The sequence below is a fragment of the Microbacterium sp. AG1240 genome (assembly GCF_003635115.1).
Taxonomy (GTDB): Bacteria; Actinomycetota; Actinomycetes; order Actinomycetales; family Microbacteriaceae; genus Microbacterium.
The window spans coordinates 285,049-721,413 of the sequence record NZ_RBXJ01000002.1 but is presented as its reverse complement, the minus strand read 5'-3'; the positions used below and the strand labels follow the sequence as shown (position 1 = coordinate 721,413).

Below are 436,365 nucleotides of genomic sequence, written 5' to 3'. Positions count from 1 at the left end.
TTCTCAAAGATCGGACGCACCTGCAACTCAGCCTCATCAGCCTCGCCCGCAGGGCAACTTCACTACCTTATCCCACCCACACCGACTGTCAAATCGACGTTTCGAGTCCGTGAGGAGCCGAGAGCGCGCCGGATCGACGCCCGTGTGGCGGGCAACCCGCTTCCCTGACCTGACGGCCAGCCGCACTCGGAGTGCGAAGGATTCGGGAGGTGTTCTCCGCTTGAGGGTGGGGCAAGTCTTTCGGACTTTCCGCTCTTCCCTGTGGGGCGAACAGATAGAAACTTACGCGGGATGCGACGTCTCGGCGAATCGTGCTGCATCCCGGGCGTGTCGCGGCGTCGGAACGACCGTCATCCGGTAGTGGATCGCCGTGATTCCGCGGATCCGGAGCGGATCACCGTCACCACCGCGGCGAGCGCGAGCGTCGCCGCTCCCCACCCGCCGGCAGCCGCCGGAAGGACGCGATATGCCAGGTGCTGGACCGTCCACTCGGAGGTGATCGGCCCGTACGCGACGAGCCCGACCGCCCACGCGGCCACGAGGACGACCGGCAGTGACAGCCACCACACCGCGCGAACGGCCGTCGGCAGCATCCGGTGCACCTCGTCGGCGTCGCGACGGACGATCCACACGGCCGCCCAGATGCCGATGATCACCAGGCCGATCACCGACGAGCCGTGCTGGAGCCACTTGTATCCGATCATGGGGCCCCACGGTTCTGCGAGAGCGGGGAACAGCGCGACGCCCCATCGCCCCTCGTGCGTGAAGAGATCCCACACGATGTGCGTGATCACCCCGAACAGCAGCGACACGACGAGCAGCGCCACCGAGGAAACGGTGATCGTGCCACCGGCGTCGGCGAGGGTTCCGCGGAGCGCGCCTCGCGGGCCGGTCGTCCACTCGGTCGGAAGCCGCTCGGCGACCCACCGCGGCGAGAGCTCCCCCGCCGCCGGGCGCAGGACGCACCGCCACACCAGCAGCAGCACGAGGGCGACGGCGACCGTGCCGGGCAGTGCCCACGCGCTGTGCGTGATGCCGTAGAGCGGGAGCCCGGTGCGGACGAACAGCGGAAGATCCGGCGTCATGGCGCCGACCGCGATGGCCGCGGGAATCAGCGGAGTGCGAACGAACGGCAGAGCCACCACGGCATGGCTCGGCGTGAACGGCATGATGCGCCCGGGTCAGCCCGCGACGAAGAGGCCGGCGAGGGTCTTCTTGCCGCGCCGGAGCACCGACACTCCCCCGGGAAGGCTCCCGGTGACCACCGCGTCGTCGGCCTCGATCCGCTCGCCGTCGAGCGAGACGCCGCCCTGGGCGATCGCCCGGCGGGCTTCGCCCAGGCTCGCGACGAGCCCGGTCTCCACCAGCGCCTGCACCACCGTCGTGCCCGATGCGACCTCCGCGTGCGGCAGCTCGTCGAGGGCTTCGCGCAGCGTCCGCGCGTCGAGACCCGACAGGTCGCCCTGCCCGAACAGGGCGTCGGATGCGGCGATCACGGCCGCGGTCGCATCCGCACCGTGCACGAGGGTCGACACCTCCGACGCCAGACGCTTCTGCGCCGCACGCCGGAAGGGCTCGGCCTCCACGAGACGCCCGTACTCCTCGATCTCGGCACGGGTCAGGAACGTGAACACCTTGAGGCGCTCGACCACGTCGGCGTCGTCGGTGTTGAGCCAGAACTGGTAGAACGCGTACGGGCTGGTGAGATCGGCGTCGATCCAGATCGCGTTGCCCTCGCTCTTGCCGAACTTCGTGCCGTCGGAGTTCGTGATGAGCGGTGTGCCGATCGCGTGCACCGACGTGCCCTCGACGCGATGGATCAGATCGGTGCCGCTGGTGAGGTTGCCCCACTGATCGCTGCCGCCGGTCTGCAGGACGCAGCCGTACTGCCGGTGCAGCTCCAGGAAGTCGAGCCCCTGCAGGATCTGGTAGCTGAACTCGGTGTAGCTGATCCCCGCCTCGGAGTTGAGACGCGCGCTCACGGCGTCCTTCTTCAGCATCGTGCCGACGCGGTAGTGCTTGCCGATCTCGCGGAGGAAGTCGATCGCGCTGAGAGGCGCGGTCCAGTCGAGGTTGTTGACCATGCGCGCGGCGTTCTCGCCGTCGAAGCTGAGGTAGCGCTCGACCTGCTCGCGGAGGCGCTGCACCCACTCGGCGACGGTCTCGCGGGAGTTGAGGGTGCGCTCCGCCGTCGGACGCGGGTCGCCGATCAAGCCGGTCGATCCGCCGACGAGCCCGAGCGGACGGTGTCCAGCCAGCTGCAGCCGCCGCATGGTGAGCAGCTGCACGAGGTGGCCGAGGTGCAGGCTCGGAGCCGTCGGGTCGAATCCGCAGTAGAAGACCAACGGCTCACCGGCGAGCGCCTCGCGCAGGGCGGACTCATCGGTCGAGACGTGCACGAGTCCTCGCCAGACGATCTCGTCCCAGACGTTCTCGAAGGTCGGATCGATCATCGGTTCGGCGGCGTCAGACACGACGTCGAGCGTATCAAGCGGGGCGGCGCGCGCCCGACGTCACAGCCCGAGCTCGTGCGCGAGCGTCTGGGTGCGGGCGACGAGCTGCGCGCGCTGCTCGGCGACGCGCGCGGGAGCGGTGCCGCCGACCCCGGTGCGACGGCCGACCGAGCCCTCGATCGACAGCACCTCGCGGACGGCAGGCTCCAGCAGGGGCGAGACCGACGCGAGCAGCGCATCGTCGGCGTCTTCGAGCCCGATCCCGCGGTCTTCGCACGCGCGCACGAGCTCGCCCGACACCTCGTGGGCGTCGCGGAACGGCACGCCGCGGGTGACGAGCCATTCGGCGACGTCGGTCGCGAGCGAGAAGCCCTGGGGAGCGAGATCGGCCATGCGGTCGGTGTCGAAACGCAGGGTCGCGATCATGCCGGTGAACGCGGGGAGCACCGTCTCGAGGGTGGTGACGGTGTCGAAGACCGGCTCTTTGTCCTCCTGCAGGTCTCGGTTGTACGCCAGCGGGAGCCCCTTCAGCGTGGCGAGGAGCCCGGCGACGTTGCCGATCAGGCGGCCGGATTTGCCCCGCGTGAGCTCGGCGATGTCGGGGTTCTTCTTCTGCGGCATGATGCTCGAGCCGGTGGAGTAGGCGTCGTCGAGGGTGACGAAGGAGAACTCCCGCGTGTTCCAGAGGATGATCTCCTCCGACAGCCGCGACAGATCGACCCCGATGAGCGCTCCGACGAAGGCGAACTCGGCCACGACGTCGCGCGCGCTCGTGCCGTCGATCGAGTTCTCGGACGGTCGGGCGAGGCCGAGTTCGTCGGCCACCAGCTGCGGGTCGAGCCCGAGGGTGGACCCGGCGAGCGCACCGCCGCCGTAGGGAGAGACCGCCGCGCGCGCCGACCAGTCGCGCAATCGTTCGAGGTCGCGCACCAGCGGCCAGGCGTGCGCCTGCAGATGGTGCGCGAGCAGCACCGGCTGCGCGTGCTGCAGGTGCGTGCGTCCGGGCATGATCGCGTCGGCGTGGGCGTCGGCCTGCGACACGAGGGCGTCGATGAGCCGCACGACGTCGCGGGCGATCACCCGGGCGTGGTCGAGCAGGTACAGACGCACAAGGGTCGCGATCTGGTCGTTCCGGCTGCGCCCGGCGCGGAGTTTGCCGCCCAGCGCCGGACCCACGATGTCGATGAGGGCTCCCTCGAGAGCGCCGTGGACGTCTTCGTCGTCGGGCGCGGCGACGAGCGACCCGTCGGCGACGCGACGACCGAGCTCATCGAGCCCTTCGTGCATCGCAGCGGCCTCGTCGGCGGTGAGGTAGCCGGCGGCGGTGAGCGCGGTGGCGTGCGCGTGCGATCCGGCGATGTCGTACGGCGCGAGCACCCAGTCGAAGTGGGTCGATCGGCTCAGGGCGGCGAGCTCGGGCGACGGCCCCCCGGCGAATCGGGCGCCCCAGAGCGCTCCCTCGTTCGTGCCGTGACCGCTCGTCGTGCTCATCCTCTCAGCCTACCGAGGGCGCCACGCGGCTCCGCTCCGGGTCGCGCACCATCCATCGCGCGGCGCGGTCGATCGCCGACTCCAGCGGCCCGCGCCCGATGAGGAGCGCCCACAGCGTGCACCCGACGATGAGGCCGACGGTCAGCGGCCAGAACGGTTCGAGCGCCCGGAAGGCGGTCAGCGCACCGGTCTCGCCCAGGACGGAACCGGCCCAGATCGCCCACACGATCAGCTGAGCGCTGTACGCGGTGAGCGGCATCGCCCCGACGGCGCGCAGCGGAACGACCGCCCAGCGCAGCGGCGTCCGGCACAGCAGCAGGCACCCGGCGATCACGGCGACGGCGAAGGCACCCGAACCGACCACCTCGAGAAGACCCGTCGAGTGCGCCTCGGCCGTCCAGACCGAGGCGAGGTACCCGCGATCGAACGTCGGGTCGGCCCCCGTGGTCACGGCGAGTGCCGAGCAGACGGTGGCGATCCCGGCGCCGACGGCGAGCATCGCCCCTTGCGCGGACAGCGAGCGCAGGTCGATGCGGCCGAGGGCCATCCCGACGAGGAGGAAGGCGATCCAGGTCGGGAACGGGTAGGCCCAGCCGATCGAGACGGCCACCGTCTCTCCCAGAGTCGTCTCCCAGAAGGGGAGGGCGTCGAGCCACGCCTGGGCGAACGGCATCACCGCGGCGACCGCCGCCGCGATTCCGAACAGCGCGGGCGCGCGAAGGCCAAGGAACGGCAGGGACAACAGGAAGAGGATCGCGTAGGCGGGAAGGATGACGTACACCGGAACGCCGGTCGCCGCCAGCAGGAGGCCCAGCACCCACAGCACGCCCGCCCGCACGGCGAGCCTGCCCGACGCCCGGGCGCGGGAGCCGCCGCGCAGCGGTGTGCGCCCGCCGGTGACCAGAGCGATCGACACCCCCGCGAGAGTCGCGAACAGGATCGACGACCGCCCGTTGACGATGTCGACCCAGGTCTCGGGGCGTGCCGAATCCCACGGCTCGATCGACAGCAGGTGGGCCGCCAGCATCCCGACGACGGCCAGTCCACGTGCGAGATCGAGCCCGGCCAGACGGCCGGGCCCGTCGAGGCGCGCCCATCGCGAGCGCACCCAGGAGGTCATTCCTGTCGCAGCAGCCACACCAGGAGGGCCTTCTGCGCGTGCAGACGGTTCTCGGCCTCGTCCCAGACCACGCTCTGCGGTCCGTCGATGACCTCGGCCTCGACCTCGTACCCGCGGTCGGCGGGGAGGCAGTGGATGAAGATCGCGCCGGGGTCGGCGAGCGCCATGAGCGCGCCCGTGACCTTGTAGGCGCCGAGGTCGCGCAGGCGGGCCTGCTTCTCCTCCTCCTTGCCCATCGACACCCAGGTGTCGGTGACGACGACGTCGGACCCCTCGGCCGCGCGCACCGGGTCGGCTTCGAGGACGACCGAACCGCCCGTGCGGGCGGCGATCGCCTGCGCGTCGGCGACGACGTCGGCGCGCGGGGCGTACTCCGCGGGCGAGGCGACCCGCACGTGCATGCCGGCGGTGACCCCGGCCAGGAGGTACGAGTGCGCCATGTTGCTGCGCCCGTCGCCGAAGAACGACAGCGTGAGCCCGGCGAGCTCGCCCTTGTGCTCGCGGATGGTGAGCAGGTCGGCCAGCAGCTGGCAGGGGTGGAAGTCGTCGCTGAGCGCGTTGACCACCGGCACCCGCGTGCCCCGCGCCATCTCTTCGAGCCCCGCCTGCGCGTAGGTGCGCCACACGATCGCCGCCACCTGGCGCTCGAGCACGCGCGCCGTGTCGGACGGGGTCTCCTTGCCGCCGAGCTGGCTGTTGGCCGTGGAGATGATCAGCGGCGAGCCGCCGAGATCGGCGATGCCCACCGCGAACGAGACCCGCGTGCGGGTGGAGGACTTGTCGAAGATCACCGCGACCGTCTGGGGTCCGGCGAGGGGCTTCTGCGCCCACCGGTCGCGCTTGAGCTCGATCGCGAGGTCGAGGATCTCGGCCTGCTCGGCCGGGGTCAGGTCGTCATCGCGAAGCAGATGGCGGGTCACGCGGGTACCTCCGCAGGTGTATCGGGTGTCGGGTCGGTCGTCTCGTCGAGGATCAGGGCATCGCCCACGGTCGCAAGGGACGCGGCGAAGAGGGCGAGGAACTCGCGCACCTCGGCATCGCCGATCGTGAGCGGCGGGGCGAGGCGGATCGTGTCGTCGTTCGCGGCGTTGACGATGAGCCCGTGCTCCTGGGCCGCAGCGACGACGGCCTTGGCGACCGGGGCGGTCAGCGCGACACCGAGCAGCAGACCCGCGCCGCGGATTCCGCCGACCAGCGGCGACGCGAGGCCCATGATGCCCGCGCGGAGCTCTTCCCCGCGCGCGGCGGCGTTCTGCACGAGACCCGCCCGCTCGATCTCGTCGAGCACGGCGCCGGCGACGGCCGTCGCCAGGGCGTTGCCGCCGAAGGTGGAACCGTGGGTGCCGGGGAAGAACAGGTCGCTCGCGTGGCCGAAGGTGACGAGCGCGCCGATCGGAAACCCGCCGCCCATGCCCTTGGCGAGCGTGATCGCATCGGGCACGATTCCGGCGCGCTGGAAGGCGAACCACTCCCCCGTGCGCCCGGCGCCGGTCTGGATCTCGTCGATGATGAGCAGCGATCCGGATGCCTCGGTCAACCGCCGGGCGGCCTCGAGGTACCCCTCCGGCAGCTCGACGACGCCGGCCTCGCCCTGGATGGGCTCGACGAGCACGGCGGCGACGCGTTCGTCGAGCGCCGCCTCGAGCGCCTCGATCGTCGCGTCGATGTGCTCGACGCCCGGGGTCATCGGGAGGAAGTCGGCCTGGAGCGCCGGCTTGCCGGTCAGCGCGAGAGTTCCCATCGTGCGCCCGTGGAAGCCGCCCTTGAGAGTCAGGATGCGAGGCCTGGCGGAGCCTCCGTGCAGGCGAGCCAGCTTGAAGGCCGCTTCGTTGGCCTCGGCCCCGGAGTTGCCGAAGTACACGCGCCCCTCCGGCCCCGTGCCGGCGAGACGCTTCAGCCGAGCGGCGAGCGCCAGCTGCGGCGGGGTGGCGAAGTAGTTCGACACGTGCGCGAGGGTCGCCGCCTGCCGTGACACCGCGTCGACGAACACCGGGTGCGCGTGCCCGAGGGAATCGACCGCGATACCGGCGAGGAAGTCGAGGTAGCGACGCCCCGTGTCGTCGAAGAGGTGGGAGCCTTCGCCGCGCACGAACAGCGCCATGCGGTCGCCGAAGCTCCGCACGAGGTCGCGTCCGGCGTCTTCCTGCCAGGTGGTGTCGGTCATGCGACGACCTCCGTTCCGATTCCCTTGCTGGTGAACAGTTCGACGAGCACCGAGTGGGGCACGCGCCCGTCGATGATGGCCGCCGTCGGCACGCCCCCGTCGACGGCATCGAGGCACGCCTGCATCTTGGGGATCATGCCCGACTCGAGCCGCGGCAGCATCGCGCGCAGTTCGGTCGAATCCAGGTGCGAGACGAGCGACTCCCGGTTCGGCCAGTCGGCGTACAGGCCCGCGACGTCGGTGAGCACGACGAGCTTCGTCGCGCCGAGCGCGACGGCGAGGGCGGCGGCCGCAGCATCCGCGTTGACGTTGAGCGAGTGACCCGGGTGATCGAGATCGGGGGCGATACTCGAGACCACCGGGATGCGTCCGGCGTCGAGGTGATCGAGCACCGGGCGCGGGTCGACCGACACGACGTCGCCCACCCGTCCGAGATCATGCTCGACGCCTCCGACGGTGACGCCGCGGCGCCGTCCGCCGAAGAGACCGGCGTCCTCGCCGCTGAGCCCCGTCGCGAGCGGCCCGTGCGCGTTGATCTTCGCCACGAGCTGCGGATTGATCTGCCCGGTGAGCACCATGCGCACGACGCTGATCGCCTCGGTCGAGGTGACGCGGTAGCCGCCCTTGAACTCGCTCGGGATGGCCAGCCGGTCGAGCATGGACGAGATCTGCGGACCGCCGCCGTGTACGACGACAGGTTTGACCCCGACGTAGCGGAGGTAGGCGATGTCGGCGGCGAAGGCGTCCTGCAGCTCGTCGCTGACCATGGCGTTGCCGCCGTACTTGACGACGACGATCTGATCGCGGAACTTCTGCAGCCAGGGCAGCGACTCCACCATCGTGGCCGCCCGCGCGCTGGCGGTCGCGGGATCGGTGTCTTGCAGGTCGATGTCGCTCATGAGGAGTAGGCGCTGTTCTCGTGGACGTAGTCGTGCGTCAGGTCGTTCGTGTAGATGGTCGCGGTGGCGTCGCCGACCTTCAGGTCGATCACGACGTCGGTCTCGCGCGGCGTCAGGTCGACCTCCTCGCGGGGCCGGTCGGGCCCGCCGTTCGAGCACACGCGCACCCCGTTCATCTCGACGTCGACCGCGTACGGGTCGAACTCCGCCCGGGTCGTGCCGATCGCGGCCAGCACCCGGCCCCAGTTGGGGTCGTTGCCGAAGATCGCCGCCTTGAAGAGGTTGTTACGGGCCACCGAGCGCGCCACCTCGACGGCTTCGTCTTCGGTGGCGGCGTGCACGACGGTGATACGGATGCTGTGGCTCGCGCCCTCCGCATCGGCCTGCAGCTGCACGGCCAGGTCGAGGCAGACCTCGGTCAGCGCGCGGCGGAACGCGTCGGGGTCGGGGACGACGCCCGAGGCGCCGCTGGCGAGGAGCGTGACCTGGTCGTTCGTCGACATGCAGCCGTCGGAGTCGAGCCGGTCGAAGCTCACGCGCGTGGCGGCGCGCAGGTGCGCGTCGGCGTCGGTCGCGTCGAGGACGGCATCGGTCGTGAGGACGACGAGCATCGTGGCCAGGCCCGGCGCCAGCATCCCGGCGCCCTTCGCCATACCGCCGATGGTCCATCCGTCCTGGCCGCGAACGGCGGTCTTCGAGACGGAGTCGGTCGTCATGATCGCCTCGGCGGCGGCCTGGCCGCTGTCGGCGTCGAGTGCCGCGACGCTCTGCGCGACGCCCTCGAGCACCTTGGCGCGGAAGACCTCGTCGCCGGTGCCGATGAGCCCGGTCGAGCAGACGAGCACGTCGCCCGCGCCGACCTCGAGCAGTTCACCGACGCGTTCCGCGGTCAGGTGCGTGGTCTGGAAACCGAACGCCCCCGTGAAGCAGTTGGCCCCGCCGGAGTTGAGCACGATGGCCTCCACGACACCGTCGCGGATGACCTGCTCCGACCAGAGGATGGGGTTCGCCTTCGCCCGGTTGGAGGTGAAGACGGCGGCGCCGACCTTGAGCGGTCCGCGGTTGACGACGAGGGCGACGTCGCGCTTCCCGGTCGACTTGAGGCCGACGGCCACTCCGGCCGCGTCGAATCCTGCGGGGGCGGTCACGCTCACGGGGCGACTCCGTTCACGGTGAGGGCGCGGCCTTCGGGAAGACCGAGCGCGATGTTGAGCGATTGCACGGCGGCGCCGGCGGTGCCTTTGACGAGGTTGTCGACCGCGGCGACGACGACGACGCGGTTCGCCGCCCGGTCGATCGCGAGGCCGAGGAGAGCGGTGTTCGCGCCCAACACGTCTGCCGTGCGAGGGAACTCCCCCTCGTCGAGCAGCTGCACGAAGGCCTCACCGGCGTAGGCGTCGGCCCACGCCGCCCGGATCTGCGCGTCGGAGACGCCGGGGGCGATCGGTGCCGTGCTGGTGGCCAGGATGCCCCGCGCCATCGGAACGAGCACGGGCGTGAAGGAGATGCGCACGTCACCGACGGCTCCCGCGCCCAGGAGCGCCTGCCGGATCTCGGGGATGTGCCGATGCGAGCCGCCGACGGCGTAGGGGTTCGCCGAGCCGAGGATCTCACTGGCGAGGAGGTTGGTCTTGAGGCTCTTCCCCGCACCCGACGGGCCGACGGCGAGCATCGTGACGATGTCGGACGGATCGATCACTCCCGCGGCCACACCCGGCGCGAGGCTCAGGGCGACGGTGGAGGCGTTGCATCCCGGCGCGGCGATCCGCGTCGCACCCGCGAGCAGCTCGCGCTGCTTTCCGCCGCCGACGACGAGTTCGGGCACTCCGTATGCCCACGGTACGTGGAAATCGCCGCCGTAGAACTGCGCCCAGGCCGACGCGTCGGTGAGGCGGTGGTCGGCGCCCGCGTCGATGACGATCGGGGTGTCGGCCAGTGCATCGGTGTACTGCCCCGACTGCCCGTGCGGGAGCGCGAGCACCACGATGTCGTGGCCGGCGAGCACCTCGGGCGTGGTGTCCTGCAGCGTGAGGTGCGCGAGGGAGCGCAGGTGCGGCTGGTGACGGACGAGCGGCTGGCCGGCGTTCGAGTGCGCCGTGACGGTGCGGATCTCGATGTCGGGGTGCGCGGCGAGCAGGCGCAGGATTTCGCCGCCGGCATAGCCGGATGCGCCGGATACGGCGACCGAATAGGTCATGCTTCCACCTTATTGTCTGGGGTCACGGGCCAAAGACGGCGACGCCCGTGCCGCACGACGGCGGGAAGCGGGAGTCGCCTAGAGTCGGCGGCCGCGGCGCTCGCCCACGACGCCCGAGACGGCGGAGGCGGCGGAAAGCATGTGCCGACGATAGCCGCGCCTGCGCAGCATCCGCAAATCCGCCCGCCTCGGCGCGAGGAACCATTTTCGGCTGAGACTCCACGCCAGGCGGGGCGTCTCAGCCGAAAACGGTGTCTCACCGAGAACGGATGCTATTCGCGAAGGGTCGCACCGAAACGCTCGGCGGCGACGGCCACGCCCGCCAGGCGCGCCTGCGACGCCTCGGCCGCGGTGAGGGTGCGGTCGGGAGCGCGGAATCGCAGCGCGAACGTGAGGCTCTTGCTGCCGTCGGGGAGTCCCTGGCCGCGGTAGTCGTCGACGAGGCGGAGCGACTCGAGCAGACCGCCGGCCCCCTCGACGAGGGCGGCGCGCACGTCGCCCGCGGGAAGGGTCGCATCGACGACGAGCGAGACGTCCTGCGTCGCGGCGGGGAACCCCGAGAGCGACGCGGCGACGACACGGTCTCCGCCGAGCGTGAGGAGCAGATCGAGGTCGAGCTCGGCGACGACGACGCGACCGGGGAGGTCGGCGGCCTCCGACACGGCGGGCAGCAGCTCGCCGACGTAGCCGACCTCGGTCGCGCCCACCCTGACCACGCCCGCGCGCCCCGGGTGCAGCGCCGCCCGGGTGGTCTGGGCCAGCTCGATCTCGACGCCGGCGGCACCGGCGATGATCCGCACGGCGTCGATCGCGTCGGCGAGCGCGGCCGTGACGGCCGGTTGACCGGGCTGCTTGTCGACGATCGGACCGGTGAGGAGCACGGCGACATGACGACGCTGCGGCGGGATGGATGCGTCGAGCGCGACGAGCGTCGCCGCGTCCGGACGCACGCCCAGCGGCGGGACCGTGTCGGTGCCGTAGGTCACGCCGGGCTCGGGGAGGAACACCGCGCCGGCCTCGAAGACCGCGAGGTCGGTGAGACCGCGTGCGACGTTGCGGTGCGCCGCCTGCAGCAGGGCCGGCAGGAGCGAGCGCCGCAGGAACGGCGCCTGCCCGTCGAGCGGGTTGGCCATCTTCACGCTCGGCAGGTGCTCGCCGCTGGGCGAGCCGTGCAGATCGTTCTGCTCCTCGGTCGTGAAGGGGAACGAGGGCGTCTCGACGTAGCCCGCGGCCGCCAGAGCGTTCGAGACCCGGCGACGACCCTGCTGCGCGGCGGTGAGACCGCGGCCCGAGGGCGGCACGGGCAGCACGGAGGGGATGAGGTCATACCCCTCGATGCGCGCCACTTCTTCGGCGAGCGTCCACTTGTCGGTCACGTCGGGGCGCCACGACGGCGCAACGACGGCCCACGGTTCGACCGAGGTGTCGACATCGCAGCCGACCAGGCGCAGGGCTGCGGCTATCTGCTCGTCGGTGTAGTCGACGCCGATGAGTCCCGACACGAAGCCGCGCGGGAGGGAGATCGCGTCGCGCTCGTAGGTCGCCGACAACGATCCGCCGAGTTCGGTGTCGAGCGTGCCCCCGGCGAGCTGCACCATGAGCTCGGCGACGCGTTCGGCGGCGACGAACGGCACGAGCGGGTCGACGCCGCGCTCGAAACGACGGGATGCTTCGGACGGCAGCTTGTGACGACGTGCGGTGCGCGCGATCGAGACCGTGTCGAAGGTGGCCGCCTCGATGAGCACGTTGCGGGTCGTATCGCCCATCTCGGTCGTGCCGCCGCCCATCACCCCGGCCAGGCCGATCGGCCCCGACTCGTCGGTGATCAGGAGGTCTTCGGGGTGGAGCGTGCGCACCTGGCCGTCGAGGGTCTCGAGCGACTCCCCCGGCTCGGCGCGACGGACCGTGATGCCACCGGTCAGCGCGTCGAGGTCGTAGCCGTGGATGGGCTGGCCGAGCTCGAGCATGACGTAGTTGGTGATGTCGATGAGCACGCCGAGCGACCGGATGCCCGCGAGCGACAGGCGCGCGATCATCCACGCCGGCGTGGGCTTGGTGGCATCCACATCGCGGACGATGCGGGCGACGAACTCCGTCGCGCCCACGCGGCCCCGGATGGGGAGGCGGTCGTCGACGACGATCGGGAATCCCGAGGGGGTGCGCGACGCCGCATCCGTGTGCCCGGCTCCCGGATCGCGGAAGGCCGCGCCCGTGGCGTGGGAGTACTCCCGAGCCACACCGCGCATCGACAGCGCATACCCGCGGTCGGGGGTGACGTTGATCTCGACGGCGACGTCGTCGAGTCCGAGCAGCGCGATCGCGTCGGCGCCGGTGGGCGCGTCGATGCCCAGCTCGACCAGACGCAGGATGCCCGAGTGCTCCTGGCCGAGCCCGAGCTCTTTCGCGGAGGCGATCATGCCGTCCGAGACGTGCCCGTACGTCTTGCGCGCCGCGATCGGGAAGGGCCCGGGAAGCACCGAACCCGGCAGGGTCACGACGACCTTGTCACCGGGGAAGAAGTTGCCCGCGCCGCAGACGATCCCCCGTGGGGAGTCTTCGCCGACATCGACCTGGCACCAGCGGATCGTCTTTCCGTTGGACTGGGGTTCCTCGATGAACTCGAGCACCTGTCCCACGACGATCGGACCCTGCAGCTCGAAGCCGTGGACGTCCTCCTCCTCGAAACCGACGCGCACGAGCGAGGCGAGCACATCGTCGGGCGTGGCCTCGGGGGCGACGTCGACGAACTCGCGCAACCAGGAGAGCGGGACGCGCATCAGACCACCATTCCGAACTGTTCGCTGAAGCGCACATCGCCCTCGGCCATGTCGCGCATGTCTTGCACGTCGCTGCGGAACATCAGGGTCCGCTCGATGCCCATCCCGAACGCGAAGCCGGAGTAGACCTCGGGGTCGATGCCCGCCGCGCGCAGCACGTTGGGGTTCACCATCCCGCACCCGCCCCACTCGATCCAGCGCGCGCCGCCCTTGAAGGTCGGGTGCCAGAGGTCGAGCTCGGCGCTCGGCTCGGTGAAGGGGAAGAAGTTCGCACGGAACCGTGTCTTGGCCTCGGGCCCGAAGAGCACGCGGGCGGCGTGGTCGAGGGTTCCTTTGAGGTTCGCCATCGTGATGCCCTTGTCGATGACGAGTCCTTCGAACTGCGTGAACACGGGCAGGTGGGTCGCGTCGAACTCGTCGGTGCGGTAGACCCGCCCCGGGCAGAGCACGTAGATCGGCAGATCGCGCTCGAGCATCGATCGCACCTGCACCGGCGACGTGTGCGTGCGCATGACGAGGTGACGGTCGACCGGGTCGACGAAGAACGTGTCCTGCATCTGACGCGCGGGGTGATCGACGTCGAAGTTGAGCGCGTCGAAGTTGAACCACTCGTGCTCGAGCTCGGGGCCTTCGGCGATCTCCCACCCCATGCCGACGAAGATGTCGGAGATCTGCTCCTGCAGGAGCGAGATCGGATGCCGCGCACCCACGCGAGCGCGGCGCGGCAGGGCGGTGATGTCCACGCGCTCGGCCTCGAGCTTCGCGGCCGTCTCGGCCTCGGCGAGCTCGGTCTCGCGGGCGGCGAGCGCCTGGGTCACGCGCCCGCGGGCCTGACCGACGAGCTTGCCGAAGGCGGCCTTGTTCTCGGGGGCGACCTGGCGCAGCCCCGCGTTCAGCCGCGCCAACGGCGAGCCTTCCGCGGTGTGCGCCGCGCGCGCGGACTTGAGGTCGGCGGTGGTGGTCGCGGCGGCGATGGCAGCAAGGGCGGCATCGACCGCGGTGGCTACCGCTTCAGGGGTGATCTCGGGGGCATCGGACACGAGAGTCGAGTCTACCGACGGGCGGATGCTGCGTTCGGCGCGCCGTGCACGGTCGGGCCTTCGGCGATCGCTGCGCGTCGCGCCCGACCGCGGGTGGGGCCGTCGGCGGCCGGGCATTCCCGGCGGCGACGATCAGCGAGCGTTCGCGCCGCCGCCGAGTCCGCCGCCGCCCAGACCGCTGCCGCCCATGTCGTACTTGCCGAGGCCGCGCTGCGCCACGATGAGCTCGGTGTCCGTGACCTCCTGGGTCGCCTGGTTCGCTCCGGCGACGTTGCCGCCGGTCTTCGCCGAGCGACGCAGTCGCTTCTCCACGGTGGTGGCGACGAGCGAGAGGAGAAGGCAGAGTCCGATGTAGATGGCGCCGATGATGATCGTGGCCGGCACGATGGGCGAGCCGTAGGTCGCCTGCCCGCCGATGTAGCGGGCGTAGAAGAGCAGCTCGGGGTAGGTGACGATGAAGCCGAGGGCGGTGTCTTTCAGCGTGACGACGAGCTGGGCGATGATGACGGGCATCATGGCGCGAACGGCCTGCGGCAGGAGCACGAGACGCATGACCCCGGCCTTGCGGAGTCCGATCGCGTAGCCCGCCTCGTGCTGGCCCCGCGGCAACGATTCGACACCGGCACGGATGACCTCGGCGAGCACCGACCCGTTGTAGGCGACGAGGGCGATGACGACCGCCCAGTAGGGCTCCATCCGGATGCCCAGGACGGGCAGCCCGTAGTAGAGCAGGAACATGAAGATCAGCACCGGCACGGCGCGCAGGACCTCGACGATCGCCGTGAAGGGCCAGCGGATCCAGCGATGGTTCGACATGCGTCCGATGGCCAGCACGAAACCGAGCACGAGCGCACCGACGGCCGCCGAGGCGAAGGCACCGAGGGTCGCCAGCGCGGCCTGGCCGATGCTGAGCCAGACGTTGGAGTAGGTGAACGCCGACCACTTCTGCGCGGTGAACTGGCCCGTCACGGCCAGTCGCCAGACGAAGAACCCGAGGATCGCCAGAACCACGAGCACCGTGACCACACCGAAGATGCGGTTGCGCGCGATCGCGCGCGGACCCGGGACGTCGAACAGGACACTGCTCATCGCGCCACCCTCCATCGGTTCTCGAGACTGCGCTGCAGCCAGGACAGAAGCAGTACGAGCGCGACGAAGATGACCGCGACCCAGAGGATCACGAACAGCTGATTCTCACCGCGCTCGCTGAGGTAGCTGCGGACGGAGCCGAGGTTGATCACGCTGAATCCAGCGGCCACGGTGGTGTTCTTGAGGAGGGCGATGAACACGCTCATCATCGGAGGGATCACCGAGCGGAAGGCCTGCGGCATCACGACGGAGCCCATCACCTGGCCGAACGTGAGACCGAGGGCGCGTGCGGCCTCCGCCTGCCCGACGGGCACGGTGTTGATGCCCGACCGGATCGTCTCGGCGACGTACGTCGCCGTGTAGATGCCGAGCGCCGCCACACCGAGGATGAGCGGGTCGATGCGGATCTGCAGCAGGGGCGGAAGGGCGAAGGCGAACCCGAAGAAGACGAGCGTCAGCGGGGTGTTGCGGATGGTGTTCACGTAGAGCGTGCCCATCCAGCGTGCGATCGGAATCGGAGAGACCCGCATGCCGCCCACGATGATGCCGAGGACGAGAGCCAGGAGACCGCCGCCGAAGAAGAGGATGAGCGTGCCGACCAGGCCGTCCCACCAGATGTCGGTGTTGTCGGTGATGATGTTCACGACATCGCCTTCCTACGTGTTCGAACGGACGAGGGGTGGGGGCGGCCGAAGCCGCCCCCGGGGATCACTCGTCGACCGCGGGCTGCGTTCCGGCGATGCCGGCCGGCTCGAGGTGGAGGTCGAACAGGGACGTCCAGACGTCGCCACCGTCGGTGAGGAGGGTGTTGATGTGGCTCTTCAGGGCGGTGTCGCCCTTCTCCAGGCCGATGCCGTAGCGCTCCTCGCTGAACGGCTCGCCCGCGATCTTCAGCGCGTCGGGCTCGAGCGCGACGTAGCCGGCGAGGATGGCCTCGTCGGTCGTGATGGCGTCGACCTGTCCGCCCTTGAGCTGCTCGACGCACTGCGAGTAGGTGTCGTACTCGACGGTGTTACCCGGGCTGTACTCGTCGCGGATGCGCTGGAGCGGGGTCGAACCGGTCACCGAGCACACGGTCTTGCCGGCGAGGTCGTCGGGACCGTTGATCGAGTCGTCGTCGGCGGCGACGAGCAGACCCTGACCGGTGATGAAGTAGGGGCCCGCGAAGTCGATCTGCTCTTTGCGCTTGTCGGTGATGGAGTACGTGCCGACGTAGTAGTCGATGTCACCGTTGACGATGGCCTGCTCGCGGTTGGCGGACGGGATCGTCTGGTAGGTGATCTTGTCCTCGTCGAAGCCGAGCGACGCGGCGATCCAGCGTGCGATGTCGACGTCGAAGCCCGTACGGTCTCCGGAAGCCGCGTCCTGGTACCCGAGTCCGGGCTGGTCGTTCTTCACACCGATGACGACGCCGTCGCGCTCGACCATGCGGTCGTAGGTGGGGCTGTCGGTGAGCGAGACGTCGGTCGCGACCTCCCAGAGCGCGTCGTCGCTACCCGCCTCGGGCGCGCCGGGGGTGGTGGGTGACCCGCTGTTGCAGGCGGTGAGCACGAGGGCCGCGACGGCGGCGAGGCCGAATCCGGCGATCATTCGTGTCTTACGCATGGAATCTCCTTGGTGTGGGTGCTGTGTGGTCGCGGACCTGTTATGCAGATCCGACGTCGGGGGGAGGTGTCAGCATCCTCCGCAATCAGTGGGTGATCAGCTTGGAGAGGAAGTCCTTGGCCCGCGCGCTCTCCGGTCGCGTGAAGAACTGCTCGGGCGCGGCCTCTTCGACGATCTGGCCGTCGGCCATGAAGATCACGCGGTCGGCGGCCTTACGCGCGAAGCCCATCTCGTGGGTGACGACGATCATCGTCATGCCGTCGCGGGCGAGGCCGACCATGACGTCGAGAACCTCGTTGATCATCTCGGGGTCGAGCGCGCTGGTCGGCTCGTCGAACAGCATCAGCTTCGGCTTCATCGCGAGGGCACGCGCGATCGCGACACGCTGCTGCTGGCCGCCCGACAGCTGCGCGGGCAGCTTGTCGGCCTGCGCGACGATCCCGACCCGCTCGAGCAGCACGCGCGCCTCGCGCTCGGCGTCGGCCTTCTTCATCCCGCGCACCTTGATCGGCCCGAGCGTGACGTTCTCGAGGATCGTGAGGTGGGCGAACAGGTTGAACGACTGGAAGACCATGCCCACGTCGGCGCGCAACTGCGCGAGGCCCTTCCCCTCTTTGGGAAGCTCCTTGCCGTCGATCGTGATCACACCCGAGGTGATCGTCTCGAGACGGTTGATGGTGCGGCACAGGGTCGACTTGCCCGAGCCCGACGGCCCGATCACGACGACGACCTCGCCGCGCGAGACCGTGAGGTCGATGTCTTTCAGCGCTTGGAAGTCGCCGTAGTGCTTCTGCACATCGCTCATCACGACGAGCGAGTCGCCGGCCGGCCGTGGATCAGAGGTCGCCATGACTTCACCCTACGAGGCCTGTGAGACCCGCGACACGTATTGACGCGAGCCTTAACCGTTCTGTAACAGCAGGGGTACGCGCCATATCACGGGTTCGCGCGCTGCGCGAACGCCGTCTCGTACAGGCACACGCTCGCCGCGGTCGCGAGATTCAACGACTCGGCCCGACCGTAGATCGGCAGGCGGAGCGCGAGATCGGCGTGGGCCAGAGCCGGCTCCTCGAGCCCGCGCGCCTCGTTGCCGAACAGCCACGCGGTGGGCTCGGCGAGCAGGTGCCGCGAAGCGAGGAAGTCGGTGCCGTCGACGTCGGCGGCCACGACCCGCATCCCGGCGGCGTGGGCACGCTCCACCGCCGCCTCGAGCTCGCCCCCCACGGCGATCGGCAGGTGGAAGAGGGATCCGGTCGTCGACCGCACGACCTTCGGGTTGTAGGGGTCCACGGTGCGCCCGGTGAGGACGACGGCGTCCGCACCGGCAGCATCCGCCGCTCTGATGATGGTGCCCAGATTGCCGGGGTCGCGCACCTCTTCGCAGATCGCCACCAGCCGCGGATTCGAGGCGAAGACCTCGCGCATCGACGTGGGGTTCTGACGCGCGACGGCGACGATCCCCTGCGGGGTCACCGTGTCGGCCATCGCGTCGAGCACCGCCTCGGTGGTGTACTCCACCTCGAGGTCGGCGGCGCGCGCCGCGTCGCGGATGTCGGTGTGCTTCTCCATCGCGGTCGGCGTCGCGAACAGCTCGACGAGCGACTCGGGAGCGTACTGCAGCGCCTCGCGCGCGGCCTGCGGGCCCTCGAGCAGGAAGAGACCTGTCTCCTGTCGCGCACTACGCTTGGCCAGCTTCGCGACCGCGCGGACGCGCGGCGAACGGGGATTCTCGAGCACGGGGCCAGCCTAGGGCTCCCACCCCGTCCGCTCCGCGACCGACGCGGGCGGGGCAGCAGAAAGGGCGCCCCCCGGAGGAGGACGCCCTTTCTGGAAGAACGGATGCTTACGCGGTCTTGGCTGCGTTCACATCGGCCGGGAGCGCGGCCTTCGCGGTCGCCACGAGCGACGCGAACGTGGCGGGCTCGTTGACCGCGAGCTCGGCGAGCATGCGACGGTCGACCTGGACGCCCGCGAGGCCGAGGCCCTGGATCAGACGGTTGTACGTGAGGCCGTTCTGACGCGATGCCGCGTTGATGCGCTGGATCCACAGACGACGGAAGTCGCCCTTGCGCTTGCGACGGTCACGGTACGCGTAGACGAGCGAGTGGGTGACCTGCTCCTTCGCCTTGCGGTACAGGCGCGAACGCTGTCCGCGGTAACCGGAGGCGCGCTCGAGGATGACGCGACGCTTCTTGTGGGCGTTTACTGCCCGCTTGACTCTAGCCATTTCTTATCGTTCCTAACGTGCGTCGGCGCTCAAAGGCCGAGGAGCTTCTTCGCGACCTTGGCGTCGCCCTTGGCCAGGACCTGCTCCTGGTTCAGACGGCGGGTCCGCTTCGAGGCCTTGCCCTCGAGGTTGTGCCGCATGCCGGCCTGCTGCTTCATGAGCTTGCCGCTACCGGTCAACTTGAAGCGCTTCTTGGCACCCGAGTGGGTCTTCTGCTTCGGCATCTGTCTTTCCTTCGTTGGGTTTCCCGCGAGGCGGGAGTCTGGGGCCTACTCGGCGGATGCCGCGGCAGGCTCGGAATCGGAGGAGTCCGGGCGCGAGCCCGAGCGGGCCGCTTCCTTCGTCGCAGCGCGCTGAGCGTTCTGCTCCGTCTTGACCTCGGACTTGTTCTTGTGGGGTGCGACCACCATCACCATGTTGCGGCCGTCGATCGTCGGGTTCGACTCGACGGTGCCGAACTCGGCGACATCCTCCGCGAACTTGCGGAGCAGGCGCACACCCTGGTCGGGACGCGACTGCTCGCGACCACGGAACAGGATCATCGCCTTGACCTTGTCGCCCGCCTGGAGGAAGCCCTCCGCGCGCTTGAGCTTGGTTATGTAGTCGTGAGCCTCGATCTTCAGGCGGAACCGCACCTCTTTGAGGACGGTGTTCGCCTGGTTGCGACGCGCTTCCTTTGCCTTCTGCGCAGTCTCGTACTTGAATTTGCCGTAATCCATGATCTTGACCACGGGCGGCTTCGAGTTCGGGGCTACCTCGACGAGATCGAGGTCGGCCTCCTGGGCCAGGCGCAGCGCCACCTCGATGCGGACGACGCCGACCTGCTCACCAGCGGGACCCACGAGGCGGACCTCGGGGACGCGGATGCGGTCATTGGTGCGGGGATCGCTGATGCGGGACTCCTCTTACGTTGCGGGAGACCACCGCGACACGGGAGCGTCGCGGGCGGAAGAAGACGCATTCCACCCGACTCGACGTGCGAAACGCCGGCTCTACACCCGTGCAACCCCGGGCGACCGGAGCGGAGTGCGTGGACCCGGTAGCCTTGAGCGGCAAGCGCGGGTGGGATGTGATCCTCTTTCGTTCGGAACAGAAAGCTCCGAAGCCCGCCAAAGTCTAGCAGAGAGAACCACGTGCACACGATTCCCGGTAACGACGTCCCCTCCGACTCCCCCGAGGGCGGCGACGAACGACTCACGCGATGGGAGGAGGACGGCGAACGCTCGGCCGAATCGGCCGGACGCGACCTCGCCGACGTCCCCGCCGTCGAGGTGATCACCACCACCGCCGTGCACCTCATGAGCGCTGCCGCCGTCAAGGTCGGTCTCGCCGACGACCCGGCGCACCAGACCGACCTCGACGAGGCCCGCAAGCTCATCAACGCACTCGCAGGCCTCATCACCGCCGCAGCGCCCGAGATCAGCGACATGCACGCGCGGTCGCTCCGCGACGGCCTGCGCTCACTGCAGCTCGCCTTCCGCGAAGCATCCGTCATCCCCGACCCCATCGGCAAGGGGCCGGGCGAGAAGTGGACCGGGCCGGTCAACTGATCTCGGGCTCTCGGGGCGTGTGACGGGGGTCCGGTCTGCGGGCTGCGACTCCGGGCTCCGGGATGTCGTCCCCGAACCAAGAGAGGGGCCCCTACCCCGATTGGCTCGGGGCCGACATCCCTGCGCCCTCCGGCGCGGCCCGCAGACCTCGCGTCGTCGCGCGCTCCCGACCGCGATCGTCGACCTCGAACAGGAGGGCGGATGCTGCGCATCCGCATGGCGCGCGGCCGACATCCCTGCGCCCTCCGTCGAAGTCCAGGGCGCCCGTCGCGCCACCCGCCCTGGCCGCGATCGTCGACCTCGAACAGGAGGGCGGATGCTGCGCATCCGCATGGCGCGCGGCCGACATCCCTGCGCCCTCCGTCGCGGCCCGCAGACCTCGCCACGTCGCGCGCTGCCGGCCGCGATCGTCGACCTCGGGAGAGGGCGGATGCTGCGTCCGTTACTCGCGGTGGAGTTTGACCGTGAGGGAGTCGACCAGCACGGCGATACGGTCGTCGGCGGCCCAGCGGCGCGCCAGACGCGCGAGGACGGCATCGAGCTCATCCTGCTCGAGACCCTGCATGAGCTGAAGGTGGACGATGAGCTCGGGCCCCCGCAGCCGGTCGGTCGGGTCTCCCGGCTCGACGGCGAAGTCGAGCACCGCGAGCTCGGCCCCGACGCTCTGCTGCAACCCGGTGAACACCTCGGCCGACGTGTGGCTGGGCTCCCACGCGATGCCCTGACCTATTGCCCACACCGCCGGCCGCCGAAGCACGAACTCGGTGTCGGAGCCCGGGTCGATCACGATCAGCTCGGTGTCGTCTCCGGCCGCGGCGACCGCCGTGCGCACGCCGTCGGCGGGGATGGGCCGCGCCACGGCGTCCCACCGTTTCATGGCATCGACCGACGTGAAGACCGGCAGCACCTTGCGCCCGTCGGGGGCGGCCACGGTGACGATCGACAGTTCCTGCGTCTTGTCGACGACCAGACCGTGCGGGCCCACGCCCTCGTCGCCCTTGTCGGCGACCAGTGGAATGAGCAGCCGAGCGGTGCGATAGGCCTCGACGACCGCGCGCGCGTCCCGTGCTCCGTCGGCGTCGGCGGTCAGCGCGACCAGCAGCGCCGGGTCGGCGGAACCGTCGTCGGCCGCGTGGCGATTGTCCTCGAAGCGTCGCCCCTCCCAGGGCACCCCCGCGGAATCACCCGCGGGAACGTCACCCTCCGGCGACATCCAGCGCCTCGGCCAGGGTGAACGCCCCGGCGTAGAGTGCCTTGCCCACGATCGCGCCCTCGACGCCGAGCGGGACCAGCTCGCGAAGGGCTGCGATGTCGTCGAGGCTCGAGACGCCGCCCGACGCCACGACGGGCTTCGGGGTGCGCTCCGCGATCTCGCGCAGAAGGTCGATGTTCGGGCCCTTGAGCGTTCCGTCCTTCGTCACGTCGGTGACGACGTATCGGCTGCAGCCGGCGTCTTCGAGACGGGCGAGGACGGTCCAGAGGTCGCCGCCGTCGCGGGTCCAGCCACGCGCGGCGAGTGTCGTACCGCGCACGTCGAGGCCGACCGCGATCGCGTCGCCGTAGCGGCCGATGACATCGGCGGCCCACTCGGGGTTCTCCAGCGCCGCGGTGCCGAGGTTGATGCGGCTGGCGCCGCTGTCGAGAGCGGCCTCGAGCGAGCGGTCGTCGCGGATTCCTCCGGAGAGCTCCACCTGAACGCCACGCACCTGCTTGATCACACGACGCATCACCGCGGTGTTGTTCCCGCGCCCGAAGGCCGCATCGAGGTCGACGAGGTGGATCCAACCCGCACCCTGGCGCGCGAAGTCGGCGGCCGCATCGACCGGGTCGCCGTAGTTCGTCTCGGTTCCGGCCTCGCCCTGGGTCAGCCGCACGGCCTTGCCGCCTGCGACATCGACGGCGGGGAGGAGGATCAGCTCGGGTGTTGACGCGAAATCGTTCATGGCTCCTCGTGCACGCGGACGCCGGTCGCTCGCTGTGGCACGAGGTTAGACAGTAGCGGCGCCGAGGCCGTCGATCCAATTGGCGAGCAGGCGGATGCCCGCGTCCCCCGATTTCTCGGGGTGGAACTGCGTCGCGGCCAGCGGACCGTTCTCGACCGCGGCGAGGAAAGGCTCGCCGTAGTCGCACCACGTCAGCGACGGCGCCGGGAACGGCGGCTGCACATCGAGCTCCCAACGCTGTGCGGCATACGAGTGGACGAAGTAGAAGCGCTCCTGCTCGATGCCGGCGAACAGGCGCGAACCGGCGTCGGGGCGGACGGTGTTCCACCCCATGTGCGGAAGGACCGGCGCCTCGAGCTGGGTGACGGCGCCCGGCCACTCCCCCAGCCCCTCGCTGTCGACGCCGCGCTCGACTCCCCGCTCGAAGAGCACCTGCATGCCGACGCAGATACCGAGCACCGGGCGGCCGCCGGCGAGGCGCCGATCGATCAGATCGCCCCCGCGGTGTGCGCGCAACGCGCCCATGACGGCTTCGAAGGCACCGACACCGGGAACGACCAGGCCGTCGGCCTCCAGCACGAGGTCGCGATCACGCGTCAGCCGGGCGTCGGCACCGGCCGCCACCAGCGCCTTGACGGCGGAGTGGACGTTGCCCGACCCGTAGTCGAGCACCGCGACGACGGGACGCGAGCTCACAGCGCGCCCTTCGTGCTCGGGATGCCGTCGACCAGGGGGTCGAGCGCCTTGGCCTGGCGGAACGCTCGGGCGAAGGCCTTGTACTCCGCCTCCGCGATGTGGTGAGGGTCACGACCGCCCAGAACGCGAACGTGCACGGTGAGTGCGCCGTTGAACGCGATCGCCTCGAAGGTGTGACGCACCAGCGAGCCCGTGAAGTGCCCCCCGATGAGGTGCTGCTCGAATCCCTCGGGTTCGCCGGTGTGCACCAGGTAGGGGCGTCCGCTGATGTCGACGACCGCCTGCGCGAGGGCCTCGTCGAGCGGCACGAGGGCATCGCCGTACCGCGAGATGCCGGCCTTGTCGCCGAGGGCCTCGCGGATGGCCGTGCCGAGAACGATCGACACGTCCTCGACGGTGTGGTGGGCGTCGATGTGCGTGTCACCCGCGGCACGGACGGTGAGGTCGATCAGCGAGTGCTTCGCGAACGCCATCAGCATGTGGTCGAAGAAGGGCACCGACGTGTCGATGGAGCTCTTGCCCGACCCGTCGAGATCGAGCTCCAACTCGACGCTCGACTCGCTGGTCGCGCGGCGGATCGAGGCGGTTCGGGAGGGGCCGGTCATGTGCCCGATCCTACCGAGGCCAGCGCGTCGAGGAACGCGGTCGTCTCGTCTTCGGTGCCCGCCGTGACCCGCAGGTGGTGAGGGATGCCGATGTCTCGGATCAGCACGCCACGGTCGTACAACGCCTGCCACGTCGCCGCGGGGTCGGATACGCCACCGAACAGGACGAAGTTCGTCCACGATTCGTGCGCCTGATACCCGAGGGCTTCGACCGTCGCCGAGATCCGGTCGCGCTGAGAGACGATCTCATCCACCATGCTCAGCATCGTGTCGGCGTGACCCAGAGCCGCCGTCGCGGCGGCCTGCGTGAGCGCGCTCAAGTGGTACGGCAACCGTACGAGTCGCAACGCGTCGATGAGAGCGGGGTCGGCAGCGAGGTACCCGACCCGGGCCCCGGCGAAGGCGAAGGCCTTGCTCATGGTGCGCGAGACGACGAGGCGCTCACGCCCGGGGAGGAGGGTGACCGCGGAGGGCGCGTCGTGCGGGGCGAACTCCTGGTAAGCCTCATCGACGATGACGATGCCCTCGGTCGCGTCGTAGGCGGCCGCGATCACGTCGAGCGTCATCGGGGTTCCGGTCGGATTGTTCGGCGCGCAGAGGAAGGTCACGTCGGGGCGCACCTCGGTGATCTGCTCGGCCGCCGACGCCGGCGAGACGGTGTAGTCGTGCGACCGCTCACCGGACACCCATCGGGCGCCCGTGCCCCGCGTCAATAACGGGTACATCGAATACGTCGGATCGAACGAGAAGGCGGTACGACCGGGTCCGGCGAACGCCTGCAGCAGGTGCTGCAGCACCTCGTTCGACCCGTTCCCGGCCCAGATCTGCTCGCGCGTCAGCCCCTCGCCGAGGTAGTCGGCGAACGCCTCGCGAAGTGCGGTGAACTCGCGGTCGGGGTAGCGGTTCACATCGCGCAGGGCACGCGCCACCGCATCGAGGATGTCACCGGCCACGTCATCCGGCACCGGATGGGTGTTCTCGTTCACGTTCAGCGCCACCGGCAACGCCGCCTGGGGCGCACCGTAGGGTTTCATCCCGCGTAGATCGTCGCGGAGCGGAAGGTCATCGAGCCTCGTGGTCACCCTTCGATGGTAGGGCGGGCTCAGGGGGCCGCGGAGTACTCCGCGGGAATCGCGAGCCGCTGGCCGGCGGAGAGCTCCACCCCGTCGAGGGCGTTCAGCCGCACGATCGCGTCGACCACGTCACGCGGATCGGCGGACGGCGCGACCTCCTGGGCGATACCCCAGAGCGACTCGCCCGCCATGACGGTGACCTCGGTGAACGTACCCGCGGGCGCACCCGCATCGCGCGAGGCCAGAGCAGAACCGCCGCTGATCGCCGCGACGGCGATGGCCACCACGAACGGGAACGCGGCGAGACCGGTGAGCACCCGGCGACCGCGTGCGGTCAGACGAAGGCGCGTGGTCGGTACGACGGGGGCGATGCCGATGGTGGTCATGGGGTTCCTCCTCAGGTGAGAGATTCGCATCCGGCTCTCGGGCCGGAGCGCCGGATGCGAAGCTCTCTTCCGAATCTATCTTCGATACAGTCAGGGTGTCAACACCGTTCCTCTCGGAGATGGATCGAACGCGACACGCGGCGGGCAGCCGCGGAGTGCGTGCGAATCCGTATACGGTTTCGACAGGGAGACACCATCACGGACCTCCGACATTCGAAGACCGGCGCCCCTCGGGCGCGAGAGGGAGCAGCCAGAATGAGCGACGCGATGCCGTCCGGCGCCCGGGACAAACCGCAGACCCGCCGCCGCAAGAGTCTCAGTGACAAGCAGATGGCGATCCTCGAAGTGATCCAGCGCTCGATCAGCCGTCACGGCTACCCGCCCAGCATGCGAGAGATCGGCGACGCGGTCGGACTCAAGTCGCTCTCCAGCGTCACCCACCAGCTCAATCAGCTCGAACTGAGCGGTTACCTCCGTCGCGACCCCGGCAAGACGCGGGCGATGGAAGTGCTGATCGATCTCCCCGGCGCGTCGGCCGAGAACCCCGCCGACAACGCCCCGGCCGTCGGCGACGCCGCGCTCGTGCCCCTCGTCGGGCGCATCGCCGCCGGCGTCCCCATCACCGCCGACCAGCAGGTGGACGAGATCTTCCCCCTCCCCCGACAGCTCGTGGGTAAGGGCGACCTGTTCATGCTCAAGGTCTCGGGCGAGTCGATGATCGACGCCGCGATCTGCGACGGCGACTGGGTGGTCGTGCGTTCGCAGCAGAACGCCGAGAACGGCGAGATCGTCGCGGCGATGCTCGACGACGAGGCCACCGTCAAGACCTTCCGCCGACGCGACGGCCACACCTGGCTCCTCCCCCGCAACAGCGCGTTCGAGCCGATCCTCGGCGACGACGCCGTCGTCCTCGGCAAGGTCGTGGCGGTGCTGCGGGCCGTCTGATCGACGTCCGACCGCCGATCTAGGGTGAGGGGATGGATTCCCCGCTCCCCTACGGTTCCTGGCCCTCCCCGTTCCGCGCGACGTCCGTCGCCGCCGCGTCACCGCGCACCGACGGAGCGCGTTTCGTCGGAGACGACATCTGGTGGGGTCAGACGATGCCCTCCGAGGGCGGACGGACGACGGTCATGCGCCGACGACCCGACGGATCGATCGACGACCTGCTCCCCGCTCCGCTGAGCGCGCGCTCTCGCGTCCACGAGTACGGGGGCGGTGCCTGGACCGCCGCCGAGGGCGAGCTGGTCTTCTCCGAGAAATCCGACCAGCGCGTGTGGGCCCTCACCCCGGGCGGCCGTCCGCGCCCACTCACCCCCGACGACCCCTCCGCGCGATTCGCCGGCCTGACGTGGGGCGGAGGGATGCTGCTGGCCGTCCGCGAACGCCATGAAGGAGCCCCGGTGCCGGTGCGCGACATCGTGCGGATCCCGCTCGACGGGTCGGCTGCCGACGATGCCGGTCGCCTCGTCAGGGTGGCGGGCGGTACCGACTTCGTCGCGCAACCCGCCATCTCTCCCGACGGCGCGCGTCTGGCCTGGGTCGCGTGGAACCACCCCGACATGCCCTGGGATCGCACGCAGCTGCGCATCGCCGAGATCGTCGACGGCCGCGCATCCGCTCCACGCACGGTCAACGCCCTCGACACAGCCGCTCTGCAACCGGTGTGGACGGGGCCGAACGAGGTGACGTATGCCGACGACCCGACCGGACGGTGGAATCTCTGGCGCGTCGAGGGCGATGCCGCACCCGTCGCCCTGGCTCCGGCAGACGCCGACACCGGCGGTGCGCTCTGGGTGCTCGGGACGCGATGGTTCGGAGCGCTCGACGACGGACGTCTCGTCGCCGTCCGCACCGACGGGGCCGACCAGCTGGTCGTCGTGGACGGCGACCGGGTCGCGCCCCTGCCGCTGCCGATCGTCGCGGGCGCCTCCGTCGAAGACGTCTCGACGACGCGCGCGCTCGTCTCGGGAGCCACCGCCTCGGGTGGCGCCGGCCTCTGGCTCGTCGACGCGAGCGATCTCGACACCCCGGTCGTGCAGTGCATCGCCGGAGACTCGAACGGTCCGGGCCCCGAGTGGTTCCCTGTCGCGCGGCCGATCACCGCACACGGACCCCACGGCCCCGTGCACGCCTTCGCCTACCCCCCGACGAATCCCGAGGCGACCGCCCCGGCGGACGAGAAGCCGCCCTACCTCGTCCTCGTGCACGGGGGTCCGACCTCCCACGTAGGACCGGCGGCGTCGGCCAAGGTCGCGTACTTCACGAGCCGCGGGATCGGCGTGCTCGACGTCAACTACGGCGGTTCGACCGGCTACGGACGCCCCTACCGCGAACGCCTTCGCGGGCAGTGGGGCGTCGTCGACGTCGACGATGTGGCCGCCGCCGCGATGGCGCTCAGCGACGACGGACTGGCCGACCCGTCGCGGATCGCGATCGAAGGCGGCTCGGCCGGCGGATGGACGGTGCTGTCGGCACTCGTCCGCACCGACGTCTTCGCGGCCGGTATCTCGCGGTACGGCGTCGGGGACGCCCGCGCCCTCGCCGCCGACACGCACGACTTCGAGGCGCGCTACCTCGACGGCCTCATCGGCCCGCTCCCCGAGGCCGAACCCCTCTACGTCGAGCGCTCACCACTGACGTCGGCCGACCGATTCCGCGTGCCGATGCTCATCCTCCAGGGGTCGGAAGACGCGGTCGTACCTCCTGCGCAGGCCGAGGCCATTCGCGATGCCCTCGTCGCGCGGGGCGTCCCGCACGCGTACGTCCTGTACGAAGGCGAGGGGCACGGCTTCCGCAGCGCCGAGACGATCGTGCACGCGCTCGAGAGCGAGCTGGCGTTCCTCGGCGCGGCCTTCGGATTCGACACGCCCGACGTGCCCGAGCTCACCCTCGACTGACGACTCCTCCGCAGCATCCGCCCCCATCGGAGACGGATGCTGCGGAGGGGTCACGCCAGGAACGGCTGCAGGTCGGAGGCCAGCTTCGCCCCGACGTGGGCGTGCAGGAACGTGCCCTCGGCCTGGTGCTCCTGAGAGACGATGATGCCGCTCTCGTGCGCCGCGGAGACCAGATCGCCGCGGTCGTACGGCACCACGGCGCGCACCTCCACGGCGGGCAGAGGCAGGGCCTCTTCGATCACCGCGCGCAGCTCGTCGATCCCCTCGCCGGTGCGCGAGGAGACGAACAGCGCGGACGACTCGAGGCCGCGCAGCACGAGGCGCGAGTCGGCATCGATGAGATCGGCCTTGTTGAAGACGACGATCTCGCGTGTCGATCGCGCGCCGACGTCGCCCATCACGTCTCGAACGGTCGCGAGCTGTGCGGCGGGGTCGGGGTGCGAGCCATCCACCACGTGCACGATGACGTCGGCGTCGCCGACCTCCTCGAGCGTGGAGCGGAACGCCTCGACCAGTTGGTGCGGGAGGTTGCGCACGAAGCCGACCGTGTCGGTCAGCGTGTAGACGCGCCCGTCCGCGGTCTCGGAGCGGCGCACCGACGTATCGAGCGTAGCGAACAGCGCGTTCTCTACGAGGACACCCGCGCGCGTCAGACGGTTCAGGAGGCTCGATTTGCCCGCGTTCGTGTATCCCGTGATCGCGACGGCAGGAATCGTGTTGCGCTTGCGCTCGGCCCGCTTCGCTTCGCGCGCCGGCGCGAAGTCGCGGATCTGGCGGCGCAGCACGGCCATCTTGGTACGGATGCGACGGCGATCGAGCTCGATCTTCGTCTCACCCGGACCACGAGAACCCATACCGGCACCGCCGGCGCCGACCTGGCCACCGGCTTGGCGGCTCATCGAATCACCCCAGCCGCGCAGGCGCGGAAGGAGGTACTCGAGCTGGGCGAGCTCGACCTGCGCCTTGCCCTCGCGGCTCTTGGCGTGCTGGCTGAAGATGTCGAGGATGACGGTGGTGCGGTCGATGACCTTCACCTTGACGACGTCCTCGAGCGCGCGCCGCTGGCTGGGTGCGAGCTCGGTGTCGACGATGACCGTGTCGGCGCCGACCGACGCGACGATATCGCGCAGCTCCTGCGCCTTTCCGCTGCCGATGTAGGTCGCCGGATCGGGGTTCGGACGCCGCTGCAGCACGCCGTCGAGAACGACCGCGCCCGCGGTCTCCGCGAGGGCGGACAGCTCGCGCAGCGAGTTCTCCGCCTCTTCCTGCTGTCCTTGCGGGTGCACGCCGACGAGGACGACGTTCTCGAGGCGCAACTGCCGGTACTCGACCTCGGTGACGTCCTCGAGCTCGGTCGACAGACCGACCACGCGGCGGAGGGCGGCGCGGTCCTCGCGGTCCCACTGGTCGCCGTCGGTGTCACCGTACGAGACGGTCCTGTCGTCCTGAAGCGCCTGGGCAGCTCCGAACACACGCACCCCGGAGTGCGCTTCGGCGCGCGCGAGCACTCGATCCACCGGGTCGACCGGCATCTCATCCGCGCTCTGGGGGATTGTGGTGTCTGTCATCTGTTCCTTCCATCGCGCCGCCCTCGGCCGAAGGCCGGGGCCGCAGCATCCGTAAACTCTAATCCTCCCGTCGGGAGGACGATCTCTCCGATACGCTCTCCGCATGGGGAGCGACCACTACTTCACCGGGTCTCCCTCCAGCGCAGAGAACCTCCGGCGCCTGCGAGTGACCCTCGCCGGCCGCGATGTCGAGGTTGTCACCGCTGGTGGCGTCTTCAGTCCCGACCGTCTCGATGCCGGCACCGCTGTGCTGCTGGCCAACACTCCGTCGCCCCCCGCGGGCGGCGATTTCCTCGACCTCGGCTGCGGGTGGGGGCCGATCTCGCTGTCCCTCGCACTCGACGCCCCGCACGCCACGGTGTGGGCGGTCGATGTCAACGAGCGAGCCCTCGACCTCGTGCGTCGGAACGCGGAGACTCTCGGACTCCCTAACGTCAACGCCGTGCGGCCCGAGGATGTTCCCGCCGACGTGGCTTTCCGCACCATCCGCTCGAATCCCCCGATCCGGGTGGGCAAGAACGAACTGCACGGAATGCTGGAGACCTGGCTCCCCCGGCTCGAGGAGAGATCGGACGCGTGGCTCGTCGTGCAGCGCAACCTCGGCTCCGACTCGCTGCAGCGCTGGCTCGCGGCCACTCTTCCGCGCGGCTTCAGCGTTCAGCGCGCCGCGACGGGGCGCGGATACCGCGTGCTGAAGGTGCGCCGACACGGCACGCCCCCGACCGCGGCGATCGACATCGTCTCGGCGGACGACGTTCAGGCCAGCGAGACCTCACCCGAGTAGACGAGCACCGCCGGTCCTGACAGAAGGACGTGCTCGCCGTCGGCCTCCTCGACGATGCGAACGCCCAGCGTGCCGCCGGGCACGTCGACCTGCCACCGCCGCGGTGCCGCAGGACCCGCCCAGTGCCGCACCGCGAGCGCGGCGGCCGCGACGCCCGTGCCGCACGACAGGGTCTCGCCGACGCCGCGTTCGAACACGCGCATCCGCACCTCGCCGACCCCGTCGCGCACGAGCGGGTCGCCGGGCACGACGAACTCGACGTTCGCACCGTGGCGCGGCTCGGGGTCGAGAATCGGGCGGTAGGCCAGGTCGAGCGCATCGAGCTCGGTGTGCGACGACAGGGCGACCACGACGTGCGGGTTGCCCACGTCGATGCCCGTGCCCGGCCGCGCGACGTCGAGACCGCGTGCGCGCACGAGGATGTCGTCGGGCTCCGCACGCCAGACTCCGAGGTCGACCTCGAATCCGCGGTCGCTACGGGTGAGCGTCTTGACGCCCGCTCGTGTGCCGACGCGGAGGCCGCCGTCGATGGAGGCGAGACCGGCGTCGACGAGGTAGCGGGCGAAGACGCGCGTTCCGTTGCCGCACATCTCGGCCTTCGAACCGTCGGCGTTGCGGTAGTCCATGAACCACTCGGCACCGGATGCCGCGGCCTCGGCCCCGTCGTCGATCGCCGCGGAGCGGACGACACGGAGGAGACCATCGGCGCCGATACCCATGTGCCGGTCGCAGAGCGCGGCGATCTGGTCGTCGGTGAGGTCGAGGGAGCCGTCGGGATCGGCGATCACGACGAAATCGTTGCCGGTACCGTGACCCTTCGTGAACGGGAGGGTGCGCGACATGCGACCCAGTCTACGAGTCGCTCGAACCGGGGTCGGGAGCCTCGGTCGCATCGGCGAGGGTGCCGTCCACGAGGCGCGCCGTGTCGACCGTGCGGGAGTCGACCCACGCGACGTCGCGGTAGCGCCGGAACCACGACACCTGCCGTCGGGCGTAGCGGCGGGTCAGCGCCTGCGTCTGCGCGATCGCCTCCGCCTCGGTGAGATCGCCGCGCAGCTGCGCGAGCGCCTGCGCGTAACCGATGGCTCGGCGCGCCGTGACGCCGTCCTCGAGCCCGCGTTCGCGCAGCGCCGCCGCCTCGGCGACGAGGCCGTCACGCCACATGCCCTCCACGCGCGCGTCGAGCATGGGCACGAGCTCGGCGCGTTCGATACGCGTTCCGACGACGGTGGTCGCCTCGTGCCACAGCACCGGCTCATCGGGCAGCGCCGCGCCGTGGGTGTGCTCGCCCTGCGCGAGCACCTCCAGGGCGCGCACGATGCGTCGACCGTTCTTCGGATCGACGCGCGCCGCCGTGGCCGGGTCCTGCTCCTGCAGCCGCGCGAAGAGCATCCCGGGTCCGAGATGGTCGAGTTCGGCCTCGAGCTCGGCGCGGACGGCCTCGTCGCGAGGCGGGAACGCGAAATCGAACGCCACGCTGGAGACGTACAGCCCCGAACCGCCGACGAGCACCGCATCGGCCCCGCGAGCGTGGATGCGACGCACGACATCTCGCGCAGCATCCTGGTACCAGGCCACGGCGGCCTCGTCGGTCACCTCCAGAGCGTCGAAGAGGTGGTGCGGGATGCCGCGCCGCTCGTCGTCACCGAGCTTCGCCGTTCCGATGTCCATGCCGCGGTACAGCTGCATCGCGTCGGCGTTGACGATCTCGGCCGCCGTTCCCCGGGCGGCGAGCGCCTCGGCGAGCGCGAGGGAGAGACCGGTCTTGCCGGTGCCGGTGGCACCGACGACGGCCCAGATTCTCGGCGGGCGGCTCACACCCCGACGCGCAGCGACGGCAGGCCGAGGGAGACCGCGCGAGGCGCGCCCGCTTCACCGGCAGGAGCCGGGACACCGCACGACTCCGCCTGCGACCGGTCCCAGGCGTCGCCCGCGCGCGTGCGCCGGATGCGCAGTGACGCACCGTCGGGCGCGTCGGCGAGGAGGTAGTACGGCGCGGCGCGGGTGATCCCGACCGTGACGATGTCGCCCGGGCGCGGGACGGCGGACCCCGCCGGCAGCTCGAAGTGCACGAGGCGGTTGTCTTCGGCGCGTCCGGTCAAGCGGTGCGTCGAGGCGTCCTTCTTGCCTTCGCCCGTCGAGACGAGCACCTGGACCTCCCGGCCCACCTGCATCTCGTTCTCCTCGAGCGAGATGCGGTCCTGCAGGGCGAGGAGACGCTCGTAGCGCTCCTGCACGACGGCCTTCGGAACCTGGTCGGCCATCGTCGCCGCCGGGGTGCCCTCGCGGATCGAGTACTGGAACGTGAAGGCGCTGGAGAAGCGGGATGCTTCGACCACGCGCAACGTCTCTTCGAAGTCGGCCTCGGTCTCACCCGGGAAGCCGACGATGATGTCGGTCGTGATCGAGGCCTGCGGGATGAGCGCGCGCACCCGCTCGAGGATGCCCAGGAACTTCTCGCTCCGGTACGACCGGCGCATGGCCTTGAGAACGCGGTCGCTGCCCGACTGCAGCGGCATGTGCAGCTGCGGCATCACGGCGGGCGTCTCGGCCATGGCGGCGATGACGTCATCGGTGAACGCGGCCGGGTGCGGGCTCGTGAACCGGATGCGCTCGAGGCCCTCGATCTGCCCTGCTGCTCGGAGCAGTTTGCCGAACGCGAGGCGGTCGCCGAACTCGACGCCGTACGAGTTGACGTTCTGCCCGAGCAACGTCACCTCGATCGCGCCGTCGTCGACGAGCATGCGGATCTCGTTGAGGATGTCGCCCGGACGTCGGTCCTTCTCCTTGCCGCGGAGGCTCGGCACGATGCAGAACGTGCAGGTGTTGTTGCACCCGACGGAGATGGAGACCCAGCCGGCGGCTGCGCTGTCGCGCTTGGTCGGCAAGGTCGAGGGGAAGACCTCGAGCGCCTCGAGGATCTCGAGCTCCGCGTCGCCGTTGTGACGTGCGCGCTCGAGCAGGCTCGGCAGCGACCCCATGTTGTGCGTTCCGAAGACCACGTCGACCCAGGGCGCCTTGTCGAGCACGGCCTGTTTGTCCATCTGGGCCATGCACCCGCCGACCGCGATCTGCATGCCCTCGCGGACGTCCTTACGCGATTTGAGGTGCCCGAGGGTTCCGTAGAGCTTTCCGGCGGCGTTGTCGCGCACCGCGCAGGTGTTGATCACGACGACGTCGGCGTCCGCGCCCGCCTCGGCGGGCAGGTAGCCCGCGCTCTCGAGCGAGCCCGACAGGCGCTCCGAGTCGTGGACGTTCATCTGGCACCCGAACGTGCGCACCTCGTAGGTGCGCGGCCGACCGTCGAGGCGCAGGGCAGCGGGTGACCGTTCGATCACCGTCGGGGTGCGAGAAGGCATGCTCATGATGGGCCCATTCTACGAGCCGTGCCCCGTGGGGGTCCGCGAACCGGCGGAGCCGACCGGGGCCCTCACGGTGCGGTGACCGGCCCCGCCGACGCGGTGCCGAGGGTGACGCGCGCGATGCTCGAGGGGGTCAGCGCATCGGCCAGCCCGATCCGCAACGCCGAGACGAGGTATTGCGGCGTGGAGTCGTCGGTGCCGGCGATGAACGTCGATCCGGGTGGTGCGCCCGGGCGGTCGGGCTGCACGTTGACCATGAGCGACAGGATCGACGGCAGCACGTTCACGACGGAGCCCACCCGCGCGATGATCGTGTTCACGGCGGTCGAGAGCGTCGTGCCGAGCGCGGTGATCGCGCCGAGCGCGGTGGTCGTGATCTGGTTCGCCACGGCGGCGACCAGCACCGACGAGAGCAGCTCGACCGAGGCGATCAGCTGGGTGACGGTCGGAAGGCGCAGCGCCGCGAGGAGGGTGCTGATCGCTCCCACCGCGCCCGCGGCCTCGGCGTCGACCGCGAACGTCGCCGTTCCGTCGAGCACCGCCCCGACCGTGCCGACGTAGTCGATCGACACGTTCAGCACGTTCAGACCGGGCAGGATGCCGATCCCCGGTGCGCCGATCACGGCGTTGAGGTCGATCGTCAGGGTCGCGGCTCGAAGGTTCTGCCGCACGGCGGCGGTGATCTGCGACGTCCAGGCGTTCAGCAGATCGCCGACCCGGGTGACGATCGGCGCCAGCACGGCGGAGTTCACGACGACCTCGGTGTTGGGCGGCGCGTTGTTGAGCGACGGCAGCAGAGCGTCGAGATCGATGTCGACCATGCCCGTCTGCAGGTCGACCGTCACCACGCCGTCCGTCAGCGGCGTGGTGAGCAGCGACGTCACCGCTCCCCCGAGGTTCAGCCCGGAGAGCGTGACGCTCCCACCGATGCTCGTGGTCAGGATGCCGGGAAGAGAGAGGTCTAGGGCGGCTCCGGTCGCCGACGAGATCAGACCCGACGAACCGAGGAGCGAGGAGATCGCCGAGTTCACGGTCGTGATCCCCGCCGTGGTGGTGCCCGCCAGCGCGCCGACGGCCGGTACCTCGACGTCGAGGCCGAGGCCCGCGACGCCGTAGCTGCGCGTGCTCCCCGTGACCGTGCCGTCGCCCCACGTCGACGATCTCAGCGCGGCGCAGCCGTCCAGCTCGGAGATCGCCCCCACGGCGCCCACGCGCAGATCCGCGCCCGCGATCCCCGTGAGGGCGGGGAGCAGCTCGTCCAGACGGATCCTCGCCGGCGAGGGCAGCGAACCGCTCGGAGTCGTTCCGACCGTGACGACGCCGCTGTCGTTCACCAGGCCCGAGGCGCCGGTGGCCGCCCCGAATCCCGACACCCGCGCGTACTGGTTGGCCGCTCCCAGGGCGGCGCCGGGCACCGGCACCTCGAATCCGCTCATGTCGACTCCCGCGATGCCCAGGAGGTCGACGTCGAAGGGGTTGGCGTAGGTGAGGGCCGCCAGGTTCACGGCGTCCGGGGGCTGAATCGACAGCGCGCCGTCTGCCCCGAGCACGAGACGCATCTGCTCGAGGTCGGCGACCGGGTCGAGATCGGCGCCGAGGAGGTCGCCGGAGAGGAAGCGCCCGTACGACGTCGACGCGAAGCCGGTGTCTTCCCCGCACCGCAACGACGACGTGGCGATGTCCCCGTGCACCCACTCCTCCTGCGTCCACGCGGCCGTCGTCGCCGTGACCGATGGCGGAACGACGACGACGGCGACCGCGGCGAGCGCGAGGGCCGTGAGAGAGCGGCGCATCACCGGTCCCCTCGTAACGGTCGCATCCGCAGGGCCGCGCCGAGACCCAGGAGACCCGCCGCCATGGACCCCACCGCCACCCAGAGCGAAACGTCCGCTCCCGTCGCGGGGAGAACGCCGCCCCCTCGCGGCGGACGGGCCGCAGGATCGACCGCGACGGCGGTGAGCCCGATGCCCACCGTTCCGACGAGGCCCATCAGCGAAGCATCCGCCCGTGCATCGGCCGAGTCCTCCACGGCCAGGGTGACGAGCAGGAACACCGGGGCGGATGCTGCTCGCGACCCGAGCTGGAACGTCGGGCTCGACGTCGCGTTGTCGTCGAGCGGCGTCGCGACGGCGACCGGTATCGCCGTGCCCGTGCACACCGGCCCCTCCCCCAGGCCGATCCACGGCACATCGCATTCGTCCACGGTCATCTCGAGCCCCCGCGGATGCGACACGAGCTCGCCGGTCTTGCGCAGCTGTAGCGAGAGTGTGGCTCCGACGGCTCCCTCGAGGCGGGCGGCCACCTGCCAGTACGACGGATCGCCGGGGCTCAGAGCGAGGAACTCCGCGGGGTACGGATCGGACGACAGCACGAGCCGGCCTGGATGCCCCGTGGGCGGCACGTCGACGAACGCCGCGCGGGCGGCGCCGCCGGCGATGAGGCCTCCGCCGACCAGCAGCGCGAGGGAGAGTGCAGCGGTCAGCAGCGCCGCGGCGTTGCGGCGCAATGGGAGTCGGGGGAAGGGCATCCGGGGGTTCCTCTACTGCCGTCGCGGGATGCGAGGCGCGGAGGCGGGCCACAGCGCCCACGCGACCGCGGCGGCGACCACGAGGGTGATCCCCGCCATCGCTGCGGGAGTCTTCGCCGCGATCACCACCCACCCCGCTCCGGGCGCACCGACGATGACACGACGCACCTCCTCGACGACGTACGGTTCGGGATCATCGATCGTGTTCGCGTCGCCGCGGAGCACGAGGCTGCGGGCCGGCGTGTTGCCGGGCACGGCGTCGATCGCCACGACACGGTGGGTGACCGGCGTCGCGGAGTCGGGGCGTGGCACCGTGACGACGTCCCCGATCGCGAGTTCTGACGCCGGGATCTCTCTGACCACGGCGGCCGATCCTGTCGGAAGCGACGGAGCCATCGATCCCGTGACGAACACGATGATCGACAGCCCGAGCGCGGCAGACACGACGAGCCACACGATCGTAAGGATGCCGACCACTCCGAGCACCGTGATGACGGCATCGCGGACGGCGCCGCGACGTCGCGGACTCGCTTCCGCGTGCGCCGCGACCGGCCCGCCGGCCCGCGCGTGGTGCGCGGGTCCGCGGGCCGGCGTCTCGGTGAGAGAGGGCACGACGGGTGTCAGGACGTGGCCGCGAACTGCCAAGCGGGAGCGCCGGTGAGACCCATGTAGTCCTCGACGTCCGAGCCTGCGGCCGGGACGAAGGGGTCGGGCAGCGAGACCTCGAAGCAGTAGTACTGGGTGGAGTCCGCCGCGGCCAGGAGCGACTGCGCAGCCGTGCCGCCGGACGTGAGCAACGGGCCGTCGGCGATGAGCGCGGGGGCACCGGGCGCACCGCTGAAGGCGGTGGCGTCGCAGGTGAAGGGGGTGTCGTCGGTGACGACGCGCACACCGAGGGCGGCCAGGAGCAGGTCGTCGGGGTCGGTGACCGCCACCCCGGCGGCGGGGACGGCGGGCTGGAGCTCCACGTCGCCGGCGACCGATGCGACGGTCGTGCGCAATGCGACCGGCGCGTAGACCGCGTCGCCGGGCGAGAGTGCCAGCGCGGCGAGGCCGAAGACGATCTCGCCGCCGGGGTTCTCCTCCTCGTCGATCCAGGTCGCGTCCGCGAAGGGCGGCACGGTGTTCTGCTGCACCTCGAACGTCGAGGTGCCGATTCCGGGACCGCCGGCGCCGTTGCCGCCGAACACCCACTCGGTGTCGGTCCACGCGGCCAGAGTGGCCGATACCCCCAGGCCGAGTACGGCGGCACCCGCCGTGATCGCAAAGACCTTCCGTCGTGTCGCCCGACGCCGCTCCTGTGTTTCCATGTCTTCTCCCGCTCGTCTCCTGCGTCCGGAGGGCCCTGCGCACACCGGCGATCGCGTGATCTGAGAGGACGCTAGGGCGCGCTGAGCCGCCGGACGCGCCCCTGCGAGCGTTCCCGGTGAAAGATGCGAAAACCGATCCGGGCGGTAAGCGCAACCCCTTGGACCCAGAGGGTGATGCGGGTATTTTTCGCGGTACTGGTGTCGTATCCCAGTAGTCGGGTGGGGGGATTCACCCGGTATCGGACGGTACGAGATCGGTAGGGTTGAACACCCGCGCGGCAGGGCTGAGCCGCGACTCTCTATGGCAGGTGCACGAGTGGGGGGCCGCGAACCATGAGAACGCATCGAGATGACGACGGAGTGATAGGCGACGATCGCGATGTTGCGCGCGTCATCGATCTCCTCCAGACGGGCACGAGCATCGTTCTCGTCGGCCCGCTCGGAAGTGGCAAGAGCCACTTCCTCCGGCAGGTGATCCACCGGCTGTCGGCGACCGAGGACGAGCCTGTCGTCCTGCGCTCGATCGGACCGCACGCCGCCGTCCCGCACGGAGCGCTGACGGCGTCGAGAGACGAACGAGCCGCACGCCTCCGCGACGGCCAGCCCGAAGAGACCGAGCGTCCGATCGTCATCATCGACGACGCACAAGAGCTCGATCCGGCTTCGGTGGCCGCCGTCGTCCGCGCGGTCTACAGCGGGCACGCGACCGCGCTGTTCGCACTCACGGTGTCGCGCGAAGGGTCGACCCGGCCGGTCGACGGCAACCCCGATGCGGCCCAGATGGCGACCGATCTCTGGTTGCGGGGCCTCGCGGAACGCATCGACCTCGCATCCCTCACACCACGGGACGCCGATCTTCTCCTCGACCTGTTCGCCGCACCCGAACTCGACGCCATGACGCGTGCATCGATCGTCGCCCTGGCCGACGGTTCCCGGATGCTGTTGCGAGAACTCGCCGCGGAGGCCGGTCACGCCCTCCGGCACGGCCGGGACCCCATCGACGCGATGCGTGACAGCCCGCCCAACGGGCGTCTCTCCGACGCTCTCGCGGCACACGGCGCTCAGCTGACGTCTGTGGAGAGGAGCACACTCGCGACGCTGGGCAGGGTTCCCGGCATCTCCCGGGCCGACGCCGCGCGATTCCTCCCCACGGCCGCCCTCGACTCGCTCGTCAACGCGCGGCTGGTCCACGACGACGCGACACCGGCCCATCGTCTGACGGCCAACGCCGCTCTTGCCCACGAGGTCGAGCGACGAATGGGAGCCGACGCGGTCGTACCGCTTCTGGACGGGGCGATACGCCGGATGTTCGCACCGTCGAGCGAGTGGTGGTGCCCATCGCTCGCCGTGCTCGCGGCACAATCCTGGCTGCAGGAGAGGTCCCTCGGACCGGACTACGAATCGGTGCCGCCCGCCGTCCGCCACAGGGCCTCGCTCGAGGCGGCCCGACGTGCGAACGACCAGGGCGAGCCCGCGCAAGCCGTCGCGCACGCGAGCCTCGGACTGCGGGACGACGATGACGCCCTCCTCCTTTTGGAGCACGCCTTCGCGCGGGCGGCTCAGGGCGGCACCATCGACGTCGATGCGCTGATCGAGCGTCTCTCCGGGGTCGTCGTCGATGCCGCGACACTCCTGCGGTGCGTCCGCGTGGTGGGGCTCGCCGGACCCACGAACGTCGATGACCTCGAGGCCGCCGTCGACCGGGTCGCCGCGCTGGAGTGCCCCGACGCCCGCGGCTCCGCAGAACTCGCCATGATGCGCGCCGACCTTCTCGGCGCGCGTATGGATTGGACGTCGGCCGTGGCGATCGCCGAGGCTGTCTTCGCACAGCAGAGCAACTCGACATCCCTGCGCGTTCGAGCGGCCGCACTCGCCGGGCTCGGGCACGCGTGCCTCGGAGCCGTGAACAAGGCGCAGACGTGGTTCCTGCGGGCTCACCGCACCGCCGGAGAGCGGGGAGGCATCACGCCGATCACGACGGTCGACCGGCTGCGGATCGCCTGCAACGAGATCGTGGCGGGAGCGGTCGCCGGCACCGATCTCGGTCCGGTGCTCGCCAGGCTCGGCGGCGAGGTCGACGCGGCCGCACGCCAAGGCGATGCGGAGTCGGCCGCGACCGCCGGTCTCGTCCTGTCGTGCGCCTACGCCGTCACCGCCGACCCCGAACGCGCCGCGCGAGAGCTGGACGCCGCGGTGCGCCGGGCGCGGCCACCCGCTGCCTCAGACCTGGTGCCGCTGGCGCAGATCGCCGTGGCGCACTCGCTCGCCCTCTTCGACCACGCCGAGGAAGCACGCCAACTGCTCGACCGTATGGACCACGCGGCCTTCGACGGTCTCCCGACCCTCGAGCACGCGCGAATGGTCGCGGAGACGTATGTCTTCACCGCGCTCGGCCAACCCACTGAGGCCCTCGACGCCGCCCGCTCCGCTGCCACGGCCTCCGAGACGGCGCCCGCGCTCCAGGCGCGCGATCTCTTCCAGATGGTGGCCCTGGGTGCCGGTGACGACGCCCTCCCCCGGATGCGGCGAATGGCCGCGACATCCGACGTGCCGGCGACACAGCGGTTGTCCGCCGCCGCCGAAGCGCTCTCGGCACTCGACGACCCCGAGCCCGACCTCGTCGCCGCCATGCGACGGGCGACCACGTGGGGCGACAACGGTACGACGCGCGGCATCGGTATCGCGCACGACGCACCCGCGCCGAACGGCGGTCAACGCGGCGCGGCGTCGGCCACCCCCGACGTCGAACTCACGCGCCGCGAACGGGAGATCGCGCTGCTGGTCGCAGAGGGCCTCGGCAACCGCGAGATCGCCGAGCGTCTCTATCTCTCGGTGCGCACCGTGGAGTCCCACGTCTACCAGGCGCGCGCGAAGCTGGGCGCGGCCTCGCGCGTGGAACTCGGGCGGACCGTCGCGCCCCGCCGCGGCACGTCGCAGAAGACGCACACCGTCCGAGGCCTCTGAGACGCGTCGATCGCCGCGAGGGCTGCGGTGCCTACAGCTCGTCGAGCGCTTGACGAGCGGCGGTCATCGACACCGACGACGGGTAGCCGCGTCGAGCGAGCTGACCGAGAAGCCGCCGTAGGGCCGTCTCTCGGTCACGCGCTCCGAGGGAACGCGCCTTGGTACGCGCGAAGTCGAGAGCGCGTTCGAGATCGTCATCGGGCATCTCCGACAAGACGGTGTCGACGACGTCGCGCGGGATGCCTCGCCGTGTCAGAAGGGGCGAGATGGCCTGCCGCCCCTGACCCTTGCGCTCGACGGCCGCCCGCACGAGCTGCTGGGACAGGGAGAGATCGTCGAGGTACCCGAGACGCTCGAACTGATCCAGGAGCTCGTCGGCGGCACCGCCGGTCATTCCCGCAGCCAGGAGCACACCCCGCGACTCGGAAACCGACAACTGCCTCGTATGGAGCTTTCGGAGCAGGCTCGCCTCTGCCGCGTCGCGCACCTCGCCCGGATCGACCGCCTCGGCACCGGACGCGCCGTCGTCGGTCGACACGTCGGCCGGCCTGCGGCCCTCCGACGGTCGCTGAGCCTTCGGCTCGGGAGCCACCCAACTCGCATGCCACGGGATGTCGGTGTCATCGCGAGATGACTCCGCCCGCGGTGCCTCGGGCGGCAGCGACCGCGGACGGTCGCCGCGGGCCGTTGCCCGTCGCTCGGTGTGCTGACCGCCGAAAAGCGGGATCACGGGGGCGAGAGCGGATTCCTCTCTCTCGCCCCCGTCGATCGGCGCCATGTCAGGCGGGGCGGCGAGCCGCGAGCTCGTCTGAGACGGAGGCGTCGTCGCGGGCGCCGCCGATGCCGAGCTTGCCCTTGATCTTCGACTCGATCTCGGTGGCCATGTCGGGGTTCTTCAGCAGGAAGTTGCGGGCGTTCTCCTTGCCCTGCCCGAGCTGCTCGCCGTCGTAGGTGTACCACGCGCCCGACTTCTTGACGATGGCGTGTTCGACCCCGAAGTCGATGAGGCTGCCCTCGCGCGAGATTCCGATGCCGTAGAGGATGTCGAACTCCGCCTGCTTGAAGGGCGGGGCCATCTTGTTCTTCACGACCTTCACACGCGTGCGGTTTCCGACCGCCTCGGTGCCGTCTTTCAGCGTCTCGATGCGTCGGATGTCGAGGCGCACCGACGCGTAGAACTTCAGCGCCTTTCCGCCGGCGGTCGTCTCGGGCGAGCCGAAGAAGACGCCGATCTTCTCGCGCAGCTGGTTGATGAAGATCATCGTGGTGTTGGTCGTGTTCAGTCCACCGGTGAGCTTTCGCAGCGCCTGCGACATGAGACGAGCCTGCAGACCGACATGGGAGTCGCCCATCTCGCCTTCGATCTCGGCGCGCGGCACGAGGGCTGCGACGGAGTCGATGACGACCAGGTCGACGGCACCCGAACGCACGAGCATGTCGGCGATCTCGAGGGCCTGCTCACCGGTGTCGGGCTGCGACACCAGCAGGGAGTCGATGTCGACACCGAGCTTCTTCGCATAGTCGGGGTCGAGGGCGTGCTCGGCGTCGATGAACGCGGCGATGCCACCGGCTCGCTGCACATTGGCGATCGCGTGAAGCGTCAGGGTGGTCTTACCCGAGGACTCGGGACCGTAGATCTCGATGATGCGGCCACGCGGGAGTCCGCCGACGCCGAGTGCGACGTCGAGCGCGATGGATCCGGTGGGGATGACCTCGACGGGAGCACGGTCGTCGCTGCCCAGTCGCATGACCGAGCCCTTTCCGAACTGCCGATCGATCTGGGCGAGTGCCGATTCCAGGGCCTTCTCGCGGTCTGCGGGTGATGGCATGACGTGCTCCTCTTGTTCGCGTTCCGTCGCCTGTAGGCTGTCGCGCTCCTCGCCGACGGCGGGGATGCAGGGACAAGGCGTAGGTGTCATCCGACGATGTCCACGCTAGGGAGGGCCACCGACATCGAGCCGGGGCTTCGCCCGCACGGGGACATTCACATCCTCGAACACCACTGTGCAGGAGACTACGCCGGTATCGAACACTTCTTCGATGACACGCCGACGCGGGCGCAGGCCGACTCCTCGGTGGTTGCCGTCAGCGGCGACGGGGTTCGAGGCGTCCCGCACCGTACCGACGACTCTCGGGGACGTCGGTCTCGGCACACAGGGCCAACCACACGTCTCGCGGAGGCACGCCCGCCGTCAACGCCTCGCGCGCCGTACGGCCGCCGAGTGCCATCAACGAAAGGTCTGCCGCGAGAGAGTCGCCCTGGGCGCCGAACTCGTCGGAGACGGCTCGATCGAACTCGCTACGACGCACGGTCGACGAAGAGTGGGCTCAGCGCAACGACAGCTGGGGCTCGACGGAGGCCACCAGGTCGTCGGGAACGACGTCGGGGAAGGTCTGCAGGCCCTCGATCACCGAGAGCCGGTCGCCGACCTCGCGCATGATCGTGGAGATGGGCACATCGAGCGCCTCTGCGACGGAGGCGAGGATCTCGCTCGACGCCTCTTTCTGGCCGCGCTCGACCTCGCTGAGGTAGCCGAGCGCCACACTCGCACGGCTCGCTACCTGCCGCAGGGTGCGGCCCTTCTGCTGGCGGAGATCACGAAGGACTTCACCGATCTCTTGACGTACCAGGATCATTTGGGGCCCCTCCTCACTTCGATTCCGCCGTCTGTCCGAGTGGACAACGGTACAACACCTGCTCTGCAAATCTAGCGCCGCGCGCTGGACAAAGGGTGGGAATCGCCGAATGTAACGGAGCGGAAACACGTTCTGTTCCCGCTGCGGTCGGGGGATCTCACAACGCCGCGAGAGCACGGCGCACAGCGATGCGCGCGGACTCCTGCCGGATGGCTTCGCGATCGCCGGTCAGCTCCAAGGAGTCGACGCGGGTTCCCAGCGGCGTGGAGATCGCGATGTGGACCGTTCCGACCGGCTGCCCGTCGGGAGACTCGGGGCCGGCGATACCCGTCGTCGCGATGCCGACGTCGGCGGGTCGTCCGTCGACGGCCAGCGCGGCGCACACGCCCTTGGCCATCTGCCGCGCGACGCGCGGGTGCACAGCGCCGTGAGCCTCGAGGAGCGTGGGATCCACCCCCAGCAGCGACTGCTTGATCGCCGAGTCGTAAGCGACGACGCCTCCGCGCAGCACCCGCGACGCACCGGGCACACCCACCAGCGACGAGACGACCAGGCCACCGGTGAGCGATTCGGCGACGGCGACCGACCAGCCGAGTTCGGCGAGCCTGTCGATCAGGCGCGCGGCGCTCTCCCGGGGATCACGCACGAGCGTCGACTCGAGATCGTCGGGCAGCCCGTCGATCACGCGGTACGACGCTTCCGGGCGCCGCGCACCTCGGACACGACGTAGTCGAGACCGCTCGCGATCGTCAGGATCACCGCGGCCCACATGGTGACGATGTTCAGCCACACGATCCAGTCACCGACGACCGACGCGAGCGGAAGCAGCGCGAGCGAGAGGGCGATCGACTGCGCGACCGTCTTCAGCTTGCCCATCCATGCCGCGGCCAGGACATGATCGCTCACGACCATGAACCGGTAGACCGTTATGCCGATCTCGCGCACGAGCACGATGATCGTCACCCACCAGTCGAGCTCGCCCAGGATCGACAGACCGACGAACGCTGCACCCGTGAGCACCTTGTCGGCGATCGGATCGAGCAGCTTGCCCAGGTCGGTGACGATGTCGTACCGGCGGGCGATGTACCCGTCGATTCCATCGCTGGCGATCGCGACGATGAACAGCACGGCGGCCCACCACCGCAGGGCCCCGTCGGCACCGCCGTCTGCGAGCAGCATCCACAGGAAGATCGGCGCGCACAGGATGCGCACGATCGTGATCGCGTTGGGGAGTTGACGGGGCACGGACATCAGTCTCTCCCGGTCAGCTGCCACATGTCTTCGTCGCCCTCGTCGCCGTCGACGACCTCGAGCCCGTCGAACTGCGCGTCGACCGGGTCGGGCGCCGGCGCCTCCTGACCGCGCAGGCGCGCGAGCACGGCGGGGAGCTGCTCGTTCGTCACGAGCACGTCTCGGGCCTTGGACCCCTCCGAGGGGCCGACGATCTCGCGCGACTCCATGAGATCCATGAGACGCCCGGCCTTGGCGAAGCCGACGCGCAGCTTGCGCTGGAGCATCGAGGTCGACCCGAACTGGGTCGACACGACCAGCTCGGCGGCCGCGAGCAGGAGCTCGAGATCGTCGCCGATGTCGGCGTCGATCTCTTTGCGCTCGGCGGATGCGGCGACGTCGGAGCGGTACTCGGGACGCGCCTGGTTCGTGACGTGGGCGACGACCTTCTCGATCTCGGACTCGCTGACCCACGCGCCCTGCACGCGCAGCGACTTGTTGGCGCCCATCGGCAGGAAGAGCGCATCGCCCTGCCCGATCAGGCGGTCGGCGCCGGGCTGATCGAGGATGACGCGCGAGTCGGTCACGCTGGTGACGGCGAATGCGAGACGCGAGGGCACGTTGGCCTTGATGAGCCCGGTGACGACGTCGACCGACGGGCGCTGGGTCGCCAGCACGAGGTGGATGCCGCTGGCACGCGCGAGCTGGGTGATGCGCACGATGGAGTCCTCGACGTCGCGAGGGGCCACCATCATCAGGTCGGCGAGCTCGTCGACGACCACCAGCAGATACGGGTACGGCTTCAGCACCCGCTCGCTGCCGACCGGCAGCGTGACCTCGCCGGAGACGACGGCCTTGTTGAAGTCGTCGATGTGGCGGTACCCGAACGACGCGAGGTCGTCGTACCGCATGTCCATCTCCTTCACAACCCACTGCAGCGCCTCGGCCGCCTTCTTGGGGTTCGTGATGATGGGGGTGATCAGGTGCGGAACGCCCGCGTACGACGTCAGCTCGACGCGCTTCGGGTCGATGAGCACCATGCGCACCTCGGAGGGTTTGGCGCGCATCAACAGGCTCGTGATCATCGAGTTCACGAAGCTGGACTTACCCGAACCGGTGGAACCGGCGACGAGGAGGTGAGGCATCTTCGCGAGGTTGGCGACGACGTAACCGCCGCCGACGTCCTTGCCGACGCCGATCGTCATGGGGTGGGTGGATGCTGCGGCGTTGCCGGAGCGGAGCACGTCACCGAGCGTGACGATCTCGCGGTCGGCATTGGGGATCTCGACGCCGATCGCGCTCTTGCCCGGGATCGGCGCGAGGATGCGCACCTCGTTCGAGGCGACGGCGTAGGCGATGTTGTTGGTGAGCGCGGTGATGCGCTCGACCTTCACGCCGTGCCCGAGCTCGATCTCGTACTGCGTGACGGTCGGACCGCGCGAGAAGCCGGTGACCCGGGCGTCGACCGAGAACTGCTGGAGCACGCTCTCGAGAGCCTTCACCACCGCATCGTTCGCTGCGGACCGTTCCTTGTGGGGCGGGCCGGCGGCCAGCGCCGTGTCGGACGGCAGACGGTAGTCGGAGGTCGGCGGCATGCCGGCGCTATCGCCGCCGAGCCCCGATATCGTGCCGAGCTCGTCGTCGGCGCTGTCGGAGTCGTCGCGCAGGCTCACGGCCGCGGCCGGCGGCGTGGCGATCGTCGGACGCGCGAACACCTCCGTGAGCGCGTCGGGCATCGGCGGGAGGGGCGGTGGTTCCGGCGCCTCGAAGACCTGCTCGAAACCGCCCTCGGACTTCCCCGGTGTGAGCAGTTCGGTGAGGTCCTGCGAGCCGAGCGCACCGTCGGCGTCCTCCTCGCGGCCCGACCGATTGCGACGCCACCACGGACGCGCCTCGCGGCCGGCCTCGTCGTCGTCGTCGGTGTCGACGGCGGCGTCTTTCGATCGATCCGACGGCGCCGCCCGCTCGGCGTCGAACATCCAGGCATACAGGTCGCCGAGACGGGTGCCGATGCGGTTCGGCGGAGTCTTGGTGAGGATCAGGATGCTGAGGATGCCCACGAGCGAGAGCACGATGCCCGCTCCGACCGGGGTTATGAGCATCGCGAGGGGTTCGCCGGCCATCCAGCCGAAAAGGCCTCCGGCGGAACTCAGGGCGGGGAGCCCGGCATTCGGCTGAGGACGATCACCGAGAACGTGGCAGAACCCCGCCACCGCGATCACGAAGAGGGCGAAGCCGATGCCGATGCGACCGTTGTCGTGCACGGACGAGGGGTGGCGGAAGAGCCATCCCGCGAGCAGCAGCAGCAGCACGGGGAAGACGAATGCCTCGCGACCGATCAGACCGCCGACCGAGTAGGCGCTGATGGCGGCGGCGACGTCGGAGCCGATGAAGAACCACTCGACCGTCGCCCCGGCGGCCGCGAGCAGGACGAGCAGGAACGGCAGGCCGTCGCGGCGCTGTTCCTTCTCGAGGTTCTCCGGGCCGAAGGCACGGAACACGCCCCCGACCGCGTGGGCGACGCCGAGCCATGCTCGGACGGCGACGGCCGGCTTGTCGGGCTCGCCGACGTACTTCTTGGGTGCGGGCGCGGGCTTGCGGGCGCGTGAGGCGCTCTTCGCGGGCGCGCGACCGCTGGTCGCCGGAGTACTGCGGGGCATGCCTCCACGGTAGGCGCGACCTACGACGTTTGCCCGGAACGACGCGGCGATCAGCGCAGGAGCTTGACCATGGTGTCGCGACCGATACCGCTCCGGGTGACCGCGAAACCCTCCGATCGGTAGAGCACGACGGCGTAGTTGCCCCGCTCGACGCTGAGGCTCAGGCGCGCGTATCCACGGGCGCGCGCCTCGTCGGCGAGGCGGTGCAGCAGCATCCGTCCGATGCCGTGCGCCCGCCAGATCGGGCGCACGCCGATGACGAGCTCGGGCACCCCCGTGCCGACGTACCCGAACCCCGGTTCGCTGCGCGGGAAGAGCCGGAACCGCGCCGCACCGACGGCCTCGCCCGTCGGCACCTGGGCCACCACGCCCACGTCGGCCGGCCGCATCCAGCCGGCGAGGTAGCGCTGATAGTCGGCGGAGGCGAGCACCTCGTGGCGGGGGCGGGCGGCGCCCTCCCTCCAGTTCGCCGCTTCCACGACCATGTCGGCCAGGAACGCGCCGTCCGACTGCGTGGCGGCGCGAACGGCGAAGGCGGGCATGCCCGGAATACTAGCGATCCCGGGCCTGCCCGCCTCGGCGGATCTCTACGCCTCGATGACGAGGGGCACGATCATCGGCCGACGGCGCAGCGACTGGTTGACCCAGCGGCCGATCGTGCGGCGGACGATCTGCGACAGCGCGTGCGGGTCGCGAACGCCCGACTTTGCGGCCTCCGCGAGAGCGGCGGCGATCTTCGGCTTCACGGCCTCGAACACCTTGGTGTCTTCGGCGAAGCCTCGCGCGTGGATCTCGGGCCCCGTGACGACGCGGCCGGTGGCCGAGTCGACGACGACGATGACCGAGATGAAGCCCTCCTCGGCGAGGATGCGGCGGTCCTTCAGGTCGGCGTCGGTGATCTCGCCGACGGTCGACCCGTCGACGTAGACGAAGCCGATGTCGAGCTGGCCGACGACCGTGGCGACACCGTCGCGCAGGTCGACCACGACACCGTTCTCGCCCAGGATCGTGCGCTCGGCGGGGATGCCGGTCTCCTGCGCGAGCTTTGCGTTCGCCGTCAGGTGGCGGTACTCGCCGTGGATGGGGAGCACGTTCTTCGGCTGCAGGATGTTGTAGCAGTAGATCAGCTCGCCCGCCGCGGCGTGGCCCGAGACGTGCACCTTGGCGTTGCCCTTGTGCACGACGTTCGCGCCGAGCTTGGTCAGGCCGTCGATCACGCGGTAGACCGCGTTCTCGTTGCCCGGGATGAGGCTGGAAGCGAGGATGACGGTGTCGCCGGGACCGGGCTCGATCTCGTGGTCCAGGTTGGCCATGCGGCTGAGGACGGCCATCGGCTCGCCCTGCGAGCCGGTGGACATGTAGACGATCTTGTCGTCGGGGATGTCGCGGGCCTTCTTGTAGTCGACGAGCACCCCGTCGGGCACCTTTAGGTAGCCGAGCTGCTCGGCGATCGTCATGTTGCGCACCATGCTGCGGCCCATGAGCGCGACTCGGCGCCCGTTGGCTGCCGCAGCATCCAGCACCTGCTGCACGCGGTGCACGTGACTGGAGAAGCTCGCGACGATCACCCGGCGCGGAGCCTTCGCGATGACCTGGTCGAGCACGGGGCCGATGCTGCGCTCGGTCGGGGTGAACCCGGGCACCTCGGCGTTGGTGGAGTCGACCAGGAAGAGGTCGACGCCCTCCTCTCCCAGCCGGGCGAAAGCGCGGAGGTCGGTGATGCGGCCGTCGAGCGGCAGCTGATCCATCTTGAAGTCGCCGGTGGCCAGCACCAGCCCCGCGGGCGTGCGGATCGCCACGGCGAGGGCATCGGGGATGGAGTGATTGACCGCGATGAACTCGAGGTCGAACGGGCCGACCTGCTCGCGCTGCCCTTCCTTCACCGTCAGCGTGTACGGCTTGATGCGGTGCTCCTTGAGCTTCGCCTCGATCAGCGCGAGCGTCAGACCCGACCCGATGAGGGGCAGGTCGCCCTTGCGCTTGAGGAGGTACGGCACGGCGCCGATGTGGTCTTCGTGACCGTGGGTGAGCACGATGCCGACGATGTCGTCGAGGCGGTGCTTGATCGGCGAGAAGTCAGGAAGGATCAGGTCGACACCGGGCTGGTGCTCCTCGGGGAACAGCACGCCGCAGTCGACGACGAGGAGCTTTCCCTCGTACTCGAAGACGGTCATGTTGCGTCCGACCTCGCCGAGTCCGCCCAGCGGGTACACGCGGAGCGTGCCGGGGGCGAGGGCGGGCGGGTCGTAGACGGTGGTGGGCATGGATTGCCTCCTCGGGACGCCGCGTGCGCAGCATCCGCTCTCTGTGCCCGCGCAGCTCTTCCGCGCGAGCGTCGTTATCTGGTCGTGCCGTGCACCTTCGGCAGTGCGCCACCGGCGGCGGCGTTGCGGTCGGGGCGGAAGTTGGAGAAATCGGCGCCGGGCACGTCGCGCACGAGGTCGAGCTCGTCCTCGATCGCGGCGGCCTCCCACTCCTCGGGTCCGACGAGCGGCAGGCGCACGCGCGGGCTGCCGATGCGGCCGAGGCCGTGCAGGATGTACTTCGCCGACACGGTGCCGGGCACGTGGGTCATCACGGCGCGCACGAGCGGCTCGAGGCGCTGGTGCTCGGCCGTCGCCGTGGCGAGATCGCCGCGGTTGACCGCGTCGACGATCGTGCGGTACGGGGCGGCCGCGATGTTCGCGGTGACCCCGATGAGGCCGGTGGCGCCGATCGCGAGGTGCGGGAGCACGTTGGCGTCGTCGCCGGAGAAGTACATGAGGTCGGTCTGGTTCAGCACGCGGCTGACCTCGCTGAAGTCGCCCTTGGCGTCTTTGATGGCGAGGATGTTCGGATGCTTCGCGAGGCGCAGGATCGTCTCGTACCGGATCGGCACACCCGTGCGCCCGGGGATGTCGTAGAGAATCACCGGGAGGTCGGTCGCATCGGCGACGAGGCGGAAGTGGGTGAGGATGCCCGCCTGAGTGGGCTTGTTGTAGTACGGCGTGACGATCATGATGCCGTCGGCGCCGGCCTTCTCGCTCGCGCGGTAGAGCTCGATGGCGTGGGCGGTCTCGTTCGAGCCGCCGCCGGTGACGATCTTCGCCCGCCCGGCGGCGACATCCTTGCCGACCTCGACGAGGCGGATCTTCTCGGGGTCGGTCAGGGTCGACGTCTCGCCCGTCGTGCCCGTGACGACGATGCCGTCGGCGCCGGCCGTGATGACGGCGTCCATGTGCTTCTCGACCGCGGGCCAATCGACTTCGCCGTCGGCCGTCATCGGAGTGACGAGCGCGACGAGAACCTGTCCGAAAGGATTGCCCGTGTGCGTCATGGGTCCAGGCTATCGGTCCCCGGGCCGCTGCCCGGAGGCCGACCTCGCACGAGCGGAGGAGATCTCACCGGCGGAGGATCGGCGGGCCCAGGTTCGTCCGCCGTTCGTGAGATGTCCTCCGGCGATCGCGCCGGGTCAGCGTCCGCGTTCGGCGGCCCGCATCACCAGCGCATCCGGCAGCACGCGCGACAGCGCGACGAGCGCCCTGTACCGTGCCGACGGTATGGAGACCGACCGCCCGCGCGCGACATCGCGGAGCGCTTCGGACACCACCGCCGGCGCCTCCAGCCACATCCCGTTCGGAACGCCCTCTTCTCCCGGGGGCAGTCCGAGCCGCTCGTGGAAGTTCGTGTGCACGAATCCCGGACACACCGCGGTCGCGGTGACTCCTCGCCGTCGATAGCGGGCGTTCGCCCAGCGGCTGAACTGGATGAGCCAGCCCTTGACCGCACCGTAGGTTCCGCGCGGCACGAAGCCGGCCACGGAGGCGACGTTGACGATGCGCCCGCTCCCCCGCTCGAGCATGCCCGGCAGCACCGCGTGCATCAGCCGCATCGGCACCTCGACATGAAGCGCGAGGTGTCGCGCTTCGTCGTCGATGTCGTTGGTCTCGAAAGCGAGGTCGAGTCCGTATCCGGCGTTGTTGACCAGCATGTCGATCGGATGCTGCGGGTCGGCCAACCTCGCCACGACCGCGTCGCGCTGCTCGCGGTCCAGGAGGTCGGCGACCAGCACGTCGACGGCGGCGCCGCGCGCACCGCGCACCTCGGCGGCCACGGCCTCGAGCGCCGACCGGTCGCGGGCGACCAGCACCAGCCCGACCCCGCGCGCCGCGAGCTGGCGGGCGAACTCGGCGCCCAGCCCCGAGCTCGCCCCGGTGATCAGTGCCGTGCGCGCCATGGCGGCGCTACGGCGAGACGCGGCCGTTGGCGTTGAAGGCCGCGTGAGTGAGCGGCATCAGCTCGGTCCAGATGGATTCCATCTTCTCGGCGCACATCTCGATCTCGCGCTGCGGGAACGACGGGAAGTGCGTCCCCTCGACCTTCGTGCGGAGGGAGAGGAAGTTCATGAGCGACCGCGCGTTCATCGTCACGTACATCGACGAGTAGATGTTGAGCGGCAGCACGATGCGCGCGACCTCGCGGGCGACGCCGGCATCCAGCATCCGCTGGTAGGCGAGGAAGGCGAACTCCGATGCGTCGCGGGTGGCGGTGTCGACCAACGCGTGCTGCTCGGGCGTGCCGGGCAGGAACTCGTAGGCGCCGGGCTTGCCGACCTGCAGAAGGTTGCGCTCGGGCGCGGGGACGTAGAACACCGGACGCAGCTCGCGGTAGCGGCCCGATTCCTCGTTGTACGACGCCATGCGGTGCCGCATGAACTCGCGGAACACGAAGATCGGCGCCTGGATGTAGAACGTCATCGAGTTGTGCTCGAAGGGCGAGCCGTGGCGGTCGCGCATCAGGTAGTTGATGAGGCCGCGGTCTTTCGCGGAGGCCTCCGTGCCGGCCTGAGCCTCCCCGAGGGTCTGCTCCCCCTGCGTGGACACTCGGGCGGCGAACAGGACGTCGGAATCACTGGCGCTCGCGCGCACCAACTCCACGGTCACATCGCTGCGGAACTGGATCTCGGTCGCGGGGCTGGCTTCGACGTCGCTCACGGGAGCCACCTTATCCGGCGCATCGCATCCTCTGTGACGCCACTCGCGTCATACGGGGCATCACCGGCCCCCGAGGCCCGCGCAGCCATTAGCGTGGACTGCTATGACTCTCGTGGAAGCCCTGATCGGCCTCGCCGCCCTCCTCGCGGTGGCGGTGCTGGTCGGCGCAGTGATGCAGGTGCGGCAGGGACGCGCTCGATCCCACGTGCGATCCGAGATCGTGGAGCCGCAGCGGCTCGGGGCCGACGGCCTCGGCGAGCGGGCGACCCTGCTGCAGTTCAGCACCGAGATGTGCTCGCGCTGCCCCGGGGTGCACCGCACTCTCTCGGCTCTGGCATCCGAGCACGACGGGGTGCGTCATCTCGACGTCGACCTCACCCACCGTCCCGACATCGCCCGGCACTTCCAGGTGATGCAGACCCCCACCACGCTCATCCTCGACCGACGCGGCGCGGTGCAATCCCGCATCGGCGGGGTGCCCAACCCCCACGTCGTGCAGCTCGAGCTCGCCCGTCTCGCCGAGGAGACCGCCGATGTCTGACTCCCCCGCCCGCGGTATCGACCCGCGCGGACCGCGCTTCGCCGCATCCGTGACCACCGTGCTTCTCGCGATCGCCGTCGTGCTGTCGCTGGTCGGGCTGTCGACGGCTCGGGGCATCGGAAACTTCGGAGCGTTCGCCTCGGCGCCCGCCGGCGATTTCGCGTTCGCCGCCGGCTCGGAGCCGTGGGCGCTGCCCACCGCCTCGGTCGCCCAGCGCGTGCTCGACCCCGCGTTCCTGCTGCTGTTGGTCGTCGCGCTCCTGTTCGTCTGGGGCGTCGTCGCGCCGCGCACCGCCCCATGGGCGGTGCTGTTCCGCACCGTCGTGCAGCCGCGCCTCGCCCCGCCTCGCGACCTCGAAGACCCCCGTCCGCCGCGCTTCGCGCAGGGCGTCGGGCTGTTCGTCGTGAGCGTGGGTCTCATCCTGCAGGTCGCCGGCGTGCCGTGGGCGCTGCCGATCGCGGCCGCCATGGCCTTCATCGCAGCCTTCCTGAACGCCGTTTTCGGCCTCTGCCTCGGATGCCAGCTCTACCTGGCGTTCCAGCGCGCGGGTCTTGTCGGTCGGGCCCGCGCGGCCGTCTGATCACCGCGAGTACCACGGGCGCTCGCCCGCTGTCGAGGCACGCCCGTGACAGCCACCCGGTGGCTAGGCTGGCGCTCGAAGCGTCGTGCCGCGCGGCGCGAACTATCGGAGGTCACGATGTCGGTCACCAGCGAAGCCACCACCGCCTGGAAGGGCACCCTGTTCGAAGGCTCGGGATCCGTCGCACTCGCGTCGTCGGGTGCCGGAACGTTCGACGTCAACTGGAAGGCTCGCAGCGAGGGCTCCAGTGCGGTCACCACCCCCGAGGAACTCCTCGCCGCGGCGCACTCGTCCTGCTTCAGCATGGCGCTCTCCAACGCGCTCGCCGAGAACGGCACCCCGCCGGAGTCGATCGACGCGACAGCATCCGTGACCTTTAAACCGGGCACCGGCATCACCGGCAGCCACCTGAACGTCAACGCCGTCGTCCCCGGCATCGACGCTGCGGCGTTCGACGCGATCGCTCAGGACGCGAAGGCGAACTGCCCCGTCTCGCAGGCGCTCGCGGGCATCGAGATCACGCTCGAGGCAACGCTTGCCTGAGGGTCGTCGCGTCGTCATCGCCGGCGCTTCCGGACTGATCGGCGAGGCCCTCGTCGCCTCGTTGCGCGCCGACGGCGTGACCGTGACGACGCTCGTGCGCCGCCCGCCGGCACACGACGACGAGGTGCAGTGGCTCGAGGATGCGACTCCTCTGCCGCCGTCGGTCCTGGAAGGGGCCGACGCGGTCGTGGGCCTCAACGGCGCGAGCATCGGGAAGTTCCCGTGGACGCGGTCGTACAAGAGCACGCTGCTGTGGTCGAGGATCACGCCCACGCGCACGCTCGCCGCAGCGGTCCGCGCGTTGGGCGACGACGCCCCGGCTTTCATCAACGCCTCGGCGACGGGCTTCTACGGCTCGGCGCCGGGGGCCCGCCTCACGGAGACCTCACCCCGGGGCGAAGGGTTCCTTTCCGATCTGACCGGCGAGTGGGAGAACGCCGCTCGCGGGGCCGGCGGGAAGGCTCGCGTGGCGCTGTTGCGCACCGCGCCCGTGGTGCACGAGCGGGGCGTTCTGAAACCGCTGATGATGTTGACGAAGTTCGGCGTGTCGGGCCCGATCGGGCGGGGCACGCAGGTGTGGCCGTGGATCTCGCTCGATGACGAGGTCGCCGCCATCCGGCACGTCATCGACCGCGACATCGACGGACCGGTGAACCTCACCGGCCCCACGCGCGCCACGGCGAACGACCTCGGTTTCGCGCTCGCCCGCCGCATGAACCGCCCGTACGTTCTGCGCGCACCCGTCTTCGCGGTGAAGCTGGCGCTCGGGTCGGACGCGACCGAGGGGCTCCTCACGAACGACGCGCACGTCGTGCCCGAGGTGCTCGAGACGTCAGGTTTCGCCTTCTCGCAGCCGACCGTCGAAGACGCCGTCGCGCACGCTGTGCCCGAGGCCTGAATCGGCTTCAGGCGCGGCGGGTGGCCGACTCGAGCTTGATGGCGGTGCGGATCGCTCCGCGGGCACGGCGGCGGTCGCCCGAGCCGTCGTAAGCCAGCCCGAGCCGGTACCACGAGCGCCAGTCGTCGGGGTTCTTCTCGACCTCTTCCCGGTAGGCGGGGAAGACGGCGTCGGCGTCGTCGCGTACGACGCGGCCGCTGGGGCGCACCTCGAGCTCCTCGGCAGGCAGCGCGTTGTCGGCGGCGAGCCGCTTGCCGAGCTGTTCGGCCCGCACGCCGAACCAGAGTTCACGTCCGAGGCCCCAGATGGCGACCACGGGTAACACGACGAGGGCCACGCCGAGGCCGATCCCGACGCCTTCACCGCTGGAGAGAAGCACCCAGGCGCGCTGGCCGACGAGGCCGATGTACAGCAGCAGGAGCACCGCCATCACGGCGACGCCGATACGAGCGGTCATGCGTCGGTGGGGCGGTCGAAGGCCGTCGCACTGGCGACCTGGCCGGGCACGCCCGAGTCGTCGATCGGCTTCGACTCGCGCTCGCGGGGCGTGCGCAGACCGAGGTCGATGAAGGAGTCGAGACCGACGATCACCCCGCGGGCTTCGCGCGCGGCGCCGAGGGCGATGCGGATGCCCGGCGCGTAGGCGAGCGCCGGTTCGATCGTGTCGTGGACGATTGTGACCGATTCCCCCGGTCCCGACAGAATGGTCTCTTGGCGCGCCACCACGCCCGGGCGGCGCAGCGAGTGGATGGGCACGCTCGCGACTTGCTGGCCCCGAGCGCGCTGGTCGGCGTGGGGCGACTCGACCGGACCCGCCGAGGAGCGCGCGGCCGCGATCATCTCCGCGGTGCGCACGGCCGTGCCGCTGGGCGAGTCGATCTTGGTGTCGCGGTGCGCTTCGACGATCTCGATGGATGCGAAGAACGGGGCCGCGGCGGCGGCGAGGGCCGAACCGATGATCGAGCCGAGCGAGAAGTTCGGGATGAACACGACGCCCGTCCCCGCCTTCTCGACCAGGGGACGCACCAGCGCGATGCGCTCGTTCGACCAGCCAGAGGTTCCGACGAGAACGTTGATGCCACGCTCGACGGCGGCGCGCACCACGTCGAGGGAGACGGCGGGCGTCGAGGCGTCGATCACGAGGTCGCACCCGTCGATGTCGGCTAGGTCCGAACGCGACGTCAGCACGCCCACGACCTCGAACCCGGGCTCCGCCTCCGCGACCTCGCGAATCACGCCGCCGAGCTTCCCCGTACCGCCCACGATGGTCACGCGCGTCGTCATGCCCCCAGCCTACGGCGCTACCCTCGACCCATGACCGAGATCCGCCCCGTGCCGGTCGATCACTCCGACGCGCACGGTCTGCTCGAGGAGTACTTCGCCCTCCGAGCATCCATCTTCCCGGGTGGCACGTACCGCACCGTCTTCCCGGAGGCCGCCACGTTCACCGAGCCCGCCGGCGTCTTCGTCGTGCTGTACGACGACGACGAGCCGGTCGGATGCGGCGGAATCCGCCGTCTCGCCGACGGCCCTCACGGCCCCCGCTACGAGGTCAAGCACCTCTACGTCTGCGACGCCGGTCGCGGCCGCGGATGGGGCCGGATGCTGCTCGCCGACCTCGAGACGAGAGCCGCCGCTCACGGCGCCGCCGAGATGGTTCTCGACACCCACCACACCCTCGACGCCGCCGGCGCGCTCTACGCCCGGTCGGGCTACGAGCAGATCGACCCCTACAACGACAACGCGAACGCGACGCGCTGGTACGCGAAGGCGCTGGGCGCGTAGCGCCCCCCCCTGAAACACGCGGATCGGCCGAGACGCGCCGCCTGGCGCGGTGTTTCGGCCGATCGTGGTGTCTCGCGCGGCGCGGGGACGCGCTAGACGGGGATCGTCTCGGGAAGGCCGGTGCGCAGCTCGAACGGAAGGTGCGCGAGATCGTTGTGGGTGAGCATCGACCAGGGACGGCCCTTGCGCTGCGACAGCACCGTCAGGCCGCAGTGCGCCTGGTTGAGCGTCATCCAGCGCCAGTCGGGCGTCTGGAGCACCTCGCGCACGAACCACGCGATCACGAAGTTGTGCGTGATGAGCAGCTCGTGAACCTCGCCCGGCTTGCGCACGAGGAATTCGCTCGTCGCGTCCGCCATCTGCGCGCTGCCGGCTTCTACCTCGGCTTCGGTGACGCTGCCGAAGAAGGGCTCGTACGCCCCGGGGGTGTCTTCGGTCATGCCCGTCGGCACGCAGTCGAACAACAGCGCCGACGGCTGCGGTGAGACTGACGGCAGGCGCTCGGCGACCGCGGCGGCGGTCTGGGCGGCCCGTTCCAGCGGCGAGTGCCACACGGCGTCGAGCGGCACCCCCGACAGTCGGTCGGCGATCAGGGCGGCCTGGCGGATGCCCCGCGGCGAGAGCGGACCGTCGGTGAGCCCGTGCTCCGCGTCTTGATGCTCGCCGTGACGCACGAGATAGAGGTAGTGCGTCACGTCAACTCGATTCGTCGTCGGGCGGCGTACTCCGTGCCACGCATTTCAGCCTACGACACGGGTCGCGGCAGCGCTCGGGTTACTCGACGGCGCGCGCGATATCGGCGAGGTGCGAACGACTCAGGCGCGCGCCGACTCCCTGGATGAGCTCGACCACGTTCTCGGGCGCCACCGCGTTCACGATGGGCGCGGTGACGACCTTCTGCGCGAGCAGCCACGCGACGGCGACCGCGGCGTCGGGGAGGCCCAGCTCGGCGCCGACGGCGTCGAGGGCGCGCAATGCCCGGCTTCCGCGGCGGTTCAGGTTCGCGGTGAGCTGCGCACCACGCACGGATCGTACGACGCTCGGGCGTGTACGGTGCCCACCGGCGAGGAATCCGTGCTCGAGGGCGTGCGACGGCGTGAAGGCCATCGCCTGCGCCCCCGCCACCAGGCGCAGGTCGCCGGTGAACTCCTCACGACGCAGCAGGTTGTACGGCGCGTCGAGGACGGTGATGCGCGGGTATCCGGCCGACGAGAGGATGCGGGCCTCCACCAGCTGGGCGGCGGTGTACCCGTAGGCGCCCACCGCTCGCACCTTGCCCGATTCGACCAGCCACTCGGCGGTGGCGAGGGTGTCTTCGAGCACCGCACCCCGGTCGCTCGTCGCGTCGAGGTACAGGACGTCGATCCGGTCGGTCATCAGGCGCGCGAGGGATGCTTCGACCGCACGTACGAGCGACACCGAACCCAGCCCGGGGTTGTCGGGGTGGCCCCCGACGCGAACGGCCACGACCGTGTCATCGCGCATTCCGCGCGAGTGCAGCCACTGCCCCACGATGTACTCGCTGCGTCCTGCCGAGTAGCTGTCGGCGGTGTGGATCGCGTTGCCGCCCAGCTCGGCGTAGGTGTCGAGGATGGCGTGACTGGAGGCGATGTCGACGTTCCAGCCGAACTCGGCAGCCCCGAGGAAGAGGGGGAACACGTCGAAGCCCGAGTCGCCCAGGGCTGCGCGCACGACGCTTCCCACGCCGGCGCCCTGCACCGGGATGGGAGCGGACGGATGGGGGAACCCGACTGCGGGCGGGCCGAAGGGCGTCGTACCTCCGACGCTCAACCCCGACATCACGCGACTCCCTGCTGATCGGTTCCGCTGCGGGAGGGAGTTCTCGACTTCGCGACACGTCCCGGATTCCCGCGTACTTCGAGGCTAGAGCAGACAGCGCACCCGGCCTCCGCCCACCCCGCCCGCTCGATAAACATTCGGTAACGGTTTCAGACGGCGAATGCCCGCCCCGCCGAAGCGGAACGGGCATTCACGGTCGTCCGGTCACCGGGACCGGACGGAGGATCAACCCTCGGCGGGAGCCTCGGGGCCCTCGCTCGCGGCTGCGGAGCCTTCCTGGTCGGCGGCCTCCTGGTCGTCGGTGACGGGCTCGAGCGACAGCTTGCCGCGGTCGTCGATCTTCGTGATGCGCACGAGGAGCTTCTGGCCGACCGAGAGCACGTCGTCGACGTTCTCGACGCGCTTGCCACCGGCGAGCTTGCGCACCTCGCTGACGTGGAGCAGGCCGTCCTTGCCCGGGAGCAGCGAGACGAACGCACCGAACGTGGCGATCTTGACGACGGTTCCGAGGAACTGCTCGCCGACCTCGGGGTTGGTCGGGTTCGCGATCGCGTTGACCTGGGCGCGGGCGGCCTCGGCCGAGGGACCGTCGACGGCGCCGATGTAGACCGTGCCGTCCTCCTCGATGGAGATGTCGGCGCCGGTCTCGTCCTGGATGGCGTTGATCGTCTTGCCCTTGGGGCCGATGAGCTCACCGATCTTGTCGACCGGGATCTGCACGCTGATGACGCGGGGCGCGGTGGGCGCCATCTCGTCGGGGGCGTCGATCGCGGCGTTCAGCACACCGAGGATCGTCAGGCGGGCTTCCTTGGCCTGGGTCAGCGCGGCGGCGAGCACCGACGACGGGATGCCGTCGAGCTTCGTGTCGAGCTGGATCGCGGTGATGAACTCGCTCGTACCGGCGACCTTGAAGTCCATGTCGCCGAGTGCGTCTTCGGCACCGAGGATGTCGGTCAGCGCGGCGTAGCGGGTCTGACCGTCGACCTCGTCGGTGACGAGACCCATCGCGATGCCCGCGACCGGCGCGCGCAGCGGCACACCGGCGTTCAGGAGCGACAGGGTGGAGGCGCAGACCGAGCCCATCGACGTCGAACCGTTGGAGCCGAGAGCCTCGGACACCTGGCGGATGGCGTAGGGGAACTCGTCGCGCGCCGGCAGAACCGGAACGAGCGCGCGCTCGGCGAGGAAGCCGTGCCCGATCTCGCGACGCTTGGGGCTTCCCACACGGCCGGTCTCACCGGTCGAGTACGGCGGGAAGTTGTAGTGGTGCATGTAGCGCTTGCGCGTGATCGGCGACAGCGAGTCGATCTGCTGCTCCATCTTCAGCATGTTCAGCGTGGTGACACCCAGGATCTGGGTCTCGCCGCGCTGGAAGATGGCCGAACCGTGCACGCGCGGGATGACCTGCACCTCGGCGTCGAGCGGGCGGATGTCGGCGAGGCCGCGGCCGTCCATGCGGACGCCCTCGGACAGGATGCGTCCGCGCACGATGATCTTGGTGACCGACTTGTACGCGGCCGAGAACTCCAGCGTCGCGACGGCGGGCAGCTCGCCCGCCTCGACGGCGGCGAGCAGCTCTGCCTTGACGGCCGACTTGAGCTCGTCATCGGCGTTCTGACGCTCCTGCTTGTCGGCGATCTGGTAGATCGGGACGAGCTTGTCGTAGGCGCGGCCGGCGACGAAGTCGTAGGTCTCCTGGCTGTAGGCCGGGAAGACGGGGAACGACTGGATCTCCTTGGCCGCGGTGTTCGCCACGGCGTTCTGGGCATCCACGAGCTGCTTCAGGAACGGCTTCGCGGCCTCGAGGCCCTCGGCGACGACCTGCTCGTTGGGCTTGACGGCCCCGCCCTTGATGAGGTTCCAGCTGCCCTCGGTGGCTTCGGCTTCGACCATCATGATCGCGACGTCTTCGTTGCCGTTGGCGTCGGTGATGACACGGCCGGCCACGATGAGGTCGAACACGGCCTCCTCGAGCTGCGACACGGTCGGGAAGGCGATCCACTGGTCGGCGGTCTCACCGGCACCGGGGATGAGCGCGAGGCGCACACCGGCGATCGGACCCGAGAACGGCAGACCCGAGATCTGGGTCGAGAGGGATGCGGCGTTGATCGCGAGCGCGTCGTAGAACTCGCCCGGTGCGATCGACAGCACGGTGACGACGATCTGCACCTCGTTGCGGAGGCCGGAGACGAACGACGGGCGCAGCGGCCGGTCGATCAGACGGCAGACGAGGATCGCTTCGGTCGAGGGGCGACCCTCGCGACGGAAGAACGAGCCGGGGATCTTGCCCGCGGCGTACGAGCGCTCTTCGACGTCGACGGTCAGCGGGAAGAAGTCGAAGCCTTCGCGCGGGTGCTTGCCGGCGCTGGTGGCCGAGAGGAGCATCGTCTCCTCGTCGAGGTACGCGGCGACCGCGCCCTGCGCCTGCTGCGCGAGGCGACCGGTTTCGAAGCGAACGGTGCGGGTGCCGAAACGGCCGTTGTCGAGAACGGCTTCAGCGGCGGTGATTTCAGGACCTTCCAAGAGGTCTCTCCTTCTTTGTTTAGACTCGCGCGCCCGAATGGCGACGCGAGGCAATCGAAGGAGCAGGAACAGGCAGAAAAGGGCATGCGGACAACATCCGCAAGAGATTCCCGGCGACTGGCCACCAGTAGACGACCACCCGGCTATCGCGACGGGGAGTCCACCACAGGGGACCAGCGTCCTGCCGGCCTGCTCCATGAGCTCATATGTAATTGAGCGGATTGCCGAAGCAACCCGACCCAGCCTACCAGCGCACCGCTCACCACCGCCGCTCCGTCGCGGGGCGCGCCCCAGGATTCGGGATGGCGCCGAGAGGGCGCGACCGTTTACCTTTGCCCCATGCGTCCCGTTCGTCACACCAGTCACAGCGCGCTCGTCGTCGCGCTGGTGATCGGGATGCTGCTGACGGCTCCGAGTCCCGCCAGCGGCGTGACCATCGCCGAGATCGAGGCCGAACTCACGGCCGTGGAAGAGGCCGCAGCGTCCGCATCGGACAACGCCCTCGTCGCAGAAGCGGCCGCGCAGGATGCACGTGGGGCCGCCGAGACGGCGGCCGCCCGCGTCGCCGCCCTCGACGCCCAGGTCGCCGCGACCCAGGTGGAGGCGACCGCGCACACCGCTCGCGTGGTCGCCGCGGCCGTGGCCATCTCGCGCGCGACGACCGACAGCCCCCTCCTCGCCCGGGTCCTCACCGCCGCCGACCCGGAGACCCTGCTCGCGGGACTCAGCACGGCGGAGAGGACGGGTCGGCTCTCGGCGCAGCTCGCGCGATCGGCCCGGGAGTCGGCGAATGCGGCCGCCGCCCAGCGCTCGCAGGCCGACGTGGTGCGCGCCGAACGAGACCGGCTCGCCACCGACGCGGAGGCGGCCGCGGCCCGCGCCCGGGGCCTGGTCGAGGCCGAGACCGCCGCGATCGCGTCGGCGCGGAGCGAGCTCGATGCCCTGTATACGCAGCTCGCCGCGGCGCAGCGCACGACGGTCGTCCGCGCCAAGACGCAGCGCGAGGAGCGCATCATCGCACAACAGGCGGCGCAGCCGGCGGCCGGGGCGCCCACGTCGCCCTCCCGCGCGCCGGAGACACCCGTCACGTCTCCCCCGGCCCCCGCGGCTCCCCCGGCTCCCGTGACGCCCGCGCCGCCACCCGTGGCGCCCCCCGCGGGCGCGCCGATCGCCACGCCCGCCGAGGCCCAGGCGATCGCCCGCCAGATGTCGGCCGCCCGCGGCTGGGGCGACGACCAGTTCTCCTGCCTCGTGCGCCTGTGGAACCGCGAGTCGGGGTGGCGCGTGCAGGCCCGGAACCCGTCCAGCGGCGCCTACGGGATCCCCCAGGCGTATCCCGCCGAGAAGCTCGCCAGCGCCGGCCCCGACTGGCGCACGGATGCGGCGACGCAGATCTCCTGGGGACTGTCCTACATCGGCTCCCGCTACGGGTCGCCGTGCGGGGCGTGGGATCACTCCGAGCGCACCGGGTGGTACTGAGCGGCCCGGCCGACCTAGGGTGGGGGCATGAGTACCGAGGAAAAGCCCGCAGGCGCAGCATCCGATGACATGAAGCGCAAGTTCCGCGAGGCTCTCGAGAAGAAGAACGCCCACCAGCGTTCGGGCGAGGCCCACCTCGACGGAGACTCCGCGGTGCATTCCACCAAGGGGCCGGCCAGCGGCAACCGCGACTTCAGCCGCCGCAAGAGCGGCTGAGTCCGACCGTGGTCTTCGAGCCCACCTTCGAGGAGATCGACGACGAAGCGGCGACCCTCCCCGAGGTCTCCGACGACAACGACGCAGAACCGCTGCAGGGCGACCTGCCCGAGGAAGAGCTCCCGCCCGTCGGCGCGTGACACGCGCCCGTCAGGTGCTCGACACCCGCTTGCGGCGCCCCCGCCCGGGAAGCTCCACGTAGGTCAGGTGCTTCGCGATGCGTCCGTCGCCGGCGGTGCGCCCGTGCAGCCGCCGCCAGACCCACGGCAGAGCGTCGCGACGCAGCCACGACCCGGGCATCGGCATCTCGTCGGAGTGGAACGCCTCGTCGAGGTCGCTGAGGGCCTCGGCATCGGGCACCCCCAGCACGTCGGCCGCCCGGTAGGCGACGAGGCGGTGCCCCGCCGGGCGCAGGTGCACCCGGTCGTCCGACCACAGGGGCAGCTCACCCAGCGCCGGCGTCGCTTCCAGGTCGAGCAGGATGGCGCCCGTCTCGGCCGCGATCCGACGGAGTTCGGAGTTGAAGGTCGCGAACCGTCTCGCGAAGATCACGGCCGCACGCCGTCGCGGGAGGAACACCGTGGCCAGGAGCACATCGGCACCGGTCGCCCGCACCTCGCGCACGGCCCGCTCGAGCTGCGTCACCAGCGCGGGGATGTCGACCTTCGGCCCGACGAGGTCGTTCGACCCCATGAGGATCGAGACGAGATCGGGGCGCATCCTCATCGCGTGCGGCATCTGTTCCTCGACGAGGTCTCGCATCTTGCGGCTGCGGACGGCGAGGTTCGCATAGCGGAACACCCCGTCGCTCGATGCGGCGAGCAGTGACGCGAGCCGGTCGGCCCACCCGCGGTACTCGCCGTCGGGCATGCGCGATCCATCGCACAGCCCCTCCGTGATCGAGTCGCCCAGCGCGACGTAGCGCCGCCACGGCCGAGAGACGGCGGGGGCGGCGATCACCGGCCGATGGCGTCCTCGGGCGGGCAGGCCGTCGTCCATGGGTCGCAGTGCGATGGCCTCGCGATAGTGCCCGACGAGCTGCGCCCCCAGGGCGTCCCACGTGCGGCCCGCAACGCTCTCCCGGGCCGCACGGGCGAACGCGCGGCGCTTCGCGGCGTCGCCGACGAGGTCGGACACCCGCGCGCGCAGGTCGTCGAGGTCGCCGGGTCGGTAGAGCCAGCCGTCGATGCTGCTGCGCACGAGATCGAGCGGTCCGCCCACGCCGGTCGCGACGACGGGGACGCCGCTGGCGAGCGCCTCCTGAATGGTCTGCCCGAACGTCTCGCTCTCGCCGGGGTGCACGAACACGTCGAATCCGGCCATCACCTCACCGAGCTGCGCCCCCGAGAGGTGTCCGGTGAACACCGCGCCCGGCAGCATCCGCTCCAGCCCCGCCCGCGACGGGCCGTCGCCCACGACGACCAGACGGGTGCCGGGCAGGTCGGCGAGCGCGCGCAGGTCGTCGACCTGCTTCTCGGGAGCGAGGCGCCCGACGTAGCCGATGATGGCCTCCCCCGCGGGAGCGATCGCGCGACGCCAGGCCTCGTTGCGGTGGGCCGGGTCGAACCGCACCGCGTCGACGCCTCTTCCCCACCGTCGGATGCGGTCGACGCCGAGCTCCTCGAGCTGCGCCGTCGAGGCCGAGGAGGGCGCGAGCGTCAGGGTCGCGCGACGGTGCAGACGCGACACGTGGGAGCGGGCGAAGGCGGTGGCCTGCGAGACCCCGTACTTCTGCGCGTAGGCGATCACGTCGGTCTGGTACACGGCCACCGTCGGGATGCGCAGCGCGTCGGCCGCGGCGATCCCCTGCCAGCCGAGCACGAACGGCGAGGCGAGGTGCACCACGTCGGGCCGGAAGCTGCGCAGCAGCGCGGTGAGCCGAGCCGCCCGTGCGAACACGACCCGCACCTCGGGATAGGACGGCAGCGGCACCGAGCGCAGCAGTTCGGTGCGGGCCCCGTGCAGGTCGGTCGTGACCTCGCCCGCCCGCGGGGCGATGACGAGCGTCTCGTGACCCTGCGCGTTCAGGTGGCGGAGGACATGGAGCACGGAACCCGTGACCCCGTTCATGTGCGGGAGGAAGGATTCGGCGAGCAGCGCGACTCTCACGCCTCCAGGGTGAGGGCATCGCGGCGCCCCCACGCGCCGAGAACGCCCCGATCGCCGAGAGTTCACCTGATCCACCCCGGGGCGTCACCGGCCCGTCGACGGGACGTTCGTCGTTCACACGGACGTGGTAGGCAATGCGGGTGATCGACGAGGTGCTGGCCCAGGTGGCCTCGAGCCCCTGGGCGCTCGCGCTGATGTTCGTGCTCGTGCTGGGCGATGCGTTCCTCGTAGTCGTCCCGGGCGAAGCCGCGGTGACCGCTTTCGGGGCGCTCGCCGTCTCCAGCGGCGCCCCTCCCCTCGTCGCGGTCATCGTCGTCGCCACCGCGGGCGCTCTCCTCGGTGACGTCGGGTGCTACCTCGTGGGGCGGTGGATCGGACTCGAGCGCTGGAGATGGATGCGGCGACCTCGCGTGCAGGCAGCCTTCACCTGGGCGCGCACGCGCCTGGATCGTCGAACCGCGCTCGTGCTCTTCACCGCCCGCTTCATCCCGTTCGCGCGCCTCGCGGTCAACCTGACGGCCGGCGCGTCGGGCCTGCCGGTGCCCCGGTACGTGGCGGTCGCCGGACTCGCCGCGCTGGGATGGGCCGCCTACCAGGCGCTCATCGGCGCCGTCGTCGCCACGATCGTGCCCGGCGGGCCGATCGTCGCGGTCGTGGTCTCGGTCGTCGTCGCGATCGGCATCGGGCTGGCGATCGACGCGGTGCTGGCCCGGCGCGGGCGGCGCACCGGCCGGCTCTAGACGAGCGCGAGCGTGCGCCTGGCAGCGTCGGCGAGAGCGGCCCCGTAGGCCGACCCGTGCCCGGCGGCGTGCACCGCGAGCGGATTCAACTGATGCAGCGGTACGCGATCCTCCCACCCGGGGCGCAGCGCATGCTCGACGTCGTACGCGGCGAGGACGCGATCGAGGAAGGGGCAGCCGAAGAGGGCGAGCATCGCCAGGTCGGTCTCGCGATGCCCGCCGTGCGCGGCCGGGTCGATGAGCACCACTGCTCCCTGTGCCCACAGGACGTTTCCCGACCACAGGTCGCCGTGCAGACGAGCCGGCCGGTCGTCATCGTCGAATGCGCCCGCCGCGATGAGATCGCAGGCATGGTGGACGACCTCTACGTCGGCCGTCGAAAGATTGCCCGCCTCGACCGCCGGGCCGAGAAAAGGACGCACGCGCTGCTCGGCGTAGAACGCGCCCCACGCGGCGGCCGGGTCGCAGGGCTGGCGCCGGCTGCCGATGAAGACGGGGCCGCCCCATCCGTCGGGCGGCGCCCCGAAAGCCGCCGCCCCCGCGTCGTGCATCACGGCGAGCGCCCGACCGAAGGCGCTCGCGGCCGCCGCATCCGGTCGTGTCTCCGTGACGCGCTCGAGCGAGATGCGATCGGGGGCGACGTCGTGCACACCCACCACCCGCGGGCCGCCGTTCGCGTCCCGCAGCCAGGCGAGCCCGGCGGCCTCGGCCTCGAAGAATCCATCCGGGGCGCCGCGGCGCTCCTTCACGAAGGGCACGGCTCAGTGGGGGGCGTCGTGCTCGTCTTCGGGCTCGCCCGGATCGTCGGGATCGGCCGCGGTCGTGGTGTCGGGCTCGGGTCCGGGCGTGATGGGTGGTTTGCCGTCCTTGTCCATGCCCCCAGTCCACACGACCGTTCGATCGATCGCGAGCCCGTTGACACCGTCCGCCGCCCCGAGGGTTCACCGGCCGTTCTCCGTCGTGTCGGTGGCGACCCGCAGGATGAAGACATGGATGCTGCGTCCTCGCCCGACGGTTACGACCCGCTGTTCCTGGGCACCGCCGTGCCCCTGCCGACCACGTCGGTCGCCTCGCTCGTGCTGGCATACCCCCGGTTTAGTGTGGTGCTCGACCCGTCACGGCGCCTGGCGCGGGCGACGGCGGTGAACATCGACGGCGCACGGCTGCGCGAGGTCTCACGCACGGGCGACTGGCGACTCGACCCCCGCGCGCCCGCAGACGCGCAGACCGGTCCCGAGGTCTACGCGCGCAACGACCTCGATCGCGGTCATCTCGTCAGGCGCCGAGACCCCGGGTGGGGCGACGCCGACGAGGCGCGCCGGGCGACCGAGGCGACCTTCTTCTACACGAACGCGGCACCCCAGGCGGCGGGCTTCAACCAGTCGAAGGAGCTCTGGCTGGGTCTCGAAGACCACGTGCTCGACCACGCCGAGGCGCAGGAGGTGAGGCTCTCGGTCTACACCGCCCCGGTGCTGGGCGACGACGACCCGCCCTACCGCGGCATCCGGGTGCCCCTGCGGTTCTGGAAGATCGCGGCCTGGGCGACCGGCGACGCCCAGCGCCCTCTCGCGACCGCCGGGTTCGTGCTCGACCAGACCGATCTCGTCGATACGCGGCAAGAGGCACGGGCGGTGGCCCCGCTCGGGGCGTTCCGCACCTTCCAGGTTCCGGTCGCCGACATAGCCGCGGCGAGCGGACTCGACCTCGGTCCCCTCGTCGACGCCGACGTCCTCCCCCGCGAAGGAGTGCGTCCGACGCCGTGGCGAGAGATCTCCACGACGTCGGACGTCTCACTGGGCTGAGCCCCGCAGCGGGGTCACTCCCCCGCGAGGCCGCCGAGCAGGTGACCGAACGATCGGCCCTCACCGAGATACGTCGCGGGGTCGTACGGATCCTCATCGCGTACCGGCATGCGGGCCGCGATCGCGTCGGCGAGTTCGCGCGCCCCGCGGTCGATACGGGCACCGAGGGGGGCGACGCCGTCGGCGTTCGCACCCCAGTCGCTGGATGCGGCGAAGACGCCGGTGGGCACCGGGTTCGCGTGCAGGTAGGTGAACAACGGCCGGATCGAGTAGTCGATCGCGAGCGAGTGGCGGGCGGTGCCGGCGTTCGCACCGAGCAGCACGGGAACACCCGTGAGGGCGTCGGGATCGAGAATGTCGACGAACGACTTGAACAGGCCCGAGTAGCTCGTGGAGAAGATGGGCGTGACCGCGATGATGGCGTCGGCCGACACGACGGCGTTGACCATCGTCTCGAGCGCGGGAGGGGCGAACCCGGTGAGCAGGTTGTTCGTGATGTCGTGCGCGTAGTCGCGCAACTCGAACACGTCGACCTCCGCGGCGATCCCCGTCGGCTCGCTCGCGGTGCTCTTGGCACGCAGCGCGGCGACGGTCGCATCGGCGAGGCGGTCACCCAGCATCCGTGTCGTCGAGGGGTTCGACAGTCCCGCGGTGACGACCGCGATACGGCGCGCGCTCATGTCAGGCTCCCGTCCGGGTCGCCGCAGCACCGAAGGCGCTGCCGGCGGCGACCGGAGCGTCGCGGTAGGGCGAACCGTCGGTCAGGTTGTCGCCGCGGTTGGCCTTGGGCACCGCCTGGCGGGGTGCGCCGTCGGCGTAGGCCTTGGCGACGAGGTTCGCGTGAGTCGGCGCGTCGGGCACCTCGGCCGGGCGGTTCTTCTGCAGCTCCCTGCGAAGCACGGGCACGACCTCCCCGCCCAGGATGTCGAGCTGCTCGAGCACGGTCTTCACCGGGAGGCCGGCGTGGTCGATGAGGAACAGCTGGCGCTGGTAGTCGCCGAACGTCTCGCGCATGGCGGCGTACCGGTCGATGACCTGCTGCGGCGAGCCCACGGTGAGCGGGGTCATCTCCGAGAAGTCCTCGAGGCTCGGGCCGTGACCGTAGACGGGCGCGTTGTCGAAGTAGGGGCGGAACTGCTTGACGGCGTCCTGCGAGTTGGCGCTCATGAAGACCTGGCCGCCGAGTCCGACGATCGCCTGCTCGGCCGTGCCGTGCCCGTAGTGGGCGAACCGCTCGCGGTAGAGCGTGATGAGGCGCTGATAGTGCTCCTTCGGCCAGAAGATGTTGTTCGCGAAGAAGCCGTTGCCGTAGAACGCGGCCTGCTCGGCGATCTCGGGGGTGCGGATCGAGCCGTGCCACACGAACGGGGGCACGCCGTCGAGGGGGCGCGGCGTCGAGGTGAAGCCCGACAGCGGGGTGCGGAACTGCCCCTCCCAGTCGACCACGTCCTCGCGCCAGAGGCGGTGGAGGAGGTTGTAGTTCTCGATCGTGAGGGGAAGGCCCTGGCGGATGTCCTTGCCGAACCAGGGGTACACCGGGCCGGTGTTGCCGCGCCCGAGCATGAGGTCGGCGCGCCCGCCCGAGACGTGCTGCAGCATCGCGAAGTCTTCGGCGATCTTCACCGGGTCGTTCGTGGTGATGAGCGTGGTCGACGTGGTGAGGATCAGTCGCTCGGTCTGAGCGGCGATGTACGCCAGCGTCGTCGTGGGCGATGACGACCAGAAAGGCGGGTTGTGGTGCTCGCCGAGGGCGAAGACGTCGAGACCGACCTCTTCGGCGTGCTTGGCGATGGTGAGGGTGTTCTGGATGCGCTCGGCCTCGCTCGGCGTCTGCCGAGTGGTCGGGTCTTCCGTGATGTCGCTGACCGTCATGATGCCGAACTGCATCCCGGGCCAGGTGGTGGTGTCGTTCACGATCGCTCTCCGTATCTCACGCTGTGTTCGAAGTGTATTCGCGTGAATGTACTGTGTGCAACGCTCCGGTCCCGAGACTATTCCCGCGCCCCGTCCGGGGCTCGGGTAATCCTGTGCAACATTGGCCGACGGCCGCGTAGGCCCGCCTAGTCTCGGCACATGTCCGATCTGAATCTGCCCGTTCTCGACCTCTCGCTCCTCGATCAGGGGCCGGATGCTGCGGCCCGGTTCCGCGATGACCTGCGCGCCGCGACCCACGACGTCGGCTTCTTCTACCTCGTCGGCACGGGAGTGACGCCCGAGCTCGAGGAGCGGCTCAACCGCGTCGCCCGCGAGTTCTTCGATCTGCCCGAGGCCGACAAGCTGGCGATCGAGAACGTCAAGAGCCCCCACTTCCGCGGCTACACCCGCATCGGCGGCGAACGCACCCAGGGAAAGGTCGACTGGCGCGAGCAGATCGACGTCGGACCCGAGCGGGCCGCGATCGAGACCCCCGGCCCCGACTACGAGCGGCTGACCGGCCCGAACCTCTGGCCCGACGCCCAGCCCGAGTTGCGCGAGGTCGTCTCCGAGTGGCACGACCGCCTCACGGGCATCGCTCGGAAACTGCTGCGCGCCTGGGCGCTCGCGCTCGGCGCCGACGAGGAGTACTTCGACCGTCACTTCGGCGACCCCTCGACGCTCATCAAGATCGTGCGCTACCCCGGCAAGGAAGACCCGACCCCGCAGCAGGGTGTCGGCGCGCACAAGGACTCCGGCGTCCTCACACTGCTCTGGGTGGAGCCCGGCAAGGGCGGACTGCAGGTGCAGCGCGACGGGCAGTGGGTCGACGCCCCGCCCGTGCCGGGGTCGTTCGTGGTGAACATCGGCGAACTCCTGGAGTACGCCACGCAGGGCTACCTGATCGCGACGAACCACCGGGTGATCTCGCCCCGCTACCCCGACGACCGCATCTCGGTGCCGTTCTTCTTCAACCCCGCGCTCGACGCCCGGCTCCCGATCATCGAGCTGCCCACCGAACTGGCGGCCGAGGCCCGGGGTGTCACGGAGGATCCGACCAACCCGATCCATGCGACGTACGGCGAGAACGCCCTCAAGTCGCGGCTGCGGGCCCACCCCGACGTCGCCGAGATCCACCACCCCGACCTCGTCGCCGCCCGCGCGGCGACCGCGACCGCGTAACCCGCTCTCCCTCTGACCGCGAGACCGCTTCCGCGCAGCGAGACCCCGACATTCTGCGGGGGTCTCGTCGCGCGGAAGCGGTTTCGCGGACTTTGGGCCCGGGAACGACGAAGGCCTCCCCACACCTGGGGAGGCCTTCGAAGAAAGCGATTGAACGCTAGGAGCGCGGTGCCTTAGCGGCGGAGTCCGAGACGCTCGATCAGCGACCGGTAACGGTTGATGTCGATGTCCTGGAGGTAGCCGAGCAGACGACGGCGCTGACCCACCATCAAGAACAGACCACGACGCGAGTGGTGGTCGTGCTTGTGCTCCTTGAGGTGCTCGGTGAGGTCCTTGATGCGCTGCGTCAGCATCGCGACCTGCACCTCGGGGGATCCGGTGTCACCGGGGTGCGTCGCGTACTCTTCGATGATCGCCTTCTTGGCGTCAGACTCGAGTGGCATAGATGGGATCCCCTTTCTGCTTGTTGCGCGGCGCCCGACGCCGAATGCGTGGGCTCTCTTTCTCCGCGGCCGATCCAACGGCAACCGCATGAGTCTACCAGCGAACGGATGCTGCGGCGAACCCGCCCGCGGCGGCCCGGGGTAGCCTCGAAGGATGCGTCTGCATCGCCCCTCCCCCCGGATGACGTGGTGAGGGCCACCCGCCTCAGCCGCAGCTCGTTCATGGACCTGCGTCCGCTGCGCGTACCGGCGTTCGCACGCCTCTGGGTCGGGTCGCTGCTGGCTGGCCTCGGCGGCCAGCTGACGGTCGTCGCGGTGATGCTGCATGTGTTCGCCCTCACCGGCGACACCTTCGCCGTGGCGATGATCGCCGTCGCGGGTCTCCTGCCGATGATCGTCGCGGGCCTGTACGGGGGAATGCTCGCCGACGCGTTCGACCGCCGCACCGTGGCACTGATCGCCGCCACCGTCACGTTCGCCTCCACCGCGCTGCTGGCCGCCCTCGCGTGGACGGGGGCCGAGACCGTCTGGTGGCTGTACGTGCTCAGCATCGTCAACTCCGCGGCCAACTCGATCGTGCTGGCCACCCGCTCCGCGATCGTCCCGCGGCTCATCCCTCGCGAGCTCCTGCCCGCGGCGGCCGCACTGCAGGGCGTGAGCACCGGCGTGATGGTGATGGCCGGCCCCGCACTCGCGGGCGTACTCGTTGCCGTGGCGGGGTACGCGTGGACGTACAGCATCGACGTGGTCATGATGCTGGGTCTGTTCCTCGGCCTCTGGACCCTCCCCCGCATCCGTCCCGAGGGCACCGTGGTGCGCGCGGGCATCGAATCCCTGCGGGACGGATGGCGATTCCTTCGACGCGCATCGAACATCCGCCTGCAGTACATCCTCGACATCGTCGCGATGACCTTCGGCCAGCCACTGGCGCTCTTCCCGGCGATCGGCGCGGTGCTGTTGGGCGGCGGCGCGATCACCACCGGTGCGCTCACCGCCTCGATCGCCGCGGGAGTGCTGCTGTCGAGCCTCTTCTCCGGACCCATCGGTCGGGTGCGCCGCCAGGGGCTGGGCATCGAACGCGCGATCTACGTCTACGGCGGCGCCATGGCGCTCTTCGGCCTCGTGCTGCTCGCCGCCGCCCTGGGGTGGCCGGCGCCCGCGATCGTCGACGAGTCCACGCCGAATCTGGCCGCGATCGCGCTGGCGACCGTGGCGCTCGCGATCGCCGGCGGGGCCGACAACGTCAGCGCGATCTACCGCTCGACGATGATGCAGTCCGCCGTCCCCGACGCGATCCGCGGACGCCTCCAGGGCATCTTCATCGTCGTCGTGGCCGGCGGCCCGCGCCTCGGGGCGCTCTACGCCGGCACCCTCGCGACCTTCACCGCGCTGTGGTTCCCGCCGTTGATCGGGGGCATGATCGTCATCGCGCTGGTGGGCCTGCTCGTGCGACTCAACCCTCGCTTCCGCTCCTACGACGCCGATCACCCCGAACCGTAGGGCGAGCGACAGCGATCGGCGGAAAACGGACGACGCAGTCCGACCGGCCCCGCCGTGCCCGGGCCGCGGTCTAGAGTCGGCGGGTGCCCTCGCCCTCAGCCGCTCCCTCGCAGACCTCCGTCGCCGTGCAGTTCGCCCTGACCGGCGTCGTCTGGGGGTCGAGCTTCCTGTTCATGAAGGTCGCCCTGACGGGCCTGGCCCCGGGCCAGGTCGCGTGGGGCCGCCTCGTGCTCGGGGCCCTCACCCTCGGTGCGTTCATGCACCTACGACGCGAGAGCCTCCCCCGCCGCCCGATCATCTGGCTGCACCTCGCCGTGGTCGGTGTCGTCTTCTGCGTGCTGCCCTTCCTGCTCTTCTCCTGGGCGCAGCAGCACGTCACATCGGGGCTCGCGAGCATCTACAACGCCACCACGCCGATCATGACGGCGGTCATGGCGTGGGCGGTCTTCCGCGTCGAGAGCCTGAAGCCCGTGCAGATCACCGGCATCGTGCTCGGGATCCTCGGGGTGCTCGTCATCGTCGGCCCCTGGCAGGGGCTCGATCTCGACCAGAGCCTGGTCGCGCAGTTCGCGATCCTCGGGGCGACCGCCTGCTACGGCGTCGGCCTGGCCTACATGCGCCGCTTCCTCGCGAACAGCGGGCTCTCGCCCCTGAGCTTCGCCTTCACCTACATCGCGCTCGCCGCGACGGTCATGCTGGTGCTCTCTCCCGTCATCGCCGTCGGTCCGGTCGAGTGGAGCCCGTGGATCATCGCCAGCATGCTCATGCTCGGCTGCCTCGGTACGGGAGTCGCCTACATCTGGAACCAGAACGCGCTGCGCGCCTGGGGTCCCACCCGCGCCTCCACGGTGACCTACATCACCCCCGTCGTCGGGGTCGTACTCGGAATGGTCGTGCTCGGCGAACCGCTGGCCTGGAACGAGCCGGTGGGGGCGCTCATCGTCTTCCTCGGCATCCTGCTCGCCCAGGACCGCCTGCGTCGGCGACGGCCGGCGCTCGCCTGACCGGGCACGCGAAAGGGGCGGATGCTGACAGCATCCGCCCCTTCGCCGTGCAGGGTCTTACGCCTGGAGCGCGCCCTGGAGGTCGAGCTCGATGGTGACGTCCTTGCCGACGAGGACCCCACCGGTCTCGAGGGCGGTGTTCCACGTCAGACCGAAGTCTTCGCGGTTGATGACCGTCTTGGCCGTGGCGCCGGCCTTGTAGTTGCCCCACGGGTCGGTGCCGAAGCCGCCGAACTCGAACGAGAACGTGACGGGCTTGGTGGTGCCCTTGATGGTGAGGTCGCCGTCGACGAGCATGTCGCCGTCCTCGACGCGCACGCCGGTGGAGCGGAACTCCATCGTGGGGAAGTTCTCGGCGTCGAAGAAGTCTGCCGAACGGAGGTGGCCGTCGCGGCCCTCGTCCTTCGTGTCGATCGATGCGACATCGACGGTGGCTTCGACCGTCGACTCGAGGGGGTTCTCGGTCGTGACGAACGTGCCGCTCTTCACACCGAAGGCGCCGCGCACCTTCGAGATCATCATGTGGCGGACGCTGAAGGTGACCTCGCTGTGCGCGGGGTCGAGAGCCCAGGTGCCCGCCTTGTAGCCGGGGACGTCGAGCGTGGTGGTGTCGGTCATGGTTCTCCTCGAGTGGTGGGGGTGCCGGTTCGATCGGCTCCTGTCGACTGAACCGCGGCAGTGTCGAATGTATTCCACCGAATACAGAAACGACGAAACCCGGGCCGCCGAAGCGCGCCCGGGTCTCGTGATGAACCGGTGTCAGCCGACCTTGAGCAGGTCGATGATGAAGATCAGGGTCTTGCCGCCGAGGAAGTGTCCGCCGGCGGGGCCGTAGGCCAGGTGCGGCGGGATGACGAGTTCGCGACGTCCGCCGACCTTCATGCCCGGGATGCCGTCCTGCCATCCCTGAATGAGGCCGCGGAGCGGGAACTGGATGCTCTCCCCGCGTCCCCACGACGAATCGAACTCTTCACCGGTGTCGTACTCGACGCCGAGGTAGTGCACCGTCACGGTGTCGCCGGGCTTCGCCTCGTCGCCGTCGCCCACGGTGATGTCGCGGATGACGAGTTCGGTGGGCGCCGGGCCCTGGGGGGCGTCGATCTCGGGCTTTGTCGCATCAGTCATGGGTCCATCCAAGCACGATCGGTGTCGGCGCGACTGCCCTTGACACCACTCAGCGCCCGGTGCCGCGGCGATGCCTGCGTGACTCCCGAGCGCTGAGTTGGTCTGGAATCAGGATGCTCCGAGCCTCCGGCCGTGTCAAGACCCTGCCGCGCGCACGCCCCCGCCGTCCATCCCGAGCACCGCGTCGCATGTGCGACGATGGGTCCACTGGCACGGGGTGCCCCTCATGACGAGGGGCTGAGATCACACCCGGAGAACCTGCTCTAGTTCGTACTAGCGAAGGGATGTCGAGCGTGACGACCACGCCTGCACTTCTGCAATCCGTCCGAGACGCCGTCGGAGAGGTGCGCTCTGCCGCGCCCCTCGTCCAGTGCGTCACCAACAGCGTGGTGGTCAACTTCACCGCCAACGCCCTGCTCGCCATCGGCGCGTCGCCCGCGATGGTCGACATCCCCGAGGAGTCGGGGGTGTTCGCCCCCGTGGCCGACGCCGTGCTCATCAACCTCGGGACGCCGAATGCCGAGCAACGGGCGGCCTCCGTCGAGGCCGTCGGTGCCGCCCGCGCCGGCGGCACGCCCTGGGTGCTCGACCCCGTGGCCGTGGGGGTCCTGCCCGTGCGCACCGCTCTGGCCCACCGCCTGCTCGAGGAGCGACCGTCGATCGTACGCGGCAACCCGTCCGAGATCCTCGCGCTGGCGGGCGCGGGTGCCGGCGGCCGCGGCGTCGACAGCGCCGACGGCGTGGACGATGCGCTCGAGGGCGCGCTCTCGCTCGCGCGATCCACCGGGGCGGTCGTCGCCGTCTCCGGAGCGGTCGATCTCCTCACCGACGGCGAGCGGGTGGTCCGCATCACGAACGGGCACGCCCTGCTCACCCGCATCACCGGAGGCGGATGCGCTCTCGGCGCGGTGATCGCCGCCTTCGCCGGTGCGCACGCCGACCGCTTCGAGGCCTCCGTGGCCGCCGTCGCCGCCTACACGGTCGCCGCCGAGCTCGCGGCGCCCGGAGCCGACGGGCCCGGGTCTTTCGCCGTGAGGTTCCTCGACGCCCTCGCCTCGCTCGACGGCGAGAAGGTGGCCGAACGGGTCGTGCTGTCGTGAGCGTCGACCTGGCGCTGTACCTCGTGACCGACGCCGTCATCGCGACCCGCGCCGGGCACCGGTTGCCCGATCTCGTAGCCGCCGCGGTCGCCGGCGGGGTGACGGCCGTCCAGGTGCGCGAGAAGCGCGCCCCCGCTCGCGCGTTCCTCGACACCGTCCTCGCGGTGGCCGCCACCACTCCCCCTCACGTGCCGGTCATCGTCAACGACCGGGTCGACGTCTACCTGGCCGCGCGCGCGGCCGGTGCTGCCGTGTCGGGCGTCCACCTCGGGCAGTCCGATCTCCCGGCGTCGATCGCACGCACGCTCATCGGCCCCGACGGCATCATCGGCGTGAGCGTGTCGACGGACGCCGAGATGCGCGAGGCATCGGCCCACGCCGACTACATCGGCGTCGGGCCGTATCGAGCGACGAGCACGAAACCGGATGCGGCGCACCCCCTCGGAGCGCGCACGACCGGTCGCCTGGCGGGCGCCAGCACGCTGCCTGTGGTCGCCATCGGCGGGATCGGGGCGACGGACGCCCGGGTACTTCGCGCGGCGGGCGTCAGCGGGATCGCGGTCGTCTCGGCGATCTGCGGCGCCGTCGACCCCTCCGCCGCCGCGGCGGCGCTGCGGTCGGCGTGGGAGACGGGCCGATGAGCGCCGCCGTCCCCCGGGTGCTCAGCATCGCCGGCACCGACCCGACGGGCGGGGCCGGCGTGCACGCCGACCTGAAGAGCATCGCCGCCAATGGCGGATACGGGATGGCCGCGGTCACCGCGCTCGTCGCGCAGAACACGCGCGGCGTGCGGTCGGTGCACCGCCCGCCGACGTCGTTCCTCGCCGAGCAGCTGCACGCGGTCAGTGACGATGTATCGATCGACGCCGTGAAGATCGGAATGCTCGCCGACGTCGAGGTCATCGCGACGGTGCGCGAGTGGCTCTTGGCCGGACGCCCACCCGTCGTGGTTCTGGACCCCGTGATGGTGTCCACCAGCGGGCACCGGCTGCTTGATCCGGGGGCCGAGGATGCGCTGCGCCTGCTCCTCCCCCTCGCCGACCTCGTCACCCCCAACGTGCCGGAGCTGGCCATCCTGCTCGCCTGCGAGCAGGCCTCGGACGGCGACGCCGTCGTCGCCCAGGCGCAGGAACTCGCCCGGCGCCACGGCGTGCGCGTCTTGGCGAAGGGCGGGCACCTCGAGGGCCCCGACCTCCGCGACGCGCTCGTCGAGCCCGACGGCCGTGTCAGCGACTTCCACTCGCCGCGCATCGTGACGCGCAACACCCACGGGACGGGGTGCTCTCTGTCCGCCGCGATCGCGACCCGCCGCGCGGCGGGCTCGACCTGGTCGGGTGCGACCGGTACCGCCCTTCGCTGGCTGTCGGAGAGCATCCGGCACGGGTCCGCGCTCGACGTCGGTGGCGGGCACGGGCCCGTGAGCCACTTCGCCGGTCTTTGGGCGCGCGGCGGTCTCGACATCGCGCAGACGCCGGGCGAGATCGCCGACGAGTGGTGGCAGCACACCGCCGGCGTGCGGGAGGCGATCGACGGGCTCGAGTTCATCCGGGCGCTCGGCGACGGAACACTCGATCGCGAGACTTTCGCCTGGTACCTCGCGCAGGACGCCGTGTACCTCCGCGAGTACTCGCGCGTGCTGGCCCAGGCGTCGCGTCTCGCGCCGACCGCTCAGGAGCAGACGTTCTGGATCACCGGCGCTCACGCCGCCGTGGCCACCGAGCTGACGCTTCACGAGCGGTGGCTCGATCCCTGCGCGGGATCGCTCGTACGGGCGAGCCCCACGACGACCGCCTATCTCGACCACCTGGGCGCGGCCGCCGACAGCGGCGACTACGAGCGCCTCATCGCGGCGGTCCTTCCCTGCTACTGGCTCTATCACGACGTCGGGAGCCGGCTGCATCCGCTCAGCGACGACGCACACCCGTACCGCGACTGGCTCGACACGTACGCCGCGCCGGAGTTCGCCGCGGCGACGAGGACGGCGATCGAGATCGTCACCGCCGCGGCCGCTCGCGCGGCGCCGCGTCGTCGCGCGGCGATGGCGGAGGCGTTCCGGTCGTCGGCGAGGCACGAACTGTCGTTCTGGCGTGCGCCCCTCGACGCCGCGGCGGCCCGGTGAGCACGGGGCCTCGCGTCAGGGGGCGAAGAGTTCCGACCTCGCCCGCGTCGCTCGCTCGAGCAGCTGACGCTCGACGGTCGCGGCGTGCGGGTCACGGCCCGACAGCGCCCGCTGTCGCGCCGCGGCGAGCGCGGTGGCGTCGGCGATGAACCGTCGCATGACGCGCGTGCGGTCGCCGTTCAGCGTCTTCGCCCACCGGAGCGCCGCGCGGCGACCGGGCCCGGTCGCCAGCATCCCCACCTCCTGCTCGGTGAACCATCCCGCCGCGGCGTACTCGCCGAGCCGCACCCGGGTCAGGCGCGATTCCTCGCGGCGCAGCAGCAGCACCCCGAGGATGAAGAGCACGAAGAGGGGCACCTGCACGGTCACGTAGAGCCCGAAGAAGTCCGCGAACACCGCCGAGCCGTTCCAGAGCGCGTGCAGGAGGATCGCTCCGACCAGCCCGACCAGCCCGTAGCCGAACGCGGCACCGGCGGGCAGCGACCGCCGCGCGGCCAGTCCGAACGCGAAGCCGATCAGCGCGGTGAACATGACGTGCGCGAAGGGCGAGAGGATCGCGCGGAGGAAGAACGTCGTCGAGGCCTGGGAGAGGCCCCCCTCGATGAGACTGATGGCGAAGTACTGGATGTTCTCGGTGAAGGCGAACCCCGCGCCGACGAGCGCCCCGTAGACGATGCCGTCGACGGGCCCGTCGAACGACCGCCGGGCGGCGATGTAGATGAGGAAGACCCCGAGGCCCTTCGCGATCTCCTCGACCACGGGGGCCTGCACGACGGAGGAGAACTCGGCCGGCAGCGGACCGACGACGAACGTCAGCGCGAGGTCGGCGCCCAGCGCGATGGCGACCGCGGCGATGGCCCCCCAGGCGACGGCGAACACGACGATCCCGCGCGGTTCCGGCTCCCAGCGATCGATGAGGCGTACGACGGTCCAGACCACCGCGAGCGGCACGAGCGCCAGGATCATCCCCACGGTCGACGCGCTCGGCCCGAGGAAGTTCACGAAGTACGCCACCAGGGCCACCAGCACGAGGACGAGCACGCCGCCGATCCACACGAGCGCACCCCCGGTGCGTCGGGAACCGACGGGTACGGTCGCGGGCGGAGACCCCGCGGGCGAGATGGGGGCACCGGCCCCCGGATGCGGCTGCGACAGCGGCGATGGGTAGGCCATGCGATCAGCCTAGAGCGGGGTGCCCCACGCCGCCGGGTAGCGTGGACGTATGCGGTTTGCCCACGTTCAGTCAGCGTCGTCCGAGCTCTCCCCCCGCCTGGTGGTCGTCCGCGATGAGGCGATGACCTTCGTCGACGAGTTGTTCGACGACGCGCCCGGCACCCTGGAGGCCCTCATCGCCGGGGGCGACGAGCTGCTGGAGCGCGTGCGAGGCGCCGCGGAGGCCGCATCCTGGATCTCGATCGACGGGACGGCCTTCGCGTCGGCCGTGCTGGCGCCGCCGGTGATCCTCGCGATCGGGTTGAACTACTCCGCGCACTCGGGCGAGCTCGGGCTCAAGACCGACTCGACGCCGACCGTCTTCGTGCTGTGGCCCAATTCGCTCGCCGGGCACGAGGCGACCACGTCTTGGCCGCGCACACTGAGCGAATCGGTCGATTACGAGGCGGAACTCGGCGTGATCATCGGACGAGCGGCGAAGGACGTCGCCACGGAGAACGCTCTGGAGCACGTCTGGGGGTACACGGTGGTCAACGACATCACCGCCCGCGACATCCAGTTCTCCGAGGCGCAGTGGTCGCGCTGCAAGTCGTTCGACGGGTTCACACCGACGGGTCCGTTCGTCGTGACCGCCGACGAGATCCCCGATCCGCAGGACCTCCACATCTGGACCGTCGTCGACGGGCACACGGTGCAGGACGCCTCCACCGGCCAGATGGTGCGCTCGGTCGCGACCCTCATCTCGCACCTGTCGCAGTCGGTCACTCTGCTCCCCGGAACACTCATCTCCACCGGCAGCCCGGGCGGGGCGGGCTACTCCCGCGATCCGCAAATCTTCCTCCGCGACCGCTCGACCGTCACGGTCGGCGTCGACGGGGTCGGCGCACTCACGACGCACTGCCGGATCATCGGCTGACGCGTCGGCCCACCGCCCGCTCAGCCCTCGGGAGGCGAGACGACGTCGGTCGACGAGCGGACGACGGGGATCGCCTCGGTGATCGCCTCGAGCCCCGACAGGCGCATCGGCGAGATCTGCTTCGTGACTTCGGCTCGCGACATCAGGCCCGCCTCGACGACGAGGTCGGCGACGTTGCGCCCCGTCAGCAGCGCGGTCTTGGCCAGGGCGGCGGCCGCCGCGTAGCCGATGAAGGGCGTGAGGGCGGTGACGACGCCCACCGACGACCCGACCATCGCGCCGAGGCGCTCCCTGTTCGCGGTGATCCCGTCGATGCAGTTCACCCGCAGCGTCCACATCGCCCGCTGCATCCAGGTCATGGACTGGAAGATCGAGTGCGCGATGACCGGCTCGAACGCGTTGAGCTGCAGCTGACCGCCCTCGACCGCCATCGTGACGGTGAGGTCGGCGCCCGCCACCGCGAAGGCGACCTGGTTGACGACCTCGGGGATGACCGGGTTGACCTTGCCCGGCATGATGCTCGAGCCCGCTTGCCGGGGCGGCAGATTGATCTCGCCGAATCCGGCCTGCGGGCCGCTGGAGAGGAGGCGGAGGTCGTTGCAGATCTTCGACAGCTTGATCGCGTTGCGCTTCAGCGATGACGAGAACGACATGAACGAGCCCGTATCGCTGGTGGACTCCACGAGGTCGGTCGCGGTGTCGAGGTCGAGCGCGGTGATGGAGCGCAGGTGGTGCAGCACGGCCTTCGCGTAGGTCGAGCGCGCCGTGATCCCCGTGCCGATCGCGGTCGCTCCCATGTTGACCTCTGCGAGGAGATAGGCGTTCTCGGTCAACCGGTTGTAGTCCTCGCCGAGCGTCGTGGCGAAACCGTGGAACTCCTGTCCGAGCGTCATCGGCACGGCATCCTGCAGCTGGGTGCGACCGACCTTGAGCACGTCGTGGAACTCCACCGACTTCGCGAGGAACGACTGCCGCAGGAGCGAGAGCTCTGCCAGCAGGCTCCGGAGGTTCAGCGCGAGCCCGACCTTGATGGCCGTCGGGTAGACGTCGTTGGTCGACTGGCTGCGGTTGGTGTGGTCGATCGGCGAGAGGAAACCGTAGTCGCCTTTCGCGCGCCCGGCCTCTTCGAGGGCGATGTTGGTCAGCACCTCGTTGGCGTTCATGTTCGTCGACGTGCCGGCGCCGCCCTGGATGACGCCCACCACGAACTGATCGTGGAACTCGCCGTCGATCACCCGCTGGGCGGCGCGATCGATCAGCTGCCCCCGCTCGGCGTCGAGGACGCCGATCTCGACATTGGCGCGGGCCGAGGCCTGCTTGACCATCGCCAGCGCCCTGACGAGATCGGGGTAGACCGAGATCGGACGCTGAGAGATCGGGAAGTTCTCCAGCGCACGAGCGGTGTGGATGCCCCAATACGCGTCGGCGGGGATCTCCAGCGATCCCAACGAGTCGGTCTCCGTGCGGGTGCGCTCGGTGGTGTCCTGGAGCTTCGTCGCGTCCTGTGGCATGTAGATCCTTTTGGGTTACGGCCGGTCGGGGTGCGTCGAGCCTACCCGCGCGGCCTGAGCGCCCCCGGTGGACACGGGGGTGACCGACGGTCGCCGCGCGGGACGCCGCGTACAGCCCTCAGGAGCGTTTGCGAGAGAAAGCGTCGAGTCTCTCCTCCGGGGTGAGGCCGGCCATGCGTTCGGTCCACTCCGCTGTGAAGTACTCCGCGGTCGGCGCCGCGTCGACGACGGGGACCACCGCGTGGGTGATCGTGTCGTCGTAGACGTGTACGAGGTGGAACGACTGCCCGGCGTCCATCCCGTTCACCTCGACCGCCGGACGGGCGAGATCCATCGTGTAGCACGTCGCCGCCGCCACACTCACCGGCACCCCGGCGAAGGTGCCGCTGGTCGAATAGTGGAGGTGGCCGGCCAGGATGCCGCGCACATCGGTTCCGGCGACCACCTCGGCGAGCGCGTGCTGGTCGCGCAGCTCGAGGATGTCGAAGAAGGGGATGTGCGACGGGAGCGGCGGATGGTGCAGAGCCAGAAGCGTGCCCAGCGGCGCCGGCTCCGCGAGGATGCCGACGAGCCAGTCGCGCTGGGCGGCATCGATCTCGCCGTGATGCCATCCGGGCACGGTCGAGTCGAGGGCGATCAATCGCAGCCCGCCGAGGTCCCACACGCCGGTGATCGGCTCCTGCGTCGCCTCTGCACCGAGGAGGTGACGGCGCATCGCGGGACGCTCGTCATGATTTCCGGCCACCCACACCAGTGGCGCCCCCAGCCGTTCGGCGACCGGCTCGACCTCCGCACGGAGCGCCGCGTACGCCTCGGGTTCGCCCAGGTCGGTGAGATCACCGGTGAAGACGAGGGCATCGGGGCGGATGCCGAGGTCTTCGACGGCGCGCATCGCGCGCGCGAGGTTCGCCGTGACGTCGTAGCGACCCCCCAGTCTGCGGTCGCCGGAGAGGAGGTGCGTATCGCTCAGATGCACGATCACGCGACGCGCGGGTGGATACTGACCGAACTGCGGCGATGATCCGACCATGGCCCCAGCCTAGAGCGCACATCCGAATCGTCGGCGGCCGCGAATAGGTAGCGACCACGACGAGACGGGGAGGCCCAACCATGGCCGCACGACGCAAGACCTTCACCGCCTGGTCGGCGGTGGCCGGCATCGTCTCGGCTGCCGCGTTCCTCGCGGCTGCCGAACTCATCGCCCTTCTGGTGGCGCCCCAGGCGAGCCCGCTGCTGGCGGTGGGTTCGTTCGTGATCGACATCGTGCCCCAGCCGCTCAAGGAGTTCGCGATCTCGACGTTCGGAGCGAACGACAAGATCGCCCTGCTGGTCGGTCTCGGGCTCGCGGTCGTCATCGCCTCGGCGATCGCCGGAATCCTCGAGTTCGTGCGACCGCCCCTGGGCGCCGTGCTGCTCGTCGTCGCGGGCGTGCTCTCCGGCGCGGCGATCCTCACCCGCGCGGGTGCGGGCTTCCTCTCTGCGCTCCCCCCGTTGGCCGGCACGATCGTGGGGGTCGTGCTCATCCTGATTCTGGGGCGACGTCTGCGCGCCTGGCGCGACCGTACGGCGGCCGCACCCGCCGAGCTCGACGACGAGGAGGGCGCTCCGACCTCGGGCGCGAGCCGGCGCGGCTTCCTCGGAATGACCGCCATCGCCGCCATCGCCTCCGTCGTGGTGGGTGTGGGTTCGCGCGTCATCTCGGCGACGACCTCGTCGATCGCCGCCGTCCGCGACGCCATCCAGCTTCCCGCGGTGCGCTCTACGGTCACCGTGCCTGCCGGGGCGGAGGCCGACGTGGAGGGCCTCTCTCCCCTGTTCACCCCCAACGCCGACTTCTACCGCGTCGACACGGCCCTGACTGTTCCGTCGATCGACCCGTCGACCTGGCGTCTCGTGATCGACGGCATGGTCGATCAGCGTATCGAGCTCTCCTTCGACGACCTCGTCGGCATGGGTCTCGACGAGTACGGCATCACCTTGACGTGCGTCTCGAACGAGGTCGGTGGCGGGCTCGTCGGCAACGCGATCTGGCAGGGCGTTCCCATCCGCGACATCCTCGCGATGGCGGGGCCCCAGGCGGGCGCCGACATGGTGCTGTCGCGCAGCGTCGACGGTTATACCGCGAGTACTCCCCTGGACACACTGACCGACGACAATCGCGACGCGATCTTCGCTGTCGCCATGAACGGCGAACCTCTCCCGCTCGAGCACGGCTTCCCGGTGCGCATGGTCGTGCCCGGTCTCTACGGCTACGTCTCGGCGACGAAGTGGGTCACCGAGCTGAAGGTCACCACGTTCGCCGCCGACGAGGCCTACTGGACCCCGCGCGGGTACGCCGCAGAGGCCCCCATCAAGATGTCGTCGCGCATCGACACGCCGCGCTCGGGGACGCCGGTCACCGCCGGCACCGTGCCGATCGCGGGCATGGCGTGGGCGCAGACCACCGGCATCCAGAGCGTCGAGGTCTCGATCGACGACGGCGACTGGCAGCAGGCGAACCTCTCCACGCCGGTCAACGCCGACACCTGGGTGCAGTGGTGGCTGGAGTGGCAGGCCGAGGCCGGTACGCACTACGTCACCGTGCGCGCGACCGACAAGAACGGACAGGTGCAGATCGAAGACCGCGCGCCGATCGCCCCCGACGGCTCGTCGGGGTGGCAGCGCACCCTCGTCACCGTCCGCTGACGACCGGCCGGAGGGCGTCGGTCCTCGGCTAGCGTGGGATCGTGAACGACGCCCAGGCCCTTCCCGATCCCCCCGTCGCCGAGCGCCGCTCGACGATCCGCTCCCACCACGGCGACACCTTCGACGACCCGTACGAGTGGTTCCGCGCGAAGGAGGATGCGGCGGTCCTGTCCCACCTCGAGGCCGAGAACGCGTACACCGATGCCCGAACGGCGCACCTCGAGGGGCTCCGCGAGCAGGTGTTCGAGGAGATCAAGGGCCGCACCCTCGAGACCGACCTGTCCGTGCCCAGCCGGCGCGGCGCGTGGTGGTACTACGGCCGCACCGTCGAGGGCAGCCAGTACGGCATCCAGTGCCGCGCTCCCCTGGCCTCGCCCGACGACTGGACGCCGCCCGAGCTCACCCCGGGAGAGCCCGTCCCCGGCGAGCAGGTGCTCCTCGACGGCAACATCGAGGCCGAGGGCACCGACTTCTTCTCTCTCGGCAGCTTCGAGGTCTCCACCGACGGCGAGCGCATGCTCTACGGCGTCGACGTGGCCGGCGACGAGCGCTACACCCTTCGCGTCCGCGACCTCGCCACCGGCGAGAACCTCGCCGACGAGATCCCCGACACCTTCGCGGGCGCCTCGTTCTCTCCAGACGGTCGCTACGTGGTCTACACGACCGTCGACGACGCCTGGCGCCCCGACACCGTGTGGCTCCACGAGATCGGCACGCCGGTCGACGACGACGTCAAGCTGTTCACCGAGCCCGACGAGCGGTACTGGGTCGGCGCGGGCTTCACCCGCAGCGACCGCTATCTCGTCATCGACGTCGGCTCGTCGATCACGTCGGAGGAGTGGATCCTCGACGCCGACGACCTGCGCGGCGAACCGCGCGTGATCTGGCCGCGCCGCGAGGGGGTGGAGTACTCCGCCTCCGACGCCGTGGTGGACGGCGAGGACGTGCTCTACGTGCTCCACAACGACGACGCTCTCGACTTCGAGCTGGTGCGGGTCGCCGCATCCGACCCCCAGGGCGAACGCTCCGTCGTGATCGCCCACCGGCCGGGTCAGCGGCTGCTCGGCGTCGATACCTTCCGCGACTGGGGGGTGGTCGGTTACCGCCGCGACGGCCTGCCCCGGCTCGGCATGCTCGACTACGCCGACGGCGCGGTGCGCGAGATCGAATTCGACGAGCCGCTCTACAGCGTCGGCACGGGCGGCAATCCCGAGTGGGCGCCGCCCCTCCTGCGGGTCGGTTACGGCTCGTTCGTCACCCCCGGCACCGTCTTCGACTACGAGGTCGCCACCGGCGAGCTGCTGCTGCGCAAGCGTCAGCCCGTACTCGGCGGCTACGACTCCGTCGACTACGGTCAGGCGCGCGTGTGGGCCACCGCGCAGGACGGCACCCGCGTGCCAATCTCGCTGGTGTGGAAGCGCTCGTTCGGCGAGGTGGGCGCGGCACCGCGTCCGCTTCACCTCTACGGATACGGGTCGTACGAGCACTCGATCGAGCCCGGCTTCTCGGTGGCGAGGTTGTCGGAGCTCGACCGGGGCGTCGTCTTCGCCGTCGCGCACGTGCGCGGTGGCGGCGAGATGGGCCGGCAGTGGTACGAGGACGGGAAGACGCTCGCCAAGCGCAACACGTTCACCGACTTCGTCGACGCCGCGCGCCACCTCGTCGAGGCGGGCTACACGACCCCCGACCGGATGGTGGCGGAGGGCGGTAGCGCCGGCGGCCTCCTGATGGGCGCGATCGCGAACCTCGCCCCCGAGCTGTTCGCGGGTGTGCTCGCGAGCGTCCCGTTCGTCGACGCGCTCACCACGATCCTCGATCCCTCCCTCCCGTTGACCGTCATCGAGTGGGACGAGTGGGGCGACCCGCTGCACGACGCCGACGTCTACGCGTACATGAAGTCGTACTCGCCGTACGAGAATGTGCGCGAGGGCGTCGCCTACCCCCGCATCCTCGCCGTCACGTCGCTCAACGACACGCGCGTGCTGTACGTCGAACCCGCGAAGTGGGTCGCGCGCCTGCGCGAGGTGGGCGCCGACGCGATGCTGAAGTGCGAGATGGTCGCCGGTCACGGCGGAGTCAGCGGTCGGTACAACTCCTGGCGCGAGCGGGCGTTCGAGCTCGCCTGGCTGCTCGACGTGCTCGGCGTCGCCGACGCGTCCTGACCGCGCGCGACCGGCGCGCAGCATCCGCTCGCCGGTCGCGCAGGTAGGTGAAGGGCCCGGCGTAGGACGATCTCGGTCGGATCGTCCTACGCCGGGCCCTTGTCTTCCGTCGGGCGCCGGACGGGATCAACCGAACAGCGCGGCGGCCTCTTCGTAGCGGTAGAGCGGCACGGTGTTGAGCTCGCCGAGCGCGTCGGCGAACGGGACGCGGACGATGTCGGTGCCGCGCATGGCCACCATCTGGCCCCAGTCCTGCTCGAAGAGCGCGTCGGCGGCGTGGAGCCCCAGACGCGTCGCGAGCACGCGGTCGAAGCCCGAGGGCGATCCGCCGCGCTGGATGTGGCCGAGTACCGTCGAGCGGGTCTCGATACCCGTGATGCGCTCGATCTCGGGAGCGAGCACCTCGCTGATCCCGCCGAGGCGGGGGCGGTTGAACGCGTCGAGGCCCTTGTCGCTGAAGGCCTCGTTCATGCCCTTGAGCGTGAAGCCCTCGGACACCACGATGAGCGGCGCACGGCCGCGGTCGTGGGCGCGCGTGACCTGGTCGACGATCTCGTCGAGCGAGAGCGGCACCTCGGGGATGCAGATGACGTGGGCGCCCGCGGCGATGCCGGCGTGCAAGGCGATCCAGCCGACGTGGCGGCCCATCACCTCGGCGACCATGCACCGCTGATGGGAGTCACCCGTCGTGCGCAGGCGGTCCATCGCGTCGGTGGCGATGTTGACCGCGGTGTCGAAACCGAAGGAGTAATCGGTCGCGCGCAGGTCGTTGTCGATGGTCTTCGGCACCCCGATGACGTTGATGCCGTCGTTCGAGAGGCGGTCGGCCGCCGCGAGCGTTCCCTCGCCGCCGATCGCGACGATGCCGTCGATGCGGTGACCGTAGAGGGTCTTGGCGATGTTCTCAGCACCGCCGCGGGTGCCCTCGTAGGGGTTGGTGCGGCTCGTGCCGAGGATGGTGCCGCCGACCTTCGACAGCCCCTTCACCTCGTGACGGGTGAGCGGGAAGAAGTCGGCGTCGACGACGCCTCGCCAGCCGTCTCGGATGCCCACGAACTCGATGTCGTAGTTCGTCGTGCCCTTGAGCACGATTCCGCGGATGACGGCGTTGAGACCGGGGCAGTCGCCGCCGCTCGTCAGGATGCCGATCTTCATAGCTGTGGTCCTCGCTGTGTCGGGTGGGAGAGCCGGCGACGTTGCCACACCGACCATAGCGTCGCAGGCGACGCGTCAGCCACTCGGCGGGCGCGTGGGCGGGTGCGGCGGCCGGTCTCCCGCCGCCGCACCCGGATCACTCGCCGCCCAGAGTGCGTCGCAGCACGTGCATGAGCGCGCTCAGCTGCACCGAGTCGCTCGATGCCGGGTCGACCGCTTCGCCGTCGAGGGCGCGAGCGGCCAGACCCTGCTTGGAGTCGATGAGCTCGGCGATCTTCGTGTCGATCGTGTGCGCCGCGATGATCCGCCAGGCGGTCACGGGCTCTTCCTGACCGATGCGGTGCACGCGGTCGATGGCCTGCGTCTGCTCGGCGGCGGTCCAGCTCAGCTCCGCCAGCACGACGTTGGACGCGGCCTGCATGTTGAGCCCGACGCCGGCTGCGGTGAGCGAGCACACCGCGATCCCGACGCCCGGATCGTTGTTGAACGCGTCGATCGCGAGCTGCCGGGCCGGGGTCGTCTGGTCTCCGCGGATGGAGACGGTGCGAAGACCCGACGCGGCGAAGTGGGACTCCGCAGCATCCATCACATCGATGTGCTTGGCGAAGAAGACCACCTTGCCGACGGAGCGCTGCAGCTGCACCGCGTAGTCGGCGGCGAGGTGGGCCTTGGCCTGGCCGATCTTGCGCACCATCGTGAACACGTTCTCGGAGCCCGTGCCGGCGGCCTTCGACTCCTCGAGCTCGTTGTGCGCGACCAGGCGCACGATGTCGTCGTCCATCTCGCCGGGAGCGAGGCCGCGGTCGCCGCGGGCCTCGAGGATGCGGCGGTACCGCGCGGCGAGTCGTTCGCCGAGCTCGCGCTCGGCCTGGCGCACCGAGCGACCGAATTCGTCGTCGAGCTCGACCGGGAGGTCTGCGATGAGCTTGTCGGGCAGGTCGGCTGCGACGTCCTTCTTCTTGCGGCGGACGATGCCCATCGAGATGACGGCCTCGCGCGCCTCCGGGTAGAAGGCCTTGTCGGCCGGGGTGAGGCCGGTCGACTCGAGCTTGTCCATGAGCTCGGCACCGGGCTTCTCGCCCAGCGTCCAGCCGAGGAAGCGCCAGATCGCGTCGAAGTCCTCGACGTCGTTGATCAGCGGCGTACCCGTGAGAGCGAGCATCAGCGGATCGCGCACCTGTTCGCGGATGCGCCCGGCGAGCGCCAGCACGTTCTGCGATCGCTGCGACGTGAGGTTCTTGATGAAGTGCGCCTCGTCGACGACCATGCCCTTGAGGCCGATCGAGCCCAGCCACGACAGGTGGCGGTCGAGGATCTCGTAGTTGACGATGAAGACGTCGGCGAAGGCGTCGACGTCGCGCCCGTCACCGCTGACGACGGTGGCCCGTCGCTGCGGCGTCCAACGGCCGACCTCGCGCAGCCAGTTCATCTTCACGACGTTCGGCACGACCACCAGCAACGGGTAGGCACCCGCCACCGACGCGGCGAGTACCGACTGAGCGGTCTTTCCGAGGCCCGGCTCGTCTGCGAGGAGGAAGCTGCGGTGCCCCTCGCGGACCGACTCGAGGAAACGGGACTGATGCGCCATGACCTCGAGGCCCTTGGGCGACAGCCGGTCGAACTCGGGCACCTCGGGAAGGGCCATGGATGCGGCGGATCCGCCCGCGCCCGTCTCGAAGGCCTTGAACAGCGGACCCATGAGCTCCCAGCCGTCGAGCCGGCGGCGCGGCGCGTTCTGGGACACGGCGGCGGTCAGATCGGGCGCGAGGAAGGGGTTGGCCATCTGGCGCGACTCGATCGCGGGCGGCACCACCTGGCGCTCGGCGAGCCCGGCCGGCACGACCGGCTGCGAGACCGGCGCCACATCGGTGATGATGAGCTCGTCCGGCGGCAGCTCCGCGCCCGACTCGATGAGCCAGTCGCGGCGCATGCGCCGAGCCACCGGCGAGGTGGCCTGGTCGACCTCGAGCAGCTGGATGAGCGACGTGTCGCGCGCGGCGGTCTTGGCGAGGATGGTCGCCACCCCGTCGAGACGCTTGAGCAGCTCGGCGCGAGCACCGGCGTCGAGTTCGGCCTCGGCCTTCACTCGCGCACGCTCTTCACGCACCAGGAAGGCGATCACCTGGAACTTGACGCGATTGGTCGGGCCGAGCTTGCCCCGCTGCGCCTTGGCCTCGACCTCGCGCACCTTGCGGGCGAGGATCGGGATGAGGGGTGCTTCGTCGTCGCGGCGTGCCGCGGAAGTCTTTCTGCGCCGCGACGAGTTGTTCTGCGCGGCGGGTGCCGTGGTCGGCATGCTCCTCCTGAGCGTGTCAGCCGGATGACCCGGCGATGACCGGTCGAGCCGGTGTTGTCTACGATCCCGCGGGGGCGGTCAGCCGTCACGCACGCGGGGAGGGACCGTCGAACGGACGCGGAATCGGCATGCTGGCCGATTCGTTCCGGCGAGTGCGGCACGTTCCCGCGAGTGGTCCCCGATGCCCAGTCTAGCGTCTGGTGCCGACACATCACTCCCCCGCCACGAGGACGCCCGCCGCGGGGGCCTCGGCGACGCCGTTCGATCTCAGCCGACGGGCGCGGCGCCCCCGGTCGCCGTCACCGGGCGCGTCGCAGGCGCAGGCTGTTGAGTACGACAAACACGCTCGAGAACGCCATCGCCGCCCCGGCGAGCATGGGGTTCAGCAGCCCCAGCGCCGCCAGGGGGAGGGCGGCGACGTTGTACGCGAACGCCCAGAACAGGTTGCCGCGGATGACCCCCATCGTGCGGCGGCTGAGCCGGACGGCGGTGACGATCGCGCGCGGGTCGCTGCGCACGAGCGTCACGTCTCCGGCGTGCATCGCCGCATCCGCTCCCCCGCCCATGGCGATCCCGAGGTCGGCGGCGGCGAGGGCGGCCGCATCGTTCACGCCGTCGCCGACCATCGCCACGACGCGACCGTCGGCGCGCAGGCTCTCGATCTCGGCGAGCTTGCCCTCGGGGAGCACCCCGGCGCGCACCGTGTCGATGCCCAGTTCGCGGGCCACCGCCTCGGCGACCCCGGCGTTGTCGCCGGTGAGCAGCACGACCTCGAGGCCCAGGCCGCGCAGGTCGGCGACCGCGCCGGCGCTCTCGGCGCGCACGGTGTCGGCGATCTCGAAGACGGCGCGCGCCCGGGGGCGCTCCTCGCCCACGGCCCAGCCGGCGACCACCACGGTGCCCCGACGCTCGCCCGCGGCGACGGCATCGGCGAGCACGGGCGAGAGCTCCGCGCCCTGCTCGGCCGCGAACGCCGGGCGGCCGGCGAAGACGGCGGTGCCGTCGACCGTGCCGATCACACCGCGACCGGCGAGCGAGCGGACGTCGTCGGCCACCGCACCGACCCCGGCCGCCGAGACGATCGCCCGGGCGACGGGGTGCTCGGAGCCGCGCTCGACCGCCGCGACGAGCGCGAGCGCCTCGGCGGCGTCGGTCGCCCCGTCGGTCACGACCGAGGCCACCGTCATTCGCCCCTCCGTGAGGGTGCCGGTCTTGTCGAGGACGACCGTGTCGATCTTCTCGGCCGACTCGAGCGCTTCGGGACCGGTGACGAGGATCCCCAGCTGCGCGGCACGACCCGTGCCGACGAGCACGGCGATCGGTGTCGCCAGGCCGAGCGCGCAGGGGCAGGCGATGATGAGCACGGCGACCGCGGCGGTGAAGCCGGCGGCGATAGGCTGCCCGGCCAGCAGCCACGCGGCGAGAGTGGCGACGGCGAGCACGATCACGATCGGCACGAAGATCGCCGACACGCGATCGGCGAGGCGCTGCACGCGGCTCTTGCCCAGCTGGGCGTCTTCGACGAGACGGGCGATCCGGGAGAGCCGGCTGTCGCTGCCGACCGACGTCGCCCTCACCACGAGGCGCCCGTCCGCGGAGATGGTGCCGCCGGTGACCGCGTCGCCGGGGCCCACGTCGACCGGCACGGACTCGCCCGTGAGCATGCTCTCGTCGACCGACGCCGTTCCCTCCACGACCGCGCCGTCGGCGGCGATCGTTCCGCCGGGGCGGACCACGAAGAGCTCCCCCACGGCGAGGTGCTCGATCGGCACCGTCGTGCCGTCGGGGAGCTCGACGGTCTTCGCACCGAGTTCGAGGAGCGAGCGCAGCGCCGACCCGGCGCGCCGGGTCGCGCGCTGCTCGACGAAACGGCCGAGGAGGAGGAACACGGTCACGGCGGCGACGACCTCGAAGTAGACGAGGGCGGTGGCATCGTGCACGGGGCCGAAGAGCACGACGTCGTGCCGCAGACCGAGCTCTCCGGCGTTGCCGAAGAAGAGCGCCCACGTGCTCCACAGGTACGCGGCCACCGTGCCCAAGGTGATCAGGGTGTCCATCGTCGCCGCGCCGTGGCGGGCGTTGGCCACCGTCGCACGGTGGAAGGGCCAGCCGCCCCAGAACAGGATCGGGGTGACGAGCACGAACGAGACCCACTGCCAGCCGGTGAACTGCAGCGCGGGCACCATTCCGAGCACCACGACCGGCAGTCCCAGCACGGCGCTCACGATCAGCCGCGTACGCAGCGACGTCGCCCCGGGGCGGTCCTCGGTGTCGTGCACGTGGCCCTCGGCACCGTGGGCGGGGGCGGATGCTGCGCCCGCCGCCGTCTCGTCGCGCCGCACCCGCGCGTCGTACCCCGCGCCGCGGACCGCCGCGACGAGCGCGTGGGCGTCGAGCTCGTCGGGGAACGTCACCCGCGCCGACTCCGTGGCGAGGTTGACCGCCGCATCCACGCCGTCCACGGCGCGCAACCGTTTCTCGACGCGCGCCACACAGCTCGCGCAGGTCATGCCCTCGATGTCGAGGACCGCGGTGCGTCGTCCCGTCGGGTCGTGCTGGTCCATCACGCCTCCTTCGTCCTCGTCCACAACCACGATACCCCCCTGGGGTATTCCTGTCTCCTTCCGCCGACGGTCGTACAGTGAGCAGATGGCCGAGCAGATGACCCGCGATCAGAAGATGGTGCTGACGATCGCGATCCTGTCGTCGTTCGTGTCGTTCCTCGACGGCACCGTGGTGACCGTGGCGCTGCCCGCGATCTCCCGCGATCTGGGCGGTGGCCTCACCACGCAGCAGTGGGTCGTCGACGCCTACCTCATCACCCTCGGCGCCCTGATCCTCGTCGCGGGGTCGCTGAGCGACGTCCTCGGCCGACTCGTCGTGCTGCGCATCGGGCTGATCGGCTTCGCGGTGACCTCGATCGCGATCGGAGCCGCTCCCACCTCGGAGTTCCTGATCATCATGCGCGCACTGCAAGGTGTGGCGGGAGCGCTCCTCGTGCCCAGTTCCCTCGCGCTCATCACCGCGAACTTCCGCGGCCCGGCGCAGGCGCGGGCGATCGGTGTGTGGACGGCGGCGACGACCGGCGCGATGATCGCCGGGCCGCTCGTCGGCGGGCTCTTCGTCGACCTGCTGTCGTGGCGCCTGGTGTTCTTCATCAACGTGCTCCCCATCGCCCTCACCCTGTTCCTTCTCGTGAGGCTCGGCCACCCCGATCACCGCCGAGAGGGCGCCCGGGTGGACTACCTCGGGGCGATCCTGTGCACCGTCGGGCTCGGCGCGTCCGTCTTCGCCCTGATCGAGCAGTCCGCGCTCGGGTGGGCCTCCCCGGTGATCTGGGGGTCGATGACGATCGGCGTGCTCTCGTTCGCCGCATTCCTCGTGCGGCAACGACTCGCCCGCGACCCGATGATGCCCCTCGACCTCTTCCGCGCCCGGAACTTCTGGACCGGCAACGTCGCGACCGCGTTCATCTACGGCGCGCTGTCGCTGAACGGCTTCGTCCTCGGCGTGTATCTGCAGCAGGGCGCCGGTCTCCCCGCCACTCTCGCGGGGCTCGCCTCGCTGCCCGCGACGGTGCTGATGATCCTGTTCAGCTCGCGCGTCGGCGCTCTCGCCGGCGCGTGGGGGCCTCGACTGTTCATGACCATCGGTCCGCTCCTCGCCGCGGGCGGCTCCCTCCTGCTCCTCTCGATCGGCGAGGACTTCGACTACTGGTGGCAGGTGCTCCCCGGCATCATCGTGTTCGGCTTCGGTCTGACCCTGACGGTCTCGCCCCTCACCTCGGCGATCCTCGGTGCGATCGACACCAGCCGGTCGGGCATCGCCTCGGCCGTCAACAACGCGGTCTCGCGCGTCGCCGGGCTCATCGCCGTCGCGATGGTCGCGCTGATCGTGGGCGGCTCGATCGACCTCGACGGCTTCCACCGCGCCGCCGTGGTGACCGCGGCCCTCCTCGCGGTCGGCGGGGTGGTGTCGTTCCTCGGCATCCGCAACCCCCCTCGCGCGTAGGCTGGAGGGCATGTCGAACCTCTCCGAGCGCGAGCTCGCCGCCACCATCGACCACGCGATCCTGAAGCCCGAGCTCGTCCGCGCAGACGTCGACGCCGAGCTCGACATCGCCGCCGAGTGGGGCGTGTTCAGCGTGTGCGTGCGCCCCTCCGACATCGCGCATGCCGTGCAGCGCCTCGACGGCACGGGTGTCGCGGTGGGAACGGTCATCGGCTTCCCGCACGGCACCACGTCGACCGCGGCCAAGACCGCCGAGGTCGCGCAGGCACTGGCCGACGGGGCGAGCGAGGTCGACATGGTCGTGAACATCGGCTTCCTGCGCTCGGGCTTCGACGACGCCGTCGTCGACGACATCCGCGCGGTCGTGGAGGCCGCGCAGGGGCGTGTAGCCAAGGTCATCCTCGAGACCTCCTACCTCGACGACGAGCAGATCGCCCGCGGCAGCCGCCTGACCGAGGCCGGTGGCGCCGCCTTCGTGAAGACGTCGACGGGCTTCGGCGGCGGCGGCGCGAGCGTCGAGCACGTGCGCCTCATGCGCGCCAACGTCGGTCCCTCCGTGCAGGTGAAGGCCTCCGGAGGCGTCCGCAACCTCACCGCCGCCCTCGCGATGATCGACGCCGGCGCCACCCGTCTCGGCACGAGCGCGGCCGCGACGATCCTCGGCGAAGCCCGCGCGATCGAGCGGGGCGACGGCCCGACCGGCGCGACCGACGCCGCGTCGTACTGATCCTGCGCCGCTCAGCCTGCCGCTGAGAGTCCAAGACACCCGGGCCGCCCGAGGGCGCCGTCCGGGTGTCTTGGACTCTCAGCGCGCGCGGCAGCGGTGTCAGTGAGCGCCGAGCACGGCCCGGACGCGCTCGACGTCGTGGGCCATCTGCACCTTGAGCGCCTCGATGTCGTCGAACGCCACCATGCCGCGGATGCGCTCGACGAATCGCACCTGCATCAGGTGCCCGTAGAGGTCGAGGTCGGTCTCGTCGAGCACGTAGGCCTCGACCTGCCGGACGAGGACGTCGTCGAACGTCGGATTGACGCCGATGCTGATCGCCGCCGGATACCGGGTACCCGGGCGCAGGCCGTCGGCCGAACCCTCGTCGATGAGCCATCCGGCGTAGACCCCGTCGGCGGGGATGAATCCCTCGAGGTCGGGCGAGAGGTTGGCGGTCGGATAGCCGAGCTCGCGGCCGCGCTTGAGGCCATGGACGACCTCCCCCCACACGGACGGCGCGGCTCCGAGGAGCTTGCCGGCCGAGGCGACGTCACCCTCGGCGAGCAGTTCGCGGATCCAGGTCGACGAGACCCGTCGGTCGGAATCAATGGCCCGCACGTCGTCGACGATCTGCACGACGAACCCGAAGCGCTCCCCCATCGTGCGCAGCAGTTCGGCGTCACCGGCCCCGCCCCGCCCGAACCGGAAGTCGCCCCCGACGAGCACGCTGCGAACGCCCAATGCCCCGACGAGCACATGGCGGACGAACTCCTCGGCGTCGAGACTCGCGAGTTGCTCGTCGAAGGTGAGCATGAGGGTCGCATCCACGCCGGCACGTTCGAGGAGTTCGATCTTCTGCGTGACGCCGACCAGGCTGACCGGGCACAGATCGGGTCGCAGCACGCTCAGCGGATTGCGATCGAAGGTGACGGCGACGACCTTCGCGCCGGTGGCCGCAGCATCCACCTTCGCCCGGTCGATGACGGCGCGGTGCCCGGCGTGGACGCCGTCGAACTTGCCGATGGCGACGACCGAGGGCCCGAATCCGGCGGGGACCTCCGAAGGGTCGCGGAATGTGATCACCAGGACGACCTCTCCATCGGCTCGGATTCGGGTACGGCGACCTCGCGCCCGGGACGGTGCGTCACGAGCCACCAGATGCCGACGAACGGCAGCACCAGCGGGACGAAGACATACCCCGACCCGAACCACGACCACACGGTCTCCTCGGGGAACAGGTCGTGCCGGATCAGGCTGAACACCCCCACCACGAGCACCCCGACGAGCTCGAACGAGATCGCCGCCCATGCGACCAGATACCAGGCGCGGGAGGCGGAGAAGATGAGCGCGAGGGTCGCGACGATGTAGACGGCCGCCGAGATGGCCGAGAGCGTGAACGCCAGCGGTGCGTGGTCGAAACGCAGCACGATCTGCACGAAGGATCGCCCGGTCGCGGCGAGGGCCAGGATCGCGTAGACGACGACGAGAACCCGGCCGACGCCGGTCATGTTCCGGGGGCGAGTGCGGGATTCCATGGCTCTTCGATCTTAGAGTCGCGCGGGGCGGGTGCTCTCCGTGAGCGCAGGATGCGGCGTCGCCTCACCCGATCTGGACGGTCCAGATGACGTGCATGCGCCACACCATGATCGCCACCGACGCGGCGCCGATGCCCATGATCACGGTGCTCCACCGGCTGCGCTCCACGAGCGCCCACGCGACGACCGCCGGAGGGATGAGCACCGCCGAGACCAGGTAGACCCAGAACTCCAGCCCGCTCCCCGTCGGGGGGTTGCCCGCCAGCGGGGCGATGATCGCCGTCACGACCTGGGCGATGAGCAACACCTCGATCAGCGCGAGGCTGCCGACCGTGAGGTCGCCGGGCCGCCTCCCCGCGAGGCCGGCGATCACGGCCACGAGAGCGGCGACCGACGCCACGGCCACCTGCGCGAGCGTGAACCAGAGGATCATGCGTTCTCCCCCGTCGGCAGGTTCATCACGCTCTTGACGTCGACACCGCGCCGTTCGACGACGCCGATGAGCACGCCCTCGGGGTCGATCGCGGCGGCCGGCGAGGCGGGCAGACGGGAAGCCGCCCCCGAGAGGCGTTTGCCGTGCCGAAGGTCGCGCGCCTCGTCGGCGGTGACGTCGATCGCGCCGAGCACCGTCGCACCCGCTTCGGCCGGGGTGAGCAGCGGAACACCCGCCAGGGCATCGAGCTGCGCCGCATCGGTGACCGAGAACGGGCCGATGCGCGTGCGCCGTAGCTCGGTCAGATGACCGCCGACGCCGAGAGCTGCGCCCAGGTCGCGCGCCAACGCACGGATGTAGGTGCCGCTGGAGCAGTCGACCACGACGTCCAGCTCGACGCGATCGTCTTCGCGCCGACGTTCGATCACCTCGAATCTCGAGACGACGACGTCGCGCGCCTTCAGTTCGACCTCCACGCCCTCGCGGGCGAGGTCGTAGGCACGACGGCCGTTGACCTTGATCGCCGATACGGTGGTCGGCACCTGCGAGATCGCCCCGGTGAGTGCAACGATCCCCTCGTCGATCGCGCCGTCCGTCACCGCGGCGATGTCCGAGAGCGACGCGCGGCCCACGACCTCGCCGTCGGCGTCATCGGTATCGGTGGTCGCCCCGAGCAGCATGGTGGCGGTGTAGGTCTTGTCGGCGCCGACGATGAACGTGAGCAGGCGCGTCGCGGCGTCGACCCCGAGCACGAGCAGCCCGGTCGCCATCGGATCGAGGGTGCCGGCGTGACCGACCTTGCGGGTGCCGCGCGCCTTCCGAGCGCGCGAGACGACGTCGTGACTGGTCATGCCCGCCGGCTTGTCGACGAGCAGCATGCCTCCCGCGGGCATCAGCAGAAGTCTCCGAAGATCCGCGTCGGGTTCTCGGGATCGGTGTTCTCGATGAGAGCGGATGCTGCCGCGCTCGGGTTCGACGAGCGCCGATAGGAGGCGACCGCGTCCCGGACGGCGGCGTTGGACGCGGCGGCGGGGTCGGGATCGGCACGGCCGTCGGCAGCGAGCCGAGCGAAGGCCGCCGTGGGGTGGGTCTCGAGCCACACCGACCAGTTCCACAGGCCGCGCAGCTCGCGAGTGAGCAGGAAGTCGCCGTCGACGACGAGCAGCGCGTCGGCGGGCGCGGTCGTCGCCCCCGCCGAGGGTGAGAGCGAGAAGCCCTCCGGCGACGAGGAGCGGAAGGGCTCCACGAGCACGCGGCGCACCGCCTCGACGTCGAGGCGGCCTTCGGCATCGACGAAATCGGCGGCGGAGGCGCGGAGCGCCGTCTCGCCCTCCTCCGCGAAGGCCGCCGCGAGGGCGTCGGCGACGTCCGCCTGACCGGATCCGGGGGTGCCGTCGACCGCGACGATCACGCGGCCGCGCCGAAGGTTCTGTCGCACCTCGGCGCGCAGTTCGCGCATCATCGAGGCGGCCGAGGGGCTCGGGGAGTTCATCTCTCCAGCGTACGTTCCCCCGCACCCCGCCTGACGTACGCTGGCCTGATGCCCGACCTCGCCGCACCGCTGGTCGAGTGGTACGGCCGCAACGCCCGAGACCTGCCCTGGCGCCGCGAGGGGTTCGGGGCGTGGGGAACGCTCGTGAGCGAGTTCATGCTGCAGCAGACGCCCGTCGCCCGTGTCATCCCGCACCTCGAGGCGTGGCTCGCCCGGTGGCCGACCCCCGGTGCGCTCGCGGCCGACGCCCCGGCCGAAGCCGTGCGGCAGTGGGCGAACCTCGGTTATCCCCGCCGCGCGCTCTGGCTGCACCGTGCCGCGACGCAGATCCGCGACCGTCACGCAGACGTGGTGCCCCGCGACGTGGACGCGCTGCTCGCCCTCACCGGGATCGGCGACTACACCGCCCGGGCCGTCGCGGTCTTCGCCTACGGCGACCACCATCCCGTCGTGGATACGAACACGCGCCGCGTGCTCGCGCGGGCCGTCGCCGGCCGAGCCCAGCCGGGACCGCCGTCGCGCCGCGACCTCGTCGACATGGCCGCGATCCTTCCCGACGACGTCGAGGCCGCCGCCGTCGTCAACGCGGCGGCGATGGAACTCGGCGCGACCGTCTGCACCGCCCGCTCGCCCCGCTGCGAAGCGTGTCCCCTCGCAGACGTCTGCCGCTGGCGCGCCGACGGCTACCCCGACACCGGTGACACCCGCCGCCGCCAGGCGAAGTACGAGGGAAGCGACCGCCAGGCGAGAGGGGCGGTGATGCGGATGCTGCGCGACGCCGCGCCGTCCGCGGTGCCCCTCGATGCGGTCATCGCCGACTGGCCCGACCGGCGTCAGCGCGACCGCGCGATCGACTCGCTCGTCGTCGACGGCCTCGTCGAAGCATCCGACGGTCTTCTGCATCTGCCCCGCGGCTGAACCGGCCCGAAGAACACGAATCCCCTGTCTCGAACGGCGGGTGTGAACCGCCGGACGTGGCAGGGGAATCGTCGTGAGACGCGCTCAGTCTTCGTCGTCGTCCTCGCGCGGCTTGATGTAGGGATCGGACTCGCCCGCGTAGGCGGCGCCGGCTGCGATACCGGCGACGGCGGCATCGCGCTCGGCCGCCTCGCGGAGGAGGTCGGCGATGTTGCCGGCGTTCTCGGGGATCGCGTCGGCGATGAACTCGAGCGTCGGGGTGAGTCGGATGTTGAGCTGCTTGCCGACCTCGGCGCGGAGGAGTCCGGTCGCGGACTTCAGGGCCGCGCCGGTGTCGGCACGCTCCTCGGGGGTGCCGAGAACCGTGTAGAACACGGATGCGTGCTGGAGGTCGCCGGTCACCCGGACGTCGGTGATCGTGACGAAACCGAGGCGCGGATCGCGAAGGCCCTTCTCGAGCCTCTCGGCCACGAGCACCTTGATGCGGTCTGCCAAGCGTGCCTGACGCTCTCCAGTCATGTTCTTCTCCTTCTCATCTCCTCCCCGCGCGATGACGGGGAGGGAGGTCGCAGTTCCGGCGGAGGCCGGAGGCGGTGAGTGTCTCCCTGAGCATCGGGGTAGGGGCCCCGCTCTGCGAAGGGAGACACTCACTGCCGGAGGCCGGAGGCGGAACCGCGACCGGGCCCGACGGATCAGCCTCGCGGCTTCTCCACCATCTCGGTCGTCTCGATCTCGTCACCGATCTGGATGTCGTTGAACTTGCCGAGACCGATACCGGCCTCGAAGTCCGTCCGAACCTCGGTGACGTCGTCCTTGAAGCGACGCAGCGACTCGATCGCGAGGCCGTCGGCGAGCACGACACCGTCGCGGATGACGCGAGCCTTGGCGTTTCGCGTGATCGTTCCCGATCGCACGATGACACCGGCGATGTTGCCGACCTTCGAGGAGCGGAACACCTCGCGGATCTCGGCGACACCCGACTGCACCTCTTCGAACTCCGGCTTGAGCAGGCCCTTGAGCGACTGCTCGACGTCGTCGATCGCGTTGTAGATGACCGAGTAGAACCGGGTGTCGACGCCCTCGCGGGCGGCGCGCTCGCGCGCCTTGGTGTCAGGACGCACGTTGAACCCGATGATGATCGCGTTGTCGATCGTGGCGAGGTTCACGTCGGACTCGGTGATGGCTCCGACGCCGCGGTGGATGATCCGCAGCTGCACGCTGTCGTCGACCTCGATCTTGAGGAGCGACTCCTCGAGCGCCTCGACGGCACCCGACACGTCGCCCTTGATGATGAGGTTGAGCGACTCGACCTTGCCCTCTTCGAGCGCACGGGTGAAGTCCTCGAGCGAGATGCGCTTGCGGGCCTTGGCCAGCTGAGCATTGCGCTCCGCCGCTTCACGCTTCTCGGCGATCTGACGGGCGAGGCGGTCTTCCTCGGTCACGATGAACGTGTCACCGGCGCGGGGCACGGAGTTCAGACCCTGCACCTGCACGGGGCGCGACGGCCATGCCTCGAGCACGGCCTCGCCGTTCTCGTCGGCCATGGCGCGGACGCGTCCGTACGCCGTTCCGGCGACGATCGCGTCGCCGACGCGCAGCGTTCCGGACTGGATGAGCACGGTGGCCACCGAACCGCGGCCCTTGTCGAGCTTCGCTTCGATCGCGACACCGCGGGCGGCCTTGTTCGGGTTCGCCGTGAGGTCGAGGCCCGCGTCGGCCGTCAGCAGCACGGCGTCGAGGAGGTCCTGGATGCCGATGTTGTTGCGCGCCGACACGTCGACGAACATGACGTCTCCGCCGTACTCCTCGGCGACGAGGCCGTACTCGGTCAGCTGCTGACGCACCTTGGCCGGGTTGGAGTCGGGCTTGTCGATCTTGTTGACCGCGACCACGATCGGCACGTTGGCCGCCTGGGCGTGGTTGAGCGCCTCCACCGTCTGGGGCATGATGCCGTCGTCGGCGGCGACCACGAGGATGGCGAGGTCGGTCACCTGCGCACCACGCGCACGCATGGCGGTGAACGCCTCGTGACCCGGGGTGTCGATGAAGGTGATGGCGCGCTCGATGCCCTCGTGCTCGGTCCAGACCTGGTACGCACCGATGTGCTGCGTGATGCCGCCGGCCTCGCCCGCGACCACGTTGGTCTGGCGGATGGCGTCGAGCAGTCGGGTCTTACCGTGGTCGACGTGGCCCATGACGGTCACGACCGGGGGCCGGATCTCGAGGTCGTCTTCGCTCTCGGCCTCGAGTTCTGCGTCGAGGTCGAGACCGAAGCCCTCGAGGAGCTCCTTGTCCTCGTCCTCGGGCGAGACCATCTGGATGTTGTAGCCGAGCTCGCCGCCGAGCACCTCGAAGGTGGCCTCGTCGAGCGACTCGGTCGCGGTGGCCATCTCGCCCAGGTTGAACAGGATGGTCACGAGCGTGCCGGGCTGGACCGTGTAACCGGTCAGGGCCTCGATCTTGTCGGCGAAGTCGGAGATCGACGCGCCGCGACGCATGCGGATGATCTCGCCGTTGCCCTTGGTGACGTTGACGCCGCCGACGACCGGCGCCGACCGCATCTCGAATTCCTGCCGCTTCGCCCTACGCGACTTGCGCTGCTTGGACTTGCCGCCACCCTTGCCGAAGGCACCCGCGGTACCGCCGCCGGGGCCGCGGCCACGGCCGCCACCACCGCCGGGACGACCGGCGAAACCGCCGCCCGCCGGGGCGCCCGGACGGGAGAAACCGCCGCCACCGGCACCGCCGGGACGACCGGGACCGCCGGGACGCTGCTGGAACGGAGCGCCGGGACGACCGCCGCCGCCGGGACGACCCGCACCGCCGGGACGCGGAGCGCCCGGGCGCGGGGCACCGGGACGCGGCGCCTGCGGGCGGGGGATGTTGCCGGGGGTCGGCGACGGGCGCTGACCCATGCCCTGCGCCGACGCGAACGGGTTGTTACCCGGACGCGGTCCGGCCGGACGCTGGCCCATGCCCTGCGCCGACGCGAAGGGGTTGTTGCCCGGACGCGGGGCGCCACCGGGACGCGGCGCCTGCGGAGCGCCGGCGGCCGGAGCCGGGCGCGGGGCACCGGGGGTGTCGGACGACGGAGCGGGGGTGGATGCTTCGGACGCCTCGGGGGCGGCGGGTGCTGCCGGTGCCGGGGCGGCGGGAGTGGCGACCTCGGGGGCGGCGGGTGCTGCCGGTGCCGGGGTCGGAGCGGGGGCGGGAGCCGGAGTCGGACGCGCGGGGCCGGGCTTGGCCGCCGGTGCGGCGGGCCGGGCCGGGCCGGGACGACCGGCGGCGGGGCGCGGCGAAGCCGCGGGGGCGGCCGGCGCCGATGCGCCCGCCGATGCGGAACCGTCGGCCTCGAGGGCCGCACGGAGCTTGCGAGCTACGGGGGGCTCGATCGTCGAGGACGGGCTCTTGACGAACTCGCCGAGTTCCTTGAGCTTCGCGAGGGCGATCTTACTGTCGACGCCGAGCTCGGAAGCGATCTCGTGTACGCGTGGTTTTGCCACAATTCTCCTGTCAGGGGGCCTACCCCGGACAGGGCAGACCGTTAGATGCGGACGGGTCTCATTTCGAGCCGTTCACTTTGAGTCCATAGCCGTTCAGCCGTTTCGCTGGAGGGATTCTTCGAAGGTCTGCGTGTCGAGAGGACCCGACACACGTAATGCTCGCACGAATGCGCGGCGCCGCAGGGCGACCTCCACGCACTCGTGCGTCTCATGAACCCACGCGCCACGCCCCGGAAGACAGGCCCGATCGTCGCGGACGAGGACCGAACCGTTGGCCACGACTCGCAGGAGCGTGGACCGTGGTGCGCGCGCACGACATGCGACGCACGTTCGTACAGGTTCCATTCTACACCTCGGGCGCGTCGTAGCCGATCGTGGGGTGGGCGATCAGTCGTCTTCCAGGATGCTGTCGGGCTGGATGTCGATCTTGGCGCCGGTGAGCTTGGCGGCGAGGCGGGCGTTCTGACCCTCCTTGCCGATCGCCAGCGATAGCTGGTAGTCGGGCACGAGTGCCCGGACGGCCTTGGTCGAGGCGTCGAGGATGAAGCTGGAGGTCACCTTCGCGGGCGAGAGGGCGTTGCCGACGAACCGGGCGAGCTCGGCGTCGTAGTCGACGATGTCGATCTTCTCGCCCCCGAGCTCCTCGGTCACGGCGCGGACGCGGCGCCCCATCTCGCCGATGCAGGCGCCCTTGGCGTTGATGGTGGGGTCGGTCGCCTGCACCGCGATCTTGGTGCGGTGCCCCGCCTCGCGGGCGAGGGAGACGATCTCGACGAGGCCCGAGGCGATCTCGGGCACCTCGAGCGCGAACAGCTTGCGCACGAGGCCGGGGTGGGTCCGCGAGACGGTGATCGACGGACCCTTGGTGCCCTTCGACACCGACGTGACGTAGACGCGCAGGCGCGAACCGTGCGCATAGTTCTCGCCCGGCACCTGCTCCTCGGGCGGAAGGATGGCCTCGATGGTGCCGAGGTCGACGTGCACCATGCGAGGGTTGGGCCCCTGCTGCACGACACCGGCGACGATGTCGCCCTCCTTGCCCTTGAACTCGCCCAGCACGGCGTCGTCGGCGATGTCGCGCAGACGCTGGCTGATGACCTGCTTCGCGGCGAAGGCAGCGATGCGCCCGAAGCCCTCGGGATGCTGCTCCTCCTCGCCGATGACGACGTCCTCGTCATCGAGCACGGGGGCGAAGATCGCGACGTGGCCCGTCTTGCGGTCGAGCTGCACGCGCGCACCCGCGGGCACGTCGCCGTTCTCGGACGTGTGGCGACCGTAGGCGGTCAGGATGGCCGATTCGATGATCCGGACGAGTTCGTCGAAGGGGATCTCCTTCTCGCGTTCGACCGTCTTCAACAGACCGAGATCGATGTCCACAATGGGGCCCTCCGTATTCAGCTCTCGCCGGCGCGATCGCGCGTCGACATTCCCCCTACATTACCGGACCGCCCGTGCCGGCGGTGGTGCGGCGCCCGCTGGCCTACGGTGGTCGCATGCCGTCCTCCCCGCGTTCCGCCGCCGCGTCGGCGCAGTCGTCCTCGGCCTTCCGCGTGCTCGCGCGCGCCGGCTTCGTCGCCAACGGTCTCGTGCACGTCCTCCTCGGCGCCCTCGTCGTGGCCGTCGCGTTCGGCGGCGATGAGCAGACCGATCAGTCCGGCGCGTTCGAGGCGATCGCGGCGGCTCCCTTCGGCGCCGTCCTGCTGTGGGCATGCGCCGCGGCGCTCTGGGCGCTGGGCGCCTGGCGAGCGGTCGAGGCGTTCGTCGCGCGCGGCACGAGCGGCGCCGATCGCGCGAAGCGGGCGGTGAAGCAGGGCGCGCAGGCGGTCTCGTTCCTCGCGGTGGGCGGCATCGCCGCATCCGTCGCTCTCGGCGCCCGGTCGCAGGGCGATCAGAGCGCGCAGAACGCCAGCAGCAGTGTGCTCTCGCTGCCCGGCGGCCCGTTCCTTCTGGCAGCGGTGGGGATCATCGTCGCGGCCGTAGGCATCGGCTTCGTCGTCAGCGGCGCACGACGCTCGTTCCGTAAGAGGATCTCCACGCCCGGCGGCTCGCTGGGGAAGGCCCTCATCGTCCTCGGTACCGTCGGATACATCGCGAAAGGCATCGCCCTGGCCACCGTGGGAATCCTCATCGTCGTCGCCGCGGTGACGGTCGACCCCTCCGCCTCGGGCGGACTCGACGCCGCGGTGAGCGCGCTGCTGCAGACCCCGGCCGGGCCGTGGCTGGGCGGCGCGGTGGGAATCGGCTTCATCGCCTACGGGCTCTTCACCATCCTGCGCGCGAAGTACGCCCGACTCGACGCCTGACCCGCCTCAGTCGAGGTCGGGGTCGCGCCCGGTGCGCACACCGGTCTCGAGTCGATCGATCGCGGCCACGTCGTCGGCGTCCAGCACGAAGTCGAACACGTCGGCGTTCTCCCGCAGGCGCTCCGGCGACGTCGATTTCGGGAACAGCACCAGTCCGCGGTCGAGGTGCCAGCGGATGACCACCTGAGCCGGGGTCTTGTCGTGGTGCTGGGCGATAGAGCGCAGGGCGGGTTCGTCGAGCAGACCGCCGCGGGCCAGGGGCGCCCACGCCTCGGTGACGATCCCGTGGCCCGCGTTCCACTCCTGGAGATGACGCTGCGGGAATCGGGGGTGCAGCTCGATCTGGTTGACGACCGGACGCACCCCGGTCTCGGCGACGAGCCTGTCGATGTGGTGCGGGTGGAAGTTGCTGACCCCGATCGACCTCGCCCGCCCCTGGGTGGCCAGCTCCACCAGCGCTCGCCAGGTGTCGACGTAGCGGTCCTGACTGGGCACGGGCCAGTGGATGAGGTAGAGGTCGACCTCGTCGAGCCCGAGTCGGTCCAGGCTCGCGTCGAAGGCGCGCAGCGTGGAGTCGTATCCCTGGTCGTCGTTCCACACCTTGGTCGTGACGAAGACGTCGTCGCGGTCGAGGCCGCTGCGCCGCAGGCCCTCCCCGACCTCGGCCTCGTTGCCGTAGAGGGCCGCGGTGTCGACGTGCCGGTAGCCGTCGGCGATCGCGCCCGCCACGAGACCGGCCGTCAGCTCGGCCGGCACCTTGTAGGTGCCGACGCCGAGTTGCGGGATGCTGCGGCCGTCGGCCAGCGGGATGAGCGGGACCTGGATCATCCGTCCACGCTAATCCCGTAAGCATCCAGACGCGATCCACGGCCCGTTCACCTCCCCGCCACGGTTTCGTTGCACCGGGCGACGAAGGTGACGAAGACCCCCGCTCACCGTCGGCGACGACGGCGCAGCGGCCTGTTCATCTCGATCGAGGAGTATCCGTGGCCCCCACCACACCCCGCACGACACGACCGACCGTACGACGCTGCATCGCAGCATCCGCCACCATCGGTCTCGCCGCCGGCCTCTTGGCCGCCGGCATCGTGCCCACCGCATCCGCCGCACCGACCGACGACCTGGCGTCGCGGTTCACCTTCGCGGTGCTGCCCGACACGCAGTTCTACTCGCGCTACTCGGCCGACCAGTTCGTTCCGCGCTACGGCTCCGACCCGTTCGCGACCCAGACCCGCTGGATCGCCGACAACGCCGATGCCCTGCGCATCCCGTTCACCGCGCACCTCGGCGACATCGTCGACCGGGCCACCGTGGAGAACGAGTGGAAGGCGGCGGATGCGGCGATGAAGGTCCTCGACGACGCTGACGCGCCGTACTCGATCCTCCCCGGCAACCACGACGTCACCAACAGCGGCGTGCGGGACACGGAGCTCAACCACGCCTCGGAGCCGTTCACCACGTGGTTCGGCGCGACTCGCGCGGCGAAGCAGTCGACCTATCAGGGGTCCGATCCGACCGGGCTCAGCCAGTTCCACATCTTCGAGGCCGAGGGGCAGCAGTTCATGTCGCTCGCCATCGCGTGGAACTCCTCGGACGCCACCCTCGCCTGGGCGCAGAGCGTTCTCGACGCGCACCCGACCGTCCCCGTCATCTTGAGCAGCCACGCCCTCATCAACGTCGCCGCCGACCAGGCATCCCCGGTCGAGACCGGCGACAGCGAGCGGATGTGGGACGAGCTCATCCGGGGCAACGACCAGATCTTCATGACACTGAACGGACACTTCCACGGCGCGACCCGCCAGGTGAAGAAGAACGACTTCGGCCATGACGTGCACCAGATCCTCATGGACTACCAGATGGCGTACGAGGGCGGCAACGGCTACCTCGGACTCTTCGAGTTCGACCTGACGAACAACACCATCTCCCTCGAGACGGGCTCGCCGTGGGTCGTCTCCAAGCCCCGGGAATCCCTGACGAGCTACGACCAGCCGCTCCTGGACGGTGAGCACCAGCGGTACGCGATCGACATCGACTTCCGGTCGCGGTTCGCCGGGTTCGACCCCGACTTCACCGCCGGCTCTGCCGACGAGCCCTCCCTCACCCAGCGCGCGCGAGAGATCCTCCTCGACGGGTTCGACGGTCCCGATCCGATCTCCACCGAGTTGCCGGGCAATGAACTCGACTTCGTCGAGGCGGAGGGAACGCTCGCCCACTGGCGCTTCAACGGCCTGGAAGGCGTCGTCGGCGCCGACGCGGTCGTGGAGGACATCGCCGGCGACAACGACCTGACGCGCCCCGACCCGGCGACCACCAACGCGGTGGGCGCCAGCTGGGACGACGTCACGATCGAGACGTCAGACGTGCACGGCTTCTCCTCGGACGGCGCTGCAGCGTGCTTCGACAACTCGTCGGGCTCGCGGTTCAGCTACCTCACGACCGCGGCGGACGCCGCCGTCAACGACGCCGATCTCAGCAAGGGCTACACGATCGAGACCTTCGTGAAGATGGACTCCGACTGGGATGCGTCCGCGAACGGCTGGTCGAAGTTCCTCACCCGCACCGGCAATCGCTCCCAGATCGGCGTGCCCCAGACGCGGTGGGACTGGACCGCCTCCCCCACCGCCCTCGGCATCTCCAACCTGCGCGAGTTCCAGTTCACGAGCATCTCCGACGACGTGCAAGCCGGCGATAAGACGAACTGGTCGGGCGAGATCATGGTCGACAGCTGGGCGCACGTCGCCGTGGTGAACGACCCGGCCACCCGGTCGACCACGATGTACGTCGATGGTGCGCCAGTGCTGCGCAACGCCACCGACACGGCGGGGATGGCCCGTCAGGCCGGCATGCCGTGGATCCTCGGATCCGACTGGGTGGACGATGCCGCGCGAAACGGATGGCACGGCTGCATCGGCGAGACCCGGATCATCGACCGGCCGACGACGCCCGACGAGTGGCTGACCCAGCGCGCCGACCTGAGCGGATTCGAGGTCACCGCCGCCCCGCAGAGCGAGCTCGCGTCGACCGTCACGTCGGTGCGGTTCGCCGGCACGGGCTTCCCGGGCGCCGAGGTCTCGCTCGCCCCCGCCGCCGGGCGCGCCGCGATCGCGGCCGACCTGGGCGGTGCGACCACGACGGTCGATGCCGACGGACGCTGGGAGTTCCGCGTGACCGAGGGCCTCACGGCCGGCGAGCACGAGATCGCTCTCTCGCAGGCGCTGGGCTCGCGCTCGTCCGACGCGCAGACGGTGGCCTTCGCCATCGCCGCCGCCCCGGGCACGCCCGAGCCGACCCCGTCGGCCACACCGTCCGCCACCGCATCCGCGACGCCGTCGGCCACGCCTCGACCGTCGGGCTCGGCTGCACCCGCAGCATCCGGCCTCGCGGCCACCGGCGCTGAGGGCGCGCTCATCGGGTGGAGCGCCGCTCTGGGCGGTGCGCTCCTCGCCGCCGGCGGCGTGCTCGCCGTGACCAGGAAGCGACGCGCCTCGAAGGCCTGACCGACGACCGCGAACGGCCCCGTCCTGGATGGACGGGGCCGTTCTGCGTGACGCGACGAGCGGAGGAGTTCTCACGAGCGGAGGATGCTGAGCGCGAAGACTGTCCTCCCGCCGTGAGATCCCCTCCGCCGGTGACGGCGCTCGGGGGTCAGGCGGTGAGGCGCGCGACGGCCTCGGCCGCCGGTACCACCTCGCGGTCGCCGGTGCGGCGGTCCCAGAGCTCGACCTCGCCGTCGGCGGCGCCGCGCCCGACGATCACGATGCGCGGCACGCCCACGAGCTCGGCGTCGCCGAACTTGACGCCGGGAGAGACCTTCGGGCGGTCGTCGTAGAGCACGTCGAACCCGGATGCCTCCAGGTCGGCCGACAGCGACGCGGCGAGCTCGAAGGCGGCAGCATCGCGCCCGGTGGCGACCACGTGCACGTCGAACGGCGCGACGGACGCCGGCCAGATGAGGCCCTTGTCGTCGTTGTTGAGCTCGGCGATGTTGGCGAGGATGCGGGTGACGCCGATGCCGTAGGAGCCCATGGTGACGGTGACGAGCTTGCCGTTCTCGTCGAGCACCTTCAGCCCGAGCGCCTCGGCGTACTTGCGACCGAGCTGGAACACGTGCCCGATCTCCATGCCGCGGGCAAGGCTCACCGGTCCCGAACCGTCGGGCGCCGGGTCGCCCTCGCGGACGGTGGCGACCTCGATGAAGCCGTCGGCGGTGAAGTCGCGGCCGGCGACGAGGGAGTGCACGTGCTTCTGGTCGATGTTGGCGCCGGTGATCCACGACGTACCGTCGACGACGCGCGGGTCGAGGAAGTAACGGATGCCGGTGGCCGACTCCTCGCCGAGGATGGGGCCCGTCTCGGACCACGGTCCGATGTAGCCCTTCACCAGGAGCGGGTTTCGCTCGAAGTCCTCCGCCGTGGCGGCTTCGACCGCGGCGGGCGCGAAGGCGACCTCGACGCGCTTGTCGTCGACGTCGCGGTCTCCGGGGAGCCCGACGGCGACGACCTCGCGGGTGCCGTCGAGGTGGGTGAGGGCGAGCACGACGTTCTTGAGCGTGTCGGCGGCCGTGTAGTCGCCGTCGAGCGCCGCGTTCGCGTGGTCGACGAGCGTCTGGATGGTCGGGGTGTTCGGCGAATCGAAGATGACGGGCGCGGGAAGGCCGTCGAACGCGATCGGCTCGGGCACGACGGTCGTGAACGCCTCGACGTTCGCCGCGTACCCGCCCTCCGAGCGCACGAAGGTGTCTTCGCCGATCGCGGTCGGGTGCAGGAACTCCTCGGACTTCGATCCGCCCATCGCGCCGGCGTCGGCCGCGACGATGACGTACTCGAGCCCGAGGCGCTGGAAGATGCGCTCGTAGGCGTCGCGCTGGGCCTGGTACGACGCGTCGAGGCCTGCGTCGCTCGCGTCGAACGAGTAGGCGTCCTTCATCGTGAACTCGCGCCCGCGCAGCAGGCCGGCACGCGGCCGGGCCTCATCGCGGTACTTGTCCTGGATCTGGTAGATCGTCAGCGGCAGGTCTTTGTAGGAGTTGTAGAGGTCTTTGACGAGCAGCGTGAAGACCTCTTCGTGCGTGGGCGCGAGGAGGTAATCGGCACCCTTGCGGTCTTTCAGACGGAACATGCCGTCGCCGTACTCCTCCCACCGGCCCGAGAGCTCGTAGGGCTCGCGCGGCAGGAGCGCCGGGAAGTGCACCTCGTAGGCGCCGGCATTCGCCATCTCGTCGCGGATGATCGCCTCGATCTTCGCCTTCACCCGCAGGCCGAGCGGCAGCCAGGCGAAGATACCCGGCGCCTGGCGGCGGATGTATCCCGCCCGCACCAGCAGTCGGTGACTGGGAACCTCGGCATCAGCCGGGTCTTCGCGGAGCGTGCGGAGGAAGTAATGCGACAGACGTGTGACCACGGTTCGAGTTTACGGGCGCCGGATGCTGCGCCTCACCTTGCGTTCAGCTCGGAGATCACAGCAGACGCTATGAGACCGCGGCGCTCCGGACTCACGTCGGCCTGCGTCGACACGGTGAGCCGGTTGGGTCCGCTCATGGCGAGCAGGCGACTCGGCGTCATGTTGCGGGGATTGGTGAGGAGGAACCCCTGCCCCGGGAGACCACTGACCTCCTGTGCCCCCGCGGCAGACAGCTCCGCCTCCGAGGGAACGCCGAGCCCTGGCTGGATCACAAGCTCGACGAAGACACCGGACGCCTCGTCGTACCAGGAGCACCAGTCGACAACCCGATTGGCGACGAGAACCTCCCACGACGGGCCCGATGCCAGCGAGTCACCGGGAAATCCCATGGGAGCACCGGGGAAGCCCGCGGCAGCGGTCACAGCCTCCCCCAGGTCGACGCAAGGAGGCACCTGCCACGCGTCGGGGCTCAACACACCCGCCACCGCGACAGGCCCGGCCGAACGCGCACCGTCCAGGAGGCGGGTGAGTCGCTCATCCAGCACCGCTCGCTCGTCGTCCCCCATCGGTTGCTCGGCCGATTGCAGTCGACCGACTGCGGCGTAGACCCACACGTCGCCGAGGATTTCAGCTCTCCCGCACGTCGAGGTGTTGGAGCAGTCGAAGGACCGCGTCGCAAGATCCACGCTTTCCGGCACGACGGAGAGGGGGTAGGCGTCAAGAAGAGCCCATCCCCAGCCATCGCTGGACGACCAGTAGCAGGAGAGTCCGCCGAGGACGGCCGCGCTCTCTCGCAGTGACGGTTCCACGTCACGCAGTCCCGACTCAGCGAGCTCGACAGCTGATGTGTCCAGCAGTGCGGCCACGTCTGAGTCAGACAGCGCGCGGTTGCAATCACCGTCGAAGGCCACGCGGGGGGTCGTCGTGACCGGCTCCGTCGGCGAAGGAGTAGCCGTCTCGATGGGTACGGCCGACGGACTCGCAGACGGCGAGAACGTCGGCGTCGGGGTGGCGATCGGTTCGGTCGCCTCCCCCATCCTCAGGAAGCTCGACGCGCCGATCGCGGTGCCGGCGAGCCCGGCGACGAGCACGACGGCCACCGTGGAGGTGATGATCGCGCGCCGGTGCGCACCGGCGGGCTTGATCTGCTTCGTTCCGGCCATCAGGCGCGAACGCATCGCATCGTGCTCGGCAGCGCTCAGCTGGTCGTCGTTCATGCCCATGACGCCTCCAATGACGTGATCTCGTCGCGCAGCTTCGACTTGGCGCGCGAGAGGCGGGATTTGACGGTCCCCGCCGGGATTCCGAGCACCGCAGCGGCGTCACGCTCGGAGTACCCCTCGAGCACGGTCAGGACGAGCACGCTCTGCTCCTTCGCCGGCAGGCGCTTCAACGCCGCCAGCACACCGCTCTCGTCGTGAGCGCCCGGGTGCTGCTCCTCGCGGATCGGCGCGCGCTCCAGGAGGGCTGCGTACCGGCGGCCCGAGCGCTGGAGGTTGCGTGCGCTATGGGCGACGGTGTTGAGCAGCCAGGGCAGCGGCGAACCGTCGACGAGACGCACCGATGCGCGCTTGCGCCACAGCTCGAAGAAGGCGATGGTCACCGCATCCTTCGCATCCTCCCGTGACGACAGCAGACGCAGGGCATGCCGGAAGAGCCGCCCCTCGTGCCGGTCGAAAAGGGCGGCGAGGGCGGCATCGTCTCCGTCGCGGACTCTCGTCCACAACGCGGCGTCGTCTGTATCCACACTCAGTAGTGTCCGCGAAGCGCGCGATGGTTCACGACGATCGGAATTCGATGATCACAGGTGGGTAACGGCGCCGTGCGGGTCCGTCAGCTCGCTCCCGCCGGGTGCGCGGACGCAACAGGACGAGCCCGCTCCGCGCAGATGCGCGGGAGGATCGGCCTAGCCTGGACTGATGGCGACCGTACTGCTCACCGGCTTCGAGCCCTTCGCGGGTGACGCGACGAACCCCTCGGGCGACGCCGTCCGAACCGTCGCGGAACGGTGGACGGGTGCCGAGACCCTGGTGACCGAGGTGCTGCCCGTGACCTTCGCCGGTGCCGCCGACCGCTTGCGGGCCCTCATCGAGGAGCACTCCCCCGATGTCGTCATGGCCACAGGGCTCGCCGGAAACCGTGCCGAGGTCACGCCCGAGCGTGTCGCGATCAACCTCGCCGACGCCCGGATCCCCGACAACGCGGGTGCGCAGCCGCTCGATGAGCACTCCGTGCCGGGATCGCCGGCCGCCTACTTCGCGACGCTGCCCGTCAAGGCGATCGCCGCGGCCATCGCCGATGCGGGCGTACCCGCATCCGTCTCGCACTCCGCCGGAACCTTCGTCTGCAACCACGTCATGTTCACCGCGCTCGATGCCGTCGCCTCGCAGCACGACGTGAGAGCGGGCTTCGTGCACGTGCCGTGGGCGGCCGAGACGGCACCGGCGGGCGCACCCGCCCTTCCCCTCGCAGACATCGTGCGATCGCTCGAGGTCGCCGTGCGCGTCGCGCTGGACACCCGCGACGATGCGCGCCTCACCGGGGGCACGCTCGACTGAGCCCGGTCGCCGCCGCAGCATCCGTCCTCGTGTCATGAGCGGAGGAGAAGTCACGTGCGGAGGACCCGAGGCGGCTCGTTCCTCCTCCGCCGGTGAGACCTCCTCCACCGGTGACGCGGATGCTGCGTCAGCGACGCCCGACGTGCAGCACCGCGCGCACGACGAGCCCCGCCGCGAGCGCCCAGAACGCCGCGCTCACCCCCGCGATCGCGATGCCGGATGCGGCGACGAGGAAAGTGACGACGGCCGGCACCCGCTCGCCCGGGTCGTCGATCGCCTGCTGGATGGCGGAGCCGAACGCCCCGAACAGCGCCAGGCCCGCGACGGCCGGGATGACCCCGACGGGGGCGAGCAGCACGAGGGCGGCGAACGCGGCGGAGAGAGCACCGAGCACCAGGTACGAACCTCCCGCGGAGACGCCCGCGACCCATCGGCGCTTCGGGTCGGGGTGGGAGTCGGGGCCGGCGGCGATCGCCGCGCTGATCGCGCCGAGGTTGACGGCGTGCCCGCCGGCGGTCGCGGCGGCTGCGGTGCCCAGACCCGTGACGAGCATCGCCGGCCGCCAGGGGATCTCGTAGCCGAAGCTGCGCATCACGGCTACGCCCGGCACGTTCTGCGACGCCATCGTCACGACGAAGAGCGGAAGCCCGATGCCGATGACGGCGCCCACGGTGAAGGTCGGAGCGGTGAACTCCAGTCGCGGCAGGAGCGCCGCAGCATCCGTCCCCACCCCGGTGCGTGTGAGCTCGACGGCGACCACCACGATCGCGGCCACGAAGGCCAGGGGCACAGCCCAGCGCGGCAGCAACCGCGAGAAGACGAGCCACACGATGATCACCGGCGCCACGCCCCAGGGGTTGGCGACCAGGCCGCCGAACGGCGCGACGCACAACGGCAGCAGCACTCCGGCGAGCATCGCCTGGGCGATGGACGGGGGGATGCGGGCGATGAGCGCGCCGATGGGCGGGAACAGCGCGGTGAGCAGGATCAGCGCCGCCGCGACGAGGAACCCGCCGACGGCGGCCGACCATCCGCCGTCGACCGCGCCGGTCGCCGCGAGGAGGGCGACGCCGGGTGTCGACCACGCGATCGTGATCGGCATGCGGAACCGCCATGCCATGACGATGCAGCCCAGGCCCGCCGCGAGGGTGATGGCGAGCAGACCGCTGGCCGCCTGACCCGGCGTCGCGCCGACCGCGCGGAGCCCGGTGAGGACCACCGCGAACGTGCTCGTGAAGCCGACGAGGGCGGTGACGACACCCGCGATGATCGGCCGCGACAACGAGGCGGTGGGCGGGGCGGACGGCGTCGACGACGCGGCGGACGGTGGCACGGCGGACATGAGGTCGAACGCTACCGCACCCGATACTTCCGCCGACAACCCGGTGCGGCCGAGGAGAATTCGTCGGAAGTGGTCAGGCCGTGATGACCTGTGCGGTTCCGATCTGGGCGTCGGGGCCCATCTCGGCGGCCATGCGGTTGGCCTCCTCGATGAGGGTCTTGACGATGTCGGCCTCGGGCACGGTCTTGATGACCTGGCCCTTGACGAAGATCTGCCCCTTGCCGTTGCCGGAGGCGACTCCGAGGTCTGCCTCGCGTGCCTCACCGGGACCGTTGACGACGCAGCCCATGACGGCCACGCGCAGCGGCACGGTCATGTCTTTGAGCCCCTCGGTCACGTCGTCGGCGAGCGTGTACACGTCGACCTGGGCGCGCCCGCAGGACGGGCACGAGACGATCTCGAGCTTGCGCTCGCGCAGGTTGAGCGACTGCAGGATCTGGTGACCGACCTTGACCTCTTCGGCCGGCGGTGCCGAGAGCGACACGCGGATGGTGTCGCCGATGCCCTCGGAGAGCAGGATGCCGAAGGCGGTGGCCGACTTGATCGTGCCCTGGAACGCGGGGCCCGCCTCGGTCACGCCGAGGTGCAGCGGCCAGTCGCCCATTCCGGCGAGCAGACGGTAGGCCTGCACCATGATCACCGGGTCGTTGTGCTTGACCGAGATCTTGAAATCGTGGAAGTCGTGCTCCTCGAACAGGCTGGCCTCCCAGCGCGCGCTCTCCGCGAGCGCTTCGGGGGTGGCCTTGCCGTACTTCTCGAGCAGTCGGGGGTCGAGCGATCCGGCGTTGACGCCGATGCGCAGCGACACGCCCGCGGCCTTGGCGGCCGCGGCGATCGAGCCGACCTGATCGTCGAACTTGCGGATGTTGCCCGGGTTGACGCGCACGGCGGCGCAGCCGGCGTCGATCGCCTGGAAGACGTACTTCGGCTGGAAGTGGATGTCGGCGATCACGGGGATCTGACTCTTCTTCGCGATGATGTGCAGCACGTCGGCGTCGTCCTGCGACGGCACGGCGACGCGCACGATCTCGCAGCCGGATGCTGTCAGCTCGGCGATCTGCTGCAGCGTGGCGTTGATGTTCGTGGTCGGCGTCGTCGTCATCGATTGGACGCTGACGGGAGCGTCACCGCCGACGAGGACCTTGCCGACCTTGATCTGGCGGCTCTTCCGGCGGGGGGCGAGAACCGGGGTGACTCGCGGCATCCCTAAATTGACTGCAGGCACGAGCCCAGCCTACGCCGAGCGACCTGCGAGGAGGCCGAAGCCGGTGTGGTACGTTCGGCGCATGTCCGCGAACCGCTCCTGGTGGCCCACCGCATAGGCGGTGGGCGTTCGCACGTTGACAGACCGCCCGCGAGGCGGTCTTTTTCGTTAGGCAGCCGCGTCGGGCGACCGCCCCTTCCGACGAAAGACCGACCATGACCGGCCCCGCACCCCTCTCCCGCCTGCACGCCATCGCCGCGGGAACCGAGCCGTTCGCGCTGATCGCGCGCGACGGCCGCACCGTCGAGATCCTCACCGGCGACGTCGTCGACGTCGCGCTCTTGGCCGACATCCCGCTGAACGACGCCGAGGGCACCGCTCGCGAGGTGCTCGCGCTCGTGCCGTACCGCCAGGTCGTCGAACGCGGCTTCGTCTGCCGCGACGACGACGCGCCGCTGCGGTGCCTGGTCGTCGACGAGCACGTGGCGGTGACGCGCGACGAAGCCCTGGCCGCGCTCCCGTCCGAACCCGTGCCGTTCGAGGATGCCGGGTTCGACATCGCCGACGAGGAGTACGCCGACATCGTCCGGCGGGTGATCTCCGACGAGATCGGCCGCGGCGAGGGTGCGAACTTCGTGATCCGCCGCGATTTCACCGCCCGCGTCACCGCCGACGAGCGCACCGCGGCGCTCACCTGGTTCCGTGCCCTCCTCGAGCACGAACGCGGCGCCTACTGGACCTTCGCCGTCATCACCCCCGGCCTCGTCGCCGTCGGAGCGAGCCCCGAGGCGCACGTGATCGCCCGCGAGGGGGTCGTGACGATGAACCCGATCTCCGGCACCTTCCGCCACCCCGCGGGAGGCGCGACGGCCGAGACCCTGAGCGAATTCCTCTCCTCTACGAAGGAGACCGAGGAGCTCTTCATGGTCGTCGACGAGGAGCTCAAGATGATGAGCGCCGTCTGTTCCGACGGCGGACGCATCACCGGGCCGCACCTGAAGGAGATGTCGCGCCTCACCCACACCGAGTACGTGCTGCGCGGGCGCAGTCGTCTGGACCCCCGCGACATCCTCCGGGAGACCATGTTCGCCCCCACCGTGACCGGGTCGCCGATGCAGAACGCCTGCGCCGTGATCGCGCGCCACGAGCGAGGGCCTCGCGGTTACTACTCCGGCGTCGCCGCTCTGTTCACCCCGTCCGCATCGAACGACGACGGCGCCACCCACGACCTCGACGCGCCCATCCTCATCCGCACCGCCTATCTCTCCGACGGTCGGTTACGGGTGCCCGTCGGCGCCACCCTGGTCCGCCACTCCGACCCCGACGGCGAGGTCGGCGAGACGCACGGCAAGGCCGCGGGCGTGCTGGGAGCCATCGGAGCGATCGCGCGCGACGTGCCGGTGGCGCAGCATCCGACCGCCGACCCCGACTCCCCCGCCGCCGCCGAGCGCCCCTCTCTCGCGGACGACCCCGCGGTGGCCGAGCTGCTGGCGTCGCGGAACTCCCGGCTCGCACCGTTCTGGATGAACCCGCAGGAGAGCGAGGTGGTCGGTCCGTTCGCCGGACGGCGTGCCCTCGTCGTCGATGCGGAGGACCGCTTCACCACGATGCTCGCCCATCAGTTGCGCCACCTCGGTCTCGAGGTCGACATCGCGCCCTGGGCCGAGGTCACCGACGCGCAGATCGACGACGCCGAGCTCGTCGTCTCCGGGCCCGGTCCCGGCGATCCCCGTGACACCTCGAATGCGCGCATCCGCCGGATGCGCGAGGTGGTGAGGCGCCGGCGTGAGGCGGGCACCCCCCTCCTCGCCGTCTGCCTGAGCCACCAGATCCTCGCCGATTCGTTCGGTCTCGACCTCGCCCCTCTGGAGCGCCCGCACCAAGGCCTGCAGAAGACCGTCGACCTCTTCGGCGAAGAGGCCTCGATCGGTTTCTACAACACGTTCACCGCGCGGGAGTCGGATGCTGCGCGCACGGCCGGCGTCGAGATCGCGGCCGATCCGGTCACGGGCGACGTCTACGCGCTGCGCGGGGCGGGTTTCGCGTCGGTGCAGGGGCACCTCGAGTCGATCCTGTCGCGCGACGGCATGCGCACCCTCGAGAGGCTGGTCGCCCAGGCGCTGGCCTGAACGGTTATCAGACGATCGAGATCGGGTTGAACAGGTCGGCGAGCACCAGGATGCCGCCCATCCCGACGAGCAGCACCACGACGACGAGCGTCACCGGAACGAGCTTGGTCGCATCCACCGGTGTGCTGACCCGGTTGCGAAGACGCGCCCAGAACCGCTTGACGCCGTCCCACAGGGCGACGACCACGTGCCCGCCGTCGAGCGGCAGCAGCGGGATCAGGTTGAACACGAACAGGGCGATGTTCAGCGACGCGAGGAGCTCGAGGATTCCGGCGGCGCGGTTCTGGATCGGCGCATCGACCGCGGCGATGTCGCCGGCGAGGCGGCCGGCCCCGACGACGCTCAGCGGCCCGTTGGGGTCGCGCTCCTGTCCGGTGAAGAGGTCGACGGCGGTCTCGTAGACCCGCACGGGGAGCTGCGTCATGACGCCGGCGACGGCGCCGAGCCGTTCGAAGGTCATCTCGGTACCCACCCATGCGGGCTGCGCCACGAGGGCGGTCTGCGCCCCGACGCCGATGAACCCGACCTCCTCGGTCTGCACCGCACCGTCGTCGCCGACGACCGCGCGCCCGAGATCGTCGGTGACGGCGCGAGTGGTCAGCGCCGGGGTGATCGAGAGGGTCTTCTCGACGCCGTCGCGCGAGATCACGATGGAGAGCGCCTGATTCGGCGACTGCTGGATGATCGCCGACGCATCGGCGAACGTCGACACGGGGGTGCCGTCGACCGAGACCAGCACGTCTCCGGGCAGCACTCCGGCCTCGGCGGCGGGGGCAGCCGGGTCCGAGGCGACGCAGTCGGTGCGACCGGCATCCGCCGAGATCACGCATTCGTTGACCGAGGCGAGGGTGGTCGTGGCCGTCTGCACCCCGATACCGCTCGCGAGAACGGTGAAGATCACGATCGCCAGCAGCAGGTTCATGACCGGGCCGCCCAGCATGATCACCACGCGCTTCCAGACCGGCAGTGTGTAGAAGACGCGGTCTTCTACCCCGACGAGCGTCTCGTCGTTCGCGGCGCGCGCGTCCTGCACCATCGTGGCGAACATCGCGCGCATGCGGCCGCGGGGCTTGCCGGCGTCGGCGTCGTCGGAGGACGGCGGGTACATGCCGGCCATCGAGATGTAGCCGCCCAGAGGAAGGGCCTTGAACCCGTACTCGGTCTCGCCGATCCGCTTCGACCACAGGGTCGGTCCGAACCCGATCATGTACTGCCCGACGCGCACGCCGAACAGCTTCGCGGGAACCAGGTGCCCGACCTCGTGGAGCGCGATCGACACGGCCAGTCCCACCACGAGCAGGACGACTCCGACGAGGAAGGCAAGGGCGGTCACAGCGATCACCGTACTCCGGCATGTCTTTGAATGGGCCGAGCGTCCACCCCTTCCCCACGCGGCCGGTGGCACCGTGGCGCGCTAGCCTGGCGGGATGAGCACACGGGCGGCGCGCGCGATCCGCGGAGCCGCGTTCGCCGGTATCGCCACGGTCACGGCCGCTGCCGCCCATACCCTCGGGGGCGGCGCAGCGCCCTCGCCCCTGTTCTGCGCGATCCTGTTCGCCCTCGCCGTTCCCCCGGCCACCGCTCTCGCCTCACCGCGACCGGCCCCATGGCGCGCGGCGCTGGCGGTCGGCGCGGGCCAGCTGCTCTTCCACGGCGCGTTCGCGGTGGTCGGCGACATAGGAATCGGGGCCGCGACCGCACACGCGACACTCGGCCATGTGCACGGGGCCGCCTCGACGTGGGCGATGGATGCGACGGGGGCCGCCGGCGTCGACATGACCCTCGCCCACGTGCTGGCCGCCATCGTCACGATCGCCCTCGTCTGCCGCGGGGAGTCGCTGCTCGCGCGCATCGGCGCCTGGGTCGTCCGCCGGGCCGCCGCCGCGGTGACGGTGCCTTCCTCGTCGGCCGTCCTCCGCCGTGTCGATGCGATGCCCGCCCGACCGCGTGCCCGGCTGGTCCTGCCGCCCGGACTCGGGCGCCGAGGACCACCGAACCCTCTCCCGGTCCCCCTCGCCGCCTGAGCGCGGCGCACCTCCGTCGCGCGATCCGCGGCACCCCATCTTCGGCGACCGCCCCTGCGCGCCCGCGCGGCGTCGCCCGCATCCGAGAGAGAACCATGACTTCCACCACCCGTACCCGCATCCTCGCCGGCGTCGTGCTGGGGGCGGCCCTCGCCGTCGCCGTCCCGCTCGCCGCATCCGCCCACGTGCACGTGACCCCCGAGAATGCATCGGCCGATGCATCCACGAGCCTCACGTTCTCGTTCAGCCACGGCTGCGACGAGTCGCCCACCACCTCGATGATCATCGACATCCCCGAGGGCGTCACGAACGTCGTGCCCGTCGCCGACGCGAACTGGACCATCGAGCGCGACGTCGCCGACAATGGCACCGTCTCGCGCGTCACCTACTCCGCCGTCGCGCCCGTCGAGAACGGGATCAAGGGCGAGGTGAGCCTCGACGCTCGCTTCGGCGCGGAACTGGCCGAGACCGACGTCGCCTTCCCCGTCACGCAGGTGTGCGTCACGGGCCAGACGGCGTGGACGGAGGTCGCCGCCGAGGGAGCAGACGAGCCCGAATCGCCCGCGCCCATCGTCTCGGTCGGAGCCGTCTCAGCGGGCGGCGACGAGCACGCCGGTCACGGGGCGACGGCCGACCACGACAGCGCGGATGCGGCGAACGCCGCGGATGCCGCCCCCGCCGCATCGCTGCGCGCCGACCCGACGGCGCTCTGGCTCGGCGGCGCGGGACTCGCCCTCGGCGCGATCGCCCTGATCATCGCGGTGACGGCACTCGTTCGTCGACGCGCCTGACGCGCCCGTCGCGGCCGCCTCGACACGGGGGCGGCCGCGACACCGTGCTCTGCGGAGCCGGCGCGCGCGGATGCGAGAATGGATGCAACATGCCGACCGCTGCCTCGAACCTCCCTCCCGTGCTCCGACCGGAGCACCCGCCCGTCCGCAGCCTCGACGAACTGGCACGCCGGTTCGCGACGCGCGTCGACGGCGACACCTCCTCGGTCACGTTGACGGGCATCACGCTCGCCACCGCCGACCTGCGGCCCGGTGAGGCCTTCGTGGCCATCCGCGGCGTCAACAGCCACGGCGCCTCCTATGCCGCGACCGCGGCCGAGAAGGGGGCCGTGGCCGTCATCACCGACGACGACGGGTCCCGTCTCGCGGCCGACGCGGGCCTGCCGATCGTCGTCGTCGACGATCCGCGCGCGATGCTGGGCGCTCTCTCGGCCTGGATCTACGGCACCGGGCCCGACGACGATCTTCCGGTTCTGTTCGCCACGACCGGCACGAACGGCAAGACGAGCGTCTCGCACCTGCTCGAGGGCATCCTCGGCCAGCTCGGCGTCGTGACCGGACTCTCGTCGACGGCCGAGCGCCACATCGCGGGCCAGGTCATCGTCTCGCGCCTGACGACCCCCGAAGCATCCGAGTTCCACGCTCTCCTTGCACTCATGCGCGAGCGCGGTGTCGAAGCCGTCGCCGTCGAGGTGAGCGCGCAGGCCCTCAGCCGTCATCGCGTCGACGGCATGGTCTTCGACGTCGCGGCGTTCACGAACCTCTCCCACGACCACCTCGACGACTACGCCGACATGCGCGAGTACTTCGAGGCGAAGCTCCCCCTCTTCCGCGCCGACCGCGCGCGCCGGGCGGTCGTCTCACTCGACTCGGTGTCGGGCCTGGAGGTACGCGACCGGGCCGAGATCCCCGTCGTGACCATCGCGACCCCCGACATCGCCGAAGACGCGGATGCCGCATCGGGCGCGGACTGGATCGTGGAGATCGTCGACGAGCGGCAGGACGGCACGCAGTTCCGTCTGCTCGGTCCGGAAGGACGCACGCTCACGACGGTCGTGCCCGTGATCGGACGGCACATGGCGGCCAACGCGGGCCTGGCGATCGTGATGATGCTCGAAGCGGGCTACACCTGGGACGCCCTGGTCTCGGCCCTCGACGGCGGCCGCGTCGACGCCTACCTCCCCGGCCGCACGCAGCTCGTCTCCGGCGAGCGCGGTCCCGCGGTCTACGTCGACTTCGGGCACTCCCCCGACGCGTTCGAGAAGACCCTGGCCGCTGTCCGTCGCGTCACACCCGGGCGGGTGCTGATGCTCTTCGGCGCCGACGGCGACCGCGACGCGACCAAACGCTACGACATGGGCCGCACCGCCGTGGAGGGGAGCGACATCCTCGTCGTCACCGACCATCACCCCCGGCACGAGAACCCCGACTCCATCCGCGCGACCCTCGTCGAAGGGGCGCGACGCGCACGACCCGACGGCGAGATCCTGGAGTTCTCGCCCCCGGAGCGAGCCATCGTCGAGGCCATCGCACGCGTCGGCGAGGGCGATGCGATCCTCTGGGCGGGCCCGGGGCACCAGGACTACCGCGACATCCGCGGCAGCCGCACCCCCTACTCCGCCCGCGAGCTCGCCCGTCGTGCCCTGCGCGCCGCCGGCTGGCCCGTGGCCGAGCCGCACTGGCCCGTGCCGTACCCCGACGACTCGACGCCGAGCTCCGACCCGGAGCGGCTCTTCGACTCGCCCTGACCCGTCCTGATCAGGATGCTGCGGCGATCGCCCGATCGGCGGCGTCCCGGGCCCAACGCTCCGCGTCGGCGAGCGTCTCGCGGGTGAGCTCGGCGGGCGCCTCGTGCGACTCGACGACCCGTTCGATGAGCTCCACGATCCCGGGGAAGGGAAGCCTGCCCTCGTGGAACGCGTCGACGGCCTGCTCGTTCGCGGCGTTGAACACCGCGGGGTAGGTGCGCCCGGCGCGGCCGACCCGTTTGGCGAGAGCGACCGCGGGGAACGCCTCCTCGTCGAGCGGCTCGAACGTCCAGGACGTGGCGGTGGTCCAATCCAGCGGGCGCCCCACACCGGCGACGCGCTCGGGCCAATCGAGGCCGAGGGAGATCGGCAGCCGCATGTCGGGTGGGGAGGCCTGGGCGATGGTGGACCCGTCGACGAACTCGACCATCGAGTGCACGACCGACTGCGGATGCACCACCACGTCGATGCGGTCGTAGGGCACATCGAACAGAAGATGGGCCTCGATGACCTCGAGCCCCTTGTTGACGAGGGTGGCGGAGTTGGTAGTCACCACCCGGCCCATGTCCCACGTGGGATGCGCCAGCGCCTCAGCGGGGGTCACCTGCGAGAGCGAGGCACGCGAGCGGCCGCGGAACGGACCTCCCGACGCCGTCAGCACGAGGCGCCCCACCTCGTCGGCGCTGCCCGAGCGCAGGGCCTGGGCGATCGCTGAGTGCTCCGAGTCGACCGGCACGATCTGGCCGGGGGCGGCGAGTGCCGTGACCAGCGCTCCGCCGACGATCAGCGACTCCTTGTTCGCCAGCGCCAGGGTGCGCCCGCTCTCGAGGGCCGCGAGCGTGGGGCCGAGTCCGACCGAGCCGGTGATGCCGTTGAGCACCACGTCGGCGTCGACGTCACGCACCAGCTGCTCGGCCTCGTCCGCCCCGAGCGCCGTGTGCTCGACGCCGAACTCCTCCGCCTGAGCGTCCAGACCCGCCCGGTCGGTGCCCGCGGCGAGCCCGACCACCTCGAACCGCCCGGGGTTCGCCCGGATGACGTCGAGTGCCTGGGTGCCGATCGAACCGGTGGATCCGAGGATGAGAACGCGCCGCATGCGGTCAGCCTACGGCGCGCTCCGCCGACTCACCCGGCGGCAGGCTCGGCGCTGGCGATCTGGAGCACGAACACGAGCGCCTCGCCCGCGAGCGCGTTGCTCGAGGTGCCCGCGACGCCGTAGCCGCACGAAGCCGGCATGGCGACGAGCACGGTCGAGCCGACCGTCTGCCCCTCCAGCGCCGCCTTGAAGCCCGGAACGACGGCGTCGGTCGTGAACGGCGCCGGGTCTTCGGGAGCCCAGGCCGAGTCGAAGGCCGAGCCGTCCGACCACTTCAGACCCGAGTAGTAGACCTCGACCGCGGCTCCGGGCTCGACCACGGCGCCGTCGCCCTTCTCCAGCACCTCCACCGACACCGTCTCCGGCGGCGCCGTCTGCGGAACCGTCACGGTGGGGAGGGCTCCGTCGTTGAGGACCACCGTGGGCGCCTCGCCGGTGAAGTCGCCCGCGACGCACCACTGCGAGGCCGGGGTGGCGTCGAGGATGTCGAGCACGTAGATCTGCGCGCCGCCCTGGTCGCTGGCCGGGAGCGTCGCGACGACGCGCGAACCGACCGGGGAGCACCCGAACAGCTGCGCGAGCACGCTGTCGGAGGTGATCTGCTGCGGCTGCAGGGGGGTGTCGGCGTAACCCGCGCTGCCGAGCTGCTCACCCGAGGCCGCGTCGAAGGCCGTCAGCGCGTAGGAGAGGTAATCGCCGTCGGCGACCTCGGCGCCGTCGCCCTCGCTGACGACGGTGCGCTCGACACTGGGCACCTCGAGGGGCGACGAGAAGGTCGCGGTCGCCTCCGCACCGAAATCACCATCGACGGTCACTCCGTCGGAGGCGGCGCCCGACGGCGCGGCGGCGGCGCACAGACCGGTGCCCGCGCTGGCGGTATCGGTCGCATCCGGGGTGGAGCCCCCCGCGCACCCCGCGAGAAGGAGCACCGCGGCGGCGGCGACGGACAGGGAGGCGATCGGACGGAAGCGCACAGGAGACCTCTCGGCAGACGAAGGGGGAACCCCACCATCCTTCCGCATGGCGCCTTTGCCCGCGCTGTGAACCCCATGCCCGAGTGCGCATGGAATCCGGAGTAGCCTCGTTGGGTGACTCCCGACGACGACGATTCCGCGCGCGCCGAGGAAGAAGCATCCGCACCCGTCACACGGATGGGTGCCACCTACGCGCTGGGCCGTTTCGTGCTCGCTCCGCTGGCTCGACTGGTCTACCGGCCCCGCGTCGAAGGACGCGCGAATGTGCCCCGCACCGGTCCCGTGATCTTCGCGAGCAACCACCTGTCGTTCATCGACTCGATCGCGATCCCCGTCGCCGCGCCGCGCCCCGTGCACTTCATGGCGAAGTCGAGCTACTTCGACCGCTGGGCCTCCCGACAGTTCTTCACGGCGATCGGCGCGATCGCCGTGCAGCGCGGGGCGGGCCAGGCGGCTCTCGATGCCCTCGACCAGCAGCGCAAGATCCTCGACGACGGTCGCGCGGTGGCCCTCTATCCCGAGGGCACCCGCTCGCTCGACGGTCGCCTCTACAAGGGCCGCACGGGGGTCGCGTTCCTCGCGCTGCAGACCGGCGCCCCCGTCGTTCCCGTCGGCCTCATCGGCACCGATGCGTCCATGCCCGTCGGTGCTCGGATGCCGTCGATGAGCGAGCGGATCACCGTGCGTTTCGGTGAGCCGCTCGATCTGTCCCGCCACGGTGCGGCGACCTCGGGGCGCGCCCGCCGCGGGGCGACCGACGAGATCATGGCGGCCATCCACGCGCTCTCCGGCCAGGAGCTGGCGGGCGTCTACAACGAGGTGCCGGCGCAGAACCCGATCGAACGGATCAAGCGCGCCCTCCCCTTCGAACGCCTCTGAGCGGACGTTCACGTCGGTGCTCTTGACACACCGACCGGTGAGCGGGAGATTCTCCCCAGGCTCGCGCATCGGCGCGCGCGTCGAACTGAGGAGTCATCGTGAAGAAGTTCATCAACGACCCGGCGGATGTGCTGGCCGAGGCTCTGCGCGGCATCCAGGCGGCGCATCCCGATCTGCACGTCGACCTCGACGACCGCGTCATCTATCGGGGCGACGCCACACGGGCCGGGAAGGTCGCGCTGGTCTCGGGGGGCGGGTCGGGCCACGAGCCCATGCACGGCGGGTTCGTCGGAGTCGGGATGCTCGACGCCGCGTGCGCCGGTGAGGTGTTCACCTCCCCCACACCCGACCAGATGCTCGCCGCGACCAAAGCGGTCGACTCCGGGGCGGGCGTGCTCCACATCGTGAAGAACTACACCGGCGACGTGCTGAACTTCGAGATGGCGGCAGAGCTCGCCGCGGCCGAGGGCATCAGGGTCGAGTCGGTGGTCGTCGCCGACGACGTCGCCGTGCAGGACTCGCTCTACACGGCCGGCCGTCGCGGCGTCGGCACGACGGTGGTGTTGGAGAAGATCGTCGGGGCGGCCGCCGAAGAGGGCGCCGATCTCGACGCGATCCTGGCCCTCGCGCAGAAGGTCAGCGACAGCGGACGCTCGATGGGAGTCGCCTTGACCAGCTGCACGGTTCCCGCCGCCGGCAAGCCCACGTTCGACCTCCCGGACGACGAGATGGAGGTCGGCATCGGCATCCACGGCGAGCCGGGCCGCCGCCGGGTGCCCCTCGCCTCGGCCGCCGAGATCGCCAGGCTCCTCGTCGACCCGATCCTCGCCGACTTCGATGCCACCGGACCGGCGATCGTGCTGCTCTCGGGGCTCGGCGGCACTCCCCTCATCGAGCAGTACCTCATGTACGGCGAGATCGCACCCCTCCTCGAGCAGGGCGGGGTCGAGGTGAAGCGCTCGCTGGTCGGCGACTACATCACGAGCCTCGACATGGCCGGGATCGCGCTGACCGTCGTGAAGGCCGACGACGAACTCCTGCGACTGTGGGACGCGCCCGTGGTCACCCCCGGCCTGCGATGGGGTGCATGACGTGGCGGCGGACGCGAACACCCACGACCTGGTCGTCTGGATCGAGCGCTTCCACGACCTCGTTCGCGAGCACCAGGCGGAGCTCACCGAACTCGACTCCGTGATCGGCGACGCCGACCACGGGTCGAACCTCGCGCGCGGGATGGACGCCGTCGTCGCGAAGGTCCGGGCGGACACGCCGACCACGCCCGCCGATCTGTTCAAGACCGTCGGGATGACGCTCGTATCCACCGTCGGAGGGGCGAGCGGCCCGCTCTACGGCACCTTCTTCCTCCGATTCGGCGGGTCGGCCGGGGCGGCCGGATCTCTCGACGCCACCGCTCTCGGCGCGGCGCTGCGCGCCGGACTCGACGGGGTCGTCGCGCGCGGCAAGGCGGCGCCGGGCGACAAGACGATGATCGACGCGCTCACACCCGCCGTCGAGGCGTGGGAGACCGCCGCGGCGGGCGGCGCCTCCCCCCGCGACGCGGCGGTCGCGGCGCGGGATGCTGCGCGGGAGGGGCGGGACGCGACCATCCCGCTCGTCGCGCGGAAGGGGCGGGCGAGCTACCTCGGCGAGCGCAGCGCAGGGCACCTCGATCCCGGTGCAGCCTCGACGACCCTGCTGATCGAGGCCCTCTCCGACGCGTTGACGAACCCATGATCGGCATCGTCGTCGTCTCGCACAGCGACGCCCTCGCTCGCGCGGCGGTCGACCTCGCCCTGCAGATGGGCGGAGACGCTCCCCCGGCGATCGAGATCGCCGCCGGCGTCGACGGCGGTTTCGGCACCGACGCGGTGGCGATCGCGGCCGCCGTCGACCGCGCATCGGGCGAGGACGGCGTGCTGGTCGTCATGGATCTGGGCTCGGCGATCCTCAGCACCGAGATGGCGACGGAGTTCGCCGCCTCGACCGGGCGCGTTGTCTTGAGTCCCGCGCCGTTCGTCGAGGGACTCATCGCCGCCGTCGTGCTCGCGGCCGCCGGCGCCGATCTCGACACCGTTGCCGCCGAGGCTCGGGACGCGCTCGCGGCCAAGCTCGATCAGCTCGGCCCACCCGAGCCGGCCGTCGCGGGCGCGCCGCGGGAGACGCCGGCGGACGCAGCATCCGAGGACCATTTCGACGCGGTCATCGACAACCCCTCCGGGCTCCACGCCCGTCCCGCGGCGCTGTTCGTGAAGGCGGCCAGCCGGCACGACGCGATCGTCGAGCTCGCCGACCTGGATCGCGGGGGCCCGCCCGTCCCCGGGCGCAGTCTCATCGCGCTCATGGCGCTCGGGGTGCGACCCGGAAGCAGGGTGCGCGTCAGCGCGCGCGGCCCGGGGGCGCGCTCCGCCCTCGACGAGCTGCGCGCGCTGATCGAGGACGGCTTCGGCGAGCGCTGACTCAGCGCCCGACGACGGCGAGCAGGCGTCGCGCGAGCGTCTCCTCGACGACCAGCTCGGTGATGATCCCCGCCGCGAGCGCCCCTCGGAGGGCGTCGAGCTTCGACAGGCTCGATACGACGCAGAAGCGGGTCGGGATGCGCCGCACGCTCTCGAGGTCCGGCCCGCTCGATCGGGCGTTCAGGTCGATGCCGTCGCTCGATCCGTCGAGCCGGTAGAACACCGTTGCGCAGTCGCCGACGACACCGGCACGTTCGATCGCTCGGAGATCGATGTCGTCGAAGTAGTCGCCGGAGTAGACGTGCGAGGGCACCTCCGCGTGCGGCGATCCGAGACCGAAGACGAACACGCTCACACGGTCCTGCATGTCGAGCACCGCCCGGATCGACCTCTCGCGCCACATGGCGTCCTTCGTCATCGGGTCGTCGAACAGCGCGGGGACCGGGAACTGGTGCACCGACGCCGAGAGGGCCGCCCCGAACCGATCGAGGATCTCCCCCGCATAGGGGATGCCCGACGTCCGCACGTTCGCCGCCCCGTTCATCTGCACGATGTGGCTGTCGTGGGTGACCTTGGCCTGCAGGTGGCGACCGACCACCGACAGGGTCGCGCCCCAGGCGACACCGATCGTCATCGACGACTCGAGCCGGTGGGCGAGAATCCGTGCAGCCGACAGGGCGGTTCTCTCCAGGCGGTCGGCCTCGCTGATGCGCTCCGGCGTCGGCACGACGTGGGCGATCACCCCGAACCGCTCCGCGAGCCGGCGCTCCACGAGGCTCCGCGCGTCCTGCGGGGAGTGGACGTTGATGGTCACGAGTCCGACATCGCGCGCGTGGGCGAGCATTCTCGACACCGACGACCGCGAGACGCGCATCTCATGGGCGATCGCGTCCATCGTGAGGTCTTGAAGGTAGTAGAGCTGGGCGGCGCGCAGCGCGTCCTGCTCGCGGCTGGCCGCAGCATCCGTCGACATCATTGACTCCCGGTGTCGGGCCGCACGACCCGACTTCCCCCCTAGTTTGCACATTCGTGCACGACGGTTGCAAGGACGTTCATTCGGGGGCAGGCTGTCGCATGTACCTCACGAAAGGCTTACAAGTGACTACGTCGACGCCGACCACTCCCGTCCGCCAGGACGTCCAGACCCTCCGCGATCGCGGGGAGGTGGATGTACTCATCATCGGCGGCGGCATCAACGGCCTCGCCACTCTTCGCGACCTCGCGCTCCAGGGCGTGAGCGTCGCCCTCGTCGAGCGGGGCGACTTCGTCTCCGGGGCGTCGTCCGCGTCCAGCCACATGGTGCACGGCGGGATCCGCTACCTCGAGAACGGCGAGTTCCGTCTGGTGAAGGAGGCGGTGACCGAGCGCAACGACCTGCTCAAGACCGCGCCGCACTACGTGCGACCGCTGCAGACCACGATCCCCGTCTACAAGACGTTCTCGGGAATCATCTCGGCGCCGTTCCGCCTCCTGGTCACGCACGGTCGCGGCAAGCCCAACGAGCGCGGTGCCGTACTCATCAAGATCGGCCTGGTCATCTACGACACCTTCTCGCGCAGCGGCGGCACGGTTCCCCGGCACAAGTTCGTCGGTCGGAAGAAGTCGCTCGCAGAGTTCCCCGAGATGAACCCGACGCTGAAGTACACCGCGACCTACTACGACGCGTCGATGCACGACCCCGAGCGCCTCGCGCTCGACGTGCTGCACGACGGCATCGTCGCGGGCGAGGGCCGCGCGACCGCCGTGAACTACGTCTCGGCCGTGGGCTCGAGCGACGGCGCGGTGCGTGTGCGCGACGAGCTGTCGGGCGAGGAGTTCGACGTGCGCGCGAAGGTCGTCGTCAACGCGAGCGGCCCGTGGACCGACCTCACGAACGGAGCGATCGGCACGGCGTCGACCTATATGGGCGGCACCAAGGGCTCGCACGTCGTGCTCGAGAACGAGGAGCTCCTCGCCGCCACCAAGGGCCGCGAGATCTTCTTCGAGCACTCCGACGGACGCATCGTGCTCATCTACCCCCTCAAGGGCCGCGTGCTCGTGGGCACCACCGACATCGACGCCGACCCCGCGAAGCCCGTCGTGACCACCGACGCGGAGATCGACTACTTCTTCGACCTCATCGGCCACGTGTTCCCGAAGATCGAGGTGAACCGCTCGCAGATCGTCTACACCTTCTCGGGCATCCGCCCCCTCCCCCGCCACGACGACACCGCGCCCGGCTTCGTCTCGCGCGACTACCGCATCGTGCAGGACTCGCAGGGCGGGCTCCCCGTGCTCAGCCTCGTCGGCGGCAAGTGGACCACGTTCCGTGCGCTCGCCGAGCACCTCAGCACCAAGACCCTCGAGGTGCTCGGTCGCTCGCACCGCATCGGCACCGCCGGGCTCCCGATCGGCGGCGGCGCGGGCTTCCCGCGCAGCGTGTCGGCCCGGAAGCGCTGGGCGCAGTCGCACGCGGCCGGACACTCGCTCGAGGTCGTGGAGCGCATGCTGTCGCGCTACGGCACCCGGGCGACCGAGGTGCTGGCGGCGCTGCCCGTCGACGCCACCCCGCTCGAGAACGCGCCGGGTTACTTCCGCGAAGAGCTCGCCTACGTCGCGGCGAACGAGCAGGTCGTGCACCTCATCGACGTCCTGCTGCGCCGCACCGACATCGCGTTCGTGGGCGGCATGACCGCGCGGACGCTCCGCGAGGTCGCCGAAGCGGTCGCCGCGCCCCTGGGCTGGGACGCCGATCGCACCGATGAGGAGGTCGCGGCCGCCGCGGACATCCTCCGCACGGCTCACCGAGTGGAGTTCGAGGAGGTCGACACCGCGCGCGCCTGACACCGACGCCGGGCGCACGACCAGGTGCGCCCGGCTCGCCGAGCCTCTAGGTTCCAGATACGGTCACCGCGGCCGTGCGATCTCGCGAAAAGCGGCCTCGCAAGCGAAAGGTCAATGACGACATGCAAGAAGTAAATCTGGGGTTGTACTTCCTCTCGGAGACCGTCGGAACCGCGATGCTCATCCTGCTCGGATGCGGCGTCGTCGCCAACGTCGCTCTCGCCAAGACCAAGGGCAATGCCGGCGGAACCCTGATGGTCAACTGGGGCTGGGGCCTCGCGGTGTTCGCGGGTGTCATCGTCTCCGCCTACTCGGGCGCGCAGCTGAACCCCGCCGTCTCCATCGGTCTGCTCGTTCACGGCGACATCACCATCGGGCAGTTCTTCGTCGCCATCGCCGCCCAGCTGATCGGTGCGATCCTCGGAGCCATCCTGGCCTGGGCCTCGTACAAGCAGCACTTCGACGACGAGCCCGACCCCGCCAACAAGCTGGGCGTGTTCTCGACCGGTCCGGCCATCCGTTCGTACGGCTGGAACCTCGTCACCGAGATCATCGCGACCTTCGTGCTGGTGTTCGTGATCTTCGGCTTCCGCGACTACGGTGTGGCCGACATCGGCACGCCGGGCGGCCTCGGCGGTCTCGCCGCCGTGCCCGTGGCGCTGCTCGTGGTCGGTATCGGCGCCTCCCTCGGTGGCCCGACCGGCTACGCGATCAACCCGGCCCGTGACCTCGGGCCCCGCATCGCTCACGCCATCCTGCCCATCAAGGGCAAGGGCACGAGCGACTGGTCGTACTCGTGGGTGCCGGTCGTCGGCCCGCTCATCGGAGGCACGCTCGCGGGTCTTCTCGCGCCGGTGCTCCTCGGCCTCGCCGCCTGACCCTCGGATGCTGCCGCGCTCACGTCGTGCGGCAGCATCCGCCCCTTCGTATTCCTCCTTCCCGCACACTCCTCAACAGACAAGGAAGTCCACGTAATGGCTGATTACGTCCTCGCCATCGACCAGGGCACGACCTCGAGCCGCGCCATGATCTTCGACAAGAAGGGAAGCGTCATCTCGGTCGGGCAGAAAGAGCACGAGCAGATCTTCCCCAAGGCGGGCTGGGTCGAGCACGACCCCGCCGAGATCTGGCGCAACGTCCAGGAGGTCATCGGCCTCGCACTCGCCAAGGCCGACATCACCCGTCACGACCTCGCCGCGATCGGCATCACGAACCAGCGCGAGACGGCGGTGGTGTGGGACAAGAACACCGGCAAGCCCGTCTACAACGCCATCGTCTGGCAGGACACCCGCACCCAGCCCATCGTCGACCGCCTCGCCGCCGACGGCGGCGTCGAGCGGTTCAAGGAGATCGTGGGCCTGCCCCTGGCGACCTACTTCTCCGGCACGAAGATCGTCTGGATCCTCGAGAACGTCGACGGCGCCCGCGAGAAGGCGGAAGCCGGCGACCTCATCTTCGGCACCACCGACACCTGGGTGCTGTGGAACCTCACCGGAGGCATCGACGGCGGCGTGCACGCCACCGACGTCACCAACGCCAGCCGCACGCTGTTCATGGACCTCGAGACCCTCTCGTGGCGCGACGACATCCTCGAGACCTTCGGCGTCCCGCGCTCGATGATGCCCGAGATCCGTTCGTCGTCCGAGGTCTACGGCACCGCCGAGTCCTCCTCGCTGCTGCGCGAGACGCCGGTCGCCGGCATCCTCGGCGACCAGCAGGCGGCCACGTTCGGCCAGGCGGCGTACGACGCGGGTGAGAGCAAGAACACCTACGGAACCGGCAACTTCCTCATCTTCCAGACGGGTGAGGAGATCGTCCGCTCGAAGAACGGTCTGCTCACCACGCTCGGGTACAAGCTCGGCGACGGCCCGGCCCACTACGCGCTCGAGGGATCGATCGCGGTGACCGGTTCGCTCATCCAGTGGCTGCGCGACCAGCTCGGCATCATCTCGAGCGCCCCCGAGGTCGAAGCCCTCGCCCGCACGGTCGATGACAACGGCGGCGTGTACTTCGTGCCGGCGTTCTCCGGTCTGTTCGCCCCGTACTGGCGCCCCGACGCCCGCGGTGCGATCGTCGGCATGACGCGGTTCGTCAACAAGGGCCACATCGCCCGCGCGGCCCTCGAGGCCACCGCCTTCCAGACGCGCGAGGTGCTGGAGGCCGTCAACGCCGACTCCGGCGTCGACCTCACCGAGCTCAAGGTCGACGGCGGCATGACCGCCAACGACGAGCTGATGCAGTTCCAGGCCGACATTCTCGGCGTGCCGGTCGTGCGGCCGGTCGTCGCCGAGACGACCGCGCTCGGCGCCGCGTACGCGGCCGGGCTCGCGGTCGGGTTCTGGGACAACCTCGACGACCTCCGCGCGAACTGGCAGGAGGACAAGCGCTGGGAGCCGAACCTCGACTCCGACGAGCGCGACCGTCAGATCCGCCTGTGGAAGAAGGCCGTCACGAAGTCGATGGACTGGGTCGACGAGGACGTGCGCTGACCCCACCCCTCCACCCGCGAGACCGCTTCTGCGTGGCGAAACCCTGGTCGAAAGCCCGGGTCTCGCCGCGTGGAAGCGGTCTCGCGGTCGTTAGGGCGCCGCGACGAGGATCGTGGGCTCGTGGCGCACGGGGAAGTTGACGGAGTTCGCGATGAAGCACCACTCGCGGGCCTGCGCGTGTGCGGCGGTCGCCGCATCCGTCATGGATGCGTCGGCCACCGTCACGCGGGGCCGAAGGGTCACTTCGGTGAACGCTCCCCCGCCCCTGCCGTCCTCCAGAAGAGCGGCCGTCGCGTCGTCCTCGTATCCCACGACGACGACACCGACCTTCACGCAGGCGTAGAGGTAGGACAGCAGATGGCACTCGCTGAGCGATGCGAGCAGGAGGTCCTCCGGGTTCCACCTCTCGGGATCCCCCCGGAAGGGCACGTCGGCGGAGGCCAGGAGCGACGGCTTCCCCTCGACGTCGATCGTCACGCTGCGGTCGTATTCGCGGTATCCGCTGGTGCCGGTGCCGCGGTCGCCGGTCCAGCGCGCCCGGAGCCGGTAGGTGTGCTCGCCGTTCATGCAGTCATTCTGACACCGGGCCGCCCTCAGTAGACTGGAGGGATGCCATCGAGCCCTGCAGACGTCGTCGAGCTGGCCGTCGTCGAGCGCGGCGGGTTCATCGAATCCCGTCACCTCGGGCGCGCGGTCGTGCTCTCCCCCGACGGCTCCGTGGTCGACGCGCTGGGCGACACCGCCGCCCCCTTCCTGCCGCGCTCGAGCATGAAACCGCTCCAGGCGCTCGCGTGCCTGTCGGCCGGTGCGCCGCTCGCCGGCGAGAGCCTCGCGTTGGCGATGGCCAGTCACGCCGGCACCGAGCGCCATATCGCGGGCGTCCGCGAGATCCTGAGCGCGGCCGGTCTCGGCGAGAACGACCTCGGCTGCCCGCCCTCCTACCCCGTCGACACCGCCTCGCGCGACGAGCTGGTGCGCGAGCACCTCGAGCCCTCGCGCATCTGCATGACCTGCTCCGGCAAGCACGCCGCCATGCTCCTCGCGTGCTCGACCAACGGGTGGGACCCGGCGACCTACCTCGACCCCGCGCATCCGTTGCAGACGCACATCCGCGAGGTCATCGAGCGCCTCACCGGCGAGCGGATCACCACGACCGTCGTCGACGGTTGCGGCGCTCCGGTGCATGCCATGACCCTCGCCGGCCTCGCCCGGGCCGTGCACCGTATCGGCACGTCGTCGGAGCGATCGCCCTTCGCCCTGCACCGCAGCGCCGCGACGCTCGTGCGAGCGGTTCGCGAGAACGCCTGGGCGATCGACGGGCCGGGCCGACCCGACACGGTCGTCATCGAACGTCTCGGCGTCTTCGCCAAGAGCGGCGCCGAGGGGATCATGGTGATGGTCGCCCCCGACGGCACCACCGTCGCCCTCAAGGTGCTCGACGGCAGCGGCCGGGTGGGCACCGCGGTCGCTCTGCGCCTGCTCGAGCGGGCGGGCGCCCTGCCGTCGAACGACGTGGCGCTGACTCTTCGCTCCCTCCCCCTCGCCGTCCACGGGGGAACGAAGGTCGTCGGCAGCATCCGCGCCGCGTTCTGAGGCCGGGCCGACTCACCCGATCGGCTTCTCCTCGATGCCCCACGGCGACCCGTAGCCCGCGGGCGCCGGCGCCGCCAGCAGGTCGAGGAACGGCCGGGCATCGAAAGCCTCCGGGCCGAGCACCCCGGTCCCCTGCCAGTCGCCGCGGGCGAGCAGCTCGAGGGCGATGACGGGATTGATCGCCGTCTGCCAGACCACGGCCTGCGATCCGTACTCGGCCATCGTCTGCTCGTTGTCGGCCACGTGGTACAGGTAGGTCGAGCGCGGCGCGCCGTCCTTTCCCGTGCCCCGCACCCAGACGCCCGCGCAGGTCTTCCCGGTCATGCGGTCACCCAGCGTCGCCGGATCGGGCAGCACCGCCGCGACCACGTCGCGGGGCGAGACCTCCACCCCCTTCACCCGCACCGGCGAGGTCTTGTCGAGCCCGAGCTTGTGGAGCACCTTGAGCACCTCGATGAACTCGTCGCCGAGGCCGTACTTGAACGTCACGCGCTTGGCCTTCGTCCACCGCGGCATGAGGAGTACCTCTTCGTGCTCCACGTTGACGCACTCCACCGGCCCGATGCCGTCGGGGAAGTCGAAGACCTCGGGTTCGCTGAACGGAGCGGTGGTGTACCAGCCGCGCCCCTCCTCGTAGACGACGGGCGGGTTGAGGCACTCCTCGATCGTGGTCCAGATCGAGAACGACGGCGCGAAGTCGTAGCCGGCGACCACGAGGTTCGCCCCGTCCCTGACGCCGAGCTCGTCGATCTCGTCGAACAGCTCGTCCTCGGCGTAGCGGGCGAAGACGTCCGACAATCCCGGCTCCACGCCGATGCCGACCACGGCCAGCCTCCCCGCGGCCTCCCATTCCCGGGCTCGCGCGAACTGCTCGTCGCCGAGCTTGACGCCGGTCTGCTCGTGAGGGTGATCAGGATGCGGCGTCGAGAGGCTCATCGCCATGTCGAGGTAGACAGCGCCCGTGTCGAAGCATCCGGTGAAGATGGGCATGACGAACCGGGGGTCGACCGCGTTGAGCACGTGGGTGCAACCGTGCTCGCGCACGAGCGCGGCCACCGAGTCTGCGCTGGACGCGTCGACCTGCGCGGCCGAGAGACGCCCGTCGCCGAGTTCGTCGACGAGCGCCGTCGGGCGCGCGGGGTCGTAGTCGGCGATCACGAGCGTCTCGAAGAACTCGCGCCGCACGGCGATTCGAGCGGCGGCCGAGCCGACTCCCCCGGCTCCGATGATGAGGATGCGCATGCCGTCTCCGTTCACGACAGTCCGCCGTCGACCGACCGCGGATACGCGATGGGTTCGTCGGGGACGAGGACAGGGGTATCCCGGTTCAGGCTCTCGCCGCGGAAGAACGCCTTCGAGCGGGGGAATGCGAACCACAGGAGCATCAGCACCACACCGAAAGCCAGCGAGCCGACGCCGAGCACGAAGGTGCCGCCGATCCCCAGGAGCACCGTATACCCGTAGTCGACGTCGTACATGTCGATCGCGGACTGCACGAACGCATACGCCAGCATCAGCCCCCCGAGGAGGGGGAAGATCCCGCGGAAGACGAGGTTGCGCGCCGACGTGAACAGGTCGCGGCGGAAGTACCACGCGCACGCGAAGCAGGTGATGGCGTAGTAGAAGGCGATCGCCAGGCCGAGCGACAGGATCGAGTCCTGGAGGATGTTGTCGCTGATCAGGCTCATGCCGACGTAGTAGAGGCTGGCGACGATCCCCATGACGAGCGTCGAGAACGACGGCGTCTTGAACCGGGGATGCACGGTCTGGAATCGACGCGGCAGCGCCTTGTAAGCGGCCATCGCGAGCGTGCCGCGGGCGGTGGGGAGGATCGTCGTCTGCGTCGAGGAGACCGCCGAGATCAGCACGGCCACCACGAGGATCCAGCCGAACGGCCCGAAGAGGTCGTCCTTCATCCCGAGGAAGACGTCATCGGCGTTGGCCTCGTTGCCCAACCCCACGCCCGTCTCGCCGAGGCCCGCGTACATCATCGCCGCGACGGTCACCGCGACGTACGTGAAGAGCAGGATCACGGTGGTCAGGAGCGCTGCCCGCCCGGGGGTGCGCTTCGGATCCTTCGTCTCCTCGTTCAGGGCGAGACAGGTGTCCCAGCCCCAGTAGATGAAGAGGGCCAGGAGCACCGCCTCGGTGAACCCCGACCAATCGGTGAACCCGAGCGGGTTGAACCACGCCCAGTCGAACGGCGTGGGGTCGGGAGCGGTGCCGTCGAAGAACTTCCACAGCGCGGCGACGACGAAGATGGCCAGCACGACGTACTGCACTCCGAGCAGCACGTTCTGGATGCGCTCGCCGAGCTCGACCCCGCGCCAGCTCACCCAGGTCATCGCGGCGATGAACGCGACCCCGGTGGCGGTGACGACCGGCACGCTCTCCGCGAGCGAGCCGTCGCCGATGAGCGACCAGAAATAGATGCCCGCGATCTGCGCGAGGTTGGCAAGCACGATCATCCCGGCGACGGCCACGCCCCAGCCGCCCATCCAGCCGATCCACGGACCGAAAGCCTTGGTACCCCACGTGAAGGTCGTGCCGCAATCGGGGGCGGCCCGGTTGAGCTCGCGGTAGGCGTAGGCGCTGAAGAGCATCGGGATGAAGGCGACGATGAAGGCGATGGGGGCCTGCGCGCCGACGGCCAGCACCATGAAGCCGAGGGTCGCCACGAGGGAGAACACCGGCGCCGTCGATGCGAGGCCGATCACCGTCGATCCCCAGAGCCCGAGCGTGCCGGTCGCCAGTCCCTTGCCTTCGATCGGTCGCCCGTCGGTGGTCGTCATGGTGTGACCGTAGGGGCGGGGGCTCCTCGCGGTCAAGCATCTCCGCGATCCTCGAGCGCGCCCGCGAGCACCACGCGCCGAACGTGGCCGGCGCGGTACTCCCACGCGCGACCTCTCCCCGGAACCGCGAACGGTGGGAGGTCACGGTCGCCCGTGAGCAGGCGCACGTCGGCGGCACACGACGCATCGAGGACGAGCGCATGGGCGTTTCGGATACCCGCCAGAAGACGCGGGTGCGAGAGCCAGGTCTCAGGGTCGCCGACGACGACCACCCTGCCGCCCGGCTCGGGTGCGGCGACGTCGCCCGCCCCGTCGACCTCGCGCACCCGTACGCCGGTGCGCTCCCACCGTTCCAGCACTCCCGCGGGCGGCCGCTTCACGACGAAGCCGGTCACACCGGCACCGGGCTCCCACGCCGGAGAGCCGGGATGGCTCGGCGGGCCGGCCTCGGCATCCGACGTCGCGACCTGCACCTGCCGACGCCCCACCCAGCCCCGCCCGGGCGGACGATCCGGGAGGTAGTCCGCACCGTCGCCTCCCGCCGCCACGTGCTCCGACCGCGAGGGCGTTCCCAGGACGAGTCGGCGGGAGAACAGGTCGGCGAGCCGGCCGGCCACGCCGGTGAGACGCTGCGCCGCGACGAACACGCGGATCCGAAGGTCGCCCGCGCCCCGGATCCACCGCTCGAGCTCCTCGGCGGCGACACGCCCGTACTCGCCGGGGAGCCGCCCCGCGAGAGCGTCGAGATCGTCGACGAACACCGTGGTCCCAGGCGGCGGCGGTAAGCCGGCGCCGAGCGCATCCCAGGCGGCCTCGGCGTCGGGCCCGACCCACAGCCGCGACGACTCGGGCACCTGGGCCGCGAGCGTGCGGAGGGTCGCCGACTTGCCCGAGCGTGCGCCGCCGACGATCAGGAGGCTGCGATCGGCGACCGCGAGGGGCCGTTGCCGTTGGCGGTCGGGCTCGTCGACGAGGCCGAGGATGACGGCCCCGTCTCCGGGCGGATCGAGTCGCTCGAGCGGGATCGACGGGGGCAGCGCCGGGAGCCACGGACGCCGCGTCGCGTCGCCGCCCGCACCGGCGGCCGCGGCGATGTCGGCCGGATCCGTCACCGCGATCCGCACGCGCTCCGCTCGGGCGTCGCCGGCACGACGGACGACGGCCATCCCGCGCCCACGCGCACCCCCCGGCAGCCGAGCCGCGTCGTCACTGCCCACCACAGCACGGCTGTCGTGCGCGTCGGACACACGGAGGCTGAGACGGAGAGGACAGTTCGCGATGAGGTTCTCTCGCAGCACCCCCGGCGCGCGCTGGGTTCCGATCACGAGGTGCATGCCGAGCGCCCGACCGCGCGCGGCGAGGTCGGTGAACAGAGCCTCGAGCTCGGGATGGCTCTCACGCAGGGCGGCGAACTCGTCGATCACGACCACGAGGCGAGGGAGGTCGACCTCCGAGATGTCACGCACCCCCGCGCGTGCCAGCTCCGCTTCGCGATGCCGCAGCTCCGCCCCGAGGCTCTCGATCGCACGGCGCGCCACGGCCGCGTCGAGATCGGTGATCACGCCGGTGACGTGCGGCAGGTGGGCGAGCGCATCGAACGCCGTGCCGCCCTTGAAATCCACGAGCAGGAACGACACGGTGGAGGGGTCGTAGGCGGTGCACAGAGCGGTGATCCAGGTGACGAGGAGCTCGCTCTTGCCCGAACCCGTCATGCCGGTGACGATCGCGTGGGGCCCGTCGCCGACGATGTCGACCTCGGCGTGCCGCGCCCCGGCGATGCCGATCGGTACGGGCAAGCCGGCGGGCCGGTCTTCGCGCCGCACGACACCGAGGGAGGCGAGGGCGACCGCGGGGGTGTCGGGACCGTCGGAGTCGAGGCTCGCCGCGCGCGAGGCCAGTGCGGCGGCGATGATCTCGGACTGCCGCACGGAGACCGCCTCCACCGTCACGCGCCGCGTCTGCCCACCGGACTCGACCCGAGCCTCAGCGGCGTCGACGAGGAAGACGACCGTGTCGCAGCGCGGCGGCAGCGCCTCGCCGGGCCCCGCGGAGACCAGAACGACGTCGGCCTCCGCGAGAGGCTCGCCCGCTCGACCAACGGTCAGTGCGACCGGGGCGGGCGTCTCCGCGTGCGGCAGTGAACGCATCCACGTCTCCGACGGCTCGGCGATGGCGAGGCTCCCCGGCGGACGCGCGTGGGCCAGCTGCAGCACGAGTGCACGGATGACGCCGTCCGCCACCAGCCGTGGCCCGACCACGGCGATCCCCGATCCGACGCGGGTCACCACCGGTGCCCTCGGCACCGTCTGCGCTCGGCGTGTCAGCGCGACATCATGCTCACCGCCGCCGCTGATGCGTACCGCGCTCGGAACGTCGCCGCACCCGATGACGATCGTCGTCGCCCGGTCGGGAACCGCGCGCCACGTCTGGTCGGGATGCTCGAGATACCCCGCCACGTCGGGATGCTTCGCACGCAGCGCTCTCCTCTCCCCCGCGTGACGCTCATCGACCTCCACCCCGATGCGAGCCCGAACGATCGCCGCATCCTCTCCGGCGCTCCGTCTGACGCGCCGGGCCGTTCGCGCGCCGTCCAGCACCGCGGCGACGGCGATCAGCGGGCCGAGCACCGCGAACCAGAGCGCGAAGACCGACCCCGTGATGGCCCAGAAGCCGAGCGCGCCCACGATGGGGACGCACGAGGCGAGCCAGGGGATGCCCGGCCGCGGCGGAGTCGGCGGCGGCGCCGCGAGCACGAGGGGCGCGGCGTCTACCGCCGACCGATCGGTCAGCGCGGGGACGAAGCCGGAACTCATCCCCTCAGTTCACCCGTCGAACGCGCCGATCACGTGCGCTAGACGTGCGTCTGTGGAGGGCGCAAGGAGCGGGGCCGCTGTGGAGGAGAGGTCAGTCGGACGCACGGGCGACGTCGAGCACGATGATCGTGACGTTGTCGCGTCCGCCGTTCTCGAGCGCCGCGTGCAGCATGGCCTGAACCGCGTCGGAGGGGTCGCGGTTCTCGTCGAGGAAGTGTCGGATGCCGTAGTCGGTGAGCTCTTTCGTCAGCCCGTCGGAGCAGATGACGAACCGGTCGCCGTCGACGACGTCGAGTCTCACGTAGTCGGGCTTGACACTCTCGCTCGGCCCCACCGCGCGGGTGATGACGTTGCCGTAGGGGTGGTTCTCGGCCTCTTCGGGGCTCAGCCGCCCGGAGGCCATGAGCTCCTGCACGACCGAGTGGTCGGTGGTGACCTGGGTGATCTCGCCGTCGCGGAGCAGATAGACGCGGGAGTCGCCGATGTTGAGCGTGACCCAGTGCGGCGGATTCTCCGTGGCATCCAGGAACACCCCGGTGAGGGTCGTGCCGGTTCCGTCGTCTGTCGTCTCCGGGTGGGAGATGATGTCTTTGACCGCGCGGCCGATGGCCTTCTCGATCGTCTTCGGCGAGACCCCGCCCGCCTCGACGACTCCGCGGAGGCGATCGATGGTGCTCGCGCTGGCGATCTCTCCCCCGATGTGACCGCCCATCCCATCGGCGACCACGTAGAGCGGGTAGCTGGCGAGGACGGCGTCCTGGTTGGCTTCCCGGCGACGCCCGGTGTCGGTGACCTCGGCCCAGGAGAGCACGACCTCGCCGCCGGGCAGGGACACGGTACGAGTGCGGGTCGTCACCTCGGGCACGCCACATCCTTCGGTCGGTCGACTGCGGTGCCGAACCTCGCGTTCGGCGCTCGTTCAGTGTAGTGGACGGCGTGATCGCCGCCTCGGACGCGGGACCCCTCGGATTGCGCGCGCTCGCCGATCACCCTGCCGCCGGATCCGCGATGAGCGGGAAGAGCGCGTCGATGGCGGCCACCTCGTCGGCGGACGGCTGCCAGGCGGTCGCGGCCGCGGCGTTCGCCCGCACCTGCTCGCCGCTCGTAGCCCCGGCGATGACGCTCGAGACCGAGGCCCGGGCGAGGAACCAGCCGAACGTCGCCTCCAGCATGGTGATTCCGCGCTCCTCGCAGAACGCGCGGTACGCGTCGAGGGCGTCCCAGGGCGCGTCGCGCCACAGGTGCGGTCGCGTCGTCATGATGCGGCTGGAGTCCGGTCCGCCCTCGCGCGTGAACTTGCCGGTGAGAAGACCGTTGTGGAGGGGGAAGAACGGGAAGAACCCGAGGCCGAAGTGCTCCACCGCAGGAAGCACCTCCCGCTCGGCGGCCCGCACGAGCAGGCTGTACTGGTTCTGGGCCGAGATGAAACGGACGCCGCGGTCGGCCCGGAGCTCCGCCTCGGCGATCTGCCAGCCCGCGAAGTTCGAGTGGCCGACATAGCGCACCTTCCCCTCCCTCACGAGGTCGGTCAGCACGTCGAGCGTCTCGTCGATGGGTGTATGGGGATCCGGGGTGTGCACCTGGTAGAGATCGATCCAGTCGGTCCTGAGCCGGCGGAGGGATGCTTCGACGCTCCGACGCACGGCGATGCGGGAGGCCTTCGCACCACCGTTGACCGCGGGGGCGAAGTCGGCATGACCGAACTTCGTCGCCAGGACCACCTCATCACGGCGGCCCTCGAGCGCCTCCCCCATGAGCGTCTCGGAGACGCCGAACTGCTTGCCGTAGATGTCGGCGGTGTCGAGGAAGGTGACACCGGACTCGATGGCCGACTCCAGGACCGCGCGCGTCCCTTCGAGCGTCTCGGTGCGTGTGCCCTTGCGCCCGAAGTTGTTGCAGCCGAGGCCGACCGCCGACACGAGCAGGCCGGATGCGCCCACGCGGCGCTGCGGGAGGGAGGAGGACATACCTCCACGCTAACCGCTGAACGGACGGAACCCCCCGCCGCGGTGGCGAGGGGTTCCGTCCATCGGTTCAGGGACGCGGCGGCTCGGGGGCCGTCGGCGGTTCGCCCGGGGCTCCCGGCCCGCCCGGGGCCGGCGGGGGAGGCGGCGTCGACCCGCCCGGGGCGGGCGGGGTGTAGCCGGCGGGCGGCGGCGGGTACGCGCCGGGCGCTGCCGGGCCGGAGCCGGGGTAGCCGGCGGCGCCGGCCACCGACGCGCCCGGCTGCACGGGGATGCCCTGCCAGACCGTCTTGTCGGCGAGGAACGTGTTCGCCCACGGCGACGGCGGGATGTTCGGGTTCCAGCGCGCAGAGCCGAAGGCGAGGATGCCCAGCCAGATGAGCACTCCGATCCCCGGGATCAGGAACAGCAGCAGGTAGTACCAGTCCTGGCCGAACTTGAGACCGACCCGCCAGGCGTACATGACCAGGACCGCGATCGCCACGATGCTGAAGATCCAGCCGATGACGGGGATCTGGCTGAGCACTCCGGTGGCCACCGCCGCACCGAGGACGATCCACGGCGAGACGTCGCCGAGCTTGCCGAGCACCATCGTGTTGTAGACGGGCACCCAGGCGCGCCACTTTCCCTGCACGCCGGCTTTGTCGAACACCTTCATCAAGAAGAAGGAGGCGATCACGTAGAAGATGAGGCTGAAGATGAGAATGACAGGGATCAGGATCAGAAGGAGCGCCAGGTAGGCGGCGCCTGAACCCGAGTAGTCGGAGTACATGGGGAGCCTCTCGCGAAGACGTCTGGCGTGCTTCCACGCCGCGAGGCGACTGCCCCGCGGACACATGCTAGCGATCCTGAGTGTTTCCTGTCAGCAGGTGGCCCGTCACCGGGGCGTCGCGCCACTCAGACGAGCAGCTCGGTCTCACCGACGGCGCCCTCTCGGAACCGCCACCCGGCCGCGTCCGCCCACGCCGCGAGGGCCCCCACCTGGGATATGCGGGGCCGCGTCTGGGCGAGGTCTCGCACGAGAGCGCCCTTGGCGTGCTTGTTGAAGTGGTTCAGCGCGCGGCTGACGCCGCCCTCCCCCTCGGTGACGACGCGGACGTAGGTCGACCGGATGCTGTCGGGTATCGGGCCGAGCGCGGCATAGGCCTCGGACCGCAGATCGAGAATGAACCCCGCGCCGGTGCGTGAGAGCGCGTCCTCCACGGCCGCGGCCCACACCCGTCGCAGCGGGGGCAGGCCCGGGAGCGTGGCGCCCGCCGCCAGTCGATACGGCGGGATGCGGTCCAGTGCCCCGACCGGCCCGAACGGCGCGGACTGGATGAGGACGTGGGCGCCCAGCCACCGCCGGGCCGGAGCCTCGAGGGTCTGTGCCCCCAGCGCGTCGTAGAGCACGCCGGTGTAGCGGTCGACGGCTGCCATCGTGGGTGCGTCACGGAGAGCGGCGTTCGCCGCGATCTCATGGCGTTGCCGTGCGCTGAGCTTCAGCACCCGCGCAGCGTGCTCCTCGTCGGACGACAGGTCGACCAGAGCCGCGATGACCGACTCGCGGGCGCTCGTCAGCTCCGGGAGGGCGAGCGAAGCCAGGTCGAGCGGATGACCGCTGCCACCCGGATGCTTCGTCTCGGACGGCGGGAGGAGGATCAGCATCCGGTCCTCTTTCTGCTTCGGGAACGACGAAGGCCGGTCCCGAAGGACCGGCCGACGTCGAAGGGATCCGGGTCAGGAGATCAGTGCGGCGTTCCCGGCGACGATGGTGAGCTCGTCGTTCTCCATCGACAGGAAGCCGTCCTCCGCGCGGGCGAGGATCTTCGAACCGTCCGGACGGGTGATGCGCACCTGTCCTTCGGCGAGGATCGCCAGCACGGGCTCGTGCCCCGACATGAAACCGATCTCGCCCTCGACCGTCTTGGCGACGACGAGCGTGGCCTCACCGGTCCAGAGCTCGGCCTCGGCCGAGACCAGGCTCACCTTCAGCGGCATGTCAGCCGTTCTCCTTCTGGATCTGCGCCCACTTGGCCTCGACGTCGCCGATACCGCCGACGTTGAAGAAGGCCTGCTCGGCCACGTGGTCGAAGTCGCCCTTGACGATCGCGTCGAACGACTCGATCGTCTCCTTGATCGGGACCGTCGAGCCCTCGACACCGGTGAACTTCTTCGCCATGTACGTGTTCTGCGAGAGGAACTGCTGGATGCGACGTGCGCGCGACACGACGATCTTGTCCTCCTCGGAGAGCTCGTCGACACCGAGGATCGCGATGATCTCCTGCAGTTCCTTGTTCTTCTGCAGGATCTGCTTCACGTTCGTGGCGACCCGGTAGTGGTCGTCTCCGATGTAACGGGGGTCGAGGATGCGGCTCGTCGACGTCAGCGGGTCGACGGCCGGGTACAGACCCTTCGACGCGATCTCGCGCGAGAGCTCGGTCGTGGCGTCGAGGTGGGCGAACGTCGTCGCCGGGGCCGGGTCGGTGTAGTCGTCGGCGGGCACGTAGATCGCCTGGAGCGAGGTGATCGAGTGACCGCGGGTCGAGGTGATGCGCTCCTGCAGCACACCCATCTCGTCGGCGAGGTTCGGCTGGTAGCCCACGGCGGAGGGCATGCGGCCCAGCAGCGTGGAGACCTCGGAGCCGGCCTGGGTGAAGCGGAAGATGTTGTCGATGAACAACAGCACGTCCTGCTTCTGCACGTCGCGGAAGTACTCCGCCATCGTGAGGGCCGACAGGGCGACGCGCAGGCGGGTTCCCGGCGGCTCGTCCATCTGGCCGAACACGAGGGCGGTCTTCTCGAAGACGCCCGCCTCCTCCATCTCGTGGATGAGGTCGTTGCCCTCACGCGTGCGCTCACCGACACCGGCGAACACCGACACGCCACCGTGGTCCTGCGCGACGCGCTGGATCATCTCCTGGATGAGGACGGTCTTGCCGACACCGGCACCTCCGAAGAGGCCGATCTTTCCGCCGAGCACGTAGGGCGTCAGGAGGTCGATGACCTTGATGCCGGTCTCGAACATCTGCGTCTTCGACTCGAGCTGGTCGAAGTTCGGCGCCTTGCGGTGGATGCCCCACCGCTCGCTGACCTCGACGGTCTCGCCGGGCGCGCCGTTGAGCACGTCGCCGGTCACGTTGAAGACCTTGCCCTTGGTCACGTCACCGACGGGAACCGTGATGGGGCCTCCGGTGTCGCGCACCTCCTGGCCGCGGACGAGACCGTCGGTGGGCTTCAGGGCGATGGCGCGGACCAGGTCGTCGCCGAGGTGCTGTGCGACCTCGAGCGTGATCTCGGTCGACTCGCCGTCGATCGTGATGGTGGTCTTCAGCGCGTTGTAGATGTCGGGGAGCGCATCGTGGGGGAACTCGATGTCGACGACCGGGCCGGTGACGCGCGCGACGCGCCCGACGACCGTGGTCTCGGCCTTCTCGGCGGTGAGGCTCATGGTTTCTTCTCTCCTTGTGAGGACTATTTGCCCGACGCCAGGGCGTCGGCGCCGCCGACGATCTCGGCGATCTGCTGCGTGATCTCGGCCTGGCGCGCGTTGTTGCGCAGGCGGGTGTAGTCGGTGATGAGCTTGTCGGCGTTGTCGCTGGCCGACTTCATCGCCTTCTGCGTCGCGGCGTGCTTCGCAGCCGACGACTGCAGCAGGGCGTTGAAGACGCGGCTCTGGATGTAGACCGGCAGCAGGGCGTCGAGCACCGTCTCGGGATCGGGCTCGAAGTCGTACAGCGGGTACAGCTCGCGGTCGGAGGCCTGGTCGTCGCCTTCCACCACCTCGAGCGGCAGCAGTCGGACCGACTCCGGCGACTGCGTCATCATGCTGACGAAGCGGTTGGAGACCAGGTGGATCTCGTCGACTCCCCCGTTGTCGCCGCCGCGCTCGTAGGCGTCGATCAGCGTCGCGGAGATCTCCTCCGCGGTGCGGAAGTGCGGAGCATCCGTGTCGCCGGTCCACTCGGCCTCGCTGGCCATGCGGCGGAACTGGAAGTACCCGACCGCCTTGCGACCGATGAGGTAGTACGCGACGTCCTTGCCCTGCGAACGGAGCAGCGTCGCCAGCTCGAGACCCTCGCGGAGGATCTGCGAGTTGAACGCGCCGGCGAGACCACGATCGGAGGCGAAGATCACCACCGCCGAGCGGCGGATCTCCGCGCGCTCGGTGGTCAACGGGTGGTCGACCGTCGAGTGCGTCGCGACGGCCGAGACGGCGCGCGTCACGGCTCGAGCGAACGGCGACGCCGCACGCACACGCGCCATCGCCTTCTGAATGCGCGAAGCCGCGATGAGCTCCATCGCCTTGGTGATCTTCTTGGTCGTCTGGGCAGAATTGATCTTCTGCTTGTAGACCCTGAGTTGTGCGCCCATGATTGCGTCTCCGTGCCGCTTTAGCGGCGACCCTTGACGATCTTCTCCTGGTTGATGTCTTCCGCCTCGGCCGACTCGGTCGACTCGCTGCCGGGAGCGCCGATCGACTGGCCGTCGCCCGCGCGGAACTCGAGGAGGAACTCGTCGGTCTTCTTGCCCAGTTCGTCGACGATCTCGTCGCTGAGCACGTTCTTGTCGCGCAGCGTGTCGAGGATCGTCGTGTTGCGACGCAGGTAGTCGAGCAGTTCACGCTCGAAGCGCAGCACGTCGGAGACCTCGATCGAGTCGAGCTTGCCGTTGGTGCCGGCCCAGATCGAGACGACCTGCTCCTCCACCGGGTACGGCGAGTACTGCGGCTGCTTGAGCAGCTCGGTCAGGCGCGCACCACGGGACAGCTGACGACGGGATGCGGCGTCGAGGTCGCTCGCGAACATCGCGAACGCCTGCAGCGAGCGGTACTGCGCGAGCTCGAGCTTGAGCGTTCCGGAGACCTTCTTGATCGACTTGACCTGGGCGTCACCGCCGACGCGCGACACCGAGATGCCGACGTCGACCGCGGGACGCTGGTTGGCGTTGAAGAGGTCGGACTGGAGGAAGATCTGTCCGTCGGTGATCGAGATCACGTTCGTCGGGATGTAGGCCGAGACGTCGTTCGCCTTGGTCTCGATGATCGGCAGACCGGTCATCGAACCCGCACCGAGCTCGTCGGACAGCTTCGCGCAACGCTCCAGCAGACGGGAGTGGAGGTAGAAGACATCGCCGGGGTACGCCTCGCGGCCCGGCGGACGACGCAGCAGCAGCGACACGGCGCGGTAGGCCTCGGCCTGCTTCGACAGGTCGTCGAAGATGATCAGCACGTGCTTGCCGCCGTACATCCAGTGCTGGCCGATGGCCGAACCGGTGTAGGGGGCGAGGTACTTGAAGCCGGCGGGGTCGGACGCGGGGGCCGCGACGATGGTGGTGTAGTCCATCGCACCGGCGTCTTCGAGCGCACCCTTGACGGAGGCGATCGTCGAGCCCTTCTGGCCGATGGCGACGTAGATGCAGCGCACCTGCTTGTTGACGTCGCCCGACTCCCAGTTGGCCTTCTGGTTGATGATCGTGTCGATCGCGATCGCCGTCTTGCCGGTCTGGCGGTCGCCGATGATCAGCTGACGCTGGCCGCGGCCGACGGGGATCATCGCGTCGATGGCCTTGATACCGGTCTGCATCGGCTCGTGGACGCTCTTGCGCTGCATGACGCCGGGCGCCTGCAGCTCGAGCGCGCGACGACCCTCGGGGATGATCTCGCCGAGACCGTCGATGGGGTTGCCGAGCGGGTCGACCACGCGGCCGAGGAAGTTGTCGCCGACGGGTGCGGAGAGCACCTCGCCGGTGCGGGTGACGGGCTGGCCGGCTTCGACGCCGGAGAACTCGCCGAGGACGACGACACCGATCTCGTGCTCGTCGAGGTTCTGAGCGAGTCCGAGCGTGCCGTCTTCGAACGTGACGAGCTCGTTCGCCATCACGCCGGGGAGACCCTCGACGTGGGCGATGCCGTCGGCCGCGTCGACGACGGTGCCGACCTCGGTCGCCGCCGCCCCGGTGGGCTCGTATGCGGCGACGAAGTCTTTCAGCGCGTCACGGATGACGTCGGGGCTGATGGACAGTTCTGCCATGGTCTTCCTTCGTTTGTGGGGCCGCAGCCCCCAGATCCCCGCCCGAATCGGACGGTACGTCTTCTAACCTGCGAGCCGCTGCCGCAGATCGGCGAGTCGGGTGGAGATGCTTGCGTCGATGACGTCGTCGGCGATCTGCACGCGCAGCCCGCCCACCACGTGGGGGTCGATACGCGTGTTCACCGAGATCTCGGTGCCGTACCGCGCGGACAGCGCGGCGCGGAGACGTTCGACCTGCGCATCGCTGAGGGGTGCCGCCGAGACGACCGTGGCGACGGTGCTGCCGCGCTGGTCGGCGACGAGACGCATCGCCCACTGCAGGAGCACGCGCACGCGACGGTCGCGCGGCTGCTGCACGAGCGACGAGGCGATGAGCGTGGAGGATGCGGCGGCGCGGCCCTCGAGCAGACGGGTCACGAGCGACCCCTTGGCCGACTCGTCGCCCATCCGGCTGCCCAGCGCGAGTTCGAGGTCGCCGTTCTCGGCGACGGTGCGCGAGAACCGGAAGAGGTCGCCCTCGACGTCGGCTCCGGGCTCGGCGATCGCGGCGGAACGCACCGCGAGCTCCTCGACCGCTTCGACGAGATCGGCCGTGCGCGACCAGCGCTGTGCCACCACCGCGGTGAGCAACTCGACCGACACCGGCGAGAGCACCGCTCCGAAGACGTCGGTGACGACCTTCGCGCGGGCGGTCGCGGGTGCGGCGGAGTCGGACAGTGCGCTGCTCAGCTGCGGCGAGCCGCCGATGGCGCGAGCCGCGGCGAACAGGTCGCCCGCGACGCCGAGGTCAACCCCGGCCGTCGCGTCGAGCGACGCCGCCGTCGACGACAGCGCGAGAGTGGTGGCACTGCCCATCAGGCCACCGGGCCCTGGGAGGCGCCTGCGGACTTCTGCAGCTCGGACTTCTCGAGGTCGGCCAGGAAGCGGTCGACGACCGACTGCGCCTTCTGGTCGTCGGTCAGCGCTTCGCCGATGACGTTGCCGGCCAGGTCGATCGCGAGCGTGCCGACCTCGCTGCGCAGCGACACGAGAGCGCTCTGGCGCTCCGCCTCGATCTGCGTGTGCGCGGCCGCGGTGACGCGTGCGGCTTCCGTGGTGGCGGTGTCGCGGGCCTCGGCGACGATCTTCTTGCCGTCCTCACGGGCGGCCTCGCGGATCTCACCGGCTTCCTTGCGCGCTTCTGCGAGCTGGGCCGTGTACTCCTCGAGGGCGGCCTCGGCCTGACGCTGTGCCTCGTCGGCCTTGGCGATGTTGCCCTCGATCGCAGCACTGCGCTTGTCGAGCACCTTCGTCACGCGCGGGAGCGCGTAGAAGACGACGACGAGCACGATGATGACGAAGCAGACGGCCGACCAGACGATGTCGTAGTAGGCGGGCAGCAGCGGGTTACCGCTTTCTGCTCCCTCTTCGGCAGCGAGTGTGACAAGAGCGTTCAGCATCCTGCCTCCTTATTCGTGAGTCGCGGAGAGGGAGATCAGACCGCGGCGAAGATGAACGGCGTCGCGATGCCGATCAGCGCGAGGATCTCGATGAATGCGACACCGATGAACATCGTGGTCTGCAGGCGGCCGGCGAGCTCGGGCTGGCGAGCGGTCGACTCGATCGTCTTGCCGATCATGATGCCCAGGCCGATGGCCGGACCGATGGCCGCGAGGCCGTAACCCACGGTCGCGATGTTTCCCGTGATCTGCGCGAGAACCGTCGTAGCGTCCACTGGTGTTTTCCTTTCGTTGGGCGAACAGCCGGTCAGCTGTTCGTCAGTGCTCTTCCGCGACCGCGAGCTGGATGTACACCGCGGTGAGGATCGTGAAGACGTAGGCCTGGAGCAGGCCGACGAAGATTTCGAAGAGGGTGAACCCGAAGCCGAGGGCCAGGGTTCCGGCGGCCAGCGGCGTGAGCCAGCTGGCGCTGAAGAGGAAGAACTGGGTCGCCGCGAAGAACAGCACCAGCATGAGGTGCCCGACGATCATGTTCAGCAGGAGTCGGAGGAACAGCGACACCGGCCGGGCGATGAAGGTGGAGATCAGCTCGACGACCGCGATGATCGGGATGAGGTAGACCGGCACACCGCTCGGGACGAGCGAGTTCTTCACGAAGCGTCCGACGCCGTGCTTGCGGATTCCCGCGTAGATGAAGGCCACGTACGCGGTGAGCGCGAAGACCAGGGGCGCTCCGGCCACCGACGTGCCCGGGATGTTGAGGAACGGTATGACGCTGGTGAGGTTCATGAAGGCGATCGCGAAGAACATCGCGGTCAGCAGCGGCAGGAACCGTCGGCCGTCCTTCTCGCCGAGCACCTGGAAGGCGACCTGCTCGCGAACGAACCCGAAGGCCAGCTCGACGATGCTCTGGAAGCGCCCGGGGACGACCGCCATGCGGCGCGTGCCCCAGATGAGGAACAGCACGACCAGCGCGGTGGCGATGAGCTGCACCATCGTGATGCGCGTGAAGGCGAAGGGCGTGCCTTCGAACAGCAGCGCCGGGGGGAAGAAGTCGCTGATGGAGGGCGGGTGGAACTCGTTGTCGGCCGCCATGGCGATCATCGTCGCTTGAGTCAACGGATTGGCTCCAGCTTCTCGTGCCAGCCTGAACCAGCTCGGTAAGAGTGAGAAGAATCTTTCACGGGGCCTCAGCGTCGCCGCTGCACACCAGCCGTAAAGTGTGACCCCAGCGTATCAAACCTCGGGGCCCCGACCCGCCACCGGGACGGAAATAACCCGGTCAATCCTCCGGATTGGTCTGCGGCAGGGTCGTGTCCGACACCCCGGGGAGCCTCATCCGCGACAGGACGATGAGGTCCACGACCAGTGAGGCGACGGCCGCGGCGACGAGCGCGCCGTAGAAGACGGGCGTGACGAGCCACTCCACCCGCATCAGCAGCAGGAGCGCGACGATCACCAGCACGAACTTCAGGATCCAGCCGCCCATGACCACGCCGAAGAAGATCTGCAGGTAGTTGGGCGTGCCGAACCAGTGGTTGCCGACGAGGATGCTGACCGCCGTGAGCGCCGGGAAGAGGACGCCGACGAGCGCGCCGATCACGCCGCTCCACAGGCCGTCCGCTCCCCCGACGACGACGCCGACAATGGCGGCGAGCACGACCACTCCGAGGCCGACCAGCAGCCCCCAACGGAGCGCGGTGCGCAGGACGGGCGTGCTGGAGACGGGGTTGGGACTCATGCGGGCTCCTCGAGGGGGCGGCGGCGCGACGTGCGGCGCGTGGGGATCAGGGTGACGACGAGACAGGCGACGACGCCGACGGCGCCGAAGACGATGCCGATGAGGTAGTCGCCCGGCCAGCTCATCTGCGTGCCGACGTACATCAGGAGCACGGCGATGCTGACCACCGCGGTCCACGCGTAGAAGATGAGCACCGCCTCGCGGTCGCTGTGCCCCATGTCGAGCATGCGGTGGTGGAGGTGCTTGCGGTCGGGTGAGAACGGCGACTTCCCGGCGCGCAGGCGCCGGATCACCGCGAGTCCGAAGTCGAGCAGCGGCAGGAGGACGACGACGATGGGCAGCAGGATCGGGATGAACGCACCCAGCAGCTGCGAGCGCCCGAGCTGCTCGGGGTCGAGCACCGCGGGGTCGAGCTGCCCGGTGATGGCGATGGCGGCGCTGGCCATCAGCAGTCCGAGCATGAGGGCGCCCGAATCGCCCATGAACAGCTTCGCCGGGCCCCAGTTCAGCGGCAGGAAGCCGAGGCACGCACCCACGAGCACGGCGGCGATGAACGACGCGAGGTTGAAGTACGTCGTGTTGCCGGTGTCGCGCACCAGCATGTACGTGTACGCGAAGAACACGCCGTTCGCGATGAGGCAGACGCCGGCGACGAGACCGTCGAGACCGTCGATGAAATTCACCGCGTTCATGACGACGACGATCGCGAAGATGCTCAGTCCGAAGCTCACCCAGCTCGACCCGATCGACAGGCCCCCGATCGGCAGCGAGAGGATCTGAAGCTGTCCGAACCACGCGATGATGCCCGCGGCGATGAACTGCGCGCCGAGCTTGATCATCCAGTCGAGGTCCCACAGGTCGTCGGCGACGCCGATGAGCACGATGAGCAGGGTCGCGAACAGCAGCCAGAGGACGGGCCACGGGTCGGCCCAGAAGACGGAGAAGAACGGATGCTGGCTCGAGAGCGCGAATGCGGCCACCACCCCCAGGAACATCGCGATGCCGCCGAGCCGCGGGGTCGGCGCCTTGTGCACGTCGCGATCGCGGATCGCAGGGTAGAGCTTGTAACGCAGTCCGATGCGCCAGACGGCGATCGAGAGGACGAACGTCACGATCGCGGTGAACAGCGCGATCAGGAGGTACTGCGTCACGCCGAGCCGCCGGCCGCAGCATCCGCCTCATCGTCGGTTGCGGCCTCCCGGCGATCGCGGTTCTGCGAGCCGGAATCGTCGGTCGCCTCGGAGCCGGGGAGCGGCGGGTCGGGCTCGAGCAGGTCGCCCAGCACGGCGCGCAGACGCTCGCGGTCGACCGCGCCCTCGCGCAGCACCCGCACGAGAGGCTCGCTCCCGCCGACCAGGCTCGTGGCGTCGACGATGGTCGAGGCGATACCGGTCTCGGACGGGCCCGCGTCGATGTAGACCTCGACCGAGGTCTCGAGCATGTCGCGGGCCTCGTCGATTGTCGTGGCCGCGGGGCGCCCGGTGAGATTGGCGCTCGAGACGGCGAGGGGCCCGCACTCCTCGAGCAGCTCGAGGGTGAGATTGTGGGCGGGCATCCGCACGGCCACGGTGCCGCGGGTGTCGCCGAGATCCCACGACAGCGACGGCTGGGCGGGGAGGATGATCGTCAGACCGCCCGGCCAGAACTCCTCGACGAGGCGCTCGACGGGCTCGGGGATCTCGGCGACGAGCGCGCGCAACGTGCTGACACCGGCGACGAGCACGGGCGGCGGCTGCTCGCGGCCGCGGCCCTTGGCCTGGAGCAACCGGGTGACGGCCCCGGCGTCGAACGCGTTGGCGGCGATGCCGTACACGGTGTCGGTGGGCAGCACGACGAGCTCGCCGCGGCCGATGGCCTGCCGGGCGTGGCGCATGCCGGAGAGAAGTTGTGCCTCGTCACGGCTGTCATAAACGGGTGACATGTCGCCGCACAGTCTACGGGGCCGAGCCGCGCCGACCGTGAGGACTACGCCGGTCGCAGTGCCGTCGTCGCTCGATCGCGCGTCGTGAGGTCGGGGTGGGTGGCCGCGGCCTGCCAGCCGTCGGCGGCGAGGATCGCGCGGATGGCCTCCCCCTGCCACTCGCCGTGCTCGATGACGATGAGCCCGCCGGGGTGGGCCAGGCGCAGCCCCACTCGGCTGAGGGTCCGAACGACGTCGAGACCGTCCTCCCCTCCGTACAGGGCGGCGGGCGGGTCGTAGTGACGCACCTCCGGATCGCGCGGGATCGCCGCATCCGGCACGTACGGCGGATTGGACACCACCACCGACACCGTCCCGTCGAGGTCGCCGAACGCGTGCTCGAGGTCGATGAAGGCCAGCCGCAGATTGTCGGCGCCGATACGTGCGGCGTTCTCCTTCGTCCACACGAAGGCGTCGACGGAGTTCTCGGCTGCGAACACCCGGGCGTGGGGCACCTCGGTGGCGAGCGACAGGGCGATGGCTCCGCTGCCGGTGCCCAGGTCGACCGCGATCGGAGAGGCGGATGCTGCGGCGCGCAACGCGTCGATCGCGAGCTGGGCGACCATCTCCGTCTCCGGCCGGGGGACGAACACCCCCGGACCGACCGCGAGCTCCAGGTGGCGGAACGGCGCGACCCCGGTGAGGTGCTGCAGCGGCACACGGGCGCAGCGCCGCTCGACGAGCGCATCGAACTCGGCCGCTCGGGCCGCCGTGATGCTGTCGCCGCGGATCGCCGCGCCCTGCACGGCACCGCGGCTCGTGCCCAGGACGTGGGCTGCGAGTAGCTCGGCATCGACCGCGGGATCGGTGACGCCCGCGCGAGACAGACGCGCCCCGGCGGAGCGGACGAGGTCGGCGAGGGGCACGTCGACGGGCGACGCGAGCGGCGGGACGGGCTCGGGCATGGCGGGCCCAGCATAAACGGTCCGGCAGGCGCGGTCACATTGCGCCCGCGCGCAGCGTGCTCGCCTAGGCTGACGATATCCGCGTATCGACGGCGAAAGGCGAGCCATGCCCGGCATCCATCCCGACATCACTTCCGCGTTCGGCGAGACCCCGCTGGTGCGGCTCAACCGCGTCGCCGAGGGGGTCGACGCGAGCATCCTCGTCAAGCTCGAGTTCTACAACCCGGCGGGGAGCGTCAAGGACCGCCTCGGCATCGCGATCGTCGACGCCGCGGAGGCGTCGGGGGAGCTCAAGCCCGGGGGAACGATCGTGGAGTCCACGAGCGGCAACACCGGCATCGCGCTGGCGATGGTGGGTGCGGCCCGCGGCTACCGGGTGATCCTCACGATGCCCGCTTCGATGTCGAAGGAGCGACGCCTTCTCCTGAAGGCGTTCGGCGCGGAGCTCGTGCTCACCGACCCCACCAAGGGGATGTCGTACGCCGTCGACGAGGCGAAGCGCATCGTCAGCGAGACCCCCGGCGCGGTGTGGGCGCGGCAGTTCGAGAACGAGGCGAACCCCGAGATCCACCGCAGGACCACCGCCGAGGAGATCCTCCGCGACACCGACGGCAAGGTCGACTACTTCGTCGCCGGCATCGGGACGGGCGGCACGATCACCGGCGTCGGACAGGTGTTGAAGGAGCGCGTGCCGGGCGTGCAGATCGTCGCCGTCGAGCCGTCGGACTCCCCCATCCTCACGAAGGGCCACCCCGGACCCCACAAGATCCAGGGCATAGGGCCGAACTTCGTCCCCGCGATCCTCGACCGCGACCTCCTCGACGAGGTCATCGACGTCGAGTTCGACGACGCGATCCGACTGGCGCGCGAGACGGCCACGAAAGACGGCATCCTCGTCGGCATGTCCAGCGGGGCCGCCATCTGGGCAGCCCTCGAGATCGCGAAGCGCCCCGAGGCCGCCGGCAAGAACATCGTCGTGATCATCCCCTCCTTCGGCGAGCGATACCTCTCCACGGCGCTGTACGAGAACCTGCGCGAGGACTGAGCGTGGCGTTCGGCAGCCGCATCCGCGAAGACATCGCCGCGGCGAAGCTCCGCGATCCCGCCGCGCGCGGGACGTGGGAGATCGCACTGCTCTACCCGGGTCTGCACGCGATCTGGGCGCACCGCGTCTGGCACCGCCTGTGGCTCGCCGGCTGGCGGTTCCCCGCTCGCCTGGGCTCGCAGGTGACCCGCTGGATCACGGGGATCGAGATCCATCCCGGTGCGGTGATCGGGCGACGGTTCTTCATCGACCACGGCATGGGCGTCGTGATCGGAGAGACGGCTGAGGTCGGCGATGACGTGCTGCTGTACCACGGGGTCACCCTGGGCGGGCGGCAGCGCGAGGGCGGCAAGAGGCACCCGACCATCGGCGACGGCGTCGCCGTCGGCGCCGGGGCCAAGATCCTCGGGCCGATCATGATCGGTGCGCGCACCGCGGTCGGCGCGAACGCCGTGGTCACCCGTGACGCGCCCGAGGACAGCGTGCTGGTCGGCGTCCCCGCGCGGGCCCGTGCCCGACGCCAGGGCGAGGACACCCGCGCGCTGCTGACGGCGCCCGAGTACTCGATCTAGCCTCGCTCCCCGTCGCACTCGGCGGGTGCGGGCCGCCGTTCGCGGCGGGCGACCGTCGACGATCGCTTCCCCCGTCCCGAGGGGCGGGGAGAGCCCGCACGTCGCAACAGGGGAAGCGGGCCTACGCTCGGAGGGTGACCGAGCTGCACGAGCTGACCGCCGTCGACCTCGCCGGAGCGCTGCGGCGCGGTGACACCACGCCGACGGCGGCGGCGGCGCACTACCTCGCCCGCATCCAGCACCACGCGGCTCTCGGCGCGTTCGCCGAGGTCACCCCGCACGCGGCCTTCGATCGAGCGGATGCTGTGGGCCGCTCCCCCGTTCGTGGGCCGCTCCACGGCGTGCCGCTGGCCGACAAAGACCTCGTCGCTCGCGCCGGCGTTCCCACGCGCTACGGCTCGCTCGCGCGACGGGAGTACGTCCCGGCAGCATCCGACCCCCTCGCGGCGGCGCTCGACGACGCGGGCGCGGTGAACCTCGGCAAGACCGCGACGAGCGAGTTCGGCCTCACGGGGTACACCGAGCCGCGCACCGGTGACCCCGCCCGCGACCCGTGGAACCCCGCGAACGGCGCGGGGGGCTCCAGCGGCGGCGCGGCGGTCGCCGTCGCCGCGGGGCTCCTTCCCTTCGCGGTGGCATCCGACGGCGGCGGGTCGATCCGTATCCCGGCGGCGACCGTGGGCGTGGTGGGGCTCAAGCCCTCGCGCGGACGGCTGCCGATCGGGTCGGGCTTCGACTCCCCCGACGGCCTCGCCGTGACCGGGCCGATCGCCCGTACGGTCGCCGACGCCGCGTTCCTGCTCGACGCGCTGGTCGGCCTCGCCCCGTTCCGCTACGCCACGCGCGCGCCGGGCGACGGGCCGTTCCTCGCGGCTGCGACCGCGCCGCCCTCGCCGTGGCGGATCGGCGTGACCACGACCTCGCCGTGGGACGACAGCGAAGACATCCGCGTCGACCCCGACGCCGCGGCGGCCGTCGACGCGGCCGCGGCGGCGCTGACCGCGCTGGGGCATGGGAGCGACGACGCCCGGTGGCGGCCGCGGGGCTACGCGGAGCTCTTCCGGGTGCTCTGGCGGGCGAGCGCCGCTCGGATCCCGCTGAGCGACGCCGACCTCGACGTCGTCGAGCCGCTGACGGCGTGGCTCGTCCGTCAAGGACGCGGGCTCGCCGCATCCGACCTCCTCGGTGCCCTGAGCGCTGCCCGCGTGTTCGAGCGCGAGACGATCGAGGCCTTCGCACCGTTCGACGCCGTGCTGACACCCGCGCTCGCGCTGCCGCCGCAGCGGGTGGGATGGTACGACGGGCTCGGGCCGGAGCGCACGTTCGCGCGTCAGGTCGAGTACGCCCCGTTCAGCAGCTTCGTCAACGTGGCCGGCCTGCCGGCGGTCACCGTGCCGTTCACCATCGACTCCTCGGGCCACCCCGTCTCGGTGCAGCTGATCGGCCGGCCCGGCGGCGAGGCCACGATCCTCGCTCTGGCTGCGCAGCTGGAGTCCGCCCGCGGGCCGCTCCCCTTCCCGCCGAACGCGTGACGCACTAACCGCGAAACCCGTTCGGCGCGGCGAGACCGCGACATTCCGACCGGGTCTCGCCGGGCGGATGCGGTCTCGCGGTCAGGAGTCGTCGCCGGCGAGGGCGGCGAGCTGGGCTTCCTCGTCGGCGGAGATGGCCGACTCGATGATCGGGCCGAGCGCGCCGTCCATGACCTGGTCGAGGTTGTAGGCCTTGTAGCCGGTGCGGTGGTCGGCGATGCGGTTCTCGGGGAAGTTGTACGTGCGGATGCGCTCGGAGCGGTCCATGCCGCGGATCTGCGACTTCCGCGCGTCGGACGCGATGGCGTCGCGCTCCTCCTGCTGCTTCGCCAGAAGCCGGGCGCGCAGCACGCGCATGCCGGCCTCGCGGTTCTGCAACTGGCTCTTCTCGTTCTGCATCGACACGACGATGCCGGTCGGCACGTGCGTGATGCGCACGGCGGAGTCGGTCGTGTTGACCGACTGCCCACCCGGACCCGACGAGCGGAACACGTCAATCTTCAGATCGCTCGGGTTGATCTCGACCTCGTCGGGCTCGTCGACCTCGGGGAAGACGAGCACGCCGGTGGTGGAGGTGTGGATGCGGCCCTGCGACTCGGTCGCGGGAACCCGCTGCACGCGGTGCACGCCGCCCTCGTACTTGAGGCTCGCCCACACGCCCTGCGCGGGGTCGCTCGAGGAGCCCTTGATCGCGACCTGCACGTCTTTGAAGCCGCCCAGGTCGGACTCGTTGCGCTCGAGCAGTTCGGTCTTCCAGCCCCGGGATGCGGCGTACTGCAGGTACATCCGCAGCAGATCGGCCGCGAACAGCGCGCTCTCCGCGCCGCCCTCGCCCTGCTTGATCTCCATGATCACGTCACGGGCGTCGTCGGGATCGCGCGGGATGAGCAGACGACGCAGTCGCTCTTGGGTCGTCACGACGAGTTCGTCGAGCGCGGGGACCTCCTCGGCGAACGCGGCGTCCTCCTTCGCGAGCTCCCGTGCCGCGGCGAGGTCGTCGGCCGCCTGCGTCCACGCCTCGTAGGCGTGCACGATGCGGTTGAGCTCGGCGTAGCGACGGTTGACGCGCTTGGCCCGCCCCGCATCGGCGTGCACCGCGGGGTCGTTCAGCTCGAGTTCGACCGCTTTGTGCTCGTCGAGCAGCCCGCGGACGGACTCGAGCATCCCCGACGCTTCGACAGGCTCAGCGGACACGAGGGTCAGCGGATGCTGTTGTCGTGCCCGTGGCTGCCGTTGCCGCCGTGCGTCGGGGCAGGCATCGACTTCTGCATCTGCACGAGGAACTCCACGTTCGACTGCGTCTCCTTGAGCTTGCCGAGCACGACCTCGAGCGCCTGCTGCGGGTCGAGACCCGCGAGCGCGCGCCGCAGCTTCCAGGTGATCTTGACCTCGTCGGCCGAGAGCAGCATCTCTTCGCGGCGGGTGCTCGACGCGTTGACGTCGACGGCCGGGAAGATGCGCTTGTCGGCGAGCTGACGGCTGAGGCGCAGCTCGCTGTTGCCGGTGCCCTTGAACTCCTCGAAGATCACGTCGTCCATCTTCGAACCGGTCTCGACGAGGGCCGTCGCGAGGATCGTGAGCGATCCGCCGTTCTCGATGTTGCGCGCGGCGCCGAAGAAGCGCTTGGGCGGGTACAGGGCGGATGCGTCGACGCCACCGGTGAGCACGCGACCCGAGGTCGGCGCGGTGATGTTGTAGGCGCGGCCGAGGCGGGTGATCGAGTCGAGCAGCACCACGACGTCACGACCGAGCTCCACGAGGCGCTTGGCACGCTCGATGGCGAGCTCGGCGACCGTGGTGTGGTCTTCGGCGGGGCGGTCGAACGTCGAGGCGATGACCTCGCCCTTGACCGTCCGCTGCATGTCGGTGACCTCTTCGGGACGCTCGTCGACGAGGACGACCATCAGGTGCACCTCGGGGTTGTTCTGCGCGATCGCGTTGGCGATCTGCTGCAGGACGATCGTCTTGCCGGCCTTCGGGGGCGCGACGATGAGGCCGCGCTGGCCCTTGCCGATCGGGGCGACGAGGTCGATGATGCGCTGGGTCAGCTTCTCGGGCGCCGTCTCGAGGCGCAGGCGGTCCTGCGGGTAGAGCGGGGTCAGGTTGCCGAACTCGACGCGGGTGGCCGCGTCTTCGACCGACAGGCCGTTGATCGCATCGACCTTGACGAGCGCGTTGTACTTCTGACGGCCCGACTGCTCGCCCTCGCGGGGCTGCTTGATCGCGCCGACGACGGCGTCGCCCTTGCGGAGGTTGTACTTCTTCACCTGGCCGAGCGAGACGTAGACGTCGCTGGTGCCGGGGAGGTAGCCGGTGGTGCGCACGAACGCGTAGTTGTCGAGCACGTCGAGGATGCCCGCGATCGGGATGAGGACGTCGTCCTCGCCGATCTCGGTGTCGAACTCGTCGCCGGTCGTCTGGGGGCCGCGGCGCTTGTTGCGCTGGCGGTTGCGCCCGTTCGACTGCTCGTTGTCGGCCTCGGCGGCGGGTGCCGGCTCGGCCTTCTCGGGCGCGTTGTTGTTGCCGCGTCCGTTGCCGCGGCCGTTGCCGTTGCTCTGCGCGTTGCCGCCGTTGGACGAACCGTTCTCGGCAGCGCCCCCCTCGGCGTTCGCGGCGTTGCCGCGGTTGCGGTTGCGGTTGCGGCTGCGGCCACGACCCCGCGGGGCGGAGTCTTCGGCGTTCTCCGAGTTGTCGGCGTTCGAGGAGTTCTCGGCGGCCGCGTCGTCGGCGGGCGTCTCGGTCTCGGCCGGGGCCTCCGCGGGAGCCTTCTCGGCGTCTGCGGCCTTGTCGGCGGCGGGCTCCTCTGCGGGAGCCTCGTCGGCCGGAGCGTCGGCGGCGGGTGCCTCGACGGGTGCGTCGGCGACGACCTCGGCGGGCGCGGCATCGGCGGCGGGCGCGGAATCCTCGGCGGGCGCGGACTCGGGCGCGACCTCGGCCTCGGGGGCCGGCTCCGCGGCGGGTGCGGCCTCTTCGGGCTTCGGGTCGGCGCTCTTCGCACGACGCGGTGCGCGCTTGCGCGGCGCCTTGACGGGCTTCGTCGCGGCGGGCGTCTCTGCCTCGGCGGGCGCAGCCTCGACGGGCGCGGCCTCAGCCGACGCCGCCTCGGCGGCCGCGGCATCGGCGACGGCCTGGGCATCGGCTTCAGGCACCGGCGGCGCCTCGGCGGCCGGGGTCTCGGGCGACGACTCGGCGGATGCCGCAGCGTCGGTGGTGGTGTCGACAGCGGCGTTCGATTCTTCGGACGGCGCGTCGGCAGTGTGGATCTCGGAGATGGACTCCACGAGTGCTCCCTTGTAGACGGATGATCAGACCGCACCCGACGCCGGTACGACAGGCATCGTCATTCACCGCAGTTCGTCAAGCGCAGAGGCGCTATTTCGGGTTGCGGGTGCGTGCGGTAGTTCGCAGAATTGCGACCGGGGCCAGATTCACGTGGGATACGTGGTACCCCCGGCATTGTCCCTCACTGTACCACCCTTGACATCGACGGCGAGCATGAGGGCGTTCCACGGGGTGTCGGCCACCGAGGCGGCGAGATCGGCCGCTTCGAGGCGTCGACCGGGCCCGTCGGCGAGCACGAGGACGCTCGGTCCTGCACCGGAGACGACGGCGGCGAACCCGGCCGCGCGCAGTGCCCGCACCAGCTTGTCGGTCTCGGGCATCGCCTGTGCGCGGTAGTTCTGGTGCAGTCGGTCTTCGGTGGCCGCCAGCAGCAGGTCGGGGCTCTGCGTCATGGCGGCAATGAGCAGCGCGGAGCGCGACAGGTTGAACACGGCGTCCTCGTACGAGACGTGCTCCGGCTGGAGGCTGCGTGCGACCTTCGTCGACATGGTGAACTCGGGGACGAGCACCAGCGGTGACACGCCGCGGTGCACGATGAGCTGCTTGTGCTGCGGCGACGCAGCATCCATCCAGGCGATGGTGAGACCGCCGAAGAGGGCGGGCGCGACGTTGTCGGGGTGACCCTCGAGCTCTGTCGCCAGGCGCAGAAGGGTCTCGTCCGACAGCTCCACGTCGCCCGCGAGCAGCCCCTTGGCCGCGAGGAGCCCCGAGACGACCGCGGCTCCCGACGAGCCCATCCCGCGTCCGTGCGGGATGACGTTCACCGCCTCCAGCCGCACCCCCGGGAGGGTTCGGCCGACCGCGGCGTAGGCGTGCGCCATCGACCGCACGACGAGGTGCGACGCGTCGAGCGGCACGGATGCTGCGCCCTCGCCCGAGACGACGATCTCGACCTCGTCGGTCGCGAGCTGTGTGACGACGAGCTCGTCGTAGACGCTGAGGGCGAGCCCGAGCGTGTCGAAACCCGGTCCGAGATTGGCGCTCGTCGCGGGAACCCGGACGACGACCGAGCGGCCGCCGCCCTGGGTCACGCCGACGCCTCGGGGACGAGCCCGAGCACCGATGCGACCTCGGAGGTGGCGGCGTCGACGACCGTCGGCTCGACCTGCGACCCGTCGGGCTGACGGAGCGCCCACTGGGGATCCTTCAGACCGTGGCCGGTGACCGTGAGCACCACGCGGGATCCCGCGGGGATGACACCGGCCTCAGCGCGCTCGAGGAGTCCGGCGACGCTGATCGCGGAGGCGGGCTCGACGAAGATGCCGACCTCACCGGAGAGGATCTTCTGCGCCGCGAGGATGCGCTCGTCGTCGATGGCCCCGAAGTAGCCGTCGGTTGACTCGCGCGCCTGCAGGGCGAGATCCCACGATGCGGGGTTGCCGATGCGGATCGCGCTGGCGATCGTGTCGGGGTTCTTCACGACCTCGCCGCGGACGAGCGGCGCGGAGCCCGCGGCCTGGAAGCCGAACATGCGGGGCACCCGGTTGGAGACGCCACGGTCGGCCTCTTCGCGGTAGCCGCGCGAGTAGGCGGTGTAGTTGCCGGCGTTGCCGACGGGGATGAAGTGGAAGTCGGGAGCGTCGCCCAGCACCTCGACGACCTCGTAGGCCGCGGTCTTCTGACCCTCGATGCGGTCGGGGTTGACGGAGTTCACCAGGTGCACCGGGTAGTGCTCGGCGAGCTCGCGCGCGATCTCGAGGCAGTCGTCGAAGTTGCCGCGCACCTGGATCAGACGACCGTCGTGCGCGACGGCCTGGCTGAGCTTGCCCATCGCGATCTTGCCCTCGGGCACGAGCACGGCCGCGGTGATGCCGGCGTGCGCGGCGTAGGCGGCGGCGGAGGCCGACGTGTTGCCGGTCGAGGCGCAGATGACCGCCTTCGCACCGTGCTCGACGGCACGGGAGAGCGCGACCGTCATGCCGCGGTCCTTGAACGAGCCGGTCGGGTTCATGCCCTCGAACTTCACCCACACGTCGGCGCCGGTGCGACGCGAGAGCGCGGGGGCGGGGAGCAGCGGCGTGCCGCCCTCGCCGAGGGTGACGACGGTCGAGGCGTCGGTGACGCCCAGTCGGTCGGCGTATTCGCGGAGGACTCCGCGCCAGAGGTGTGCCATGTCAGTCTCCTTCTACCCGCAGGACAGATACGACCCGGTCGACCACGCCGGTGGCGGCGAGCCGATCGACGGTCTCACTGAGATCCTGCTCACGTGCCTTGTGCGTGCCGATGACCAGGCGGGCCTTCGGTGCGTCTTCGGTCTGGGCCTCCGCCGCGGGCGCGACCGCCGCGGGGAGGACGGTCTGCTCGACGGTCGCGATCGAGACGCGCCCCTCGTTGAGGATGCCGGCGATCGTCGCGAGCACGCCCGGCTGGTCGTCGACCTCGAGCGTGATCTGGTAGCGCGTGATGACGCGTCCGATCGGGGAGACCGGCAGGTTCGCGCGCGTCGACTCGGCGACCCCGACACCGCCGGCGACGTGCCGACGGGCGGCCGAGACGACGTCGCCGAGGACGGCCGAGGCGGTCTGCACTCCTCCGGCTCCCGCGCCGTAGAACATCAGGTTGCCGGCGGCCTCCGCCTGGACGAACACCGCGTTGTTCGCGCCGTGGACGCTGGCGAGCGGGTGCGCGCGGTCGACGAGGGCGGGGTAGACCCGCACGGAGATCGATTCGCCGTCGCCGTCGGCCGCCGCGAGGCGCTCGCAGACGGCGAGGAGCTTGATGACGTAGCCGGCGTGACGGGCGGCGTCGATCATCGAGCTGTCGATGCTCGTGATGCCCTCGCGGTGCACGGCCTCGAGCGGCACCGCGGTGTGGAATGCGAGGCTGGCGAGGATCGCGGCCTTCTGCGCCGCGTCGTAGCCCTCCACATCGGCGGTGGGATCGGCTTCGGCGTAGCCGAGCGCCTGCGCCTGCGCGAGCACGTCGGCGAAGTCGGCGCCCTCGGCGTCCATGCGGTCGAGGATGTAGTTCGTCGTTCCGTTGACGATGCCCATGATGCGCTGCACGCGGTCGCCGGCGAGCGAGTCGCGCAGGGGCCGGATGATGGGGATGGCACCGGCGGCGGCGGCCTCGTAGTAGACCTGCGCCCCCACCTGGTCGGCCGCGTCGAAGATCTCGGGGCCGTGGGTCGCCAGCAGCGCCTTGTTGGCCGTCACCACGTCGGCGCCGGAGTTGATGGCCGTCAGCACGTACTCGCGGGCGGGGTCGATGCCGCCCATCAGCTCGATGACGATGTCGGCGCCGACGATCAGCTGCTCCGCGTCGGTCGTGAACAGTTCGCGGGGCAGGTCGACGTCGCGGGGCGCATCGACGTCGCGGACGGCGATGCCGGCGAGCTCGAGCGAGGCTCCGGCACGGTCGGCGAGCTCGGCGCCGTGGCGCAGGAGGAGCGAGGCGACTTGCGAGCCGACGGAGCCCGCACCCAGCAGTGCGACTCGGAGGCGACGGTAATCGGTCATGCGATCCCTTCGGTGGTGGTCTCCGCCGCCACGACAGCTCCGACGTCGCGGGAGAGGAGGTCGGCGACGCTCTCGCGACGCACGATGACGCGGGCTTCGCCGTCACGCACGGCGACGACCGCGGCCCGCGGGGTGTAGTTGTAGGTGCTCGCCAGCGAGAAGCAGTAGGCGCCGGTGGCGGGCACGGCGAGGAGGTCGCCCGGGGCGATGTCGCCGGGGAGGTACTCGGCGTCGACGACGATGTCGCCCGATTCGCAGTGGTGTCCGACGACGCGGCTCAGCGCGGGCGCGGCGGCGGTCGTGCGCGACGCGATCCGCGCGCTGTACTGCGCGCCGTAGAGGGCGGGGCGGGCGTTGTCGCTCATGCCGCCGTCGACGCTGACGTACACGCGCTCGAGGTCGTCGCCGACGCGGACGGGCTTGACCGTGCCCACCTCGTAGAGCGTGACACCGGCCTGCCCGACGATGACGCGGCCGGGCTCGAACGCGATGTCCGGGATAGGGATGCTGCGCGCCGCGCACTCGGCGGCGACCGCGTCGACGATGCCCGACGCGATCTCCTCGAGCGGGCGCGGGTCGTCGTGCGACGTGTAGGCGATGCCGAAACCGCCGCCGACGTTGAGGAGCGGGATCTCCCCCCCGGCCGACAGGTCGGCGTGCAGCTCGACGAGGCGCGCGGCCGACGCCCGGAATCCGGACGCGTCGAAGATCTGCGAGCCGATGTGGGCGTGGAGTCCGATGAAGTCGAGCCCCGGCACCTCGCGGATACGAGCGACGGCGGTCGCCGCATCCGTCATCGAGAAACCGAACTTCTGGTCTTCGTGGGCCGTCGCGAGGAACGCGTGCGTCTCGGCGTGGACGCCCGTGCGCACGCGCACGAGCACGCGCTGCACCGCTCCGAGGCGCTCGGTGATCGCCGCGAGACGTTCGATCTCGATGGGGCTGTCGACGATGATCGATCCGACGCCCACCTCGACCGCGCGCGAGAGCTCGGACACCGACTTGTTGTTGCCGTGGAACCCGATGCGCTCGGGCTGGGCGCCACCGGCGAGGGCCACCTCGAGCTCACCGCGCGAGCACACGTCGACCGACAGGTCTTCGCTCGTCACCCAGCGGACGATCTCGGTGCTGAGGAACGCCTTGCCGGCGTAATAGGTGCGGGCTGTCACGCCGTGCCGGGCCGCGGCCGAGGCGAACGCGTCGCGCGCGCGGCGCGCGTGGGCGCGCACCTCTTCTTCGTCGACGACGTAGAGCGGTGAGCCGAAGTTCTCGACGAGCTCGCGGGCCGACACACCGCCGAGCTCGAGGGTCCCGTCGGCGTCTCGGCGGGCGGATGCCGGCCAGATGCGGGCCGAGAGGTCGTTCGCGTCGGCGGGGACGGACAGCCACTCGGGTGCGAGCGGCGCGGCAGGCGAGGCGGACACGGAGGGGACCAATCGACGGATGCGGCGGCGCCGGTCGCCAGGCAACGGATGCCGTGGGCTCGTCCACGCCGCGGGTGGTTGAAGTCTAGGGCACCGCCGCGCACTGCCCCGGCCGAACCGACGCTGCGCGTCAGCCGCAGGTGCCCTTCTCGCCGAGCGCGGCCGCGTCGAGGCCTGTCGCGTCGACCGCGAAGCGCGCCACGAGCTGTTGGCCCTCGACTGCCACCGACTCGACCCGCATGCCCCCGGGGAGCTCGGACGCCAGACACACGGAGCGCGGCTGCAGCGAGGCCAGGGCATCGTCGCCGTATCGGGCGCGAACGTCGTCGATCGTCATCTCCGTCTCGCCGAAGCGTACGGAGGAGGTGGTGAGCACGAGGGCGCCGTTCGAGGAGGCCGGCGTGAAGGCCAGCCCCACGGATGTCTTCTGCCCCCCGGCCGACACGCTCATCGACGCGGTCACGTCGGCCCCGTCGAGGCCGAAGGTCATACCCGCGACGCCCGCCATGTAGGTGAGCTGACCCGCGTCGAAACGCGCCGCCCCGCGAATCTCGCGCGCGGTCGCCTGCTCGCCGAGCGAAACGTCGGCCAGCTCGATCGAAAGGTCACCCGCGCCGCCGGCGAGGTTCACGTTCTGCGACGACACGGTGACCAGGCTCAGATTCCGAAGCAGCAACTGGGGCAGCACGGGCCCGGAGATCTCGGTGTCGACCCGTTGCGTGTCGGGCAGTCCGCTCACCTGGATGACGGATCGGCTGATCGCCGCCTGCAGCGCCGAGCGCGCGATCCAGTCGAGGACGCCGAATACCAGCCCGACGAAGACGAGCACGACGACCACGACCACGGCGATACGCCCCGCGCGCCCCGATCCGCGGGGCTCGGGGTTCGCCGCGGGACCCGGAGCGACGGGTACCAGCACCTCGGTGCGCTCGGACTCCATGACCATTCACGCAGTGTGCCGACACCTCGGGGCGTGCCGGGCGACGGTGGGAGGAACGAGAGCGGATCGCGCGGTAAACGGCAGGCGAATCAGCCGCAGGTGCCGTTCTGGCGCAGCAGCGGATCGACGACGACGGCGCCGTCGATGTCGAAGTCGGCGACGACCTCGGCACCCTCGACCGAGACCGAGGTCAGCGTGAGGGCCGACGGGAGGTACTGGGCGATGCAGACGTCCCACGTGCGCAGCACCGTGTCGGCGAGACCGCCGAACTGCTGGCGCAGGGCATCGGCGGTGAGCTCGACCCCGCCCGCCGAGAACGACGACGGCGTGAGGGTGAGGTCTCCCCCACTCCCCGCGGCCGGGAGGAGCGCGATCCCGACCGGGATGCCCGCCCCGAACACGTTGAGCTCCGTCGAGACGGTCACGTCGGGCGCGGCGATCCCGGCAGCATCCGAGGGAAACCCGTCGACCGTCGACAGCAGGGCGCGCAGCTGGGTCTCGTCGAGGCGCACGGTGGCGGTTCCCGGCCCGGCGGCGGCGTCGGCGCGGATGGGCATGTCGGTGATGGTGACCCGCACGTCGCCCGACAGCTCGCCGAAGGTCACATCGTCTGAGGCGATGGTGACCTCGTCGAGCGTTCCGGAGATCAGCTGCGGGATGACGAGCCCGGGCACCTCGACGTCGACGGGCTGGTCGGCCGGCAGGCCGGCCTGCGACACGACCAGGGTGCGGATACCGCCGGTCACCGCTCCGCGCGCGAGCCACTCCGCCCCGAAGGCGGCCGAGCCGACGAGCACGAGAACGATGACGAGCGTGACCATCCAGGGCCACAGGCGACGCCGACGCTTCGGCTGCTCCGTCGGTTCGAACGGCAGCGTGTCGGCGTCGGTCATCGGGTCACATCCGTTCCGGAGCGCTCACGCCCAGCAGGTCGAGTCCGTTGCGCAGAACCTGACCGGTGGCGTCGTTCAGCCACAGGCGGGTGCGGTGCACGGATGCGACGGGTTCGTCGCCGAGCGGGATCACCCGGCAGCTGTCGTACCAGCGGTGGTAGAGGCCCGCGAGCTCTTCGAGGTAGCGCGCCACGCGGTGCGGTTCGCGCACCTCGGCGGCGAAGGCGACCACGCGCGGGAACTCCTGCAGGGCGCCCAGGAGCGCCGACTCGGTCTCGTGATCGAGCAGTTCGGGAGCGAACTCCGAACGGTCGACACCCGAGGATGCGGCGTTGCGGGCCACGTTGTGCGTGCGGGCGTGCGCGTACTGCACGTAGAAGACGGGGTTGTCGTTGGTGCGCTTCTGCAGGATCTCGGGATCGAGCGTCAGCGGCGAATCGGCCGGGTAGCGTCCGAGCGAGTAGCGCAGCGCATCGGTGCCGAGCCAGGCCTGCAGATCGTCGAGCTCGATGATGTTGCCCGCGCGCTTGCTGAGCTTGGCGCCGTTGATCGACACGAGCTGTCCGATGAGCACCTCGACGTTCTTCTCGGGGTCTTCGCCGGCCGCGCCCGCGAGCGCCTTGAGACGGTGCACGTACCCGTGGTGGTCGGCGCCGAGCAGGTAGATCTTGTGCGCGAAGCCGCGGTCGCCTTTGTTGAGGTAGTAGGCGGCGTCGGCGGCGAAGTAGGTGTACTCGCCGTTGGACCGCCGGATGACGCGGTCTTTGTCGTCGCCGAAGTCGGTCGTGCGCACCCAGACGGCGCCCTCGTCGTCGAAGACGTGACCCTGCTCGCGGAGGCGGTCGACGGCCTCGTCGACCAGGCTCGGCGCGCCGTCGTTCCGGGCGTGCAGCACGCGCTCGGAGAACCACACGTCGAAGTGCACGTTGAAGCGCTCGAGCGACGCCTGGATCTCGCCGAGCTGCATTCCGTAGGCGAGCTCGGTCGCGACATCGATCTGCGCGGCGGGCTCGAGCGAGACGATGTCGGGGCGGGCGTCGCGCACGCGGGAGCCGAGCTCGCCGATGTACTCCCCCGCGTAGCCGTCCTCCGGGGTCGGCTCGCCGAGCACGGCCGCGAGCACCGAGCGGCCGAAGCGCTCCATCTGCGCGCCGGCGTCGTTGATGTAGAACTCGCGCACGAGTGTGGCGCCGCTGGCGAGCAGCAGGCGCGCGATCGAATCACCCAGGGCCGCCCACCGCGTGTGCCCGATGTGCAGCGGGCCGGTCGGGTTGGCGCTGACGAACTCGAGGTTGATGGAGATGCCGCGCTGGCTGTCGTTCGAGCCGAACGCAGCGCCGGCCTCGACGATGGCCTTGGCCAGGGCGCCGGCCGCGGCGGCCTCGAGGCGGATGTTGATGAATCCGGGGCCGGCGACCTCGACGCTCGCGATGCCGTCGACGGACTCGAGCCCGGCAGCGATCTCCGCGGCGAGCTCGCGGGGGTTCGCGCCCACCTTCTTCGCCAGCTTCATGGCGGCGTTGGAGGCCCAGTCGCCGTGGTCGCGGTTCTTCGGACGCTCCAGCGGCAGGTCGGCCGCGGTGAGACCCTCGGTCGACCCTTCGCGTCGCGCCTCGGCGAGAGGCGTCACGACGGCGAGCAGGGCGGCGGAGAGAACGTCAGGATCCATAGCCTCACCAGTCTAGGGTTTGCGCGGCTGCGGGCCGGGTCGGCGCCGGGCTCGGCCGTCGTCGCGCTCGGCCGGCGTCGTCGTGAGACACGCCGTTCGGCTGAGACATCACGCCAGGCCGCGCGTCTCGGCCGGAACGCGTGCATCAGCGACGCACGAGCGCTCGGTCGGGTCAGGCCAGCTGCACGAGCGCCGTGTGATCGTCGGCGGGCTCGGGCGCAGCATCCGTGACCCACGCGTCGACACGCATGCGCTCGAGCGTGAGGTTCGCGCCGTGGTAGCTGAGGAAGGCGCAGTCGGCCGCGTCACGGCCCGTCGCGATGCGCACGAGCGACCGCCGGTCGGCGAGGCGCGTGGCGTCGATGACGTACCACGACCCGTCGACGTAGGCCTCGGCGACCGCGTGGAAGTCCATCGGCTCGAGTCCGGGCGCGAAGCACGCGGCGTAGCGGGCGGGCACGTCCATCGCGCGCAGCAGCGCGATCACCACGTGCGCGTAGTCGCGGCAGACGCCCTGGCCGGTCATCAGCGTCGTCACCGCGCTGTCGGTGCCGAGGCTGAGGCCGGGGGTGTACACGACGCTCGCGGAGACGAACTGCGAGACGGCGTCGACGAGCTCCACGCCGGTGAGACCTCGGAACTGACGCCGCGCCTGGGCGAACACCTCGTCGGACTGGCAGTACCGGCTCGGGCGAAGGTAGGTGATGGTCTCGAGGTCGCTCGTGTGCCCGATCGCCGCCGGGCCCGAGATCGTCGCGTCGTAGCGGACCGTGAGGGCTCCTGCCTCGCCGATGAAGCGGTGCAGCCGACTCCCCGATTGATCGACGATCTCGGTGGGTGTGTAGACACGATCGCCCTGCGTGAAGGTCAGCTGCTCGCTCGAGACCGGCACGTTCGACGCCGCGGTGATCTGAAAGATGAGGTCGGCGGATGCTGCGAGCTCGAGGTCGAGTTCGGCGGTAACGAGGCGCTGCACCGAGCAATCCTCGCACGCGTTTCCGACGTGTTCGCGCGCCGCCGAACCGGCGTCTGCGAGGTGCCGCGTTCCGGGCGATGGCTCCCCGGGGAAGACCCGTTCTGCGGCATGTCAGCGGGCACGCGAACGGACGAATCGTCGGATGCGGCGGACGTCCGGTCGGGCGGGGATGACCGGCGACCGCGAGAGTGGACCAATGACTACGACCTCCCCCGTGCCCGTCCAGGTCGCCCCCGGAGCCAAGCGCATGCCCTACGGCGCGCTCATCGCGCTGATGCTCATGAGCTTCCTGCTGGTCACCGCCGAATTCCTCCCGAACGGCGTGCTCACCGAGATGGCGGAGGGGCTCGGGGTCACCCCGGGGCAGGCGGGCCAGACCGTCACCGTCACCGCGCTCGTGGGTCTCGTCGTCGCCCCGACGGTCGGGCTGATCTTCCCCAGACTCGACCGTCGAACCCTTCTCGTCGTGATGGCCCTGGCGGCGGGGGCGTCGGGAGTGCTCGCGGCGATAGCGCCCAACCTCGTGCTCGTGCTGCTCGCGCGCTTCCTCCTCGGCGCCGCCATCAGCGCCTTCTGGGCGATGTCGATCACCGTGGCCGCGCACGTGGCGGGCCCCGAGCGGGTCGGTCGCGCGGTGATGTTCACCTCCGCGGGCATGTCTCTCGCCACCGTCGCCGGCGTTCCGCTCGGCGTCGTGCTGAGCGAGCTGGCCGACTGGCGGGCGACGTTCCTCATCATCGGGGTCGCCACCGCGCTCCTGGCCATTCCGCTCCGCGTCTCGCTGCCGAGCGTGCCGGCGACCCAGGCCGCCAGCATCCGGATCCTCGTCGACACCGTGCGCCGACGCGGCGTCGGGCTCGGACTCGCCGGACACGTGCTCATCGTGCTGGGCCACTTCCTCGCGTACACCTACATCCGGCTGGCCCTGGAGCGCACGCCCGACGTCGACGCGGGCACCGTCGTGGTGCTCCTCGCGCTCTTCGGCGCGGGCGGCCTGGTCGGCAACATCGTGATCGGGTTGGTCATCGACCGCTCGTTCGCGTTCTTCGGCGTCTTCGCACCCGTCGCCATGGCCGTCGCGGTGGTCGGCGTTCTGCTGCTGCCCGGAGCGGTCGTGGCGATCGGTGCCGCCGTGTTCGTCTGGGGCATGTTCTTCGCCTCGTGGCTGATCATCGTCAACGCGTGGGTCGGTCACCGGATGCCCGACCGGCTCGAGGCGGGCGGGAGCCTCGTCGTCGTGGGGTTCCAGGGGGCCATCGTGCTGGCGGCGGGCTTCGGTGGTGTGCTCGTCGACAGTCTCGGCGTCGAGGCGAACTACGTCATCGGCATCGTGCTGCTGCTCGTCGGCTCCGCCCTCTTCGGGGCGGCGAACCGCGCGTCGACACGAGATGAGGTAGGCAAGCGTTGAGCCACCGCGGGGGCAGCCGCACCGCCCCGCCCGATCTCAGACCGCGACGCCTCCGCGACGACCGGTGCGCCACGATGACGGCACGACGCCGACGTGGCGGCGGAAGGCTCGGCTGAACCCCTCGTCGGATGCGTACCCCAACGCGCGCGAGGTCTCCGACACGCTGCGTCCCGCCTGGAGCAGCTCCTGGGCGCGACGCATACGCACCTCGGTGACGTAGCTCGCCGGAGAACGGCCGAAGGCGGCGCGGAACCGCTCCGACAGCACCGTGCGCGACATGGCGCCGATGGTCGCGAGCGCGTCCACCGTCCAGAGCCGCCCCGGGTCGTCGCGCACGGCCGCCGCCACCCGGTCGAGGTAGTCGTCGCCGGTCGTGAGCGGGATCCGTGATGCGGTGTCGTGGTCGGCCCACGCCCGGATCACCGACAGCAGCACGGTCGTCACCATGAGCCGGCAGACCATGGGGTCGCCGGCTCGCGTCGCGTCGCCGTCCCCCGGACCGAGCTGCGCCGCCAGCGCGGCCGCCGCCGGCTCCAGCCGCGCGAATCCCGTGACGAAGATCACGCCCGGCAGCGACCCGACGGCGTTCGGGGAGGTCACCTGCACCTCCGCCGTCATCAGCCTCGCGCCAGAGGTCGACGTCAGCGACGCTTCGTGCCGCCCGAAGGAGAGGAACGCGTCGCCGGCGAGAAGGGTGCGGGTCGTGCACAGCGACGCGGCACCCTCGGAGACATCGACCGCGCAGGCGGTCTCGGTGGATGCATCCCCGGTGATCTCTCCCGCGACGACGTAGACGAGCGTCAGGACGCCGCGATCGACGCCGACACGTTCCCCGGCCGCCAGGGATCGCTGTCGCGTTTCGCCCAGCCGAACGTCGAGCGACGAGAGCACGCTCTCGAGCATCGCGGGATCGAACGTCACACGGCTGGCAACGACGGCCCTTCGAGCGGTATTCCGGCCGCTCCGTGTCAAGGGCGATGACTCCCCGGCGCAAGGGGAGTTGACTGCCGTCATGGCTCAAGACGAAGTGCACACCCGTTCGAACCGCGGTCAGTGGGAGAACTACGTCGAGGGGCGCCCCGAACTGTCGGCGAGCTTCTCGAGCAAGGAGGAGGCCGTCGACCAAGGACGCGCTCTCGCCGACGAGCTCGGCACCCACCACACCGTGGATGACGCGGAACCGACCGGCACCATCACCGACGAGGGTGAACCCGCCGCAGACTCCGACCCCGTCATCTGACGGATGCTGCGAGCCGCCCGGGTGACGGGCGAGCGGCGCGGCCGGTGGTAGCCTCGTTCAGTCCGCCTCCGTAGCTCAGGGGATAGAGCGTTGGTTTCCGGTACCAAAGGTCGCTGGTTCGATTCCAGTCGGGGGCACAAGCGGGAGTAGGTTTCCCAGGTCACAGGCTACTTCCGGGTGTAGCCGAAAGTGAAGCCGATCCGATTCAGGATCTTCCGGAACCCAGCCAGGTCGCACGTCGATCCCTCGCGAACTTGACCCGCATGATCACCCGGTCAGCCGTGAACGTGTCGTACTCCCACCCCTCGAGCGACTGTGCGGCACGCAGCAGGTCCCGGTAGTAGACCGCTGGCGCGATGCCGAGTTCGTTGCGGATGAGCTCGTTCTTGCCGCTTGTCGCGCGTGGGTGATGACGTTCGAAGGTCAGGAGATCTTGGACGGTGGGCATGCCCTCATTCTGGGTAGGGCTCCGGACATTTGTCCGTGGCGCGGCGTACCATCCCCGACGTGACGCTATCCCCCGACACGATGCTCGACATCCACCTGTCGACGATCTGCTCCCAACACCGGTACGACAAGGACCCGCGTGCGGCGGTCGACGAGCTCATCGCGGCGGCTGGGCATCGGACGGACATCCTCGCCAAGGTCGCCGGCACATGGTCCGGGTACCACGGGTTCGACGAACACACCCGCACCCTCGCTGAAGCGTTACGCGGCATCCCTGGTGCTGAGCAGTGGGTGCCGGTGGGGCAGTACCGGCGCGGGATCCCGAACAACGGGGCAACCCCGCTCCCCCCTGCTCCTAGGCTGGACTGATGCTGATCGGGACCATCCGCCCCACCGAAACCCGCACCGTAGAAGTCACGGGCGAGTCGCTGGAGGACATCCAGGTCAAGCTCGAGGCGCTACGGCCAGCCGGGTTCGACCTCGTGAAGTCCACCGCGCACCCGGTTAAGGGCACCATGCTCCTCTCGTCCGTCGGCACGTTCGCACGCCGCGAGGGCAGCCGCGAGATCGAAGCTGATGACCGGGCCGCCCTTCAAGCCAAGATCCCCGACGGCTATGAGCTCCTGGCGATTCGGGTTCTCTAACCCTCAGGCGATCTTGTCTGCGATCGCGGACATGTGCGAGGCGAGCGCGTAGGCCGCGTGCCGATCGAGGCTGTGCCGGTTCCGGTCGTACCGGTCGACCATGCGTGCGTCTGACCACCGCCCGAATGCCTGCACGTCGCGGGTGCTGACGCCCGCGTCGAGAGCGGATGTCGCTGCAGCGTGGCGCAACTGGTGCGGGTGCACGTGCCCCAGGCCCGCGTGACGGCCCAGAACCTCGATGCGGCGGTATGCGTCGTGCCGGGTCATCTGTCGCCCCGTGCGGGTCGTGAGCAGCGGCCCGGACGTTCTGTCGCCGGCGGCACGGTCAAGGATCCGAAACACCATCGGCGGCAGCGGGATGGTCGCTGGCTTCCCGCCCTTACCGACGAGGTGCAGCACCCGGTGGCCGCGCTCGTACCCGGCGAAGTCCTCGATCTGCACGCCGACCGCTTCGGAGCAGCGGAGCCCGAGCATCCCGAGGAGCGTGACGAGTGCGGTGTGCTGTGGGGATCGTTCCTGTGCTTGCAGGAGCAGCTTCTCGACGTCGTGGGATGTGAGGCGTGTCAGGCGGTTGTCGTCGTAGAACACCTTCGGGCGCCGCACCATGACGGTCGGGTCCTGCGGGATGCGCCCGTCTGCGACCGCCACACGGTAGAACACCGACAGCCCACTCAGGTACACGTAGACGGTGGACTTCTTCAGCCCCTGATCTTCGAGCAGGTAGTGCGTGTACAGCTCGAGCTCGGCGCGAGTGGCGTGGAGGATGTCGCCCGGGTGCCACGCCCGGAACCGGTCGATGATGGCCCGGTAGGTTCGGCGGGAGTCGCTTGAGTATCGGGCGAGGAACGTGGTGATCGCGGCGTCGGTCTCGGTGAGTGCGATGAGCGGGCGCGCGGCGGTACGGTGGTGCATGGTCGTCTCCAGCTAGTCCTGGTGTCGGCTAGCCCTCGCCCGCGGTTGCCGCCGCGGCGGGGGCGTTTCTGTTCGTGGACAGAGAAGCTACCTCGGCGAGCCGCAACCCCGCAACAGGTCCGCTTTTGCAGGCATACCCCCTCCGATGCGTGCTAAAGTAGTTCCATGCACGCATAATTACCCGAAACGGAGCGGCGAGCGATGACCACAGAAATCGAACTCACAGGACGAGCGGCCGGTGGCGCGGCACGAGCGGCGCGGATGAGCAGCGCGGAACGATCCGCCGCAGCTAAGAGAGCCGCTGAAGCTCGCTGGGGCGGCGGCGGCGAAGTCCGCGAGGTCCTCGCCGGCTCTCCTGACAGCCCCCTGCGCATCGGCGAGGCGGCGGTCGAGTGTTACGTCCTCGACGACGGAACCCGCGTCATCACCCAGGCGAGCATGCTGCACGCGATTGGACGATCTCGGCGCGTGCCGGGAGCCGAGGGATCCGATGAGTCCCTGCCTCCGATTCTCCGCGCCAAGTCGATTCGCCGATTCATCCCCGACGATGTGATCGAGCAGGCCCAGCCCATCTCGTTCAAGCTTCCGAATGGTGTCCGGGCAAATGGGTACCGCGCCGATCTGCTCCCGACGATCTGTGAGATCTACTTGGCTGCTCGCGCCGATGGCGCGCTCCCGCCGAACCAGCGGCACATCGCCCAGCAGGCCGAGATTCTTGTCCGAGCACTCGCCCATGTCGGCATCATCGCACTCGTCGATGAGGCCACCGGCTACCAGGAGCTCCGCACCAAGGACGCACTCTCGAAGATCCTTGAGGCATTCGTCGCCAAGGAGCTGCAGCCGTGGGTGAAGACCTTTCCGCCGGAGTTCTACCGCGAGATGTTCCGGCTCCGTAACATCCCGTACGACCCGGCTTCCGTCCACCGCCCGCAGTACTTCGGCGTCCTCACGAACGACGTCATTTACGATCGTCTCGCGCCCGGCGTGCGCGAAGAGCTGAAGGCCGCACAGAAGAAGTCCGAGAAGAAGTCCGGGAAGATGTTCCAGCATCTGACGCAGAGCATTGGCTACCCGAAGCTCCGAGAGCACCTTGGGAGTGTCGTCACTCTGATGCGGTTGTCCACGGACTGGGACGACTTCAAGGCGAAGCTGAACATGATCCACCCGTCCTACAAGCACTCGGCCATGCCGCTCTGGAACGACTCCGATTTCGGCCTCTGACACAACGACGAAACGCCCCCTCGAACCCGCCGTGATGGCGAGCCCGGAGGGGGCGTTTCTGTTTCGCGCGGGAGTCAGGATGGTAGGAACGACAACGGGATGTGACGGGATGCTAGGACCCGCGTGATGGCGACGTTGTCGTCTGTGTCGAGCCCCTGGATGTCTAGCCAGGGTTCTGGCTGGTCCGCCGCCCGCAGGTACAGACTGGTCAGGTTGTCGACAACTTCCAGCGAGATGCCCGAGGCGATCTCTTGTCCGGCGTAGTACGCGTTCCAAGGCATGATCGGAGCGTACTAGCGACAGGCGCTATCTGCGCACGAGTGTGTGCGTCGGACGTTTGGGTACGATCGGCGCATGGGGAAACGTCGACGTCGTTCATCTGGTAACTGGTGGGCCGGGAGTACTGGGGGTGTCTCGCACTGGCTCCTGGTGGCAATCGTCGGCGTGCTGGTGGTCGGCACAGGGGCGCTCTCTGCATACGCGCTGAACCGATCCGCCCCGACAACCGCCGCCCCTCTCCCGATCCGGACGGAGTTCAGCTACGGGAGTGAACGCGAGCCGGTCACCACGATCGCCTTCCTAGGCGACTCCTGGGCAGGCGGCGCGGGGGTCCCCGGGGGCGGACCCGACAACAGTTATGCCGCACGCACCGCGCGCGAGATCGGCTGGCCGTACGACATCTTCGCGGGGGGAGGAACGGGCTACACCTTCCCCGAGAACACCCGTTTCATGTCGCGCGTCGCGCCGCTGATCGAGGCCGCACCCGATGTTGTTGTGGTGCAGGGGAGCAGCAATGACTACCGCGCCAGCGAAGAAGAGATCCGGCAGGCTGCCGACGAAGTATTCGCCGCGATCCGTGCGGGACTCCCCGAGGCTCGCATCTACGCTCTCGGTGTTTTCGATTCCCCGGGCGCCCCAACAGATCTGAACGACGTCAGCCGCCGCGCCGTGTCGGCCGCGGCGGCTGCTTCTGGCGTCACATGGATCGATGGCAACGCCGACGGTTGGCTGAACGTCGAAACTGACTTCGCGGATGGCTATCACCCGAACGAAGGTGGGCACCAGAAGGTCGCTGACCAGCTCGCTGCCTATCTTGAGGCCCAGTAACACCTAGGGGGTAGGCGTCGCCCCAGGTGCGATGTACGCCGTGGCAGCGGACACCGTGGCAGCAGCGTTGGTGGCCAACGTCACCTGCGTGGCGCTGTTGTAGGCGGCGATCGTTGTGACCAACGTCACATTGGTTCCGCCTGCACCGCGCACCCGGATCTTCTTGCCCACGTCAGCCGCGGTGAATGCCGCAGTAGCTGACGTCAAGGTGGCAGCCCCGGACGTCATCGCCGCGTCGACCACCACGCGGTCGGAGGCGAGCGCGGTCAGGTTGCGGAGTGCCATGCGCGAGATATCCATCGTGATCGTCGCCGTGGCTGGTGCGCCTACTGTCTGGATGGAGACGCGCAGATCACCGGTCGCATCCGAGGGGACAACGACCTTCGCCCAGAACGCCCCGTCGCAGTCGGCGTGCATCGAGTACGGCCCCCGGATCAGGGACTTGTACCCGGTGGAGGTGTTGTAGTCCACGACGAGCGAGTAGGCGGGTCCGGTGCCACCCGAACCGCTTGTTGAAGGTGCCACGAGGTTTGCCTCGAACCCCGTCGTTTTGATCTTCGCGCAGAATTCGACGATGTCGCCAGGGAAAGCCGATGACGTTGCGTCAGCGATGTTTGTCTGGAGGTTGATCGTCCCGCCGCTGCCCGCGTCGATCGAGACGAGCTGGTGCCCGTAGCCGTCCGAGTCGGTCGTGCGGGTGAAGGTCACCGTGGAGGTACCGAAGCGCCGCCAGCCGTCAGCGATGCCGTCGCCGGCGATCTCGTTACCGCCGTTCTTGCTGTCGGTGAGGAACATGCCTGTGACGCCGAGGAGGTTCCCGATCTCACCCGCGCGCGTGGGAAGCGGGGGCACGAGGTTCCGGAACATCCGCGACAGGACAGGACCGAGCTTCGCGCCCATCCGCTTTGTCCCCAGGTATGAGGGGTGGACGTTGTCGGTCTGCGCGAGGGCCGTCCGGAAGAGACCAGTAGCCGGGTCCGTGAGCGTCTCGTTGTAAGCGACGAAGTCGTAACCACACTTTCCCGCGAATCGGAGGAGCGCACGGTTCCATACGTCGGCCTGCGCGTTCGCCGCCGTGCTGTCTGCGCGGAGGGGTACGGCGCACACGATCACCCTGATGCCAGCAGCAGCAAACGTGTCGCAGATGCTTGCGTAATCGGCGAGATCCCGCGCGAGACGGAGGGTCGGCAGGTTATTGGTACCGGCCAGCACGTGCACGACCGCCGGAAGCGGGGACAGTGCGAGGATCTGGTCAACGAACCCCTCCGACACGAGCTGCTGTATCGTTCGTCCCCCAGCGGCGAATGCCCCCCGGAAGGAGACGGGCGCGCCTGCGGCGAGAAGGCCGTAGGTGACGTGCCCGTCCGTAGCAGTGGTGGTCGAGTTTCCGTAGTTCGCGGTGATCGAGTCGCCGAGTGCAGCGATACCGTCCCCGGCGTACCGATCGAGCGCCGACCCGCCCGCAACGATCGGCGCTACGACTGCATCAATCTTGGCACTTAGCGCCCCTCCGATCGCGGACGCATCGTTCGCGACGTCGGTAGCGACCTGGGAGATTGCTTCGTCGTACTGGGTCTCGAGCTTGTTGAGTCGGGTCGCTGAGAGGGGTTTGGTGGGGTCGTTGTTCACCCACGACTGCTTCGTGTATGCCATTGGTTACTCCACAGGGTCGGAGGGTGAGAGAAGAAGAACGAGGGCCGCGGCTACCACGGCGAGGAGGCAGACGCGGCCCATCGGGTTACTGAGCCGCCTTGCGCGCAGCTTTCAGGCCAGCGACAAAATCGGTGGTGTCGGCCTTGAGCTTGACGTTCACGATCCGCTCCGAGTTCGTGGCTCCCTCGTTGGGCACGATGAAGACCCCAATGCCGGCGAACGCAGCGATGGCGATTTGCAGCCACTCGGCACCTGTGACGCCGTCCGTGAGGAACGACAGCAGTGACACAAGAGCAGCCGTGGCGAACGCAATGATCGTCTTCGCGTAGGCGCCCACGTTCGAGGGGAAGTTGGGGACCGCGTACACGAGAACCGCGCCGAGGCCGATGACGCCCAGGTTGATGAGTTCCTCGGTGGTGACGATGTCGTCGGCCATCGCCGTGACGAGAACGCCGGCGACGGCTAGGAGGACGTAGAGCAGGGATTTGGCGTAGAGCTTCATGTGTTCCTCCGGGAACTAGAAAGCGCCGCCCATGTGGACGGCGCGGGATGGTTTGGGGGTGGGTTAGTTGAAGGGGCTGAGACCCCACGGCAACACGGGCCGCAGGATCGGTTCGTCTTCCTCACCAGGACGCGGCATATGAGTCGCCGACCCCCACTGGGTGAACACGTCACGCAACCACCGAGACAACGCGCCACGGAAACGGGTATCCGCGTTCTTCAACTCCGTCACTTCCTGACGAAGCTCAGCGATCGCCGCGAGCATCTCCTCACGGTCCGCCCTGCGCTGCTCCCGCAACTCCTGTATCTCTTCATGCTTCTGCGCGTTATCCGTCAACACCCGGTCAACGAACGCCGCCGGGTCGTTCTGGTAATCGGCTAGAGCCGCGTCCGCCTGTTCAGCACGCGCCGCATCCTTCGGAGACTCCCCCGACGCAACACGACGCGCCCGACGCCGGCGAACCACCTTCGTGATCTGCTGCCGCCCCACCAACGCAACAGCCACAAGCCCGAGGGTCGAGATGATCGCTACAAGTACCTGATCGCTCACTCATCACCCTCCTGCCGTGCCACTTCGTCAATGAGATCGAAGACCCTCAACGTGAGGACGATGAGAGCTGTCACGGCAAGAGCAGCCGACAACGCGGCCGAGCTCGTACGCACTGTCGCCGACGCGATGAGGAATACCACGTACAACGTGAGACACGAACCCAAGACGAACTTGGATGTGAGCTCGAGTTTGAACCGTTGGAACACGAGCCCGGCCAGCGCGGTGAGCGCAGACACGCCGATGCCGGCGGCGAGGAGAGGGCTGAACCATGCGGCAGTGAACTCACGTACCGCGTTCGAACCGAACACCACACCGAACACGCTGAAGGCGATCAACACCACGTCGAAGACGGGAAGGCCGATGCGGAACACGGGGCGGAAACGTTTCTGCACCCGCACCATCGAATGCGCTTCCGGATGCCAGATGCTCGCCCGGTACAACCTGCTGAACATCAGCCGTTCAGAAGTGCAGTGCCGAGAGCCTTCACGATGTCCGGCGCGAGAGCATCCCGCAGCTCGGCAGCGAGGCTCGGAACGTCGACGGCACCGGCGGAGATCTTGCTGATGTCTGTGCGCGCGGCAAGTGCGGTCGCCGACGTCGAGGCGATGAACCCGGCAGCAGGGTACTTGACGCCCGCGTTCCGCCCATCAGGCGTCTGCGCGTCGATCTGGTAACCCCACACATGCATGGGGAGGCGAGCGGCGACAGCCAGCACGATGTTCTCCGCGATGATGTCGAGGTGCTTCTTCTCTTCTGCGTCGAATGCCATGTTGTCCTCCTGAGGGAATGGTGTCGCGTTGCCGCCAGACGCCGGTTGGGCCTGGTCGATGGGGTAGCCGAGGATCGTCTCGGTCCACCCGAGGTAGGGGCGCCCGATCTGACGTTCGCGTTCAGCGATGGTGCATGAGCCGGTCTGGCTCCACCCGGGGTAGTCAGTGCAGGCGACACGTCCTCCGCCGAGGCTGATGACGACATCGCCGGCACGGTCGTTCGGGGTGCCGCCGTCCCCGTTGCGCCTCCCCCACCAGACCGGCACGCCCGCGGGCGGGTTACGGTCTCCGGGGTGCTTGCCGGGGGTGCTCAGCCACGCCGCGTACGCGGTCGGCCACGACCCGCTCACGCTCGCACCGTGGGCCTTGTACGCCTGCCAGACGTAATGCAGGCACATGCCCGCCTGGATGTTCCTGTAGCTGAGGAGCGTCCGCCCCGCAGCGATCCCATCGACACCCATGAGGAGGCCCTTTCAACGACGAAACCCCCGGCGATTGCCGAGGGCGGTAGAACAGGTGGTGCGTGATTACGCGATGCGGAGGGCCTCCACGTAGGTGCCGTCGTAGCCGTCCGTGCCCCACGTCGAGTTCCCGTAGTTCGACCACAACTGCAACTTGTCGCCAGCAGCGAGGAGCATGATCTGGCTCAGCGCCACCGTCGCGTCCTCGAGCGCTTCCTTATACGTGCGGCCCTGCACACGCGATGCCCCATTCACATAGAGGTCGCCGCGCACCGTGCCGCCGCCCGGACCGGAGTAGTAGAAGCGTGCGTTCACCTGGTACCGGCCGGTTACCGGCATGATCAGGCCGTTGTCGGTGAGGGTCATCCCGCCCGACGAGTCCTGCAACGCGACCGTCGCAACCTGACCGCCAGACATGTTCTGGAACCCGGCCGTCTTACCCGCATGCCCGAAGACGATGCGCGCACCTGGAACGAGGCCCCAAGCTCCGCCAGCACGGCGGTACAGTTCCCCGTTCGTCGTGTCAGACCAGTAGATGCCCTCACGTGCCGAAGAACCCGACACTGCGGTGCGTTCCGAAGTTGGCCCCACCCGGAGGTTCCCCGAACGCGCCGCCGCGCGAGCAGCCTCCGAAAGGTCCGGCCCAAAGTCAGGGGCCTGAGCGTTCGTCCACGTCGGCGTCCCATAGGTGGCGTCAGTTCCGGTGCTAGCCATTCGAATCTCCTAAAGTCATCGGGTTCCGGAGAACCGCAGTGCGCCAGAAAGGTCGTCACGTTCGGGGCCATAACGACCCCGCCATTTGTTGAAACCACCGCCGGGCGCGGTCACACCGATACCGCCCGTGTTGTCCCGCAACCACTCCCCCCAACCGGAAGGAAGCCGCACCCAGCCAGACCGGGCAGGCATACCCGTAACCTCGAGCAGGGTTGGTGGACCACCGGGGATAGACCCGTGAGGGTGCAGCGCGTAGGCCGCGTTACCGACCTGCTGGATCAGCGGCAGGTAGATCTCCGCGCCGATGTTCCATGCACCGGCCAGCGCCTGACGCACAGCCTCGCCGTACGTCCAGATGCCGTCGTTGTTGTTCGATGCCCACGGCGAATCACCCCACCACGAGGTCTGATACCTGCCCGACCCGTTCGCCTGCACCAGCAGGTTCGCGAAAGGTTGAGGCTGCGGCACGATCGGCGGCGGCTCAACAGGCGGCAGTGGTGGCGCATACGTGCCAGGTTTCCCCAACACGGTCCGCGACTGCCAGTCAATGACGACCGTGTCACCAGACGTCGGAGCGGTGCCCAGGAAACGCATCTGGTAATCGGTCGTGGCAACCGTCACCGTGGCAATGTCGCCCGTAACAAACTTGATCACCCCGTCAGTCGGCAACGGTTGCGCCGGCCCCACAACGCGAGGCACCCCGTCCGTCACCTGCAAGCGCACGTTCATGCCCTGCACCGGCGGCGTCCAACCGTCACACTTCACAGCGATCTGCGTGCCATTCAGGTTGACCAGTGCAAGGTCACCATCCATGTCGAAGAACACGCCCGTGAACGACTGCACCCGAGGAATCGACTGAATCGACCGGGCAATGTCCTGCTCAAACGTCGTCACAGGGAAAGCACCTCCCGGATCGTGACCGTCATCGTCGCCTCATCAGAGATATCCGTCTGACGCACCTGACCCGACAACGGCCGATCCCAACCGACCACCTCAACGAAGTCACCGATCTCCACCAGCGGGTTCATCACACACACCACGCGGCGATCCACATACTGAGCACGAATCGCACGGGCAAGCTCACGCTCCACCGCGAGATCCGCCGACGCCTGATCCGTCACCTCAGGGGACGAGTGATACGCCGTATGCACGTCGTCCTCACCCAGAGCCCCCGTCGCAACCGCCCGCGCATAGATCGGTGTGCCATCCGCGGCCTCGTAGACCCCGATGACCTCGTTCGGCACATCATCGGACTCCACCGAGTGCCCAACATCCAGCACGGTCCCGTACTCACCGAGCTCGAGCGTCATCACCACGTCACCCACGTTCGGGGCGACCGTGATCCGCGCATCAGACGTAGGAATCAGAACACCACCCAGCGCGGCAGCAAGGGTCTCAGCAGCCTCAAGCCGCTTCCCCTTCTCAGCCGTCCACGTCAAACCAGACGGAACCACCACATCCGGGAGAGACTCCTTCACCGGAAGAATCCCGATACGCCGCAACTCCGCCCAACACGTCGTCTCCGACGAAGGCTGCTCCGGCGAACGAAACCCTGCCCGCTTGATCCGCTCATCCAGCGAACGAAACTCAACCGTCACAGACGAAGCAATAACCGTCGAAATCCCGTTCACGTCCGCAACCGAATCGGCAGCATCCGTCACCGCAGTCACCTTGAACCAGCCCAACAGCACCCGCTCCGAAAACCGGCCCGCAGACACCACCACACTGATCGTCAACACCGCACCAAACGGCGACAACGTACCCGACGTCCCATTCGGAACCGCCGACTCCCCCGCCACAGACGGAATCACCAACGTCCCAGAACCCGAATACTTCACCGCCGAATTCATGTCACCCGACAACGACCAACCAGTGAACCGCTGATCCTGCAACACCCGATCCGTGCCACGAAACACGTCACACACCGTCTCAACCGTGAACGACCCAGACAACGCATCAACAAGCGCCGCAGTACCCTCACGCATCCGCAGACCCCGCCAACTCATAACGACGCGACGCCGCAAGATACGAAGCGTTATCACTGTTGAACGCCGCATACGTGGAGTAGTACGCGTTCAGGTCTGCGTATGTCAGCAGCGGGATGAACAGCCCAGGCACCGGCGGGGACACTTCGTCACCGCTGATCCGCTGAATCAGGTCTGATCCACCCCACCGAACCGTCAGTCCCTCCTCCACGATGTCGCTGACACCGAGGAACAGAGGAGCCGTGATCCGAGCATTGAAGTCCAGCCCGGGACGGATGCACAGCACAGGGACAGTCGTCGTGTTGTAGTCGCCAAGCATCGCCTGCACGCGGTCAGCGTCCTCAAGCGAATCGCAGTACACGTCCGCAACGAACCCCGACAACCCCCGGCGGGGCTCGCTGACCATCACGCCCACACGCCGGCCCCGCGGATACACCACAGCACCAGGCGTCGGCCGCGAGATCTCCGCAGCAGCACTGTCCGACATCGACACCCGCACAGCACCCTCAGGCGCCAACGGGTTATGCATCCACGTGAACGGCGAGATCACGCCCGCGCCCGCCAGCGACTCCTCCGGGTACAACGAACCCGGCAACAACTCCTCAGACGGCGCTAGCCCCGAGAACGTCTCGCCAAGAACCGCCGGATCAGTGAAACCGAGCGACACCCCAGCCCCATCGAACAACTCCGCACGGTACGAAACCACCGCATTGAACGGAACCTCGAAATCGATGCGAGACACAGCCCCCGAAACCGGCAGACGCACCATGCCACGCACCTGCATAGACCGGTTCCGTGACGTGCGAGTCACCGTGATCGAAGAAACCCCCGACAGGTCAGTGACCAGCACCTCAACAGACGGACCCCGACCAGCCTCAGCGGCCCGGATATCCAAGGCAATTTCAGCCACGCGAAACCCCCTGACCAAACCCGCGACGTCGCGACGCAGTATCCGCAGCGACCGCACTACTCGCAATCACACGCGCCTGCGTCAGAATCGAACCGTTCTCATCCACAAGCGTGATGCGATCCGGGAACGACACCTGCCCCTGCGGAGAAGCGCCGAGCCGATTGAGGGCGTCGTACGCGATCCCAATGTTCCGGTCCCGCTGATCCGGCTTCCCCGAGATGTACGCCTCCCAGATGGTCTCCGGCTCAGCAAACTTCTGCCGCCCACCAGGGCGACCGGCGTAGATCCCCGTGGCGAAACCGCCGTTAGCGAAGGCCTCGGTCATTCCCCGCTGGTAGTCGAATAGGTTGCCGTTCGCGGAGTCCGGGAACGCGCTCGGTTTGAGCGGCCCGTACTGCTGGATCATGTTCAGCGTCACCGTCTTCTGCGGCGCGATCCGATTCAGCGAAGCCTGGAAAGCCTCCACCCGACGCTGCGCTTCATCAGCACCATTCAGGTTGACCTGCGTAGAAATGGCCTCCGGGGTAGCAACAAGCTGGTTCGCATAATTACGCGCCGCCTGCTCAGAATCACCCAACGCAATCCGCGTGTTGATGATCTTCTGACGACCAGCGTCAAGGATCCCCTGAACCGCCTCCGTCGAACCACCCATGAACGAAACCGAAGCCGCATAGTCGTTCGTCGACTTCGCAACATCGAGCATCGCGCCGAGCGTGTTGCGCCCCGCCTCAGTCGTCACATCCAGTGACGCAGACCCGCCCTGCAACGCCTCGTCGAGACCAGCGACAGCGTCGTGGAAAGAGATCGTGGCCTGTTCCACATCGAACTGCGCCGAACCGAAGTTACGGATCGAATCAGCCAGATCACTGACCTGCTGCTGAGCATCCCCAGCCGCGAGAGCCAGAGACCCCAACGCCTCCTGCTGACCCTCCGCAGCGCCCATCGAACCCTCAGCAGCCTCAGTCGAGTCCGCCGTCGCCGCAGCAAGGTTCTCGTGACCAGCCTTCGCGTCCTCAATATTGACGCCGAGCTCGCGCACCGTATTGATCGCGTTACCGAGAGTGGAGTTGAAGCCCAACGACTCGTCATGCGCACCGCGCATACGCTCCATCAGATCCTCGTACGCGCTACCGCCCTCAAAGACGGCATCCGTGAGCTCCTTCTGGCTGATACCCAGATCCCTCACCGCGTCGTACGCGCCGCCCTCCTGCAACTTTTTCGCGATCAACTCACGCGAGTAGTCGGTGAGCACGCCCGTCGACTCATCGAGGGTGTCTCGCAACTCAGCAGCAGCAGACGCCATCCGCTGGTTCGTCGAGATCCACACGGCGGCAGCGGCAACCGCGACGCCGATGGCGATACCCCACGGGCCACCCATGAAAGCCGCAGCAGAAGACAGTGCACCCTTCGTCGACGCGGATGTGAGGCCCAGCGTCTGCATGGCGATACGGAACTCGACGATCTTCGGGATCGCCAGGAGAGCGCCGCCACCTACGAGACCGATCGCCGCCAGAACACCGCCGAGGACCAACGTCCCCTGCTGCACCCATTCGGGGAGCTCAGTGAACCCCTCAACCAAACCAGTGAGGCCCTGAACCAGAGCACGCAGAGGGCCATCAGCGCCTGCCCCCATCTGAATGAACGCTGTCTCGAGCGCACCGGTGAACGCTTCCCAATCACCCATCAGGTTGTCGAGACGTTTCGCCGCAGTCTCAGCCGCATACCCCTGGTCATCGACCGCAGAAGTCCAGTCCTTGATACCGGACTCACCTTCGCGCAGCAGGATGTTCGCGCCACGAATAGCGTCCTGGCCGAAAATCATTGCCAGGGTCGTGTCCTTCTGCTGCTGCGTCATCCCAGCAAGCGAAGACGACAGCTCGCCGGCCAACCCAGACAGGCCGATGAACTGCCCCGAAGCGTCATAGGCCTCGAGCCCGAGACTCGCCATCAGGGTCTTGACTTCCTCCGTCGGGTTCGCCAGACGCAGCAGCATCGTCCGCATCGACGTACCAGCATCAGATCCGAGCATTCCCGCCGAGGCAAAAGCCGACAGCGTGCCGACCGTCTCATCGACAGAGAGCCCAAACTGGGACGCAACAAGACCGGCCTGGTTCAAAGCCGCACCCATATCGGTGACATCACCCATCGCCTTACCGGCACCAGCGGCGAGGAGATCGGCTACGTGAGACGCGTCCTCGCCCTTGAGCTGGAACTGCTGCATCGTCGTAGCCGCGATGCCCGCAGCCTCCGCAACACCCAGACCACCAGCCGCAGCAAGGTCAAGCGCACCAGCAAGACCGCCACCAAGAATGTCCGACGCCGAGATGCCAGCCTTAGCGAGCTCCTCTATAGCGTTCGCCGACTCAGTCGCGGAGAACACCGTCGAAGCACCCGCTTCAAGCGCAGCCTCACGGAGAGCATCCTGACTATCCGCAGCATCCTGACCCGTAGCGATGACATACGACATGGCCTGGTCGAACTGTGCGTACGCGTTGATCGCGACACCGATGCCCGCCGCGAGCAGGCCGCCCGCGACAACACCGGACCGCCCAAGCGTCTCCATGGCCTTCTTCGTCTGCGCCAACTTCTCGCCCTGCGAACCAACACCGCGGGTAGCCTCAGCGGCCTCCTGCATCCCCTTCGTATACTCAGCAACCTGAGCTGAAAGGCGGACCTTCACAACGCGTTCAGCCACGCGATCACCCGCCCCTAAATGACGAAACCCCCGGCTATTGACCAGGGGTTTGTTTGACTCGGTAGACTCAGCGCATGTTGCTGCTGGTCATTTTTCTGGGGCTTGCCGCTCTCGCCGTATTCGGCCTGATCGGCTTCTTTGTGCTGGGGAGCACCTCACGCGCACGAAGGAAAGCAGAAGAGTCCGCGGACACCCTGCTCGATGAAGCCTTCGACGGGCGGCCGTCTGTCACCTACAAGGTCAACATGACGACCATGAAGTACGAGACGATCGTCTCCGGCGCTGAGGCCCGCGGTTACCGGCTCGAGCATCAAGCCGACAATCAGTACGGCCCGCACACCCTCATGTTTCGGAAGGCGTAGGACCACCCTCCGCGCGGACCCTCCACGAAATAGCCCAGTCATCTTCGGGCTTGATCAGCTTCCGACGCACTTCACGTGCCTTGTCGATCGCGTCCTGCGCGAAGTCGATGACAGGCTCAGCGACAAACCGACCCGTCGATTCTGTTGACAGAGGATTGAAGGCAGGGTTCGTGGCATCCTTCACGGGTATACCGTGAGGACCGCGAGGCTCATGCTCAGCATCCCAAGAAGCCAGCAGCAGGGCACGGTCGCGGTCACTGTATTCCGACTCGCGGACAGTCACCGACCGTGTCACCCAAGAAGGATGCTTCGGATCCTCCCGTAGGTAGGTAGTTACTTCGGCTGGCTCGAAGCCTTGGAACCGGCGCGGCGAGATGCCCTGTTCGCGGGCAAGCTGGACAGCAAGCCCGCCCCCGCTTTTCCCAGTTTCTCGAGCTCCGTGATCGCGTCGAACACGTTAAGGCCCCAGATCACTGTCCCTACATTGTTCTGGTGTGCCGTGGCGAGAACCGAATAGAGCTCAGCCCAAGTGACCTGATCTATGTCCTCGCCGTTGACGGTGATGCTCGCCGCCGGATAGTCACGCGGTAGCTTGTGCTGGTTGTAGCCGATGGTGCTGTCCGCGTAGACCAGCTTCTTCGGACGGCCCTGCTCACTGTCTCGGAAAGTGCGCGGCGGGTGCTCCGCTACTAGCTGTTGCCAGTCATCCGTCGAGATCCGGCTGAAGACCAGATGCACGACCTCCCCGTCCACGACAACATCGAGCGGCTCGACGACTCGCTGCTCGATCTTCGCTCGCTGCCGTGCGATCAGATCCTTGAGATCAGACACTTCCTGCTCCTCACCATTCCTCACCAGAGAGAAGAGACCGGGGGTGGAGCCTGGTGAGGGAACCCCACCCCCGGAGCATTACGATCAGGCGCCGGCTGCAACCTCGACCTCACGGTGAACCTGGCCACGAACGTTGAGCTTCTGGATCTTCACAGCCTCAGAGTTCTGCGCCGGCGGAACATCCCGCGGAATCGAAGTCGTCACCGGAATCACCGCGTTCAGAACATCGCCCGCCACGAAGGTGTGACCGTTCGGGTAACCCAGCGAGTGGATGAGGTAACCATCCGTGCCAGGAGTGCCGAGCGTGGTCTCCACGTCGGTGGGCGTCACACGGTTGTACACCCAACGGACCTCGACCGTGTCCGTGACCGTGCCGTCGAGCTCGAGAGCCTGAGCAAGCGTGTACCGGCCGGTCGTGATCGTCGCGATCGTGGTGTCATGCATGAAGCCGTCCGCGGTCAGGCCATACGTGAGCGGGGTCGCATCAGCAATCTCCGCGGCAGTCGGCGCAGACGGAACCGCAAGGGTCTCCGCCCAAAGAACGGTGCCACGGCCATCTGCCGCAAATCCCGGCTGAACATTTTCGGGCATTCTGTCTCCTAAGAGGCCAGGCCCCTACCGGGGCGATTTAGCGCCACCGGACGGCAACGCAAGTCCAACGACAAACGCCCCACCATCCTTGGCAGGGCGCAACGTCGTAACCGGTTTCACATCAAGAGGCGACTCGCCTCGACGTGAACCGCAAAGTCATATCAAGCATGAAGAGACGCGCCTTCGAATCGAACGAAACCGCACCCTCCTCAACATTGTCCTGAGGCATCCGAATCGGATCACACACACGACCAGCAACCGTAAGAACACGGCCAAGCATCTGCCCCATCACCGCATCAGCAAGCAACAGAACACCGTCCGCATCCACAGCCACCACGCGAACGTCGTACTCAAGCTCACGAGTCGAATCACGGTCCTGCAACGCCGTATAACGCGCATCATTCAAAACCGGAACAGACGGGAACACGATCACATAGTTCGCACGAACGAGCTCGTTGTTCGTCGTCACCCGGACAGTCGTCTCAACCTTGCCCGAAAGAACCGAAGGCTCAGACAACGCGGCCTTGAAAGCAGCAAACTCAGCTCTCACTTCTCCACCGCCTCCGCCGTCGCATCACCAATAGCGATCTCGAGACCCTTGAAGAAGTCCGCCTCGTTGTTCCGCAACGCATTCCGGCCCGCATGCTGAGGCGCAGACCGAACGTTGCCTGTCGCGTCCTCAACCAGACCAAAGGAACCCTGCCCCTTACCAAGGTTCGGGCCGATCTCAGCAACAATCTCCTCAGCACGGATGCCCTGGCCACCCTTGACGTCATAGTCAACCGATGCCGCGTAACCGGCGAGACCAGTGCGTCGAGCACCCGCCCGCCACTCATCCTTAATACTGCGCGCCGTCACCGTCAGCGCCTTCCGAATCAACGGGGCCGCAGCGCGAGGCGCAGTATCCATCGACGAAGCCAACGACATGAGCTCCGAAAAATCGGCATCATCAGCCACAGCAGCCCCCTAGTCGAGCTCGGTCACCGAGTACCGGTGAGCCGTTACCTGGCCCATGTCCGGGACACCATCCGTCGTGTACTTCCGGCCCACCAACGCCGGATCAGACGCGGACGACAACACCTCAACCGCAGTACCACCGGGCAGGACCACATTCACATTCGGGATCACACCGTCACCGGGATCCGTGTCCTCATCAGCAACCAAAGTCGCCGGCTGGACCGGGATACTCACGATGATCGACTGCGAGGTAAACAACTGCGACGACGAATCATCCGTCGAGACCGCAGTATTCGCATACTTCACACGAGCCGGCCCCTCATAGATCGAAGTAAACGACTCGACTGGGTCACCGGTCTCCTCATCCGTCACCTCGACCAGACGGCCAGCACGAATGGTTTCTGTCATCCGCGACACAGCCTGAGCCCGCAGACCCGGGAGAGCCCACGCAATATCCGCGCCAAGACTCACCATTCGTCAGCGCCCTCGTAAATGGGGACGCCGGCAATGTCAGCCCCACAAGAGCAGTACAGAGCGCCAAAGTTCAGCGCGCACCACGCGAGATGCATTGACGCCGCACCGATCATGTCAATCGAGAACGCATCCTTTGTGTCGTTCCGCAGCCCAAGCAGCGTCCACCACTCCTCGCGGATGCCGACCCGACCGCTACCCGACTGGAACGTTCGGGACGTCGACCCGTCATCCACCGAGACGGTCACCTGAGTCGCATCATCAGGGCGCTTCACCTGAGCCACAACAGACTCACGGACGACGTAATCAACCTTCGCCTGGTCGGGCGCAGAAGCGTCAAGCTCCGCCCGGCGAATCTCGATCAGCATCTCCGCGTCGGAGATCCACATCGCCCACTGCTGCTCAGTCACAGATCCGGGTTCGGGGGCGGCCACACCGAGTGCTACCGCGATGTTCGCTGGTGTTACGGCCATGACCGCCCCCTCCCGTTGTTACTTCTTGGTGCGAGTGCTGGGTTTGGTCTCTTCGACCTTGTCCCAGCCCTCAGCGAAGCGGTCGTCCTTCTCGTCAGCGACAGAGACAACGACCTTCGTGTTGGTGTTAATGAACTTCGACATCAGACGTTCGCGACCTTGTCGACCACCGTTGCGAAGGCGTCAAGATCCATGACCGCCCAGCCATAAACGACCTCGGCACGGAGGGCGATCTGGTTCTTGCGCTTCAGGTCGCCGAGACCGTCCGGGTCGCCGTAGCGGATCAGCTCGACGGGAATGTTCTTCTGGACACCCCAGCGGAACGCGTCCCACTGCCCGACGATGGCCTTGACGCCCGAAGCCGACGCGATCTCAGGCGCACCCGAAACAGTCGAGGACGAGAACGCGCCGAGACCCTCGAAGGAGGTGACGTTCGAGCCGAACCCGAGCTCCGGGTACTTCTTGCGGCCGTCGGCATACCGGGACGTGGCGATCGTCCACGCGTAGGTCGGGTCGAACGCGATACCGTTCGGCACGTAACCGTCCGCGATGACCAGACCCGCGGCCTGCTCAATCACGAGATCCGGCGTGGTGAGGGTCGCGGTGGTGATCTCCACCGAGTTGGTGGTCGTCGCGATGCGGTCACCAACGACGATGGAAGCCGCGGCAGCGCCCGTACGAGGGTTGATGCCGTGGAAACCGCCGAGGTCGAGGGCTCGGGCCAGCGCCAGGCCACCCTCATCTGCGAGAGCCTGGAGGATGCCGAGCTGGTAGGCCTCGTCGGCCCACTGGACTTCCTCGTTGAACCGCATCGTGACCTGGAACTTGTGCGGCGTCGCGATCTTCGTGCCGAACGTGGCGTTGGTGTCTGCCTTGTCCGCGCCCTCAGCGACAAGCTCAGCCTTGGGGCGGCCGGTGAGTGTCATGTAGGTGACCTCGCCGAACTGCTGCGGCTCAGCACCCGACAGAGCCGCGATCGCGGAACCCTGCTGGGCCTTCTTGAACATGCCATCGGCGATGTTCTTCGGGAGGGTGATACCTCCGGTGGCAAGTACTGCCATGGTGTGCTCCTTGGTTTAGTCGGAGCCGCCGAACAGGTTGCTCACGAACTCGCGAGCGTCACTGTTGTCGTCTCCAGTGCGTGTGGTGGCGCCCTCTTTCGGGGCGACGTTTCCCTGCTTCTTCGACTCCGCCTGTCGGCCGGCGAGGCGCTGTGCCTGCGCGGTGAGGGTGGACTCGTCAGAACCGGTGAGGAACAGATCGGCGTCGGACGGTTCGTCCTTCGGACCCTTCTCAGTGCTGATTCCGAACTTCGCGGCGATGCGAGTACGGAGCGCGTCAGCCCTGGTCTGGCTGAGCTCCGTCTCCAACGTTCCGAGACGTTCCTCGAGCGACTGCGCGCCCTCGGCCTTCGTCCGAAGCTCGTTGTAGTCACCGAACTTGGTTCGCTCCTGCTGCTTCAGCCGATCACGGATGATCGTGTCGACTTCGGCCTGAGTGAAGGTCTTGCCCTGTTCCTGCTGCTTCTGCTCCCCCGACTCGTTCGCCGTCTCGGCTGTCGTGTCGGTCGTGGTTGCATCAGTCATTCCGGTATCCCCGTTTCCGTGCCGTCGCACATGACCGCGAAACCGTCGCGTACGGCCCACAGAGGTGGGAGATCTAGTCCGGGTACTCGGCTTCCAGCCAGTCGCGGAGGGCCTGCTTCTCAGCGGGCGTGCGACGACGTTTAGATCCGAGGTACTGGAAGTTGTTCGCTTCGGGGCCGATCGCTTCGCCTTGGAAGACAGGTTCAGCCCCGCAGTCGCAGTGGGGGTGCGCCGCAAACTGGGCGGTGTCCCGCTTGTAGATGGCACCCTTGTCGCCGAGCATCCGACAGAACTTGCAGCACACCCCGGTGACCCGACGCCAGCCCGCCGTAGCAGGATCACGGCGTCGGTTCTCGAGCACCGTGTCGCGGTATGCGCGGGCAACCTCAGGCTGAACAACCTCAGAGAGACGCAGCTGCAATGTCACAGCCATCGGCCCGAACAGCGGTTGAGCCGCCCACGCGATCGCGCGGCGAATCTTCACCGTCCGGTCGAGGACGATCACTTCCGTCGCGTAAGCCTGCTTCACGTTCGCGAGTTGCCGGCGTTCGTCGTAGAAGTCCGCCGCCAACGTGCCAGCGCCCACCGCGTAGTAGTCGATGACACCCGGCACCGTCTCGAGCAGAGCGGCACGCTGCGCCTCGGGCGATCCGGTAAGCCGCAACGAGAGGTCATTCGCTACGGCTGCCGCCTCATCCGACAGGAGCGCCAGCGCCCGCCTAGACTGCTGCGGCGTCGGCATTGGCCCGCGGTGCCAGAGCAGCGATCACAGCACGACCAGCAGCTCTCTGCTTCTCAGCAAGAGCCCGTTTGATCTGCTGCTCGTCCAACCCGATGAGCTCCAGACCCACCTCGGTCTCAGCCAGCCACGGCACAGCACCAAGCTGCTTCGCACCAGCGTCCGCAGCAGCAGCACGAGACAGGTGAACCGGGTTACGCCACTTCGTGTCGATACCAGCCCACGCCGCAGGGATCTCGTCGAGGTCGTTCTGAATCGCGAGAGCACGCGTCACCGAACGGCGGATCGGAGTCGACCACCCATCTGTCGCATCCTCGGCCTCAGCGATCAGAGACTCACGAGCCTCCGAATATGAGTCCGCCGACGTGGGGTTCGCGAGATCCGTCAGCGCGAAGTCCGAATCCGAGAGATCCATCTCACGCGCCATCAGCTTCGCCAACGCGTTCAGATGCGCCAGGTGAGGCTCAGGGGAAGAAGCGTCGAACTGCTTCACGTCAGCTCGAGCAGGCTGACCCGCGGCAGCATCCTCGTTGTCCGGGATACCGAATGCACGTCCGAGTGCGATCTGCCACGACGCCTTCAAGCTGCCGTCCGCATTCTTGAAAATCGACTCGTCAGCGCCCAGGAGGATCAGCTTCGGGATCGCATAGATGTCCATGTGCGCCTCAAGGCGCACGAGCGCACGCAGCGCTGCATCCTGAGTCGAGATCGCTGCACGAGTGATCCTGGATCGCCCCATGCGCTTCGACGTGCGAGGGCGGTAGACGAGAGGATCCGCCGGCACATGCCACGGATGCACCGACCGGGTGATATCCCACTGCCCGTTCTGCGCCCGCGACGCGTTCACGGTCACACCGTCGAGGTACAGGACGAACCCGCTCGGGTCGTCGCCCTCCCACGACGTGATCGACAGAAGGTTGTCCAGGCGCCGCTTACGCGTGTTCCACTGGCCGGTCGCGTTCAGGGCGTCTTTGGTGTGCACAAGAGCGCGTGGCTCATCACCTTCACCACGAGTCGTGATCAGATACGAAACACCGTGGATCAGGGAATCGGTGCGCCCCTGAGCGATCTCCGCCATCAGGAAGTTGCTGTCCGTCAGCTCGTTGATACCGAGGCTCCCAATGTCGCCCTCAGGCCACACCATCTTCTCGAGCACACACCGCCTGCCCAGCCCATCAACGCCCTTAGCCGTCCACCCGAGCGCGAGACCGATCTTCGTGTACTGCGGCGGGATAACAGAACCGATCTGTTTCACAGCCCGCTTCCCGTCATACAGCGAAGACCGAAGCAGGTTGCCCCGCTGGCGGTCCTTGAGCTGCGCCAGGTTCACGTTCAGATCGATGGTCTCGGCATCGGTGAGGCCAGGTACGCGAAACGTCTCGAGGCTCATAGAATCACCGCCGTCCTAGTTCCTTGACGCCGGGTCGGGCGTTCAACATCGTCCTTCTGAGCACCCCAGAGGGCGAGAGTCGCAGCCACTATCGGAGTGATATCCGAAGTGGCGTCTTTCCGGTTCCACGCCCACGCACCCGCGAGCGGACGCTTACGAGCCACAGACAACGCCACGTTCAACTGCGGCTGATCCGGGTGACGCAGCTTCGGGGACGATTCCATGACCGCGTCGAAGAACTGACCTGAGGCGATCGCCATATCCCGGCCCTCCGCAGCAGCCAAAGTGACCACCACGTCCGTACCGATGAGGTAATTTCGGCCCTTGCGAACCTCTACCAACCCCGACATGACGTCGACGACGACAGCATGCAGACGGTTCTTCTCCGCTAGCGAGGTCACCCATGGGGACAGCCACTCGACGTTCTTTCGCTGCTCCCCAAGCTCTACATGCCACAGCCCGTCGGCACGCTGCCCTGCGAGGGATACGGAAGCAATAGACCTATCCGGAGCGACGTCGATCGCGAGAGTGAGGCGGTCAATGGCCATCGACGCGGGGTCAAGGACTCGAGCCCACGAATCGCCGTCGATGACCTCAGGTGTCCCCGACGCATCCCAGATGCCGAGAGCCTCACGACGGAACGAATCATCATCTGTGAGCTGCTCACGCATCCGCTCCATCGACTCGACCGGAGTGCGACCAGGGAACGAAGGGTTCGCCTTGCGCCATTGATCCTGATCGTCAGGGTCAGCGTCACCGTCCGCCGAGAACTCGACGTACACCATGTTTCCGCCAACGCGACGAACCTTGTGGCCGGCCTTCTTGCCAAGAGCCTTCGCACGCCGGTTCGTGAACTCCTCACCCGAATCCACAGGGCGAGGCGGTGTGCCCATGAAGAACAGCAACGCCCCAGAAGCCTGCCGGGAAGCATTCGTCGCGGGGACCATGTCCTCGAGCGCCTTCTCCGAAAGAATCTGGCCCTCGTCAAACACCTCAACGTCCACAGCATCGAAACCACGGCCGAACCCGTTCTCACGGGCCCCGAACATGATCACGGAACCGTTCTTGAACCGGATCTCCTGCTCACCATTCGACGTACGAATACCATCGCTACGATCAGCGGCGAGATGCACACGGATCTTCTTCCGACGCACCATGCCCTGCATCGTCGTAAACGTCATCGTCGCCGTCCGCGTCCGATGCGCCGTCCACAACACGGTCAGCTTCGGGAACAACACGCACAGGGCGATGATCATCATGCCGATGAGGAAGGTCTTGCCGACCTGGCGGGGGATGCTCAGCACCACACCACCGACAGTTGCGGCGTACTTCCCGTCCTTACGCTTACCCAGCGCGATCGAACCGACACCGTGCTGCCACGAATCGAACGTCACACCCATAGCCGCGCACTGAGCAACCACCCGAGGCCACGCCGTCGTCACAATCCCAGACGGGATCACCACATGACGAGCAACGTCAGATAGCTTCGGCGTCGAACTCCCCATCGTCGACATTCGCGCCACCCTCCGACTCATCGGAATCCCGCGACAGCAAGGCCTCAATCTCCTTCGACGTGAGAGAGATCTGACGATGCAGAGCAGCCAACGCGGGCCCCTTCGTCTCAGGCAAAGCCGTCACCATCTCCACCCGCTGAGCAATGAGTATCTGTACGTAAGAACCCGACTTGATGGCCTGATCCAACGACAGCACCGGCAACGACGCCGGCACCTCACCAGGAACCACCGCACGAAGAACAGATGTTCGATTACTCGTCACGATGCCCCCTCACAGGAACAGAAAAAATGTCGGGGAGAGACGATGGCTAGCCCCGGAGGTACTTTGGCCTTGGTCGAAGGGGGCCCCCTGCCTGGGGGTAGAAGCAGTGTTCGAAGGTCACCAGTCGAGTGAGCGTGACCTCTTGACGATGGGTGCGACTACTCGTGCCCTCTTGATGCTGTTGCATGTTCTGTGTGACGCGGCTGTGTTGGTGGCGTCGTGTGTCCCGCCTTTGGCGAGTGGGATGATGTGGTCGAGCTCGAAGGACATCGGGTCTGGTGTCTTGAGTGTGTAGTCGATGGGCTGTCCGCAGATGTGGCATGCGGCTTTGGTTGCTGCGATGCGGGCGCGGAGTCGGGCGGTGATGGCGCTGTTGCGTGCGGTCATGACCAGGCGATGAGTTGGAAGGTGGCTCCGACTGCGAGGGCGAGTGCTGCACCGACTGTGATGGTGACTGTGGTGGTGGTGCGTGCCTTGATGGTGAATGTCATGCCTGTGGTGGGGGCTATGCCTACCGTGTAGTTGGTGCCGGGCATGGTTCGGGAGAGGGTAACTACGACGTCGAGGGTCCCGCCGAGGATGACGGCGGCGGTGATGCGGCCGGTTCCTACTGCGATGTTTGCTGCGGTTCCTGCTGCGCCAGTGTCACCCTTGGACCCGGTGTCACCCTTGTCGCCCTTGATGCCTTGGTCGCCCTTCGGCCCTTCCTCACCGCGGACACCTTGCGGGCCGGGGGTGAGTGCGATGGTGTCGATCTCGTGCTGGAGCCTGGCGTGTTCGTCGTCTGCCCCGGCCTGGAGCGTGGCGAACGTGTCGGCAACGTCTTCGAGGTTCTTAAGCCTCGTGTCACGGTTGAGGACCATCTGACGCGCGTTGTCCGCTGCTTGCTGAGCTTTCGCGGCAGCTTGCATGGCGGCTTCTGCTGCGGCGTCGTTGCCGTTCTCGCTGACGATGGTGACGGGGGTTCGAGGTAGATATCCACGGTCGTTCACTGGCGTGCCACCGATACGGTCGCGTCGTCTGCGGAGATGAGGTTGATCGTGAGCGTGTGCTGTTGACCTGCTTGGATCTCGGCCCATGTATAGGGCGGGATCATTGTGGCTTTCGGGTCACCGACGTTGGTTTCGCTGTTCATTCGAGCGTAGACAGGCGAGTTGCCGTTGTGATGCGTGATGCGGATGCCGCCGGTGATGTAGACGTATTGGGCGTCTATCTGCACCGTGGTTGACTCGCGGGCGGGTACGTGGATTTCGTAGGCGCCTTGGTCGGTTGCTGCGATGGTGTGATCGGCCATTGGTCACTCCTCGAGTTGCTGGGCAAGTCCGTCCATGTATCCGGTCGTGTGCGGTATTGATGCGACGTCGTGGCTAGTCGTAGCCGAGCCATTCGTCGTCGAGGTCGTTGATCGGGTCGCAGCACATGGACGCGGCTATGCGGCTGATGTACTCGCGCCCGCAGAAGTCGCATTCGACCTTGCTCTCGGTGCGCATGTCATCCGTCTCCACGTGAGAGCCAATAGATCGCGGTGCGCCGCCAGGTGTGTTGGGTGGCGATGGTGAGTGTGATGCCGGCGAGGATAGCGAACCCGAGTTTCATGTGGCGGCCTCGAGGTGCCGCATGTCGACGATGACTGCGGCGTTGAGGGACAGGGCGGCGGTGTTGATGTTCGCGTGGTGGCTGCAGTACGCGAGCTCACGACCGTTGCCGAGGTCGAAGAAGACGAGGGCCCGGGCGACGCACTGATCACACTGTTGCCAGTCCATGGCGTCCACCGTTCAGGTGAGGGGGTTCGAAGGGATTCGTTGTGTGCTGTCGGCAGGATTCGAACCTGCGCGCCATGGCTCTATCCACTGAGCTACGACAGCGACCTATTCAGTTGTGGTCCCGTGCGCTGCCCGCGCTGGGATGGACGGCCTGCACGTTGGGCGTGTGCGGCCTGCCCTCGATCGACCTTCGCCGCGTGTCAAGCGAACTGGCCGAGAGGGAGAGGGTTCCCGCAGCTCAGGTTTTGGCACCGGCCGGGGTGCACTGGAATCCGAAGATCCCCAGCTGTGGGAAGAGGAGCCTCACACGGCAGTCGGTGACCGCTTGGCATGGTGTGTGTCACGCTGGCGCGAGGCTAGAACGAGAGAAGCCCCGGACCAGTTGGTCTAGGGCTTCGGTTCTTCCGGGTCTTGACAGACTTCTGGAAGGCACTTCACATTAACACAGGTCGTCAGGCGATCTGGTCTTTCGCGTCGATGTCGTGTCGGAGTTCTCGGAGACGCCATTCACTGTCCCAGATGGTGGAGCATGCGCGGCACTGGGCTTTCGCGTCGGCCCATATGGATCCTGACTCAGGGCGGTAGGAGAGCTGCAGCGGGTTGCGTACCTTCTCGCCGAGGTCGTTGGTGTAGACGCCTTGCCCACAGGTGGGGCAGGGTGCGGTGATTTCGATGATCTTGGGCGGGTTGACCATGTTGCGGATCTGGCCTGCCCATGCGCGCATCTGGTTGATGTAGAACGGGTTCGTCTCGGTGTGGTCGGATCCGAGTCGTGCGGCGTGCCACGATCTGAGGTCCGCGATCGGGTCTCTCCTGACGGGGACGTTCTCGATGCGGCACCAGTCTCCGATGGTGGAGGTGATGATCGCTGCCTGGTGGAGGGCGGCGGAGTCGAGGACGTTGCGGGACCATGGTGACCCGCCGGCACCGGACCCGGAGTTGAGGGTGGATGAGACGGCCTGCTCGAGCTGGGTGAGGAGCGCGTCTTCGGTGGCCCATGTGTGACCGCCGTCGGTGTGTACCTTGACGTTCCGCGGCAATGTCAGGTCGTCTACGGCATCGAGGAGTTCGGTCATGATCGTCCCTTCGAAACGAAAGACCCGCCCTCGGTAGTGAGGACGGGTCAGGATGCTGTGCCCGGGATAAGCGTCGGGCTGATAGTTGACTGGAATAAGCGGGCAGCTAATCCAGTCCGGTCGAACTGGCGCTCATCAGACGCGGCAGCCAGTAGGCATCGTGCGGCCCGTCAGGATGCGTGATCTCGCGCCGACCGATCGCGAGGTACTGCGTCTGCGGGCCCGTCCACCCGCATGACTCGCAGGCCGCGCGAGCCAGGATGCGGCGCGAGCGGGCGACGAAGACGGGCATCGCGGCGGGGCCGCTGCGCTCGAAGTTGTCGAGCTGGTTCCGCAATCCCTCCACCACGTCACGGAGGCGGTTGCGCTCACGCTCGGCGTACTTGCGTGCGAGGAAGATCACATCGGTGTCTGCGACGTAGCGTTTCTGCTCTCGCACCGTCGCTTCCAGATACTCGGCCGCGAGGCCCATAAGGTGCTCGATCTGCTCGATCGCGCGGTCGACGGTGCTGACCTCATCTGCATTCAGGGAGGCTTCTCGCCGAATCGTGCGCAGTTGCTCGGTCACGTTGTCGTACATCACCTGCCCCCATCCGTGTGGTTCGTGTCTCGCTCGGTGTGGACCGATAGAAGTCCCCACGGGTCGACCGGTTGACGACGGGAGATCGCCTCGGCCGCACGGATGGCCGCCCACCACGCTGAAAATGTGAAGACACGTGTGAACACCTTCGGGCCGGATGCGTCGATGACCTTCCAGTTCCGGCGTCCGCGCTTTACGTTGCCGTGACGGCTCGATTCCACTCGGATCATGGCGCTCATGCGCTGGTTCCTCCCGCTATCCGGTCAGCCTCTTCACGCGCCTTACGAGTGCATTCGTCTGCGCCCCAGTCGACCCCTCGCTTGAAGTCGTCGGGCAGGTCATCCGGGACGAGGACCACGCACTCATTCGCGAACTCGCACAACGTGTCGGCTCGTACCTGGGCGTCATGAGCAGCAAGCCATCGGTGCGCGGCTGCCTCGGAGGCCATCTGGTGAACATGTGCCTCGATGCCGGCGACTCGCTGCAAGTAGTCGCTGAACGTCTCACTGTCGCGTTGCGGGTCGGTGATCGTAGTGGGCAGGCGGTACGCCCGCATGATCTCTTCTGTAGTTGGCGTGTACTCATCAGCCATCGGTCTTCTCCTTGCCGGGCGCTACGACTCGAGGTGGCAGCAGCAGCCGCCACGGGGTGACCTCGCGCTCGTGGAGGGTGCCAAACACCGCCAGCGCGGCGGCGAGGGCGCCTTCGTCGCTCGTGAGATCGTGGACGGGAATCTCGTACTGCTTTCCCTCGTGGTAGTAGCGGATCTCGCGCTCACGCATCGGGCTCACCACCCTGTCGGACTGGGCGAATGGCGGACTCCATGGCGCGTGACCACGTGACCAGCGTCTGCTGCTCACCACGGGCGAGACCCGCCTCGAACCCGAAGCGGAATGCGCCATATCGATCCTGCTCGGCGCGATCGGTCGGCAGGCTGCCGTATTCCGCAAGGTAGGCGCGAGCGCACGGCGACAAGTTCTCGGTCATCGCTCGCCCTCCTCTGCACGCGCTGTGCGAACCTCTGGAACAGGGGCCTGGGCGCTATGGCAGGCGCAGTCGCAGTAAGTGCCATCGCACTGATGCGTGTGGCGGCGCGGGTTCTCGGGCCGGCAATCGGGCGCGAAAATCTTCACGGTCATGCCGCCGCCCTCCCCCGGGGGAGGTGTGAGACGTCACCGAACTCAGGCTGCGCGTCGAAGACGCCTTCGATATCTACCGGACGAGCGGAATGCTGACTTCCCGGACGTAGGTCCGCGGGAGCCAAGTGTGCGCCCAACTCACTGCGTTGTGATCCTCGCGGGCCTTGCCGCAGGTCGTGCAATGCTCGATTTCGTCGCGCACCAGACCCGGCCTGAGGGGCGTCGCTTCGGTCATACCTGCATCCTTCCATCACAAGGTCGCTCCCTTTAGCTCCGATGCAGAAGAACTGTGCGGTGGTCATGGCCGTCTCCGCTCTTCGAACGGGTCCGAACGGTACGGGTCGATGGCGAACCCGACTCCCTGGGGTTCAGCCTTCTCAATGAGGGCTGAGCCCTTCTCGTCGACAGACGGCGCCTCCTCCGATTCGACGGTCGGAGTATCGCGTGTGAGTGAGACGGTGAGCGACAGCCGCAGTTTCATGATGCTTCCTCGTATTGTTCGGTTGCGCGGCGCATTGCGTCAGCGAATTCGCGGTTGTCGCGTTCCTCGTCGTAAGCGAGCAGACGTGCAACACGCCGCTTGGTCAGGTCGGTGATGTTGTCGGTCATGACGTTCCTTCCCGGCTGAAGAGGTGGGTGTAGAGCAGCAGCAGCGCGTGCTTGATCACCGCGCCATCGGTCTTCATTTCGAGCTCGGCCTTGATCCGGTCGAATGCTTCCTGCTGCGTTTCGGTCACGCTCACGGTGATGACCCGTTTCTTGAACTCGGTCCGAGGCGCAAACGGGTTGTCGGTCATGAGTCCTCCTCGGCTTCGGGAACGGGGCAGAGACGGTGGTCGGCAAGATTGCCGAGACGGTTGCGTGCGTCGCCGAACTTCACGTGCACTCCGCATTTCGAGCACGGTGTGTCATACATCGGCTTGGCCTTCCGCCGGGTCATGACTCCTCCTCGGGGTCGGGGAGCATCGCGCGGCAGGCGATGCAGTCGATGGTCTTGCCCGTCGTCTCAGGGCTGAGCGAGACGGTCGGACCGGTGTAAAGCGATGCCCCGCATGCGGCTTGCGCGTAGAGCTGCTCGCGGGCGTCTTGGAGGTGAGTAGGCACGTCAGGCTCCCAAACAGAAGAACTGTGCGGCGCTCATCGGACAGGTCCGTAATGCCAGGCCGTGTACGCCGCTGATCGTCGGGTGCGGTGATGCTTCTTCAGGTGCCGCCACTGGATGCGGTAATTCCGCCAGAATGCGAGGAGCCCGCGGGGGGTAATTCGCTTCAAGAAAAACTGTGCGTAGTTCACGGCATCTCCTGCCAGTGGCCGATCGCGTCGGTGCTCTCGCGGTCACGGACACGCCCAAAGACATCGAGGTAGAACTCGCCTGAGTTCTTGCGCATCCGTTCGGCGTACTCGTCCGGGAGCGTGAAGACGATGGTGGTCATGATCGCCGGCCCGCATCCCATCCCGCGCAGAACAGGATGTGCTCACGGCGCAACGTGTCGTGATCAGCCGATACGCCGTACGCCTTCCGGTAGTCGGACCAGTCGCACGCGCGGGTCAGCTTCTCGTCCTCGGTGATCGGCTGTTCGTCGACCGCTGTCTGGTCGTGTGCGTCGCTCATGATGCCTCCTGGAATCGTTCGGCGGCGCGTCGCATGGCGTCAGCAAACTCTCGGTCGTCACGGTCTTTGTAGTAGGCGAGCAGACGCTCAATGCGACGTGCTGTCAGGTCGGTGATCTTGTCGGCAGTCACGGTTTCTCCTCTACCGGTCTGGTGGCTAAAAGTTCGTGTGCGATACGTGCGACCTCACCGTCATCGATGAGGGCTACGACTATGCGGAGACCACGACGGATGACCACCGTGCTCGGGCTAGTGCGCTGAACCCACAGATGCTGATCGGTCATGACCCCTCCTCAGGGTTGGGATCAGATTCGACGCCGAGAAGAGCGGTGAGCTCGGACTTCTCCTGGTCGGTCAGGTGACGGAACATGCACGTCACGATCAGTTGCGCTTTACGGTCGACCATCAAGGACCCCCAAACAGAAGGTTTGTGACCCAGTCATGACGGTTCCTGTCCGAGCAGAGGCGCCCACAGCAGTCGCATGTGAGACGCCTTCTTGATGAGCCACTCCCGGACGGCTGGCTCATCAGCCTCGGTCACCTTCACCTCGACGGAGATGTTGTACGCCTTGCGCTGGAGCATGAAGAACAGCTCGAGCCGGTCGACCTTCTGGTCTTCCACGTACTGAGCGGTCTCGTCATTCGGGTCGCCCGGCTTGCGCCAGTAGTTCTCGGGGTCTGCCTTCTTCCAATCCCACCGCCAGAGCAGGTTGAGGTCGTCGTCGAAGTCGTAGAGCAAGTTCCACTCGTCGTTGAAGCTCCTGCCTTCGCTGGGCTGCGCGAAGTCAACCCACGACTCGTAGACCGTGTGCATCCCGGTCTTGAAGTAGTTGCCCTCTGAGCAGTAGTAGGGGTGGTCGTGCTCCCACAGGTGCGTGCTCATGCTGCGATTCCTTCGGTGCTGAGGCGTTCCACAACGGACCGCATCTCGGACCGCCCGTACTCGATATACCGGCGGGTAGTGGCGGGTGAGGAGTGCCCGAGCATGTGCTGCACAAGCAACAGGTCATGGGTGGCGGCATACGCCCTCGTGGCGAAACGGTGACGGAGCGTGTGGGCGGTCCATTCCTCGGGGAGGATCGCGGCCATCTGCTTCCCCACGAACCGCGGAGTGAGGTGGCCTTCGTCGCGGCCCGGGAACAGGAACCCGGACGGCATCGCCAGGATCGTCTCAGCGAGCGCGATCGGCACGGGGACGATGCGTTCCTTGTTGCCCTTCCCGTGGATCAGCAGCGACCAACCGTCGCCCTCCTCCATCAGGTCGTTCGTGTGGACCTTCGCGACTTCCGCACGTCGCATACCGACGTCGGCGGCGAGGCGCAGCATGAGTCGTTCGCGGGGTGCCGCGGCCATGATCGCTTCCTTGTAGATGCGGTCGGGTGCCGGCTTGGGGCGCCCCTGCGACATGCGCACCTTCGGGAGACGATCCGCGATGTTCTCCGTCACGTGGCCCTCGGCGACGGCCCAGTCGTAGAACGACTTGTACGTCGACCGGCGGACACGGCGGGTCTCCTGCTTCCACTCCTGCGACGAGACCATGTCGCGCAGCTGGTCGAAGGTGAGCTCGTAGGGCCCGGCCTCAACTCGGCGGGCGAGGTGCTGCAGTTGGTCTCGGCGCGCGCGGAGGGTGGTGTCGGGCTTGCCGCCCGCTTTCTGGTCGAGGAGGTACCCGTCGATCGCGCGGAGCCATCGTCGATCAAGCATCTTCGGTTCTCCTGTCGTTGGGGCATGGGAGCGCGCTGCGACCGAACGGGGTACGGCAACGCCCGCAGACGTGTTCTGGTTCGTCCACGGGCATGGTGGGGGCGTTGCGTGCGGTGCTGGTCTGTAGTGGGGACCTCATGTGAGCCTCCGGGTGATGGCGTCGATCGTGTCGGGCCTGTTGCTGATGTCGGTGACGTGGACCTCGAAGTGATGTGTGGCGTCTGGGCGGTGTTCGATGCGGGGGTGCAGTTTCGTCATGTACTCGGGTGAGTCGTCTTGGACGAGGTGTGCGGATACTCCGCGGTCGGATCCGATTGCGTCGCAGATGGCTTTCGCGAATGGTGCGAGGTTGTCGGGGTCGCGTTTGCGCTTGTCGCCGACGACCCAGACGAGTTCGACCTGGACGCGTTGCATGGGCGTGATGCGTGCCGTGACTGCCGCGGCTTTGACCTGTGCGCGCACTGCAGCGGTTGATGCTGCCTTGGTGCGCCAGTGGTTTCGGTCGTTCGCGTTCAGACCTTTCGGCGCGCGCGGGTACGGGAGCTCGAGCACCCAGGTCATAGGGTGACCTTGATCTTGTTGCGTTGCCGGAGGGTCATGCCGGCCCAGATTCCGTGTCGGGGTCTGGTGCGGAGTGCGTACTCGCGGCATTGTTCGATGACGTCGCAGGATCCGCAGACCTTGCGGGCGAGTTCCGGGGTGTCTGGTTTCTCGGGGAAGAACACCTCGGGGTCGACCTGGGTGCAGAGGGCGTTGGCCATCCACGGTTCCGGTTCGATGACCGCGGCCGTCCCGGACCATGCTGTCGATGGTTCTGTGGCGGTGTGGAACGTTCTCACGCGGCGTGCTCCCATGCTTTCGCTTCGACGGGGGTGAGGGTGTACCGGCAGGAACCGCAGAGCACCGTGTCCTTCCGGGCTTTGCGTTCCAGGCCGCACCGTTGGCAGGTCTGCGTCCTCGTGGTGGGCCCCTGGTGGGCCCACGGGACGGTCGCGCCAAGATTCATGCCGCCCACCCCGGCTTGCGTCGGTTCGGGCGCAGTCCAAGACGTCTCCTGACCGCTGCGATCGTGCCGACTACCAGGCGTAGGTCGGCTGCGATGTCGGCGTCACACATTCCGGACATCACTCGCGAGCGGATGCGGTTCTCCAGTTCGAGGGTGTTCCGGCTAGATACGAGTCGCTCGCGGAGGACAGCACCGGGGGTGAGATCACGCCTTGCCGCCTCCGACTGGATCTGCCATACGAGCTTCGGATCCAGGTCGACCGTGATCTTCACCGAGAGACCCGCACGTACTTGCCGCGGAGCGTGCGCTCTGAGACCCGCTGCACGTTGCCGACTGCCTGCGGGTTCTTCGGGGAGGCCTCGGTGACGGTCCGGAAGATGCTTCCCTTCGGGTCCCCCGCGTACCGGGGTCCGCTGACGACCTCGATGACCTCTACGACGCGGCCAGCGTCGCGATCGTCTTCGGTCTCGAAGCGGTCGCCGATTTCGATGGGGCGGTTGTCCTTCGACATGGTGTTTCTTCCTTCTGCTGCGTGCTGGCAGCACGAGAAACCCCGCCAGGTATCTGACGGGGCGGGGGGTGGGTTAATGCGTGGTGGCGTTTAGAACGGGGTGTCCTCTCCGTAGCTGCTCGGCGTCGACCACGGCTCGTCGGCCGCGACCTGCGGACGGGACTGCCCGCCACCGGTCTGGCCGCTTCCGCCGCCCGACGCTGCGCGCGTGACCTGTGCGGTCGCGTAACGCAGCGAGGGGCCGATCTCGTCGACCTCGAGCTCGATCGAGGTGCGGTTCTGGCCCTCGCGGTCCTGGTAGGAGCGCTGCTTGAGGCGACCGGTCGCAACGACCCGCGCACCCTTCGACAGCGAACCCGCCACGTGCTCGGCGAACTCGCGCCACACCGATGCACGGAGGAACAGCGCTTCGCCGTCCTTCCACTCGTTCGCCTGACGGTCGAACGTGCGGGGGGTCGACGCGATGGTGAAGTTCGCCACCGGCAGCCCGTTCTGCGTGTAACGCAGCTCGGGGTCGGCGGTGAGGTTGCCGACGACCGTGATGATCGTTTCGTTCATATGGTGTGTCCTTCGTCGTCTTCTGCTGCGATCTGCCTGCATTTGTCGCAGGGCATCGGGTAGTTCGGGTGGATGTCGCAGTAGGTGGTGGTGTTGCGGTACTCGGGGGCGACTGGTTTGGCGGGGACGTGGAGTGCGTCCCACTCGGTGCGTGCTTTCTTGCATCCGGCGCATGGGGCGTCCGTGCCTTCGGGGTGTCTTCGACAGAACGGGGTGGGGGGCGACGTTTCGTCGCGCTTCCCCCCCTGTTCCTCTGTTCCTCTGTTCCCCTGTTCCCCTGTTACAGGCGCGATTGTTCGCGAAGCTTCGCGAGGATTCGCGACGACCTCGCGAATGGTCGACTCGCCGTAGTTGATAGTGCCGTCTGGCCTGGGGTTTCTTCCCTTGAGAGGCTTGTCGACGCGTTGAATCGACTCCCAGAACGACACGAACACCAGATCCTTGCCTTCATGGGCGTATCGCCACACCAAACCGGCCTGGTGGAGCTCGGAAATCGCTTCGGATACCCTCGCGAGGCTTCGCGAGGGCTCGCGAATCAGGTCGTGGAGGAAGCAATCGCCCGCGATCGTGCCGATATCGTCCTCCCCCACGCCGTTGTCATCGACGTACGACTCGAGCGCCTTCAGAACCAGACGCGCATCCCACGAGACAGACGCGATCCTCTTCGATCTCCAGAACTCAGGCTTGGTCCCTCGGATGCGCATTGATCACCTCCAGGTGGGTCATCGGTCGAGCTCGGTACGTCTGCGCTGCAGCTCGGCGGCGACTTCGCGTCCGACGCCGATCCGGTCGGCGTAGGCCTCGATCTCGGCGAGTTTTTCTGCGTCCTGCGCCTTGCTGATAGCTACCACCGCGGCGTCGATTTTGTCTTGCGGGGCCGCCTCCTGGGCGATCTTGAGCGGCTGGACGACGAACGGTGCGCGCCGACCTCGCGTGACGGTCAGGTTCACGCTGAGGGGCTTGGAGAGGTGTGTGAGGTGGCTGATCCTGATGCCGCCGACCTCGCTGCCCCCGAACTTGACGGAAGGATCCGTGTATAGGGTCATGCTTCGGCCGGCGTACATGTTCCCATCCCCACCCCATGCGGCGACGAGTACCCGGCGCATGGACTTCCCAGGCTTGTAAGGGCGCCCGTCGAGTCCTTGGAGGTGAAGCTCGACCGGCTGTTCGGCGCTGCCTGCCCGCACCTCAACGATGGTCACCGTCCGGGGGCCGCTGAGTAAGTCGTCGGCGTTGAGCTGGTCGCTCTTGGGTGCGATGGTCTCGCTGAGGTCCATGTCAGATCCTGATCTCGTCGAGCTCGGGCCGGCGCTCTGTGCGGGGCATGAGACGTGAGTTGTTGTTGTAGCGGTTGATGGTGTCGGTGATGTTCGTCTCGAACGCGACCGCGGCGGCTTCGATCGCTGTGAACCAGTCGGTCTCTGCGTGCACCCGCTTGACGAACAGCGGGAGGCCAGCGCTGTACGACACGTAGTCGCACCAGGTGCGGCCGGTGACGAACATGCCGCACTGGATCTGCGCCATGTTCGCGGCGGGGACCGTGTTGCTGAGGATCGCGATGAGCTGGCCCTTAGGCTGCCGGGACTTACACTCGATCAGCCCGTCGTCACCGACGAACCCGTCGGGCGAGTACCCGATCTTGTACTCCCGGTCGTCGCTGTCAGCCCCGTCCAGGGTGACGAAGCCGATCTCCTCAACCGGAGCGTGATGCTCGGCGTAGAGGGCTCGAGCGAACGGTTCGTCGTCCGTGCCGCGCTGCATGTCAAACGTGGGGTGCACATACTCGACATGACCTGTAATGCGCTCGGCCGCGAGAGTCAACGTCACGCCTCTCGACGTGTCATTGTCGGCGACCCGCAGCGTCGGGGTGATCAGCTTCCCGATCACGGAAGCGGTGATGATCCCGCAGCGCGCCTGAAGCCAAGCATCAGACCCCTGCACGAGGTCATTGTGAATCGTCATGGTCATGGTTGCTCCGCTCTCTCTGCAGCGTCGGCGAGTTCACCGAGGCGCGTGTTGTAGTCGTCCTCGACGCGGCGCTGGGTCTCGAGGAGTTCGTCGGCGAGGCGTAGGTGCTCGTCGCGCTCAACCTGGATCTCAGTGACGCGGCGGTCTCTGGCTCGTCTGACGCCGGCGATGCGGGCGTCGAACGTGTCATCCACCCGTGGGGCGAGCACTGTGCCCTCGTCGGCGGACTCCCGGTGCCACGACGCGTCTTCTGAGCCGGTCACGACAGGCGCCAAAGTCTGGTGCGGTACCCGGAGGGCCCGAGCTTCCACCCGTCGTGCACCACTTCGCCTTTGTCGACGAGCTCGTGGCGTGCGGTGCGGAGCCGCTGGCCGGTGTAGTGCCCGCCGGCCTCCGTGTGGATGGTCTCGATTTCGTGGTCCGTGAGCTGTCTTCGGTACGCCTGCATGATGAGCAGCACGGCGCGACGTGAACCGGCGGTGTCGTTGCGATCAGCCGCGAGGTGTGACTCGATCGGATCCGATCTCCGCGCTCGGCTCGTGTCGTCGGGGAAGATCATCGGGATAGTCATGTCGGTCCCTTCAGTTGGTGCGGAATGTGCGGAGTGGGACGGGCCGGCCGAGGTCTCTGATCGCCGTCTCAACTTCGAGGAGCTCAGTCACCACGGGTCTGCATCTGGTCGCGTCGCCCTCCGCCGAGAGGTAGGCGACCTGGTCGCACAGCTCCTGGTGTCTCGAGAGCAGGCGTTCTGCTTGCGCACTGACCGAATCGACCCGCTCGGCGGCTGGGACGAAACGCTCTTGGCGCGTGCCTCGCCGGTACTTGCCGGAACGAGCGCGCGGTGGCGTAACGCCGGAGAGTTTCCTCATCAGCGCCATGTTGTTCCGGTCGCCGCGGTAGTCACCCGGTGTGCAGGCCACGGAGAGCGTCGCGCCATTGGGATGCTCGAGCCGATAGTGCCCAGCGCCGTCTGTACCGGTCATCTCGAAGCCGCAGAGCGCCCCGTAGTCGATGAGTTCTCTGGCTCTCTTGTCCACCGTTCCTCCTGCCGTCTTGCGAGTGCGCTCCGGGGAGTCGGACCCCGGCTGAGACCGTCAGCGCGCCACCACTTGCCCAGTGGCCGGTCCTGCACCCCTATCCCCTTCCGGGGGTCACTGGCGCAGCCTGAAGTTGTTGGATCCCTTCGATCCCCACACCCAGCAGCAGCCGCATCCCGTCAGCGGAGGCCCATCGGTTGGTGTGTCTGTTCGGTGCTTGGACGCTCCTGACCGGGCCGTGGGCGGCATCGGATTCTGCGACCAGCTATGTGGTTCTCTTCGCCACGCGAGCGCGACGAATAGTGCTGCCGACCGATCGGTGAGCGCATCGGCAGCTGGGGGTGGTGCGGGTTAGGGCGAGGGGCGGATGATCCGCCCGGACATGTCCTTCACCTGCGGATACTCGGTGTCCAACGGGTAGTCGAGGAGGGAGAGGGAGTTGTCGACGACGATGCGACCACCGACGACACCGGCGAACACGGCGTGGCGGGTGACGTGCTTGGACTCGTGCACCATCACGTGCTCACCCCGCTTCAGCGTCATCACGTCACGAGTCACAGCCGTACCTCCCGCCGCATCCGCGCGTCGTGCGCGTCCTGCATGTCGACGACGGTGTCGATGTCGGAGCACCACTCGTCGACAGGCTCGTGCACCTGATGCATGAAGACCGCGACCCGGAAGCACGCGTACAGGAACGCGAGGCAGAGGATCCATGTGAGGAGGTCGAAGCCGTTCATCGGTTCGCTCTCGAGCTCTCTTCAGGGAGCGAGTCGAGCCATGCCTCGGCGTGGATCTTTCTCACCACCGGCTTGGTGCCGTAGAACTTCGCCTTGAGGTCGCCGGCCTTGATCGCTTTCTGGATCGTGTCGACCGAGAGGTCCGTGGCGATCGCGAGGTTCGCGACCGAGTAGCTGAGTTTGTCGAGTTCCGCGCTCACGCGGCCACCTCCATGAATCGTGTGACGGGGAAACGCATAAAGCCGCCGACACGCACCAGCACGTCGACCTCGAACTCGACGCGCCCCTGGAGGCGGTCGGTCAGGTCGGGTGTGGTGATGTCGGCGGCTTGTGCGACGCTCTGGACGTCGAATCCACGGTCCGCAATGGCGGACGAGACTCTTCTCGCGATCTGCTTGGTGACCCGGTTCTTGTCCATATCGATAGGCTACCTCTCGGTATCGATAGGTGCAAGCCGTTCAGGGACTTTTCTTGTCGAAATCGGCAGGTTTCCCGTCATACCCTGGAGGCATGGCTTCGGAGATCACCCCCATCAGTCGAGCGTTGTCGGACGTCTTCACGGGGCTGTATAAGAAACGCCGGCTGACGCAGCCGGTCTTCTCCGAGCGCTCCGGCATACCGGAACCGACGCTGCAGAAGAAGCTGAAGGGCAATGCCCCAATCACTGCGACCGACCTTGTGGTGATGGCGCGCGCGCTGGGAGCGGACCCCGGCGATGTGCTTCATGAAGCTCTGAAGGATCTCGGCATGGACTCTGTGTCTGAAGCCCCGATTAGCCTCGACGCACACCGGAAGAAGCCGGTCGACATGACTGACGAAGAGGTTGCCAAGCTGCGGGGGGCAGCAGGACATGATGCTGAACTCGACGAAGACGAGCAGGGGCACCCCTAGGGGGCGCGCGTACGACCCCTGGCAGCACGCCCACGACCTCGGCATCGACGTCGTCGTCCGCACTCTTCGAACCGGACACGGGCTGTGGCTTCCCGAGTACAACACCATCCTGGTCAGCTCAAAGCTCCGCGCTGGGGCGCAGAGGCTGATCCTGTCCCATGAGATCGGGCACGGCGCGCTCGCGCATCCTGACGATCGCCCCAAACACGAGAAACAGGCCGACGAATTCGCGGCCCGGAATCTGATCGATCCGGACGAACTCGCCGACCTGTACAAGTGGTGCCCCGACGAACAGAAGATCTGCGCGGAGCTCGGCGTGACTACCCGGCTATTTCGGGCGTACGTTCTGTCGGCGGCGTGAACAGCGCAGAGAACTGAGTCATCGCGTCACGAAGCCTGGTGATGTCGCTCCTCGACTTATAGGAGCGGGTCATGCTGCGCATCGAGTGACCGACGATTTCGGTAATCAGATCCTCGGGCACGCCGGCGTGGTACAGCAGATCGACGGTGGTGTGACGAACGTCGTGCAGGCGCACGGTGCGTTCGGGCCCGAACGTCTCGACCATGAGCGTGTGCCACTGCTTCGAGTCCCAATCGGGGTCGCGCGCTGCCCCGGTAGGGGTGGTGAACAGCAGGTTGTGGGCGCCGGGTTCCGTGCTCTCCATGTGCGCGCGCAGGATGCTCCGCAGCGGGTCGACGAGCGGGATGATGCGCCACCCGGCACTGGACTTCGGCCGCGTCCAGTACAGACCGCCCTCAACGTGGCGGTACTCGAAGTCCGCGCGCAGCTCGAGCGAACGATGCGGGCAGGATGCGGGGCGCAGGTACCCGCAGGGCCAGGGGCCCTTCTCGGGCTCGGCACCGCACTTGTGGTGCCAGGTGAGACGCTGCAGCTGCCAGGACAGGTCGAGGACGTCGCCAACCCGGTCTCGCTCGATGCCGATGACTTCGCCCCGGCGCGCGCCGGTGAGAAGTGACGCTGCCCAGCGTGCAGCGTCGGGGCGGGTCTTGATCGCCAGCAACAGGGCGATGGCTTCGTCAAGGTCGAGCACGTCGAGAGACTTCGCGCCCTTACGGGGCGGCGTCACATAGTCGGCGGGGTTCGACGGAATGAGGCCCTCGCCGGCGGCGTCCGTGAGGGACTTGGCGAGGATGTGGTGCGCGTTGCGGGCGTACGTCGGAGACAGGCCCTTCCCCACGATGTCGGCCCGAAGCCGCTTGACCATCGCGGGGGTGACTTTGTCGACTCGTGTTTTTGCCCCCAGAGAGGGGATGATCTGCGCCCGCACGGTCGACCGGCACGATCCGAAAGCCTTGGGGCGGAGATCGGGCTTGGCGTAGTTCTCAAGCCAGTACGCGAACCACTGTTCCACGCTGCTGCTGCTCGTGCGAAGGTCGCCTTTCCGTTTCAACTCGGCCTGCAGCTCGCGCAGCTTGTCCTGAGCTTCCTTGCGGCTCTTCCCACGAACGACCTTGCGGCGTCGATCCGCTGCCCTGCCCGTGGGATTCGGGAGCTCGACGGCCGCGGCCCAGTGCTTCAGAGGTTGAGACTGGTCCTTCGGCACGCGATACACCGCGCCCTCGCCTTTGCCCCTCATGCGGACCCCGCTTCTTCTTGTGTTCGATCTCGGTCTTTGACCCGGGGACGTCATTGGCCCCTGGTCTTCTTCTCGTGCGTACGACGTGCGTCACCGCTGGTTCCTTCCGGCCAAGGATTCGTGTAGCCGATGCGAGTAGCCTTAGTTGCCTGCCGCTACCGCCCGCTGCTGTCTGTATCGACAGGTTAGCAACCGTTGAGGACCGTTGGCAAGTCGAAACCGACATGTTCCGTTGGTTTCCGGTACCAAAGGTCGCTGGTTCGATTCCAGTCGGGGGCACCACAGGTGCAGATCGTGCGGGTTCGCACGTTGCACCGATCCGAGGATGATGGGCACCCTCCCGAGATGATCTCGGTGAGGACGTGGCTCGTCGTCGATGCGGTTCTCGACAACGCGCGCCGAACTCCGCGATATCACCACCGCGATCTGAGGGGCGGCTGTGTCGGACGACGACCTCGCGCCTGACGGCCACACCGGGTCGCGCCGGAAATGGCGTCGAGGTCATCGACCACCGATCCGACGTTCGGGCCATGTTCTCGACGTGGCGATGTGGGTGCTGCTGCCCTTCGCCGCACTGTTCTTCGTCGGGTCCGGAGCCGGGGCCTCGGGACGCCGGTTCGGGGGGCCGGTCACCGCTGATGGATCGGCGGGCGCACTGCTGTGGGCCGCTGTGATCCTCTCGGTCGTGCTCGTGCTCCTGATCGTCCGGCGAGCGTTCGTGCCGCACCCCGACTCCTATCCACGATGGGCGTTCGTCGTGGTCGCCGTCACGGTGCCCCTCACCATCGGATTCCATCTCCTCCGCTACGGCGAGCAATCGACGCTCGCACCCGCCACGTTCGCCTGGTCGGCCGCGAGTTTCGCCCTGTGCGTCGCGATGTGCGTGATACCCCGCAGGCACCGGCCGGACGCCGACCCCGTCAGGCGTGGGTGACGTGTCCGTCGACGGTGAGGAAGGAGGGGCCGGGCACCATGCCCGACCCCTCCCCTCACGTCAGTCGCCCTTGACGTTCACCAGCTGACGCAGCGTGTGCCGCACTGACACGAGGTCGGCAGCATCCGCCATCACCCGGTCGATCGGCTTGTACGCCGCCGGGATCTCGTCGAGGAACGCATCGGTGTCGCGGTACTCGATGCCCACCATCGCCTCGCGCAGCTGCTCGTGCGTGAAGGTCTTGCGGGCAGCCGAGCGGGAGTACTCCCGACCCGCTCCGTGCGGCGACGAGTTCAGAGCCAGGGGGTTCCCCTTGCCGGTGACCACGTACGACGCCGTACCCATCGACCCGGGGATCAGCCCCGGCCGACCCTCGTCGGCCATGATCGCGCCCTTGCGCGACACCCACACGCGCTTGCCGAAGTGCATCTCCGACTCGGTGAAGTTGTGGTGGCAGTTGATGCGCTCGCGCTCCTCGACAGCGACCCCGAGGAAGCGGCCGAGCTGGTTCGCGACGCGGTCCATCATCTCCTCGCGGTTGAGGAGTGCGAACCGCTGCGCCCACCGGAGCTCCCGGATGTAGGCCGCGAACTCCGGCGTCCCCTCCACGAGGTAGGCGAGGTCGGGGTTCGGCAGCTCGATCCACCACTGCTTCGCCAGACGCTGCGCGACCTTGATGTGGTGCTGCGCGATCTTGTTGCCCACGCCCCGCGATCCTGAGTGGAGGAACATCCACACCGTGTCGCTCTCGTCGACCGACACTTCGATGAAGTGGTTACCGCTGCCCAGCGACCCGAGCTGGTTGCGCCAGTGCTTCGCGTAGGTGGCCGGGTCGAACTCGGCCACTTCGGCGAGCGCTTCGAGCTCCGCCACGCGCGGCTCGGCCGTCGCGACGATCTTGCGGTTGTCGCGACCCGCCGACAGCGGGATCGACCGCTCGATCTGCTCGCGCAGCTCGGACAGATCACGCCCGTCCAGGTCGGAGCGGGTGAACTGGGTCTTCACGGCGATCATCCCGCATCCGATGTCCACTCCGACGGCCGCGGGCATGATCGCCCCGAGCGTCGGGATGACCGACCCCACGGTCGCACCGAGCCCGAGGTGGGCGTCGGGCATGAGCGCGAGGTGGGGGTGGATGAACGGCATGCTCGCCGAGGTGCGGGCCTGGTCGACGGTCTTCTCGTCGATCAGGCTCGCCCACGAGAACAAGCGGTTCGTGAGCCTTTCCATGATTTCTTTCCTTCGTCGGTGCGCGAGATCGCGCGATTGCGTGGCGGGGCGGCACGGCCCGACGGGTTGCTCTCGACGCTGCTGCGGAAAGAAGAACGCCCCGAACCTGTGCGGTGCGGGGCGTGGAAGAAGCGGATGCTGCTACACGGCCGGCGCCGGAGGGTACGACTCGTAACGGTGCTGGAACGTGAGTTCCAGAACCGGCGCGTACTGACGATCCCGCTGCGGGTTCATCTCGTCGTTCCTCTCGACCTGCCTTGCGCCGTGTCGGTGACACAGCTTCGCAACGATAGCGACACGCCCGGGCGTCGCGCAACCCTGGGAGCCTACGATCGAGCCGTGGACGAGCCCCTCCCCCGTGCAGAGCGCGCCGCCGTGATCATCGTCGGCGCGGTGATCGCGGCGATCATCGCGACTCTCCTGCTGGCTCCGATGATCTCCGGAGGGTGGTGCAACGATTCTTCCGACCCCGCGAAAAGCGTCTGCGGCACGATCGGTCCGCAGACGCTCGCCGGGTGGCCGATCAGCGTGTGGCCGTGGGCGGCGGCGCTCGTCGTCATCGCCGCAATGGCGATCAGTCTCCTGATCCGCGCGGCGCGCAGGCGCGTCTAGCGAGACGTCAGCCGGTGAGGTTTCGGATGTCGGCACACGCGGGCGCCGTTCAGTTGCGAAGCGCGAGGAACTGGTCGCGGATGCGGGTGGGTGATTTCGTGACGGGGCGCCACGTGCCCGCGGGATCCCACCAACTCGGACCACGCACTTCGGGAATGCCGCCGCGCATGCGGATGTGCCATCCGTTGGTGTCGAGGGTGCGGTGGTGATGCCAGCAGAGCAGCACCCCGTTGTCGGTGCTGGTGGGTCCGCCGCGGGCGTGTTCGCGAACGTGGTGGATCTCGCACCACGCGGCCGGAACGTCGCAGCCGGGGATGATGCATCCGCCGTCTCGAAGGGTGATCGCACGGCGTTGGTGGGCGTTGAAGACGCGGTCGACGACCTCTACTCGCTCGATGCGGCCGTTGCGTGCGAGCGTGGTGCGGTAGATGCCGCCGGTGCATCCCACGTGGCGCACCACGGCCATCGGGACGGGTTCGTCGATGCCGTCGATGTGCCCCACCCCCTCGCCGGTAGCGAGGTCGTCGGCCCGCACCGACACGACCAGCGTCGGGGCGGCGCCCCCGATCGTGGGCAGTTGGCCGGAGCGGGCAGCGACGGTCACGATCGTGGCCAGCGCGTCGTGATTCTTCTGCGGGTGCGTACGGGGATCGGGCGGGCACTCCGCCTCCTCGCCTCCACCACCGTCGTCGCCGTCGTCGGTGAAGTGCACGCGGCCGGCGCGCGGATGGACGATCGCATCGATCGCGCGCTTCAGTTGCGCGGCGACGTCGGGCAGGAGGTCGCCTCGCAGCGGCACGAGCCCGTCGCGGCACCTCCCGAGCGTCACACCGCGCTTGCGCTGCGCCGCCTCATCGCGGGGCTCCGCGCCGTCGGGGTCGAGGTAGGCAGCCCACACCTGCGCCTGCAATCTCAGCTCGTCGGCGGAGGGCAGCCCGCCCCCGCCCGCTCCGCCGCCGCGGGCCGCTGCGGCCAACTCGGCGTCGGCCGCGGTCCGCGCCTCGTGGGAGTCGATCGCCGCGGAGTCGAGCGTCTGCACCACAGCGACGACCGCGTCGACTCCCACGGCACCGTCGGCCAGGGCGGCACGCATGGCCGGGTACCGCGCGGGCAGCACCTCACCGGTGAGCACGGAGAGGGCGGACGCGGTCGCGACACCCGCCCGCACGTAATCGCCGGCCGTCCTCCCCGAGACCCGCGTGACACGCTGCACGAACTCGCGAACGTTCCGACACCCGAACCTCGTCGTCATCCGCTCCGCGGCGACCGGAGAATCCGATCTGGTCTGAACCGCACCGGCGGCCTCGGCGATCAACGCCTCCGCACGGCGCGAGAGCGTCGCGGCAGCATCCATCACCGCCATCACCTCGTCGTCGGACCACCCCCGCATGGCCGCGGTACCGAGCGCTCCGGACACGACCTCGCCCAGTCGCGACCCGAGGTCGCGAAGCGCATCGATCGTGTCGTTCATATGTTCGATTATCGCAGGGGCCTCCGACATCAACCCGAGCTGTTTCCCCAGGTCGTGAGGACAAACAGACCCTTCCGCGCGGAGCCTCACGCGCCGGTGCGCGAAGACGCGGGCACCGCTCTTGGTCGCGCCCCGACGAGTCAGGCGACGCGGAAGAACCGCGGCCCGACGTACCCGTCGCGCTCGACTGTCTCGGCGAACATCGCTGCGGATCGCACCCAGAAGCCGTAGTCGCCGTAGAGGGCCCGGTAGAACACGAACGGCTCCTCGGTCTCGCTGTGCGCTCCGACGCCCACCACCTCGTAGCGACGGCCCGTGAAGTGCTCGTAAATGCCCGGCTCGATCGTCATCGGCGTTCCCTTCCCTCATCACGTTCCGACGTGGATGCTATCCGCGACGCGCGAGCGACGTGTGTCCATCCACCACCACCGAAGATCATCCTTGCGGCGGATGCCGCTGATACCCCGGGCCGACGCCCGGCGGCGGGCGCCTCCGTAGCGTCGAAGACATGGCCCTCACCGCTCCGAACCCTCTACTGCACGAACGATCCGCCCACGCCCGCGAGATGCCGCGCTGGTGCGCCGGGATGCTCGCCATCGCGGGCAACATCGTGATCCTGGGGATCGTCGCGACAGCCGGAGTGCTGACGCTCGCCGCCGCCGCTCTCGTCTTCGGCACGGCGTTCCTCTCGAACCTCTGACGACTCCCTCAGCGCGAGGCGGTGCGCATGATCGTCACTCGCCGAGACCCGCCAGCCACGAGATGACGTCGCCGACCGGCCCGCTGCGCGCTCGGCGCCACCCGGTGCCGGCCCAGAGGTGCAACCGGTCGGTATCGCCCGCGGTCGCGGCGGCCTGCCGCATCCCTCTCGTCAGGTGATGCACCGCCGGGTAGGCGTCGATGGCGTGCGGCTCGTGACGGTCGATGAATCCGTTGCGCAACGCGCGCGCCGGACGCCCGGTGAACACCCTCGTGATCGCGGTCTCCGTGAACGCGGTATCGGCGAGCGCGGCGCGATGCGGGGCCGACGTGCCCGCCTCGTCGGTGCGCAGCAGCAGAGTGCCGACGGCGACCCGCTCGGCCCCGGCATCGAGCAGTCGTCGAACCGCGTCCGGCCCGTCCACTCCTCCCGCCGCGACGATGGGCAGCGCGGAGCCGGCACGGATGCTGCGGACGAGCGCTGCCGTGTCGACGGAGCCGGCGCGACCGGCAGGGTCGAAGGCGGCGCTGTGGCCACCGGCGTCCGATCCCTGCACGACGAGTCCGTCGACACCCGCCCGTTCGGCGAGCGCCGCTTCGGCCACGGTCGTGACGGAGCTCCACACCGTCGTCCCGGCGCGACGCAGCGCCGTGATGTCGGACACGGCGGGGAGCCCGAAGGTGAAGGAGACCACCGGCACGGGCGCGGCGAGGAGCAGCTCGAGCTTCGACGACCAGCCGTCGTCGTCCGAGACGGGCTCCGGGTCGAGAAGGATCCCGTACGCCGCTGCGTCTTCCCCGAGATCCTCGACGTATGCGGAGAACGCCGCGGCATCGACAGGGGTGTCGCCGGGGACGAACAGGTTGACACCGAACGAGCGCCCGCTGGAGCGCACCTCTGCGATCTCCGCCGCGAGGGCCTCGGCGGTCTTGTAGCCGCCGGCGAGGAACGGTAGTCCCCCCGCCTCCGCGACGGCGATCGCGAAGCCCGGCGTCGACGGGCCGCCCGCCATCGGCGCGGCGACGATCGGGAGCTGCTCGCCCACGCTGCCGTCTACTCGTCGATGCTGGAGAGGTCGTCGAAATCGGCGGCGTCCTCCTCGACCTCGACGGTCTCGACCTCCAGGTCGCTGTCGAGCTGCACGAGGATGCGCGAGTCGGGGAACTGACGCCGCGCCGTGAACCGCAGGAGCACCGCGTCGGCGAAGACCACGACCGAGGTGGCTTCGAGGTCGTCGCGCAGATCGACCTGCTCGACGACCGCGTCATCGGCGACGGCCTCGCCGATCTCGTCGGCGATGGCATCGATCACCGCGCGCCACTGGGTCTCACTCATCGCGAGGGTGCGAGTGACCCCGTCGATCAGCGCGTCGAGATCCGGGGAGTCGCCGTCGCCCTCGTCCTCCTCCTCGAGCTCGGGGTCGACGTTGACCGCCACCTCCGAGCCCGCCGCATCGAGGCTGGCTCGACCGCGCACGATGCCGTTGTCGGCAACGGGTTCGTCGAGCAGTCCGCTCTCTGAGATGCGGTCGAGGAGGGCGTCGAGCGAGGGCGAGGTCATGAGTGCATTCTTTCGCACCCGCTGATGCGACGCGCCGAGCCCGTTCGTTCAGCCCGCGCAGCATCCGCCCCTTGTCAGCCGCTGCCACGCCGATAACATTCCGGCATGGAAGATCCGACCCGGGAACAGCTCGAGGCGTCCGACCACCTCGAGAAGCGCACGATCGGCGGCGAGATCCGCTACTACGTCAAGAACATCAAGAAGCACTGGCCGGTCGTCGTCGAGAACGAGCCCGACGCCGCCGGCCACGAAGCATGGTGGACGCCGGACGGAAAGTTCCACGCCACTCACGCGCAGTTGCGTCGCGACTCCTTCGTCGGCGTCGTCTGATCCTCGACGACCCGTCGTCCGCGCGGTTTCCGAGGAGCATCCGCCGTCTGACGGCCACCTCCGCGGATGCGGCCCTCAGAAGCGGTTGAGTCCTCAGAAACCGACCCGCGTACCACGAGCTCGGGCGTTATTCGCCGGCGTCCTCGTCGATCTGCGGGCCGCCGACCACGCCGATACCGACCGCCTCGTGGTCGGGTTCGGGCTGGGTCGTACCGCCCTTGGGCTCTTCTCCGGGCGCCTTCTCGGTGCTCGGCTCCTCGAGCTGCTCGGTGTCGGGCGTCTCGTCGTTCTGCGGCTGCACGTCGTCGGCCATGGTGGGTCCCTTCGTCTGGCGTGATCCCACCGTCGCATCCATCCGGCCCCGGCTGAACCGGCTTGACGAACGCGTCGCATCCGCCTTCCCGCCGACGCGACCGGCGAGTATCGTGCCGCGCATGTTCCCCGATCGGCGCACTCTCGACTGGCTGCTCGACTCCGACCCGGCTCTTCGCTGGCAGGTCGAACGCGATCTCACCAACGCGACGCCGGTCGCGTGGCGGGAGACGCGCGCCCGGGTGACGCACGAGGGCATCGGCGCCGAACTGCTGTCGAAGCAGGACGATGACGGCCAATGGGCGGGCGGCGCATACTTCCCGGCCGGGTTCTTCGGCAGTCCCGAGCAGGACGCACCAGGGCAGCCGTGGACGGCGACGACCTGGTCGCTCAAGGACCTGCGCGAATGGGGCGTGGATGCTGCGGCGCTCGCGGGCACGGCCGAGAAGCTCGCGAAGAACAGTCGGTGGGAGTACGACGACCTGCCCTACTGGGGCGGCGAGGTCGACGTCTGCATCAACTCGTTCACGCTGGCGAACGGGGCGTGGCTCGGCGCCGACGTATCGCGTCTCGTCGAGTGGTTCCCCGCGCACCGGCTCGCCGACGGCGGCTGGAACTGCGAGGCCGAGGAGGGCGATTCCACGCGATCGTCGTTCCACTCGACGCTCAACGCGCTGCGCGGGATGCTCGCGTACGAGAAGCTCACCGGCGACACGAGCCAGCGCGATGCCCGCCATGGCGGTGAGGAGTACCTGCTCGAGCGGCGGCTCCTCCGACGCGCATCCACGGGCGAGCCCGTCGGTGCGTTCGTCACCGAGTTCGTCTTCCCGAACCGCTACCGCTACAGCGCGCTCGCGGCGCTCGACCACTTCCGCGAGGCCTCGCTGCACGAGGGCACTCCGCCCGATCCGCGGCTGGCCGACGCGATCGACGCGGTGCGTGCGGCCCGGCGCGAAGACGGAACGTGGGCGCAGGGCACGCCGTTGCCCGGTCGCACCTGGTTCGCGATCGACGAGGCCCCCGAGGGTCGGCCCTCGAAGTGGCTGACCCTCCTCGGCACCCGCGTGCTGGACTGGTGGGAGGGTTCGGCGTCGTCCTCGGGCATGTGACAGGATTTCTGGAATGCCCGTCTCCCCCGCTTCCGAGTCCGAATACACCGTCGCGACAGACGGGGCGTGCAAGGGCAACCCGGGGCCGGCCGGCTGGGCGTGGGTCGGCGAAGACGGCGAGTGGGCCGCGGGCTCGGTGGTGAAGGGCACGAACAACATCGGCGAGCTGCTCGGGCTGTTGCGAGCTCTCCAGCACCACGCCGACGTCGCTCATCTGCGCATCCAGGCCGATTCGAAGTACGCGATCGACACCTACGAGTCGTGGATGGACGGCCACCGCCGCCGCGGGTGGAAGACGTCCACCGGCGCTCCCACGAAGAACCGCGAACTGCTCGAACTGCTCATCGAGGCACGTGACGCCCGGAAGGCGGCAGGCCTGCCCCCCGCCGTGCTCGAGCACGTGCGCGGTCACGCCGGCCACCTGCTCAACTCATGGGCCGACAACCGCGCGGTGCGCGCCTCGCTGCGCGCCGCAGAGGGAGTGGCGCACGAATGGTCGTCGCGCGCCGGTCAGGACCGGCTCGACGTCACCGAGATGCCGCCGCGCTCCGCCGAAGACACACCGAAGCGCCGCTGACCGTCACTCGATGCCGCGCTCGTGGATCGCGGTGTCGAAGGTCTCTCCGTTGAGCTCGAGGTAGAGCTGACGTTCGGTCACCGAGACGGTCATGGTGTTGCGCCGACTGAGGGCGGTCACGGCCCGGTCGATGAAACCGGGGTCGAAACCGACCAAGCGCAGCGCGTCGGCGCGATGGATCTTCTTCCCCGCCCAAGGGGCTGCGACCTTGGCCGGATCGCGGTGGGTGTAGACGGCGACGCGCTCGGCGAGTTTGCTCCCGTGGTGCAGGCGCGCAGCATCCGGTGCCCCCACCTCGATCCACGCCTGAAGCGCGCCGGTCAGGTCGCGCACGACGACGGCCGGCTCCTCCGTCGACGAGAGCCCCTCGCTGAAGGCGATGCCCTCCTCGAACTCCAGGCAGTAGGCCAGCACACGGGTGACCATATAGGCGTCGGTCTCGGACGGATGCCGTGCGACACGGAGCGCGAGCTCGTCGTAGACGCCGCGGTCGACGTCGGCCAACTGCACGTCGAAGGTGTGGATGGTCGCGCCGGTAGCCATAGCGCTCGAGCCTACGGGGTGCGGATGCTGCGCATCGACCCGAGGGGGGTCGCGCCCCGCAGGGGTACTGTCGCGTCATGACGAACGCCGATCACCCCTCCCTCTCCGGCGACGAGACCCTCGAGCTGCCGGAGTTCGATGCTCCTCCCGCGGCGCCCCTCCCCCTCGCGCAGCGCTGGCTCGCCGACGCCCGGGAGCGCGGCGTGCGCGAGCCGCTGTCGATGACGTTGGCCACGGCCTCCGCCGACGGGGTCGTCTCGGCGCGCACGGTCGACGTGAAGCGGATCGACGACCGCGGTCTCGTCTTCGGCTCCTCGACCCGGAGCCCGAAGGGCCGCCAGCTCGGCGAGAACCCGCATGCGGCGCTGCAGGTGTACTGGCGCGAGACGATGCAGCAGCTGAGATTCGAAGGACGGATCGAGAAGCTGACGGATGCGGAGTCCGATGCGCTGTTCGCCGACCGCTCGCCGAAGTCGCGCGCGGCGACCGCGGTGGCGCAGCAATCGGCGCCGTTCGCCGACGCGTCGACGCTGGGCGAGCTGATCGAGGAGGCGGACGGCCTGCTCGAGCGCTTCGGCGACGACGTGCCGCGACCGTCCGGCTGGGTCGCTTACCGCGTCGTGCCCGCCGCGGTCGAGTTCTGGCACGGCAGCCGCGATCGCATGCATCGCCGGCTGCGATATGTCGCGGTCGGCGACGGCTGGCGCGCAGAGCGCCTCCAGCCGTGACCCCGCGTGCGTAGCATCGAGCGCATGACCTCCGTCACCGACACGGCCGCCGCCCTCCTCGCCACGGCCGACGAGCTCGACGCCGCGGATCCGCTCGCCGCGTTCGTCGACGAGTTCGAGCCCGCGGTCGGCGTCACCGCCTACCTCGACGGCAACTCGCTCGGACGCCCGGTGCGCGGCACCGCCGAGCGCATCTCGCGCTTCATCGCCGGCGACTGGGGCACGGGCCTCATCCGCTCGTGGGACGAGGGGTGGATGGAGCTTCCGTTCGACGTCGGCGACCGTATCGGGCGCGTAGCCCTGGGTGCGGCGGCGGGGCAGACCGTCGTCGCCGACTCAACCACCGTGCTGCTCTACAAGCTCGTCGCCGCCGCGCTTCGCGGAGTGCCGGCCGGCGGCCGCATCCTCATCGAGCGAGGCAACTTCCCCACCGACCGCTTCATCGTCGACGCTCTCGCCGCCGCGCAGGGGCTGAGCATCGACTGGCTCGATCCCGACCCGATCGTCGGAGTCACCCCCGCCGACGTCGCCGCGGCGCTCACCGACCGTACGGCGCTCGTCGTTCTGAGCCACGTCGACTACCGCTCGGGGGCGCTCGCCGACATGGCCGCGATCACGGCCGTCGTCGGCGACTCGGAAGCCATGATGCTGTGGGACGTCTGCCACAGCGCGGGAGTCGTCCCCATGCGACTCGACGAATGGGGCGTCGATCTGGCGGTGGGCTGCTCGTACAAGTACCTCAACGGCGGACCCGGCGCACCCGCGTTCGCCTACGTGCGCGCCGAGCTGCAGCACCGCATCGAGCAGCCCATCCAGGGCTGGATGGGAGCGGCCGACGTCTTCGCCATGGGTCCCGCCTACCGGCCCGCCGCCGGCATGCGCCGGCTCCTGAGCGGTACGCCCCCGATCGTGGGGATGCTTCCGATGCAGGGCATGCTCGACCTGCTCGACCGCGCCGGCGTCGACGCCGTGCGCGAGAAGAGCCGCACCCTGACCGCCCTCGCGATCCGCGCCTACGACGAGGTTCTGGCGGAGCGCGGCGTCGACCTGCTCACCCACCGCGATGCTGCGCGCCGCGGATCGCACGTGCTGCTCGGCCACCCGTCGTTCCGGGCCGTGACCGAGCAGCTGTGGCTCGACGGGATGATCCCCGACTTCCGCGGCCCTCAGGGCATCCGGATCGGCCTGTCACCGCTGAGCACCACGCACGCCGAGACGGTTCACGGAATCCTGGCGATCGCCGCCGCCCTCCCCGACTGAGCGACCGACGCGCTCAGAGGTCGAAGGCGGCGCGAACCCCCGCGTTGACGACCTCGCCGGCGCGAACGTTGAGACCGGCGGCGAGCGCGGGATCGGCGGCGGATGCGTCGTCCCACCCCGCGTCGGCGATCGCGGCGATGTACGGCAGCGTCGCGTTGCCGAGCGCCCGCGTCGAGGTGAACGGCACCGCGCCCGGCATGTTCGCGACGCAGTAGTAGAGCGATTCGTGCACGCGGAACGTCGGGGCGTCGTGTGTCGTCGGGCGGGAGCCTTCGAAGCATCCGCCCTGATCGATCGCGATGTCGACGAGCACCGAACCCGGCTTCATCGACGCGACCATCCCGTCGGTGACGAGCTTCGGCGCCGCCGCACCCGGCACGAGCACCGATCCGATGACGAGGTCGGCGGCCGCGACCTGCTGGCCGATCTCATAGCGGGTCGAGGCCCGCGTCTGCACGGCGCCTCCGAAGCGCGCCTCGAGCGCGCGCAGGCGGGGCACGGAGAGGTCGATGACCGTGACGTCGGCACCGAGCCCGAGCGCGTTGGCCGCGGCGTGCTCGCCCGCGACCCCGCCCCCGATGACGACGACCTTGCCCTTCGGCGTGCCCGGGATGCCGCCGAGCATGACGCCACGGCCGCCGTGGGCGGCGAGGAGGGCGTTGGCGCCCACGACGATCGACAGCCGGCCCGCGACCTCGCTCATCGGCGCGAGGAGGGGAAGGGAACGGTCGGGTGCTTGGACGGTCTCGTAGGCCACCGCGGTGATGCCGCTGTCGACGAGGGCCTCGGTCAATGGGCGGTCGGCGGCGAGGTGCAGGTAGGTGAACAGCGTCAGGTCGGGGCGGAAATGCTCGTACTCGCTCGCGATCGGTTCTTTGACCTTGACCACGAGCTCGGCGAGGCCCCACGTCTCCTCGGCCGTGCCGACCACGTCGGCGCCCACGGCTTCGTACTGCGCATCGGCGAAGCCGCTCCCTTCTCCCGCGCCCTGCTGCACGATCACCCGGTGACCGCGATGGATGAGCGCATCGGCGCCCGCGGGGGTGAGAGCGACACGGCGCTCGTTGTTCTTGATCTCGAGCGGGACGGCGACGCGCATGGGTACTCCTTCTGGGAGATGTCCTGCGATCATCGCAGCTACCCGGCCCGATCCGGCGAAGGATCACTTCGAGCCCATCCGATCCGTCCTCCACAACGGATAGATGTGCGAGGCGGGGGGCCTTCTTTCAGACGCGCCTGTCCACCACGACAGAAGGACGGCATCGCGACATGGCACACCTGTTCTACGGCGGCGGGGCGACGCCGATCGAACTGCCCGACCGGCTGCTCGCGCACGTGAAGATCGTCATCGCCGCGAAGCTGCGCCGCGGCGAGAGCTTCACGCTGACGTGGCGGCACCCGCACGATGCCGTCGACGGCCGCACCACGGTGTGGATCCAGCCGTCGATCGCGCTGCGCTTCGTGTTCGCCGGCACCGAGCCGGAGCTGCTCGATCCCGACCTGCTGCGCGCATTGGCGACGCAGGCGGCGTCGACCGGGGGGCTGTCCTTCGACCTCGACGATGTGGAGCACCAGCCGACCGAGCGCCGGACGGCGGCCGCGGTGGCCTGACGGCGCCCGCCGGCCGGACGGATGCGGCGCGCCTCCGCAGCATCCGCCCCCGTCAGTCGACGCTGTCGGGCAGCACGATCCAGATGCTCGCGCCGCCCGCGGGCGAGGCGTCGATGCCGATGCGTCCGCCGTGCGCCTCTACGATGCGGCGGCACGTCGACAGCCCGATGCCGAGACCGGGCACCTCCTGCGCCGTGCCGCGCTCCATGAGCTCGAACACGCGTTCGCGCTGCTCGACGGGTACACCGGGGCCGTTGTCGTCCACGGTGATGCGCCATCCGCCCGTGAGACCGTGGGCGCGCACGTCGATATGCGGCTCGACGCCGGCGGCGCTGCTGAACTTGGCCGCGTTCGCCACGAGGTTCTGCACGAGCACCCGCAGCAGCGTCTCGTCACCGATGACCTGCACCTCGGCGTCGACCGACACGGTGGCACCGGCCGCCGACAGCGCGGAGTCGAGGTCGTCGAGCACCCCGCGCACCACGTCGTCGAACTCGACCTCGTCACGCCGAGGCTGCAGGCCGCCGAGCCGCGCGTAGGCCAGCAGGTCGGCGATCATCGAATCCATGCGCGCCGCGGCCGACTCGGCACGGGCCAGGGCGCGGGCGGCCTGCGGCGCGTTCGCGAGCTCGGGGCTGTCGGCGGCCAGTTCGATGAACCCGGCGATCGCGGTGAGCGGATTGCGCAGATCGTGGCTGACCTGACTCGCGAAGTTCTCCAGCTGCTCGTTCGACTGACCGAGCTCGCGGGTGATTCGCCTCAGCTCGAGCACATCGACGACCTGGTGGGCCAGGAGAGCCAGAGCACGGCTGTCTTCGGGGCTGAGCTCACCGGGCTGCTCGTCGAAGACGCACAGCGTTCCGATCGGGATGCCCTCCGGCGTGATCAGCGGGCTCGAGGCGTAGAAGCGCACGGAGGCGATCTCGCCGGTGACGAAGGGATTGCGGGCGAACCTCTCGTCCTCGCGGGCGTCCGATACCACGACGTGGCCGGGCTTTCGGAACACGACCGCGCACATGGAGTCTTCGCGACTGCAGACCGACGCCTGCATGCCGACGGCGGCGATCTGGTGCTGCAGGCGGTCGTCGATGATGTTGATCACCGCGGTGGACACCCCGCACACGCGCGCTGCGAGCTGCACGAGACCCTCGAGATCGGGCTCGGGCGGAACCCCGACGACGCGATACTGGGCGATCGCTTCGCGTCGCGCCACTTCCTGGACTGTGCTCACGTTTCCCCCACCGCGATCCTCACGGCTTCGGTGCGCCGTTCGACACTCCACCATATGGGCGCGGAGCCTCGAACGGACCGATCGATCTAGTTGTGATCGACCGGCGACGCACCGACGGAGGGGTGACGCTGGCGCCGGATCGTCAGATAGAGGCGGTGCGCGGTGATCACGAGCGCCAACCACAGCGCGCCGAGGATCCATCCGACGAGCACGTCGGTGAACCAGTGATGACCGAGATAGACGCGACTCATGCCGACGAGGAGGTCGAACGCGACCGCCGCGGCGATGATCGCGATCCGCGCACCGCGGGAGGTGCGCCGCAGCACGAGCAGGTAGGCGATCGCGCCGATGACGGCGACCGCGTTGAGGGTGTGGCCGCTGGGGAACGAGGGCGAGTATTCGAACGGGGGCACCGCGTCGACCAGAGGCGGACGCTCTCGCTGGATCAGCTCCTTGCCGGCGATGGTCATCAGCAGCGAACCCGCTCCGGCTGCGGCGATGATGACCACCGGGGTCCACGACCTTCTCTTCACGCCGAGCACCACGATGCCGAGCACCGCGATCACGGGCATGCCGATCGTGCCGGCGATGTCGGTGAAGGCCGTCACCGCCACATCGAGTCCCGGGCTTCGCAGCGTCATCATGAACAGCAGCAGCGGCTCGTCGACGCCGGCGACGCCGTCGCCGTCCGCAACGGCGTCGTAGACCTCGACCGCGGCCACGCTCAACGCCACCACCAGGGCGAGACCCACGATGAGGGTGATCACGAGCGCGGTGTAGGGACCGATCCTCTCCCCCACCCGACGAGCGACGTGCTCGATGGTGGCGCCCGCGCGGGTGCGCCAGTGCGTGATGTCGCGACCGCCGACGTAGCGATCCTCTGTCAGCTCCCCCGTGACGCCGGGAGCACTGTCGCTCGGGTCGTCGGTCTCGTCGCGCTTCATCCCCCTACTGTGGCCCACGGCGGGCCCCCGGAGGTGCCGTTGCCCGCCGACAGGCCGTCGGCTAGGGCGGTGCGGACGCGCGGGTCGCCGGTTCGGGCCCCTCGCGTGAGGATTGCGTAGGGATCGTCCTCCACCGCCTCCGGACTGGGCGAGACTGGTGCGATGCCCATCATCGACAACGCCGTGTACGTCGGCGGTCAGCGCATCGAGAACCCCGAGAGCCTCGAGCAGACCTTCGAGTACATGCGCGACAAGGGTGGCATGGCGTGGATCGGACTCTTCCGCCCGACCCCCGAGGAGATCGACAAGGTGGCGGCGGAGTTCTCCCTGCACCCGCTCGCGATCGAGGACGCCCTGACCGGTCATCAGCGAGCCAAGCTCGAGCGCTACGGCGACATCCTCTTCGCCGTCCTCCGGCCCGCTCGCTACATCGACGCGACGGAGACGGTGGAGTTCGGCGAGCTCCACGTCTTCGTCGGGCGCGACTTCGTGGTCACCATCCGCCACGCCGACTCGCCCGATCTCGCACGCGTGCGGCGGAGACTCGAGCAGCAGCCCGAGCTCCTGTCGCTCGGCCCGGAGGCGGTGCTCTACGCGATCCTCGACGAGGTCGTCGACGAGTACTCGCCGGTGGCGGCGGGGGTGCAGAACGACATCGACGAGATCGAAGACGCCCTCTTCGGCGCCGGGGAACCGAACCTGTCGCGACGCATCTACGACCTGTCGCGGGAGGTGATCGCGTTCCAGCGCGCCTCGGAGCCGCTCGCCGTCATGCTCGAGTCGCTGCAACGGGGCGCGGAGAAGTACCGCGTCGACCTCGAACTGCAGCGGTCTCTGCGCGACGTGCTCGACCACGTTCTGGTCGTCTGCCAGAAGCTCTCCGGGTTCCGGGCCACCCTCGAGAACGCCCTCACCGTCAATGCCACCCTCGTCACCCAACGCCTCACCGAGACCTCGCTCGAACAGGGCGAGCAGGTGAAGAAGATCTCGGGCTGGGCCGCGATCCTGTTCGGACCCACCCTCGTCGCCGGCATCTACGGCATGAACTTCGAATCGATGCCCGAGCTGAGTTGGCAGTTCGGCTACCCGCTCGCGCTCGCGCTCATGGCGGCGACGTCGCTCACGCTCTACATCGTGTTCCGCCGGAAGCGCTGGCTCTGACCCTTACGGGTGGTTGACGGTCCAGAGCACCCAGACGCAGAGCGTCTGCAGCCCGATGCATCCCGCGATGATCGCGGTGCGCCGCTTCTTCGTCTTCGACAGGCGTTCGTCTCCGAGGAGGGGCGACAGCGGCACCATGAGCCGGAACGTGCTCTGCTGCGGCAGGAACACCGCGAACAGGTAGAGCCCGTAGCTGAACGCGAACGAGACGATGACGATGCCCAGGCGCCGCACCGAGCGCGACCAGAGCAGCATCGCGAAGCCGACCATGAGCGCGACGACCAGGATGGGCCCGATGACGCCGAGGTGCGTGGCAGCCTGACGGAACCAGGGGGTCAGCGGGATGAACTCGTCGTTTCCGACGGACTGCAGCCACCAGCCCGTCTCGGTGCGGATATAGGCATTGCGCGTCCCGGTGACCGCCTGCGCGATGACCGGCCACATGAGACCGGCCGACGCCGAGAGCGCCCCGGAGACGAGGATGCCGATCACCTGGATGCGGGGGAACGGGTCGACGCGGCGGCGGAAGAACCGCACGAGGAAGAGGATGCCGAGGGCCAGCGCGATCGCGAGCGCGCCGGGGCGGGTGAACGCGGCGATGACACCGATGGGCGCGACCGCCAGATACCGGCGCTGGTGCATCAGCAGCAGGGCGCTGAAGAGGAGAAGCATGAGGAGCGACTCGGCGTAGCCCAGCACGTAGACGAACGACAGCGGCGCGAACGAGAAGAAGACGACGGCCCACCAGGCGGCCTTCGGCGTCGTGGTGCGACGCAGCAGGAGGAAGAGCACCCAGGTCGCCCCGAGGGTCGCCAGGATGCTGATTCCCACGCCGGCGAGCTGCCACGACCCTCCCGCGAGCGGCGAGAAGATGCGCTCGAGAGTGGGGAAGACCGGGAGGAACGCCCAGTTGTTCGGCAGGATGTCGCCCTGCACGTTCATGGGGAGGGAGACCGGATACCCCTCGAGCGAGATCTGACCGTAGCGGTCGGCGTCCCACTCGGTGATGAAGTCGAGGAACGTGCCGATGCGCTGGCCGTCGGGGCCGTGGCTGAGGCCGAGCGACCGGGCGAGCTCATAGGCGCCCCAGAGCAGACCGAGGCTCGTCGCGCGCGCGACCGCCCACAGCAGGAAGACCTGGCGGAACATGCCGCGCTCGACGACGGGAACGGCACCCCGAGGCGAGCGGAACAGGTCGGCGGCGGCGAGCCGCAGCATCCGGTGCACTCGCGACCGACGCACCCTCGAGCCGTCGGCGCGTGCCGGTTCGACGATGGTCTCGATCACATCGGTGGAGGGTGCACTCACGCGGGGGCCTTTCGCAAAGGGAGACTGCGGCGGTCCGTGCGCGCGAGGGCGTCCGTGACGACAGGAAGCCCCGCGACATTACGGCTTTCGCAGCCTACCGCGCGACCCCTGTGAGGATCCAGTATTTGTCAGATCAGCCCGCGAAAAACTCCCCGCTCAGACGAGGAAAATCGGGAGCGCGCCCGGGTTGTGGGCGTGCACGAGCACCGAGAAGACGACCGCATCGAAGAGCAGATGCACCGTCACGACGTAGGCCAGCGACCGCGTTCGGAGGAACACCACGCCCTGGATCAGGGCGAACGGGATCGTCAGCGCCGGTCCCCACGCCTGGTAGCCGAGCTCCCAGAGGAAGGCGACGAAGACGATGGTCTGCAGCACGTTCGCCTGCCACGTCACCGCGTGACGGCGCAGCAGCACGAACACCGTGCAGATGAAGAAGAGCTCGTCCCAGATGCCGACCGCGCCCACCCCGACGAACAACCGGGCGATGAGGTCGGGCGTGTTCACGACCGGCCAGTTCTGGTAGACGCCCGAGGTGATGAAGTAGAACGGCAGGATCAGCCAGCCCAGCGCCAAGACGCCCACGAGCCAGATCCACTGCACGCGCGACCAGCGCCCGCCGCCGCGCCACGGGAAGCGGATGGCGTAGTCGCCGTAGACGAAGCGCGAGATGACGTAGGGCACGAGCACCGCTCCGCCCAGGGCGAGGGTGAACCGCAGGAAGGCGAGGTTGTCGAGCTCGGCATGCAACGGGATCGCGCTGACGATGAGCTGCCCGATCGCGATCAGCGACAGATCGCGCAGGAGGCTCGGCGGGGAGTTCTCGGCCGCTCGCCGGGAGGGACGGATGGCGACGCCGTGGTGGCGGTCGACGAGCCAGGCTCCGATGAGCGCGGCGGTCAGCAGCATCCATCCGAGCCAGGCGATCTGCAGCACGAAGAACGCGGGGGCGGCGAGGCAGACCAGGAGTGCGGGCGCGAGCGACCACGTCCAGGTGGCTGTCGCCGGCGTGGCGACGGCGGGCGACTTCATCGGTCGTCCGCCCGGCGATAGGCGAGGTCGCGGATGCTGCGCCCCACCCGCGCGCCCTTCTGCTCGAACGCGGTGAGCACGCGACCGTCGAAGCGCTCGGCCCACTCCCCCTCGAACGTGCGCTGGAAGTCGGGAGCCGCGTCGAGGACCGTGCGCATCTGCCGGGCGTAGTGCTCCCAGTCGGTCGCGAGCCGGAGGGTTCCGCCGGGCTTCAGAGCGCGGGCGGCGATGGCGGCGAACTCCTCGTCGATGAGGCGTCGCTTGTTGTGCTTGGACTTGTGCCACGGGTCGGGGAAGAACACCCAGAGCTCGTCGACGGATGCCGCCGGCAGCAGGTGTTCGAGCACCTCGGGGGCGTTCGCCTCGACCAGGCGGAGGTTCTTCGCGCCCTCCCGGTCGGCGTCGAGCATGGTGCGCGCGAGCCCGGCGCGGAACACCTCCACCGCGAGGAAGTCGACCTCGGGACGCGTGGCGGCGGCGTGCACGATCTGATGCCCCTGGCCGGTTCCGATCTCGACGATCAGCGGCGCCTCACGCCCCCAGACGGCGGCCGGATCGATCGTCGAATCGGCGCGCACGCTCGTGACGGCATCGCCGCGGGGGACGTCGAGGAGGTAGAACTCGGCGTGGGCGGCCCAGGCGCGCTCCTGCCCGTCGGACATCCGGCCGCTGCGGCGGACGAACGACACCGGGCGCTCGCGGAAACGGGGCTCGGGAGTGGGGTCGGGCATTCCCCCAGGCTACGCGAGCGCGCCAGGCGCCCCGGTGCGCCGCGAGCAGGCGGCCACGTTACGGGCCGACGGTGACGAAGTCGATGAGCTCCTCCACACGGCCGAGGAGGGCGGGCTCGAGATTGCGGAAGGTCGTGACCCTGGCGAGGATGCGCTGCCACGCGCGAGCGATGTCGGCCTGGTCTTCGGCGGGCCAGCCGAAGGCGCGGCAGATGCCGACCTTCCACTCGACGCTGCGGGGGATCTCGGGCCAGCGCTCGATGCCCATGGTCTGCGGGGTGACGCACTGCCAGACGTCGACGAACGGGTGGCCGACGATGCGCACGTGCGCACCGTGCTTCCCGCGTGCGACGGCTTCCGCGATGCGCGATTCCTTCGACCCCTTCACGAGATGGTCCACGAGCACCCCGTAGCGGCGCTCGGCGGAGGGCGGCTCGGCGTCGAGCAGGTCGTCGAGCAGATCCACGCCCTGGAGGTATTCGACGACGACGCCCTCGGCGCGCAGGTCGGCGCCCCACACCTTCTCGACCAGCTCGGCGTCGTGACGGCCCTCGACCAGGATGCGGCTCGCCCGCGCCACCCGCGCCCGCTCCGAGGCGGGGGCGAACGACCCCGAGGCGGTGCGGCGGGTTCCGGTGGGCGCGGCCTTCGGCACGACCAGCACGACGGGCTCGCCGTCGACGAGGAAGCCCGAACCCAGCGGGAAGAGGCGACGACGCCCGTGACGGTCTTCGAGTTCGACCGTGCTGGAGGCGATGCCCACGACGGCGCCCACGTATCCGTCGGCCGCCACCTCCACGACGAGGTCGCGGGATGCTTCGACCTGCGCGGCGACCTTGCGGCCGGCGTCGCGCCATCCCTTCGCGAGCACGTCTGCGCCGTACCGATCGTCCATGCTGCTCCTCCCGACCGGCCGAGCCTAGACCGGCGCCCCCGCGCCGGAGGCGGGGCACGCCGGGCGCTATCGTGCATGCCCGCCGGTGCATAGACTCGTCCCGTGGCTGTCCGGACGCTCCTCCCACGAGTGCGCCTGCGTGCGCGCCTCTCGACCGCCGCCGCTCTCGCGCTGGCTCTCGTGGTAGGCGGAGCCGCCATCGCCGCCTCCGCGACGGAGCCCGTAGAGCTCGGATCGACCCGCGTGTACGACCAGGTCGACGCCCTCTCTCCGCAGCAGGAGTTCGACGCGCAGGCTCGCATCGAGCAGCTGCGCACCTCCACGGGGCTCGATCTCTGGGTGGTGTTCGTCGACGAGTTCACGAACCCCTCGGATTCCGCGGACTGGGCCAACGAGACGGCTGACCAGAACGGCCTCGGGCCGACGCAGTACCTGTTGGCCGTCGCTGTCGACGCGCGCCAGTTCTACCTGTCGGGAGATTCCTCCGGACCCATCTCGTTCGAGCAGCTCGGTGCGATCGAACAAGAGCGCCTCATCCCCGCACTGGGGAACGACGACTGGGCCGGGTCCGTCGATGCCGCCGCGGAAGGCCTGGAAGAGGCCGACCAAGCGGGGTCCGGCGGCACGATGGTTCCCAACCCGCTCCTACCCTCGATCTCGGACGTGATCTGGACCGTCCTCCTGGTTCTCGCCGTCCTCGCCGTCGGGGTCGTCATCCTGGTGATCGTCCTCCGCTCCCGACGGAAGAAGACCACCACGGCCCCCGGCGTCGAACCCGGGCCCCCGCCGGTTCCGACGGATGAGCTGCGGCGGCAGGCAGCATCCGCCCTCATCGACACCGACGACGCCATCCGCACCAGCGAGCAGGAGCTCGGGTTCGCCGCCGCGCAGTTCGGCGAAGACGCCACCACCGATTTCGCCGCGGCTCTGCAGTCCGCGCGCGACAAGCTCAGCCAGGCGTTCGCCCTGCAGCAGCAGCTCGACGACGACGTGCCCGACACCGAGGAGCAGGTGCGGGCGTGGAACACGCAGATCATCCAGCTCTGCGCAGAAGCGAACCAGGGCCTCGACGAGAAGGTCGACGCGTTCGACGAGCTGCGCAAGCTCGAAGCCGACGCCCCCGCCGCCCTCGTTCGAGCGCGCGATGCACGCACCGCCGCAGCCTCGGCGATCGACGAGGCCGCAGCCGCACTGTCGGCGCTGCAGGGCTCGTACGCACCGGAGGCGCTCGAGACCGTCGACGACAACGTCGACCAGGCCCGCGCGCGCATCGCGTTCGCCGATGAGCAGCTGACCGCGGCGCAGACCGCGCTCGACGCCGGCGAGACGGGTGAGGCGGCCGTCGGCATCCGCGCGGCCGAGGAGGCCGTCGGCCAGGCCGTCGTGCTCGAGACCGCGATCGACACACTCGCCACCGACCTCGCCGCCGCAGACCGACAGGCCGCAGCGGTCATCGAGGGCATCGAACAGGACGTCCGTACCGCGATGACGCTGCCCGACCCCGACGGGCGTGTCGCCGCCGTGATCGACGTCACCCGCGGCGACCTCGACGCCGCCCGGGCCGAGCTCGCCGGCGCCCGACGCCGACCGCTGCACACGCTCCAGTCGCTGCAGGCGACCGACCAGCGCATCGACGAACTGGTGCAGTCGGTGAGGGATGCTGCGGCACGGTCGCAGCGCGTGGCACAGCAGCTCAGCTCCGAACTCGCCCAGGCGCAGGCGCAGGTGTCGGCGGCCGAGAACTTCATCGCGGCCCGTCGCGGCGCCGTCGGCTCCGAGGCCCGCACGCGTCTGGCCGAGGCGGGCGCGGCTCTCGCCCGCGCGCAGCAGCTGCAGGGCATCGACCCGGAGCAGGCGCTCGGGGAAGCGCAGCGCGCGAACAGCCTCGCCGGACAGGCCGTGCAATACGCCCGCACCGACGTCGGCGGATTCTCCTCGTCGAATGACATGTTCGGCGGAGGCGGTGGCGGCGCCGGATCGAGCTTCATGGGAGCCCTGCTCGGCGGCATCGTCAGCAGCGCGATCTCGGGCGGCGGGCGGTCGTCGCGCAGCTATGGCGGCGGCTTCGGCTCGTTCGGGGGCGGCGGATCACGCTCGAGCGGTCGCAGCGGCTTCGGTGGCGGCGGGCGCCGCTCCGGCAGCTTCGGCGGCGGCGGTTCGCGCTCGCGGCGCGGCGGCGGGCGCTTCTGATGCCGCCCTCGCAGCACCGGCGCGTCACAGGTAACTCGTAGCATCCACCGACACACTCGGAACAGACGTCAACAGGAAGGAACCCCGATGGCCAAGCAGTCCATCTTCGGTCGCATCTCCACCCTCATCCGCGCGAACGTCAACTCGCTGATCGATCAGGCGGAAGACCCGCAGAAGATGCTCGACCAGCTCGTGCGCGACTACACGAACTCGATCCACGATGCCGAGTCGGCGATCGCCGAGACCATCGGCAACCTCCGCCTCCTCGAGCGCGACCACCAGGAAGACGTGCAGGCCGCGGCCGAGTGGGGCAACAAGGCCCTGGCCGCCTCGAAGCGCGCCGACGAGGTGCGCCCCACGAACCCGGCCGAGGCCGACAAGTTCGACAACCTGGCCAAGATCGCCCTGCAGCGTCAGATCTCGGCCGAGAACGAGGCGAAGTCGGCGGCTCCGACCATCGCGTCGCAGACCGAGGTCGTCGACAAGCTCAAGGACGGCCTCAACGGCATGAAGGGCAAGCTCGAGCAGCTGCGCTCCAAGCGCAGCGAGCTGCTGGCCCGGTCGAAGGTCGCCGAGGCGCAGAACCGCGTGCACGACGCCGTGAAGTCGGTCGACGTGCTCGACCCGACGAGCGAGCTCGGTCGGTTCGAAGACAAGATCCGCCGCCAGGAGGCCCTCGCCGCCGGCAAGCAGGAGCTCGCCGCCTCGAGCATCGACGCACAGTTCAACCAGCTCGAAGACGTCGGTGAGCTCACCGAGGTCGAGGCCCGCCTCGCGATGCTGAAGTCGGGCGGACCCCAGCGGGCCGCCATCGATGCGCCCAGCCCCGACGCGGTCTGAGGCTCACGAAGGGGGCGTCGCGGTTCGCGGCGCCCCCTTTCGCGTGCCCGGCGGCCTCTCCCGCTCGCGCGGTCGAGAGATGCCCGCGGGCGCATCCATGGGCAGCGCGAGCAGCGACACGACCCGCGAGTCAGTCGAAGGAGCCGTAGACCTCGAGGGTGTTCGCGGCGACCTGCGCGCAGAGCTCGTCGAGGTCTGCCCCGAGTTCGTCGGCGATGAAGCGCATCGTCACGGGCACGAGGTAGGGCGCGTTCGGGCGTCCGCGGTAGGGCACGGGCGTGAGGAACGGCGCGTCGGTCTCGACGAGGATGCGCTCGCGCGGGATGACCCGCAGCGCGTCACGGAGGTTCTGCGCGTTCTTGAACGTCACGTTGCCGGCGAACGACAGGTAGTAGCCGCGGTCGGCGGCGATCCGCGCCATGGCCTCGTCGCCCGAGAAGCAGTGGAACACCGTCTTGTCCGGCGCTCCGACGCGTTCGAGCGTCTCGAGGACGGCGTCGTGCGCATCGCGGTCGTGGATCTGCATCGCGATGCCGTGGTTCTTCGCCAGCGCGATGTGCGCCTCGAACGAGCGGTGCTGCGCGGCGAACCCGCCCTCCTCCGTGCGGAAGAAGTCGAGCCCCGTCTCGCCGATGGCACGCACCCGAGGCTCCGCTGCGAGCGCGTCGATGGCCGCGATCGCAGCATCCAGCTCGCCCGCCTCCTCGTACGCCGGCGCCTCGTTGGGATGGATGGCGACGGCCGCGAGCACGCGGGGGTGGGATGCGGCGGCCCACGCCGACCAGCGCGACGAGTCGATGTCGCCGCCGGCCTGCACCACCCCGAGAACTCCGACCTCGACGGCGCGGGCGAGCTGCTCGTCGAGCGAGAGCCCCTCGTCGCCGTCGGCGATCTCGAGGTGCGTGTGGTTGTCGTACACCCCGACCGCGAGGGGCTCGGGTGCCGGCGGATAGCTCACGTCACGGCGCCCGTCGACCGACCGCTCGCGCACGTACGCGCTCGGATCGGCCTGATCGAGCGTGCCGCGCGGCCGCTCGACCGGCTCCGATCCGGGAGCTGCGCTCATTTGTCCTGCTCGACGCGCGGGAACAGCGGCGCGAGCCCGTTGACCGACGAACCGGGGCGCAGCACGCCCCACGCACCGGCCTCCCGCAGGGGCTGATCGTGCAGGCGGCCGATCGTCTCGGCGGCGCCCAGGGCGATCCAGAGCTTCTCGGTCGACTCGGGCATCACCGGCGAGAGCAGCACGGCGAGAGCCCGCAGCCCCTCGGCCGCGGTGTACAGCACCGTTCCCAGCCGTTCGCGCTGCGTCTCGTCCTTGGCGAGCGCCCACGGCTCGTTGATCGTGATGTAGCCGTTCAGCTCGGTGACGATCGTCCAGATCGCCTCGATGGCCTCGTCGATCCGGAACCGCTCGATCGCGGCGTCGGCGGTCGTCGCCGCATCCGCCACCGTCTTCTGGATCGCCAGGTCGGCATCGGTGTAGGGGCCGGCGATCGGGACGATCCCCTCGTAGTAGCGCTCGATCATCGCGATCGTGCGCGAGGCGAGGTTGCCGAAGCCGTTGGCGAGCTCGGCCTGGTAGCGGGCCGAGAGGTCCTCCCACGAGAACGAGCCGTCCTGTCCGAACGCGATGGCCGAGAGGAAGTAGAACCGGTAGGCGTCGGAGCCGAAGACGTCGGTGATCTCGGTCGGCGCGATGCCGGTGAGCTTCGACTTCGACATCTTCTCGCCGCCGACGAGCAGCCACCCGTGCGCGAAGACGCCGCGCGGCACCTCGACGCCGGCCGCCATGAGCATCGCGGGCCAGATCACCGCGTGGAAGCGCAGGATGTCTTTGCCGACCACGTGGTACGCCGGCCAGCGGCGGGCGAACTGCTCGGGGTCGGAGCCGTAGCCGACGGCGGTGGCGTAGTTCAGCAGCGCGTCGACCCAGACGTAGATGACGTGGGAGGAGTCCCACGGCACCCCGATGCCCCAGTCGAAGGTCGAGCGCGAGATCGACAGGTCTTTGAGGCCGTTCTTCACGAACGACACGACCTCGTTGCGCGCCGACTCGGGCCGCACGAAGTCGGGCACCGTGCGGTAGAGGTCGAGGAGGCGGTCCTGGAACTCGCTGAGCTTGAAGAAGTAGTTCTTCTCCTGCAGCAGTTCGAGCGGCTTCGAGTGGATCGCGCAGACCTTCAGCCCCTCGAAGGCCCCGGTTCCGTCGACGATCTCGGCCTCGGTCTTGAACTCCTCGCAGCCGACGCAGTACAGCGCCTCGAACTCCCCCGCGTAGATGTAGCCGCGGTCGTAGAGCGCCTGCACGAACTGCGCGACGCGCTCCTCGTGCCGCGGCTGGCTCGTGCGGATGAAGTCGTCATTCGCGACGTCGAGGGTCTTCAGCAGCGGGAACCACGACTCGCCCACGAGCTTGTCGACCCACTCCTGCGGCGTCGACCCGTTCGCCGCGGCGGCACGCATCATCTTCTGACCGTGCTCGTCGGTTCCGGTCAGCATCCATGTGTCATCGCCCGACTGGCGGTGCCAGCGCGCGAGCGCATCGACGGCCACGGTGGTGTACCCGTGGCCGATGTGGGGCACGTCGCTCGGATAGAAGATCGGCGTCGTGACATAGAAAGACCGGCCGTTGCTCACCCCGAGATTCTACGGGGGCGGATGCGGCGCCCCGGTCGCTGTGACGGACGCCCCCGGGTCGGAGGGTCGCGCCGTCGTCGGACGAATGCGCGCAGATCCTCCGACGCCGGTGCGATCCTCCGACGCCGGCGTGCGCGACGGGGTCAGCGCTTGACGGCGAGCGCGGCCTGGTACAGCTCGCGCGAGGAGTGCCCGGTGAGGGTCGACACCTCGCCGGCGGCTTCCTTCAGGCGGGTGCCCGTGCGCACCATCTCGAGCACCTGGGTGACGGCGTCGGGGAAGGCCACGGCTCGCGGCTCGGCGCCGGCGACGACAACGACGATCTCGCCGCGTGCCCCGGTCTCGGCCCACTCGGCGAGGTCGGAGAGCGGACCGCGCACGACCTCCTCGTGCAACTTCGTCAGCTCGCGGCAGACCGCCGCCCGACGGTCGGCGCCGAAGCCCGCGGCCATGTCGTGCAGGGTCGCCGCGAGACGCGACGGCGCTTCGAAGAAGACGAGGGTGCGGGCCTCGCTCGCCAGGGCCGTGAAAGCGGCGCGGCGCTCGCCCGACTTCCGCGGCGGGAACCCCTCGAAGGCGAAGCGGTCGGTCGGCAGCCCCGACACGGCCAGCGCGGTGAGCACGGCGCTCGGGCCGGGGATGACCGTCACCCGCACGCCCGCGGCCGCCGCGGCGGCGACGAGACCGTACCCGGGGTCGCTGACCGTCGGCATGCCGGCGTCGCTGAGCACCAGCACGTCTTCGGTGCGGGCGCGTTCGGCGAGGTCGCCCGCGCGCTCCTTCTCGTTGTGGTCGTGGAGGGCGACGAGCTTCGGGCGGTTCTCGATGCCGAGCGCGCTGAGCAGACGGATCGTGGTGCGGGTGTCTTCGGCGGCGATCACGGTCGCCGCCTCGAGAGCTTCCACGAGCCGACGCGACGCGTCGCCGAGATTGCCGATGGGCGTCGCCGCGAGGATGATCACCGTCCCACCATAGGCGCGGGGTTCGGCGGCTTCGCCCGGCCGCGCAGCATCCGAGCGCGCACCGTGCGGAAGTAGGCTGTTGCCGTGACGACTGCCGAGCCGCTGCTCCCCGCGCAGCGCCCGGCGCCCCTCGACCGGTGGCGCGCGAGGATCGCGGCCGATCCGCAGCGCGAGCGGCTTCTCGCGTGGCTCGTCCCCGCGCTGGTGACCCTCCTCGCCGGGGCGCTGCGGTTCTGGAACCTGGGGCACCCCCGCGCGATCGTCTTCGACGAGACCTACTACGTCAAGGACTCGTGGAGCCAGTGGGTGCTCGGCTTCCCCGCGAAGTGGCCGACCGAGGGCGCCGATGCGCTCTTCCTCGGGGGCGACACGAACGCGTTCGAGACCGCGGGCAGCTTCGTCGTGCACCCGCCGCTCGGGCGCTTCTTCATCGGCCTCGGCATGGCGCTGTTCGGTCCCGACTCCTCGACCGGGTGGCGGTTCGCCGTCGCCGTCTTCGGCACCGCGACGGTGCTGCTGGTCTACCTCGTCGCGAAGACCCTGACCGGCTCCGTCGCCTTCGCCGGCATCGCCTCGGGCCTCCTCGCCATCGACGGCCTGTCGATCGTGCTCAGCCGGGTCGCGCTGCTCGACGGCATCCTCACGTTCTTCCTGCTCTTCGGCTTCTGGTTCGTGCTGCTCGACCGGCGAACGCACGTCGATCGCCTCGCCGCGTTCGCCGCCGCACGCGAGGCCGACGGACACCACCCCGCCTGGGGCCCGGTGTTCTGGAACCGTCCGTGGCTTCTCGCAGCGGGCGCCGCTCTCGGTGCGGCCACGGCCGTGAAGTGGTCGGGCCTCTACGTTCTCGCGGCGTTCGGCGTCTGGATCGTCGTCACCGACGCCCTCGCCCGGCGGCGTGCCGGCGTCGGCATCTGGCCCGCGGATGCCGCGTTCCGCCAGGGACCGGTCGCCTTCCTCCTGCTCGTCCCCGTCGCCGCGGTGGTCTACCTCGCGTCGTGGACGAGCTGGCTCACCACCGACAGCGGCTGGGATCGGCACTCCGTCGACAACGCGCCCGCGCAGGGCTTCTGGTCGTGGGTGCCGCTCGGTATCCAGAACCTCTGGCACTACCACCAGCAGATCTACGGGTTTCACGTGGGGCTCACCACGCCGCACAGCTACCAGAGCCCGGCATGGCAGTGGCCGCTTCTGATCCGTCCGACCTCGATGTACTGGAACCAGGGCGACGCCGGAGTCGAGGCCGTCTCCAGCATCCCGAATCCCCTCATCTGGTGGGCCGCGGTCGCCGCGGTCGTCTTCCTCGCGGCGCGGTTCGCGATGACGCTCGAGTGGCGCTACGCCGCCGTGCTGATCGGGGCTGCGGCGACGTACGTGCCGTGGCTGCTCTACCCCGAGCGCACGATCTTCCAGTTCTACACGGTCGCGATCATGCCCTTCCTCGTTCTGGCGCTGACCTTCGCGCTCCGCGAGATCACCGGACGAGCGGATGCTGCACCCGCCCGCCGCGCCGCGGGCCAGAACTCGGTGATCGTCTTCCTCGTCATCGTCGCCCTCGTCTCGGCGTTCTGGTACCCGGTGTGGACGGGGATGACGGTGCCGTACGACTTCTGGCGCATCCACAACTGGCTGCCCACCTGGATCTGACCGTGGACGATCGAACCGACGCCTGGCTGACCGACGAACGGCCCATCCAGCGTGTCGCGGTGTTCCAGAACGCCCCGGTCGACGAGTCGGCGTGGCCGGCCACCATCCCCGCGATCGCCGACTTCCTGCGCGTGGCACGCACGGACGGGTGGGAGTTCGACGCCGGCGTGACGTTCCTGGTGGGCGAGAACGGCTCCGGCAAGTCGACGCTCCTCGAGGGCATCGCCGAGGCCGCGGGACTGCCGCCGGAGGGCGGCACGGTCAACGGCGGGGCGCAGACACGGGAGACGGAGTCGCCGCTCGGGCAGTGGCTGCGGATCGTGCGCAGCCCGCGAGCTTCGCGGTGGGGGTTCTTCCTGCGCGCCGAGACGATGCACGGCTACTACTCCTACCTCGACGACCTCGGCGGCGAGCAGCCGAGCCTCCACCGCCTGAGCCACGGCGAGTCGTTCAACGCTCTTCTCGACGACAAGCTCGACCACCCGCAGTTCGTCACCGGCCTCGCGTGCCTCGACGAGCCCGAGGCCGCGCTGTCGTTCTCCTCCACGCTGCGCTGGCTGGCCGCGCTCGACCGCATGCGATCCCGGGGCACCCAGGTCATCTGCGCGACGCACTCCCCCGTTCTCGCCGCGCTCCCGGGCGCCACGATCCTCGAGCTCGGCGACGACGGCATCCACCGCACGGAGTGGGAGGAGCTCGAGGTCGTGCGCTCGCACCGCTCGTTCCTCGACGCGCCCGGCCGCTTCCTGCGGCACCTGCTCGACTGAGACCCAGGTCTCACGCCGCGCCGCGCGCCGGCCTCGCTGCGCCGGCCTCGCTGCGCGCCCGCGCTGCGCGCCCGCGCTGCGCCGCGCGCCAGTGCTGCGCCGGCCCGCGCTGCGCCGAATGCGCCACTTCCCGGCGAGTGACCCCGCGAACCTGTGGGGTCACACGCAGGAATGCGTCACATTCCGTCGCTCCGCAGAGCTGCCCAGCTGCGCCCCGCGAGCCACGCGCCGAGTGCGCCACTTCCCGGCGAGTGACCGCACGAACCTGAGGGGTCACACGCAGGAATGCGTCACATTCCGCCGCTAAGCGGAGCTGCCCAGCTGCGCCGGGTCGGTGGCGGGCAGGCGGCACACGAAGCCGCGGCAGTCGTACGCGGTGGGGAGGCCGCGCTGGGGCGTCTTGGCCTCGAAGAGCGAGAAGCCGTCGGCGGCGAACGCGTCGGCCTGCTCGGGCGTGACGAAGGCGACGACGTCGGCACGGATGCTGCGTGCCGCCTCGCCGAGAGCGCTCCCCGGGGCACCGACCACGACGAGCTGTCGGGGCGGTGCGGCCAGCGCGACGGCGACGTCGAGCATCGCTCCGTGCCCGAGCGGCTGCTCCAGGGCCGTGGGCGCGACGCGGGCGACGAGCGAGGCGGCCGCGTCGCGGTAGCGGTCGCCCGCGCCGAGGTGCCAGAGCGCGAGCGCGCCCCCGGCGAAGGCGGCCGCCGGCGACGGGGATGCCCCGTCGGTGTCGGAGCCGCCGACCGCCATCCCCTGCGCGACCAGCACCGGGTCGCCCCCGCCGGGAACGACGACGACACCGTCGCTCAGGCAGGCGTCGACGAGGTCTCGCGCGGCGCGGGCGTAGCGCACCTCGCCGGTCGCGGCGGCGAGCAGTGCCAACCCGCGGGCGAGCGATCCGTAGTCCTCGAGGGTGGCGGGGGCACGCGAGACGATCTCGTCGAGCGACGCCCGACGCAGCATCCCGTCGTCGCCGATGTTGCTCTCGAGAACCGCCTCGGCCGCCCATCGGGCCGCCTCGATCAACCGCGCGCCCGAGTCTCCGAGGGCGATACCGGCGCGGGCGAGCGCGCCGATCGCGAGGCCGTTCCACGCCGTGACGACCTTGCCGTCGAGCGCGGGCGGCGCCAGGTCGGCGCGACCCTCGGCGTCGCGCGCGTAATAGCCGCCCTCGTCGCGGCGTCCGTCGATGATCGACTCGGAGTCTTGCGCCGCGGCGAACCCGCCCGTGGGCTGTTGCAGCACCTCGATGAGGAACCGCGCGACATCGGCCGCGATCGCGGGCTCACCCGCATCGAGGGCGACCTCGATGAGGCCGGCGTTGTCGGTCAGCATCCGCTCGTAGTGCGGGACGCTCCAGTCCCGACGCGTCGCGTAACGGAAGAAGCCTCCGTCGACCGGATCGCGCAGGTCGGACGCCGCCATCGCCTCGAGGGCGCGCCGCGCGACCGCGGGGGCCTCCGGCACCGGCAGCGTCGACGCCTGCAAGAACCGCAGCGCCGGCACGGTCGGGAACTTCGGATTCTCCATGCCGGAACCGGCGGCGAACCCCCCGTACGTGCGGTCTTCTCTGTCGACGAGGCGACGCGCAGCATCCGCGAGGTCGTCGAGGGTGGGCAGCCCCGCCGCCTCCGACGCCGCGGACGCCGCCGCCTCGAGGGCGTCGCGCAGGGCCCCGCCGGTGCGCTCGACCTCGTCGCGGCGCTCGGTCCACGCCTCGCGCACCGCACCGAGAACCTCGCGGAACGCCGGCAGCGGCGGTCTCGGCTCACCCGGCCAGTAGGTGCCCGCGTAGAAGACCCGCCCCTCTGGGGTCGTGAAGACCGTGAGCGGCCAGCCGAGGTGGGGGGTGAAGGCGGATGCTGCGTCGAGGTACGCGGCATCGACGTCGGGGTGCTCTTCGCGGTCGACCTTCACCGCGACGAAGCCCTCGTTGATCACGGCGGCGGTCGCGGAGTCTTGGAACGACTCCCGCGCCATGACGTGGCACCAGTGGCAGGTGGCGTAGCCGATCGACACCATCACCGGAACGCCCCGCCGCGCCGCCTCGGCGAAGGCCTCGGGCCCCCACGCGAACCACGCGACGGGATTGTCGGCGTGGGCGCGCAGGTAGGGGCTCGAGGACTCGGCCAGGCGGCTGTTCAGGGCGATCGGTCCGTTCTAGTTGACCTCGTCGGGGTGCGCGCTGACGCGGCCCGAGCCATCGCGGGGGTCGAGCGCGTCGATCGCGACGAGCTCGGGGCCGCTGAGTTCGAAGTCGAAGACGTCGATGTTCTCCTCGAGGCGTTCGCGGCGCACCGACTTCGGGAAGACGATGAACCCCTTCTGCAGGTGCCAGCGCAGCACGACCTGCGCGGGGGTCTTGTCGTGGGCGGCCGCGGCGTCGGCGACGGCGGGCAGGCCGAAGAGGTCGTACTTGCCCTGGCCGAGCGGACCCCACGATTCGATGCGCACGTCGTGCTCGTCGGCCCACGCGGTGATCTCACGCTGCTGGTAGGCGGGGTGCAGCTCGATCTGGTTGACCGCCGGGGTGACGCCGGTGGCCTCGACGATGCGCTCGAGGTGCGGCACGAGGAAGTTCGAGACGCCGATCGAGCGGGTCTGCCCGTTGTCGCGGATCTTGATGAGGTGCTCCCACGCGTTGAGGAACGTGTCCTTCTGCGGGGTGGGCCAGTGGATGAGGTACAGGTCGACCGACTCCAGCCCGAGCTTGTCGAGGCTCTCGGTGATCGCCTCGAACGGCTGGTCGCCGCTCTGCCGGTCGTTCCAGAGCTTGGTGGTGACGAAGAGGTCGTCGCGCGCGATGCCGCTCTTCGCGATCGCGGCGCCCACACCCTCCTCATTGCCGTAGATGGCGGCGGTGTCGATGTGTCGGTAGCCGACCTCGAGGGCTTCGGCGACGGCGCGCTCGGTGTCTTCGGCGGGCACCTTGAACACGCCGTAACCGAGCTGGGGAATCTGGTGGCCGTCGTTCAGTGAGACAAGAGGAATCGTCATGGTTCCACCCTAGGGACGGCGACCCGCGCGAGGGCCGGGGTTGACGGCGCCCCGGTTCCCGCGACCCTCCCGCGCGCGGGCTTTCGGCCGGGGCGCGGGCTTCGCGGCCCGCAAGGCCCGCGTTCCGACCGAAAGCCCGCGTGACGGCGCGGGGATCTACGATGGAAGGCTGTGTCTGTGCCAGAACCCGTGATCACGTACCCGTCCGAGCTGCCCGTCAGCGCCGCACGGGACGAGATCGCGCGCGCCATCGCCACCTCGCAGGTCGTGATCGTCGCCGGCGCCACCGGGTCGGGCAAGACCACGCAGCTGCCGAAGATCTGCCTCGAGCTCGGTCGCACGCGTATCGCGCACACACAGCCCCGCCGGATCGCCGCCCGCACCATCGCCGAGCGCATCGCGGAGGAGCTGCAGGTGCCGCTGGGCACGACCGTCGGCTACAAGGTGCGCTTCACCGACAAGGTCACCGAAGACACGCGCATCGCGCTGCTGACCGACGGGATCCTCCTCAACGAGATCCACCGCGACCGGCTGCTGCGCCGCTACGACACGATCATCATCGACGAGGCCCACGAACGCTCGCTGAACGTCGACTTCCTGCTGGGGTACCTGCGCCGCATCCTTCCCGAGCGCCCCGACCTCAAGGTGATCGTGACCTCGGCGACGATCGATCCCGAGAGCTTCGCGAAGCACTTCGCGGATGCTGCGGGCACCCCCGCTCCGATCATCGAGGTCTCGGGGCGCACCTACCCGGTCGAGGTGCGGTACCGGCCTCTGGTACCGGAGCCTTCGGCGGACTCGAAAACCGGCGAGAGCGCGGTCGCTCCGGCGTCGAAGAAGGCTGCGCCCGACGACGACCCCGATGAGATCGGCGGCATCGTCGCGGCGCTGCGCGAACTCGACCGCGAGGCCCCCGGCGACGTGCTGGTGTTCCTCCCGGGAGAGGCGGAGATCCGGGATGCGGCCGACGCCGTCCGCGGCGCGTACTCGTCCGATGCCTCGCCCACCGAGGTGCTCCCCCTCTACGGGCGACTGTCGGCGGCCGAGCAGCATCGCGTGTTCGAGCGCTCGAAGGTCGCCGGCGTTCGCAGACGCGTCATCCTCTCCACGAACGTGGCCGAGACGAGCCTCACCGTCCCCGGCATCCGGTACGTCGTCGACACGGGCACGGCCCGCATCTCGCGCTACAGCGCGCGCTCGAAGGTGCAGCGGCTCCCGATCGAGGCGGTGTCGCAAGCATCCGCCCAGCAGCGATCGGGCCGCGCGGGCCGTACGTCCGACGGCATCGCGATCCGCCTGTACTCGGAGGACGACTTCGACCGTCGTCCCGAGTTCACCGAACCCGAGATCCTGCGCACCTCGCTCGCCTCCGTCATCCTGCAGATGCTCTCGCTCGGATTCGGCGACATCTCGGCGTTCCCCTTCCTCACCCCGCCCGACTCTCGGGGCGTGAAAGCGGCGTTCGACCTGCTGCTCGAACTCGGCGCGATGCGCGCCCCCCGCTCGCGCGACGAGCAGCCGCGCCTCACCGATATCGGTCGCGAGCTCGCACGGCTCCCGATCGACCCGCGTTTCGCCCGGATGCTCATCGAGGCCCGCCGCGACGGGGTGGAGTCGGAGGTGCTGGCCATCGTCGCCGGCCTGTCGATCCAGGACGTGCGCGAACGCCCCGAGGAACGGCGCGAGGAGGCCGACCGCCTGCACGCCCGGTTCACCGACCCGACCAGCGACTTCCTCTCGCTGCTGAACCTCTGGAACCACCTCCAGGAGCAGCAGTCCGAGCTCGGATCGAGCGCCTTCCGCCGCCTCTGCCGCGCCGAGCACCTCAACTACGTGCGGGTGCGCGAGTGGGCCGACGTGCACCGGCAGCTGCGGTCGCTGCTCGGGCCGTCGGGCGATCGCCCCCGGAGGCGGAAGAAGGATGCTGCGCCCGCGCCCGTACGCGTCTCGTCGGCGTCCGACGGCGCCGCGGTGGGCGGGCACGAGGCCGGCGACGCGATCCACCGCGCGATCCTCTCCGGCCTCCTCTCGCACATCGGCCTCCTCGACGTCCGCACCGCGAAGTCGCCGCAGGACCGCAAGCCCGCGCGCGGCGCCGGCGCTCCGCGGGCGGAGTACCTCGGGGCGCGCGGCGCCCGGTTCGCGATCTTCCCGGGCTCGGGGCTGCGCAAGGCCAAGCCCGCCGCGGTCATGGCCGCCGAACTCGTCGAGACCTCTCGCCTGTACGCCCGTACGGTGGCGTCCATCGACCCGGCGTGGGCCGAGTCGCTGGCGGGAGACCTCGCCAAGCGGTCGCTGAGCGAGCCCCATTGGTCCAAGGCCGCGGGCGCCGCATCCGCCTATGAGAAGGTGACCCTCTTCGGGGTCGAGATCGTGCCGAAGCGTCGGGTGCAGCTCGCCCGCTTCGACCGGCCGCTCGCCCGCGAGATGTTCGTGCGGCACGCGCTCGTCGAGGGCGAGTGGGATGCGTCGATGCTCGACAAGCGGCTCACCGCGTTCCTCCGACGCAACACCGAGCAGCGGCGACTGCTGGAGAAGATCGAGGAGCGCGAGCGGCGTCGCGACATCCTCGTCGGCGACGAGGCCATCTTCGCCTTCTACGACGCGCGGCTGCCGGCCGACGTGTTCGACGTGCGCTCGTTCGAGGCGTGGTGGACCGAGACGTCGTCGCGCACCCCGCGGCTGCTCGACGTCACCGAAGCCGACCTCACCGGCGAGGGCGGGCGCGGCGACGACAAGGGCTTCCCATCGCGCTGGCGCCAGGGCGACCAGGTGCTCGGCCTGGCCTACCGCTTCGAACCGGGCGCCGACGACGACGGGGTGACGGTCGTCGTGCCGCTGGCCCTCCTGGCGTCGCTGCGACCGGTCGGCTTCGACTGGCAGGTGCCGGGTCTCCGCGACGAACTCGTCACCTCGCTGTTGCGGGCGCTGCCGAAGACGATCCGCCGCAACGTGGTTCCCGCGGCCGACTGGGCCGAGCGGTTCGCCGCCGACCTCGCGGGGCGCGGCCCGGAAGACCACGACGGACTCCCCGCCGCCTCGCTCGTCCATGCCCTCGCCGCTCTCGTGCAGCGCGTCGCTAACCAGCCCGTGACCGCCGCCGACTTCGAGTTCGAGCGCGTCTCACCGCACCTTCGCGTGTCGTTCCGCGCGGTCGACGCCCGGGGCCGCACGGTCGGCACCGACCGCGATCTCGCGGCGCTGCAGGCCCGGCTCGCCGACCGCGCCCGCACGAGCGTCGCAGATACGATCGCCGGGCGCGAGGCGCCCAAGGGCGCCCGGGGCGGCGCGGCGAAGATCGCGGCGGCGAGCCTCGACGGCCGCGCAGCCGGCTTCCCCGAACGCTCCGGGCTCACCGCGTGGACCTTCGACGACCTTCCCGAGATGGTCGACACGAGGGTCGCGGGCGGCATCGTGCGCGGCTACCCCGCGATCGTCGACGACGGTGCGTCGGTCTCGCTGCGACTGGAGGCGACCGCCGACTCCGCGGCAGCGCTCACCCGGAACGGGGTGCGACGGATGCTGCTGCTGGCCGTCGCATCGCCGGCGACCTACGTGCTCGACCACCTCACCGCCAACGAGAAGCTGACGCTCGCCGCCTCGCCCTACCAGAACGCCAAGGCCCTCATCGAAGACGCCCGGGTCGCGGTCGTCGATCAGCTGCTCGACCGGCTCGCCCCCGGCCGGGTCGTGCGCACCCGTCAGGAGTTCGAGAACCTTCGCGACGCGTTCTCGGCCGCGGTCGTCGACGACACCTTCGCCGCCGTGTCGCTCGCCGCGCGCGTGCTCGCCGCCGCCCGTGAGGTCGATCGGGCGATGAAGGGTCAGAACTCCCTCACCCTCCTCGGCGCTCTCGGCGACGTTCGCGCGCAGCTGTCGGGCCTGGTGTTCCCCGGTTTCGTCTCGCGTATCGGTCTGACCCGCCTCGCGCACGTGCCGCGATATCTCGCCGGCGCCCTCGAGCGGGTGAACGCCCTGGCCGACAACGCCGGCCGCGACCGCAGCAGGATGACCGAGTTCGAACGGGCCGCCGCCCCCTTCCAGGAGGCCGGCGGCAGCATCCCGCTCCCCCTCGATGCCGCCCCGGGCATCGCGCACGCGCGCTGGCTGCTCGAGGAGCTGCGGGTGAGCCTGTTCGCCCAGCGACTGGGCACCGCCGAGCCCGTCTCGCCGCAGCGCATCGCGAAGGCGCTCAAGGCCTGAGCGGTGTCATCGGCGGAGGAGATCTCACAGGTGGAGGATGCCGCGGGCGCTGGGGCCCCTCCTTTCGTGACTTCTCCTCCGGTCGTTGCGCCGACGGTGCCGGAGACCACAGCCCGCGACGGGGAGGATGAGGGGATGACCGCGACGACAGAACGCAACGCGCGCGCAGCCTTCGCCGAGCGCGCGATCCTCGACCGGTACCTCGGCGGGGTCCCCGGCATCGCGTGGGGACGATCGGCGTGGCCGCCGATCCCGCTGCGCCACCGCGGGGGCCCCGCCCGCTGGCACTACTGGTGGAGCGCGCACCTGCTCGACGCGGCGCTCGACGCCGCCGCGCATCGCCCCTCCCCCGCCCGGCGACGACGCGCGCGGCGGCTCGTCCGCGGCATCCGTCTGCGCAACGGCGGCACCCTGTCGCGCACGTTCTACGACGACCTGGCCTGGATGGGACTCGCCCTCGAACGCGGCGACCACCGCCGCGCGACCGAGCGCATCGCCGCGCGGCTCGAGGGCGCGATCGACCCCGCGGTCGGCGCCGTGCCGTGGGAGGTCGGCAACCCCTTCTTCAACGCGCCCGCCAACGGACCCGCCGCGATCCTCTTCGCCCGCACCGGGCGCCGAGGCGCCGCCGCGCGGCTGAGCGACTGGATGCACGAGACCCTCCGCGACCCCTCGAGCGGCCTGGTCATCGACGGGGTTGTCGTCGAGCGCGGCATCGAGACCCGCCGGGCGACCGAGCTCTACACGTACTGCCAGGGTGTCGCGCTGGGCGCGGCGGCCGCGCTCGCCCACGACGAGGCGCGCTTCGCCTCCCGCGCCGCCGCCCTCGTGGGGGCGATCGCCGCGTGGACCGGGCCGTCGCTCCTCCTCCCCGGAGCGGGAGGCGGCGATCGCGGCCTGTTCGCGGGCATCGCGTGCCGCTACGCGGCCGACGCAGCATCCGTCCTCCAGACCCGGGCCGACGCTGGGGGCCCGGATGCTGCGACGCTCGGGCGGGCCGCAGCATCCGCCCGCTCCCTCGTGATCGCGAACGCCGACGCCCTCTGGGCGGGCCGCGCCACGCTCGACGGGCTGCCGGTCTTCTCGGCCGACGCGACGACTCCCGCCGACCCGTCACCCGAGGCGCCCGAGCGCGACCTGTCGGTGCAGCTCGGCGCCTGGCTCACCCTTGAGGCCGCGGTAGCGCTCGACTGACCGCGAGACCCGATCCGGCCGACGAGACCCGGTCAGAATGTCGCGGTCTCGGCGCGCGGAACGGGTCTCGCGGTCAGGATGCTGCGCGGACGCACGAACGCCCCGCCCGGAGCGGGGCGGGGCGTTCGATGCGCGCGAGGGTCAGTTGCCCGAGCGGCGCTTGTTGTAGACGTCGAACGCGACGGCGAGGAGGAGCACGAGGCCCTTCACGGCCTGCTGCCACTCGATGCCGATACCCATGATCGACATACCGTTGTTGAGCACACCGATGATCAGACCACCGATGATCGCGCCGCCGATGGTTCCGACGCCGCCCTGCACCGCCGCTCCACCGATGAAGGCCGCCGAGATCGCCTCGAGCTCGAAGCCGTCACCCGCCTTGGGGCCGGCGAGGTTCAGGCGCGCGGTGAAGATGAGTCCCGCGAGAGCCGCGAGGAAGCCCATGTTGACGAAGAGCCAGAAGTCGACCCGGCGGGTCTTGATGCCCGACAGCTCGGCGGCGTGACGGTTGCCACCGATCGCGTAGATGTGACGACCGAACACCGTGCGGTTCATCACGATGCCGTAGACCATCACGAGCACCGCGAGGATGATCAGCGTGACGGGCACGCCCTTGTAGCCGGCGAGCGAGTACACGAAGAAGCCGATCGCCGCCGAGATCAGCACGAGCTTGGCGATGAACCACACGATGGGCTCGACGTCCTGGCCGTACTTGCGACGCCCGGCGCGGGTGCGCACCTGCTGCACGACGAGGGCGATCACGACGACTGCGCCGACCGCGAGGGTGAAGATGTCTGGTTCGCTCTCGCCGAAGACCCCCGCGAGGAACCCATTGCCCAGGGCACGGTACTCATCGGGGAACGAACCGATGTTCGCGTTGCCGAGCACGACGAGGGCGAGGCCTCGGAAGATGAGCATGCCCGCCAGGGTCACGATGAACGCGGGGATGCCGACGAAGGCGATCCAGAACCCCTGCCACGCGCCCACCAGGGCGCCGATGGCGAGGGAGAGGATGACGGCCAGCCACCAGGGCATCCCCATCTTCACCGCGAAGACGCCCGAGATGGCTCCGACGAAGGCGGCGACCGAACCGACCGAGAGGTCGATGTGGCCGGCGATGATGACCATCACCATGCCGATGGCGAGAACCAGGATGTACCCGTTCTGCACCACCAGGTTGGAGATGTTCTGCGGACGCAGGAGGATGCCGTTGGTCAGGATCGTGAACAGGACCACGACCGCGATGAGGGCGATGAAGATGCCGTTGCGGCCGAGGTCGGTCAGGATATGCGTGAACCAGCGCGTGAACTTGTTGTCCGGCGGATTGATCTGCGCCCCGACGGCTTCGGTGTTGTTGGTCATGTCGTGCTCCTGTGGCCGCGTCAGCGCGGATTCTCGATGGTCATGAGCTTGAGGACGGATTCGGGTGTCGCCTCGGCGATCGGCAGCTCGCCCGTGATCCGCCCCTCCGACAGCGCGTAGACGCGGTCGGAGATGCCGAGCAGCTCCGGCAGCTCGGAGGAGATGACGATGATCCCCTTGCCGGATGCTGCGAGCCTGTTGATGATCGTGTAGATCTCGTACTTCGCACCCACGTCGATGCCGCGGGTGGGCTCATCCAGGATGAGCACCTCGGGGTCGGAGTAGATCCACTTCGACAGCACGACCTTCTGCTGGTTGCCGCCGGAGAGCTTCCCGGTCTTGACCAGCACGTTGGGCGCCTTGATGTTCAGGTCGCGGCGGTACTCGTTCGCGACCTTGAACTCCTCGTTGTCGTTGACGAGACCGGCCTTCTCGAGTTTCTTGAGCGAAGCCATCGACACGTTGCGCTTGATGTCCTCGATCAGGTTGAGCCCGAAGGTCTTGCGGTCCTCCGTGGCGTAGGCCAGACCGTTGTCGATCGCCTCGGCGACCGTGCGGGTCTTGATCTCCTTGCCGCGCATGAACACCTTGCCGCTGATGCGCGTGCCGTAACTGCGGCCGAACAGGCTCATCGCGAACTCGGTGCGTCCGGCTCCCATGAGGCCGGCGATACCGACGATCTCGCCGGCGCGCACGTTGATCGACACGTTGTCGACCATGACGCGCGTCGGGTCCTGGGGGTGGTGGGCCGTCCAGCCCTCGACGCGGAGCAGCTCCTCGCCGATCTGCGGCTCGTGGTCGGGATAGCGGTGCTCCAGATCACGACCGACCATGTCCTTGATGATGCGGTCTTCGGTGACGTCGCCCTGGGAGATCGTCTCGATCGTCTTGCCGTCGCGGATGACCGTGACGGAGTCGGCCACGCGCTTGATCTCGTTCAGCTTGTGGCTGATGATGATCGACGTCACGCCCTCCGTCTTCAGCTGGAGGATGAGCTCGAGCAGGTGGGCCGAGTCCTCGTCGTTCAACGCCGCTGTCGGCTCGTCGAGGATGAGGAGCTTGACCTCTTTCGACAGCGCCTTGGCGATCTCGACGAGCTGCTGCTTGCCGACGCCGATCTGGTTGATCTTCGTGGTCGGGTTGTCGCGCAGCCCCACGCGCTTGAGCAGCGCCGCGGCTTCGAAGTTCGTCTTGTTCCAGTCGATGAGTCCGCCGGACGCGCGCTCGTTGTTGAGGAAGATGTTCTCGGCGATCGACAGGTACGGGCTCAGCGCCAGCTCCTGGTGGATGATGACGATGCCCTTCGCCTCGCTGTCGCGGAGGTTCTTGAATGCCACCTCCTCGCCCTCGAACACGATCGCGCCCTCGTAGGTGCCGTGCGGGTAGACACCCGAGAGCACCTTCATCAGGGTCGATTTCCCCGCGCCGTTCTCGCCGCAGATCGCGTGGACCTCGCCGCGGGCGACGCCGAGCGTCACGTTCGAGAGCGCTTTGACTCCCGGGAACGTCTTGGTGATGCCGCGCATCTCCAGAATGTTGTCGGCCATGCCGTCTCTCCTCTCCCCAGACAGGGCCGGGCGGCTCTCGCCGCCCGGCCCGTCGTTTCTTCGGGTGTTAGCCGGCGACTTCGTCCGCGGTCCAGTAACCGCTGTCGACGAGAACATCGGTGATGTTGTCCTTGACCACGATCACCGGGTCGAGGAGGTACGACGGCACGACCTTCACGCCGTTGTCGTAGTCCGTGGTGTTGTTGACCTCGGGCTCCTCGCCGTTGAGCAGGGCGACCGCCATGTCGACGGCGACCTGAGCGAGCTGGCGCGTGTCCTTGAAGATGGTCGCGTACTGCTCACCGCGGTTGATGGCCTTGACCGAGTCGAGCTCGGCGTCCTGGCCGGAGATGATCGGCCATTCGGCGCCGACGGAGTAGCCGGCGTCGGTGAGGGCCGAGATGATGCCGCGCGAGATGCCGTCGTAGGGCGACAGGATGGCGTCGACCTGCGTGCCGTCGGAGTAGGTCGCCGTGAGGATGTCCTCCATGCGGCTCTGAGCGGTCTCGCCGTCCCAGCGGAGCGTTGCGACCTGCTGGAAGTCGGTCTGGCCCGACTTGACCACGAGGGTTCCGTCGTCGATCAGCGGCTGGAGCACGTCCATGGCGCCGTCGAAGAAGAAGGTCGCGTTGTTGTCGTCGGGCGAACCGGCGAACAGCTCGATGTTGAACGGACCCGCCGGCGCGCCGGAGATCGCGGTGCCGTCGAGCTCGGTCAGACCGAGTCCGTTGAGAACCGACCACGCCTGCTGCTGGCCGACGAGGAAGTTGTCGAACGACGCGTAGTAGTTGACGTTCTCCGAGTCGCGGATGAGGCGGTCGTAGGCGATGACGGGGATGTCGGAGTCTGCGGCGTTCTGCAGCACCTCGGTCAGCGTCGTGCCGTCGATCGAGGCGACGATCAGCGCTTCCGCGCCCTTGGTGATCATGTTCTCGATCTGCGAGACCTGGGTGGGGATGTCGTCCTCTGCGTACTGGAGGTCGACGGTGTAGCCCTGCTCTTCGAGGGCGGCCTTCACGGCGTTGCCGTCCTGGATCCAGCGCTCGGAGCTCTTGGTGGGCATCGCGACGCCGATGAGGCCGCCGTCGCCGCCGCCGTCGCCACCGCCGGTGCCGCCGGTCGAGCCGCCGGAGCAGGCCGAAAGCAGGAGCGCTCCCGCGGCGACCGCCGCGACGAGAATCTTCTTGCCTTTCACAGTGATTCCTTTCTTAGGACTTCTTCGTCTTGGTTTTTCGATGTTGTCTTGGTGTTTCGGTGTTCATTTATCTGCTGTCCGGCCGGAGGTCTTCTCCGAACGGCGACCGCGACGCGGCGGGGTGACCCGGCGCTCAACGGTGGTCTGATGATCGAGCGACCGGCTGCGCTCGTGGAGGCGGTCGATCGCCTCGGCGGGAAGCGGCTCCACCGCGCCGCCCTCGCGGGCGATGTGCACCGTACGCGCGACGTCCTCGAGCACCACGGCCGACCGCACGGCGTCGCGGGGCGTCTCGCCGATCGTGAACGGACCGTGGTTGCGCATCAGCACGGCGCGCGACCGCGAGCCCCGGAGGGTGTCGACGATGCCGCGACCGATCGTGTCGTCGCCGACGATCGCGAAGGGCCCCACCGGCACCGGGCCGCCGAACTCCTCGGCGGCGGCCACGATCGTGCACGGGATCTCCTCGCCGCGCGCCGCCCACGCCACGGCGTAGGTCGAGTGCGTGTGGACGATGCCGCCGACCTCGGGCATGTTGCGGTACACGTACGCGTGCGCCGCGGTGTCGCTCGACGGGGCACGGGTGCTTCCCGGCGTCCCCTCGACGACCTGGCCGTCGAGGTCGCAGACGATCATGTTCTCGGGGGCGAGCTCGTCGTACGAGACACCCGAGGGCTTGATGACGAACAGGTCTGCTCCGGGCACGCGGCCCGATACATTCCCGCCCGTCCAGACGACGAGTCCGTACCGCACCAGCTCGGCGTGGAGAGCTGCGACATCGGCCCGCACGCGTGCCACGGCGACCTCGGTCTTCACGCTGGCCACGTACGGGTCGTGCAGCTCGGCAGCATCGCCAGCGCCCATCACGACTCCCTCGTCAACCCGTGTGATGCGGTCATGTGACCGTTCACATTGCGCAACTATAGCCAGGTCTGCGGCGCCGGTGTCAAGCGCGGCACGTCTCAGCTTGGTAACGCGAGGTTCAGAGGCGGGAAACCGGGCCGCTGGAGTGCCGGACGAGCAGCTCCGGCACGATCGGGGTGGCCTGCGCGTCGGGGGAACCGAGCAGCACATCGACGCACCGTCGGCCGAGTTCGGCGAAGTCCTGACGGACGGTTGTGAGCGGCGGCCAGAAGTGCGCCGCCTCGGGGATGTCGTCGAACCCGACGATGCTCACGTCCCTGGGCACCTCGAGACCCTCGTCCCGGATGGCGTGGAGCAGACCGAGGGCCATCTGGTCGTTCGACGAGAAGATCGCCGTGAAATCGCGGACGCCCAGCAGCTCCCGCCCGGCGTAGTACCCGAACTCCGCGGTCCAGTCGCCGAGGATCGGCGCGGTCGTGGGAATGTCGCTCGCCGACATCTCGGCGAGGAACCCCCGCATCCGCGCCTCCGCCTCGATCCAGTCCTGAGGCCCCGCCAGGTGGTAGATGCTGCGGTGTCCGAGCTCGATGAGGTGCCTCGTCGCCAGTCGCGCACCGGCGACCTGGTCGACCGAGAGGGTGTGGTCGGCGTCCAATTCGGTGGACTGCAGGGTCACGTAGGGAACGTCGAGCTGCTCGGCGGCGAGCGCCCGCAGCACGCGCACCTGGGGCGCGATGACGACGAGACCCTCGACGGACTGCGCCATGAGGTGGGCGATGCCGGCGGGTATCGACTCCGGATCCTTCACGTCGATGTTCGCCGTGCTCACCCAGTAGCCGCGGGTGCGGGCGGCCGTCTCGATCGCCGCGATGCTCGACGCGGCACCGTAGGTCGTCGAACCGGCCGCGAGGATCCCGATCGTCTGCGAACGCGATGTCACCAGCGCCCGCGCGGCGCGGTTGGGCCGGTACTGCAGCTGGGCCATCACCTCGACCACCCGCGCACGCGTCTCGGGGCGGATGCTCGGATGATCGTTCAGCACGCGCGAGACGGTCTGATGCGACACCTCGGCGAGGCGCGCGACATCACGGATGCTGGGCCGTCGCCCTCCCGCGTCGTCGCTCATCTGCCGCCTCCTGCATGTGCACGGTCACACGCGGCATCCTCGTCGGAGGCGCTTCGGGCCGGCTGCGAGCGTGTGACAGTCACATCGCTCGACTCGCAACGGATTCTGTCACATTCCTGCCGCGCCAATACACTGGCGCGATGTCGGACTTCGCGCGATTTCTGCCGCTGAGCGGCCGCCCCCACGGCGCCGAGACCGGGGTGTCGAACGACCGACGCGGCACCCTCGCCGACATCGTCGACCGGGCATCCGCGATCATCGCCGCCGACGCGGCCGCCCGGGGGCCGCTGCTCGCGTCCTTCCTCGACGACGCCGACCTCCAGGACGAGGTCGCCGCCCTCGCCATCTCGCCGACGCCCGCCGGGCTCACGCGGCTGGGCGAGGCCATCCGCATCGGTCGGCGCCGTCACCCGCGCGCCCTTGCCTCCGGTGCGCGAGCGCTGCTGCTCCTCGCGCGCGCCGCCGGCACCGACCCGGGCCTCGACGCGACCGCGGCGGGCATCGTGTCGCTGTGGCTCGCCGGATCCGGCCCGTTCGACCGCCGGGCGGTGGTGAAGGGCCGCACCGTGAGGGCGACCGACGCCGACTGGTCGTTCGGTCGCGGCCCGGTGCTCGAGGGCACCGCCACCGGCATCGCCGCGTTCCTCCTGGGCGTCTCCGACGACCCGCCCCGACCGCTCACCGGTCGAGGATGACCGCCCGGTAGAACCCGATCCCCCGCAGCCACGTGTCGACACCGATCCGCTCGTCGTGCGAGTGGAGCGCGGCGCGCTCGTCGGCGCTGAGGCTGAACGGCGCGAAACGATAGACGGCGTCGCTGATGCGGGTGAACCACCGGCTGTCGCTCGCCCCCAGCTGCAGGTAGGGAAGCGGCACGACGTCGTCGCCGAGAGTGGTGCGCACCGCTCGGGCGACGCGCCGCCAGGCGTCGCCCTGCCAGGGGGAGACGGCAGACGGATCGTTCCCCCGCAGCACCTCGATCTCGACCAACGGGTCGGCGACGGCGCGACGCACGTGCGCGACCGCGGAGTCGACCGTGTCGCCGGTCAGGAGGCGGATGTCGACGGTGGCCCGAGCGCGCGTCGCGAGCACGTTCTGCCCGTCCGAGCCCGACAGCTCGGTGACGACCGCGGTGGTGCGCACGATGGCGTTGAGCTCGGGGCCCAGACGCGACAGCACGCGGGCCAGCAGCGGTCCGAACCCGTCGAGCCGGCGCAGCACGGGTCGGAGCGCCCCCGAGGCGTGGGGTGCGGCGGTCGCCAGCATCGCGCGGACAGGCGGCGCCAGGCGTCGAGGGAACGGGCGGCGCCGCAGACGGTCGATGGCGCGTGCGAGCCGCGCCGTCGCCGGCATGGCCGGGGGTGTGGAGGCGTGTCCGCCGCGTTCGGGAACCGAGAGTGCCAGCGAGAGGATTCCCCGCTCGGCCACGCCGATCATGGCCGTCGGCGCCGAGACGCCCGGCACCGCCCCGCGGACGACCGCGCCTCCTTCGTCGATCACGAGCGACGGACGCACGCCTCGCGCGTGCAGCACGTCGACGATCGACTGCGCACCCGTGCCGCCGATCTCCTCGTCGTGACCGAACGCGAGGTACACGTCGTTCGATGGCGTCGTGCCGTCGGCGAGCAGTCCCTCCACGGCCTCGACGATCGCGACGAGCGCGCCCTTGTCGTCGATGGCGCCGCGCGCGTGGATCATCGCGTCGGCCCCGGTTCCGGTGACCTCGGCGGCGAACGGCGGATGCTGCCACTCCCCCGCGACGACGGGCACCACGTCCATGTGCGCCATGAGCACCAGGGGTTCGGCGTCGCTGGCCCCGCGCCACCGGTAGAGGAGCGCGTGACCGCTCACGACCTCCCGCTCGAGTGCCGCGTGCAGCCGGGGATACAGGCGTTCGAGACCCTCGTGGAAGGCGTCGAACGCGCCGACGTCGACACGCGCCGGGTCGACGTGCGAGACCGTGGGGATGCGCAGCAGTTCGCGGAATCTCTCGACCGAGGACGACACTCGTCGAGACTACGCCCGGTTAGTCTCGGAGTCATGGACGGACTTCGATGGGGCATCCTCGCCACGGGCGGGATCGCGCACGCATTCACGAGCGACCTGAAGACGGCGGGACGCACGGTCACGGCCGTCGGGTCGCGCCGGATCGAGGCGGCGAAGGAGTTCGCGACCGAGTTCGGCATACCCCGCGCGTACGGGTCGTACGAAGACCTGGTCGCCGACCCCGAGGTCGACATCGTGTACATCGCGACGCCGCATCCGTTCCACGCCGACAACGCCCTCCTCGCCCTCGACCACGGCAAGCACGTGCTGGTGGAGAAGCCTTTCACCCTTAATGCGACGCAGGCCGCCGCCGTTCGCGATCGCGCGGCGGAGCGCGGGCTGCTCGCCATGGAGGCGATGTGGACCCGCTACCTGCCCCACATGATCCGCATCCGCGAGCTCGTCGCATCCGGGGTGCTCGGCGAGGTGCGCACCCTCTTCGCCGATCACACGCAGCAGATCAGCGACGACCCCACGCACCGTCTGAACGCGATCGAACTCGGCGGAGGCGCCCTGCTCGACCTCGGGATCTATCCGGTGTCCTTCGCCTGGGACATCCTGGGCGAACCGACCGAGATCACCGCCCAGGCGCGGATCTCCGACGCCGGCACCGATGCGGAGATCGCCACGATCTTCCGCCACGCCGACGGCGCGCTCTCGACGACGGTATCGTCGTCGAGGGGCGCCGGCCCGAACACCGCCCACATCGTCGGCACCGAGGCACGCATCGACATCGATCGGGTCTGGTACACCCCGACCTCGTTCCGCGTCACGCGCCCCGACGGCGAGGTCATCGAGGAGTTCCACTCCGAGATCGAGGGGCGCGGCATGCAGTACCAGGCGCTTCACGCCGAGAAGCTCGTCGCCGAGGAGAACCTCGCCGGCGATGGGCTCCCCATCGACGAGACGGTGGCGATCATGGGCACGCTCGACGCGGTGCGCGCGCAGATCGGGCTGCGGTACCCCGACGAGGGCTGACGGGAGCAGACTGGAGCAATGCCCGAAACGCAGACCGCCCGTGTCGCCGTCTATCTGGACTTCGACAACATCGTGATGTCGTGGTACGACCGTGTGCACGGCCGCAACGCCTATTCCCGCGACCGCCAGCGCATCGCCGAGAGCCCCGTCGCCCCCGAGGTCGCCGAGCGGCTGGCCGCGGCGACCATCGACGTCGGAGCGATCATCGACTACGCCGCATCCTTCGGCACCCTCGTGCTCACGCGGGCATATGCCGACTGGTCATCGCCGGTGAACGCCGAGTATCGCGCCCAGCTCGTCGCGCGATCCATCGATCTGGTGCAGTTGTTCCCGGCCGCCGCGTACGCGAAGAACGGTGCCGACATACGTCTCGCCGTCGATACCGTCGAAGACATGTTCCGCCTTCCGGACCTCACGCACGTGGTCATCGTCGCGGGCGATTCCGACTACGTACCTCTCGCGCAGCGCTGCAAGCGCCTGGGTCGCTACGTCGTGGGCGTGGGCGTCGCCGGCTCGACGGCCAAGGCGCTCGCCTCCGCGTGCGACCGCTTCGACGCCTATGACTCCCTCCCCGGAGTCGTTCGGGAGACACCCTCGAAGAAGGATGCTGCGCCCGCGCGCAGCCGCGCCCGCAAACGGTCGACCGACCCGTCGGTGAACCTCCTGGAGCGGGCGCTGCAGCTCGAGAACGAGCGGGCCGACGAGGAGTGGTTGCACGCATCGGCGCTCAAAGACCTCATGAAGCGCCTCGACCCCTCGTTCAGCGAGAAGGGGCTCGGCTTCCGCAGCTTCTCCGACTTCGTCAAGGCCCACCCCGAGGTCGTCGAGGTCGACGAGGCATCGAACGTGGTCGTCGTGCGCTCGGTGGTGCGGCCCGCCTGAGGCGGCCTCAGGCGCCGACGCCGGAGGCGCGCTCCTCGGCCGGTTGCGCAGCGACATGGCCGAGCACGACGTCCCACACGCGCGTGAGGCTCAGACCGTCACCGCCGGGTTCGACCACCCGCACCTCGCCGTCGCCGAGCCGGTCGGCGTACCAGCGCGCGGCCGTGTCGTCGCCGGGGGCCGACACGACGATCGAGGGCGCCACGACGGCAGCCGCCTCGTCGGCGAGCAGATCTCCGACGAGAGCGCTGTCGGGCACACGCACGTCGACGAGGGCCAGACGATCGACGAGCTCTCCGGCCGACGCGGCGAGCGCCACCCCCAGCGGCACGGCATCGCGCTCGGCGACGAGGCCGATCACCGCTCCGGGCACTTCGCGGCGCACGAGGTCGGCGAGCGCAGCGGCCGTGGAAGCCGCGGGGGTCTCTCCGCGGTAGGTGGGCGGGTCGTCGAGTTCGACCTCGTCCAGTTGCACGGCCATCAGCCTCACGTCGTGGTCGAGCGTCGCGGACGGTCCGGGGTCGAGCATCGCGACGGCGCCCACCCGCAGGACGAGCACGGTGCGCGCCGCGCCCGCTGCGCCGAAGCTCCGGAATTCGAGTTCGCCATCGGGGGCCTGTGCGCGCGTCATCACGCCATCCTGACACGAGCCCCGCTACGCGGACCCGTCAGTCGCGCAGCATCCGTCGCAGCGTCTGGATGGTGTCGGCCTCGGGCGCTCGCTTGTCGGGGCGGTAGGCCTTCACCCGCGCGAAGCGCAGGGCCACACCCCCCGGGTACCTGGTCGACCGCTGCACCCCGTCGATCGCGATCTCGACGACGGTCGAGGGGGCCAGCGTCAGCGCGTACGCCGTCTCGGCGGTGGCGATCGTCGGGAAGTACTCGGTCTGCCAGCGGAGGAGCTCGTCGGTCAGGCCCTTGAAGGTCTTACCCACCATGACGAACCCGCCGGGTTCGCCGAACTCGCCGTCGGGGTCGAGGGCGCCCAGGTGAAGGTTCGACAGCCACCCCGAACGGCGTCCGGAACCGCGCTCGACGCCGAGCACGACCAGGTCGAACGTGTGGACGGGCTTCACCTTCAGCCAGGTCTTGCCGCGTCGCCCGGCCATGTACGGCGCGTCGATCGCCTTCACCATGACGCCCTCGTGCCCGGCGTCGAGCGCCCCGCGCGCGAAGTCGTCGGCCGCGCCGGCATCGTCGGTGACGAGGGCCGGTACGCGCAGCTCGCCGACGACGCGGGCGAGCTCGGCCGCGCGGACGGCCTGGGGCTCGTCGAGCAGGTCGCGACCGTCGAGGTGGAGGATGTCGAAGAAGCGCGGTCGGAGCACGACCTCGCGTGCCACGTCGGCTCCGAAGCGCGCCATCGTGTCTTGGAAAGGCCGCGGCGCACCGCTCTCGTCGAGCGCGAGCGTCTCGCCGTCGAGGATGACGTCTTCTGCCGGGAGCGCTCGCACGACCTCGACGATCTCGGGGACGCGGTGGGTCACCTCGGCGAGGGAACGCGTGTAGACGTGCACCTCGTCTCCGCGGCGATGCACCTGGATGCGCGCGCCGTCGAGCTTGTACTCGACCGAGGCCGTACCGAACTCCGCGAGCGCATCGCCGACGGTGGCGGCGGTCGCCGCCAGCATCGGCATCACGGGTGTACCCACGACGAGTCCGATGTCGGAGAGTGCTCCCGCGGGCTCGGTGAGCGCGATGCGCGCGGTCATGCCGGTGTCGCCCGAGAGCATCGCCGCCCGCCGGACGACGGTGAGGTCGCGTTCGGCGGCGCGGGCGATCGCGTCGAGCAGCACGCCCTCGAGAGCGCCGGTGCGCAGCTCGCCCAGCATGGCGTGCGTGAGGTACTCCCACTCGGCCGCGGTCGCGCGCTCGGCGAGCCCGCGCAGCATCGAGGCGCGCTCGGCCGCCGACCCTGCCCCGCCGACGGCGGCGAGCGCGGTGAACGTCTCGTCGACATCACCGATCGTCAGCGTGGAGTCTGCGGCGTGCGACACCTCCAGCGCTTCCAGCGATCGCCAGCCCACACCGAGCCGGCCCTGCCGGAGCGAGGCGGTCGCGAGCCCGACCAACGGCTCGACCTCGTCGGGGCGCGCGGCGGTGAGGAGGTCGGCGAGGGCCTGGGTCTTGGCGAGACGCGAGCGCGTTGCGGTGACCGCGTCGAGCGTCGTGACGAGGTCGGCGAGCAGCATCCTCGAATCATCGCACCGACCCCCGACAACGGCGTGGGACGCGCGGAACGACCCGCGGGCGCGGACGGAGCACCGAGCGGACGGTGCTAGCGCCGCGCGACGTCGCGGAGCGCGGGCTCCAGCTCGGGATGGCGGAAGACGTAGCCGGCCTCCACCAGGCGATCGGGCACGACCCAGCGGCTCTTCAACAGCAGCTCCGACTCGGCGCCGAGCGCCCACAGCGCCGGCTCCAGCACGAACCGGGCCGCCGGGATTCCGACCGGTGCGCCCACCGCGCGCCGCAGCGCCGCCATGACACCGCGGTTGTCGGTCGGGTTCGGGGCCGAGAGGTTGATCGGCCCCGACAGCGACGGGGTCTCGCGAAGGAACCGCATCGACCCGACCACGTCGTCGAGGTGGATCCAGCTGAAGCGCTGACGGCCCCTCGACCGGTGCCATGGCGCTCGGTCGTCGCCGGTCGGATGCTCGCCGATCCCGCGGTAGCGGCGGTGCGGGAACCACGGGCCGTCGTACTGCGGTCCGCCGAGCCCGAGGCGGGCCAGCCGCAGGAGCATCGCCGTCGCCGGGCCGTCGCCGAACACGATCGCCATGCGCAGCGCGACGCGGCGGGTGGCCGGGAGGTCGTCGGCGAAGAGCTCGTGCTCCCACGCCCGCGCCACATCGACGGAGAAGCCCGACCCGAGGTCGCCCGTTTCCTCGGACTGCGGGCGATCGAGCGCGTACCGATAGATCGTCGCGGTGCTCGCGTTCAGCCACACGGCCGGCGGTGCCTCGACGGCCGCGACCGCCTCGCGGAGTTCCCGGGTCGTCTCGACGCGCGAGCGCAGGATCTCGTCGCGGTTCGCGTCGGTGTATCGGCAATCCACCCTCTTGCCGGCGAGGTTGACGAGCAGTTCGGCCCCGTCGATCGTGCGGCGGATGCCGTCGGGATCGCCCCACGAGGCGTCGGGCCCGCGGCGGCCGATCTGCGTGACGAGATACCCCTCGTCACGCAGCGAGGCGATGACAGCCGTGCCGACGAACCCGCTTCCGCCGGCGACGACCGCGCGGCGCGTCATCGGCTGCGACCGTCGGATCGGGTGGCCCAGATCGCCCACGCGACCAGCACCGGCTGCAGGAAGAGCCGCACGAAGCGGGCGCGATCGGTGCGCATGCCCGGCACCGGCCGACCGCTGCGCCAGTGATGCACGTTCCCGGGGAACACGGCGACGAAGAACGCGGCGACCAGCCCGCCGATGCGCTGTCGATCCCGCGGCAGCACCAGGAGAGCCGCACCGAGCAGCCCCTCGACCACGCCCGAGGCGACCACGATCGCGTCTTTGTCCAGACGCAGCATCCGCACCGCCCATTCGGGCACGACGATGCGGTAACCGCGACGCCCCCAGGTCAGGTGCGACAGGCCGGCGCCGAGCAGGAGAGCTGCCAGCGACCACCGCCCGGTCGTGCGGAGTCGTCGATGACCGGCGGAATCGCTCATGCGTCCAGTGTGCCAGCGGTCGGCATCACCAGCGCGGGTGCACGGCCTCGCGGAAGTACCGGTCGTAGATCTCGTGCACGCCGGCGTCGAATCCGTCCGGCAGCACGACCGTGCCCGCCGCGGCGTTGCCCTCGGCCTGGGCCCGGTTGCGCGCCCCGGGGATGACGGTCGTGACGCCGGGCAGGTTGGCGACCCACGAGAGCGCCGCGGCCGCGGGGGTGACGCCCTCGGGAACGAGGGCGGCGAACTCGCGCGCCGCCCGCACGCCGGTCTCGAAGTCGACCCCGGCGAAGGTCTCGCCCACGTCGAACGCGCTGCCGTCGCGGTTGTAGGTGCGGTGGTCAGATGCGGCGAACGTGGTGTCTTCGGTGTACTTGCCGCTGAGCAGGCCCGACGCGAGCGGTACACGCACGATGATGCCGACGCCGGCCTCGGCCGCCGCCGGGAGCACCTCGTCGAGCGGCTTGAGCCGGAAGGCGTTGACGATGATCTGGACGGTCGCCGTGCCCGGGCGCGCGATGGCGGCGAGCGCCTCGTCGCAGGTCTCGACGCTCACGCCGTAGTGGGCGATCCGCTTCTCGGCGACGAGGGTGTCGAGGGCGTCGTAGACCGCATCGGTGGAGAACACCGGCGTCGGCGGGCAGTGCAGCTGCACGAGGTCGAGCGTGTCGACGCCCAGGTTCTCGCGCGAGCGGTCGGTCCACGCGCGGAAGTGGTCGAGCGTGAACTCGCCCGGCTCCTGCGGGCCGCGGCGGCCCATCTTGGTCGCGACGGTGATGCCGTGACCCGGGCGCTGCGCGAGGAAGCGCCCGATGAACTGCTCGCTGCGCCCGTCGCCGTAGACGTCTGCGGTGTCGAAGAACGTCACTCCGGAGTCGACCGAGGCGCCGAGCACGTCGAAGGCGCTGGCCTCGTCGACGTCGCCCCAGTCGGCACCGAGCTGCCAGGTGCCGAGGCCGATGGGAGAGACGGAGAAACCGGTGCGTCCGAGGGTGCGCTGCTGCATGGGGGCGAGCCTAGTCGCCGCCACCGGCGTCGGGGGCGGTGCGAGCGACGAAGTCGAGCAGGGCGTCGACCCCGTCGTCGGCCGTGATGGCGCGGAGCACCACCTCGTCGACCGCGGCCCGGTAGGCGGGGAGGCCGTCGCGCAGCTCCGCTTCATCGCGGAACGTCGTCTGGGTCGCAGCGACCCCCAGCCGGGCGAAGTTCGCCGCGTAGTTCGGATACGAGGCGTACCGCGCGGTCTCGGCAGCGAGCCGGTCGGATGCTGCGGGGTCGATCGCGGTGCGCACGTAGACGCAGACGCGGGTGTCGGCCGATGCCGCGTGGAGCTCGGCGGACTGGGCGGCGGCCGCGGAGGCGGGAACCCAGTTCAGCAGCACTCCGTCGGCGCGTTCGGCTCCCAGCATCCGCATCTTCGGCCCGAGCGCCCCGACAACCACGCGGGCGTCGAGCTCGGATCGGAGCGCCTCGACGGCCTCGCCCACGCGCGCGAGCGCGCCCTTCGGGGAGACGCCCGAGCCGATCCCGAGCACGAGTCGCTCCTGCGGGATGCCCGCGGTCAGCACCTCGCGGGCGATCGTGTCGGCCGAGCGTCGGTCGACCGGGACGACCCCCGTCGCGAGGACCAGGCGGTCGGTGACCCGGGCCGCCGCGGCGAGCGCGGCGAGCGCATCGCCGTCGGGGGTGTCGTTCACCCACAGCGCCGCGAAGCCGGCGGCCTCGACCGCCGGCGCAAGGCGGGCGACCGCCTCCGGTCCGAGCGTGCCGGCAACCCCGATCGATACGCGTGCGGTCATGGTCCCCACTCTGTCAGCCCCCGCCACAGACCGCGAGACCGCGTCGGCGCGACGAGACCGTGGTCGAAAGCCAGGGTCTCGTCGCGCACGAGCGGTCTCGCGGTCAGGGGGCGGTCGGCGGGGGTCAGGCGGCCTGGGGCACGCGGGCGGCGGGGCGCACCGTGAGGGCGCCGTCGGCGGCATCCACGGTCACCGCTCCCCCGTCGACGAGCGCGCCCGTGACGAACAGGTCGGCGACGCGATCGTCGATCTCGCGCTGGATGAGCCGGCGCAGCGGCCGCGCGCCGTACTCGGGCTCGTACCCGTGCTCGGCGAGCCAGTCGATCGCGCTCTCGGTGATCTCGATCGACACCTCGCGGCGGGCGAGGCGCTTCTCGGTCGTGCCGAGCATGAGCCGCACGATCTCGCGCAGCTGCTCGCGGTCGAGCTTGCGGAACAGCACGATGTCGTCGATGCGGTTGAGGAACTCCGGCCGCATGGCTTCGCGCAGACGCCCCATGACCCGGTCGCGCAGGTCTTTCTCGGATCCGAACCCGGTGGCTCCTCCGCCGTCGGCGATGAACCCGATGGCTCCCGCGCGCGACGCGAGGAACTCACTGCCGATGTTCGACGTCATGATCACCACCGTGTTGCGGAAGTCGACCGTGCGGCCCTGTCCGTCGGTGAGCCGACCGTCGTCGAGCACCTGCAGCAGCAGGTTGAACACGTCGGGGTGCGCCTTCTCGATCTCGTCGAACAGCACGATCGAGTAGGGGTTGCGCCGCACGCGCTCGGTGAGCTGGCCCGCCTCGTCGTATCCGACGTATCCCGGAGGGGCACCGACGAGGCGCGACACCGTGTGCCGCTCGCCGAACTCGCTCATGTCGAAACGGATGACCGCGCCCTCGTCGTCGAACAGCGAGGCGGCGAGCGCTTTGGCGAGCTCGGTCTTGCCGACGCCGGTCGGGCCGAGGAAGAGGAACGAGCCGACGGGCCGGTTCGCATCCCCCATGCCGGTGCGGTTGCGGCGCACCGCCGTTGCGACGGAGGTCACGGCGGCGTGCTGCCCGATCACGCGCCCGTGCAGTTCGTCCTCGAGGGTGGCGAGGCGTCCGCGCTCGGTCTCGGTGAGACGGTTCACGGGGATCCCCGTGGCTCGGCTGATGACCGCGGCGATCTCGGGCTCGCCGACGATGGCCGACGAGGCCGTGGCCGACGCGCCCGCGGAGGTCGCCGCATCCAGCTTCTCCTGCACCGAAGAGATCTCGTCGCGGATGCGGGAGGCCTCCTCGTAGTGCTCGGCCGAGACGGCGGCGTTCTTGTCGGCCTCGAGGGTCGCGAGCTGCGCGACGAGCTCCGACACGTCGACCTTCACGCCGAGCCGCAGGCGCAGGCGCGCGCCCGCCTGGTCGATGAGGTCGATCGCCTTGTCGGGCAGCACGCGGTCGCTCACGTACCGGTCGGAGAGCTCGACCGCGGCGCGGAGGGCGTCGTCGGTGAAGCTCACACCGTGGTGCTCCTCGTATGCCGGGCGCAGACCCCGGAGGATCAGCACCGCGTCTTCGATCGAGGGCTCGCCCACGCGCACGGGCTGGAACCGGCGCTCCAGCGCCGGGTCTTTCTCGATGGTGCGGTACTCGCGGAGGGTCGTGGCGCCGACGAGGTGCAGGTCGCCCCGCGCCAGGCGCGGCTTGAGGATGTTGCCGGCGTCCATGGCGCCCTCTCCTCCGCCGCCGGCTCCGACGACGGTGTGCACCTCGTCGATGAAGAGGATGAGTTCGCCCTTGCGTGCCGAGACCTCGTCCATGGTCTGCGTGAGGCGCTCTTCGAAGTCGCCGCGGTAGCGCGTGCCGGCGAGCATCGCCGGCAGGTCGAGCGCGATGACGCGCTTTCCGCGCAACTGCTCGGGCACGGAGCCCGCCACGATCGCCGACGCGAGTCCTTCGACGATGGCCGTCTTGCCGACGCCGGCCTCTCCGACGAGCACCGGGTTGTTCTTGGTGCGGCGGCTGAGGATCTCGATCGTCTGCTCGATCTCATCGCTGCGTCCGATCACGGGATCGAGGTCGCCCGCTTCGGCGCGCGCGGTGAGGTCGGTGCCGAAGCGGTCGAGCATCGGCGTCTCGGACGGCGCCTCGGAGTCGGAGGCCTCGGGGCCGGCGGCCCCCGGGGTCACGGTCTCGCGCACGGCCTGCGTCAGCGCTTCGGCGGTGACACCCGCCTGGGCGAGGATCTGACCGGCGGGGGCGTCCTGCGCCAGCACGAGAGCGAAGAACAGGTGCTCGGGATCGACGTAGGTCGAACCCGCGCTGCGGGCGACCTGGTAGGCGAGGAAGAGCGCGCGCTGCACCGATGCGGTGACGACCGCGCCGTCGACGTCGGCGGGGGCGGATGCTGCGGGCAGACGACCCTCGGTGGCGCGCGCGATGGCGCGGGGATCGGCACCGATGCGCTGCACGGCCTCGTTCGCCGGCGACTGGTCGACGAGGATGCGCAGAACGTGGAGGGCGTCGAGCTCGCGCTGGCCGCGCTCGAGGGCGAACCGGCCGGCGCGCTGCAGCGCCTCCTGCGTGCGGGAGCTGAGGAAACGGCTGAGGTCGATCGACCGTTCGGCGCGCGCCTGCTCGCCGGCGAGGTAGCGGGCGAGGAACTCGTCGAACGAGCTCGCGCCGTGGCCGTCGGGGGAAGTGAAGTCTTCGGGCATGTCCCTGATGTCTCCTGGATGAAGGTGAGCGTGTGCGACTCAACTTGATATTACGTAGTTGAGTGCGTGCGTATCAAGTTCAACCATCCGGCGCTCAGGCTATTCCCGGTCACCGCACGATGCGTCATCTGCCGGCCGGCCGACTACCGTGGCGAGGATGACCTTCCCCTTCGACACCCTTCGCCGCTGGCCCGATGTCGAGGCGCCCGAACTCCTCGCGGCGGATGCTGCCGACCGCCTCCTCCTCGACGAGTCGGCCGGCGCGCGGACGACCCTCGACGACGGCGCGCTCGTCGTCATCGGCGACACCCACGGCGCCCTGACCCTCGCCTCCGCCGCCGAGGGGGCGCGCCGCATCCGCGTGCATCAGGACCCGCTGACCGGTGAACGCGCCCTGGCCGCGAATGCCAAGCGGCTCGCCGTCGACGACGACGCCTTCTCGTCGCTGCCGTTCGACGCCGACCTCGTGCGCGACGCCGAGGTGGTGCTGCTGCGGCTGCCGAGGTCGCTCGACGAGCTCGACGACGTCGCAGCCCTCATCGCGCGCCATGCCTCCCCCGGCGTCACGGTCTTCGCCGGTGGACGCATCAAGCACATGACCGTCGCCATGAACGACGTGCTGCGTCGCCACTTCGACGTGGTCGACGTCACCCACGCCCGCCAGAAGTCCCGCGTGCTCGTCGCGCGCGGCGCGAAGGAGGGCCACGACCCCGAGCCCCGGCGCGCCACCCACGACGGTCTCGTCGTCTGCGCCTACGGCGGGGTCTTCGCGGCCACCTCCGTCGACATCGGCACGCGGTTCCTGCTCGACAACATCTCGGGACGCGTGGCCGGCGGCGGCACCGCCGACGACCCGGTGGTCGACATGGCGTGCGGCACGGGCGTGGTCGCGGCGACGTTCGCGCGGCAGGGCCTGCACGCGTACGCCTCCGATCAGTCGGCCGCCGCCGTCGCGTCGGCCCGCGCGACCGCGGAGGCGAACGGGGTGAGCGACCTCGTGCGCGTCGAACGCGACGACCTCCTCTCGATGCTCGACGACGCGAGCGTGTCGTTCATCGCCCTGAACCCGCCCTTCCACGTCGGTGCGGCCGTCTACGAGGGGGTCGCCGCGCGGCTCTTCGCCGACGCCGCCCGGGCGCTCCGCCCCGGCGGCGAGCTGTGGACCGTGTGGAACTCGGCCCTCCTCTATCGCCCGACCCTCGAGCGGGTGGTCGGGCCCACGCGGCAGATCGCCCGCAACAGCAAGTTCACCGTGATGGCCTCGGTGCGAAGCGCCTCGGCCTACGACCGCTGACCCCGCGCACGGCGTCGACGATCCGGCGTCCTAGGCTGTGGATGTGAAGCAGTTCGGCGCGGGCGTGGGCATGCTCGCGCGCGGATTCGGCTGGTGGCGGCGGCGGCCCGGAGTGATGGCCGCCGGACTCGTCCCCGCCCTCATCGTGGGTGTCGTGCTGCTTGCGGGGGTGATCACCCTCGCCGTGTTCCTTCCCCAGATCGCGACCACCGTCACCCCCTTCGCCGACGGGTGGCCCGAGATCTGGGTCTCGGTCGTGCGTTTCGCCGCGGGGGCGGCGACCCTCGGCGCCGCGCTGGTGATCGCGGTCGTGTCGTTCACCGCCCTCACGCTGCTGATCGGCGAGCCCTTCTACGACCGCATCTGGCGGTCGGTCGAGGAGGAGCTCGGCGAGGTGCCCGACGTGCGCTACGGCTTCGCGCGCGCCCTCGTCGACACCGTCTGGCTCATCGCCCGCGGCATCGGGGTGGCGATACTGACCGCGCTCCTCGGCCTCGTGCCCGTCGTCGGAGGCGCGGTGGGTGCCGTGCTCGGCGTCGTGCTCACCGGCTGGCTGCTGACCGACGAGCTCACCTCGCGCGCCCTCACCGCCCGCGGCGTCGACCGCGCGCAGCGCCGCCGCCTGCTGCGCGCTCGGCGCGGCCAGGCGCTCGGGTTCGGCGTCGCCACGCAGCTCTGCTTCCTCGTGCCGCTCGGAGCGGTGGCCGTCATGCCCGCCGCCGTGGCCGGGTCGACGATGCTCGCGACCTCGCTGCTCGCCGACGCGCCCCGCTCCACCCGCTGAGAGCCCAAGACACCCGGGCGGACGCGCCGCAGCATCCGGGTGTCGTGGACTCTCAGTTGGCGGGGGTCTTCGCGTGCATCGGCGCGCTGTTCTCGAGCCCCCGGATCAGGCTCGCCGAGTCGTAGGGGCCGATGTGCCGACGCCCGTTGAGGAAGAACGTGGGCGTCGTGTTGAGGTCCATGATCTCGGCGTCGAGCCGGTCGTCCTGGATGTGGTGGGCGACCTTCGGCGAGACGAAGTCGTCGGCGAACCGGTCGGGGTCAAGCCCGAGCATCTCGGCGTAGCGGAACAGGTCGTCGCGCTCGAGGTTCTTCTGGTGCGCGAAGAGCTTGCCCGCCATCTCGAAGAAGCGCCCCTGGATCGCTGCGGCCTCCGCCGCCTGGGCTGCCTCCTGCGCGTGCGGGTGCGGCTGGTCGAGCGGGAGGTGACGCCACACCCAGCGGATGTCGTCGCCGAAGCGCTCGCGCACCGCATCCACCGATCCGGTCGCGCGACTGCAGAACGGGCACTCGAAATCGCCGTACTCGACGATCTCGTACGGAGCGTCCATCGAGCCCCTGATGTGGTCGCGCTGCGGGTCGACCGGACGCGCGAGCTTGAAACCGACCGGGTGCGGAGGGCTGATGCGGTCGCCGACGGTGAGGATCGCCCACCCCAGGAAGAACGCGATGACGGATGCGGCGAGCACGGCCACGCGCGCGAGGTCCTGCGTGTGCGGATCGCTGATGGCGATCGGCACGAGGAAGAGCGAGATCGTGAAGCCGATCCCGGAGAGAGCGGCGCCGCCGGCGACGCGGTGGAGGCTGAGACCGGGGGCGAGCTGACCGCGGCCGACGACGCCGACCAGCCACGTGGCGAGAGTGATGCCGATGAACTTTCCGAGCACGAGACCGGCGACGATGCCCCACGCGACGGGCGAGACGAGCGCGTCGCGCAGGGTGTCGCCGTCGATGTGCACGCCGGCGTTGGCGAGGGCGAAGACGGGCAGGATCGCGAACGAGACGTAGGGACGCAGGCCCGTGTCGATGCGCTCGTTGATCGAGATCGATTCGCGGAGGCTCCGCGTGACCGCGGCGGCGTACGCGGGATTGGGCGATTCGCGGAACGCCCGGGTGAGTTCGACCGACCGCTCGACGTCGTTGCGCCGCGGCGGGAAGACGGGGATGAGCAGCGCCACCGCGACCCCCGCGAGCGTGGGGTGGACGCCGGCGAGGTAGACCACAACGAAGAGCGCCGCCCCCAGCACCCCGTAGGCGAAGCCGCGCCCGACCGGTAGGAACCTCACGAGGGCGATGAGCGCCATCAGCACCAGGGCGATCACGAAGGGCACCGGGTTCAGGCCGCTGTTGTAGAAGAGCCCGATGACCAGGAGCGCACCGATGTCGTCGACGACGGCCAGGGTGAGCAGGAACGTGCGCAACCGCGAGGAGAACTTCGGTCCGATGAGGGCGAGGGCTCCGAGGAGGAAGGCGGTATCGGTCGAGATCACCACGCCCCACGCGTCGAACTCGCCGTCGGCGAGGTTGAAGAGGAGGAAGATGCCGGCGGGGAGGACGAGTCCCGCCACGGCGGCCGCGATCGGCACGACCGCGCGCGAGCGGTCGGTGAGCTCGCCGACGGTGAGCTCGCGCTTGACCTCGAGTCCGACGAGGAAGAAGAACAGCGTCATGAAGCCCTCGTTGACGAGGGCGTGGAGGCTGAACGTCCACGAGGCGTCGCCGAACGAGGCGCCCAGCGGCAGGTCCCAGAACTGGTGATACGTCTCGCCCGGCAGGTTCGCCCACACCATCGCGATCGCGACGCCGACCAGCATCAGCGTCGCCGACAACCGATCGCCGCCGCGCATCTTCTTCTTGTGCGGGGCCGGCGCGGGGCGCGGTGCCCCGGTCGGGATGAGCGGGAACGTCGTCACGCTACCCATCCTGGACCTCGGAGGTGTCGATCGGGTCACCGGATCGTGACGAGGATGCGTCACCCCATCGGCTTCGGCGACGGCCCGGCGCAAGGTAGCCTGGCCTGAGGAGGCAACCACACATGTACGTCATCGCTCTGATCCTGTTGCTCGGCGGAATCTTCCTGATCGGCATCTCGTTCTCGATCGTGCCGATCCAGGCGCTGGTGTTCATCGTCGGCATCCTCTGCGTCGCCGGTTCTCTGGCGATCCCCTTCCACTTCAGCGGCAGCGCCTCGCACCGATGACCTACACCGTCGCCGATCACCTCCTCGATCGGTTGGCGGAAGCGGGTGTGAGACACCTGTTCGGCGTCCCCGGCGACTTCACTCTCGCTTTCCTCGATCACGTCGAGGCGCACCCGAGCATCGAATGGGTCGGCTGCGCGAACGAATTGGGCGCCGGCTATGCGGCCGACGGCTACGCCCGTCTCGGCGGTCTCGGCGCCCTGAGCACCACGTTCGGCGTTGGAGAGCTGTCGGCGATCGGAGCGGTCGCGGGCAGCTACGCCGAGCACGTTCCCGTGCTCCACGTCGTCGGAGCACCCACGACGGCCGTCCAGGCCGCGGGCCGCGCGACCCACCACACGCTCGGCGACGGCGACTTCGGCCACTTCGCGCGCATGACGGCCGAGGTGACGGCAGCGCAGGCCGTGCTCTCTCCCGAGACGGCGACCGACGAGATCGACCGCGTGATCACGGCGGTGCTCGAGCGACGACTCCCGGGGTACCTCGTAATCTCCGCCGATGTCGCCGAGCACCCGGCGTCACCTCCGGTGGCGCCTCTGCCGCAGCATCCGGGCGTCACCGACCTCGGCGTCCTCGCCCGGTTCCGCGCCGAGGTCGAGGAGCGCGTCGCGGCGGCATCCACCGTCTCGGCCCTCGCCGACATCCTGGTCGCCCGCCTCGACGTCGAGGCTCATCTGCACCGGGTGCTCGACGAGGGCATCCCCCACGCGACGCTCTTGTGGGGCCGTCGCGTCGTCGACGAGTCGGCGCCGGCCTACCTCGGGTCGTACGTCGGCGCCGCCAGCTCACCGGCGGTGCGCGAGGGGATCGAGCAGGCCGACCTGCTGATCATGGCGGGGGTGCAGTTCACTGACCTCACGAGCGGTTTCTTCTCGCAGCACCTGGATGCGTCTCGCACCATCGAGATCCGGGGTGAGCACGCGCGGATCGGCGACGACGACTTCCGGCCCCTCGCGATGGGCGATGCGCTCGACGCCGTCGCCGAGGTGCTCGCCGCGACCGGCGGCCGCTTCCGCGCGGACACGGGGGTCGCCGCATCCCACCCCGACACCGCCGGGCCGAACGAGGGCGCCCTGTCTCAGACAGCGCTGTGGCGGGAGGTCACCGGCTTCCTCCGCGACGGCGACACGGTGCTCGCCGACCAGGGCACGTCGTTCTACGGCATGGCGGGCCACCGCCTGCCGCACGGCGTGGTCTTCGGCGGGCAGCCGCTGTGGGCCGCGATCGGCTTCACCCTCCCTGCTCTCCTGGGCGCCGCCCTTGCCCGCCCGGAACGCCGCCCGGTTCTTCTCATCGGCGACGGAGCCGCCCAGCTGACGATCGCCGAACTGGGAACGCTGCTTCGGCACCGCATCCCCGCGGTGATCGTCGTCGTCGACAACGACGGGTACACCGTCGAGCGGGTCATCCACGGCCTTCACGAGGAGTACAACGACATCGCCCGGTGGGACTGGACCGCGCTCCTCGCCGCCCTCGACCCGACGGGGACCGCGGTCGGGGTGAAGGCGTCGACGGTCGCCGAGCTGACCACCGCCCTGGCCGACGCGCGAGACGCGTCCGGTCTCACCCTCATCCAGGCCGTCGTGCCGTCGGACGACGTGCCCGCGGTGCTCCGCGACGTCGCGGCCGCGGCCGCGTCGGCCAACGCGCGGCACTGAGCCGACGATCTGCGCGCACGAGCGACGGAGAATCGGAGCTTCGTCGGAGGATCGGGCCGCAAGGTTCCGACGGCGGCGCGATTCTCCGGCGAACGATCAGCGTCCGGGCGGGCCGACCACCAGCAGCACGACGTACGCCGCCACGACCAGGACCACGAGCAGACCGATGAAGAGCCACGCGCGGCGAAGGAAGAAGCGCAGCGCGCGGTCGACCGGGCGCCGGTCGCGCGGATCGTCAGTCTCCTCGAGCCGCCAGGTGCCGGCGAGGCGGCCCGTGCGACTGAGCCACATCTCGGTTGGCAGCGTCGCGTAGGGAACGACCGCGCTCGCGACGGCGAGCACCCCGACTCCGACGCTCCACCGCTGGTGCACGGCGACGATGATCGCAGTCGCGCCGTACGCGAGGAAGACGAACCCGTGGATACCCCCGCCGATCGTGACGGCGAGGGACCAGTCGAACACCGCGCGGAGGATGAGACCCCCGATCAGGAGCGTCCACGAGATCATCTCGGCGATCGCGAGCGTGCGGAAAAGGGTCAGCGGCGTGCGGAACACGTCTCTCCTCGGTCGGGTCGGCGAGCTTCCAGCCTATGAAAACCCTCGGCGCGGCTCGGGACGATCCGCCCACCGTCGAGAGATCGACGAGGCGGGGCGGCTGGATGCTGCGCACCACCGCGCGCCCGCTCTACGCTGTGCGCATGAGCAGCCGCCACGTGAGCGCCCCCGTCCTCTCCCCCGGCGACAAGCCGAAGGGACCGGCGTCGTACTTCCCGAGTATCGAGAAGACCTACGGCACGCCGATCCAGGAGTGGCTCGATCTCATCGTCGAGCAACTCGACGCGGGTAAGCCCCACATGGAGGTCGTCACCTGGCTGAAGACGGAACGCGGCCTCGGCCACGGCCACGCCAACGCCCTGGTGGCCTACGCGCGCGCGGAGCTCGCGAAGTCCTGATCCTGCGCCGCAACTCGCACGCACTCCGATCAGCACCCTCCGAGAGAGCGAGGCGCACAATGGGGTGATGGGACTGTTCGCATCGAAACCGGAAGACCCGACCGAGTGGGCGGGCCTTCCCTCGGAACCGTTGGGTGCGCTCAACGACACCGAACGCCTGGCCGATCCCCCGGTCGCCGACGGCCTTCTCGGTGACACGCCGGCCGGCACGGCCTGGGTCACCATCCCGGCCGTGCCCACCGTCACCGAAGGTTCGGCGGGAGACGCACCGACCCCCTGAGGGGTCTCGCCTCCCGACCTCGTCGGTGCGCGTCAGACGATGGCGGCACGCAGTTCTGCAGCCGCTGCCCCGACGTCGGGTGCGCCGTAGATCGCACCGCCGGCCACAGCCACCTGCGCACCCGACGCCTGCACGGCGGCGATGGTCGACGCGTTGATGCCGCCGGCGACGGAGAAGAGAACGCCCGAGGCGCGACCGTCGTCGAGAAGCGTGGAGAAGGTGAAGCCCTCTTCGGCCTGCTCGTCGAGGCCCGCGTGCATCTCGACGAACTCCACGCCGAGGGCGACGACCTCTTTCGCGCGCGCCGGCTTGTCGGCAACCCCGATGAGGTCGACGACGATGCCCTTGTTGTGCTTCTTCGCGGCCTTCACCGCGCCGGCGATGGTGCTGTCGCCGGCGGAGCCGAGAACCGTGACCAGGTCGGCGCCCGCGGCGAAGGCGATGTCGGCCTCGAGCTCACCGGCATCCATGGTCTTCAGGTCGGCGAAGACGATCTTGTCGGGGTGGGCCGCCTTGATCGCGGTGACCGCTGAGAGCCCGGCGCTCTTGATCAGAGGTGTGCCGAGTTCCAGGATGTCGACGTGGGGCGCAGCCTGGGCGGCAAGCTCCAGGGCGGCCTCGGTGGTGAGCGTGTCCATGGCGAACTGCAGTTTCATCGTGTCTCTTTCCAGTCGTACGGGTGGGAGGAGTCGGGTCTATTCGATGTTCGCGTGGCGGGGCCAGAGCTCGTCGGCGCTCTTCCCGGATCGGCGCCAGAGCACATCGAAGAGGGCGTCGCCGAGCAGCACGACGAGCTGCTCGAACAGGCTTCCCGCGTACTGGGCCGAAGACTGGCCGGTGCGGTCGAGCTTCTGCGCGGCGGGCACGACGACGACGGCCCGCGCGAGGGCAGCCAGGGGCGAATCGCCGTCGGTGGTGAGGGCTCCGACCTCGGCGCCGGCTTCGACGGCCATCTCCGCCGCACGGACGACCCCGGCCGTGGTGCCCGACCCGCTCGCGGTGAGCAGTACGTCGCCGGCACCCAGAGCAGGTGTCGTGACATCGCCCACGACGTGAACGACGAGACCGAGATGCATCAGCCGCATCGCGGTCATCCGCAACGCCAAGCCGGAGCGTCCCGCGCCGAGCACGAACACGCGGTCAGCGCCCGCGACCAGGGCCGCGAGGTCGCCGAGCGACCCTCCGGGGGGATCCGCCGACACCATGCGCTCGAGGACGCCGCTCGTCTCCGCCCGCACCATCGCCACAGAGGCCTCGTACGCAGCATCCGAATCGGTCATGACTCCATGCTGCGCGGTCGCGGCGCCCACGCATACGACGCGTTCGCACGGTCTCACCTACCCGGAAGAGTAGTGCTCGACTTCCGTATAGTCGGCTCATGGACTCCACCCCCGGGCCTCACGCGGCGAGCGAGATGATCCCGTCGCTCGCCGTGCGCCAGGCACAGCTCGAGCACACGCGCAACATGGCCGAGCAGGCCGACCGTCACGCCGTCACGCTCGAGTCGATCCTGGCCATCCTGCGGGCGGATCGCCTCGACGACAGGGCCGCGCGCACTCTCGCGATCGATGTGGCCGCGACCGCGCTCGTCGGCATCCGCATGGAGACCGATGAACAGCGAGACACGCGGCTCGAACCGGTCGTGGGGGCCTTCGCGCGGCTGCGCAACGACCTGCGCCCCCTGGTGAGGCACGGCGACCTCGACGTGCAGTTCGTCGAACCCCCCATGACGGGGCGAGCCCTTCCCGGAGAGGTCGCCCACGCCGCCCGCGCCATCGTGCGCAGCGCCGTGCTCGCGTTCGTCGATGCCGGAGAAGCCCGCCGCGTTCGCATCCAGTGGGACTGCGACGGCCTGAACCTCCTCATCAGCGTCCGTGACGACGGACGCGGTGAGCTCACCGCGCACGACGACTCGCTGCGTCCGATCTCGGAACGCGTCATCGCCCTCGACGGCGACGTGCGCGTGTCGTCGACGGCGGGATGGGGATCGACGCTCGACATCCGCCTCCCGCTCGCCCCTCCCGCGATGCCCGATCTGCTGCCGGACTCGATGCCCCTGTCCGCCCGGGAACGCGATGTTCTGCGCCTCCTCGTCACCGGGGCCCGCAACCGTTCGATCGCCGAGCAGCTCGACATCAGCGAGAACACGGTGAAGTTCCACGTCTCGAATCTCCTGCGCAAGGCCGGCGCCGTGTCTCGTGCCGAGCTGATCCTGCTCGCCAAGAGAGACGAGCAGTGAACTCCCCCGCATCCAGCCCTGCACAAAGACCCCGATAGCGGCTTGGAGCGCGATCCTCGTCAGCGGGAGTGTTCCGCTTCCCACGTGGCCCGGAACTGTGCGGGCGACGTAGCGCCGCGGTCGAGGTGGTCTTCCACATCCCGCAACCGCTCCCAGCACCGCTCTGCGGCTTCATACCCGGAGTTGGACACTTCGTCGGCCGCTCGACGCGCCCCCGTCAGTTTCTTCGTGGCGGCGCGAGCGTCCGAAGAGACCCGATGCATCGTCCAGACACACGCGCCTAGCCCCATCGCTTTGATGAGGAACACGGTCTGCCAGGAGAGCGGCACGGCGTCGGCGGTCCACACGGCGGTCAACCCCGCCAACAGAGATGCGATGACGAACCAGTACCGCACGAGATGGACGCATCCGCGAATGATCGTGTTCGTTCCCGGGGGAAGAACATGCACATCTATCCGGTGGGTGCCGTACCGCGACGTACGTGAGGTGGCGTATCCCCACCGGTGGCGTCCCAACAAAGCCCAGCGCAGGATCAGCCGAATCTTCGTCATGACCGGTCGCGGCTTTCGTCGAGCTCGTCGTAGGTGAGCGGCGCGAGCGGGGCGCGGGCAAGGTAGGCGGAACGCGCGATGGCGATGCTCCCCACCGCGGAGGTAGTGAGCTGCAGGGCGATCGCGACGCCGACTTTCAGCAGGTCGGGGAGCGACGGGGCGAGCAAGAACGCTCCGCCGAGCACGAGTGCGATGCCGATTCCGCCGGCCGTGCCGACGGCGGAGATCCGAGCGAAAGTGTCGGGGAACCGGATCACTCCCAGCGCCGCCGTCGCGAAGACCAGCGACCCGAGGACGACGAAGACGTTACCTGCTATCGACAGGGCGAGAGTCATCTTTTTCCTCTCGTCAGTGCGCGTGCCAGCGACAGGGCGCCGAGGAAGCCGACGAGTGCGGCGACCAGCACGATGTCGAAGGCGAATGTCGCGGCGACGCGGATCCCGATGAGCGCAATCAGGCCCACGACCCCGAAGAGCACCAGATCTGCCGCCACCACGCGGTCGGCGTCGTGCGGCCCCATGACCAGCCGGTACGTGGTGAGCAAGGTCGCGACGGCGAGGATGCCGATGGCGATGTCGATCCCGATCATTCCGGTCCTCCTTCTCGTCGGACGGCACCGAGCATTCTGGATTCGATGCGGCGCGCATCGGCTCGAAGCCCATCGGCGTCGGCGAAGTAGAGCCCGTGCACGAACAGCACGCGCGCGCCGGTCACGGAATCCTTCTCGGTGCCCATCGTGAGAGTCCCCGGGGTGAGGGTGATGAGGGCCGCGAGGAGTGTCACCTCGAGGTCCGAGCGGCAACGAGTAATCACTCGAGCGATCCCCGGTGTCGAGCTCTGCCCGCGACTGAGGTTGTCTCTCAGGACGGAGGCGTTCGCGGTGATGACCTGTGTCGTGAACCAGGCGATGAACGCGACGATGCGGAACGGCCACGCGATCCAACTCATGATCCGACCACCGCTCGCACGTACGCGGAGGGATCGAGGAGCCCCTCCGCGGCGGTCTGGGCGAGGGCCAGGAGGATCTCGGCGCCGACGCCGAGGAACAGCGTCCCGACGGCGAGGACGACGGCCGGCGCTGCGAGCGCCACACCGATCCGCGGGCGGACGCGAGTGGCGACCGCCTCCGGCGGAGCCGAACCCTCGGACTCCCGACCGGGGGTACCCCAGAACATCCCCGACCAGATCTTGAGCATCGACAGCAGCGTGATGAGGCTGACCACGATCATCACCACGACCGCGATGATCTGCCCCGCGTCCTGCGCGGCGAGGATGAGGGAGAGTTTTGCGACGAAGCCGGAGAAGGGCGGCAGCCCCGCGAGCGACAGAGCCCCGATGAAGAACGCGGCCGCGATGAACGGTTCTCGTTTGGCGACGCCGGAGAGTCGTCCGAGCGTGCCCGCGCCATAGCGCACCTCCACCGCGCCGGTGGACAGGAAGAGGGACGCTTTCACGATCATGTGGTGCAGAAGATAGAAGATTCCGGCCACGAGCCCGAGCTCGGTGAAGAGCGCCACACCGAGCAGGATGTACCCGATCTGACTGACCATGTGAAAAGCCAGGATCGACCGGCTCGTGGTCTCCCCGACCGCGCCGAGCACGCCGATGGCCATGGTCGCGCAGAAGACGAGCACGCCCACCCACAGGAACCTGTGGTCCCCGTCGAAGATCACCGCGTAGATGCGATAGATCGCGAAGATCGCGACTTTCGTGTGCAACCCGGAGAAGAGGGCCGTGACCGCCGGCGACGTCGAGGGATACGCGCGTGCGAGCCAGCCGTGAACGGGGACGACCGCGGCCTTGATGCCCAGAGCGAAGAGGCACACTGCGGTGGCGATGGCGATGAGGTCGTCGGATGCCGCGAGCCCCGCCAGTTCGCCGATGTTGACGGTGCCGGCCGTGCCGTAGATGAATCCGACGCCGATGAGGAAGACGGTCGAGGTGAGCAGGTTGATGGTCACGTACAGCCGAGCGCCGGCGATGCGCCTAAGGGGTGCGCGGCCCGGGGCCGCAAGAACGAACAGGCCGTAGGACGGCAGGAGCATGACTTCGATGAAGACGAACAAGTTAAAAAGGTCGGCCGTCAGAAGGGCACCATTCACCCCGGCGACCAGGACGAGAACCAGCGGAGCGAAGAACCGGGACTCGGCGCGACCCGACGCCAGGGCGAACCACGCACACGTGAGCGTGAGGAGCCCGGTGACCGTCAGCATCAGTGCGGTGAACATGTCCGCGGCGAACGGGATCGCGATTCCGAACGGCCAGCCGCCCACACCGTGAGCGAGCACCTGTCCCTCGGCGGTGGAGAGGACAAGCCAGATGCCGCCGACCATCGAGGCGGCGACCGTGAGGAGCATGATCGCCGCATGGGCATGGCGCCGCTGCGGGATGACGAACAACGAGCCGGCGAGGAGGAGCGGGCCTCCCACGAGCAAGGGGAGCACGGACGGATTCATCGGAGCTCTTCGCTCTCCGAAGAGACCGCACGGCTGCCGACGGAAGGCTCGTCGGCGTCGTTCTCACCATCGGCGGTGTCGTCGTCGTCGCCGCCGGTCACGGCGAGGACGAGGAGGAAGATCGTGATGGAGAACGCGATGACGATGGCGGTGAGGACGAAGGCCTGGGGCAGGGGGTCGGCGATATCCGCCGTGCTTCCCGGAGTGCCGAAGGGCTCACCACGGCGTGCGGTGCCACCGGCGGCCATGAGCACGAGGTTCGCCGCGTTGCCGAGAAGGATGAACCCCAGGACGACACGGAGCATCTCGCGCTGCAGGAACAGGTAGACGGCGCCGGCGACGAGGATCCCGGCGGTGAGAGCGAGGGTCACGGGGCGATCTCCTTTCTGCGAGTGCGGGAAGAGCTGTCGGGTTCATGCTCGGTGTGATGTCTGCGCCCGAGCATGTTGAGAGCGGCGAGGACGACGCCGACGACGGCGAGATACACCCCGACATCGAAGACGAGGGCGCTGGTCAGCTTCGTACCGAACACGTCGAGCTGAAGCGGTGTGAGGAACGAACCGCCGAGGAGACCGAGGAACCCGGTTCCGGTGCCGATGACGACACCGGCACCTATGAGCGTGAAGTAGGGCCACCGGATACGAGCGGCCGACTCGGACGGGGCTGCGAGGTAGAGCAGCGCGAAGCCCGCGCCGCCGACCAGAGCTGAGATGAACCCTCCGCCGGGCTCCTGGTGACCGCGCAGAAGCAGCACGACGGATATCAGGATGATCAGCGGTCCGACGACGCGCGTGACGGTGCGGACGAACACGCTGTTGGCCGCAGCATCCGCCAGACGTGAGCCGTTGGCGACCCGGGCAGAGAGCACCGGGGTGGGCCGACGCGAGTACAGCAGCGCGGCGACGGAAAGACCGGCGACGCCCAGAACAGTCAGTTCCCCGAGCGTGTCGAAGGCGCGGAAATCGACCAGGATCGTGTTCACGATGTTCGCACCGCCGGTGAGGGTCTCCCCCTCGCGGAGGTAGTACTGCGCCGCATCCGACATCTCTCGGCGCCCGGTGAGTGCCCAGACGCCGAGCACGGTCGCGGCGCCCGCGGCGAGGGCCAGGGCTGCGGGCCCGATCTGCCGCCTCTTGCGCCCCCGAGACGCGAAGCGTGCGGGCAGACGGCGCAACAGGAGCACCATCACACACACCGTGAGGATCTCGACGAGCAGCTGCGTCATCGCGACATCGGCGGCGCCCAGCACGAAGTACCAGATGGTCATCGCGAATCCGACGACGCCGGTGACGACGATAGCGGCGATACGCGTGCGAGCCGCCACAGCGCCGATGACCCCGGCTGCCACGAGGACCACGATCAACCAGTCCATCGGCCGCGACGGGTCGCCGACCATGGGAGGGAGCCGCGGAACGGCGAAGACGCCGACAGCGGCGATGCCGAGGAGACAGGCGACGGGAATCGCCAGGTGCGTGGAGGGACGCGTGGTCCCGGTCGTCCGGCCAACCGCGGCCCCGAACCGGATGGTGCCGCGACGGAGTGCGTCCACGACCCCGAGCCCCGAGAACGGAAGCCGGAATGGTCGCAGGAAGCGCTCCACGGGGCGTCGCGCGATGACGAGCGCCGTGCCCGCGACGATGACGCCGACAGAGACGAAAAGAGGCAGGTTGACGCCGTGCCACAGCTCGAGGTGCACTTCGGTCGGGGTTCCGACCGATGTGGTCGACGCTGCGGAAACAAGGTCATCGAGCAGGAAGGGGGCGACGCCCAGAGCAAGGCCCATCGCCGCGCACAGCGCCGGCGCTCCCCAGAACAGGGCGGACGGGTCGCGGACGACCTTCGGGCCCCGGCCTCCCGCGGCGCCCAGCACGATCCGACCGGCGTACGCGAACGTGAGAACCGCGGTCACCGCCGCGCCGGCGGTCAGGAGAACGGGCACCCAGACGGGCCCCGGAGCGTCGAGGAACGCGGTGAACATCGACTCCTTGCTGACGAAACCGAGGAGCGGCGGGATGCCGGCCATGGAGGCCGCCGCCACGGCGAGAGCTCCGACGGTCAGCGGCATGCGAATGCGGAGCCGAGCGAGCTGCGCGATGTCGCGGGTGCCGGCCTCGTGGTCGATGACGCCCACGAGCATGAACAGCGCCGCCTTGAAGAGAGCGTGGGCGACCGTATGCACGACGGCCGCGGTGAGCGCCGCCGGGGTGCCCACCCCGATCATCATCACGAGCAAGCCCAACTGGCTCATCGTGGAGTAGGCCAGCAAGCCCTTCAGATCGGTCTGTCGAAGTGCGGAGACCGCGCCCAGCAGAGCCGTCAGAAGCCCGCTGGCGATGAGGAGGGTCGACCACACCGCGACATCGACGAGAGCCGGCGAGAATCGCAGCGCGAGATAGATGCCCGCCTTGACCATGGCTGCCGCGTGAAGGTAGGCCGAGACGGGTGTGATCGCGACCATCGAGTCAGGCAACCAGGCCTGGAAGGGGAACTGCGCCGACTTCGTGAACACCGCCCCGGCCAGCAGGAGAGCGACGGGAACGGCGAACGCGGGCTGGGTCCACGCATCGGAGGAGAGGACCTCGCTGATCTGCGTCGTGCCCGTGCCGACCGCCATCACGACGACGGCGGCGAGAAGACTCAAGCCGCCCGCGGCGGTGACCAGGAGCGTGCGGATGGCGGGTTCACGCGCCTGGGCGCCCGACCGCGCGATGAGGAAGAACGAGCACAGGGTGGTCGCTTCCCAGGCGACGAAGAGGACAACGAGGTCGTCGGTGAGGACGAGCAGCAGCATGGATGCGGCAAAGCCCGTCATCAGCACGAAGAACGACGTGTTGCTGCCGCGCGTCAGGTACCGGGCGGCGTAGACCAGTACGAGAGCTCCGATGACCAGGACCAGGAGCGCGAACAGCAGCGAGAGACCGTCGAGCCGCACGCTGAGCGTCACCCCCAGCGTCGGCATCCACGGCACCGTGGTGGACGACTCTCCGGCCGCCAGGAGCAGGCCCGCGGACACGATCAGCGGAACGGCGAGGAACCATCCCGCGGCCCGCCCCGCCACCCGAGCGAGCGGCGCAGCAAGCGCGACACCCGCCGATACAACCAACAACGATGCCCACAGCATCCGTACATCCCCACCTGGCGCGATTCTCGCTGACCAGACCGACAGCCATCTCGCGACGCGGGGATGGCTCAGGTCAGCGCTGAAGTCGCAGAAGATGCGGGCGACGTGCCCGAGAGGATGGCGCCCCACGAGGAGACGTAACCGTTCGTGCCCGTGTGCGGAAGCGCGGCCGACACCGGCACGAAGGCCGACGTCCGGGGCGCACGCTCATAGGTCACATCTTTGAGCCTACCCGGCCGACCCGGGAGGAACCCGTATGCGCCGGATCGACCGGGCAGGCCGTCCGGCCGCCCGCGGCTCAACTGAGCGCCCGGCGCGCCGCGCTTCCGACCGGTTGGCCGATGACCTCGTCCCACCCCAGAACCACCACCCCGTGGGTGACCGTTGACCGGCTGACCTCGAGCAACCGCGTCGCGAGCATCTCGGGATTCGCGCAGTCGGTGACGTTCACGGCCGTGAACTCCACATCCCGCGCAACGTCTCTTTCGAGGCTCGCGTGTGTGCGGTTCAACGCGGACATCACGAATCGTTCCACCCGGGATGCACGATGCGACCCCTGCGCGAAGACGACGACGAGGTGGCGAACGGACGAGGTGCGCCGAACGGCGTGCACCGCCTCCTCGACGGAAAGACGAAGGTGGTGCCTGGCGTCTCGCCACCTCGTGTGCGGACGAAGGTCGGCGCCCGACACGACGCAGCGCACCCGCGCGCCGTCGATGTGCGCCCCGTTCGGTGACACCTCACCCTGGGAACGAGTGGAGGACAGAACGGCGAGCGGGTCTCCGAGGAGCTGGATGGCAACGTTCACGAAGTACTTTCGGATCGGCGAAGCGGCCCTTTCGGGCTGCTGCCGACCAGACTTCCCGGCTCACCATTGCCTTGCGTAGGTGCCCACCATACAGAACGCGCCTCCGGTTGCCGCGCCGCCGCGACTGCGGGTTCGTCGGCGTGCGAGTCGTCGGGGAGAGGCACGGTCAGCAGATCCGACGGCTCCACCGGCCAGTGGGGCCGTGACCGACAGTCCGCAGGCTCAGTGCCAGTGCGGCTCGAAGTAGCACTGACCGGCGATGACGATCGTCTCCTCCGGTTCGGCGAGCGACGCCTCCTCCACGGCGTCGAGCACATCCGTCAGAGTGCCCTGCGACACGATGACGCCCCGGCTGGAGCGGTCGTGCCGCGCGAAGCCGGGAGTGGGGTCGGCGCGAAACGCCCAGGCGGCGCCCCTCTCTCGCTTCCCCGGCCACGGCCACCCGGTGTTGTCGACGGGCCACGCGGCCGCGACCTCGCCCCCGCGAATAAGACCGATGCGCTGACCGATCAGCAGCGAGTTGTATCCCAGGCTGACGTGACTGTCCAACTGTTCGAGCGTGGCGTAGTCGGCGAGCGTCTGCGTCGCATGCGCCAACGAGATGCGGCGCTGCGGTGGGGGGTGGCCTTCCTCGGCCGCACGGGTCCACGGGACGGCCGCGATGAAGAACACCGGCCCCTCGATCGTCGTGTCGGTGAGCTCGTGCAGCACGGTACGCAGTTCCTCCGTCATACCTTCATCCTGCCCGACGCGCCGATTCCGCCATCAGCTGACGCCTGCGACCGCTGGGAGGACTCGGCTCAGGCTTGCCCCGTCGGCTTCGAAACGAAGAGAGGGGCGGATGCCGCAGCATCCGCCCCTCTTTTGACTCACTCGCTCAGAAGTCCCAGTCGTCGTCTTCGGTGGCCTCGGCCTTGCCGATGACGTACGACGAGCCGGAGCCCGAGAAGAAGTCGTGGTTCTCGTCGGCGTTCGGCGACAGGGCCGACAGGATCGACGGGTTCACGTTCGTCACGGTCGCCGGGAACATCGCCTCGTAGCCGAGGTTCATCAGGGCCTTGTTGGCGTTGTAGTGCAGGAACTTCTTGACGTCTTCGGTGAGGCCGACGGCGTCGTAGAGGTCTTGCGTGTACTGGATCTCGTTGTCGTAGAGCTCGTACAGCAGCGAGAACGTGTAGTCCTTGATGTCGTCGCGCTCGGCCTGCGTGACCTTCTCGAGGCCCTTCTGGAACTTGTACCCGATGTAGTACCCGTGCACTGCCTCGTCGCGGATGATGAGGCGGATGATGTCGGCCGTGTTCGTCAGCTTCGCCTTCGACGACCAGTGCATCGGCAGGTAGAAGCCGGAGTAGAACAGGAACGACTCGAGCAGGGTCGATGCGACCTTGCGCTTGAGGGGCGAGTCGCCGCGGTAGTACTCCATGACGATCTGAGCCTTCTTTTGAAGGTTCGGATTCTCGACCGACCAGCGGAACGCCTCGTCGATCTCGGTCGTCGAGCACAGCGTGGAGAAGATCGACGAGTAGCTCTTGGCGTGCACCGACTCCATGAACGCGATGTTCGTGTAGACGGCCTCCTCGTGCGGGGTGATCGCATCGGGGATGAGCGAGACGGCGCCGACCGTGCCCTGGATCGTGTCGAGCAGGGTCAGACCGGTGAACACCCGCATCGTGAGGGTCTGCTCGTCGGGGGTGAGCGTGTTCCACGACTGGATGTCGTTCGAAAGCGGCACCTTCTCGGGCAGCCAGAAGTTGTTCACGAGGCGGTTCCACACCTCGAGGTCTTTATCGTCCTGGATGCGGTTCCAGTTGATGGCCTCGACGTGCGAGAGCAGCTTGAGCGGTTCGGGTGTCATGTTCTTTCTTCCTGAGTCCCTGCGCGATGCACTAGAGGGTGCAGCTGACGCACATGTCGAGCTCGGTGCCCTCGAGCGCCATCTGACGCAGGCGGATGTAGTAGATCGTCTTGATGCCCTTGCGCCACGCGTAGATCTGCGCCTTGTTGATGTCGCGCGTGGTGGCGGTGTCTTTGAAGAACAGCGTGAGCGACAGGCCCTGGTCGACGTGCTGCGTCGCCGCGGCGTAGGTGTCGATGACCTTCTCGTAGCCGATCTCGTAGGCGTCCTGGTAGTACTCCAGGTTCTCGTTCGTCATGAACGGCGCCGGGTAGTAGACGCGGCCGAGCTTGCCTTCCTTGCGGATCTCGACCTTGGCGGCGATCGGGTGGATCGAGCTCGTCGAGTTGTTGATGTACGAGATCGAACCGGTCGGCGGCACGGCCTGCAGGTTCTGGTTGTAGATGCCGTGCTTCTGGATCGAAGCCTTGAGCTCTGCCCAGTCGCCCTGCGTCGGGATGTGATGGCCGGCGAACATCTCCTTGACCTTGTCGGTCTGCGGCACCCACTCCTGCTCGAGGTACTTGTCGAAGAACGTGCCCGACGCGTAGGTCGAGTCTTCGAAGCCCTCGAACGCCTGCTTGCGCTCGATCGCGATGCGGTTCGACGCCTGGAGGGCGTGGAAGAGCACCGTGTAGAAGTAGATGTTCGTGAAGTCGATGCCCTCTTCCGACCCGTAGTGCACGTGCTCGCGCGCCAGGTAGCCGTGGAGGTTCATCTGGCCGAGACCGATCGCGTGGGTGCGGTCGTTGCCGTCTTCGATCGAGCGCACCGAGCGGATGTGGCTCTGGTCGCTGACCGCAGTGAGGGCACGGATGCTGGTGTCGACCGTCAGCCCGAGGTTGCCGCCGTCCATCGCCAGGGCGATGTTGAGCGAGCCCAGGTTGCAGGAGATGTCCTTACCGATCTGGTCGTACGACAGGTCTTCGTTGTACGTCGTCGGGGTGTTGACCTGCAGGATCTCCGAGCACAGGTTCGACATGTTGATGCGGCCCTTGATCGGGTTCGCCTTGTTCACCGTGTCTTCGAACATGATGTACGGGTAGCCCGACTCGAACTGGATCTCGGCGAGGGTCTGGAAGAACTCGCGCGCGTTGATCTTCGTCTTCTTGATGCGCGCGTCGTCGACCATCTCGCGGTACTTCTCCGACACCGAGATGTCTCCGAAGGGAACGCCGTAGACCTTCTCGACGTCGTACGGCGAGAAGAGGTACATGTCTTCGCCGTTCTTGGCGAGCTCGAACGTGATGTCGGGCACGAGGACGCCGAGCGACAGCGTCTTGATGCGGATCTTCTCGTCGGCGTTCTCACGCTTGGTGTCGAGGAACCGCATGATGTCGGGGTGGTGCGCGTTGAGGTACACCGCGCCGGCGCCCTGACGCGCGCCGAGCTGGTTGGCGTAGCTGAAGCTGTCTTCGAGCAGCTTCATCACGGGGATGATGCCGCTGGACTGGTTCTCGATCTGCTTGATCGGGGCGCCGGCCTCGCGGATGTTCGACAGCAGCAGGGCGACGCCGCCTCCGCGCTTGGAGAGCTGGAGAGCGGAGTTGATGCCGCGCGAGATCGACTCCATGTTGTCTTCGATGCGCAGCAGGAAGCAGGAGACGAGCTCGCCGCGCTGCGCCTTGCCCGTGTTGAGGAACGTCGGGGTGGCGGGCTGGAAGCGGCCGGAGAGGATCTCGTCGACGATCTGCATGGCGAGCTTCTCGTCGCCGTCGGCGAGGCCGAGACCGGTCATGACGACGCGGTCTTCGAAACGCTCGAGGTAGCGCTTTCCGTCGAACGTCTTCAGCGTGTAGCTGGTGTAGTACTTGAACGCGCCGAGGAACGACTCGAAGCGGAACTTCTTCCCGTAGGCGAAGTCGTTGAGCTTCTGGATGAACTCGAGCGAGTACTTCTCGATGACCGCGGGCTCGTAGTACTCCTTCTCGACGAGGTAGTCGAGGCGCTCCTTCAGCGAGTGGAAGAAGACGGTGTTCTGGTTGACGTGCTGCAGGAAGTACTCCCGCGCCGCGCGCTTGTCGGCATCGAACTGGATCTTCCCGTCCGCGTCGTACAGGTTGAGCATCGCGTTGAGGGCGTGGTAGTCCATGCCCTCGAAACGCGCCTGGGTCTTGAAATCGAGATCGTTCAGAACCGTTTCCACCATCGTTCCAATCCTTCGTTGACGTGGTCGACGTCTTCCGGCGTGCCGAAGACCTCCACCCGATACAGGTGCGGCACGGAGCACTTCCGGCTGATGACATCACCGGCGAACCCGAAGTGCTCGCCGAAATTCGTGTTACCCGCGGAGATGACTCCGCGGATCTGACTGCGGTTGCCCGGATCGTTCAGAAACCGGATGACCTGCTTGGGAACGGCGCCCTTCTCGACCCCGCGGCCCTGTCCCCCGCCATAGGTGGGGGTCACGAGCACGTACGGTTCGTCGATGTGAAGGGGTGGTTCGGAGGGGAGAAGAGGAATCCGCGCCGCGCGCGCTCCCAGTTTCTCGATGAAACGTGCGGTGTTGCCCGACACGCTCGAGAAGAACACCAGGAGCGGCGCAGCGGCGTTCGATTCAGTGCTGGACGACTCGGCCGCACTGAACCCAGTGGCGACCGTCATCGTCAGACGAGTCGCGAGGCGAGTGCGTCGATCTTGTCGGGACGGAAGCCCGACCAGTGGTCTTCGTCGGTGATGACGACGGGAGCCTGGAGGTAGCCGAGCGCCTTGACCTGCTCGAGCGCTCCGGCGTCCTGCGAGAGGTCGAGGACCTCGTATTCGATGCCCTTCGAGTCCAGCGCTCGGTACGTCGCCGTGCACTGTACGCACGAGGGCTTGGTGTACACCGTGATAGCCATCAGAACCGTTTCTCCCCTCACAACCTTGGTTTTCCCGGTGGACCGCCGCCGGGACCTCAATACTACATATGGGTGCCGACATCGGAAGACACCACAAGGGGTAGTAGTTACATTCGTGTAGTTTTCCACCGCCCTCCCCATGTACAACACAGGTTGTCCACCGTTTCATCCACAGGCTCGACCATCAGTCGGTACCTGAAAAAAGCCTGAACGACGGGCTTTTCGCGAGGGGCCGCAGCATCCCTCCACAGGCGCGACCATACGAGCACCCACCGACATCGACCGACCTGTGGAAACAGACGACGCGGCGTGTCGCAAACCGGCGCACCCGCGACCTCACGACGGAGGCCGCGAACCCGCGCGGAGTCGGTAGCGTAGAGCGGTCATGGCTGGCTACGGAGATCTTCTGCGCACCCGAGGGGTCGCGCGCATCATGGCGGCCCAGCTCACGGCCCGCTTCCCCAACGGCATGACCAGCCTCGCCGTCCTGCTGCACATCGAGCACGTCACGGGGTCGTACGGCGCCGCCGGCCTCGTGCTCGCCGCGACGTCGATCGGCCAGGCCGTCGCCGGCCCCGTCACCAGCCGGTGGATGGGTCGGTGGGGCATGCGCCGCGTGCTGACCCTCACGCTCATCGTCTGCGCCGCGGCGATCGCGGCCCTCGCTCTACTCGACCTGCCCGTTCCCGGATACATGGCCCTCGGTCTCCTCGCCGGCCTCGCCACGCCGCCGGTCCAATCTGCCGTGCGCACCATCTACCCCAAGATGGTGACCTCGAAGCAGCTGACACCCCTGTTCTCGCTCGACGCCTCGCTGCAGGAGATCATCTGGATCGTCGCGCCGGTGGTCATCACGTTCGTCGCCACCCAGGTCGGCACCGTGCAGGCCCTGCTGCTCATCATCGTCATCCTCATCGGCGGCGGGGCGTGGTTCATCCTCTCCCCGGAGGTCGGACGGGTGCGGATCCCCCGCAGCCGCCGGGGCTTCGGACGAGTGCTCGCCAAGCCGCCGGTCATCCTCGCCACCGTCTCGGGTTTCCTCCTGATCGGGGCCTGCTCGGCGGTGGAGGCCGGGGTCGTCGCGACGTTCGGCCACGGCGGCGCCGAGGCGGGCATCGTGCTGGCCGTCTTCGCGATCGGCAGCCTCACCGGCGGTCTGAGCTTCGGACACATCCCGATGGGCCCCTGGGCGATGGCCCGCCGCCTCGGGATCGTCGCCGGGGGCCTGGCGCTCACCATGATCTCGCTCGACATGTGGTGGCTCAGCGGCACGCTCTTCCTCGCCGGCATCGGCATCGCCCCCGCCCTCGCGGTGATCTTCGCGATCACCTCGGCGAGCGTGCGCTTCAGCGAGACGGCCGAGGCCTACGGCTGGGTCGGCACCGGGCAGCTCATCGGCGCGGCCGCGGGCTCGGCGGTGGCCGGGTTGCTCATCGACGCGGGCGGTCCGAGCGGCGCGTACGTGGCGGCGACGGCCTTCGCCGTCGCCGGCGTCGCCGTGGCAGCGGCCTTCGTGCGGGGATTCCCCGACCTGCGCGGTCGTGACGCGAGCCCCGCGCCCGATACCGAGCCGGTGCGCACGATCACCTGACGCGCCGCATGGCCTCCGCATAGCGCCCGCATAGTGCGGTCGTCTTGGCTCTCCTCATCGCACACACCCGCACCGAGGAGACCGCCATGACCGACCCCCGCTGGACCGATGACGATGGCCGAGAGATCGACGAAGACCACCGCGGTCTCGTCTACGACGTGCAGACCCTCATCCACCGGCGCCGCGCCCTGGGCATCTTCGGCGGGGTCGCCCTGACGTCGCTGCTGGCGGCCTGCGGGGTCGCCACCCGAGCGACGGATGCGACAACCACCCCATCGGCCACGGCGACCGCGACCCCCGCGGCGAGCGCCAGCGCGACGGCCGCCGCGGCCGGTCCCGTCGACGAGGTGCCCGACGAGACCGGCGGACCGTACCCGGCCGACGGCTCGAACGGGGTGAACGTGCTCGATGACTCCGGGATCGTCCGCAGTGACATCCGTTCGTCGTTCGGGTCGTCCACCACCACGGCCGAGGGGGTCGCGCTGACCATCGCCCTCACGGTGCGCGACGCATCGACCGGCGCCGCGCTCGTCGGGCGAGGCGTCTACCTCTGGCACTGCGACCGCGACGGCAGCTACTCCCTCTACAGCAGCGGGATCGAGAACGAGAACTACCTGCGCGGCGTGCAGGAGACCGACGCCAACGGCACGGTCACCTTCACCTCCATCTATCCCGCGTGCTACTCGGGCCGGTGGCCGCATATCCACTTCGAGGTCTACGACGACGTCGCCACGGCCGTCGCGACGGGACCGATCGTGAAGACCTCGCAGATCGCCCTCCCGCAGGAGACGAACGACGTCGTCTACGCCACGGCCGGCTACGAGCAGAGCGTGCGCAACCAGGCGCAGACGTCCCTCGCCCGCGACAACGTCTTCGGCGACGACGGCGGCATCCACCAGATCGCCTCGATGGCGGGATCGGTCTCGGCCGGTTACACCGCCTCGCTCACGATCGGCGTGTGACTCAGGCGATGCGGCGCAGGTGCTCGAGCACGGCGAGCGCGTAGGCGTCGGAAGGCTCCGGATGCTGGAACGTCACGACGTCGGCGCCGATCACGGCTTCTACCTCGTAGGTATCGGCCAGGCGTCGCAGCATCCGGAATCCTCCGCGCAGCATCTCGCGCAGCTGCTCCTCGGCCGGGAGCCACAGGGCATCCTGCAGCGCGACGGAGTCGAGCGCCCACTCGGTCGTGCCGTTGAAGGCGAGGATCGTGCCCGTCGAATACGCGCGCGGCTCGATCGTCATCTCGCTGACGGTGAACACGTCGGCGTCGAACTCGGGGTCGTTCAACTGGAAGCGATCGCCTGACTGCGGGCGCCAGACGAGACCGGCGTCGCGCAACGCCATGGCCGACTCGGAGGAAATCATGCCTCCAGTCTGCGACCCCTCGGCGCTCGCGGACGGAAACGGGTGACGAACGGAGGAGATGTCACCGCGGGAGTACCCATCTCTCCCGCCCTGCCCTCCGCTCGTGAGATGTCCTCCTCCGATGACGGACGCACGGCGCCGGAGCTCGCCGGATGCTGCGCGATCGGGCGGACAATGGAAGGGTGACCGACACGTTCGACCCCGCCCGGATCCTCCCCGACGACCTGCTGGAGCGGATCCGCGAGCGCGCGGTGGTGCACGACCGGGAGAACACCTTCCCCGAGACCGATCTGCGGGAGCTCCGAGAGGCCGGCTACCTCTCGATGCTGGTGCCCGAGGATCGCGGCGGACTCGGGCTCGGGTTGGCCGAAGCATCCGTTCTGCAGCAGCGACTGGCGACAGCCGCACCCGCCACAGCCCTCGCGGTCAACATGCATCTGGTCTGGACCGGCGTCGCGAAGGTGCTGCGCGACCGGGGCATCGACGACCTCGCGTTCGTGCAGGAGGGAGCGGCGGCCGGCGAGGTCTTCGCCTTCGGCATCAGCGAGGCCGGCAACGACCTGGTGCTCTTCGGAAGCGGAACGGATGCTGCGCCGACGGCCGACGGCGGATACTCCTTCACGGGCACCAAGATCTTCACCTCGCTCTCCCCCGTCTGGACGCAGCTGGGCGTGCACGGCCTCGACACCACCTCGCCCGACGCGCCGAAGATGGTCTACGCCTTCGTTCCCCGCGGCGACGCGGTGGTCGCCCGCGACGACTGGGACACCCTGGGCATGCGGGGCACGCAGAGCCGCACCACCGAGCTGCGCGGGGCCGTCGCACCCGCCGACCGCGTGGTGCGTCGCGTCGACCCCGGCCCCCAGCCCGACCCGATCGTGTTCGGAATCTTCAGCGTGTTCGAGATTCTGCTGGGCTCGGTGTACACCGGCATCGCCCGCCGCGCGCTCGATCTCGCGGTCGAGGCCGCGTCGGGCCGGCGTTCGAAGAAGACCGGCAAGGCCTACAGCCAAGATCCCGACATCCGCTGGCGCGTCGGCGCGATGGCGCTCGAGTACGAGGCCCTCCCGCCCCAGCTGGCCGCGCTCGCCCGCGACGTCGACGAGCGCGTCGACCACGGCGGCAGGTGGTTCTCGCTGCTGTCGGGCGTGAAGCACCGCGCGGTGGTCTCGGCCAAGCACGTCGTCGACGAGGCCATCCTCGTCGCCGGCGGATCATCGTACTTCGCCTCGAACGAGCTGTCGCGCCTCTACCGCGACGTGCTGGCGGGCATGTTCCACCCCTCCGACCCCGAGTCGGCGCACGGCACCGCGGCGAGCGCGTGGCTCGGGCCGATCGAGGCGTAACGGAAGACACGTTCCCGCGCCACCACAAGCCCGGCCCCGCAGGTCGGTCGCGTGCGAGGATCAGGGCATGTCCCCCACCCCCGTGGCCCTGCTGACTCCAGCCGACCTCGAACGGCGGCGCGGCCTGCGTCAGATGAAGGGCGTCGCTCTCGGCGCGCTCGTCTTCATGGCGGTGCTGTTCGTCATCGCCTATCTGTTCCAGGAGCGCTATCCCTGGCTGCAGTGGGTGCGCGCGGCGGCCGAAGGGGGCATGGTGGGCGCGCTGGCCGACTGGTTCGCGGTGACGGCCCTGTTCCGCCGACCGCTCGGGCTCCCCATCCCCCACACCGCGATCATCCCGAGGCGCAAGGACGAGATCGGCCGCACCCTCGGCGAGTTCGTCGAGACGAACTTCCTCTCCGGTCCCGTCGTCCGCGCCCGCCTGGAGGGCACGCCGCTCGCCGCGCGCTTCGGCGGCTGGCTCCGTCAGCGCGCCAACGCCGAGCGCGTGGCGACGGAGGGCGCGTCGGTGGCCACGGCCGTGCTCGGGGCCCTCAGCGACGACGACGTGAGCGAGCTCATCGGCGACCTCGCCCGCGAGCACCTCATCGCCCCCGACTGGGGGCCCTCGCTCGGCGGCTGGCTTGAGAAGGTCACCGAGTCGGGGGCGCACCACGGCGCCGTCGACCTGGCCGCCGAGAACATCGTGAACTGGCTGAACGACAATCCCCAGGCCTTCGACGGCATCGTCTCGCGGCGGCTTCCGTCGTGGGTGCCGAGCATGGTGGTGCGGCTCATCGACGACACGCTCTACCGCGAGGCGGTCTCGTTCGTCTCGGCCGTCCGCGCCGACGACGACCACCCCGCCCGCCACGCCATCGACGCCTACCTCGCGCGTCTGGCCGACAACCTCCAGCACGACCCCGCCACCATCGGGCGCCTCGAAGACGCGAAGGTCTCGGTCTTCGACAGTCCACGCGTGCGGGGTCTGGCCTCCGAGGCCTGGGAGACGGCGAAGACCGGGCTGCTCTCGGCGCTCGCCGACCCGCAGAGCGGACTGCGCGTGCGCGCGGCCGACGCGCTGGTCGAGATCGGCGAACGGCTCGAGACGGATGCGGCGCTGCAGAGCCGCGTCGACGGGTGGGTCATCGACGCCGCGGTCTTCGTCGTGGAGCGCTACCGCCACGACATCGCCTCGATCATCACCGACACCGTGCAGCGGTGGGACCCGGCCGAAACGACCGAGAAGATCGAGCTCATGGTCGGACGCGACCTGCAGTACATCCGTCTGAACGGCACGATCGTCGGCGCACTCGCGGGCGCCGTCATCTTCACTCTCGCCCACGTCGTGCTGGGCGGGGCGGTAGCGTGATGTCCGTGGCCGAAGCATCCGCCGACCAGGCGCTTTTCACCTACGGGACCCTGCAGCTCCCCGAGGTGCAGCTCGACACGTTCGGTCGCCTCGTCGAGGGCGAGGACGACGTGCTGCCCGGTTACACGACGGTCGACGTCGACGTCGACGATCCGCGGGTCGTGAAGCTCTCGGGGTCGGCCGTGCACTCGGTGCTGCGCCGCACGGGCAGCGCCCGCGACAAGGTGGTCGGCACCGTGCTGTGGGTCACCGAGGAAGAGCTCGACGCCGCCGACGAGTACGAGGTCGCCGTGTACCGACGTGTGGAGGTCACCCTCGCCAGCGGTCGTATCGCATGGGTCTACGCCGCCGCGGCGGGGGTCGGCGCATGATCCAGCTCGCGGTGGTGCGTCACGCCAAGGCCGAGCACGGCGGGTTCGAGCTCGTCGACCACGAGCGGCGGCTGAGCCCGCAGGGTCTGCGCGACGCCGCCGACGTGGCGGCCCGCGTTCTGCGGTCGGGCGTGAGGTCGGAGGTCGTGCTCTCGAGCACGGCGGCCCGTGCAACCGCGACCGCGGCGGCCTTCGCCGAGGCCTTCGGCACGACGGTCGTCGAAGACGCCGACCTCTACGCTGCCTCCGCCGACCGCATCCTCGCGATCGCCCGCGCCCACGGCGCCGCCGAACTCACGGTCGTCTCGCACGACCCGGGCGTCAGCGCCCTGGTGAGCGAGCTGTCGGGTCAGGACGTCGGGATGACGACCGGCGCGGTAGCGCTGTTCACCTGGAACGACGGCGAGTGGGACGACGTCGGCATCGTGCCGCCCGACGAGTTCACGCTGCTGACGCCCGGCTGAGACGAGGCTCGAGCCGGGCGTCAGGAACGCTCGTCGACAGTGGTCGCGGTTACTCGACGCGGATGCGGCGACTGGCGAGCACGGCAACGATGCCGATGAGGGCGAGCACCGACACGAGCGACGTGAGCAGATAGGTCGCCCCGCCCGCGGCGCCGATGAGGCCCGTTGCCACGAGGGGCGCGAAGCCCGCGGCGATCGTCGCGGCGAGCTGGTACGACACTCCCACCCCCGTGAATCGATTGCGTACCGGGAACAGGTCGGCCATGTAGGCGGCGAGCGGTCCGGTGATCATGGCGTTTCCGATGGGCTGAAGGATGATGAACGCCAGGAGCACGGCGGCGAGATTGGGCTGAGCGAGCAGGCCGAAGGCGACCCAGACCAGCACCCCGCTCACGACGAACCCGATGACCATGAGACGCACCCGCCCGAAACGGTCGGAGAGCGCCGCGAAGAACAGCGTCGCGAAGATCGTCAGAGCGTTGCTGATGGTCAGCATCCACAGCGCGGGTGCCTGCTCGTTGCCGTTCCCGATCGCGTACTGCAATCCGAAGGTCGCGGTCAGCGACTGCAGGAAGAAGGGCGACAGCGCGGTGAGAACGACCAGCAGAACGCTGATGCCGTTCTGCGAGAACGTCGAGAACAGCGGAACCCGGGGCGTCCCCTCGGTGGCCTCCGTTGCAGCGAATTCCGGCGATTCTTTGACGCCGAGTCTCACCAGGATCGCCACGATGACCAGCACGGCCGACGCGAGGAAGGGGATGCGCCACCCCCATGACAGCAGCATCTCCTGGGGCATGAGCGAGACGAGCGAGAACGTCAGCGTCGCGAGGACCGCGCCGCTCGGACCGCCGCTCTGCACCACGGCGCCGGCGAAGCCGCGCCGTGCTGTCTGCGCGTGCTCGATCGACATGAGGCTGGCACCCGCCCACTCGCCGCCCACGGCGAAACCCTGCACGACGCGGAGGGTCACCAGCAGCACGGCTGCGAAGCCCCCGATGGCGGCCGAGCCGGGGATGAGGCCGATACCGATGGAGGCCGCCCCCATGATGATCATCGTCACCACGAGCATCTGGCGGCGTCCGAGCCGGTCTCCGAAGTGCCCGAAGACGACGGCCCCCACGGGGCGGGCGACGTAGCCGGCCGCCAACGTCACGTACGACAGGACGATGCCGAGCGCGGGATCGATGCCGGAGAAGAACACCGCGGGGAAGACGATCGCCGACGCCGTCGAGTAGATCACGAAGTCGTAGAACTCCAGCGTGGCGCCGAGGTAGCTGCCGAGAGAGGCCCGTCGGGCGTCTCGGGGGTTCTTGCGGACGTCTGGGTGGACGGCTGCGGATGCGGGAGTGGACACGTCGGCTCTCCTTCGAGCGGGTTCGGCTGGAACGGGGTCAGTGGGTGGAGGCTGCGGGATCCGCGGCGACGGGAGAGAACGCACGCAGGATGGCGTCGAATCGCTCCCTCGGGCGGAAGGCGAGCGCGGGATGGGTCGCGATGAACAGCAGACCGGCGTCAACGCCGGCGAGAATCCGCCGCGCCGCCTCGTCGGGATCGATCATGTGGTCGACGATGGGGCCGCTCAGCTCGCCGTCGACGAGCCCGTGCACGCCATCGGCGCTGCGGTGGCGTGCACTGGTGTTGATGTTCGTGCGCACGGGGCCGGCGAGCACGACCGAGACGGAGATCGGCTCGTCGGCCTGCGCGAGCTCGGCCGAGAGCGTCTCGCTGAGCGCCAGCACCGCGGACTTGGCTGCCGCGTACGCGCCCAGACCGGGAAGAGGAGACACCGCCGACATCGACGCGGTGTTGACGATGCGCCCGCCGGCAACGTTTCGTCGAAGGAGAGGGAGGAAAGCGGAGATGCCGTGGATCACGCCGTGGAGGTTGACCCCCAGCATCCATCGCCAGTCGTCGTCGGTCATGCGGTCGATCGGCCCTCCGGAGCCGACCCCGGCGTTGTTGTACAGGTCGTCGACGCGCCCGAAGCGATCGAGGGTGAACCGTGCGAGCGCCTCGACCTGAGATGCGTCGGACACGTCGCACACGAACGCCTCGCCCCCGATCTCGGCCGCCACCGCATGTGCCGCGCTCGAATCGACGTCGGCGACCACCACGCGGCAGCCGCGGGCGCTCGACGCCCGCGCGAGGGCGGCGCCGATCCCGGAGCCGGCACCGGTGACGACGACGACCGGTGCGTCTGCGCCGCGTTCTTGCTGGGCCACGATGCCTCCAAGCTGTCTGACAAGCTGATAGTAGGCGAGCTATCTTTCCGACGCAAGCCTCGACCCGGCCTATGCTGGCTCGCATGGAACTCGCGTCCGGTTCGTCCATGGCGGTGACGCGGCACCCGACGATCCGCGACCAGATCGCGACCACTCTTCGTCGAGCCATCGCCGACCTCGAGCTCAAACCCGGACAGCTCCTCATCGAACGCGAGCTGACAGAGCGTACCGGCGCGAGCCGCCCCTCGGTTCGCGAGGCACTGCGTCAACTCGAGGCCGAGGGCCTCGTCGAATCGCGCAACGGGCGAGGCACCTACGTGCGGGCACTGACGCTCGACGAGGCGCGCGACGTCTATGAGGTGCGCGCCCAGCTCGAGGGTCTCGCTGCCCGCCTGTTCACCGAACGCGCCGACGCAGCCACGCGCGACCGCCTCTCCACCGCGATGGACGCCCTCCGCGCCGCGACCGAGCAGGGCGACAACAGCCGGGCCGTGCTCGATGCGCAGGCGGAGTTCTACGCCGCGCTCTTCCACGGCTCCGGGAACGACGTCCTCGACCGAACGGTCCAGGGCCTCCAGGTGCGGATCGCCCAGCTGCGGGCGCTGACCCTCGCCGTCGAGGGCAGGGATCAGGCCTCACTGGAGGAGTTCGCGCGCATCGCCCGGGCCATCGAGTCGGGCGACGCCGCTGCGGCCGAGCGCGAGGCCGCCCTGCATATCCAGAACGCCGCGCGGGTGATGGCCACCGCGCACGACCTCCTCTCGCGGAGCAGCGACAGCTAGAGGCCGCCGTCGACGTTCAGGAGATGCCCGTTGACGTAGGCGGCATCCGGCGAGAGGAGATACGCGACGCCCGCCGCGATGTCCTCCGGCGTCCCGAGTCGGCGCAGGCCGTTCATGGTCCGGCGGATCTCGTACCCCTCCTCGTCCACGACCGCGCGGGCACCGGGTGTGGGCACCGCGCCGGGAATGATCCCGTTCACCCGGATGCCCTCCGGCCCGAGCTCACGAGACGCCTGCCATGTGAAGCTCGATACCGCCCCCTTCACCGCGGAGTATGCGCTGCTGCCGTCGAACCCGCGCGTGGCCGCCGGCGATGAGACGTTGACGATCGCACCGCTCCCCCGGCGCACCATTGCGGGACGGGCCGCCTGAGTGGTCCAGAACGCGGCCTTGAGTCCGATGGCGAACATGCCGTCGAGGAGCTCCTCGGTCATCTCGACGATCGGGGCATAGCGCACCCACATCGCATTGTTGACGACCGCGTCGACGCGGCCCTGATCCCGGTCGATGTCGGCGAAGAGCTCGAACACCGCCGCCCTGTCGGTCACGTCGACGGCGACACCCCGCAGCCGTTCGGGCGAGACGTCGGCGCTGAGCCTCTCCACGGATGCCGCATCACGGTCGACGGCGACGACGAACCAGCCGTCGTCGACGAGCCGGCGAGCGATGGCCTCACCGATCCCTCGGCCCGCTCCCGTGACGACCACGACCCGCATCTCGTCGTTGTCCATTCGTCCTCCTCGACCGTCCATCGGCTCCACTGTAGATCCTCGCGGATTGACCTGTCTGATAGGTGGATAGCTCGCACCGTTCTCGCGTACGCTGGGACGATGACGGCCTCGACGGGGATGCACGATCGGTCTCCCGCGGCACGGATGCTGCGCGAGTGCGCCGGGTCGACCGAGCGCTACGAGGTGCTCGCGGTGCACCAGGGATCGCTCGACACCCTCCGCTCCCACGTCTATCTCAACCACGACCTCTACGGCGAGGCGGACGGCGAGATGACCATCGACTACTTCTTCTGGGTGCTCCGTAGTGCCGAGCGCACCGTGCTCGTCGACACCGGCATGTCCGAGAGAGGCGCCCGCTCGCGTGGCCGCCGGTTCGAGCGCACCACCTCCGACGCGCTCGCCGATCTCGGCATCCGACCGGAAGACGTGGAGCGCGTGATCCTCACCCACGCGCACTACGACCACGCCGGCGGACTCCGCGAGCTCCCCGGCGTGCGCATCACCGCGTCCGTCGCCGAGCTCGCATTCTGGCGCGATGCGCGCTCGCAGCGGCGCCTCCTCCGCTCGGTCGTCGACGACGACGACCTCGCCGTGATCGATGCCGCCGAGGCTGCCGGCCTCGTCGATGCGATCGACGAAGCATCCGTCATCGCACCCGGAATCGCGGCGATCCTGGCCCCGGGTCACACGCCCGGGGAATTGGCCGTCCTCGTCCGCACCCGCGAGGGGGTCGTCGTGCTCGCCGGCGACGCCACGCACTTCGACGAAGAGCTCGCCCGCGACATGCCCTTCCGGCATCAGACCGATCTCCTCGCCATGTACGACAGCCTCGCGGTGCTGCGGGAGCTGAGCGACGACCCCGCCGTCTCGGAGGTCGTCGCCGGACACGACGGCGCGGTGCGCGCTCGTCACCGCTCGCTGCCCGCACTCGACCACGTGACCGTCATCGCGGAACGCTGACCCTTCGCGCTCAGATCGCGGCGGCGACGACCATGTCGGAGATGCGCTGGTACCGCGCGATGTTGTCCGCCTGCGTCAGCAGTCCCGCGCTCAAACCGACGAACGACAGATCCGTCGCCGGATCGACCCAGACCAGCCCGGTGCCCGCACCGTAGTTGCCGAAGGTCTCGGGGCTCGTGAGCGTCCCCAGCTGCGTGACGAACATGCCGTCACCGCGCACATTGAACCCGAGACCCAGATTCGCCGGTGGCACCGCGTCGCCGTTGCGGAGCGCGACCGTGCGGTAGAGCTCGTTCGGCAGATCCGCCGTCCAGACGCGTCGCGCCGCGGCGACCGTCTGCGGCGAGAGGATCCGCACCCCCTCCAGTGCGCCGCCGCGCCGCAGCATCTCCATGAAGCGCTGCAGATCGCCGGTCGTCGACGCCGAGCCCGCCCACACCGCTTCGTTCCGCTCGGCGGTATAGAGGCCGTAGTCACCGGGGCTCGTGCGCGACTTCGACGTGATAGGTAGCACACCCCGCATCTGCGGCACGACGTGGCGGTCGCGCATGTGGGGCAGGATGCCCAGGTTGGTGTCGGTCATACCGAGCGGGTCCCACAGATCCTCGCGCAGGATCTGCCCGATCGAGCGACCGCGGGGATCGGTCCGCCGCAGGGCCTCCGCCAGCAGCACGTGGTTGGCCATCGGCGCGTAATCGCAGCGCGATCCCGGCTCCACCGAGCCGTGGACATGCCCGATCACCGCCTCGACGGCTTCGTGCAGCTCTTCGAGGAGCAGGCCGGGCACCGGCTCCCACACGCCGGGCATGCCGGTCGTGTGCGTGAGGAAGTGGAAGATGCTGGCGCGTTCTCGGGGCTGCCCGGTGAACTCGGGGACGATCTCCGACATGCGCGTCGTCAGGGCGAACCTCCCGAGCTCGACCGCGCGCAGCACCAGCACGTTCACGAACGCCTTCGTGATCGAGAAGACGCTGAAGACCGAATCCGTCGTGATGGGGTGGGTGCGCTCGGGGTCGGCATGCCCGACGGCGATGTCGAGAACCGTGCGCCCGTGTCGCGACACCTTCAGCGCGGCGCCGAAGTACCGGCCGCCGTCGATGTCGGCGCGGATGACCCTCTCAAGCTCGTCCAGACGCGCGGCGTCCATCGTGGGGTTCGCCATGGGTGTTCCTCTCAGACGTGGGATGCGTGCAGGCTCGCGTCAGACCGCGCGCGAGTCGGATGCAGCGGATGCCCGGAGCCAGCGGACGATCTCGGTGTGGTCGGCACCCGAGGGCAGGTTCGCCGATGCCTCCGCCCAGCGTCCGACGGCGGCGTCCCCGAGTTCGACGGGGATGTCGAGGCTGTGCGCCAGGTCGGTGGCGATCTTCATGTCTTTCAGCATCAGCGCCAGGCTGAATCCGGAATCGAACCCGCCCGGGAGCACGAAGTCCGGCCACTTCTTCTCCGTCGAACCGCTGCGGCCGCTCGACGTGTTGATCGCCGCGAGCATCGTCGCCGCATCCAGTCCGAATCGCTCACCGACCAGCATCGCCTCGGACGTCGCCCAGAGGTGCGTCGCCGAGAGCAGGTTGTTGAGCGCCTTCAGCGCGTGGCCCGCTCCGACCGGACCCACGTGCCGGACGCGCCCGAGGTGCGAGACCACCAGCGATGCTCGTTCCGCGTCGGTTTCGGACCCGCCGAGCATGATCGTCAGCGTCCCCGCGACAGCACCGGTGACGCCTCCCGAGACGGGCGCGTCGACCAGGCCGACCCCGTGCTCTGCGAGTCGCTCGGCGACGGCCTGGGTGCGTAGCGGCGCGGACGACGACATGTCGATCACCAGGGAGCCCGGAGCGAGCTGTTCGACGAGACCGCCCTCGAACAGCACGGCCTCCACGACATTCGAGTCGGGGAGCATCAGCACGACGGTGTCGGCCGCGGTGTCGGCGGCCGAGGTCACCGGCACTCCTCCGACCGCCGAGAGCGCCGTGCGCGCGCTCTCCACGGGGTCGTACCCCCGAACCTCCCAGTCCGCCCGCGCGAGCCGGGCGGCCATGGGGGCACCCATCTTGCCCAGGCCGACGAAGCCGACCCGCCGGTCGGCGTCAGTCATCGGCCGCGCGGAGCTCGGAGAGCGTCGACTCGGCGATGCGGAAAGACTCCAGCGCCGCCGGCACCCCGCAGTAGATCGCCGTCTGCATCAGCACCTCTTTGATCTCCTGCTCGGTGACACCGTTCGTGATCGCTCCGCGCACGTGGACGCCCAGCTCGTGTCCGCGGTTGAGGGCGGTCAGCATCGCCAGGTTGAGCATGCTGCGCGTGCGGTCATCGAGGCCGTCCCGCGTCCAGACCGCCCCCCAGCAGTACTCCGTGACGAGTTCTTGGACGTCTCGCGTGAAGTCGCTCGCAGCCTCGAGAGAGCGCTCCACGTGCTGAGCGCCCAGCACCTTCTTGCGCTTGGCGAGGCCCAGTTCGTAGAGGTCTTCCGCTGCCATGGGGACTCCATCATCCGTCGTGAGTTGAGCTGTCTGACAAACAGACAATATCTCAGCAGTCACCGCCGGACAAGCACCGGGCCGACGACGGCGCCCTCAGCCGCGGTCAGCGCGTGACCAGGAGCGGCTCGACGAGCACGTGGGCCGAGCCGGATGCTGCGGGCCGGGGCGCGACAACGCTGCCGGTCTCGCCCATCAGCAGGTCCAGCGCGCCGGCCGCGACCTTCTCCGGCAGCTGCTCCACGCTCGACAGGCCCAGCGCTTCGGCGGTGGGGGTGTTGTCGAAGCCGACGACGAGCAGATCGGGGCGCCCGGCCGCGGCCGCGGCGAGATGCGCGCCGATCGCGAGAGAGTCGCTCGCGCAGACGATCGCGTCGACGCGGTCGTCGGCGAGCGCGGCCCCGACGACCGCGCGGGCGACGTCGACGCGATCCTCGCTGATCCAGCGCGGACCGTGCGCGCCCGAGTGCGCCGAGGCCTCTCGCCACCCCCGCTCGCGATCGTCGCCGGTTCCCGAACCCGTCGGCCATCCGAGGAAGGCGACCCGCGGGCCGGCGATCGACACGGCGTAGGCGGTCGCGTCCCTCGTGCCGGCCGCGCCGTCGACATCGACCCAGAGGTGCGCGGGTCGTGCGACGTCGTCCGCACTCCAGGGGCGGCCGAACGAGACGAACGGGAGTCCGCGCTCGACGAGCCAGTCGGTGCGCGGATCGCCGTGGAACGTGCCGGTGATCACGACCGCGTCGACCTCGCCGCCCTCGTGCAGGTCGCGAAGACGGATGATCTCCTCCTCCGGCGAGCGCGCGGTATAGAGGAGCACGCGCATCGCGCGCTCGTCGGCGCGGTCGGTGAGCGCGTGGACGAACCGGTCGAGCACGACCCCCGAGATCCCGCCGGCGTAGGAATCGAGGTGGATGCCGATCGTCGAGCTGCGTCGAGTGCGCAGGCGGCGCGCGGCCATGTGCGGCCGATAGCCGAGGCCGGCGATCGCCGCCTCGACCCTGTGACGCGTCTCGTCGCGCACGATCTCCGGACTGTTCAGCACGTTCGAGACCGTCTGACGAGACACCCCGGCCACGCGGGCCACGTCTTCGACGGTGGGCGCCTTCGTCATGAGAAACCTCCGGTGGGATCGTTCAAATCGTCATCTTACGGTGACCACTCGGCGCCTTGACATCTGCCCGGGCGCATCCGTACCTTAGACGAACCGGAGTGGTTTGATCGTTCAAACTACCCTCACATGCCTCGTCGAAGGAGAAGAGACACATGGCACGGCACACCCGCGCACTCATCGGGACAGGAGCTCTGCTCACCGCGAGCGCCCTGGCCCTCACCGCCTGCGGATCAGGATTCTCCGACCCCGCAGAATCCGGATCGGCCGCCGGCGGCGGATCCCTCAGCATCCTCATCGGCTCCTCGGGCGACGCCGAGACGGCGGCCGTCCAGTCCGCCGTCGACGCCTGGTCGGCGGAGTCGGGCATCGACGCGTCGGTGCAGACCGCGAACGATCTCCCCCAGCAGCTCTCGCAGGGCTTCGCCGCCGGATCGCCGCCCGACCTGTTCTACCTCGCGCCCGAGGCCCTCGCCGGCTACGCCGCGAACGGCTCGATCGCGGCGTACGGCGACGACCTCGCGAACAAGGACGACTTCTACCCGTCGCTCGTGGAGAACTTCACCCTCGACGGCCAGTTCTTCTGCGCACCGAAGGACTTCTCGACCCTCGCGCTCATCATCAACTCCGACATGTGGGCGGCTGCGGGTCTCACCGCCGCCGACGTCCCGACGAATTGGGACGAGCTGGCCTCCGTCGCGCAGCGGCTCACCGCCGACGGCCACGTCGGTCTCGCCTTCGGCGCCGAGTACCAGCGGGTCGGAGCGTTCATGGCCCAGGCCGGCGGCGGAATGGTCGTCGACGGGCAGGCCGTCGCGAACAGCTCGGAGAACGTCGAAGCGCTCACCTACGTCAAAGACCAGCTCAACGCCGGTTCGTTCGCCTTCGCCACCGACCTCGGCGCGGGCTGGGGCGGAGAGGCGTTCGGCACGGGGGCGGCCGCGATGACGATCGAAGGCAACTGGATCACGGGCGCCCTCACGAACGACTACCCCGACGTGAACTACACCGTCGCCGAGCTCCCCGAAGGACCGGGCGGCAAGGGCACCCTGCAGTTCACCAACTGCTGGGGCATCGCCGCCGACAGCCCCAACCAGGACTCCGCCCGCGACCTCGTGGAGTACTTGACCGGCACCGACCAGCAGCTCGCGTTCTCGGAGGCCTTCGGGCCGATGCCCTCGATCCAGTCGGCGGCCGACGCGTGGACGCAGGCGAACCCCGAGCTGGAGGCGTTCCTCGCCGGCGCGGAGTACGCCCAGTTCCCGCCGAACATGGCGGGTGCCGCCGATGTCGTGAAGGACTTCAACGCCCAGCTGGAATCGCTCAAGACCGGCGACCCGCAGGCGATGCTCGACACGGCGCAGTCCAACCTCGAAGCGATCGTCGAATAGGTCGGACATGACCGCTCTGGCCACCGCGCCCGACGCCGCCCGTCAGGGCGGGCCTCGTCGCGCCGGATCCTCCGGAAAGGGGATCCGGCGCGGCGAGGCCGCCGCCGGGTGGCTCTTCACGCTCCCGGTCCTCGTGATCCTCGGCGTGTTCCTGCTCGTCCCGGTGCTCATGGCGCTGTGGGTGAGCTTCTCCGACTGGAACGGCCGGGGAAGCCCCCTCTCCCCCTCCGTCGGTTTCGTCGGCCTCGACAACTACGCCGAGATCACCACGGGCGGCGGGCTCGCCGAGCGCGACTTCGGCACGGCGCTGCGCAACAACGCCTGGTACGTGCTGCTCGTCGTGCCCCTGCAGACCGCCCTGTCGCTGTTCCTCGCGCTGCTCGTCAACCGCGCGGTGCTGCGCGGGCGGGGCTTCTTCCGCACCGCGTTCTACTTCCCGTCGGTGACGAGCTCGGTCGCGATCACGGTGCTGTGGCTCTTCCTCTTCTCGGCCTCCGGCGCGGTGAACGAGGTGCTCTCGTGGGTGGGCGTCAACGGCCCGAACTGGTTCAACGAGCCCAGCGGTGTGCTCCACAACATCCTCGGCGCGTTCGGAATCAGCTCCGGCCCCGCCGCTCTCACCGGGAACAGCTTCCTCGGACTGTCGTGGTGGGACTGGCTCGCCGGACCGTCCGTGGCGATGTCGGCCTTCATGCTGATGGCCGTCTTCACTACTTCGGGCACGTTCATGCTGCTCTTCCTCGCGGGCCTGCAGAACATCGGCGGCGACGTCGAAGAGGCCGCGATGATGGACGGCGCCAACGCCTGGCAGCGGTTCTGGCGGGTGACCCTGCCGCAGTTGAAGCCTGCGCTGTTCACCGTGCTGACCCTCGGTCTCATCGGATGCTGGCAGGTGTTCGATCAGATCTACACCGGAACCCAGGGCGGGCCCGGCAAGACCACCGTCACGCCCGCCTACCTCAGCTACGAGTCGGCGTTCCTCTCGCAGGAGTGGGGGCGCGGGGCGGCGATCGCGTTCGTGCTGTTCGTGATCATCGTGTTCTTCACGATCCTGCAGCGTTGGGTGCTCCGCGACCGTCCCGTGTCGCGCCGCCGTGCGCGCCAGTACGAGGTGCCCGGGGCTCCGCGCCGGAAGGAGGGTGCACGATGAGCGGCACCACCCCCGCCCCGTCGACCGTGCTGGTCGAGCAGCGCGAGCAGGCGAAAGCCGCGCGCCCGTCGAAGCGCCGCGTGCGCCTTCCCCGCAAGGTGCTCGCGTGGCAACTCGTGCTCTACGCGGTGCTGATCCTCCTGGCGCTCGTCTACATCACTCCGTTCCTCGTACAGGTGGCGACGGGCTTCAAGACGAACGCGGATGCGACGGCCGACCCGCTCTCCCTCATTCCGAACCCGTTCACCGTCGCCGCGTACGAGCGTCTCTTCGGCCAGTCGGACTTCCCGGTGTGGTTCATGAACTCGGCGATCGTGACGATCTTCGTCACGGCCGGTCGGGTGTTCTTCGCCTCCCTCGCGGGATACGCGCTGGCGCGGCTGACGTTCCGCGGTCGAGGCCTCATCTTCGCCGCCCTCATCGCGGTCATGGCCGTGCCGGCCGTGGTGCTGCTCATCCCGAAGTTCCTCGTCATCAACCAGCTCGGCATCTACGACTCGTACGCGGGCATGATCCTGCCGCTGCTCGTGGACGCGGCGGGCGTGTTCATCATGAAGAACTTCTTCGAGTCGATCCCCCCGTCGGTCGAGGAGCAGGCCCGCATCGACGGCGCCGGCACCTTCCGGGTCTTCTGGTCGGTGGTGCTGCCGATGGCACGGCCCGCGCTCATCACCATCGTGATCCTGTCGTTCCAGGGGTCGTGGAACGAGCTGAGCCACTTCATCGTCTCGACCCAATCGCCCGAGCTGACGACCCTGACGAAAGGCGTGGCGGCCCTCGCCAGCGGTCAGCTCAGCCAGGGCAACGAATACCCCATCAAGCTCGCGGCGGCCGCGATCATGACCATCCCCGTCGCGGTGATGTTCTTCATCTTCCAGCGCCGCATCATGAATTCCAGCGAAGGAGCCGTCAAGGAATGACGCACCCCATCACCGACATCGACAACCGCGCCGAGGCTCCGCCGCGGCCGTTGCAGCCGCTGCTCAGCGACGCCATCATCGCGCTGCGCGCCCCTACCCAGGTCTGGTCGGGGCGCAGCGGCGACATCGGCGACGCGGCCATCGACGGCGTCTACCACGGCGACGTGCGGCACCTCCGTTCCCTCGCGCTGACGTGCGACGGGTCGACCATCGAGTGGATCTCGGTCGCGCCCGACGGCCCCTCGCGCGTCGTCTTCGGCGGACTGCTGCGGGGCTTGGACGATCCGACCCCCGACCCCAAGGTGCGCATCCTTCGCGAGCGCCGCGTGGGAGCCGGCCGGATCACCGAGACGTGGACCCTCCGCTCGCAGATCGCCGAGGCACGGGCGACCGACCTCGTGCTGCGACTCACCCCCGACTTCGCTCTGCTGCACGAGGTGAAGTCGGGCGTCGACCGCCCGCGCGAGACGCGCGTGGAGACGGCGGATGCGACGGCCACCGTCACCGGCGGATCCCCCTCGTTCACGCTCTCCGCCCCCGGCGCCCGCGTCAGCCAGGACGACGGCGAGGTCGTCGCGACATGGCACCTCGACCTCGATCCGCGCGGGAGCGCGAGCGTGGAGTGGTCGATCGAGCTCGCCGATGCTGCTCTCGTCGTGCAGACAGCCGCATCGGCCGCCCCGTGGGACGCTGCGTCCGTCGCCGCATCCGCCCCCGACCCCCGCCTCGGCCGATGGCTCGAGACCGCTCTCGGGGATCTGGACGCCCTGCGTCTGGCCCTGCCGGGTGCCCCCGGCGACGAGTTCTACGCGGCCGGTGCGCCGTGGTTCTTCACGCTCTTCGGCCGCGACTCGATCTGGGCCGCACGCCTCGCCCTCCCCCTCGACGTGCGAGTGGCCGCCTCCACTCTGCGTGTGCTCGCCCGCCTGCAGGGAGAGAAGGACGACCCGGCGACCGCTCAGGAGCCGGGCAAGATCCTGCACGAGCTGCGCGGATCGGCCCTCGAGATCCCCGGCGAGGGGATCGTGCTCCCCCCGCTGTACTACGGCAGCGTCGACTCGACGCCGCTGTGGATCTGCCTCCTCGCCGATGCCTGGCGCGCGGGCATGCCTGAGGACGAAGTGCGCGACCTGCTCCCCGCCCTCCGCGGGGCTCTGACGTGGTTGCGCGAGTCGGGCGACAGCGACGGCGACGGCTTCCTCGACTACATCGACCGCCTCGGCACCGGCCTGGCGAACCAGGGCTGGAAGGATTCGGGCGACTCGATCCAGTGGCGCGACGGGCGGCTTGCGGAGGGCCCCATCGCGCTCTGCGAGGTGCAGGGCTACGCCTACGAGGCCGCCCTGGCCGGCGCCGACCTGCTCGACGCGTTCGGCGACGACACCGACGACACCACGGGGCTGCGCACCTGGGCGGCCGACCTGAAGACCCGGTTCGCCGAGGCCTACTGGGTCGAGACGCCCGAGGGCCGCTACCCCGCGATCGCGCTGGATCACGCGAAGAACCCCGTAGACACACTCACGAGCAACATCGGCCACCTGCTCGGCACGGGCATCCTCGACGCCGATGACGAGCGCCGCGTCGCCGACCTGCTCCTCGCGCCGTCCGTCTCGAGCGGCTTCGGCATCCGCACCATGTCGACCGGGGCTGCGGGCTACTGGCCGCTGTCGTACCACGGAGGGAGCGTCTGGGTGCACGACACCGCGATCACCGTGCACGGGATGCTGCGCGCCGGCCTCGGCGATCAGGCCCGCGCCGTCGTCGACGGACTTCTCAACGCCGCCGAGGGCTTCGCCTACCGCGTGCCCGAGCTGCACTCCGGCGACCCGTCGACCGAGTCGTCGGTGCCGACGCCCTACCCCGCCGCCTGCCGCCCGCAGGCGTGGTCGGCGGCGGCTGCCATCACCTGCCTCCAGGCGCTGTCCCGCTGACCCCGCGCACCTCTCCGAATCGGGCGAATCGGTCGAGGTCGGTGCTCTTGAGCAATCAACGGCACCGACCTCGACCGGTGTCCCCGCTTTCGCGAGGCGGCCTGTCAGTCGACCCTGACGACCGGCGCGCCGGTCAGGCGCACGAGCTCGTCGAGCGTCAGCGGGAAGACGGTGTGCGGCGTACCGCCGGCCGCCCAGAGCTGCGGATACTCCGCTAGCGCCTCGTCGACGACGGTGCGGATCGGCGCGGGGTGGCCGGTCGGCGCGACGCCGCCGATCGCCTGGCCCGTCGCCTCGCGCACCTGATCGGCGCCTGCCCGGGCGATGCGTGAGAGGCCGAGCCGCTCCGCCAGAGCGGCCGTGTCGACGCGGTGGGCGCCGCTGGTCATGACGAGCAGGGGTTCGCCGTCGCCGAGGAAGACGAGGCTGTTCGCGATGGCCCCGACCTCGACGCCGAGAGCTGCGGCGGCGAGGGCCGCGGTCGACGCCGCATCCGGCAGCACACGGATCTCACCCGTGATGCCCGCTTCGCGCAAGCGGGCGGCGACCAGCTGACTGCGGGCGGGAAGCGCATCGGTCATCCCCTCAGCCCAGAGCGGCGCGAGACACCGACGAGAGGCGGATGCTGCGCGGTCAGCGCGCTCCGACGCCGCCCTCCACCGCGACGATGCGGTGGTCGCGGTCGTGGGTGAGCTCGGTGCGCAGGAACAGGTCGTCGACCGGCAGGTGCAGGTGGAAGCGCGCGTAGGCGGCGACGCGCAGCTCGCCCGCTCCGGCCGTCAGCTCGAGCACGTGTCCGCCGGCGAGACGATCGTCGGCGAGGAAGTGGAGGTGCAGCCCCGCGACCGCGATCCCCTGGTAGATCGCCGGCGCCCAGAATCCGACGAGGGTGCCTCGCCGCTCGACCAGGTCGGTCTCGACCTGCGTGCGGGTGACCTCGTCCAGCGGCGGCAGCGGGTGGTGCTGGCGAGGCGTCGCCCGGATGCGCACCTGCGCGAGCACCCCGTCGAAGCGCACCGCGTGGAAGAGGTTGCGGCTGACGAGGCGGTGCTCGACCGCGGCCGTGAAGCCCGCCAGGTCTACCCCGCCGACGTCGCTCGCCTCCGTCTCCGCGAGGGGCGCGATGTCGACGAACGGGAGCGTGGCGGAGTCCGCCATCCGTGCCGGCGGACCGTCGACGGTGCACTCGAACGCCTCCCCGTCGACGACGACGACCTCGCCGCCGAGGCGGTCGCAGCATCCGACCCCGAAGTCTCCGTGCTCGAGCGCGAACCCGACGGTCATGCCCGACTCGTACGTGCCCGCGAGAAGGGCGTCGAGAACGGCGAACTGGGTCACGGCATCGGTCGAGAGGGTCGTCACGGATGCGACGCTACCGCCTCCCCCGCGCGACAGGCGGAGGAAACCTCACGACGGGAGGACGATGCGGCCCCCGGGCATCCTCCGCCCGTGAGATCTCCTCCGCCGGCAACACCGCCGGCGACGGCCCGCGCATGCAAGAAGGCCCCCGGCGAACCGGGGGCCTTCTGTCGTTCTGGTGGACCTGAGGGGAATTGAACCCCTGACCTCCTCGATGCGAACGAGGCGCGCTACCAACTGCGCTACAGGCCCGAGAACTCACCAACATTATCACGGTGAAAACGCCCGCACGTGCCATGGGCGACCCGCTACTGGCCTGAGGCGCGGCGCTCCAGCAGGTGGCGGACGTGCTCTTCGATCTCGGCGTCGTCGACGTAGCCCATGCGGCTGAACTCCGACTGGCGCGCGACGCGGGCGGTGTCGATCGAGGGCGGCGCCTGCTTCTCGGCGAGCTCGCGCATAGCCTCCTCGCGGGCGGCGGCGCGAAGGGCGTCGCGCGCAGCCTGCTCGTCGAGCACGGCGGCGGCACGCGAGCCCGCCGACGACACGAGCGGACGCGGCAGATCGCGCGGCGTCCAGGCCGAGACGCGGGCGACGTCGAGCGGCACGTCTTGCACGGGGCCGGCGACACGGGCGGCGGGTGCGACGGCCGGGCGCGCGACCGAGCGGGCGGCGACGCGCGAGAGCCGGTGAAGGGTGAGAACGCAGAGTGCGGTCGCGGCGACGCCGGTCCACAGAAGAGCGACGGATGCGGCGACCACGGCCTGCCAGATACCCACGCCCGTGACGGCGAGGGCGACGAGCGCGACGATCGTCGTGGCCAGCCGGAAGCGGCGGCGGGCGCGCGCGCGGCGCGCTTCGGGGAGGGCGTGCGTCGCGGCCTGGCGGGCACGCGCCTCGGCCTGGCGGGCGCGGGCCTCTTCGCGGGCGATCGCGAGTTCGGCCTTGGCCGCCTCGCGCTCCGCAGCATCCCGTTCGCGTTCGACGTCGAGGCGGGCGCGAGCGACCGCGAGTTCGGCGTGCGCGCGCTGCTCCTGAGCGCGGCGGGCGAGCTTCTGCTGAGCGAGCGCCGTGCGCGCGTTCAGCTCGAGGCGCACTTCCTCAGGCGTCTCGCTCGTCTCGGCCAGCACGCGGATCGCCTGGTTCAGGCGCACCGCGTTGCGCTCGGCCGACGTGTACTGATGACGGCTGTGCCAGGACGGCAGCAGATACACCAGCCAGAGCGCGACGGCGACGAAGACGATCACGCCGCCGCCCAACACCTGTCCACCCATGCGCACCACGGTATGCGACGGTATGCGCCTCACCCCGCAACCCGACGCCGTGTCGCGGGGCGGATGCTGCGGATTCGCCGCGTGTCAGAGCGACGCGAGCTTCGGCAGCACCTCGTCGGCGATGCGCTCGACCTGGCCGACGGGGTCGGGGTCGGCAGGGTTGCGCCCGAGGACGACCATCGTCACCCCGAGATCCGACAGCTTCTCCATGTCGCGGAGGAAGTCGTCGGAGAACGGGTCGCGCGAGCCGGAGATCACGGTCTTCTCGATGGCGTCGTAATCGGTGCCGAGCCGGTCGCAGTGCCCGCGCAGCACGTCGAGGAGACGCGCCACCTCGCTCGGCTCGGCCGTGGTGAGGTTCAGGATCTGCGCGTACTGGGCGACCATGCGCAGCGTCTTCTTCTCGCCCTTGCCGCCGATCATGATGGGCGGATGCGGGCGCTGGATCGACGGCGGGCTGTTGAGGGTCTCGTCGAGCTGGAAGTGCGTTCCGCGGTAGGGCCCGTCGTCGTCGCTCCACATCTGGAGCGCGATCTGCAGCGCCTCCTCGAGTCGCTCGAAGCGCTCGGAGATCGCGGGGTAGGGCACGCCGAGACCGCGATGCTCGCGGTCGTACCACGCGGCGCCGATGCCGAGCATGGCGCGCCCGGAGCTCAGCACATCGAGGGTCGTGACGATCTTCGCGAGCAGCGCCGGGTAGCGGTAGGTCACACCCGCCACGAGCGGCCCGAGCCGGATCGACGAGGTCTGCCCGGCGAGAAACCCGAGGGTCGTGAACGCCTCGAGCATCGGCTCGGTCGCGGGAGCCGCCGCCTCCATCTGGAACCAGTGGTCCATGACGGTGAACTGGGTGAACCCGCCCTGTTCGGCGGTGCGCGCGGTCTCGGCGAGGACGGCCGGAAGCGATCCGGGCGCGCCGGGGACGGTGAAGTTCCAGAAGTGGAAGCCTGCCTGCATAGCGTCAGGCTAAGCCCGCTGCGACCGGGCGAGGGCCGCGTTCACCGATCGGGTCAGGTGTGGAGACGGTCGGCCGGAGGGATCGTCGCGGCGTCCTGCGGCGCGCGCCCCGCGGCCCATCGATCGAGCACGCCCTCGGGCACTTCCTCGCGCACCAGGGCGAAGGCGTAGTGATCGCGCCAGTCGCCGTTGATGTGGATGTAGCGGCGGCGGAGCCCCTCGTAACGGAAACCGAGCTTCTCGACCACGCGCAGGCTGGCGTGGTTCTCGGGCCGGATGCAGATCTCCATACGGTGCAGCCGCAGTTCGGTGAAGCAGAGGTCGGTGGCCAGGGCGACCGACGTCGGGGTGATGTTCTTGCCGGCGAACCGCTCGCTGACCCAGTATCCGATCGTCGCCGACGACAGCGACCCCCGAGCGATCCCCCAGACGTTGAGCTGCCCGGCGATCTGCCCGTCGTACTCCATGACGAGCGGCACCCCGAGCCCGTCGCGATGCTGCTGGAGCAGGCGACGCACCCCGAGGCGCATGTCGAACGAGACGGGGCCGTCGGGGCTCGTGGCCTCCCACTGCCGCAGCCACGAGCGGTTCGAGAGCAACTCGTTCTGCAAAGTGCGCGCGTCGCGCGCGCGAACGAGTCGCACGCCGATCGGGCCGTGCTGCCGCGGAACGGACAGGTCCATCCCACTCCCTCGAACGAGCGGTCAGAGCGTGGCCGCGAACTCCTTGAACCAGGGACGCAGCTGGGGTCCGAGATCTTCGCGATCCGACGCCAACTGCACGATGGCCTTGATGTAGTCCACTCTATCTCCGGTGTCGTACCGGCGCCCGCGGAAGATCACGCCGTACACGCCGCCTCCGTCACCGCCGCCGGTCGCGAGCTCTTCGAGCGCGTCGGTGAGCTGGATCTCGCCGCCCTTGCCGGGTTCGGTGCGCTCGAGGATGCGGAACACGTCGGGTCCGAGAACGTACCGGCCGATGATGGCGAGGTTCGAGGGCGCGTCTTCCTTCGACGGCTTCTCGACGAGCTGGGTGACCTTCACCACGTCGTCTTCGTCGGTCGCCTCGACCGCTGCCACACCGTAGAGGTGGATGTGCTCGGGGTCGACCTCCATCAGAGCGATGACGGTGGCGGTGCGCTTGTCGTACTCCTCGAGCATCTTCGTCAGCAGCGGGTCGCGCTCGTCGATGAGGTCGTCGCCGAGCAGCACGGCGAACGGGTGGTCGCCCACGTGGCCCTCGGCGCGCAGCACCGCGTGGCCGAGGCCCTTCGGCTCGCCCTGGCGCACCATGTGGATGTCGGCGAGCTCCGAGGAGTGCTCGACCTTGGCGAGCTTGTCGAGGTCGCCCTTCTGACGCAGCTTCTCTTCGAGCTCGGGCATCGCGTCGAAGTGGTTGGCGATGTTGTTCTTGTTGCGCCCGAGGATGATGAGCACGTCGGTGATGCCGGCCTTGACCGACTCCTCCACCACGTATTGGATGGCGGGCTTGTCGACGACCGGAAGCATCTCCTTCGGCATCGCCTTGGTGGCGGGAAGGAATCGCGTACCGAGTCCGGCAGCAGGGATGACGGCCTTGAATGGCTTGTGCGGCATGCGAACAGATTAGCGGGATCGCATGGCGGGCATGTTAACGCAGCACGCCCGTACAATCGTCTGCATGCCCGATCGCATCGAACAGGCCAAGCGCGCGCTGCGCGCCGACCTCCGCGAGCGGCGGCAGAATCGCTCCGAATCCGCCCGCGCCGACGCGGCGCTCGGAGTGCAGGCGCAGCTCGATGCGCTCATCGACAAGCTCGGGGCGACGTCGCTGTCGTGCTTCCTCTCCACCACGACCGAGCCCGGCACCCACGAGTTCGTCGAAGCCGCGGTCGCCCGGGGCCTTCGCGTGCTGTTGCCGATCTCGCGCGACGACGGCCTGCTCGACTGGGTCGTGGCCACACCGGGCGGCGCGATCGCAGAGGGACTGTTCGGACTCCCCGAACCCGTCGGCGAGGTGCTCGGTCCGATCGCGGTCAACGACGTCGATCTGCTCGTGATCCCGGCGGCCGCCGTCGACCACAGCGGCATGCGTCTGGGATGGGGCCGCGGCTACTTCGACAAGACGATCGGCTCCATGGAGCGCTGCCCGCCCGTCTACGCCGTCGTCTTCGACTCCGAGTACGTCGACGACGTGCCGCGCGACGTGCACGACCAGCCCGTCTCCGGCATCGTCACCCCCACGCAGACCATCACCTTCGCCTCCGCGAACCGCTGACCCTCCCCGAGGAGCCCCCATGCCCACCTACGCCTATGCCTGCAAGTCGTGCGGACACCGCTTCGACACCGTGCAGTCGTTCTCGGAAGCCTCGCTCACCGAATGCCCCGAGTGCGGCGGCGAGCTGCGCAAGCAGTACGGCTCCATCGGCGTGACCTTCAACGGCTCCGGGTTCTACCGCACCGATTCGCGTTCCGGCGAGGGCAAGAAGGCGGATGCGTCGTCGACGGCATCGAGCGGATCGGCCCCCGCCGCCGCGTCGTCGACGTCATCGTCGTCGGGAAAGACAGAATCGAAGGCATCCGCCGCCCCGTCGGGCTCCTGACCCGGCTCTGGCGCACGAGACTGAGGAGCACAGCGTGATCAAGGGATTCAAGGAGTTCATCCTCCGCGGCAACGTCATCGACCTCGCGGTCGCCGTCGTCATCGGCGCCGCCTTCACCGCGGTCGTCAACGCGATCGTGTCGAGCATCATCACCCCCCTCATAGAGATCTTCTGGAAGCCGGCCGAGGATGGCAGTGTCGGGTTCGAGGTGCAGGGTTTCTGGGGCCCCGTGGTCTTCCCCATCCCCACCCTCATCAACGCCGTCATCGCCTTCTTCGCGGTCGCCCTCGTGGTGTACTTCGTGTTCGTCCACCCGATGAACCTCATGAAGCAGCGCGCCGCCGCCAAGGCCGGCCTCGACAAGGAGCCGCAGGAATCGCAGCTGCCCACCGAGCAGGAGATCCTCGTGCAGATCCGCGATCTGCTCCAGCAGCAGCAGCAGCAGAGCGGCAACGCGCCGAAGCCGTAAGCGCCCGCCTGTCAGCCCACCGTCCCCTCGCACTCAGTAGTGCGGGGGGACGTCCTGTCTCAGCCGGGCATCGTTCGGGCCCGACTCCCCCGCTGGCGTGGCGGGCGCAGCGTCCGGCACCTCATCGGCCGGCACCGGCTCGGGCGACGTTCCCGGGGCGGGGGTCAGGCGCGCGCGACGCGCGCCCGGCACGCGTTCGACGCGTTGGCGGTCACTCGACGACATCGATCGGCTGCGTGCTCGACTCGGCCGTCGGGCCGTCGACCTTCACGCCGAGAAGAGCGGCGATCCGCGCCGCGACCGTCGCCGGATCGCTGTAGAGATCGAACGAGTGCACCCGCACGTAGTGCCAGCCGAGGCGACGGAGAATCTGCGGGCGCAGACGCAGCGACTCGCGCAGCGAATCGCCCACGGTCTCGGGGTCGCTCTCGGCGACGACCGCCTTGCCTCCGTGCTGGGCGACGAGGGGCAGCAGACCGCGGTAGTGCACGTCGACGGCGATCCCGAGGCGGCGCAGCTCGCGCGCGAGCGCCAGCGTGAGCGGATCGGCGAGGTCTTCGAGGCGCGACTCGCGGCCGCGCGCGGCCAGGTTGCCGAGGATGCCCATGAGGGTCGCGGCACCGTGCTCGAGGCGTCCGTCGTCGAACGACGATGGGCGGATCGACGACACGATCACCATCGAGCGGCGGGCGCGCGTCATGCCGACCGTGAGCAGCCGCTCGCCGTCGGGCGTCGAGAGGTCGCCGAAGTCGCTGAGCACCCGGCCGTGCTTGGTGAGGCCGAACCCGAGCGAGAAGATCACGCGGTCGCGGCTCTCGGCGACGGATTCCTCGAGGGTGAGCACCGCGAACGGTTCGGCGGTGTCGCGCGAGACGAAGTCCGACACGTCGGAGCGTCCGGCGAACGCCGCCTCGACCGCGGCGCGCACACGCTCGGCGTGGCGCCTGCTGGCCGTGACGACCATGAGCGACTCGCTACCGCGGTTGACCGCGTGCTCGACCACGAGGGTGACGACGCGGGCAACCTCGGCGTCGGGGCTCTCGACGGCGCCGGTGACGGGGTCGGGGGCACCGGTTCCGCCCTCGACGTAGTCGACGCTCAGGCTGCCACGGCCGAGGTACGACCCGGCCCACGGCAGCGAGACGATCTCGCCGCCGTAGAAGGCGTCGTTCACGAGCTCGGCGAGGTCTTCGCCGCCGGCGCGGTAGCTGCGGGTGAGGGTCTCAACGGGGAGGAGTTCTGCCAACCGCTCGAACACCGAGGCGTCGTCGAAGGGCTGCTCGTCTTCGGTGTCTTCGTCGGAGGTGAAGGTCGCGCTCACCCGGAACGGCGTGGGCTTCTGCGTCACGGGATCGCCGAACACGACGATCTGACCGGCGCGCCGCAGGGCGGGCGCGGCCTCGGTCAGGCAGAGCGCGCCGGCGTCGGCGATGAGCACCACGTCGAAGCCGTCGGTGTCGGGAATCTCGGGCACCTCGTAGGGCGAGGCCAGCCAGACCGGCGCGAGGGTGCGCAGCAGGCCCGGTGCGATGGCGGTGAGCTCTTCGGCCGTCGTGGCCCCGCGCTTGAGCGCGTCTTTGAGGGCTGCGGCCTCGTCGGCGAGGTCGACGATGCCGATGCGCCACTGCTGCGCGAGGCGGGCGGCCAGAAGGGGTCCGGATGCTGCGGCGTGCGCCTCGTCGACGAGACGGAAGTCGCGTTCGAGCCGGTCGACGACCGAGGTGTTGGCGCCCAGGAGAGCCCGATCGGTGCGCAGGAGGTGCTCGAGGGCCGACTGCCACCAGGCGAATTCGAGCTCGTCGGCGACGCGGTCTTCGGGGACGTGCCGCACCGAGAGTTCGAGCAGGAGGGGCTCGAGGCCGAGGCGGGCGAGCTCCGAGCGCAGTTCGGCGCGCTCGACGAGGTTGTCGAAGAAGGTCGACTCGGCGGCGAGGCCCGCGAGCGTGCGCACGAGACGCGCGACCGGGAGGGTCGTCATGCGGGCGGAGTTCTGGCGACCGAGAATCTGGTCGAGCTCGCCGAGCTCGGCGTCGACGCGCTGCCAAGCGACCGCGACGTCGGCGAGCCCGAGCGGAACCTCGGGGGTCACGCCCGCCTCGACGTAGCGCTGCCACTCGGTGCGCTGCTGCTGGATGCGCACGAGCGCCTCGTGCATGTCGGTCACGTGCACGCCCGGGCGCAGGTACTCGCGCGACAGGCGCTTGAGCCTGCGCCGGTTGGGGCCGCTCATCTCACCGGCGTCGCGGCGCGCGGCGTGGGCCTGGATGAGTTCACCGAGCGGGCGCTCGAACACGGTGGGGCTGAAGCGGTCGAGCGACTCGCGGATGCCCTGCAGCAGGCGCAGGTAGCCGCCGAGCTCGGAGATCGTCTGGAACGGGCGCATGCGCGTCTGCGCGATGAGCTCGTACCCGCGCTCGAGCAGGCTCGGAACGTCGCGGCGGTGCAGCTTGCCGGCGAGCGCGTGCGCGGCACGGGCATCCTCGGTGCGGGTGAACGACACCCCGTACCAGGGCGAGTCGTCGGGGCCGAAGCGGAATTCGCCCAGGCGCGCGGCGGCGGCGAGCGCCGAGCCCGCCTCGGCGCGGCGGTCGGCCAGACCCTCGAGCGTCGCGACGTCGAAGCGCGTCGTGGTCGAGGGGGCGGGTGACCGCCCGGCCAGGGTGGTCAGCGTGCGCAGTACGTCGAGGGCCGAGACGCCGAGCGAGGGGTGCTCGACCGTGACCGCGTGGCGGTAGTCGCGCAGCACTGTGCGCAGGCGCACGAGGGCGTCGTCGATGTCGGAGACGCGGGGCTGCTCGGCCTTCTCGTTGCGTCCGATCGCGCGGATGAGGTCGCGGCGGATGTGCGTGGGAGAGACGGCCAGGCCGTCGAGGCCGATTCCGGCGAGGCGGTGGCGGATGCCCTCGAGGGTGGAGCGGCGCGCGCTCACGACGAGCACCCGCTTCCCGTCCTGCACGAGGCGACCGACCGCGTTGATGATCGTCTGGGTGCCGCCCGTTCCGGGCAGGGTGTGAACGGCGAGCGACTGGCCGGCGGCGATCCGCGCGAGCACGGCCTCCTGCTCGGCGTCGGCGTCGAGCAGCAGCGCATCGGCCGCGGGTGCGCGCTCGTCGGGTCCGTCGACCACGGGGGCCGGACGCCGCTGCATCACGAGGGCGCGGTCGGCGGGGTGGCCCGCGAGGGCGTTCAGCACGGGGTGGTCGAGGTCGGCGGTGTCACGCGCCATGGCCGAGCCGACGTCGGCGAACGACGAGATGACCAGGCGGGGATGCACGACGAACGTCGGGATGTGGGTGGTGAGAGCGCGCAGGTGGTCGATGACCGGCTGCGGCTTGAACACGCCGCGGTCGTAGGCGAGGCCGGCGAGAGCGAGGCTGTCGATCCGGATGCCGAAGTGGGTCAGGAACGCCTTGGCCAGCTCGGGGTTGACCATGAACGAGCCATGCAGCTTGAGCTCGAAGTCGCCGTGGTGTCGGCGGATCGCCAGCGGGCGCAGCAGCACGGGGGCCGACCAGGCGACTCCCCCGATGCGCCAGGCGGCGAGGCCGACGGCGAGGTGCACGGGCTCGAGACCGCGCGAGGTGCGCAGTTCGACGTTCTTCGCGGTGATGCGCTCGGCGGCCATGCGGGCCGTGCGCAGCGCGACCTCGTCGCGGAAGAGGTTGGAGAGCAGCGTCGAGCGCCCGGTGATGAACTGGGGAAGACTTCCGGGGTGGGCCTTCGTGATGTCGATACCCGCATCGGATGCGTCGTCGAAACGCAGCAGCGTCGATCTGCCGCCGAGCGCGGCGGCCTCGGTGCGGATACGCGCCCGCTCCGGTTCGGCGACATGCATGACGGAGACACCCGGCTCGGACAGACCGAGATGACCGGGGTTCACGGATGTCGCCGACACGTCATCCTCTGCGCCGTCTACGACGCCCTCTGCTCGCCACACGACAGTCACCCTAGGCGCGCGTCGCGCTCCGCGCCGGTATCCTTCCGGGGTTTCGCGGTATTACCCGACACGCCGGATGATCGGCCTTTCCTCCCCAGCCGGGGATCGAAGCATCCTTGTCCACCGTTTCCGCACGACGATCCGACCCCGCCGGCGCCGCCCCGGAGGATGGGAACATGACCCGGTATACGACCGCTTGGCACCCGACTCCGGTGGGCGATGCGCTGCTCGCCTTCGCCGACGACGACCTCGTCGCGCTCCGCCTCGAACACGACGAACGCGCCTACGCCATCGAGAGCCTCACGAGGCTGCTTCAGGTGGTCCCCGACCACGACGACCGCGCGGGGGCCCTCGTCGCGAGGCAGCTCGACGAGTACTTCGCCGGCGAACGGCGCGCATTCGACCTCCGCCTCGACTGGCGACTCGCACGGGGCTTCACCCTCCAGGCGCTGACCGCGGTGACCGAGATCCCGTACGGCGAGACCGCGTCGTACGGCGAGGTCGCCGCTCTCGCGGGAAAGCCCCGCGCCGCACGCGCGGTCGGCACGGCCTGCCGCACCACTCCCTTCTCGCTCGTCGTGCCCGTGCATCGGGTGGTTCGTTCCGACGGATCGATCGGCGAGTACGGAGGGCACCCCGAGGTCAAGGAGTACCTGCTCGATCTCGAGCGCACCGCCGGCGTGTAGGCCGCCGGCGGTGCGGTCGGGGCCCCGGATGCGCGTCCGGGGCCCCGAGGGTCGATCAGTGGTCGGTGGCCTTCTCCGCGCCGAAGCCCGTCAACGACCTGACGTCCATCTCGGCCGCCTTCGCCGGGTCTTCCTTGCGGCGCGAGGTCACCGAACCGAGCCACCCCAGGAAGAACCCGATGGGGATCGAGACGATGCCGGGGTTGTTGAACGGCCAGATCGCCGCACCGGTGTTCTTGAAGACGCTCGTCGGCGTCCCCCAGAAGACCGGGGAGAGCACGATGAGGATGATGGCGGCAGCCAGTCCCCCGTACATGCTCCACACCGCGCCCCGCGTCGTGAAGCGACGCCAGAACAGCGAGTAGAGGATCGTCGGCAGGTTCGCCGATGCGGCGACGGCGAAAGCCAGCGCCACCAGGAACGCGACGTTCTGGCCCTGCACGCCAATGCCGCCGAGGATCGCCAGCACTCCGATGACGATGACCGTTCGCCGGGCGACCTTGACCTCGCCGTCGGGCGGGACGTTCCCCTTCTTGATGACGTTCGCGTAGATGTCGTGTGCGAACGACGCGGCGGCGGTGATGGTGAGCCCCGCCACGACCGCGAGGATCGTCGCGAAGGCGACCGCCGAGATGAAGCCGAGCAGCACCGGTCCGCCGAGCTGGAGCGCCAGCAGCGGTGCGGCGGAGTTGACCCCGCCGGGTGCGGCCTTGATCACGTCGGGTCCGACGAGGGCGGCAGCGCCATATCCGAGCACCAGCGTCAGCAGGTAGAACAGCCCGATCAGCCAGATGGCCCAGACCACCGAGCGGCGAGCCTCCTTCGCGGTCGGCACCGTATAGAAGCGCATGAGCACGTGCGGGAGGCCCGCCGTTCCCAGCACCAGCGCGAGGGCGAGCGAGATGAAGTCCCACGGGTTCGAGCCGTACTGCAGTCCCGGGCCGAGGATCGCATCCTTCGGGTCGCTCGTCGACGCGGCCACCGCGCTCTCGAGCAGCGTGTTGAGGTTGAACCCGTTGATGGCGAGCACCCAGATCGTCATCACCAGGGCGCCCCCGATGAGGAGGAACGCCTTGACGATCTGCACCCACGTCGTGCCCTTCATGCCGCCAATGAGCACGTAGACGATCATCAGAACGCCGACCACGCCGACGACGATCGACTGACCGAGCTGGTCGCCGATACCCAGCAGCAGCGAGACGAGACCGCCAGCGCCCGCCATCTGCGCGAGCAGATAGAAGAAGCAGACCGCGAGAGTGGTGAGGGCAGCCGCCATCCGCACCGGACCCTGCTTCAACCGGAACGACAGCACGTCGGCCATCGTGAACTTGCCGGTGTTGCGCATCAGCTCCGCCACCAGCAGCAGCGCGACGAGCCAGGCCACGAGGAACCCGATGGAGTAGAGGAAGCCGTCGTAACCGTTGATCGCGATCGCTCCGCAGATTCCGAGGAACGATGCCGCCGACAGATAGTCGCCAGAGATGGCGAAACCGTTCTGCGGTCCGGTGAAGGAACGACCGGCCGCGTAGTAATCGGCGGCGGTCTTGTTGTTGCGACTGGCGCGGATCACGATGAACAGGGTTACCGCGACGAATGCGCCGAAGATCGAGATATTCAGGACGGGGTTGTTCTCCACCGTCTGCACCGCGGTATCGACGGCGCCCAGCACGTCATTCACGGCCGACCTCCCGATGCGCGTTCGAGGTCGGCTCGAATGGCCGCCGCTCGAGGATCGAGACGGCGATTGGCATACGCGACGTAGGCCATCGTGATGACGAAGGTCGAGACGAATTGCCCGAGGCCGAGGAGGAGCCCGACGGTGACGTCGCCCCACACTCGCTGAGACATGAATTCCGTCGCGAACGACGACAGCAGCACATAGACGAAGTACCAGAGCAGGAACACGATCGCGAGCGGGAAGATGAAACTCCGCTGCGCTTTCTTTAGTTCTTGGAACGGCGGCGATTGCTCGACCGCGATGTAATCGATGTCATCCGACGGGGTGACATCGACGCGTGGATCCGACATGGGGCCTCCTTGCCTCATCGGCCCGGCGCAGCACTGCACCGGTAGCGAGAACCGCGGACGCCGGTGGCGACCCCGGTGATATCGTCGACGCTACGAAGGCGGCGATGAGGCCGTCACCCCCGGAAGTAGGTAGTGCGTGGCAGCACGGACGGGCAGCGTCGGTGAGACCGAGCTGATCTCGCGCGCGGTCGGCGATCTCGCCCGGCGCACGCGTTTTCCCGTTGCGTTCGGAGGCCTCGAGCACGATGGCGCCGTCCACGTCACCTCGATCGTCGGTGCCCGCGGACGCAGCCTCGACGGCCTCGTCGTCGAAGCGCACCGCGGTCTCGGCGGGCGGGCGCTCGTCGAGAAGCGCCCGCGGCTCGCCCTCGACTACCGCACATCCCGCACGATCACGCACGACTACGACCGGGCGATCCTCGGCGAGGGCATCTCCACCCTGTTCGCGGTGCCCATCGTCGTGACAGGAACGGCGCGAGGAGTGTTGTACTGCGGCGCGTGGCACGAAGCATCCGTCGGCGATGTCGTGGCGCAGCCAGCCTTCCGGGTCGCTGCCGAGGTGGCTACCGAGCTGCGGGTGCGCGACGAGGTGGATCGCCGGCTCACCGCCATTCCCCCGGCGTCGGAAACCATCGCGGCGGGCGCTCGGGAAGAGTTGCGCGAGACGTACGCCGAGCTGCGGCGCATCACCGCGGACGTTGACGACGAGGCGCTCCGCACGCGTCTGGAAAGCCTCGAGCAACGCCTTGCGGCTCTTTCGGGCGACCAGCGCACGCCGGTGGTCGAACTCGACGTTCCTTTGTCACCGCGAGAGATCGACGTGCTCGCCTGCGCCGCATTGGGGGCGACGAATTCCGAGGTGGGTGCATCACTCGGACTCCGCGAGACGACGGTGAAGTCGTATCTCGCGTCGGCGATGTCGAAATTGGATGCGTCGACCCGGCATTCTGCCGTCACCAAAGCGAGGCGCGCGGGTATCTTGCCCTGATCCGCGACCTGACGTAGCTGTCGGCGGAATATCCCCATATCGTATTCTTCGCCTATTTCGGACCGCTCGCACAGAGAGCTACCATGAAATTTCTCGACCGCACCCGCAGTCGGTCGGGAGGAGATGAGATCACCCATGGCACGTAAGCAGATCACCCAGCTGATCGACGACCTCGACGGTCAGACCCTCGAAGATGGCGGCGAGACCGTCCTTTTCTCGCTCGACGGTCGCCCCTATGAAATCGACCTTTCGGCCGAGCACGCAGCCGAATTGCGCGATGCACTGAAGCCGTTCATCGACGCCGGTCGCTCGGTCGGCGCTGCCGCCCGCACGGCGACCTCGCGCAGCCGTTCCACCCGCCAGCAGAGCGGCCGCGACCTCGGCGCCGTCCGCCAGTGGGCGCGCGAGAACGGGCACGACATCAGCGAGCGCGGTCGCATCCCCGCCTCGATCCTCGACGCGTACGACGCCAGCCGCTGAACCAGTAGCCGGTCTTCGAGAGCTGCGGCGCACCGGGCGTGTGCACCGCAGCTCTCGTGGCGGGTACCGGGCGAGCGTGACGCACGGATCGCTCGATACACTGGAGCACCTGCCTCTGTAGCTCAATGGAAGAGCTGCTCCGTCCTAAGGAGAAGGTTGGGGGTTCGAGTCCCTCCAGGGGCACAGTCTCTTTTTGACTCTGACCAGGCATTCCTTCTGCGGTCAGACCACCCACAAGGCTTTCTTACCCCCTTCTTGCCCGCATCCAGAGAACCTCGGTAGTCCGAAAAAGACGCCCGCACCGGCCTGCGTGCAAGACCTCCTGCCGACGTCTTGGCAGCCGACCTCGCAGAAGCTCATTGTCGGTACCAAACGAAGGAGCCTCCCGGGTTTCGGGACAGCGGTAAGGCCGACAACGCGGAGGGTGTTTACCTCTGGTTAGCTGAGGCGGTCCGCTACGCCCTATCGAATCCAGAGCCTGTCATTGCAGTTGGGTACGACACTTCCAACGGCGATTGGGCTCTGGTCTCGCGCGGGATACGCATCGGCCTCGATCCACGGCTCGTGGATGAGGTAAACGCTGCGACGGGCGCCCCGCTCTACCTCCGATCGACGTCTCAGTTGCTCGAGGAGGGCAGACGGCTGCTCAATGTTGCGATAACTGAGGAGGCCGTGATTGAAGTGCGTTCGCTCCCAGGGGCCGGGCGACCAGGAGAGTACGTCTCGGCCGAGGACGTGTCGACGGTAACCGGAGTCTCCGACGACGATATCAAGATGATGCAGGGTCATGGCTGGCTCCCAAACGATGAGCCGCAGTGGCACTGGCTGGATGTGCAACGTGCAGCCATCCTCGGCCACGCTATGCGCTATGGGGTGACTCAACCGCATCTTGACCGCATCAGTGCGTTGACGCTCACGCCGCACCCGCCGGCACACAATGTCCTGATTGTTCTTGAGAACGACTGCACGTGGATTCGCTCGAGAGAAGTCGTACAGTATCTCAAAGCCCTCGATCGCCCGCCGATCGTCACGGTGAGACTTCGTGACTTCGAGCGGAAGATGTGCGTGATACAAGCGGCCTTGCAACGCAAAAGGTCAGACGAGAGCGACGACTAGCGCCGAAGGCTCAGCAAGCTGCGGCTCGACCGCACCACGAACTGCATGCAGTTGAGGGCTGCTTGCGCGGCGGACGAGCGATTCTCGCGCACCTCCTGCTCTCCGATGCCGCAGACAATCAGCAAGCGTCATGCTCCCGGGGGTATTTATTCGACAAACGGCTTTGCAGGCTCGAGCGCTTAGACGGTCGGTCGTGCGCGCAGCCTGGTTGTGAGGTCCTCGGGTCTCCGGGGCATGAAGGTATCAAAGTGGAGGTCGAGACCGCGTCTCAAAGCGGCGTCGCGTGCCGAGGCGTCCGCGAAGACGATGTCGCAGTATGGGAGCGCGACCGCGAGCGCATCGATGTCGTAGAGATCGTTCGGCGTCCAGGTCCGATTGGGATCCTGGTGATACTGCGCTTTCATGGAAACGACCACGGCGCTCGAGGGCATGCTCATAACGAACTCGGTGCCGCCCGCGGGCGTAGTGAAGATGTTCTGAATCTGGATGCCGCGGGCGACTTGTTCCCGAGCAAGCATGTCCATCAACTCGAGGTAGAGATGGCGCGCGATCACGAGGTCGCGTATTCGCTGCGAACTGCGATACTGGTCGATCTGTTTGGACCAGTCCGATTCGATGATGGCGTTATCTACGATGTGCTGCTCGGCCATTTGTGGCTGATATCCGTCGGCCCGCAACTTGGCCGCCTCGTCATCGTCGGGTCCATGCAGGAGCATTCGCTCAGCCATCAGATTGGCGGTTGCTAGGCGCTCTACCCACGAGGGGTCTTCCGCAAGGAGCCTCGAGGTTATGTCCTCACCGTCCTTTATGATCCGGAGACCGCCGACCCTACCCACCACGTTCAAGGCCGACTTCCCCAGCAGGTCGATCGGTGTCAACCCCAGACCACTGGTGCCGGTCAAATGATCGAGGGTCGCCTGAAGTTCGAGTCGCTGGATGTCGACGTGACTCGCGAGGTATGTAAAGTCAGTCAGTTCCTCAATGATCGACGCCAGCACGCGACGTTGCGCGGGATCCTTGATCTTGATGACCTCTCGATACTGGGCTCCACTCAGTACGACTCGAATGCGGCCCGTTCTAACGCCCTCACGCAGAGCTTCGAGTAGGTCGATGTACGCTGTCTCGCCGCGTCCTTTAATCGCTCGCCCGAAGCGAATCCACTGCGCGAGATCGAGGTGTGTCAGTAGAGGCGGTCTCGGCGGCACCCGAAGTTCAGTGGGCCAGATGATCGGCGGAAGGAAGTACTCACGGTCGCTCGAGTTGAGTGATCGGTGCACCATCGGCGGAGCTTCCTCTTCATGGTCAAATGTCGCACGGCTTGCTCCGCAAGTCTTCCACTGACCTCGGACACATCTCGGTGAGCGATAGCGGCGAGGTGGCGGGTGTCCACCGAGTACGCGCGCGCGCACCTGCAGTTCGCCTACGCGTCCATTGTGCACGGCGTGCAGGGCGACACCGCCGATGTCTCGGTGGTCGAGCCCGACGTGGATGCCGCGGGGCTCTACCTTGGCCCCACGCGAGGGCGGGTGCACAACGTCGCGGTCGTCGTCGCGCGGACGGATGCTGCGGCACGCGAGTGTCCCACCGAGTCGATGCAACGCGGCGCTCCGGAGTACACGATTCAGGACGCCGTGCGCGCGGCTCAGGCGGAGATGCGGCTCGCGGTGCCGGCGCGCGACTTGGCAGCGATAACGACCGGGCCGGCGGTTGGGGCGCCGAATGCGAGCTCGGGCTAACCGGGCGTGGTCGGATGGGCCATCACTTCCAGCGCGAAGACTCTTCGCCTGTTCTGATCGTCGACCGGCTTGCGAGCGCTAATCGACTGCGCGCAAAACAATGGTCCGCGCAACACTGCCGTAGCGAGCGACCGAGCTCTACTCTCATCGAGTCGCGCGGCTGGACCCGCGACCTTGGCGACCTGCGCCGCGCAGAGCTGAAGCGAGCGAGAGCGCAAGCTGGGACGGACGCACTAATGTGAAGGCAAGTACAGCCGCGACAACGCCAAGCGACGTGATGCGTCGACTCTAAGCAGTAAGGTCGAGCCGACGAAAGGTGCGCGGTTGTCTATCGAGTCATACCTTGAGCGAGTCGGATTTACCGGCGACCCGTTCGCTCACACCAACGCTGAGCAGGAAGATCGACTCGGCGACTACTTCGTGCCGCCGCCGTACTTCCAGAGTGTCTTGGGCGACCCGTCAACGCCGAAGACCAACGTGATTTTCGCGCCTCGAGGTGGAGGCAAGACAGCTCAACGGCTGATGATCGAACGCGAGGCCGTCGGGCCGGACGCGGCATACCTCTGCCTTACTTATGACGCTTTCGCGCCGGTTGTCGCGAGTGGGGGCGGACTCGCCGCGCACCAACTGGAACTGTGCCGGGTGCTCACTTTGGCAATCCTTGCGCACCTCCAAGAAGACAGCGTGGAAGCGGTCTTCTTGTCCGATCACGAGCGCCAGATCGTTAAGATCGCCGCGCAACAGTTTGTCGGCGGACTGGGCTTGGGTGAGTACCAGGCCGCAGTTGCTGCAGTGAAGACGCTCGGCGACAAGGCTGCGGATTTCTGGAAGAAGTACGGCGGCCCCGTCGCAGCCGGCGTCGCACTATTGATGAAGAAGGCGGGGTTGGACGATGTCAACATCTCGATCGCGCTTGAGCAGCAAGCGCAGGACTCTAGCACCGCGAGCACGTACTACTTCCTCTCGCAGCTGGTCGCGATCGCGAGGAAGCTGGGGTGGGACGCGGTCTACTTCCTTGTGGACAAAGTCGACGAGACGCCAGCCACGACCAATAATGCGGAGGCCGCCGGCAAGCTTATCCGCGACCTCGTAACTGACCTTCCAACGCTCGAAACCCCGGGCGCCGCTTTCAAGTTCTTCTTCTGGGACCAGATGGAGCAGTACCTCAGGATGAACGGCCTTCGCGGTGATCGGGTCGAGATTGTCAACCTGGGGTGGACCGTTGGCGAACTTTCACAAATGCTGGCGCGCAGGCTCGCCGCGTTCTCGGGCGGAAAGTTGACCTCGTTTAACCAGCTCGTCGACGAGACGGCGACTGTGGACGGACACCTATTGCTTGTGTATCTGAGCCATGGTTCGCCCCGAGACATGATCCGCATGGCCCGGTCCATCGTCAAGGAACACACCCGCATGCCAAATGAGCCCGCCAAAATCAGCTCGCGAACTTTGGCTCGCGGGATCACCGAGTTCTCGAAGGAGAGCACGCTTGAGAAATTCGGCCGCTTCCAGAGCGATTTCTCGAGAATCCCGAGCGCAAGCTTCACCCTCACGGAGCTGGCAAGTGTTTTCAAGATCAGCACCACAGGCGTTACGAACAAGGTGAATGCATGGATACCCACCGGCGCGGTGCGAGCCCTGGGCACGCGCCCAAACCCGGGTGCAAAACCGCTGAATCTGTACGGTTTCACCGACCTGAGAATCGTAATTGCTTCGAGCTCGGAATCGATCGGCGACGTTCTCAACACGAAGGCCATCGAGTGCGGAGACTGCGCGAATGTGATCTACGCCGATGAAGCCGAACTCGACTGCCCAAACTGCGGTTCGAAAGTCGTACGAGGGGAAGCGCGAAGCCTTCTCGACATTTGTGGCCTCGGCTCATAGCCCAACCTGAGTGCTAGTTAACTGAGGGTGCGCCAAGCAGCGGCACTTAGTCGCATCGGGCGTACTTCCGAACATTGGTAGCACCGGCGGTCGGCAGTTCACCGACTGTCTGATGGAACGTACCCACACCGCTTTGCCGATGCGACGGCGCTCAGCCGGTGACTGCTGACTCGCCCTCCCCGCGTCGACGACTTGATTTGTCCGCCGTGCGGGTGATCAGTCCGATGGAATCGAACGTCGACACGATGAGGGAGTTCTCCCTGCCCTGAGCCGCGTTCAGTGCTGGCGTGAGCAGCATGACGTTGTTCTCCGCAGCGTCTACGGCTTCACAAAGCGCCTGCGCGAGTTCGTCGCCGCTCAGAGTAACCAGGGACTCGAGCTCGCCGGCTGAAATGACCCCGATCGGGAACTCGGCGTCGATGAGCCCCTCTCGGACGAACCAGTTCTCATTGATATAGAGCGGCTCCATCGTGATAACGAGCCCGACGCACCGCTTGCCCGGGTCGATCAGGGGATTGACGGCAGCGATTGCTTCGATATTCCGCTTCGTCTCGTTGAGCTGTTCAATGCCGTGCCCGGTGCTATCCGCGACCACGTCGATCCACGCATCGCTTCCGATCCTCAAGCTCTCGATCGGTTGAGATAGTCGGACTGATCGCCGCCCTCGTTCTTCCGGCGCGGCTGGTTATCAGCATTATCGCCGGCCGGCCTCCGACGACGGCGCCGCCCCTGCAAACCGAAGCGTCGCGGCCGTCGCACGGGCGGCAGCACCGTGTGCAACGCTAATGGGGCACACCGACCGCTCCGCGAGTGAGGAACCCCATGGCGGAATGGGCCGAACGGCACCAGGTCGCGCTCTACATCGCGGCGATCGTCGCTGGGGCGGCGGTCGGGCTCGGCCTCCCGTCTTCCGGTCCTGCCCTCGAACCCGCGATCACTCCCCTGCTCGGGCTGCTGCTGTTCGCGACCTTCCTCGGCGTTCCCTTCGCCCAGGTCGTCCGCGGTCTGCGCGACACACGGATGCTCGCCGTCCTCGTCGGGGTCAACTTCGTCGTCGTGCCGGCGGTCGTGTTCGGCCTCAGCCGATTCGTTGCCGACGAACCCGCGCTGCTCGTGGGCGTACTGCTCGTGCTGCTCACGCCGTGCGTGGATTACGTGATCGTCTTCGTCGGCCTGGCGGGCGGAGCCCGCGACCGCCTCCTCGCCGCCACTCCCCTTCTCATGGGGCTGCAGATCGTGCTCCTCCCCCTCTACCTCTGGGCGATGACGGATGCTGACGTCCTCGGTGCGTTCGACGTGCGGCCGTTCGTCGAGGCGTTCGTCTTCCTGATCGTCGTGCCGCTCGCCGCGGCCGCCCTGGTTCAGGCGCTCGCTCGACGTCGGCGACCGTTCGCCGCGATCCTCCGAGCGGCACCGACCGCCATGATCCCGCTCATGATGCTCGCCCTCGCCACGGTGGTGGCCTCCCAGGTGTCGGCGGTGAGCACGTCGGCGGCCGACCTGTGGCGCGTCGTGCCGATCTTCATCGCGTTCCCCCTGATTGCCGCTTCGCTCGGCGTGCTCGCGGCGCGGTTCGCGCGCCTCGACGTGCCGGGTCGACGCGCCTCGGCCTTCAGCGCGGCGACCCGCAACTCGCTGGTCGTGCTTCCTCTCGCGCTCGCCCTCCCCGCGTCGTTTGCACTAACCCCGCTCGTCGTCGTCACGCAGACGCTGATCGAACTCGTCGCGATGGTCGTGATGGTGGCCGTCGTCCCCCGGGTCGTGCGCGCGAGCGGTCCCGCTCAGCCTCGGCCGAGCCGGTCCTGAGCACGATCGCGACCGCGTCCGATCGGCACCGACGAGGTGGCCGCCGCGAGCCCCCGCACCGGCGAATCGACGTACATCGACTCGGCACGCTCGACGACGTACGTCTCGTGCCAGACGCCGACGGCGCCGGGCACCTTCCGCGCTCGACGGTTGAAATCCGCCCATGCCGGCCGGTGAGCCGCCTCGCGATCGCTCGCGTACCCGTAGAGCTTCTCTACCGACGACCAGTACTGCACGAGCAACGGGCCGCCCCTGCCCATCGTCATCCGGTATCCCATCAGGCCCGAGTCGGCGTCGCTCGCGAGCTCCGCCAGCATCCGCGGCATGGCCCTGAACGCCGGCCACCACGCGTCCACACGCCAGGGACGGTTGAGCGTCATCCCGATGAGGAAGACGACGAGCTCCCCGTCGTGATCGTGGGTTCGTCGACCCTGTTCGACAGTCATGCGCCGGCTCCTTAGAATTGGAAAGTACTGGTAGCCATAATTGGGTATCTCTACTTTCCAGTCAAGGAGGCCGTCCTGAGAATCTCGCAACTCGCGGCGCAGAGCGGCGTCCCCGTCGGGACGATCAAGTACTACCTGCGCGAAGGCCTCCTGCACGACGGCACCCTGACCGCAGCGACTCAGGCCTCCTACGACGACAGCCACCTCGAGCGGCTCTCGCTGATCCGCGCGCTCGTCGGCCCCGCGGGGCTGTCGATCTCGGCGACCCGCAAGGTGTTCGAGACGCTCGATGATCGCGGCACTCCCCTGTTCGAGCTGCTCGGGCAGGTGCATCACACGACAGGGCCACCGGTCGCCTACGACCAAGACCTCCGCGCCGCCCAAGCGCTTCTCGACAGGTGGGGCTGGCGATGCGAGACCGACGACCTCCCCACCGTGGGCGCTCTCGCCCGCGCCCTCGACGGACTCGCCGCGGCGGGGTTCGAGCTGACCCCCGAGCAGCTCGACGACTACGCCTCCCGCGTGCTCGGTATCGCGACGGAAGAAGTCGACCGCATTCCGGTGGACTCAGCCGAGGCCGCCGCGCGCTACGTGGCACTCGGCACGGTGCTGGTGGAGCCGCTGATCCTCGCCCTGCGCCGACTCGGCCACCAGCACGCGTCGCTCGAACGATTCGGGGGCACCACCCCGTCGTGACGCACCCGGGTCGATCCGCTCAACACTGCTCGTGGGCCCCCACGTGCGTCATCGGAAATCACGCGATGCATGCGACACCCCGACACGGAGATCTTCGAACCGATCGGCCAGCAGGTTCGTCACTCCCTCGACTGAACGCTCCAGCACTCCGCGCACGATCAGAGCGGGCGACTCGCGGGCGACCCGTCGATAGCGGTTCCACACCCCGACCGAGCAGATCACGTTCACGAGGCCGTGTTCGTCTTCAAGGTTGAGGAAGGTGATGCCGGATGCTGTGGCCGGCCTCTGCCGGTGCGTGACGAGTCCTGCGACCTCGATTCTTCTGCCCGACTCGTGGGTGCGCATCTCGCGGGAGGTGAGCACGCCGCGCGCATCGAGCTGTGAGCGGTAATGGGTGAGCGGGTGATCGGAGGTCGAGACGCCGGTCGCCCACAGATCGGCGGCGAGCACCTCGTAGCTGGTCTGGTCGGTGAACAGGGGCGGCTGCACCGAGGTGAGGGAATCAGGGAGGTACTCCACCCGGTCTTCGGCGGCGGATCCGGCAAGCCAGATCGCCTCGCGGCGACTGAGCCCCAGGCACTCGAACGCCCCCGCCGTGGCGAAGGATTCGAGCTGCGCGGCGGTGACGCCGACCCGCCTCACGAGATCGCGCATGTCGCGGTAATCACCGCCGCTGTCGCGCTCGGCGACGATGCGCTGGGCGAGCTTCTCGCCAATGCCGTGGACGCCGGCGAGCCCCAGCCTGACCGCGAACCCGCCGTCGCGCCGGTGCGCGTCGGACTCGTCGGGCTCGGCCGGGTCGAAATCGCCCACGTCGGGCTGCTCGCGGTGCGCGCAGGCGTCGAGCCCGGTGGGCGCCGACGGCGCCGTGCCCGACAGTGCTTCGAGCGTGGCCTCCGCCCGCGACCGCAGGAGATCGGGCCGACGCACCTCCACCCCGTGCCGACGGGCGTCGGCGGTGAGGGTCGCCGGCGAGTAGAAGCCCATCGGCTGCGCCCGTAGGAGCCCCGCGAGGAACGCCCCGGGATAGTGCAGCTTGATCCACGAGCTCGCGTAGACGAGAAGCCCGAACGACAGCGAGTGCGACTCGGCGAACCCGAAGTTCGCGAACGCCTGGATCTTGGCGTAGAGGTCGTCGGCGACCTGACCGACGAGGCCGTTCTCTTTCATGCCCTCGTAGAGCTTCGTGCGCAGCTTGTCGATCTTCTCGAGCCCCCGCTTGGAGCCCATGGCCCGTCGCAGCAGATCGGCGTCTTCCCCGCTGCAGTTGCCGACCGCGACAGCCATCTGCATGAGCTGCTCCTGGAACACCGGCACGCCATAGGTGCGCTCCAGCACGGGCCGCAGCTTCTCGTGCACGTAGGTGACCTTCTCCTGGCCGAGCTTGCGCCGCACGAACGGATGCACCGCGCCGCCCTGGATCGGCCCCGGGCGGATTAGAGCGATTTGCACCACCAGGTCGTAGAACTCCCGGGGCTGCAGACGTGGGAGAAGACCCATCTGCGCGCGAGACTCGACCTGGAACACCCCGATCGAATCCGCCCGACAGAGCATGTCATAGACCGCCTTCTCCTCCTTCGGCAGGGTCGAGAGCTCCCACTCCTCACCGGTGGCGTCGCGGATGAGATCGAAGCAGTACTGCAGGGCGGCCAGCATCCCGAGGCCCAGCAGGTCGAACTTCACCAGCCCCATCCAGGCGGCGTCGTCTTTGTCCCACTGGATGACCGTGCGGTTCTCCATGCGGGCATGCTCGATCGGCACGACCTCGCCCACCGGGCGGTCGGTGAGCACCATGCCCCCGGAATGGATGCCGAGGTGGCGGGGGGCTTTGAGCAATTCGGCGGCGAACTCGATCACCTGATCGGGGATGTCATGATCGGCCCCCGTCTCGAGCACCGCCCCCCACCGCTCGACCTGCTTCGACCAGGCATCCTGCTGGCCGGGTGAATGACCGAGGGCCTTCGCCATGTCGCGCACGGCGTTCTTCGGCCGGTATTGGATGACGTTGGCCACCTGAGCCGCCCGATCGCGGCCGTACTCCCCGTACACCCACTGGATGATCTCCTCACGGCGATCGGAGTCGAAGTCGACATCGATGTCGGGCTCTTCGTCGCGAAGGCTCGAGAGGAACCTCTCGAACGGCAACTTGTAGGCGATCGAGTCGACGGCCGTGATGTCGAGCAGGTAGCAGACGGCGCTGTTGGCGGCCGAGCCGCGCCCCTGACACAGGATGCCGCGGCGTCGCGCTTCTTGCACGATGCCCCACACGATGAGGAAGTACCCGGGGAAGTCCTTCATCTCGATGACGCCGAGTTCGCGCTCGATGCGCTCCCGGTCTTCGGATCTCAGATTCGGATACTTGCGCGGCACCGCCTCCCAGACGAGGTGACGCAGGTACGACATCGGGGTGTGCCCCTCCGGCACCTTCTGCTTCGGCAGGGCGGGTTTGGCCCGGCGGAGCGGGAAGGCGAGCTCGTCGGCGAGCGAGACGGTGCGGGAGACCGCGCCGGGATACCGGGCGAACCGCCGCGTCATCTCGGCCCCCGACCGCAGGTGCGCCCCCGCGTGAGCAGGGAGCCATCCGTCGAGCTCGTCGAGCCCCCGCCCCGCCCGCACCGCGGCGACGGCCGCGGCGAGCAGTTCTCGACGCGGAACGGCGTAGTGCACGTTGTTGGTGGCGAGGATCGGCAGCCCGCGCTCTGCGGCGAGGCCGGCGAGCACGTCGTTCGTGCGGCTGTCGAGAGGGTCGCCGTGGTTCATCAGCTCGACGTGCACGGCGTCGCGGCCGAAGAGCGCGATCAGACGGTCGAGTTCGGTCGCCGCAGCATCCGGCCCCGACTGCGCAAGCGCACGGCGCACGGCGCCCTTGCGGCACCCGGTGAGCACCGCCCACTGCGGGTCGCCCGGGCCGCCCGATCGTTCGCCGAGCTCATCGAGGTCGTATACCGGGCGCCCCTTCTCGGCGCCGCGCAGCTGCGCGGAGGTGAGAGCGGCGGCGAGGCGGTGGTAGCCCTCTTCGCCGCGCGCGAGCACCAACAGATGGGAGCCCGCGGGATCGGGCTCGCCGTTCTGCGGCTGGGGCAGCTCGAGCGAGAGCTCGGCCCCGAACACCGTCTTCACCTGCAGGTGCTCGGCGGCCTCGGCGAACCGCACGATGCCGTAGAAGCCGTCGTGATCGCTGATCGCGAGGGCGTGGAGCCCGAGCCGCTCGGCCTCTTCGGCCAGCTCTTCGGGCGACGACGCCCCGTCGAGGAAGGAGTAGGAGGAATGCGCGTGCAACTCGGCGTAGGGCACCGACTGCGCGGGCCGCTCGATCTCGGGCGTGACGTAGGCGCCGCGCTTGTGCGACCACGCCGGGCTGTCTCCGCCGTCGGCGCCCGCGGGCGTCTCGCGAGGGCGCCGGGCATCGCTGAGCGCGCGCTCGAGCTCCGACCACGGCACGGGGGGATTGTGCCAACCCATCAGCGGGGTCTCCTGCCGTCAGTCATAGCGACCCTCGGCTCTCCACTCGCCGGCTTCGCAGATCAGCAGCCACGCCGCTCCCTCGGCGTCGACGATCTGGAACCGATGGGCGAACCGCGCGCGCAGCGGATCCCACCCCCGCTCGCTGATCGGCCACGGCCCCGCCCACGCCTCGATACGGCGGCGGCGGCCTGCGGCGTCGAGGTGGGCCGGAGGCGCGCTCAGCACCTCGCGCTCCCCCACCGACACCGCCGCACCCGCGATGTCGGTCACCTCGACCAGTCGCGGCTCGGGGAACACCGTCGCCGGCAGCGGGTCGGGGAGGCTCCCCGGCCACGGCCGGGCACGCTCCTTCGTGGTGACGGCCCGGTCACCCCAGGGCACGGGCACCTGCCGCTCGGCCAGCCAGCGCCCGCCACCGATGACCGGTGTGACGACGCTCCGATGCCCCAGCATCGCCTGCACGCGCGACAGGGCATGGTGCACGCGTTCGTCGGTGCCCGCCCCGAAGAGACCCTTGGCGTGATGGGAGGCGGCGTCGACCGCCTCGGGAGAGATGCGCACCCCGGCGACGCCCATGCGGAAGACGTCTTTGCCCCCTTCCGCGAGCTGCCATCGCACCCGGTCGACCACGGCCGAAGCATCGAACGATCCCGGGTGCAGCCACACCCGCTCGCTGCGTTCCCCGCGATCGCCGATGAGCTCGACCCGCAGCTCGGTGCAGACCAGGTCGAGCGCGCCCAGACCCGTCACGAACGCGTCGGCCGCCATTCGCATACCGAACGCGATCTGGTCGGCGAGCTCGAGCGGAGGCTCGAAGGCGACCTCGCGATGCAGCTCGGGAGGGGGCGTGCGCGGCTGCACCGGCCGCGAATCGCCGCCCGCCGCGAGCGCGTGGGAGCGCACCCCCGGCTCGCCGAAGCGCTCCCGCACCCGATCGACCTCCATCTCGGCGAAGGCGCCGAGGGTGTGCACGCCGAGACGGGCAAGGAGCCCGGCGAACTCCCCCACGGCGTTCGACGGCGCGATCGAGGCATCGAGCACCGTGACCGGCAGCGGCGACAGGAACGCCCCGGCCTCCCCGGCGGGCACCACGCGCACCGGCGCCTCCACGCGGGTGGCCCGCGCGGCCTGTTCGGCCGTGAACGGACCGTCGGCCACACCCGCCCGCACCCCCGTGATCCCCTGTTCCTCGAGGGTCGCGAGCATCACGTGCGCGGCCTCCGCCTCGCCGCCGTAGTAGCGCGCGGGGCCTCGGGCGCGCAGCGCGCAGAGCCCGGCGCGCACGATCTGCACCCCCGGGGCGATCTGCTCGATGCGCGCCACCACGGGCGAGAAGACACGGTGGTCTCGCGTCTCGTCGGCCGCGATCACCACCAGTCGGGGGCAGGCCGCTTGGGCGTCGCGTCGGCGCTGCCCCCGCCGCACGCCCTGTTCACGCGCCGACGCCGAGCACGCGACGACGAGATTGCGCTCGAACACGGCGATCGGCGCCCCCGCTCTCGCTGCGGCCGACGTGGTCGCCTCGCGTAGGTACGCGGTGACCGGCCAATCGGGAAACCAGAGCACGAGGCTTCGGGTGGGCTCGTGCATCAGCCGGCCGCCGCCGTCTCGTAGGCATCGGGAACGGCCCGCAGACGAGGCGGCGCCACGGCCTGCTCGAGAAGGCTCACCGTTCCGTCTGCGGCGGGCAGCAGCATCCGTGCGCGTCGGGCCCCCGGCGAGCGCCGATGCGTCACCGTGACCGTGAGCTCTCGCCCCGAGAGATAGCCGTGCCCATCGCCGAGGCCCGCCCACCGCGGGTCGGCGACGTCGATCGTGGCCTCGGCCTGCGGCCACGCACCCTGGACGAGCAGCACGGTTCCCCGATCGCGCAGACGCGCCGCCAGCCGGGCGACCTCTTTCTCGGACACCCTCGACGGCGGACGCACGGCGACCACGGGCAGCACCTCGGCGATCGTCGCGGTGACCGCCAGCCACCGGGGCCCGGGGTCGGGCACGAACACCAGCCGGTCGAGGTCGAGACCGTACCGCTCTGCCGCCTCGGCACCGAGCTCGGGCATGCCGATGGCGCCGCACCATGCGCCGTCTTGCGAGGGTCGCGCCATGAGAGCGAGCAGCAGCGACGCCGACGGGCTGAGCGCATAGGCCGAGCCGGGGCGCAGCCCGCCGCCCGGAAGCAGCGACGTGAAGGCCGGATGCGTCGGCAGCACGGGCGCGTCGAGACGACGCCCCTGCATCCGTTCGAGCTGCGCGCGCAGCTCGTGGATGTCGCTCACCGCCTCGGCGCTTCTCGCCATCGTCGCCCTCATCGGATCAGGCTAGAACTTATGTTCTAGCGAATCAAGATGAGTCGAGACTATGCACGGCCTCCGACATCGAGAATCGGGCGATATCCGTCAGATATGTTCGATACTCCGCACCACGTCGGCCGTCGCGGCGATCTTCGCGAATCCGCCGCCCTGCAGCACCAGAGCCGTCGCCGCCATCAGTTCGTCGGCCGATCTCTCCACACGGCCGAGCCCCGGCACGTCGGTGGCGAGGTCGAACGTGCGCGTGGCATCGAGGGCGACCGTGACGTCATAGCCGAGGTTGCCCGCCATCCGCGCCGTCGTCTCCACGCACATGTTGGTCTGGATGCCGCAGATCACCAGGGAACGGATGCTGCGCTCCTGCAACCATGCGTGCAGATCGGGTTCTCCGTAGAACGCCGAGTTGACGTCCTTCGTCACCAGCAGCGAAGCGGTCGCCTCGGCCACCGGATCGATCAGCGCGTTGCCCGCAGCATCCGGATGCAGCGGCGAACCCGGCGACCGCGATTCGTGACGAACGACCACGACCGGCTCACCGGCGCCCTGCCACGCCGCGACGAGGGCGGTGACGTTGCGTTCGCAGTCGGGGTTGGTCGTCGCACCCCAGAACTCGAGGTCGTCGAATCCGCGTTGCATGTCGATGACGAGAAGTGCCTGCACCATGCCCCCACTCCACCACAGGTCGACGACACCCGGCCGTTCTGAGCCGAACCCGCACGAATTCGCCGAACCCGCACGGTATTGACCGCAACGGCATGGCCGTTCGGCGAGACCACACGGTCTCGACGACGGGAGACAGCGCTAGGCCGCGAGGGCGAGGTAGGGCTCCCAGCGCGGGTCGGCGCGCTCGGTGCCGCGCACGGTCCACTGTCCACCACGGGGGGCCTGCGGCACGAGGCGCAGCTCCCAGTGCATCTCCTGGGGCGTGCGGTCGCTCTTGATGTTGTTGCAGCGCAGGCAGCAGGCCACGAGGTTCTCCCATGTGTCCTTGCCACCGCGCGACCGCGGCATCACGTGGTCGATCGTCGAGGCCGCCTTGCCGCAGTAGGCGCAGCGGTGCGCGTCACGACGCAGCACTCCGCGCCGGGTGACCGGCACCCGACGCGCGCCCGGCACTCGCACATAGCGCGAGAGCACGATCACCGCCGGGCGATCCCAGTGACCGGTGCTCCCCCACACCGGTTCGCCTTCGACGTGTTCGACCACGGTGGCCTTATCGCTCATGACGAGCACCAGGGCTCGTTTGAACGACACCACCGCGAGCGGTTCGTAGCCCGCGTTGAGTACCAGAGTGCGCATGTCGGCATCCTCTCGAACGGTCCGGGACGGCTTCCCGGGTTATTCGACCTGCGACGCGTCGATCTGCGGAGGGTATGAAAAAAGCGCTGTCTTACAGACAGCGCCAGGCGGCCGCGGTTTCACCGCAGCATCCGATCACACGATGCCGAAGGACGAGCAGACCGAGCGCATCCATGGTTCGGATACGTGGTGTCGCGCCCATCGGCTTCCTCCGCTTCTCTCTACGTCGAGGAAAGGGTAACCCACCGCGACACGCCCGAGGGTCGCCGAAAGGGGAAACAAAAAGCGGCGTGTCGGAGAACGAATGCTCCGACACGCCGCTTCGACGTTGTTGCGGGACTCAGCCGGCGTTCTGCTCGAGCCAGGCCCACGGGTCGACGACCGCGTTGTTGATGTGCACCTCGAAGTGGAGGTGGCACGCGGTGGAGCTGCCGGTGCTGCCGACGACGCCGATCAGCTGGCCGGCTTCGACCGTCTGCCCCGACTGCACCTGGCGGCTGCCGTAGGTCATGTGGCCGTAGAGCGTGCTCACGCGCTGGCCGTTGATCACGTGGTCGATCGTGACGGCGACGCCGTAGCCGCCGAAGCTCTCCTGCGAGACGCGCACGACACCGGCTGCTGCGGCGAAGAGCGGGGTACCGCACGAGGCGAGGAGGTCGACGCCCTGGTGGTAGCCCGAGTCCCAGAGGCCGCGGCCCTTGGTGAAGCCCTGGATCGGCCAGCGCACCTCGCCCGAACCCGGGGCGGTCATCGACAGGTCGATCGGGGTGGAGTTCGTGGAGTTCGCCGACGACGAGGTCGACGTGGTGCGCGCGGCGGCGGCGACCTGACGGGCGCGCTCGGCAGCGGCCTCGGCGGCCTTCTTCTTGTCGATCTCTTCCGACGTCGTCGCGGAGTAGCTGCTGCGGTCGAGCTGCGCGACCGTGGCGTCAGAGGCGACGACGAGCGACTGCGCATCGGCGGCGGCGGCCTGCTGCAGGGTCTTCGTCTCGGCCTCGGGGCGGAACGCGGCGTAGGCGGGCAACGCGACGGTGGCGATCAGACCGACGACCATCGTGAAGATGACGGCGCTGCGCACCGGACGCGAGCCCGAACGGGGGCGAGCGGATGCGGCGACCGGAGCGGATGCTGCGACGGTGCGCGCGACGGGTCGGGCGGCGCGTGAACGAGGGGTGCGTCGTTCACGGTTCCTGCGAGTGAGATCGGTCGCGGTCTGCTCGGGTGCAGATGCGTCCGAATCGGTTGGTTCAGCCAAACTTTTCCTCCGGCGCCTCTGCGTGGAACGCTGACTCGTCGACACTCGGTGTGGGGCACGATGTGCGGGCTTCACCCTCTGCGGACGACGAGCCGATGAGGCAATCTGCGAGGGGTCCGTTGGCGGGCTTCTCGCCTGTGGACTGGGGCCACGCTACCCGAAGGTAACGAATAAGTCACGCTGAGCCGGAACACCAGTGGATAACCCCGTACCCCCGGCGCCCCGGGAGGGTCAGCGGGCGTCGACGAGGAAGATGTGCGAGGCGACCTCGACGGGCAGTTCGAGCCCCTCGTCGCTGCCGTCCATCTCGACGAGCACGTATCCCTCGTTGAAGCGGTAGCTGCCCGTCGCGCCGGGCATCACTCCGGCCTCCTTGAGCTGCTGCAGCAGTTCGGGATCGACCTGGGCGGGCTCCGCGAGACGACGCACGGTGCCGGTGATCGGAGCGCCCTCGTCGGTCAGTTTGCGCACGAGACCGACGACGCCCTGCTCGAAGGTGTTGGCGGGGTGATCGCCGAGCTGGTCGAGTCCGGGGATGGGGTTTCCGTAGGGCGACTCGGTCGGGTGCCCGAGCAGTTCGACGAGGCGTCGCTCGACCTGCTCGCTCATCACGTGCTCCCACCGGCATGCCTCTTCGTGCACGTAGGCCCAGTCGAGTCCGATCACGTCGCTGAGCAGGCGCTCGGCGAGGCGGTGCTTGCGCATGACGTCGACGGCCTTCTGGCGCCCGGCGTCGGTCAGTTCGAGGCGTCGGTCTTCGGAGACGACGACGAGTCCGTCGCGCTCCATACGACCGACGGTCTGCGAGACCGTGGGGCCGGAGTGACCGAGTCGCTCCGAGATGCGCGCACGCAGCGGAACGATGTTCTCCTCCTCGAGCTCGAGGATCGTGCGGAGATACATCTCGGTGGTGTCGATGAGATCTGTCATGGGGTCCTCAGGCGTGCGAAGGGAGTCGCTCCAGCCTATCCGCTGCCCCGTGCCCCCGGCCGGGGCGGCCGAGCGGCTGCTCGGGCGGACCCTAGAATCGACGCATGTCGCACGTGGAACTGCCGAAGGACCTCCTGCCCACCGACGGTCGATTCGGCTGCGGGCCGTCGAAGATCCGCGGGGCCCAGCTCGAAGCCCTCGTCACCCGCGGCGCGGGGATCCTCGGCACCTCGCACCGCCAGGCCCCCGTGAAGAACCTCGTCGGCAGCGTGCGCGCGCAGCTGGCGGAGCTCTTCCGCCTGCCCGACGGCTACGAGATCATCGTCGGCAACGGCGGGTCGACCGCGTTCTGGGACGCCGCCGCCTTCGGACTGATCGAGAACCGCAGCCAGAACCTGGTCTTCGGAGAGTTCGGCGGCAAGTTCGCCGCCGCCGCTGCCGCGCCGTGGCTGCAGGCGCCCGACGTGCGAAAGGCCGAGCCCGGGTCGCGCACCACCGCCGAGCCGGTCGACGGCGTCGACGTCTACGCCTGGCCGCACAACGAGACCTCGACGGGCGTCGCGGCGACGATCACCCGCGTCGAGGCCGATCCGGGCGCCCTGACCGTCATCGATGCGACAAGCGCCGCGGGCGGCATCGACTTCGACGTCACTCAGGCCGACGTCTACTACTTCGCTCCGCAGAAGAACCTCGGCTCCGACGGCGGACTCTGGTTCGCCGCGGTCTCACCCGCGGCCATCGAGCGCATCGAGCGGATCGCCGCATCCGACCGCTACATCCCCGAGTTCCTCAGCCTCAAGAACGCCCTCGACAACTCCCGGCTGCAGCAGACGCTCAACACCCCCGCCGTCACGACCCTGCTGCTTCTCGACGAGCAGCTCTCGTGGATCGCGGGCAACGGCGGGCTGGCGTGGGCGGATGCGCGCACGCGCGAGTCGTCGGGCGCGCTGTACGAGTGGGCCGAGGCGTCGAGCATCGCGACGCCGTTCGTGGCCGAGCCGGCCGACCGGTCGCCCGTCGTGGTCACCATCGACTTCGACGCGAACGTCAATGCCGCCGCGGTGGCCCAGAGCCTGCGCGCCAACGGCATCGTCGACACCGAGCCCTACCGCAAGCTCGGGCGCAACCAGCTGCGCGTCGCGACCTTCGTCTCGATCGAGCCCGACGACGTGCGCCAGCTCATCCGCTCGATCGACTACACGATCGAGCGCCTCTGACCGACGCCGGAACGAGAATCGGCGCGGCGCACGGGATTCCGTGCGCCGCGCCGATTCTCATTTCTGGTCCTGATCGTGCAGGACGGATGCTGCGGAGCGACTACCGCTCGTCGGACGCGGGCTCCGACCGGTCGAAGTACTCTTCGTCCTCGTCGGGGTCCTCCCCGTCGGAGTCGTCGTCCTGCGCCGTGGCGTCGTCGAGCTCGTCGATCTCGACACCGTCGATGTCGCCGCCGTGGGTGCGGCTCACGCCCTCGTCGTCGTCATCATCGTCTTCTTCGTCGTCTTCGAACTCGTCGTCGGACTCGTCATCATCGTCGTCCGACTCGGATGCTTCGGCGAGCGCCGTCTGCGCGGCCTGGTAGTCGGCGAGACGCTCGGCCCACGGCACCCAGTCGGGGGCGAGGAGCGCACCGTCGCCGGGCAGCAGCTCGACCTCGAGCACGGTGGGGGCTTCGCCCTCGACGCGAGCGAGCGACACGGTCCAGAACCAGCCCGGGTATCCGGGGAGGGTCGTGGCGAAGCGCAGAGAGACGACGCCGTCGTCTTCGAGCGTGTACCCGGCGGGGGCGCCGATCGAGGAGACGGGCGTCACCTCCGCGAGTGCGGCGATCGCGAGGTCGTGCGCCGCCAGCAGCTCGGCGTCGGCCGGCTCAGGCTTCGAAGTCATCGGCTACCTTGCGCAGGACCGCGGCGATCTTCTTGGAGTGCGAACCGCTCGGGTAGCGGCCCCGGCGGAGGTCGCCGCCGATGCCGTCGAGCAGCTTCACGAGGTCTTCGACGATGATCGCCATGTCGTCCGCGGGCTTGCGCGCACGCTTCGCGAGGCTGGGGGGCGCGTCGAGCACGCGCACCGAGAGGGCCTGGAGGCCGCGCTTGCCGTCGGCGACGCCGAACTCGAGTCGTGCGCCGGCCTTGAGGGCAGGGGTGCCTTCGGGCAGCGCCGTGGCGTGGAGGAAGACGTCCTGGCCGTCATCGGTGGTGATGAAGCCGAACCCCTTCTCCTCGTCGTAGAACCTGACTTTGCCGGTGGGCATGGCACAACCTCGCTGGGAGAACGGGAGTCCGTGCGTGCACGGACTCTGGAGTCGGGGCAGGCGAGCCCCTCCTCCAGCCTACGACACGCCCGGCAGGCGCTAGGCTGAGCGAGATGAGTCCCACAGCCCGCGAAGACATGCCGGTCCGCCGCATCGACCGCATCCTCGCGTTCATGTCGATCGGTCTCCTGGTGCTCTCCGTCGGTTGCTTCTTCGCGGTGCTCATCTCCCGCCCCGCCGGCGTCACCAACTATTCCGAGGGCCTGTGGCCCGCGGTGATCCTGCTCCCGAGCTTCGGGCTCCCCCTCGCCTTCGCGCTGATCGTCGCTGTGCTGGTGATGAGCTTCGTCAGAAGGGCTCGGGCCAACAAGGGTCGCTGAGCATGCCTCCCGCCTCCGATCAACGCGCGCTCGCGTCCACTCTCGCCGAGCGCGACGACGCGGAGCTCGCGACGCTGCTCTCCGTACGAGGCGTCTCTGCCACGGCAACGTGGCGTGATCTCTACGACGCCGCCGAGGCGTTCCTCGAACCCGGCGCCGTCAGCCGCGCCCTCGACGCGCTCCCGTCCGCCGCAGCCGTCGCCCTCGCCGAGGCCGTGACCACGCAGGCCGCCGTCGCCGCCCCCGCGCGCGCCGACCTCGCCGCGCGCGCGCTCGCGACGATCGACGGCGACGTGTTCCAGGCCGTGGGCGACGTCGTGCGCGAGCGCCTCCCCCTCATCGAACCCACCGAGGCCGTGCGGCCCGACTCGACCCCCGACGACGACGCCGCCGCCGCGGAACGGGCGTTCACCTCCGCCGCATCCCTCGCCGATCTGCTGCTGCTGTGCCTCGAGGCTCCCCTGGGGCGCATCGGGTCGGGCACTCTCGGCGCGGTAGATCGACGCCGTCTCGTGGAGGCGGGGGCCATCACCCAGGCCGAAGACGCCGACCCCCTGGTCGAGGTCGCCGACGCGGGCGGCCTCATCGTCGGACGCGAGCGCACCTGGCTGGTGACGCGCTCCGGACGGGAATGGCTGCACGCGACGACCGCCTCCCGCTGGGAGACGCTGGCCCTCCGACTGCGCGATGCGCTGCCCGAAGCCCTCCGCTCGCCGACCGGCGGCTGGATCCCCGCGGTCGAATGGCCCTCCGCCTACCCGTTCCAGCGGTCGTGGCCGGCCGTGGCCGAGCAGTGGCGACGCCGCTGGGTCGCCTGGGGCCTGTTCACCCCGGCCGGCGCCGAGCCGAGCTGGGTCGCCCCGCTCGCCCGCGGCGAGGGTGTCGACGCCGACGTCTGGGCACGGATGCTGCCGACCGAGGTCGACCGGCTGTACCTGCAGAACGACCTCACCGCCATCGCCCCCGGTCCGTTGGCCCCCGAGCTCGACGTGCGCCTGCGCACGATGGCCAACCGCGAGTCGCGCGCCCAGGCGACGACCTACCGCTTCACCGCGACGACCATCGGCGCGGCGATCACGGCCGGCGAGACCGCGGAGTCGCTGCGCGACTTTCTCGAGACGGTGTCTCTGACGGGGCTCCCGCAGCCTCTCGCGTACGTCATCGAGAGCACGGCCGCCCGCCACGGTCTCATCCGCGTCGAGCGCGACGAAGCATCCGCGCTCACCCGTGTCGTGAGCGAAGATCCGGCGACGATCGCGACGATCGCCGTCGACCAGGCGCTGCGCTCGCTCGGCCTCGTGCGCGAGGGCGACGACCTCATCTCGCGGGTCCCCGCCGACAGCGTCTACTGGGCCCTGGCCGACGCCCGCTACCCGGTGATCGCCGTCGACGGCGCAGGGTCGACGCGCACCCTCGACCGCTCACGGATCGCCGACGACCCCTCCCCCGCATCGACGACCGACAAATACGCGGCCCTCCTGCTGCGCCTGCGGTCGGGCGGCTCGGACGGCGACGCCGCGTGGCTCGAGCGCGAACTCGATCACGCGGTGCGCGCCCGCGCCGTCGTCGACGTCGTCGTGAGCCTCCCCGACTCCAGCACGCGCACCTTCCGCCTTGAGGCCACCGGGCTCGGCGGTGGCCGCCTGCGCGGACGCGACCGCGGCGCCGACGTCGAGCGCACGCTGCCCCTGCGCAGCATCGTGAGCGTGCACCCCGTCGCGTGAACGGGCGACCGCACCGCCTCGACGACCTGCCCGCACGGTAGAATCGGTCCTTATGGCTGACGGCCCCCTCATCGTCCAGAGCGACCGCACGGTGCTTCTCGAAGTGGCGCACCCCGACGCTGAGAGCGCCCGGCACGAGCTGGCGGTCTTCGCCGAGCTCGAGCGTGCTCCCGAGCACATCCACACCTACCGCATCACCCGCCTCGGGCTGTGGAACGCCCGCGCCGCCGGGCACACCGCCGAAGACATGCTCGACACCCTGAGCCGCTGGACGCGCTTCCCCGTGCCCGCCTCGGTGACGATCGACATCAGCGAGACCGTGAACCGCTACGGGCGCCTCGTCATCGAACGAGACGCCGAGGGCGCGCTCGTGCTGAGGTCGACGGATGCTGCGGTGCTGGCCGAGGTCGCCCGCAACAAGCGCATCCAGCCGCTCCTCATCGGTCGCCCCTCCCCCGACTCGTTCGCGGTGGACGCGTGGGCGCGCGGTCACATCAAGCAGGAGCTGCTGAAGATCGGCTGGCCCGCCGAAGACCTTGCCGGCTACACCCCCGGAACCCCGCACGAGATCGACCTGGCCGAGGACGGCTGGACGCTCCGCCCCTACCAGCGGCAGGCGGTCGACACCTTCACCGAGGGCGGGTCGGGCGTCGTGGTTCTCCCCTGCGGCGCGGGCAAGACCCTCGTCGGGGCGGCCGCCATGGCCGACACGAAGACCACCACGCTGATCCTCGTGACGAACACCGTCAGCGCCCGGCAGTGGCGCGACGAGCTGCTGCGGCGCACGTCGCTCACCCCGGAGGAGATCGGGGAGTATTCGGGGCAGGCGAAGGAGATCAAGCCGGTCACCATCGCCACCTACCAGATTCTCACCGCCAAGCGCGGCGGCCAGTACGCCCACCTCGCTCTCCTCGACGCCCTCGACTGGGGCCTGGTGGTCTACGACGAGGTGCACCTGCTGCCCGCACCGGTGTTCAAGCTGACCGCCGATCTGCAGGCACGGCGTCGGCTGGGACTCACGGCCACGCTCGTCCGCGAGGACGGGCGGGAGGGCGACGTCTTCAGCCTCATCGGCCCGAAGCGGTTCGACGCGCCGTGGAAGGAGATCGAGGCCCAGGGCTTCATCTCTCCGGCCGCCTGCTACGAGGTGCGCGTAGACCTCCCCGACGGCGACCGCATGGAGTACGCGGCGGCCGCCGACGAAGACCGCTACCGCATCGCGGCCACCGCGCCCGCGAAGATCGACGTGGTGCGCGGACTCGTCGAGCGCCACTCCGGCGAGCGCATCCTCGTGATCGGCCAGTACCTCGACCAGATCGACCTGCTCTCCGAGTCGCTGGGGGCCCCGAAGATCACCGGTGCGACCCCGATCCCCGAGCGCGAGGAGCTCTTCCAGGCGTTCCGCGTCGGCGAGATCTCGGTGCTCGTCGTGTCGAAGGTCGCGAACTTCTCGATCGACCTGCCCGAAGCATCCGTCGCCATCCAGGTCTCCGGATCGTTCGGGTCGCGCCAGGAGGAGGCCCAGCGCCTCGGGCGCCTGCTGCGCCCCAAGAAATCGGGCAACACGGCCAGCTTCTACACCCTGATCGCCCGCGACACGGTCGACCAGGACTTCGCCCAGAACCGGCAGCGCTTCCTCGCCGAGCAGGGCTACGCGTACACGATCCTCGACGCCGACGGCATCCTCGCGCCCGCCGCGTAGCCGCCGATCCGTTCGATATCAGCCCATCCATCATCGACTTCGCGATAATGAGGCCATGAACGCACCGCGCATCCTCGTCGTGGACGACGAACCCAACATCCGCGACCTGCTCATCACGAGTCTGCGTTTCGCCGGATTCCAGGTCCGGGCCGTGGCCAACGGCGCACAGACCATCTCGGCCGTACTCGAAGAGGAACCCGACCTCATCGTGCTCGACGTGATGCTGCCCGACATGAACGGGTTCAGCGTCACCAAGCGCCTCCGCGGCGCGGGATACACCGCGCCCATCCTCTTCCTCACGGCGAAGGACGAGACCGAGGACAAGATCACGGGTCTGAACTCCGGCGGCGACGACTACGTCACGAAGCCCTTCAGCCTCGACGAGATCGTCGCCCGCATCCAGGCGATCCTCCGCCGCACGATGCAGGCCGACGAGGAGTCGGTGATCCGTGCGGGCGAGCTCACCATGGACCAGGACACCCACGACGTCACCATCGGCGACGTCTCGATCGACCTGAGCCCCACCGAGTTCAAGCTGCTGCGCTACCTCATGCTCAATCCGAACCGGGTGCTGTCGAAGGCGCAGATCCTCGACCACGTCTGGGAGTACGACTTCAATGGCGACGCGGGAATCGTGGAGAGCTACATCTCCTACCTGCGGCGCAAGATCGACCCGCACTCCACCGAGCCGCTCATCCAGACCAAGCGCGGCTTCGGGTACATGCTCAAGGCGGGCAAGACCGTCTGACCCACCGCAGAGCCGTGAGGCACGATCGGGGGTCATCCTGAGCGACACACACGACGCCGTCACCCATTGGTGGCGCGGCCTCAGCCTGCGCGCGAAGGTCACCGGGGTCACGGTGGCCCTGCTCGCCATCGGGCTGTTCGCCGCCGGCATGGGCACGATGGCGTTCCTGCGCAACACGCTCATCGTCAACCTCGACGCCAGCCTCCAGCAGGCGGTGACGACCGACATCGGCAGCACGGTGTTCGACATCCAGAACCTCGGCGGCGTGCTCAGTCTCACCGCGACCGACACCAGTCCTCCCGTCGGCAACGTCCTGGCCATCTACGGCCCCGACGGCGACCTGGAGGCCGTGGCGAGCACCGTGCCGGCCGCGGACCGACCACTGCTCCCCGAGACGTTCACCCTGGAGCGGAGCTCCGTGCAGGGAACGACCGCATTCCCCCTGACCGCGTCCGAGACCGGCTCGGCCTTCCACGCCAGTGTGGACTTCTTCGAGGCTCCCGGCGGGATCCTCTATACGCAGTTGCTCGCCCAGTCGCTCGCTCCGACCGAGCGCGTGGTCGGCACGTTCGTGGGCATCTACAGCGTGCTCGCGCTGCTCATCCTCGTCGCCAGCGCGATCGCGACGCGCTATCTCGTCACCCTGACCTTCCGCGGACTCGGGCAGGTGGAGACGACCGCGATGGCGATCGCCGCCGGTGACTTCAGTCAGCGCATGGCCGACGTCGTGCCCGGCACGGAGGTCGGCCGACTGAAGGCCGCCATCAACACCATGCTCGGGCGCGTCGACGCCTCCCTTCGTCAACGCGACGCGACGGTGCGCCAGATGCGGCGGTTCATCGGCGACGCCAGCCATGAGCTGCGGACGCCGCTGGTGACGGTGCGCGGGTATGCCGAGCTCTACCGCATGGGCGCCATCCGCAGCGAAGACGACGTGGCGCAGTCGATGGAACGCATCGAGAAGGAGGCGATCCGCATGGGCGTGCTCGTCGAAGACCTCCTGGCCCTCGCCCGCCTCGACGAGAGACGAGACGTCGAGATCGTGCCGATCGACCTGCGGCCACTGGCCCGCGACGCCGCGCTCGACCTGCGCGCCGCATCGCCGCAGCGCGTCGTCACGGTCGACGACACGACCGAGATCACCCCTCCCCCCGCCCCTGAGCCGCCTCCCGTGCCCGAAGAACCCACGGAACCCGCCGAACCGAAGCCGCCCGCAGACGGCCGACGCCGAACGATCCCGGCGACGTCGGCCATCGCCATCGCGGGCGCGACCTTCTCGCGCCTGCGCCGCCGTCCGCGCACCGACGGCACGCAGGCGGATCTCGTGCTGGAGCCGGAGCCCGAGGTCGTCGAGCCCATCGTGCTCGGGGAGGAGAACCGCATCCGTCAGGTCATCGCGAACCTCCTCGGCAATGCGCGACGGTTCACGGCCGACGACTCGCCCATCGGTCTGCGCGTCGGAGCCGATCGGGAGGCGGGCATGGGCTGGATCGAGATCATCGATCACGGCGAGGGCGTGCCCGAGCAGATCCGCGACCAGATCTTCCAGCGCTTCTGGCGCGCCGACACCTCGCGCACCCGAGAGACGGGCGGTGCGGGTCTGGGCCTGTCGATCGTGGCGTCGATCGTCGACGCGCTGAACGGCACCGTCTCGGTCACCGACACTCCGGGCGGCGGCGCGACCTTCCGCGTCTCGCTCCCGCTCGTCGACACCACCCCCGAGGCACCCGACGAAGGGCTCGACACGCAGCCGCTGCCCCGGCAAGACCTGCCGACCTCCCGCTGAGGCCCTCTCCCGCGCAACGTGCGGAGGAGATCTCACCGGCGGCTGACGCTCGCGGCGCGAGCGATCCTCCGCTCGTGAGATCCCCTCCCGCGGTGACGCGACGTTCGCCCCTCCCCAGGCGCCCCGCGCCGGCGTCTGTGCACGGCGGCGCGACCGGCGGGCGGGCGGCCGTACTCGGCGGCCTAGCGTGGCGGCATCCATCGAAAGGAGCCCCCTTGGCCAGATTCTCCGTCGACAGCGACGAGGTGCTCACCGCCACCTCGCTCGTGCAGGGCACGGTCGGCCGACTCGAGTCCGAGTCGACCGCGCTGCTGTCTCAGCTCACCCGACTGCAGGGCTCGTGGACCGGCTCGGCCGCGATCGCGTTCCAGGGGGTCGTCGAACGTTGGCGCACGACTCAGCGTCAGGTCGAAGAGAGCCTCGCCGACATCAACGGCGCCCTCACCGCGGCCGGGCGTCAGTACGCCGACGTCGAGCAGGCGAGCACGAGCCTCTTCCGCTGACTCCAACGAAAGAACGGCCCCTCCGAAGCGGAGGGGCCGTTCTTTTCGACTATGCGTGGATCAGAAGTCCATGCCGCCGGTCGGGTCGCCGGCCGGAGCCGCCGCCTTCTCGGGCTTGTCGGCGACGACGGCCTCGGTCGTGAGGAACAGGCCCGCGATGGATGCTGCGTTCTGCAGCGCCGAGCGCGTCACCTTGGCCGGGTCGATGATGCCCTGCTCGAACAGGTCGCCGTATTCGCCGGTCGCGGCGTTGAGGCCGTGTCCGACGGGGAGCTCCGCGACCTTGTTCGCGACGACACCGGGCTCGAGACCGGCGTTCAGCGCGATCTGCTTGAGCGGGGCCTCGATCGCGACACGCACGATGTTGGCACCGGTCGCCTCGTCGCCCGTGAGCGAGAGGGTCGCCAGGGCGACCTTGCCGGCCTGGATGAGTGCGACGCCACCACCGGCGACGATGCCCTCTTCGACGGCCGCCTTCGCGTTGCGAACGGCGTCTTCGATGCGGTGCTTGCGCTCCTTGAGCTCGACCTCGGTCGCCGCACCCGCCTTGATGACGGCGACGCCGCCGGCGAGCTTGGCGAGGCGCTCCTGGAGCTTCTCGCGGTCGTAGTCGCTGTCGGTGTTCTCGATCTCGCGGCGGATCTGGGTCACGCGACCCTCGATCTGAGCCGAGTCGCCCGCACCCTCGACGATGGTCGTCTCGTCCTTGGTGATGATGACCTTGCGCGCACGGCCGAGCAGGTCGGTCGTGGCGTTCTCGAGCTTGAGGCCGACCTCTTCGGTGATGACCTGGCCGCCGGTGAGGATCGCGATGTCCTGCAGCTGCGCCTTGCGACGGTCACCGAAGCCGGGAGCCTTGACGGCGACCGACTTGAAGATGCCGCGGATCTTGTTGAGCACCAGAGTCGCGAGAGCTTCGCCCTCGACGTCCTCGGCGATGATGAGGAGCTCCTTGCCCTCCTGGATCACCTTGTCGACGATCGGAAGGAGATCCTTGATGTTCGAGATCTTCTGGTTCGCGATCAGGATGTAGGGGTCTTCGAAGACCGCTTCCTGGCGCTCGGGGTCGGTCACGAAGTAGGGGTTGATGTACCCCTTGTCGAAACGCATACCCTCGGTGAGCTCGAGCTCGGTTCCGAAGGTGTTCGACTCCTCGACGGTGACGACGCCTTCCTTGCCGACCTTGTCGATGGCCTCGGCGATGAGCTCGCCGATGGCGGGGTCAGCGGCCGAGATCGATGCGGTCGCGGCGATCTGAGCCTTGCCGTCGACCTCCTTCGCGCTGGCGAGGAGCTCGTCGGTGATGGCCTTGACGGCCTTCTCGATGCCCTTCTTGAGCGAGATGGGGTCTGCGCCGGCTGCGACGTTGCGCAGGCCTTCGCGAACGAGTGCCTGAGCGAGCACCGTGGCCGTCGTCGTACCGTCACCGGCGACGTCGTCGGTCTTCTTGGCGACCTCCTTGACGAGCTCGGCGCCGATCTTCTCGAACGGGTCGTCGAGTTCGATCTCCTTGGCGATCGAGACGCCGTCGTTCGTGATGGTGGGAGCGCCCCACTTCTTCTCGAGCACGACGTTGCGGCCACGGGGGCCCAGCGTCACCTTGACGGCGTCGGCGAGAATGTTGAGGCCGCGCTCGAGACCGCGACGGGCCTCCTCATCGAAAGCGATGATTTTTGCCATGTTTTGTCGTCCCTCCCGGACGTTGGGTAGACAGAGTCTTTAGCACTCAGCGAAGCCGAGTGCTAATCCCATCTTGGCACTCTCCCCTAGGGAGTGCAAGCTGCGGCGAGCGCCCCGACGCAAAGAGAAACGCCGCAGCATCCGACACGGGATGCTGCGGCGAAGACGTGCGACGACGAGTCAGACCACGCGCACCGATTCGGCCTGGGGCCCCTTCTGCCCGGCGCCCACCGTGAACTCGACCGCCTGGCCCTCCTCGAGGACGCGGAAGCCGGTCATGTGGATGTTCGAGTAATGGACGAAGACGTCCTGGCCATCACCCGCGGTGATGAAGCCGAAGCCTTTTTCGGCGTTGAACCATTTGACGGTGCCCTGGGTCATGCGACTCTCCTGATGCTGTGCGACGAGCCCCATGTTAGGCACGCCCCACCCGGCCGATCACCGTCGGGAGGCATACTGTGACACGCGTGCATCCAAGTGTTTACCCGCCGGAAACACAGGCCCCGCGAACCGGGCGTCAGGGCGCGGGAGTCGCTCCGGCGACCCGATCGGCGCCGATCACGACCACCAGGCGCACCGCCTGGGTCTCGTCGGCCTCGGTGGCGGGGTTGTCTTCGACCGGATAGGCGTCGTACTGCGAGCTCTGGGCGACCTGCGCCCCGCCGATCACGTCGGCGACCCCCATCGCCGCCGCCTCGTCGTCGGTGCGCGAGTAGTAGACGGTGGTCGTCTCGAACGACCCGCCCGCGTCACCCGGCAGCACCGACTCGGCGTTCCAGCCCGCCGTGACCAGCACGTCCTTCGTCTGCGTGGCGAGTCCCTGCTGCCCCGACGCGTTGAGGACGATGACCGTCGAGCTGGTGTCGACGACGGCGGCCACCTCGGGAAGGGGCGCGGCCGTAGGCGCGGTCGTCGGGAACAGCGAGATGCGCCCGGAGACCACCAGCGAGCCGAAGATCCCCGCCGCGACGAGCACGATGGTCGCGACCACGGCCCACAGCAGGATCACGCCGCCGCGCAGGCGGGGGTTCTCGGAACGGTGCGCTCCGACACGACCGGTCTCGTCTGCGAGGTCGTCGAAGCGGTCTCGCGGATACGTCGGGTTCGGCACCCGACGATGCTACCCGGCGGGGCCCAGGAGACCTGTCAGCGTGACGCCGTGCGCGTCACTCGCGCGGCACGCGCCGCCTCACGGGCCTCGCGGAGGCGGCGGAGTCGGCGCACGAGCATCGGATCGTGCTCGAGTGCGTCGGCCGTATCGATCAGGCGTCCGAGCAGCTGGTAGTAGCGAGCCGGCGGCATGCCCAGGTCGGCACGGATCGCCTCTTCCTTCGAACCGTCGTGCCGGCGCCACTCGGCCTCGAAGGCGAGCAGCGCGCGATCGCGATCGGAGAGGGGCACCCCCTCACGCTAGCTCGGCGTCGCGGTGTTTCCGCGCAGCCACTCCACGCTCGCACCGAGCGGGTCGACAGCGGCGAGGATCTCTCCGTCGAGGCCGAGAGCGAACCTCCCCGGCCAGGGCTCGGGCACGGCCGTCCACCCGTCGTGCAGTCCCGGTTCGTCGATCGTGATCCACCGTCCGGCCGCGCGCGCGGCGGCGATCATCGCCGCGCGGTCGCGACGGGGAACGTGCGCGAGCACGCCCGGGGTGGTGACCACCAGCGTGGCGTCGCGGGGGGCGAGCGCGGCGATCTCGGCGAGGAGCACGGATGCGTCGCCCGCTGCCATCAGCGCGGGCTCGGCGGCGGCGATGTCGAGCGCGGCGGCGATCCGCTCGACGCGGCCGGTCTCCCCCGGCCACGCGAGCCCTTCGATCCAACGGCGGTCGTCGGCATCGCGCGCGTCTCGCGGGTGCAGGTCGATCCCCGCCCGCCAGACGATCTCGGGCATGCGCAACGGGGGCGCGCCGACGAGGGCACTGTCGTCAAGGGCGCTGTCGAGCACGACGGCGCTGACTCCCGCGGCGGGGTCGAGCGCCACGACCCCCTCGTCGGTGGCGTAGCGATAGGAGTACCGATCGGGGTAGAGGCAGAGTCCGGCACTCGCCCCCACCTCCAGAAGGGCGATCGGGCCGTCGACGAGCGAGAGCGCGGGCAGCAGTGCCGCGCACCGCAGCGGCTCGTTGGTCTGGATGCTGCGCGCCGAGCATTCGGCGACGACGGCGGCGGCGTGCGCGTCCACCCAGTGGGCCCACGCGCGGTAGTCGCTCTCCGGCGCCCCGAGCAGGCGGGTCACCGCGAACACCAGGGGCGGTTGCCGATGCGTCTCGGGGATGCGCGCGAGGATCGCCCGCACCCCGGCGTCGGACGCGACCCCCGCCGCCCACGCAGCGTAGAGGGAGGAACGCCCCGGCGCCTCGACCTCGGCGAATCGGCGGTACCTCGCGACGATCGCGGCGTCGAGGGCGGTCGCAGCATCCTGATCCACTCCCCCATCTTCGTCGCAAGGCCGGGCCCGCACCGCGCGGCATCGGGTTGAATAGAAGTGGAAAGGATCCGCAGATGACATACGCCGTCAGCAAGACCGACGAGGAGTGGCGCGCAGAGCTCGGCGCCGACCAGTACGCCGTGCTCCGTCAGGCCGCCACCGAACGCGCCTGGACGGGCGAACTGCTCGACGAGAAGCGCGCGGGGCTCTATGCCTGCGCCGCGTGCGGAGCCGAACTGTTCCAGAGCGGCACGAAGTTCGACTCGAACTGCGGCTGGCCGAGCTTCTACGAGTCGGTGCGTCCCGAGGCGGTCGAACTGATCGCCGACAACACGCTCGGCATGGTGCGCACCGAGGTGCGCTGCGCGAACTGCGGCTCGCATCTCGGCCACGTCTTCCCCGACGGCTACGGCACGCCGACCGGCGACCGCTACTGCATGAATTCGCTTGCGCTGGAGTTCACGCCCGGCGACGACGCATGAGCGCGACGCTCGAGGCCGTCCGCTCGCGTCGATCGTGGTCGAAGGTCACCGATGTCGCGCCGACCCGCGCCGAGCTGGAGGCCCTCGTCTCCGCCGCGGGGCGGGTCGCCGACCACTCGTCGCTGCGGCCCTGGCGCATCGTCGAACTGCGCGGCGACGACCGCGAGGTGCTCGGCCGGGCGATGAACAAGGCCACCGGGCACAAGGGCGCCTCGTCCAAGCCGATGCGCGCGCCCCTACTGCTCGCCGTGGTCGCCAGCTACCGCAAGAGCAAGGTGCCCCGTTGGGAGCAGGAGGCCGTGGCCTCCGGTGTCGCCCACATGCTGAGCCTGCTGCTCGACGACGCCGGATGGGGCGTGTTCTGGCGCACCGGCGACTACACCCGCAGCAAGGCCGTCGCGAAGGCGCACGGCCTGGAGAAGGACGAGGAGCTGCTGGGCTGGCTCTATGTCGGCGGCAAGCCTCCGGTGAAGCGCGAGGCCCGCCGCAAGATCGTCGACGCCACCCGCCACCTCTCGCGGATGCCCGTCCGTAAGAAGGATCGTCGAGACGACTCCTAGCGTCGAGTGGGCGGTCGCCGCCGACCGGGCCGGACGAACGAACGTTCCGGGGGGCGAGAGCGTCCTTCGCGCGCCGGGCCGTTCAGCGGGGCCCCGGACACGTCAGGACGTCACGACGTGCGGAACCCGTTGAACTCGATGTCCCAGTGGGCGTCGGAGACGTGCTGCTCCGAGGCCTGTGTCTCGTCGGCGCTGTCCACACGCCGAGGGAAGCTGCGGTGGCTCTGCAGACGAGCCGCGGCGTCGGAGAAGTCGGGCACCTCGCCGTCCCAGTCGGTCGGCGCCGACAGCACATCGTTGCCGACCCCGATGACGAGTTCTGCCTCGCTCTGCTCGCCGGTGCTCTCGATCACGATCGGGATCCGCACCGCCTCGGCCTGGCCGTCGTTCGCGACGGCGGCGGTCAGCGTGACGAGGGCCTGTGCCACGTCGTCGGTGGTGAGCACGGTCTCTCCGGCATAAGTGATGCAACGCATGCCTCAAGCGTGGACGAGGCCGTTCCCTCCCGGTGCGCCATTGCGCCGACCGCTCGAATGCACTAACCCGGTGAAACCCCGCAGGTCCAAGCCGTTGGAGCTGTGGGCTTCGTCGAGCATCTTGTCGAAGATCTCGCGGTCGATCTTGTCGACGCGTGCCGCGTAGACCTGGATCATGAGCGGCACGGAGGGCGCGATCCACAGGCTGCGGTAGCCCCCGGTTCCTTCGAGCCCCACAGAGAGCATGAACGCTTCGGACCGCCGGAGCTTGGTGGCCACCACAATGCGCAGCGGCAGCAGGATCTCGTCGGGGATGTCGTAGCTGGATTTCGCGTCGTTGTTGTATGTCAGTCGTCCCACGGGACGAATGCTACGACCGACCTCCGACATCGCTCCGAGCCGACCGTCTCACGCGCACCCATACCACCCGCGGCAGCACGGGCGAAGCGGACCGGTGGCGCGATCGAACCGGTCTAACGTCGTGGACGGGAAGGACGGTGCGGGCGGATGAAGCGCTTTCAATGCGAGGTGTGCGGCCACGAGGTGTTCTTCGACTCCTCCGTCTGCGTGCGATGCGGTACGCAGCTCGGGTACGTGTGGGAGGACGACCGCGTGGCATCCGTGTCGGCGTCGTCGCCCTGGTCGCGCTGCGCGAACGCCGGGAGAGCGGGCTGCACCTGGCTCGTCTCACGCGACGCGGAGCTCTGCCAGAGCTGCGCCCTCACGCGCACCCGTCCCGCCGACGACGACCTCGAGGGCCTGTCGCTCTTCCCCGTCGCCGAGGAGTCGAAGAGACACCTGCTGCGCGACCTCGCGCGGCTGAACTTCCCGGTGGTGGGCAAAGCCGCCGATGAGGAGGGCGGGCTCGCCTTCGATCTTCTCTCCAGCGTGGACGCCGATGTGACCATCGGGCACGCCGACGGGGTCGTCACGATCGACCTGGCGGAGGGCGACGACAGCTATCGCGAGAAGGTGCGGCGCCGACTCGCCGAGCCGTACCGCACGATGCTCGGCCACTTCCGCCACGAGACCGGGCACTATTTCGAGTGGCGCCTGGTCGAGTCCACTCCCCGCATCGACGAGGCCCGAGACCTCTTCGGCGACGAGCGCGCCGACTACCAAGAGGCCATCGATCGCCACTACGCCGACGGTTCTCCCGACGACTGGCAGGACCGGTTCATCAGCGAGTACGCGACCATGCACCCGTACGAAGACTTCGCGGAGACGTGGGCGCACTACCTGCACATCCACGACACCCTCGAAACCGCGGTCGCATTCGACCTCGTCGCGCCGATCGATCCCGACCTGGCGTTCGACACCCTGGTCACGGAGGTGTGGTCGCCCTTCGCCACATCCATGAACGTCGTCAACCGTTCGCTCGGGCAGCGCGACCTGTATCCCTTCGTGCTTCCCCGCAGGGTCGTGGAGAAGCTCGTCTTCGTCGATTCCCTGCGCCGGCGCTAGAGCGCGGAGCGATGGGACTGGCGCCAACGTGCGGGTCGACGCCCACCTCAGGGTGCCGGCTACAGGACGTGAACCTGCAACCCCCGTATGACAACGTGCGGGTCGATGCCCTGGTGTGTGGTGCCGGCTACAGGACTTGAACCTGCAACCCCCGTATTACAAGTACGGTGCGCTACCAATTGCGCCAAGCCGGCGGAGCGCCCAGTCTATCGGCGCGCGGCCACGCCTTACGGAGCGACGGTGGCGGTCTCTTCGGGAGCCGCGGTCTCCGCCGGAGCGGCCGTCTCGGCGGGGGTGGTCGTCGGCGTGGCGGTGCGGAAGTAGGCGTCGCTCGCGACGGCGAAGACGAACTGCTGGAACTCCTTCGGATCGCTCAGCTTGCCCACGTAGGGCGTGCCGTTGACGAGCACCTTGGGCATGCTGTCGAGCGTGAGCCCCTCGGTGTCGGGCAGCCCCTTGAGAGCGCGATCGGTCGCCGCCTTCGCCCAGGCCGCGAACTCCTCGTTCTCGATGCACGAGCGCACGGTGGTGGGGTCGGTGACGCTCGAACCCTGCGCGAGGTCGGCGAGTTCCGAGTCGGAGTGCCCGTCGGTGTCGATCTCGGGCTGGGCGCGCAGCAGCTCGTTATTGAAATCGAAGAACCGCTCGGGTGAGTGCGTGGCGACGCAGGCGGCCGCGCTCGCGGCACGCAGCGAGTACTTCGTGCCGTTCGACTTCGCCGTGAGCATCGCGACGGGGTAGTAGGTCAGCGACGCGGTGTCGCTGCTGACCCACTGCGAGAGCTGCGACCGGTTGGCGAGCTGGAACTCCCGCGCGCCGGTGGAGAGGTAGTCGACGTACACGCGGATGTCGACCGCGGGGGCGGCCGTCGGGGTCGTGGTCGGCGCGGCTTCGCCCTGGATCGCAGCATCCGTCGGTTCGGGCACCGGGGTGGCGCCTTCGATCGATCCGTCGCCGCCGCCGACGGGGGTGACGTCGGAGACGGTGAATCCGTCCTGCGACGCGTTCTCGGGCTGGGCCTGGGGGGTGGATGCTGTGGAGTCGAGCGCCCACGCGACACCGAAGGCCGCACCGCCGACGACGACGAGCGCAGCCACACCGATCAGCACGCCGCGCAGGATGCGCAGGCGAGACTGCTTCGTCTGAACCTGCTGCGCCTTCTCGCGGACGGCCTCTCGGCGGTCGCGCTTCGCGGGCACGTTCGGGGACTCGTCGTTGGACATGAAACCTTCTGGAAAAGACGTGCGCCGGGCTCGGATCCCAGCGTGCCGCAGGAGAACGCGGTCGAATGACGATGCTAGCCAGGCAGGCTGGGAAAAGCCCAGACGCACGGCCGATCCGGGGCCCCGTCCGAGCGGGTCCGGGTCGTGACATAATGACCCTGCGCCCGAAGCCGTGCGCACGGGGCTCATCCGCCCCGCTCATTCCATCACTACGGATCGTCCGGCACGTACCTGCCGGTGAAGGAGAAGAGAACATGGCGTCCGTCACGTTTGACAACGCAACCCGTCTGTACCCCGGTGGCACGCGCCCCGCGGTCGACAAGCTCAACCTCGAGGTGAGCGATGGCGAGTTCCTCGTGCTCGTCGGCCCCTCCGGTTGCGGAAAGTCCACGTCGCTGCGCATGCTCGCGGGCCTCGAAGAGGTCAACGACGGTCGCATCCTCATCGGTGACCGCGACGTCACCGATGTGCCCCCGAAAGACCGCGACATCGCGATGGTCTTCCAGAACTACGCGCTCTACCCGCACATGACGGTCGCCGAGAACATGGGCTTCGCGCTCAAGATCGCCGGCGTCGGCAAAGACGAGCGCGCCACCCGCGTGCTCGAGGCCGCCAAGCTCCTCGACCTCGAGGAGTACCTGACCCGCAAGCCGAAGGCGCTCTCGGGTGGTCAGCGTCAGCGCGTCGCCATGGGCCGCGCCATCGTGCGTCAGCCCCAGGTCTTCCTCATGGACGAGCCGCTGTCGAACCTCGACGCCAAGCTGCGCGTGCAGACCCGCACCCAGATCGCGTCGCTGCAGCGTCGCCTCGGCGTCACCACGGTCTACGTCACGCACGACCAGACCGAGGCTCTCACCATGGGCGACCGCATCGCGGTTCTGAAGGACGGCATCCTCCAGCAGGTCGGCACCCCGCGCGACCTCTACGAGAAGCCGAACAACGTGTTCGTCGCCGGCTTCATCGGTTCGCCCGCCATGAACCTGTTCTCGGCCGACCTCGCCGAGGGCGGCGTGCGCTTCGGCACCGAGGTCGTGCCGCTCGACCGCGACACCGTCGGCCGCGCCAACGGCAGCCAGGTCACCGTGGGCGTGCGCCCCGAAGACATCGTGGTCGGCCCCGCCGACGGCAAGGGCCTCTCGGTGGTCGTCGACCTCGTCGAGGAACTCGGCGCAGACGGCTACCTCTACGGCCACACCGAGATCAACGGCAAGCGCGCCGACCTCGTTGCGCGCGTCGACGGCCGCAGCCACCCGAACGCGGGCGAGACGGTCACCCTGGCCGCCAGCGCCGGTCACGTGCACGCGTTCGACGCCGACTCGGGCGAGCGCCTCAACGACAAGGCCATCGCCTCGGCCTAAGCCGGCACGCACAGCGTCAGAAGCACCGTCGCGGCGCGTCCGTCGGTCCTCGATTCCATCGAAGGATCCGACGGGCGCGCCGCGTCTTTCGTGAAGGAAGGTCTCGTGTCCGACTCCCTCAGCATCACCGCCAGCTCCGTCGACCCGGGGCTGCTCGCCCTCCCCTGGTCGACGCCGCTGGCCGACTGGCCGAGCAGCAACATCGTGTTCCTCCCGAAGGGCCTCTCCCGGCACCTCGTGCGGTTCGCGAACCTGTCGGGCCGCGTGGTCGCGATCAAGGAGACCACCGAGGAGATGGCGCGCCGCGAGTACGACATGCTCGGCAACCTCACCCGCCTCGACGCCCCGTGCGTCGACCGCGTCGCGGTGATCGCGGGCAGGACCGACGCCGACGGCGAGCCCCTCCCCGCGGCGCTCGTCACCGCGCATCTGCGCTTCTCGCTGCCCTACCGCGCGCTGTTCACCCAGGTGCTGCGTCCCGACACCGCCACGCGGCTCGTCGACGCCCTCGCGGTGCTCCTGGTGCGCCTGCACAACGTGGGGTTCTTCTGGGGCGACGTCTCGCTGTCGAACACCCTCTTCCGCCGCGACGCGGGCGCCTTCGCCGCCTACCTCGTCGACGCCGAGACCGGCGAACTGCACGAGGGCGGCCTGACGCGCGGCCAGCGCGAGCACGATCTGGACGTCGCCCGCACGAACATCGCCGGCGAGATCATGGATCTCGAGGCCGGCGGACGCCTCGAGGGCGGCATCGACGCGGTGCAGATCGCCGACGGCATCATGTCGTCGTACTGGTCGCTGTGGGCGGCCCTCACCGACCAGGAGACCTTCACGGTCGACGAGTCGTGGCGCATCACCGAGCGGGTGCAGCGCCTCAACGCGCTGGGATTCGACATCGGCGAGATGTCGATGCAGACGACCTCCGACGGCACGCGCGTGGCGATCGAACCCAAGGTCGTCGACGCCGGGCACCACCAGCGGCGCCTCATCCGCTTGACCGGCTTGGACGTCGAGGAGAATCAGGCCCGCCGGTTGTTGAACGACCTCGACGAGTTCCGCGCGCGCATCTCACGCCTGGGTGCCGACGAGGAGATGGTCGCCCACGAATGGCTCACCCGCGTGTTCGAGCCGATCGTCATGGCGATCCCCTTCGACCTGCGGGCGAAGCTCGAGCCCGCCGAGGTGTTCCACCAGGTGCTGGAGCACCGCTGGTACATGTCGCAGGCCCGCGGGCGCGCCGTGCCGCTGGCGGAGGTGCTGACCTCCTACATCGACGACGTGCTGCGCCACCGCCGCGACGAGGCCACGCTGATGGGCCCGTCGACCGAGACCCTGACGATCCCCGTCGTCACCGGCAGCATCCCGACCCCCGACCCCGCCGACGACATCGACTGGCGCGACCTGGTCTGACCCGCCGCCCTGACCGCGAAACCCGTTCGGCCCGGCGAGACCCGCGCATGATGTCAGGGTCTCGCCGGCGCGAACGGGTCTCGGCGTCAGTGGGGGGTCGGGAGGGCGTCAGTAGCCGACGGTGAAGCGGCCGCGCGGATGCTTCGGCGACTCGATCTCGTCGATCACGGCAACGCCCAGGTCGGGCCCGGAGATGAACGATTCGCCCTCGGCGTCGGTCACGAGCACGTCGCCGCCGTCGCGGTACGAGCCGGTGCGCTCGCCCGGAGCCCACGCACCGAAACCGCCGGCGGGGTGCACGTAGAACCAGTCGCGCGAGGCCGGCGTCTGCTCGAGGTCTTCGAGGATCTCGATGGCCTCCCGCGCCTCGGGCTTGTACTCCTCGGCGAAGCCCTCGGTGTCGATGAGCCGCGGTCCGCCTTCGGCGACGAGGCTTCCGCCCGCGCCGCCGATGACGCCGATGCGCACCGTGTCGGGCAGAGCCGCGACGAGCTCGGCGACGGCCGGACGCACCTTTCCGAGCATGTCGCCACGGCCGGGCACGGTCGACACGACCACGTCGACCCCCTGCAGCTCGGCGACGAGGTTCGGCACGTCGAGCAGGGTGCCCTCGATGTAGGTCGCGCCCTCGACGCGCTCGTTGGGCACGGTGCGTGCGACCGAGACCACCGTGTGACCGCGGCGGACGCCCTCGGTGACGATGTGGCTGCCGGCGTAGCCGGTTCCTCCGATGACGGCGATACGAGCCATGACGTTCCCTTCGATCGGTGTGCGGATCATCGAGCGGGCCTGGGCGGGAGGAGCCCCGCCGACGGCGTCACTCGCGGACGGAGCGGAGAGTGGAGACCTGGTACAGGGCGACGGATGCTGCGATCCCGGCGTTCAGCGACTCGGTGGCCGTCGAGATCGGGATGGAGACGATCTGGTCGCAGGTCTCGGTGACCAGACGCGACAGTCCCTTGCCCTCGGAGCCCACCACGATGATGACGGGACGGTCGGCGAGGTCGAGGGCCGGCAGCGACACGTCGCCGTCGCCGTCGAGACCGAGCACGAACACGCCCTGCTTCTTCAGGTCTTTGAGAGTGGCCGTCAGGTTCGGCGCGAGGGCGACGGGGATGCGGGCGGCGGCTCCCGCACTCGTCTTCCAGGCGGCAGAGTTGACCCCGGCGGAGCGCCGCTGCGGAATGATGAGGCCCTGCCCGCCGAAAGCGGCGGTGGAGCGGATGATGGCACCGAGGTTGCGCGGGTCGGTGACCCCGTCGAGGGCGACCAGCAACGGCAGCTCTCCCCGGTCGATGATCTGCTCGAGCAGGTCTTGCGGGTGCGCGTACTCGTAGGGCGGCACCTTGAGCGCCACGCCCTGGTGCACACCGTCGAACCCGGCCATGCGGTCGAGCTCGGGACGGGTGACCTCGAGCACGGGGATCTGCCGGTTCGTTGCGATCGAGAGCATCTCCTTCACGCGGTCGTCCATCTCGACGCGCTGGGCGATGTAGAACGCCGTCGCGGGGATCTTCGCCCGCAGCGCCTCGAGCACCGAGTTGCGACCGGTGACCGTTTCGGTGTCGTCGTCCTGCTTCGGCCGGCCGCCGCGGCCGGCGTTGCCTCCGGTCGCCCGCACGGCGGGGCGGCCGCCCTTGCCGCCGCCGGCGGCGGCGAGGCGCTCCTGGGCAGCCTTGCGCTTGCCCGCGGGGTGCCAGGCGCGCTCCTCGGCCTTAGGGGTGGGTCCGCGCCCCTCGAGGGCGCGCTTGTTCTTGCCGCCCGTGCCTTTGGTCGGGCCCTTCTTCTTGCCACGCCCGGCCGACGGGTTTCCGAAATTAGCCACGGTTCACGCTCCAATGGGTCCCCTCGGGACCGTCTTCGAGGACGATGCCGGCCGCCGCGATCGCATCGCGGATGCGGTCGGCCGTCGCCCAGTCCTTGCTCGCGCGCGCATCGGCGCGTTGGTTGATCATGGTGAGCACGAGGGCGTCGAGGGCGGCGGCATCGGCGCCGTCGCCGTCGTGGGACCATCGGGGGTCGAGCGGGTCGATGCCGAGGACGCCCGTCATGACGACCACGGCGGCGAAAGCGCCGGCGACCGCGTCGCTGTCTCCGGCGTCGAGCGCGAGGTTGCCCTCGCGCACGGTCTCGTGGATGACGGCGAGCGCCTGCGGCACGCCGAGGTCGTCGTCGAGGGCAGCGGCGAAGCGGTCGGGCACCGCAGCATCCATCTTCCGTCCGCCCTCTTCGGGGGCGAGCAGACGCACCGCGCGCTCCTGGAAGGTGCGGATGCGCTCGAGCGCGGCCTCGGCCTCGTCGAAGGCGCGATCGGAGATGTCGAGACTCGACCGGTAGTGCGCAGCGCCGAGCGCGTAGCGTACGACGAGCGGATCGCGCTCGGAGAGCACGTCGTCGGCGAGCACGAAGTTGCCGATCGACTTCGACATCTTCTGGCCGTCTACGGTGACGAGGCCGTTGTGCACCCAGTACCGCGCGAACGCGTCTCCGGCGGCGGCCGACTGGGCGAGCTCGTTCTCGTGGTGCGGGAAGCGCAGATCGAGTCCGCCGCCGTGGATGTCGAACTCCGCGCCGAGGTAGCGGCGCGACATGGCGGAGCACTCGATGTGCCACCCCGGGCGTCCGGGGCCCCACGGGGAGTCCCAGACCGCGCTGGCGGGCTCGCCCGCCTTGGCGCCCTTCCACAGGGCGAAGTCACGAGGATCGCGTTTGCCGCGGGGGTCGGCATCGGCGGCCGGCTCCATCGCGTCGAGCGACTGGTGGGTCAGCGAGCCGTAGTCGCCCCACGACCGCACATCGAAATAGACGTCGCCCGCGGCATCCGCGCCCTCCGCCGAGGGGTAGGCGTGCCCCGCGTCGATGAGTCGCTCGATGAGCTCCTGCATCTGCGGGATGGACGCCGTGGCGCGCGGTTCGTAGGTCGGCGGGAGGATGCCGATCGCGGCGTAGGCGCGGGAGAAGGCGAGCTCCATGCGGTAGGCGAGCGCCCACCAGGGCTCCACGTCGGTCGCGTTGGCGAGCACCTTGTCGTCGATGTCGGTGACGTTGCGAACGAACGTGACGCGACCGAAGCGGTGCGCGAGCCAGCGCCGCAGGATGTCGAATGCGAGGGCCGCGCGCACATGACCGATGTGGGGTCCTGACTGCACGGTCGGGCCGCAGACGTAGATCGAGACGTTTCCGGGGTCGAGTGGGACGAAGTCGCGCAGGGCCTGCGCTTTCGTGTCGTACAGCCGGAGAGTCACCGCTCCAGCCTACCCGGGGCCCTCGTGGCGCAACGGGCGCCCGGGAGCCGATAGAACTGGAGGATGCTCGCCCTGATCGCCGTGGTCGCCGCCGCCGTCCTCTTCGGCACGACGGGCACGTCTCAGGCACTCGGTCCCGCCGACACGACGCCCCTCGCGGTGGGGGCGATGCGGCTCGCGATCGGCGGCACGGCGCTGGCGGCGATCGGGCTGACGCTCGGGGCGCGGTCGCGCCGTCGCGCATCGGCCCCGCCGCGCCCGACCCCGCGCGCCTTCGCACTCATGGCGGTCACCGGCCTGTGTCTGGCCGTGTACCAACCGCTCTTCTTCCTCGGCACCGAGCGCAACGGCGTCGCCGTGGGCACCGTGGTGGCGCTCGGCTCGGCGCCCGTCATCGCCGGACTGATCGAGTGGGCCCTCACGAGGCGCCGTCCCTCCGTGGCCTGGGCGGCCGCGACGGCGCTCGCTCTCGTCGGTGTCGTGCTGCTGGGCGTCGGTGGCGCCGACGGCGGCGCGGGCGCCGACCCGATCGGTTTCGTCGGATCGGTCGGGGCAGGCGCCTCGTTCGCCGTCTTCGCGAACGCCCAGCGCCGGCTCATGGACGGCGGATGGGACCCCTTCACCGTCGCCGGCGCGATGGGCGCGACCTCGGCGGTCGTGGCCGTCGCCGCGCTGCCGTTCGTCGACCTGTCGTGGCTCGGTGCGCCCGGCGGGGTCGCGATGTCGCTCTGGCTGGGGCTCGCCACGATCGCCGTCGCCTACACGCTCTTCACGTGGGGCCTCGGCCGCCTCACCGCCTCGGTGGCGGCGACCCTCACTCTCGCCGAACCCCTGACCGCGGGGGTGCTCGGCGTCGCGCTGCTCGGCGAACGCCTCTCTCCGTTCGCCGTCGGCGGGCTCGCGGTCCTCGGCGCAGGGCTGGTGCTCCTCGCCGTCGGATCCCGCCCACGCCGCGATCCGGCGCCCTTCGCCGTCGAGGGGTGAGGTCTTCCACTGTGTCGGCGAGGATGATGCGATGACCGCCTGGCACATCCGCGTCGATGACCTCACCGGCGAACCCACGCGTGCCCTGATCGCCCTCCACCTCGCCGGTATGCACGCCACCTCGCCGCCGGAGAGCACCCATGCGCTCGACGCCGACGCCCTCCAGCAGCACGGCATCACCTTCTGGTCGGCCTGGGAAGACGAGCGCATCGCCGGCGTCATCGCGCTCAAGCGGCTCGACGACGAGCGCGGCGAGCTGAAGTCGATGCGCGTGGCCGACGCTTTCCTCGGCCGCGGAGTCGGACGGATGCTGCTACGCCACGTCATCGACCACGCACGCGACGTCGGCCTGACGAGCCTGTGGCTGGAGACCGGGACCCCCGATGAGTTCGTCCCCGCCCAGCGCCTGTACGAGAGCGAGGGGTTCGTGCGATGCGCACCGTTCGCGCCCTACGTCGACGACCCGTTCTCGGTGTTCTTCACGCGGGTGCTCTGACGCCGCGCCGCGCTCAGGCCGGGAGGAGGAGGGCGACGGCGGTGACGGCGACTCCCTCACCGCGGCCGGTGAAACCGAGCCCGTCGGTCGTCGTCGCGCTGACCGAGACGGAGGCCCCGCCGAGCGCGGCGGAGAGGGCTGCTTCGGCCTCGGCCCGGCGCGGAGCGAAGCGCGGGCGGTTCGCCTGCATCTGCACCGAGACGTTGCCGATGCGCCATCCGGCCTCACCGAGCAGCGCCGCCGTGCGCGAGAGGAAGACCTCGGCATGCGCCCCGACGTACTCGGGGCGGTCGGTGCCGAAGTGCGTGCCGATGTCACCGAGGCCGGCCGCCCCCAGGAGGGCGTCGACGATCGCATGGGCCACGGCGTCGCCGTCGGAGTGTCCCGACAGCGCCGGCTCGCCCGGCCACTCCACCCCCGCGAGCCACAACGCACCCTCGCCCCCGAAGCCGTGCACGTCGGTGCCGAGACCCACGCGCGGGGCCGCCTGCGGCGCGTCGAGAACCGTCTGCGCTCTCGGTACCGGCGCGACGAGATGGCGGGCGCGATCGAGGTCGGCGGGCGTGGTGATCTTGAACGCCAGCGGATCGCCGTCGACGACGGCGATCGGGTGGCCGGCAGCCGCGACGAGAGCGGCATCGTCGGTGTGCTCATGGTCGGCCAGACGATAGGCCGTGTCGAGGATGTCGCGGCGGAACCCCTGCGGCGTCTGGGCGGCGACGAGATCGGCGCGATCGACCGCTTCTCGTACGCGTGGTCCGGCGACACGCTTGACGGTGTCGATCACCGGAAGCGCCGGGAGCACCGCGGGAAGACCCTCGTGCAGCGCATCGAGCACGCGGGCGAACAGCGTCGCGGGCGCCAACGCCCGCGCGGCGTCGTGGACGAGCACGTACTCGACGTCGGGCCAGAGCGCTCGCAGCCCCGCGGCGACCGATTCCTGGCGGGTAGACCCGCCGGCGACGACGGTGACGAGGTCTCGTCGCCCGCCCGCCGCCGCGAGGGCGTCGGTCAGAGCGTCGCCCTGATGGGTCGCCGGGGCGACGATGACCACCTGCGCCGGCTCGGCGCGGAAGACCCCGGCGAGCGCGTGGCGGAGGATCGAGGACTCGTCGATCCCCACCATCGCCTTCGGTCCGCCGGCACCCAGGCGGGTACCCGACCCGGCGGCGACGACGATGATGGCGACGTGGGGAACCGGCAGCATGCTCACGCCGCCACGCTATCTGCCTCTAGGAGGCGAGGACCTCGTCGAGAACGAGACCCGCTCGCTCCTCGTCGGTCTTCTCGGCCAGAGCGAGCTCCGACACGAGGATCTGTCGCGCCTTCGCCAGCATCCGCTTCTCGCCCGCGGACAGACCGCGGTCCTGGTCGCGGCGCCAGAGGTCGCGCACGACCTCGCTGACCTTGATCACGTCACCGGAGGCGAGCTTCTCGAGGTTCGCCTTGTACCGACGCGACCAGTTGGTCGGCTCCTCGGTGAAGGGGGCACGGAGCACGTCGAACACGCGGTCGAGGCCCTCTTTGCCGATGACGTCGCGGACGCCGACGAGGTCGACGTTCTCCGCGGGCACCTCGATGATCAGGTCTCCCTGGGTGACGTTGAGCTTCAGGTATTTCTTGGACTCGCCACGAATGATCCGGTCCTTGACCTCAATGATCGTGGCCGCCCCGTGGTGGGGGTAAACGACCGTCTCGCCAACCTCAAAAAGCATGGAGTTATGTCCTTTCGGCAACGTCCAGGATACCACAGGCAGGTTTGCGCTAAGGTTCTCCACCCTGGAGCCGGGAACGCCCCGGGCGACGCGGTCCCGCGAGGGGTCGAGCGACCGCGTAGACTGCATGAGATGCCGTCTGCTCCGCTGGGAGGAACCGTGAAATCCCGCCTCATCGCGTCCATCGCCCTGAGTGCCGCCGTCCTCCTGGGAACGAGCGGCTGCGCCCTCGTCTCCACCCAGGCGACGAAGCTGCCCTACTCCCCCGGTGACGGGGTGAACATCCCCGACTCCGGGCCGCTGAAGGTGCGCAACGTCGTCATCATCAGCGACGCCGACGGCGACGCGGCCAACATGATCGCCGCGATCGTCAATGAGACCGACGAACCGCAGACCCTGAGCCTCGAGCTCGGCGAAGGTTCCACCGCTCAGACGGCGACCGTGCGCGTCGGTGCCCGCGAGACCGTGAGCCTCGGCGACTCGGCGGAGAACGAGCCGCCGCTCGCCCTCGACGCGATCGACGGCGTTCCCGGATCGACGATCCCGGTCTACTTCCAGTCGGGCGATTCCGAGGGCGTGCTCTACCAGGTGCCCGTCCTCGACGGCGAGCTCGACTACTACGGCGACCTCCAGCCCTGAGGCCCGGCCACGCCGTGACAGCCGCGCTCACCCCGACGGGTGAGCGCGGCTTCTGTCATCCCTCGAAGCGGTAGCCGAGGCCCCGCACCGTGACGAGCATGTTCGGGTCGCTGGGGTTCTGCTCGATGCGCGACCTGATGCGCTTGATGTGCACGTCGAGCGTCTTGGTGTCGCCGAAGTAGTCGGTGCCCCAGACGCGGTCGATGAGCTGGCCGCGCGTGAGAACGCGACCCGCGTTGCGCATGAGCACCTCGAGGAGCTCGAACTCCTTCAGCGGCATGCTGATCTCGTTGTTCTCGACCGACACGGTGTGCCGGTCGATGTCGAGGGTCACCCGCCCGCCGGTGAGCACGCGGTCGTCGAGGTCGGACTCCACCTGCGAGTAGCGCCGGAGCACCGCCCGCATGCGAGCGAGGAGCTCCCGAGCCGAATAGGGCTTGGTGACGTAATCGTCGGCGCCGAGCTCGAGCCCCACCACGATGTCGACCTCGGAGTCTTTCGCGGTGAGCATGATGATCGGCACCGTGGTGCTCAGCCGGAGCTGACGGCACACCTCCGTGCCGGGCATGCCGGGGAGCATGAGATCGAGCAGCACGATGTCGGCACCGCGCTCGCGGAAGGCCGACAGCGCGATCGCGCCGTCCTCGGCGATCTCGACCTCGTACCCCTCCCGACGCAGCAGATAGGCCAGCGGGTCGGCGAGATCGGGCTCGTCCTCCACGATGAGCACTCGGGTCATGCTGTTTCCCCCTTCACGGGTGTGGAACGGCTCGGCGCGGCCGCCTTGCGGGGCTTGCGACGGGCCTTGGTGCGCGGCGCCCGGTCCTCGGGCACATCGGCCAGGGGCAGGCGGATGGTGAACGTCGATCCTCGACCGGGGCGCGACCAGAGCCGCACCTCACCGCCGTGACGCTGCACGGCGTGCTTGACGATCGACAGGCCGAGGCCGGTGCCCCCCGTGCGGCGCGACCGAGCCTGGTCGGCGCGGTAGAACCGTTCGAACACCCGGTTCTGGTCGCTCTCGTGGATGCCGATGCCGCGGTCGGTGACGGCGATCTCGACCACGTCGTCGGTCGCCTTCACCCCGACTCCGACGCTCGAGCCCTGGGGCGAGTAGGCGATGGCGTTCGCGATGAGGTTGCCGACGGCCTCGCTGAGCACCTGCGCCTCGCCGCGCACGTAGAGGCCGCGCGTCCCGCCGCGGACGATCGACACCTGCGCGGAATCCGCCTGCAGCGTGTGAGCATCGACGGCCGAGGCGACGACCTCGTCGATCGAGACGTCACGCACCTCTGTCAGCTCGGCCGACGCCTGCAGTCGCGAGAGGCTCATGATGCGCGAGGTGAGGGCCCCCAGCCGCGAGGCCTCGGCGCTCAGGCGCGCGGTGAAGATGCGCACCTGGTCGGGGTCGTCGGCGGCCATCTCGATCGCCTCGGCGAGCAGGCTCACCGCGCCGACGGGGGTCTTCAGCTCATGGCTGGTGTTGGCGACGAAGTCGCGGCGCATCTCCTCCACGCGCTCGCGCTCGGTGATGTCGCGGATGAGCACGAGCGTCAGCCGTGGCGAGATGGCCGTCGCCCGCGCGGCGACCAGACGCGGTTCCGACGGCGCGGCGCCGCGCTGCAGACGCAGGTTCTCGGTCGCCGGCGCACCCGAGTCGCGCGAGAGACGGGCGAGGGTGCGCACCTCGTCGCTCGGGATGACCTCGCCCACGCGCAGGCCGAAGACCTCGGCGGGGGCCGACGCGGCCAGCACCGTGGAGGACGCATCGGTCACGATCGCGGCGTCGTCCATCGCGGCGAGGATCGCCGACACGCCCGCCGGCACGTCGTCGGAGGTGCGGGCGATCGCGCGATCGCGGAGCCGGAACGCGGAGAAGATCAACGCGCTCACACCGCCGCCGATCACCGCTCCGAGGAGGAGGGCGAGCAGCGTGAGCTGCGTCTGATCCATAGGCCAAGAGTAAACGGCACGAGACGTCAACCCCGGCCCGGCCCCCGTCGTACCCCGTTCGCACCGGCTACTGTTCACTCGTAAGGCACCGCTCGTTAACCTCGGCTGGGGAAAATCGCCAGGGTAGCGGGATGCACCGGCGTGCCTGCGAATCAGGAAGGTTGCCGCAATGCGTGAAGTATTCCACCAGTCCCTCGAGGACGTGCAAGCGCGACTCGTCGAGATCGCCGAACTCGTCGCCGTCGCGATCGAGAAGGCCACCCAGTCGTTCTCCACGAGCGATGTCACGCTCGCCGAAGCGGTCATCGAGGCCGACGCCATCATCGACGAGAAGGCCGCGGCCCTCGACGAGCTCGCTATCGAGATCCTCGCCCGCCAGCAGCCCGTCGCCCGCGACCTGCGCATCGTCGTCACCGCGCTGCGCGTGAGCGCGTCGCTCGAGCGCATGGGCGACCTCGCCGAGCACATCGCCCAGCTGTCGCGCTCGCGCTTCCCCGAGCGCGCCATCCCCAAGGGCCTCAAGTCGACCTTCACCCGCATGGGCGAGCTCGACGTGACGGTCGCGAAGAAGCTCACCGAGCTGCTGCGCACCGAAGACCTCGCCATCGCGGAAGAGATCCGCAACGACGACGACGCCATCGACGAGCTGCACCTCAGCGTGTTCGAGAAGGTTCTCGGCGAGGGCTGGACGGGCGAGGCCACCGCGACGGTCGACGCGACCCTCGCCAGCCGCTACCACGAGCGCTTCGGCGACCACGCGGTCTCCGTCGCCAAGCGGGTCGTCTACCTCGCCACCGGCGACTGGGCGGGCGCCGACGATTCGGTGACGCTCCCCCTGTAACGACGCCCGAACGACGAAGAGCGGATGCTGCACAGCATCCGCTCTTCGTCGTTCCAGGGCCTGCGGCGGCCCCGGACCGGGGTCAGCCCTTGCCCTGCGCGGCCACGGCCGCGGCACCGGCGGCGGCGGCCTCCGGGTCGAGGTACTCGCCCTTGCCGACCGGCTCGAGGTTCTCGTCGAGGCGGTAGACGAGCGGGATGCCGGTGGGGATGTTCAGCTCGGCGATGTCGTCGTCGCTGATGCCCTCGAGCTTCTTGACGAGACCCCGGAGCGAGTTGCCGTGCGCGGTGACGAGCACCGTCTTGCCGGCGCGCAGGTCGGGCACGATCGCGTCTTCCCAGTACGGGAGCATGCGGTCGATGACGAGCTTGAGCGACTCGGTGTGAGGCACCTCGCCGTCGATGCCGACGTAGCGGGGGTCGCCGACCTGGCTGTACTCGTCGTCGGCGGGCAGGGCCGGCGGCGGAACGTCGAACGAGCGACGCCAGAGCTTGAACTGCTCGGGCCCGAACTCCTCGAGCGTCTGGGCCTTGTCCTTGCCCTGGAGGGCGCCGTAGTGGCGCTCGTTGAGGCGCCACGAGCGCTTCACGGGGATCCACAGCCGGTCGGCCGCGTCGAGAGCGATGTTGGCGGTCTGGATCGCGCGGCTGAGCACCGACGTGTGCAGCACGTCGGGCAGCAGGCCCGATTCGGCGAGCAGTTCGCCGCCGCGGGCGGCCTCGGTCTTGCCCTGTTCGGTGAGACGGACATCGACCCAGCCGGTGAACTGGTTGGTCTTGTTCCACTCGCTCTGGCCGTGTCGGAGGAGGATCAGCGTGTAAGGCGCGGTCATGCCGCCATCCTATCGAGGGCGGCCCTGGCACACTGGGGATGTGGGGGCGTCGCCGGTCGGTCAGATCACCCGCGGCACCACCGGCACGAACCGGCTGCGGCGGGTCGACCGATGGATCGCCCGGCACCGGGTGCTGCGACGAACCGATGACCCGCTCGTGGTCGATCTCGGCTTCGGCGCCAGCGCCGTGACGACCCTCGAGCTGACGCAGCGACTGGCGCGCGTGCGCCCCGATGTCGAGGTTCGAGGTCTCGAGATCGATCCGGAGCGCGTGGCGCGCGCCCAGGCACAGCTCGACGCATCGGGCATCACGGGGGTGTCGTTCGCACGCGGCGGGTTCGAGGTGCCGCTGCCCGACGGGCGGCGGCCTGCCGTCATCCGCGCGATGAACGTTCTTCGCCAGTACGACGAGGGCGACGTCGCCGACGCCTGGCGACGGATGGCCTCGCGTCTCGCACCGGGCGGCGTGCTCGTCGAGGGCACGTGCGACGAGATCGGCCGCGTCATGACCTGGGTCGAGGTCGGCGACGACGCCGCGCCGCACAGCCTGACCGTGTCGCTGCGCCTGGCCGGGCTGCAGCAGCCGTCGATCGCCGCCGAACGGCTGCCCAAGGCCTTGATCCACCGCAACGTCGCCGGTGAGCGCGTGCACGCCCTGCTCTCCGCGCTCGACCGCGAATGGGAGCGCGCTGCCGCGCAGTCGGCGTTCGGCCCCGTCTCGCGATGGCGCACGACCCTCGCCGCCCTCGCCGACGCGGGATGGCCGCTGCTCGAGCGCTCGCGATGGCGCCTCGGCGAGGTCGGCGTGCCCTGGCACGCGGTCGCGCCCCGCTGAACGCGGCGGGGCTTCGCCGACCCGCCGGCCGGGTCAGATGCGGGGGATGATCGCCCGGGCATCCCCCGGCGGCATCCCGGTGGCGGTGAGGAGGTCGACCGCGAGCGGGCGGAGCGCGGCGATCAGGTTGTGGTCGCCGAGGCCCGCCCCGGGCAGCATCGCGGCGGGGTCGAGCCGGGCGGCGATGCCGACGATCACCGCCCGGGCGGCGGGCTCGACCGAGATGTCGTCGAGGGAGTCGGCCACGAGCCGTGCGGCCCGGCCGAGTTCGGCGAGGAGATCGGCGGCGACCTCCCGGGGCCGGCCGTCGTCGACGAGATACGAGATGCGGCGGGCGACGACCCGCAGATTCCGGGTCGCGAGATCCATCGACTGGCGCACGCGTTCGTGGCGTGCGAGCTCCGAGCGCTCGCGATGCAGGAAGGGCGAGATGCGGGCGATCGCGAGCCCCGACTCGAGCGATGTGCGCCACTGGTCGACCGCCGCCTGAAGTGCGCGCGCCTTCTCGAGGCCGCGGTCGGCGCGCATCCTGTCGCCCCGTCGCAGCGCCTGCACGAGCGTGGAGATGGCGCTGTCCACCGCGGTGAAGAGGGTGGCCGCGTCGCGCAGCTCCGGCCGACGCCCGCTGCGGGGCACGAGGGCGGTCACGAGCAGCGCCGCGACCCCTCCGACGATGCCGTCGAGGAGTCGGAGGAACGGCGGCGCACCCACCCCGACGGTCAGGGCGATGAGCGCCTGGATGGCCGCCGCGATCGCGAACCCGGGCTGCGCCGAGATGAACCGGGCGACGATCAGGGTCGTACCCAGCGCGAGCGCGATCTGCCACCAGCCGCCGCCGGCGACGAGCACGATGACCTCGGCGATGAGGATGCCCACCAGCATCCCGGCGACCGTCTCGATGACCCGTCGCGGGCGCGCGTCGCGCACGAGCCCGAGACTCGACACGGTGACGGTCGCGGCCACGAGCGGCAGCGCGTGACCCAGCACGAGGTGCGCGAACGTGTAGGCGCCGGTGGCGGCGAGCACGATCTGGATGATCGCGGCCCCCGAGTCGCGCACCCGGAAGAGGCGAGGGCGGAGGTCGAGGCGCGACCGCCATCCCGTCGTGACGACTCCCGTCGTCGGCGCGGGCTCGTTCGCGGCGCTCACGACGAGGCGGCGCGCCGCCCCAGCCGAGGAAGACGGGGAACGGATGCCGTGGCCCCCGCGTCGCGCGGAACGACGACCTCCTGGGCGGCCGAGACCGCACCGTCGCTCGTGTCGACGACGAGGTCGACATCCGTGGGCGCGGAGCGCTTCACGATCGCCAGGGCGATGGGGCCGTCCTCGTAGTGGAGGGCGACGGACGTGATCGCCCCGACCTCGTTCTCCCCCGCGCGGACGACGTCGCCCGGCGCGGGCAGCACGCTGTCGCTCCCGTCGAGCTGGAGCGCGACGAGGCGGCGCGGCGGGTGGCCGAGGTTGTGCACCTTGGCGACGGTCTCCTGGCCGCGGTAGCAGCCCTTCGACAGGTGGACGGCGGTGCGCATCCAGTCGAGTTCGTGCGGGAGGGCGCGTTCGTCGGCGTCGGCGCTCACGCGGGGCCGCCAGGCGGCGACACGGAGCGCGTCGACGGCATCACGGCCGGCCAGGGCGATCTCGCCCCGGGCGGCCGTGGCGACGATCTCGTCGAGCTCGGCGAGCGTGACGACAGCCTCGGTCCAGTCGCGGTCGGCACCGGGGTGCGGCTCGACGACCGCATAGCCCCAGCCCCCCGGGGAGACGTCGGGCCACGGGTCGCGCCAGCGCACGGGAGTGCCCGTCGGACCGACGGCAGACAGAGCGGCGACGGCCGCCGCGGTGCCGCCCACGATCGCCAGGTCGACGGATCGGTCGCGCACCTCGACGCGCAGCCGGAAACGCATCTTCGTGAGCCAGGTCGCCAGGCCCGCAGCATCCGAGTCGTCGACGAGCAGCCACGCCGTCTCGCCGTCGTCGACGACGGATGCGGCGTGCTCTACCCGGCCCTGTGGGTCGAGGATCAGGGTCTCGGTACCGACGCCGGGCGCGAGGTGGGTGAGCGACTGCGACGACAGCGAGTCGAGCCAGCTCAGCCTGTCTTCACCCGAGACCGTGAGCACGCGGCGGTCGCCCAGCGGGGCGACGGCGCGGCCCGCGACGAGCGCGCGCTGCTCTGCGAGCGGACCGCCCACGTGACGCAGGCCCCGTTCGTCGGCGACGGCACCCGGCACGGCGGAGTAGTCGGTGGCCATCAGTCGACCCGCGCGAGACGCGCCGAGGCGTGCGAGCGCAGCTCCTGGCCGAAGGCCGCGATGTCCCACGCCCAGAGCAGATGGGCGTCGACGAGCCCGTACATGCGGGTGGCGGCGACGTAGTCCTTCGCGCCGGCCGCGCGCACCACGGCGTCGGTCGACAGATCGATGCGGGGTCCGCGCACCTGGCCGAGGTAGAGCTCATGCACTCCGTCGGCGTGCACGAGCGAGACCTCGATGTCGAACCCGCCCTCGGCGTTGCGGAGCGCCTCGACGTCGTCGACGGTGCGGGCCGTGGCCGGTGCTCGGGCCGGAAGAAGACCCGGACCCGCGTCGGCGTCGGTGGCCGGGCGGCTCAGACGCCAGTAGCCCATCTCGGACACGAGCGGTGTGGTCGCGTCGCCCGACTGCAGCCACGCGCTGGCGGAGTAGTTCAGGTACGAGCCGCCGTCATGACTGAAGCTCACCCGGTGGGCGAATTCACCGGCATAGGTGTGGCCGGATGCTTCGTAGTCGAGTACGCCCGTGCCCTCCCAGACGCCGACCAGCCACGAGAGCGGCGCGAGGTCTGCGGGGAGGTCGGTGGGAAGGTCGAACACGTTCTATCAGCGCTGACCGCGGTACAGGTTCTTCACGACGACCACCGAGACGAAAGCGATGGCGAGCGAGGCCAAGCCCAGCAGGCCCACGAAGAACAGTTCGAGCGCGAGGAGGTCCATGGGTGCAGTCTATCCGGGAACGATCGCGGCGAGCCCGAAGCCCGCGCTGATGACGCCCAGCACGACGAGAGCCCCCAAGACGCTCGCGGCGACCCGCTCGACGAACTGCTGCGAACGGCCGTACGAGAGCTGGATGCTGAAAGCCAGGACGAGGGTCGCGCCGAGTCCGACGGTGAGCCAGGCGGCTCTGTCGTCGGCGGGCACGAAGATTCCGATCGCGATGCCGGCGAGCGCGGCGACCACCCAGACGGCGATCACCCCGCCGACCGTTCGGCGAGGTGCGAGTTCAGGACCGGGCATGCCGACATTCTCGCCTACGCGACGCCCGCGCGCACCCGCGGACACCGGTTCGCCCGAGTCGCCCTAGGATGGGCACGTCGCGGGGAACGCGACGCGGAGGTCCCTGTTGGCACAGCTTCTCGTTCTGAGTTCCGCCCCCGGCGGCAGCTCCGTGCTGCCCGCGCTCGAACTCCTCAGCCATCGCGTTCGGCAGATCCCCGCCGAACCGGCGCAACTGGTGAACGCCCCCAGCGCCGATGTGGTGTTCATCGACGCTCGTGCCGACCTCGTCGGCGCCAAGTCGCTCTGTAAGATCCTGAACACCACGGGGCTCGACGCCCCGCTCGTGCTGGTCGTCACCGAGGGCGGGCTCACCGCGGTCTCGACCGACTGGGGGGTCGACGACGTCATCCTGATGACGGCAGGACCGGCCGAGGTCGACGCGCGTATCCGGCTCGCCGTCGGTCGGATGGCGAAGGAGCAGGTCTCCAGCCGCATCCAGACCTCCGGCATCACCATCGACGAGTCGTCATATTCGGCGAAGGTGCACGGCAAGCCGCTCGACCTCACCTACAAGGAGTTCCAGCTGCTGCACTTCTTCGCCACGCACCCTTCCCGGGTGTTCACGCGAGAGCAGCTGCTGAGCGAGGTCTGGGGCTACGACTACTTCGGCGGCACCCGCACGGTCGACGTGCACGTGCGACGCCTGCGGGCGAAGCTCGGCGATCTCGAGCAGCTCATCGGAACGGTCCGCAACGTCGGCTACCGGTTCAACGTGTACGAAGACGACGTTCCTCCCGGCGCGCCGGCACCCGGAGCCTCGTAGCGCTCGAAAAGCCGTCGGCCCGTTCACGCGGGTGTCACCTCGCCCTGCCATGATGAGGGAATGATCCAGGACGACGCGCTCGATTCAGGTCTCGGCGACGCGGATGACGACGACTTCGACGAAGCGGTCGAGGCGGCCGACGCCCAGCTTCCCGAGAATCGCTACCTCGACCGTGAGCTGAGCTGGCTGGCCTTCAATCAGCGGGTTCTGGAGCTGGCCGAAGACCCGACGCTCCCCACCCTGGAACGGGCGAACTTCCTGGCGATCTTCGCGAGCAACCTCGACGAGTTCTTCATGGTGCGCGTCGCAGGCCTCGCCCGCCGCATCCTCACCGGTCTCGCCGTGCCGACGAACGTCGGACGAGCGCCGCAGGAGGTGCTCGCCGACATCTCGGCCGACGCGCACGCGTTGCAGTTGCGCCACGCCGCGGCGTGGAACGACCTGGTGCGCCCGGCGCTGTCCGACTCGGGCATCGACGTCGTCACCTGGGACTCGCTCGACGACGGCGACCGCGAGACGCTCACCGAGTACTTCCAGACGCAGGTCTTCCCCGTGCTCATGCCGCTCGCCGTCGACCCCGCGCACCCGTTCCCCTACATTTCGGGCCTGTCGCTGAACCTCGCCATCCGGGTACGCAACGCCCGCACCGGCCGCCAGGAGTTCGCGCGCCTGAAGGTGCCGCCGATGCTCCCCCGCTTCGTCAAGGTCGCGGCGGGCGACCGGGTGCGCTACCTGCCGCTCGAGGAGCTGATCTCCAACCACCTCGGGCACCTGTTCCCCGGCATGGAGGTGCTCGACCACCACGCCTTCCGGCTCACCCGCAACGAAGACATGACGATCGAGGAGGATGAGACCGAGAACCTCATCCAGGCCCTCGAGGCCGAGCTGCTGCGGCGCCGATTCGGACCGCCGATCCGCCTCGAGATCACCGACGACATGGACGATCTCACCCTCGACCTGCTCATCACCGAGCTCGACATCACCGAGCAGGAGGTCTACCGCCTCCCCGGCCCGCTCGACCTGCGCGGACTGTTCGACCTGTCGAAGATCGACCGGCCCGATCTGCACTACCCGCCCCACGTGCCCAAGACCGCCGTGGCCTTCCAGCCGGGCGAGCAGAACGGCCGGGCCGACCTGTTCTCGGCGATCCGATCGGCCGACGTGCTGGTGCACCACCCGTACGAGTCGTTCGCGACGAGCGTGCAGGCCTTCCTCGAGCAGGCCGCGCGCGACCCTCACGTGCTCGCCATCAAGCAGACGCTCTACCGCACGTCGGGCGACAGCCCCATCGTGCAGGCGCTCATCGACGCGGCCGAGGCCGGCAAGCAGGTGCTCGCCCTGGTCGAGGTGAAGGCGCGCTTCGACGAGGCCAACAACATCGTCTGGGCCCGCAAGCTCGAGAAGGCCGGCGTGCACGTGGTCTACGGCCTCGTGGGGCTCAAGACCCACTGCAAGCTCGCGCTCGTCATCCGCGAGGAAGAGGGCGTGCTGCGTCACTACAGCCACGTCGGCACGGGCAACTACAACCCCAAGACCAGCCGCATCTACGAAGACTTCGGTCTCTTCACCGTCGACGACCAGGTCGGCCGCGACCTCACGCGTCTGTTCAACGAGCTGAGCGGCTACGCGATCGAGAAGAAGTTCAAGCGCCTCCTGGTGGCCCCGCTCCACCTCCGCAAGGGGCTCGTGCGCCTCATCGAGCGCGAGCGCGACAACGCCCAGGCGGGCAAGCCCGCCCGCGTGCGGATCAAGGTCAACTCGATGGTCGACGAGCAGATCATCGACGCGCTGTACCGCGCGAGCCAGGCCGGCGTGCAGGTCGAGGTGTGGGTGCGGGGCATCTGCTCGCTCAAACCGGGCGTGCCCGGGCTCAGCGAGAACATCACGGTGCGCAGCATCCTGGGGCGCTATCTCGAGCACTCGCGCATCTTCGCCTTCGACAACGACGGTGATCCGCAGGTCTACATCGGCAGCGCCGACATGATGCACCGCAACCTCGACCGCCGCGTCGAGGCACTGGTCCGCGTCATCGATCCCGCGCAACTGCTGGAACTGAGCGCCCTGTTCGACCTCGCCATGAGCGACGCCACGAGCTCGTGGCGCCTTCAGGCCGACGGCGAGTGGGTGCGTCGGAGCGTCGACGCCGAGGGGCGACCCCTCGTGGACATGCAGGACAAGACGATGGTCAACATCCAGCGTCGGCGCCGGACGCGGGCGGCTCGATGACCGAGACCGCTGTCTACGCCGCCGGCGGCGTGGTGTGGCGGGTGGTCGACGGAAAGCTGCGCGTGCTCCTCATCACGCGCACGCGGTACCGCGACCTGACGCTGCCCAAGGGCAAGCTCGATCCCGGCGAGACGCTCCCCGAGGCCGCCGTGCGAGAGATCCACGAGGAGACGGGTCTGCGCGTCTCCCTCGGTGCGCCGGTGGGCGTCTCGCGCTACGCGATGCCCAACGGACGCACGAAGATCGTGCACTACTGGGCGACCGAGGCGACGGATGCGGCGGTGCGCTCGACGTCGTTCGCCCCCAACAAAGAGGTCTCGGCCGTCGAGTGGATGAGCGTGAAGAAGGCCCGCGCACGGCTGAGCTACCCCGTCGACATCGAGATCCTCGACGCGTTCACCGCGCTCGTCGACGGCGGTGTGCTGCGCACGTTCCCCCTCGTCGTGCTGCGCCACGCGAAGGCGAAGTCGAGGGACGACTGGGACGGCGACGACGCGGCGCGTCCGTTGAACACCCGCGGTCGGCGCCAGTCGAACGCGATCGTCGGTCCGCTGCTGGCGTTCGGGGTGCGGCGGATCGTCTCCAGTCCCGCCGAACGGTGCATCCGCACGGTCATGCCGCTCTCGGCCGCTCTGGGGCGCCGCGTCGACCGCACCGACCTCATCAGCGAGAAGGCGTGGTCGGAGGGCTTGTCCGACCCGCGCACCGTGGTCGTCGACCGCGTTCGCGCGCGCAAGCCCGTCGTGCTGTGCAGTCACGGACCGGTGCTCCCCGACATCATGTCGGAGCTGGCGGCGACCACCGGCACCCGCCCCGGCGCCTATCTCGGCAGCGCGTCGACGCTGGATACCGCGGCCTTCTCGGTGGCGCATCTGCCGGTCGACAATCCCGGCGCGGGCATCGTCTCGATCGAGACGCACGACCCGAGGCTGTAGCGGTGACGGGTGCCCCCGCGTCGCTCCGCGTGGCGTGGCGCCGCGTGCCGGACGGCGTCGCGCGGCGCACCGCGGCCTGGGAGCTCATCCGCGACCTCGTGCCCGGGGCCGTGCTGTCGAACCGATGCGCGCGCTGCGGCGGCGACCACGGCCCGGTGCGCATCGCCGGCGCGGAGTTCGAAGCATCCGTCACCTACGCCGGCGACCATGCCGTCGTCGCCGTCGTCTCCCGCGCGGAGGCCGAGGCCGTCGGCATCGATGCCGAGCTCGTCGACGATCGGCAGCGCGACGCGGCCGGCCTCGCGGGCGTGCTGGGCGAGCGGCCCGCCGACGTCCGTGCCTGGACGCGCGTCGAGGCGACCCTCAAGGCCGATGGACGGGGGCTCCGGATCGACCCCGCTCTGGTCGACGTGGTCGGGACCGCCGCGTCGTGGACCGCACGCGTGCCCGGCCGGGCGGCCGCGCTCTCCGGCGTCGACCTCGACGGGCCGCCGGGGGTCGTGCTCTCCGCCGCCTTCGCGAGGGCGTCGGGCTGACGGCCGGGACGCGGATCCCGGCCGTCAGCGGCGGTCAGGCGCGGGTTCGCGAGCGCTGCCACCATCCGACGACGACGTCGATCACGACGAACGCCGCCAGCGTGTATCCGACGAACGGCAGCCACAGCCCGACGGCGACCGCGCCGACGATGACGGCGACGATGCCCCACCACGGCGCGCCCCGCAGCGCGCCGCGACGCGGGGGCGTGCCGACGAGGGCACCCGTGCGCGTGGGGCGCCGCTTCCACCACATCGCGTACCCGAGCACGACCATCGCGGCGATCCCCGAGGCGATGACGAACATCACGATCTGGTTGACGAGGCCGAACATCGACCCCATGTGGATGTCGATGCCCCAGCGCGCGAGCTTGGCGGGGAGCGAGAACTCCGCGAAGTCGATGCGATCGACCACCTCGAGGGTGGAGCCGTCGACCGCCACGGCGTCGACCTCCGTGGGGAAGCTGCGCTGGATCTCCTTGACCACCCAGGCGGTGCCGGGCTCGGCGGGAGGCGTGATCTCCACGCGTCCGGTGTTGACGTTCACGCCCTGCGCGACGGCGAGGACGGCGTCGAACGTCGCGGGGTCGGCGCCGCCGGCCGGAGCGCTCCCCCCGCCGTGGTGGTCGGCGTGCTCCCCGCCGCCGGCGTCGGCCTCGCCCGAGAGGCTCGTGCTCACCGACGGGGTGCCCCAGTCGAGCGCGGCCCGGAGGTTGGTGACGTTCGCGCCCGCGTACGCCGACCAGGTGATGCCCGTGGCGGAGAGGAAGAGCGCGCCCACCAGCACCCAGATGCCGACGGAGGTGTGCCACGAGAACACCCGGCGGTATCCGCGGTACGCCCGATTCGGACGCACGAAGTCTTTCCTGGTCTTCGAGCGGCGGATGCGGATGATCCACAGAGCGAGACCCGCGAGCGCGACGACGCCGAGCCAGGATGCCGCGAGCTCGCTGTAGTAGCGACCGGGTTCGCCGAGGTTCAGGTTGCGGTGCAGCTGATCGACCCAGGTGCGCAGGGGCAGAGCGCCGCTCGTGCCGTAGACGACGAGGTCGCCGCGGATCTGCCCGGTGCCGGGGTCGATAAAGACCGCGCGCGACTCGCTCTCGCCGAGTCCGTCCTGCGCGAACATGACGCGAGTGGTGTCGCCGGGCTCGGGGGCCGGCCTCACCGCGGAGAGGGTCGCTGCGTCGCCGATGTATGCCTCGGCGATCTCGATCTGGTCGCCGAGGGTCAGCGAGGTGTCGCTGACCGGTGCGCGCAGCTCGTGATCGTAGACGACCTGCTCGACCTGCGGGGTCAGGGCGTAGAGGGCGCCGCTGACGGCGGCGACGAAGATGAACGGGCCGACCAGGATGCCGGCGTAGAAGTGCAGGCGGAGCAGCAGCTGGCCGAACCAGCCTCGCTGCTTCTTCGCCTCGGGAGGCGTCGCGCCGTCGGGGCGCGCGAGTGTCGTGGTCATGGGGAGGTCTCTCGTTTCGGGGTCGTCGACGACGGCGCCGCGCGCACGTGTGAGAGAGCGCGACGAGCTGACGCGTCGATCGCAGAAGAAGGGGTCGTCGGAGGGTCGGTGCGCGGCGCTGCCGTGCTCAGACCGCGGGGACGACGGGCGGACCCCTCCGGCGCGATGACGCGACGACGACGACCGACAGGGCCGGTCGCACCGAGACGACCCCCGCCCGCACGAGACGGGGCACCGGGGGCGAGAAGATCGAGGAGACGAGGATGCGGCGGCGCACCCACGACAGGAGTCGGCGGGCGAGCTCGATGAGGCGCCGCCCGGTGGCCTCACCGCGGTGCACCGCGGCGACCGTCACGATCGCAGCGACCGCGTGCGCGAGCCACATCGCGGTGTCGGCCCCGGTGACGACCGTCTCGGTCGCGGCACCCATCGGCATGCTCAGGCCCACCTGGTGCACGTGACCACGGGTGGTCGCCGCGCCGCTGGACGGCGCGAAGGTGCCGAGAACGAAGAGCGTGTGGAACAGCGCCTGACTGATGCCGACGGCGAGCGCCAGACGCACCGCCGAGAGGCTGCGACCGGCGAGGACGACACAGACGGGCACCGAGATGATCAAGGGGACGACGATCCCGATCCAGCCCGGCATCGCGCCCCCGGCCGACACGTGCGAGAGGAGGGCGACGAAGGTCGCCACGCACGCCGCGAGCGACCCGCGCACGAGGCGGGACACTCGCAACCGTCGCATGGCGTCCATTCTGGCAGTACGCCGACAGAACTCAGCCGAGCGGCGGCAACGGCGCGCTGTCGATCCACGCGCTCAGCTGCGCCACCGCTGCGTCTCCGCCGGCCGTGGCGACCGCGCGGCGGAAGTCGTCGGTCACCACGGTGCGGTGACGATGCGTCGAGGTCCAGTCGCGCAGCATCCGGAAGAACGTCTCGTCGCCCATGCGGGTGCGCAGTGCGTGAAGGGTCAGCGCGCCCCGCTTGTAGACGACGTCGTCGAACATGCGGTCGGGTCCGGGATCGGCCAGAACCAGATCCTGCGGCTCCGCGGCGAGGCGGGCGTGGTGCGACGCGGCGAGCGCGGCAGCCGTGGTGGAACCGGATGCTTCCGACCACACCCACTCGGCGTAGCAGGCGAAGCCCTCGTTGAGCCAGATGTCTTCCCAGCGCGCGAGCCCGACGCTGTTGCCGAACCACTGGTGGGCGAGCTCGTGGGCGACGAGGCGCTGCGACGCGGGCGCGAGATGGTTGGAACCGAAGACGGCGAGCCCCTGCGCCTCGAGCGGGATCTCGAGCACGTCGTCCGTGACCACGAGCGCGCAGTCGGTCTGCGGGTAGGGTCCGAACGCCTCGCCGAACACGCGCAGCATCCGCGGCACCTCGGCGAAGGCGGCCGCGACCGCGGTGCGGAGGGCCGGCGGTGCCGTCACGCGCACCGTGGGAACGGCGGCGACCCCCGTGCCGGCGAGAGGTGCCGTGCGGTAGCGGCCGATGTGCACGGCCGCGAGATAGGTCGCGGTCGGGGTGTCGGAGGCGAAGGTCGTGGTGACCGTTCCGCCGCGGCGCACGGGCGCGCTCGGCGTGCCGGTGGCGGCGGTCTCGTAGCCGTCTTCGGTCGTGATCTCGAGCCGGTAGCTCGCGCGATCGGCGGGCCGATCGTTGCACGGGAACCACGTCGGGGCACCCGTGGGCTGCGCGGCGACGAGGGCCCCGTCGTCGAGCTCCTCCCAGCCGATGGTGCCCCATCGGGAGCGACGCGGCGCGGGCTGTCCGGAGTAGACGACCTCCACCGTGAAGCGCTCCCCCTCGGCGATCGGGGCGACGGGCACGACGCGGAGCTTGCGGGGTCCGGGGCGGTACGACGTTCTCGTCTCGCCGTTCACCCGCACCCGCGTGGCGCGAAGCCCCACCAGGTCGAGCGTGAACGCCCGAAGAGCGACGTGGGCCACCGCCTCGAGCGTGGCCACGCCCTCCAGGCGGTTGGTTCGCACGCGGTAACCGATCCGCAGGTCGTACGAGTCGACGCCGAAGGTCGGATCGCCGCTCTGGGGCGTGTACGGGTCGTGTGCGAGCTCTGTCACTGGGCCTCTGTCGGGGTGTCCGTGGCGCCGGGCGTGCGGAGCCGTTCTCGGGTGTTCACCCCACCCTGTCACTGTGTCGACTGGTAGGCGCGGGCCTTGACCGCGCGCCACGGACCGATCGGGTTTCCGCTCCACCGCGATCCGACCGGCACGGTCTCGCCGCGCATGACGAGCGACGCCGGTCCGACCGTCGCGTGGGCGCCGATCGCGGCGGCCGGCAGCACCACGCTGTGCGGGCCGAGCGTCGCACCCGGCTCGAGCTCCACCGCGTCCATGCTCATGATGCGGTCGTGGAACAGGTGCGTCTGCACGACGCATCCGCGGTTGACTGTCGACGCATCGCCCAGCGTCACGAGGTCGGGCTCGGGCAGCCAGTAGCTCTCGCACCAGACGCCCGTGCCGATCTTCGCGCCCAGCGATCGCAGCCACATCGCCAGGGCCGGGGTTCCCGTCGCTGCGCGGGCGAACCACGGTGCGGCCACCATCTCGGTGAAGGTGTCGGACACCTCGGTGCGCCAGACGAAGCTCGACCAGAGCGGCTGCTCGCCCGCGCGGATCGGGCCGACGATGATCCACTTCGCCAGGGTCGACGCGGTCGCCGCCACCGCACCGGCAGCCAGCATCACGACCCCCGAGAGCAGGAGCGCCCCAGCGGGACCGAGGGAATCCCACAGCGCTGCCAGAGCGAACAGCACCAGCACGCCGATCGCGCACGTGACGAAGACGGGCACGACACGGCAGATCTCCCACAGGGCACGGGCCACGCGCAGCCCCGCGGTCGGGCGGTACGTACGCGATTCGTCGCCGGCGGCCGACAGACGACGCAGCCGCACGGCGGGCGAACCCAGCCACGACGACCCCGGCTTCGCCTTGACCGGGGCCGACGAGAGCACGGCGACCAGACCGTCGCGCGGCACGCGATGGCCGGGCGCCGCCATGCCCGAATTGCCGAGGAAGGCGCGCTTGCCGATCCGGACGGGGCCGATCCGCAGCCACCCGGAGTGCAGCTCATAGGAGGCGACCATCGTGTCGTCGGCGAGGAAGGCACCGTCTTCGATCCGCGCCATCGACGGGATCAGCAGCACCGTCGACGCCTCCACGTCGCGGCCCACACGGGCTCCCAGCATCCGGAGCCACACCGGGGTGAACAGGCTCGAGTACAGCGGGAAGAGGATCGTGCGCGACGCGTCGAGCAACCGCTCGATCGTCCAGGCCTGCCAGGCCACACGGCTGCGCACGGGATGCACCCCCTCGCGGAGGGCGATCGAGAGCACCCGCACGAGCACGACGACCGAGCCCGCGAAGACGACCCCCGCCGCGAGCACCGCCGGCATGAGCCAGACGAGGGCGGCGGCGAGCGCCCAGGCGAGGTCTGCCGCGCCGCGCATGCCCTGCGCGAGCACCAGCCCGCCGACGGCGAAGGCGACGAGCGGCAGCAGCGCGAGTGCGGCGGCCGACGCGGCATACCCCCACAGCCAACGGTGAGCGGCGGGCGGTCTCTCGGCCGGCCATCCGCCGCCGGCGCCGCCGACCCGCACGGCGGGCGAGCCCGCCCAGGTCTGGTCGGCGCGCACCCGGCCGAAGACGGCCGAGCCCGGCGCGATCTCGGCGCGCTGCCCGATCCGGGTTCCCGGGGCGAGCGTGCTGCGCGCGCCGATGCTGGCTTCGGCCCCGATACGCACTCGTCCGATGCGCACGAGGTCGCCGTCGATCCAGTACCCCGTGAGGTCGACCTCGGGCTCGATCGATGCGCGGTCGCCGATCTCGAGCATGCCCGTCACCGGCGGGAGCGTGTGCAGGTCGACGTCGCGGCCGATCTTGGCACCCAGCGCGCGGGCGTAGTACGTCACCCACGGGGCGCCGGCGAGGCCGACCGCGTCGACCTGGGCCGCGATCTGCTCGGCCAGCCACAGCCGCAGGTGCACCGAACCGCCGCGCGGGTAGTCGCCGGGCGCGAGGCCGGCGAGCAGGAGCCGGGCGGATGCTGCGGCGATCGCCATGCGCCCGAACGGCGTCGCGAACACGACGAGGCCGATCACGATGAGCGGCCATGGCGCGGTCGGAAGAGCGTCGAAGCCGGGCACGAGCTGCAGGATGGCGCTCGCGGAAAGCAGGTAGAGCAGCCAGCGCACGCCCGAGAGGATGAACAGCGGAACGCCGAGGAGGGTCTGCGCCCACTGGGTCGAACGCGGTGTCGGCAGCGGGCGACGGAACCCCGCGCTCGCGTCGTCATCGCCCAGCGGCCCGAGCGCCTTCGCCATCGCGCCGAGCCGGGGGACGTCGTAGATGTCGGCGACCGAGAACTCCGGCACGCGCGCACGGATGCGCGACACGAGCTGAGCTGCGGCCAACGAGCCGCCGCCGAGGTCGAAGAAGTCGGCCTTGCGGTCGGGCACCGGCATGCCGAGCACGGCCTGCCACTGCTCGGCGAGCCAGGCTTCCGCGGGCGAGAAGTCGACGGAGACCGGGGCGTCCACACCCGGGAGCGGCCACGGGAGGGCGGCGCGGTCGACCTTTCCCGAGGTGCGCACGGGTAGCTCGTCGACGACGGCGAGCAGCGGAATGGTCGCCGCCGGCAGCCGTTCGCCCAGCGCCGCCCGCGCGGCCGAGCGGTCGAGTTCCGCCCCGCCTTCGGTGACGAGGTAGCCGACGAGGATCGGGACGCCGGCCTCGGTGTGACGCACGGCGACGGTGGCGGCGGCGATCCCGGGAAGGTCTTGCAGCGCCGACTCGACCTCGCCGAGCTCGATGCGGCGCCCGCCGACCTTGACCTGGTCGTCGGCGCGGCCCTGGAAGACGAGGCCCTCGGGGTCGAAACGCACCAGGTCGCCCGAGCGGTAGGCGCGGTCCCAGCCCAGCGTGGGCATGGGCGCGTACTTCTCCCGATCCTTCGCGGGGTCGAGGTAGCGCGCGAGACCTACCCCGCCGATGATCAGCTCGCCGATGCCGCCCTCCGCGACCCGGTGGCCGGCGTCGTCGACCACGGCGAGCGCCCACCCGTCGAGCGGCAGGCCGATGCGCACGGGCACGGATCCGTCGAGCGGGGCGCCGCACGCGACGACGGTCGCCTCGGTCGGTCCGTAGGTGTTCCACACCTCGCGCCCTTCGGCCACCAGGCGTGCCGCGAGCTCGGGCGGGCACGCCTCACCGCCGAAGATCAGCAGGCGAACGTTCTCGATCGCGTCGCCCGGCCACATCGCGGCGAGCGTCGGCACCGTGGAGACCACGGTGATGCCCTGCCGCAGCAGCCACGGCGCGAGGTCTTCGCCCGACCGCACGAGCGAGCGCGGCGCCGGAACCAGGCAGGCACCGTGTCCCCAGGCGAGCCACATCTCCTCGCACGACGCGTCGAAGGCGACCGACAGGCCCGCCAGCACCCGGTCGCCCGGGCCGAGCGGAGCATCCTGCAGGAACATGCGTGCTTCCGCATCGACGAACGCCGCCGCCGATCGGTGCGAGACGGCGACCCCCTTCGGCACCCCGGTCGACCCGGAGGTGAAGATGATCCAGGCGTCGTCGTCGACCGTGGGCGGGGCGACGATCGGCGTCGAACGGGTGCTCGGATGCGGCGCGTCTCCGGCGAACAGCGTGGAGACCGGCAGCTCCTGGGACTCGACCTCGGGATCGTCCTCGACCGCGGGCGTGTACTCCCCCGCGCCGGTGATCACCCCCGCGACTCGAGCCTCGCCGAAGACCAGACGCGCACGCTCCTCCGGGTCGTCGGCGTCGACCGGCACGTAGGCGGCTCCGGCAGCCAGCACGCCGAGGATCGAGACGTAGAGCTCCTTCGAGCCGGACGGCATGCGCACCCCGACGCGGTCGCCGCGCTCGACTCCCGCCTCGTGCAGGCGTGCGGCCGTCTGCCACACCCGCGCCAGCAGCTCGCGGTAGCTCAGCGCGCCCGATCCGTCGTCGACGGCGGAGGCCTCGGGATGGCGCGCGGCGACCTCCACCAGGACGTCGATGAGGGTGCGCGGAGCGGGCGCGGAGGCGGAGCGGTCGAGCACGGACTGCGCGCCGAGGGGAGGAGAGTCCGTCACGGGCATTTTCACAGCCTATTGATCCGGCCCCGAGACCCGCGGAATCCCGGGCCTGTTCACCGTCCGTTCACCTCTTCAGCCCGGTTGCTTAAGAGTCCCTGTCTAGCGTTCACGACGAACCCTGCACCGGGTTTCGAACCCTGCACCGGGTTCTTCTCTTCTCTCACACGCGAAGGATTCACATCGTGAAGCTCAACCGTTTCGCCCAGTTCGGCGCCGTGGCTGCTGTCGCAGCCCTCGCCCTCGCCGGGTGCGCCTCGAACGAGGCCCCCGCCGGCTCCGGCGGCGACAGCTCGTCCAGCACCGGCACGCTCTCCGGCAACCTCGTCGGCGGCGGCGCCTCGTCGCAGGAAGTCGCCGTCCAGACCTGGACCGCGGGCATCCAGACGGCCAACCCCGAGCTGACGGTCAACTACGACGCCGCCGGTTCCGGCGCGGGTCGCGAATCGTTCCAGGAGGGCGCCTTCGCGTTCGCCGGCTCCGACCGCGCGTTCAAGACCGACGAGATCGAAGCGGGCCCGTTCGGCGCGTGCGCCGAGGGCTCCGACCTCGTCGAGCTGCCGACCTACATCTCCCCGATCGCCGTCGTCTTCAACCTCGACGGCGTCGACTCGCTGAACCTCGACCCCGCCACGCTGGCCGCGATCTTCGCGGGCAACATCACGACCTGGAACGACCCGGCCATCGCCGCGTTGAACTCCGACGTCGAGCTCCCCAGCACCGCGATCACCGCCGTGCACCGTTCGGACGACTCGGGCACCACCGAGAACTTCACCGACTACCTCTTCGCCGCCGCCCCCTCGGTGTGGACCAGCGAGCCCGACGGCGTCTGGCCGCTCTCCGGTGGCGAGGCCGCCAACGGCACCTCGGGCGTCATCAGCGCCGTCCAGGGCGGACAGGGCACCATCGGCTACGCCGACGCCTCGCGCGCCGGCGAGCTCGGCACCGTCGCGGTCAAGGTCGGCGAGGAGTTCGTTCCGTACTCCCCCGAGGCCGCGGCCGCCGTCGTCGACGCCTCGCCCGAGGCCGAGGGTCGCGCCGCGACCGACATCGCCATCGAGATCGACCGCACCACCACCGCGGCCGGCGCCTACCCGATCGTGCTCGTCAGCTACCTCATCGGCTGCGCCGAGTACGAGGACGAGGCCGCTGCCGCGAACGTGAAGGGCTTCTTCTCCTACGCCGCCAGCGAAGAGGGCCAGGACGCCGTCGCCGCTGCCGCCGGCAGCTCGCCGATCTCCGACACCCTGCGCGAGCAGATCAACACGGCGATCGACGCCATCAAGTAACACCCCACAGATGCCCGGTCCGGCCGTAAGGTCGGACCGGGCATCTTCAGGCCCGCAGCACTCCTCCCGACACCCGACTCCGATCGAGAATCGAAGCAATGACCACAACACCGGCGGTCACCAGGACCGAGCCCCTGAAAGCGAAGAGCCGCCCGGGCGATCGATGGTTCTCGGGAGCGGCGCTGTTCGCCGGCTCGATGATCCTCGTGACCCTCGCCGCCGTCGCCATCTTCCTGATCGTGCAGTCGCTTCCGGCGTTGTTCGCCACGAACGCCGACGCCTCGATCCTCCCCGCCGACTTCTGGTCGTATGTCGGCCCCCTCGTCTTCGGCACCGTGTGGGCAGCCGCCCTCGCGCTGCTGATGGCGGTGCCGTTGTCGATCGGCGTCGCGCTCTTCATCTCGCACTACGCGCCCCGCCGACTCGCGCAGGCGCTCGGCTACGTCGTCGACCTCCTCGCCGCCGTGCCCTCGGTCGTCTTCGGCCTCTGGGGCATCGGCGTCCTCGCTCCGGCCGTCCAGCCCGTCTACACCTGGCTGGTCGACAACGCCGGCTGGTTCCCGCTTTTCTCCGGCCCGGTCTCCAGCACCGGCCGCACGATCTTCACCGCCGCCATCGTGCTCGCGGTGATGGTCACCCCGATCATCACGGCCATCTGCCGCGAGATCTTCCTCCAGACGCCCAACCTCCACGAAGAGGCCGCGCTCGCGCTCGGTTCGACGCGCTGGGAGATGGTGCGGATGGCGGTCTTCCCCTTCGCCCGCAGCGGTATCGTCTCGGCCTCGATGCTCGGCCTCGGCCGCGCCCTGGGCGAGACGATGGCCGTCGCCATGGTGCTCTCCGTCTCGGGAGGCGTGACCTTCGCGCTCCTCACCCCCGACAACCCCAACACGATCGCCGCGAACATCGCGCTGAGCTTCCCCGAGGCCTACGGGCTGAACGTGAACGTGCTCATCGCGACCGGCCTCGTGCTGTTCGTCGTCACATTCGCCGTCAACGCGCTCGCTCGCTACATCGTGAGCCGGCGCAAGGAATTCTCGGGGGCCAACTGACATGTCGACCACCACGCTCACCCCCGCGCGGCCCTCCGTCGCGACCGACAGCCTGACCAACGGCCGCCTTCCGGGCTGGTCGCCCTGGCTCCTGCTGGTCGGCTCGCTGGCCGTCACCTTCGCCGCGTTCGGCATCATGGCCGGCGCCTCGGGCACCGGACTGAACATCGCCGGGGCAGCCGTGCTCGGCGCGCTCCTCTACCTCGTGCTGATCTTCACGATCTCCGCGATCGTCGAGGGGCGCCGCAAGGCGGTCGACCGTCTGGTGACCGGTATCGTGACGGCCGCCTTCGCCGTGGCGATGGTGCCGCTCGTCTCCGTCGCGATCACGGTCGTCGTCTCCGGCGCCCCGAACTGGACCGCGGAGTTCTTCACCTCGTCGATGCGCAACGTGGTGGGAGAGGGCGGCGGTGCTCTCCACGCGATCGTGGGCACGCTGCTCATCACGCTCGCCGCGGCCGTGATCTCCATCCCGATCGGCATCTTCACCGCGATCTACCTGATCGAGTACGGCAAGGACAACCGCCTCGCAAAGGGCATCACCTTCCTCGTCGACGTCATGACGGGCATCCCCTCCATCGTCGCCGGTCTGTTCGCCTACGCCCTCTTCGCGCTGTTCTTCGGACCGGGCGTGCGCCTGGGCATCGTCGGTGCCGTAGCCCTCGCGGTGCTGATGATCCCCGTCGTCGTCCGTTCGACCGAGGAGATGCTCCGCCTCGTGCCCAACGAACTGCGCGAGGCGTCGTACGCGCTGGGCGTGCCGAAGTGGCTGACGATCGCCAAGGTCGTCCTCCCGACGGCCATCGCCGGAATCACGACGGGCGTGATGCTGTCGATCTCGCGCGTGATCGGCGAGACGGCTCCGCTGCTCATCACCGCGGGTGCCACAGCATCCATGAACTACGACCTGTTCAACGGGCGCATGATGAGCCTGCCCGTCTTCACCTACACCCAGTACATGAACCAGGGCATCCCGGCCGAGGCGTTCGTCGGTCGCGCGTGGGCAGCCGCCCTCGCGCTGATCGTCATCGTCATGGTGCTCAACATCGTGGCGCGCATCATCGCCAAGCTGTTCGCCCCCAAGACCGGCCGCTGAACCGAAAAGAAAGCCTGAAGTGTCCAAGAGCATCGAAGTCAACGACCTCAACGTCTACTACGGCGACTTCCTCGCCGTCGAGGGCGTCTCCCTCAACATCGAGCCCCGCACGGTCACGGCCTTCATCGGTCCCTCCGGTTGCGGCAAATCGACCTTCCTCCGCACGCTGAACCGCATGCACGAGGTGATCCCGAAGGCCCGCGTCGAGGGCAAGGTGCTGCTCGACGGCAACGACCTGTACGGCCCCGGTGTCGACCCGGTGCTCGTGCGCCGTCAGGTGGGCATGGTGTTCCAGCGCCCCAACCCGTTCCCGACGATGTCGATCAAGGAGAACGTGCTCGCGGGCGTGAAGCTCAACAACAAGCGCATCTCGAAGTCCGACGCCGACGCTCTCGTCGAGAAGTCGCTGCAGGGCGCCAACCTCTGGAACGAGGTCAAGGACCGCCTCGACAAGCCCGGCTCGGGCCTCTCGGGCGGGCAGCAGCAGCGTCTGTGCATCGCCCGCGCGATCGCCGTCTCTCCCCAGGTCATCCTGATGGACGAGCCCTGCTCGGCCCTCGACCCGATCTCGACCTACGCCATCGAGGAGCTCATCTCTGAGCTCAAGAACGAGTACACGGTCGTCATCGTGACCCACAACATGCAGCAGGCCTCGCGCGTGTCGGACAAGACCGCGTTCTTCAACATCGCCGGCACCGGCAAGCCCGGCAAGCTGATCGAGTACAACGACACCTCCTCGATCTTCACGCAGCCCAAGGTGCAGGCCACCGAGGACTACGTCTCGGGCCGCTTCGGTTGATCCGCCCCCTCTGAACGCGAAGGCCCCCACCTCCCCGGTGAGGGCCTTCGTCGTTGCGGGCCTCCCCCCGGCCGTGGGTTGCCGCAATGCGGGGCTTCCTCCCTCTCGGTGAGGCCCGGTTGCGGCAACTCACGCCGAGGTGCGGGCCGGTCAGTCGCGAGGCGAGAGCAGGTAGGCGTTGATCGACGCCGTCAGGTCGCGGTCGAGCGCGAGGTCGACGCCGTCGACCGAGGTGATGGGGGCGGCGAGACGGATGCTGGAGACCAGCCACGCCGCATCCGCTTCGGCGAGCTCCGCCGGAAGCACGCGACGGTACTGCGTCGCGTAGCCCTCGGCCTCGAGGTAGGCGAACAGGCTGAGCTGCGTCGTTCCGTGCAGGATGCCGCCGCTGGGCTCGGGGGTGACGAACACGTCGCCGAAGCGCAGCACGATCGACGAGGTCGGCCCCTCGAGCACGTAGCCGTCGGACGACACGAACACCGCGTCGTCGGCGCCGCGACGCTTCGCCTCGCGGATCGCGGCCATGTTCACCGCGTACGAGAGCGTCTTCGCCCCGAGCAGCAGCCACGGCGCATCGGCCGATGCGTCGACGCCGTAACCACGGTCGAGCTGCACCACGCGGATGCCTTCGGTGCGCGACCCGGTGTTGTCGGCCGCGCGGGCGAGCGTCGCCCACGCCGTCGGGGTCGGGCCGTGCTCCACGCCGCGGCTCAGGATGAGTTTGATGACGCTCTCGCCGGGATCGGCAGCATCCGCCACGGTCTTCACCGCCTGCCGCCACTGGGCCAGATGCGGTACGGGCAGGTCGCACAGCTCGGCCGAGTGCACGAGGCGCTCGAGGTGCGCGTCGACCTCCTGCGGATGCCCGTCGACGACTCCGATCGATTCGAAGATGCCGTCGCCGCGCTGCGTGCTCAGCTCCCCCACGCTCAGCGCGGGGGCCGTCGGGTCGATCACGGTGAACGTGTCGGCGAAGTCGGTGCGCGGGTCGTCGGATGCTGCGGGGTCGATCACGAGGGCGAAGCTCCAGGCCATTCCCCGAGCCTAGACCTCGGGGAATACCCCCGAGCCGACCTTGTTACACTGGTATGGCCGGGCCGCAGTAACCCCGGGCTCCAACTTTTGCCGCTCTGAGCGGCCATGCGCCGAGAGGCGTTTCTGCGGCCCGGCTTTTTCGTGCCCTCGGGCGAGGGTCAGTCGAGCGACTGCCGACGCCAGAGCGTCGCACACCCCGCAAGGTCGCCGGCGTACGTCGCCAGGCGCAGCGCGCGGGTCGTGAGCGTCGACGCGCGCTGCGGCTCGGTGGGCTCGTAGTCGTCGGCGAGGTGCGTGGCGCCGGCGGCCTGCACGCGGCAGAACGCCGCGGCGCGGTCGAGCGCGACGGCGAAGTCGCCCTGGAACACCCCGCGCAGGATCGTGTCGATCAGCGCGACGAGCTCCTCGGGGCCGGCCGGCGTCGGTGCACCCGCGACCACGGGGTCGGGAGAGGCGATCTCGATGCGTCCGCGGTCGTAGAGCAGCGCGGCCGTCTGCGGATCGTCGTGGATCATCAGCTGCAGCAGGTACAGGCGCCAGAGCGCCCCGGGGAGCGTTCGCGCGGGAGAACGCGACCACAACTCGGCGATGTCGTCGATGCCGTTGCGGTCGGTGAATGCGACCAGCCTTTCGACGACGTCGACGTCGGGGTCGTCCCGCACCCGCGAGATGAGCGCGTGCGCGGTGCTGTGGGCCACCCGCGACACCTCGGCCGGGTCATCGCCCGCGAAGAGCCTGTCGAAGAGCTCCGCGGGCCGGCGCACCGGCTTGTGGTACTCCCTCGAATCGTCGCTCACCCATCAAGGCTACCCGCGGCGGATCGGGGTCGGATGCTGCGCGGCATCCTCGACCCATGCGCCTCAGGCCGTGGCGATCGCGACGATCGGGTCGCCCGTCGGCACGCCCGTGGGCGATCCACCGTCGGGCTCGATCGTGACCGCGATCGTGTCTCCGGGCTGGTAGGCGCCGGCGAGAAGAGCGGTGGCGGTGCCGTCGGTCGGACCGAACGTTCCCGCCGGGATCGCCGAACCCCCTCGCACGTACCAGAGCTCGAACGTCTGGTCGTCGGCGATCGCGGGCATCCCGTCGGAGACCAGCACGACCTCGCCGCGCTCGGCCGACCAGTGGGCGGTGGCTTCCCCGCCGCCGGTGAGAGTGACGGAGGCCGACTGCGCATCGGGGGCGCCCTGGATCTGCTCGAGGGCGACTACGGCGGCCGGGCGCGTCAACTGCTGCCCGATCGTCACGGCACCGAACCCGAGGGCGAGTACGGCCACGATCGAGGCGGCCAGTGTGAACCACCGGCGTCGCATCCCTCCCGTGGCGGCGCGGGCGGACGCGGTCACCGGGGCGGGGCCCGCGGCGGCGAAGTCTTCCTCGTCGGGGTCGGACGCAGCATCCGGTGTCTGCGGCGTCACCAGGATGCGCGCCATCAGCTCCTCGCGGATCGACGCTGGCGGTACGACCGGCTCGACGGTGTCGGCGAGCAACAAGACGGTTTCTGCCTCGGTACGCACGTGCTTCTCCCATTCGGGGTGCTCGGCGAGTGCGGCTTCGAAGTCCCGTCGGTCGGCGGCCGACAGGGCGCTCAGCGCAAAGCCCGTCGCAAGTTCCGCGAACGTGCTCTCGTTCATGTCGTCACCCCCATCAGGGTCCTCAGGCGGGACAAGCCGTCCCGCATTCGTGTCTTAATCGTGCCCAACGGCGACCCCAGGAGCGTGGCGATCTCACTCTGGCTGTACCCCCCGTAGTAAGCGAGGGTGATCGCTTCACGCTGCGCTTCTGGAAGCGCAGCGACGGCTTCAGCGACCCGTCGTCCTTCAATTCTCATCTCGACGCTCTCCGCGACATCGTCACGGGGGGCCTCGAGATCACGGAAGCCCACGCGTACATCACGATCGGCACTCGCCTGCGACGATCGCACGCGATCGACCGCTCGACGGTGAGCCATTGTGAGCACCCACGATCTTCCCTGACCTCTGTTCGGAGCGAACTTCGAAGCGGATTGCCAGATCTCGAGGAACACTTCCTGCAGCACTTCTTCGCTCTGGGAGCGGTCGACGAGCACGCGCAGAACCAGGCCGAACACTCGCGACGACATCATGTCGTAGAGGCGGGCGAAGGCGGTGTTATCGCCCGCGGCGACCCGCTGGAGGAGCTCACCCACGTGATCGACGTGGTCGCCCCCCTCTTCGGGAACTTCCACACCGTCGATGACCATGAGACAAGCATGCCCCACTCCCCGGCGTGAGACGGCGCGCGAGACGCTGGGCGTTTCATGCAAAGTCATGCATCTCTTATGCGAAGACACGCATCGGTCGCTTCGAGAAAGAAATTTCGTAGAAGGTCAATCCGTTTCGGCACCCGTCCCGAACAGCCTGTACACCGCCTCCACGGTGTGCCAGACCCCCGCACCGGGGTTTGTCCTGCAGCAGCCCGATCCCCGGGCTCCAAAATTCGGAGGAATCATGCTCAGCACCAAGAAGATCACCGGTGGCCTCGCCCTTGTCGTGGCATCCGTTTTCGCCCTCAGCGCCTGTTCCGGCGGCTCCACTGGTGGAGCCAACACCAGCGAAGAGTCGGCATCGTCGGCTCCCTCGATGAGCTCGTCGCCGTCGGCCAGCGAGTCCATGATGGACCCGGCCGCCAACCTCGTCGGCTCCGGCTGCGCCGACTACGCCGCCGCCGTTCCCAGCGGTGCTGGATCGGTCGAGGGCATGTCGCAGGACCCGGTTGCGGTCGCCGCATCCAACAACCCCATCCTGACCACGCTCACCGCAGCGGTCAGCGGCCAGCTCAACCCCGACGTCGACCTGGTCGACACGCTCAACGGCGACGAGTTCACCGTCTTCGCGCCGGTCGACGACGCCTTCGCGAAGATCGACCCCGCGACCATCGAGGCTCTGAAGACCGACAGCGCCACGCTGACCTCGATCCTCACGTACCACGTGATCCCCGGCCAGATGACGCCCGACGAGATCGACGGCACCTTCGCGACCGTCAACGGCGCTGACCTGACCATCACCGGCAGCGGCGACAACATCATGGTCGGCGACCAGGCTGCCGTCATCTGCGGTGGCGTCCAGACCGCCAACGCGACCGTGTACCTCATCGACACGGTGCTGATGCCCCCGGCTGCGTAAGCAGACCGGAACCGGCCTTCGGGTCGGACATGAACGGCGGCCGTCGGAACCCAGGCGAGGGGAACCGGCGGCCGCTTCTGTGTGCGCCCGGCGCGTGCGGCCCTGCCGTTTCGCGCCGGGCGCTCTTTCGTGAGTGGGTCGAAGGACGTCATTCGGTCGAGCCCACGCGATCGGATGCTGCGACGACAGCCGGTAGGCTGGGAGGTCAGGGGCCTCTAGCTCAGTCGGTAGAGCATCGGACTTTTAATCCGCGGGTCGTGGGTTCGAGCCCCACGGGGCCCACCGCACACCTCATCGCGCATTCGCCGCGCGGCCACAGGCGCCCGGACCGGATGCCGGCCGCCGTCCGTCTCGAACCGCGAGCTGACGCTGGGCCGCCCGCATCAACCCCGCCGAGGGCCGACCGACTCCCAGGCCGCGCGGGCGGCGCTGCGGAGCTCCCGGTAATCCGCCCGGGGCATCGCCGCCTTCGCGCGACCGCGCGCGTCGTCGGCGGCGCGGGAGAACACCGCCGATCGCGAGGGGTCGGTGGCTGCGAGCGCGGCGAGGCACTTCTGAATCCTCAGGTGCACCTCGAGGATCGATGCCCCGTCACGGGCGAGGGGACGGAAGGCGTCGATGACCAGCGTCTCCAGTTCGGGAGGGGTGAGCCACACCCGCTCGTACGACACGTCGCCGCTGGGGTCGGCGCGCAGCGCGAGCGCGAAGACACGATGGAACGCGGCGATGATCTCGATCGCCGTGCCCGGGTCGTTCGTCGCCGGCGACAGTGCCCGGCTCCCGATCTCGGAAAGGGCGATGATGCCCAGCCGGGGGTCCTGCTCGTAGTCGCGGTGCGATGCGATCCGGAACGCGCCCCGGAGCGCTGACACCGCGTCGTCATCCATCTGCCCTGAAACGTAGAGGAGCGGGTGCAGGGCGTCGGCCGAGCGCCCGGGGCTCGACGCGACGTACACCTGGGCGTCGTGTTTGGCGGCCGTGCGGTTGAGCGCGGCCACGTCGATGTGCACGACGCAGCCGACGTCCTCAGCCCACACCGGCCGCGCCGATGGGGGGATGCGCTCGAGGCGCTGCGCCCCGAGCGTCGGCGACGCAGCGTAGGCGGACATCGAGTCGGATGCTGCCTTCTCGACGCGATCGATGACGTCGGCCATGCGCCCGAAGTCGGCGAGGTGGGCGATCCACCGCATCAGGGTGACGACGACGATCGCGATGACGATAAGCGTTCCGAGGAAGAGGATGGTGCGGCCCTGTTCCTTGTAGTAACCCGTCGACAGGGCGATGATGCCCACCATCGAGAAGACGAACGCGCCCACGAAGGTCGACAGCGAGTTCTGCGAGGTGGGATCTGCCACGAGCAGCTGCGTCGCCCGGGGCGTCGCGGTCGTCGTCGCGGACGAATACGCGGTGACCATCGCCGTGACCGAGAACGTCGTCGCCGTCAGCATCGCCGTCGCGATGATCTGCAGGAGCGAATCGACCGAGTTCTGTCCGAGCTCGATGACGACGCGGAACGGTACGGCGGCTCCGATGAAACCTGCCGCCAGGGCGAAGACAACGGCGATGAGCGCGAACATCGCGGCGCGCACCCACACCTTCTTGCCCAGCCGAAGCAGGAAGGATCTCACCGAGCCGTGCGTACCGGAAGCCATCGAATCACTGTACGGGTGAGCGGCGACCGTGCGATCGCACCCGTCGGGCTACGAAGACCGCGACGGGCTCTGGTAGACGTCGGGGGTTCCATCGCCGTCCTCGTCCACGGTCTCGGCGAGGGCGATGCGCCGGTACTGGCGATTGCGGGCGACCAGCACGCACGAGGCGAGGATCGAGGCGAGCAACGATGCGATCATGATCGCGATCTTCGCGTCGTCGCCGTGGAGGCTCTCGGCCCCGAAGCTGAGCTCCGCGATCAGCAACGACACGGTGAACCCGATACCGGCGAGAAGACCCACCCCGATCAGGTCGATCCACTTCAGTGCCGGGTCGAGCCGCACGCGTGTCACCCACGTCAGCAGGCGCACCGAGAGCACGATGCCGATCGGCTTACCCAGCACGAGACCGACGACGATGCCGATGGTGACCGGATCGGTCGCCGCGCGGATGATCCCCTCCACCCCGCCGACGGCGACTCCCGCGGCGAAGAACGCGAAGACGGGGACGGCGAAGCCCGCCGACAGCGGCCGGAAGCGGTGCTCGAACTCCTCGGCGAGGCCCGCGGTCGCGGACGGCTCGGATTTACCGGGCCGCACCGGGATGGTGAAGGCCAGCGCGACGCCGGCGATGGTGGCGTGGATGCCGGATGCGTGCAGGAACGCCCAGGCGACGAAGCCGAGCGGCAGGAGGATGAGCCACGCGGCGAACGCCTTCTCGCGGAACAGGGTGCGGTATCGCTGCGCCAGGAAGCCGTAGACGGCGATCACCGCGACGGAGATGACGAGGGGCAGGATGGCGATCTCGGCCGTGTAGAAAACGGCGATGATGAGGATCGCGATCAGATCGTCGACGACGGCGAGCGTCAGAAGGAAGACCCGCAGCGGCGTCGGCAGGTGGGACCCGACGAGCGCGAGGACGGCGACCGCGAAGGCGATATCGGTGGCCGTGGGGATGGCCCAGCCGGTGCGCAGCGACGGCTCGCTCCAGACGATGGCGGTGTAGATCAGCGCCGGAACGGCCACGCCGCCGACGGCTGCCGTGATCGGCACGATGGCCGTGCTGAACTTGCGCAGGTCTCCCGCGACGACCTCGCGTTTGAGTTCCAGCCCGACGAGGAAGAAGAACACCGCCAGCAGCCCGTCGGCCGCCCACGTTCCGAGCGTGAGGTCGAGATGCCACGGCTCGTAGCCGATGCGGAAATCGCGCAGCCCGAAGTATGCCTCGGACACGGGCGAGTTGGCCCACACGATCGCGATGGCAGCCGCCACGACGAGGAGGATCCCGCCGACGGCCTCCTTGCGGAGAAGGCCGGTGATGCGGGTGGCTTCAGAGCGCCCCGGCCAGCGGGGAAATCGAGAAGTGGACGCAGACGTATCGGGCATAGGAGAGAAACCTCGCTGGGGTCGATGAGAAGAATGTCGACCAGACTTCCCGACGCGCCTCCCCTATTCTACCGTCCGCAGGCCACCCGCCGAGCCGCCGCCTCGATCGCGACCGCCTCGGTGCCCGCGCGCGGCGCGTGCGTCCGGGGTCGATGCGACTCATCGGAGACGCGGGCGTCAAAGAGACGGGCGCGGACACGTCCTCGTTTCGCGCTGACCCAGTGAAAAGATGGGGCGTGCCCCACGTCACCGCCCTCTACCGCTACCCCGTCAAAGGCTTCACTCCCGAACCGCGCCACGAGCTCACGGTTCAGGCCGACGGACGCATCGCGGGCGACCGTGTGCTCGCGTTCCGATTCACCGATGACGTCGAGCCGCGCGAGCAGGACGGCCTCGACTACTGGCCGAAGAGCCAGGGCCTCGCGCTCATGGACTTCCCGTCGCTCGCGCGGCTACGATTGCGCCTCGACGATGAGACGTTGCGGGTCAGCATCCATGACGGAGACACCGAACTGGTCGAATCCGGGCTCGACGACGCGGGCCGCGCCGAGCTCGAGCAGGCCGTCTCGGCGTTCGTCGCCGCCTCGAGCGACGCGCGTCGCCTCCCCGCCGACGGCGTGCGCCTGGTCGGGGACGGTCTCACCTCGCGATTCCAGGACCGCCCCCGCGGATATGTGTCTCTCCACGGCTCGGCATCTGTCGCCGCGGTCGACGCCGCCGTCGACGCCCCCGTGGACGATCGGCGCTTCCGCTCGAACATCGTGGTCACCGGCACCGCCCCCTGGGACGAACTGGCGTGGACCGGCCGCGTGCGCATCGGCGCGACGGAGTTCGAGGTGCAACGACCGATCGGACGATGCGCCGCCATCATGGCCAACCCCGACACGGGCGTTCGCGATGCTCGGCTGCTGCGTCTGCTCACGACCGAGTTCGGTCAGGACGAGGCCACGCTCGGCATCCTGCTCCTTCCCGTCGACGGCGGCGGCACCGTACGCGTCGGCGACGACGTCGAGCCGGCCTAGCCCCTTCCCGGTGCGGCGGAGCGTGCCTAGGCTCGCGGTATGTTCCCGCTCATCCCGTTCCTCTTCCTCGGCGGTCTCGTGACCGCGGGTGTCGTGTGGCGTCGGCGACGAGACCGCGACGCCGCCGAGGCTCCGCGCGACGATATGCTGCGCGCGGGAGCCGAGCCCGATCAGTCGCCCGAGGCGGCATCGCGCCGCGCCGAGGGCAAAGCCGCGTGGATGCGGCCGAGCGGCTTCTGACCCGTCAGCCGCGCGAGTCGACGACCCGCGCGCCGGCCGCGGCGATCTCGGTCAGAGCCGCCGCGCTCGAGTCGGGGTGCACACCGGCGACGAGGTCGGTGAACACACGCACGCCGCGACCGGCTGCGAGCGCGTCGAGCGCCGAAGCGCGAACGCAGTAGTCGGTGGCGAGCCCGACGACGTCGATGTCGCGGATGCTGTGCTCATCGAGCAGCTGCGCGGCCGTCGTGCCGTCATCGCCGACGCCCTCGAAGAGCGAGTAGGCAGGCTTCCCCTGCCCCTTCTTGAGGTGGTGCGTCACGGCCGAGGTGTCGAAGCCCTCGTCGTACTCGGCGCCGAAGGTGCCGCCGACGCAGTGCACCGGCCAGGTGTCGACGAAGTCGGGCTGCCCCTGGGCGAAGTGTCCGCCGTTGTCGTTGTCGCCGTCGTGCCAGTCGCGCGAGGCGACCACGAGCGCATACTCTCCGGCGTGCTCGTCGAGGAACGCCGAGATGCGCTGCGCAACGGCGTCGCCGCCCGCGACACCGAGCGCTCCGTGCTCGGTGAAGTCGTTCTGGACGTCGACGATGAAAAGGGCCCGGGTCATCCCCCGAGCGTACGACGCCCGCGCGTCGCCTGGCACGTACTCAGGCTGATCGCCGGGCTGCCCCCTCCGGGCCCGGCGTGTCGCGGGGTCGTCCACCATCGAGCCTGAGTTCGGTCGGATCGGGGCGGCCGGGGCGGGCGCGGGGATTGATGCGGGGGCGGACACGAGGCGAGCCGGACCCGAGGCGGGGGCGCGGACCGGAGGCGGGCGGGCGCCGCGCCCGTCGCGCCTAGGCCGTCAGCCCGCCGCGAAGAGGGAGACGATCGAGATCACGAGCCCTGCGACACCGAGGCCGATGAGCCCGAGAGCGAGGAGCACGAACGCGCGCACCGACGGCGACCGTCGGTGCAGCCGCATTCGGTCGAGAGATCCGACGCGCACGAAGACGTCGGCGGCATCGGCGCTGCCGATCGTCTCGTCGTCGGCGGGTGTCAGCGTTGCCTCGCCCACCCCGCCGTCGTCGTCGAACCACCGTGCGACCCGGCGGTCGCCCAGATCGTCGATCATCGCGCGGACGGGAACCCAGGTGCCGTCGGCGATGTACAGCACGAACGCCACACCGGCGAACAGAGCGCCGGCACCGAAACCGATCCACGTGAAGATCTCGACGATCGCATCGACGGCCGACATGATCCTCCCCGGGATACGGGAAACGGGCCGCCGGAGCGGCCCGTTCTTCCGGAGCCACCTAAGGGAATCGAACCCTTGACCTATTCATTACGAGTGAATCGCTCTGCCGTCTGAGCTAAGGTGGCGCGCGTCGCTCGCGCGATGCACGATCACCGATATTACCTGCTCACGAGCGATGCGCGAACCACGACCCTCACTCGCAGCGGATGTCGGCGTCGGGAACCACCCCGTCGACGAGATACGCGACCACCGCGTCGTCGACACAGGTGTTGCCCTTGTTGTAGCCGGTGTGCCCCTCGCCGACGCGGGTGACCAGCACGCCCGACGTCAGCTGCTCGGCCAGTGAGACCGCCCACTGGTAGGGGGTGGCGGGGTCGCTGGTGGTGCCGATCACCAGAATGGGCGCTGCCCCGTCGGCCGAGACGGGGCCTCTCGTTCCGGTGGGCGGGTAGGGCCACTGCTCGCAGACGTCGGGGCCGCTGAAGTACTCCGCGGCGAGCGGCGCCACCTGCTCGAGCTCGGCCTGAGCCGCCTGCGTCTCCGCCTCGCCTGCCGCGGGGTAGTCCATGCAGTTGTAGGCCGGGAACGCCTCTTCGGAATTGCCCACGTAGTCGCCGCCCTGACGCGCGTTGTAGGCGTCGGCCAGCGTGAACGCCGGCGCCGGATCTCCGTTCTGCACTCCCGAGAGCGTGACGCGCAGGTACGGCCAGCTCGCGGGTGAGTAGAGCGCGTTAAGCAGGGCGAGCATCAGCGTGTCAGCGCCGAGCTCCCGCCCGTCGGCGGCGACGATCGGGCGAGCATCGACCGACGCGAACAGGGCGTCGAGGTCGGCCGTCGCATCGGCGAGAGTGCCGCGGAACGGGCAGTCGTCGAACGAGACGCACGCCGTGAGGAAGGCGTCGAGCGACCTCTGGAACCCCTCCATCTGACCGACGCCGACCTCGGTGCCCGGGATGGAGGGATCGAGCGCGCCGTCGAGCACCATGCGACCGACCCGGTCGGGGTGCAGCTCGGCGTACGCGGCACCCAGGGCCGTGCCCCAGGAGTAGCCCAGGTAGTCGAGCGTCGTCTCGCCCATGACGGCGCGAAGCACGTCGAGATCGCGCGCGGCGTTCTCGGTAGAGACGAACGGCAGGAGTCCGTCGCTGTTCGCATCGCATGCCGCGGCGAACGCGGCGTCGCGCGCCTCGATCTCGGCCGCCCATTCATCGCTGCCGCGCGGGGCGTCGGGGATGTCGTACAGGTACTGGTCGAGGTCGGCCGTGTCGTAGCAATCGATCGCCGTCGAGGCGCCGACGCCCCGCGGGTCGAAGCCGATCACGTCGTAGTTCTCGCGGAGCGCAGAGCCGGCGACGACGTCGAGGGCCTGACGGAGGGTGTCGACCCCGCTGACGCCCGGCCCGCCCGGATTGGTGAACAGCGATCCGATCGGCGCACCGCTGTCGGCCCGATGCCGGATGACGGCGATCTCGATCTCACCCGATGCGGGAGCACTCCAGTCGCGCGGCACGCGCACGTTCGCGCAGTCGAACTGCTCCTCTGCCGCGCACGACTCCCACGCGACGTCCTGATCGTAGAAAGGGAGCAGATCGGCCGAGACACCTGAGACGTCGGGCGTCACCGACGGCGGCGGAGCCCAGGAGTTCGACGTGAACGCCGAGCATCCGCTCGCGACGAGGACGACGGAGGTCAGAACCGCGACGGCGGCAGCGATCCGGCTCCGCACCCGCGTCACGGTTCGCTGCCGTTCGCGACGGTGATCAACATGCTCTCCAGGGCCAGGAGCGGCGCGACGTTCTGCTCGAGGTTGCGGCGGGTCACCGCGATCCGGTCGAGCACCGCGAGGGTGCGCGTCGCCGACCAATCGGCCGCGACCGCGCGCAGCTCGTCGGCGAGCTCGGGGTTGATCAGGTCGTGGTCGCGCCCGAACTGCAGCAGCACGACGTCGCGGTAGAGCGCCTGCAGGTCGGTCAGAACGCGATCGATGCCGTCGCGCAGGCTGCGGGTCGCCCGCCGCTTCTGATCGTCTTCGAGCTGGTTGACCTGCCCCCGCACCGCGGGCGGAACGGCTGCACCCTCGGCGACGCCCATCGTGCGCAGCAGTGCAGCGCGCTCCTGCTCGTCGCGGACCGCGGTGAGAGCCTTGGCGTCGTCGGTGGCGACGCGCACGATCTGGCCCGCGACCTCGACGGCGTCGCCGACCCCGCGCACCCGCAGCACGGCGGCGAGCGTCTCGGCCCTCCGCGCACGCGCGTCGGCGTCGGTGGCGAGCCGCTGCGCCATGCCGATGTGCCGCTGGGCGTGCCGGGCCGACTCCAGCGCGACCACGCGGTCGACACCGGTGCGCTGTACGAGAAGATCGGCGACGTCGTCGACCTCGGGTTCGCGCAATCGCAGCACGCGCACGCGCGATCGGATCGTCGGCAGCAGGTCGGCGTCGCTGGGGGCGCACAGCACCCACACGGTGCGCTCCGGGGGCTCCTCGAGCGCCTTGAGCAGCACATTGGAGGTGCGCTCGGCCATGCGGTCGGCGTCTTCCATCACGATGACGCGGTAGCGGCCGAGCGACGGCGAGAAGTACGAGCGCTCGACGAGGGCGCGCGCCTCTTTGATCGAGATGATGACGCCCTCGGTGCGAAGCGCGGTCATGTCGGGGTGCGTTCCGGCGAGCACCTGATTCATCGCCGCCGTGTCGCCGGGCTCGGCGATCAGCGCCGCCCCGAAGGCGCGGGCCAGTGTCGAGCGTCCTGACCCCGGCGGACCCGTGATGAGCCACGCGTGAGCGAGGGCGGAGGGATCGGATGCTGCGGTGCGCAGCGCGTTCACGGCCTCGTCCTGACCCCACACGGCGTCCCACGGCGCGCCGACTCCGACGGAGTCGATCACGGCACCAGACATGGCTACCACCCTAGACGCGGGTCACGACAGCGCCGCGCGTCGGCGCAGCATCCGCCCTCGTCACAGGACGGCGGCGACGCGTTCGCGGATCGCGGCGGCGATCTCGTCGACGGGACGGGACGCGTCGAGGACGAGGAAGCGTTCCGGCTCCGACGCGGCGAGCGCGAGGAAGGCCGACCGCACCCGGGCGTGGAACTCGTGCTTCTCGGACTCGAGGCGGTCGAACGGCTTGTCGTCGGCGTCGAGGCGAGCCCGGGCGGCGGTCGGGTCGAGATCGAGCAGCACCGTCACCTGCGGCAGCAGACCGTTCGCGGCCCACAGCGACAGGTCGCGCACCTCGCCCGCGTCGAGCACGCGCCCGGCGCCCTGGTAGGCGACCGACGAGTCGAGATAGCGGTCTTGGATCACGACCTCGCCGCGGGCGATCGCCGGTCGCACCACCGTCTCGACGTGGTGCGCTCGGTCGGCGGCGTACAGCAGCGCCTCGGCGCGCGGCGCCACGTCGCCGCGGTGGTGCAGCACGATGTCGCGGATGAGCACCCCGACCTCGGTGCCGCCCGGCTCGCGGGTGCGCACGACCGTGCGACCCTCACCCGCCAACCACTCCTCGAGCAGGCGTGCCTGCGTCGTCTTGCCGACGCCGTCACCGCCCTCGAGCGTGACGAACAGACCGGACGGAGACGCTCCGACCGACGTGACCTCGGTCACGAGGTCTTCTTCGGCGCCGCCTTCTTGGGCGCGGCCGCCTTCTTCGGGGCGGCTGCCGCCTTCTTCGCGGGCGCCTTGCGCGTGGTCGTGCGCTTGGGGGCCGGCCCCTTGGCGCGCTTGTCGGCGATCAGCTCGACGGCGCGCTCGAAGGTGATGTCGAGGGCGACCTCACCGCGCGGGATCGTCGCGTTCGTCTCACCGTCGGTGACGTACGCCCCGAACCGGCCGTCCTTCAGGCGGATCGGCTTGCCGCTGACCGGATCGTTGTCGAACTCCTTCAGCGCGCTCGAGGCACGGCGAGCGCCGTACTTCGGCTCGGCGTACTTCGCGAGCGCCTCCTCCAGAGTCACGTCGAAGATCTGCTGCTCGTTGTCGAGGGAGCGCGAGTCGGTGCCCTTCTTGAGGTAGGGCCCGAAGCGTCCGTTCTGCGCCGTGATCTCCTCGCCCGACTCGGGGTCGGCGCCGACCACGCGCGGAAGCGTGAGCAGCCGCAGGGCGGTCTCGAGATCGAGCGTGTCGACCGACATCGACTTGAACAGCGACGCCGTGCGGGGCTTGGGTGCCTCGACCTTCTTGGCGCCGCGCTTCTTCGGGGCCTCGACGACCTCGCCCGTCGCCGCGTCGACGTTCTCGGGCTCTTCGGGCTCGAGCTCCTGCACGTACGGCCCGTAACGGCCGTCCTTGACGACGATGAGCTTGCCGTTCTCGGGGTTCTCGCCGAGCACGCGATCGCCGGCGACCGGAGCGTCGATGAGCTCCTGAGCCTTCTCGGCGGTGAGCTCGTCGGGCGCCAGGTCTTCGGGCACGTTGACGATGCGGGGCTTTGCCTCGGGGTCGGCCGACTCGGCGATCTCGAGGTAGGGCCCGTACTTGCCGAAGCGCAGCACCGCAGCATCCGTGATGCGCGTGGAGTTGAGCTCGCGCGCATCGATCTCGCCGAGGTTGTCGACGATGTTGCGCAGGCCCACCTGGTCTTCGGAGCCGAAGTAGAACGACTTGAGCCACGCACCTCGGCCCTGCTCGCCTCGAGCGATGCGGTCGAGGTCGTCTTCGAGCGCCGCCGTGAAGTCGTAGTCGACGAGGTCGGCGAAGTGCTCTTCGAGCAGACGCACGACGCTGAACGCGAGCCAGCTCGGCACGAGGGCCTGCCCGCGCTTGCTGACGTAGCCGCGGTCGAGGATCACGTCGATGATGCTCGCGAAGGTCGACGGGCGCCCGATGCCCTTCTCCTCGAGCGCCTTGACGAGGCTCGCCTCGGTGTAGCGCGGCTTCGGGGAGGTCGCGTGGCCCTTGGGCTCGACGTCGCGGACGTCGACCGTGTCGCCGACGGCGACAGCCGGCAGCGACTGGTCGTCGCTCGAATCGGAGGCGTGACGCTTCTCGTCGCTGCCCTCTTCGTAGGCCTCGAGGAAGCCCTTGAAGGTGTAGACGGTTCCGGATGCGGTGAACTCCGCGGCCTTCTCCCCCGCCTGCACGACGAGGGTGACGGTGGTCGTCTCGTACTTGGCGTCGGACATCTGGCTGGCGACGGTGCGCTTCCAGATGAGGTCGTACATCTTCTGCTCGTCGCGGTCGAGACCACCCGAGACCGACGACGGCGTGCGGAAGTGCTCGCCCGACGGACGGATCGCCTCGTGGGCCTCCTGCGCGTTCTTGGCGTTGTTGCGGTAGGTGCGGGGGTTCGCCGGCACGGCCTTGTCGCCGTACAGCGTGACGGCCTGCTCGCGAGCAGCGCTGATCGCCTGCGCCGACAGCGCCGTCGAGTCGGTACGCATATAGGTGATGTACCCCTTCTCGTAGAGACGCTGGGCGACGCTCATCGCGTGCTTCGCGCTCATCGAGAGCTTGCGTCCGGCCTCCTGCTGAAGGGTGGAGGTCGTGAAGGGGGGCTTGGGGCTGCGCGTGCCGGGCTTGGCCTCGACGCTGGAGACGGAGGCGACGCCCGCCGCCTCGATCGCCGCGGCGAGCTCGCGGGCTCCGGCCTCGTCGAGGACGACGACGGCCTTCTTGAGCGTTCCCCGGTCGTCGAAGTCGCCGCCGCGGGCGAGAGGCGCGCCGTCGAGGCGGGCCAGACGGGTCGTGAACGAGGAGGCGCCCTTGGCGGCGAGCGCCTCGACGTCCCAGTAGGAGGCCGAGACGAACGCCATGCGCTCGCGCTCGCGCTCGACGACCATGCGGGTGGCGGCGGACTGCACGCGACCGGCGCTCAGCGCGGCGCCTTCGCGGCCGGAGCCGACCTTGCGCCAGAGCACCGGCGAGACGTCCCAGCCGTACAGACGGTCGAGCACGCGGCGGGTCTCCTGGGCGTCGACGAGAGCGAGGTCGAGCTCGCGGGTGTTCTCGGCGGCGGCGCGGATGGCGTCCTTCGTGATCTCGTGGAAGACCATGCGCTTGACGGGCACCTTGGGCTTGAGCACCTCGAGCAGGTGCCACGCGATGGCTTCGCCCTCGCGGTCTTCATCAGTGGCGAGCAGCACTTCGTCGGCGGTCTTCAGGGCGCGCTTGAGTTCGGCGACGGTCTTCGTCTTGCGGTCGTTGACCACGTAGAAGGGGTCGAAGTCGTTGTCGACGTCGATCGAGTACTTGCCGTACGCCGCCTTCTTCTCGACGGGGATGTCTTTCTTGCTCGCGAGGTCGCGGATGTGACCGACCGAGCTCAACACCTCGTAGTCGTCACCGAGGTACCCCTGGATCGACTTCATCTTCGTGGGGGACTCGACGATGACGAGCTTCTTGCCGTGTGCCACTGGGGTCCTTTCGTCGTTGCACACCATACACACGAGTTGTGAGCAGAGGCCGTTCGTCGCTCTCAGGGCGCGGCGGTAGGAGGAGGACCGGCACGAGCCGAGATGGATGCGGCGACCGCTGCGAACGGCGCCGAGACCGTCACCGTGGCGACCAGGCCGTCGAGATCGCACGTCGTCACGGTGGCCCCGGCGGTGGCGGCGACCTCGGCGGCACGGTCGCATGGGACACCCGCGACCGCACCGCTCGCGGCGTCGGCCGCGGCGAGGGCCGCAGCATCCGCCGCCCCCGACAGCCGCTGCGCGTGCACCGAGGCGGCTCCCACGACGGCGAGCGCCGCCGTCACGACGATCACGCCGGCCATGACGCCGACGCCGGTGACCGCACCCGCCATCAGAGGCCGCCCGCCAGTGCGCACGACGTCGCGGTGAGGTCGGGGAGCGGGAGGGCGAGCGGCGCCGACGCGACGACGCACACCAGGTCGCCGTGGTGCTGGATGTCGGCTGTGCCTCCGACCGAACCGACGATCGCGTGCGCGCGCCCCGGGTCGTCGCCGCGGGCGACGAGCCTCGCGGCGTCGGCCGCCGCGTGCTGGAGGCGCACCTGCCGCGCGCCGGCGGCCAACGCCCCCACCCCGAGAGTCACCACGAGCACGATCGCGGGCAGGACGACGGCGAACTCCGCGGTGACCGAGCCGCGTTCGCCCAGGCTCCGCTGCCGGTGCGCCGCGAGGCCCGCGCTCATTCGAAGGTCAGCGCCCGTCGCACGAGGTCGGTCAGGATGCCGCGCACCTCGTCGGAGCGCATGATCACGACGAGCAGGCCGGCGAACGCGACGGCGGCCATCGTGGCGATCGCATATTCGGCGGTGGCGGCCCCCGCGTCGTCGTGGAAGAGCTGAGCGGCCCGGCGCCGCGTGAGGGTGGGGATGGCGTCTTTCGCCGAGACGGGGGCGTCGGTGCCGGTGGTCGGGGTGTCGGTCATGCGTACTCCTTCATGTGGTGGGACGGGGTGGGCACGGGCGACGGCGTGTCAGACGACGAGCACGCCGGAGGACAGGATGCTGAGCAGCATCGGTGCGACGCCGAGCAGCAGGAACGCGGGGAGCGTGCACACTCCGAGCGGGAGCAGCAGCTTCGACGACAGCGCGGCCGCCCGCAGCCGCCCGTCGGTGCGAGCGCGATGCCGCGCGAGCCAGGCCGACGAGCGGAGCAGCTCGACGGCCGGCACGCCCGCCGTCGTCGACAGCGCGAGGATCTCGTCGACCTCGTCGTCGGGGCTCTCGGTCGCGCCGCGCACGAGCGCCCGCGCCCGCTCCACCGACGCTCCCCCGCTCAGGGCGATCGCCGTGAGCTCGGCGTCGATCCCCGGAACACCACCCGCGGGGTGGGCGCGGCGCACGAGCGCGGCGCTCCACCGACGCGCGGCGATGATGAGCCCGATGCCGGCGAGCAGGCACGTGACGCCCAGCGGGTTCGCGGCCAGCACGGTGACCGTGTCGAATCCGAGCACGAGGCCCAGGGCGATGGCGACGAGCGGCAGCCAGCTCATCAGGCGAGCGGTCGCGGCAGGTTCCGCGAGGGCGACGCGCACCTCGTCGGCGGCCTGCTGGCCGTCTCGGAGCGCGGCGGCGACGTCGCGGAGGCTCTGCGCCAACGGCGCGCCGACGGTGGTCGCGACGCCCCACGCCGCTCCCACGTCGCGCCATGGCCCGCCGGCCGACGCCAGGGCGTCGGCGGCATCGCCGCCCACGGCGACGGCAGCGCAGACGCTCGCGGCCACCGTGTCGCCCGTATCGGCGAGGAACGTCCATGCCCGGGTGGGAGCCACGCCGGCCGCCAGCAGCACCGAGAGCCGCAGCACCGCGTCGGCGGTGGCCGCCGCATCCGGCCCTCCGTCGTTCGACCGCCGCGTCAGGAGGCCCACGGCAGCCCTTCCACCGCGAGCCGATCGTCGCGCAGCACCGGTCGCGCGGCGCCCACGACCCGGCGACCCCCATCGGGGTCGCGGACGAGATGCACGATGCAGCCGATCGCGCTCACGACCTGTCGAGCGAGCGAGCGGTCGTCGAGACCGGCGAGTGCGCCGAGGGCCTCGAGCCGGGCGGGCACGTCGCCGAGACCGTTCGCGTGCAGGGTTCCGGCGCCGCCCTCGTGCCCGGTGTTGAGGGCTCCGAGGAGGTCGCGCACCTCGGCACCACGGCACTCCCCCACCACGAGTCGGTCGGGGCGCATGCGCAGGGCCTCGCGCACGAGTCGCGCCAGGTCGACGCCGCCGGCGCCCTCGAGGTTGGGCTGACGCGCCTCGAGCGCGACGTGGTGCGGATGCCGCAGTCGCAGCTCGGCGACGTCTTCGATGGTGACGATGCGGTCGGTCTCGGGTGCGCGCGAGAGCAGCGCCGACAGGAGCGTGGTCTTTCCCGCCCCGCCGGCGCCGGTGATGAGAACGTTCGTGCGGTCGGCGACGAGCCGGCCCAGCGCCGCGGCCCCGGCCGCGTCGACCATGCCGCCGCGGGCGAGGTCGTCGAGATCGGGCACCGAGATCTTCGGCACGCGGATCGAGATCGACGTGCCGCGCTGTGCGATCGGAGCGAGCACCGCGTGCACCCGCAGTCCCCGGCCGAGACGCACGTCGACGCAGGGCGTCGCGTCGTCGATGTGTCGTCCGCCGAGCCCGATCAACGCGACCGCGAGGTCACGCACGTCGCTTTCGCCCGCGTGCCACTCCCGCACGCGCCGGGGCCCGTCGCCGCGGTCGACGAAGAGACCGGCGTCGCCGTTGACGAAGAGGTCGGTCACATCGGGATCGTCGAGGTAGCGCCCGAACGACTGGAGCACCGGATGCCGCGAGACGAAGCCCTCGTCGATCGGTGCGATCTCTTCGCGGGCCGCGCGGACGACGACGGGGACGAGCGGGACGGTCTCGGCCGATTCGGCGCGCGAAGAGTGCGGACGCGGGGTGACGACGAAGGGGATGACCATTCGTCGACCGTAGGAAGAAGCATCCGCTCGTCGCCGCCGATCGCGGTCGGCGGTGGAGAACGCGCAACGCCGCCGCGCTGGGGAGGAGCGCCGGGGAAAGAGAAGGCGGCACCTCATAGGGGGGTATGAGGTGCCGCCACGCAGCACGCGCGATTGGGGGGTGCGCGCGCCGCGAATGCCAGAATCGAAGTTCGGCTGGCATCGATCTTATGCACAATCCGAGGGGAACGCGATCGACGCGCGGGAACGACCGACCAACTATCGGAGGTAGTCGACCCTCCGACCCGTGGCTAGATTGAGCCTGTCCGGCGGGCGGTGCCCAGCATCCGCCCTCCCATCCACCACGCAAGGGAGCGCGCCCCGATGAGCAGCCAGATCGATCACCTCCTCTCGGAGACGCGACGCTTCGCGCCCTCGGCCGACTTCGTCGACGCGGCCGTGGGCGCCGCCGACCTCTACGAGAGAGCTGCGGCCGACCGCGAGGGGTTCTGGGCCGATCAGGCGCGTGAACTGCACTGGCATACGCCGTTCACGCAGGGCCTCGACTGGTCGAATCCTCCGTTCGCGACCTGGTTCGCCGACGGCGAGCTGAACGTGGCCTACAACTGCCTCGACCGTCACGTCGAGGCCGGTCACGGCGACCGGGTCGCGCTGCTGTGGGAGGGCGAGAACGGCGACGAGCGCCGCGTCTCGTACGCCGAGCTCACCGCCGAGGTCAAGCGCGTCGCGAACGTGCTGCGGGGGCTCGGGATCGGTGCGGGCGACCGCGTGGCGATCTACCTGCCGATGATCCCCGAAGCGGTGGCGGCGATGCTGGCCGTCGCCCGCCTCGGAGCGATCCACTCCGTCGTGTTCGGCGGCTTCTCGGCCGACAGCCTGCGCGCGCGCATCGACGACGCCGGCGCGAAGCTCGTCATCACCGCCGACGGCGGCTACCGCAAGGGCAAGGTGTCGGCCCTCAAGCCCGCCGTCGACATGGCCCTCGCCGACCGCAACGGGTCGGGCGTGCAGGAGACCGTCGAGCACGTGCTGGTGGTGCGCCGCGGCGGCAACGACGTCGACTGGCAGGAGGGGCGCGACCTGTGGTGGCACGAGACGGTGCCGGATGCATCGTCCGACCACGAGGCCGAGGGCTTCCCCGCCGAGAATCCGCTGTTCATCCTTTACACCTCCGGCACCACGGGGAAGCCGAAGGGCATCCTCCACACCTCGGGTGGGTACCTGACGCAGGCGGCGTTCACCAACCGCGTCGTGCACGACATCCACCCCGAGACCGACGTCTACTGGTGCACCGCCGACATCGGCTGGATCACCGGGCACACCTACGTCACCTACGGTCCGCTCGCCAACGGCGCGACGCAGGTGCTCTACGAGGGCACCCCCGACACCCCGCACCCCGGGCGCTGGTGGGAGGTCATCGAGAAGTACGGCGTGACCGTGTTCTACACCGCGCCGACGGCGATCCGGTCGTTCATGAAGATCGGCCGCGAGGTGCCCCAGAAGTTCGACCTGTCGTCGCTCCGGCTGCTCGGATCGGTGGGAGAGCCCATCAACCCCGAGGCGTGGATGTGGTACCGCACGATCATCGGCGACGAGGCCGCCCCCATCGTCGACACGTGGTGGCAGACCGAGACCGGCGCGATCATGATCTCCGCGCTCCCCGGCGTCACCGAGACGAAGCCCGGCTCGGCGCAGGTGCCCCTGCCGGGCATCACGGTCGACGTGGTCGACGACGCGGGCGAGCCCGTCGGCAACGGCAACGGCGGACTGCTGGTGATCACCGAACCGTGGCCGAGCATGCTGCGCGGGATCTGGGGCGACCCCGAACGCTTCAAGGAGACGTACTGGGACAAGTTCGCCGACAAGGGCTACTACTTCGCCGGCGACGGCGCGCGGCTCGACGACGACGGCGACGTGTGGCTCCTCGGCCGCGTCGACGACGTCATGAACGTCTCGGGGCACCGGTTGTCGACCGCCGAGATCGAGTCGGCCCTGGTCGGCAACGAGGCGGTCGCCGAGGCGGCCGTCGTCGGAGCGTCGGACGAGACGACCGGGCAGGCGGTGGTGGCCTTCGTCATCATCAAGCAGAGCTTCCTCAAGGCGCACTCCGCCGAGGGCCTCGCCTCGACGCTGCGCGGCTGGGTCGGCGAGCAGATCGGCCCGATCGCCCGGCCCCGCGACATCTACATCGTCGGAGAGCTCCCGAAAACGCGATCCGGCAAGATCATGCGGCGGTTGCTCCGAGACGTGGCCGAGGGCCGCGAGGTGGGCGACACCACGACGCTCGCCGACACGATGGTCATGAGCACGATCACGGGTCAGGTCACCGGCACGAGATGACGACAGCGTTCCGCGCGCTCATCGACCGCTGACCCGGGTGGCCGGGGCGGTGCTCGTCCGCTGACCGGAAGACCGGTCGCATACGCTGAACGGATGCTTCGCCGGTCACTGCCCTCTCGCGCGAAGTCGCGACTGATCATCACCGGGTCGATCGCTGCCGCGCTGTTCCTCGTCTTCTACGCGTTCTTCAACCTGACCGTTCTGGGGCAGTCGCTCGAGAACTCGTGGGCCTGGCGCTACGAGGTGTTCGACACCGTCGGCTACTGGCTGTCGAGGCACGGTCTGCCGCCGCTCAGCGGCGACCGCGCGACGATCGTCGTCGGTGTCGCCCTCGCCGTGATCGTCGCCGCGGCCCGGAGACGCTGGCGCACCGCCATCTGGGTGGCCGTCGCTCTCCCCGCGGCTGTTCTGGCGTCCGAGGGGTTCAAGACCATCTCTGCTCGGCCGCTGCTGGTGGATTCGCGCGACGATGCGATCAGCTACCCCAGCGGCCACGCCGTCATCGCCCTCGCGGTCGGCGCGGCGCTGCTGATCGTGATCCCCCGCCTGTGGGTGCGGTGGTTCGTGCCCGTGCTCGGCGTCTGGATGGCGATGGCGTCATCCGCGATCATCGTGATCGGTCACCATCGTCCGAGTGAGATCGCCGGAGCGGCGCTGCTCGTCATCGTCGTGTTCACGCTGGTGGGTGCCGTGGTGCAGCCGATCGCGTCGGCGCGGCAGGGTGAATTCGCCGCTCGCACCGACGGGAGGCCCGGAGCCTGGGCGGCAGACGCGGCCCGTCGCGTATGGGTCCGGGTGCTGATCGTCGCCGCCATCGTCGCCGCGGGGCTTTTCGCCGCCTGGGGAGCACTGCCCTGGGTCACTCTCGTCGATGGGGTGACCGGGGCCGCGGCCTCGCTGCTCGTCATAGGGATGACGCTCGCCGTCCGCTCGTGGACCGGTTCTCGGGCTCCGCAAAGACAAGCCCCGGCCACCTCACACAGCGTGCGGGGAGACCGGGGCCGGATGCTGCGACTCAGGCGAGCGTGAAGACGACCTCGACCTCGACGGGGCTGTCGAGCGGGAGCACCGGCACGCCGACGGCGGATCGGGCGTGACGCCCGGCATCGCCGAAGACGTGGCCGAGCAGTTCGCTCGCACCGTTGATGACCCCGGGCTGGCCCGTGAAGGCCGGGATCGAGGCGACGAACCCGGTCACCTTCAGAACGCCCGTGATGCGGTCGACGTCGCCGACGGCGGCGGCCGCGGCGGCGATCGCGTTCAGTGCGCAGAGCCGGGCGTACTGGTGGGCGTCGGCGGGGTCGACGAGGTCGCGGCCTTCGCCGACCTTGCCGGTCGCCGGGAGCACGCCGGAGACGAGCGGCAGCTGCCCCGCGGTGAAGACGAGATCGCCGAAGACCTTCGCCGGGATGTAGGCGCCGGCGGGCTGCGGGACGCTCGGCAGATCGATGCCGAGCTCGGCCAGCATGGCGGACGCGGTCACGAAGACTCCCCGAACTGCTGAGCGGCGGTGGCCGCAGCATCCAGCCCCGCGTTCGCGGAGCCGGCGCCGGTCGGGCGCTTGAAGTAGGCGACGAGCCCGCCCTCCGGGCCGGTCACCACCTGCACGAGCTCCCAGCCCTGCTTGCCCCAGTTGTTGAGGATGGCGGCGGTGTTGTGGATGAGAAGGGGTGTGGTGAGGTACTCCCACGTGGTCATCGCGGCTCCGGAATCGTCGAGGTCGGCGCGGGAATCGCGGCCTACGGAAACGGCGGGGCTGTCGAGCCATCGCCCAGGGTTCTCCCTTACGATCAAGCCTATGCCTGACAAGAAACGGACGCCTACTGGCGCGCTCGGGGGTCTTCTCGGACTCGTGGGCCTCAGCGTCGTCGCGGGTGTGCTCATCACCGCCACCGTGACCCCGGCCATCGCCGTCTCGGGCGCCGCCGCCTCCAGCGCCATCAAGATCTTCGACAACATGCCGAGCTACCTCGAGATCGACGAGCTCATGCTGCCGACGACGATCTACACGAACGCGGGCGAAGACGGCTGGGTGGAGCTGACGTCGTTCTACGACCAGAACCGCTCCCCGGTCGAGTTCGGACAGATCAACCCGGTCGCCTACGACGCGATCCTCTCCAGCGAAGACCCCCGCTACTACCAGCACGGCGGCGTCGACCTCATCGGCACCACCCGCGCCCTTCTGAGCAACGCTCAGGGCGGTGCGACGCAGGGTGGTTCGTCGATCAGCCAGCAGTACGTGAAGAACGTGCTCATCCAGCGGTGCGAGCGCGACGCGCAAGCGGAGACCGAAACCGCCGACGACGGCACCGTCACCACCACCAAGACCCGTGACGAAGCCCTTCAGAGCTGCTGGCTCGAAGCGACCCAGGCGTCGGGCGTCGACGGCTACGAGCGCAAGCTGCAGGAGATGCGCTACGCCATCCAGCTCGAGAAGGAGTACTCGAAAGACGAGATCCTGCTCGGCTACCTGAACATCGCCAACTTCGGCGGCACGACCTACGGCATCGACGCCGCGGCCCGCTACTACTTCAACGTGTCGGCGGCCGATCTGAGCGTCGGTCAGGCGGCGATCCTCGCGGGGATCGTGCAGAACCCGAACACGTACCGCATCGATCAGCCCGACAACGCGTCGAACGGCGCCGCGAACGGATACGCGCTCACCAAGACGCGCCAGACCTACGTTCTCGGCCGCATGCTCGAAGACGGCAAGATCACGCAAGAGCAGCATGACGCCGCCGTGGCCGAGCCGATCACCCCGGCGATCACTCCCGCGCAGACCGGATGCTCCGCAACCGGCGCGACCGCGTATTTCTGCCAGTACGTCGTCTCCGTCGTCCGCAACGACCCGGCTTTCGGCGCCGAGCCCGTCGACCGTGAGCGCGCCCTGAAGCAGGGCGGCCTGAACATCTACACCACGCTCGACTGGCGCGTGCAGAGCGCCGCGCAGGAGGCCATGGCCGAGTATGCACCGGAGTCCGTGCCCGGTACGCGGTACGGCGCCACGTCGGTCAGCATCGAGGCCTCCACAGGGCGCGTGCTCGCGATCGCTCAGAACACGAAGTTCACCGAAGACGGCAACCTGGCGGCGAGCGACCCGGCCTACACGTCGATCGTCTACGCCGGCAACAAGACCTTCGGAGGATCGGCCGGTTTCTCCGCCGGGTCGACCTTCAAGCTCTTCACCCTCATCGACTGGCTCGAGCAGGGCCACTCTGTGAACGAGTCGGTCAACGGGCGAGACGTGCCGATCAGTCGATTCACGAACAGCTGCATCGGCAACATCGTCGGCAACACCTGGAAGCCGGGCAACTTCGGTGGGGGCGGGGGCGGCTACGGCACGCCCATGAGCTTCACCGCGCAGTCGCTGAACTCCGGCTACGTCGCGATGGCCGCGCAGCTCGACCTGTGCGACATCGGCAAGGTGGCCGCGAAGATGGGTGTCGTCGGCAGCAACGGCGAGCCCATCCAGGTCGACTACCCCACGCAGGTCATCGGCCCCGACGCGGTCTCCCCGATGGCGATGGCCGGTGCGTACGGCACCGTCGCGAACAACGGCGTCTACTGCCAGCCGCAGGTCATCGACCGTGTGACGAACTCCAAGGGCGAGGAGCTTCCCAAGCCGGAGCGCACCTGCGAGCAGGTCATCACGCCCGAGGTCGCCGCGACCGCGGCGTTCGCGCTGCAGGGCGTCATGACGGGCAACGGAACCGGCTCGCGGGCGAACACCGGCGACGGCACCGCGCTGATCGGAAAGACCGGAACGCACCAGGAGTGGCAGACCTGGATGGTCGAATCCAGCTCCAAGGTCGCCACCGCGGTCTGGGCGGGTAACGCCAATGGCACGCTCGACGTGTTCAAGAACAGCTACCGGGGCAACGGCCTCCAGAACATCCGCTACTTCATCGCGAAAGACGTGCAGCGCGCGGCCAATGCGGCGTATGGCGGAGACGCGTTCCCGCGGCCCGACAACAACCTGGTACGCCAGGTGCAGCGCGACGTTCCGAACGTGGTGGGTCAGTCGGTCGACCAGGCGACCTCGACGCTGGAGGCCGCAGGCTTCTCGGTATCTGTCGGCGGCCCCGTCGATTCCGATCAGCCGACGGATGTCATCGTCGAGCAGAGCGCGACTCGCGCGCCCTCCGGCGCCAACATCACCATCAGCCCCAGCAACGGGCAGGCGACACCGGTTCCCTCGGTCGCGGGATCGGCGCCCGCTCAGGCGGTCGCGACTCTGCAGGCGGCGGGCTTCACCCAGCTGTCGGGCAGTTGCACGGTCGATCCTGCCGCGCCCGACGCGGGTCTCGTCTCGGGCACGAACCCGGGCGCCGGCACCGTCGCCTCGCGCGGCACCGCCATCACCGTCGCGTACACCGCGAAGGCCTGCTGAGTGGTGGCACCTGCGGCCAAGGCCGCCCTCACCGCCCTCGCAGCGGTGGGGGTGGTCGGTGCGGGCGCCGCGACCTGGGGCATGGGGATCGAGCGCTACCTCTTCACCGTGCGCTATCACGCCCTGCGGGTGCTGCCGCGTGACGCCGATGCCCTCCGCATCCTTCACATCTCCGACGCCCACATGGCGCCATGGCAGCACCGCAAGCAGGAGTGGATCGCGGGTCTCGCCCGACTCGAGCCCGACCTCATCGTCAACACCGGTGACAACATCGGGCACCGCGACGCCCTGACGGGGCTCCGCGAGGCGTTCGAGCCGTTCTCGGGCGTGCCGGGTCTGTTCGTCCACGGATCGAACGACTTCCAAGGACCGTCGTTCCGCAACCCGCTGCGCTATTTCACCGGGCCTTCGCAGCGCCACCCCGATATCGAGCAGATGGATGTCGACGCCCTCGACGGATACCTGACCGGCGACCTCGGCTGGACGATGATCGACAACGCGGCGACATCGCTCGAGGTTCGCGGAGTGCGCATCAACGCCTTCGGCGTCAACGATGCCCACCGCGACTGGGACGATCTCGAGGTGCTCCCCGCGGCGATCGGCGAGCTCGGCGAAGCCGACCTCACGCTCGGCGTCACCCACGCCCCCTATCGCCGCGTGCTCGACGAATACGTCGATCTCGGGGCCGACGTGATCTTCGCCGGCCACACGCACGGTGGACAGGTGCGCATTCCCGGCAGCCGTGACGCGCTCGTCGCGAACTGCGACATCCCGCTCGACCAGGCCCGCGGTCTGAGCGAGTGGACGCACGACGGGCGCACCGCGCCGCTCAACGTCAGCGCCGGGCTCGGCCACTCGATCTACGCCCCGGTGCGCTTCGCCTGCCGCCCCGAGGTCACGCTCCTCACGCTCCTGCCGCGCTAATCGCCGTGGCGGCCGCGCCGGCCTGCGGTTCCTGCTCTGGAGGATCGGCCCGGGTCGGCACTACCGTGACGGCATGGATGCGAAAGCCGTGACGGTGGGCATACCCGTCCGCGACATCGACCGTGCGACCGAGTGGTACCGGGCGGCGCTCTCACTCGGCGAGCCCGATCAGATTCCCCTGGACGGTCTCGTCGAGTTCGACCTCGGCCCCTTCTGGTTGCAGCTGGCGGCCGCCCCCGATCTCGCGGGCCGCGAGGGCATCTCGGTGAACATCAGCGTGGCCGACGCGACGGCGCTGCGGCGCGACCTGGAATCGCGGGGCCTGACGGTCGGCGAGATGCAGTGTGTCGAAGGCGTGGTCGAGTTCTTCGAGCTGATCGATCCCGACGGCAACAAGGTCGGCTTCGTCACCGAACTGGCCTAGGCAGGGCGCGGCTCACCGCCGCTCGAGTTCGGCGACGACAGGGCGGTGATCGCTCCCGGCATCGTCGAACGACACGACGACGTCGAACCCTCGCACCGACCAGGCCGGTCCGACGAGCACGTGATCGATCGGCGCCGCGAGCCAGGCGGGAGCACGGGTGGGCCAGGTGCCGATAGCGGCGGCGCCCACCGCCGAAGCGGCGTCGGCGCACCCTCCGACGAGGGCGGGGCCGGTTCCGGAGAGGTGGTCGACGGTCGCGTTGAGGTCGCCCGCGACGATCACGTCCGGTGCATCGCACCGGTCTGCGATCCAGCGCAGACCCTGACGCCACTGGTCCAGGCTCCCCGGCAGGGGCGGCATGGGGTGCGCGGCGACGATCGTCGGCCCCTCACCCGAAACGGGCCGCCAGACGGCACTCGGGAGTCCGGGGGTCGAGCCCGCCTCCGCGTCCACCCGATACTCGCCCAGCTCGCCCGCGATGAGGATCGACGTGGGGATCGGCGAGTACCCCGTCCCGCCGTAGGTGGTGTCGGTGGACATGCGCACGCCCCGCTCGGCGAGCATCCGCACGGCTTCGGCGGCAGCGTCCGCGTCGGTCTCGGGCAGGCTCACGATCTCCGCCCCGGTCTCCTGCACCAACCGGGCGATGGCCGACGGTGAGGCGGCGCCGCCCTGCGTGTTCCACGCCACCACCGTGAGGTTCCCGCTCGCGCCCTCGGGGCCCCCTCCGCGCGCGAGCACGACGCCGCCGTTGATCACCGCGGCGACGGCGACGGCGATCGCGAGAGCCGCAGCGACCGACCACCGCCGTCTGACGACCGCGACGATCGAGATGACCAGGGCGATCGCGAGCAGGGCGATTGCGAGCGGCACGCGGAACGCGATGACCTGCGCGACGACCGGTGCCGTCTGAGCCCCGAACGCCTGCGGCCAGGTGGTGAGCACCACCAGGGGCACGCTGACAGCGAGGGTCACGGCGAACAGCGCAGGGCGGTGGCGTCGTGATCTCACGGGATCCATGACATCACGCCTCTCCTCCCCAGCCCGTCTTGCGCGCGACTTCTCCACATCCGCCTGCTCGCAGGCTCCGCAGCATCCGCTCGCGTCGCACGATCGACGAATACCCCGTCGAAAGGATGCCGCGATGCCCACCGTGCCCGTCTCCCTCCCCCGTCTTCGCGCCCCCGCGGCGCTCGTCCTGTGCCTGCTGCTCGCCCTCGTCGGCGCGCTGTGGACCGCACCTCCCGCTCGGGCGGCCGATCAGGGGTCGGGCTTCGGAACGTGGGCGCCGGTGTCGACGCACGGCTGGCACGGCTCGATGCTCGTCGGCGGGGTTCACACCTACTGCATCATCCCGGGGCTCCCCCTGCCGACCGGCACCTCCGTCGACCACGGAGTGAGCGGTTCGGCGGCGGGTCTCACGCCGCATCAGCTCGCCGGGATCAACCTCGTCGTCACGAAGTACGGGCAGACCACAGACCCGGCGCAGGCGGCAGCCGTCGGATGGGCGGTCAAGTCGATCGCGAATCGAGACGCGACCCTGCACGCGTGGGGGTACCCCGGAGACTCGCTCGCCGAGGCGGTGCGCTGGACGTTCTCGAAGCTCGCCCCCGAGCACAGCGCCCGCGTGGGGTCGCTCGCCGAGGCTTTCTACGCCGAAGGGATGGCCGTCACCGTGCCGTCGAGCTCGGCGACCCTGACGTTGACGACCGACACCGCCGATCCGCGGCGGGGCACCGTGCAGCTCGATGCCTCGGCGGCGGGAAACATCGCCCTCACGAACGCCGTGTTCGCCGACACGGGCTCGCCCGAGCGCGCCGACGCGGCCCCCGGCACCGAGTACGCGATCGTCGCCGCTCCCCCGACCGACGACGGCACACCCTTCAGCGTTCACGCGAGAGCACACGGTTCGGCGGCCTTCGCCCCGGCCGTCCGCCACGTCACCACTCCCGGCGGCCAAGACACGGCCGGCCCCGGGGGCGACGTCGAGTTCACCGCCGAGGCGACGGATGCTGCGCCCCGCCCGGTCGTCTTCACCCCCGGTCTGACCACTCGGGTCGCCGAGCCCGAGATCGACGGTGGCGCTTTCGTCGACGACGTGACGCTCTCCGCGATCGAGGGGGCGTGGCCGCTCGCGGCCGACGGCACGTTCGTGGTGCTCCGCGCCACCGCGAAGGTCTACCGCACCGAGGCCGTCGTGCCCGAGACCGAGGCCGTACCCGCGGAGGCGAAGCACGTGGAAGACCTCGCGCTGCAGAGCGACCCGGCGACCGGGCCCGGGGTCTACCGCGTCACCTCCGAGTGGGAGCTTCCCGGGCCGGGCGTCTACACCGCCGTCTGGCAGATCGATGCGAGCGAGCAGCAGCCCGCCACCGTCCCTCACCTGCCCCCCGGGTTCTCGTGGACGGAGAACTTCGGTGTCGCCACGCAGATGGTGACCGTGGCGGCTCCTCCCCCGCCCGAGCAGCCGGAGCCCGAGCAGCCCCCGGCGGCGCAGCCGCCCGTGGAACCCACGCGCACGCTGGCGGCGACCGGCAGCGACGCTCTCACGCCGCGCATCGCCGGAGCCGGCGGGGCCGCGCTGCTGCTCGGAACCGCCCTCCTGGCGCATCATCGCCAGCGCCGGCGAGCCACAGCATCCCCCTGACCTCCCCGAACGCCGCCGTCCGCCGATGCGCGCCCCTCACGCCGTCGGCGGGCGGTCGGCCATCTCCTTGCATCCACGGTTCGAACCATCCCTCAGAACGGGGTAGACTCGTGTGGTTGCTCCGGGGTGTGGCGCAGCTTGGTAGCGCGCGTCGTTCGGGACGACGAGGCCGCAGGTTCAAATCCTGTCACCCCGACTGAATATCATGAGCGAGAAGGCTCCGTCGCCTGACGGAGCCTTCTCTCATTCATTGGACGTCTCGTACAGGAGCCCCGTGCCCGACCTCACGCCCCGCCTCGTCGCCTTCGACCTCGACGACACCCTCGCCCCCTCGAAGACCGCGATCGACCCGCGGATCGGCGACCTGCTGATCGCCCTCGCCGAGCGCGTCGAAGTCGCCATCATCTCCGGCGGGCAGCTCCAGCAGTTCCGCACGCAGGTCGTCGAGCGGCTTCCCGCAGCATCCGCCGAGCTGCTCAGCCACATGCACCTCCTGCCGACGTGCGGCACGCAGTACTACCTGCTCACGCCGGCCGGCATCGAGACCGTGTACGCGCACTCGCTGACCGACGACGAGAAGAGCCGCGCCGTCGCCGCTGTCGAGGAGGAGGCCCGGCGCCTCGGCCTCTGGGCCGGCGAGACCTGGGGCGACATCCTCGAAGACCGGGGATCGCAGATCACGTTCTCCGCGCTCGGACAGAAGGCTCCACTCGACGCGAAGAAGGCCTGGGACCCGACCGGCGAGAAGAAGAACACCCTGCGCGAGGCGGTCGCCGCCCGCATCCCCGACCTCGAGGTGCGCTCGGGCGGGTCGACGTCGATCGACATCACCCACCGCGGTATCGACAAGGCCTACGGCATGAACCAGCTCGCAGAGGCCACCGGCATCCCGCTCGACGACATGCTGTTCATCGGCGACCGCCTCGACCCCGACGGCAACGACTACCCCGTGCTCGCGATGGGCGTCGAGTGCCACGCGGTCGAGGGCTGGCAAGACACCGCCGAGTACCTCGAGGCCCTCATCCCCACGCTCCCCGTCCGCTGAGCCGTCCGATCAGGCCGTGACGGCCTCGGCGTAGTACCCCGCGATGTGCGCTCGCACGAGCCGCTGCGCCTCCGGGGCGTCACCGCTCTCGACGGCGCCGACGATCGCGCGGTGCTCGCGCACCAGCCGCGCTGCGGTGGCGTCCCAGTCGGTCACGCGCAGTGCCCCCGCCTCGACGTAGGCGTCGATCGCGGTGCGCAGACCCACCATGATGGCGGTGACGACCGCGTTTCCGGATGCTTCCGACAGCGCGACGTGGAACGCCCGGTCGAGTGCGAGAAACTCCGCGATCGGCAGCTCCGGCCCCTCCATCTCGTGGAGGGCGGCGTGCACCTGGGCGAGGTCGGGCGCGTCGGCGGCGGCGAGCGCCTCCACGACGGCCGACTCGAGGGTGACACGCGTGCTGACGACATCGGCGATGTCGAACCCGTTCGCGGCCACCTGCAGGCGCAGCAGCGCCGACAGACCGCCGCGGGGCGTCGCCACGATCGTGACCCCCGACGTCGGCCCGGATCCCGTGCCGGTGCGCACGAGCCCCAGCACCTCGAGCACGCGGATGGCCTCGCGAACGCTCGAGCGCCCGACGCCGAGCTGCACCGAGAGGTCGCGCTCGGGAGGGAGCCTGTCACCCGGCCCGAGCCGACCGGCCAGCAGATCGCCCTCGATCTTCTCGAGCACGACCTGCCACGCACGCGGTGCCGTGTTCGGCATGTTCACCTCCGGAGGAGTCCCCACGATAGCCCGCTGCCGGGGCGGGCGGGGGCGCGAGACGCGCGTATCGGCCGAGACAACGCGCCTGGCGGTGTGTCTCGGCCGATTCGCGTGTCTCAGGCGGTGGCGGCGGCGGTGCTGTAGCCCTGGGGGTTGGTGCTCTGCCAGTTCCAGTAGTCGCGGCACGCGTCGTCGATGCCCAGGCGCGTGCGCCAGCCGAGGTCGCGCGCGGCCTTCGACGGGTTGCAGTACGTCGCGGCGACGTCGCCCGCACGGCGCGGGAGCATCTCGGTCGGCAGTTCGCGACCGACCGCCGCCTCGAAGGACGCGATGAGCTGCAGCACGCTCACGGGGATCCCCGTGCCGAGGTTGAAGATCGCGAAGCCGGGCTCGGCCTTCTCGAGGGCCGCCACGTGGCCCTCGGCGAGGTCGACGACGTGGATGTAGTCGCGCAGACCCGTGCCGTCGGGGGTGTCGTAGTCGTTGCCGAAGATGCCGATGCGGTCGAGGGTGCCGATCGCGACGCGCGAGACGTACGGCATGAGGTTGTTGGGGATACCCGAGGGGTCCTCGCCGATCAGACCGCTCGGGTGGGCGCCGACCGGGTTGAAGTAGCGCAGCACGGTGACGTTCAGCTCGGGGTTCACCCGGGCGACGTCGGCGAGCACGACCTCGTTCATGCGCTTGGACTTGCTGTAGGCGTTGGAGAGGTCGACGCTCGTGGTCGACTCCTCGGTGAAGGGGAGGTCGGCGGGGTCGGAGTAGACGGTGCCCGTGCTCGAGAAGACGAACGAACGGATGCCGTGAGCCACCCCGGCGCGCAGGAGAGCGAACGTGGTGTCGAGGTTGTTGGAGTAGTACTTCAGCGGCTGCTGCGTCGACTCCCCCACGGCCTTGAACGCGGCGAGATGGATGACCGCGTCGATCGGGCCGTGCTCGGCGAAGACGGCCTCCACGACCGCGTCGTCGGCAGCATCCCCCACCACCAGAGGGGCCGACCGGCCGGTGATCTGCTCCACGCGGGCGGCGGCGACCGCCTGGGTGCCCGACAGATCGTCGAGCAGCACGACCTCATGGCCGGCGTCGAGAAGGGCTACCGCCGTGTGGGTTCCGACGTAACCGGCACCGCCGGCAAGGAGTACGCGCATGCCTCCAGGCTACCGACTTGCGGGGGTCGGCCCGCGTCGCTCAGCGCCCGTCGAGCCGCCCGCCGGACTCGGTCAGATAACACACGGCGCACATCGACTCGTAGGTGACCTCGCCGGTCGTGAGCCCCTGATCGATCGCCACCTGGTCGCCGTCGAACACGAAGCGTCCGTCGATCAGCCGCGCGTTGAAGATCGCTTTGCGTCCGCAGCGGCAGATCGTCTTCAGCTCTTCGAGACTGTGGGCGAGTTCGAGCAGGCGCGCGGAGCCCGGGAAGGCCTCGGTGCGGAAATCGGTGCGGATGCCGTAGGCGAGCACCGGGATGTCGTCGAGCACCGCGATCCGCAGTAGGTCGTCGACCTGCGCGGGCGTCAAGAACTGGGCCTCGTCGACGAGGAGGCACGCCACGGGAGCGTCGCCGGCGGCAGCCCGAAGGGTCTCGCGCGCGTCGGCGTCGGGCGCCACGAGGAAGTCGACCGTGCGCGAGACGCCGAGGCGGCTCTCGATCTGGTCGGCGCCCTTCGTGTCGATCTCGGGCTTGGCGAGGAGCACCCGCTGCCCGCGCTCCTCGTAGTTGTAGGCCGCCTGGAGGAGCGCGGTCGACTTGCCGGAGTTCATCGCTCCGTAGCGGAAGTAGAGCTTGGCCACAGCCCGTGTCAGACCGAGATCGAGAGCACGCCGGCGGTCTTCGCGAGCTCCTCGCGCGCGACCTCCGGGCGCGTGTTGAGGGTCTCGCCGTAGCTCGGCACGAGCTCCTTGAGACGCGGCTCCCAGCGAGCGATGTCGTCGGGGAAGCAGGTCTTGAGCAGGCCGAGCATGATCGACACGGCGGTCGATGCTCCCGGCGAGGCGCCGAGGAGACCGGCGATGGAGCCGTCCTTCGCGGTGACGACCTCCGTACCGAACTGCAGCACGCCGCCCTTCTTCGGATCGCGCTTCATGACCTGGGCGCGCTGGCCGGCCCCGAGCAGCTCCCAGTCCTTGCCCTCCGCCGAGGGCACGAACGTCTTGAGGCTGTCGACCTTGCGGGCGTGGGTCTTCAGCAGCTCGCCCACGAGGTATTTGATGAGGCCCGGGTTGTCGATGGCGACCTTCAGCATCGGCAGCAGGTTGTGCGGACGCACCTGCGAGACGATGTCCCAGGGCGAACCGTTCTTCAAGAACTTCGGGCTGAACGTCGCGAACGGACCGAACAGCAGCGACGCCTGTCCGTCGACGACACGCGTGTCGAGGTGCGGCACCGACATGGGCGGGGCGCCGACCGAGGCCTGCGAGTAGACCTTCGCCTTGTGCTGCGCGACGAGCGCGGGGTTGTCGGTCTTCAGCCACTGCCCGCCGATGGGGAAGACGCCGTATCCCTTGATCTCGGGGATCCCCGAGCGCTGAAGGAGCTTCAGCGCCCAGCCGCCCGCTCCGACGAAGACGAACTTCGCAGTGATGTGACCGGGCGTGCGCCCCAGGGTCTCGCGGGTGGTGACCCGCCAGCCCCCGTTGCCGTCGCGCTTGAGCTTCCGCACCTCGCGATTCGTGACGACCTCGACGCCCTTCTCCTTGAGGTTGGCGAAGAGCTGGTGGGTGAGCGAGCCGAAGTCGACGTCGGTTCCGGCGGGCACGCGGGTGGCCGCGAAGGGCTCGTCGCTCTTCAGTCGCTTCTTCATCAGCAGCGGCGCCCACTGGTTGATGACGCGGGAGTCCTCGCTGAACTCGATGCCCTCGAACAGCGGCTGCGTCTTGAGCGCCTCGTAGCGCTTGCGCAGGTACTCGACGTCCTTCTCACCGCGGACGAACGTCATGTGCGGGGTGGCGTTGATGAACGTCGACGGGGCGTCGAGCTCGCCCTTCTCCACCAGCGACGACCAGAACTGCCGGCTCTGCTGGAACTGCTCGTTGATCGTGATCGCCTTCGCGGGATCGACCGAGCCGTCGGCAGCCTGCGGCATGTAGTTCAGCTCGCAGAGGGCGGCGTGCCCGGTACCCGCGTTGTTCCACGCGTTCGAACTCTCCAGCGCGACGTCGCTCAACCGCTCGTAGACGGCGATCTTCCAGTCGGGCTGGAGTTCCTTCAGAAACGTGCCCAGGGTGGCGCTCATGATGCCGCCACCGATGAGCAGCACGTCGATGTCTTGGCTCACCAGGCAATCCTAGGCGCGATTCAGCGGGTCCAATCGCGAGTGCGCACCGCCTCGAACAATCAGGCGTGGGCGCCCAGGCGCTCGGCGACGAGCTCGGCGATCTGCACGGCGTTCAGCGCCGCGCCCTTGCGCAGGTTGTCGTTGCTGATGAACAGCACGAGGCCCTTGCCCTCGGGCGCCGACTGATCGGCGCGGATGCGCCCGACGTAGCTCGGGTCGGTGCCGGCCGCCTGGAGCGGCGTGGGCACGTCCTCGAGCTGCACGCCGGGGGCGCTCGCGAGCAGCTCACGCGCGCGGTCGGGCGTGATGTCGCGTGCGAACTCGGCGTTGATGCTGAGCGAGTGGCCCGTGAAGACCGGCACGCGCACGCAGGTGCCCGCGACGCGGAGGTCGGGGAGTTCGAGGATCTTGCGGCTCTCGTTGCGGAGCTTCTTCTCCTCGTCGGTCTCGTTGTCGCCGTCGTCGACGAGGTTTCCGGCGAACGGGATGACGTCGAAGGCGATCGGGGCGACGTACTTCTCGGGCCGGGGGAACTCCAGCGCCGAGCCGTCGCGGACGAGCCGCTCGACGTCGCCCTGCGCGAGCACGCCCTCGACCTGGCCGAGGAGTTCCTGCGCACCGGCGAGGCCCGAGCCGCTGACGGCCTGGTAGGTGCTGACGATCAGTCGCTCGAGGCCGGCCTCGGCATCCAGCACCTTCAGCACCGGCATCGCGGCCATCGTGGTGCAGTTCGGGTTGGCGACGATGCCCTTCTTCGCCTCGTCGATGGCGTGCGGGTTGACCTCGCTGACGACCAGCGGAACCTCGGGGTCCATGCGCCAGGCGCTGGAGTTGTCGATGACGAGGGCGCCGGCCTCGGCGAAGCGCGGCGCGTGCGCGCGGCTGCCGGTGGCGCCCGCCGAGAACAGCGCGACGTCGATGCCCGACGGGTCGGCCGTCGCGACGTCTTCGACGATGATGTCGTGTCCGCCGAACTCGATCGAGGTGCCGGCCGAGCGGGCCGTCGCGAACAGACGCAGGTCGCGAATCGGGAACGAGCGCTCGATGAGGATCTCGCGCATGACGGTGCCCACCTGGCCGGTGGCGCCGACGATGGCGAGGGAGATTCCGGAATCGGAGATGCGGGTCATGGCGTTCCTCGGATGCTGCTCGGGTCGGTTTCGGCGATTCTATCGGCGCGGCGGGCGGCGCCGCCGATCGCGAGCGGAGGAGAAGCGCCGGAGGTCGGAGGATTCCGGCCGGATCGTCCGACCTCCGGCCCTTCTCCTACCCCGACGACACGGGTTGATGGACGATCGTTACATTTCCGGCGGGATCTCGCCCGAGAAGCGGGATCGGAGGCGCTCTGCGCGGCCCTCGCCATGTTTCCGTTCTGTAAAGGATGCGGCGTAAAGGCCGCCGTTGTCGAAGAGGGCCTCCTCGGCGCCGATATCCTGACGCCTGGACCAGCGTTCGTCACCACCCCCGGCGACCCATCGTCCGCATCCCCTCCGGCGTCCCCCGAACGCCCTTCTCTGCGAGGAGTCCTTGTGCCCGCGAGCCTGCATTCCCTTCCCGGCCTGCCCCTGTGGGATGGAGACCGCCCCCGCGGCACCGCCACCCTCTCGTGGCAGGGCGACCGCATCACCGCCGTCGAGGAGACGGCCCCGGGCGAGTCGGAGTACAGCGTCATCCCGGGCCTCGTCGACACGCACGTGCACCTCGACTCATCGGCGGGAGCACCGGCGAACGACTGGCTCACGTGGCCGCTCATCACCCCCGCCTCCGAGCGGTCGCTGCACGTCGTCTCGCATGCGCGGCGTGCCGCCGCATCCGGTGTCACGACCCTTCGCGACCTCGGCGGTGGCGACGTGCAGTTCTCCGCGGCGCGCGCGCTCGCGGCCGGCATCATCCCCGGCCCGCGGCTGTTGGTGCACGGCCCGGTCGGCATGACCGCCGGGCACGGCGACCTGTTCACCCCGCCGCACTACGCGCAGCGTCCGCCCGTGGCCGACTCCCCCGACGAGTGCCGTCGCCTGGTGCGCCAGTGGGCGCGCTCGGGTGCCGACGGCATCAAGATCTACACCAGCGGCGGCGTTCTCTCCATGGGAGACAAGGTCGGCTGGCGCAACCAGACCGACGCCGAGATCGCCGCGACCGTCGACGAAGCGCACGCGCTCGGCATGCTCGTCGCCGCCCACACGCACACCGCCGAGGGCGTCGACATCGCCCTGCGCTTCGAGGTCGACTCGATCGAGCACGGCACCGGCATTCTCGAGCGCCACTGGGACACCCTGCTGGAGCGCAACATCCCCGTCGCCCCGACGCTGCTGATCAACGACGCCATCGCCGACCGCAAGATCCCGGTCAGCGACGACGCCGCCGAGAAGGGCCGCGCCGTCGTCACCGAGCGCGACGCCAACTTCACCGGCGCCGCGGCCGCGGGCATCCGCTTCGTGCTGGGCACCGACGCGAACGGCGTGATGGTGCGTTTCGGCGATCAGCTCGAGGAGCTCCGCCTCATGAAGCAGTCGTTCGCCTGGACCAGCGAGCGCGCCATGCGGGCCGGAACCTCGGATGCTGCGGATGCCATGGGCCTCGCCGGCAAGGTCGGCCGCCTCCACCCCGGCCAGGGCGCCGACTTCCTCGTCGTGCGCGGAAAGCCGTGGGAGGACATCGACGATCTCACCGCCGAGAACATCGTGGCCGTCGTCGCCCGCGGTGAGCTGATCGCCGGCGCATTGCCCGCGTGAGCCCCCACGATCTCGCACGCTTGACCTGTTCCGCCCATGAAGGAGAACCCGTGACCACCCCTCGACCCGTCTCTCACCCGCGCGGAGGACGGCGCCTCGCCGCTCCCCTGATCGCCGGCCTCGCCGTCCTCACCCTCGCCGGTTGCGCCGGTGGCGCCGCCGAGACCTCCGCCACGCCGGGCGCCGACGTCGCGCAGGACATCGTCTTCGCGCTCAAGGAAGACCCGACCTGCATCGACCCGCAGCAGTCGTCCGTGACGACCTCGCTCATCGTCGGACGCCAGCTCACCGACTCGCTGCTGGACCAGAACCCCGACACCGGCGAGATCGTGCCGTGGCTGGCCAGCGAGTGGGACGTGAGCGACGACCTCACCTCGTACACGTTCACGCTGCGCGACGGCGTCACCTTCAGCGACGGCACCCCGCTGACCTCCGACGCGGTCGCGGCGAACTTCGACGCGATCGTCGCGCTCGGTGCGTCCGCCTCGCTGGCGAACGGCTACCTCGCGGGATACGCGGGCACCGACGTCACCAGCGACACCGAGTTCACCGTGAACTTCTCCGCCCCGAACGTGCAGTTCCAGCAGGGCGCGACGACCATCTCCCTCGGCATCCTCTCGCCCGAGACGGTGGCCGCGCCCGCCGAGACGCGGTGCGCGTCGGTGGCCGGCACGGGACCGTTCGTTCTCGACTCGTACGTTCCGAACGACTCGGTGAAGGTGGTGCGCCGCGACGGCTACGACTGGGCGTCGCAGCTGCGTCAGCACGAGGGCGAGGCCTACCTGTCTTCGGTGACCTTCCCGATCATCTCCGAGCCGAGCGTGCGCACCGGCGGCCTCGAGTCGGGTGAGTACGACGTCATCCAGGACGTGCCGTACGTCGACGAGTCGCGCTTCAGCACCGGCGACTACAACCTCTACGCCAAGGCCAACCCGGGCGTTCCCAACTCCCTCGTGATCAACACCACGCGGGGCCCGCTGGGCGACGAGGCCGTTCGCCAGGCGATCTCGAAGGGGCTCGACCGCGACCAGATCAACATCATCGCGGGCTCGATCAGCGGCCAGGCGCCGACGAGCGTCCTGACCTCCTCCACCCCCGGCTACAAAGACCTTGGCGACGTGCTCGCGTACGACGCCGACGGCGCGAAGGCCCTGCTCGAGGACGACGGCTGGACCCTCGGATCGAACGGGATCTACGAGAAGGACGGCCAGCCGCTCACCGTCACCGTCACGGCCTTCTACGCGCAGGACGTGCTCGAAGCCGCCCAGATCGACCTGAAGAAGGTCGGCATCGACCTGCAGCTGAAGATGGTCTCCTCGGGTGACTTCTTCGGCGCGATCGCCTCGGGCGACTACGACATGCTCGGAGCCGCGCTCACCCGCACCGACCCCGACGCCCTGCGGACGCTCCTGTCCACCGCGTCGAAGTCGCGCTGGGGCATCGTCGACGACGCCGAGCTGGAGACGCTGCTGCAGGAGCAGTCGCAGACCGCCGACACCGCCGCACGCCAGGAGCTGGTCGACGAGATCCAGCAGATGGTCGCCGAGCGCGCCTACGTGATCCCGACGCTGGAGACCGTGCAGCTGCACGGCTCGCGCGCCGGTGTCGAGGGCATCACGTTCGACTCGGCCGCCCGCCTGCACCTCTACGACACCGCGGTGGTCTCGGACTGATGACACAGCCGGTGCAGCGCGTGGCGTCAGCGGACGGAGGAAGCAGGGCGGCATCCGTCGCGCGCTTCCTGATCCCGAAGATCCTGCAGTGCCTCTTCGTGGTCTGGGCGACCTACACGGTCGCCTTCCTGCTGATCCACGCGCTGCCCGGCGACCCGGTGCTCGCCGCCCTCTCCCTCCGGGGCGGCGACGCGACCTCGACCGATCCCGCCGAGCTCGACGCCCTGCGCGCGCGCTACGGCTTCGACGGTCCGCTCTGGCAGCAGTACTTCTCGAACCTCTTCGCCCTCGTGCGCGGCGATTTCGGCACCTCCATCGCGACCGGCCAGCCGGTCGGCGACATGATCGGGCGCGCCTTCCCGCACACGATCGCCGTGGCACTGTTCGCCCTCGTGCTCGGCTTCCTCATCGCCCTCGCCTTCACCGTCTGGGCGTACGTGGCCCGCCCGGCCTGGATGCGCGACGTCGTCGCGCAGATCCCGCCGCTCGGGATCGCGATCCCCGCCTTCCTCAGCGGGCTCGTGCTCATCACCGTCTTCTCCTTCGGGCTCGGCTGGTTCCCCGCATCCGGCACCAACGGGTTCGCCAGCGTCGTGCTCCCCGGGATCACCCTGGCGCTGCCGACCGCCGCCATCTTCTTCCAGGTGTTCTCCGCGGCCGTCTTCGATGCGGGGGCGAGTCCGTTCGTGTTCACCGCGAACGCCAAGGGCCTCGCCCAGCGCACGGTCGTGGTGCGCCACGTGCTCCGCAATGCGCTCCTCCCCTCGATCACGATCATCGGTCTGCAGATCGGCTATCTCGCCGGGGGCACCGCGGTCGTGGAGACCGTCTTCTCGCGAGACGGCATCGGCCGCCTCACCGTCGACGCGGTGCTGGCCCGCGACATCAATGTCGTGATGGGCGTCGTGATCGTCGTCGCGCTCGTCTACGCCGTCGTCACGCTCGTCGTCGACGGCCTCTACGGCGTCATCGACCCGCGCACCCGTACGCGTCTCGTCGGCCGGAAGGGAGCGACCCGATGACCGTTCTGCGCAAGCCCGCCCTCATCCTCGCGATCCTCGTGCTGGCGCTCACGGCCGCGGCCCTGATCGCGCCGGAGCTGCTCGCCCCCTACGACCCGTTCGACTCCGTCGGCACGGCGCGCCTCGCACCTCCCTCGCCCGAGCACCTCTTCGGCACCGACCACCTCGCTCGCGACGTGTTCTCGCGCGTGGTCTACGGCGCGCGGCTGTCGCTGTTCGCCGCCGGGCTGGCCGTCGTCGGCGGCGTGGTCGTCGGGTCGATCATCGGCCTCGTCACCGGGTACGTCGGCGGCGCCGTCGATTTCATCGCCATGCGGTTCGTCGACGTGCTCATCGCCATCCCCGGCATCCTGCTCGCCCTCATCGTCGTCGCCTCGCTCGGCTTCGGTCCGCTGTCCATCGCGCTCGGGGTGGGCCTCGGCACCGCCGGCTCGTTCGCCCGCGTCATGCGCTCGCAGGTGCTGCGTGTGCGCGGCGAGGAGTACATCGAGGCCGCACGCACGCTCGGCGTCCGCGGCCCCACGATCCTCGTGCGCCACGTGCTCCCCAACGCCGCCCGCCCGATCATCGCGATGGCCGCTCTCGAGCTGGCGCTGGCGATCCTCGCGGTGTCGGCGCTGAGCTTCCTCGGCTTCGGGGCGCAGCCTCCGGCGCCCGAGTGGGGGGCGCTCGTCTCGGCGGGCCGCGATTTCGTCGCCACCGCACCGTGGCTCAGCCTGCTCCCGGGTGTCGTGATCCTCGCGATCGTGCTCGCGGTCAACCAGGTCTCGCGCTCGATCGGAGGAACCCGATGACCGCTCTGCTGTCCGTGACCGGACTCCGCGTCGACTACGGCCAGGGCCGCCGCGTCACGCCGGCCCTCCGCGGCGTCGACCTCGAGATCGCTCCGGCCGAGATCGTGGCCGTGGTCGGCGAGTCGGGGTCGGGCAAGAGCACGATCGCCCATGCGATCGTGCAGCTCCTCCCGACGCAGGCTCGCGTGCGCGCGGGCGAGATCCGGTTCGAGGGACACGACCTCGGTCGTGCGCGGCCGGCCGCGCTCCGCCGTATCCGTGGCAAACGCATCGGCTTCGTGCCGCAGGACCCCTCGCACAGCCTCAACCCGCTCATGCGCGTCGGCGAGCAGATCGCCGAGACGCTGCGCCGTCACCGCGACCTGTCGAAGAAGGATGCTGCGGCCAGGGCGGTCGAGATCCTCGGCGAAGTCGGCATCCCCGACCCGGAGCGACGTGCGGGGCAGTACCCGCACGAACTCTCGGGCGGCCTGCGACAGCGCGTGCTCATCGGTATCGCGTGGTCGTGCGAGCCCGCCCTCGTGATCGCCGACGAGCCCACGAGCGCCCTCGACGCCACCGTGCAGCGCCACGTGCTCGATCGGATGCAGTCGCTGGCGTCGGCCCACGGCACCGCCGTGCTGCTGGTCACCCACGACCTCGCCGTCGCCGCCGACCGGGCCGACCGCATCGTCGTGGTCGAGAAGGGGCAGATCGTCGAGAGCGGAACCGCCGCGTCGGTGCTGTCGTCGCCCTCGCACCCGTACACGCAGAGGCTGGTCGCCGCCGCCCCCGGGCTCAACGCGCGGCGGCTGACGCCGACCGTTGCCCCGCGCACCGCGGAGGCCCCCGACGGCGACGCTCCGCTCCTGTCGGTCGTCGGGCTCGCCAAGACCTACGGCAGCGGAGCACAGGCGGTGCGCGCCGTCGAGGCGGTCGAGTTCGACGTGCCGCGCGGGTCGACGTTCTCGCTCGTCGGCGAATCGGGGTCGGGCAAGAGCACGACCGCGCGGATGGTCGCGCGCATCGTCTCGTCCGACGCCGGCACCGTCACCTTCGACGGCACCGACATCACCGACCTCGCCGGTTCGGCGCTGCGACAGCTCCGACGCCGCATCCAGGTCGTCTATCAGAACCCGTTCGGATCGCTCGACCCGCGCATGACGGTCGAGCGGATCGTCGCCGAGCCGCTGCAGGCGTTCGGCGTCTCGCGCTCCGAGCGTTCCGCAGCCGTCCGGGGTCTGCTCGCCGACGTGCGCCTCGCGCCGGAGCTGCTCTCCCGGCGGCCTACGGAGCTATCGGGCGGTCAGCGCCAGCGCGTCGCGATCGCGCGCGCTCTCGCGCTCCGCCCCGAGCTCGTCGTGCTCGACGAACCGGTGTCGGCGCTCGACGTGTCGGTGCAGGAGCAGGTGCTGCAGCTGCTCGTCGACCTGCAGGCCGAGCACGGACTCACCTACCTGTTCATCTCGCACGACCTCGGCGTCATCCGGCAGGTCTCGGACCGCATCGCCGTCATGAAGGACGGCCGCATCGTGGAGCAGGCCGACGCCCGGCAGATCTTCGCCGCACCCGGTCACGACTACACCCGCGAGCTGCTCGGAGCGATCCCCGGAGCCGCGCGCGCCTGAGCGCCGTCTCGGGCGTAGGAGATGCGCCGAGCGTAGGAGGATTCTCGGCGAATCGGCCTACGCCCGACGCTTCTCCTACGCCGAAGACCGCGGGATGCGGCGTCAGCGACCCGTGCCGGCGTGCACCGTGGCGTCGGTGTCGCCGTCGAGCCCGTAGGCCGTGTGCACGACGCGCGCCGCCTCGGCGAGGTCGTCGCCGCGCAGCACGACCGAGATGCGGATCTCGGAGGTCGAGATCATCTCGATGTTGACGCCGGTGAGGCTCAGGGCCTCGAAGAGCGTCGCCGAGACGCCCGAGTGCGTGCGCATGCCCGCACCGACGACCGAGAGCTTGCCGATCTGGTCGTCGTGGACGAGGTTCTCGAACCCGACCTCGGACTGCTCGGCGGCGAGCGCCTTGAGGGCGGTGGTCGCGTCGGTCTTGGGCAGGGTGAACGAGATGTCGGTACGGCTGGTCGCCGCCGCCGACACGTTCTGCACGATCATGTCGACGTTCGCACCCGACTTCGCGACGATCTTGAAGATGTCGGCGGCCTTGCCGGGAACGTCGGGCACACCGATGACGGTGATCTTGGCCTGGCTCAGGTCGGTGGCGACACCGGCGACGATGGGCTCTTCCATCTCTTCTCCCTCGGGGACGAGTTCGTGGTGGCGCGAACGGTCGAGCACCCAGGTGCCCTCGCTCGAGCTGAACGTGGATCGGGCGTGGATCAGCACGCCGTGACGGCGGGCGTATTCCACGGCGCGGATATAGAGGACCTTGGCGCCGTTGGCGGCGAGCTCGAGCATCTCTTCGCTCGAGACGCGCGAGAGCTTGCGCGCCTTCGGCACGACGCGCGGGTCGGCGGTGAAGATGCCGTCGACGTCGCTGTAGATCTCGCAGACGTCGGCGCTCAGCGCCGCGGCGAGCGCGACGGCGGTCGTGTCGGAGCCGCCGCGGCCGAGCGTGGTGATGTCGCGGGTGTCGCGGTTGAAGCCCTGGAAGCCGGCGACGATGACGATCGCACCCTCGTCGAGGGCCTCGCGCAGGCGGATCGGGGTGACGTCGACGATGCGGGCGGCGCCGTGGGTGGCGTCGGTGATCATGCCGGCCTGGCTGCCCGTGAACGAGCGCGCTTCGAACCCCATCGAGTGGATGGCCATCGCCAGCAGCGCCATCGAGATGCGCTCCCCGCTGGAGAGCAGCATGTCGAGCTCACGCGGCGCGGGGATCGGCGCCACCTGCTGCGCGAGATCGAGCAGTTCGTCGGTGGTGTCGCCCATCGCGCTCACCGCGACGACGACCTCGTGCCCGGCGCGGCGGGCGTCGACGATGCGCTTGGCGACGCGCTTGATGCTCTCGGCGTCGGCGACGGAGGATCCGCCGTACTTCTGGACGATCAGCGCCATGAGGGAACTCCCGGGAACGAACGGGCGGATGCTGCGCCCACCCCGCCATTCTAGGGAGCCCCGGATGCCGCGCCCGCCATGTGACGGGGGCGGCCGTTTCGACGCCGGGCGCGGCTCGTAGACTGGAGGGGCGGTGGCGCTCGTGAGGCCGAAGAATGCGCAGCGCCCACCCGATGAACGGAGATCCACGTGCAGCAACGACGCCGAGGACTCCTCTCCTCCTTGACCGGACTGGTCCGCTCCGATCCGTCCGACGCGCA

At 69.6% G+C, this 436,365-nt stretch carries 448 protein-coding genes, 9 tRNA genes, 1 pseudogene and 1 riboswitch (1 of these 459 only partly in view); of the genes and pseudogenes, 150 read left to right on the top strand and 308 right to left on the bottom strand.

Annotated elements, in window-relative coordinates; all coding sequences use genetic code 11:
* Positions 1-350: 350 nt before the first annotated feature.
* From DEU34_RS12130 to infC, 19 genes are all read right to left on the bottom strand, one after another.
* Positions 351-1,169: a DUF4184 family protein gene (locus DEU34_RS12130; protein ID WP_121150536.1), complete on the bottom strand. Its 819-nt coding sequence runs from the start codon at positions 1,167-1,169 to the stop codon at positions 351-353.
* A 12-nt stretch (positions 1,170-1,181) separates the two neighbouring features.
* On the bottom strand, positions 1,182-2,453 hold the full coding sequence (gene tyrS, locus DEU34_RS12125; protein WP_121150534.1) for a tyrosine--tRNA ligase: 1,272 nt from the start codon (positions 2,451-2,453) through the stop codon (positions 1,182-1,184).
* Positions 2,454-2,513: 60 nt separating this feature from the next.
* Positions 2,514-3,944 carry an argininosuccinate lyase gene (argH, locus tag DEU34_RS12120; protein ID WP_121150532.1) on the bottom strand — a complete coding sequence of 477 codons (1,431 nt, stop codon included), beginning with the start codon at positions 3,942-3,944 and terminating at the stop codon, positions 2,514-2,516.
* Between the two features lie 4 nt (positions 3,945-3,948).
* Entirely contained in the window at positions 3,949-5,082 is a 1,134-nt protein-coding gene (locus DEU34_RS12115) for a DUF1624 domain-containing protein (RefSeq protein WP_259460137.1), read from the bottom strand.
* Entirely contained in the window at positions 5,061-5,984 is a 924-nt protein-coding gene (gene argF / locus DEU34_RS12110) for an ornithine carbamoyltransferase (protein ID WP_121150528.1), read from the bottom strand. The genes DEU34_RS12115 and argF overlap by 22 nt, the downstream gene beginning before the upstream one ends.
* Positions 5,981-7,228 (bottom strand): acetylornithine transaminase, encoded by a 1,248-nt coding sequence (locus tag DEU34_RS12105; RefSeq protein WP_121150526.1) that lies wholly within the window; start codon positions 7,226-7,228, stop codon positions 5,981-5,983. The genes argF and DEU34_RS12105 overlap by 4 nt, the downstream gene beginning before the upstream one ends.
* Positions 7,225-8,127, bottom strand: coding sequence for an acetylglutamate kinase (gene argB, locus DEU34_RS12100; RefSeq protein WP_121150524.1), 903 nt, complete (start codon positions 8,125-8,127; stop codon positions 7,225-7,227). Before argB ends, DEU34_RS12105 begins: the two co-directional genes overlap by 4 nt.
* Complete coding sequence (gene argJ / locus DEU34_RS12095; RefSeq protein ID WP_121150522.1) at positions 8,124-9,281, bottom strand: bifunctional glutamate N-acetyltransferase/amino-acid acetyltransferase ArgJ; 1,158 nt, start codon at positions 9,279-9,281, stop codon at positions 8,124-8,126. Before argJ ends, argB begins: the two co-directional genes overlap by 4 nt.
* Entirely contained in the window at positions 9,278-10,324 is a 1,047-nt protein-coding gene (gene argC, locus DEU34_RS12090; protein ID WP_121150521.1) for an N-acetyl-gamma-glutamyl-phosphate reductase, read from the bottom strand. Before argC ends, argJ begins: the two co-directional genes overlap by 4 nt.
* A 272-nt stretch (positions 10,325-10,596) precedes the next feature.
* Entirely contained in the window at positions 10,597-13,101 is a 2,505-nt protein-coding gene (gene pheT, locus DEU34_RS12085) for a phenylalanine--tRNA ligase subunit beta (protein WP_121150519.1), read from the bottom strand.
* Entirely contained in the window at positions 13,101-14,141 is a 1,041-nt protein-coding gene (pheS, locus tag DEU34_RS12080; protein WP_121150517.1) for a phenylalanine--tRNA ligase subunit alpha, read from the bottom strand. The genes pheT and pheS overlap by 1 nt, the downstream gene beginning before the upstream one ends.
* Positions 14,142-14,273: 132 nt before the next feature.
* A complete protein-coding gene (locus DEU34_RS12075) occupies positions 14,274-15,230 on the bottom strand; it encodes an amino acid ABC transporter permease (protein ID WP_116647630.1) in 957 nt (318 codons plus the stop codon).
* Positions 15,227-15,874 carry an amino acid ABC transporter permease gene (locus DEU34_RS12070; RefSeq protein ID WP_116647315.1) on the bottom strand — a complete coding sequence of 216 codons (648 nt, stop codon included), beginning with the start codon at positions 15,872-15,874 and terminating at the stop codon, positions 15,227-15,229. The genes DEU34_RS12075 and DEU34_RS12070 overlap by 4 nt, the downstream gene beginning before the upstream one ends.
* A 64-nt stretch (positions 15,875-15,938) precedes the next feature.
* The gene (locus DEU34_RS12065; RefSeq protein ID WP_121150515.1) at positions 15,939-16,835 is read right to left on the bottom strand and encodes a glutamate ABC transporter substrate-binding protein; all 897 of its coding nucleotides are present in this window, start codon (positions 16,833-16,835) and stop codon (positions 15,939-15,941) included.
* Between the two features lie 85 nt (positions 16,836-16,920).
* Positions 16,921-17,685 (bottom strand): amino acid ABC transporter ATP-binding protein, encoded by a 765-nt coding sequence (locus tag DEU34_RS12060; RefSeq protein ID WP_116647317.1) that lies wholly within the window; start codon positions 17,683-17,685, stop codon positions 16,921-16,923.
* An 86-nt stretch (positions 17,686-17,771) separates the two neighbouring features.
* On the bottom strand, positions 17,772-18,572 hold the full coding sequence (locus tag DEU34_RS12055) for an RNA methyltransferase (RefSeq protein WP_121150513.1): 801 nt from the start codon (positions 18,570-18,572) through the stop codon (positions 17,772-17,774).
* 106 nt (positions 18,573-18,678) lie between these two features.
* Positions 18,679-19,062 carry a 50S ribosomal protein L20 gene (rplT, locus tag DEU34_RS12050; protein ID WP_121150511.1) on the bottom strand — a complete coding sequence of 128 codons (384 nt, stop codon included), beginning with the start codon at positions 19,060-19,062 and terminating at the stop codon, positions 18,679-18,681.
* 29 nt (positions 19,063-19,091) lie between these two features.
* Positions 19,092-19,286: a 50S ribosomal protein L35 gene (rpmI, locus tag DEU34_RS12045; protein WP_055835219.1), complete on the bottom strand. Its 195-nt coding sequence runs from the start codon at positions 19,284-19,286 to the stop codon at positions 19,092-19,094.
* A 45-nt stretch (positions 19,287-19,331) separates the two neighbouring features.
* Positions 19,332-19,955: a translation initiation factor IF-3 gene (gene infC / locus DEU34_RS12040; protein ID WP_116647320.1), complete on the bottom strand. Its 624-nt coding sequence runs from the start codon at positions 19,953-19,955 to the stop codon at positions 19,332-19,334.
* Between the two features lie 240 nt (positions 19,956-20,195).
* Here infC and DEU34_RS12035 point away from each other — a divergent pair, with 240 nt between their 5' ends.
* Positions 20,196-20,612 (top strand): DUF1844 domain-containing protein, encoded by a 417-nt coding sequence (locus DEU34_RS12035; protein WP_183042463.1) that lies wholly within the window; start codon positions 20,196-20,198, stop codon positions 20,610-20,612.
* A 442-nt stretch (positions 20,613-21,054) separates the two neighbouring features.
* Here DEU34_RS12035 and DEU34_RS12030 read toward each other — a convergent pair whose 3' ends face one another.
* Genes DEU34_RS12030 through DEU34_RS12005 form a run of 6 tightly spaced genes read right to left on the bottom strand, consistent with a single transcriptional unit; the run spans position 21,055 to position 25,315 of the window.
* The gene (locus DEU34_RS12030) at positions 21,055-21,825 is read right to left on the bottom strand and encodes an SseB family protein (protein ID WP_121150509.1); all 771 of its coding nucleotides are present in this window, start codon (positions 21,823-21,825) and stop codon (positions 21,055-21,057) included.
* Positions 21,809-22,555 carry a bifunctional 1-(5-phosphoribosyl)-5-((5-phosphoribosylamino)methylideneamino)imidazole-4-carboxamide isomerase/phosphoribosylanthranilate isomerase PriA gene (gene priA, locus DEU34_RS12025; protein WP_116647322.1) on the bottom strand — a complete coding sequence of 249 codons (747 nt, stop codon included), beginning with the start codon at positions 22,553-22,555 and terminating at the stop codon, positions 21,809-21,811. Before priA ends, DEU34_RS12030 begins: the two co-directional genes overlap by 17 nt.
* A 45-nt stretch (positions 22,556-22,600) precedes the next feature.
* Positions 22,601-23,251: an imidazole glycerol phosphate synthase subunit HisH gene (gene hisH / locus DEU34_RS12020; protein ID WP_121150508.1), complete on the bottom strand. Its 651-nt coding sequence runs from the start codon at positions 23,249-23,251 to the stop codon at positions 22,601-22,603.
* Positions 23,248-23,856: an imidazoleglycerol-phosphate dehydratase HisB gene (gene hisB, locus DEU34_RS12015; protein ID WP_121150507.1), complete on the bottom strand. Its 609-nt coding sequence runs from the start codon at positions 23,854-23,856 to the stop codon at positions 23,248-23,250. The genes hisH and hisB overlap by 4 nt, the downstream gene beginning before the upstream one ends.
* The gene (locus tag DEU34_RS12010) at positions 23,853-24,938 is read right to left on the bottom strand and encodes a histidinol-phosphate transaminase (protein WP_121150505.1); all 1,086 of its coding nucleotides are present in this window, start codon (positions 24,936-24,938) and stop codon (positions 23,853-23,855) included. Before DEU34_RS12010 ends, hisB begins: the two co-directional genes overlap by 4 nt.
* A 20-nt stretch (positions 24,939-24,958) precedes the next feature.
* On the bottom strand, positions 24,959-25,315 hold the full coding sequence (locus tag DEU34_RS12005) for a LysM peptidoglycan-binding domain-containing protein (RefSeq protein WP_121150503.1): 357 nt from the start codon (positions 25,313-25,315) through the stop codon (positions 24,959-24,961).
* Between the two features lie 267 nt (positions 25,316-25,582).
* Between DEU34_RS12005 and lexA the strand changes: the two genes are divergently transcribed.
* Together lexA and DEU34_RS11995 are read left to right on the top strand one after the other, a co-directional pair.
* The gene (lexA, locus tag DEU34_RS12000) at positions 25,583-26,260 is read left to right on the top strand and encodes a transcriptional repressor LexA (RefSeq protein ID WP_121150501.1); all 678 of its coding nucleotides are present in this window, start codon (positions 25,583-25,585) and stop codon (positions 26,258-26,260) included.
* Positions 26,261-26,292: 32 nt separating this feature from the next.
* On the top strand, positions 26,293-28,212 hold the full coding sequence (locus DEU34_RS11995) for a prolyl oligopeptidase family serine peptidase (RefSeq protein WP_121150499.1): 1,920 nt from the start codon (positions 26,293-26,295) through the stop codon (positions 28,210-28,212).
* A gap of 50 nt (positions 28,213-28,262) precedes the next feature.
* On the opposite strand, the gene hflX is transcribed toward DEU34_RS11995, so the two are convergent.
* On the bottom strand, positions 28,263-29,780 hold the full coding sequence (gene hflX, locus DEU34_RS11990) for a GTPase HflX (protein ID WP_121150497.1): 1,518 nt from the start codon (positions 29,778-29,780) through the stop codon (positions 28,263-28,265).
* 103 nt (positions 29,781-29,883) lie between these two features.
* Here hflX and DEU34_RS11985 point away from each other — a divergent pair, with 103 nt between their 5' ends.
* Positions 29,884-30,564 carry a class I SAM-dependent methyltransferase gene (locus tag DEU34_RS11985; protein ID WP_121150495.1) on the top strand — a complete coding sequence of 227 codons (681 nt, stop codon included), beginning with the start codon at positions 29,884-29,886 and terminating at the stop codon, positions 30,562-30,564.
* Here the strand turns inward: DEU34_RS11985 and dapF are convergent.
* The 7 genes from dapF to DEU34_RS11950 all read right to left on the bottom strand — a co-directional run bounded on the left by dapF (position 30,537) and on the right by DEU34_RS11950 (position 37,763).
* The gene (dapF, locus tag DEU34_RS11980) at positions 30,537-31,406 is read right to left on the bottom strand and encodes a diaminopimelate epimerase (RefSeq protein WP_121150493.1); all 870 of its coding nucleotides are present in this window, start codon (positions 31,404-31,406) and stop codon (positions 30,537-30,539) included. The two genes, DEU34_RS11985 and dapF, sit on opposite strands and share 28 nt — an antisense overlap.
* Before the next feature lie 10 nt (positions 31,407-31,416).
* Positions 31,417-32,382 (bottom strand): tRNA (adenosine(37)-N6)-dimethylallyltransferase MiaA, encoded by a 966-nt coding sequence (gene miaA / locus DEU34_RS11975; protein ID WP_121150491.1) that lies wholly within the window; start codon positions 32,380-32,382, stop codon positions 31,417-31,419.
* Positions 32,379-33,929, bottom strand: coding sequence for a tRNA (N6-isopentenyl adenosine(37)-C2)-methylthiotransferase MiaB (miaB, locus tag DEU34_RS11970; protein ID WP_121150489.1), 1,551 nt, complete (start codon positions 33,927-33,929; stop codon positions 32,379-32,381). Before miaB ends, miaA begins: the two co-directional genes overlap by 4 nt.
* A 65-nt stretch (positions 33,930-33,994) precedes the next feature.
* On the bottom strand, positions 33,995-35,719 hold the full coding sequence (locus DEU34_RS11965) for a choice-of-anchor G family protein (RefSeq protein WP_183042462.1): 1,725 nt from the start codon (positions 35,717-35,719) through the stop codon (positions 33,995-33,997).
* Entirely contained in the window at positions 35,719-36,453 is a 735-nt protein-coding gene (locus tag DEU34_RS16315; RefSeq protein ID WP_183042461.1) for a hypothetical protein, read from the bottom strand. Before DEU34_RS16315 ends, DEU34_RS11965 begins: the two co-directional genes overlap by 1 nt.
* 12 nt (positions 36,454-36,465) lie before the next feature.
* The gene (locus DEU34_RS11955; RefSeq protein ID WP_183042460.1) at positions 36,466-37,065 is read right to left on the bottom strand and encodes a signal peptidase I; all 600 of its coding nucleotides are present in this window, start codon (positions 37,063-37,065) and stop codon (positions 36,466-36,468) included.
* 8 nt (positions 37,066-37,073) lie between these two features.
* Positions 37,074-37,763, bottom strand: coding sequence for a SipW-dependent-type signal peptide-containing protein (locus DEU34_RS11950; RefSeq protein WP_121150484.1), 690 nt, complete (start codon positions 37,761-37,763; stop codon positions 37,074-37,076).
* Between the two features lie 360 nt (positions 37,764-38,123).
* On the opposite strand from DEU34_RS11950, the gene DEU34_RS16545 reads away from it, so the two are divergent.
* Positions 38,124-40,727: a LuxR C-terminal-related transcriptional regulator gene (locus DEU34_RS16545; protein ID WP_310793512.1), complete on the top strand. Its 2,604-nt coding sequence runs from the start codon at positions 38,124-38,126 to the stop codon at positions 40,725-40,727.
* 31 nt (positions 40,728-40,758) lie between these two features.
* On the opposite strand, the gene DEU34_RS11940 is transcribed toward DEU34_RS16545, so the two are convergent.
* From DEU34_RS11940 to thyX, 12 genes are all read right to left on the bottom strand, one after another.
* On the bottom strand, positions 40,759-41,319 hold the full coding sequence (locus DEU34_RS11940) for a regulatory protein RecX (protein WP_259460136.1): 561 nt from the start codon (positions 41,317-41,319) through the stop codon (positions 40,759-40,761).
* Positions 41,320-41,506: 187 nt separating this feature from the next.
* Positions 41,507-42,556, bottom strand: a complete 1,050-nt coding sequence (gene recA / locus DEU34_RS11935) for a recombinase RecA (RefSeq protein ID WP_121150481.1) — start codon at positions 42,554-42,556, stop codon at positions 41,507-41,509.
* A gap of 256 nt (positions 42,557-42,812) precedes the next feature.
* Complete coding sequence (locus tag DEU34_RS11930; protein ID WP_121150479.1) at positions 42,813-43,037, bottom strand: DUF3046 domain-containing protein; 225 nt, start codon at positions 43,035-43,037, stop codon at positions 42,813-42,815.
* 18 nt (positions 43,038-43,055) lie between these two features.
* On the bottom strand, positions 43,056-43,364 hold the full coding sequence (locus DEU34_RS11925; RefSeq protein ID WP_116647341.1) for a helix-turn-helix domain-containing protein: 309 nt from the start codon (positions 43,362-43,364) through the stop codon (positions 43,056-43,058).
* 157 nt (positions 43,365-43,521) lie between these two features.
* On the bottom strand, positions 43,522-44,049 hold the full coding sequence (locus DEU34_RS11920; protein WP_121150477.1) for a CinA family protein: 528 nt from the start codon (positions 44,047-44,049) through the stop codon (positions 43,522-43,524).
* Positions 44,046-44,615: a CDP-diacylglycerol--glycerol-3-phosphate 3-phosphatidyltransferase gene (gene pgsA / locus DEU34_RS11915; protein WP_121150475.1), complete on the bottom strand. Its 570-nt coding sequence runs from the start codon at positions 44,613-44,615 to the stop codon at positions 44,046-44,048. The genes DEU34_RS11920 and pgsA overlap by 4 nt, the downstream gene beginning before the upstream one ends.
* The gene (locus tag DEU34_RS11910; RefSeq protein WP_121150473.1) at positions 44,615-47,254 is read right to left on the bottom strand and encodes a DNA translocase FtsK; all 2,640 of its coding nucleotides are present in this window, start codon (positions 47,252-47,254) and stop codon (positions 44,615-44,617) included. The genes pgsA and DEU34_RS11910 overlap by 1 nt, the downstream gene beginning before the upstream one ends.
* A gap of 50 nt (positions 47,255-47,304) precedes the next feature.
* Entirely contained in the window at positions 47,305-47,796 is a 492-nt protein-coding gene (locus DEU34_RS11905) for a GNAT family N-acetyltransferase (protein WP_121150471.1), read from the bottom strand.
* Between the two features lie 45 nt (positions 47,797-47,841).
* A complete protein-coding gene (locus DEU34_RS11900; protein WP_116647346.1) occupies positions 47,842-49,518 on the bottom strand; it encodes a ribonuclease J in 1,677 nt (558 codons plus the stop codon).
* 74 nt (positions 49,519-49,592) lie between these two features.
* Complete coding sequence (gene dapA / locus DEU34_RS11895) at positions 49,593-50,570, bottom strand: 4-hydroxy-tetrahydrodipicolinate synthase (protein ID WP_116647347.1); 978 nt, start codon at positions 50,568-50,570, stop codon at positions 49,593-49,595.
* A gap of 135 nt (positions 50,571-50,705) precedes the next feature.
* Positions 50,706-51,470 (bottom strand): SDR family oxidoreductase, encoded by a 765-nt coding sequence (locus DEU34_RS11890; protein WP_121150469.1) that lies wholly within the window; start codon positions 51,468-51,470, stop codon positions 50,706-50,708.
* Between the two features lie 7 nt (positions 51,471-51,477).
* Positions 51,478-52,227 carry an FAD-dependent thymidylate synthase gene (gene thyX / locus DEU34_RS11885; RefSeq protein ID WP_121150467.1) on the bottom strand — a complete coding sequence of 250 codons (750 nt, stop codon included), beginning with the start codon at positions 52,225-52,227 and terminating at the stop codon, positions 51,478-51,480.
* A gap of 103 nt (positions 52,228-52,330) precedes the next feature.
* On the opposite strand from thyX, the gene DEU34_RS11880 reads away from it, so the two are divergent.
* From DEU34_RS11880 to DEU34_RS11865, 4 genes are all read left to right on the top strand, one after another.
* The gene (locus DEU34_RS11880) at positions 52,331-52,768 is read left to right on the top strand and encodes a thioredoxin family protein (RefSeq protein ID WP_121150465.1); all 438 of its coding nucleotides are present in this window, start codon (positions 52,331-52,333) and stop codon (positions 52,766-52,768) included.
* Positions 52,761-53,348, top strand: a complete 588-nt coding sequence (locus tag DEU34_RS11875; RefSeq protein ID WP_121150463.1) for a DUF4395 domain-containing protein — start codon at positions 52,761-52,763, stop codon at positions 53,346-53,348. The genes DEU34_RS11880 and DEU34_RS11875 overlap by 8 nt, the downstream gene beginning before the upstream one ends.
* 117 nt (positions 53,349-53,465) lie before the next feature.
* Positions 53,466-53,891, top strand: a complete 426-nt coding sequence (locus DEU34_RS11870) for an OsmC family peroxiredoxin (protein WP_121150461.1) — start codon at positions 53,466-53,468, stop codon at positions 53,889-53,891.
* Positions 53,884-54,789 carry a TIGR01777 family oxidoreductase gene (locus DEU34_RS11865; RefSeq protein ID WP_121150459.1) on the top strand — a complete coding sequence of 302 codons (906 nt, stop codon included), beginning with the start codon at positions 53,884-53,886 and terminating at the stop codon, positions 54,787-54,789. The genes DEU34_RS11870 and DEU34_RS11865 overlap by 8 nt, the downstream gene beginning before the upstream one ends.
* 7 nt (positions 54,790-54,796) lie before the next feature.
* Here the strand turns inward: DEU34_RS11865 and DEU34_RS11860 are convergent, their stop codons facing one another.
* Both DEU34_RS11860 and dapB read right to left on the bottom strand, forming a co-directional pair.
* Positions 54,797-55,246, bottom strand: a complete 450-nt coding sequence (locus DEU34_RS11860; RefSeq protein ID WP_121150457.1) for a hypothetical protein — start codon at positions 55,244-55,246, stop codon at positions 54,797-54,799.
* On the bottom strand, positions 55,243-56,073 hold the full coding sequence (gene dapB / locus DEU34_RS11855; RefSeq protein WP_121150456.1) for a 4-hydroxy-tetrahydrodipicolinate reductase: 831 nt from the start codon (positions 56,071-56,073) through the stop codon (positions 55,243-55,245). The genes DEU34_RS11860 and dapB overlap by 4 nt, the downstream gene beginning before the upstream one ends.
* Positions 56,074-56,103: 30 nt before the next feature.
* Here dapB and DEU34_RS11850 point away from each other — a divergent pair, with 30 nt between their 5' ends.
* Positions 56,104-56,574, top strand: a complete 471-nt coding sequence (locus DEU34_RS11850) for a GNAT family N-acetyltransferase (protein ID WP_121150454.1) — start codon at positions 56,104-56,106, stop codon at positions 56,572-56,574.
* Positions 56,575-56,666: 92 nt separating this feature from the next.
* Here DEU34_RS11850 and DEU34_RS11845 read toward each other — a convergent pair whose 3' ends face one another.
* The 3 genes from DEU34_RS11845 to DEU34_RS11835 all read right to left on the bottom strand — a co-directional run bounded on the left by DEU34_RS11845 (position 56,667) and on the right by DEU34_RS11835 (position 60,897).
* Positions 56,667-57,269 carry a histidine phosphatase family protein gene (locus tag DEU34_RS11845; protein ID WP_121150452.1) on the bottom strand — a complete coding sequence of 201 codons (603 nt, stop codon included), beginning with the start codon at positions 57,267-57,269 and terminating at the stop codon, positions 56,667-56,669.
* Positions 57,270-57,348: 79 nt separating this feature from the next.
* Positions 57,349-58,374 (bottom strand): aldo/keto reductase, encoded by a 1,026-nt coding sequence (locus DEU34_RS11840; protein WP_121150450.1) that lies wholly within the window; start codon positions 58,372-58,374, stop codon positions 57,349-57,351.
* A 225-nt stretch (positions 58,375-58,599) separates the two neighbouring features.
* Complete coding sequence (locus DEU34_RS11835; protein WP_121150449.1) at positions 58,600-60,897, bottom strand: polyribonucleotide nucleotidyltransferase; 2,298 nt, start codon at positions 60,895-60,897, stop codon at positions 58,600-58,602.
* Positions 60,898-61,236: 339 nt separating this feature from the next.
* Between DEU34_RS11835 and DEU34_RS16310 the strand changes: the two genes are divergently transcribed.
* The 3 genes from DEU34_RS16310 to DEU34_RS16500 are packed head-to-tail and all read left to right on the top strand — an operon-like array spanning position 61,237 to position 62,732.
* A complete protein-coding gene (locus DEU34_RS16310) occupies positions 61,237-62,376 on the top strand; it encodes a lytic transglycosylase domain-containing protein (protein WP_183042459.1) in 1,140 nt (379 codons plus the stop codon).
* Positions 62,377-62,403: 27 nt separating this feature from the next.
* The gene (locus DEU34_RS11825) at positions 62,404-62,592 is read left to right on the top strand and encodes a DUF5302 domain-containing protein (protein ID WP_116647361.1); all 189 of its coding nucleotides are present in this window, start codon (positions 62,404-62,406) and stop codon (positions 62,590-62,592) included.
* 8 nt (positions 62,593-62,600) lie between these two features.
* Positions 62,601-62,732, top strand: a complete 132-nt coding sequence (locus DEU34_RS16500; RefSeq protein WP_259460134.1) for a hypothetical protein — start codon at positions 62,601-62,603, stop codon at positions 62,730-62,732.
* A 10-nt stretch (positions 62,733-62,742) separates the two neighbouring features.
* Here the strand turns inward: DEU34_RS16500 and DEU34_RS11820 are convergent, their stop codons facing one another.
* A complete protein-coding gene (locus DEU34_RS11820) occupies positions 62,743-64,701 on the bottom strand; it encodes a glycosyltransferase (protein WP_121150447.1) in 1,959 nt (652 codons plus the stop codon).
* 134 nt (positions 64,702-64,835) lie between these two features.
* On the opposite strand from DEU34_RS11820, the gene DEU34_RS11815 reads away from it, so the two are divergent.
* Complete coding sequence (locus DEU34_RS11815) at positions 64,836-65,441, top strand: DedA family protein (RefSeq protein WP_121150445.1); 606 nt, start codon at positions 64,836-64,838, stop codon at positions 65,439-65,441.
* Here DEU34_RS11815 and DEU34_RS11810 read toward each other — a convergent pair.
* Positions 65,438-66,199, bottom strand: coding sequence for a fructosamine kinase family protein (locus DEU34_RS11810; RefSeq protein ID WP_183042458.1), 762 nt, complete (start codon positions 66,197-66,199; stop codon positions 65,438-65,440). The genes DEU34_RS11815 and DEU34_RS11810 overlap by 4 nt on opposite strands.
* Before the next feature lie 231 nt (positions 66,200-66,430).
* On the opposite strand from DEU34_RS11810, the gene DEU34_RS11805 reads away from it, so the two are divergent.
* Positions 66,431-67,243 (top strand): DNA/RNA non-specific endonuclease, encoded by an 813-nt coding sequence (locus DEU34_RS11805; RefSeq protein ID WP_121150443.1) that lies wholly within the window; start codon positions 66,431-66,433, stop codon positions 67,241-67,243.
* A 14-nt stretch (positions 67,244-67,257) separates the two neighbouring features.
* Here DEU34_RS11805 and DEU34_RS11800 read toward each other — a convergent pair whose 3' ends face one another.
* Positions 67,258-67,923, bottom strand: a complete 666-nt coding sequence (locus DEU34_RS11800) for a CE1759 family FMN reductase (RefSeq protein WP_121150442.1) — start codon at positions 67,921-67,923, stop codon at positions 67,258-67,260.
* 1 nt (position 67,924) lies between these two features.
* The gene (locus DEU34_RS11795) at positions 67,925-69,130 is read right to left on the bottom strand and encodes an LLM class flavin-dependent oxidoreductase (protein WP_121150643.1); all 1,206 of its coding nucleotides are present in this window, start codon (positions 69,128-69,130) and stop codon (positions 67,925-67,927) included.
* A 186-nt stretch (positions 69,131-69,316) separates the two neighbouring features.
* Here DEU34_RS11795 and DEU34_RS11790 point away from each other — a divergent pair, with 186 nt between their 5' ends.
* The gene (locus DEU34_RS11790; RefSeq protein ID WP_121150440.1) at positions 69,317-70,339 is read left to right on the top strand and encodes an isopenicillin N synthase family oxygenase; all 1,023 of its coding nucleotides are present in this window, start codon (positions 69,317-69,319) and stop codon (positions 70,337-70,339) included.
* Between the two features lie 173 nt (positions 70,340-70,512).
* Here DEU34_RS11790 and rpsO read toward each other — a convergent pair whose 3' ends face one another.
* Positions 70,513-70,782: a 30S ribosomal protein S15 gene (rpsO, locus tag DEU34_RS11785; protein ID WP_056121136.1), complete on the bottom strand. Its 270-nt coding sequence runs from the start codon at positions 70,780-70,782 to the stop codon at positions 70,513-70,515.
* 222 nt (positions 70,783-71,004) lie between these two features.
* On the opposite strand from rpsO, the gene DEU34_RS11780 reads away from it, so the two are divergent.
* Complete coding sequence (locus DEU34_RS11780; protein ID WP_121150641.1) at positions 71,005-72,282, top strand: MFS transporter; 1,278 nt, start codon at positions 71,005-71,007, stop codon at positions 72,280-72,282.
* A gap of 83 nt (positions 72,283-72,365) precedes the next feature.
* Complete coding sequence (locus tag DEU34_RS11775) at positions 72,366-73,286, top strand: DMT family transporter (RefSeq protein ID WP_259460133.1); 921 nt, start codon at positions 72,366-72,368, stop codon at positions 73,284-73,286.
* A 57-nt stretch (positions 73,287-73,343) separates the two neighbouring features.
* On the opposite strand, the gene DEU34_RS11770 is transcribed toward DEU34_RS11775, so the two are convergent.
* Positions 73,344-73,904, bottom strand: coding sequence for a YceI family protein (locus DEU34_RS11770; RefSeq protein WP_116647369.1), 561 nt, complete (start codon positions 73,902-73,904; stop codon positions 73,344-73,346).
* A gap of 141 nt (positions 73,905-74,045) precedes the next feature.
* Positions 74,046-74,411: an FKBP-type peptidyl-prolyl cis-trans isomerase gene (locus DEU34_RS11765; RefSeq protein ID WP_121150438.1), complete on the bottom strand. Its 366-nt coding sequence runs from the start codon at positions 74,409-74,411 to the stop codon at positions 74,046-74,048.
* Positions 74,412-74,614: 203 nt separating this feature from the next.
* Positions 74,615-74,713: riboswitch (TPP riboswitch) on the top strand.
* Here DEU34_RS11765 and thiM point away from each other — a divergent pair.
* The 3 genes from thiM (at position 74,696) to DEU34_RS11750 (ending at position 77,630) form a co-directional block, all read left to right on the top strand.
* On the top strand, positions 74,696-75,511 hold the full coding sequence (gene thiM / locus DEU34_RS11760; RefSeq protein WP_183042457.1) for a hydroxyethylthiazole kinase: 816 nt from the start codon (positions 74,696-74,698) through the stop codon (positions 75,509-75,511). (Overlaps the previous riboswitch by 18 nt.)
* A complete protein-coding gene (gene thiE, locus DEU34_RS16495; protein WP_121150436.1) occupies positions 75,508-76,152 on the top strand; it encodes a thiamine phosphate synthase in 645 nt (214 codons plus the stop codon). Before thiM ends, thiE begins: the two co-directional genes overlap by 4 nt.
* Positions 76,149-77,630, top strand: a complete 1,482-nt coding sequence (locus tag DEU34_RS11750; protein WP_121150638.1) for a bifunctional hydroxymethylpyrimidine kinase/phosphomethylpyrimidine kinase — start codon at positions 76,149-76,151, stop codon at positions 77,628-77,630. The genes thiE and DEU34_RS11750 overlap by 4 nt, the downstream gene beginning before the upstream one ends.
* Positions 77,631-77,645: 15 nt before the next feature.
* Here the strand turns inward: DEU34_RS11750 and DEU34_RS11745 are convergent, their stop codons facing one another.
* A complete protein-coding gene (locus DEU34_RS11745; protein ID WP_121150434.1) occupies positions 77,646-78,803 on the bottom strand; it encodes a PrsW family intramembrane metalloprotease in 1,158 nt (385 codons plus the stop codon).
* A 49-nt stretch (positions 78,804-78,852) separates the two neighbouring features.
* On the opposite strand from DEU34_RS11745, the gene DEU34_RS11740 reads away from it, so the two are divergent.
* Positions 78,853-79,719, top strand: a complete 867-nt coding sequence (locus DEU34_RS11740) for a fumarylacetoacetate hydrolase family protein (RefSeq protein ID WP_121150432.1) — start codon at positions 78,853-78,855, stop codon at positions 79,717-79,719.
* Between the two features lie 20 nt (positions 79,720-79,739).
* Here DEU34_RS11740 and DEU34_RS11735 read toward each other — a convergent pair whose 3' ends face one another.
* Entirely contained in the window at positions 79,740-81,230 is a 1,491-nt protein-coding gene (locus DEU34_RS11735; RefSeq protein ID WP_121150430.1) for an aspartate ammonia-lyase, read from the bottom strand.
* Positions 81,231-81,348: 118 nt separating this feature from the next.
* Entirely contained in the window at positions 81,349-82,260 is a 912-nt protein-coding gene (locus DEU34_RS11730; protein WP_121150428.1) for a phosphodiesterase, read from the bottom strand.
* 80 nt (positions 82,261-82,340) lie between these two features.
* Here DEU34_RS11730 and DEU34_RS11725 point away from each other — a divergent pair, with 80 nt between their 5' ends.
* The gene (locus tag DEU34_RS11725) at positions 82,341-83,915 is read left to right on the top strand and encodes a molybdopterin-dependent oxidoreductase (protein ID WP_121150426.1); all 1,575 of its coding nucleotides are present in this window, start codon (positions 82,341-82,343) and stop codon (positions 83,913-83,915) included.
* A 41-nt stretch (positions 83,916-83,956) separates the two neighbouring features.
* On the top strand, positions 83,957-86,077 hold the full coding sequence (locus DEU34_RS11720; RefSeq protein WP_121150424.1) for a S9 family peptidase: 2,121 nt from the start codon (positions 83,957-83,959) through the stop codon (positions 86,075-86,077).
* Positions 86,078-86,203: 126 nt separating this feature from the next.
* On the opposite strand, the gene DEU34_RS11715 is transcribed toward DEU34_RS11720, so the two are convergent.
* The 3 genes from DEU34_RS11715 to DEU34_RS11705 all read right to left on the bottom strand — a co-directional run bounded on the left by DEU34_RS11715 (position 86,204) and on the right by DEU34_RS11705 (position 92,092).
* Entirely contained in the window at positions 86,204-87,232 is a 1,029-nt protein-coding gene (locus tag DEU34_RS11715) for a 6-phosphofructokinase (RefSeq protein ID WP_121150422.1), read from the bottom strand.
* A 136-nt stretch (positions 87,233-87,368) separates the two neighbouring features.
* Positions 87,369-89,528 (bottom strand): DEAD/DEAH box helicase, encoded by a 2,160-nt coding sequence (locus DEU34_RS11710; RefSeq protein WP_121150421.1) that lies wholly within the window; start codon positions 89,526-89,528, stop codon positions 87,369-87,371.
* Positions 89,529-89,827: 299 nt separating this feature from the next.
* Positions 89,828-92,092 (bottom strand): cation-translocating P-type ATPase, encoded by a 2,265-nt coding sequence (locus tag DEU34_RS11705; RefSeq protein ID WP_121150634.1) that lies wholly within the window; start codon positions 92,090-92,092, stop codon positions 89,828-89,830.
* A gap of 85 nt (positions 92,093-92,177) precedes the next feature.
* Here DEU34_RS11705 and DEU34_RS11700 point away from each other — a divergent pair, with 85 nt between their 5' ends.
* Together DEU34_RS11700 and deoC are read left to right on the top strand one after the other, a co-directional pair.
* Positions 92,178-93,539, top strand: coding sequence for an MFS transporter (locus tag DEU34_RS11700; protein ID WP_183042456.1), 1,362 nt, complete (start codon positions 92,178-92,180; stop codon positions 93,537-93,539).
* Positions 93,540-93,549: 10 nt separating this feature from the next.
* Positions 93,550-94,266, top strand: a complete 717-nt coding sequence (gene deoC / locus DEU34_RS11695) for a deoxyribose-phosphate aldolase (RefSeq protein WP_121150419.1) — start codon at positions 93,550-93,552, stop codon at positions 94,264-94,266.
* A gap of 99 nt (positions 94,267-94,365) precedes the next feature.
* Here deoC and DEU34_RS11690 read toward each other — a convergent pair whose 3' ends face one another.
* The 5 genes from DEU34_RS11690 to DEU34_RS11670 form a co-directional block, all read right to left on the bottom strand.
* Entirely contained in the window at positions 94,366-95,331 is a 966-nt protein-coding gene (locus DEU34_RS11690; RefSeq protein WP_121150417.1) for a bifunctional riboflavin kinase/FAD synthetase, read from the bottom strand.
* Positions 95,328-95,783 carry a hypothetical protein gene (locus tag DEU34_RS11685; protein ID WP_121150415.1) on the bottom strand — a complete coding sequence of 152 codons (456 nt, stop codon included), beginning with the start codon at positions 95,781-95,783 and terminating at the stop codon, positions 95,328-95,330. The genes DEU34_RS11690 and DEU34_RS11685 overlap by 4 nt, the downstream gene beginning before the upstream one ends.
* Before the next feature lie 64 nt (positions 95,784-95,847).
* Positions 95,848-96,216, bottom strand: a complete 369-nt coding sequence (locus tag DEU34_RS11680; RefSeq protein WP_121150413.1) for a hypothetical protein — start codon at positions 96,214-96,216, stop codon at positions 95,848-95,850.
* Positions 96,213-97,109, bottom strand: coding sequence for a tRNA pseudouridine(55) synthase TruB (gene truB, locus DEU34_RS11675; RefSeq protein WP_121150411.1), 897 nt, complete (start codon positions 97,107-97,109; stop codon positions 96,213-96,215). Before truB ends, DEU34_RS11680 begins: the two co-directional genes overlap by 4 nt.
* Positions 97,109-97,708, bottom strand: coding sequence for a hypothetical protein (locus tag DEU34_RS11670; RefSeq protein WP_121150409.1), 600 nt, complete (start codon positions 97,706-97,708; stop codon positions 97,109-97,111). Before DEU34_RS11670 ends, truB begins: the two co-directional genes overlap by 1 nt.
* 48 nt (positions 97,709-97,756) lie before the next feature.
* On the opposite strand from DEU34_RS11670, the gene DEU34_RS11665 reads away from it, so the two are divergent.
* The gene (locus DEU34_RS11665; protein WP_121150407.1) at positions 97,757-98,626 is read left to right on the top strand and encodes an A/G-specific adenine glycosylase; all 870 of its coding nucleotides are present in this window, start codon (positions 97,757-97,759) and stop codon (positions 98,624-98,626) included.
* Between the two features lie 84 nt (positions 98,627-98,710).
* Here DEU34_RS11665 and rbfA read toward each other — a convergent pair whose 3' ends face one another.
* The 4 genes from rbfA to nusA form a co-directional block, all read right to left on the bottom strand.
* On the bottom strand, positions 98,711-99,145 hold the full coding sequence (gene rbfA, locus DEU34_RS11660; RefSeq protein ID WP_121150405.1) for a 30S ribosome-binding factor RbfA: 435 nt from the start codon (positions 99,143-99,145) through the stop codon (positions 98,711-98,713).
* Between the two features lie 173 nt (positions 99,146-99,318).
* Positions 99,319-102,129 carry a translation initiation factor IF-2 gene (gene infB / locus DEU34_RS11655; protein WP_121150403.1) on the bottom strand — a complete coding sequence of 937 codons (2,811 nt, stop codon included), beginning with the start codon at positions 102,127-102,129 and terminating at the stop codon, positions 99,319-99,321.
* A 93-nt stretch (positions 102,130-102,222) separates the two neighbouring features.
* Positions 102,223-102,474 carry a YlxR family protein gene (locus DEU34_RS11650; RefSeq protein WP_121150401.1) on the bottom strand — a complete coding sequence of 84 codons (252 nt, stop codon included), beginning with the start codon at positions 102,472-102,474 and terminating at the stop codon, positions 102,223-102,225.
* A gap of 42 nt (positions 102,475-102,516) precedes the next feature.
* Complete coding sequence (nusA, locus tag DEU34_RS11645; protein WP_121150399.1) at positions 102,517-103,506, bottom strand: transcription termination factor NusA; 990 nt, start codon at positions 103,504-103,506, stop codon at positions 102,517-102,519.
* A 116-nt stretch (positions 103,507-103,622) separates the two neighbouring features.
* On the opposite strand from nusA, the gene DEU34_RS11640 reads away from it, so the two are divergent.
* Positions 103,623-104,432, top strand: coding sequence for a DUF1206 domain-containing protein (locus tag DEU34_RS11640; RefSeq protein ID WP_121150630.1), 810 nt, complete (start codon positions 103,623-103,625; stop codon positions 104,430-104,432).
* A 6-nt stretch (positions 104,433-104,438) separates the two neighbouring features.
* On the opposite strand, the gene DEU34_RS11635 is transcribed toward DEU34_RS11640, so the two are convergent.
* Positions 104,439-105,260 (bottom strand): aldo/keto reductase, encoded by an 822-nt coding sequence (locus DEU34_RS11635; RefSeq protein ID WP_121150397.1) that lies wholly within the window; start codon positions 105,258-105,260, stop codon positions 104,439-104,441.
* A gap of 158 nt (positions 105,261-105,418) precedes the next feature.
* Here DEU34_RS11635 and DEU34_RS11630 point away from each other — a divergent pair, with 158 nt between their 5' ends.
* Entirely contained in the window at positions 105,419-107,929 is a 2,511-nt protein-coding gene (locus DEU34_RS11630) for a metallophosphoesterase (RefSeq protein ID WP_121150395.1), read from the top strand.
* 148 nt (positions 107,930-108,077) lie between these two features.
* Here the strand turns inward: DEU34_RS11630 and DEU34_RS11625 are convergent, their stop codons facing one another.
* The 3 genes from DEU34_RS11625 to DEU34_RS11615 are packed head-to-tail and all read right to left on the bottom strand — an operon-like array spanning position 108,078 to position 111,579.
* Positions 108,078-109,832, bottom strand: coding sequence for a proline--tRNA ligase (locus tag DEU34_RS11625; protein ID WP_121150393.1), 1,755 nt, complete (start codon positions 109,830-109,832; stop codon positions 108,078-108,080).
* 32 nt (positions 109,833-109,864) lie between these two features.
* The gene (locus tag DEU34_RS11620; RefSeq protein ID WP_147424067.1) at positions 109,865-111,049 is read right to left on the bottom strand and encodes a hypothetical protein; all 1,185 of its coding nucleotides are present in this window, start codon (positions 111,047-111,049) and stop codon (positions 109,865-109,867) included.
* The gene (locus DEU34_RS11615; protein ID WP_183042455.1) at positions 111,046-111,579 is read right to left on the bottom strand and encodes an RNA polymerase sigma factor; all 534 of its coding nucleotides are present in this window, start codon (positions 111,577-111,579) and stop codon (positions 111,046-111,048) included. Before DEU34_RS11615 ends, DEU34_RS11620 begins: the two co-directional genes overlap by 4 nt.
* A gap of 172 nt (positions 111,580-111,751) precedes the next feature.
* On the opposite strand from DEU34_RS11615, the gene pcp reads away from it, so the two are divergent.
* The gene (pcp, locus tag DEU34_RS11610; RefSeq protein WP_121150387.1) at positions 111,752-112,390 is read left to right on the top strand and encodes a pyroglutamyl-peptidase I; all 639 of its coding nucleotides are present in this window, start codon (positions 111,752-111,754) and stop codon (positions 112,388-112,390) included.
* 127 nt (positions 112,391-112,517) lie between these two features.
* On the opposite strand, the gene DEU34_RS11605 is transcribed toward pcp, so the two are convergent.
* Positions 112,518-113,732, bottom strand: coding sequence for a benzoate/H(+) symporter BenE family transporter (locus DEU34_RS11605; protein ID WP_121150385.1), 1,215 nt, complete (start codon positions 113,730-113,732; stop codon positions 112,518-112,520).
* A gap of 73 nt (positions 113,733-113,805) precedes the next feature.
* Entirely contained in the window at positions 113,806-114,957 is a 1,152-nt protein-coding gene (gene ispG / locus DEU34_RS11600; protein WP_183042454.1) for a flavodoxin-dependent (E)-4-hydroxy-3-methylbut-2-enyl-diphosphate synthase, read from the bottom strand.
* A 194-nt stretch (positions 114,958-115,151) separates the two neighbouring features.
* Between ispG and DEU34_RS11595 the strand changes: the two genes are divergently transcribed.
* Positions 115,152-117,065: an anthranilate synthase family protein gene (locus tag DEU34_RS11595; RefSeq protein ID WP_121150381.1), complete on the top strand. Its 1,914-nt coding sequence runs from the start codon at positions 115,152-115,154 to the stop codon at positions 117,063-117,065.
* 7 nt (positions 117,066-117,072) lie between these two features.
* Here DEU34_RS11595 and DEU34_RS11590 read toward each other — a convergent pair whose 3' ends face one another.
* A complete protein-coding gene (locus DEU34_RS11590) occupies positions 117,073-118,398 on the bottom strand; it encodes an RIP metalloprotease (RefSeq protein WP_121150628.1) in 1,326 nt (441 codons plus the stop codon).
* A 94-nt stretch (positions 118,399-118,492) separates the two neighbouring features.
* Here DEU34_RS11590 and DEU34_RS11585 point away from each other — a divergent pair, with 94 nt between their 5' ends.
* From DEU34_RS11585 to DEU34_RS11575, 3 genes are all read left to right on the top strand, one after another.
* A complete protein-coding gene (locus DEU34_RS11585) occupies positions 118,493-119,089 on the top strand; it encodes a hypothetical protein (RefSeq protein WP_121150380.1) in 597 nt (198 codons plus the stop codon).
* 95 nt (positions 119,090-119,184) lie between these two features.
* Positions 119,185-119,880, top strand: coding sequence for a DUF1775 domain-containing protein (locus DEU34_RS11580; RefSeq protein WP_121150379.1), 696 nt, complete (start codon positions 119,185-119,187; stop codon positions 119,878-119,880).
* An 89-nt stretch (positions 119,881-119,969) separates the two neighbouring features.
* Positions 119,970-121,628: a Mur ligase family protein gene (locus DEU34_RS11575; RefSeq protein WP_183042453.1), complete on the top strand. Its 1,659-nt coding sequence runs from the start codon at positions 119,970-119,972 to the stop codon at positions 121,626-121,628.
* A 10-nt stretch (positions 121,629-121,638) separates the two neighbouring features.
* Here the strand turns inward: DEU34_RS11575 and dxr are convergent, their stop codons facing one another.
* Both dxr and DEU34_RS11565 read right to left on the bottom strand, forming a co-directional pair.
* Positions 121,639-122,724, bottom strand: a complete 1,086-nt coding sequence (gene dxr / locus DEU34_RS11570; protein WP_121150378.1) for a 1-deoxy-D-xylulose-5-phosphate reductoisomerase — start codon at positions 122,722-122,724, stop codon at positions 121,639-121,641.
* A gap of 29 nt (positions 122,725-122,753) precedes the next feature.
* Entirely contained in the window at positions 122,754-123,698 is a 945-nt protein-coding gene (locus DEU34_RS11565; protein ID WP_121150377.1) for an FKBP-type peptidyl-prolyl cis-trans isomerase, read from the bottom strand.
* Positions 123,699-123,875: 177 nt separating this feature from the next.
* Between DEU34_RS11565 and DEU34_RS11560 the strand changes: the two genes are divergently transcribed.
* From DEU34_RS11560 to DEU34_RS11545, 4 genes are all read left to right on the top strand, one after another.
* Positions 123,876-124,577: a 1-acyl-sn-glycerol-3-phosphate acyltransferase gene (locus tag DEU34_RS11560; RefSeq protein WP_121150624.1), complete on the top strand. Its 702-nt coding sequence runs from the start codon at positions 123,876-123,878 to the stop codon at positions 124,575-124,577.
* Between the two features lie 98 nt (positions 124,578-124,675).
* Positions 124,676-125,668, top strand: coding sequence for a dihydroxyacetone kinase subunit DhaK (gene dhaK, locus DEU34_RS11555; protein WP_121150376.1), 993 nt, complete (start codon positions 124,676-124,678; stop codon positions 125,666-125,668).
* 1 nt (position 125,669) lies between these two features.
* Positions 125,670-126,311 (top strand): dihydroxyacetone kinase subunit DhaL, encoded by a 642-nt coding sequence (gene dhaL, locus DEU34_RS11550; protein ID WP_121150375.1) that lies wholly within the window; start codon positions 125,670-125,672, stop codon positions 126,309-126,311.
* Positions 126,308-127,033 (top strand): HPr family phosphocarrier protein, encoded by a 726-nt coding sequence (locus tag DEU34_RS11545; protein WP_121150374.1) that lies wholly within the window; start codon positions 126,308-126,310, stop codon positions 127,031-127,033. Before dhaL ends, DEU34_RS11545 begins: the two co-directional genes overlap by 4 nt.
* 1 nt (position 127,034) lies before the next feature.
* Here the strand turns inward: DEU34_RS11545 and DEU34_RS11540 are convergent, their stop codons facing one another.
* Complete coding sequence (locus DEU34_RS11540; protein WP_121150373.1) at positions 127,035-128,006, bottom strand: sugar-binding transcriptional regulator; 972 nt, start codon at positions 128,004-128,006, stop codon at positions 127,035-127,037.
* 125 nt (positions 128,007-128,131) lie between these two features.
* Between DEU34_RS11540 and DEU34_RS11535 the strand changes: the two genes are divergently transcribed.
* From DEU34_RS11535 to glpK, 3 genes are all read left to right on the top strand, one after another.
* The gene (locus DEU34_RS11535; RefSeq protein ID WP_259460132.1) at positions 128,132-129,856 is read left to right on the top strand and encodes a glycerol-3-phosphate dehydrogenase/oxidase; all 1,725 of its coding nucleotides are present in this window, start codon (positions 128,132-128,134) and stop codon (positions 129,854-129,856) included.
* Between the two features lie 122 nt (positions 129,857-129,978).
* Positions 129,979-130,734, top strand: coding sequence for an MIP/aquaporin family protein (locus tag DEU34_RS11530; RefSeq protein WP_121150369.1), 756 nt, complete (start codon positions 129,979-129,981; stop codon positions 130,732-130,734).
* A gap of 96 nt (positions 130,735-130,830) precedes the next feature.
* Complete coding sequence (glpK, locus tag DEU34_RS11525; RefSeq protein ID WP_121150367.1) at positions 130,831-132,345, top strand: glycerol kinase GlpK; 1,515 nt, start codon at positions 130,831-130,833, stop codon at positions 132,343-132,345.
* Positions 132,346-132,435: 90 nt separating this feature from the next.
* Here glpK and DEU34_RS11520 read toward each other — a convergent pair whose 3' ends face one another.
* Positions 132,436-132,912, bottom strand: a complete 477-nt coding sequence (locus DEU34_RS11520) for an OsmC family protein (protein WP_121150365.1) — start codon at positions 132,910-132,912, stop codon at positions 132,436-132,438.
* Positions 132,913-132,954: 42 nt separating this feature from the next.
* On the opposite strand from DEU34_RS11520, the gene DEU34_RS11515 reads away from it, so the two are divergent.
* Positions 132,955-133,938, top strand: coding sequence for an asparaginase (locus tag DEU34_RS11515; protein WP_121150363.1), 984 nt, complete (start codon positions 132,955-132,957; stop codon positions 133,936-133,938).
* A gap of 12 nt (positions 133,939-133,950) precedes the next feature.
* Here the strand turns inward: DEU34_RS11515 and DEU34_RS11510 are convergent, their stop codons facing one another.
* The 19 genes from DEU34_RS11510 to prmC form a co-directional block, all read right to left on the bottom strand.
* Positions 133,951-135,180 carry a saccharopine dehydrogenase family protein gene (locus tag DEU34_RS11510; RefSeq protein WP_121150622.1) on the bottom strand — a complete coding sequence of 410 codons (1,230 nt, stop codon included), beginning with the start codon at positions 135,178-135,180 and terminating at the stop codon, positions 133,951-133,953.
* Positions 135,181-135,191: 11 nt separating this feature from the next.
* Positions 135,192-136,730 (bottom strand): APC family permease, encoded by a 1,539-nt coding sequence (locus tag DEU34_RS11505; protein ID WP_121150361.1) that lies wholly within the window; start codon positions 136,728-136,730, stop codon positions 135,192-135,194.
* A gap of 32 nt (positions 136,731-136,762) precedes the next feature.
* Entirely contained in the window at positions 136,763-139,543 is a 2,781-nt protein-coding gene (locus DEU34_RS11500) for an FtsK/SpoIIIE domain-containing protein (protein WP_121150359.1), read from the bottom strand.
* Between the two features lie 91 nt (positions 139,544-139,634).
* Complete coding sequence (locus DEU34_RS11495) at positions 139,635-140,408, bottom strand: PP2C family serine/threonine-protein phosphatase (RefSeq protein WP_121150357.1); 774 nt, start codon at positions 140,406-140,408, stop codon at positions 139,635-139,637.
* A 121-nt stretch (positions 140,409-140,529) separates the two neighbouring features.
* Positions 140,530-141,510 (bottom strand): aldo/keto reductase, encoded by a 981-nt coding sequence (locus DEU34_RS11490; protein WP_121150355.1) that lies wholly within the window; start codon positions 141,508-141,510, stop codon positions 140,530-140,532.
* Positions 141,511-141,577: 67 nt separating this feature from the next.
* The gene (locus DEU34_RS11485) at positions 141,578-142,279 is read right to left on the bottom strand and encodes a large exoprotein (RefSeq protein ID WP_121150353.1); all 702 of its coding nucleotides are present in this window, start codon (positions 142,277-142,279) and stop codon (positions 141,578-141,580) included.
* Between the two features lie 125 nt (positions 142,280-142,404).
* Entirely contained in the window at positions 142,405-143,154 is a 750-nt protein-coding gene (locus tag DEU34_RS11480) for a YaaA family protein (RefSeq protein ID WP_121150351.1), read from the bottom strand.
* Positions 143,155-143,226: 72 nt separating this feature from the next.
* Positions 143,227-143,487, bottom strand: a complete 261-nt coding sequence (locus tag DEU34_RS11475) for a F0F1 ATP synthase subunit epsilon (protein WP_116647423.1) — start codon at positions 143,485-143,487, stop codon at positions 143,227-143,229.
* A gap of 1 nt (position 143,488) precedes the next feature.
* Entirely contained in the window at positions 143,489-144,937 is a 1,449-nt protein-coding gene (gene atpD / locus DEU34_RS11470; RefSeq protein WP_116647424.1) for a F0F1 ATP synthase subunit beta, read from the bottom strand.
* A gap of 23 nt (positions 144,938-144,960) precedes the next feature.
* A complete protein-coding gene (locus DEU34_RS11465; RefSeq protein ID WP_116647425.1) occupies positions 144,961-145,860 on the bottom strand; it encodes a F0F1 ATP synthase subunit gamma in 900 nt (299 codons plus the stop codon).
* Between the two features lie 20 nt (positions 145,861-145,880).
* Positions 145,881-147,518, bottom strand: a complete 1,638-nt coding sequence (atpA, locus tag DEU34_RS11460) for a F0F1 ATP synthase subunit alpha (protein ID WP_121150349.1) — start codon at positions 147,516-147,518, stop codon at positions 145,881-145,883.
* A gap of 63 nt (positions 147,519-147,581) precedes the next feature.
* Entirely contained in the window at positions 147,582-148,373 is a 792-nt protein-coding gene (locus tag DEU34_RS11455) for a F0F1 ATP synthase subunit delta (protein ID WP_121150347.1), read from the bottom strand.
* Positions 148,373-148,957, bottom strand: coding sequence for a F0F1 ATP synthase subunit B (locus DEU34_RS11450; protein ID WP_121150346.1), 585 nt, complete (start codon positions 148,955-148,957; stop codon positions 148,373-148,375). Before DEU34_RS11450 ends, DEU34_RS11455 begins: the two co-directional genes overlap by 1 nt.
* Before the next feature lie 35 nt (positions 148,958-148,992).
* The gene (gene atpE / locus DEU34_RS11445) at positions 148,993-149,232 is read right to left on the bottom strand and encodes a F0F1 ATP synthase subunit C (RefSeq protein ID WP_116647429.1); all 240 of its coding nucleotides are present in this window, start codon (positions 149,230-149,232) and stop codon (positions 148,993-148,995) included.
* Positions 149,233-149,275: 43 nt separating this feature from the next.
* Positions 149,276-150,052, bottom strand: a complete 777-nt coding sequence (gene atpB / locus DEU34_RS11440) for a F0F1 ATP synthase subunit A (protein ID WP_310793510.1) — start codon at positions 150,050-150,052, stop codon at positions 149,276-149,278.
* A gap of 187 nt (positions 150,053-150,239) precedes the next feature.
* On the bottom strand, positions 150,240-150,698 hold the full coding sequence (locus DEU34_RS11435) for a hypothetical protein (protein WP_121150344.1): 459 nt from the start codon (positions 150,696-150,698) through the stop codon (positions 150,240-150,242).
* Complete coding sequence (locus DEU34_RS11430) at positions 150,695-151,849, bottom strand: MraY family glycosyltransferase (RefSeq protein ID WP_121150342.1); 1,155 nt, start codon at positions 151,847-151,849, stop codon at positions 150,695-150,697. Before DEU34_RS11430 ends, DEU34_RS11435 begins: the two co-directional genes overlap by 4 nt.
* A complete protein-coding gene (locus tag DEU34_RS11425; protein WP_121150340.1) occupies positions 151,846-152,619 on the bottom strand; it encodes an L-threonylcarbamoyladenylate synthase in 774 nt (257 codons plus the stop codon). The genes DEU34_RS11430 and DEU34_RS11425 overlap by 4 nt, the downstream gene beginning before the upstream one ends.
* A 44-nt stretch (positions 152,620-152,663) precedes the next feature.
* Entirely contained in the window at positions 152,664-153,563 is a 900-nt protein-coding gene (gene prmC, locus DEU34_RS11420; RefSeq protein WP_121150338.1) for a peptide chain release factor N(5)-glutamine methyltransferase, read from the bottom strand.
* Between the two features lie 106 nt (positions 153,564-153,669).
* On the opposite strand from prmC, the gene cysK reads away from it, so the two are divergent.
* From cysK to DEU34_RS11405, 3 genes are all read left to right on the top strand, one after another.
* Entirely contained in the window at positions 153,670-154,608 is a 939-nt protein-coding gene (gene cysK, locus DEU34_RS11415) for a cysteine synthase A (protein WP_121150335.1), read from the top strand.
* A gap of 2 nt (positions 154,609-154,610) precedes the next feature.
* Positions 154,611-155,180, top strand: a complete 570-nt coding sequence (epsC, locus tag DEU34_RS11410) for a serine O-acetyltransferase EpsC (protein WP_121150333.1) — start codon at positions 154,611-154,613, stop codon at positions 155,178-155,180.
* Between the two features lie 134 nt (positions 155,181-155,314).
* Entirely contained in the window at positions 155,315-156,712 is a 1,398-nt protein-coding gene (locus tag DEU34_RS11405) for an amidase (protein WP_121150331.1), read from the top strand.
* A gap of 81 nt (positions 156,713-156,793) precedes the next feature.
* Here the strand turns inward: DEU34_RS11405 and prfA are convergent, their stop codons facing one another.
* From prfA to DEU34_RS11355, 10 genes are all read right to left on the bottom strand, one after another.
* Entirely contained in the window at positions 156,794-157,876 is a 1,083-nt protein-coding gene (gene prfA / locus DEU34_RS11400; RefSeq protein WP_121150329.1) for a peptide chain release factor 1, read from the bottom strand.
* A gap of 35 nt (positions 157,877-157,911) precedes the next feature.
* Positions 157,912-159,993, bottom strand: coding sequence for a transcription termination factor Rho (rho, locus tag DEU34_RS11395; protein ID WP_121150327.1), 2,082 nt, complete (start codon positions 159,991-159,993; stop codon positions 157,912-157,914).
* Between the two features lie 147 nt (positions 159,994-160,140).
* Positions 160,141-161,085 (bottom strand): homoserine kinase, encoded by a 945-nt coding sequence (gene thrB, locus DEU34_RS11390; RefSeq protein ID WP_121150325.1) that lies wholly within the window; start codon positions 161,083-161,085, stop codon positions 160,141-160,143.
* Positions 161,082-162,167, bottom strand: a complete 1,086-nt coding sequence (gene thrC / locus DEU34_RS11385; RefSeq protein WP_121150323.1) for a threonine synthase — start codon at positions 162,165-162,167, stop codon at positions 161,082-161,084. Before thrC ends, thrB begins: the two co-directional genes overlap by 4 nt.
* A gap of 1 nt (position 162,168) precedes the next feature.
* Complete coding sequence (locus tag DEU34_RS11380; protein WP_121150316.1) at positions 162,169-163,512, bottom strand: homoserine dehydrogenase; 1,344 nt, start codon at positions 163,510-163,512, stop codon at positions 162,169-162,171.
* Positions 163,509-164,936, bottom strand: coding sequence for a diaminopimelate decarboxylase (gene lysA, locus DEU34_RS11375; RefSeq protein ID WP_121150314.1), 1,428 nt, complete (start codon positions 164,934-164,936; stop codon positions 163,509-163,511). Before lysA ends, DEU34_RS11380 begins: the two co-directional genes overlap by 4 nt.
* A gap of 130 nt (positions 164,937-165,066) precedes the next feature.
* A complete protein-coding gene (locus tag DEU34_RS16490) occupies positions 165,067-165,882 on the bottom strand; it encodes an LmeA family phospholipid-binding protein (RefSeq protein ID WP_147424066.1) in 816 nt (271 codons plus the stop codon).
* A gap of 83 nt (positions 165,883-165,965) precedes the next feature.
* Positions 165,966-166,769 carry a DUF2993 domain-containing protein gene (locus DEU34_RS11365; protein ID WP_121150310.1) on the bottom strand — a complete coding sequence of 268 codons (804 nt, stop codon included), beginning with the start codon at positions 166,767-166,769 and terminating at the stop codon, positions 165,966-165,968.
* 4 nt (positions 166,770-166,773) lie between these two features.
* Positions 166,774-168,438 (bottom strand): arginine--tRNA ligase, encoded by a 1,665-nt coding sequence (locus DEU34_RS11360; protein WP_121150308.1) that lies wholly within the window; start codon positions 168,436-168,438, stop codon positions 166,774-166,776.
* A gap of 172 nt (positions 168,439-168,610) precedes the next feature.
* Positions 168,611-169,414 carry a transglutaminase family protein gene (locus tag DEU34_RS11355; RefSeq protein WP_121150306.1) on the bottom strand — a complete coding sequence of 268 codons (804 nt, stop codon included), beginning with the start codon at positions 169,412-169,414 and terminating at the stop codon, positions 168,611-168,613.
* Between the two features lie 196 nt (positions 169,415-169,610).
* On the opposite strand from DEU34_RS11355, the gene DEU34_RS11350 reads away from it, so the two are divergent.
* Positions 169,611-170,822 (top strand): MFS transporter, encoded by a 1,212-nt coding sequence (locus tag DEU34_RS11350; RefSeq protein WP_121150304.1) that lies wholly within the window; start codon positions 169,611-169,613, stop codon positions 170,820-170,822.
* Between the two features lie 36 nt (positions 170,823-170,858).
* Here the strand turns inward: DEU34_RS11350 and DEU34_RS11345 are convergent, their stop codons facing one another.
* Complete coding sequence (locus DEU34_RS11345; protein WP_259460131.1) at positions 170,859-171,743, bottom strand: helix-turn-helix transcriptional regulator; 885 nt, start codon at positions 171,741-171,743, stop codon at positions 170,859-170,861.
* Between the two features lie 91 nt (positions 171,744-171,834).
* Between DEU34_RS11345 and DEU34_RS11340 the strand changes: the two genes are divergently transcribed.
* The gene (locus tag DEU34_RS11340; RefSeq protein ID WP_121150302.1) at positions 171,835-172,062 is read left to right on the top strand and encodes a DUF2188 domain-containing protein; all 228 of its coding nucleotides are present in this window, start codon (positions 171,835-171,837) and stop codon (positions 172,060-172,062) included.
* Positions 172,063-172,126: 64 nt separating this feature from the next.
* Positions 172,127-172,199: transfer RNA gene (locus DEU34_RS11335), tRNA-Arg, on the top strand.
* A 68-nt stretch (positions 172,200-172,267) separates the two neighbouring features.
* Here DEU34_RS11335 and DEU34_RS11330 read toward each other — a convergent pair.
* A complete protein-coding gene (locus tag DEU34_RS11330; protein WP_121150300.1) occupies positions 172,268-172,510 on the bottom strand; it encodes a DUF3263 domain-containing protein in 243 nt (80 codons plus the stop codon).
* A gap of 59 nt (positions 172,511-172,569) precedes the next feature.
* On the opposite strand from DEU34_RS11330, the gene DEU34_RS11325 reads away from it, so the two are divergent.
* Together DEU34_RS11325 and DEU34_RS11320 are read left to right on the top strand one after the other, a co-directional pair.
* A complete protein-coding gene (locus DEU34_RS11325) occupies positions 172,570-172,878 on the top strand; it encodes a hypothetical protein (RefSeq protein ID WP_147424065.1) in 309 nt (102 codons plus the stop codon).
* Entirely contained in the window at positions 172,878-173,153 is a 276-nt protein-coding gene (locus DEU34_RS11320) for a hypothetical protein (RefSeq protein ID WP_121150296.1), read from the top strand. The genes DEU34_RS11325 and DEU34_RS11320 overlap by 1 nt, the downstream gene beginning before the upstream one ends.
* A gap of 3 nt (positions 173,154-173,156) precedes the next feature.
* Here the strand turns inward: DEU34_RS11320 and DEU34_RS11315 are convergent, their stop codons facing one another.
* Complete coding sequence (locus DEU34_RS11315; RefSeq protein ID WP_121150294.1) at positions 173,157-174,065, bottom strand: tyrosine-type recombinase/integrase; 909 nt, start codon at positions 174,063-174,065, stop codon at positions 173,157-173,159.
* A gap of 201 nt (positions 174,066-174,266) precedes the next feature.
* Between DEU34_RS11315 and DEU34_RS11310 the strand changes: the two genes are divergently transcribed.
* On the top strand, positions 174,267-175,286 hold the full coding sequence (locus DEU34_RS11310; RefSeq protein WP_121150292.1) for a P63C domain-containing protein: 1,020 nt from the start codon (positions 174,267-174,269) through the stop codon (positions 175,284-175,286).
* A gap of 74 nt (positions 175,287-175,360) precedes the next feature.
* Here the strand turns inward: DEU34_RS11310 and DEU34_RS11305 are convergent, their stop codons facing one another.
* Positions 175,361-175,567, bottom strand: a complete 207-nt coding sequence (locus tag DEU34_RS11305) for a hypothetical protein (protein ID WP_121150290.1) — start codon at positions 175,565-175,567, stop codon at positions 175,361-175,363.
* Between the two features lie 148 nt (positions 175,568-175,715).
* Here DEU34_RS11305 and DEU34_RS11300 point away from each other — a divergent pair, with 148 nt between their 5' ends.
* Positions 175,716-176,393: an SGNH/GDSL hydrolase family protein gene (locus tag DEU34_RS11300; protein WP_183042451.1), complete on the top strand. Its 678-nt coding sequence runs from the start codon at positions 175,716-175,718 to the stop codon at positions 176,391-176,393.
* Positions 176,394-176,396: 3 nt separating this feature from the next.
* Here the strand turns inward: DEU34_RS11300 and DEU34_RS11295 are convergent, their stop codons facing one another.
* The 10 genes from DEU34_RS11295 to DEU34_RS11250 all read right to left on the bottom strand — a co-directional run bounded on the left by DEU34_RS11295 (position 176,397) and on the right by DEU34_RS11250 (position 186,632).
* Positions 176,397-178,022: an SGNH/GDSL hydrolase family protein gene (locus tag DEU34_RS11295; RefSeq protein WP_183042450.1), complete on the bottom strand. Its 1,626-nt coding sequence runs from the start codon at positions 178,020-178,022 to the stop codon at positions 176,397-176,399.
* A gap of 109 nt (positions 178,023-178,131) precedes the next feature.
* Entirely contained in the window at positions 178,132-178,548 is a 417-nt protein-coding gene (locus tag DEU34_RS11290) for a hypothetical protein (RefSeq protein ID WP_121150285.1), read from the bottom strand.
* Positions 178,549-178,611: 63 nt separating this feature from the next.
* Complete coding sequence (locus DEU34_RS11285; protein WP_121150283.1) at positions 178,612-179,097, bottom strand: hypothetical protein; 486 nt, start codon at positions 179,095-179,097, stop codon at positions 178,612-178,614.
* A complete protein-coding gene (locus DEU34_RS11280) occupies positions 179,094-179,549 on the bottom strand; it encodes a hypothetical protein (RefSeq protein ID WP_121150281.1) in 456 nt (151 codons plus the stop codon). Before DEU34_RS11280 ends, DEU34_RS11285 begins: the two co-directional genes overlap by 4 nt.
* Positions 179,549-180,328, bottom strand: a complete 780-nt coding sequence (locus tag DEU34_RS16305; protein ID WP_183042449.1) for a hypothetical protein — start codon at positions 180,326-180,328, stop codon at positions 179,549-179,551. Before DEU34_RS16305 ends, DEU34_RS11280 begins: the two co-directional genes overlap by 1 nt.
* 66 nt (positions 180,329-180,394) lie before the next feature.
* A complete protein-coding gene (locus tag DEU34_RS16120; RefSeq protein ID WP_147424064.1) occupies positions 180,395-181,042 on the bottom strand; it encodes a hypothetical protein in 648 nt (215 codons plus the stop codon).
* Between the two features lie 15 nt (positions 181,043-181,057).
* Entirely contained in the window at positions 181,058-181,936 is an 879-nt protein-coding gene (locus DEU34_RS11265; protein ID WP_121150277.1) for a hypothetical protein, read from the bottom strand.
* A complete protein-coding gene (locus DEU34_RS11260) occupies positions 181,933-183,027 on the bottom strand; it encodes a hypothetical protein (RefSeq protein ID WP_147424063.1) in 1,095 nt (364 codons plus the stop codon). The genes DEU34_RS11265 and DEU34_RS11260 overlap by 4 nt, the downstream gene beginning before the upstream one ends.
* Positions 183,020-183,937 (bottom strand): hypothetical protein, encoded by a 918-nt coding sequence (locus DEU34_RS11255; RefSeq protein ID WP_147424062.1) that lies wholly within the window; start codon positions 183,935-183,937, stop codon positions 183,020-183,022. Before DEU34_RS11255 ends, DEU34_RS11260 begins: the two co-directional genes overlap by 8 nt.
* Entirely contained in the window at positions 183,930-186,632 is a 2,703-nt protein-coding gene (locus DEU34_RS11250) for a phage tail tape measure protein (RefSeq protein WP_147424061.1), read from the bottom strand. The genes DEU34_RS11255 and DEU34_RS11250 overlap by 8 nt, the downstream gene beginning before the upstream one ends.
* 74 nt (positions 186,633-186,706) lie before the next feature.
* Between DEU34_RS11250 and DEU34_RS11245 the strand changes: the two genes are divergently transcribed.
* Positions 186,707-186,994 (top strand): hypothetical protein, encoded by a 288-nt coding sequence (locus DEU34_RS11245; protein WP_121150269.1) that lies wholly within the window; start codon positions 186,707-186,709, stop codon positions 186,992-186,994.
* Between the two features lie 333 nt (positions 186,995-187,327).
* Here DEU34_RS11245 and DEU34_RS11240 read toward each other — a convergent pair whose 3' ends face one another.
* The 50 genes from DEU34_RS11240 to DEU34_RS11045 all read right to left on the bottom strand — a co-directional run bounded on the left by DEU34_RS11240 (position 187,328) and on the right by DEU34_RS11045 (position 209,916).
* Positions 187,328-187,825: a hypothetical protein gene (locus tag DEU34_RS11240; protein WP_147424060.1), complete on the bottom strand. Its 498-nt coding sequence runs from the start codon at positions 187,823-187,825 to the stop codon at positions 187,328-187,330.
* An 84-nt stretch (positions 187,826-187,909) separates the two neighbouring features.
* Complete coding sequence (locus DEU34_RS11235; protein ID WP_147424059.1) at positions 187,910-188,416, bottom strand: hypothetical protein; 507 nt, start codon at positions 188,414-188,416, stop codon at positions 187,910-187,912.
* Between the two features lie 121 nt (positions 188,417-188,537).
* Positions 188,538-188,966: a hypothetical protein gene (locus DEU34_RS11230; protein WP_121150263.1), complete on the bottom strand. Its 429-nt coding sequence runs from the start codon at positions 188,964-188,966 to the stop codon at positions 188,538-188,540.
* Positions 188,963-189,373 (bottom strand): hypothetical protein, encoded by a 411-nt coding sequence (locus tag DEU34_RS11225; protein ID WP_121150261.1) that lies wholly within the window; start codon positions 189,371-189,373, stop codon positions 188,963-188,965. Before DEU34_RS11225 ends, DEU34_RS11230 begins: the two co-directional genes overlap by 4 nt.
* A 9-nt stretch (positions 189,374-189,382) precedes the next feature.
* A complete protein-coding gene (locus DEU34_RS11220; protein ID WP_121150259.1) occupies positions 189,383-189,847 on the bottom strand; it encodes a DUF6093 family protein in 465 nt (154 codons plus the stop codon).
* On the bottom strand, positions 189,841-190,317 hold the full coding sequence (locus DEU34_RS11215) for a hypothetical protein (RefSeq protein ID WP_147424057.1): 477 nt from the start codon (positions 190,315-190,317) through the stop codon (positions 189,841-189,843). Before DEU34_RS11215 ends, DEU34_RS11220 begins: the two co-directional genes overlap by 7 nt.
* An 18-nt stretch (positions 190,318-190,335) precedes the next feature.
* Positions 190,336-190,461 carry a hypothetical protein gene (locus tag DEU34_RS16485; RefSeq protein ID WP_259460130.1) on the bottom strand — a complete coding sequence of 42 codons (126 nt, stop codon included), beginning with the start codon at positions 190,459-190,461 and terminating at the stop codon, positions 190,336-190,338.
* Complete coding sequence (locus DEU34_RS11210; RefSeq protein ID WP_121150255.1) at positions 190,461-191,378, bottom strand: phage major capsid protein; 918 nt, start codon at positions 191,376-191,378, stop codon at positions 190,461-190,463. The genes DEU34_RS16485 and DEU34_RS11210 overlap by 1 nt, the downstream gene beginning before the upstream one ends.
* Positions 191,379-191,393: 15 nt before the next feature.
* Positions 191,394-191,903, bottom strand: coding sequence for a hypothetical protein (locus tag DEU34_RS11205; protein WP_121150253.1), 510 nt, complete (start codon positions 191,901-191,903; stop codon positions 191,394-191,396).
* Between the two features lie 73 nt (positions 191,904-191,976).
* Entirely contained in the window at positions 191,977-192,645 is a 669-nt protein-coding gene (locus DEU34_RS11200) for a hypothetical protein (RefSeq protein WP_121150251.1), read from the bottom strand.
* A complete protein-coding gene (locus DEU34_RS11195) occupies positions 192,623-194,032 on the bottom strand; it encodes a phage portal protein (protein WP_121150249.1) in 1,410 nt (469 codons plus the stop codon). Before DEU34_RS11195 ends, DEU34_RS11200 begins: the two co-directional genes overlap by 23 nt.
* Positions 194,029-195,426, bottom strand: a complete 1,398-nt coding sequence (locus DEU34_RS11190; RefSeq protein WP_220659945.1) for a terminase large subunit domain-containing protein — start codon at positions 195,424-195,426, stop codon at positions 194,029-194,031. Before DEU34_RS11190 ends, DEU34_RS11195 begins: the two co-directional genes overlap by 4 nt.
* A gap of 82 nt (positions 195,427-195,508) precedes the next feature.
* Positions 195,509-195,808 carry a hypothetical protein gene (locus DEU34_RS11185; RefSeq protein ID WP_147424056.1) on the bottom strand — a complete coding sequence of 100 codons (300 nt, stop codon included), beginning with the start codon at positions 195,806-195,808 and terminating at the stop codon, positions 195,509-195,511.
* A gap of 117 nt (positions 195,809-195,925) precedes the next feature.
* A complete protein-coding gene (locus DEU34_RS16555) occupies positions 195,926-196,195 on the bottom strand; it encodes an HNH endonuclease (RefSeq protein ID WP_121150243.1) in 270 nt (89 codons plus the stop codon).
* On the bottom strand, positions 196,192-196,800 hold the full coding sequence (locus tag DEU34_RS11175) for a collagen-like protein (protein ID WP_147424055.1): 609 nt from the start codon (positions 196,798-196,800) through the stop codon (positions 196,192-196,194). The genes DEU34_RS16555 and DEU34_RS11175 overlap by 4 nt, the downstream gene beginning before the upstream one ends.
* Entirely contained in the window at positions 196,797-197,102 is a 306-nt protein-coding gene (locus DEU34_RS11170; protein WP_121150239.1) for a hypothetical protein, read from the bottom strand. The genes DEU34_RS11175 and DEU34_RS11170 overlap by 4 nt, the downstream gene beginning before the upstream one ends.
* 73 nt (positions 197,103-197,175) lie before the next feature.
* Complete coding sequence (locus DEU34_RS16480) at positions 197,176-197,298, bottom strand: hypothetical protein (protein WP_259460129.1); 123 nt, start codon at positions 197,296-197,298, stop codon at positions 197,176-197,178.
* Positions 197,299-197,400: 102 nt separating this feature from the next.
* The gene (locus DEU34_RS16300; RefSeq protein ID WP_183042448.1) at positions 197,401-197,571 is read right to left on the bottom strand and encodes a hypothetical protein; all 171 of its coding nucleotides are present in this window, start codon (positions 197,569-197,571) and stop codon (positions 197,401-197,403) included.
* Between the two features lie 44 nt (positions 197,572-197,615).
* Positions 197,616-197,673: transfer RNA gene (locus DEU34_RS11165), tRNA-OTHER, on the bottom strand.
* A gap of 350 nt (positions 197,674-198,023) precedes the next feature.
* Positions 198,024-198,647: a hypothetical protein gene (locus tag DEU34_RS11160; protein ID WP_121150237.1), complete on the bottom strand. Its 624-nt coding sequence runs from the start codon at positions 198,645-198,647 to the stop codon at positions 198,024-198,026.
* Between the two features lie 106 nt (positions 198,648-198,753).
* A complete protein-coding gene (locus DEU34_RS11155) occupies positions 198,754-199,227 on the bottom strand; it encodes a hypothetical protein (RefSeq protein WP_121150235.1) in 474 nt (157 codons plus the stop codon).
* Between the two features lie 235 nt (positions 199,228-199,462).
* Entirely contained in the window at positions 199,463-199,819 is a 357-nt protein-coding gene (locus DEU34_RS11150) for a hypothetical protein (protein ID WP_121150233.1), read from the bottom strand.
* Positions 199,812-200,018 carry a hypothetical protein gene (locus DEU34_RS11145; RefSeq protein WP_183042447.1) on the bottom strand — a complete coding sequence of 69 codons (207 nt, stop codon included), beginning with the start codon at positions 200,016-200,018 and terminating at the stop codon, positions 199,812-199,814. The genes DEU34_RS11150 and DEU34_RS11145 overlap by 8 nt, the downstream gene beginning before the upstream one ends.
* Entirely contained in the window at positions 200,002-200,214 is a 213-nt protein-coding gene (locus DEU34_RS11140; RefSeq protein ID WP_121150229.1) for a hypothetical protein, read from the bottom strand. The genes DEU34_RS11145 and DEU34_RS11140 overlap by 17 nt, the downstream gene beginning before the upstream one ends.
* Positions 200,215-200,439: 225 nt before the next feature.
* Positions 200,440-200,601 carry a hypothetical protein gene (locus DEU34_RS16295; RefSeq protein WP_183042446.1) on the bottom strand — a complete coding sequence of 54 codons (162 nt, stop codon included), beginning with the start codon at positions 200,599-200,601 and terminating at the stop codon, positions 200,440-200,442.
* Between the two features lie 63 nt (positions 200,602-200,664).
* Positions 200,665-200,847 carry a hypothetical protein gene (locus DEU34_RS11135; RefSeq protein WP_121150227.1) on the bottom strand — a complete coding sequence of 61 codons (183 nt, stop codon included), beginning with the start codon at positions 200,845-200,847 and terminating at the stop codon, positions 200,665-200,667.
* The gene (locus DEU34_RS16475) at positions 200,844-200,975 is read right to left on the bottom strand and encodes a hypothetical protein (RefSeq protein WP_259460128.1); all 132 of its coding nucleotides are present in this window, start codon (positions 200,973-200,975) and stop codon (positions 200,844-200,846) included. Before DEU34_RS16475 ends, DEU34_RS11135 begins: the two co-directional genes overlap by 4 nt.
* On the bottom strand, positions 200,972-201,163 hold the full coding sequence (locus tag DEU34_RS11130; RefSeq protein WP_121150226.1) for a hypothetical protein: 192 nt from the start codon (positions 201,161-201,163) through the stop codon (positions 200,972-200,974). Before DEU34_RS11130 ends, DEU34_RS16475 begins: the two co-directional genes overlap by 4 nt.
* A 139-nt stretch (positions 201,164-201,302) precedes the next feature.
* Entirely contained in the window at positions 201,303-201,470 is a 168-nt protein-coding gene (locus DEU34_RS16290; protein WP_183042445.1) for a hypothetical protein, read from the bottom strand.
* A gap of 185 nt (positions 201,471-201,655) precedes the next feature.
* The gene (locus tag DEU34_RS16285; protein WP_183042444.1) at positions 201,656-201,799 is read right to left on the bottom strand and encodes a hypothetical protein; all 144 of its coding nucleotides are present in this window, start codon (positions 201,797-201,799) and stop codon (positions 201,656-201,658) included.
* Positions 201,796-201,978, bottom strand: a complete 183-nt coding sequence (locus tag DEU34_RS11125; protein WP_121150225.1) for a hypothetical protein — start codon at positions 201,976-201,978, stop codon at positions 201,796-201,798. The genes DEU34_RS16285 and DEU34_RS11125 overlap by 4 nt, the downstream gene beginning before the upstream one ends.
* Positions 201,975-202,109 carry a hypothetical protein gene (locus DEU34_RS16470; protein ID WP_259460127.1) on the bottom strand — a complete coding sequence of 45 codons (135 nt, stop codon included), beginning with the start codon at positions 202,107-202,109 and terminating at the stop codon, positions 201,975-201,977. The genes DEU34_RS11125 and DEU34_RS16470 overlap by 4 nt, the downstream gene beginning before the upstream one ends.
* A gap of 148 nt (positions 202,110-202,257) precedes the next feature.
* Positions 202,258-202,383 (bottom strand): hypothetical protein, encoded by a 126-nt coding sequence (locus DEU34_RS16465; protein WP_259460126.1) that lies wholly within the window; start codon positions 202,381-202,383, stop codon positions 202,258-202,260.
* A gap of 33 nt (positions 202,384-202,416) precedes the next feature.
* Positions 202,417-202,860 carry a hypothetical protein gene (locus tag DEU34_RS11120; RefSeq protein WP_121150224.1) on the bottom strand — a complete coding sequence of 148 codons (444 nt, stop codon included), beginning with the start codon at positions 202,858-202,860 and terminating at the stop codon, positions 202,417-202,419.
* The gene (locus DEU34_RS11115; RefSeq protein ID WP_121150223.1) at positions 202,857-203,681 is read right to left on the bottom strand and encodes a tyrosine-type recombinase/integrase; all 825 of its coding nucleotides are present in this window, start codon (positions 203,679-203,681) and stop codon (positions 202,857-202,859) included. Before DEU34_RS11115 ends, DEU34_RS11120 begins: the two co-directional genes overlap by 4 nt.
* Positions 203,682-203,816: 135 nt before the next feature.
* On the bottom strand, positions 203,817-204,242 hold the full coding sequence (locus tag DEU34_RS11110) for a hypothetical protein (protein ID WP_121150222.1): 426 nt from the start codon (positions 204,240-204,242) through the stop codon (positions 203,817-203,819).
* Positions 204,239-204,442, bottom strand: a complete 204-nt coding sequence (locus DEU34_RS11105) for a WhiB family transcriptional regulator (protein ID WP_183042443.1) — start codon at positions 204,440-204,442, stop codon at positions 204,239-204,241. The genes DEU34_RS11110 and DEU34_RS11105 overlap by 4 nt, the downstream gene beginning before the upstream one ends.
* 241 nt (positions 204,443-204,683) lie before the next feature.
* The gene (locus DEU34_RS16115) at positions 204,684-204,959 is read right to left on the bottom strand and encodes a hypothetical protein (RefSeq protein ID WP_147424053.1); all 276 of its coding nucleotides are present in this window, start codon (positions 204,957-204,959) and stop codon (positions 204,684-204,686) included.
* Positions 204,956-205,198 carry a hypothetical protein gene (locus tag DEU34_RS11100; RefSeq protein WP_121150220.1) on the bottom strand — a complete coding sequence of 81 codons (243 nt, stop codon included), beginning with the start codon at positions 205,196-205,198 and terminating at the stop codon, positions 204,956-204,958. The genes DEU34_RS16115 and DEU34_RS11100 overlap by 4 nt, the downstream gene beginning before the upstream one ends.
* Before the next feature lie 90 nt (positions 205,199-205,288).
* Positions 205,289-205,756, bottom strand: coding sequence for a single-stranded DNA-binding protein (locus DEU34_RS11095; RefSeq protein WP_121150219.1), 468 nt, complete (start codon positions 205,754-205,756; stop codon positions 205,289-205,291).
* Positions 205,753-206,460 (bottom strand): hypothetical protein, encoded by a 708-nt coding sequence (locus DEU34_RS16280; protein WP_183042442.1) that lies wholly within the window; start codon positions 206,458-206,460, stop codon positions 205,753-205,755. The genes DEU34_RS11095 and DEU34_RS16280 overlap by 4 nt, the downstream gene beginning before the upstream one ends.
* Positions 206,461-206,478: 18 nt before the next feature.
* Positions 206,479-207,033: a hypothetical protein gene (locus DEU34_RS11085; RefSeq protein ID WP_121150218.1), complete on the bottom strand. Its 555-nt coding sequence runs from the start codon at positions 207,031-207,033 to the stop codon at positions 206,479-206,481.
* A gap of 1 nt (position 207,034) precedes the next feature.
* The gene (locus tag DEU34_RS11080; RefSeq protein WP_121150217.1) at positions 207,035-207,724 is read right to left on the bottom strand and encodes a lambda exonuclease family protein; all 690 of its coding nucleotides are present in this window, start codon (positions 207,722-207,724) and stop codon (positions 207,035-207,037) included.
* Positions 207,721-207,987, bottom strand: coding sequence for a hypothetical protein (locus tag DEU34_RS11075; RefSeq protein WP_147424052.1), 267 nt, complete (start codon positions 207,985-207,987; stop codon positions 207,721-207,723). The genes DEU34_RS11080 and DEU34_RS11075 overlap by 4 nt, the downstream gene beginning before the upstream one ends.
* Positions 207,984-208,295, bottom strand: coding sequence for a hypothetical protein (locus tag DEU34_RS11070; protein WP_147424051.1), 312 nt, complete (start codon positions 208,293-208,295; stop codon positions 207,984-207,986). The genes DEU34_RS11075 and DEU34_RS11070 overlap by 4 nt, the downstream gene beginning before the upstream one ends.
* A 10-nt stretch (positions 208,296-208,305) precedes the next feature.
* On the bottom strand, positions 208,306-208,761 hold the full coding sequence (locus DEU34_RS11065; protein ID WP_121150214.1) for a hypothetical protein: 456 nt from the start codon (positions 208,759-208,761) through the stop codon (positions 208,306-208,308).
* 351 nt (positions 208,762-209,112) lie between these two features.
* A complete protein-coding gene (locus DEU34_RS11060) occupies positions 209,113-209,307 on the bottom strand; it encodes a hypothetical protein (protein WP_147424050.1) in 195 nt (64 codons plus the stop codon).
* A gap of 8 nt (positions 209,308-209,315) precedes the next feature.
* Positions 209,316-209,498: a hypothetical protein gene (locus DEU34_RS11055; protein WP_121150212.1), complete on the bottom strand. Its 183-nt coding sequence runs from the start codon at positions 209,496-209,498 to the stop codon at positions 209,316-209,318.
* Positions 209,495-209,698, bottom strand: coding sequence for a hypothetical protein (locus tag DEU34_RS11050; RefSeq protein ID WP_121150211.1), 204 nt, complete (start codon positions 209,696-209,698; stop codon positions 209,495-209,497). Before DEU34_RS11050 ends, DEU34_RS11055 begins: the two co-directional genes overlap by 4 nt.
* Entirely contained in the window at positions 209,695-209,916 is a 222-nt protein-coding gene (locus DEU34_RS11045; protein WP_121150210.1) for a hypothetical protein, read from the bottom strand. The genes DEU34_RS11050 and DEU34_RS11045 overlap by 4 nt, the downstream gene beginning before the upstream one ends.
* 92 nt (positions 209,917-210,008) lie before the next feature.
* On the opposite strand from DEU34_RS11045, the gene DEU34_RS11040 reads away from it, so the two are divergent.
* Together DEU34_RS11040 and DEU34_RS11035 are read left to right on the top strand one after the other, a co-directional pair.
* The gene (locus tag DEU34_RS11040; RefSeq protein ID WP_121150209.1) at positions 210,009-210,389 is read left to right on the top strand and encodes a helix-turn-helix transcriptional regulator; all 381 of its coding nucleotides are present in this window, start codon (positions 210,009-210,011) and stop codon (positions 210,387-210,389) included.
* Positions 210,352-210,750, top strand: a complete 399-nt coding sequence (locus DEU34_RS11035; RefSeq protein WP_183042441.1) for an ImmA/IrrE family metallo-endopeptidase — start codon at positions 210,352-210,354, stop codon at positions 210,748-210,750. Before DEU34_RS11040 ends, DEU34_RS11035 begins: the two co-directional genes overlap by 38 nt.
* Here DEU34_RS11035 and DEU34_RS11030 read toward each other — a convergent pair.
* The gene (locus DEU34_RS11030; RefSeq protein ID WP_183042440.1) at positions 210,710-211,987 is read right to left on the bottom strand and encodes a tyrosine-type recombinase/integrase; all 1,278 of its coding nucleotides are present in this window, start codon (positions 211,985-211,987) and stop codon (positions 210,710-210,712) included. The two genes, DEU34_RS11035 and DEU34_RS11030, sit on opposite strands and share 41 nt — an antisense overlap.
* A gap of 198 nt (positions 211,988-212,185) precedes the next feature.
* Here DEU34_RS11030 and DEU34_RS16275 point away from each other — a divergent pair.
* Positions 212,186-212,269 (top strand) — tRNA-Arg (locus DEU34_RS16275).
* Positions 212,270-212,528: 259 nt separating this feature from the next.
* On the top strand, positions 212,529-212,921 hold the full coding sequence (locus DEU34_RS11025; RefSeq protein WP_147424049.1) for a hypothetical protein: 393 nt from the start codon (positions 212,529-212,531) through the stop codon (positions 212,919-212,921).
* A 60-nt stretch (positions 212,922-212,981) separates the two neighbouring features.
* On the opposite strand, the gene DEU34_RS11020 is transcribed toward DEU34_RS11025, so the two are convergent.
* Positions 212,982-214,151 carry an RtcB family protein gene (locus tag DEU34_RS11020; RefSeq protein WP_121150205.1) on the bottom strand — a complete coding sequence of 390 codons (1,170 nt, stop codon included), beginning with the start codon at positions 214,149-214,151 and terminating at the stop codon, positions 212,982-212,984.
* A gap of 18 nt (positions 214,152-214,169) precedes the next feature.
* Between DEU34_RS11020 and DEU34_RS16110 the strand changes: the two genes are divergently transcribed.
* Positions 214,170-214,763, top strand: coding sequence for a hypothetical protein (locus DEU34_RS16110; protein WP_147424048.1), 594 nt, complete (start codon positions 214,170-214,172; stop codon positions 214,761-214,763).
* Positions 214,764-214,812: 49 nt separating this feature from the next.
* Here DEU34_RS16110 and DEU34_RS11010 read toward each other — a convergent pair whose 3' ends face one another.
* On the bottom strand, positions 214,813-216,234 hold the full coding sequence (locus tag DEU34_RS11010; protein WP_121150203.1) for an HNH endonuclease signature motif containing protein: 1,422 nt from the start codon (positions 216,232-216,234) through the stop codon (positions 214,813-214,815).
* A gap of 140 nt (positions 216,235-216,374) precedes the next feature.
* A complete protein-coding gene (locus DEU34_RS11005; protein WP_121150202.1) occupies positions 216,375-216,584 on the bottom strand; it encodes a DUF1653 domain-containing protein in 210 nt (69 codons plus the stop codon).
* Positions 216,585-216,742: 158 nt separating this feature from the next.
* On the opposite strand from DEU34_RS11005, the gene DEU34_RS11000 reads away from it, so the two are divergent.
* Complete coding sequence (locus DEU34_RS11000; protein ID WP_121150201.1) at positions 216,743-216,934, top strand: hypothetical protein; 192 nt, start codon at positions 216,743-216,745, stop codon at positions 216,932-216,934.
* A 34-nt stretch (positions 216,935-216,968) separates the two neighbouring features.
* On the opposite strand, the gene DEU34_RS10995 is transcribed toward DEU34_RS11000, so the two are convergent.
* Positions 216,969-217,979: a nitronate monooxygenase gene (locus DEU34_RS10995; protein ID WP_259460125.1), complete on the bottom strand. Its 1,011-nt coding sequence runs from the start codon at positions 217,977-217,979 to the stop codon at positions 216,969-216,971.
* 8 nt (positions 217,980-217,987) lie between these two features.
* Entirely contained in the window at positions 217,988-218,494 is a 507-nt protein-coding gene (locus DEU34_RS10990) for a cytochrome C5 (protein ID WP_121150200.1), read from the bottom strand.
* Positions 218,495-218,599: 105 nt separating this feature from the next.
* Between DEU34_RS10990 and DEU34_RS10985 the strand changes: the two genes are divergently transcribed.
* The gene (locus DEU34_RS10985) at positions 218,600-218,824 is read left to right on the top strand and encodes a hypothetical protein (protein WP_121150199.1); all 225 of its coding nucleotides are present in this window, start codon (positions 218,600-218,602) and stop codon (positions 218,822-218,824) included.
* Between the two features lie 127 nt (positions 218,825-218,951).
* On the opposite strand, the gene DEU34_RS10980 is transcribed toward DEU34_RS10985, so the two are convergent.
* On the bottom strand, positions 218,952-219,137 hold the full coding sequence (locus DEU34_RS10980; protein WP_121150198.1) for a hypothetical protein: 186 nt from the start codon (positions 219,135-219,137) through the stop codon (positions 218,952-218,954).
* A gap of 121 nt (positions 219,138-219,258) precedes the next feature.
* Between DEU34_RS10980 and DEU34_RS10975 the strand changes: the two genes are divergently transcribed.
* Both DEU34_RS10975 and DEU34_RS10970 read left to right on the top strand, forming a co-directional pair.
* A complete protein-coding gene (locus DEU34_RS10975) occupies positions 219,259-220,245 on the top strand; it encodes a squalene cyclase (protein ID WP_121150617.1) in 987 nt (328 codons plus the stop codon).
* A gap of 13 nt (positions 220,246-220,258) precedes the next feature.
* On the top strand, positions 220,259-220,822 hold the full coding sequence (locus DEU34_RS10970; protein WP_121150197.1) for a ribonuclease H: 564 nt from the start codon (positions 220,259-220,261) through the stop codon (positions 220,820-220,822).
* Positions 220,823-220,825: 3 nt separating this feature from the next.
* Here the strand turns inward: DEU34_RS10970 and DEU34_RS10965 are convergent, their stop codons facing one another.
* A complete protein-coding gene (locus DEU34_RS10965; protein WP_121150196.1) occupies positions 220,826-221,365 on the bottom strand; it encodes a YaeQ family protein in 540 nt (179 codons plus the stop codon).
* Between the two features lie 77 nt (positions 221,366-221,442).
* On the opposite strand from DEU34_RS10965, the gene DEU34_RS10960 reads away from it, so the two are divergent.
* Both DEU34_RS10960 and DEU34_RS10955 read left to right on the top strand, forming a co-directional pair.
* Positions 221,443-222,093 carry a pyridoxal 5'-phosphate synthase gene (locus tag DEU34_RS10960; protein WP_121150195.1) on the top strand — a complete coding sequence of 217 codons (651 nt, stop codon included), beginning with the start codon at positions 221,443-221,445 and terminating at the stop codon, positions 222,091-222,093.
* 24 nt (positions 222,094-222,117) lie between these two features.
* On the top strand, positions 222,118-223,353 hold the full coding sequence (locus DEU34_RS10955) for a kynureninase (RefSeq protein ID WP_121150194.1): 1,236 nt from the start codon (positions 222,118-222,120) through the stop codon (positions 223,351-223,353).
* A 13-nt stretch (positions 223,354-223,366) separates the two neighbouring features.
* On the opposite strand, the gene ald is transcribed toward DEU34_RS10955, so the two are convergent.
* Positions 223,367-224,452: an alanine dehydrogenase gene (ald, locus tag DEU34_RS10950; protein WP_121150193.1), complete on the bottom strand. Its 1,086-nt coding sequence runs from the start codon at positions 224,450-224,452 to the stop codon at positions 223,367-223,369.
* A 170-nt stretch (positions 224,453-224,622) separates the two neighbouring features.
* Between ald and DEU34_RS10945 the strand changes: the two genes are divergently transcribed.
* Positions 224,623-224,964, top strand: coding sequence for a hypothetical protein (locus DEU34_RS10945; protein WP_121150192.1), 342 nt, complete (start codon positions 224,623-224,625; stop codon positions 224,962-224,964).
* Between the two features lie 52 nt (positions 224,965-225,016).
* Here DEU34_RS10945 and DEU34_RS10940 read toward each other — a convergent pair whose 3' ends face one another.
* Positions 225,017-226,177: a GAF domain-containing sensor histidine kinase gene (locus DEU34_RS10940; protein ID WP_259460124.1), complete on the bottom strand. Its 1,161-nt coding sequence runs from the start codon at positions 226,175-226,177 to the stop codon at positions 225,017-225,019.
* A 104-nt stretch (positions 226,178-226,281) separates the two neighbouring features.
* Positions 226,282-227,139 (bottom strand): phosphatase PAP2 family protein, encoded by an 858-nt coding sequence (locus DEU34_RS10935; protein ID WP_121150190.1) that lies wholly within the window; start codon positions 227,137-227,139, stop codon positions 226,282-226,284.
* A 162-nt stretch (positions 227,140-227,301) separates the two neighbouring features.
* On the opposite strand from DEU34_RS10935, the gene DEU34_RS10930 reads away from it, so the two are divergent.
* Complete coding sequence (locus DEU34_RS10930; RefSeq protein ID WP_121150189.1) at positions 227,302-228,300, top strand: magnesium and cobalt transport protein CorA; 999 nt, start codon at positions 227,302-227,304, stop codon at positions 228,298-228,300.
* 3 nt (positions 228,301-228,303) lie between these two features.
* On the opposite strand, the gene DEU34_RS10925 is transcribed toward DEU34_RS10930, so the two are convergent.
* From DEU34_RS10925 to DEU34_RS10910, 4 genes are all read right to left on the bottom strand, one after another.
* Positions 228,304-229,608, bottom strand: a complete 1,305-nt coding sequence (locus DEU34_RS10925; protein ID WP_147424047.1) for a hypothetical protein — start codon at positions 229,606-229,608, stop codon at positions 228,304-228,306.
* 156 nt (positions 229,609-229,764) lie between these two features.
* On the bottom strand, positions 229,765-230,640 hold the full coding sequence (locus tag DEU34_RS10920; RefSeq protein ID WP_121150187.1) for a CPBP family intramembrane glutamic endopeptidase: 876 nt from the start codon (positions 230,638-230,640) through the stop codon (positions 229,765-229,767).
* Positions 230,637-231,371: a tRNA (guanosine(46)-N7)-methyltransferase TrmB gene (trmB, locus tag DEU34_RS10915; protein ID WP_121150186.1), complete on the bottom strand. Its 735-nt coding sequence runs from the start codon at positions 231,369-231,371 to the stop codon at positions 230,637-230,639. The genes DEU34_RS10920 and trmB overlap by 4 nt, the downstream gene beginning before the upstream one ends.
* A 58-nt stretch (positions 231,372-231,429) precedes the next feature.
* Complete coding sequence (locus DEU34_RS10910) at positions 231,430-232,266, bottom strand: DUF3097 family protein (RefSeq protein WP_121150185.1); 837 nt, start codon at positions 232,264-232,266, stop codon at positions 231,430-231,432.
* A gap of 102 nt (positions 232,267-232,368) precedes the next feature.
* On the opposite strand from DEU34_RS10910, the gene DEU34_RS10905 reads away from it, so the two are divergent.
* Both DEU34_RS10905 and DEU34_RS10900 read left to right on the top strand, forming a co-directional pair.
* Entirely contained in the window at positions 232,369-234,456 is a 2,088-nt protein-coding gene (locus tag DEU34_RS10905) for a TPM domain-containing protein (RefSeq protein WP_259460123.1), read from the top strand.
* An 87-nt stretch (positions 234,457-234,543) separates the two neighbouring features.
* The gene (locus DEU34_RS10900; RefSeq protein WP_121150184.1) at positions 234,544-235,296 is read left to right on the top strand and encodes a PspA/IM30 family protein; all 753 of its coding nucleotides are present in this window, start codon (positions 234,544-234,546) and stop codon (positions 235,294-235,296) included.
* 130 nt (positions 235,297-235,426) lie between these two features.
* On the opposite strand, the gene DEU34_RS10895 is transcribed toward DEU34_RS10900, so the two are convergent.
* The 3 genes from DEU34_RS10895 to rsmI form a co-directional block, all read right to left on the bottom strand.
* On the bottom strand, positions 235,427-236,362 hold the full coding sequence (locus DEU34_RS10895) for a TatD family hydrolase (RefSeq protein ID WP_121150183.1): 936 nt from the start codon (positions 236,360-236,362) through the stop codon (positions 235,427-235,429).
* Positions 236,359-237,936, bottom strand: coding sequence for a methionine--tRNA ligase (gene metG, locus DEU34_RS10890; protein ID WP_121150182.1), 1,578 nt, complete (start codon positions 237,934-237,936; stop codon positions 236,359-236,361). Before metG ends, DEU34_RS10895 begins: the two co-directional genes overlap by 4 nt.
* Positions 237,937-238,079: 143 nt before the next feature.
* A complete protein-coding gene (rsmI, locus tag DEU34_RS10885) occupies positions 238,080-238,898 on the bottom strand; it encodes a 16S rRNA (cytidine(1402)-2'-O)-methyltransferase (protein ID WP_121150181.1) in 819 nt (272 codons plus the stop codon).
* Positions 238,899-238,982: 84 nt separating this feature from the next.
* Here rsmI and DEU34_RS10880 point away from each other — a divergent pair, with 84 nt between their 5' ends.
* Complete coding sequence (locus DEU34_RS10880; protein ID WP_259460122.1) at positions 238,983-240,545, top strand: dolichyl-phosphate-mannose--protein mannosyltransferase; 1,563 nt, start codon at positions 238,983-238,985, stop codon at positions 240,543-240,545.
* Positions 240,546-240,547: 2 nt separating this feature from the next.
* Positions 240,548-241,312: an AAA family ATPase gene (locus tag DEU34_RS10875; RefSeq protein ID WP_183042439.1), complete on the top strand. Its 765-nt coding sequence runs from the start codon at positions 240,548-240,550 to the stop codon at positions 241,310-241,312.
* A gap of 303 nt (positions 241,313-241,615) precedes the next feature.
* On the opposite strand, the gene DEU34_RS10870 is transcribed toward DEU34_RS10875, so the two are convergent.
* Together DEU34_RS10870 and DEU34_RS10865 are read right to left on the bottom strand one after the other, a co-directional pair.
* Positions 241,616-243,460 (bottom strand): DUF255 domain-containing protein, encoded by a 1,845-nt coding sequence (locus DEU34_RS10870; protein ID WP_121150180.1) that lies wholly within the window; start codon positions 243,458-243,460, stop codon positions 241,616-241,618.
* A gap of 15 nt (positions 243,461-243,475) precedes the next feature.
* Positions 243,476-244,312 (bottom strand): aldo/keto reductase, encoded by an 837-nt coding sequence (locus DEU34_RS10865; RefSeq protein WP_121150179.1) that lies wholly within the window; start codon positions 244,310-244,312, stop codon positions 243,476-243,478.
* 171 nt (positions 244,313-244,483) lie between these two features.
* Here DEU34_RS10865 and hrpA point away from each other — a divergent pair, with 171 nt between their 5' ends.
* Complete coding sequence (hrpA, locus tag DEU34_RS10860; protein WP_121150178.1) at positions 244,484-248,515, top strand: ATP-dependent RNA helicase HrpA; 4,032 nt, start codon at positions 244,484-244,486, stop codon at positions 248,513-248,515.
* Positions 248,516-248,650: 135 nt separating this feature from the next.
* Positions 248,651-249,709, top strand: coding sequence for a glycoside hydrolase family 76 protein (locus tag DEU34_RS10855; protein ID WP_121150177.1), 1,059 nt, complete (start codon positions 248,651-248,653; stop codon positions 249,707-249,709).
* A gap of 141 nt (positions 249,710-249,850) precedes the next feature.
* Here DEU34_RS10855 and mmsB read toward each other — a convergent pair whose 3' ends face one another.
* The 5 genes from mmsB to DEU34_RS10830 all read right to left on the bottom strand — a co-directional run bounded on the left by mmsB (position 249,851) and on the right by DEU34_RS10830 (position 255,803).
* On the bottom strand, positions 249,851-251,071 hold the full coding sequence (gene mmsB / locus DEU34_RS10850) for a multiple monosaccharide ABC transporter permease (protein ID WP_121150176.1): 1,221 nt from the start codon (positions 251,069-251,071) through the stop codon (positions 249,851-249,853).
* Between the two features lie 20 nt (positions 251,072-251,091).
* Positions 251,092-252,618: a multiple monosaccharide ABC transporter ATP-binding protein gene (mmsA, locus tag DEU34_RS10845; RefSeq protein WP_121150175.1), complete on the bottom strand. Its 1,527-nt coding sequence runs from the start codon at positions 252,616-252,618 to the stop codon at positions 251,092-251,094.
* 67 nt (positions 252,619-252,685) lie between these two features.
* A complete protein-coding gene (gene chvE / locus DEU34_RS10840) occupies positions 252,686-253,813 on the bottom strand; it encodes a multiple monosaccharide ABC transporter substrate-binding protein (RefSeq protein WP_121150174.1) in 1,128 nt (375 codons plus the stop codon).
* Between the two features lie 63 nt (positions 253,814-253,876).
* Positions 253,877-254,677 carry an L-ribulose-5-phosphate 4-epimerase gene (locus DEU34_RS10835; protein ID WP_121150173.1) on the bottom strand — a complete coding sequence of 267 codons (801 nt, stop codon included), beginning with the start codon at positions 254,675-254,677 and terminating at the stop codon, positions 253,877-253,879.
* A gap of 118 nt (positions 254,678-254,795) precedes the next feature.
* Positions 254,796-255,803 carry a LacI family DNA-binding transcriptional regulator gene (locus tag DEU34_RS10830; protein ID WP_121150172.1) on the bottom strand — a complete coding sequence of 336 codons (1,008 nt, stop codon included), beginning with the start codon at positions 255,801-255,803 and terminating at the stop codon, positions 254,796-254,798.
* A gap of 140 nt (positions 255,804-255,943) precedes the next feature.
* On the opposite strand from DEU34_RS10830, the gene DEU34_RS10825 reads away from it, so the two are divergent.
* Positions 255,944-256,498, top strand: a complete 555-nt coding sequence (locus DEU34_RS10825; RefSeq protein WP_121150171.1) for a hypothetical protein — start codon at positions 255,944-255,946, stop codon at positions 256,496-256,498.
* Here the strand turns inward: DEU34_RS10825 and DEU34_RS10820 are convergent.
* A complete protein-coding gene (locus tag DEU34_RS10820; protein ID WP_121150170.1) occupies positions 256,482-257,810 on the bottom strand; it encodes a M20/M25/M40 family metallo-hydrolase in 1,329 nt (442 codons plus the stop codon). The two genes, DEU34_RS10825 and DEU34_RS10820, sit on opposite strands and share 17 nt — an antisense overlap.
* 33 nt (positions 257,811-257,843) lie before the next feature.
* On the opposite strand from DEU34_RS10820, the gene DEU34_RS10815 reads away from it, so the two are divergent.
* Together DEU34_RS10815 and DEU34_RS10810 are read left to right on the top strand one after the other, a co-directional pair.
* On the top strand, positions 257,844-258,827 hold the full coding sequence (locus DEU34_RS10815; RefSeq protein WP_121150169.1) for a Gfo/Idh/MocA family protein: 984 nt from the start codon (positions 257,844-257,846) through the stop codon (positions 258,825-258,827).
* Positions 258,828-258,845: 18 nt separating this feature from the next.
* Positions 258,846-259,709 carry an NYN domain-containing protein gene (locus DEU34_RS10810; protein ID WP_121150168.1) on the top strand — a complete coding sequence of 288 codons (864 nt, stop codon included), beginning with the start codon at positions 258,846-258,848 and terminating at the stop codon, positions 259,707-259,709.
* 7 nt (positions 259,710-259,716) lie between these two features.
* Here DEU34_RS10810 and DEU34_RS10805 read toward each other — a convergent pair whose 3' ends face one another.
* The 7 genes from DEU34_RS10805 to DEU34_RS10775 all read right to left on the bottom strand — a co-directional run bounded on the left by DEU34_RS10805 (position 259,717) and on the right by DEU34_RS10775 (position 267,860).
* Positions 259,717-260,340 carry a hypothetical protein gene (locus tag DEU34_RS10805; RefSeq protein ID WP_121150167.1) on the bottom strand — a complete coding sequence of 208 codons (624 nt, stop codon included), beginning with the start codon at positions 260,338-260,340 and terminating at the stop codon, positions 259,717-259,719.
* Positions 260,341-260,377: 37 nt separating this feature from the next.
* On the bottom strand, positions 260,378-261,901 hold the full coding sequence (locus DEU34_RS10800) for an ATP-dependent DNA ligase (RefSeq protein WP_121150166.1): 1,524 nt from the start codon (positions 261,899-261,901) through the stop codon (positions 260,378-260,380).
* An 86-nt stretch (positions 261,902-261,987) separates the two neighbouring features.
* A complete protein-coding gene (locus DEU34_RS10795) occupies positions 261,988-262,959 on the bottom strand; it encodes an epimerase (protein WP_121150165.1) in 972 nt (323 codons plus the stop codon).
* Positions 262,956-263,378, bottom strand: coding sequence for a hypothetical protein (locus tag DEU34_RS10790; RefSeq protein WP_121150164.1), 423 nt, complete (start codon positions 263,376-263,378; stop codon positions 262,956-262,958). Before DEU34_RS10790 ends, DEU34_RS10795 begins: the two co-directional genes overlap by 4 nt.
* 25 nt (positions 263,379-263,403) lie before the next feature.
* Entirely contained in the window at positions 263,404-264,384 is a 981-nt protein-coding gene (locus DEU34_RS10785; RefSeq protein WP_121150163.1) for an aldo/keto reductase, read from the bottom strand.
* Positions 264,385-264,394: 10 nt separating this feature from the next.
* The gene (locus DEU34_RS10780; protein ID WP_121150162.1) at positions 264,395-265,177 is read right to left on the bottom strand and encodes an LLM class flavin-dependent oxidoreductase; all 783 of its coding nucleotides are present in this window, start codon (positions 265,175-265,177) and stop codon (positions 264,395-264,397) included.
* A gap of 124 nt (positions 265,178-265,301) precedes the next feature.
* Positions 265,302-267,860, bottom strand: coding sequence for an ATP-dependent Clp protease ATP-binding subunit (locus tag DEU34_RS10775; protein WP_121150161.1), 2,559 nt, complete (start codon positions 267,858-267,860; stop codon positions 265,302-265,304).
* A gap of 157 nt (positions 267,861-268,017) precedes the next feature.
* Between DEU34_RS10775 and DEU34_RS10770 the strand changes: the two genes are divergently transcribed.
* On the top strand, positions 268,018-269,154 hold the full coding sequence (locus tag DEU34_RS10770; RefSeq protein ID WP_121150160.1) for a methyltransferase: 1,137 nt from the start codon (positions 268,018-268,020) through the stop codon (positions 269,152-269,154).
* Positions 269,155-269,197: 43 nt separating this feature from the next.
* Positions 269,198-269,938: an EI24 domain-containing protein gene (locus DEU34_RS10765; RefSeq protein ID WP_259460121.1), complete on the top strand. Its 741-nt coding sequence runs from the start codon at positions 269,198-269,200 to the stop codon at positions 269,936-269,938.
* Between the two features lie 52 nt (positions 269,939-269,990).
* Here DEU34_RS10765 and nhaA (DEU34_RS10760) read toward each other — a convergent pair whose 3' ends face one another.
* The gene (nhaA, locus tag DEU34_RS10760) at positions 269,991-271,850 is read right to left on the bottom strand and encodes a Na+/H+ antiporter NhaA (protein WP_259460120.1); all 1,860 of its coding nucleotides are present in this window, start codon (positions 271,848-271,850) and stop codon (positions 269,991-269,993) included.
* Between the two features lie 122 nt (positions 271,851-271,972).
* On the opposite strand from nhaA (DEU34_RS10760), the gene DEU34_RS16270 reads away from it, so the two are divergent.
* A complete protein-coding gene (locus DEU34_RS16270) occupies positions 271,973-272,137 on the top strand; it encodes a hypothetical protein (RefSeq protein WP_183042438.1) in 165 nt (54 codons plus the stop codon).
* Positions 272,134-273,795: an alpha-keto acid decarboxylase family protein gene (locus DEU34_RS10755; protein ID WP_121150158.1), complete on the top strand. Its 1,662-nt coding sequence runs from the start codon at positions 272,134-272,136 to the stop codon at positions 273,793-273,795. Before DEU34_RS16270 ends, DEU34_RS10755 begins: the two co-directional genes overlap by 4 nt.
* Before the next feature lie 96 nt (positions 273,796-273,891).
* Here the strand turns inward: DEU34_RS10755 and DEU34_RS10750 are convergent, their stop codons facing one another.
* Positions 273,892-274,350 (bottom strand): DUF3817 domain-containing protein, encoded by a 459-nt coding sequence (locus tag DEU34_RS10750; RefSeq protein ID WP_121150157.1) that lies wholly within the window; start codon positions 274,348-274,350, stop codon positions 273,892-273,894.
* Positions 274,351-274,493: 143 nt separating this feature from the next.
* Here DEU34_RS10750 and DEU34_RS10745 point away from each other — a divergent pair, with 143 nt between their 5' ends.
* Complete coding sequence (locus tag DEU34_RS10745; protein WP_121150607.1) at positions 274,494-274,748, top strand: DUF4287 domain-containing protein; 255 nt, start codon at positions 274,494-274,496, stop codon at positions 274,746-274,748.
* Positions 274,749-274,815: 67 nt separating this feature from the next.
* Positions 274,816-275,028: a hypothetical protein gene (locus tag DEU34_RS10740; RefSeq protein WP_121150156.1), complete on the top strand. Its 213-nt coding sequence runs from the start codon at positions 274,816-274,818 to the stop codon at positions 275,026-275,028.
* Between the two features lie 32 nt (positions 275,029-275,060).
* Here the strand turns inward: DEU34_RS10740 and hxlA are convergent, their stop codons facing one another.
* Entirely contained in the window at positions 275,061-275,684 is a 624-nt protein-coding gene (hxlA, locus tag DEU34_RS10735) for a 3-hexulose-6-phosphate synthase (protein ID WP_121150155.1), read from the bottom strand.
* A 39-nt stretch (positions 275,685-275,723) separates the two neighbouring features.
* The gene (gene hxlB / locus DEU34_RS10730; RefSeq protein WP_121150154.1) at positions 275,724-276,308 is read right to left on the bottom strand and encodes a 6-phospho-3-hexuloisomerase; all 585 of its coding nucleotides are present in this window, start codon (positions 276,306-276,308) and stop codon (positions 275,724-275,726) included.
* A gap of 98 nt (positions 276,309-276,406) precedes the next feature.
* Here hxlB and DEU34_RS10725 point away from each other — a divergent pair, with 98 nt between their 5' ends.
* Positions 276,407-277,267: a LuxR C-terminal-related transcriptional regulator gene (locus DEU34_RS10725; protein ID WP_259460119.1), complete on the top strand. Its 861-nt coding sequence runs from the start codon at positions 276,407-276,409 to the stop codon at positions 277,265-277,267.
* A 59-nt stretch (positions 277,268-277,326) separates the two neighbouring features.
* Here the strand turns inward: DEU34_RS10725 and DEU34_RS10720 are convergent, their stop codons facing one another.
* From DEU34_RS10720 to nrdH, 13 genes are all read right to left on the bottom strand, one after another.
* Entirely contained in the window at positions 277,327-277,818 is a 492-nt protein-coding gene (locus DEU34_RS10720) for a DUF6611 family protein (protein WP_147424046.1), read from the bottom strand.
* Entirely contained in the window at positions 277,815-278,153 is a 339-nt protein-coding gene (locus DEU34_RS10715) for a monovalent cation/H(+) antiporter subunit G (RefSeq protein WP_121150151.1), read from the bottom strand. The genes DEU34_RS10720 and DEU34_RS10715 overlap by 4 nt, the downstream gene beginning before the upstream one ends.
* Positions 278,150-278,407, bottom strand: a complete 258-nt coding sequence (locus DEU34_RS10710) for a monovalent cation/H+ antiporter complex subunit F (RefSeq protein ID WP_121150150.1) — start codon at positions 278,405-278,407, stop codon at positions 278,150-278,152. Before DEU34_RS10710 ends, DEU34_RS10715 begins: the two co-directional genes overlap by 4 nt.
* Entirely contained in the window at positions 278,404-278,766 is a 363-nt protein-coding gene (locus DEU34_RS10705; RefSeq protein ID WP_121150149.1) for a Na+/H+ antiporter subunit E, read from the bottom strand. The genes DEU34_RS10710 and DEU34_RS10705 overlap by 4 nt, the downstream gene beginning before the upstream one ends.
* On the bottom strand, positions 278,763-280,274 hold the full coding sequence (locus tag DEU34_RS10700; RefSeq protein WP_121150148.1) for a monovalent cation/H+ antiporter subunit D family protein: 1,512 nt from the start codon (positions 280,272-280,274) through the stop codon (positions 278,763-278,765). The genes DEU34_RS10705 and DEU34_RS10700 overlap by 4 nt, the downstream gene beginning before the upstream one ends.
* Entirely contained in the window at positions 280,271-280,645 is a 375-nt protein-coding gene (locus DEU34_RS10695; protein ID WP_121150147.1) for a sodium:proton antiporter, read from the bottom strand. The genes DEU34_RS10700 and DEU34_RS10695 overlap by 4 nt, the downstream gene beginning before the upstream one ends.
* Positions 280,642-283,395, bottom strand: a complete 2,754-nt coding sequence (locus tag DEU34_RS10690) for a DUF4040 family protein (protein ID WP_121150146.1) — start codon at positions 283,393-283,395, stop codon at positions 280,642-280,644. The genes DEU34_RS10695 and DEU34_RS10690 overlap by 4 nt, the downstream gene beginning before the upstream one ends.
* Before the next feature lie 298 nt (positions 283,396-283,693).
* On the bottom strand, positions 283,694-284,203 hold the full coding sequence (locus DEU34_RS16105; RefSeq protein WP_147424045.1) for a hypothetical protein: 510 nt from the start codon (positions 284,201-284,203) through the stop codon (positions 283,694-283,696).
* Between the two features lie 222 nt (positions 284,204-284,425).
* Entirely contained in the window at positions 284,426-284,935 is a 510-nt protein-coding gene (locus DEU34_RS10675) for a hypothetical protein (RefSeq protein ID WP_121150143.1), read from the bottom strand.
* Positions 284,936-285,080: 145 nt separating this feature from the next.
* Positions 285,081-286,058 (bottom strand): class 1b ribonucleoside-diphosphate reductase subunit beta, encoded by a 978-nt coding sequence (gene nrdF / locus DEU34_RS10670; protein WP_116647524.1) that lies wholly within the window; start codon positions 286,056-286,058, stop codon positions 285,081-285,083.
* Between the two features lie 31 nt (positions 286,059-286,089).
* On the bottom strand, positions 286,090-288,246 hold the full coding sequence (nrdE, locus tag DEU34_RS10665; RefSeq protein WP_121150142.1) for a class 1b ribonucleoside-diphosphate reductase subunit alpha: 2,157 nt from the start codon (positions 288,244-288,246) through the stop codon (positions 286,090-286,092).
* Positions 288,228-288,701, bottom strand: coding sequence for a class Ib ribonucleoside-diphosphate reductase assembly flavoprotein NrdI (nrdI, locus tag DEU34_RS10660; protein ID WP_121150141.1), 474 nt, complete (start codon positions 288,699-288,701; stop codon positions 288,228-288,230). Before nrdI ends, nrdE begins: the two co-directional genes overlap by 19 nt.
* Positions 288,702-288,703: 2 nt before the next feature.
* Positions 288,704-288,937 (bottom strand): glutaredoxin-like protein NrdH, encoded by a 234-nt coding sequence (gene nrdH / locus DEU34_RS10655; protein WP_116647527.1) that lies wholly within the window; start codon positions 288,935-288,937, stop codon positions 288,704-288,706.
* Between the two features lie 385 nt (positions 288,938-289,322).
* On the opposite strand from nrdH, the gene DEU34_RS10650 reads away from it, so the two are divergent.
* Both DEU34_RS10650 and DEU34_RS10645 read left to right on the top strand, forming a co-directional pair.
* Entirely contained in the window at positions 289,323-290,528 is a 1,206-nt protein-coding gene (locus DEU34_RS10650; RefSeq protein ID WP_121150140.1) for an MFS transporter, read from the top strand.
* Between the two features lie 86 nt (positions 290,529-290,614).
* On the top strand, positions 290,615-291,490 hold the full coding sequence (locus tag DEU34_RS10645) for an intradiol ring-cleavage dioxygenase (RefSeq protein WP_121150139.1): 876 nt from the start codon (positions 290,615-290,617) through the stop codon (positions 291,488-291,490).
* A gap of 1 nt (position 291,491) precedes the next feature.
* Here the strand turns inward: DEU34_RS10645 and DEU34_RS10640 are convergent, their stop codons facing one another.
* Positions 291,492-291,896 (bottom strand): pilus assembly protein CpaE, encoded by a 405-nt coding sequence (locus DEU34_RS10640; protein WP_121150138.1) that lies wholly within the window; start codon positions 291,894-291,896, stop codon positions 291,492-291,494.
* Between the two features lie 152 nt (positions 291,897-292,048).
* Here DEU34_RS10640 and DEU34_RS10635 point away from each other — a divergent pair, with 152 nt between their 5' ends.
* The 4 genes from DEU34_RS10635 (at position 292,049) to DEU34_RS10620 (ending at position 295,428) form a co-directional block, all read left to right on the top strand.
* Positions 292,049-293,242: an acyl-CoA dehydrogenase family protein gene (locus DEU34_RS10635; protein ID WP_121150137.1), complete on the top strand. Its 1,194-nt coding sequence runs from the start codon at positions 292,049-292,051 to the stop codon at positions 293,240-293,242.
* Between the two features lie 67 nt (positions 293,243-293,309).
* Positions 293,310-294,593, top strand: coding sequence for a DUF445 domain-containing protein (locus DEU34_RS10630; RefSeq protein WP_121150136.1), 1,284 nt, complete (start codon positions 293,310-293,312; stop codon positions 294,591-294,593).
* Between the two features lie 5 nt (positions 294,594-294,598).
* On the top strand, positions 294,599-294,964 hold the full coding sequence (locus DEU34_RS10625; RefSeq protein WP_259460117.1) for a gamma-glutamylcyclotransferase family protein: 366 nt from the start codon (positions 294,599-294,601) through the stop codon (positions 294,962-294,964).
* Positions 294,961-295,428, top strand: coding sequence for a histidine phosphatase family protein (locus DEU34_RS10620; protein ID WP_121150605.1), 468 nt, complete (start codon positions 294,961-294,963; stop codon positions 295,426-295,428). The genes DEU34_RS10625 and DEU34_RS10620 overlap by 4 nt, the downstream gene beginning before the upstream one ends.
* Positions 295,429-295,477: 49 nt before the next feature.
* On the opposite strand, the gene DEU34_RS10615 is transcribed toward DEU34_RS10620, so the two are convergent.
* Together DEU34_RS10615 and DEU34_RS10610 are read right to left on the bottom strand one after the other, a co-directional pair.
* The gene (locus DEU34_RS10615) at positions 295,478-296,782 is read right to left on the bottom strand and encodes an MFS transporter (RefSeq protein ID WP_183042437.1); all 1,305 of its coding nucleotides are present in this window, start codon (positions 296,780-296,782) and stop codon (positions 295,478-295,480) included.
* 37 nt (positions 296,783-296,819) lie between these two features.
* Positions 296,820-297,650: an SDR family NAD(P)-dependent oxidoreductase gene (locus DEU34_RS10610; RefSeq protein WP_183042436.1), complete on the bottom strand. Its 831-nt coding sequence runs from the start codon at positions 297,648-297,650 to the stop codon at positions 296,820-296,822.
* Positions 297,651-297,733: 83 nt separating this feature from the next.
* On the opposite strand from DEU34_RS10610, the gene DEU34_RS10605 reads away from it, so the two are divergent.
* Positions 297,734-298,432, top strand: coding sequence for a GntR family transcriptional regulator (locus DEU34_RS10605; RefSeq protein ID WP_183042435.1), 699 nt, complete (start codon positions 297,734-297,736; stop codon positions 298,430-298,432).
* Here the strand turns inward: DEU34_RS10605 and DEU34_RS10600 are convergent.
* A complete protein-coding gene (locus tag DEU34_RS10600; RefSeq protein WP_183042434.1) occupies positions 298,429-299,163 on the bottom strand; it encodes an SDR family NAD(P)-dependent oxidoreductase in 735 nt (244 codons plus the stop codon). The two genes, DEU34_RS10605 and DEU34_RS10600, sit on opposite strands and share 4 nt — an antisense overlap.
* 99 nt (positions 299,164-299,262) lie before the next feature.
* Between DEU34_RS10600 and DEU34_RS10595 the strand changes: the two genes are divergently transcribed.
* Positions 299,263-300,123, top strand: coding sequence for an N-acyl homoserine lactonase family protein (locus DEU34_RS10595; protein ID WP_121150130.1), 861 nt, complete (start codon positions 299,263-299,265; stop codon positions 300,121-300,123).
* A 10-nt stretch (positions 300,124-300,133) separates the two neighbouring features.
* On the opposite strand, the gene DEU34_RS10590 is transcribed toward DEU34_RS10595, so the two are convergent.
* The 4 genes from DEU34_RS10590 to DEU34_RS10575 form a co-directional block, all read right to left on the bottom strand.
* Positions 300,134-301,285: a serine hydrolase gene (locus tag DEU34_RS10590; protein ID WP_121150129.1), complete on the bottom strand. Its 1,152-nt coding sequence runs from the start codon at positions 301,283-301,285 to the stop codon at positions 300,134-300,136.
* A gap of 39 nt (positions 301,286-301,324) precedes the next feature.
* Positions 301,325-302,218, bottom strand: coding sequence for an NAD(P)-dependent oxidoreductase (locus DEU34_RS10585; RefSeq protein WP_121150128.1), 894 nt, complete (start codon positions 302,216-302,218; stop codon positions 301,325-301,327).
* Complete coding sequence (gene pcaC, locus DEU34_RS10580; protein ID WP_121150127.1) at positions 302,211-302,600, bottom strand: 4-carboxymuconolactone decarboxylase; 390 nt, start codon at positions 302,598-302,600, stop codon at positions 302,211-302,213. The genes DEU34_RS10585 and pcaC overlap by 8 nt, the downstream gene beginning before the upstream one ends.
* A 106-nt stretch (positions 302,601-302,706) precedes the next feature.
* The gene (locus DEU34_RS10575) at positions 302,707-303,714 is read right to left on the bottom strand and encodes a LacI family DNA-binding transcriptional regulator (protein WP_121150126.1); all 1,008 of its coding nucleotides are present in this window, start codon (positions 303,712-303,714) and stop codon (positions 302,707-302,709) included.
* A 152-nt stretch (positions 303,715-303,866) separates the two neighbouring features.
* On the opposite strand from DEU34_RS10575, the gene DEU34_RS10570 reads away from it, so the two are divergent.
* From DEU34_RS10570 to DEU34_RS10555, 4 genes are read left to right on the top strand one after another with little or no spacing between them, the layout of a single operon-like run.
* Entirely contained in the window at positions 303,867-305,102 is a 1,236-nt protein-coding gene (locus tag DEU34_RS10570) for an extracellular solute-binding protein (protein ID WP_121150125.1), read from the top strand.
* A gap of 7 nt (positions 305,103-305,109) precedes the next feature.
* Positions 305,110-306,252 (top strand): carbohydrate ABC transporter permease, encoded by a 1,143-nt coding sequence (locus DEU34_RS10565; RefSeq protein ID WP_121150124.1) that lies wholly within the window; start codon positions 305,110-305,112, stop codon positions 306,250-306,252.
* Entirely contained in the window at positions 306,249-307,172 is a 924-nt protein-coding gene (locus tag DEU34_RS10560; RefSeq protein WP_121150123.1) for a carbohydrate ABC transporter permease, read from the top strand. Before DEU34_RS10565 ends, DEU34_RS10560 begins: the two co-directional genes overlap by 4 nt.
* Positions 307,169-309,103 (top strand): glycogen debranching N-terminal domain-containing protein, encoded by a 1,935-nt coding sequence (locus DEU34_RS10555; protein ID WP_121150122.1) that lies wholly within the window; start codon positions 307,169-307,171, stop codon positions 309,101-309,103. The genes DEU34_RS10560 and DEU34_RS10555 overlap by 4 nt, the downstream gene beginning before the upstream one ends.
* A gap of 104 nt (positions 309,104-309,207) precedes the next feature.
* Here the strand turns inward: DEU34_RS10555 and DEU34_RS10550 are convergent, their stop codons facing one another.
* From DEU34_RS10550 to galU, 7 genes are all read right to left on the bottom strand, one after another.
* On the bottom strand, positions 309,208-309,684 hold the full coding sequence (locus DEU34_RS10550) for a YbaK/EbsC family protein (RefSeq protein ID WP_121150121.1): 477 nt from the start codon (positions 309,682-309,684) through the stop codon (positions 309,208-309,210).
* Between the two features lie 52 nt (positions 309,685-309,736).
* Positions 309,737-310,465, bottom strand: a complete 729-nt coding sequence (locus tag DEU34_RS10545; protein ID WP_121150120.1) for an acetolactate decarboxylase — start codon at positions 310,463-310,465, stop codon at positions 309,737-309,739.
* Positions 310,466-310,638: 173 nt separating this feature from the next.
* Positions 310,639-310,714: transfer RNA gene (locus DEU34_RS10540), tRNA-Ala, on the bottom strand.
* A 56-nt stretch (positions 310,715-310,770) separates the two neighbouring features.
* Positions 310,771-311,736, bottom strand: coding sequence for a large exoprotein (locus DEU34_RS10535; protein WP_121150119.1), 966 nt, complete (start codon positions 311,734-311,736; stop codon positions 310,771-310,773).
* Positions 311,737-311,820: 84 nt separating this feature from the next.
* Positions 311,821-312,693 (bottom strand): LLM class F420-dependent oxidoreductase, encoded by an 873-nt coding sequence (locus DEU34_RS10530; protein ID WP_121150118.1) that lies wholly within the window; start codon positions 312,691-312,693, stop codon positions 311,821-311,823.
* A gap of 53 nt (positions 312,694-312,746) precedes the next feature.
* Positions 312,747-313,376: a GNAT family N-acetyltransferase gene (locus DEU34_RS10525; RefSeq protein WP_121150117.1), complete on the bottom strand. Its 630-nt coding sequence runs from the start codon at positions 313,374-313,376 to the stop codon at positions 312,747-312,749.
* Positions 313,377-313,397: 21 nt separating this feature from the next.
* A complete protein-coding gene (gene galU / locus DEU34_RS10520) occupies positions 313,398-314,288 on the bottom strand; it encodes a UTP--glucose-1-phosphate uridylyltransferase GalU (protein WP_121150116.1) in 891 nt (296 codons plus the stop codon).
* A gap of 64 nt (positions 314,289-314,352) precedes the next feature.
* On the opposite strand from galU, the gene DEU34_RS10515 reads away from it, so the two are divergent.
* From DEU34_RS10515 to mscL, 3 genes are read left to right on the top strand one after another with little or no spacing between them, the layout of a single operon-like run.
* The gene (locus DEU34_RS10515; RefSeq protein ID WP_121150115.1) at positions 314,353-314,949 is read left to right on the top strand and encodes a 5-formyltetrahydrofolate cyclo-ligase; all 597 of its coding nucleotides are present in this window, start codon (positions 314,353-314,355) and stop codon (positions 314,947-314,949) included.
* 19 nt (positions 314,950-314,968) lie between these two features.
* The gene (locus DEU34_RS10510; RefSeq protein ID WP_121150114.1) at positions 314,969-315,274 is read left to right on the top strand and encodes an FmdB family zinc ribbon protein; all 306 of its coding nucleotides are present in this window, start codon (positions 314,969-314,971) and stop codon (positions 315,272-315,274) included.
* 34 nt (positions 315,275-315,308) lie between these two features.
* A complete protein-coding gene (mscL, locus tag DEU34_RS10505; protein ID WP_121150113.1) occupies positions 315,309-315,743 on the top strand; it encodes a large conductance mechanosensitive channel protein MscL in 435 nt (144 codons plus the stop codon).
* A 211-nt stretch (positions 315,744-315,954) separates the two neighbouring features.
* Here mscL and DEU34_RS10495 read toward each other — a convergent pair whose 3' ends face one another.
* On the bottom strand, positions 315,955-319,578 hold the full coding sequence (locus tag DEU34_RS10495; protein ID WP_259460143.1) for an AAA family ATPase: 3,624 nt from the start codon (positions 319,576-319,578) through the stop codon (positions 315,955-315,957).
* Between the two features lie 278 nt (positions 319,579-319,856).
* Between DEU34_RS10495 and DEU34_RS10490 the strand changes: the two genes are divergently transcribed.
* Positions 319,857-320,366 (top strand): methylated-DNA--[protein]-cysteine S-methyltransferase, encoded by a 510-nt coding sequence (locus DEU34_RS10490; protein WP_121150110.1) that lies wholly within the window; start codon positions 319,857-319,859, stop codon positions 320,364-320,366.
* Between the two features lie 55 nt (positions 320,367-320,421).
* Here DEU34_RS10490 and DEU34_RS10485 read toward each other — a convergent pair whose 3' ends face one another.
* Positions 320,422-322,044: a cation acetate symporter gene (locus DEU34_RS10485; protein WP_183042432.1), complete on the bottom strand. Its 1,623-nt coding sequence runs from the start codon at positions 322,042-322,044 to the stop codon at positions 320,422-320,424.
* A complete protein-coding gene (locus DEU34_RS10480; protein WP_121150109.1) occupies positions 322,041-322,394 on the bottom strand; it encodes a DUF485 domain-containing protein in 354 nt (117 codons plus the stop codon). The genes DEU34_RS10485 and DEU34_RS10480 overlap by 4 nt, the downstream gene beginning before the upstream one ends.
* Before the next feature lie 136 nt (positions 322,395-322,530).
* On the opposite strand from DEU34_RS10480, the gene DEU34_RS10475 reads away from it, so the two are divergent.
* From DEU34_RS10475 to DEU34_RS10460, 4 genes are all read left to right on the top strand, one after another.
* The gene (locus DEU34_RS10475; protein WP_121150108.1) at positions 322,531-323,382 is read left to right on the top strand and encodes a LuxR C-terminal-related transcriptional regulator; all 852 of its coding nucleotides are present in this window, start codon (positions 322,531-322,533) and stop codon (positions 323,380-323,382) included.
* Positions 323,383-323,517: 135 nt separating this feature from the next.
* Positions 323,518-323,862: an Lsr2 family protein gene (locus DEU34_RS10470; protein WP_116647553.1), complete on the top strand. Its 345-nt coding sequence runs from the start codon at positions 323,518-323,520 to the stop codon at positions 323,860-323,862.
* Between the two features lie 111 nt (positions 323,863-323,973).
* A tRNA-Arg gene (locus tag DEU34_RS10465) sits at positions 323,974-324,045 on the top strand.
* A 123-nt stretch (positions 324,046-324,168) separates the two neighbouring features.
* Complete coding sequence (locus DEU34_RS10460) at positions 324,169-324,978, top strand: PIN-like domain-containing protein (protein WP_259460142.1); 810 nt, start codon at positions 324,169-324,171, stop codon at positions 324,976-324,978.
* 179 nt (positions 324,979-325,157) lie between these two features.
* Here the strand turns inward: DEU34_RS10460 and DEU34_RS10455 are convergent, their stop codons facing one another.
* Positions 325,158-326,258 (bottom strand): hypothetical protein, encoded by a 1,101-nt coding sequence (locus DEU34_RS10455; protein ID WP_147424043.1) that lies wholly within the window; start codon positions 326,256-326,258, stop codon positions 325,158-325,160.
* Positions 326,259-326,360: 102 nt separating this feature from the next.
* Between DEU34_RS10455 and DEU34_RS10450 the strand changes: the two genes are divergently transcribed.
* A complete protein-coding gene (locus tag DEU34_RS10450) occupies positions 326,361-326,714 on the top strand; it encodes a hypothetical protein (protein ID WP_259460116.1) in 354 nt (117 codons plus the stop codon).
* A 324-nt stretch (positions 326,715-327,038) separates the two neighbouring features.
* Positions 327,039-328,595, top strand: coding sequence for a P-loop ATPase, Sll1717 family (locus DEU34_RS10445; RefSeq protein WP_147424042.1), 1,557 nt, complete (start codon positions 327,039-327,041; stop codon positions 328,593-328,595).
* 151 nt (positions 328,596-328,746) lie between these two features.
* On the opposite strand, the gene DEU34_RS10440 is transcribed toward DEU34_RS10445, so the two are convergent.
* Positions 328,747-329,220: a hypothetical protein gene (locus tag DEU34_RS10440; RefSeq protein WP_147424041.1), complete on the bottom strand. Its 474-nt coding sequence runs from the start codon at positions 329,218-329,220 to the stop codon at positions 328,747-328,749.
* A 197-nt stretch (positions 329,221-329,417) separates the two neighbouring features.
* On the opposite strand from DEU34_RS10440, the gene DEU34_RS10435 reads away from it, so the two are divergent.
* A complete protein-coding gene (locus DEU34_RS10435) occupies positions 329,418-330,401 on the top strand; it encodes an arsenic resistance protein (RefSeq protein WP_121150103.1) in 984 nt (327 codons plus the stop codon).
* Here DEU34_RS10435 and DEU34_RS10430 read toward each other — a convergent pair.
* Positions 330,377-330,847: a DUF4188 domain-containing protein gene (locus DEU34_RS10430; RefSeq protein ID WP_121150102.1), complete on the bottom strand. Its 471-nt coding sequence runs from the start codon at positions 330,845-330,847 to the stop codon at positions 330,377-330,379. The genes DEU34_RS10435 and DEU34_RS10430 overlap by 25 nt on opposite strands.
* 27 nt (positions 330,848-330,874) lie before the next feature.
* Between DEU34_RS10430 and DEU34_RS16460 the strand changes: the two are divergent.
* Together DEU34_RS16460 and DEU34_RS10425 are read left to right on the top strand one after the other, a co-directional pair.
* A pseudogene (locus tag DEU34_RS16460) lies at positions 330,875-331,117 on the top strand (MerR family transcriptional regulator); the annotation flags it as partial.
* Positions 331,118-331,120: 3 nt separating this feature from the next.
* Positions 331,121-331,543, top strand: coding sequence for a hypothetical protein (locus DEU34_RS10425; protein WP_259460115.1), 423 nt, complete (start codon positions 331,121-331,123; stop codon positions 331,541-331,543).
* 48 nt (positions 331,544-331,591) lie between these two features.
* Here DEU34_RS10425 and DEU34_RS10420 read toward each other — a convergent pair whose 3' ends face one another.
* The 7 genes from DEU34_RS10420 to DEU34_RS10390 form a co-directional block, all read right to left on the bottom strand.
* Positions 331,592-335,005, bottom strand: coding sequence for an error-prone DNA polymerase (locus tag DEU34_RS10420; RefSeq protein ID WP_121150100.1), 3,414 nt, complete (start codon positions 335,003-335,005; stop codon positions 331,592-331,594).
* A gap of 18 nt (positions 335,006-335,023) precedes the next feature.
* On the bottom strand, positions 335,024-336,598 hold the full coding sequence (locus tag DEU34_RS10415) for a DNA polymerase Y family protein (protein WP_121150099.1): 1,575 nt from the start codon (positions 336,596-336,598) through the stop codon (positions 335,024-335,026).
* Complete coding sequence (locus tag DEU34_RS10410) at positions 336,598-337,317, bottom strand: hypothetical protein (protein ID WP_259460114.1); 720 nt, start codon at positions 337,315-337,317, stop codon at positions 336,598-336,600. Before DEU34_RS10410 ends, DEU34_RS10415 begins: the two co-directional genes overlap by 1 nt.
* Before the next feature lie 87 nt (positions 337,318-337,404).
* Positions 337,405-337,980, bottom strand: coding sequence for a cysteine hydrolase family protein (locus DEU34_RS10405; RefSeq protein ID WP_121150097.1), 576 nt, complete (start codon positions 337,978-337,980; stop codon positions 337,405-337,407).
* 138 nt (positions 337,981-338,118) lie between these two features.
* Positions 338,119-338,616: an HNH endonuclease gene (locus DEU34_RS10400; RefSeq protein ID WP_116647571.1), complete on the bottom strand. Its 498-nt coding sequence runs from the start codon at positions 338,614-338,616 to the stop codon at positions 338,119-338,121.
* 340 nt (positions 338,617-338,956) lie between these two features.
* Entirely contained in the window at positions 338,957-339,871 is a 915-nt protein-coding gene (locus DEU34_RS10395; protein ID WP_259460113.1) for a M23 family metallopeptidase, read from the bottom strand.
* 231 nt (positions 339,872-340,102) lie between these two features.
* Complete coding sequence (locus tag DEU34_RS10390) at positions 340,103-340,801, bottom strand: metal-dependent transcriptional regulator (RefSeq protein WP_121150096.1); 699 nt, start codon at positions 340,799-340,801, stop codon at positions 340,103-340,105.
* 104 nt (positions 340,802-340,905) lie between these two features.
* Between DEU34_RS10390 and serC the strand changes: the two genes are divergently transcribed.
* On the top strand, positions 340,906-342,018 hold the full coding sequence (serC, locus tag DEU34_RS10385; protein WP_121150095.1) for a phosphoserine transaminase: 1,113 nt from the start codon (positions 340,906-340,908) through the stop codon (positions 342,016-342,018).
* A 100-nt stretch (positions 342,019-342,118) separates the two neighbouring features.
* Here the strand turns inward: serC and DEU34_RS10380 are convergent, their stop codons facing one another.
* Together DEU34_RS10380 and DEU34_RS10375 are read right to left on the bottom strand one after the other, a co-directional pair.
* Positions 342,119-342,688 (bottom strand): DUF3027 domain-containing protein, encoded by a 570-nt coding sequence (locus DEU34_RS10380; RefSeq protein ID WP_121150094.1) that lies wholly within the window; start codon positions 342,686-342,688, stop codon positions 342,119-342,121.
* A complete protein-coding gene (locus DEU34_RS10375; protein WP_121150093.1) occupies positions 342,672-343,055 on the bottom strand; it encodes a cold-shock protein in 384 nt (127 codons plus the stop codon). The genes DEU34_RS10380 and DEU34_RS10375 overlap by 17 nt, the downstream gene beginning before the upstream one ends.
* Before the next feature lie 113 nt (positions 343,056-343,168).
* Here DEU34_RS10375 and DEU34_RS10370 point away from each other — a divergent pair, with 113 nt between their 5' ends.
* The 6 genes from DEU34_RS10370 (at position 343,169) to DEU34_RS10345 (ending at position 349,898) form a co-directional block, all read left to right on the top strand.
* Positions 343,169-343,435, top strand: coding sequence for a multidrug ABC transporter ATPase (locus DEU34_RS10370; protein WP_121150092.1), 267 nt, complete (start codon positions 343,169-343,171; stop codon positions 343,433-343,435).
* A gap of 2 nt (positions 343,436-343,437) precedes the next feature.
* Positions 343,438-345,159 carry a helicase-associated domain-containing protein gene (locus DEU34_RS10365; RefSeq protein ID WP_121150091.1) on the top strand — a complete coding sequence of 574 codons (1,722 nt, stop codon included), beginning with the start codon at positions 343,438-343,440 and terminating at the stop codon, positions 345,157-345,159.
* A gap of 52 nt (positions 345,160-345,211) precedes the next feature.
* A complete protein-coding gene (locus DEU34_RS10360) occupies positions 345,212-346,861 on the top strand; it encodes a DNA repair helicase XPB (protein WP_116647582.1) in 1,650 nt (549 codons plus the stop codon).
* 55 nt (positions 346,862-346,916) lie between these two features.
* Complete coding sequence (locus tag DEU34_RS10355; protein WP_121150090.1) at positions 346,917-347,609, top strand: response regulator transcription factor; 693 nt, start codon at positions 346,917-346,919, stop codon at positions 347,607-347,609.
* Positions 347,610-347,766: 157 nt separating this feature from the next.
* Positions 347,767-349,395: a cell wall metabolism sensor histidine kinase WalK gene (locus DEU34_RS10350; RefSeq protein WP_121150599.1), complete on the top strand. Its 1,629-nt coding sequence runs from the start codon at positions 347,767-347,769 to the stop codon at positions 349,393-349,395.
* 215 nt (positions 349,396-349,610) lie between these two features.
* Complete coding sequence (locus DEU34_RS10345; protein WP_121150089.1) at positions 349,611-349,898, top strand: WXG100 family type VII secretion target; 288 nt, start codon at positions 349,611-349,613, stop codon at positions 349,896-349,898.
* 60 nt (positions 349,899-349,958) lie between these two features.
* Here the strand turns inward: DEU34_RS10345 and groL are convergent, their stop codons facing one another.
* From groL to DEU34_RS10320, 5 genes are all read right to left on the bottom strand, one after another.
* Positions 349,959-351,578 (bottom strand): chaperonin GroEL, encoded by a 1,620-nt coding sequence (groL, locus tag DEU34_RS10340; protein ID WP_116647586.1) that lies wholly within the window; start codon positions 351,576-351,578, stop codon positions 349,959-349,961.
* A 180-nt stretch (positions 351,579-351,758) separates the two neighbouring features.
* Entirely contained in the window at positions 351,759-351,959 is a 201-nt protein-coding gene (locus tag DEU34_RS10335; protein ID WP_121150088.1) for a cold-shock protein, read from the bottom strand.
* 136 nt (positions 351,960-352,095) lie between these two features.
* The gene (locus DEU34_RS10330) at positions 352,096-352,689 is read right to left on the bottom strand and encodes a LytR C-terminal domain-containing protein (RefSeq protein WP_121150087.1); all 594 of its coding nucleotides are present in this window, start codon (positions 352,687-352,689) and stop codon (positions 352,096-352,098) included.
* A gap of 35 nt (positions 352,690-352,724) precedes the next feature.
* Positions 352,725-352,979, bottom strand: coding sequence for a DUF3263 domain-containing protein (locus DEU34_RS10325; RefSeq protein WP_121150086.1), 255 nt, complete (start codon positions 352,977-352,979; stop codon positions 352,725-352,727).
* A 9-nt stretch (positions 352,980-352,988) separates the two neighbouring features.
* A complete protein-coding gene (locus DEU34_RS10320) occupies positions 352,989-354,005 on the bottom strand; it encodes a DUF2332 domain-containing protein (protein WP_259460112.1) in 1,017 nt (338 codons plus the stop codon).
* 74 nt (positions 354,006-354,079) lie between these two features.
* Here DEU34_RS10320 and msrB point away from each other — a divergent pair, with 74 nt between their 5' ends.
* Entirely contained in the window at positions 354,080-354,487 is a 408-nt protein-coding gene (msrB, locus tag DEU34_RS10315) for a peptide-methionine (R)-S-oxide reductase MsrB (protein WP_121150084.1), read from the top strand.
* A complete protein-coding gene (locus DEU34_RS10310; protein ID WP_121150083.1) occupies positions 354,484-355,047 on the top strand; it encodes a nitroreductase family protein in 564 nt (187 codons plus the stop codon). The genes msrB and DEU34_RS10310 overlap by 4 nt, the downstream gene beginning before the upstream one ends.
* 110 nt (positions 355,048-355,157) lie before the next feature.
* On the opposite strand, the gene DEU34_RS10305 is transcribed toward DEU34_RS10310, so the two are convergent.
* Positions 355,158-355,523 (bottom strand): hypothetical protein, encoded by a 366-nt coding sequence (locus DEU34_RS10305; protein ID WP_121150082.1) that lies wholly within the window; start codon positions 355,521-355,523, stop codon positions 355,158-355,160.
* A gap of 3 nt (positions 355,524-355,526) precedes the next feature.
* Complete coding sequence (locus DEU34_RS10300) at positions 355,527-355,883, bottom strand: ATP-dependent DNA ligase (protein WP_147424040.1); 357 nt, start codon at positions 355,881-355,883, stop codon at positions 355,527-355,529.
* Between the two features lie 147 nt (positions 355,884-356,030).
* Here DEU34_RS10300 and DEU34_RS10295 point away from each other — a divergent pair, with 147 nt between their 5' ends.
* On the top strand, positions 356,031-356,987 hold the full coding sequence (locus DEU34_RS10295) for a putative zinc-binding metallopeptidase (RefSeq protein ID WP_121150080.1): 957 nt from the start codon (positions 356,031-356,033) through the stop codon (positions 356,985-356,987).
* A 118-nt stretch (positions 356,988-357,105) separates the two neighbouring features.
* Here DEU34_RS10295 and DEU34_RS10290 read toward each other — a convergent pair.
* Positions 357,106-357,181: transfer RNA gene (locus DEU34_RS10290), tRNA-Thr, on the bottom strand.
* Between the two features lie 33 nt (positions 357,182-357,214).
* Positions 357,215-358,210 carry a thioredoxin domain-containing protein gene (locus DEU34_RS10285; RefSeq protein WP_121150079.1) on the bottom strand — a complete coding sequence of 332 codons (996 nt, stop codon included), beginning with the start codon at positions 358,208-358,210 and terminating at the stop codon, positions 357,215-357,217.
* A 254-nt stretch (positions 358,211-358,464) separates the two neighbouring features.
* Here DEU34_RS10285 and DEU34_RS10280 point away from each other — a divergent pair, with 254 nt between their 5' ends.
* Positions 358,465-359,568 (top strand): ABC transporter ATP-binding protein, encoded by a 1,104-nt coding sequence (locus DEU34_RS10280; RefSeq protein ID WP_116647594.1) that lies wholly within the window; start codon positions 358,465-358,467, stop codon positions 359,566-359,568.
* Positions 359,569-359,673: 105 nt separating this feature from the next.
* Positions 359,674-360,978: a DUF4032 domain-containing protein gene (locus tag DEU34_RS10275; RefSeq protein ID WP_121150597.1), complete on the top strand. Its 1,305-nt coding sequence runs from the start codon at positions 359,674-359,676 to the stop codon at positions 360,976-360,978.
* Between the two features lie 108 nt (positions 360,979-361,086).
* On the opposite strand, the gene DEU34_RS10270 is transcribed toward DEU34_RS10275, so the two are convergent.
* From DEU34_RS10270 to cysS, 3 genes are all read right to left on the bottom strand, one after another.
* On the bottom strand, positions 361,087-361,728 hold the full coding sequence (locus DEU34_RS10270) for an NAD(P)-dependent oxidoreductase (protein ID WP_121150078.1): 642 nt from the start codon (positions 361,726-361,728) through the stop codon (positions 361,087-361,089).
* Positions 361,729-361,795: 67 nt separating this feature from the next.
* A complete protein-coding gene (rlmB, locus tag DEU34_RS10265) occupies positions 361,796-362,803 on the bottom strand; it encodes a 23S rRNA (guanosine(2251)-2'-O)-methyltransferase RlmB (protein ID WP_121150077.1) in 1,008 nt (335 codons plus the stop codon).
* Positions 362,796-364,223 (bottom strand): cysteine--tRNA ligase, encoded by a 1,428-nt coding sequence (gene cysS / locus DEU34_RS10260; protein WP_121150076.1) that lies wholly within the window; start codon positions 364,221-364,223, stop codon positions 362,796-362,798. The genes rlmB and cysS overlap by 8 nt, the downstream gene beginning before the upstream one ends.
* A 63-nt stretch (positions 364,224-364,286) precedes the next feature.
* Between cysS and DEU34_RS10255 the strand changes: the two genes are divergently transcribed.
* Positions 364,287-365,207 (top strand): DMT family transporter, encoded by a 921-nt coding sequence (locus DEU34_RS10255; RefSeq protein WP_121150075.1) that lies wholly within the window; start codon positions 364,287-364,289, stop codon positions 365,205-365,207.
* Positions 365,208-365,238: 31 nt separating this feature from the next.
* On the top strand, positions 365,239-365,703 hold the full coding sequence (locus DEU34_RS10250) for a GNAT family N-acetyltransferase (protein ID WP_121150074.1): 465 nt from the start codon (positions 365,239-365,241) through the stop codon (positions 365,701-365,703).
* A 13-nt stretch (positions 365,704-365,716) separates the two neighbouring features.
* Here the strand turns inward: DEU34_RS10250 and ispD are convergent, their stop codons facing one another.
* Together ispD and DEU34_RS10240 are read right to left on the bottom strand one after the other, a co-directional pair.
* A complete protein-coding gene (gene ispD, locus DEU34_RS10245) occupies positions 365,717-366,910 on the bottom strand; it encodes a 2-C-methyl-D-erythritol 4-phosphate cytidylyltransferase (RefSeq protein ID WP_183042467.1) in 1,194 nt (397 codons plus the stop codon).
* A 25-nt stretch (positions 366,911-366,935) separates the two neighbouring features.
* Positions 366,936-367,418 carry a CarD family transcriptional regulator gene (locus DEU34_RS10240; protein WP_116647599.1) on the bottom strand — a complete coding sequence of 161 codons (483 nt, stop codon included), beginning with the start codon at positions 367,416-367,418 and terminating at the stop codon, positions 366,936-366,938.
* 132 nt (positions 367,419-367,550) lie between these two features.
* Here DEU34_RS10240 and DEU34_RS10235 point away from each other — a divergent pair, with 132 nt between their 5' ends.
* On the top strand, positions 367,551-368,057 hold the full coding sequence (locus DEU34_RS10235) for a DNA modification methylase (protein WP_259460111.1): 507 nt from the start codon (positions 367,551-367,553) through the stop codon (positions 368,055-368,057).
* Between the two features lie 55 nt (positions 368,058-368,112).
* Here DEU34_RS10235 and DEU34_RS10230 read toward each other — a convergent pair whose 3' ends face one another.
* Together DEU34_RS10230 and DEU34_RS10225 are read right to left on the bottom strand one after the other, a co-directional pair.
* On the bottom strand, positions 368,113-368,796 hold the full coding sequence (locus DEU34_RS10230) for a response regulator transcription factor (RefSeq protein WP_116647601.1): 684 nt from the start codon (positions 368,794-368,796) through the stop codon (positions 368,113-368,115).
* Complete coding sequence (locus DEU34_RS10225; RefSeq protein WP_121150071.1) at positions 368,793-370,010, bottom strand: cell wall metabolism sensor histidine kinase WalK; 1,218 nt, start codon at positions 370,008-370,010, stop codon at positions 368,793-368,795. Before DEU34_RS10225 ends, DEU34_RS10230 begins: the two co-directional genes overlap by 4 nt.
* Positions 370,011-370,179: 169 nt before the next feature.
* Between DEU34_RS10225 and phoU the strand changes: the two genes are divergently transcribed.
* Positions 370,180-370,851: a phosphate signaling complex protein PhoU gene (gene phoU / locus DEU34_RS10220; RefSeq protein ID WP_121150070.1), complete on the top strand. Its 672-nt coding sequence runs from the start codon at positions 370,180-370,182 to the stop codon at positions 370,849-370,851.
* An 82-nt stretch (positions 370,852-370,933) separates the two neighbouring features.
* Here phoU and DEU34_RS10215 read toward each other — a convergent pair whose 3' ends face one another.
* Positions 370,934-371,683, bottom strand: coding sequence for a phosphoglyceromutase (locus tag DEU34_RS10215; RefSeq protein WP_116647604.1), 750 nt, complete (start codon positions 371,681-371,683; stop codon positions 370,934-370,936).
* On the opposite strand from DEU34_RS10215, the gene DEU34_RS10210 reads away from it, so the two are divergent.
* Positions 371,682-372,518: a trans-aconitate 2-methyltransferase gene (locus tag DEU34_RS10210; RefSeq protein ID WP_121150069.1), complete on the top strand. Its 837-nt coding sequence runs from the start codon at positions 371,682-371,684 to the stop codon at positions 372,516-372,518. The genes DEU34_RS10215 and DEU34_RS10210 overlap by 2 nt on opposite strands.
* Before the next feature lie 33 nt (positions 372,519-372,551).
* Here the strand turns inward: DEU34_RS10210 and DEU34_RS10205 are convergent, their stop codons facing one another.
* The 4 genes from DEU34_RS10205 to DEU34_RS10190 form a co-directional block, all read right to left on the bottom strand.
* On the bottom strand, positions 372,552-373,667 hold the full coding sequence (locus DEU34_RS10205) for an aromatic acid exporter family protein (RefSeq protein ID WP_183042431.1): 1,116 nt from the start codon (positions 373,665-373,667) through the stop codon (positions 372,552-372,554).
* Positions 373,664-374,770 (bottom strand): folate-binding protein YgfZ, encoded by a 1,107-nt coding sequence (locus DEU34_RS10200; RefSeq protein ID WP_121150068.1) that lies wholly within the window; start codon positions 374,768-374,770, stop codon positions 373,664-373,666. The genes DEU34_RS10205 and DEU34_RS10200 overlap by 4 nt, the downstream gene beginning before the upstream one ends.
* Entirely contained in the window at positions 374,770-375,369 is a 600-nt protein-coding gene (locus tag DEU34_RS10195; RefSeq protein WP_121150067.1) for an FABP family protein, read from the bottom strand. The genes DEU34_RS10200 and DEU34_RS10195 overlap by 1 nt, the downstream gene beginning before the upstream one ends.
* Before the next feature lie 129 nt (positions 375,370-375,498).
* A complete protein-coding gene (locus DEU34_RS10190) occupies positions 375,499-375,789 on the bottom strand; it encodes a hypothetical protein (protein WP_121150066.1) in 291 nt (96 codons plus the stop codon).
* A gap of 106 nt (positions 375,790-375,895) precedes the next feature.
* On the opposite strand from DEU34_RS10190, the gene DEU34_RS10185 reads away from it, so the two are divergent.
* The 4 genes from DEU34_RS10185 to DEU34_RS10170 are packed head-to-tail and all read left to right on the top strand — an operon-like array spanning position 375,896 to position 380,291.
* A complete protein-coding gene (locus DEU34_RS10185) occupies positions 375,896-376,594 on the top strand; it encodes a response regulator transcription factor (protein ID WP_121150065.1) in 699 nt (232 codons plus the stop codon).
* A 60-nt stretch (positions 376,595-376,654) separates the two neighbouring features.
* The gene (locus DEU34_RS10180; RefSeq protein ID WP_121150064.1) at positions 376,655-378,820 is read left to right on the top strand and encodes an RNA degradosome polyphosphate kinase; all 2,166 of its coding nucleotides are present in this window, start codon (positions 376,655-376,657) and stop codon (positions 378,818-378,820) included.
* The gene (locus DEU34_RS10175; protein WP_121150063.1) at positions 378,817-379,755 is read left to right on the top strand and encodes an NUDIX hydrolase; all 939 of its coding nucleotides are present in this window, start codon (positions 378,817-378,819) and stop codon (positions 379,753-379,755) included. The genes DEU34_RS10180 and DEU34_RS10175 overlap by 4 nt, the downstream gene beginning before the upstream one ends.
* A gap of 2 nt (positions 379,756-379,757) precedes the next feature.
* A complete protein-coding gene (locus DEU34_RS10170) occupies positions 379,758-380,291 on the top strand; it encodes a chemotaxis protein CheY (protein ID WP_121150062.1) in 534 nt (177 codons plus the stop codon).
* Positions 380,292-380,325: 34 nt separating this feature from the next.
* On the opposite strand, the gene DEU34_RS10165 is transcribed toward DEU34_RS10170, so the two are convergent.
* The 4 genes from DEU34_RS10165 to DEU34_RS10150 all read right to left on the bottom strand — a co-directional run bounded on the left by DEU34_RS10165 (position 380,326) and on the right by DEU34_RS10150 (position 387,877).
* Positions 380,326-381,747 carry a PepSY domain-containing protein gene (locus tag DEU34_RS10165; RefSeq protein WP_121150061.1) on the bottom strand — a complete coding sequence of 474 codons (1,422 nt, stop codon included), beginning with the start codon at positions 381,745-381,747 and terminating at the stop codon, positions 380,326-380,328.
* Positions 381,748-381,874: 127 nt separating this feature from the next.
* Positions 381,875-382,492: a hypothetical protein gene (locus DEU34_RS10160; RefSeq protein WP_147424039.1), complete on the bottom strand. Its 618-nt coding sequence runs from the start codon at positions 382,490-382,492 to the stop codon at positions 381,875-381,877.
* A 31-nt stretch (positions 382,493-382,523) separates the two neighbouring features.
* Positions 382,524-383,831 (bottom strand): M1 family metallopeptidase, encoded by a 1,308-nt coding sequence (locus DEU34_RS10155; RefSeq protein ID WP_121150059.1) that lies wholly within the window; start codon positions 383,829-383,831, stop codon positions 382,524-382,526.
* Positions 383,832-383,899: 68 nt separating this feature from the next.
* Positions 383,900-387,877: a Pls/PosA family non-ribosomal peptide synthetase gene (locus DEU34_RS10150; protein ID WP_121150058.1), complete on the bottom strand. Its 3,978-nt coding sequence runs from the start codon at positions 387,875-387,877 to the stop codon at positions 383,900-383,902.
* Positions 387,878-388,056: 179 nt separating this feature from the next.
* Here DEU34_RS10150 and pstS point away from each other — a divergent pair, with 179 nt between their 5' ends.
* From pstS to pstB, 4 genes are all read left to right on the top strand, one after another.
* Positions 388,057-389,160 carry a phosphate ABC transporter substrate-binding protein PstS gene (gene pstS, locus DEU34_RS10145; RefSeq protein WP_121150057.1) on the top strand — a complete coding sequence of 368 codons (1,104 nt, stop codon included), beginning with the start codon at positions 388,057-388,059 and terminating at the stop codon, positions 389,158-389,160.
* Positions 389,161-389,258: 98 nt separating this feature from the next.
* Positions 389,259-390,212, top strand: a complete 954-nt coding sequence (pstC, locus tag DEU34_RS10140) for a phosphate ABC transporter permease subunit PstC (RefSeq protein ID WP_121150056.1) — start codon at positions 389,259-389,261, stop codon at positions 390,210-390,212.
* A gap of 1 nt (position 390,213) precedes the next feature.
* On the top strand, positions 390,214-391,308 hold the full coding sequence (pstA, locus tag DEU34_RS10135; RefSeq protein ID WP_121150055.1) for a phosphate ABC transporter permease PstA: 1,095 nt from the start codon (positions 390,214-390,216) through the stop codon (positions 391,306-391,308).
* 19 nt (positions 391,309-391,327) lie between these two features.
* Positions 391,328-392,107 (top strand): phosphate ABC transporter ATP-binding protein PstB, encoded by a 780-nt coding sequence (pstB, locus tag DEU34_RS10130; protein ID WP_121150054.1) that lies wholly within the window; start codon positions 391,328-391,330, stop codon positions 392,105-392,107.
* Between the two features lie 150 nt (positions 392,108-392,257).
* Here pstB and DEU34_RS10125 read toward each other — a convergent pair whose 3' ends face one another.
* From DEU34_RS10125 to sigK, 4 genes are all read right to left on the bottom strand, one after another.
* A complete protein-coding gene (locus DEU34_RS10125) occupies positions 392,258-393,142 on the bottom strand; it encodes an aminodeoxychorismate lyase (RefSeq protein ID WP_121150053.1) in 885 nt (294 codons plus the stop codon).
* A gap of 158 nt (positions 393,143-393,300) precedes the next feature.
* Positions 393,301-393,939, bottom strand: coding sequence for a DNA-directed RNA polymerase subunit beta (locus tag DEU34_RS10120; protein WP_121150052.1), 639 nt, complete (start codon positions 393,937-393,939; stop codon positions 393,301-393,303).
* Between the two features lie 63 nt (positions 393,940-394,002).
* Positions 394,003-394,776: an anti-sigma factor domain-containing protein gene (locus tag DEU34_RS10115; RefSeq protein ID WP_121150051.1), complete on the bottom strand. Its 774-nt coding sequence runs from the start codon at positions 394,774-394,776 to the stop codon at positions 394,003-394,005.
* Positions 394,773-395,363 carry an ECF RNA polymerase sigma factor SigK gene (gene sigK / locus DEU34_RS10110; RefSeq protein WP_121150050.1) on the bottom strand — a complete coding sequence of 197 codons (591 nt, stop codon included), beginning with the start codon at positions 395,361-395,363 and terminating at the stop codon, positions 394,773-394,775. Before sigK ends, DEU34_RS10115 begins: the two co-directional genes overlap by 4 nt.
* A gap of 247 nt (positions 395,364-395,610) precedes the next feature.
* Here sigK and DEU34_RS10105 point away from each other — a divergent pair, with 247 nt between their 5' ends.
* Together DEU34_RS10105 and DEU34_RS10100 are read left to right on the top strand one after the other, a co-directional pair.
* Positions 395,611-396,285, top strand: a complete 675-nt coding sequence (locus DEU34_RS10105; protein WP_121150049.1) for a fasciclin domain-containing protein — start codon at positions 395,611-395,613, stop codon at positions 396,283-396,285.
* Between the two features lie 209 nt (positions 396,286-396,494).
* Positions 396,495-396,567 (top strand) — tRNA-Lys (locus tag DEU34_RS10100).
* Positions 396,568-396,668: 101 nt separating this feature from the next.
* On the opposite strand, the gene DEU34_RS10095 is transcribed toward DEU34_RS10100, so the two are convergent.
* Together DEU34_RS10095 and nhaA (DEU34_RS10090) are read right to left on the bottom strand one after the other, a co-directional pair.
* Complete coding sequence (locus DEU34_RS10095) at positions 396,669-397,937, bottom strand: DUF2254 domain-containing protein (protein WP_121150048.1); 1,269 nt, start codon at positions 397,935-397,937, stop codon at positions 396,669-396,671.
* Between the two features lie 48 nt (positions 397,938-397,985).
* Positions 397,986-399,320, bottom strand: coding sequence for a Na+/H+ antiporter NhaA (gene nhaA / locus DEU34_RS10090; protein WP_121150047.1), 1,335 nt, complete (start codon positions 399,318-399,320; stop codon positions 397,986-397,988).
* Positions 399,321-399,556: 236 nt separating this feature from the next.
* Here nhaA (DEU34_RS10090) and DEU34_RS10085 point away from each other — a divergent pair, with 236 nt between their 5' ends.
* Entirely contained in the window at positions 399,557-400,342 is a 786-nt protein-coding gene (locus DEU34_RS10085) for an MOSC domain-containing protein (RefSeq protein WP_121150046.1), read from the top strand.
* Positions 400,343-400,381: 39 nt separating this feature from the next.
* The gene (locus DEU34_RS10080; RefSeq protein WP_121150045.1) at positions 400,382-400,582 is read left to right on the top strand and encodes a hypothetical protein; all 201 of its coding nucleotides are present in this window, start codon (positions 400,382-400,384) and stop codon (positions 400,580-400,582) included.
* 4 nt (positions 400,583-400,586) lie between these two features.
* Here the strand turns inward: DEU34_RS10080 and DEU34_RS10075 are convergent, their stop codons facing one another.
* From DEU34_RS10075 to DEU34_RS10020, 12 genes are all read right to left on the bottom strand, one after another.
* Positions 400,587-401,168 carry an isochorismatase family protein gene (locus DEU34_RS10075; RefSeq protein WP_121150044.1) on the bottom strand — a complete coding sequence of 194 codons (582 nt, stop codon included), beginning with the start codon at positions 401,166-401,168 and terminating at the stop codon, positions 400,587-400,589.
* A 237-nt stretch (positions 401,169-401,405) separates the two neighbouring features.
* Positions 401,406-401,798, bottom strand: a complete 393-nt coding sequence (locus tag DEU34_RS10070; protein WP_259460110.1) for a hypothetical protein — start codon at positions 401,796-401,798, stop codon at positions 401,406-401,408.
* A 52-nt stretch (positions 401,799-401,850) separates the two neighbouring features.
* A tRNA-Thr gene (locus DEU34_RS10065) sits at positions 401,851-401,923 on the bottom strand.
* Between the two features lie 68 nt (positions 401,924-401,991).
* Positions 401,992-403,524: an alpha/beta hydrolase gene (locus tag DEU34_RS10060; RefSeq protein WP_310793508.1), complete on the bottom strand. Its 1,533-nt coding sequence runs from the start codon at positions 403,522-403,524 to the stop codon at positions 401,992-401,994.
* Positions 403,525-403,529: 5 nt separating this feature from the next.
* Positions 403,530-404,696 carry a DNA polymerase III subunit delta' gene (locus DEU34_RS10055; RefSeq protein ID WP_121150041.1) on the bottom strand — a complete coding sequence of 389 codons (1,167 nt, stop codon included), beginning with the start codon at positions 404,694-404,696 and terminating at the stop codon, positions 403,530-403,532.
* 60 nt (positions 404,697-404,756) lie between these two features.
* Positions 404,757-405,404, bottom strand: coding sequence for a dTMP kinase (gene tmk, locus DEU34_RS10050; RefSeq protein ID WP_121150040.1), 648 nt, complete (start codon positions 405,402-405,404; stop codon positions 404,757-404,759).
* The gene (topA, locus tag DEU34_RS10045) at positions 405,401-408,151 is read right to left on the bottom strand and encodes a type I DNA topoisomerase (protein ID WP_116648938.1); all 2,751 of its coding nucleotides are present in this window, start codon (positions 408,149-408,151) and stop codon (positions 405,401-405,403) included. The genes tmk and topA overlap by 4 nt, the downstream gene beginning before the upstream one ends.
* A 62-nt stretch (positions 408,152-408,213) precedes the next feature.
* On the bottom strand, positions 408,214-408,543 hold the full coding sequence (locus DEU34_RS10040) for an Rv3654c family TadE-like protein (protein ID WP_121150039.1): 330 nt from the start codon (positions 408,541-408,543) through the stop codon (positions 408,214-408,216).
* On the bottom strand, positions 408,543-408,893 hold the full coding sequence (locus tag DEU34_RS10035) for a TadE family type IV pilus minor pilin (RefSeq protein WP_121150038.1): 351 nt from the start codon (positions 408,891-408,893) through the stop codon (positions 408,543-408,545). Before DEU34_RS10035 ends, DEU34_RS10040 begins: the two co-directional genes overlap by 1 nt.
* The gene (locus tag DEU34_RS10030; RefSeq protein WP_121150037.1) at positions 408,890-409,132 is read right to left on the bottom strand and encodes a DUF4244 domain-containing protein; all 243 of its coding nucleotides are present in this window, start codon (positions 409,130-409,132) and stop codon (positions 408,890-408,892) included. The genes DEU34_RS10035 and DEU34_RS10030 overlap by 4 nt, the downstream gene beginning before the upstream one ends.
* Positions 409,133-409,180: 48 nt before the next feature.
* Positions 409,181-410,074 (bottom strand): type II secretion system F family protein, encoded by an 894-nt coding sequence (locus DEU34_RS10025; RefSeq protein WP_121150036.1) that lies wholly within the window; start codon positions 410,072-410,074, stop codon positions 409,181-409,183.
* Complete coding sequence (locus DEU34_RS10020) at positions 410,062-411,129, bottom strand: TadA family conjugal transfer-associated ATPase (RefSeq protein WP_121150035.1); 1,068 nt, start codon at positions 411,127-411,129, stop codon at positions 410,062-410,064. The genes DEU34_RS10025 and DEU34_RS10020 overlap by 13 nt, the downstream gene beginning before the upstream one ends.
* 363 nt (positions 411,130-411,492) lie before the next feature.
* Here DEU34_RS10020 and acs point away from each other — a divergent pair, with 363 nt between their 5' ends.
* Positions 411,493-413,469, top strand: coding sequence for an acetate--CoA ligase (gene acs / locus DEU34_RS10015; protein ID WP_121150034.1), 1,977 nt, complete (start codon positions 411,493-411,495; stop codon positions 413,467-413,469).
* A 93-nt stretch (positions 413,470-413,562) separates the two neighbouring features.
* Positions 413,563-414,498: a hypothetical protein gene (locus DEU34_RS10010; RefSeq protein WP_121150033.1), complete on the top strand. Its 936-nt coding sequence runs from the start codon at positions 413,563-413,565 to the stop codon at positions 414,496-414,498.
* Here the strand turns inward: DEU34_RS10010 and DEU34_RS10005 are convergent.
* Positions 414,485-414,937, bottom strand: a complete 453-nt coding sequence (locus DEU34_RS10005; RefSeq protein WP_396652123.1) for a RidA family protein — start codon at positions 414,935-414,937, stop codon at positions 414,485-414,487. The two genes, DEU34_RS10010 and DEU34_RS10005, sit on opposite strands and share 14 nt — an antisense overlap.
* An 11-nt stretch (positions 414,938-414,948) precedes the next feature.
* The gene (locus DEU34_RS10000; protein WP_116647906.1) at positions 414,949-415,167 is read right to left on the bottom strand and encodes a hypothetical protein; all 219 of its coding nucleotides are present in this window, start codon (positions 415,165-415,167) and stop codon (positions 414,949-414,951) included.
* A 100-nt stretch (positions 415,168-415,267) separates the two neighbouring features.
* On the opposite strand from DEU34_RS10000, the gene DEU34_RS09995 reads away from it, so the two are divergent.
* The 3 genes from DEU34_RS09995 (at position 415,268) to DEU34_RS09985 (ending at position 419,207) form a co-directional block, all read left to right on the top strand.
* Positions 415,268-417,859 carry a transglycosylase domain-containing protein gene (locus DEU34_RS09995; protein WP_121150032.1) on the top strand — a complete coding sequence of 864 codons (2,592 nt, stop codon included), beginning with the start codon at positions 415,268-415,270 and terminating at the stop codon, positions 417,857-417,859.
* Positions 417,860-418,783 (top strand): metallophosphoesterase, encoded by a 924-nt coding sequence (locus DEU34_RS09990; RefSeq protein ID WP_396652119.1) that lies wholly within the window; start codon positions 417,860-417,862, stop codon positions 418,781-418,783. It abuts the gene before it with no gap.
* Positions 418,784-418,856: 73 nt separating this feature from the next.
* Positions 418,857-419,207, top strand: a complete 351-nt coding sequence (locus tag DEU34_RS09985; protein WP_121150031.1) for a VOC family protein — start codon at positions 418,857-418,859, stop codon at positions 419,205-419,207.
* A gap of 12 nt (positions 419,208-419,219) precedes the next feature.
* On the opposite strand, the gene DEU34_RS09980 is transcribed toward DEU34_RS09985, so the two are convergent.
* Positions 419,220-420,227, bottom strand: a complete 1,008-nt coding sequence (locus DEU34_RS09980) for an endonuclease/exonuclease/phosphatase family protein (protein WP_121150030.1) — start codon at positions 420,225-420,227, stop codon at positions 419,220-419,222.
* A gap of 124 nt (positions 420,228-420,351) precedes the next feature.
* Between DEU34_RS09980 and DEU34_RS09975 the strand changes: the two genes are divergently transcribed.
* The 3 genes from DEU34_RS09975 (at position 420,352) to DEU34_RS09965 (ending at position 422,899) form a co-directional block, all read left to right on the top strand.
* Positions 420,352-421,854 carry a hypothetical protein gene (locus tag DEU34_RS09975; protein ID WP_121150029.1) on the top strand — a complete coding sequence of 501 codons (1,503 nt, stop codon included), beginning with the start codon at positions 420,352-420,354 and terminating at the stop codon, positions 421,852-421,854.
* A 122-nt stretch (positions 421,855-421,976) separates the two neighbouring features.
* Positions 421,977-422,050, top strand: a tRNA-Pro gene (locus DEU34_RS09970).
* 78 nt (positions 422,051-422,128) lie between these two features.
* Complete coding sequence (locus DEU34_RS09965; RefSeq protein WP_259460109.1) at positions 422,129-422,899, top strand: HAD-IIB family hydrolase; 771 nt, start codon at positions 422,129-422,131, stop codon at positions 422,897-422,899.
* 9 nt (positions 422,900-422,908) lie between these two features.
* On the opposite strand, the gene DEU34_RS09960 is transcribed toward DEU34_RS09965, so the two are convergent.
* From DEU34_RS09960 to DEU34_RS09940, 5 genes are all read right to left on the bottom strand, one after another.
* Complete coding sequence (locus DEU34_RS09960; RefSeq protein WP_121150027.1) at positions 422,909-423,610, bottom strand: FadR/GntR family transcriptional regulator; 702 nt, start codon at positions 423,608-423,610, stop codon at positions 422,909-422,911.
* A 116-nt stretch (positions 423,611-423,726) separates the two neighbouring features.
* Positions 423,727-424,758 (bottom strand): UDP-glucose 4-epimerase GalE, encoded by a 1,032-nt coding sequence (gene galE, locus DEU34_RS09955; protein ID WP_121150026.1) that lies wholly within the window; start codon positions 424,756-424,758, stop codon positions 423,727-423,729.
* 40 nt (positions 424,759-424,798) lie between these two features.
* Positions 424,799-425,404: a thymidine kinase gene (locus DEU34_RS09950; RefSeq protein ID WP_121150025.1), complete on the bottom strand. Its 606-nt coding sequence runs from the start codon at positions 425,402-425,404 to the stop codon at positions 424,799-424,801.
* Positions 425,405-425,412: 8 nt separating this feature from the next.
* On the bottom strand, positions 425,413-426,846 hold the full coding sequence (gene mqo, locus DEU34_RS09945) for a malate dehydrogenase (quinone) (RefSeq protein ID WP_396652122.1): 1,434 nt from the start codon (positions 426,844-426,846) through the stop codon (positions 425,413-425,415).
* Between the two features lie 101 nt (positions 426,847-426,947).
* The gene (locus DEU34_RS09940; RefSeq protein ID WP_121150023.1) at positions 426,948-428,018 is read right to left on the bottom strand and encodes an aspartate-semialdehyde dehydrogenase; all 1,071 of its coding nucleotides are present in this window, start codon (positions 428,016-428,018) and stop codon (positions 426,948-426,950) included.
* 399 nt (positions 428,019-428,417) lie between these two features.
* On the opposite strand from DEU34_RS09940, the gene DEU34_RS09935 reads away from it, so the two are divergent.
* From DEU34_RS09935 to DEU34_RS09915, 5 genes are read left to right on the top strand one after another with little or no spacing between them, the layout of a single operon-like run.
* Positions 428,418-429,620, top strand: coding sequence for an amidohydrolase family protein (locus DEU34_RS09935; protein WP_183042430.1), 1,203 nt, complete (start codon positions 428,418-428,420; stop codon positions 429,618-429,620).
* A 50-nt stretch (positions 429,621-429,670) separates the two neighbouring features.
* Positions 429,671-431,293: an ABC transporter substrate-binding protein gene (locus tag DEU34_RS09930; protein ID WP_183042429.1), complete on the top strand. Its 1,623-nt coding sequence runs from the start codon at positions 429,671-429,673 to the stop codon at positions 431,291-431,293.
* Positions 431,293-432,315 carry an ABC transporter permease gene (locus tag DEU34_RS09925; RefSeq protein WP_116647892.1) on the top strand — a complete coding sequence of 341 codons (1,023 nt, stop codon included), beginning with the start codon at positions 431,293-431,295 and terminating at the stop codon, positions 432,313-432,315. The genes DEU34_RS09930 and DEU34_RS09925 overlap by 1 nt, the downstream gene beginning before the upstream one ends.
* Positions 432,312-433,109, top strand: coding sequence for an ABC transporter permease (locus DEU34_RS09920; protein ID WP_121150020.1), 798 nt, complete (start codon positions 432,312-432,314; stop codon positions 433,107-433,109). Before DEU34_RS09925 ends, DEU34_RS09920 begins: the two co-directional genes overlap by 4 nt.
* Positions 433,106-434,716 carry an ABC transporter ATP-binding protein gene (locus tag DEU34_RS09915; protein ID WP_121150019.1) on the top strand — a complete coding sequence of 537 codons (1,611 nt, stop codon included), beginning with the start codon at positions 433,106-433,108 and terminating at the stop codon, positions 434,714-434,716. Before DEU34_RS09920 ends, DEU34_RS09915 begins: the two co-directional genes overlap by 4 nt.
* A 102-nt stretch (positions 434,717-434,818) precedes the next feature.
* Here DEU34_RS09915 and DEU34_RS09910 read toward each other — a convergent pair whose 3' ends face one another.
* The gene (locus DEU34_RS09910) at positions 434,819-436,105 is read right to left on the bottom strand and encodes an aspartate kinase (RefSeq protein ID WP_116647889.1); all 1,287 of its coding nucleotides are present in this window, start codon (positions 436,103-436,105) and stop codon (positions 434,819-434,821) included.
* 222 nt (positions 436,106-436,327) lie between these two features.
* On the opposite strand from DEU34_RS09910, the gene DEU34_RS09905 reads away from it, so the two are divergent.
* Positions 436,328-436,365: the start of a threonine/serine exporter ThrE family protein gene (locus DEU34_RS09905; RefSeq protein WP_259460108.1), read on the top strand. The gene runs 1,327 nt beyond the window's last position; the window shows 38 of its 1,365 coding nt (coding positions 1-38); it begins with the start codon at positions 436,328-436,330; its stop codon lies beyond the right edge, outside the window.

Excerpts from the sequence above, each read along its gene's own strand:
- DEU34_RS11170 (WP_121150239.1), bottom strand. The coding sequence starts at position 197,102 with ATGGCCGATCACACCATCGCAGCAACCGACCAAGGCGCCTACGAAATC.
- DEU34_RS11000 (WP_121150201.1), top strand. The coding sequence starts at position 216,743 with ATGGCCCTCACCGCTCCGAACCCTCTACTGCACGAACGATCCGCCCAC.
- DEU34_RS10370 (WP_121150092.1), top strand. The coding sequence starts at position 343,169 with ATGAGTCCCACAGCCCGCGAAGACATGCCGGTCCGCCGCATCGACCGC.
- DEU34_RS09925 (WP_116647892.1), top strand. The coding sequence starts at position 431,293 with ATGACACAGCCGGTGCAGCGCGTGGCGTCAGCGGACGGAGGAAGCAGG.
- DEU34_RS10690 (WP_121150146.1), bottom strand. The coding sequence starts at position 283,395 with ATGCTGTGGGCATCGTTGTTGGTTGTATCGGCGGGTGTCGCGCTTGCT.
- DEU34_RS10720 (WP_147424046.1), bottom strand. The coding sequence starts at position 277,818 with ATGACGAAGATTCGGCTGATCCTGCGCTGGGCTTTGTTGGGACGCCAC.
- DEU34_RS10510 (WP_121150114.1), top strand. The coding sequence starts at position 314,969 with ATGCCCACCTACGCCTATGCCTGCAAGTCGTGCGGACACCGCTTCGAC.
- DEU34_RS11770 (WP_116647369.1), bottom strand. The coding sequence starts at position 73,904 with ATGACCGACACCACCACGCTCGACGTCCCCGGCTACAAGGCGGGCACC.
- rpsO (WP_056121136.1), bottom strand. The coding sequence starts at position 70,782 with ATGCCACTCGAGTCTGACGCCAAGAAGGCGATCATCGAAGAGTACGCG.
- DEU34_RS12060 (WP_116647317.1), bottom strand. The coding sequence starts at position 17,685 with ATGGCGACCTCTGATCCACGGCCGGCCGGCGACTCGCTCGTCGTGATG.
- DEU34_RS10645 (WP_121150139.1), top strand. The coding sequence starts at position 290,615 with ATGACCGACCCCCGCTGGACCGATGACGATGGCCGAGAGATCGACGAA.
- pcp (WP_121150387.1), top strand. The coding sequence starts at position 111,752 with ATGGCGACCGTACTGCTCACCGGCTTCGAGCCCTTCGCGGGTGACGCG.
- DEU34_RS10070 (WP_259460110.1), bottom strand. The coding sequence starts at position 401,798 with ATGTCGGCCGTCGATGCGATCGTCGAGATCTTCACGTGGATCGGTTTC.
- DEU34_RS11905 (WP_121150471.1), bottom strand. The coding sequence starts at position 47,796 with ATGCCCGCCTTCGCCGTTCGCGCCGCCACGCAGTCGGACGGCGCGTTC.
- DEU34_RS16310 (WP_183042459.1), top strand. The coding sequence starts at position 61,237 with ATGCGTCCCGTTCGTCACACCAGTCACAGCGCGCTCGTCGTCGCGCTG.
- DEU34_RS10835 (WP_121150173.1), bottom strand. The coding sequence starts at position 254,677 with ATGGGCGCTGGCGATGCTGCCGAGCTGCACGACCCGTACGTGGCCAGC.
- DEU34_RS11010 (WP_121150203.1), bottom strand. The coding sequence starts at position 216,234 with ATGAACGACACGATCGATGCGCTTCGCGACCTCGGGTCGCGACTGGGC.
- argB (WP_121150524.1), bottom strand. The coding sequence starts at position 8,127 with ATGAGCGACATCGACCTGCAAGACACCGATCCCGCGACCGCCAGCGCG.
- DEU34_RS10250 (WP_121150074.1), top strand. The coding sequence starts at position 365,239 with ATGACCGCCTGGCACATCCGCGTCGATGACCTCACCGGCGAACCCACG.
- DEU34_RS16480 (WP_259460129.1), bottom strand. The coding sequence starts at position 197,298 with ATGCGCACCGAGAGCAAGGTCGAATGCGACTTCTGCGGGCGCGAGTAC.
- nrdH (WP_116647527.1), bottom strand. The coding sequence starts at position 288,937 with ATGGCTATCACGGTGTACACCAAGCCCTCGTGCGTACAGTGCACGGCG.
- DEU34_RS10945 (WP_121150192.1), top strand. The coding sequence starts at position 224,623 with ATGGCACACCTGTTCTACGGCGGCGGGGCGACGCCGATCGAACTGCCC.
- DEU34_RS10230 (WP_116647601.1), bottom strand. The coding sequence starts at position 368,796 with ATGACCCGAGTGCTCATCGTGGAGGACGAGCCCGATCTCGCCGACCCG.
- DEU34_RS10105 (WP_121150049.1), top strand. The coding sequence starts at position 395,611 with ATGCTCAGCACCAAGAAGATCACCGGTGGCCTCGCCCTTGTCGTGGCA.
- DEU34_RS11875 (WP_121150463.1), top strand. The coding sequence starts at position 52,761 with ATGTCTGACTCCCCCGCCCGCGGTATCGACCCGCGCGGACCGCGCTTC.
- nrdF (WP_116647524.1), bottom strand. The coding sequence starts at position 286,058 with ATGACACCCGAACCGCTCAAGCTGCTCTCGCACGTCGAGGCCATCAAC.
- DEU34_RS11200 (WP_121150251.1), bottom strand. The coding sequence starts at position 192,645 with ATGCCGACGCCGCAGCAGTCTAGGCGGGCGCTGGCGCTCCTGTCGGAT.
- DEU34_RS09910 (WP_116647889.1), bottom strand. The coding sequence starts at position 436,105 with ATGGCGCTGATCGTCCAGAAGTACGGCGGATCCTCCGTCGCCGACGCC.
- tyrS (WP_121150534.1), bottom strand. The coding sequence starts at position 2,453 with ATGATCGATCCGACCTTCGAGAACGTCTGGGACGAGATCGTCTGGCGA.
- DEU34_RS11380 (WP_121150316.1), bottom strand. The coding sequence starts at position 163,512 with ATGACCGATTACCGTCGCCTCCGAGTCGCACTGCTGGGTGCGGGCTCC.
- pheT (WP_121150519.1), bottom strand. The coding sequence starts at position 13,101 with ATGCGCGTCCCGCTCTCCTGGTTGCGCGAGTTCGTCGACGTCGCCCCC.
- DEU34_RS12065 (WP_121150515.1), bottom strand. The coding sequence starts at position 16,835 with ATGCGTAAGACACGAATGATCGCCGGATTCGGCCTCGCCGCCGTCGCG.
- DEU34_RS10565 (WP_121150124.1), top strand. The coding sequence starts at position 305,110 with ATGACCGCTCTGGCCACCGCGCCCGACGCCGCCCGTCAGGGCGGGCCT.
- serC (WP_121150095.1), top strand. The coding sequence starts at position 340,906 with ATGTCGCACGTGGAACTGCCGAAGGACCTCCTGCCCACCGACGGTCGA.
- DEU34_RS10955 (WP_121150194.1), top strand. The coding sequence starts at position 222,118 with ATGACCTCCGTCACCGACACGGCCGCCGCCCTCCTCGCCACGGCCGAC.
- DEU34_RS10570 (WP_121150125.1), top strand. The coding sequence starts at position 303,867 with ATGGCACGGCACACCCGCGCACTCATCGGGACAGGAGCTCTGCTCACC.
- DEU34_RS10530 (WP_121150118.1), bottom strand. The coding sequence starts at position 312,693 with ATGCAGGCAGGCTTCCACTTCTGGAACTTCACCGTCCCCGGCGCGCCC.
- DEU34_RS11910 (WP_121150473.1), bottom strand. The coding sequence starts at position 47,254 with ATGCCCCGCAGTACTCCGGCGACCAGCGGTCGCGCGCCCGCGAAGAGC.
- DEU34_RS11095 (WP_121150219.1), bottom strand. The coding sequence starts at position 205,756 with ATGAACGAAACGATCATCACGGTCGTCGGCAACCTCACCGCCGACCCC.
- DEU34_RS10745 (WP_121150607.1), top strand. The coding sequence starts at position 274,494 with ATGAGCAGCCGCCACGTGAGCGCCCCCGTCCTCTCCCCCGGCGACAAG.
- DEU34_RS10470 (WP_116647553.1), top strand. The coding sequence starts at position 323,518 with ATGGCACGTAAGCAGATCACCCAGCTGATCGACGACCTCGACGGTCAG.
- DEU34_RS16555 (WP_121150243.1), bottom strand. The coding sequence starts at position 196,195 with ATGACCGCACGCAACAGCGCCATCACCGCCCGACTCCGCGCCCGCATC.
- DEU34_RS10180 (WP_121150064.1), top strand. The coding sequence starts at position 376,655 with ATGATCCAGGACGACGCGCTCGATTCAGGTCTCGGCGACGCGGATGAC.
- DEU34_RS10020 (WP_121150035.1), bottom strand. The coding sequence starts at position 411,129 with ATGGTCATCCCCTTCGTCGTCACCCCGCGTCCGCACTCTTCGCGCGCC.
- atpB (WP_310793510.1), bottom strand. The coding sequence starts at position 150,052 with ATGGCGGCCGACAACGAGTTCCACCCGCCCTCCATCAGCGACTTCTTC.
- DEU34_RS09920 (WP_121150020.1), top strand. The coding sequence starts at position 432,312 with ATGACCGTTCTGCGCAAGCCCGCCCTCATCCTCGCGATCCTCGTGCTG.
- DEU34_RS10235 (WP_259460111.1), top strand. The coding sequence starts at position 367,551 with ATGCCGTCTGCTCCGCTGGGAGGAACCGTGAAATCCCGCCTCATCGCG.
- DEU34_RS10895 (WP_121150183.1), bottom strand. The coding sequence starts at position 236,362 with ATGAGCGCAGCTCCCGGATCGGAGCCGGTCGAGCGGCCGCGCGGCACG.
- DEU34_RS11710 (WP_121150421.1), bottom strand. The coding sequence starts at position 89,528 with ATGCCGACCACGGCACCCGCCGCGCAGAACAACTCGTCGCGGCGCAGA.
- DEU34_RS09975 (WP_121150029.1), top strand. The coding sequence starts at position 420,352 with ATGCCCACCGTGCCCGTCTCCCTCCCCCGTCTTCGCGCCCCCGCGGCG.
- DEU34_RS11425 (WP_121150340.1), bottom strand. The coding sequence starts at position 152,619 with ATGTCACCCGTTTATGACAGCCGTGACGAGGCACAACTTCTCTCCGGC.
- DEU34_RS10810 (WP_121150168.1), top strand. The coding sequence starts at position 258,846 with ATGCCCGAAACGCAGACCGCCCGTGTCGCCGTCTATCTGGACTTCGAC.
- DEU34_RS11080 (WP_121150217.1), bottom strand. The coding sequence starts at position 207,724 with ATGACCATGACGATTCACAATGACCTCGTGCAGGGGTCTGATGCTTGG.
- DEU34_RS10775 (WP_121150161.1), bottom strand. The coding sequence starts at position 267,860 with ATGCCCGAAGACTTCACTTCCCCCGACGGCCACGGCGCGAGCTCGTTC.
- DEU34_RS11880 (WP_121150465.1), top strand. The coding sequence starts at position 52,331 with ATGACTCTCGTGGAAGCCCTGATCGGCCTCGCCGCCCTCCTCGCGGTG.
- DEU34_RS11740 (WP_121150432.1), top strand. The coding sequence starts at position 78,853 with ATGCGGTTTGCCCACGTTCAGTCAGCGTCGTCCGAGCTCTCCCCCCGC.
- DEU34_RS16485 (WP_259460130.1), bottom strand. The coding sequence starts at position 190,461 with ATGTCGAAGTTCATTAACACCAACACGAAGGTCGTTGTCTCTGTCGCT.
- DEU34_RS10255 (WP_121150075.1), top strand. The coding sequence starts at position 364,287 with ATGCTCGCCCTGATCGCCGTGGTCGCCGCCGCCGTCCTCTTCGGCACG.
- priA (WP_116647322.1), bottom strand. The coding sequence starts at position 22,555 with ATGAACGATTTCGCGTCAACACCCGAGCTGATCCTCCTCCCCGCCGTC.
- DEU34_RS16280 (WP_183042442.1), bottom strand. The coding sequence starts at position 206,460 with ATGCGCATCCGAGGGACCAAGCCTGAGTTCTGGAGATCGAAGAGGATC.
- argC (WP_121150521.1), bottom strand. The coding sequence starts at position 10,324 with ATGACCTATTCGGTCGCCGTATCCGGCGCATCCGGCTATGCCGGCGGC.
- DEU34_RS10980 (WP_121150198.1), bottom strand. The coding sequence starts at position 219,137 with ATGGCCGACGACGTGCAGCCGCAGAACGACGAGACGCCCGACACCGAG.
- DEU34_RS11260 (WP_147424063.1), bottom strand. The coding sequence starts at position 183,027 with ATGCGTGAGGGTACTGCGGCGCTTGTTGATGCGTTGTCTGGGTCGTTC.
- DEU34_RS12005 (WP_121150503.1), bottom strand. The coding sequence starts at position 25,315 with ATGACCACCATCGGCATCGCCCCCGTCGTACCGACCACGCGCCTTCGT.
- DEU34_RS10305 (WP_121150082.1), bottom strand. The coding sequence starts at position 355,523 with ATGCGTTGCATCACTTATGCCGGAGAGACCGTGCTCACCACCGACGAC.
- hxlA (WP_121150155.1), bottom strand. The coding sequence starts at position 275,684 with ATGAAACTGCAGTTCGCCATGGACACGCTCACCACCGAGGCCGCCCTG.
- DEU34_RS10525 (WP_121150117.1), bottom strand. The coding sequence starts at position 313,376 with ATGGACCTGTCCGTTCCGCGGCAGCACGGCCCGATCGGCGTGCGACTC.
- DEU34_RS11510 (WP_121150622.1), bottom strand. The coding sequence starts at position 135,180 with ATGCGCATCCTCATCATCGGAGCCGGGGGAGTCGGCTCGGCCGCCGCT.
- DEU34_RS11665 (WP_121150407.1), top strand. The coding sequence starts at position 97,757 with ATGCCCGACCTCGCCGCACCGCTGGTCGAGTGGTACGGCCGCAACGCC.
- DEU34_RS10990 (WP_121150200.1), bottom strand. The coding sequence starts at position 218,494 with ATGACCTCGCCCTCGCTCGACGCCCTCCTCGACCGCATCTCAGAGAGC.
- DEU34_RS11480 (WP_121150351.1), bottom strand. The coding sequence starts at position 143,154 with ATGCTGATCCTCCTCCCGCCGTCCGAGACGAAGCATCCGGGTGGCAGC.
- DEU34_RS11130 (WP_121150226.1), bottom strand. The coding sequence starts at position 201,163 with ATGACCGACAACCCGTTTGCGCCTCGGACCGAGTTCAAGAAACGGGTC.
- thiM (WP_183042457.1), top strand. The coding sequence starts at position 74,696 with ATGTCGAGCGTGACGACCACGCCTGCACTTCTGCAATCCGTCCGAGAC.
- DEU34_RS10515 (WP_121150115.1), top strand. The coding sequence starts at position 314,353 with ATGCCCGATCGCATCGAACAGGCCAAGCGCGCGCTGCGCGCCGACCTC.
- DEU34_RS10715 (WP_121150151.1), bottom strand. The coding sequence starts at position 278,153 with ATGACTCTCGCCCTGTCGATAGCAGGTAACGTCTTCGTCGTCCTCGGG.
- trmB (WP_121150186.1), bottom strand. The coding sequence starts at position 231,371 with ATGCCCGACCCCACTCCCGAGCCCCGTTTCCGCGAGCGCCCGGTGTCG.
- DEU34_RS11705 (WP_121150634.1), bottom strand. The coding sequence starts at position 92,092 with ATGGACCAGCACGACCCGACGGGACGACGCACCGCGGTCCTCGACATC.
- DEU34_RS09995 (WP_121150032.1), top strand. The coding sequence starts at position 415,268 with ATGCCTGACAAGAAACGGACGCCTACTGGCGCGCTCGGGGGTCTTCTC.
- galU (WP_121150116.1), bottom strand. The coding sequence starts at position 314,288 with ATGCCGCACAAGCCATTCAAGGCCGTCATCCCTGCTGCCGGACTCGGT.
- DEU34_RS10405 (WP_121150097.1), bottom strand. The coding sequence starts at position 337,980 with ATGGTGCAGGCACTTCTCGTCATCGACATGCAACGCGGATTCGACGAC.
- DEU34_RS10585 (WP_121150128.1), bottom strand. The coding sequence starts at position 302,218 with ATGACTGACGCCGACCGGCGGGTCGGCTTCGTCGGCCTGGGCAAGATG.
- DEU34_RS11070 (WP_147424051.1), bottom strand. The coding sequence starts at position 208,295 with ATGACTATCCCGATGATCTTCCCCGACGACACGAGCCGAGCGCGGAGA.
- DEU34_RS10600 (WP_183042434.1), bottom strand. The coding sequence starts at position 299,163 with ATGGACAACGACGAGATGCGGGTCGTGGTCGTCACGGGAGCGGGCCGA.
- DEU34_RS10635 (WP_121150137.1), top strand. The coding sequence starts at position 292,049 with ATGCTGCGCGATCGGGCGGACAATGGAAGGGTGACCGACACGTTCGAC.
- dapF (WP_121150493.1), bottom strand. The coding sequence starts at position 31,406 with ATGTCGCGCACCCTCCCGTTCACGAAGGGTCACGGTACCGGCAACGAT.
- lexA (WP_121150501.1), top strand. The coding sequence starts at position 25,583 with ATGCCGTCCGGCGCCCGGGACAAACCGCAGACCCGCCGCCGCAAGAGT.
- pcaC (WP_121150127.1), bottom strand. The coding sequence starts at position 302,600 with ATGGCAGCGGAAGACCTCTACGAACTGGGCCTCGCCAAGCGCAAGAAG.
- DEU34_RS10415 (WP_121150099.1), bottom strand. The coding sequence starts at position 336,598 with ATGCACGAGCCCACCCGAAGCCTCGTGCTCTGGTTTCCCGATTGGCCG.
- DEU34_RS11580 (WP_121150379.1), top strand. The coding sequence starts at position 119,185 with ATGACTTCCACCACCCGTACCCGCATCCTCGCCGGCGTCGTGCTGGGG.
- DEU34_RS11035 (WP_183042441.1), top strand. The coding sequence starts at position 210,352 with ATGCTGAACTCGACGAAGACGAGCAGGGGCACCCCTAGGGGGCGCGCG.
- DEU34_RS10115 (WP_121150051.1), bottom strand. The coding sequence starts at position 394,776 with ATGAACGAGAGCACGTTCGCGGAACTTGCGACGGGCTTTGCGCTGAGC.
- DEU34_RS11685 (WP_121150415.1), bottom strand. The coding sequence starts at position 95,783 with ATGGAATCCCGCACTCGCCCCCGGAACATGACCGGCGTCGGCCGGGTT.
- DEU34_RS11860 (WP_121150457.1), bottom strand. The coding sequence starts at position 55,246 with ATGACCGCTCGTATCGGCGTCGCCGTGATGGCGGTGCTCCTGCTGCTG.
- DEU34_RS11360 (WP_121150308.1), bottom strand. The coding sequence starts at position 168,438 with ATGGATCCTGACGTTCTCTCCGCCGCCCTGCTCGCCGTCGTGACGCCT.
- DEU34_RS11530 (WP_121150369.1), top strand. The coding sequence starts at position 129,979 with ATGCAAGAAGTAAATCTGGGGTTGTACTTCCTCTCGGAGACCGTCGGA.
- truB (WP_121150411.1), bottom strand. The coding sequence starts at position 97,109 with ATGCCCGCGGGAGGCATGCTGCTCGTCGACAAGCCGGCGGGCATGACC.
- DEU34_RS10430 (WP_121150102.1), bottom strand. The coding sequence starts at position 330,847 with ATGACTGTCGAACAGGGTCGACGAACCCACGATCACGACGGGGAGCTC.
- rpmI (WP_055835219.1), bottom strand. The coding sequence starts at position 19,286 with ATGCCGAAGCAGAAGACCCACTCGGGTGCCAAGAAGCGCTTCAAGTTG.
- cysK (WP_121150335.1), top strand. The coding sequence starts at position 153,670 with ATGCCCGGCATCCATCCCGACATCACTTCCGCGTTCGGCGAGACCCCG.
- DEU34_RS11030 (WP_183042440.1), bottom strand. The coding sequence starts at position 211,987 with ATGAGGGGCAAAGGCGAGGGCGCGGTGTATCGCGTGCCGAAGGACCAG.
- DEU34_RS11605 (WP_121150385.1), bottom strand. The coding sequence starts at position 113,732 with ATGTCCGCCGTGCCACCGTCCGCCGCGTCGTCGACGCCGTCCGCCCCG.
- DEU34_RS11925 (WP_116647341.1), bottom strand. The coding sequence starts at position 43,364 with ATGATCCTGGTACGTCAAGAGATCGGTGAAGTCCTTCGTGATCTCCGC.
- DEU34_RS10650 (WP_121150140.1), top strand. The coding sequence starts at position 289,323 with ATGGCTGGCTACGGAGATCTTCTGCGCACCCGAGGGGTCGCGCGCATC.
- DEU34_RS11110 (WP_121150222.1), bottom strand. The coding sequence starts at position 204,242 with ATGACCTGGGTGCTCGAGCTCCCGTACCCGCGCGCGCCGAAAGGTCTG.
- DEU34_RS10605 (WP_183042435.1), top strand. The coding sequence starts at position 297,734 with ATGGAACTCGCGTCCGGTTCGTCCATGGCGGTGACGCGGCACCCGACG.
- DEU34_RS11730 (WP_121150428.1), bottom strand. The coding sequence starts at position 82,260 with ATGGTCGGATCATCGCCGCAGTTCGGTCAGTATCCACCCGCGCGTCGC.
- DEU34_RS10595 (WP_121150130.1), top strand. The coding sequence starts at position 299,263 with ATGACGGCCTCGACGGGGATGCACGATCGGTCTCCCGCGGCACGGATG.
- DEU34_RS10975 (WP_121150617.1), top strand. The coding sequence starts at position 219,259 with ATGTTCCCCGATCGGCGCACTCTCGACTGGCTGCTCGACTCCGACCCG.
- dapA (WP_116647347.1), bottom strand. The coding sequence starts at position 50,570 with ATGACGCACACGGGCAATCCTTTCGGACAGGTTCTCGTCGCGCTCGTC.
- DEU34_RS10005 (WP_396652123.1), bottom strand. The coding sequence starts at position 414,937 with ATGCTGGCCGAGCTCGGCATCGATCTGCCGAGCGTCCCGCAGCCCGCC.
- ispD (WP_183042467.1), bottom strand. The coding sequence starts at position 366,910 with ATGCTGCCGGTTCCCCACGTCGCCATCATCGTCGTCGCCGCCGGGTCG.
- DEU34_RS10900 (WP_121150184.1), top strand. The coding sequence starts at position 234,544 with ATGGCCAAGCAGTCCATCTTCGGTCGCATCTCCACCCTCATCCGCGCG.
- DEU34_RS12075 (WP_116647630.1), bottom strand. The coding sequence starts at position 15,230 with ATGAGCAGTGTCCTGTTCGACGTCCCGGGTCCGCGCGCGATCGCGCGC.
- DEU34_RS10270 (WP_121150078.1), bottom strand. The coding sequence starts at position 361,728 with ATGGCTCGTATCGCCGTCATCGGAGGAACCGGCTACGCCGGCAGCCAC.
- DEU34_RS09915 (WP_121150019.1), top strand. The coding sequence starts at position 433,106 with ATGACCGCTCTGCTGTCCGTGACCGGACTCCGCGTCGACTACGGCCAG.
- DEU34_RS11735 (WP_121150430.1), bottom strand. The coding sequence starts at position 81,230 with ATGCCACAGGACGCGACGAAGCTCCAGGACACCACCGAGCGCACCCGC.
- DEU34_RS11700 (WP_183042456.1), top strand. The coding sequence starts at position 92,178 with ATGGCCGAGCAGATGACCCGCGATCAGAAGATGGTGCTGACGATCGCG.
- DEU34_RS10675 (WP_121150143.1), bottom strand. The coding sequence starts at position 284,935 with ATGACGGAGGAACTGCGTACCGTGCTGCACGAGCTCACCGACACGACG.
- DEU34_RS10490 (WP_121150110.1), top strand. The coding sequence starts at position 319,857 with ATGACCCGGTATACGACCGCTTGGCACCCGACTCCGGTGGGCGATGCG.
- DEU34_RS10770 (WP_121150160.1), top strand. The coding sequence starts at position 268,018 with ATGACCTTCCCCTTCGACACCCTTCGCCGCTGGCCCGATGTCGAGGCG.
- DEU34_RS10355 (WP_121150090.1), top strand. The coding sequence starts at position 346,917 with ATGAACGCACCGCGCATCCTCGTCGTGGACGACGAACCCAACATCCGC.
- DEU34_RS10095 (WP_121150048.1), bottom strand. The coding sequence starts at position 397,937 with ATGGCTTCCGGTACGCACGGCTCGGTGAGATCCTTCCTGCTTCGGCTG.
- DEU34_RS11155 (WP_121150235.1), bottom strand. The coding sequence starts at position 199,227 with ATGTACGACAACGTGACCGAGCAACTGCGCACGATTCGGCGAGAAGCC.
- DEU34_RS11045 (WP_121150210.1), bottom strand. The coding sequence starts at position 209,916 with ATGGACAAGAACCGGGTCACCAAGCAGATCGCGAGAAGAGTCTCGTCC.
- ald (WP_121150193.1), bottom strand. The coding sequence starts at position 224,452 with ATGCGCGTCGCCGTCCCGCTCGAGATCAAGAACAACGAGCGCCGTGTC.
- mmsB (WP_121150176.1), bottom strand. The coding sequence starts at position 251,071 with ATGACCAACAACACCGAAGCCGTCGGGGCGCAGATCAATCCGCCGGAC.
- DEU34_RS10435 (WP_121150103.1), top strand. The coding sequence starts at position 329,418 with ATGGCGGAATGGGCCGAACGGCACCAGGTCGCGCTCTACATCGCGGCG.
- DEU34_RS10985 (WP_121150199.1), top strand. The coding sequence starts at position 218,600 with ATGGAAGATCCGACCCGGGAACAGCTCGAGGCGTCCGACCACCTCGAG.
- DEU34_RS11315 (WP_121150294.1), bottom strand. The coding sequence starts at position 174,065 with ATGCACCACCGTACCGCCGCGCGCCCGCTCATCGCACTCACCGAGACC.
- hflX (WP_121150497.1), bottom strand. The coding sequence starts at position 29,780 with ATGACAGACACCACAATCCCCCAGAGCGCGGATGAGATGCCGGTCGAC.
- atpD (WP_116647424.1), bottom strand. The coding sequence starts at position 144,937 with ATGAGCCTCACCGCCGAGAAGGCCGAGACCACGGTCGTCGGGCGCGTC.
- DEU34_RS10000 (WP_116647906.1), bottom strand. The coding sequence starts at position 415,167 with ATGACCACGTGGGAGTACCTCACCACACCCCTTCTCATCCACAACACC.
- hxlB (WP_121150154.1), bottom strand. The coding sequence starts at position 276,308 with ATGACCGATTCGGATGCTGCGTACGAGGCCTCTGTGGCGATGGTGCGG.
- DEU34_RS10965 (WP_121150196.1), bottom strand. The coding sequence starts at position 221,365 with ATGGCTACCGGCGCGACCATCCACACCTTCGACGTGCAGTTGGCCGAC.
- DEU34_RS11330 (WP_121150300.1), bottom strand. The coding sequence starts at position 172,510 with ATGCCCACCGTCCAAGATCTCCTGACCTTCGAACGTCATCACCCACGC.
- DEU34_RS11545 (WP_121150374.1), top strand. The coding sequence starts at position 126,308 with ATGATCGGCATCGTCGTCGTCTCGCACAGCGACGCCCTCGCTCGCGCG.
- DEU34_RS16490 (WP_147424066.1), bottom strand. The coding sequence starts at position 165,882 with ATGGTCATGGAGTCCGAGCGCACCGAGGTGCTGGTACCCGTCGCTCCG.
- DEU34_RS11540 (WP_121150373.1), bottom strand. The coding sequence starts at position 128,006 with ATGTCGACGGATGCTGCGGCCAGCCGCGAGCAGGACGCGCTGCGCGCC.
- DEU34_RS10375 (WP_121150093.1), bottom strand. The coding sequence starts at position 343,055 with ATGCCCACCGGCAAAGTCAGGTTCTACGACGAGGAGAAGGGGTTCGGC.
- DEU34_RS11210 (WP_121150255.1), bottom strand. The coding sequence starts at position 191,378 with ATGGCAGTACTTGCCACCGGAGGTATCACCCTCCCGAAGAACATCGCC.
- DEU34_RS10410 (WP_259460114.1), bottom strand. The coding sequence starts at position 337,317 with ATGAGGGCGACGATGGCGAGAAGCGCCGAGGCGGTGAGCGACATCCAC.
- DEU34_RS10865 (WP_121150179.1), bottom strand. The coding sequence starts at position 244,312 with ATGACGATTCCTCTTGTCTCACTGAACGACGGCCACCAGATTCCCCAG.
- DEU34_RS11340 (WP_121150302.1), top strand. The coding sequence starts at position 171,835 with ATGGCTCAAGACGAAGTGCACACCCGTTCGAACCGCGGTCAGTGGGAG.
- DEU34_RS10420 (WP_121150100.1), bottom strand. The coding sequence starts at position 335,005 with ATGGGTTGGCACAATCCCCCCGTGCCGTGGTCGGAGCTCGAGCGCGCG.
- DEU34_RS10335 (WP_121150088.1), bottom strand. The coding sequence starts at position 351,959 with ATGACCCAGGGCACCGTCAAATGGTTCAACGCCGAAAAAGGCTTCGGC.
- DEU34_RS11320 (WP_121150296.1), top strand. The coding sequence starts at position 172,878 with ATGCTGATCGGGACCATCCGCCCCACCGAAACCCGCACCGTAGAAGTC.
- DEU34_RS11215 (WP_147424057.1), bottom strand. The coding sequence starts at position 190,317 with ATGGCCGTAACACCAGCGAACATCGCGGTAGCACTCGGTGTGGCCGCC.
- galE (WP_121150026.1), bottom strand. The coding sequence starts at position 424,758 with ATGCGCGTACTCCTTGCCGGCGGTGCCGGTTACGTCGGAACCCACACG.
- DEU34_RS11850 (WP_121150454.1), top strand. The coding sequence starts at position 56,104 with ATGACCGAGATCCGCCCCGTGCCGGTCGATCACTCCGACGCGCACGGT.
- DEU34_RS10480 (WP_121150109.1), bottom strand. The coding sequence starts at position 322,394 with ATGTCGGATCCACGCGTCGATGTCACCCCGTCGGATGACATCGATTAC.
- DEU34_RS16270 (WP_183042438.1), top strand. The coding sequence starts at position 271,973 with ATGTACGTCATCGCTCTGATCCTGTTGCTCGGCGGAATCTTCCTGATC.
- DEU34_RS11125 (WP_121150225.1), bottom strand. The coding sequence starts at position 201,978 with ATGAGCGACGCACACGACCAGACAGCGGTCGACGAACAGCCGATCACC.
- DEU34_RS10350 (WP_121150599.1), top strand. The coding sequence starts at position 347,767 with ATGGCGTTCCTGCGCAACACGCTCATCGTCAACCTCGACGCCAGCCTC.
- prfA (WP_121150329.1), bottom strand. The coding sequence starts at position 157,876 with ATGCTCGAGTCCGTCCGCGGGCTGCTCGACGAGCACAAAGCGGTCGAA.
- DEU34_RS10380 (WP_121150094.1), bottom strand. The coding sequence starts at position 342,688 with ATGACTTCGAAGCCTGAGCCGGCCGACGCCGAGCTGCTGGCGGCGCAC.
- DEU34_RS11280 (WP_121150281.1), bottom strand. The coding sequence starts at position 179,549 with ATGTTCAGCAGGTTGTACCGGGCGAGCATCTGGCATCCGGAAGCGCAT.
- DEU34_RS11365 (WP_121150310.1), bottom strand. The coding sequence starts at position 166,769 with ATGACCGACGCCGACACGCTGCCGTTCGAACCGACGGAGCAGCCGAAG.
- DEU34_RS10555 (WP_121150122.1), top strand. The coding sequence starts at position 307,169 with ATGACGCACCCCATCACCGACATCGACAACCGCGCCGAGGCTCCGCCG.
- DEU34_RS10310 (WP_121150083.1), top strand. The coding sequence starts at position 354,484 with ATGAGCGCGACGCTCGAGGCCGTCCGCTCGCGTCGATCGTGGTCGAAG.
- rbfA (WP_121150405.1), bottom strand. The coding sequence starts at position 99,145 with ATGACTGGAGAGCGTCAGGCACGCTTGGCAGACCGCATCAAGGTGCTC.
- DEU34_RS11670 (WP_121150409.1), bottom strand. The coding sequence starts at position 97,708 with ATGAACTCCCCGAGCCCCTCGGCCGCCTCGATGATGCGCGAACTGCGC.
- DEU34_RS10055 (WP_121150041.1), bottom strand. The coding sequence starts at position 404,696 with ATGTCTGGTGCCGTGATCGACTCCGTCGGAGTCGGCGCGCCGTGGGAC.
- DEU34_RS11475 (WP_116647423.1), bottom strand. The coding sequence starts at position 143,487 with ATGCCGCTGAAGGTGAGCCTGGTCTCGGCCGAGGCCGAGCTCTGGACC.
- DEU34_RS16315 (WP_183042461.1), bottom strand. The coding sequence starts at position 36,453 with ATGCCCTTCCCCCGACTCCCATTGCGCCGCAACGCCGCGGCGCTGCTG.
- DEU34_RS10795 (WP_121150165.1), bottom strand. The coding sequence starts at position 262,959 with ATGACGCGCCGCGCGGTCGTCGCCGGCGGAAGCGGGTTCGTCGGCACG.
- DEU34_RS11515 (WP_121150363.1), top strand. The coding sequence starts at position 132,955 with ATGCCATCGAGCCCTGCAGACGTCGTCGAGCTGGCCGTCGTCGAGCGC.
- DEU34_RS11305 (WP_121150290.1), bottom strand. The coding sequence starts at position 175,567 with ATGCCTTGGAACGCGTACTACGCCGGACAAGAGATCGCCTCGGGCATC.
- DEU34_RS11115 (WP_121150223.1), bottom strand. The coding sequence starts at position 203,681 with ATGCTTGATCGACGATGGCTCCGCGCGATCGACGGGTACCTCCTCGAC.
- DEU34_RS11985 (WP_121150495.1), top strand. The coding sequence starts at position 29,884 with ATGGGGAGCGACCACTACTTCACCGGGTCTCCCTCCAGCGCAGAGAAC.
- DEU34_RS10935 (WP_121150190.1), bottom strand. The coding sequence starts at position 227,139 with ATGAAGCGCGACGAGACCGACGACCCGAGCGACAGTGCTCCCGGCGTC.
- DEU34_RS10830 (WP_121150172.1), bottom strand. The coding sequence starts at position 255,803 with ATGAGCGACGACGCGGGAGGGCGACGGCCCAGCATCCGTGATGTCGCG.
- DEU34_RS10920 (WP_121150187.1), bottom strand. The coding sequence starts at position 230,640 with ATGAAGTCGCCCGCCGTCGCCACGCCGGCGACAGCCACCTGGACGTGG.
- rplT (WP_121150511.1), bottom strand. The coding sequence starts at position 19,062 with ATGGCTAGAGTCAAGCGGGCAGTAAACGCCCACAAGAAGCGTCGCGTC.
- DEU34_RS11005 (WP_121150202.1), bottom strand. The coding sequence starts at position 216,584 with ATGACGATCGAGCCGGGCATTTACGAGCACTTCACGGGCCGTCGCTAC.
- phoU (WP_121150070.1), top strand. The coding sequence starts at position 370,180 with ATGCGTGAAGTATTCCACCAGTCCCTCGAGGACGTGCAAGCGCGACTC.
- DEU34_RS10790 (WP_121150164.1), bottom strand. The coding sequence starts at position 263,378 with ATGAGCGATTCCGCCGGTCATCGACGACTCCGCACGACCGGGCGGTGG.
- acs (WP_121150034.1), top strand. The coding sequence starts at position 411,493 with ATGAGCAGCCAGATCGATCACCTCCTCTCGGAGACGCGACGCTTCGCG.
- DEU34_RS11680 (WP_121150413.1), bottom strand. The coding sequence starts at position 96,216 with ATGATCCTCTGGTTCACGCTCGCGCAGGTGGCCGTGGCGTCGGTCGCC.
- DEU34_RS11635 (WP_121150397.1), bottom strand. The coding sequence starts at position 105,260 with ATGATCCAGGTCCCGCTCATCCCGCTGGCCGACGGCCGCAGCATCCCG.
- DEU34_RS16285 (WP_183042444.1), bottom strand. The coding sequence starts at position 201,799 with ATGACCACCATCGTCTTCACGCTCCCGGACGAGTACGCCGAACGGATG.
- DEU34_RS11815 (WP_121150445.1), top strand. The coding sequence starts at position 64,836 with ATGCGGGTGATCGACGAGGTGCTGGCCCAGGTGGCCTCGAGCCCCTGG.
- DEU34_RS11140 (WP_121150229.1), bottom strand. The coding sequence starts at position 200,214 with ATGACCGAGAACTTGTCGCCGTGCGCTCGCGCCTACCTTGCGGAATAC.
- DEU34_RS10360 (WP_116647582.1), top strand. The coding sequence starts at position 345,212 with ATGGCTGACGGCCCCCTCATCGTCCAGAGCGACCGCACGGTGCTTCTC.
- DEU34_RS09985 (WP_121150031.1), top strand. The coding sequence starts at position 418,857 with ATGGATGCGAAAGCCGTGACGGTGGGCATACCCGTCCGCGACATCGAC.
- pgsA (WP_121150475.1), bottom strand. The coding sequence starts at position 44,615 with ATGTCCGTGCCCCGTCAACTCCCCAACGCGATCACGATCGTGCGCATC.
- msrB (WP_121150084.1), top strand. The coding sequence starts at position 354,080 with ATGACATACGCCGTCAGCAAGACCGACGAGGAGTGGCGCGCAGAGCTC.
- DEU34_RS10780 (WP_121150162.1), bottom strand. The coding sequence starts at position 265,177 with ATGACCGCACGCGTATCGATCGGGGTTGCCGGCACGCTCGGACCGGAG.
- DEU34_RS11105 (WP_183042443.1), bottom strand. The coding sequence starts at position 204,442 with ATGGCCAACGCCCTCTGCACCCAGGTCGACCCCGAGGTGTTCTTCCCC.
- DEU34_RS16300 (WP_183042448.1), bottom strand. The coding sequence starts at position 197,571 with ATGGACTGGCAACAGTGTGATCAGTGCGTCGCCCGGGCCCTCGTCTTC.
- DEU34_RS11995 (WP_121150499.1), top strand. The coding sequence starts at position 26,293 with ATGGATTCCCCGCTCCCCTACGGTTCCTGGCCCTCCCCGTTCCGCGCG.
- DEU34_RS11490 (WP_121150355.1), bottom strand. The coding sequence starts at position 141,510 with ATGTCCTCCTCCCTCCCGCAGCGCCGCGTGGGCGCATCCGGCCTGCTC.
- DEU34_RS10970 (WP_121150197.1), top strand. The coding sequence starts at position 220,259 with ATGCCCGTCTCCCCCGCTTCCGAGTCCGAATACACCGTCGCGACAGAC.
- nrdI (WP_121150141.1), bottom strand. The coding sequence starts at position 288,701 with ATGACGGTCGCCACTGGGTTCAGTGCGGCCGAGTCGTCCAGCACTGAA.
- DEU34_RS11870 (WP_121150461.1), top strand. The coding sequence starts at position 53,466 with ATGTCGGTCACCAGCGAAGCCACCACCGCCTGGAAGGGCACCCTGTTC.
- argH (WP_121150532.1), bottom strand. The coding sequence starts at position 3,944 with ATGAGCACGACGAGCGGTCACGGCACGAACGAGGGAGCGCTCTGGGGC.
- DEU34_RS11350 (WP_121150304.1), top strand. The coding sequence starts at position 169,611 with ATGACTACGACCTCCCCCGTGCCCGTCCAGGTCGCCCCCGGAGCCAAG.
- deoC (WP_121150419.1), top strand. The coding sequence starts at position 93,550 with ATGTCGAACCTCTCCGAGCGCGAGCTCGCCGCCACCATCGACCACGCG.
- DEU34_RS10755 (WP_121150158.1), top strand. The coding sequence starts at position 272,134 with ATGACCTACACCGTCGCCGATCACCTCCTCGATCGGTTGGCGGAAGCG.
- DEU34_RS11595 (WP_121150381.1), top strand. The coding sequence starts at position 115,152 with ATGACCGGCCCCGCACCCCTCTCCCGCCTGCACGCCATCGCCGCGGGA.
- atpA (WP_121150349.1), bottom strand. The coding sequence starts at position 147,518 with ATGGCAGAACTGTCCATCAGCCCCGACGTCATCCGTGACGCGCTGAAA.
- DEU34_RS10620 (WP_121150605.1), top strand. The coding sequence starts at position 294,961 with ATGATCCAGCTCGCGGTGGTGCGTCACGCCAAGGCCGAGCACGGCGGG.
- DEU34_RS10815 (WP_121150169.1), top strand. The coding sequence starts at position 257,844 with ATGGACGGACTTCGATGGGGCATCCTCGCCACGGGCGGGATCGCGCAC.
- DEU34_RS10630 (WP_121150136.1), top strand. The coding sequence starts at position 293,310 with ATGTCCCCCACCCCCGTGGCCCTGCTGACTCCAGCCGACCTCGAACGG.
- DEU34_RS11160 (WP_121150237.1), bottom strand. The coding sequence starts at position 198,647 with ATGACCGAACTCCTCGATGCCGTAGACGACCTGACATTGCCGCGGAAC.
- DEU34_RS10535 (WP_121150119.1), bottom strand. The coding sequence starts at position 311,736 with ATGGGTGGACAGGTGTTGGGCGGCGGCGTGATCGTCTTCGTCGCCGTC.
- DEU34_RS11150 (WP_121150233.1), bottom strand. The coding sequence starts at position 199,819 with ATGGCTGATGAGTACACGCCAACTACAGAAGAGATCATGCGGGCGTAC.
- DEU34_RS11790 (WP_121150440.1), top strand. The coding sequence starts at position 69,317 with ATGTCCGATCTGAATCTGCCCGTTCTCGACCTCTCGCTCCTCGATCAG.
- DEU34_RS11575 (WP_183042453.1), top strand. The coding sequence starts at position 119,970 with ATGCCGACCGCTGCCTCGAACCTCCCTCCCGTGCTCCGACCGGAGCAC.
- DEU34_RS10175 (WP_121150063.1), top strand. The coding sequence starts at position 378,817 with ATGACCGAGACCGCTGTCTACGCCGCCGGCGGCGTGGTGTGGCGGGTG.
- DEU34_RS11290 (WP_121150285.1), bottom strand. The coding sequence starts at position 178,548 with ATGAAGCTCTACGCCAAATCCCTGCTCTACGTCCTCCTAGCCGTCGCC.
- DEU34_RS11205 (WP_121150253.1), bottom strand. The coding sequence starts at position 191,903 with ATGACTGATGCAACCACGACCGACACGACAGCCGAGACGGCGAACGAG.
- DEU34_RS10030 (WP_121150037.1), bottom strand. The coding sequence starts at position 409,132 with ATGACCGACACCCCGACCACCGGCACCGACGCCCCCGTCTCGGCGAAA.
- DEU34_RS11455 (WP_121150347.1), bottom strand. The coding sequence starts at position 148,373 with ATGGGCAGTGCCACCACTCTCGCGCTGTCGTCGACGGCGGCGTCGCTC.
- DEU34_RS10785 (WP_121150163.1), bottom strand. The coding sequence starts at position 264,384 with ATGCAGCAGCGCACCCTCGGACGCACCGGTTTCTCCGTCTCTCCCATC.
- DEU34_RS10805 (WP_121150167.1), bottom strand. The coding sequence starts at position 260,340 with ATGACGCGCGCACAGGCCCCCGATGGCGAACTCGAATTCCGGAGCTTC.
- DEU34_RS10240 (WP_116647599.1), bottom strand. The coding sequence starts at position 367,418 with ATGCTTTTTGAGGTTGGCGAGACGGTCGTTTACCCCCACCACGGGGCG.
- DEU34_RS11120 (WP_121150224.1), bottom strand. The coding sequence starts at position 202,860 with ATGAGCACGCACCTGTGGGAGCACGACCACCCCTACTACTGCTCAGAG.
- DEU34_RS10125 (WP_121150053.1), bottom strand. The coding sequence starts at position 393,142 with ATGGCCTGGAGCTTCGCCCTCGTGATCGACCCCGCAGCATCCGACGAC.
- DEU34_RS11750 (WP_121150638.1), top strand. The coding sequence starts at position 76,149 with ATGAGCGCCGCCGTCCCCCGGGTGCTCAGCATCGCCGGCACCGACCCG.
- DEU34_RS11235 (WP_147424059.1), bottom strand. The coding sequence starts at position 188,416 with ATGCCCGAAAATGTTCAGCCGGGATTTGCGGCAGATGGCCGTGGCACC.
- DEU34_RS10285 (WP_121150079.1), bottom strand. The coding sequence starts at position 358,210 with ATGTCCAACGACGAGTCCCCGAACGTGCCCGCGAAGCGCGACCGCCGA.
- DEU34_RS10930 (WP_121150189.1), top strand. The coding sequence starts at position 227,302 with ATGCCCATCATCGACAACGCCGTGTACGTCGGCGGTCAGCGCATCGAG.
- DEU34_RS11840 (WP_121150450.1), bottom strand. The coding sequence starts at position 58,374 with ATGTCGGGGTTGAGCGTCGGAGGTACGACGCCCTTCGGCCCGCCCGCA.
- mmsA (WP_121150175.1), bottom strand. The coding sequence starts at position 252,618 with ATGGCCGACAACATTCTGGAGATGCGCGGCATCACCAAGACGTTCCCG.
- DEU34_RS16475 (WP_259460128.1), bottom strand. The coding sequence starts at position 200,975 with ATGACCGACAACATCACCGACCTGACCAAGCGGCGTGTTGCACGTCTG.
- DEU34_RS11800 (WP_121150442.1), bottom strand. The coding sequence starts at position 67,923 with ATGAGCGCGCGCCGTATCGCGGTCGTCACCGCGGGACTGTCGAACCCC.
- miaB (WP_121150489.1), bottom strand. The coding sequence starts at position 33,929 with ATGAGCATGCCTTCTCGCACCCCGACGGTGATCGAACGGTCACCCGCT.
- DEU34_RS10455 (WP_147424043.1), bottom strand. The coding sequence starts at position 326,258 with ATGGTGCACCGATCACTCAACTCGAGCGACCGTGAGTACTTCCTTCCG.
- DEU34_RS09980 (WP_121150030.1), bottom strand. The coding sequence starts at position 420,227 with ATGGATCCCGTGAGATCACGACGCCACCGCCCTGCGCTGTTCGCCGTG.
- DEU34_RS11465 (WP_116647425.1), bottom strand. The coding sequence starts at position 145,860 with ATGGGCGCACAACTCAGGGTCTACAAGCAGAAGATCAATTCTGCCCAG.
- DEU34_RS10080 (WP_121150045.1), top strand. The coding sequence starts at position 400,382 with ATGTTCCCGCTCATCCCGTTCCTCTTCCTCGGCGGTCTCGTGACCGCG.
- DEU34_RS10495 (WP_259460143.1), bottom strand. The coding sequence starts at position 319,578 with ATGCATGTCGCCGAACCGGAGCGGGCGCGTATCCGCACCGAGGCCGCC.
- DEU34_RS10165 (WP_121150061.1), bottom strand. The coding sequence starts at position 381,747 with ATGACCACGACACTCGCGCGCCCCGACGGCGCGACGCCTCCCGAGGCG.
- DEU34_RS12030 (WP_121150509.1), bottom strand. The coding sequence starts at position 21,825 with ATGTCGCCGGAGGGTGACGTTCCCGCGGGTGATTCCGCGGGGGTGCCC.
- DEU34_RS11245 (WP_121150269.1), top strand. The coding sequence starts at position 186,707 with ATGTTGCTGCTGGTCATTTTTCTGGGGCTTGCCGCTCTCGCCGTATTC.
- DEU34_RS11585 (WP_121150380.1), top strand. The coding sequence starts at position 118,493 with ATGAGCACACGGGCGGCGCGCGCGATCCGCGGAGCCGCGTTCGCCGGT.
- DEU34_RS11780 (WP_121150641.1), top strand. The coding sequence starts at position 71,005 with ATGGACCTGCGTCCGCTGCGCGTACCGGCGTTCGCACGCCTCTGGGTC.
- pstA (WP_121150055.1), top strand. The coding sequence starts at position 390,214 with ATGTCGACCACCACGCTCACCCCCGCGCGGCCCTCCGTCGCGACCGAC.
- DEU34_RS11020 (WP_121150205.1), bottom strand. The coding sequence starts at position 214,151 with ATGGAAAGGCTCACGAACCGCTTGTTCTCGTGGGCGAGCCTGATCGAC.
- DEU34_RS10390 (WP_121150096.1), bottom strand. The coding sequence starts at position 340,801 with ATGACAGATCTCATCGACACCACCGAGATGTATCTCCGCACGATCCTC.
- groL (WP_116647586.1), bottom strand. The coding sequence starts at position 351,578 with ATGGCAAAAATCATCGCTTTCGATGAGGAGGCCCGTCGCGGTCTCGAG.
- DEU34_RS11795 (WP_121150643.1), bottom strand. The coding sequence starts at position 69,130 with ATGCAGTTCGGCATCATGACGGTCAGCGACATCACGGAAGACCCGACC.
- DEU34_RS10825 (WP_121150171.1), top strand. The coding sequence starts at position 255,944 with ATGTCGGACTTCGCGCGATTTCTGCCGCTGAGCGGCCGCCCCCACGGC.
- DEU34_RS11100 (WP_121150220.1), bottom strand. The coding sequence starts at position 205,198 with ATGTCGAAGGACAACCGCCCCATCGAAATCGGCGACCGCTTCGAGACC.
- DEU34_RS10800 (WP_121150166.1), bottom strand. The coding sequence starts at position 261,901 with ATGCTGCTCGCCGACCTCGTCACGACGCTCGACGCGGTCACCGCAACG.
- DEU34_RS10910 (WP_121150185.1), bottom strand. The coding sequence starts at position 232,266 with ATGGACGATCGGTACGGCGCAGACGTGCTCGCGAAGGGATGGCGCGAC.
- DEU34_RS11950 (WP_121150484.1), bottom strand. The coding sequence starts at position 37,763 with ATGGAAACACAGGAGCGGCGTCGGGCGACACGACGGAAGGTCTTTGCG.
- DEU34_RS11085 (WP_121150218.1), bottom strand. The coding sequence starts at position 207,033 with ATGGACCTCAGCGAGACCATCGCACCCAAGAGCGACCAGCTCAACGCC.
- DEU34_RS10150 (WP_121150058.1), bottom strand. The coding sequence starts at position 387,877 with ATGCCCGTGACGGACTCTCCTCCCCTCGGCGCGCAGTCCGTGCTCGAC.
- DEU34_RS11450 (WP_121150346.1), bottom strand. The coding sequence starts at position 148,957 with ATGCTGAACGCTCTTGTCACACTCGCTGCCGAAGAGGGAGCAGAAAGC.
- DEU34_RS11220 (WP_121150259.1), bottom strand. The coding sequence starts at position 189,847 with ATGGTGAGTCTTGGCGCGGATATTGCGTGGGCTCTCCCGGGTCTGCGG.
- mqo (WP_396652122.1), bottom strand. The coding sequence starts at position 426,846 with ATGAGCGCCACCCTGGGCACGTTTCTGAAGGAACTCCAGCCCGACTGG.
- DEU34_RS10365 (WP_121150091.1), top strand. The coding sequence starts at position 343,438 with ATGCCTCCCGCCTCCGATCAACGCGCGCTCGCGTCCACTCTCGCCGAG.
- DEU34_RS11560 (WP_121150624.1), top strand. The coding sequence starts at position 123,876 with ATGGGTGCCACCTACGCGCTGGGCCGTTTCGTGCTCGCTCCGCTGGCT.
- DEU34_RS11890 (WP_121150469.1), bottom strand. The coding sequence starts at position 51,470 with ATGGCGCGCACGGCACTGATCACCGGGGCGAGCTCGGGGCTGGGCGCC.
- DEU34_RS10035 (WP_121150038.1), bottom strand. The coding sequence starts at position 408,893 with ATGAGCGCGGGCCTCGCGGCGCACCGGCAGCGGAGCCTGGGCGAACGC.
- DEU34_RS09940 (WP_121150023.1), bottom strand. The coding sequence starts at position 428,018 with ATGACCCGCATCTCCGATTCCGGAATCTCCCTCGCCATCGTCGGCGCC.
- DEU34_RS10200 (WP_121150068.1), bottom strand. The coding sequence starts at position 374,770 with ATGGCCACCGACTACTCCGCCGTGCCGGGTGCCGTCGCCGACGAACGG.
- DEU34_RS11965 (WP_183042462.1), bottom strand. The coding sequence starts at position 35,719 with ATGCGCCGCTCTCTCACGGCCCTCGCGCTCGCCGCGGTCGCCGTCGTC.
- nrdE (WP_121150142.1), bottom strand. The coding sequence starts at position 288,246 with ATGGTGGAAACGGTTCTGAACGATCTCGATTTCAAGACCCAGGCGCGT.
- DEU34_RS11620 (WP_147424067.1), bottom strand. The coding sequence starts at position 111,049 with ATGAACGACGACCAGCTGAGCGCTGCCGAGCACGATGCGATGCGTTCG.
- DEU34_RS10075 (WP_121150044.1), bottom strand. The coding sequence starts at position 401,168 with ATGACCCGGGCCCTTTTCATCGTCGACGTCCAGAACGACTTCACCGAG.
- DEU34_RS11640 (WP_121150630.1), top strand. The coding sequence starts at position 103,623 with ATGCCGTCCTCCCCGCGTTCCGCCGCCGCGTCGGCGCAGTCGTCCTCG.
- DEU34_RS10160 (WP_147424039.1), bottom strand. The coding sequence starts at position 382,492 with ATGCGACGGTTGCGAGTGTCCCGCCTCGTGCGCGGGTCGCTCGCGGCG.
- DEU34_RS16465 (WP_259460126.1), bottom strand. The coding sequence starts at position 202,383 with ATGGTCGACCGTAAAGCGCAACTGATCGTGACGTGCATGTTCCGTCAC.
- DEU34_RS11725 (WP_121150426.1), top strand. The coding sequence starts at position 82,341 with ATGGCCGCACGACGCAAGACCTTCACCGCCTGGTCGGCGGTGGCCGGC.
- DEU34_RS11805 (WP_121150443.1), top strand. The coding sequence starts at position 66,431 with ATGGATGCTGCGTCCTCGCCCGACGGTTACGACCCGCTGTTCCTGGGC.
- DEU34_RS16120 (WP_147424064.1), bottom strand. The coding sequence starts at position 181,042 with ATGGCTAGCACCGGAACTGACGCCACCTATGGGACGCCGACGTGGACG.
- DEU34_RS10210 (WP_121150069.1), top strand. The coding sequence starts at position 371,682 with ATGCCGCCATCCTATCGAGGGCGGCCCTGGCACACTGGGGATGTGGGG.
- DEU34_RS10855 (WP_121150177.1), top strand. The coding sequence starts at position 248,651 with ATGACCGCGACGACAGAACGCAACGCGCGCGCAGCCTTCGCCGAGCGC.
- nhaA (WP_121150047.1), bottom strand. The coding sequence starts at position 399,320 with ATGCCCGATACGTCTGCGTCCACTTCTCGATTTCCCCGCTGGCCGGGG.
- DEU34_RS11310 (WP_121150292.1), top strand. The coding sequence starts at position 174,267 with ATGACCACAGAAATCGAACTCACAGGACGAGCGGCCGGTGGCGCGGCA.
- dxr (WP_121150378.1), bottom strand. The coding sequence starts at position 122,724 with ATGCGGCGCGTTCTCATCCTCGGATCCACCGGTTCGATCGGCACCCAG.
- DEU34_RS12105 (WP_121150526.1), bottom strand. The coding sequence starts at position 7,228 with ATGACCGACACCACCTGGCAGGAAGACGCCGGACGCGACCTCGTGCGG.
- DEU34_RS10700 (WP_121150148.1), bottom strand. The coding sequence starts at position 280,274 with ATGAATCCGTCCGTGCTCCCCTTGCTCGTGGGAGGCCCGCTCCTCCTC.
- DEU34_RS16295 (WP_183042446.1), bottom strand. The coding sequence starts at position 200,601 with ATGACCGAAGCGACGCCCCTCAGGCCGGGTCTGGTGCGCGACGAAATC.
- DEU34_RS11195 (WP_121150249.1), bottom strand. The coding sequence starts at position 194,032 with ATGAGCCTCGAGACGTTTCGCGTACCTGGCCTCACCGATGCCGAGACC.
- DEU34_RS11500 (WP_121150359.1), bottom strand. The coding sequence starts at position 139,543 with ATGAGTTCCGGCTTCGTCCCCGCGCTGACCGATCGGTCGGCGGTAGAC.
- DEU34_RS11505 (WP_121150361.1), bottom strand. The coding sequence starts at position 136,730 with ATGACGACCACCGACGGGCGACCGATCGAAGGCAAGGGACTGGCGACC.
- DEU34_RS10560 (WP_121150123.1), top strand. The coding sequence starts at position 306,249 with ATGAGCGGCACCACCCCCGCCCCGTCGACCGTGCTGGTCGAGCAGCGC.
- DEU34_RS10400 (WP_116647571.1), bottom strand. The coding sequence starts at position 338,616 with ATGCGCACTCTGGTACTCAACGCGGGCTACGAACCGCTCGCGGTGGTG.
- DEU34_RS10040 (WP_121150039.1), bottom strand. The coding sequence starts at position 408,543 with ATGGCGGGTGCGGTCACCGGCGTCGGCGTCATGGCCGGCGTGATCGTC.
- pstC (WP_121150056.1), top strand. The coding sequence starts at position 389,259 with ATGACCACAACACCGGCGGTCACCAGGACCGAGCCCCTGAAAGCGAAG.
- dapB (WP_121150456.1), bottom strand. The coding sequence starts at position 56,073 with ATGACGACGCGCGTGACCATCGTGGGCGGTACGGGGAAGCTCGGCGGC.
- DEU34_RS11745 (WP_121150434.1), bottom strand. The coding sequence starts at position 78,803 with ATGGCCTACCCATCGCCGCTGTCGCAGCCGCATCCGGGGGCCGGTGCC.
- DEU34_RS11055 (WP_121150212.1), bottom strand. The coding sequence starts at position 209,498 with ATGAACGGCTTCGACCTCCTCACATGGATCCTCTGCCTCGCGTTCCTG.
- DEU34_RS11715 (WP_121150422.1), bottom strand. The coding sequence starts at position 87,232 with ATGAAGATCGGCATCCTGACGAGCGGCGGCGACTGCCCCGGTCTCAAC.
- DEU34_RS10215 (WP_116647604.1), bottom strand. The coding sequence starts at position 371,683 with ATGACCGCGCCTTACACGCTGATCCTCCTCCGACACGGCCAGAGCGAG.
- DEU34_RS10280 (WP_116647594.1), top strand. The coding sequence starts at position 358,465 with ATGGCGTCCGTCACGTTTGACAACGCAACCCGTCTGTACCCCGGTGGC.
- DEU34_RS10190 (WP_121150066.1), bottom strand. The coding sequence starts at position 375,789 with ATGCCCGGTCCTGAACTCGCACCTCGCCGAACGGTCGGCGGGGTGATC.
- DEU34_RS16305 (WP_183042449.1), bottom strand. The coding sequence starts at position 180,328 with ATGGGTGTCGATGGGATCGCTGCGGGGCGGACGCTCCTCAGCTACAGG.
- DEU34_RS10710 (WP_121150150.1), bottom strand. The coding sequence starts at position 278,407 with ATGATCGGGATCGACATCGCCATCGGCATCCTCGCCGTCGCGACCTTG.
- DEU34_RS10550 (WP_121150121.1), bottom strand. The coding sequence starts at position 309,684 with ATGACCGATGCGCTTCCCGCCCGCAGTCAGCTGGTCGCCGCCCGCTTG.
- DEU34_RS11765 (WP_121150438.1), bottom strand. The coding sequence starts at position 74,411 with ATGACTGATGCGACAAAGCCCGAGATCGACGCCCCCCAGGGCCCGGCG.
- DEU34_RS11900 (WP_116647346.1), bottom strand. The coding sequence starts at position 49,518 with ATGCCCACCACCGTCTACGACCCGCCCGCCCTCGCCCCCGGCACGCTC.
- DEU34_RS10295 (WP_121150080.1), top strand. The coding sequence starts at position 356,031 with ATGAAGCGCTTTCAATGCGAGGTGTGCGGCCACGAGGTGTTCTTCGAC.
- DEU34_RS11135 (WP_121150227.1), bottom strand. The coding sequence starts at position 200,847 with ATGAAACTGCGGCTGTCGCTCACCGTCTCACTCACACGCGATACTCCG.
- recA (WP_121150481.1), bottom strand. The coding sequence starts at position 42,556 with ATGCCATCACCCGCAGACCGCGAGAAGGCCCTGGAATCGGCACTCGCC.
- DEU34_RS10740 (WP_121150156.1), top strand. The coding sequence starts at position 274,816 with ATGGGACTGTTCGCATCGAAACCGGAAGACCCGACCGAGTGGGCGGGC.
- DEU34_RS09960 (WP_121150027.1), bottom strand. The coding sequence starts at position 423,610 with ATGCCGAACACGGCACCGCGTGCGTGGCAGGTCGTGCTCGAGAAGATC.
- DEU34_RS10575 (WP_121150126.1), bottom strand. The coding sequence starts at position 303,714 with ATGACGAAGGCGCCCACCGTCGAAGACGTGGCCCGCGTGGCCGGGGTG.
- DEU34_RS10640 (WP_121150138.1), bottom strand. The coding sequence starts at position 291,896 with ATGATTTCCTCCGAGTCGGCCATGGCGTTGCGCGACGCCGGTCTCGTC.
- thrC (WP_121150323.1), bottom strand. The coding sequence starts at position 162,167 with ATGGCACACCTCTGGCGCGGAGTCCTCCGCGAATACGCCGACCGACTG.
- DEU34_RS11650 (WP_121150401.1), bottom strand. The coding sequence starts at position 102,474 with ATGGAACCTGTACGAACGTGCGTCGCATGTCGTGCGCGCGCACCACGG.
- DEU34_RS11435 (WP_121150344.1), bottom strand. The coding sequence starts at position 150,698 with ATGAGTCCCAACCCCGTCTCCAGCACGCCCGTCCTGCGCACCGCGCTC.
- DEU34_RS10725 (WP_259460119.1), top strand. The coding sequence starts at position 276,407 with ATGGACTCCACCCCCGGGCCTCACGCGGCGAGCGAGATGATCCCGTCG.
- DEU34_RS11825 (WP_116647361.1), top strand. The coding sequence starts at position 62,404 with ATGAGTACCGAGGAAAAGCCCGCAGGCGCAGCATCCGATGACATGAAG.
- DEU34_RS10010 (WP_121150033.1), top strand. The coding sequence starts at position 413,563 with ATGCTTCGCCGGTCACTGCCCTCTCGCGCGAAGTCGCGACTGATCATC.
- hisB (WP_121150507.1), bottom strand. The coding sequence starts at position 23,856 with ATGACCGGCCCCTCCCGAACCGCCTCGATCCGCCGCGCGACCAGCGAG.
- DEU34_RS11040 (WP_121150209.1), top strand. The coding sequence starts at position 210,009 with ATGGCTTCGGAGATCACCCCCATCAGTCGAGCGTTGTCGGACGTCTTC.
- DEU34_RS10590 (WP_121150129.1), bottom strand. The coding sequence starts at position 301,285 with ATGGCGAACCCCACGATGGACGCCGCGCGTCTGGACGAGCTTGAGAGG.
- sigK (WP_121150050.1), bottom strand. The coding sequence starts at position 395,363 with ATGGTCATCGACGGTGTGGAAGTTCCCGAAGAGGGGGGCGACCACGTC.
- DEU34_RS10225 (WP_121150071.1), bottom strand. The coding sequence starts at position 370,010 with ATGGATCAGACGCAGCTCACGCTGCTCGCCCTCCTCCTCGGAGCGGTG.
- DEU34_RS11520 (WP_121150365.1), bottom strand. The coding sequence starts at position 132,912 with ATGAACGGCGAGCACACCTACCGGCTCCGGGCGCGCTGGACCGGCGAC.
- glpK (WP_121150367.1), top strand. The coding sequence starts at position 130,831 with ATGGCTGATTACGTCCTCGCCATCGACCAGGGCACGACCTCGAGCCGC.
- DEU34_RS12130 (WP_121150536.1), bottom strand. The coding sequence starts at position 1,169 with ATGCCGTTCACGCCGAGCCATGCCGTGGTGGCTCTGCCGTTCGTTCGC.
- DEU34_RS10705 (WP_121150149.1), bottom strand. The coding sequence starts at position 278,766 with ATGAGTTGGATCGCGTGGCCGTTCCGCATCGTCGCGTTCATCGCCTGG.
- prmC (WP_121150338.1), bottom strand. The coding sequence starts at position 153,563 with ATGCCCGAGCCCGTCCCGCCGCTCGCGTCGCCCGTCGACGTGCCCCTC.
- DEU34_RS10960 (WP_121150195.1), top strand. The coding sequence starts at position 221,443 with ATGACGAACGCCGATCACCCCTCCCTCTCCGGCGACGAGACCCTCGAG.
- DEU34_RS11485 (WP_121150353.1), bottom strand. The coding sequence starts at position 142,279 with ATGTACTCCGACTACTCGGGTTCAGGCGCCGCCTACCTGGCGCTCCTT.